Origin of the sequence: Gardnerella sp. KA01002, from assembly GCF_049244015.1 — a bacterium.
GTDB classification, from domain to species: Bacteria; Actinomycetota; Actinomycetes; order Actinomycetales; family Bifidobacteriaceae; genus Bifidobacterium; species Bifidobacterium vaginale.
This window is the reverse complement of the sequence record NZ_CP058365.1, coordinates 634,386-1,095,758: the sequence shown is the minus strand read 5'-3', so window position 1 is coordinate 1,095,758 and position 461,373 is coordinate 634,386. Positions and strand designations below refer to the sequence as shown.

Genomic DNA, 461,373 nt, shown 5'->3' with positions numbered 1-461,373 from the left:
TGTCGATTTACGATAGAGTGTCTTCAATAAGTTTGGACAATGATGAGTATGTGGAGAACGTTTGCTTGATGCCATGGGATGTGTATTAAAAGCATACGAATCGCAGACGTTTGAATAAAGATGTTTTATTTTTTTTTAATTATAAAACCAAAAAGTGAATTTTTAATTTGTTTCGTTTATAATAGAAACAAGTGTAAGAAACGATAAATTTATCGACTATAATCGAAAGCTATAATCGAGAGTGTAATTGAATCTATATTGAGCTTTTGTCTCGTGGTTTTCAGGTTCAAGTTGGTCGTATTAATAATCAAGAAATCGATTTCATTGCTACTAGGCAAGGTGAGACTGAGTATTATCAAGTCTCCTATTTGATGGCGGGTGAAGAGACTCGTAGTAGGGAATTTGGTGTTTATAGATTGGTTAAAGATAATTATCCTAAATATGTTTTATCGATGGATACAATGAATTTTTCGCAAGAAGGGATTATATACAAATATTTACCAGATTTTCTAAAGGAGTAAACTATGGAACATAATTGCGTATTTATTAACGATAAAAAAGCATTTAGATATAGAGCGGCAGCTATCATAGTCGAAGAAGGTTGTGTGCTATTTGCAAGAAATGATGAGGATGACTATTTCTACTCAGTTGGCGGAGCGGTTCACATGGGCGAGACGTCAGAAGAAGCCGTTAAGAGAGAAGTATTTGAAGAGACGGGTCTTAATTATGAAGTAGATCATCTTGCCGTCATACACGAGAACTTATTCATCGGTAGTTCCGGCTTAGATGGAGTAGACTTCCATGAGCTTACACTCTACTACTTGATGAAGTCCATGGGCAAAAGAGATTTTACGAGCCAAAGCACTACAGAGTCAGGTGCTAAAGAGACAATGCATTGGTTACCTATAGATGAGCTTGATAAGTTCAAGGCTTACCCGACATTTATGAAAGAATATCTTAAATCGGAGCATAGTGGAATAGAGCATATAATTTCAGATGAAAGATATTAATGAATCCCGCTATTATGGCAAGAGATCGTTACATAAACATTATTTCTTAGAAGATTATGACAATAATAATGTGTTTGATATTGAAGAATATATAAAGAGAAAAGGCAAGGTTAAGCTTAATAGAAATACGGTAATTACAAGATTGTAAGATTTACTGTTATAACTATATGGTCGAGGGTATATCTGAAATAATAGAGCTAGATAAATTTGAAGTTGCGGAGGTAATGAAATGATTAGAAAAATAAAAAAAGAAGATGCTCAATCTATACGAGAAATATGTGATATTTCTTTAGGATATACTGTTTCTACAGAGTTAGTAGAGAATCAAATCACAAAACTATCCGCTGATAAAAAGCATCATGTGATTTATGTTTATGAGGATGAGGATTTACATAAAGTTGTTGGATTTATACATGCTGAAATGTATGAGAGTCTTTATTCAGATTGTGGATTAAATATTCTAGGATTAGCTGTTTTACCAGAGTTTCAAGGAAGAGGCATTGGAAAAAAATTGATGAATCATTTAGAAATGGATTCTCGACAAAAATTACTTAAGTTTATCAGGTTAAACTCAGCAGAAGCAAGAACGGAAGCACATAAATTCTATGAAAATATAGGATATGTATGTGATAAGACGCAAAAGAGATTTATTAAAATTTTCGAATAAGTCAATTCTAGTTTGTTGAACTGAAAAATTGAATACTAAATGTGTAAGACGATAGAAAAAAGAAAAAATCTATCGTCTTTTTTCTTGCCTAATTTCCCTATGTTTTGCTATCAATAAATAGGGAAAACTCACTAAGAAGCTAAGAAAGTATTTCAAATGCTTCTCACTAATATATACACGACAAAATGTTAGTTCCATTAAATATGTTACAGAAAGTAAAGGAGATAAGATGATAAGAATCGGTCAAACCCTCACTTTGGTGTAAATTCATTTCCTTCCCTTTATCCGACATTTTTACGTTCAGGCTCAAACGAGAAAAATAAGTGGTGCTTCCCACCATCACGGCGCTTGATCGTGCTATCTGATGCAGTAATGCGAACATAAAAATCGTGTATGACAGTCAAAAAATCCCATTCGTGCAAATGTGTTGCAATATGCGATACAGTATTTTATGATGAGTGTATGGAGGTTGATTGATATGGCAGTTACTAAAACAGCGAATGTGAATGTGAGAATACAAGAAAATATTAAGCAGCAGGCGGAGCAGATTCTGGAAACTATTGGAATTCCTAGGGCTACTGCTATTGACATGTTTTATCGTCAAATCATTCTTAATAAGGGTATTCCGTTTTCGCTTACTATTCCAAAGTCACTTCCGGCACAAGATGATATGGACGAGAAAACGTTTAACGCGTTGATGGTTAAAGGTTATGATCAGGCGGTTTGTGGCGATAGTTATCCGATAGATGATGTTTTTGAAGAGCTTGAACGATGATAGGGATAGAAAAATGTCAGATTCATCGATGAAAGAGAAGGAAAAGCAGGAACATACTCCCACAGATGAGAAAAATCCACTATATTGTGAATCACATGAGCAAATATGTGAGAACCTTAACAGTGCAAATAAGGAATTGTCCAAGTATAAGGTTTTACAACTGAGTGCGGAAATCTTTTCCATCTTAATGATTATTGGAACTGTTTTTATGGCGTCCAATAAGCTACAGCTTTTTGGATGGATCACCTATTGTTTTGCAATTCTTCTTCTTGTTGTAGTGTCTCTTATTTGGGTTATTTGTGTTATTGGGCAGCGCAATATACATAGTCGTTTTAGGAGTGCAAATGTAGAGCGTAACAAATCTTTTCTTAGCTATGATAATCAACAGGGGAAGGGTAGACTCTCACTGGTTCTTTGTTGCTTTTTTGTGTTAAGTGGTATTCTAACTGCATTTTTTGAAATAACTGCGTTGCATCTTCCAAATCGGTGGCTTTTGCAGACTTGGGTATATGTTATATGCGCGGCAATGCCAGTTGTTTGGATGATTACGATTGCTCTTGAATGTGTTTTCTATAATCTCTATCTTATTTCGCGTATACGGAAAATAGGTATAAGAATTGTACTTCGTTATCTATCTGTTCTACTTTGCGTATTGATTATCTTAGGTCTTGGATTTTTTGACGTTTTATTTATTGTTGGAAGATATTCTGTGAAACAAAATGATAATGGTACATACACAGAGCACGTGGATGATATGTATGCTCCTTTTGAGTATTATCTTTATCGGTCTGAAGGTCCGTTTTTCCTTAAGTATCTTCGACCAATGACAGATTCAAGTGATACTGATCCAAAAATAAGTGAATCTGAGTGGTATCGCAGAATCGATCGCAATAACAGGAAAGATACAAGATTAAAAGATACAAGATTAAAGGTTGAAGAGCCAGATAAAAATTACGATTTGCATGATGCCGCTGAGCGTGATTTAGAATCAAAGAAGGAAAGAAATGCAGCGCTTAAGATATTTGATAAGTATTTTGCGGCGAAAGGCTTTGCGTTCAAGGAGAACTATACCGCCAAGGGGGATATGTACTTTGTTCTGAGTGAAAGCCGTTCGGACATTACTTATCTGCAGTATAACAGGGACTCTCAGGATGGAAAATGTGGTCTTTATATTCTGTTTAAGGCTTCAAAATCTTCAAATGGAAGCTGGTCGTCGAGTGATGCTCATATGCAGAACACTTATACTTATGAATATAGCACTGGACTGATTGCAGAGAGCAGTAGGGCAGATTGGTAGTAGGCAGAATCGTTGGATGCCAGAATCGAAGAGTATCTGAAGATTGCCAGATAGTGATTGTCAGATAGTAGAATCCATATTTGTGTGCTCTAGTTGCTTATGTTTTAGGGAACAAATCGGTGTAAAAATTGTAAAAAAGTTCCCTGCATTATTTGATTTCTCATGGTAATGGCTTGTTGGTTATTCAAGAAAATAAGGTTCCTGAGTTTAAGAAGTTGCTTGTTGAATATTATGAGGATTAAGATTTGCAGTCTGTAACGGATGCGCTTGCTTGCGTTAGTGAAGATGATTGGAAAATGCGGTGCGAACATGAGAGAAAACAAATTGGCGGTCGGTTGCGCTCATTTGTCGGCAGAAATTGCGCTTTCAACGGAAATTGCCAATCGCACTTGCTACTACGCAACTGCTGTTTCAGCTATAATTTCACCACGATCATGATGAATTCGAGTTTGAAATGGAGATGTTTTTATGATTTTAGCAGATAAAATATTGGAACTGCGTAAACAAAACGGTTGGTCGCAGGAAGAATTGGCGGACAAATTGGGCGTCAGTCGCCAAGCTGTTTCCAAATGGGAAGGTGCACAAAGTATCCCGGATATGGAACGGATAATTGCATTGAGCCGTTTGTTTGGTGTTAGTACAGATCTTCTTGTAAAAGATGAAATTGATGTTATGGGGAAGAACGTCAACGCAAATGAAAATGCCTGCCAGGAAGAAGCCGGCGTCCGCATGCGTGTAATTGAGCTGGAAGAAGCCTCCGCTTATATTGCTCACAGAATATCATTTGCCGCCTATGTTGCTCTAGGCGTTCTTCTTTGTATTCTGGCGGCAATCCCGTTGATCGGCAGTAATCTTTTGCTTTCTACCACAGTAAATGCGCAAGTCGGTAAAACTATTGGCTTAGCATTCAGCGTTGCTATTATTGCCGTAGCTGTAGCTATTTTTATTATTCAGAGTTTCCACGAAAAGCGTTATCAATATTTGGAAAAAGAGGACTTTGAAACAGCTTACGGAGTTGACAGTGTGCTCAAAGAACGCTTGGAACGGTTCATGCCGTCGTATGTGCTGCGGACGGTCAGCGGTGTCGTTTTATGTATGGTTGCCTTTATTTTTCTTATAATTTCGGATATAGTGCCGGAATTTTATCAACTTTCATCCGACTTTTTTGTAGTTATCGCTATTGCCCTAGTGGCAGCAGCTGTTTATTTATTTGTACAGGCGAATATTATCCGCTCGTCCTATTACCGTTTGCTGCAACCGAAGAAAAAGATTGTCTATCCTGCAAAGATTAGGTTATTGCTCCAAGCTTACTGGCTTATAATTGTCTGCATTTATTTAGTCTACAGTTTCATCACGTCCGATTGGGGAAAAAGTTGGATTGTTTGGCCGTTGTCCGCATTGACTTACGGAGTAATAGAAGTAGTGCTCAAAGCGTGGAGGCTCGGAAAGAAATAAGTGACTTTCAGCGTCGATTTTGTGGCGAATAACAGGTGCTATCCGAACGAAATATGGTATGCTTGCGCTTAATATTACCCCCAAGGGTGAAAGTATGATTAAAAATGTCGCACATATAGGCTTTACCGTCGGGGTGCGGACATTTTTTTAGATAGCCACACCCAGCTTACTTCTGTTCTCGATAAGACTTATTCCTCCAAGTTATCAAGTTGCTTATTTGATGGCTAGCGAAGATGCTCGTAGTAGGGAATTTGGCGTTTATTGATTGGTTAAGGATAATTATCCCAAATTCGTTTTATCGATGGACACAATGAATTTTTCGCAAGAAGGGATTATATACAAATATTTACCGGATTTTCTATTGGAAGAGAATGCGTAAGGTACTTGATTTTGCTCTTATGTAGATTATGTTTTGCGATGGCTATTATTAAAGGGTTTAATAAGCAAGAGCAAGCGCGATGTTTCATTGTTTTCCTTGCGAATTGGCGGGTTTTCATTCCGACGATTGTCTGGATTTTGTTCCGATGTTTGGCGGGATATTAGTGCGACGATTGGCTTTGTTTAGAAATGTGGTTGTAGGACTAAATGTTAAAAGGTTTAGCGTGCGGTGGATTTAAGCTTACTTCTCGAGATTCTAGATGTGATTTTGCTATTCTGCTGTCGAGTGTTTGTGTGCTCTAGTTGCTTATGTTTTAGGGAACAAATCGGTGTAAAAATTGTAAAAAAGTTCCCTACATTATTTGATTTCTTATTCTGTTACAGTTGGTAACTATAGTGTTTCACCTTGTTTCTTTTTCCGTTGTAAATTATTTGTTAGTTTGTAATTAGGCGGTATATAAATCAAATGTTTCAATACTATTTTGGTTTCCGTCAAGTAATTTCATTATGTGTAATAAGTGATTTGAAAGGAGTTGTGTCATGAGTAGTGTTATATCTTTGGGGGAAAAAATTAAAAAGGCTCGTCTGGAAGCTGGGTTGACGCAGGAGGAGCTTTCGGAATTATTGATGGTATCTCGTGCTGCTGTAGCAAAATGGGAAACGAATCGGGGTTTGCCAGATATCGAGAATCTGAAATTTATTGCGTATGCTCTAAGCGTGAGTGTTGATTATCTTTTGGATGAGAACAATAGCGTTGATTTTTCTATTACTAAGAAGCCTATTAATCTCAATAAATATGGTTTCGACGGTAGGTTGAGCAGTTTTAAGAAGTCGAAAGTTAAAGAGCAGATTGTCCTAGATGAATATCCTGACTCAGAAATCAATATGCTAACTGTTGTTAAGACTTATAACAGTTCATCTGAGAAAATGGTGGATAATTTTGTTGGATGGTTTTCTACTCTCCTTGGAGGATTGCCATTGTTTGGCATATATGATTTCAGTAAAGCTGTTGCCACTCTTGGGGCTGATCAGTATTATTTGGTGGATAAAAAAGATAAGCAGTATTTCGTGCTTATAACTGATGAGTATATTATTAGCAGAATTATGGGAGTGGCGTTTAATAGTAAAAAGTTCCGTATTGGAGATAAAGAATTTATGAAAGTTGGTTTGCTTCGTAATAAGTAGTAAATGGGTGGGTGGGTCTGGTTTTAATATTTTTTCTCATAATATTTGTTGATAAAAAACATGATTAATGGAGAAAAGGCGACTGAAATAGCTAAAAGAGCAGCTGGTAAATATGCTTTTGTGATAAATGCAATTATGGCAATTATTCCCATTAGGTGCATTAGTATGAATGCCATTGTTGCATTTACTTTATCTTTGATTTTCTCGTTTCTTTCATCGTTCATATTTATTTTGTAGGTGTGGTCTTTTTTCATCATCTTATAGTGCATGATTTTTACGTGTGAAAGTGAGATAATCGCAACAAAAACAACTGACAATAGAATTTCGACGGATTCATTCAGTTTAAGAGTCAGTGCAAGAATTAATCCGCAAATACCTATTACATAACCTATGTACCAAAAATTCTGGGTTTTTTGTTTTTTCATTTTTTATCCTCCTCGTAAATAAATATTTCTTCGATTGTTAAATTAAAGTACTTAGCAATTTTGTATGCCAATATGATTGACGGGTTATATCTCCCATTTTCCAAAGAACCGACTGTTTGTCTTGATACTTCGAGTGCGTCAGCAAGTTCTTCCTGGGTTATGCCTTTTTCTTTTCTAATTTGTTCAAGTCTATTTTTCACATTACATTCTCCTTTCTAATGGAAAGCTAGCTTTACATATAAGATAATCGTTTCGAAAGTAAATGTCAAGTTTGCTTTCCATTGGATTTAATTTCGATAATATTGTTTGCAAAGTTTCATAGTATTCAAGAGAGTAAGAAAAAATAGAAGTATAATTTTCTTTCAGATACTATTTCAGATAGTATTGTTCTTATGGGTAACAGTAGTGAGCTTTCGGCAAGTAACAGTGAAAATGCGTTAGTAGATTTTACTGAAAAACTTCTTGTGGATGTTAAAGATTTTACTAAGAACAACAATAAAGTATTAAGTGTTCCCGTATCTGAATTATTGAATTTTGGATCTGGTTTATCGTCATTAATTCCTGCATGTAATACGGTTACTCAAACAATAACAATTCCTACGGATGGTCTTTATAAGATTGCTAATAAAGCTGCAGGTGATACTCTAAAATACGCAAAAAATGGGAATCTATGGGGATCTTTAAGAAAAGCTGACGGTGGTTCTAGAATGATGCAGATTTCAAAGATGGAGTCTTTGCAAGGTTCTATGAAAACAGCACTTCCGTTTAATCCTGCTCTTTTAATGATGGCTGTGGCTATTTATTCTATTGAAAAAGATATGAAAAAGATTAAAGAGACGCAGGAAAAGATACTTACCTTTATGGAAGTTGAGAATGAGTCACAGATTGAGGCAGATGTTGAGTCATTGATGGGGATTGCTTCTACTTATAAGTGCAGTTGGGATAATGAAATTTCTGTTACGAATAATCATAAGCTTGTTATCGATATTAAGAATCGTGCTAGAAAGAACATTATTGCTTATCAGAAAAAGATTACTGATATTCTTCTGTTAAAGAAGTTTATTGTGTCTAAAAGTAACGTAAATTCGACGTTGTCTGATTTAGGGAAAAAGTTTAAGTATTACAGATTGTCGTTGTATATTTTCTCTCTATCATCTTTGATGGAAATAATGTTAAGTGGTAATTTTTCGGAAGAGTACATTAGTAATGCAGAAAATGAGATAAAGAAATTGTCTGATGACTACTGTGAGAAATTTGAAAAAAGCTCTTTATATTTAGAAAAACTTGGTAATTCGGAAGTGGAAGTCAACGTTGTGAAAGCTATAGGTACTGCTGGTACTGCTGTTGGTAAGCTAATTGGTGGTATTCCTTTAGTTAAAGATGGTTCTGTTGATGAGTTTTTACAAGATAAAGGAAACGGATTACATGAAAATGCTAATGCAATGGGAGCAAAAGCAGTAAAGGAGTTTGCTGTTTTGCGTGATCCGGAAACAAAAGTGTTTGTTGAAAAAATGGAGGATATAACTCAAATTTACAATCGTACTTCGCAAATATGTGTTGATAAAGAAAAAATATATTTGTTGTAAGTCATATATTGTTTCATGTTGTGAGAAAACGTTTAACGCGTTGATGTCAAAGGCTATGATCAGGCAGCTCAAAGTGATAGTTATCCGATAGATGATGTTTTTTAAGAGCTTGAACGATGATTGGCAACCGTGGGGTAATCTTGGTTTTAGAAAAATACGCGTAAAAAATTATTACATTTACTTTTTGGTTGATGAGAATAGAAAAGAAATTCAAATACTCGCGGTTATTTACGTTAGAAGTTACTAGGCTAGGCAACTGGAACAATTGTAATGTAAACGTGTTATTAAGCAGGTCTTAAACCTTTTTGCAATATTTTTCTATCGTTAAAAAGTGCACCCACTATACATAGTGTGCACTTGAAAAGAGTGTAGCCATACTAGGAGTTCTCTAAATCCACGTTGAGACTATAGTATTGATGTCAAAGGCTGATTAGGTGAGTGTGTTTTATAACGTTCGAAATTACGCTACTTCGTTCGTTACTTTTCTAATACAAACGCGCATTAGTTGTTTGTGTCGTTAACAATACTTTCTATATTTCTGCCTGAGTAGAATATGCGAATAACTGTTACAGTCATTTGGTTTTCGTCTACTTGGTAGAAAACAGTGTAGTTGTCGACTGGAACTCTGCGTATTCCTTTAGAACACCAAGGTTCCCAATTAATAAGCGTATATCGCATAGGCATAGTCTCAAGAGAACGTATAGCATGCTTAATGCGGTTGACTTGTTTTTCCGCCGTTTTTGGAACTTGTAATGTGAAGCGAATATACTCGTATAATTCGCTGAGATCAAGGAACGCTTGCGGAGAATAAATGACGCTATAGGTTGTGCTCATACGCCGTATTTCTTAGCGAAGAATTGGTCTACTTCATCTGCACTATATTGTTTGCCAGTTGAAATAGAGTCGATGCCTTTTTGTAATTCTGCATCCAGTTCGGCTCGAGTTAAATTACCTAAAGTAAGCGGTTCTTCTTGCTTATTAGTTGGCAATCGGAGTTCAAAAGGCATACCTTTTTGTAAAACAATCTGGCTGTAAAGCATTTGGATTGCTGAAGATGGTGTTATTCCAAGTTGGTTCAATATGTTTTCGGCGTTTTCTTTAAGATTTGTATCGATTCTTGCATATACAGCGTTCGTGTTTGTCATTGTGTTGGCTTCCTTTCTGACCTTATTTTACAAAATTCTTGCAAGCATATGCAAGCGAATGAAAGCAAAAGTTTAATCACTATTCAGATTATAGCTTTCCGTTGTTGTATCTTCGGATTCAAACTCAAGCTATTAAGCCAATTTTAAGCCTTTTAACGATAGCCTTTTCCTATCGTTAAAAAGTGCACCCGATATCCATAGTGTGCACTTGAAAAATAAAAAATTTTTCTTTAATAAAGCTTGTATGTGTGGTTTTTTTTTTAATAGTAATACTATTAAAGCTAAACAAACTATTATGGATTCTAATTTTAATAGAATTGTATTCTTATTAGAATCACATATTAAGAATAAGGAGAACTTATGAAATTAATTAGACCAGATAGTAAATATATCCAAGGTTATATAGAAGCAAATGAAGAAGATGAAATTTTTAGGCCGAATGCAGAAAGACGTTTTAGAAACTATGAGACAATTATAGAGAGTTCTTATAACATTGAACATGGTATAAATTTACCTGAAAATTATGTTAGAGCTACTACATTTTGGCTGATAGATAATGAAAAATTTATTGGTGAAATTAATATTAGGCATGAATTAAATTCTTTTTTAATTAACTATGGTGGTCACATAGGATACGAAATTAGACAATCTGAATGCATGAAGGGCTATGGAACAAAAATGCTTTCTATGGCACTTACATATTGTAAAGAGACTTTGAATCTGCATAAGGTTTTGATTACGTGTGATGATGACAATATTGGCTCCATACGAGTTATAGAAAATAATGGTGGAATTTTGGAAAACAAAGTGAAAAATAGCTTATCAAGAGGAAATGTTACGACAAGAAGGTATTGGATTAATATATAGGAAAAAGATTAAATTTTATCTATACTAACCACTCAATCGTGGCTTAGGACAATTTTTAAACATTTTGTGCAATCAAAGCACTATATTCCGTGATTGCATTTTCTGGAGAAAGATGATGAGTGAGACGAATGTAAGGCCAGTGCTTTTCAAGCATGCTTTTTGGGGTCATGTGATTACAGAAACTGTTGCTGGCATTTGCACGCTTATTATTGCGTTGCTTGTACAACAGTTCATAGGGCACCGCGTACTAGGTTGGGAAACTGTGGCAATACTCGCACTGAGTGTTGTGGTGTTTTCGCTGCTAAGCACAGCGTATCTGCAGTGGGATAGGCATAGCAGACCAGATGACGGATCTGGCGATTTGCTTATCGGAATCATCGATTTCGTACTCAGGCTGCTGGTGACTTCCGGTATTGCTTTATTGCTTGTTTCCAATACTACGCTGCTAAGCATTATTATTGGCGCAGCGATTACTAGTGTGTTGCTGTTTGTTTTTGAAAAACCTTGGCAGCCAGGTATGACGGATGCGCAATTACAGGAAGCTTCAAAGAAATCGGTTGAGCTTGGCGTTCAAATGCTTGAAGAAGAGCGCGTAAAGCGCGCCGAGGCGAGAAACATGATTGCATTACAGCATGAGAGCGCAGGTAAAACAGACACTCCTAGAAGTACGTCTCTAACATTCTCCTCGTTAATCGTTGCGAATATGCTGATGGAAGCAGTATATGCTGTTGTCACATTTTTGCTTGCATTGATGCTGCAATGGTGGATGCTTGCTAGTATCGCTGGCTGGCGCACGCTACTCGTCATATTCTTGGGCAATATGCTATTTTCTTGCGCGGCGGCTGCGATTATGGTTCTGATGGGCGCATTGAAGGCTGATCAACAGAAATGCCTAACAAAAAGTTGGCCTTTCTTGGCTATTGTTGTACTGCTTCGACTGCTGATCTTCGGTGTTCTCGCTTGGCTTCTTACACCGAGCTTAGTATGGGTAAGCGTAGTTGTTGGCATTGTGCTTACCAATATTGTTCTCGTTATCAAGTGGCACCCACGGAGAAGAACCGCAGTAGCCGCATAAGATTTTATAAGACTGTTTTCTTCTCTTTTGAGCAAAAGGCTCTACGTACGTGGAGTGTGTCGTATTGATGTCACGTGTGGATTAGGTGGGTGCATTTTTGCCCTTGTGTAGCAGGGCTTAGCGAGGTCTATCGTTAAAAGGTTTAGCGTGTGGCGGCTTTAGGCTGGGTTCTCGTAGTTTTTGAACGTGTTTTGGCTGTTTCTTACTCGAATGCCTATTGATTTAGTTGCTTATGTTTTGGGGAACAAATCGGTGTAAAAATTGTAAAAAAGTTCCCTACACTGTTTGATCTCTCATGGTAAAGGCTTGTTGGTTATTCCAGAAAATAGGGTTCCTGAGTTTAAGAAGTTGCTTGTTGAATATTATGAAGGTGAAGATTTGCAGGTAATTGCTTCGTTTATGAGGGAATATTGTTGGAAGCATTAAACGAGCATGATGATATTGATCCTTCTGGTTCTTCTGTTTCGTGAACCTTGCTGTTTATGAAAATTATAGTTTGATAGTGAACGAAGAGATTAGCGTTGATAATCTAGACAAATTAATAAAAAAAAATAGTATATTTATTAAGATTATTACAGTAATCAGAGCGAAGGGTAGATCTTGTTTACTTAATAGTCTGTTTTATAATCATTTGATACAGAGTCGTGTTAACGAAAAGGAGACTAGTAGTGTTATGAGAAGTAAAACTATTTTTTGTAAAACCATTTTTCAAAGTTGTCTTGTTGTGCTTCTGCTGCTAGGTACTATCTTTTCTCTTGCGGGATGTTCCGACGATGATGAGAAGGCGGCGCTTGCGTCGTATCATTGGGAAACGGTGGCGGTGTCTCGGGAAGAGTTTCGTATGCCAGAAAACTATATGAATAAGGATGAGTTGTATCTATTTGTGTCGCGCGATATTCTTGATTCTCACTATGATTTGTCTAAAGTCACTCTTGGAGATAAGCGTATTAAGTTAGTTGACTCATCGTTCAATTTACCTGGTCCAGGACTTAAATCTTTATTTTTAGTTGGGAAATTTGATTTAAAAGACAAGCCAGGCTCTGATGTTCTTAAAGTACCAGGGCTTAATAAAGCAGGTAATGTTGCTGTAGGTTATAAGAAGAAATAGTGATATTTTGCACTTGATTTGAATCGTTTCCCTGATGATGAATTAGTTAATGAAACTTGTAGATTAGAGGGTTTGGAATGAATATGTATGTTGGAGGTATATGTTAAATAGGGTTGTATCTCGTTACGATTCGTTCGTTGCGAAGCATCAACGTACAAAAGGTGCTTTAGTATATTTTATAGTTCTTATGCCGCAGGTGTTATCAGTTTTTATTACTGGTTTGATACAGCTTGCTGGAATGTTGCTGCTTATTTATACGATGGGATCGTTGCATTCTGCTTCGACGCTGCTTGAAGGGTTTGTTGCGTTTAAGTTGGCGTTATCTTTCTTCTTACAAGCATTTGGTTTTATTGCTAAAGATCGTTGTGAAATGCTTCTTATCGCTTTGTTTCGTCAGCTTACTTTCCATCGTTTTGTGCGTTTATCTGTTCAGAATAATGATGATGAAACATTGCAGTCTTCGGCATTAACATATCCAAATCAGATAAGTCAGATAGCTTATGGTGTTGATTTTGTGTTATCAATATTGCAGTTTATTATTCTTTTTGCTATCTGTGTTGTTCAATATCACGAGAATAGTATTGTAGCGGTTTTACTATTAGTTCTATTATGCGTTGGTAATTTGTTCCTTATACGTTGGATTGGCGTATTGTGGAAGAACTATGTGGATTTAGAAGGTAAACGTCGTAATCTTCTCAGTAAAATTATTGATAAACTTCCTCACGCTTCAAGAGTGTATCGTTATAATGTTGGTATTACAGCGATTGAAGATGCACGTAAAGCAGAAGAAAGAGTGCTTTATAAGCGCATATTTCCTCAATTATTGAGTAATATTGTCGAGCAAGGTGGGTTGACATTACTGCTTGCTGGTGTTGTTCTTGTTCATGTAACTATTTTTCCAAATGCGTTGTTTAATGTTGGAATTCTTTTTGCGATTAAATATTTGTATGGCGCCATGCAGAATAATATTGTGAATTATCGCGTGATTCGGCTTGCTCTTCCAATGGACAAGGATTTAGTGCAATTAGAGCAAAATGCTATGAATAATACTCTCGCGGATGCTACTAATATTTCTGATTCTGTTGTGTTTGATAATAAGTTCGCTCTTTTGTCTAAAGAAGCTGGCTCGGCGTTGAATGCGTATGATTCTATTGTTAGCAGTAGTAAAATATTGGTGCCTTGTAATCCTATTATGTCGCAGGGGCTTATTGAAGCTTGGTTTGATATTGCGAGCGATGATACTCGTCGGAAGTACGAAAACTTCTTGCGTTTATTTAATGTGTCGCGTGAGGTTGCGGATAGGTTTTTGCATAATCCTGAAACGTTATCTGTTGGTGAGCGTCAACGCGTGGTGCTTGCTATGGCGTTTGCTCAAGACGTGGAATATTTGGTGCTTGATGACGTGTTTTCTGTGTTAAATCCAGAGCTTCGAGAAACAGTTTCACAAGTTATGCTAAGTTCTCAAGTTCATCATATTGTTTTATTTGCACGTAATCCAGAGTATATTCCTTGCGTGTTTTATGGTAACAACTCTAAGCAAGTCACGCATAGTGTGGTTGAAGAAAATCATTTGCAGAATACTTGTAGTGATAAAACTATGCAAGCGGATTGTGTGGAATCGAAAATTCCTACAGGTGCAGAATCACGTGGTAAGTTCATTAGAACTGTGCGCGAATTGTTCTCCGCTAGTATTGTTTGTTTGCCTATAGCAACAGTACTCATAGTTCTTGCTGAGTTAATGTTTGTAGAGAATATTGCTACGAACACCAGCTTAAATATGCTTCAGTCTTCTGCATTGCTTGCAAGCTTGCTTATTGTCGTTGGCATTATTGCTCTTAATTTTCCTGTATATGCTGTGCCAATTGTGCGGCTTACAAAACTGCATAATCGTTTGATTATGCGTTTGCATAAGTATTCAAATATTGATAATAAAGGTGATGTTTTAGGTAGACTTGGGGATGATTTTTCTGACTTACAGATGAGTATTCCAAGTGCTATTGCACACGTTATTTTTATTATTGTTCAAACAGTAATAGTTCTTGCTATGACAATTGCTGCAGTACCGCAGTACGTATACATAATGATTATTATGGTGCCGTTATCTTGTCTAATATGGTATGCCGGTTCTCGATTACTTAATACGGCTGCGGATAAACAAGCGCAATATCGCGATAAGTTTTTAGGAGCATTATCGTCGTTATTATCAACGCGAAGCTTACCACAAGGTGCTATTTTTGATAGTTCGCGCAAGTATCATTATGCTTCGTCAGAAAATAAGTATTGGCAGCGTATGCGTCGTTTTATCAATATTTACACAGTGAGAAATTGCATGATGCAAAGTCTCTCTTTAATATTGGAATTTTCAATACTTTATATGCTTACAGTATCATCAATGAATTTTGCTTCTGCTAGTGCTGTGTTGTATTTTGTGGTAATGCTGTCGTCAAGCTTGGAAAATGTGATTGAAACTTTGCAAGATTCAGGTGTTTTAACTCAGACTGCTCAACGAGTTTTCAGTTTGGAAAATTATGAGCGTAAGCAGCAAGCGTATAAGAGGAATGAATTAGCATATCAGAATCTTAGTAAAACTATTGCTGATAGTGATATTTCTTCAGTTGCTATTATTGGCGCTAGTGGTGCTGGTAAATCAGTATTGTTGCGAGATTGGTTTGATCATAACAATACTCAGAATTGTATGCTGATTGAAGATTACTTATTTGATGATAACGGTGCTATTGTTGCTCCAGATTTCACGTCGCTCACAAAGTGTATTGGTTCTCAGCAGCGAACTGTTGTTATGTTGGATGAGACGTTCAAAAGTGTAACTGATGCTGATGGTTGTAGTGAACGTGAAATAATCGTGCGAGCTATCAGATGTGCTAAAACGAGGAATAACAAGCTTGTAGTTGTGTTGCACGCGCAAACTAATTGTGATGTATTTGATAAAGTGATTAATTTTGATGAATATTAAGAATCCAAAAGTACTGTGAGTTGCGTTCGTTGATACGTTACTGATGGTGAATGTGAGAATACAGGAAAATATTAAGCAGCAGGCGGAGCAGATTTTGGAAACTATTGGAATTCCTAGGGCTACTGCTATTGACATGTTTTATCGTCAAATCATTCTTAATAAGGGTATTCCGTTTTCGCTTACTATTCCGAAGTCGCTTCCAGCACAAGATGATATGGATGAGAAAACGTTTAACGCGTTGATGACTAAAGGTTATGATCAGGCGGCTCAAAGTGATAGTTATCCGATAGATGATGTTTTTGAAGAGCTTGAACGATGATAGGAAACCGTGGGGTAATCTTGGTTTTAGAAAATTAAACCTTTTAACGATAGCTTTTTCTATCGTCAAAAAGTGCACCCAATATCCATAGTGTGCACTTGAAAAAAGTGTAGCTATACTCGTAAGTTTCCTAAATCTCACGTTTAGAACGTTTGCTTGATGTCACGGGATGTGTATTAAAAGCATACGAATTGCAGACGTTTGAATAAAGATGTTTTATTTTTTTTTTTAATTATAAAGCCCAAAAGTGAATTTTTAATTTGTTTCGATTATAATAGAAACAACTATAAAAAACAATAAATTTATCGACTATAATCGAAATTGTAAGCAAAGCTGTAATCGAAAGGTGTGAGGATATGTCATATATATTACGTAAAAAATATCTTAATAAGATCAAACCTTTTATTGACAAGCCTATTGTGAAGGTGATTACAGGTATGAGACGAGTGGGAAAGTCCACTTTGTTAAAAATGATTCAATCTGAATTGCTTGTAGACGTTCCTCAAAGTCGTATTATTTATATCAATTTAGAATCAGCTCAATACTTATCTGTGAAAAATGATTTTGATCTGCAGAGATTAATTACGGAACGTAGTCAACAAATCGAAGGTAAAATATATTTTTTCTTTGATGAAATTCAATTAGTTTCTCACTGGGAACGTGTTATAAATGCGCTTAGAGTTGATTATGATTGCGATATTTATTTGACTGGTTCTAACTCAAAATTATTGTCCGGCGAGCTTGCCACCTTGCTTGCAGGGCGTTACGTAAGTTTTGAGGTGCTTCCTTTTACTTTTAGCGAATTCGTGAATTTGTATCAAAGTTTGAATTTAAGCATACAGGAATTATTTCAGCTATATATCAAAATTGGTGGTATGCCTCCTCTTCATTATTTTAATGGGGAAGAGGAACCGAGTTTTAGATATTTAAACGACATTTATAATACTGTTGTTGTTAAGGATATACTTGAATACAATTCGATCCGAGATGTTGGCGTATTTAATCGCATTTTACTTTTTTGTTTAGATAATGTTGGACAAAGTTTTTCGGCTAATAGTTTACGTAAATATTTTGTTAGCGAAAATCGTAAAGTTTCAGTTGATACCATTTTGAATTACTTGAATTTTTGCCAAGCGGCGTATCTTCTAAAAAAAGTTCCACGCTATGACAGTGTTGGCAAAAAGTTACTGACGGTTGAGGAAAAATACTATGTAACAGATCATGGTTTTAGACAAGCAGTAGGTTTCTCAAATGTTGCATCAATTGAACGTATTCTAGAAAATATTGTCTATATTGAGCTTTTGTCTCGTGGTTTTCAGGTTCAAGTTGGTCGTATTAATAATCAAGAAATCGATTTCATTGCTACTAGACAAGGTGAGACTGAGTATTATCAAGTCTCTTATTTGATGGCTAGAGAAGAGACTCGTAGCCGGGAATTTGGTGTTTATCGATTGGTTAAGGATAATTATCCTAAATATGTTTTGTCGATGGATACAATGAATTTTTCGCAAGAAGGGATTATACACAAATATTTACCAGATTTTCTTTTGGAAGATAATGCGTAATCTGCTTGATTTTGCTCTTATGTAGATTATGTTTCGCGATGGCTATTATTAAAAGGTTTAGCGTGCGGCAGTTTTTAGACTGGCTTGGCGCGGTTTTTGAGCGCAGTTTGCCTGTTTGTGGGAAGATATCAACGCTCTAGGGTTGAGTGCACAGGATGTTAACGTTAAAAGGTGCACACACTTTGCACCCAGCTGTTTATGTTCGGGAATGTGGTTTAAGAACAATTTTTATATTGCAGTTTTGTCAAAAATTGTTTTTATTGATTTTATTATCGTTTATTTGAATATATTCAAAGATGGTTCTTCTTAAATAAGATATGTTTTGAATCACAATACAAGAGTTTGTATGTGTAAGTGATCAGCAATATAGAAAAAGGAGCTGGGTTTGTGACTCAGCTCCTTTTTCTAATTATTTTCAATTATTAGTTTACTTTTGTTTAATTTTGTAGGTGAACTTTTTACTCGCGATTCTTCTTGCGAGAGAAGAATGCTGCTGCAGCTCCCAGTACAGCAATCATTGCGCTGATCAATCCTACTCGTTCCACTTCAGCACCAGTGTTTACTAATTGGGACGAATGCTTTGCAGGAACCTTGTTGCCGGACTTAGTAGATGCGTTGGAACCTGAAGCACCAGTGGATGCATCACCAGATTTGCCGTTGCCAGCATTACCGGTTTCAGCGTTACCAGCGCTGTTAGCATTATCAGTGCTACTTGATCCATTGGTGCTATTTTGAGCGCCGGAATCTGTAGAGCTGCTACCACCAGTAGTAGATCCGCTATCTGAACCGTCATTGTTAGACGTGGAATCGTTACCCGAATCAGATTCAGAACTATTGTTGTTTCCAGTCTCAGAACCAGAACCAGAATCGGAACCTGTTCCAGAACCAGAACCAGAATTTCCGTTGTTGGTTCCTGTTTGACCAGTTTTTTCGTCACTATTGGTACCGTTCTTAGAGTTTTTAGCTGTTACATCACTATTGTCTTTGACTTTGTTTGCTGGAATAGTGACTTCACCAGTGGTTTCGTTAACGGTTACGCCATCTGGAGTGTTTCCATCAATCTTCCACTTGTTGTCATTGCCTTTCTTGACAGTGATGGTCTTCGGGGTGGTTTCATTTTCTGGCGTATAAGTGATTTCCAGAGTATCAGTACCAGTTGCTGGAGTGATCGTGGCTGAGCCTTGATCGTTTCCGCTTGTTGGGGTAGTGACGGTTGGAGCAGCTGGCTTAGTTGTTTCAGGAGCGGTTGGGTTGGTTCCTGTTTGACCAGTTTTTTCGTCACTATTGGTACCGTTCTTAGAGTTTTTAGCTGTTACATCACTATTGTCTTTGACTTTGTTTGCTGGAATAGTGACTTCACCAGTGGTTTCGTTAACGGTTACGCCATCTGGAGTGTTTCCATCAATCTTCCACTTGTTGTCATTGCCTTTCTTGACAGTGATGGTCTTCGGGGTGGTTTCATTTTCTGGCGTATAAGTGATTTCCAGAGTATCAGTACCAGTTGCTGGAGTGATCGTGGCTGAGCCTTGATCGTTTCCGCTTGTTGGGGTAGTGACGGTTGGAGCAGCTGGCTTAGTTGTTTCAGGAGCGGTTGGGTTGGTTCCTGTTTGACCAGTTTTTTCGTCACTATTGGTACCGTTCTTAGAGTTTTTAGCTGTTACATCACTATTGTCTTTGACTTTGTTTGCTGGAATAGTGACTTCACCAGTGGTTTCGTTAACGGTTACGCCATCTGGAGTGTTTCCATCAATCTTCCACTTGTTGTCATTGCCTTTCTTGACAGTGATGGTCTTCGGGGTGGTTTCATTTTCTGGCGTATAAGTGATTTCCAGAGTATCAGTACCAGTTGCTGGAGTGATCGTGGCTGAGCCTTGATCGTTTCCGCTTGTTGGGGTAGTGACGGTTGGAGCAGCTGGCTTAGTTGTTTCAGGAGCGGTTGGGTTGGTTCCTGTTTGACCAGTTTTTTCGTCACTATTGGTACCGTTCTTAGAGTTTTTAGCTGTTACATCACTATTGTCTTTGACTTTGTTTGCTGGAATAGTGACTTCACCAGTGGTTTCGTTAACGGTTACGCCATCTGGAGTGTTTCCATCAATCTTCCACTTGTTGTCATTGCCTTTCTTGACAGTGATGGTCTTCGGGGTGGTTTCATTTTCTGGCGTATAAGTGATTTCCAGAGTATCAGTACCAGTTGCTGGAGTGATCGTGGCTGAGCCTTGATCGTTTCCGCTTGTTGGGGTAGTGACGGTTGGAGCAGCTGGCTTAGTTGTTTCAGGAGCGGTTGGGTTGGTTCCTGTTTGACCAGTTTTTTCGTCACTATTGGTACCGTTCTTAGAGTTTTTAGCTGTTACATCACTATTGTCTTTGACTTTGTTTGCTGGAATAGTGACTTCACCAGTGGTTTCGTTAACGGTTACGCCATCTGGAGTGTTTCCATCAATCTTCCACTTGTTGTCATTGCCTTTCTTGACAGTGATGGTCTTCGGGGTGGTTTCATTTTCTGGCGTATAAGTGATTTCCAGAGTATCAGTACCAGTTGCTGGAGTGATCGTGGCTGAGCCTTGATCGTTTCCGCTTGTTGGGGTAGTGACGGTTGGAGCAGCTGGCTTAGTTGTTTCAGGAGCGGTTGGGTTGGTTCCTGTTTGACCAGTTTTTTCGTCACTATTGGTACCGTTCTTAGAGTTTTTAGCTGTTACATCACTATTGTCTTTGACTTTGTTTGCTGGAATAGTGACTTCACCAGTGGTTTCGTTAACGGTTACGCCATCTGGAGTGTTTCCATCAATCTTCCACTTGTTGTCATTGCCTTTCTTGACAGTGATGGTCTTCGGGGTGGTTTCATTTTCTGGCGTATAAGTGATTTCCAGAGTATCAGTACCAGTTGCTGGAGTGATCGTGGCTGAGCCTTGATCGTTTCCGCTTGTTGGGGTAGTGACGGTTGGAGCAGCTGGCTTAGTTGTTTCAGGAGCGGTTGGGTTGGTTCCTGTTTGACCAGTTTTTTCGTCACTATTGGTACCGTTCTTAGAGTTTTTAGCTGTTACATCACTATTGTCTTTGACTTTGTTTGCTGGAATAGTGACTTCACCAGTGGTTTCGTTAACGGTTACGCCATCTGGAGTGTTTCCATCAATCTTCCACTTGTTGTCATTGCCTTTCTTGACAGTGATGGTCTTCGGGGTGGTTTCATTTTCTGGCGTATAAGTGATTTCCAGAGTATCAGTACCAGTTGCTGGAGTGATCGTGGCTGAGCCTTGATCGTTTCCGCTTGTTGGGGTAGTGACGGTTGGAGCAGCTGGCTTAGTTGTTTCAGGAGCGGTTGGGTTGGTTCCTGTTTGACCAGTTTTTTCGTCACTATTGGTACCGTTCTTAGAGTTTTTAGCTGTTACATCACTATTGTCTTTGACTTTGTTTGCTGGAATAGTGACTTCACCAGTGGTTTCGTTAACGGTTACGCCATCTGGAGTGTTTCCATCAATCTTCCACTTGTTGTCATTGCCTTTCTTGACAGTGATGGTCTTCGGGGTGGTTTCATTTTCTGGCGTATAAGTGATTTCCAGAGTATCAGTACCAGTTGCTGGAGTGATCGTGGCTGAGCCTTGATCGTTTCCGCTTGTTGGGGTAGTGACGGTTGGAGCAGCTGGCTTAGTTGTTTCAGGAGCGGTTGGGTTGGTTCCTGTTTGACCAGTTTTTTCGTCACTATTGGTACCGTTCTTAGAGTTTTTAGCTGTTACATCACTATTGTCTTTGACTTTGTTTGCTGGAATAGTGACTTCACCAGTGGTTTCGTTAACGGTTACGCCATCTGGAGTGTTTCCATCAATCTTCCACTTGTTGTCATTGCCTTTCTTGACAGTGATGGTCTTCGGGGTGGTTTCATTTTCTGGCGTATAAGTGATTTCCAGAGTATCAGTACCAGTTGCTGGAGTGATCGTGGCTGAGCCTTGATCGTTTCCGCTTGTTGGGGTAGTGACGGTTGGAGCAGCTGGCTTAGTTGTTTCAGGAGCGGTTGGGTTGGTTCCTGTTTGACCAGTTTTTTCGTCACTATTGGTACCGTTCTTAGAGTTTTTAGCTGTTACATCACTATTGTCTTTGACTTTGTTTGCTGGAATAGTGACTTCACCAGTGGTTTCGTTAACGGTTACGCCATCTGGAGTGTTTCCATCAATCTTCCACTTGTTGTCATTGCCTTTCTTGACAGTGATGGTCTTCGGGGTGGTTTCATTTTCTGGCGTATAAGTGATTTCCAGAGTATCAGTACCAGTTGCTGGAGTGATCGTGGCTGAGCCTTGATCGTTTCCGCTTGTTGGGGTAGTGACGGTTGGAGCAGCTGGCTTCACGGTTATGGTTAGAGTTGCGGTGCCGGTTTTTCCTGCCGAGTCGGTTACAGTGAAGGTTAGAGTATGTGTGCCAACTTCCTTCGGCTGCATGTTCTTAACAGTAAGATCCAACACTTGTTCCTGATCAGTGTCAGTGGTTTTTGAAACTTTTGCACGACCACCAATGATATCAGCATTTTGAAGCAGATTGGCGTTCATTAGCGCCTGTAAAGTGTTGACTGCTTCAACCTTTACATCATCTTTAGCAACAATGTGAATCTTCAGATCTTGCCCAACTGTTACAGGCGATGAAGTAGCAGTAATTGTTGGTTTTTCATTATCCTTAGGCGCAGTAGCTTGTTTTGTATCACTTTTTTCTGAAGTTAGGTTAAACCCTGGAGTTGTTACTTTAGGACCCTTTTCATCAGGCTTCGTTACAGTAGTTGTTGCATACACATCGCCTGCAGGAATTCCATCCTTAACTGTAATCTCCGCTTTACCATTCTTAATCGTTGTAGTAGAGCCGATTTCATTGCCATTTTTATCAAACAGTTTAACTGTTGCAGTAACCTTAGCGTCGGTAGGAATGCCGCTTCCAACAGATACTGTTACTTTCTGCTCTTTCTTTCCAGCAAGATTAGTCAGATTAGTGTCGATAACTGGCTTCTTTGGTTTAACATTGATGGTTACATTTGTAAAACTCTTGGAATTATCGGAGTATTCTCCCTTAATACTAGGGGTAAATACGCCAACTGTATCAGTGTTTGGAGCAGGGAGGCCGTTCCACTTTAAGGCTGGCTTATCTTTAAGCTTGTCTCCGTCTGTAATCTCAACAAGTTTGTCGATTTCTGTCAATTGCGGTAATGTTCCACCAACGGTAGTATCAATGGTTTTACCGCTAAGAGGATGTTCTTCAGCAAGTGTTTTCTTTTTAGTAACTGTGACTTTAACTTTGCGTGTGGTAACGTTGCCAGAGCCATCCTCGGAAGTAATAGTTACTTCCTTGTTGTCCATTTTTTTAGTAACTTTGATGTCGCCTGATGAAAGCGGATTACTTTCGCTTCCAACACCTTGCTTGGTTATAGGAGTGCTCTTTAAACCAGAAATGCTAAACTTCTCAATATAACCCTTGTTATCGGTGGTAGTGAAGCTTAGTTTATCGCCTGTATTAAGTTGAATGGTCTGATTGTCAGCTATTTCAGTGCCATTGTAATAAATTTTTGGCGCTGTGCTGTCATTCTTGTGACGTTTTAAGTTTTTATCTTGGTCAGATTCTGGATCTCGTCCAGAAAGCCACACGTAGGACGAGCTTGTTGTTCTTCCATATGTTGCAGAATCTGCCCAAGTCCAAGCATTATGTATATTAGCGTACTTTTCATCATACGTCGTAGCTTTTTCGTTAATTGCTGTATCGTTAAGCTTTACTGCGGCATGCATATGGAATGCAAGATTTACTTCTGAAGTTTGAATACCTATTCCATAATTCTTACCGCTATATGGGAACTCTGGGTAAGTTGCTTTACCAATAGCGTAATCATCGTGATTCTCATGGAATAGATTGCTCATATCTGTTTCATATTTTTTATCGCTTACCAGGTTTGGTCCTAAACTATATTGGAAGCTTGAAGAATTCTTACGATTGCCGCCGAAATTTTTTTCATGATCATTTGGGAAGTTTATAGTTGTTGACTGATTGTCTACTTTTTCAAACTTGGCAAAATCGCGCGAAAGAGTAAAGTTCATCTTGCGTTTTATTTTGTCATTTTGTGATGCATCTTTAAGTTTGTAAGCGTCAAAACGTAAGTCGCGAATTGTGTCGTTTTCGAACGAACCATCGGACTTTAACTTAGCAATTTGGTACGGTACTTGCCATATATACCACTGCCTGTTTGAGAGATTTACCATCGATTGGGCATCATTGTTGAAGAATACGTCGAATACGAGATATTTAGCACCATCTATTGTTTCGATATGTGCATACATATCTGTTTTTTTAATCAGAGTATTATACTCATCGCTACCATAATCGTTGGAATTAAATGTCTTTTTATCTTTACTTTCATCATTAGTAGAACGATAACGCTGGAACTCAAGAATACTAGGAGTTTTAAGCCATTCTGGATTGTTAACAACTACATCAGCTTCACGATCTTGATACACAGCACCGGTGCCATTCGTAAGCCTTTTAGCTGTTGCAGTGTACGTTGGTGTAGAAATTGGTGTGCGCGCCGTAACAGCCATGGCAGGCTGGCTGCCTAAGCAGGTTGCTGCTGTCAACAAAGCAGCCATTGTTGCTAACGGAAGCGTGTGTACTTTGTGTGCAGAACGCTTTCTAGAAGATTTTGATGATGATGTATGTTTTGAAGGATTAGTGGTTGTCATAACAATCTCCTTAATTTTCCCTAACCTTTAATGAATTTTCAAACAAATAAAATAAATAGAACGAATTCTATGACAAATTTCTCCAATGCCAGTAATAAAGCTCTCTATTTAAATGGGTCTATTTATAAAATTCTATCATTTTTTGTTATTTTTTCATAATATTTTTCAGTTTGAAATTAGTTTAGACTGTAAAATTTCCTACGGGGGGGGGGGTGCTCTAAATGAAAATTTCTTGCGAAATGTTATAACAATATAATTTTTGATAAAATTTCTTATTATTTTCGTAATCTGTTATACGTCTTATGGTGTGTCGCAGATATGTGATTGGGTAATCACTAAACAAATGTTTGTAGTTCATTACCTCACTATAATTTTGATACTAAATCGTTTAGTACTTTGTCGAATACAGCGAATGTGAATGTGAGAATACAAGAAAATATTAAGCAGCAGGCGGAGCAGATTCTGGAAACGATTGGAGTTCCTAGGGCTACTGCTATTGGCATGTTTTATCGTCAAATCATTCTTAATAACGGTATTCCATTTTTGCTTACTATTCCTTGGATTCCAGGCAGGCATATCTTCTACAACAAATATTTTGCGAAGCGCATTAACATACGACGCAACGGTTTCCTCACTAATTGGCGTAATTTTATTCCGACGATTGGCGAATTTTCATTCCGACGATTGGCTTTGTTTAGAAATGTGGTTGTAGGACTAAATATTAAAAGGTTTAGCTTGTGGCGGATTTAAGCTTACTTCTCGAGATTCTAGATGCGATTTTGCTTTTACGTGTAAAAGGCAAGTTGACCATTTTGGGCGTAATTTTAAAGTTGAAATTGAAATTTACGCCCATTATTAGAACACCACGGCTTCCAGTCAACAATCTAATATTGCATGGGCATGGTATTAAGAGAATGGATATCGTGCCTAAAATCAAGCTATTAGGCTAGTCTTAAGCCTTTTTAACGTTGCTCGCTTCTATCGTTAAAGCGTGTACTCATTTTGCCGCACATCTGTTTATGTATGGAAATAAAATCCTGTGGATTATCGGATGATTTTTAGATATAGTTATTTTGTAGGTTACATATCTGCATTCTTTGTCCATAATTTACATCCCGTCAGTTTTATTAAACTCAAAGATGATTTGTACTCCGAGATGAATAAATATTGGGCAGATGATAGTGAATAACAGAGTGAAGATTGAGCATGAGAATCGTAGCTGCAATTAGGTAAAGATTAAGTTGTAGAGGAGGTATAAGTAATGAAGTATATCAAGCATTATGCTTTTTTGACCATTGTAGTTTGTCTTATACCACTTATTTCAGGTTGTAAGAATCAGAATAGTTTTAGCAATAATAATAGAGAGCTAAAAACAGAAAATCAAAAGTCTGCAAGGAATGAAGGAAATTCAGAAAATAATGAAGATGTTGACTGGAAAGAGGTAAGTAAAAATGGTGTTGATGAAACTTTGCTTATAAAAAACATAGATAAAAAGGTTCTCACGTATGTGGCTAAACAATTACAAAATCTATGCGATGAGATTGGTGAAAAGGGGCGCAGAGATAAATTCTATTGGCTGACAGGACAATGGTATAACGATGTAATGTATTCTAAACAATATATTAGTGTTATATTATTAGGTAAAAAAGCAATGAAACCATTGTTCCTAATAATATATAAAAGCAAACAGGCTGGAATGTATGAATGGGTTTGCAGTAAAGCTTTAGATGAAATATCTGGGTTTGATTTCTCGGGATTAAACAATGGTGCAGGCTGGAGCAATTCTAAAGAATTTTTAAAGGCATTTACCGATAAGATTATTGAACAAAAAAATTAACAACTCTCTGTTTCTAATTGTCTTGGAGTATAAACCAAAAATATTAATCATCCTAGCTTTACGCACTTTTGGATCTATAACCCACATATCAATTGGTAATGTCAAACAAATTCGCGCATAGTTTATGTATATTTACTGATTAGTGTTATAGGAGTACACTATGAAATGTATAGCGAACGCAAATAGTGTGGTTCACGGTAGAACTTCGTCAGTGCGCAAAATAAGGGATATGTGCCATTTTACGTGAATTAACGACTATTGCGTATCACGAGGTGAGGGATATGAAGAAAAATATGAAGCATCGTGTGTTGGCAGTGTCTAGTGCTGTTTTGTGTGTTGTAGCTATGACCTTGAGTGTTACTGTTCTGCCTGCGATAGCTTATGCCAACGTAACGAAGAATCCATTGTTTGCTGCTGTTTTGGCTGCTGCTTGTGTAACACTTTTCGCTGGTAAGCGTCGTGGTGTTTCGCGTCATTGCAACAAGTAGTAGCATGTTAAGACTGGACTTTTAGTCTGGTTTTTATTGTGACTGATTGCCTCACTTCGTGGTATTTTTCGCGGAGTGAGGCTTTCTGATATTAATACGGTTGGGATTGTGTTAATACGGTTGGGATTCTGGTTGCATGTATGGTAACGATTGGCATACTAGGATTAACATAGCTTATAATTATGTGATTAAATGCATCAAAACATATATAATAATGTGATACGCGATAAAAGATAACGTAAAATATGGCAGAATAATCGTGCAATCACGAACGCAAAATTTTGAGCGTTAGTCAAGTTTTCTTCAACAATAAGCGCCTGCAAAAACAATGTATCGCGTAATGTCTGCAAGTTAATTAACAAAGGCAAAAGGATAATAAATAAAGTAAGATTTAGTATGCGGATTTGATAGAATGATGTGCACATAGATCATTTCATACTTGGAATCTTGATTGTTAAAACATTTGCAATAAAGATAATCTGTTCTTAATTGTTGGTGGAAACTATGGTGAGTAAGATAACAAAATAATAGAGGAATTAGCCGCAGGTGATAAGTATGATTCTGGAAAAGTTATGGGATAAATATAGATCAGACGGAGATTTTAATTTTCATGCATTGCCAGAGTCTATAATAAAAAAAGGCGTGTTAGTAGAATATGAAAAGAACAGTATTCTTGTATCTAGGGGCGAGAGACCATATTACATATATTTCATACAGTATGGCATAGTTGCTGGAATACGCGAGTATATGAATGGAAGTACATACAGTTATTTTCAGTTAAACAGTACTAACGGGAGTATTGGTCTATTGGAGATTCTTGCGGGGAGAGATAGTTATATTGCAACGCTTAGTACAGTAACTAAAGTGAAGGCGTTACGGATAGATGCAGCGTTGGTATATAAGACAATCATGGAAGACAAAGAATTACTTAAGAAATGCATTAATCTTCTGTCAGACGATTTATATAAACGTTCGGGAAATGATGGGATTATGTACTACATGTCTGGATTGGATCGAGTGAGATTCTTTTTGATTACATATTACGAAAGTCATCAGAATATGAAGAATGCAAGTGGTGAGTTACTGATAGAAGCTGAATATAAGGATATTGCAAATGGAATCGGAATGAGTATCAGGACAGTTGGGCGCAATTTGCAGAAATTGAAAGAGACTGGTGAACTAAAAAATGTACAGAAAAAAATCATTATTAGCAAACATCAATATAAAGAACTACAAACAAATATTTATTCATAATCACTAAAACAATTTATTCATAATTGGTATGACAGCAGGGATTTTGTAATGAAATTCCTGCTGTTTTTGTATAAATTGTTGTTAATTTTATGAAAGGACATATGACCTTTAGAAGGAAATAGAAAGTATATACAATAAATGAAAAATAAGCGACATGAACAAGGAGGTTAAAATGTGAGCAATGCAAGATAAAAGGACTTGTTTTTGGTTCTATAAATATTGATTATGTGTATCAGATGGATCATTATGCAAGGCCTGTAGATATACTCACTGGGATTCTTGTTGTATCATTGCGATAGAGAAGGTGCGAATCTTGCAATTGTGCTGGGTTTTAGTGTAGTTGCATCAATGTGTGTAAAAGCTGTAAAGAAGCACTGACAATGTAGTTTTATGTGCTAAGCATTTTCACCACATCAGTGGGATGTAGGCTTACAGGGTATTTTTCTCGGAAATCATGAAGAATGAAGAATAGATTGTGTAAGCGTTGAAAATTTTAATCATGGGAATTTTCCATAAATGTATTCAGGCGGGAAACATAAGAGTCCATTTAGGAATATAACGAACTATATAAACGGGCAGAAAGGAAAAGAAGTGAAAAGAGGATTAAAATATGATTTTTCATTGATAGCACTTGTATTGATACCCGTGGGTGTATCCATTAACGTAGTAGGCTATCAGATGTCTCAAATATTGAAACTTCCGATTTTTATTGACCAAATTGGAACCATTCTGGTATCCATGCTCATGGGGCCATGGGTTGGAATGGTAACAGGATTGCTTGGAAATGCAGTAAACGGAATGATCTATCCTACAGCTTTTGGCTATGCAATAGTATCAATGCTGATCGGACTTGTATCTGGATTCCTTTCCAGATGGAAATTATACAGTAACATTCTTGGGATTGTATTCGGTTGTGTTCTTCTAAATGTAGTGTCATCTGTATCTGCTGCTGTAGTCACGGTGTTCATGTTTGGTGGAGTTACTGGAGCTGGAACAGATCTTCTTACAGCTGCATTCGTTGCATCAGGACAGGCTCTTTGGAATTCTGTATTAACAACAAATGTAATCTCAGGAACAATTAATACAATTGTAAACTTTGCGGTTGCATGGATTGTTGTGCGAAGAATTCCAGACCGCTTTTTAGTCAAATTAAACTATGGACTTCAATATATTAAAAAGAAAGGGGCAAAAATCAATGGATAGCAGAATTGGTAAATTATACCCAACCACAAAATTTATGATTACACTTTTGGTCGTGATTATTAGTATTTTTACACCAGGATATGCATTACAGTACGCATTGCTCCCTGTATTTTTGATTATTAGTCTTATGGCGGGAACAACGAAACAGTTCTTAAGTGCATTTTTTAAATCTATTTTTATTATTATTTTGTTCATATTTGTTATGCAAGTATTTGTTGTTGCTAATGATGATCAGACACCAATCTGGGGATTTATTCACTTTTCTCAGATAGGACTTGCAACAAGTTTGTCTATGACATCGAAAATTGCAGCAATAGCTTCTGCGATAATGATATTTTTTGAAACAACGAAAGTAAAAGATATCACTTATTCTCTGGAACATGCAGGTACTCCAAGAAAAGTAACATTTCTTATCTCTTCAACAATCCAATTGATTCCGCAGATGTCAATTATTTCAAAAACAATCACAGATGCGCAGAAATCAAGAGGAATTGAAACAGAAGGTGGATTGATAACAAGGATGAAAGCATTTATCCCAATGCTTGGTCCTCTGGTACTTTCGTCAATTCAGCAGACAGAAGAACGTGTACTTGCTCTAGAATCGCGAGCATTTTCAGCAAAAGGCAAGAAAACTTCCGTTTACGTTCTTAATAAAACAGCATTAGACATTGTGCTGGAAGTATTAAGCGTGATTTTGTTTATCGGATATGTCGTATGGAGGTTGATGTAATGGCAGAGATTGTTTTAAAAAATGTAAGTTACCGATATCCTTTGGAAGAAAAGCAAGTGGTTCGTAATTTTACGTACTGTTTCGAGCAGGGTAAAGTGTACGGGCTTATAGGGGAAAATGAATCCGGAAAAACAACGTTATGTAACATTATCCGCGGTTTTATTCCTGAATTATATAGAGGAAAATTAGAAGGAGAAATTTTAATCAATGGTCGTAAAATTGATACTTATGGTTCGGGTGAACTCGCTTCTATAGTAGGTTATTCTTTTCAGAATCCATTTGTGCAGATTTCAGGTGTAAAAGACAACGTATATGAAGAAATTGCATATGGTATGGAAAATATCGGAATCCCAAGGGAGCGGATGATAGAGAGAGTAGATGAACTGGTAAAAATTTTCCATCTGGAAGAATTGGTGGATAAAAATCCATATGAATTATCAGGTGGACAGAAGCAAAGAGTTGCTCTGGCGTCCATGATTGCATTAGATCCAGAAGTTGTTATCATGGATGAACCAACTTCACAGCTCGATCCGAAGAGTACGGAAGATATATTTGAAATCGTAAATATTTTAAAGAAACAGGGCAAAACTATCATTTTGATTGAGCATAAGATTGATCTTATAGCAGAGTACTGTGATTCTATCCTTTTGATGCATAATGGAGAGCTTGTGATGCATGGAGAGTCGAAAGATGTTTTGACAGATCCAAAAGTATTAGAGTATGGCGGTCAGCTCCCTCAGATTGTGCTTTATTTTCTGAAAAAGGGAAGTGTAAAAGGGAATGAAATTCCGCTTACGGTCAAAAAAGCAGTTGAAAAGATTATGAAGGAGGTACAGTGACAATGGCATATTTAGAACTTAAAAATGTATCATTCCAATATTCAAATGGGTATACTGCAGTTGAAAACGTCAGTATGAAATTTGAAAAGGGAGAAAAAGTCGCAATTATTGGACAGAATGGCGCTGGCAAGACAACAACAGTAAAATTAATGAATGGACTATTGCGTCCAACAAAAGGCGAAGTTCTGGTAAATGGTACAAGCACAGCGAATCTTACAGCAGCGCAAATTGCTAAAAATGTGGGTTATGTGTTTCAAAATCCAGATGATCAGATTTTCCAGGATAGTATCTACAAAGAAATTGCTTTTGGATTATCAAAAAGAGGAATAGCAAAGGAAGATGTTAATAAAAGAGTAGAAGAGGCTGCAAAGCTTTGTGGAGTAGAGAATGTATTGGAAGAACATCCGTACAATCTATCGTATTCAAAGCGAAAATTTATTACGATTGCTGCAATTGTAGCTATGGATACTGATGTGGTGATTTTGGATGAGCCAACAGCGGGGCAGGATAGGGGTTCTACAGAAAGACTTGGCGAAATAATAAATTGGCTTATCTCAAAGAATAAAATTGTTATAACCATCACGCATGATATGGAATTCGTAGTGAAAGAATTCAATAGAGTTATTGTAATGGCAAACAAACAGAAAAGAAGGGATGTAAGTCCAAAAGAGATTTTCTGGGATGAGGAATTGTTAAAATCTAGTAATCTAAAACAGCCATATATCTGCCAGTTCGCTAATCTTCTTGGATACAAGGGTGTATTAACAATAGACGATATGATTGGGGTGGCAAAATAATGAGACAAATATGGATTGATTGTGATCCTGGGCACGATGATGCCATGGCAATTCTTACGGCTATCGCAAATCCTGAAAAATTAAAGATTTTGGGAATTTCTACAGTTGGAGGAAATCAGACAATAGAAAAAGTTACAACAAATGCAAAAAATATTTTGGAATTTGTGCATTCGGATATTCCTCTCGCGAAAGGACAGGATAAGCCCCTGGTGAAGCCATTAAATACAGCGCCAGAGGCACATGGTGACAGTGGGATGGATGGATCGTATTTTAATGGAACTGATTATCCTGTTGTATCAGAAAATGCAGTAGAATATATGTACCATAAAATTATGGAGTCCAAAGAGAAAACCACGCTAGTTGCGCTTGCGCCGTTGACAAATCTTGCGCTTCTTTTAAAAGTATATCCTGAGGTGAAAGAAAAAATAGAGTGCATCAGCATGATGGGCGGTGGCATTAGCCATGGAAACTGCACGGAGTTGGCAGAATTTAATATATACGTGGATCCAGAAGCTGCTCATATAGTATTTCATTCAGGAATATCGGTTATCATGGCGGGTCTTGACGTCACAGAGAATGCTGCGATTACTCTGAATGAGATTAAAACGTTAAAAGATAAAGGGAAAGTCAGTCATCTAGCTTATGAACTTTTGAGTTTTTATAACGAAAGTGGTAAGCAGTTTGGATTTATAGATAGTCCTATTCATGATCTTTGTGCTGTGGAATATCTAATTAAACCAGATATTTTTTCAGGGAAAAATTATTATGTAGATATTGTTACTGATAATGGGATTTCAAGAGGACAGACATTGGCTGATCTGAGGAAAGTTCCGAAGCACAAAGATAATGTGTTTGTGCTCAAACAAGTAGACAGGAAAAAATTTGTAGAGACTCTAGTTGAAGGATTGGAAAAGTTAGATAAAGAAGTGTAAAGATGATGTAATGCATATTGCTGAAATATAGAAGTTATATAGCAATGGACCAAATAAAGATATAGACTTAGCGTTTCCTATCGGCTTTACCTTTGCATTCTGCTTCATAACTACTTGAATTGGATGTTGCGTTGCGCTCGCAAACTAATTGTGATGTATTTGATAAGGTGATTGATTTTGATGAATATTAAAAATTGCAAAGTAAGATGCTTCAATAGAGCATAAATGTTATTTTCTATGTGTTAATGTGATAATTGTTACTCAGCAATAGCTCTTTTAGAGTTTTAAGCGTGCTTATATTTGAGTTTTTGACGTAATGCTCGTATAATTTTCCACGTAAAGCACATTTAAGTTTATGAGGTGTTGCGCTATGACTGCCCAAATGATCGCTAATCTTAAGAACGGTTTGAAAGGCATATAAAAGCACATAAAACAGCTTAAGATACATATTCTTTAGCAGTATTAAACACGCATTGCATATGATGTTTGTCATTATGTTTGCACATGCGCGTTGGTTTTTTGCACGTTTTTTGCATGTTGTTGCGTGTTCTTATCGTTCTTGTAAGCAAGCGTTATCTTTTTTATCTAATTAATTTTCATTGTTGAAATTTATTCAATAATAGTAAGAATTAAGCTTTAATAACACGTAAGAACGAAGCAATAATAATGAATAATAATATAGAAGACGCAACTAATAGTCGCGATAACAATAATAAGCAGTCAACTAGCAACTTAATATTGCGTATTGATAATATAACAAGATCTTATTCTCGTGGATTCGGTCGTAAGAAAACAACTCGCCAAGTTTTACATAACGTATCTTTTGATATTCATTCTGGTGAAATATTTTGCTTGCTTGGCCCTAATGGTGCAGGTAAAACAACTACCGTAAAAATTGTTGGTACGTTGTTAGCTCCTGATAGTGGTAGTGTTCGTATTGCCAATATTGATGCTGTGAGTAATCCTCGAGAAGCGCGTAAGCACGTGTCGTTACTTCTTGGAGGTGAGCGAGGATTTTATCAAAGGTTAAGTGCATTAGATAATCTTCGTTATTTTGCTGATCTTTCTGCTGTTCCATATAGGGAGCAAGGAAAGCGTATTCACGATGCTCTTGAGCAAGTTGATTTACTTGATAAAGCTCATGATGCTGTTCAAACTTTTTCAAGGGGAATGTGGCAGCGGTTACATATTGCTCGATCGCTGGTCGCTAGAACGGATCTTATGCTTTTAGATGAGCCTACCACTGGTTTGGATCCTGAAAATGCTAGGAAAGTACGTGAAATTATTCATGCTTTACGAGATCAAGGAATAGCGATTTTGCTAACTACGCATGAGATGAGTGAGGCTGAAAAATTAGCTGATACTGTTGCTGTAATAAATCACGGTAATATTATCGCTCAGGGAAGTGTTCAGCAGTTGGCTTCTTTGCAGCATATCGATCACGTAACAATGTACGCGTATGACGGTGAACTATCAAGCGGAACTCCTAGTGTTAAGGAAGAATTGCAAAAACTTGATGGAGTGTTGTGGTGTGATGTTTTTGAATCACACGGAGTGTTAAATATTACTATCGCGTGGAGTAAAACATTATCTCAAGAACGAAATATTAAAATTCCTGTTGATGGGATTACGCGTTTAGGTGATCGCGCTGCAAGTTTGGAAGAAACGTATCTTGCTATTGTGCAAAATGACAATATTTCTGCACCAAATATTTCTACTTCTTCTGCTGCTACGCCGTCTTCTTCGCCGTCCTTGCTCCCATTAAGTAAGTAGGAGGTTTAATATGAATACTTCTACTCATTCATACGCTTCTGTGATTCGTGGCATGTGGTTTCAGCTTAAAAGTTTAGCGAAAACAACGTTTTTCTTGCAAAATGCGATACTTGCTCCAGTATGTTTTGCGTTGATGAAAATTGTTGCATACTATGGTTTTTCTCATGATTGCGCTAATTGTCTTAATAATATTTGGGTTGATTCTTCTATCGCTGGATTATGGTCTGCTACAACTACTGCTGTTGGAATTATTGGATACCAGCGTTATTTAGGAACATTACAATATTTAACTTTAAGTGTTATATCACCTTCTGCAGTGTTTCTTCCTATTGTAGGATCCGCAGCTTTACTTGGGTGCATTGGTATGCCGCTTGCGATTATTACCGTTGCTGTTTTATGCCATGGGTTCTTTATGATAACATTCACGCAGCTAGTTGGATACTTACTTTCTATGCTCGCTTGCGTAGCTTCTGCTGCATTATTATCTGGAATTTTTGTATTATGCCGTAAAGCTACAGTTTATGAAGGTTTGATTTTAATTCCTGTATGGATGCTTTGTGGAATAGTAATCCCTGTAGAATCAATGCCATTGCCTGCTCGCATTATTGCATTTATTCATCCGCTTACGTCGGCAGTGTGGGTGGCTCATGCGCAATCGTTTAATGCTACTACTGTGTTAGCAATTGTGTTATGTGTTGTATTATCCAGCGTTTTGCTTGTTATTGCAGGTTTTATGTTACGTCATGCTATTCGACTTGCAACGCTTAATGGGAGTTTAAACATAATATGATACGAAATAATAATCAGGTTGAAACTATGCGAAATAAAATTATTCAAAATAGTAAGTGCGCTAGATTGCATCAATATAATCAATATTCTCAGTATGGTCACGTGAGCGTGTTATCTAGTATACGAACTGGTGCAAGAGTGAGTATACAGAGTATACCTAGCTTAAATAGTTGGAATACTGCTGTTATTCGTATGATTATTGAGCCTCTTTTATCCACGTTCTTATACGTTTTTCTAGCTGGAGCTGTAAGTGGAGGATTCAATGGAACAGCTAGTGCTGCAATTAGCGCGGGTTTTAATCATAGTTTGATTGCTTCAACTCTTGCTGCTGTGATGGGAGCGTGTTCTATTTCCACAAGTATGACTGTGTCAGAAGCACTAGCATGGGATCGTTTTGAAGGCACAACACCATTCGTGCTTACAAGCGCAAAAGTTGCATTACCATTATGGTTAGGTCGTATTATTGCGCTCTTGACTATTTCTTTAGTGAGTGATGCTGTGACTTTGTTTATAACAATGCTTGTAGTAAGCCCAAGTGCTTTCTTGATGATTAATATGAGTGCGTTGATGCTGTTGTTCCTTATTGTTCCTGTTGCTTCTACGGGATTTGGTATTGCTATAGCTGCTATAAGCATGATGATGAATGATGTTTATACTATTTCTAACGCGCTTAGTGCAATACTTCCTATTGTTTGTGGTGTGATTGCTCCGATTAGCGTATTTCCTAAGATGATGCAATACGTGTTATATGTGATTCCAGTAACTCATGTTACTCAAGTATCGCGTAGTATAGTTGATGGTTCTGTAAATGTTGGCGTATCGCTACTTGTGATTCTTGTTGTTGGCATGTTATGGGCAATTGTTGGTGTGATCATATGGAATGTTGGTGTGGCGGTTCAACAGCGTAAAGGTACTTTAACCAATATAGGGTTTTAGCTGATAAATATGGGATTTAGTTAATTATATAAGGATTAGATTCGCTGGTGTGGAGTGGGTGTAATGCTAGTGGCATGTTGATTATTGCGTAAGATTGTTCAGCAAGCTACCAAGCTAATCTTAAACTTTTTAACGATTACCTTTTTCTATCGTTAAAAAGTGCACCCACTATCCATAGTGTGCACTCAAAAAAGTGTAGAAATACTCATGTGCGATAATAACGCAATTTTTGCTTTTTTTAAACAAGAGTATAGTGATATCAAATTTACTAAATAAGCTATTGGATTTGTGTAATTTGTAGTGAATTATTTAAGTTTGATAGCGATTTGTGAGTAGTTGTGTAAGTTTGCCTGTAAGTTTGCGTAAACTTGCATTATGATTTGCGATTTTGAAAGAGTTTTAGAGGAGAGTTGGTTGCTGTGAAGTCAATATTTAGCAAGAATAATATTTTTATTCGTATGAGATCTATTAGCCCAGCATTGCGATGGGCGCTGGTTGGCTTCTGTTTTTCTATGCTCGGTAACCAAGCGTATGAAGGCTCGGTTTTGCCTTCTATTATTATTGTGGGCTTGCCGGCTTGGGTGATTGGTTTTCGTAAGACTTTTATGACGGTTGCCGATTTTCTTTCGCCATGCTCTGGTTGGATAGTTGATAAGCTTGGCGGTTTTCGCGCTCTTGCTATGACTGAAGGCGTAGAAGGCGTGCTCAGTTTACTACCGCTTCTTATGCTTGGATCTCCTGCGTGGAAGTGGTCGCTTGTAGCTCTTTCTTGCGCATTGTTGATTACAGGTCAAGTGATTGACATTGCTAGCGAAGTTTTCGAGGTTGATGCTGCAGGTGGCGATGACGGTATGATTGTCAACTACAGCGGCATTGTTAGTATTTTGGCAAGTATTACAGGAACCTTGCTCGGCTCTCCGCTTGGATCTTGGATTGCAAGCTGGTCGATTCCTGCGGTTTTGATTTTCTCGTCCGTCACTTCTTTTGCGGCTTGTGCTACGCGATTTATTATGAAACAAGACATTGCGCAAGCGTCTTGCGAAATAGAGGAAAAAGCGCAAGCGTCTAATGAAGTAGAAGAAACACCGCAAGATGTAGAGGAAGCGTCGAAAGAATCGAAAGAAAATCAAGAAAATGATGTTGATTCCAAATCTGCATCTAATAAATCTGCGAATCCATTACTAAAGAGTAAAATCATGCTTCTTGCTGGATCTCTTTTGGTTGCTTTTATTCCTGCATGCTCTGTTTCCTATATTCTTCTTGGTCTAGGTAAGCAATATGGCTCTAAATCTTTAACAATACTGTATATTTTCACTGGTGTAGGAAGCGTGCTCGCATCCGTTTTGTATGCGCATTCGTCTCAAAAGCTCGGTTTAAGAAAAGTGGCGATTTTAGGTATTGCTGTGAGCTTGCTTGCTTATTGTCTTATGTTTATTAATCTTTTGCCAATGATGTGCTTTGCATTCTTACTTGAAGCGATTGGCGGAATGCTACTAGTAGAGCCGATTATTGTTGCGCGTCAGATTCTGTTTAATGGGAGTGCTCTCGCTAAGTTTTCTGGTTGGGCGCGCCTCGCGTTTGCGATTGGTGCTACTACTGGTTCTTGGATTGGATTTGCATTCTCATCGGCGTTCCAATGGCAGCTTTTGCCTATACTCGCGCTGATTTTCACAGCAGGATTGCTTGTTGTTTTGCCTCAATTACCCAATACGAGTTATGCAGATTAGATGATTTGCGCTGCAGAATATATGAAGTTTATATGTGATTAATAAGTGTTATCTTCTAAGCAAAAGGCATTGTTAAATCGATAAAACTTAACGATTTGCATATGTATGCATATCTGTGTATAATATGTAAAAATAGAAAATCTTGCGAGTATGAATACAAATAAAAGAGTATAAAATATTCTGCACAAACTAAATTACAGGAGACTCTCATGCACAAGATTATTCAAAAGTGGAATAGCATTGACCTTATTTTGCGTATTGTCATTGGTCTTTTTCTTGGCGCTGCACTTGGTCTTTTTGTGCCAGCTCACGTTTACGTACTCGATCTTATGGGAAAGCTTTTTGTGAGCGCACTTAAATCCGTTGCGCCTATCTTGGTATTTTGCCTTGTGATTGGAGCGCTCGCAAAAGCAAAAAGTGTTGGAAACATGAAGCTTGTAATCGTGTTGTATGCGATTTCTACTTTCACTGCAAGCCTTATAGCTGTATGTGCAGCTATGATTTTCCCTGTTGATTTCACTTTTGCGCATGTTGAAGCAGCATCTTCGCCATCTCCTCAAGGAATCGGTGAAGTTCTTAATTCTCTTGTGTTAAATATTGTGGTAAACCCTGTAGATGCTCTTGCTAAGGGAAACTTTATTGGTATTTTATTCTGGGCAATTGCCTTCGGTGTAGCGCTTCGTTTGGCTGAGCCTTCCACTAAAGCATTCTTTGACAACGTTTCGTCTGCTATTGGAAAAATTGTTCACTGGATTATTAACGCAGCGCCTTTCGGCATTATGGGTCTTGTTTATACAACAGTGGCAAGCAATGGTCTTCGTATTTTTAGTGAATATGGTTCCGTTATTGCCTTGTTAGTATGCACTATGGCTGTTGTTGCTTTGATTGTTAATCCAATTTTGGTTTTTGCTCTCACTGGCAAGAATCCGTATCCTCTTGTATTGCGAACGTTGCGCGATTCGGGAGTTACAGCGTTCTTTATGCGTTCTTCTGCTGCAAATATCCCTGTAAACATGAATTTGTGCGAAAAACTCGGTTTTAACAAAGACAATTACTCAGTTTCTATATCGCTTGGATCAACCATTAATATGAGTGGTGCTGCTATAACGATTTCGATTATGGCTTTGTGTGCTGCTCACACTCTTGGGATTTACGTTGATATTCCAACAGCTGTGATTTTGTCTGTGCTTTCTGCGGTTAGCGCTGCAGGCGCATCTGGTGTTGCTGGTGGCTCGCTTTTGCTTATACCTCTTGCGTGCTCATCGTTTGGTATTTCAAACGATATTGCTATGCAAGTAGTTGCTATTGGTCTTATTATTGGCGTGATTCAAGATTCGTGCGAAACTGCGCTTAACTCTTCCACAGATGTTCTCTTTACGGCAGTTGGCGAATATCGCATGTGGCAGCGTGCAGGTCTTAAGTTTAAGATGGGCAAAGACCACGAACCAGTGCAACTTAAAAAGTAGCTGTTGTAGCTTTTGTTAAGTATTATTATTAGTGCGCGTTCTTCCGTTTTTACGTTTTAGATCGCGCACTTTTGTTATATTTTGCGAGGTGTTATTGTAAATGAATCTAGCAGATGTTCAAATAAAAGAGTACGAAAAATATAATAGCAAAGATATTTTAAGACTATATGATTCTGTTGGTTGGTCTTCGTATACAGATGATTTAGTTGCTTTAGAAAATGGCTTTAACAATTCACTCAAGGTTTTAGCTGCGTATAAAAATGATGAGCTAGTTGGCATTGTTAGAGCTGTTGGTGACGGACATACGGTTGTTCTTATTCAGGATATTCTTGTTTTGCCGGAGTATCAAAGGCAGGGGATAGGCTCTGCTTTGTTAAATGCGATTGTGGATTTTTACCCTAATGTTCGTCAAATTCAATTAACAACGGATTGTACTGAAAAAACTATTGCTTTTTATAAATCTGCTGGTTTTATTGAGTTATCAGAAATCGAGTGCTGCGGTTTTATAAAAGACAGAGCATGATTGCGTATTAGGCTTTAGGGAAGTGGTAGGTTGTGTTTGCAGGAATACTGCGGTTAATCCACGCGTTTGCTGCGATTATACTTCCGCTTCCTATTGTGGTTTCTCCGCCTAAGATTGTTGCGTTTGCGTAAATTACAACATTATTTCCAATATTTGGATGCCGCTTTCCGCCTTTTACAGGATTTCCGCAATCGTCTAGCGCAAAACTTTTTGCACCCAGCGTTACGCCTTGGTAAAGCTTAACATGCTCGCCGATTACAGTTGTTTCGCCAATTACAATGCCAGTTCCGTGATCAATGCAAAAATATGCGCCAATTTTTGCTCCTGGATGAATGTCGATTCCAGTTTTTCTGTGTGCATATTCGCTCATAAGTCTAGGAATTAGCGGTACGTTAAGTTCGTAGAGTGCGTGCGCTGTGCGGTGAATAAGCATTGCATAAAAACCAGGGTATGCGAGTGTGACTTCTACTTTGCTTGTGCAAGCAGGATCGCCTTCATATATGGCTTGAATATCTGTTAAAAGTAACTTTTTAATTGTAGGAAGAGTATTTATAAATTGATTGCAAGTTTCTCGAATTTTAATTGTGTTGCTTGTGTAGCATTGAAGTTCGTGGAATATAATGCGTTCTATAGTGTCTAATGCGTTTGAAGTAACGGTATTCAAACTAGCGTTAGTATTCAAACTAGCATTGAGTTGAGTAGTCTCGTTGATTTCATTGCGCACATGCAACTCAGGCAAAAGTAGAGCCTGAGTCGCATGTATGAGTGCAATAATATTTCGGTAATTAGGTATGAATGTAGCCTGTCTTATGTCTGAATCGTGAATTGAGTTTAGTTGACTTATAAGATCAAGGCGATCACTCATACATTTCTCCCGTTATTTTTATTATTTTTCTTTATTTTATAGTTTTGATCATTATCTAATAATGTTATTTATTATCCATATATTATCCATATATTATTTAATCAAAACTTGCGTATTTACAGTAGCGCTCCTAAATGTAGTTAGTCTTCAAATAATGCTGTAGACAAGTATCGATCTCCTGAATCGGGAAGTATTGCAACAATGGTTTTACCACTGTTTTCTTCTCTTTTTGCTTCTTGGATTGCTGCCCAGATTGCAGCTCCAGAAGAAATACCCACTAGCACGCCTTCTTTTTTGCTTATAAGCTTGCCGTTTTCAATTGCGTCTTCATTTGTTACGTGAACAATGCGATCGTAAATGTTTTGGTTGAGCACATCTGGCACGAATCCTGCGCCGATTCCTTGAATCTTGTGCGCTCCTGGTTTGCCGCCTGCGAGCACAGGGGAGTCGGCTGGTTCTACTGCGATTACTTCCAGATGCGGATTTTGTTCCTTTAAATATGTGCCAGTACCTGTGATTGTGCCACCTGTTCCAACGCCTGCAATTAGAATATCCACGTTTCCGTTAGTGTCTTGCCAAATTTCTGGCCCAGTTGTGTTGTAATGCGCGTGCACATTTGCTTGATTGGTAAACTGTCCTGGAGTCCACGCGTTTGGCGTGTTTTCAACGATTTCCTTCGCTTTGGCAATTGCGCCTTTCATTCCTTCTGCAGCTGGGGTGAGTACGAGTTCGGCGCCGTATGCTTTCATAAGTTTTCTGCGTTCAATAGACATGCTTTCTGGCATAACAATAATGCTTTTGTATCCTTTTGTTTGAGCAATCATTGAAAGACCAATGCCAGTATTTCCAGAGGTTGGCTCAACAATTACTGAGCCTGGTTTAATTGTTCCTGCGGCTTCTGCTTCTTCAATCATCTGCTTTGCAATTCGGTCTTTTACAGAGCCTGCTGGGTTGAAGTATTCGAGTTTTACAAGGATTTTTGCTGCTAGATTATACTCTTTTTCAATGTTCGTAAGCTCCATAAGTGGAGTGTGGCCTACGAGTTCTTGAACGGACTTGTAAATATTAGACATAATATTTCCCCTTACTTGTTTGTTGTTTTACTTGTTTGTTTTTGTTTTGTTTGATTTGTTTTTAATTTTTAAAAAATGATTTTATTAATAAAGCGACTATTGCTTTATTAGTTGTTTCTAAAGATGCCATTTATCTGTTTAATATCTAATCCGTATTAAATTGTTATCTTTTCAACGTCTTATATTCGATTTTTGGCATAAAAAAAGAAACAGCGCGCTGTTTCTTGAATCGTAATTTGCTGTGTTTTAACGTAAATGCTTTTTAACACAGGCTAGATGATGCATACTTAGTGCTTGCAAACATCATTTCGATTAAGAAATGCGCAACAGCATACGTTACAACAACAATTTGTCATCATATTTGTATGATACATGCGCACTCCTTTACTAGTAGAAATGGTGATAAGTGAAGACTATAGCGAATGGATCTGTGTTTGTCAAACTTTGATATGTACTCCTTCTCATGCGTGAGTGTCTCTGTTTGGCGATAGTAGCCAATCGCCCGAGAATTTGTTGTGTTTGGCTGATTTGTGATTTTCGTGCGATAATGTGCGTGCTGGTATATAGGATTGAATGGCTTGTAGAATTAGTCGATTGTATGAAAGAGTTGATTATATGACAGAATATGATTTGCCGATTTTAGAGTATGATTACGATAAAAGTGCAGTTTTAATGCCAAAACACGATAATATTTCTGTTCAGCTTCCATCTAAAGCGGTTTTTGCTTTCTTAGGCGATGAAATTGATCAGTATGCTTTAAGTAGGAAAGCTACGATTGTAGCAAATTTTGAATCTGCAACTAAAGTATATCCAATATATGTTTTGGAAGAAAAAGTAGAGAAAAAAGTAAGAGAAAATACAGGCAGCGAAGTAGAAGAAGAAACGCAAAAAATCTGCTTAGTGCAGGCTCCAGTTGGTGCTCCTGCCGCTGTTCAGATCTTAGACTGGCTGATTTCTTACGGTGTTAGCGAAGTTGTTAGTGCTGGTTCTTGCGGATCGCTAGTTGATTATGCGGAAAATGTTTTCCTGGTTCCGTATAAAGCTTTAAGGGATGAGGGGACTTCTTATCATTATTTGCCTCCAAGTCGTTATGTTGACGTTTCAGAGCGCTCGAGACGTGCTATTTTACAAACTTTACAGGCGCACAATTTGCCTTATCATGAAGTTAAAACGTGGACTACGGATGGGTTTTTCCGTGAAACTAAGACGAAAGTTGCTAATCGTAAGCAGGAGGGATGCGCGGTTGTTGAGATGGAGTGTTCTGCTTTAGCGGCTTGTGCGCAAATGCGTGGGATTGTTTGGGGTGAGATTCTTTACACTGCAGATACTTTGCACGATGTTGAAAATTACGATGAGCGCAATTGGGGTGGAGACTCTAAAGCGTATGCGCTTGAGCTTTGTATTGAAGCAGTGTTGCGCATTTGACACGTTTACACTGATAATACATATGGAATCAGTGTTTTAATTTGATTTTTTTTTTAACTCTATGCTTATTATTTCTGTCAAGAATTACGTATAAATGCGTTTAAGTATTACGTTAAGGGTTAATAATCATGATAAGTATGATAGTGTAGCTTTCAATGCTTTGTAGCGAGTGAATAAGCAAATAGCTTATGAAGATGCTAGCTGCGAAAATGCTATTAGAGAAGAGATAATAGAAATAGTATAGATATAAAGGAAGTGAGAGGTAGCGAGAATGAGTAAAACTGACAACGCGGCAAATCAGCAATCGCCCGCGAATCAAAATACTGTGGCGAATCAGCAATCGTCCAAACTGTATCCCGACGTGAAAAATTACGTAAAACTATTTTTCAAGGAAAACAAACTTGTAGCTTTTCTTTCGATGATAGTTTTTATTGCCCTGTCTATGATTTACACTGCTATTTCTTGGATTTTGCAAATTATTTTCGACTATATGTCTGGCAAAGGAGCCTTCTCTTTAACTACTATTTTTCTGCTTGTCGCTTCCTTTATGCTGGTAATCTCCCTGATTTTTGCGTTGAAGCGCAGTGCGTACCCCCGCTTTCTTGAAAAAGCAATGAATCAGTATAAAGAGTCTGTTATTAAGAAGCTTTTAAAAAAGAGTTATAGTGATTTTTCGCTTGCGAATTCTGGCACGTATCTTTCTGTACTTACTAATGATTGCGAGCGTATTCAAGAAAAGTATTTGAAGAAGATTTTTGACTTTGTTCAAGACGTTCTTATGCTTGTAAGCTCGCTAGCTCTTATGATTTACTATAGTCCATTGCTCACTGTTATTGCTCTTATTATTTCTGTGCTTCCAATGGCGTGCTCGATTCTTACAGCTAATGGAATTGCCACTCGAGAGGAGCAGGTTTCTAAGTCGAATGAGTCTTATACGGCTCTGACTAAGGATGTTTTGAACGGAGTTTCGGTTATTAAGAGTTTTAAGGCGGAGCAGGAGGTTATTAACCGTTATCAGAATCAGTCGATGGAGCTTGAGCATACTAAGAATCTTCGCGAAAAAACGATGATTACTGTTTCTGCTCTTGGAACGATTTCAAGCCTTGCAACTCAGCTTGGCGTGATGCTTGTTGGCGCTTGGATGGTTAACGCTCATGTTGGTGTTATTACTGCCGGAATGGTGTTAGCTTTCACTAATTTGATGAATGGAGTGCTTCAGCCTATTGCAAGTCTTCCGCAAATGCTTGGCGAGATGAAGGGTGCTAAGAAGCTTATTAGTAAGATGGCTGATTATATGAGTAACGTTAAGGAAGATTCTGGCGATATTATTGACGATTCTATTAAAAGCATTGTTTTGCGAGATGTTTCGTATTCTTACGATGCTGATCGTAAAGTCTTGAAAAACGTAAATCTAACTTTGCAAGCTGGAAAATCTTACGCGATAGTAGGGCCTTCTGGTGCTGGTAAGAGTAGCTTGATTAATTTGCTTATGGGATATTACAAGGATTATGAAGGTAGCGTGCAGCTGAATAATCACGAACTTAGCAATGTGAGCAAGAGTTCGCTTTATGATAAGACGACTCTTATGCAGCAGTCTGTGTTTATGTTTGATGCTTCGATTTTAGATAATATTACGCTGTTTAAGCCATTCCAGGACGCGGAGGTGGATCGCGTGATTCACTTGGCTGGTTTGGATGATTTGATTGCTGCTAAAGGTAAGGATTATCAGTGCGGCGAGAACGGTAGTCATCTTTCTGGCGGCGAAAAGCAACGTATTGCTATTGCGCGAAGCTTGCTTAAAAAGTCCGAGATTCTGCTGGTTGATGAGGCAACGAGTGCGTTAGATAACGAGACGAGCGCGAACGTAACGCAGTCTATTTTGGATTTGCAAGGAATTCTTCGACTTGTTGTAACTCATCGCTTGGATGCTAATTCACTTAAGCAATATGATGAGATTCTTGTGATGAAAAGCGGCGAGCTTATTGAGCGCGGAAGCTTTGAGGAGCTTATGAATCAGAAGGCTTACTTCTACTCGCTTTACACTGTGTCTATGTGAGTATATGGCGCTGGCTTGGGGCTGGCTTGCGCTGGTTTGTTGTAATGTGCTGTGCAATTTCAATCTCGGTAAAAATATTAACGCAGCATGCTTTCTGCGATAGTAGCCAATCGCCCGCGAATTTGCAGCGATTGGCTACTTTGGTATTGGATACTTTGCGATTAGCACTCTGATTATTCAGTTTATGCTATCTGCGATTATTTCGTTCACGATACGAGTTCACAAAATCTTCAACAGATAGGAACGTATTTTCATAACCCAGTTTCTCGCACAGCTTCACAACATCTGGCTTATCAAGATGTGCGCTAGAAAGTATGTCGTCTCGCATAAATGCGTCGCGCGCAGTGCCGTCAAAAAGAACATTGCCATTTGAAAGCACAACAACGCGATTAAATACTCGAGCCACAAAATCCATATCGTGAAGAACAGCTATAACAATTTTCCCCTGAGAAACAAGGTGCTTAATAATTGATTCAATACAACGTTTTCCGCGATCGTCCTGAGCAATCGTAGGCTCATCTAAAATAACAACTTGAGTATCCATTGCTAAAATTGACGCAATAGAAACCATTTTTCTTTCACAAAGACTTAAATCGTAAGGATTTACCTCGCTTTTATCTAAAAGTCCTACGAGTTTTAGACTTTCTTTTGCTTGGATCAATGCTTGACTCTTATCAATTCCAATTTTTAAAAGTCCAAACATTACTTCGCGTATAACAGTTGATTCAAAAATCTGGTCATCTGGATTCTGGAATACAAAGCCAATATCTTTAGCAAGAGATGGAACAGTACATTCTGCAATATCTTTACCATTTAATAAAACGCTTCCAGATTTCGGCGTAAGAAGTCCTCTAAGGATTTTAAGTAAAGTTGTTTTTCCAGTGCCATTTTGACCAACAATAGCGCATGTTCCAGGAGCAAAAGACAAATTTAGATTGTTGAATATTTGTGTTGTTGGAGTATGAGAAAAAGACACGTTTCGTATTTCAATAGTAGGAGTCATTATAAGCGATTCCCTTCGTGCGAGCTTAAAATTTGTGACGTTTGCTCAAGAGTTATTGGATACAAGCCATTATTGTTTTTTAACGAAAGTTTTTTGCAAATTTGAGTATAAACAGGAGGATTTACGCCATATTCTTCCAAGTCTTCGCGAGAAAAGATTTTTTGCGGAGTATCAAAATCAATGAGTTTTCCTTCGCTTAAAAGCATTACGCGGTCGCTATATTGCGCGATTTTTTCCATTTTGTGCTCAACCATAATAATAGTTTGACCCTGATTTTTTAAGGATTCTACTGCTTTAAAAACCTCTTCAGAACCTTTAGGATCAAGCTGCGAAGTTGGCTCGTCTAAAATTATTATTTCTGGTTGCATAACTAAAATAGCGGCAATAGACATTCGCTGCATTTGACCGCCAGATAAATCGTATGGAGAACAATCTTTAAGATGGGCAATGTTGAGCATGTCCATGATTTTCTCTACGCGACTTTGCATCTCGTTTTGCTCAATTCCAAGATTTTCAAGCCCAAACGCAATTTCTTCGTACACAGTAAGCTTAGAGCCAGTAATTTGATTAAAAGGATTTTGGAAAACTAAACCGACTTTTTTACAAAGACTGTCTATTGGCGTAGTTTTTGCGTTAAGACCGTCTACCTCAACTTTGCCGCCGTACGCTCCGTGGTAAAGATCAGGAACAAGACCTAAAATAGCTTGCGATAATGTTGATTTTCCAGCTCCATTAGCACCTATTATTCCAATAAATTCGCCTTTATGAATGTCGCAAGAAATGTCATTGAGTGCAAGAGTTTTACTATAAGGATAGCGATATTTTAAGTGCTCTATATGAATAGCTGCCATGCTATATATCCTAAATTATGAAGCAACGCATAAATAATAGACGCTATTATTACAATTAAACAAGCGCATAAAAATAGCGTATTGTATTTGCTTGGCTTAAATGGTTTTATGAATGTTTTTTGATTATTGCACGAAAATCCGCGAACTTCTAAAGCTATAGTTCTTTCTTTAGAACTCATAAACGAAGACATTATAATCGGGGATATTAAAGGCAAAAAAGCTTTGAAACGCGTTATAAGAGAACCTTTTGTTTTCAATCCTCTGCTTCTTTGAGCGTCAACAATAGTCGAAGTTTGCTGTGTTATTTGAGGAATGATTTGAAATAGAGATACAAAAACATAACCCATCTTAGGTGGTAATCCAGCTTGTATCATCTCTTGCATCATATTAGAAGGTTTAGTTGTAAGCGTTAAAACACAAAATGCAAACGAAATATTTAATATATTTAGCACAATCTTCATAGCTACTTCAAAACCTTCTTTGCGAGCAATCAAAGGTCCTAGTTTGAATAAAATCGTGTAATTTCCTGATCTAAAGAAAGTCTGAACTATAAAAATAGTTACAATAATAAAACCAGTAACTTGTATTACGATTTTTATTTTTGCTAGAACCTTTGATGTTGCAAGTAAGATTAGGCTCAAAATAATAAAGATAGCGAAAGAACTATAGCCTCCAAGCAAACTCGGTGTACTTGTAGCGCATATTACGTATGCAAGCTTGGTTTTTGCAGATAGTCCGTTTAGAAACGAATGCTTATCTTCAAATAGGCTGATGCTTTTCATGCTATCTCGTCTTATTGTGCTTATATTAAAACTTGTAGAACTTAGCGTTTATGCGATTTATTTTCTGGTGATAAACGTTTATTTATCAAGATCTTCGTCATCTGATTGATATATGGCTATTAAACTCTTAGGAAGAACTTTATAAATTCCAGCTGCAAGGAACAAAACAACAATCTTGTCTGGTATATCTACAACAAGCTCATCTACGAATGATGCAAAGAAGCCTTTGGAACCCATTGCTGCAAAAACAGCGTCACCCCAAACGTTTCCAGTGGTTCCGCCCCAATAAATCATGTTTAGAGGTGTAGAAATGATTATTGCGATTGCTGCAACAATAAGGCTTGTTATAAAAATGTGTAGGCCTTTGTCCATATATTTTAATCGTGCAGCGATTCCAACGCTTACTCCAATTGCTGCAGCTGTAATGCTATAGACTGTAGAAATTGGATCAATTGTTAAGCCGTAAACAATATTGGTTAAAAATCCAGCAATTCCGCCTACAACAGGCCCAGCTAAGCATGCTGAAATGCAAGTGCCTAGTGTGCCAAGCCAAAGTGGTAGTTTTAGCATGCTTGCAAATAGTTTCGCAACATAATTTATGCCGATTGCAGCTGGTATTAGTACGAGTGAAGCAGTAGTTAATTTAACGCTCCAAATATTTTTTAGTTTCTTTACCATTTTTGAACTTCCTATCAGTTAAGGAATAAATTCAAGTTCATTATACGCTTTGAGAAATGTTATTAAAGTAGTTGAAAATTAATGTGTTATAAATTGTAATCTTGTTTATTTTTTGTTATTTTAACTGATTCTTTATTATTTATTTTGTATTAAATTTTTGCGGAAAATAATCACAGCTATACCACTTCTCTAGCAAAATCAAAGTTGTTATTATTTTGTTATTTGACTATTTCACTATTCCAAATTTTGCTATCACAAATTTAACTATTCAAAAATTCTAGTATTCCAAATAATGATTATTTATGATAAAAAAATATAAGAGATTTTTATGCCTTTTATAAAAATGTTGTTACGAAAATATTGTTATAAAAATATTGGTGATTATAAGAGGGAGATGACGATGAATGTAAAACATAGTGGTGTGTTTACAAATCCCGAAGTTTTAGAAAGACTTAATAAATTAGAAAAATCTCCTCAAATGCAAGGGAAATTAAATGAGTTAAAAGAAGGCGTAAAAAATAACGCTTTTGACCCAATGCGTTTAATCCCATTAATACCAGTTGTACTGATTATTGGTGCTGTTGGCAATTATCTGCCTTCTCTTGATTACTCTACTTATAAATATCCTTTACTCATAATAATTGCTTTTGTTGTTTGCTTTGCTGGCAAGTTTTTTGTAACAAATAAGGTTGATGTAAATACTCTATATGCGAATAATGTCTTAACGCCGATTCTAAATGCGATTCTGCCTGGAACGGTATTAGAAAATTCTGAAGGAATTGACGACAGTATTTTTAATAATCTTCTGCCAATATCTAGTATTTATTATTCAAATAAACACATAATTTTTGGCGATGAATTCAAAACTGAATTTTCAAACATGCAAGCAATGCACACTTCTAGAAGTGAAAGTGGAAAAACTGTTAAAAAAACGGATTTTATTGGGCAGGTCTTATTAATAAACGCAAAAACCAATATAAATGGTCACATTAGAATCGTTCCCGTTACTGGAAAGAACTTTATGGGGCAAAAACTAAGTGGATACTATGGCAAAAAAACAAAAGAGGAGAGTGAAGTTCAAACAGAATCCATTGAGTTTAACAACTCGTATTCAATCTTTTCTACAGACGATTTTTATACAAAGCTTGTATTAGATCCAAGTTTTATAGAAATATTGAATAATTTGCAAAAAAGAATGAGAGTTTGCATATATCTAGATAGCGAGCATATTATTGCAGCTTTTGATTCTGGTCGGTATATATTAGGAAATCCTGGAAAATCTGGAATAGAAAACCTTTCTTTAACAAGAGAATATGCAAGATTTAGAGATGTTTTGGCTGAATATTACGAAATAATCAGCGTAATTATTGCAAAATTAGAGATTGCACACTAGTGAATTGCAAAACAGAGACAATTAAGACTAGAAAAAGGCTAAAAATAAAGGAGACATTATGGATTATGAAACTATTTTAATAGTTATTGCAGCAGTGCTTGTAGTGGCTATTGGTTGGTTTATTGGCACGTTAAATAGGCTAAGAAAATATAGGGTGATTATAGAAGAGTCGCGGAAAAACGTTGATATTGCGCTCGCTAAAAGATACGACACGATTTGCCAAATGCTTAAAGTTGCGCAGTCGTTTGCAAAATACGAAAAAACAACATTAGTGGATTTAGTGAGTTTAAGAGAAGGATTAAACTCCGCTGATTCTAGCGAAGCAATGAAAAATCAGAATAATGCAATAGGGAAGATTTATGCTTTGGCAGAAGCTTACCCAGAATTAAAGTCTTCCGAACAATTTTTGAATTTGCAAGAAGAAGTAAACGACGAAAATGAGCAATTGGCTGCAACAAAAAGAATCGTAAATAGTAATATCAGCGCTCTTAATCAAAATATTGTTACTTTCCCAGTTTCGTTTATTGCAAGATTAAGCGGAATAAAGCAGATGGATTTTCTTGATGAAGATGATTTAAGCAATAAGAAGAATATTGATAGCATACTGAGCTAGCGAACATGTTTAGCTAGTGAAAATGTTTAGCTAGACGGTATATCTAATGTAGGCAATCGCCCGCGAATTTGCATAGATTGGCTACTTTTGTATTGGTTGATTGGTGTTTTTAAAAATAAACGCCAGTTAGTTTAGTTCAACTTGACTGGCGTTTATTAGTTATTTGCGTTATTGGTTATCTGTGCTCGTTACTTGCTGTGCTTGCCAATGCGCGTGCGTTTAAGCGAAAATGCGCCGAAAGCTGACAGCAGGAACGCTAATCCAGTGCCTGCAATGGTTGAGGTTGTAGAACCTGCGCGTGCAAGCGGTTCGTGCGTTTGTAGAGTCGGTGCTTCTTCCACAGTCTCTTCTTGCGTTGGTTCCGGTTCTGGTTCCAGTTCTGTCACTGGCATTGGCATTTGTTCTAGTGAAGGAATTATAGGAACTGGAATAGGCTCCGATTTCGTAGTTGGAACAGGAGTTGGTTCCGGCTTTGGTGGTTCCGGTTTAGGTGGTTCCGGCTTTGGCTTCGGCCTAGTCACCGTCACATTTTTCACAAAACTTATTCCCATAGTTTCCGTAGCTGTATTGGGTACATGACAAGTCTCTACTTTATAAACAGGAACTGTACGACTTGTTTCGCCTTCCTTCCAGTCTGTGACGGTAGGAGTGCCGACAACATCATTCTTATCAAAATCGAATGTTAAACCACTTATACCAGCGCAACCAGCCATTAGTGTATGATGGTTTCCAGCACTATCGTCATACGTTTCCGAACCGATTGTGTTTGCGGTAACCGCATTAAAAATTTCTTCATATTTTTTGTATTTGAAGAACCACGGGGTTTCTGTAATGTCCTGTACAACTGTAGGCTTCGTGTCGTTAGCCTTCAGGATTTCAAGCGTGATACTGGTATATTTCCTTGCAACAACCTTTGTATTTTCCTCACTAAATGGGATAGTACACGGTTCTGCGATTAGCACGTTTTTAATAGGATCATATTTGAGATAGTTGCTATATGCTGTTGCTCTATACATATCATCACTGGTCACTTGCCAGCGTATATATTGTCCACTCTTATCAGTTATAAGTTCTCCAGCCAATTTGTTAGTGCTATCAGTAAATTGCGGCGGTTGCGGCTTCTTAGGGTCTATAACTGGAGTTTGTTGTGGCTTACTCACTGTCCATTCAAACATGCTTAAGTTCATAGTTTCCGAGCCATCATCGCCCTTATGGATTGTAGCCATATAGATAGAAAGTGTACGACTTGTTTCGCCGTCCTTCCAATCTGTAATGGTGGGCGTACCGGTAATGCCATGTTTCCAAAAGTCGTATTTCAGACCAGTTAGACCCTTGCCGCCGATTCTTTGTTCAACGTTGGATCTCTTAAAATTATACGAACCGATTGTTGTTTGATTAATTTCATTCCAGATATCCGCATACTGCTGATACTTGAAAAACCACGGGGTTTCTTTAATACCCTCTACTACCGTAGACTCCGTTTCGCCAGCCTTCAAGGTCTTGAGGGTGATATTGTTGTATTTCCTTGCAACAACACCTTGCTTCTCATTCTTAAACGGCTCCGTGCTTGCAGTTGTAGTCAACACTTTTTTATCAGGAACATAATTGAGATAATCACTGTACGCAGTCATTTGTTCTGAGTTAGAGTTGGTGGAATTATTTATTGCTCGCCAGCGAACATATTCACCATTTGCATCGGTTGCGAGTGCTGCCGACAGCTCATTTCTATCAAACGCAAACGGCTTTGGTTCGGTCTTATGATTCTCTGCGCCTGCGGTCTTAAATGTTGGAATAACCTCTTCTTGAAGTTTCTGTCCATTCTTGTTATACATACGAAGTCCTGTAACGCGGATGGTAGCGTTAGGGTGTTCGCGAGCTGCGCTCGTGCGCCATTTGAACGTGTAGCTATAATCTGCTGCGCGCGTTATAGCACTGTCATATGCAAGTTCGTATGTATCGCCGTTCTTATATTCGACGCGTATATACTCATAAGAATCTCGGCAAGGTCCGTATTTATTTGATTCTGCTAACGTAATCTCTTTACCGCCGCGCATGAACTTTGGTTTAATGGTAACTGCTACACCCGGCTCTACCACTGTCATTTGTGGATATGAAACAGTTTCTTCCTGAGAGTCTGCTTTTTCTGTTTTAGCTTCTGTTTCCGTAGTCTTAGCAGTTGTAGTAGTTGTAGTAGATGGAGTTACACCGCGGTATTCTGCAATGATTACTTTATTCTCGCGAGATTTATTATCTTCTGTTTTATCGTTGCTAGTTTTATTTTCGTTAGCTTTATTATTACCAGTTTTGGCGCTATTCTCTAAAGTATTTTGATTAGCGAAATCGCATGGGGGGGGTATTCGTGTCTAGCTGTGCCTTATTTTCACTACTTGAAGTGACTTTTGTAGCTGTAGCTTTTGCAACTGTATTTTTTGTAGCAGTGCCCTCTGTAGTAGCTTTGCTTTCTGTGGCAGTGCTTTCTGTACCTGAGGCTTTTGTAGTTGTGCTCTCTGCGCTTGCAGCTTCGGTGGTATGAGATTTTATGGCAGTGCTTTCTGTAGGTGCCTTATTTGCATTAGTATCAGCAGCATAAGCGGTTTGGCTCATGCATACTGCGCAAGCTGCTGTCGCAATACCCATCATGGTTGAGGTCAGAATGATTTTCGTTGTCTTATTCATAAAATACCCAATTAATTAACTAAACCTTTGTTACTTTATTTCATAAAATATAACAAATACATAATTGCATATTACATTATAACGATTTTGATAAAAAATATAAGTGTTTATTGATAATTTTATCAATAAACACTTATATGCGTTTTGAAATACTTAATCTCTATTGAATATTTAACTAAATATTTAGCTAAATAATATAAGATATTTAGTATCTAATCTTAAGAAATAATCTGCTAAATAAACTGAGATATTACAATACCTGCAGCCATAAGTGGAATGTTGAAGATAAGGAATGTTGGAATGCATGTATCCCAAATGTGGCTATGCTGACCATCTGCATTTAGGCCAGAAGTAGGGCCAAGCGTTGTATCGGAAGCAGGGGAGCCTGCGTCTCCAAGAGCTGCAGCAGAAGACATAAGAATAATTGTTGCAGGAGTGCTAAAACCAATGCTTTGGCAAAGAGGCACGAACAAAACTGCAAGAATAGGAACCGTGCCAAACGAAGTGCCTATGCCCATAGTTACAAGCAAACCAATAATCGTAATAACGAATGCAGCGATTAGCTTGTTTTGACCCATAGAAGCAACGCCAAAGTGTACAAGCTCATTAACTCCGCCCGTAGCTTGAATCACGTTAGCGTAGCCGCCAGCAATGAGCATAATAAATGCAATAAGACCCATAAGCTTAACGCCGCCCATAAGCTGCTTATCGATATCTTTCCATGCAACGGCTCTAAAAATAATCATGGTTGCAAGACCTGCAAGAGAAGAAAGTGAAAGATCCTTACTAATAACTTGAACTACTACAACAACAATAATCGCAAGCATGGTTACATAGTGTGCTTTAGTAAGCGGGCCAACAACAGCGTCCGCTGCGCGAGTATCTGCTTCGGTTGTTTTATATTCGCGAGGCTTTCTGTATAGCACAAACACGGCGAATAGGAGGGCTGCAAGCATTGCAGCACCTAAATACCAGTTCACAGCGCTAACGTCTGAAACGCTAACTTTCATACCATTTTTAGAAAGATTAGTTGCAATAACTGTTTGGAAAATTAAGCCAAAGCCAAATGGAATAGCAATGTATGGCACTTCTAGTCCGAACGCAGTGCAGCATGCGGCGGCGCGGCGATCTAGCTTAAGCTTGTTCATAATGGAAAGAATTGGCGGAATAAGAATAGGAATGTAAGCAATATGAACAGGCACAATATTTTGAGACATGCATGCAATAATTGTTAGAACTGCAAGAAGAATAAATTTGTTTGTGCCGATAAGTTTACTGATTTTTTTAGAAATGATTTGAGCTAGGCCAGTTGCTGTAATTGCTTCTGCAAAAGTACCAAGAAGAATGTAGGCGAGCGCAGTTTGCGCATTTGTGGAAAAACCATCACATAGCAAAGCCATAATAGTATGGCTTCCATCTCCAAAAAGAGGGAGATGTCCAGCTATGCCTCCTGCAACGCATGCAACAATCATTGCGAGTAAAACATTGAGTTTAGCGAGACTTAACGCGCATAACACTACAACCGATACGATTACCGGATTGCATAGAATGTTTAAAATCTGCATACTGTTTCACCTCTTTTTAAAGTTATCTTCATTTTGATGTTTGCAAATAATATGTTTTTCAATTTTGATAATTTTTAAATTTTAATAATTAAAGACAATATAACATAAAAACATACGTAAAATTTTTATTGGCAAAATAAAGATATTAAGTATGCTTGAAATTTACATGTTTGAATCATAAATGTGACATTTTGTCACTATATATCGTGTTTTTATGGTTAAAACATAAACAAATGAACAAAATGTCTAAAAATAAGTTAATATTTGTTCGCCTTGAATAGTACGATGAAAGTACTTTCAGGAGATTAACGTCAATAATTGGTCTCTTAATTTATAACCTTTTGTTGCAACATAGCAATATGAGGTAGTCGCCAAAATCATTATAGGCGATATCAGAATTAAATATTGAGTCTGAAGTTAGAAGAATCAAAAAAATCAAAAAAATCAAAATAAAACCAAAAAATTGAAAATTGAAAATTAAAAATCCACGATTAAAGAGTAAAAGGAGGAATGCTCGACGATTGCAATAGAAGCGTGCCGTACAGTTTCGCTTCAAATGCTTATTTCGTCGCATGTAAATTATGCAAGAAGAACAAACGCTTATAGAAGCGAAAGAATTAGGATTAAAAAAATTTAGAAAATCTCCATTTTGGAATGTGTCACTAAAAGTTAAGCCGCACGAAATTGTAGCAATATCTGGAGAACACGGTTCGGGAAAATCTGCTCTATTACTAGCATTGTCGGGCTACATGAAGTTTACGAATGGAACGTTAAAAATCGCAAACTTGAATCTTCCAGCAGATACAAAAGAATCACGTCAATACGTTGGTCTGGGACTGTTCAATGGAATCAATGAATTCTACAACACTCAAACAATAGAAGAAGTGCTTATGAGCGAGCTAAAACTCGCGAGTGCATCGCCTCTATTTCGCGAACAATACAAGAATAATGTTAAAAATCGCGAAGCTCTACATCAATACGCGTATAACGTTCTAGCGTATTGGAAAGTGTTATCTCCTAGAGAAACTGCTATTGGTGATCTAACACCATGCGAGCGCATGAGATTGGGAATCGCACTTGCTTTGCTAAAAAAGCCGTGGATTCTTTTTGTAGACGGCGTAGAAACTGAGCTTACTAGTGAGCAAAGCGAATGCTTACTTTCCGATATTCGCGAATATGTTAGCAAAAACTACTGCTCCTGCCTTGTTGGAGTTTTGCAAAGTGAGTTAGAAAAGCAAGCGGATCAAGTCTTAAGACTTATGCCAAATAATGAGAAAGCAGAAAATTCTCATACTGATTCTCAACTTGCTACAAGTGAAGCAAATGGTGGTGAAAACAATGCACGTTAATACTATTGCTCTTGCATTTCGTGAGCTTAACAATACGATGAAAGGAAAAGCTCGAAAGCTTGTTATTGGAACCGTAGCTTTGATTCCACTTTTATACGGATCGCTTTACTTGTGGGCGTTTACAAATCCTTATAAGACTTTGGATACTGTTCCAGTCGCAGTTGTTGTGGAAGATAACGGTGCGATGATAAACGGCAAAATGCGCAATGTTGGTGATGAAATCAAGAATCGTTTAAAGAATCAAAAAGATGGAAGTGAAGGATTCCAGTGGAACTTTGTAAATAGCGCTAAAGCAAACAAAGGACTTAAAAATGGCGATTACTTTATGGTAGCAACTATTCCAGCTTCCTTCAGTAAGTGCATTGCTTCCGCGCAATACGATACTCCAACTAAAGCAAAACTTCACGTAAAGTACGATCAAGCAAGCAATATGCTGGCTTCACAAATTGGTAAAACTGCTTTCCGCACTATGCGTACTGAGATTAGCGAGGCGATTGCTCAGGAATATTGGGAGCATATGTTTGAAAAAGTAAATTCTGCTTCTGATTCTCTTAATTCAGCAGTGAGCGGTTCTGGCGATTTAAGCGCTGGAATGCAATCGCTTAATGGCGGAGTAGATAAGCTTGCTGATGGATCGATCAAGCTTACTCAATCTTTGCAAAAACTACAAAACGGATTAAGTGAACTTCAAAAGGGAGCGCAATCGCTTAGCAATGCAAATGCACAGAGCAAAGATGGAGCGCAATTCTTAGCTCAAAAAACTAACGATTTGGCAAATGGCGCAAATCAGCTAAATAGTGGAGCGCAAACGCTACATAACGCAACAGACGAATTATATAATGGTGCGCAAAAGCTTTCAGATTCTAGTGCGCAGCTTGAAGAACATGTTAAAGCAGGAAACGAGGCTACAAAAAATCAGCTTGCTCAATTGCTTGTTGAAGCGCAAAATCCGCTTGTAACAAAAGAGCTTGTGTTAGAAAAATTGCAAGGTCTTGCAGGAGGATTAAGCGAAAATTCTAAGCTCTTAGAGACGAATCTTTCGGCATTGAGTCAAGGTGCTGGAGCACTTTCTTCTGGTAGTTTGAAGATAAAAGCTGGAGTTGACGCCGTTTCTAAAGGAATATCAAGCGTTCACAATGGCTCGTCGCAGCTTTCCGCTGGAGCAAATAAGCTGGCGGAAGGTCTTAATAAAGTAAGCAATGGCAGTGAAAAGCTTAATAATGGTATTAATTCTGCTGCGCTTGGGTCTGCAAAAATAGTTGATGGATCAAGTCAATTGAATTCTGGAGTTCAAAAGCTTTCTGAAAACACTCCAAAGCTTGTTGATGGAGCTAAAAAGTTGCATGAAGGTCTTAAAAATGCTCAAAATTCTAGCAAAATCAACAATATTAAGCAAAAAAGCAAGATGATGAGTGCGCCAGTTGCGCTTAAAGAGCATGATTATTCGCATGTTGAAAACTACGGAACTGGCTTTGCGCCTTACTTTATTTCGATAGGTCTTTGGGTTGGTGCGCTTATGGCAACTTTTGTTTTGAGAGTTATGGATAGGCGAGCAATTCTTAATGGTATGAATCCGCTTAAAAGTGCGCTTATTAGTTTTACGCCGTTTGTGCTTATGGGCGTTGTGCAAGCGATTATTCTTATGGGCGTTGTTCACGGAGCGTTGAAGTTGCAGATTGACAACGTTGCTGCATTCTACGCGCTGGGGATTATAGCGTCAATAGTCTTTATGGCCATAATGCAAATGATTATGGCAGTGTTTAAGATTCCGGGAAGAATAGTTGCGATTGTGCTACTTATGCTGCAAATAACTAGCTCTGCAGGAACTTTCCCAGTGCAAATGACGCCATCGTTCTTTAGGGTGGTTCACCCATATTTGCCTATGACGTACTCGATTCTTGGGCTTCGTCAAGCAATGGCTGGAAAGAACAGTGGCGCAATAACATCCAGCATTGGAATTCTTGTGCTTTTCGGTGTGATTGCAATTGCAATAACAAGCATTGTTGCGCGTATGAAGCGTACTGTAACAATGTTTGATTTGCATCCTGTAATTACATTGGAGGCATGAGAATACGACAATGAGTAGGTAGTAATTACTGTGATTGCTGGAGTTACTGAAGTTGCCATAATATAAAAATTGCAACCGAGTGCTGCTCAAATTTGTACCCAAGTTAAGTATGACTACTTATGATATTGTTCATACTAGCGTAGTTGTTCAGATAGGTGTACGAGCAGTGCTCGGTTGTGCATAACTATACGACTATATGTGAACCGTATATGACGTAACTGGTATGGCTAACGCAACTATGCGCAATTATATTAATCTACCTAAGGGCTTATATGAGTTACAGAGAGAAAGGACGTGTCAATGACTGCACGATTTACCGACGAATTAAAAAATGAGAATATCGAAACATGGGATGCTGCTATTCATCATCGTTTTGTTAACGAGTTAGTTGAGGGCACTATTCCTGATGCTGTATTAGCTGGATATTTAATTCAAGACTACCGATTTTTAGATAGTTTCTTGGCTCTGCTTGGTGCTGCAGTTACGACAGCAGACACACTTGATTCTCGTCTCGTGTTTTCGAAATATATTGGTGAGGTAGCGGGAGATGAGAATACGTATTTTGTGGATGCGTTTAACGAATTTAATACTCCTGAATCTTTCCGCAATAAAATTCCAGACACTGAAGCAACTCGCGAATTTAAAAAGATGTTTTTAGACGCGGCTCACAGTGGACATTATGCTGCCGTGCTAGCCGTGTTAAACGTTACAGAATGGATATATCTTACGTGGGCATCAAACGCTGAAGGTAAGCGTCCTGAACGCAAGGTTCATTACCAGTGGATCGACCTGCATGATTATGAAGGATTCCACAAGTTTGTAGGGTTCTTGCGTGATGAGTTGGATCGTATTGGTCCTAAGGATGCTGATATTGCTCGAGAATATTTTGCGCGTGCAGTAAAGCTGGAGCGCATGTTCTTCGATAATTCGTATGAGACTCCTGTGGCAATCTAACGAATAGCATTCTAACGAACGGATGGAAATCTAACGGATGGAAATCTAACGAAGTAAGCAAGCTGTGAGAATAAAAATAGACCCTACAAGATTTGTAGGGTCTATTTTTGAGAAGATGAGAAATTTTCGTTAATAATTGAAAATCTCACTGTTAACTATATATTAGAAAGTAGATGCGTAGACTTCGGCAATAGCATCTTCGCTCATATGCATGTATGAATTCTTTAGAAGTCGCTGCTGCTCTTTAACAACGCTTGAAGCCCAATCGCGAATCATGTCTTTGGTCATTCCATACTCGTGAAGCTTGTGCTTAGGGAGAATCGTGTTAAGAACTTCGTCAAGCTTGTTTAATACATCTGCTTTTTGGCATTCAAGAATATTTGCCATAAAGTCAAAAAGTTTAGAAAGCTCAGTGTTTTCAGCGCTAGTGCTGTTTTCAGAGTTGTGCTTAGCGTAGTAGCGCAAAACGCTTGTAAGAAGAGCAGCGTTCGTCTCGCCGTGAGCCACGTGGAAAGTGCCGCCAAGAGGATAAGCCATAGCGTGCACGCAACCGCATCCGGCATTACCAAATGCAATGCCAGCGTAAAGACTTGCCGAAACCAAGTCGCTTACAACTTGGGCTTTAGCGCTGCTACCTTCCTTAACAACTCGCATGTAGCTTTGCAAAATAAGACCGCAAGCCTTGTAACTAAACATTTTTGTAAGCTCTGTTGCAATAGGGGAGAGTGCAGACTCAATAGAATGCGTAAGAGCATCAATAGAGCTGGTTGCAAAAACGTAATCAGGCAGGCTCTTTAACAATTCTGGAATAAGAACCGCGTCTGTAGCGTAGCAAGAATCGTTTGCCAAACCCTTTTTAGTGTTGCGCTTTGTGAGCGAGAACACGGCAACGTTTGTAACTTCGGAACCAGTGCCGCAAGTAGTTGGAACAAGAATAAGATCTGCGCCTTTTTGCGCAGGAATCTTGCCATCAATCAAGTCTTCAAGCGGGCTTGTTTGCTTTAACGCGCAAACTTTAGAAATATCCAAAACAGTGCCGCCGCCAATGCCAATCACGCGCCTTGGAGTAGTGTGAATATCTCGAACAATCGCGTCAACCATTTCGTCGCTTGGCTCGCCCTTGCCGTAGTTTTCTTGGAAAATCACATTACAATCAAGATTTAAATCGCCAAAATAAGGCTCCCAAATGTACTTGTTTGTAATAACCAAATCGTCTTTGCCAAGCTTAAATTCTTGCGCAAAATCGCGCGTATTTTCAAATTTGTGAATAGTTGGCTTAATAGATAGCTGCTTCATCCTAGACTCCTTTGTTTTAATTTGTACGTCTTACGCTAATATGCGCGTTTTAATTCGCGATTTGTGCGCGGATGATTAAAAAACCAAGCAACCGCTCCATTATAGAACAAATTGCTTGGTTTAATAAACGCGATTTAAGCTAATCGCAGAACTTAATCAGCAGAGATTAATCAGAAGCTAATCATCCCTTCAACAAAGCCGTGTAAGCTGCCATCGTAATGTAATTGTATGGCTGGTTGAAGTGAGGCATAAAGAAGATATCACACAATGCAAGCTCTTTAATCGTGACTTTCTTTTGAATAGCAAGAGAGAACAGGTGGATTGCTGCAGACATATCGTAGTTAGAAGCCAATTGGCATCCAACAATCACCTTAGAATCCTTCTTGTAAACAATGCGAATCTTAACTTTTGGATTCTCAACTTCCATAAACGCAGGCTTTTGAGTATCCTCAAAATCAACGTAATCAACGTCCATGCCCTCTTTTTGAGCAGCCGTTAAGCTCAAACCAGTGCAAACAAGCTTGTAGTCGTAAATCATCATTGCGCTAGAGCCTTGCACGCCCTCGGTTTCTACAGGAGTTCCGCAAACGTTGTGGCCTGCAATCAAGCCGCTTCTAACGGCATTAGTAGCGAGCGCAATGTAGTTTACGCGGTCTCGACCGTTGTCGTAGATTGTAGCGCAATCGCCAATAGCGTACACGTCTGGGTCGGAAGTTTGCTGCTTTTTATCAACTAGGAAAGCGCCGTTTTCGTATTGCTTCAAATGATCTTTTCCAAGAGCAACATTTGGGTGGAATCCAATAGCACAAATCACCATGTCGGCGTCGTAAGTGCCCTTGCTTGTTTTAACAGCCTTAACTTCAGTATCTCCAACAATCTCTTCAACAGCTTGACCAAGCTCAAACTTAATGCCCTTATCTTCCATAATCTGCTTCAAATTATCGGAAAACTCTGGGTCAAAATAGCCGTTAAGAATATGGTCTTCCATGTCAATAAGAGTCACGTTCTTGCCAAGGCGCTTAAAAGCTTCCGCAAGTTCCACGCCAATGTAGCCGCCGCCAAGAACAACAACGTTATTAAAATCGCGCTCTTGAAGCTTAGTAATAACAGTTTGCGCGTTCTGGAAAAGCTTTACCATTTGCACGTTTTCCAAATCAATGCCTTTAATGCGTGGCTTGTTTGGAAGGCTGCCAGTAGCTAGAACGAGTTTATCGTAAGAATCGTGAATAACAGTGCCGTCTTTAAGCTCTACAGTAACTTCTTTCTTTGCGTAATCAATGTCTAGAACTTTGCTTTCAAGATTTACTTTTGCGCCCTTTTTAACGAAATCTTCTGGCTTCTGGTAGAACAGTCCATCGCTGCTTTGAATCTGCTTTCCAATCCACAAAGCCATACCGCAGCCAAGGAAGGAAATGTTGCTATTCTGATCGTAAATTGTAAGATCGTTTCCTGGGTAGCTCAAAATGGTGTTAGCGCAGGCAGTGCCAGCATGATTTGCGCCAATCTGAATAATCTTGGTCATCGGTAATCTCTTTTCGTCGTTGATGTTACTGTTTAATTTTCATATGCGTGCTGTTAACCACATTGTTTGTTAGTTACACGCTGGTACTAAATCTTATTACATTGATACGAGTCTTGCTAATTTTGATTCTAGGTGTGTTGTTTCTGATTATTGTATAAGTTGTAATTACGATTTAATCTTTTCTATGAACGTGAAGTATGTAATAGAATCGTGAGTGTTTTATATAAGTGCATTCGTGTATATATAGTTTCGCAATGTCTTTTGATAAATTTTGATAAACTTTGATAAAGTTTGATAAGTGAGAGTTGTATGAGGGGGTATTTTAATGCGTATTTTGATTACTGGTTTTACGCCGTTTGATAATGAGTCTATAAATCCGTCGTGGGAGATTGCGCAATCAGTGCATGCTCCTGAGGGTGTGGAACTTGTTCGTTTGCAGATTCCTACGGAATTTAACAAGGGTGCGCAAAAAGTTATTGAGAAAATAGAGGAAGTTCATCCTAATGCTGTGCTTTCGTTAGGGCAATTTGGCGGTTCTGCTTGTTTTAATGTCGAGTATGTTGGTATTAACTGTAGAGCTGCGCGCATACCGGATAATAGTGGATATAAGCCTTGGTATGAGCCTGTTGTGCAAGATGGTGATGTGGCTTATAAAGCGACTTTGCCAGTTGTAAGCATAGTTGACGCTTTAAATAAAGCAAAATTGCCGGCGTCTGTGTCTTTTTCTGCGGGCGCATACGTGTGTAATGACGTGCTTTACAGTGTTTGTCATTATTGCCAGACTAAAAAATTGCCAATTAAGAGCGGTTTCATTCACGTTCCGTATTTGCCTGAGCAGGTTCTCAATAAGCCGAGCACGAGTTCTATGAGTTTAGCTGATATGCTTCGAGGCATTGAAATTGCACTGCGAGTGATTGCAAGTGATTGCGAGTGATTGCTAGCAAATAGCCAGGTATTTATTTTCTATGCTCGCTCAAGCACGCGCTCAATAGCGTTGTTTTGCGAAAGAAGATAAACGCAATACTGGTTCATGCTTATGCCTTCGGCTTGAGATTGCTCAGACAATTGTCTGTGTAATTCTTTAGGAAGACGCAATTTGAATTGCCCAGAATAATCATTTATCTCATGGTAAGACGGCTCTTTTATGTTTACTTTGCTTTGAAGTGCGGCTTCCAGCCAAGCCTTTTTAGCATCCTGCGCATTTGCTGCTGCTTCTTGTTCGGATTCTCCAGAACTCATGCACCCTGGCAAATCAGGGTAGTAGGACACAAATCCGCCTTCATCTGGATCTTTTACAATCTCCAGCTTGTATGGGAGTGACATGTAGTAGCTAAGCGTTTTATTCGTAAGTGTTTTCACCATATTTGATTTTCCTCTTTTATTTCTTCGTCTTCTGCTTCTACTACAGATTTCACCATTTCTACGTATATCTTTTTGATTGGTTCATGCTTAGGAATTGTAATTGGGTTGGCGTGATTTTTGCGAAAAGTATAATGACTGCTTCCGCTTCTTGGATTGCACATTTCATATCCGTAGGCTTCTAGCACTTTTTTCAATTCCTCAAATCTCATATCTTTAGATAAGCTAAGTATTCGCTTAAGTAATTTGTCCCATTGCGACATTTCACCCCCAGTTAATAGCGTGTTTTTGGTGTTTATAAAATTATAAGTGGTGTTACATATGGTGTCAATGTATTCGGTTTGCTGCATAGAAATTATGCAAATCATGATTTGGAGTGAAATATAAGAAACGATGCAAATTTAAACTAACTTTTGTTCGTACAAATATGGAAAGTCGTAAATTTATTTTATTAACAGAAATCTATGAACAGAAATTTATAAGACTATTTTATTAAAAGAGTTATTGTAATTTGTTGCCACGTAATTGGTAGGAGTAAATCCTCCATAGTTTTAGATTTATCCATGTGGCTATATTATTGTGGTTATGGCTGATTTTTCTCATATTCTTGCAACGCGTCCAGATTTTGATGAGTCTGATCGCGAATGGCTGCATCACCTTGTAGCAGACTGGCAGGTAATAGCAGACTTAAGTTTTGCAGACTTGCTTTTGATTATTCAAAACGGCAATGGTGATTACGTTGTAGCAGAACAATGTCGTCCGTCTACAGCAATCACACTTAGAACTGAAGATTTACTAGGTGTAAAACTAGACGAATCAATGCATCAAGAACTAAGTGCAGCAATGAGTAAGGAAACAAGTTTCCACTCTTCTGTATTAAGAACTGTTGGAAGAGCAACAGTTTGTAATGTTTACGCCCCAGTGCGTCATAATGGCAAGACGTTAGGTCTTGTTCTTAGAGAAACAAATCTTGCTACAAGAGAATCAAACGGTAGGTATGAGACCGAAAGCATTAATGCTGGCAAAACTCTGTTCGACATGATTTCGCGAGAGCAATTTCCATACCACGATTCAATGCTAAATCAGCGCCACAATGCTAGAGTTGCAGATGGTTTTATTATTTTAGAAGAAAGCGGAGTTGTGCGCTATGCTTCTCCTAACGCAATTAGCTGTTTCCGTAGATTAGGCGGATTAGACACTATGCAAGGCGAGTTTCTATGCGAGTTTGGAGCAAGATTGTTGCACACAAACGATGTTGTTCCTGAAAGTTTGCCTCTTGTACTAAGCGGTAAAGCGGATGTTGATTGCGAACTAGAAGTTAATAATTCTGTTGTTTCTATGCGCTCGCTTCCATTGTATGGTCCAAATGATCGAACGGGTGCAGTTGTTCTTTGTCGTGATGTTACAGAGGTTCTCCGTAGGGAAAAAGAGCTTCAAACTAAGAATGCTACTATTTCTGAAATTCATCATCGTGTTAAGAATAATCTTCAAGCTGTTTCTGCTTTGCTTCGTCTTCAAGCTAGAAAAACTAAGTCTGCAGAAGTACGTAAAGAATTAGAAGAAGCACAAAGACGCGTTCAGACGATTGCTCTTGTCCACGAAGGTTTAAGTCAAACAGCTGATGAGGTTGTTGATTTTGATAAGGTTATTTCTAGTTTGCTTAAAATGTCTATTGAGCTTGCTTCGCAAAATCAGAATATTACGATAGATTTTTGTGGCAAGTTTGGCATGTTGGCAGCACAAGATGCAACTCCTCTTTCTCTTGTTTTAACAGAACTTGTGACTAACGCAGTAGAGCATGGTTTTGAGGGAGTTAGTGAAGGACATATTAAGATTTCTGTTGGTAGAGGTGGGGATAATCTGAGTATCGTCGTCGAAGATGATGGAGAGGGTATTGAAAGTGAGTCTTTGCACGGTATGGCTAAGTCTTCTGGATCTGGGTTAGGCACTCAGTTAATCAATACTTTTGTTACTAACGACTTTGGCGGAACAGTTAAATGGGAGCAACGTAGAGAAGGTGGAACTCGTGTTCTTCTCGACATTAAGCTACGAGTTCCAGGAGTGGAGTAGATGTAGATTACAGTTCTGCATTTTGGTTTCTTCTTGCACGTATAGCCCTGCGTTTTAGTGATCGTCGTTCATCTTCACTAAGACCACCCCATACGCCGTAATCTTGGCTTGTTTCAAGCGCGCATCTTAGGCAATTGTCTGCAACGTTACAAGTTCTGCACACTGCTTTGGCTTCCTCAACCTGCTGATTAGATGCACTGTTACTTCCTACTGGGAAGAAAAGCTCAGGATCTTTGTCTCTGCATGCTGCTTTTGAACGCCAATCAAATGCGCTGCTCATAAATAAATATCCCCTTTAAAAAACGTAGCTTACGCTGGTTAAAACTATTATTAAACTTTGTTTTTAAAAACTATCCGCACTCAAGGAAACCATGAATATAACTTTTTTTCAAGACTTTTTTAAGAATTTTTTATTTTTTAATTTTTTGAATAATTTAAAATATCTTTTTTATGTAAAACTTTATGTAAAACTTAAAATCTGTAATAGATTAGCACTTCCAGGAATTACCATTACGCATCTTCCTGGAGTTTGATAATCATCTACATTAAGAGTTTTTAGCAAGTCTGATGGTATTCCGAGCATTGTATCTGTCCCAGCATCTCCTGTTGGGAATATTATTCTTACTGGTGCTTGTTCTGGTATGCGAATATGCCTTGCGTTTTGTGCGCAGAAAATTACAGTTATTTTTGGATTGACTAGTTTACTTTGAAATTCTTGAGACTTTGTGTCGCTACTAAAAGGTTCTAGCAGTGAGTCTGCATTGTCTAAAATATAAATATTTTGCGAATTGTTGTATGTGTTTCTTGATTTTATAGCTTTAGAAATTACGTTTATAAGATTAGTTTTTCCTCTCTTATTTCCTCCAATAATTGCGATATTTCCCAGATTTGTAGGTAGAATTGCCTCGCTTAAATTAATGCCATCGTCTTTTAAGCCTATTAACAATCCATCTTCTTTACTTAAGTCATAGCTAAAGTCAGAATTAAACCTAGAAGATTTATCGTTGCAAAAAGTATTATTGCAATAATTTTTGATTGTTGAATAACCTAAATATCTTGGTAATGGAGCACTGAATAGTTGTTTAGGTTGATTATAGTAGTAGAATTTTCCAGCTAATTTTATTGCTTGTATAAGAGAATCTTTGTTTCTGCTTTGTGAGCATTGTAATGCTATTATTCCATCTCCAGTGTTGCAGTATGCTGCTCCAGGATTGTTTGGATTTATGCTCGCTGCACAAGATGATCCTAATAATTCATGAGATTGCATTGCATCTCTAACTCTTAAACATATGTTTATAGACATATTTGCTTTCATGTCTGCATTTACTTGTGCCATTGGATTCTGTGTGCATGCTATAAGGTGCATTCCTAAGGATCTTCCAACTGATGCTATTCGTATAAGACGATTCATGTAGTCTGGCAATTGATTTTTTAATGCGTGAAATTCGTCTATAACAATAGCCAGTGAAGGCTGGTATGGTTTTACTTGATTAATATCATGGCATCCTTGGCATGCTACTAATCTTTCTCTTCTATCTAATTCTTTTTCTAATCCTCTAAGTGCTCTTACTGCATGTTGAAGGTTTAGATCTCCTACATTCCCAATGCTGTGTGGGAGTGTGGAAAGAGCATCAAATGTGGCTCCACCTTTAAAATCCATAAAAACAAATTGCAAAGATTTGGGGGAGTAGTTGAATGCTAAAGCCAAACACCATGATGTTAGTAACACAGATTTGCCTGAGCCTGTTGTACCTGCTACAAGAGCGTGTGGTCCGTTTCTAATAAGGTCTAAACAAAAATATCCGTTTTCACTTATCCCGATTGGTGCTACGAGTTTTTTATTTGACTCATTGGAAGATTTTAGCCAAGAGTAAACAACATTTTTCCATGGAGGAGTACTGCTATTTACTATATTTTTAGAATTACTTATGTTGCTTATTTGATTAGTATTATTTATCAGTATTGCTTCTAAATTTATTGGAACAAGCGTATTTGGAACACCTTGAACATGCTGGCGACTTATCCTTTTAGAAAATTGTGTTTCAACACGTTTTTTAATATTATTTTCGTTTTTGTTATCACTTTTCTTATTCACATTGTATTGAATAATTTGTGGTATTAAGCAAGCAATATACATCATTATGCTTGGGACAACCATTGCTAGCATCATCCAACTTTTTTGCAAGCACGCCATTATTGCTAGAGCAATATTGGCAAAAATTGGCACAATATTAGCGATAATCTGCATCCAAAACATTGATTTTGAGGATGCGTTTTTATTATAGATTGCGTTGTTTTCATAGTTTCCGTAGTTTTTACATTCCTTATATTCCATAGCGCAATCATGCATGAGTTTTTACAGTTTGTGCAAGGAAAATACAGCAGTGTGGTTAAAGGTTTAAATACGATAAAACTTTTGTGTTAATCGTGTTAATCGTATTCGTATTATTGTTGATTCATTAATTCTGCAAGTGTTCCTACGCTTCCAGGAGCATGTGTTCCTGCAGATAACTGGTTGAATAATTCAATATTCTTGGCGTCGTCTAACAATACTGATGATCCGACTCCGTAAACCTCATAATCAGGGTTTGTCCAATAAACTGTTCCCGTTACACCATCTTTTCCTGTAGCTTCTTTAAACGCAAGCCCCATGTTTAGTAGTGTTCCAGGATTTGTGTTTTCGTCTAACATTGCTGAATCGAGAGATGCTTTTGCAAATCCTTTTACGGTCCCAAAATTTGTAAGTGTGCTGCTAGATAATGCTTTTTTCATTATTGCGCTTATCACCATGCGTTGTCTTGCTGCTCTACCAAAGTCGGATTGTGGATCCGCGTATCTCATTCTGGAAAAAGCTAGCGCAACTGTTCCGTCTACGCTATGGCATCCAGCTGTCCAATTAAGACCACTGTATGCATCATTTACAGTACGGTTATAGCATAAATCTATTCCGCCCAAAGAATTTACAACTTTTGTAAGTCCTTCGAATTTTATTTCTGCTACATGATCTATTTTGTGACCAGTTATTTTTTCGACTGTTTTTGTTAAGGCTCGTTTTCCAATATCTTGCGCAACAGTGTTTATTTTCATTTGCTGACCATTTATTGAAACAAGCGAATCTCTTGGAATTGATATCAAAGAGCTGTGTCCGCTTACAGGTTTTGTTAGTACAAGAATAGTGTCTGTTCTAAAGCCTGTTATCTCTTTAGCCTCTTCGCCTTCTCTCTGGTCTGATCCTAGAATAAGCCATGTTGTTTCTTGAGTGTCTTCTGTATTAGTCAACCATGGTTCGCGTTTTATTTGTGAATCAACCCAGTTCCAAGATAACGCTCCACACACTCCTACAATAATTAAGAGCGTTACTAACAATAAAGTTAAATATTTTAAGAAATGATGTTTTTTTCTATAACCTATAGGGTTATTAGCAGGATTATCAATTGATTCTACATCGTCTGGTTTTTCAAAGATTTTATTAGACGTTCCTATATAAGACTCAGGTGAAATCATATACGATTCGGAATTTGAATATGCTGTGCTAATCGGTTGCACATTAATTGATGGTGTTATATTCGATATTTTTGGATGACTTGTGTTGCCGTTTTTGCGCGATGTTGGTGCAAAAGATGGTGCTTTTTGATTGATTTGTGAGTTTTGATTTTCTATTTCTTTAAATTTGTGATTCTGTTTAGGAGGAAAACTCGGTATTGCATTTCCATTATTTGCGCTTGTATTGTGTGAGTAAGAGCCATTCTTATTTTTTCTACGATTAGATGGTGCAAAACTAGGAGGATTATTCTGATTCCCTGAAGCGTCTTCTGGACGTTGCTGGCTCATTTATCCTCCTGTAGCATAACTCGTATGTGTTTGCTAATTAATAATTTCTAATCGTATTAACTCAATGCAATAACTAACAATGGCATTATAAAGCATTGTGGTTATAAAGTAGTGTCGAAAATATATTTTCTATCTTTCTTATTATTTCCCTTTTGGAACTGCGCAAATAGTGTTATTTAAGTATTTATCTGCAATACCCATGTAATGCCCAGTATTTGGATCTCTTATTGTTCCATCATTTGGATCCACTATGCCTCCACTATTTGGGTCTATTAGTCTGCCTAATTCGTCTTTAGCTAATCCAGTTTTTGGATTAATAGCGCTAAGTTTTCCTGCTGGTCCGCTATTTGTAGAATCGTAGGAACCTGTACCGTTCGTATTATCCGAATCGTCATTTGAGACATTGGAATCTTTAGAAGTTGATTTTTTATCTTCTTTAGAATTTTTCTTTGTAGATTTTTCAGACTTACTTTGCTTAGAGGCAAGATGCTTAGTAAGTGGTTTATTTTCTCTCATCAATTCCCAAACGTCTTCTGCACTGTCGTCAAGAATAACACGATTCTCGTCAGCTGGATCAGCTGTAATCGGTATTGTTTGTGCATAAATATTAGAAGTATTTAACTTGTGAAGGCTTGTTGCTAATCCAACCAGTGTCGCAGGATTTGCTAATCCTTCGCTTATATTAAGCGATTTTAGAGCAGATTTTGCAAGCTGATATAGCTGACCAGATTGTGTGAACAAGTTTTTAGACAATGCTTGATGAATAAGCTGTTTTAGTAGATATTGTTGACGCGTAGTTCGCATAATATCTGAGCCGTCGCTTGCAGTATCATGCCTCATTCTTGCATACTGTGTTGCTTGAACACCATCTAAATGCTGTAATCCGTGCTTTAAATTAACTCCAGTGTAGTAATCCTTAGTATCTACTGGAATACACAAATTTACGCCGCCTATTGCGTTAATCATGTCGCTTAGACCACTAAAGTCTGCAACAATGAAATTAGTTATATCTAATCCAGTAATTTCATTTACTGTTGCAAGAGTGCACGATGCTGCCGACGCTAAATCGCCGCCTTTAGCGTACCCAAGAGCAAAAATAGAATTAAACATCACTTTGCGCCTGGAAGGAATTTTTCCATTAGTCGTATTGCATGATGCTGCTTTAACCATTGAGTCTCTTGGAATAGAAACAATATTTATATAAGATCTGTCTGCGCTGATTTGAACAATCATCGCCGTATCTGATTGATGATTTTCATCTTCGCCACCGCCCTGAAAAGCACGGTTTCTGCCTTCTCGAGTATCTTGACCAAGAACAAGAATGTTGATTGTTTTACCAGCGTTAGGGTCTACTGCTTGAACTTTTTTGCCATCTTTTGTAATCATGTTAACAACACGAGATTGTATTGTAGACGAAAAATCAAGCCAAACAGCTGCTATGATTGTAGAAAAGAAGGCTAGAATGGCAACAATAACAATAGAAATTAATTTACGAGAATTATATAAAATATGATTGCTTAAGCTATGATGTGGAGCTGAGGAGTCCCAATAGTTAGTTTGGTACCGGCGGTCTTGTTCATAGCGAGAGGCTGCCATGCTTCCTTCTTTCGTAAACACACATATGAGCCATTATTATAGTGCATTCTATTGAGAATTATCTAAACATGCATAATACATACCCCTTGCGTACACTATTATGTATGGATTCATTAACCGCTGAGACTGATACGTTTGAAAATAATGTTTTACACGTTTTTTCAGCTTTAAATCGCAAGCAACCGCGTGAAGTTGATTCGTCGATTATTTCAATAATGAGTGTTGAGAGAGATACGCGGTTTTATGAAGACACTTTGCAAGCTTTAATCAATCAAACTGTTCTTCCAGGAACTATTGTTGTAGCTGATTGTGCTAATAGAGTAGAAAAAGAATCTGTAACATCTTTTAATGTTCAAATAGAACCAACAACATTATCTGGTCTAATTTCTAGCGCAGATTTTGTTAGTAATTATGGTGGTGATTTTTCTAACAACAATCAGGGTTATATACAGGAATCTTACGCAAAGATAAAGATTATTGTTATACCTATTAAATCTGCAAAATCTTTTGGCGATGCGGTAGAAAAATCTTTGAGAAAACTTTTACCATTGCAAGGCATTAAATCCTTGTGGCTTCTTCACGACGATTCAAAACCTTGCGATAACAAGTGTCTTGAAGCTTTAAGAGAAACATGGAGAAATACACCAACAGCTTGTATTCTAGGTGCAAAACAAGTGGATTGGCAGGGTAAGATTTTGCACAATGTTGGCATGTATGCATGGAAACATAGAGTGCATTCTCTTACTGTAGAAGGTGAACCAGATCAGGAGCAGTATGATTTTCGTGGAGATGTTTATTCTGTTTCTTTGGCTGGTGCTCTTGTTTCTCTTAGCGCATGGCAAACGATGCGAGGGACTCAACCTTGGTTAACAACGTTTGAAGAGTCTAACGATTTTTGTAGGCGAGTTATTTTAAGCGGTGGGCGAGTAGTTGTTGTGCCAAAAGCTCGCATAGCGCATAGAAGAGCGCGTTTTGATGGAATCCGCACTCGAAGTGGAGAAGAAAGACCTGTTGAAAAATCTAGTATTTGCTACGGTTCTGCATATTCGATTATGGCAAAACAAAGATATTTGTACACGGATATTCGTGTGATTATGTGGCCAATTGTTTGGTTGTGTAGCCTGCCTATGTCATTAATTCGCGCCTTGCAGTCTTTGTTTGCTAAGCAACCATATGTGGCATTCATGCACCTTATACTCCCGTGGATAGCATTAGCGCAATTTCCTAGAGCTATTTTTGCTAGAAGAAGAGTATCTAGAGTGGCGAAAGTGTCTTTGAAGAGGCTTTCGTCCCTTATAGCAAGTCGTAGCCAAATTACACGTTGGAAAGACAAGACTGTTGCTTTTAAAACTCAAAAAAAGGGAGTTATTTTAAGTCCGCTTGCAAGACGACATTTGCATAAGCGAATTTTACTTCGTTGGAGTGCTGCTATTTTTGCTTCTTTGCTTGTGTTTGCGGCTGTTATGCTTCTTTATGGTGCTCCTATTAGTAAGATTTTTTCTGGATCCTCGCTTTATTCAAGCCAATTGCTTCCAACTGGCTCTAGTTTTAATCAACTTTTTAATTCTGCAATCGGATCTTATATTCCAGATGATGGTTTTGCCTCTGCAATACCTCCATCTCCTCTTCTTATTATTTGGATGCTCGCCTCTATTGTGTTTGGTGGCAATACAATCGCTGCAGTAAGTGTTATTTTCTTCCTTGCAGCTCCAGCAATGTTGTTAAGTTTTTGGGCGCTTGCAGGAGTATTTACTCGTTCCGATATTGTAAGAGTTTGTTCTGGTATTTGTTGGACAATGATTGCAATGGCATTTGGCATATTCGCTAGAGGCGACTTACCAATGCTTCTAACAATGGTGTTTTTGCCAGCAGCATTTGCGTTTGCTTTCCACGCTGTAGGAATGTATGTTACAGAAGATCCAGTGCTTCCTGTTCCATCTATACAATGTGCTGCATGCGCATCGTTATGCTTTATGATTCCTCTTGCAGCTTGCCCTCAGCTTATCCTACCTATGATTGTTATTTTCGTAGCATCATTGATAATGGTTCGTTCACATCGTTTTATGCTAGCGCTTATGCCTATACCTTCTGTGTTGGTTCTTCTTCCAACTCTAGGTAGTGTAGTTCGCTATTTTGAATCTGGAATGTGGCGTCAGCTTTTTGCGACTATGGCTGTTCCATCGCAAAAAATCAATGGTGCTCCTAGAGTTGTCAACTATTTAGATGTTTTACTTAGAGCTTTCAATATTGATTTGAATCATTTTTCTTCCCAATCTTTGCCTATTATGCAGCTTCGCGGAATCATAATGATTGTGTTTGCTGTTCTCGCTTTGTTAATGGCTTTAGCTTCTCTTGCTCTTCCATTTGCTTTAAGAACTTCTAGAATGATGTGGGTTGTGATAGTAAGTGGTATGGCTCTTTCATTAGTTGCATCTCGAGTCGTTATCGCAGCGGATTTTGATGGTCCTATATCTTCTAGCGTTCTTCCAGGCGTATGTTTAAGCGCGCTTGGTGTGCTTGCTTGCATGTGCATGGTTGCCGGTAAAGCTGTTCATCGTTTTGAGCCTTTGCGAAGATCTAATATAAATATTGATAATAATCCAGACGATTATACGACGCGCGTTTCTAAGCGTGCTGCTATTAGGCGCTCTGCTAAAGCGATGCTCCGTAAGATTATTCATCTTGCTAGAGGAATTTTAGCTTTTGGTATTTTTGCTGTTGCTATTCTGCTCGGATTATTTGCTATAACAAGTGGTCCTTTAACTTCTGTTTATGCAAGTGATAACGGTTTACCAATGGTTGTTTCTGACTATTTAAGGAAGAATGACTCTAATCGAGTCCTTGCTATTAAAGCAATAAATAGTCGTGAGCTAGATATTTCACTTATGCGAACTGTTCGAGGTGATCTTATTGATCTATCTCCAGCATTACAAGTTCGAGATGTACTTTACGGGTATTCTCCTAGCAGAAACACACTATATTATGCAGCTTCTAAGCTTCTTTCTCATGCAGACGATGAGTCTATAGAAACTCTGAAACAGCTTGGAATAGGTGGAATTTATATTGTTAACGATTCCATAACTAAAACTAACTTATCTGCTAACAATTCCATCTTGTCTTCTGATAGTACTTCTAATAAGGAGGCTACAGAAAACCTGATTGCTAACGTTAATGCTTCCGATGGTACTCAACTTGTTGTTTCATCTGATCACGGAACATACTGCCGTTTTGATGTTGATAACAGTAAAAAATCTGTTTCAAAAACATCGATTTATAGCCATTCTCGTCCACTTTCATGGAGAATGCCTTGGTTTATTGTTTTTGCTTTAGTCCTATTATTGTATTGCGTAGTAGCGTTGCCGCGTTTTAATAATAGCAATTTAATAGAGCGTTTAGATGATTAGTTAGATGATTATGATTTATTAAACGAATAATATGTCAGGGAAGATTTAAATGAAGTCGAATAAGAATTCTAAAAATAGTCATCGCCATGCAGAAGAGTATGCTTCTGTTAATCTTTCTACTCGTTTTAGAAGATTCAAATTATTGTTATTGTCGCTTTTAAGCGCTGCAATACTAGTTTCTACTGCTGTTGTAATATCCTACACATCTCCATTTAAACATATTATGGATGATCCTATTTATCCGAATGGAAGTGTGGAAAAACAAGTAAGTTCTACTAATTTTCAAACGGTTTGTCCGACTAGAGTATCTTTGCCAGATTTAGCAAATTATGGCGATAGTGAGTTTCAAGAATCCGAAGGTGATTTAAAGTCGGTTGCGCGATATGCGTCCTTTGGCAATGTTTATAAGTCCTCTGTACATGGTTTAAAAGATTCTGAAAATTCTAAAGATTTAGTCAATAAATCTTTTACTAATGTTTCTAATTCAGATGATGATAGTAAAGCTTATTTTGCTGAAAATAATGTAGACAAAGATGCTCAAATTTTAGAAAGCAATTTTCTTAATGCACAGTCTGGTACTGGATCAGTTGCTTCTAGTGTATCTTGGGCAACAAATGGGGATTTAAAAGGTTTGTCTGCTACTTCTTGCGTATCTCCATCAATGCGACAAAACTTTATTATTCCGCAAATATCGGAAGGTGTGTCAATAAGATTAAATTCTATTAATCTTTCATCAAAACCAACTGTTGTGAGTGTTAAAGCATGGTCAACAAGTAGATCAGGTGCTCAAATGAATCTATCTACTGGAAGTACTTTTACTGTTCCAGCGCATAGTGACTCTTCTTTTAACATTTCTGCCGCAGCCGAGAAAACTAATGGGCTGTATATTCAAGTTTCAAGTGACCAAGCACCAGTTTCATCTTTTGTTAAAGTCGTTCGCTCTCAAGGACTTGTTTCTAAGGGAGTGGATATTATTCAGCCAACAAGCTCAGCGTCTAAGGAACCTGTTTTACCCGGCATTACAGATGGAGATCAGGTCAAAGCTTATATTTGGTCTGATAAAAGTGGGAAACTCGATTTATATTGGCTGGATGATTTAGGAAAGAAAAGCATTAAGGAAGTAGATCTTAATGCAAGGCAAGTTCAGGTTGTTGATTTAGGAAATGCTCCTAAGGGAGTTGGCGCTATTTTTGCTAAAAGCACTGTCCCGACTTTTATTATGGCTTCTGTTGAAAGAAACGGTAAAGATGGTCAGAGCGATATTGCTTTTGTTAATGCTGTTAATCCTATGACTAATAGTGCTTTTGTATCTCCGCTTTCTGCAGATGAAACTTCGTTATATATTGCAAATGGTTTAGTGGATAATTCTCACGTAACCATAAATGCTTATGATTCTTATGGAATAAAGGTATCTTCTAAAGCGGTTGATATTAAACCTTATACTGTTTCAACAATATATGCAAAAGATATTAATCCTAAAGCAATTATGTTTACGCTTAAATCAAAGTCTGGCGTATCTTTTGCTTCTAGGATTCAAAATAATACGGTAAATAGCGCGGGACTTGCAGGAGTTGCTTGGATCCCTTCTAAATCACTTGATCCTAACAGAATAAGTGTTAAGGTTAGAGCAAATCCTGCTATTGTGAAGTAGTTTATTTAGTAAACTATTTTAATTATCTTTACAATCCCCAGTCTGGGTCTATTTCTTCTGGTCTTCTGCCATACAATTCTGCTAGTCGTTGGACCATCTCATCTCGAATGGCGTATTGTAATTCTGCGCGACTAGTAACATGTGTGCATAACGGCAGCCTGTACAATACGATTCTAGGTGGTATTCCTTTGGAAGCTGGAAATACTTGAGACATTATTCTTTTGTTGCTTTCCCAAAGTACTGGTTGAGATGGTGGAACATCTTCTACAGCAAACTGCACGCCTTTTGTAAGATTAGACCATGCTCCATTAAGTCTTCGTATTTGACCAGCTACCATTGAGTCAAACATTCCGCTTGCTGTTCTGTACCGTGGTAGTCTTGTGCCAAACATTGGCATTCTCATTCCTCTACCGTGTCGATTTTTATATCTTCGCTGTTCCCATATTAAAGACGTCATGCTTTAACTTTATTTGTATGCTAGGGCAATTTGACAAACTCATAGTGGAATAGATGGTGGAATAGATGGTGGAATAGATGGTGAAATGAGTGGTCTGCAAAACATGCAAGACACGTTGTAGTAAATATGTTAATAATATGGAATACTTGAATTGCAAGGTTTGTACAGGAGGCAAGTGTTGGAGTCTAATATTCATGAGTGGAATGAGCAAGGACTTTGTGAGTATCTTGTATCGTATTCGCTTATTGGTTTTGATTTAGACAATACTCTTGCTTGTTCAAAAAAGCCTATGACAAGTGGAATGCGTACAGTTTTTGGTGATTTGATAAATAGGTTGCCTATTGCTGTTATTACTGGCGGTGACTTGCGACTAGTTAAAAGTCAGATTTTAAATGTTTTACCTGCATATACAAGACTTGATAATCTACACATTATGCCGACTAATGGAGCAAGCTATTATCGCATTTCGGATGGGCGATTGTACTGCATTTACTCGCATAATATTTCTGACGATGATGCAAATCATGTTATTGAAGTAATTATATCTTGTGCTAAAAAAATGGGTTTGTGGAAGTGTGATTCAGATGAGAAACTTTGGGGGAGTCAGATAGAGAATCGTGGTACGCAAATCACTTTTTCAGCTTTAGGTCAACTCGCTCCTGTTGAATTTAAAAAACAGTGGGATCCTAGTGGAATTTTAAAAACTACTTTAGCTCAAGAAATTTCTAAAAATTTGCCTGATTTTTCTGTGCGTGCTGGTGGTTTTACTAGTGTCGATATTGTCAGCAAAGGCGATAATAAGGCTCAAGCTCTTAAGGCTCTTTCTTCCTATTGCCATATTCCTTTAAATAAGATGGCTTTTGTTGGAGATCGAATGTATGAAGGCGGTAATGATTACCCAACATCTTTAACTAGAGCTTTGGCTATTAGAGTAAAAGATCCTAGTGACACATTTAACTTGTGCACTGGAATGTTAAAACATCTTAATTCCTAGTGCGCTGATGTTTAGACAATTTTCTAATTCCATAAATATTTTCAAATTTTAAAATAGCCTTTAACCACATTGACTTAATTTTATTGCAATTACATTTTGTAATATTTATCGTCGATTTATGCTTTTAAAAAATCTAACTCATAAAATAAATGGGCTTATTTTTAACATTTCTTGGACGAGTGTTTTGAAAACCATGGTTAATCTTATTCTTCCAGTTGGCTGCGCAGGATGTGATCTTCCTGATTGCGTTTTGTGCGATGATTGCACGAGTATGTTTAAAGAATGGCATAAGGATCCTTTGATAAGCGTAATGTGCGGAAATATTTATTCGTGCTCAACTTATGTAGGTTTTGTAAGGAAATCTTTGTTGTGTTGGAAGGATCATAGTAATCAACTTCTCGATAAGCCTTTTTCATATTTGGTTTCTCAATTGATAATCAAAGTTATTAGTGATTATAAAAATAGTTATGAAAGTAATTGCAAAAATACCAATGAAAATATTATTGAAAATCTTATTATCGTACCAATTCCATCGTCTTCTAAATCACAAAGAAAACGCGGAAGAAAACACATGGATCCTATTGCTAAATACGTTTCTAAAAATCTTAAAGAATATGGTATTAATGCGCGGGTTGTAAAAGCAATCAAAATGGGCAAAATAAAAGTAAAATCAGTTCAAGTTAAAGGAAGTAGGGGACGATCTTTGCGAACCACAAAAGGGTTTTTAGTAGACACAAGAATAGTGCCAAAAGGATGCAAGGTAATACTTTTAGACGACATTATCACTACAGGATCTACGATGAAAAATTGTGTTGAAGCATTAAAAGATTGTGGTATAACAGTTTTCGCGTGTTTTGCTATAGCAGGAGTATGGTCAAAGGAAAGTGTTTTATACGGATTATAATAACTCGTTATTTGTTATACGTAAGCGGTAGTGTAATCTCAAAATTAGCTCCACGCTTATCATCAACAACTTTTACAGTACCGTTATGCAATTGTGCAGCCCATCTTGCAATAGACAAACCCAATCCTGTGCCACCAGACTCAGTTCCAATACCTTGGCTTCCCTTAACAAATTTTCGGAAAATATCAGCCCTATCCTCCTTAGGAATCTGGTTTCCAAAATTAATAACGTTACAAACTAGAGTATTCTTCTCATGATTTGATTTTGCTGTTATAAGAATTTTAGTATTGTCTGCAGAATGTTTAATAGAATTAGAAACCACATTAGTAAACAATTGCGATAGGCGATTTTTGTCCCCAACAAGCGTAATATCATTTTCGACATTAAGACTTATATGATGATTATGCCCAGCATCCGCTATTTCTATAGGTTCGACAATACTGTTAAGAAAATCTTTAAAATCGAACTCTGTAATAACAAGACTTTCTGCACCAGCTTCTACTCTAGATAAATCGAGTAGAAAAGTGATTAAATCAGCCAACTTGTGAATCTGATTTAGAATAGCCTCCATATTCGACGGTGTTGGCTCTACAACTCCATCAGCAAGATTTTCTACCATAGCTTGTAATGCACTAACAGGTGTTCTAAGCTCGTGGCTTACATTAGCTATAAGATCACGCCTCATGTTATCAGCATGCTCTAGTTCTTCAGCCATTTCGTTAAAAGCTAGAGTTAATTTTCCAACCTCGTCTTTTCTATTCTCAATCTGAACTCGCACGGAATAATCACCATCTGCCATTGCTTCGGAAGCATCTCGCATTTGTCTAAGCGGAGCAGTTAATCCTCTGGAAAATGCGTAAGTTATGCCTAGCGCTACAGCTAGCGTTATAGGCATTGCAATCCATCCGCTTAACCCAACTTTTAAAAGAAACCAAGCCATTACAAATGCTATAGCTGTTGCAACAACAATAATCGCAGATAATTCACCTTTTAAAGACGCAAAAAACCCTATAAAACGATTAGGATGCAAAGCAGATCGCAAAGTGACCTCAGAAAAAGAATCGACTTTACCTACTTTATCAACAGAATTGTTATTGTTATTTTTATTATTTCTAGTTAAATATTTGGTCATAATCTTCATCAGGTGGCTCAAAAGCATAACCTATTCCATGTATTGTGCGAATCCAAGAAGAACCAATTTTATGTCTTAAAGATTTAACATGTGAATCAACAGTTCTAGTTCCAGAAGCATCTGGCCAATCCCAGACTTCTTCTAAAAGTGTTTCTCGTTTTAAAACATCATGAGGATGCTTTGCAAAAGTAGTCAATAAAGAAAATTCAGTAGGAGTAAAATGAATTTCTTTACCGTTAAGAGTAACAAGCCTCTGTCTAGGGTCAATAATCAAATCTCCAAACTTAAATAGAGCGTTATATTGCGCTCTATTTGCGATTAAAGTAGCTCTTTCAACTCTCCTCAAAATAGCAGCACATCTTGCGATAAGTTCTCTAGGAGAAAACGGTTTAGTAACATAATCGTCTGCTCCAGCGCTTAATCCAGCCAGTTTATCCGACTCAGCATCTCTAGCTGTAAGCATCAGCACAGGAATAGGGTATCTAGATACTATTCTGCGAGTCGCCTCAATGCCGTCCATAACAGGAAGCATGACGTCCATGATTATAAGATCAGGCTTTAAGGTTAAAGCAGCTTTAACAGCAGACACTCCATCAGAAACAACTCTAGCCTTCCAACCTCTAGCAACAATACGTTGCGCAATAGCTGTGGCTAAATCTGGCTCATCCTCTACAACAAGAATTGTTCGAGGAACACCTTTTTCTGATGGAGTGTCCAACATTTTAACCTAATTCAGATTCCTAACTTAAGTTATTAATTATCAACTAACTACTTGCTGACTGGCTTAAGGAATACAGCTCCAAGCGCTGGAACAGTAATCCTTGCAGAATATGGTCTTGAATGATACTCTTCAGCAGCGGCTGTGAATGTGCCATTGTGAATATCAGAACCACAATACTTAGCGTCGTCTGTTGTAAGAACTTCTTCCCATTGACCACCCTTAGGCAATGCCACTTGGTAATCTTGCCAAGCCTGACCAGAGAAGTTAACAACCACAACAATTTCTTCACCGTTATCACCAATACGAATGTAGCTTAAAGTATTGTGATCAGAATCGTCGCTAGTAAGCCACTGGAATCCGTCTGGCGTAAAGTCTTGGCTCCAAAATGCTCTAGAACTCTTATACAAAGCGTTAAGATCTGCTACCAACTTTTGTACACCTTGATGGAACGGCCATTGAAGCTCATACCAATTAAGCGAATTGTTGAAGTTCCATTCGCAAGACTGGCCGATTTCTCCACCCATAAACAGGAGGTTCTTTCCTGGGTGAGACCACTGATATGCCAAAAGCGCACGAAGACCAGCAAATTGCTGCCACTCGTCTCCAGGCATCTTTCCAAGAAGAGATCCCTTGCCATAGACAACTTCATCGTGGCTCAAAGGCAACACATAATGTTCGGAATATGCGTAAACCATAGAGAATGTGATTTCGTTGTGATGCCAACGGCGATTAATCGGCTCTTCCTTAAGGTATTGCAAAGTGTCGTGCATCCAGCCCATGTTCCACTTTAAGCCAAAGCCTAAGCCGCCCATGTCTGTAGGAGCAGTAACGCCTTGATATGCAGTGGACTCTTCTGCAATCATCATAATTCCAGGATTATTCTTGTATGCAGTAGCGTTTGCTTCCTTAATAAAGTCAATAGCCTCAAGGTTTTCGCGTCCGCCATACATGTTTGGACGCCATTGGCCAGCTTCACGGCTGTAATCCAAGTAGAGCATAGAAGACACAGCGTCTACACGCAAAGCATCAACGTGATACTCGCTAAGCCAGAAGCAGGCGTTAGCAACCAAGAAGTTACGAACCTCGTGTCTGCCAAAGTTAAATATGTACGTTCCCCAATCTGGGTGCTCGCCGCGAAGAGGATCAGGGTCTTCATAAAGCGCGGTGCCGTCGAATCTACCCAAAGCAAAGTCATCCTTAGGGAAGTGTGCTGGAACCCAATCCATAATCACACCAATGCCAGCCTTGTGGAGCTTGTTTACTAAGTACTTAAAGTCGTCTGGGCTTCCAAGCCTAGAGTCAACAGCGTAATAACCAGTCACCTGATAACCCCAAGAACCTGAGAACGGGTATTGGGTAAGAGGCATAAACTCAACGTGAGTAAAGCCTTCTTGCTGAACGTAATCAACCAGGTGATCTGCAAGTTCGCGATAATTATCGTAATCGCGATTCCAGCTATTTGCCTGAACTTCGTAGATGCTTACAGGACCATCGTGAGCATTAGTCTTTGCGCGATGTTCAAGCCATTCGCTATCGTGCCATTTAAATTCGGAATCAACAACAACAGATCCAGTATTAGGTGGAAGCTCGTGAGAGCGCTCCATAGGATCTGCCTTCATAATCCAGTTTCCAGCTTGAGTCATAATCTCAAACTTATAAACTTCGCCTGCACCTACTCCTGGAATGAAAAGCTCCCAAATACCGCTAGATCCAAGAGAACGCATTGCGTGGCGTCGACCATTCCAATAGTTAAAGTTGCCAACAACTCTTACAGCGCGTGCGTTTGGCGCCCACACCGTAAAAGCAGTTCCAGTAACTTTTTTAACCATCTTTCCTGTTTCTGGGCTAACAAGACCCCAAGAATCGGTAATGCTTTTAACATGAGCACCCAGTGCTTCCCAAAGTCTTTCGTGTCTGCCTTCGCCAAACAGATACATGTCCATATCGCCAATCTGAGGCAAGTAACGGTACGGATCATCATCTACAGACTCAGTTCCATCCACTTCCACAGTGCGGATACGATAGCTAGGAACAGACCACTCTTTGCTCTTAGAATGCTTTGTGGCAGGAACAACAGCAGTAAAAATACCGTTGTATTCGTGTTTGGCTTCGTATTCTCCGCCCTTAGTAAGAATTGTTACCTTCTTGGCCATTGGTCGCAATACGCGAACCGTGGCAGTACCAGCGCCTTTGCCAGTTCCGAGATGTCCACCAAGGACCTCGTGTGGATTGTAGTATTCTGCGTTGCTGACCGCAGCAAGCACGTCCTGACGGACAGCCATTGCGATTGCATCTTCATTGATGTTAGATACTGTACTCATGTTGTCTATCATACAACATTATTTGCGTATGTCTTGTGTGTTTTGAGCAAAGTTTGACTAATCAGTCAAAAAAATATCTTTTCGAGCCTCAAGTCTTTGCCTTATGGAAAACTGAAATGAGTTTTTCTGTGCATACGGAGGGTTCTGTGGGTTATCAAGTCGGCGATATGGTCGTCTATCCTCGTCATGGTGCGGCTCGAGTCGAGGAAATTAGTGAACGCACTGTCAAAGGTATTACTAGGCAATACTTACGCTTAGTTGTATTGTCTTCAGATGGTTTAGAGATTAATGTCCCAGTAGACAATGTCAAAAAAGTTGGCGTTCGAGATATTGTAGGCGCAAAAGAAGTTGCTAAAGTTTTTGAAATTTTACGCACTCCTATTCTCGAAAAAGAAATGAATTGGTCTCGTAGATACAAGCTTAATGTTGAGAAAATCGCTACTGGCGATGTTAACAAGATTGCAGAAGTTGTTCGAGATTTATCACAGCGAGATGTAGACGAACATGGTTTGTCTGCAGGAGAAAAGCGTATGCTTGCTCGCGCTCGCAGTATTCTTATTTCGGAAATTGCATTATCTGAAAAGATTGACGAAGAGCAGGCAGAACGCTTGTTAAATGTGAATCTTGGATATGCTGATCCTCTGCCTGGAGATGAGCAACACCATACTCAAGCTCCAGAAGAAGCTGCTGCAGATACTCTTAGATTGCTTGCCGAGAGGTCTAAAAAATCTAAAAAGAAGTAGGACATAAAACTAAAAAGAAATAGGACATAAAAATTCACCTCCTAAGTTATAAAAATTTAGGAGGTGAATTTTATTCTTTATTTATATTTTTTTTTATATCTTCCTATATCTTCTACTTATTTTTATTTTTCAGATTTACTTTCCAGGATCCTGCTGACCTTTGTTAGACCTACTTGGATCTGGCTTAGAAACTGTAGGCTTTTCTGTAATAGGCTTATTTTGCTGAGAGGCTTCGTGCTTTCCCAACTCTTTTCTCATGTTAATCGTAGCTTTACCGGCATTGTCAATGTCTTCGCAAATTTTCATAACCCATTTTCTTAAATCGGTTGCATACGTTGGCATGAGCTCGTTAACCCACATTACAGACGTGTAGCTTCTTCCAGCTGTTCCAGTCAAAATGCTTATGTCAGTATTATTGCGTTGACTGTTGTTGATTATTACGTCAAATTTTCTTTCTTCTATTAATTTCTGGAATTTGTCCACATTAGTCTTATCAATAGCATCGTCTTGAGCAGCCTGAGTAGCATATTCTTTAGGAGTAGAATCCTCTATATTCATATCTGACATAAGCCAGAAAAGAATAGGATTAGTTGACGCATACTTTAAGTTTTTGTGATCTTTACCAAACTTTTCAATATATTCGTCAAGATTCTTTTCTTGAGATTTAACGGTATTAAGTCTTTTAGTAAAAATCTTCTTCTTTGACGGAAGAATCTTAGAGAAAACGTCGCAAATATTAGACGCCATAGCACTTCTCGCATCTTTGGACAACCATAAGTAAGGATTATCACCATTTAAAGCGCCAACTGTAGAAGCAGCATTTACTGTTTCGCTCTTTTTAGATAAGTGTTTTGCAATCCAACTGTCATATCCAGCCCCGTTAGAAATCACAACTTGTGCATCATAAAGTTTTTGCAAATCCTTACTGGATGGTTTAAATGAGGAGGAATCGACATCTGGCTTGTTTATTATTGACTTAACAACAACATCGTTGCCTCCGATTTCTCTGGCTAAGCTTGCCCAAGATTCAAGTGTGGAAACAACTTTAATTTGTTTAATTTCTTTTTTTGTATGTGTTGTTTTTTCAGAAGATTGTGAATTTGCACCGCACCCAGCCATGCCAATCAACATTGATGGCACAATTGCGCAAGCTAAAATCGCTTTGCATATTTTCTTTGCGCGACTTAAATGAAAAGTATTTTCACACATCTTTGCGCCCCTTCCGTAAACAGCGTGCACGTACAAAAGTGTGGTACTGCTGTGGTACAGCTAATAAGTTGTATTACTAATAATAAATACCATTCTATTATTAATATCCTGTTATTAGTAGTTGTGTCGCGCACCTCTATACCTCACGATAGCCTATCCATACGAATATACTACGTGTACGAATTGTATTAGATGATTTGTAAGTTGAACATAAGAATTAACATGCGAGCTGGGAAGTGAATCATGGTTGTTGTATTAGATGGGAAAGCGCTAGCTGCAAGTATTAAAAGCGACTTAAAAAATAGAGTAGAAAAGCTTAAAGAAAAGGGCATTAATCCAGGGCTTGGAACGCTTTTAGTTGGAAGCGACCCTGGTTCGTTGAAGTATGTTGCTGGAAAACACAAGGATTGCGAAGAAGTGGGGATTCGCTCAATCCGATGCGATTTGCCAGAAGACGCTAGCGAATACGAAATTCTTACTGCTGTCGAAAAATTAAATAATGACCCTTCCTGCACAGGTTTTATAGTGCAATTACCTTTGCCAAAAGGCGTGGATTCTAAGAAGATTATTGAGGCAATAGACCCTGCAAAAGATTGCGACGGAATGCATCCGTACAATTTAGGCGAGCTGGTTATGCATATTTCGGGAGATATTGTTACACCTCTTCCATGCACGCCGCGAGGAATTTTGGCACTGCTAGATGCTTATAACATTGATCTTGAAGGCAAAAATGTGTGCGTACTTGGACGAGGAATTACTGTTGGACGAACAATCGGGCTGCTTCTTACGCGCAGGGGAGTAGATGCAACTGTAACATTATGCCACACGCGCACGCGCGATTTGCATGATATTATGATGCGATCTGACGTTATTATTGCGGCAATGGGCAGCGCTGGATTTGTAAAGCCTTGCGATGTTAAGCCTGGATGTGTGTTGGTTGATGTTGGTGTATCGCGCGTTTTTGATGAAGAAGTGGGAAGGTATCGTGTAAAAGGCGATGTTGATGTTGCTTGTAGAGAAGTCGCGGGAGCGTATTCGCCAAATCCTGGTGGAGTGGGTCCAATGACTCGCGCAATGCTATTGGCTAATGTTGTTGACATGGCTGAGCGAGCAGCAAGCGGCGAGTAGTGTTAAGTAGCAAATATCAAGTAGCGCGACACGCCCGAAGTAAAACGGCGATTTTGGCTATGCCTATATATAACATTGACAGAGTGCGTGCATAGTGCGCGTGCAAAAGTCATAATTTAATATCGAGTAATATCCACCCCAAGAAGAAACCACTAATAAGTAATGGCAGAGAATAATAACGAAGTCGCCAAGGTTGCGATTAATGATATTGGCACCGAAGAAGACTTCATCAAGGCAGTCGATTCAACCATCAAGAATTTTGACGATGGTGATTTAGTTGAAGGTACAGTCGTAAAGATTGATCACGACGAAGTATTGTTGGACATCGGCTACAAAACTGAAGGTGTAATCCCTTCCCGTGAACTTTCCATCAAGAAAGACGTTGATCCAGATGATGTTGTTGAAGTTGGCGACACCATCGAAGCCCTTGTTGTAACTAAGGAAGACAAGGAAGGACGTCTTATTCTCTCCAAGAAGCGTGCACAGTATGAGCGTGCTTGGGGTGATATTGAGAAGATCAAGGATGCAGACGGTATTGTTGAAGGTACCGTTATTGAGGCTGTTAAGGGCGGCTTGATTGTAGACATCGGTTTGCGCGGCTTCTTGCCAGCTTCCCTCGTTGAAATGCGTCGCGTTCGCGATCTTTCCCCATACATTGGTCAGAAGATTAAGGCTAAGATTCTTGAGCTCGATAAGAATCGCAACAATGTTGTACTTTCTCGTCGTCAATTCCTCGAGGAAACCCAGTCCGAAGTTCGCGAGACCTTCCTTTCGCAGCTTAAGAAGGGTCAGATTCGTGAAGGCGTTGTGTCTTCCATCGTGAACTTCGGCGCATTCGTTGATCTCGGCGGTGTTGACGGTCTCATTCACGTTTCCGAGCTTTCTTGGAAGCATATCGATCACCCATCCGAGGTTGTTAAGGTTGGCGATAAGGTCACTGTTGAGGTTCTCGACGTTGATCTCGATCGCGAACGCATCTCCCTCTCCCTTAAGGCAACTCAGGAAGATCCATGGCAGCGCTTCGCTCGTACCCATGTTCCTGGACAGGTTGTTAAGGGTAAGGTCACCAAGATTGTTCAGTTCGGTGTGTTCATCTCCGTTGAAGACGGCATCGAAGGCTTGGTTCACATTTCCGAGCTTGCTAACCGTCATGTAGAGAACCCAGAAACTGTTGTTAAGGGTGGCGAAGAAGTATTCGTTAAGGTTATTGACGTAGACCTCGATCGTCGTCGTATCTCGCTCTCCTTGAAGCAGGCTAACGAGGCTGTTGATCCAAATTCTGAAGATTTCGATCCAGCTCTCTACGGCATGCCAGCTGAGTATGACGAAGAAGGAAACTACAAGTACCCAGAAGGCTTCGATCCAAACACTAACGAGTGGATTGCTGGTTACGAGCAGCAGCGCGAAGAGTGGGAAGCACAGTATGCAGCAGCTCACGAATTGTGGGAGCAGCACAAGGTGTTTGCCGCTAAGGAACTCGCAGCTGCAGCAGAATCCGCAGCCGCTGATGGTCAGAACGAAGAAGCTGAAAAGAAGCCAGCTAAGGAAGAAAAGAAGGAAGAAGTTGCTTCCAACTATTCTTCTGAAGCAGCTAGCGAAGGTGCTTTAGCTGATTCCGATCAGCTCGCAGCTTTGCGCGAACAGCTTTTGAGCGAAAAGAAGTAGTTTCTACTTTCTACTAGAAGTTTATTAACAATTGCCCTGATGAGTTACCATCGGGGCAATTTTGTTTATGTTTGGTTACTGTTTGGTTACTGTTTTGAGTATGTTTTACGAGTATTTTTGTGACTCAAGTTTTGTAATTAAATATAGGTACAATTAATTTTCTTTTAAGAATAATGATTATATGATGCTTTTAAACATTAATCATAATTCTTAAAAGGATTGGTGAAGATTATGAGCACGTTTGACAACAATCAGAAAAATGCTCAGTTCCCTTCGTACGATGGGAATAATGAGGAAAACGCTAAAGCAACTTTAGTAAGCTCGCGCAATAAAATTGTTGCAGGTTTGCTAGCGATTTTCTTAGGATTTTTAGGTATTCACAATTTTTATCTTGGTTTTAAAGGAAAGGCGATTGCACAGCTGCTTATTTCTGTTCTTTCCTTTGGTTTCCTGTTGATTATTACGGGAATATGGGCATTGGTTGAGGGTATTTTGATTCTTTGCTCAAAGCCTGGAACTAAGTGGCACAAAGATGCTAATGGTGCCGAGTTAAAGGATTAAAAATAAATATTTAGTATTAAGATTTATAAGTAATTTTACAAATAAAAGATGCGTTTTAGAATTCAATTTCCAAAACGCATCTTTTATTTTTTATGCCTAAAACATTAGAACAAATGAATAATATAGCAAATACACTTATTCTTTAATATTGCATATTTTTTAATTTCATTAATGCTGCAGAGATAGCTATTAATAGAATCATTAAAGCATAAGGAATAGTTGTGTTGATTCCAGTTTTTTGCATCATTCCTCTATTCTTTGCTAAAGCATTGCCAGATTTGCTATAATGCTTATCATTATTTTCATTATCAATGCTGTTGTTATCCACATTGTAATTATCCTGTTTTGCTTTTGAAGAGTAATGATAATTCGTTCTGGAATCGTCTGTATTAGAATAATCCTTTCTGTAATTTTGAGAATATTCTTTATCTATGTTAAATGTGCTGCTATTCTGTTTATTGTTATTCTTATTTATCTCCTCTTCGGATTGTGTTGTTTCAGGATCTTTTCCTGTTTGTGTATCAGTATGTGATTGATTGTTAGGTAGAGGATCTGTTTGAGTACTAGAATCTTTAGTTTCACTTGCAACATTTAAAGTTATACTCGTTTCAAATGATAATTCTGTGCTTGAACGATCTTGATTTTTGTTTGCAGACGCAATACGAATTTTTGCAGTAAGTTTATCTCCAACTTTTGCTGTTTTAGGCACTTCAATTTTCAAAGGAATATATGTAGTTTTATTCGCTTCGATTGTTATAGAATCGCTTGATGCAGTAAAATCACTTGTATTTATAGACGTAGCTTTAATATTTTCATATTTAGTACTCGTAGGATTTACCACAGGAAGACTTATCTCTTTGGTGGATAGATTAATTTTAGTTGTGGAAGCTAAGGTTATGTTAGGACGTATACTTAACCAGTCAGCAGAAATTCTCGTATACATTATGTCATTATTATCGCCCTCATATAGAAGACCATAGCCGCCTCCTGCTTTTTGGCTTAAAGCTTGAATAGTGGAGTACGCCATTGCACCATTCTTGAATCCCTTTTCTTCTGTCCAATTTTCTCCATCATTATATGAGACACGTATCAAGCCATTTGCTCTTCCAGAACCAGAAGAAGATGAATATAAGAGGATTTTAGCTGCATCAGATCCAATTGGAGCATCTGGGAATGCTCTTGTTATTTGAGCGTTATTACCTGGATCTGGCAGTGTCTCATCTTTGTATGCTTTACCATACGTTTCTCCGCCATCATTAGAAAAAGCAATGATTCTATGATTATTTGCACCACCTTCATGCGGTCTAGAGTTTAACATAATTCTTCCATCAGAAAGCTCTACAACCTTATTTTCATCCATATGGCTTTGTTCTTTACCTAGTCCAACTGGATTTCCAGCTTTCCAAGTTACTCCATGGTCATCAGAGTATACAGATACGGCTTGCCACTTCTCATTGTTTCTTTGCACACTTCCATTGGAACTGTTTACTATTGCGTATTGTTGTATTAAACGACCTTTATATTTTCCGTATTTTAGTTGAATACCATGCCCAGAAGTAGCAAATCTAGCTCGTTCATTTTTTGGATATTTAGTTATGTCTTTAGTTATAACTTTTGGTTCACTCCAAGTTAAACCGTTATCTTTTGAGCAAGTAACAGCAGCGTCTAAAATATGTCTATCACTTTGATTCGTACTAGCTGTAGAATCCCATACTCCACCATCGTATGATTTGACGAAGAATAAGAAAATATTGCCTGTTTCTTGGTCTACAACATATGAAGGGTCAGAGAATCCATATTTATTTGAGTTTTCTTTTCCTTTTGCTACAATTTGTATTTTTTCAAAAGTTTTTCCACCATCTTTAGATATTCTTTGAACAATAGAATTTGGATTAGGAGCATCATATGCACTATTTGGTCGATAATCCCAAGCTGTAAGAATCCAACCATTGTTAGCTTCAGCTATTGCAGGTATTCTATAATAAGGTTTTCCAGTTAGTCCTTCTACAGTTTGACCTATTGTTGCTAATCTAATAGGATCTCCGTCTTTTCTAGGCCTTGGAACTGGATTAATATTTGTAACTTTGTCTCCAATTAATTTTGGAGTAGATATAACTTCATTACCATTTGCATCTTTGCTAATTTTCCAATCGGTTGATGGAGTGAAACCTTTTTCTTTAATATCAGAATCCTCTGTTATATGGAATCCTTGCGTGCATGATACAGTTTTTCCTGGTTGTAGATCTCTCCACCTACAGTTACCGTTATTCCCTTCAACAGCCACAGCAGTGAGATTACTGTTAGTTGGCCAAACAGTCACATTGTGATTAGTATTATTTGTGTAAGTCAGCTTATATCTTAGCGTATCCCCAACTCGAACATCATTTTTTAAATCATCCGTACGTGTAATCGTAAATGTTACTGGTTCAGTTTGTTCATGGGGGGGGGGGGGTAGTTGCTGATGCTACACCTATGCTAAGTGACACAATTGTTGCAGATGTAAGAATTGCTGAGAAAATATTTTTGCAAACTTTATGCGCTGTTCCAATCATTATATTCCTTTCTTCATTGAAGGCGTATAAGTAATTACCTATAAATTACATCTTTGTCTTTATAGTTTGCGAGAACAATTACCTCGTATCTGTAGATTCTAAATCATTCATATGACATGTGACGTATGTTGAATTTTATGATAAAAAGAAGAAATTATATTGATTAAGTGAATATAAGCGAAAATATTTCGAAAATAATAATTAGTACTTATATAACGATGGTTATGTAAAATCAAATATGCATATGTCGATTAAATATGTTGTGTTGTAATACGGATAGTAGCTTGTATAAAGGATTTTTATGAAGAACATTGAAATTAAAAAATTAGATTATTTAGAAGCCAAAGATAATATGAATATAATTTTAGATTTATATCTAAAAGCATTCCCTAAAGAACTGGATCGTATAGATAATGTTCGTGAGCGCATATTAGATAGTTTGAAAGATAACAATAGTGCGCTTTTACTTGTTGCTACAATGAATAATCGTATTATCGGTGTTTTATATGGCATAGAATTATTACAAGATAATTGGTATGCGAATCAAATTAAGCCATTTTTATCAGAAAATTATGATTGGTACAATCAAAGCTTAGAGCTAAATGAGTTGTTTGTAGATCCTGAGTTTCAGCATATAGGCGTTGGCAGTGCGCTTATGAAGAAAGTCGAAAATCTTAAATTATATAAAACAATAATTTTATCTACAGAAAAAGATAATAATGCTGTTGCTTTAGATTTTTATAATAAGCTTGGATACAGTTTATTAACCGATAATTGGAAATCTTATTACGGGTCTATTTACTGCGTGCTATATAAGAAGTTTTAGTTGGGTCAATTAAAACTTACGTTATTGTGAGAAATGTATCGTTTATAATCAAAATATGACAATGATGCGGATTGCTGTAACGGGCGGAATCGCTGCTGGGAAATCTACAGTAGTAAACCATTTGTGTTCGCTTGGCGCGTTTGTTATAGATTACGACGTTTTAGCGCGTAAAGTGGTGGAGCCAGGAAGCGCAGTCTTGCAGAAAATCGTAAGCATTTTTGGGGAAAATGCTGTTAAGAATGATGGCTCTTTAAATCGCGAGTTTGTTGCAAAGCATGTTTTTGGAGATTTCGACGAGAGTTGTGAAAATCGTAAGAAGCTTGAGTCGCTTATTCATCCTGCTATTTATGATTTAGCGAAGACTTTAGAAAGCGATTATAGAAACGAGTATAAAAGCGAGTATAGAAACGAGTGTGATAGGAAAATTTCTAAAGAAGATTGCTGTGAACGCGCATATTTAAGATCTGTTATTGTGCACGATATTCCGCTGCTTGCACAAGTAATAGGCAGCATTCCATTTAGTTTTGACTATATTATTACAGTTGAAGCGCCTAAAGATGTTCGCATTGCGCGAATGATAAGCGAGCGCAAAATGAGCCAGAATCAGGCGGAGCAGCGCATAAGTAATCAAGTTGAAGAGATTGAGCGCAAAAAAATCGCGGATTTTGTAGTTGATTCCACAAAGCCTATGGAAGTTATGCTTAAAAGCGTTGATTCAAAAATTAAAACGTGGATTAGTAAGGAGCATTAGAGACTCAAAGGAAAAATCGCAAGCAACCGCGCGATTGTTAGGCTTTAATAAAATAAATAAAATGCTCTTGATGCTCTTGGAGAAAAAATAATGTCGAATAAAATTCAGCGCACAAACAAGCCGTTTGTAGTAAAAGCTCCGTATGCGCCTTCGGGCGACCAGCCGCAAGCAATCGAAGAGCTGGCTAATCGCATTGAAAACGGCGAAAACGACGTTGTTTTAATGGGCGCAACTGGTACTGGTAAAACTGCTACAACCGCTTGGCTAATTGAGCGTTTGCAAAGGCCTACACTTATTATTGAGCCGAATAAAACTTTGGCAGCTCAGCTTTGCGCGGAGTTTCGCGAGCTTATGCCAGATAATGCTGTGAGCTATTTTGTGTCTTACTACGACTACTATCAGCCGGAAGCGTATATTCCGCAAACAGACACGTATATTGAAAAAGACTCGAATATTAACGACGATGTTGAGCGTCTTCGTCACGCAGCTACAGCGAATTTGCTTACGCGCAGGGATTGCGTTGTTGTAGCTACCGTTTCTTGCATTTATGGACTCGGTACCCCAGAGGAGTATGCCGAGCGAATGCTTATGCTGAGTGTTGGGGAGCAGCTTGAGCGAGACGATTTATTACGTCAATTCGTGAGCATGCAATACAAGCGCAATGACATTGCTTTTACGCGCGGAACTTTTAGAGTGCGCGGTGACACAGTTGAGATTATTCCAGTTTACGAAGAATTAGCTGTGCGAATTGAGTTCTTTGGTGACGAAATCGACAGAATTACAATGTTGCATCCGCTTACTGGGGAAGTGATTCGCCAAGAGAGTAGTGTTCATATTTTCCCAGCGTCTCACTATATTGCGGGTCCTGAGCGCATGGAGCGCGCGCTTGAGGCGATTGAGAAAGAGCGTGACGAGAGAGTAGCGCAGCTTAAAAAGCAGAACAAATTGCTGGAAGCTCAACGTTTGGAAATGCGAACTACGTACGATTTAGAGATGCTTCGACAAGTTGGAGTGTGCCCAGGAGTGGAGAATTATTCGAGGCATTTTGACGGGCGCGCGGCAGGCACGCCTCCGCATACGCTTCTTGACTTTTTCCCAGACGATTTTTTGCTTGTTTTAGATGAGTCGCATGTAACCGTGCCGCAAATCGGAGCTATGTATGAGGGAGATGCTTCGCGCAAACGAACGCTTGTAGAGCATGGCTTTAGGCTGCCTTCGGCAATGGATAATCGCCCGTTAAAGTGGAACGAATTTTTGGAGCATGTTGGTCAAACTGTGTATCTTTCTGCAACGCCTGGAGATTACGAGTTGGGGCTTTCGGATGGCGTAGTTGAGCAGATTATTCGCCCAACTGGCTTGCTGGATCCTAAGATTGAGGTTAGGCCTGTGGAAGGGCAGGTTGACGATTTGCTTGCGGAAATCAAGGAGCGAGTAGCAAAAGATGAGCGCGTGCTTGTTACTACGCTTACAAAGAAAATGGCGGAAGACTTAACTGATTACTTTTTGGAGCTTGGTATTAAAGTTGAGTACTTGCATTCGGATGTTGATACTTTGCGCAGAGTGGAGCTTTTGCGCGAGCTTCGCGAAGGAAAAATTGATGTGATTGTTGGCATTAATTTGCTTCGTGAGGGTTTGGATTTGCCAGAAGTTTCGCTGGTTGCGATTTTAGATGCAGATAAAGAAGGCTTCTTAAGATCTTACCGCTCGCTTATTCAGACGATTGGCCGCGCTGCTCGTAACGTTTCTGGAACTGTTCTTATGTATGCGGATGCTGTTACGGATGCTATGAGCAAGGCGATTAGCGAGACAGAGCGCCGCCGCGAAAAGCAAATCGCGTACAACAAGGCTCACGGAATTGACCCTAAGCCTTTGCGAAAGAAGATTAGTGACGTGAACGACATGCTTGCTAAAGAGGATGTTGATACTCAAACTTTGCTAGCAGGCGGTTACAGGAATGCTAATAAGGCTGGGAACTCGCATTATGGAGTGCCAAAAGAGCCGAATCTTGGGCAGCAAAGTAAAGAAAAGCGTATGGCGAATATTTCTGAGTTGCCGCAAGACGATATTATGTCTTTGATTAAGAATCTGAGTGAGCAAATGCATACAGCGGCAGAACAGTTGCAATTCGAGCTTGCAGCGCGATTGCGTGACGAAATACGCGATCTAAAGAAAGAATTGCGTCAAATGGATGAGGCTAATAAGTGAGTATGATTAATCGTGAGTTAATCGCGTATAAATAAGCTAGTAGTGATTAATCGTGACTAGTCGCAAGGTAATAGTGTTTTAATAAATGAGTGTTGCTAAGTGATAAGTGTGCCTAATAAATAGACGCGATAAATAAATAAGCGCGAGTTTTGTCTATAGGTCACAATTTGCTGGTACACTATTACTCGGAAAGTGGGTATTTTCCCATTTAAAAATAAACAAAGGAAACAGGCAGGCATTATGAGAAAAGCCAAAATTGTTGATACTATTGGACCAGCTACCGAATCGTTAGAGGGTATTACCAAGCTTGTTGAAGCTGGCATGGATGTTGCTCGCTTAAACCGTTCGCATGGCACTCCTGAAGATCATTTGCGCGTTTACAACAATGTGCGCGAAGCTTCAAAGACCACTGGTCGTAATGTTGCTGCTCTTGTTGATTTGCAAGGTCCAAAGATTCGTTGCGGCTGGTTCAAGAAGAACGCTGACGGCGAAGACAAGGTTTATTTGGAAGAGGGCCAAGAGTTCGTTATTACCACAGACGATATTGAGGGTGATGAGCATCGCACTTCCACAACCTTCAAGGGTTTGCCAGGAGATTGCCACGCAGGCGATCCAATTTTGATTGATGACGGCAAGGTTCGTCTTGAGGTCACCAAGGTAGAAGGCAACGACGTACACACTAAGGTTGTTGTTGCTGGCCCAGTTTCTAGCCACAAGGGCATTAACCTTCCAGGCGTTGCCGTTTCTCTTCCAGCATTGACCGAAAAGGATGAGTCTGATCTTCGTTGGGCTATTCGCACGGGTGCAGACATTATTGCAATGTCGTTCGTGCGTTTTGCTACCGATATTGATCGCGCTCACGAAATCATGGACGAAGAAGGCCGCCGCATTCCAATCGTTGCAAAGATTGAGAAGCCACAGGCTGTTGCAAACTTGGAAGAGATTGTTAAGACCTTTGATGGCATTATGGTTGCTCGTGGAGATATGGCAGTGGAGATGCCACTTGAGCAGGTTCCACTCGTTACCAAGCGCTGCATTGAGCTTTCTCGCCAATACGCAAAGCCAGTAATCGTTGCTACTGAAGTTCTTGGATCAATGGTTAACTCTCCAGTTCCAACTCGTGCAGAGGCTTCTGATTGCGCTAACGCTGTTCTTGACGGCGCTGATGCAACTATGACATCTAACGAGACCGCAGTCGGCAAGTATCCAGCAGTTACCGTTCAGACCATGTCTCGTATTTCTCAATACGCGACTGAAAATGGCTATGATCGCATTCCATCTGTGGAGCTTGACATGTCTAGCACGGGTGCAGTTTCTTCTGCAGCTGTTGACTTGGCGGACAAGCTTAACGCTAAGGCGATTGTTGCTTACACTCAGACTGGTCGCACTGTGCATCGCATTTCTCGCGAGCGTCCAGCTGCTCCAATCTATGGCTTGACCAACAATGAGCACACTTATCACTGGTTGGCTTTGAGCTGGGGCACTGAAGGCTTCTTGATTAGCGAGGACTACCACGATATGAACCGTCACGATCTTATGATCTTCACCGACAAGGTTCTTCGTGAAGCTGGCAAGGTTGAAGACGGAGACAAGATTGTTGTTTTGAGCACTGCTCAGGGTGAGCGCCAGGCTGGTCGTACCGACTCTATTTACGTTCACACCGTTGGTGCTTGCGATTAATCGCTAGTTGATTGCTAGTTAATCGTTAGTTTTTTTAAACGCGCATCCTTTTGGGTGCGCGTTTTCGTTTAGCATGAATCTGGTGATTTCTCACGCTACGATTTAAACTCGAAGTCGTCTATTCCCGCGTTTGTTTACCATTTGAGCCAAAAAGGGAACAAACGCAGTAATGAAAACGCTACGAGGATTAAGTGTGTCGTTTGGTGTGTCGTTTGTGTATCGTACAAAATCGCGTGAGAGAGAAGATAACAAAAACGCCGCTTAGAATGTTAAGCGGCGTTGTGCACGTGCCCCCGGTGAGACTCGAACTCACACTGCACAGATTTTGAGGCTGTTTCCTCTACCAATTGGGATACAGGGGCATCTTAAATTATCCGCGTTTTAACGCGACTTGATGACTATACCACATTTTGTAGAGTAATCAAATATACCGCGTGTTGCGCGTGCGGAAAAGTCGCTAGCAACCGAGCACCAAAAACCCAAAGTAAAATCAAAATAAATAAATATAAATCAAAACAGAGTCAAAACAGAAATATTAATTTGCAAATTATTTAAGACTGGGTGTGTTGATGTAAGAATTTTGGTATAATTGCAACTTGCGCCTCTGTAGCTCAATGGATAGAGCAACGGCCTTCTAATCCGTTGGTTGCGCGTTCGAATCGCGTCGGGGGCACTTGTTTGATTTTCTGCTCTTGTATTATTTCGAAAGCATTTCGACAATATCTCATAAAAACAAGGAGCGCGCGTGGAAAAGCATAATGATAATGTAGCCGCAGCGATAATTCTGGCAGCAGGTGATGGGACGCGCATGCGTTCAACAACGCCGAAAGTATTGCATCCGTTCGCTGGAAAAACGTTCTTAAATCGCGTAATGAACGCAATGGCAGGCGTAAACCCTAAGGAGCTTGCTGTTGTAGTGCACGCTCAAGCGCAACGAGTGTCGGCAGCTGCGCAAAGCTACAATAACGCCGTGCGGATTGTGAACCAGGATGATAAGCCTGGAACGGGCAGGGCAGTGCAGTGCGCAATGCGAGATCTTAATGAAGCTTCAAAACAAGAATGTGGTAGTGCGCTTAAAGGTTCTGTGGTAATTGCGGCAAGTGATATGCCACTTTTAGACACGCAAACATTGCAATCATTAATTGATTTTCACAATAATCAAGGCAATGTAGCAACTGTTTTAACCGCTGTTTTAGACGATGCCACTGGCTACGGGCGAATTGTGCGAGAAGCAAATGGTGATGTGCTAAGAATTGTTGAACACAAAGATGCTAATGCAGGAGAGCTTGCGATTAAGGAAGTGAACACATCTGTGTACGTGTTCGATGCGGAAGTGCTTACAGACGCAATATCTAACCTTAATTCCAAGAACGCTCAAGGCGAATTCTATTTAACAGATGCGCTAGAGCACGCTCGCACAATGGGTCGAGTTGGAGCAATGGCAGCATCAGATTCGTTGAGAGTAGAAGGCGTAAATACACGCGTACAATTAGCTGCGCTTGCAAAAGCATACAACAAGCGCGTTTGCGAAAAGTGGATGCTTGAAGGCGTAACGATTCTAGACCCAGAAAACACGTGGATTGAAGACGATGTTGTTTTGCAAGAAGACGTTACGGTACTTCCAGGGTGCTTCTTGCAAGGGCAAACGATTGTTAAAAGCGGTGCGGTTGTAGGACCATACACTACGCTTATCGATGCGCAAGTAGATGAAGACGCGGTTGTGGAGCGCTCGCGTGTGCAGGAATCACATATTTGCCGCGCTGCAAACATTGGTCCGTGGACGTATTTGCGACCAGGAAATGTGCTTGGCGAGGAGAGCAAAGCGGGCGCGTTTGTGGAGATGAAGAAAGCGCATATTGGAAACGGAACTAAGGTTCCACACTTAAGCTACATGGGCGACGCTGATTTGGGAGAGCACACGAATATCGGCGGTGGCACAATTACAGCAAACTACGACGGTGTGCATAAGAATCACACGACTATTGGCTCTAACGCGCATGTTGGCGCAGGAAACCTGTTTGTAGCTCCCGTTACTGTTGGAGATGGAGTTACAACGGGTGCAGGATCTGTTGTGCGTCACGATGTTCCAGCGGATTCCATGGTGTATTCAGAAAATACGCAGCACGTTGTAGAAGGCTGGAAGCCAGCTTGGGAGCGTTAGTTCGCTAGTTCGATAGTTAAGGAGAAACAATGGCAGCTTTAGAAAGCTCTGTTAACGCGATTAGGATTGCTGCGGCTGCAGCCGATAGGTTAAAAGCCACTAATATCCAAGCTTTTGACGTTAGCAATCTGCTTGGAATTACAGACGCAATGCTGGTTGTTTCTGCATCTAACGAGCGTCAAGTCTTAGCTGTTAGCGAAGAAATCGAAAAAGACTTGTACTTAAAAGACAATAAGCGTAAAGCTTTATCTCGAGAAGGCTTAGAACTAGCGCAGTGGATTTTGCTTGATTTTGGCGACTTTGTGGTTCATATTATGCACGAGGAAGCGCGCGAGTTTTATCGCCTTGAGCGCTTGTGGAATGATTGCCCTACAATTGATTTGCAACTTCCAGAGCATGATGAGAGCGATGCACATGGCGATGATGGCGATGATGTGCAAAATGGCGATCAAGAGTCTGAAAGGTAGCGCAAGATAATGGTGGATTTTGTTGAAAGCGCGACGCAAATTGCGCATAATGCAAATAAAAACAGCGCTCACGAGGGTATTGCGCGTTCTGTAATGCTTGTTCGCCATGGCCAGACGCCTTATAATGCTCAATTTAGACTTCAAGGCATGATTGATATTGCTTTAGATGAGTCTGGAATAGACCAGGTGACTCGCTCTGGCAAGGCTTTGCGCGTGCTATTTGGAGCTTCCGACTTAGAAGACCCAAAGAATCCAAATAGCCAGGAGCACGTGCGCATTACTCCAGAAGAAGCAGACGCGAGTTTTGTTGCAATTGCTTCTCCGCTTATTCGCGCTCAGCAAACGGCGCATGCTTTTGCAGATAAGATTGAGCTTAATGTTCACGTTGAAAATGGCGTGCGCGAGCGCTTTTTTGGAGAGTGGGAAGGCCTTAATCGCCAGCAAATTAACGAAAAATGGCCTGAAGATTTTAAGTCATGGGTTGATGGCAAAGGTGGTGAACTCAACCACGGTGCAGAAACTAAGCAAGAAGTTGGCGAGCGCGCGGCGAAAGCTGTTGAGGATTGGGCGCGCAAAACTGGCTCGGATCGCGATTTGCTAGTGTTTTCGCACGGCTCTTGCCTATCTCAAACTGTTCATAAGCTTCTTGGATTAGACAATGTAGATCCTTCTTATAAGACGATTGGTGGAATGGGAAACGGTCGTTGGGCGCGTTTAATTCCAAGTCTTAACGCGGATGGTTCAATCCATTGGCGTTTGGATGCTTACGATCAAGGCCCTGCAGCCGACCCTACAAGTCAGCGTCTTATTCGCATTTGGGGAGCAGCTTAATCTGCGTAATCTCTCCTTTTTACCGCTTATATTTCGAAAACTACCGTTTAGCGATTTTGTAAAGACAGACTATTTACAGTGCCGTATAGTCAAAATTACAAAACAAAAAGCTAGCAAACGCTAAGAAAAGTTAGCAAAGCTAGCAAAAGCTAACGGTAGTATACGGAAGGGAGGCTTGATGAAAGTAACAATTGCTATTGTGCCGCCAGAAGAGGAGCAGAACGCTCAATTGTCAGTTCACAATATTGACGATAATCTTAAACGCATTATAGCCAATTTGCAAAGCATTGATTCTAAAAATGCAAAAGCAAGTAACACTGAAAATAATACTGTAAATGCGGAAAATAGCAACAATAATTCATTTATATATGGTTATATTAACGATTCGATTATTGTTATGCACGAGCCAGATGTGATTATGATTTGCGTAGAAAATTCGCGCGTAATCATCCACAGTGATAAAGGCGAGTGCGTTTCTTACAAGCGCCTAATGGATTTTGACAATCCGCAATTCGCGTCGTTTGTGCGCATATCTAAATCCGCAATCGTGAACTTGAATCGCATTGTTCGAGTAGATCCAGGATTCGGCGGAAGTATGAGCGTAAAAATGGACGACGGAAGCGTTGAGTGGATTAGTCGCAGATGCTTAGCAGGATTCAAAAAGCGCTTAGGAATGTAGTTTTAAGCGTAGTCAAATATAAAACTATCAAAAATTTTAATACTAATTTTTTAATACTTAAAAAGGAAATGATTATTATGGAAAAGCAAGTTACAACTTTAGGCAAAACAATGGCAAAAAACATTGTCAAAGGCATTGGCATAGGGTGCACTATTTTTACTGCAATCAGTTTTGTATCTAGCCTGTTAGCGCATAGCGCAGTTGGAAACAGAATTGCATCTTATGCTGTAGCATCGTTTGTTATAGGCATAGGCTATGGAGTGTTCGCTATTTTTTGGTCGAATGAGCGTATGTCAAATCTCGCAAAATTCGTTTTTGCGCTAGTTCCACCAATTGCTATTCAATTTATTGTATCGGTGATTGTTGGGTGGATTTCATTCAAAGATGGGCCAGCTGTGATTTGCGGATGGATTGTATTCACTGTTATTTTCCCGATTGCGATTGCTGCAATAATTTATTACTTCGAGAAGAAGAAAGCGGAAGAAATGAACGCTAGGTTGCAAGCATTGCGTAAAGAAAACAAGTAAATTAGTGACAATTAAATAATCAAATAAAAATTAATCAAATAAAAATTGAGTGGTGTTCATCTTCGCCATTGAGGACGAACGCCACTCGATATTGTATTCCGCGTATTAGAGACCTAAAAATTCGGCGTTTTGTTAGATTTTTACTAAAAATTAGTATTTTGACTAATCTTTAGTAATTGTCTTTCCAGCATTAGCTCCAGAAGTCAAATCCTGAATCTCATTAATCTCCATAACAGGAACGGCAGCAGGCTTCTTTGTGCCCTTTTCTTCGGCAACGCGAACTTGCTCATTGTAAATCGCGTCATCCGTGTGAAGCGTAACAGTTCCGCGGAAGCGATAGCCCTTCTTTTCTGCCAAATTTGCAACCGCTACAACCAACTGGCTGCCATCTTGCAAGTTCTTAAAATGCTGACCTGCAGTGCGCTCGTGGTAAGCAAGGTGATTATCGTCTAGAACAAACATTGACATCTTTGGTCCAAGATCAAGCTCTCCATCTTTGCTAATCGTTGCAATCCAAGCCAAATTGTTCTCAATAAAAGTCTTCATATCTTCACTAAGAGTTGCCATGTTGAGTCCTTTCTTCAACTGATTATTTTGCAATCGCGCAATCATATGATTATGATTCAATCACATCTAAGATTACGCGCAATCCTGCATATAAATGCTTAAAATTCGACAAGTTTTTGCAAAAACGCCTAAACTTGTGACATAAATCACCAATTGCACAAAGTGCAAACGTAATTTTCCGCACTTTGTACCATATTTGACCTAAATCACGTACAAAAAGCGGAAAATCGCTAACGCGCTACGCTTTAAGCGAAAAGGCAGGTCGTCGCGCAAGAAAAATCTCGAATCTCGGTGATAAAAACCACGCAAAAGTCCTAGCATGTAAGAGGGCTGGGTGATTCTTGGTCGAACAATATAAGAGCGGCAGCCGATACCAAATAATCCAATGATCAACCACTACAAACAAACCTCAACACAAAAACAAAATCAAAGACAAAACGGAACAACCGCAACTCTAGACTACACGTAATAGGCGGAGCGTTGTGAGACAAGGATTAGCCAGCCCTCTCACAATAGTAAACAGAGAATACCGTTCGCGCGGTCTAAGCGCGCTCACGTCTTCGCTTGCGTTGAAAGCACACTGTGCTTTCAACCTTAAGCAAGCTCAGCGCTCCGAATTACCTTTTCGCGCTACGCTTTAAGCGAAAAGGCAGGTCGTCGCGCATCAATCATTAATCGTAAATATTAAGGTAAAGTCGCAGTGTGTACAACCAATTCAGTTGTCAATTAGGAAATTTTCCGAAGGAACGCCGATAGGTTGTACTTTTCTTGTTTTTGTGGCTATTCTATAAAGTTTATAAGGCAATTTAGCTACCTTAAAGAAAAATTTAATGTTATAGACTTGTGATTTGCAAGAAATTGAGGGGAGTGACATGAGTGAAATAAATAGCGCGGTTCAACCAAGACAGAATAATCGAATTAACGTAAACTTCGCGCGAATCATGTTGCTCTTATGCGCTGCAATTTGGGGCGGAAGCTACGTCTCATCTAAATACGCTCTAGAGGTATTCCCACCTCAATGGCTTATGGGAGTTCGCATGCTTGGAGCGTGCATAATAATGGGCGCAGTCTTCTTTAAAACAATCCGCAAAAATTTTACTAAAAAGCTGATAATTCCTTCGCTTTTAACAGGTGTTACATACTACGCATCTTTAGTTACTCAAACAGAAGGATTAAGGTGGATAGATCCAGGTAGAAGTGCTTTTCTTACAGCCGCCTACTGTGTTATAGCGCCATTTTCAGCTTGGATGATTATTAGAAAAAAGCCAACGCTTTTAGGAATTATTGCTGCTTTAACATGCGTTGTGGGCGTTGGATTCGTTGCATTAAAGCCAGGATCTCTTGTTCTTACACTTTCTCACGGAGATGTTTTAACTCTTATTTGCGCGGCTGTTTTTGCGTTTAACTTAACATACTTAGCGTATTATTCTAGACAATACAATCCCGTTGCTTTAACATTCGGCCAGTTTAGTGTTTCTGGAGTTCTATTTTTGTGCGGAGCTGCAATAAGTGAGCCTTTGCCTAATTTTAATGCTGAAGATAATTGGATTACGTTTACAAACATGTTCTATCTTATAGTGATAGTAACTGTTCTTGCGCAAATTATTCAAAACTATACTCTGATTTATCTTTCAACAGCTAACGCTTCCGTGATTATGTGCACAGAATGCTTGTTTACATTGCTATTTTCTAGCATTCTATACAACGAGCGCGTAACAAGCGTTGCTTTTATTGGCTTTGCATTGATTTTTGCTGCGATTCTGCTTGCAAGTTTGGCAGAACATATTGAGCTTATAAAAATCAAAAATAAGCAGAAAATTTCTGAAACAGAGTCTAAAGTTGCATCTGCAGCAGCATCTACAATTTAAATAGTTGTCAATTTAAATAGTTGTCAATAATTGTCAATTTGAATAGTAGTAAATAATAATTTTGTAAGGTGGTACTTGTGAAGAACTTCTTCAAAGGAATATCGTTTACGCAAGTGCTGGCTGGTTCTTTAGCAGCTGTTACAGCATTCCTTCTATCGTCAAAAATCGGTATAGCAGGATCAGTAATTGGTGTTGCAATAGGTTCGATTGTGTCTGCTGTAGCATCGCAACTTTATCAAAATGTTATTCACGCGTCTTCAAAAAAGATCCAGTCTTCTTCTGCATTAAAATCAGTTTCAAGCCATTATGCAGATGATGACACTAAAGTTGTAAATAATGCACGATTTATTGCATTAGAGGATGATATGCCAGAAGAATATGAGGTTCATGAAGCGAACGAACCTCGCAGAATAAAAACAGTTAGAAAAGTTATGGCTACTGCCTCTGGGCAAAATACTGATAATAGCGTTGATAACACAAGCATTATGGAATTGTCTTCATTAAGAAAGATGAAAGAAGAAGATAATTCGCTTTCGGAAGGAGATTCGGATTCTCTGCTTACGCTAACCGACGCAAAGCGTAGATTAGGCAACAATAGTGATTATGACTATGCAAAGCAGAAAAAATACGTGGATGATGAGTCAAGGTACAAACGACTTACTATTTTAGTTGCTGTTCTTAGCGCCCTTGCTGCGGTGATTATTACTGCTGGCATGGTTCTGTTGTTTACGCAAGGAAAAGGCACTGATAATTTAAACAATTTACCGCAGAATCCTGCGCAAAATAACAATCAGACTAATAGGGGAAATCAGACTCCTGAAAATGGTGAGAATAATCGTATTCAAAATCAGAATCAAGATTCAGGCAACTATTCTAAATCTAATGAAGACAATAAGAATGATGAGAATGGTTCGGATAAAAAACCGTCTGATAAAAAAGATGCGAATAATCATGAAGGAAACTCTTTAGATGATAAAAACTCTTCGAATAGTGGTGATTCAAAGGGTGCGGATGGATTAAACAATTCTGGATCTGACTCAAAATCTAGCGGATCTAAGGGTGATTCTTCACAAAACACAGATTCTGGATCGGCTTCGTCTCCTTCATCTCCTTCTTATTCTTTACCTAATGGTGCAGATGGTGGTACTTCTGTACAGCAGGGAGAATCTGGATCGCAACAATCATCGGGTAGTGGCGAATAATAGTTTTATGCGGCAAGAAATCCATATTTTTACAACAAAAATTGAGGAGTTTACGACACGCCGAGTTTGGTTGGTAGCAAAATCTGTTGTATTCTATCAAAGGTTCGTTTGAGCCGCACAATTAAAACGGGGCTATGGCGCAGCTGGTAGCGCATCTCCATGGCATGGAGGGGGTCGGGGGTTCGAATCCCCCTAGCTCCACAATTTGAAACGTCACTTCTAAGCGAGGTGGCGTTTTTTGTTATATTTCGATACGTATCCTATATACTTATAAGTCCTAGGTGCATAAACTTTATCGCATAAAATTTATATGCCGTAAATTGTTAAACAAAAGTCGAAAGTAAAAAGTCGAAACTAAAAACTAAAAGTCAAAAATAGAAAATAGAAAATAAAAGATAGAAAATCGGAGGGAAGATTTACATCATGCTAAGACGCTCTTGGAAAACAGTATGCAAAATAGCCAATAATGAGCGTACATCTGGGTTAATTATGCTCGGATTTGCTTTAGCTGGATTAATGCTTGCAAATTTGCCATTTACGTCTCCGATTTTTGAAGCTGTTTCTCACACTCAAATAGGAATTCCGTACACAAATATTCACATGTCGATTAGCCACTGGGTTCAAGACGGCGTGCTAACTATTTTCTTTCTTACAGTTGGTTTAGACTTAAAACACGAGCTTATTGCAGGATCGCTTAGAGACCCTCGCGCGGCAGCAATGCCAATGATTTGCGCGATTGGTGGTATGGTTGTTCCTCCTATTCTTTTTGCGGGAACTGTTACAATATTCTCGGAGTTGCACGCTGGTCAAGAGATTATGCGACTTACTTCTGGAGCGCTTCCGTCTTTAGACATGGTTCGCGCTGGCTGGGCTATTCCTACGGCAACAGATATAGCATTCTCGCTGGCTGTTCTTGCGCTTTTTGCTAAAACGCTTCCTAAAGCATTGCGCGCATTTTTAATGACTCTGGCTACAGTAGACGATCTTCTTGGAATCGCATTAATCGCATTGTTCTTCTCTTCGCTTAACGCATGGTATTGGTTTGTAGGCGTTGTTTTATGCGGATTAGTATGGACTATGCTTGTGCGATTAAAGCGCGTTCCATGGCCTGTTGTGGCTCTTGTTGGCTTGCTTGCGTGGGTTATGATGTATCAAGCTGGCGTTCACCCAACTCTTGCAGGCGTAATGGTTGGTTTGCTAACTCCTGCGCATCTTGTTCACGGCGAAAAGTCGCTTAGAGCCGAAAGGTATCGACAGAAAATTCAGCCTTTGTCTTCTTTGTTTGCGCTGCCAGTTTTTGCGCTTTTTGCAACTGGAGTTCATTTTGAAACATTGACTTGGCAGCTGTTCTTGTCTCCAATACTAATTGCGATTACGATTGCGCTAGTTGTTGGAAAGCCACTTGGAATTATGATTACTGCTTGGTTTGCTAAGAAAGTTATTGGCTTGCGCGTTCCAGACGATTTGCGCGTTCGCGACCTTTTGCCTACAGCATGCGCGTGCGGAATTGGTTTTACTGTGTCTTTGCTAATCGCTTCGCTTGCATACAGCGACGCGGATCTTTCGGGAGAAGCGCGATTCGGCGTGCTAGTGGCGTCTATTATTGCGGCTGCTGTTTCGGGATTTATGCTTGCAAAGCAATCGAATCATATGGAAGAAGAATTAGACGATATTGAAGAGTGACTTTAATGCGTTTATTTAACGCGATTACAAGACGACTAGAAAGTGACTAGAAAGTTCTAAAGGTGACTTATGGTTTCTAATAATAATTTAGATAATTTAGGTAATTTAGATAGTTTAGATAATTCTGGTAAATCTGATAATCCAGATAATGCTTGCGACTTGCGCGCGCAAAGCGAACAGAATTCACCTTGGAAAGACACTTATTACAGCGGCGCCGTAATGATGCGCGGACCAATGATTCCTAAGGAAAGCACAACGGAAACGCTATTGCAACACGATTTGCCTAACGGAGATTTGCAAGATAATCATGCGTGGCAAGGACTTGACCCTTGGAGAGTTCTTAGAATACAAGCCGAATTTATTGATGGTTTCGACGCTTTGGCAAAACTTGGATTAGCTGTTAGCGTGTTTGGCTCTGCACGAATAAAGCCAGATGCGCCAGAATACAGTAGCGCTCGCATAATGGGCAAAGAGCTTGTAAAACGCGGTTTTGCGGTGATTACGGGCGGCGGACCTGGAATTATGGAAGCGGCAAATCGCGGAGCGGCAGAAGCTGGCGGAACAAGCGTGGGGCTAGGAATCGAATTGCCTCACGAGCAGGGCTTAAACCAATGGGTGAATCTTGGAATGCAATTTCGTTACTTTTTTGTTCGCAAAACAATGTTCCTAAAATATTCTTCGGGAATTATTGTGTGCCCAGGCGGTTTTGGCACAATGGACGAGCTTTTTGAGTCGCTTACGCTTGTTCAAACGCATAAGGTTTCTAAAATTCCTGTTGTTCTTTTCGGCAGTGAATATTGGAAAGGCCTTATGAATTGGATTGAAACTACAGTTAAAGAAAGAGGACTTATATCGTCTTTTGACCCTAGTTTGCTTGCGATTACAGACGATCCTCTAGAAGCTGTGCGAATTGCAACTGGAGACAAGTTTATTAATTAGTCTTAGCTAGTTTTGGCTAGTTTTCCTTCATTTTTCGCTCATTTATAAGCGTTGTAAGTTGCCAAATTTCTTCTCCAACGTCGATTCCGCGTGGGCATTGCCTGGAGCATGCTCGCACGGATTGGCACGCGCTTATGCCGTCGCTAGAATCCGCCAAGTCTAATCTTCGATTAGTGGCGTTATCTCTAGAATCGTTAATAAATCGCGCAGCATTTATAAGCGCTGCAGGCCCAATAAACGCTTCTCCGCCTGCATAGACTGGGCAAATTCCTTCACACACTCCGCACATTATGCAATTGCTTAAAAGCTCAAACTTTGCAAGCTGCTCTGGGTGCTGCAAAAACTCAATAATCGCAAGTTTTCCGCTGCTGTTTCTTGTTTGAACATCTTGCGCTTGCAAATATGGCTCGAGTCTTTTAAGCTGTGCAATCATTGGGGAAAGATCGCAAATAAGATCTCTTTGAATAGGAAAGCCTGAAAGTGGCGCAACCTCAATAATGCCAAAGCTTCCATTTTGGATTAGTGAAGATATCTCTTGAGATTGAACTTGCAGATTGTGATTTTCATCGGCTGTTGGTGTTGGTGTTGGTGTTGCGGAAGCTTGCGACTTTACGCTACCAGTTTTTCTAAAACCGCTTGATCTAACACCTTGAGTTTGTGTATTTTGCCTAGCGTTTTGGGCGATTGTGGCTGTGCAAAGTAAAGTGGGCATGCCGTTTACGTTTGCAGCATCCGATCCGCAAACGCCGTGACCGCAAGAGTATCTAAATGCCAAAGTGGGGTCTATTGTGCGCTTAATTTTAAGCAAGCAGTCTAAAATCGTGTCGTTTTTGCGCGCGCGAATCGTATAATCTTGAATCCAATGTTTTCCGCTTAATGGTTTAGCTGGTAAATCGCCAGAATTTTGCGTTGGAAATGGGCTACTTTTGCGCTTTTTTGCAAAAGGGCTTTCTCTGTGCCTTCTAACTAAACCAGGGGAGTTAGTGGAGGCGATTGGTGCTGAATCGGTGGCTGAATCGGTGGCTGAATCGCCAGCAACCAACGAATCGCAAGAACCGTCATTTGGAGTAAAACGAGAGACGCGAAAAGTCACAAAAGCTTCATCGCTTGTAGTGCAATCTTGATTATTAGAATGCGCAAAGTTGCGTCTAAAATCGTCAACCATTTGCGCATACCTCCAATTCATATAATTCTAGTTTGCCATAATACTTGCACAGAAATACTTGAGCGAAAATGCAGAAGCAGAAATACTTGAGCGAATCACAGAAGTAGCAAAAATGTTGGCTGCGCCTAACGTTAGGCTTAAATTATGACAGATGCTTTGTTTTTGCTGGATACGAATAAAGACGATGCGCCCGTTCTTGCAAATGGGATTGAAGAAGGGTGGACTCTTAGCTTGCCTCAACACGTTAAAAGGCACGCAATAAGCGCAATGCGACTTTCGGATGGCGATTCGCTAGACCTTTCGGACGGCAAAGGAGTGCGAATTCACGCAACGATTACAGACAGCGAAAACGGCTTAGTTAGAGTAGATTCGTTCATAAAAGAACCAGCGCCAACAACCCGATTAACGCTTATTCAGGCTCTCGCAAAAACGGGTCACGACGAGCAAGCAATAGACATGGCTACCCAAATTGGTGTAGACGAAGTAATTCCTTGGTGCGCAAATAGGTCGATTTCAAAATGGAAGCCAGGGCGCACAGATAAGCGATGGAATCAAGTGCTTGAGGCTGCAACGGAGCAATCGCGCAGAGCGTGGATTCCACAGCTTTTAGAACCAGTTACAAGCAAGCAGATTCTAGCGATTTGTAGGCGTGCATGCGTTTATGGAAGCCTTGTAGTTGTTTTGCATCAAGACGCAACGGATTCTTTTAGTCAAATCGAAAACTACGTAAACGACTTAACGGAAAAATGCTTAAAAGATGGCAAAACGCGCACTGTTTATGTAGTTGTGGGGCCAGAAGGCGGAATTAGCGAAGAAGAAGTGCAAAGTTTTATAGACGCTGGCGCCAAAAGTTGCGTTTTAGGAAGCAATATTTTACGCGCATCTACAGCAGGGCCAGTATGTTTATCGTTGCTTTCTAGAGCACTTGGCAGGTATGAGTAGTAAGCAATCTTTGCAAGCTTTGTGCGTGTTTTGTGTAAAATAGTAAATGGTGTTCGGCAATAAGAATTGCAACAAGAATTGCAATAAGAATTATTGAAAAGTGGGCAAAATAATGGATAAAGCATGCAAAACATACAAAACTGACGACGATTGCATTTTTTGCAAGATAATTGATGGGCAAATCCCAAGCAGCAAAGTGTATGAAGACGATGAAGTAGTGGCTTTTAAAGATATTAATCCGCAAGCCAAGGTGCATGTTTTGATTGTTCCGCGCAATCATTACAAGAATGTTGCAGATCTTGCTCAAAATGATTCTGATGTTTTGGCTCATATTGCATGCGTTGCGCAAAAAATTGCAAACGACTTTTATAATGGCGATTATCGCCTTGTTTTCAACACTGGTTTGGGAGCTGGTCAAACCGTGTTCCATGTTCACGCTCATGTTTTAACAGGCGAAAAACTTGAAGAAGGTAGTTTATAAATCGTGGCAAATAGTACAACGCGTATTGTTCAAATTCCAAGCGAATTAAGCCCAGTTGCTGTTTTGGGAGCAGCAGATTCAAACTTAAGAGAGTTGGAGAAGGCTTTTCCAAGCATAGATATTTCCGTTCACGCGGATTGTGTGAAAATCGTATCTAGAAGCGCAAGAAGCGAGGAAGACGCTTGCAAAGCCGAACACGCGTTGCGCAAAATAGTTGATTGCGCTTACGAATCTCCTGTTGATTCTTATGCTGTAAAACGCATGCTAGAAAGAGATATGCTTAAAGGTAGCGAGCATAATGTGCGAATCGATAGAATTGGGCACAATGGTGGAGTTTTAGGCGGAGCGTTTAGCGGATTAAAGTCTTTTGGTACTGGAGCTGAATCTGGCTTTGGAACTGGCGCAATGGAAAGCGATTTTGCGCGCGGTTCTGCCGATTTAATGCCATCTAGTGAAGATGCTAAAAGGCGCGCAATGAGCAGAAAAGCGCGAATGGCTAAAGGTGTTATAACGTTTGCAGGAGGAAATCCTGTTCGCGCAAAAACAGCGGGTCAAACAGCTTATGTTCAAGCAATGGAATCAAATACTGTAACGTTTGGAATTGGGCCTGCTGGTACTGGAAAAACGTATTTAGCGGTTGCTAAGGCTGTTAGAGCTTTAGAAGATGGGCGAGTGCGAAGAATAGTGTTGACGCGCCCTGCTGTAGAAGCTGGGGAAAATCTTGGATTCTTGCCTGGAACGCTAAACGACAAAGTAGACCCATATTTAAGGCCGCTTTATGACGCGCTTTCCGACATGTTGGGAGCGCCGCAACTTAAGAGGTATATGGACGAGAACGTTGTGGAAGTGGCGCCGCTTGCATACATGAGAGGTCGCACGCTTAATGACGCTTTTGTTATTTTAGACGAAGCGCAAAATGCTACTGTTCAGCAGCTTAAGATGTTTTTGACGCGTCTTGGATTTAACACCACAATGGTGATTACAGGGGATAGAACGCAAGTTGATTTAGCGGTTCCAAAATCTGGATTAGCTTCGATTGAGAACGTGCTGAAAGACGTTAAAAGCATTGCGTTTGTTCACTTAAATGCGCAAGACGTTGTTAGGGCCGAGCTTGTTGGGCGAATCGTAGAAGCGTATGAAGCGTGGGAAAATCGCGAGGCTGATTTTAGGCGCGAGAAGGCTAGAAATAGGAAAAGTCTTGAGTCGCAAGCAGCCAACGAATCGCAAAGTCTTGAGAGGAATATCAAGTAATAATGAGTGTTGAAGTGATGAACGAAACCGTTTGGCAAATCGACCCAAAAATATTCTCCGACCTTGGAATGTGGGTTTTGCAACAAATGCGAGTAAGCGTTCAATCCGATTTGTCAATTACTTTTGTGGACCCAGAGCCAATCGCTAGTCTTCACGAAAAGTGGATGGACTTAGAAGGTCCTACAGACGTTATGAGCTTTCCAATGGACGAGCTGACTCCTGGAAGCGACGACAAAGTGAGTGAAGGAATGCTTGGAGACCTTGTGATTTGCCCGTGGGTGGCGGCTCAACAGGCAGCAGCGGCAGGGCATAGCACAATGGAAGAGATGCTATTGCTCACGATTCACGGAATGTTGCATTTGCTTGGATACGATCACACTACGCCTCAAGAAGAAAAGCAAATGTTTGGCTTGCAAAGGCAGCTTTTGCTAACGTTCTTTGCGGCTAGATCTGGCGAGCTTTACGACGCCACTTTGCCAGCTGGTGCCGTAAATGAGCTGGAAGAATACGAGAAAAATCATGCTAAATAACATTACAATTCCGCCGATTCCCGATTTGCCTGCACATATGTGGGCTTGCTTGTGTGCAATTGCAATAGTCGCAGTTTTGCTTGTGTGGCTTTCGCTTGCAATGGCGGCGGCGGAAGGGGCTGTGCCAAGAGTTACAAGGTCTAGTCTTAATAATCTTATGATTGAAGAGCAAACGAACGATAACGAAAGTCAAGTCGTTCGCTTGAGGAAGCTTGCTAGAATTCGCAGAGCAAAAAAGCTTATAGCAGATAGGTATGCTACGAGCGGAGCGTGCGCATTTGTGCGAATCGTGTGTAACGTGTTGGACGGCGTGGCTTTTTCTGCAATCGCGGCGACTCTTGGTGCGCCTCTTTGGTTAACGCTATTAATCGGGCTAATAGTTGCAATGATTGTTGCAATTGTTTCTGTTCTTGTGCGGCCAAGAGCAGTGGGAGCGGCTCAGCCAGTTTTTAAGCTGATGCGCTTGTCTAGAATAATTTCGATTGCTGTTTTTATGAATCCGTTTGCAAAAATCGCAAGTCGTGGAGATTCGCAAAATCAAAGCCAAAATCATAAGAAGAATGCTGCTCTTTCCGACGATGAAGAGTTGGAAAATATTCAATTAGATCAAGCTAAAGCGAGTATCGATAGGCTTGTGGAAGCAAACGATTTTGACCCAGAAGTTTCAGAGATGATGCGCAACGTGCTTACGCTTTCCGACACGTTAACGCGCGAAATCATGGTTCCGCGAACCGATATGATTTGTGTTAAAAACGACGAAACGCTGGAAAATTTCCTAAAATTGTGCTCAAGATCTGGATTTTCTCGCGTGCCTATAATTGGCGAGTCGGTTGACGATTTGGAAGGAATCGCGTATTTAAAGGATGCTGTGCGCGCAACCGTGTTTAATCCAGCAGCATCTGAGCGCGCAGTTTCTACGATTAGTCGAAGCCCAATGCTTGTACCAGAGTCCAAGCCAGTGGATGATTTATTCCACGAAATGCAGCGAATCCGACAACATGTTGCCGTTGTTGTAGACGAATATGGCGGAATTGCAGGGCTTGTTACGATTGAAGACGCGATTGAGCAAATTGTTGGAGAGCTAGAAGACGAGCACGATCGCACTCAGCACGCGGATCCGCAAGAGGTGAGTAAGGGTGTATGGAAAATGCCTGCGCGCACGCCTATCGCCGATTTGGAAGATATTTTTGAAGTGCATATAGACGAAGACGATGTAGACACTGTGTTTGGGTTGCTTACCAAGTTGCTTGGAAACGTGCCGATTGTTGGGTCGAGTGCTGTGACGAGAGGTCTTAAGCTAACCGCGGTTGATTCTGCTGGGCGACGCAAGAAAGTCTCCACGATTCTCGTTGAGCGAGATATTCAAGGATTTAAAGATATTCAAGGTCTTAAAGAAGACGATAGCGCTGGAAAGAGCGGCGGAAAGAGTGACAGCAAGGCTGATGCCAAGAATAATGGCAAGAATGGCGATAAAGATAGTAGTAAAGATAGCGAATCATCGCAAGTTGATGGCGATAAATAGTGTTGAATTATGAATGATATGAAAGATGTTAATGATATGAGTGACGATATGGAAGATATGGAAGATATGAATGACGAAATGTTTGCTAATTTAGATCCTTCTCTAAAAGCGAGCGTAGAAGTGCCTGATTTTAACGGCTATAAATCGGGATTTGTTGCTGTAGTAGGCAGACCAAATGTTGGAAAATCAACGCTTATGAACGCGCTAATCGGAACGCAAATCGCAATCGCGTCTTCTCGCCCAGAAACAACGCGCAAGGCGATCCGCGGAATCTTAACAACTCCAAACGCGCAAATGGTGTTAGTTGATACGCCAGGAATCCACCGGCCGCGCACTTTGCTAGGTCAACGTTTGAATGACATTGTAGACGAGTCGCTTGCGGATGTGGATGCTATTGCTTTCTTGCTTCCAGCAGATCAAGAGATTGGGCCTGGAGATAGAAGAATCTTGAGCCGACTTCGCTCCGACTTTGCCAAAAAAGATGCGTCTGGAAACTGGGTGTGGAAGGTTCCGCTTATTGGAATCGTAACTAAAATTGATACGCTAAGCCGCGATGAGTTGGTGTCTCATTTGATTGAGATTCAACAGTTTGCTGATTTTACTGATATTGTGCCAGTTAGCGCTTTGGAACGCGACAATGTTGACGAAGTTAAGAAGGTTTTGATTGACAATCTTCCAGAAGGCCCGAAGATGTATCCAGACGATCAGCTTAGCGAGGAGAGTCCTTCTAGCATGATTGCGGAGCTGATTCGTGGGGCTTTTCTTGAGGAACTTGACGACGAGTTGCCACATTCGCTGGCGGTTGTTGTAGATGACATTGTGCGCCCAGGCGATGGAGGTGATGCGCAATATGACGATAATAAAGCGCATGTGATTGTGTCGGTGTATGTTGAGCGCGATTCGCAAAAGCCAATTATTATTGGGCGCGGTGCGGAGCATCTTGTGCGCGTTAAGAAGCGTTTGCGCACTGCAGTGAATCGTATTACGGGCACTAAAGCTGTGCTCGATTTGCATGTGAAGGTTGCAAAGGGGTGGCAGAGCGATCCTAAGAAGCTTGAGCGCTTGGGTTTCTAGCGCGACGACCTGCCTTTTCGCTTAGAGCGTAGCGCGAAAAGGCAATTCGGAGCGCTGAGCTTGCTTAAGGTTGAAAGCACGGTGTGCTTTCAACGCAAGCGAAGACGTTCGCACGGCTAATCCGTGCGAACGAGGACCTGCCTTGTAGTGTGTTTGTACCTAAAATACGGCGTGTCGTCATACAAACGCACTACATGAAGCGTCGTTTTTTCCGCATTTTGTTGCTGATTTTCGTGTGTAGAGCTACAAAAAGCGGGATCGTGTGTAGATACAAAAAACCGCGGAAGACTAGTCAATTATAAGACCAGTTAACCGCGGTTTTATTTTTGTTTTTTAGTTTTGATTATGGGCGACGATGGCGAGCGAAGTAAGTGCCGCCTCCGATTGCTGCGATTCCTGCAACAACAGCCGCTAGAGCTGCAACAACCTTAAGCGTAGTGTTGTTGGATGCGCTTTGCGCTCCGTCTTGTGCGCCGCCAGAAGCTTGAGCGTTCTTAGACTCATCCTTGGATTCACTAGATTCACTCTTGGAATCATTCTTGGATTCGCTCTTAGACTTGCTCTTTGCAGAATCCTTTGCGTCGTTCTTTGCATTATCCTTATTGGACTCGCTCTTAGCAGCAGAATCCTTAGCAGCATCTTGTGCTTTAGCAAGATCTTTAGCAAGATCCTTAGCTGCAGCTTTAGAGCCAGATGCAAGAGCAGCTGCTATGCGGTTAGCGCTGCTTGCGCTAAGAGTGTTAGTGTGCGCAGCTCCTGCAACATTATTCGCTGCAACGCCATTATCATTTTGAGCATTTGCACCGTTAGCACCGTTAGCATCGTTTGCGCTTTGCGATTGTGCAGCTGGAATAGCAGCGTGGAATCCGAGTTGCTCGCTGCCGAATAAGTTGTTTGCGTATCCTGCAAGATACTGGTTGTAGTAGTTCTCGAAGGATTCGCTAGAACTCGTACTGTTGCTCGTGTTATTCTGCGTTGCGCTAGTTGAACCAGTATTCTGATTAGCGTTGCCCGATTCTACTTCTTTAGATGGGGTAGGAGCAGGCGTTAAATCTGTGCTTGCGTCATGAGACGGATTTGTTTGTGGCACTGTTGGAGATTCATTATTACCACCATTATTGCCACCATCACCATTATTCTCATTATCTGAAGTCACCAGCGAATTTACGTCCTTTAAAGTCTTATCTAAAGTACTAGTAGATTCATTAAGAGACTGTTCCACTGCATCAAGCGTTGTAAAACGAAGAATAAGCGTATTCTCAAAATTATTGAAGCTTTGATTTACGGCAGCAAAAGTAGCGTTGTACCTTTCAATTACGTTATTTTTAGCTCCAGCCAAAAGCGTCTTAACTTTCTCATGCAATTCAGCAACTTTTTGCTTTGCTTGCAAAACTTGCATTTTAACGTTTTCAGCCTTTTTCTTTGCTGATTCAAATTGGCTTTGAGCTTCTTTTGTAATGCGTTGTGCTTGCTCAATAGCAGACTTTGCTTCATTAGCTTTTTGCTTAGCTTGAGCGGCTTTAGCAGCAGCATCAGATACTAACTTAGTTGTATTCGACTTAGTAGCATCAGCTTTATTCTTAACTTCGGTTGCTGCAGCTACCTGCTGTTCAGCATCTTGAACTTGCTTTTGAGCTTCTGTAACTTTTCTGTTAGCAGAATCAATTTGTTGGCTTGCATCTTCAATTTGCTTCTGTGCTTTGTTAACTTGGCTTTGAGTTTCCGCAACTTTCTGTTCAGCTTTTTCCTTAGTTTTGTTTGCAAGATTGAATTGTTTCTCTGCTTCACTAACTCTGTTACGAGCAGAATCAAGCAACCGTGTGACACTATCAACAGTTTCATCTTGTTTCGTGACCTTCTCGTTGGCTTCTGCCAAGTTTTTAGCAGCATCATTAGCTTTGATTTGCAAATCGTCTTTAGTAGATTTGAGTTGCTTTACAGATTCTTCAAACTCCCTGATTTTAGCTTGCTTTGCTTCACCAGTTAACTGAGATTGTTTCTCGGCTTCTTCTACATTTGTGCTTGCAACTTTATACTCATTCTCGTATTTCTTTGCTTCAATAGTGAGCTTTGCAAATTCTTCTTGAGATTTTTTTAACTCGTTCTTAGCGCTATCAAAATCGTATGCAGCATTTGTGAAAGCATCCAAGGCGATTTTATTTGGTAAGTTCTTAGCATTCGCAGCATCTATTGAGCTACTAAGAGTTTTAACCTTTCCATTTAGATGCGTGTACTTTGTTTGCCACTGCTGAGCAAGCTTTTTTGCAATAGCTGCATTTTCTTCGATTCCCCAGTCTGCGTTAGGGTCGCCATATTTTTTAGCTTCATTATTTGCTTTTTCTTTCTCGGCTTTTACATGTTCTAATTCTTGTTCTTTTAGCCCCTTAGCGCTCTTTTTGTCTGGCAAATTCAAATCGTATTGTACTTTTCGAAGATTGTACTTAGCTTCAAACAAATTTGCATTTGCTTTATTTGCTTCAGCATTCAGCTTTTGCAATTTAACGATTTCATCTGCATCTTCAGAGGCGCTTCCAGCAGCTTTTTCTTGTTTTAGACTGTTCTCATAACCATCAAGAAGCTCTTTATATTTGGCAACGCTAATCGAATATTCATTGCTTCCGTGCCACACAGCAACATCTTCATTTTTTGTAACAGTTTCTTGTTTCCCGCCAGAAGGTCTAGTCATTTCTTGAATATATAAATCGCCTTCTGCGAAACCGCCAGCACTTATATCTTTTCTAGCAAAAGTAGTGTAATGACCTACGGAAAGACTAAATAAATTAGTTAGCTTGCCATTTTCGTCATTTTCTTCGAATAATCTTGTGTTTGGATTTTGGCTTAATTTCATTCCAAAATCATATTGATTGTCCCTAAGGAATTGCTTACCAGCTTCAGAAAGCTTGTTTTCAATCTTTGTATCGCCATTGAATGTATAGAAGATTCCTGTATCTCTAGCCTCTTCATAGCGATTCTTTTCAATCGTATACCAGCCGTCTAAGGCATTCCACTTATTATCTGTAGGTTTAGGTTCCGTGCTTTGCGTTTTAATTTGCTTTGAGCATGAAGTTTTACCGTCGTCTAGAACTTTGCAATCGTTATTTGAATATTTCATTCGACCATTTTTATGCCCGTCGTAATCTCCCCACGCAAGATTTTCTGCAGTTTTGTACGGTGTAGTGTCCATAACACTAGCGTTATCATACTTTTCATGGTTTACTGCATGATTATTAATAGCAGCAGAGTAGAAGGAATGCACAATGCTTTCGGCAATCAAGCTTAAACGCACGTTTACATTTTGCAACGCGTTGTTATCGTTTCTTCTGTACTCATTTAAAGCATCATAATACTCAGCGGCTTCCTTCATGTTTTGCAAAGAGTCAGCGCTGCCAACTCTACCAAGCCCAGGTTTTACAATATCTTCATACCACGTTGGAGCTTCTATTGTTTGTGCTTCTTTATACGATCCATCTTGGAATTCTTGCCCTGGAATCACATATGATTCGCCTTTAAGAATTTTCTGCGCGCGCTCAGCGTCTGCAATAAGATCTTCGTTTTTGTTATTTTCCTTAGCTTTTTCAGTGTTAATCACATATTGCAAGAACTTGTAGAAGTCAGACTTCTTCTCTAATGAATTTTCTGTATTAGAATCATTTTTGCTTTCAGCATCGTAGACTTTTTCTGCTGCATCTGCTTTTCCTCTAAGATTGTCTAAGTTTTTGTAAGATTCAACTAGCTTTTTGTAATCACCGATTTTTTCTAGTTCTTTTTCTTTAGATTCTAGTTCTTCACTTGTTTTGTTAATTTTCTGGGTACTTGTAGCAAGCGTTTCTTTAATTTTTGTTACTTTTTCTTGAGCTTGCTTATAAACGGATTCTTTCTCTTTAGCAATTTGTTTTACTTTTTCCAAATCCGTATTGCTTAAAGCAGAATCAGACTTTTTAAGTTGCTCTAACTGTGCTTGTTTTTCTTTTAATTCTGTTTCTTTGTCTTTAAGCTCATTATCTGTTTTCTTCTTTGCTTCTTCAAGAGATTTTGCGCTTTCAACTAAAGAGGTATAAGATGACTTTTCTTTTTCAAGATTTTCTTTAGCTGCGTTTAGATTCTTGTTTTCTTCATTCAGATTTGTTTTTGCTTCATCTACAGCTTTTTGGGCATTTTGTAGTTCGTTTTGATTTTGTTCAAGTTGTGTTTCTGCTTGCTTCTTTGCATCTATAGCTTGTGCTTCAGTGTTTTCTGCTTGCTTCTTTGCATTTTCGGCGTTACTTGCCGCTAATTGTGCATTTTCTTTAATTTTTTCGGCTTCGTCAACTATCTTTTGAGCTGCATCTACTTTTTCTTTAGCTTCTGCATCTTGCTTCTTTGCATCCTCTGCATCTTTTTCTGCTTGATTTTTCGCTTCTATAGCTTCGGATGCTTTTTTGGATGCGTCTTCTACTTTTTTATTTACTTTTGCAAGATTGCTATTTGCGTTTTTAACAGCTTCATCGGCTTTGCCTACTTCTGTTTTGGTTTCTAACTCAAGCTTTTCAGCTTCTCTTGCGAGTTCATTTGCTTTAGCTTCCTGTGGATCAGGATTCTCATGATTAGCATTAATTTCAACATTTGCATTATCTGAGTTTTGATTTACAACATCGGCATTTGCCACATTTGCCATTGCGAATAATGCCAGTGAACTTGCGCCTAAAGATATAGCGGCTGCGATTTTAGCATTCATAAAACCTCTCCTCATGTTTGATAATAGGAAATCGCTAGTTTTCGTGTTTTTGAACAAGATTTTTAGCAATTTCTTGCCGTTCGTCTTGTTTTGGAAAACATATTTTCTACCGGGGGGGGGGTATCAAGTTTTCAACGCGATTTTATCAAATACCTATGGATTAAATCTGCGCGAGCGACATTCTCTGTTTGCCTCAGATTTGTTATATATGTCTCGGAGGTGAGACATTTGTAACGCTTTTTGGGTCAAATTTGTTAGATTTGCATCATTGATGAGACATTTGTAACGCTTTTTGGGTCAAATCCGTTAGATTTGCATCATCGGTGAGGCAAATCTAACGCTTGTCGTAAGTCAACTCAGTCTAGTCTAATACTTACAAGCTATCCTTTATCCACATTCCTTAAAATCTATTGCGCATTCATTGCTTATCTCATAATCTCAGGCTTATGAAAAAGTCTAACGTTAAAAGCATGCTCGAAAAAGCTGAGTTTGAGCATCGTTGTTTTCATCCAATCAGCAATTCGCAAAGGCAGTGTGTGTATAGGTACACTAGGGCAGGATCGCTTGTGAGAGTATTCCCAGGTCTTTACGCAAGAACAGAATATTGGCAAAATCTGTATACAGCTGAGCAAATTCGACATATAGCGTTTTCTTTGATGGATATTCATCCAGACTGGAAATTTACAGGGGTTACTGCTGCTGCGCTAATCGGCTACGATGTTGTGAATGATTATGATCACATAACATATGATTATAAAACTGATTATAAAACTGATAAAAATAGTGATTGCGTCAAAATGCTGCCGTCTCAGTCAATTCCAATTTACGTTCGCACTATAACCAGAAAGTCTGCAAATGATAATCCGTTGTTGCGTAGAATTAATGCAACAGGCAGAGAGATGGATGGCACTAGTGATGATGTTCGAATTGTGCGTGGAAGGGAGGGAAGTGGCGGTCGCTTCGTTGTTCTTTCGCATTTAAGCGACAATATAGATTACGGAGTTCGAAGTCATATTGTAGATAAGAGCACAATGCTTTTCGATGTTGCAAATAGCATGAATTTTAGATCAGCATTGTCGATTTTCGATTCTGCTGCTCGCGATAATGTTGATTTTGCTAAAGTCATCTCTATTTGTGAAAGTAGATATTCGACTTCGGATATTAATAATTATAAAAGTGTTTCTGCTGCAACAACCTCTGATTTATTTGAAAGCACATTTTTTGGAAGTTGCTGTGAAACTAGAATAGACAAGTTTCTCTCGCTTAGACGCCTTTGTTGTTTTGCAAATAGATTAAGTGAAAACGGCGGTGAATCGTTCGCGCGAGGAACGATGATTTCGCTCGGATTTATGGTGCCAGAATTGCAACGCGAGTTTATATTGCCGCACTCAGGTGGCAAGTATAGGTGTGATTTTTTGTGGCGGCTTCCCAATGCTGAGTTGATTGTTGGCGAGTTTGACGGGCATTCAAAGTATTACGTTGATTTCGATAATCCTAGTCATACTAACGTCGATTTTAATTCGTCATGCGATAATCGAATGTTGCGTAAATCGTATAATCCTAGTGTTATTAATCGCAATATTGACCGGCAGGCTGAGCGTGAAGCGTTGCTTATGAAGGAGTGTGGAGTAAGCAGGATTGTGCGTTTTACCATTTCGGATATTGTTAATCCTAAAAGGGTTGAGAGTAAGCTGATTGATGCAGGAGTTCCTAGGATTATTAAAATGCTGTGATTTATGCGAGCGATGGTGTATGTGCGCTGATTTTGTGAAGTTAGATTTGTCTCGAGTGAGCGACGTTCTTTGTTTTCTGTTGCGAGATGGCTGGATTCGTTATATATGTCTCGGAGGTGCGACATTTGTAACGCTTTTTGCCCTAATTTCGTTAGATTTGCATCACTGATGAGACATTTGTAACGCCTTTTGGCTGATTTTCGTTATATTTGTCTCGGAGGTGCGACAAATATAACGCATGAAGCATGGGGTAGATGCAAAAAGCGGGATCGTGTGTAGATACAAAAAACCGCGGAAGACTAGTCAGTTATAAGACCAGTCAACCGCGGTTTTGGGCGATTTGCGAGTTACGCTTTAGGCGCTACTTCTTGCGAATCGTGTACATTTGCGCGTTGAGCAATGCAGAATACTTCTTAATAACGCGCGGGCGAATAATCTTCATAGAAGCCGTCATTAAGCCGTTTTCTTGAGTAAACTCTTCTGGCAGAATAATGAACTTTCGCACAGATTCCGCGCGCGATACGCCCTCGTTTGCAATATCCACAAACTTTTGGACTTCCGCACGCACAACCGCGTTATTTACGGCGTCTTCCATGCTCATAGTCTCGTCCAAACCCTTGGTTTTAAGCCAATTGCGTAAAATCTCCTCGTCTAAAGTCACAAGAGCAGATATGAATGGCCTCTTATCTCCAAGAACAAGAGCTTGAGACACAAGCTCGCAACGCTTAATCACTTCTTCAATAGGACCAGGAGCCACATTCTTGCCGCCAGCAGTAATGATCAAGTCTTTCTTGCGACCAGTAATGTAAAGCATGCCATCGTCGTCAATTCTGCCCAAATCGCCAGTAGCATACCATCCGTCTTCTGTAAACGAAGTTTCGGTCGCCTCTTCATTCTTGTGATACTTCTTAAACACGCAAGTGCCCTTAATTTGCACTTCGCCATCTTTAGCAATTCGCAAAGTGAAAGCTGGGAAAGCAATGCCAACAGAGCCTTCACGGAATGGAACGCCAATAGGAGTAAACGCGCACGGGGCAGTGGTTTCTGTAAGACCATAGCCCTCGTAAACTGGCACGCCTGCGCCGCGGAAGAACGCTAGCAGCTCTGGATCCAGTGGTGCACCGCCAGCAACAATCCAGCGCGCACGCCCACCAAGCGCTTGGCGAATTGGGCGGTAAACGAGTGGATCGTAAGCAGCGCGGCGAGCCTTTGTTAGCGCCTTAGCGTCTCCAGAATCCTGTACTTCCTTCATGTATTGCTGAGCTGTAACAACAGCACCCTGGAAAGCAAGTCCCTTAGCACCATGACCTGCCTTTTGCGAAGCCGCATTATACACTTTTTCGAGCACACGAGGAACAACAATCATAACTGTTGGTTTTGCGACTTGAAGGTCAGATATAAGCGTTGTAATGCCTTGCGCAATGTAGATTCTAAGCGTGCTAGCAACAACAATATAGTTGATTGCGCGCGCAAACGAATGGGCTTGAGGTAAGAATAGAAGCACAGAACCGTTAGGCTCGCTAAGCAAGTCCGGCAAGTAAGTTGGCAAGTTTAACGCGGTTGTGCAGTAATGCTCATGCGTCATTTCCACGCCTTTTGGCGCAGCCGTAGAGCCAGAAGTGTACACAATAGAGCACAAGTCGGTTTTTTTAACCGAGTCAATTCGCTCGTCTAGTTCTTCATCGCTAACGGAGTATTCAAAGGCTTGTAGTTCCGCCAATCCGCCTGTTTCTATGCAAATAATGCGCTCAAGGCTCGGGCATTCTTCAATAGCTCCTTCTGCATTGTCTTTCATTTCAGTTGTGCCAACAATCAAAAAGCGCGAATCGGAGTTATTTACAATGTTGCGAATTTGCTCAGCGGAGTCCGTGTCGTAAATTGTAGCCAGAACGCCTCCGCAAGCCATAACCGCAGCGTCAACAACATCCCACTCATACGAGGTTTTGCACATTAACGCAACAGCGTCGCCTTTGCGCAATCCATAGTGAATCAAGCCTTTTGCGGCTTTTCTAACTTCTGTAAGGAACTGGTTGGCTGTTTTTGTAACCCATTCATCGTTTTCTTTGTATGTGTAAAGCGGATCATCTCCCATTCTGGCTGCCCTGTCTGCATACAAGTCGTAGATGCTTGTGCCTTCGTCTAATGGCGGATTTCCGTCCGTTTTTGTGGTTAGCAAGCCAGTTTGTGGGTCTAGGAAAGTGGTGGTTTGTAGTTGAGAACCCCATTCGTCTACTCGTGGAAGATACTGATTTTGCTGAAGCAGATTATTCTGTTTATTCTGTGATCCGTCTTGCTGATCTTGTGGAATAGAATAGTCTGGTTCTCCTGCGATGTCGTCGCTTACTGGGTGCGCGAAGTTGCTGCCAATTTGCAAAGCCTTACGAGCAAGATTGAAAGCTTGCTGCTGGAGTGTATTTAGGACGGACACATCTGCTCCTTAATTTTGCTAAATGCTTAAATTTGCTAATTTATTTTGGTTAAATCAGCTTGTTTCGAGCACATATTTGTTATGCGCCTTTGACTATATATACATGATAATCGTTGGTGTGATTCAAGTCACCTTTTGGTGTTGGATTTGACTTTAGACTTTATCTGTCTAAGTGTTTTTATAGACTAGATAAGTTGCTTTGGCGAGGGAATAACACTGCGATACTTGCGATAGGCGCTTTGCGATTCGTTGGTTGCTTGCGATTGTTGTGTAAGTTCCGTTATCGACTGGGCTGATAGCCAACTTATGGTGGTTTTCGGCGCGTCGGTGCGCCTGAAGCTGGATTTAAATAAGATTATCCGCATAATCCAGACCATAAGGAGACCGATATGGCTACAAAGATTACACTTGAAGGCGAAGTTCGCAATGAATTCGGTAAGGGCGTTGCTCGCCGTTTGCGTGTTGCCAATTTGATTCCAGCCAGCATTTACGCTGGTGGTGCTGAGCCTGTACACGTGACTCTTCCAATGAGGGAGACTACTCTTTCTCTTCGTCACGCAAACGCTTTGTTTACCATTAAGTTTGGCAATGAGTCACGAATCGCAGTTGTTAAGGACGTTCAGCGCAACCCTGTTAAGCGCATCGTTGAGCACATTGACTTCTACGAGGTTAAGGCTGGCGAAAAGATTGACGTTGAGGTGCCAGTGTTTGTTGAAGGTACTCCAAAGGGTGCTGCTGTTGCATTCGTAGACGTTCAGGAGCTTAAGGTTCGCGCAGACGTTGCCAACTTGCCAGAGCGCTTGGTGGTTAATGTTGACGGCTTGACCGATGGCACCAAGGTGTTTGCTAAAGATGTTAAGCTTCCTGAGGGCGTTGTGCTCGACATGGATGGCGAAGAGTCTGTTGTTAGCGTTACTGTTCCAGAAGATGCTGCTACAGAAGAGCCAGCTGCTGCTCCTGCTGCCGATGCTGCTGCTCCTGCAGCCGAAGCTCCTGCAGCCGAGTAAGGTTTTGCTTAGGATTTTCTAAGATTTTATAAGCCGCGCGTAGTCAAGATTTTCTTGGCTTGCGCGGTTTTTTGAAAAATCGAGAATCTCTACCAAGCATGGTATTTCACTTAGTACAAGAAACACCAAAAACACAGAAATTGCAATGCTTATGGGGGGGGGGGTATCCATAGCTTGTGCTTAAATAATAAAGGTTAAGTATTTTTTTGGAGTGCACTGGTTACTAAACATTGCCGTATGTTGTGTATTTTGATTGTTGAATACTAAACGTGCATGTTGATTCTATGTACTAGATGTAACGGAGTTTGGGAGTCGAATTGGCTAGAACTAAAAATAGTGGTAGTGACGTTTTAAGCATTAAATCTGCTAAGCATAAGAGTGTTTCTGGCGACACTAAGAACGCTAATAACGTTAAGAGCGCTAAGAAAAATGCTAAGGCTGCTAAGCGTTCTTCCTCGTCTACTGCTACTAGTGCTTCTAGTCATCGCCTTGGCGTTGCAGCTGTAGCTTTAGCGTCTACATTGTCTATGGTGTTGCCTGGCGCAGCGGCTTTAGCTAGGACTTCTTTTAACCCTGATTCTTTTGATCCGTCTTATGTAAATAGTGTTGCTAAGACTTCTGGCAAAGGTGCTGGGAATGGCGCCGGCAAAGGCTCTGGTAATGGCAAGGGCGATGGCGATGGAAACGGCTTATATAAGCATGGATTGCTTAACACGGGTGCTCCTTCTGATCGCACTACGCGCCATATGTTTGATTCTGTTAAATATTCAGTTAAAAATACTGATTCTAATTCTATCGCTGAAGGCGTTGAGAATCAGGAAACGGTTGCTGGCGATTCTTCCGTAGGTGTTAAGGATTATGGCGAATATTTTGTTACAAATGGCGATTCGTCTTCGACTTCAAATCGTTCTTTTGATACTAATAATTTTGAGGATAGATCTGCGGCTAGTAGTGCAGACAGTAATGCAGATAATAGTGCTACTAAGACTGCGACTAAGAGTGAGCAAGGTACAGCAAGTTCTGAGATTGCAAAACATGTAAAATCTGCGAAGAGGTCAGATACAACGCAGACTAAGGATGAGAAAACCAATCCAGCTGAAACTGGTAAAGTCGCGGAGAAGCCAAAGTCGAACGCGTCTGTACATGCACATAAAACGACTGAAAAGCCAACTGCTGCAAAACCTAAAGTTGAAAATTCTGTAAAGCCAGCAGATACAAAGGCTTCAGATACAAAGGCTTCATACACAAAGCCGGCTGCTGCTCCTGCAGCGAAGCAATCTGCACAACCAGAAACTTCACAGCCTGCAAGTGCAAAGACTGTTGCGAAGACGAAACCAGAGGCAAAGGCTGAACCAAATCAGAATTCAGCGCAGACTGAACACGCTGAAAATAAGCAGCCTGCTACAGAGCAGAATACAAACGCACAACCTTCAAGCACTCACGAAGAAAATGCGAATACAGTAAATGATGCAAATAAGCCAAAAGTGCGTTCTCGTAGGAGTGTTGATGAAAGTGCAAACGGTTCTAACAAGGGGAGTAGTGTAACTCCTGCAAGTAATGCGCCTGAAACTCCGTCTGCTTCTGCACCTTCAGCAGGTACAGAATCTAGCGCTGGTGCTGGAAATACAGCGAGCCCAAGTGCAGAAGGCAATGGCAATGCTCAAGGGGGGCAAGGTGCGCAAGGGCAAAGTGCAGAAAATCCAACTGCACAAGGCACTGCACAAGGTTCGCATGATAATGCGCAAGGTGCAGTTACAGGTACAGGCGTCACTGGCAAAGATAAAAGCGCTACGCCTTCACCTGCTTCACCTGCTTCACCTGCTTCTACACCGACCGCTGGCACACAGAACACTGGCACAACAACTAATAACGCAGCAACTGATCCAAATAGCCAGGTAATTAAGCCGAATACAGATAATCCAGAGGCGAAGAGCACAGATAAAGCCAACGAACAGGTACAAACTGACAAAAAGCCAAAAGCTACATACAATTTGCAAATTCGCTATACGATTGGTGGCGCTGCGAATAAGCAGCTTGTGCAGCCGTACGAGCTTACGATTGACAAAGCCGGCTTCGATAATCTTGGCAAAGATGGCAAGTACGAATATATTGAGCTTCCAAAGTCTGCTGGATACCGCCCATCTGTATATCATTCAGGCACATACCAGTACTACATTAAAAACGATAAAAACGAGTTCGTTATTGACGACGGCACAAATGCTGATGCTGTTCGCTACTTGCGTCTAGACAAAAATCTTATTAAAGAATACGCTGTAAAGAAAAGGCAGGCTGTTGGGGGAAATAACGTCGCTCAAGCTCCGCAAACCTCATCATCTCAAACAACTACAAATCCGCAATCTTCATCCTCTACGCAGATGCCAGCAGAAGACGGCATTCAGTACTACGGCGAGTTGAACATCAACTACGCTCCTAAAACAGCTAAGTACTATGTGCGTCACTTGGTGCAAGATCTCGATAATAAGGATAAGTTTATCGATGCTCCTAATTTGGGTATAGGTAAAGTAATTACTGTAACGCATAAGGATGGCACTACTGAGAAAATACACGTTACAGAGATTACTGGCACAGTTGGCTCGGATGTAACAGCTGTTTCAACGTACATCCCAGGCTACGAACCGGAGCATAATCTTATTAGCTCGCCGCTTTCGGATTCTGAAGATGAAAAAGACAAGCTAGTTTTGAACCTTCGCTACTACCGTAAAGCGTATGAAGTTACGTACGATTCTGATGGCGGCACGGATGTTACTGCTCAAAAAGTGTATTACCAGCAAGATGTGCCACAAGTTACGAACCCAACTAGGCGCGGTTACACTTTTAAAGGATGGTCTTTAGTAGATCCTAGCAAAGAGAGTGATCCGCTTTATGCTGAGAATACTATTGTTTCTCTTGATGACTACAAGATGCCGGATCACAATGTGCAATTCCGCGCTAATTGGGAAGCGAACAATACTACTAGCTACCGCGTGAACGTGTGGGTGCAAAAAGCGGATTTAGTTGACAAAGATAATCCAAATTCGCTTAAAAACTACGACTTTGTTGGTCTTGTTGAGCGCAAGAATGTGAAGACAGATAGCGACGTTGCGCTTGATAAAATGGATGATGCCGGCGTTATTAAGGACGCTAATGCTCTTAATGGAACAAGCGCGGATGATTATGTAAGTGCCCCAGAGCTTGGCTTAACTAAAGAAGAGCTGCAGGGAAAAGATTCTGACCATAAGACTGGCTTAATTTCAAAGTTCAACTGGATGAACGATACGCCTGTAACAAGCTTAGATGGGTACAATACCGCGAATCCTGGTGCCGCTGAAAATAAAGGCAAGGATTTATTTACGCGCTACTTCCATGTGAATAAGGAGCTTACTAAAAAGCTTAATACTGAGCAACATGATTTTGTGCCGGGTCGCCCAGATTTAGGCAAACGTAGTAAATCGCAGCTTTGCGCTGACGACTTAAACAACACTCTTAACTTAGTTTACGACCGCAATACTTACGAGCTTATTTTTGCTAAGCCTGCTGGTATAAAAAATGATAGCTTAAACAATGCTGCTATAAAAAGAAAAGACGAAAACGGCAAAACAACTATTTATTGCTATGCTGGCGGCGGCGATTGTTCAACGGAGTATGATAATAATAACGAAGATGATAATGGCAATGTAATTAACCATAAAGGTTACCGCGTAAATGTTCGTTACGGTCAAAAGCTTACTGATATTTGGCCTGATATAAATGAATTAGATTTTAATAAAGAAGATATAGGCTCTTTAGGATGGCAGCTTGGATATTCAGGGAAAGTAGAGTATCGTGACACTCCTCCGTATCGTTTTACTATAAAAGAATTTGCTGACCCTAGTTTGCGTGTTGCTCTTAAGAATGGTGCTGGAACAGTGCCTAAAATTAGCGATGACCCTGAGAGTAATACCCAAACTGCGTACGAGCTAAAAGATAATCAGCGTCTGCTTACTGCTGATACCAGTAGTAAAAGTGCGCCTATACAGGTGATTATTAGGAAGCAAAGTATTGCGTCTGCTAAAAACGGTGGCGATGATATAGACGACAATGATTATGAGCTTTCAACTGATTCATATAGCAAAGATGATACTTCCAACGATAGCTATAAATATACAGCTCCATCTATTGCAGGTTTTAATCCTGCTAATGGTTATGATAAGACAAAAGTTAGTGATTCGTTAGATTCAGACGACTTTGAAGATAAACGGGAAGAGTGGTATAACGAATCTCATGGTCATGGGAATTGGGATGATTTAAGTGATGATGAGAAGAATGCTTTTGCTAAAAAGTATCATTTAGAATTTAGAAAATTTAGGGGCGTTCCAGTAGATGAACAAGAAGATTATTCTGGTGATGCAACTGAATTTGAAGAAAACAAAATAATTGAATTTAGATACGACCGCAAGTCGTATGATGTGCAGTTTTATAATGCGGATGGCAATGCTATAAAGGACGGCAATGGCTCTGCTAAAGAGAGCCTGCCGTTCGAGTATAGCTTGACTAAGCGCGGCAAAAAAGATTTGACGGGCGAAGACAAAGATTTATACGGAAACGATACATCTTATGATGCTTCTGTAACTAAAGATGGTGGTGATAACACCGCAACTCAGTTCGATGGCAAGTACACATTCACACTTAACGGCAAGACTTACTCCATCGTTCGCCCTGCTGATTTGCCAGAAGACTATGTGTTTAAAGGCTGGGCTGTTGATCAGGCTGGTACTCAGTTTATAAATGGCGAAAACAAAGATATTACAATGCCAGTCAACGGCATTAAGCTTTACGCTGCCTGGGGTAAGCCAACTAATATTAAGCACACTGTGACGCTTGACTACCATATGCCTGGAACTGACGAAAACGGCAATACTATCCAAGATGTAGTTAAGAAAAAAGAGTTCGCTCGCTACAATGTTATTGACGAAAAGAATGATATAAAGGTTCCAACGCGTAAGGGCTACGACTTCTACGGTTGGGAAATTACTAAGAACGGCAAAACTTTGCCGTACGCTTTTGGCAATAAAGTAGTAGAAGATATAAAGCTTGATGCAGTGTGGGTTAGGGATACTCGCTACAACGGTACTTTTAAGCACATATTCTTAAAGCCAGGGTACACGTTTGCTGACTATAAGAAAGAGGGTCTTTCAGACGCAGAAAAAGCCGCGATGGTGGATCACATTTCTACTCAAACGGTTTCAGGTTTGCGCGAGCATTTGCGCTACAATGCTGAAGCAGTCTACAGTGACGAAACGCACTTCCCGGATAAGCATTTCACGAGCTTTGAAGCCTCGAGTGATGAGAAGCAGAATACTGGCGAGTTTATTTACCAAACGTACAATACGCGCAAGTATAAGGTAAAGTATATTGATCAAAACGGCAAGGAGCTTCTTCCAGAAAGCGAAGTCAGCTCTGTAAATAGAAACTATGACGTAGCATTCTATAAGCCGATTGAAGGATTTATGCCGGAAACTACGCAGAAGAATATTATTTATACTACTGATAGCGAAGGTAAGCAGACTAACGGTATCCCTACAATCACCTTCAAGTATAAAGACGTTCGCGTGCTTAAGCGCCAGGACGATAATCAGTATCGCCCAACCAACTACACGCGCTACGTGTTCAAAGTGGATGATAAGCAAGGCTCTATGGGTAGCGTTGTTGACTGGCAAAATAATAATGTAGCTGACGGCTCTGCTCTTGTGTACGACGCAATTAAGGGCACGAAGGCATACCAGATGCCACTTCCAACAGTGAAAGCAAAGCAAGGCTATGAGTTTGATGGCTGGACTTCGCAAATCGGTTCGTATGATGCTGGCTCTACGAAGCTTCAGTATGCTGATGGCGTAAGTCGCTTGCCGATTCGCTCTGAAGAGCAGAACAGTCCTGAGGTAATTTACACTGCTAAATTCAAGCTAAAAGCTCCTGTTGCTGCAGCTCCGCAAGTGCTTAAGCCAACTGAGAATATTAGTATTGCAAATAGTGATGATGCTAAGAAGCTTATAACGAATGCTGGTGATTATCCAGATGGTGCTAAGTTCAGCTTTGCTGATGGTGAAAAGTTTGACAACACTCCAGGCTTGCACAAGATTAAAGTGCAAGTGAAGCTTGGTGATAACAGTGCTGAAGCTGAAGTGCTGTACCGCGTGCTGCCAGATTTGGTGTACGCAAGCGATTGGGATAAGTTCAAAGCTACCGACTACGGCAAAGCTCATATTGACGAGTATGCACCGATTACTTTTACCGGAAAGAATGATGAAGGCACTATTGTTGGTCACGATGGAGATAATGCTAATCATCCTGCTGGCGGAGAAACTACTCTTACTGCGTACGTTTATAAGGGTAAGGAAGTTAGAATCCGCGTGCCGCAAGCCTTCGGTAAGGATCACGGTCAAGATAATTACTACTATGTGTTCAAGGGCTGGGCAACTAAGGTTGTAGAACCGACTGCTGAGAATCCAAATCCAGAGCAGAAGTACGATATCGATCCTGAAGGTCGTTATAAAGATGTTACTGTTGACGATAATTCTGGCAAAACTTACACCGCTGTTTACAAGAAGATTGAATACTTCTCTAGCACTTCTGACGGTGGTGAAGTTCCTAAGGATGCTGTAGTTGCAATCTTCAAGCCTGCTCCAGGGCGATTGTGGAAAGATGGCACAAGCGGCCCTAAAGTGTTCTACGTAAAGAAGGGCACTGATCTTGAGAAGATTACAAAAGAAGGAAGTGGCGCATTAGCTTGGCTTAATAATCAGCTAACTGGCGCTAAGGGAACTTGGTCTCGAAGCAGCATGCTTAACGACGGTAAGAAGGTTGATTCAATTCCAAATGTCGCTGACTCTACTGACAAGTGGAAAGTCAATGAACCATTCCAAGAGTTCGTGGCAGATCAAACCCCTTGGACAGAACCAACAGTGCAGACTGATTACTTGGTCGCTGTGCAAGATAAGCCTGACACGCTTCCAAAGTTAACCGATTTTATAACTAATATGCCTCAACTCAAAGCAGATGCTGCTACGAATAATGGCGTAGAAGACATAAAAGTCGAATATGATTTACCAACTGAAGCTGAACAAAATACATTAAAGCAGAAGATGCTTAAGAAACCTGCTTTGTACACTGTTCCTTTGAAAGTTACAGTTAAGTATAAGGATGCAGCAGATTACAAGACTTATAGACTTGTAGGACGCTTAAAGGTGATTTACCAGTTGATGTACGATAAGAGCCTACCGAAACCAGATAGTACTCAGCCTTCACATCAGCCTGGCGATACTAATCCTCTTACGGGTGTTGCTGCAGAGCGTGATCTTGTTCTCAATAAGGATAAGTATGTTAAGGTCAACTTTATAAATGCCAATCAAGTTGATCATAAAGATCAGGGCAGCCTTGATAAAGATACTACTAAGCTGTACTACGTTCTTAAAGACGATGTTACGGGCGTAAAAGCTCCGCAAGCTGTTGGCAAGGATTATGACGCTGATGGATACCATTACGTGTTCAAAGGCTGGAGGAAGCTTGAGAATTTTGTTGATAATGATAATTCTGATGCTCGTTCGCGTGCAAGAAGAAGCTTAGCAAATCAACCTGAAATTCCTGTCACTACTTTGATGGTAAGTGAACCAGCATCTGCAACTAGCGTTGATGTGCAAAACGCGAATGGTGAAAAGTTGTTAACGAATGATGAGATTCGCAAATTAAAGTACTCTGAAAATACTACATACCAAGCAGTGTATGAAAAGGTGATGAACATCATCGACGCGAAGAGTAATGAGAAAATTCCAGATAACTACGTGCCGTATGTGTTCTTACCAGCTTTCGGAAGGAAGTGGGATGATGGCTCATACAAACCGAAAGTTATCTACTTTAAGTCCGATAGTACTACATATGAAAATGACGTTAATAATAAAACTAATGAGTTAAAGCAACAGCTTAAGGGCTTTAGCAAGTGGGAAGTTTATGATGCAGGCAACAAACCTGTTCCGTTAACTGACACAAATAAGAATAGACAAATTCGCGTATATGTTGCAAATCAGATTGCTGATATGCCTGTGAATGTATCTCAGTTTGTTAAGAGTGTTGGAGACGAAGTTCCTGCTCCTGATGAGCTTGTGTCTGGTGTTGATCCTAATAACCTAGAGATTGCGGGCATGCATGGTGCGGGTGTAGCTTATTCTTCCGGTGCCAATTCCGTTCGTATTGCAAAGCCGGGCATTACTACTGTTAGAGTGAGGGTTGAAACATCTGATCCAAATAAGAAGGGTGCAAAGATAGTACGTTATGAAAATGTACCTATTCAAGTGCTTCCGAATGTGATTGCAGAGAGAGATTTACCTTCAAGTAACAGTCAAGCAGGAAAGTTTATTTTAGAAAACTACACAAAGGTAACGTATGTAGCTGGCAATGGCGGAACTATGCAGTCACGAGTACATACATACTGGGTGCGTAAAGATAGAATATCTGAAATAAATAATTATATTCCAGACGTTCTTGCTAACAAAGGTTACATATTCAAGAATTGGGATGAAGTATCTTACTCTAAACATATTGATACCATCTATAACAGTGCTGATAACCACAAATCAACTGATATTGAGCGTGAAACATTAGCTAAGATTGCTGAACGCTATGGCATGTCGTTTACAGCTAATGTAATCCGCAAATCTAAGAATTCTACATTTGCGGCTATAAAGAATATTCTTGCTGAAGCTATAAATAACGAGAATATGAGTTATGAAGCAAGTCGTAATAGATTGGCTATTGTTGCTGAAACATTAGGAAAGTCATATACGGCAAAAATAATTCGTAATTCACAACACTCAACTATTGAAGCTTTGAAGAATTTACTTGTACAAGCTGGTATTACTGACGCTGATATTGCAATGGTATTCCCAGAAAGCGAAACCATTATTACTGCAAACTTCGAGAAGATGGCTCCTATGAAGTTTAAGTTTAGTGGTTCTGCTCGCGAGGGTATTCTAACGAACTTCAGATTGCAAAACATGACTGAAGGAGATGTTAATAACACAACGGTTACAGTAGATGGCAAGACATTAACTATTAACGAGTTAGTTGCTCAAGGCTTGACTTCTGTAAACGGCATTAACGCAAATTGCGCTGGTACTGAATGCAAGATTTCTGGCACGCCTAAGATTGTTGACGGCAAGCCGAAAGTTGAGCTAACGTTTACTACTACCGATAAGTATGGTCGCGAAGCGGAAATTACTGTTGAAATTGATGTGATTTCTGAGAGCAAACCTGCTCCAACGCCTGTGCCGCCAGCTCCTGCACCAGCTCCGTCGAAGCCAGAAGAAGAGCCAAGACAAGAAGAATATCCGATGCCAGAATCATATCCGTATATTCCAATGCCTGAAGCTCCTTTGACTGAAGTAGTACCTGAACAGGCTGCGGAACCGAAGCAAAAAACAGAGCCAGAAGCTGTGAAGGATTCTGCAAAGCAGCCGTCAGAAGCTCTGCCTCAAACGGGTAGTGACGTTACACAGTCCGCGTTAGTCGCCAGCTTGTTAGCGTCTGTTGGTTTAGCTGGATTTGCTGCTAAGCATCGCAGACGTAAGAACGAAGATAACGAAAGTTGATTTGTTGAGTCGAGGGTAGTGACTAGAATAACGAAGGTTCCGGTTCACGCTTAGCTATTGGGGCTTTGCGACCCGGGTCGCCCGAATTCCATAGGAGACATTATGAAGCAGGGTATTCATCCCGACTATCACGCAGTGCAGGTTACCTGCTCCTGCGGAGACACTTTCGTAACTCGTTCCACCGCAAATGGCGATCATATGACGGTTGACGTGTGCTCAAAGTGCCACCCATTCTATACCGGCAAGCAGAAGATTCTCGACACCGGCGGCCGCGTGGCTCGCTTCGAGAAGCGCTACGGTAAGAAGACTAAGTAGCTTTTTAAACGCCAGCCCTGCTTTCGTGTAACTCGCGGAATCGGGGCTGGCGTTTTATGTGCAACATACATGCGTCTTACAATATTTAAATTTAATATTTTCGATTCAAAATCCGCGTTATGCGCGACTACAAAGGAATATGATGGCTGAGTCAGTAGAGGAACAGTTCCCAGCAGCGGTTACAGCTCTAAACGAATACCGCGATATTGAAAATCGCATGGGAGAGCCAGAAGTAGCGTCTAATCCAGACGCAATTCGCAAGCTCGGTCGTAGACACGCAGAACTCGGGTCAATCGTAAGCGCGTACCTAAATTACAAGCAGCTTTGCGAAGACTACGAAGTAGCTAGCGAAATGGCAAGCGAAGACGAAGACTTAGCAAAAGAAGCAAAACAATTAGAAGAACAAATTCCAGCAGCAAAAGAAAAGTTGCGCACAGCGCTGATTCCTAGAGATCCAGACGATGCGCGAGACATGATTATGGAAATCAAAGCTGGTACGGGCGGCGAAGAAGCGGCTCTGTTTGCTGGAGATTTGTTGCGCATGTATATGCGTTACGCGGAAAAGCGCGGCTGGACTACCGTAATCCAAAGCGAAAATTCGACGGAACTTGGCGGCGTAAAAGACGTGCAGCTTGCGATTCGCGCAAAAGGTACGCCTGCTCCAGAAGACGGCGTGTGGGCAAGCATGAAATACGAGGGCGGCGTGCATCGCGTGCAGCGAATCCCAGTAACTGAATCGCAAGGGCGTATTCAAACTTCCGCGGCTGGTGTAATCGTGTTCCCAGAAGCAGACGAAGACGACGACGAAATCGAAATCGATCCAAAAGACCTGAAAATCGACATCTTCATGAGCTCTGGTCCTGGCGGACAGTCCGTGAACACTACTTATTCCGCTGTCCGTATGACACATATTCCAACGGGAATTGTTGTTAGCATGCAAGATGAAAAGTCGCAAATTCAAAACCGTGCGGCAGCTCTTCGTGTGCTAAAGTCGCGCTTGCTAGCCATGAAGCACGAGCAGGAGGCTGCGGAGGCTGCAGATATGCGCCACTCGCAGGTGCGCTCGTTGGATCGCTCCGAGCGAATCCGCACGTACAACTTCCCAGAAAATCGTATCGTGGATCATCGCACAAACTACAAGGCATACAATCTTGACCAGGTGCTTAACGGCGATTTGCAGCCTGTTATAGACAGCGATATTCAGGCGGATGAAGCCGATCGCTTAGCTAAAGCCAAGTAAGTAGTAATATCTTTAAACTCGTTGCTTGTGTTGGCTTGTAGGAATTAGCTTCTAGGAATTGCTTGTATTATGCGCGAACTCTTGCAAAATGCTATTGCGTGTCTTTGTAAAGCAGGCGTAGATTCTCCACAATATGATGCGCGTGTACTTTTAGCACACGCTTGTGGCGTAAGTTTGGCAGACTTAAACAAAGCGCTAATACTTGGCGATTTTAAGAATTTTTCGCACGATTACGCTAGCAAATATAGCGATTTTATATCTAGACGTGCTTCGCGCGAGCCATTGCAACATATTATTGGATGCGCTACTTTTCGCTACATAGACCTAATAGTTGGCAAAGGCGTTTTTGTGCCGAGGTCCGAAACAGAAGTGGTAGTTCAAGAGGGAATAGATTGGATTCGCGCAAATAATCTAAAAAATCCTATTGTTTTAGACTTGTGTGCAGGCTCGGGAGCGATTGGATTATCGGTTGCAAGCGAAGTTGCAGATTCGCAAGTGTGGGCTGTGGAAAAGTCGCCAGAAGCTTTTGAATATTTGCAAAAAAACTACAACAAAATCGCGGAAAAATATGATATTTTAAACAGATATCACGCAATATTAGGCGATGCTACAAACGTTAATCTGCCTGAAACAGCTGCGATTAAAGAGAAAGTAGACGTAGTAATCACAAATCCGCCGTATGTGCCAGAAAGCAAGCCATTAGAGCAGATTGAAGCTCGTGACTACGACCCAAAAATAGCGTTATATGGTGGATCTCAAGATGGGCTACTAATACCGCAAAAAATTGTAAAAGCGAGTTTTGCATATTTGCGTAGGGGTGGAATAATGATTATGGAACACGATATTACGCAAGGAGAAGCGCTTGCAGATTATGCAAAAAACGTAGGATTTAGCAGCGCAAAAGTCAAAAACGACTTAACAAACAGAGCAAGATTTGTAGTATGCAAAAAAGAGGCTAAAAATGAGTAAAATTTGCACGATTAACGAAGAATCATTGCAACTTGCAGCGCAAATAATCAACGCAGGCGGCGTAATCGTAGTGCCAACAGACACAGTTTACGGAGTAGCATGCGACCCATTTAACGAGGATGCAGTAGCGAAAATCTACCAACTAAAGCGCAGACCGCGCACAAAAGCCTTGCAAATACTTATGAGTAGCGTAAGTGACTTAGAAAAACTTGGGCTTTACTTGCCAAGCCCACTAGACGTACTTGCGGAAAAATTCCTGCCAGGCGGATACTCACCAATCGCGCGCGCAAAAAAAGATTCGGTAGCTACAAGGCTTGCTACGCTTTGTAAAGCAGATGAGAGCAGTGAGCAAAACAAAATCCAAGCTGAAGCAACGCAAGGCGTGCGCGTTCCAGATTGCCCAGAATTAATGCAAATTTTAAGAGTTACGGGCCCTTTGGCTGCATCTAGCGCAAATCGCAGCGGAAACGAGAGCGCAGACAGCGTAGAAGAGGCAGTAGCAGCTTTTGGAAACGAAATTCCGCTGTATTTAAATGCTGGTCCAACTCGCTCACACGTAGCAAGCACAGTAGTTGGCGCGGATGCAAGCGATAAAGACGGAATTGTGATTTTGCGCGAAGGCGTAATAAGTGAAGAACAGATAAGAGCAGAAAGTCGCAAGAAATGAGGGTATACCTGTTTATAGCAGCAATCGCAGGAGGCGCAACTTGGCTAATAATGCCGCTTGTACGTCATCTTGCGATTCGCATAGGAGCCGTAGGAAAAGTGCGCGCTCGCGACGTGCACACAATACCTACGCCACGTATGGGTGGAGTGGGAATGCTATTCGGCTTTGCTGTATCAATGGCGTTTGCAAGCTCCATGCCTTTTATTTCAGGGCTTTTTACAGGAACACACCAGCCGTGGGTAGTTTTAGCTGGAGCTGTACTCGTATGCCTTTTGGGTGTTTGTGACGACATTTGGGACTTAGATTGGATGCTAAAACTTGCAGGTCAATTGCTAATAGCTGTTTTTGTAGCATGGGGAGGGCTTCAAATCGTAACATTGCCGCTCGGCTCTCTAGTTACAGCGTCTCCAAGTCTTTCAATCGCAATAACCGCAATACTAATCGTGGCTTCAATTAATGCAGTCAACTTTGTAGACGGACTAGATGGACTGGCTTCTGGAATTGTGGCAATTGGCGGAATCGCCTTCGCGACATACTCTTATATTCTTGCGCGCACATCTCCAAGCTACGCTTCAATGGCAACTCTTATAGACGTTGCAATGGTTGGAATGTGCTTAGGGTTTATTTTGCACAATTGGCATCCTGCAAAGCTTTTTATGGGTGATTCTGGCTCCATGCTAATCGGGTATTTAATAACTTGCGCGTCTATTATAATGACGGGTCACTTAGATCCATCTGCAGTGCACACAAGCATATATTTGCCAGTATTTATGCCGATTTTGCTTCCGATTTTAGTGCTGTTTTTGCCAGTGTTAGACATGTGTTTAGCAATATGCAGAAGGCTTGCAAAAGGGCAGTCGCCAATGCATCCAGACCGCATGCATTTGCATCACAGAATGTTGCGCATTGGGCATTCTGTGCAAGGAGCGGTGCTTATTTTATGGGGTTGGGCGGCGCTTATATCTTTCGGGTCAATAATGATTCTGTTCTTTAAAGCAATTTACGTGCTTGTTGGCATGATTATTGCGGCAGCGCTGCTTACAGTTCTTACAATGATGCCATATTTGCGCAGGCGGCTGCCAGAGCTACGAAATTCGTAAAATAATACTCGAATACTCGCGAATCATAGTTCATGAAACGCGATTTTTACAAACGTCATAGCAAAAACGTATAGTAACCCTATGGCTACAACTGATATGAACACGGAATCCGTGTATGCTCCTGTTCCACCAATTTTCGAGAAGCTCGGCCTTGCTTATGATGATGTGCTGTTGCTTCCAAATGAGACTGATGTTATTCCTTCCGAAGTGGATACAACTACTCATCTAACTCGCGAAATCACTATGAAAGTTCCTGCAATTTCTGCAGCAATGGACACAGTAACCGAGTCCGATATGGCTATTGCAATGGCTCGAAATGGTGGAATTGGTGTTCTTCATCGCAATCTTTCTATAGATGATCAGGCTGCGCAAGTCGATATTGTTAAGCGCAGCGAGTCTGGTATGATTACCGACCCACTCACTGTTCACCCAGATGCAACGCTCGCAGATTTAGATAAATTGTGCGGGCGTTTTCATATTTCTGGTTTGCCAGTGGTAGATAGCGAAAATCGTCTAGTTGGTATTATTACCAATCGCGATATGCGTTTCATTGCTTCCGAAGACTATGATCGTTTGAAAGTCAAAGACGTGATGACTCGCGAAAATCTCGTTACTGGTCCTTCTAATATTTCTAAAGAAGACGCGCATCGTTTGCTTGCAGACAACAAAGTTGAAAAATTGCCTTTGGTTGATGCAGAAGGCAAGCTTACTGGTTTGATTACTGTTAAGGATTTTGTGAAGACTGAGCAGTATCCAGATGCTACTAAGGATGATCAGGGTCGCTTGCGCGTGGCTGCTGGAATTGGCTTCCTTGGAGATGCTTGGCAGCGTGCGTGCGCGCTTATGGAAGCTGGAGTTGACGTGCTTGTGGTTGATACCGCAAACGGAGAGGCTCGATTGGCTCTCGATATGATTCGCAGAATTAAGGCAGATAAGGCGTTTGACGGAGTACAAATTATTGGCGGAAATATTGCTACTCGCCAAGGCGCTCAGGCTATGATTGATGCCGGCGTCGACGCTGTAAAGGTTGGCGTTGGACCAGGCTCTATTTGCACTACGCGCGTTGTTGCAGGCGTTGGTGTGCCTCAGCTTACTGCTGTTTATGATGCGGCTCAGGCTTGCAAGGCTGCTGGCGTTCCATGCATTGCTGATGGTGGTATTCACTATTCTGGCGATATTGCTAAGGCTTTGGTTGCTGGCGCTGACACCGTTATGCTCGGCGGCACTTTGGCTGGTTGCGAGGAAGCTCCAGGTGAAAAGGTTTTGCTTCACGGCAAGCAGTATAAGCTTTATCGTGGCATGGGCTCGCTTGGCGCAATGGCTCCTCGCGGTAAGAAGTCTTATTCTAAGGATCGTTACTTCCAGGCAGACGTTACTAGCTCCGACAAGGTGGTTCCAGAAGGCGTGGAAGGCGAAGTTCCATATCGCGGTCCACTTAACGCTGTGCTTTACCAGTTGCTTGGCGGATTGCATCAGTCTATGTTCTACGTTGGTGCGCACAATATTAAGGAAATGCAAGAGCGCGGTCGCTTTATTCGCATTACGGATGCTGGTCTTCGCGAATCGCATCCTCACGATATTGTGATGACTGCAGAAGCGCCAAACTACAGCGGTTTCCACAACTAAATCGTAAGTTGCGTAAGTTGCGCGTATAAGTTGCGTATAAATCGCAAGTAATTTTGCATTAAACGGCGAAGAGTTAGCTAAGTCTTTTTTGCTACTTTCTAACTTTTCGTCGTTTTTGTTTTGACAATTCGTATAAAATTATTGTATAGTTAGTGGGATATCCCACTAAAAATGAGGTGTTTTGTGGAAGTAGTGAAAGATTATGACGTTCGTCTTGATAGTAAAAAGCGTGTAACTCTGCGCGGAGCTAAATACCCTTATTACAATGTTAAAGAATGTGATAATGGTTGTATTTTATTAGAGCCACGTGAGCTTACTATTCCTAAGAGTATCTCTTCTAAAACTCTTAAAAGTATGGATGAAGCAATCCGCAATTTTAAGATTGGCAAAGTCTCTGAACCTGTTGATCTCTCTGACTTCTAGGAGTAAGTGAATGAACTTCAATATTAGAATGGGTATTCCAGAGATGTCTAATATTTGGGAGAGATTGAAGAAAGAGTTTCTAGAAGGCAGTATAAGTAAAAAAGATCTTTCTCTTTATAAGAAATGGGGAAAATCTATGAAACTTTTATCTGAAAATCCAAGGCATCCAGGATTGCATACTCATGATATTGAAGAATTGACAAATAGATATGGTGTTAGAGTTTGGCAATCCTACTTGGAGAATAAAACAAGTAGTGCAATGAGAATGTATTGGGTTTATGGTCCAGATCATATGTCAATAACTATTATCGGTTTAGAGCCTCACCCTGAAGATAAGAAAAATGGATCATATTCTAGAATTTCACTTTCTGATATGCCAGAGATGTGATTTTAGCTGTTAGTCGTCGCTGGGAAGATGTAGGCTGATGGGTTCGAAAAAATATTAGGAAAGGAACGAAAATGGCTGAAGCTAAGGAAGATCTTACGTTTACGCCGGAAGAATCGCGCTTAATTTGGATTGATTGCGAGATGACGGGACTCGATATTTTCCACGACGAATTATGCGAAGTATCTGTAGTTCCAACTGATTTTAATTTGAAAGTTCTAGACGACGGTATTGATTTAGTGATTAAGCCGAGCGATGCTGCTGTGGCTCATATGAACGATTTCGTACGCAATATGCACACATCTTCTGGTCTTGTTGACGAGTGGAATAAAAACGGTTTGCCTCTAGAAGAAGCACAAAAGCAGGTTGTTGAGTATGTAAAGCGCTTTTTGCCAGAGCACGGAAAAGCACATCTTGCTGGCAACTCTGTTGGCTCCGATAAAAAGTTCCTCGACCGCTACATGCCAGATTTAATGGCAAATTTGCATTACCGCGTAATCGACGTAAGCACATTGAAGGAGATTTCGCGCAGACTTTACCCAGATGTTTACCGCAATAAGCCAGCAAAGCACGGAGGCCATCGTGCGCTCGCGGATATTATTGAGTCGATTGACGAGTTGCGCTACTACAGCGATATGATGTTCGTTCCAGCTCCAGGCCCAAGCGAAGCACAGGCAAAAGCTGGCGCACAGCACATTGAGAGCACGAGCTTGCTTCGTGACTATGAGCGCCGCGGTGAAGCATTAGAAGACGTAAATTCCGCAGAAAAGCGCGACTATTAAACAAAGCGCGACTACTAAACGCAATAAAAGGTACTGCCAATGAAGCAATCCGAAGCCCTAACCATAATCAACGCTGGTGCAAGCGTTTTCATTACCGGCGCTCCGGGTGCAGGTAAAACCTACGTATTAAACGAAGCTATTCGCGCAATGAGAAAAAACGGTTTAAACGTGGCTGTAACGGCTTCTACCGGAATCGCAGCAACGCATTTAAACGGTCAAACCATTCACTCGTGGAGTGGAGTTGGAGTTTCAAACGCGCTTAGCGATTCGCTTCTTAAAACCATTAGAGCTAGGCGAGGGAAACGCATAAAAGCCACGGAAGTGCTCGTGTTGGATGAAGTTTCAATGATTCACGCGTGGCTTTTTGACATGGTTGATGAAGTATGCCGCAAAGTGCGCAAAAACTCTGCTCCCTTCGGCGGACTTCAAGTAGTTATTTCGGGAGATTTCTTCCAGCTGCCTCCTGTGAGTACTTCTATGCGAAATCGTGATGTGTTCGAGCCAAGTCCAGAGTTTATTGAGTCGCGCGAAGAGTATGCTGCTGCTGGCAAAAATCCAGAAGGCTATATTACGGAATCTTTCGCCTGGGATGCTTTAAAGCCTGTTGTGTGCTATTTAACTGAGCAACATCGTCAGGATGACGGCAAATTGCTTGAAGTTTTGACGGATATTCGTGGCGGTCTTGTAAGCGACGAAGATAAGCAAGTGTTGGCTAGTCGCCTTGGTGAGTATCCGCAAGACGATGAAGTTTCAGTGCATCTTTTCCCTACGAACTCACAAGCAGATGGCTTAAATAATGTGCAGCTTGCGGCAATTGATGCTGAGCCTCACGAATTCGTGGCAACAGAAGCCGGCCCTAAAAATCTCGTCGAGCGTTTAAAAAAGAATATGCTCGCTCCAGAACGGCTTGTATTAAAGGTTGGAGCTGCAGTGATGGCGTTGCGAAATGATCAAGATAAGCAATATGTGAACGGCTCGGTTGGGCGAGTTTTGAGATTCGCACCTGAATCTAAAGGCGGATGGCCGATTGTTGAGTTTGAAAACGGCAATATTGTCACTCTTAAGCCGGCTGCTTGGGAAATGACTGATGGTGAGACTGTTCTTGCTAGCATAAATCAAGTGCCACTTAGATGCGCGTGGGGAATTACGATTCATAAATCGCAAGGTATGACGCTTGACAGTGCGGTAATGGATTTGCGTAGAACTTTTGCTCCCGGAATGGGATATGTGGCGCTTTCTCGCGTGGAAAATCTGGGCGGGCTTTATTTGGAAGGTATTAACGATCGCGCGTTTAGTGTTTCGGCGGATGCTGTACTGCTAGACGGATTCTTGCGAGAGGCTTCTAAACGCGCGAGTGAGTTGCTTGCTAGCGACGGTGCTGCTGCTTTCGTAACAAATAATGCGGAAGATGATTCTGCGAATCAGCAAGAGTTTGACATTTTTGGCGCTGTCAATTACGCAGATAATGAAGAGTTTTCTTTCGATAACGAGTTTTAGCATTTTGCGCCATGACTTGCCTGAGCGCTTAGAGCGTTTTGCGACTAATCCGCGCGAACGACATAATCTATATTCCGCTTTTTGTACGTGATTCGGGTCAAAATTGGTACAAAATGCGGAGGATGTTTCCAGAGTTTGTAGTCCAACACTCCATTTAGAGCTACAAAGTCGGTAAAGTGTTTTTGCTTTTGATTAGCTGTGTAAACAAGTGTTTATGTCCTCATGCGCAAATAGATTGGAACGCATGAATTCCAATGTACTTCGTATGTCTCAGCTGTTCCTTCGTACGCTGCGCGAGGATCCAGCAGACGCGGACGTAACTTCCGCAAAACTTATGCAGCGCGCAGGCTATATTCGTAAATCTGCCCCAGGTGTGTGGACTTGGTTGCCGCTTGGACTCAAGGTTTTAAACAAGGTTCAAGCGATTATTCGTGAAGAAATCAACGGTATCGGTGCGCAGGAGGTCCACTTCCCAGCGCTTCTTCCACGCGAGCCATACGAGGCTACAAACCGTTGGGAAGAGTACGGCGACAATATTTTCCGCCTTAAAGATCGCCATGAGGCTGACTATCTTCTTGCTCCAACGCACGAAGAAGTCTTTACTCTTCTTGTAAAAGATATGTATTCTTCGTACAAGGATTTGCCAGTTACTTTGTATCAGATTCAAACGAAGTATCGCGATGAATTCCGTCCTCGTGCAGGTCTTATTCGCGGACGCGAGTTTATTATGCAAGACGCTTACTCGTTCTCGATTGACGAAGATGGTTTGAAGTCCGCTTATGTTGAAGAGCGCGCTGCTTACGCTCGAATTTTTGACCGTTTAGGCATTAAATATGTGATTGTTCACGCTGTTTCTGGCCCTATGGGCGGATCGGATTCTGAGGAATTCTTGGCTCCAATGCCAATTGGTGAAGATACTTTTGCGCTCGCTCCTTCTGGAAAAGCTTGGAATGTTGAGGCTTTGACCACACCAGAAATGCAAGATGTTGACTGCTCGGCAACTCCTAAAATGGAGACTCTTGATACTCCAGATGCTAAGACGATTGAGGCTTTGGTTAAGGTTTCTAACGATTTGCATACACGCAAAGACGGCCGCGAATGGCAAGCAAGCGATACTTTGAAGAATCTGATCATTGCTGTTAAGCATCCAGCTGATGCTGAGGGCGGCGAGCACGAGGAGCCATGGCGCGAAATCGTGGCTATTGGTATTCCAGGTGACCGCCAGGTAGATATGAAGCGTCTTGAAGCTCAGTTTGCTCCTGCAGAAATTGAAGAAGCAACTGAGGATGATTTGAAGGCTCATCCTGAGTTTGTTAAGGGCTACATTGGCTTTAGCGTATTAGGTCCTCAAGCTCGCAAAGATGGTAGTGGAATTGAAAATCCTGTCCGCTACTTGATGGATGCTCACGTTGTAAAGGGCAGCGCCTGGATTACAGGAGCCGACGAAGACGGAAAGCATGTTTACAACGCTGTTTACGGCCGCGATTTTGAGGCTGATGGTGTTGTTGAAGCAGCCCAGGTTCGCGACGGCGATATGAGCCCAGATGGTTCCGGCCCATTGAGCTTCGAACGCGGTGTGGAAATCGGTCAGGTGTTCCAGCTCGGCTTAAAGTATTCTAAGGCTTTGGGCTTAAGCGTTCTTAACGAAAATGGTAAAGCTGTACCAGTTTGGATGGGCTGTTACGGTATTGGCGTTAGCCGCGTGATTGCATGCTTGGCAGAAACGCATCACGATGATGCTGGTCTTGCATGGCCTATGGCGATTGCTCCAGCTCAAGTTCACGTCGTTGCTACAGGCAAAGATCAAGTTGCTTTCGATGCTGCTGAGAAGGTTGTTGAAGAGCTTAGTAAGCAGGGAATCGAAGTAATCTTCGACGATCGTCCAAAGGTTTCTCCAGGCGTGAAGTTTAAGGATGCTGAGCTTGTTGGTGTGCCGCTGATTGCTGTAGCCGGCCGCGATACTGTGAACAATGGAACGATTGAAATCCGCGATCGCAACGGTTCAAACGTTGAGGCAATTCCAGTGGATGAGGCTGCTGCTCGAATTGTAGAGCGCGTTCGTGAACAGTTGTAATCGCAATAACTGTTAACAACGAATCAGCGATTAAGCAATTAAACTATTAAACAATTAAACGACTAAGCAATATTGCCGTTGGTGTAATGCTTTGTATATTATACGCATTATTTTCAGCGGCAATATTGCTATGAATAGTAAAAAATTATCTAAATTATTAGAATAGAATGTTCATAAGTTTTAATGTTTAATTCTATTAAAACTTTCTAAAAATCATTTACACCTCCTTCAATATCGTCATATTGGTTTTCTTCGACTTGTGAGACGAAATCTATTGTTTCTTTTGCTGAAGATTCAGCATCATAATGGTATTCTTGGCTGTCGTTTTCTTGCGAAGAATCCATAGAATATGTATTAGCCATAGGGTTTTTCATCGCCAAGCTCAAATCTTGGTTGGAATAAGTCTCTTGATTTGACCGATTTTCTTGGTTTATTTGATTAGTGTGATATTTGCTATTGTTACTCTGATCGGTTCTTCCACGATTATAAGAGTATTTAGTAAAAGCACTGATTCCTCGATTTAGGTCGTGTCCAATTGCGGTTGCTTCTAGTACAACTCGAGATCGGTCTTCTCCGTCTTTGTGCCAGGATTCCGTGTTTAAATTTCCACATACGACTATCGCGTCTCCCTTATGCACGCTTTTTAGTACATTTGCAGCTAAAGACTTGTATGCTTTTACTGTCATCCAAGTTGTCGGTCTATCTTTCCACTGTCTTTCCTCGCTATGATAGTAAGACGTTGTGCTTCCTATTCTAAGTGAGCATGCTGGTGAGTTTTCGTTGCGACTAAAGTTCACAGGGTCATTCCCTACATAGCCGCTGATTGTTAGTGTTGCTTGTTGTTGTGCCATATTCTTAACCTTTCAAAAGTTTGGACTGCGACTAATTTAAATCTCAAAATTCATCGCGCAACACGTGTTGATTATTGTGATTTTCAATAAATTTGCCGCAGTAGAATCAACTATGAAGTATCAAAAATAGTTTTGCAAGATATTTTTATCAATGTGGTTAAAGCCTATGCTTTATGCACATCGTTTAAAAACTCTTGACAAAATATATAAAACTGAGTAAGCGAGTCTAAAATGCGGAAAATATATGTAGATTGATATACTTAGAGGAAGTAGTTTTTGTTTTTCATTAGCATTGGAAGGTGAAGCTTGAATTTTTTGCCTACATGTTTGTGTTATTTGAATCAGGGATTACTGAAAAGTAGTTATTAATCACGTGGAGAGAGGACTACATTTATGTGGCATAAGTCGCACGTATTTTCTGCAAAGAAATGTTTAGCTGCTGCAGCATCAGCCGTTGCCTGCGTAGCAATGATTGGATCTACTGCAGTATCTGCTAGTGCTTTGGTTATAGTGCAGAATCACAGTGTTGCTAATGTTAATACTAATTGGCAAGTTCAGAATCAGTCAGTTGCAAGCTACATTTTAGGTGCAATTCGTGATGTGCGTTCAAAGTATTATGACGATGGCGTTACCCTTATGAACGGTATGCCTCTTGCGGATTATGTTGCTTCTAAGGGTCTTACAAAAGAGCAGTATATTAACGATATTCGCTATGATCGTGCTAATGAAGAGGATGCTTATCGTCGTGCAAATGAGACTGTTCAGCATGGAAAACTTGGTCATTTTGCTGCGGATGGTGTGAGCCTTCCAAACTACGATGGTCGTAAGGCTTGGGGCGAAAACGTTGCTTGGGGTGAAAGCCCAGAAGAAGCTATGTCGGATTGGACTGCTGGAGAGGAATCTGCATTACACCAGTCTAATGGTGCTGCAACTACTGACAATGCTCATCTTTACCAGATTTTGAATCCAGAAAACATTTCCTTCGGATATGGCGAAATAGCAGGTACCAAATACGGAAGAGTATCTGTTTTGACTCTTTCAACTCAGGTTGGAGACACTGACTACCCACAAGGCAAGTTAGGTGTTGCTCCTCACCTTGATTTTGCTTGGATTATTCGTAATAACGATATTGCTGTTGGTGCAAATGCTTACACCGACAAGCAGCTTGAGTATCGTTGGCTTTCCTACAATTTGAATACTCAGCAGTGGGCTACTATTGCTGATTGGAGTACTGGAAACTGGGCTTCTTGGGTTACAAAGCCAGGTGATTATTGGCTGCATTGCGAAGCTCGTGATCCTTCTACCAAGAAAGTTGTTCTAGAAAAGACAATTGCTTTCCACTACACAGTTCCAAGCCAAACAGTTATTACTGGAACTTATGCTGGTTGGCAAGGCAGTAGTGTTCTTCTTGGTGCATCCACTAATAATCCTAATGGTTCTACCAAGATTAAGATTTATGATTACAATGCTAAGCAGTGGGTTGAAGGATTTGATGGTCCTTGGGCTTTGTGGAGCCCACGCCCAGGCATTTACTGGACTCATTTCGAAGCTTACGATGAGAACGGTAATTTGTCGGATGTTAAGACCTACGCTTTCGGCGTGTGAATCTGATTAGTAAATTTGATTAGTATCATTTAAAAAGCCTGCAAACGTTTTAAACGCTTGCAGGCTTTTGTTTACTTATTTACTTTAGTTTTATTTGCGATTTACCAAATGTGTACGCGCTCGCTTGGGTCGAGCCACATCTCGTCGCCGTCTTTAACGTCGAAAGCATCGTAGAACAAGTCAACGTTGCGTGCAATGCCATTAGTGCGGCACTCTGCAGGGGAGTGTGGGTCGATTTGAAGGTATTGCTCCGCAATCTCGTTACGAGCCTTTGAACGCCACACAAGTGCGTAGCTTAAGAAGAATCGTTGCAAAGCAGTGAAACCATCAATCTTAGGAGCGTTCAGCAAAGTTTCACGAATCGCATCGTCACTTCCGTCGATTTCTTGTCCCTTGCTCTTTTGCAAAGCAAAAGCGTAGGCTTTAAGAGCAATAGTTACGCCGCTTAAATCACCAATGTTTTCGCCGATTGTTAAAGCACCATTTACGTGAGGCATTGCATCGCGCTCCTCTTTGCTCTTTAAGTGAGAGTATTTAACAATAAGCTGCGTTGGTGTAAAAGCATTGTATTGCTCAATAAGCGTTTTAGTGCGCTCAGTGAAGTTGGTTTTGTCTTCTTCAGTCCACCAATTGTTAAGCACGCCGTCGCCATCATATTCGCAACCTTGATCGTCAAAACCGTGGCCGATTTCGTGGCCAATTACTGCACCAATAGCACCGTAGTTTGCTGCGTCTGGAGCACTAGGGCTAAAGAATGGCGGCTGCAAAATCGCAGCTGGGAACACTATTACGTTAAGCAGCGGATCGTAGTAAGCGTTTACGGTTTGCGGAGTCATCTGCCACTCTTCGCGATCCACAGGTTCTCCAGCTTTTGCAGTATACCTACCAAACACGAATCGAGAAACTTCGCGCATATTCTCAATTAAGCCAGCGTCTTCCTTAATATTTAGCACAGAGTAGTCAATCCAATGATTCGTGTAACCAATATTTGGCTCAAACTTGCTAAGCTTTTCCAAAGCCTTCGCCTTAGTCTCCTCGCCAAGCCAGCTGCTGTGAGAAATCGACTCGCGGTAAGCGTTAATAAGATTGTCAACTAAGCCTTCCATATACTTTTTAGAAGACTCAGGGAAGTGCAAGCGCACGTATTCTTTACCGACTTCCTCGCCGCAAGCATCGTCAACAACTCCGATTGCGCGCTTCCAGCGGTCGCGTGGCTTGGTGGCGCCAGAAAGCACTTTGCCGTAGAAGTCGAATCGCGCTTGTGCAAAGTCCTCGCTTAACATGCTTGCCCAGCACAAAATCACATGCACGCGTGCCCAAAGCTTTAGATCTTCTAAGTCGGCTTCTTGCCAAATCTTATTCAATCCTTCTATAAAGCTTGGCTCGTGAACTACTACTTTGCTAAAAGCTTTACGAAAATCTATTGGCTGATTCTTTGCTTCTTCGGAATCGTCGTAAGATTTTTGAGCAGCATCCAAGAATGCGTTAAGATTCAGCGCTTCAAGCGTTTTTGCCAAATCCGCATAATCGTAAGGATTATAAGTTTTTTGAGAATCGCGTGTTGCTACGTTATCCCAGTGGTTGCTTGCGATTTGTGTTTCAACCTTCAAGAAACGTTCCGATTGCTCTCTTGTAGTAGTGGCATCACCGTATCCAGCTAAGCGCAACAATGAAGCCACCATTTTTACGTATTCAGCGCGAATCGGAGCGTAATTATCTTCGCGATAGTATGCTTCGTCTGGCAAGCCCAATCCAGCCTGCTCAATGTGCATAATATTCGTCTTAGGGTCTTTAGGGTCTCCGTAGACGCCAAAAGCAAACATTGCATTAGGTCCGCCATATGGAGTAAGAGAAGCAATAGTGCGAACTAAGTCTTCTTTGCTGCTAGCTGCATCAACAGCGTCTAAATCGCTCTTAATTGGCGTAATTCCAGCTTTTTCAATAGATGCAGTATCTAAATAGTTGCGGTATAGGATTCGCGACTTTTTGGCTGGGCAATCTTCGTTTTCTAAAATATCTCGAATTTGCGTCTCTGCATCTTCTGCAAGCTTGTAGAAAGCACCATACATTGGCTTATCTTCTGGAAGAGTGTAAGTGTCAATCCAAGGACCGTTTACGTAACGGAATAAATCGTCTTGTGGTCGAGTAACCGATGAGAAGGAAGCTGGGTCAAAATTTACAGCAGAAATTTCCTTCTGCGATTCCTCATTGTTGTTATTATTTTCATTGTTATTAGGCATGTGCCTAGATTACAAGTATTAAGCGACATCATTAGCTAGTATTTTCGCCATATTTTGCGCTATTTTCGTGCCTGCGAGTTAGTCTTAAATCATGATTGAACTTAAAACTCCATCCGAAATTGAAGCTATGAAGCCTGCAGGTCGCTTCGTTGGTAGTATTCTTAAAGACTTGAAAGCAATGACAAAAGTTGGCACAAATCTTCTTGAGATTGATGACTTTGTTCGCCAACGCATTATGAGCCGTAAAGGTGCGTCTTCTTGCTATGTTGATTACGCTCCTGATTTTGGAACTGGTCCTTTTGCGCACTACATTTGCACTTCTGTAAACGATGCTGTTCTTCATGGCGTTCCTTTTGATTACAACCTTAAAGACGGCGATTTACTAACGCTTGACTTAGCGATTAACGTTGACGGATGGGTTGGAGATTCTGCTATTAGTTTCGTGGTTGGAAAGCATGCGGATCCTGAAGATTTGCGCTTAATTAAGTGCACTGAGGAAGCACTTGAGGCTGGAATTAACATGGCTCAGCCTGGAAACCGCCTTGGAGACATTTCTGCAGCTGTTGGATGCGTTGCTCACGAGTATGGTTACAGCGTAAATCTTGAGTTTGGCGGTCACGGAGTTGGCCATATTATGCATGGCGATCCGCACGTTCCTAACGATGGCACTGCGCATCACGGCTACAAGCTTCGCCCAGGCTTGGTTATTGCTATTGAGCCGTGGTTCTTAAAGACTACTGACGAGATTTATCAAGATCCAAAAGACGGTTGGACTCTTCGATCTGCTGACGGTTCGCGTGGCGCTCATAGCGAGCATACGATTGCAATTACAGAGAATGGTCCAGAGATTTTGACCGTACGCTAAACTTCGAATAGTAAGTGCGTAAAACGAATAATATAAAATATAAAGAGGTACTTTAAGTAAATGGCGGAATTTGATTTTGCCCAAGCGTTAAATGATGTTGAAGCAAAGTATTCTTTGATTTCTAAGGCTTTAGACGTTAATTCGTTGAAGACTGCTATTGCAGATTTAGAAAAGCAGGCTTCGGAGCCTGGACTTTGGGATGATTCTGAGCACGCTCAGCAAGTTACGAGTAAGCTTTCGGCAGCTCAGTCTCAATTAAAGCGTTTACAAGCCGTTGAGCAACGCATTGAAGATACTAAGACTTTGATTGAACTTGGTCAGGAAGAAGAGGATGCTGATTCTATGAGCGAGGCTCAAGAGGAGCTTGGCTCTATTGCTCACGAGTTGGACGATATGGAAGTTCAAACTCTTCTTGACGGCGAATATGATGCTCGTGCAGCGGTGGTGACAATACGCTCTGGTGCGGGTGGTGTGGATGCTGCCGATTTTGCGCAAATGCTTCTTAGAATGTACTTGCGTTGGGCGGAACGAAACGGCTACAAAACTAAGATGATGGATACGTCTTACGCAGAAGAAGCTGGTATTAAATCCGCCACTTTCCAAGTTGATGCACCATATGCGTATGGTCGTCTTTCTGTAGAAGGCGGCACTCACAGAATGGTTCGTATTTCTCCATTCGACAATCAAGGCAGGCGTCAAACTGGCTTTAGTGCCGTGGAAGTAATCCCACTTGTTGAAGCTACGGATCATATTGACATTCCAGATTCTGACATTCGTGTGGATACTTTCCAGGCGTCTGGCCCTGGCGGACAAGGCGTAAACACTACGTATTCCGCTGTGCGCATCACGCATTTGCCAACTGGTTTGGTTGTCTCAATGCAAGATGAGCGCAGCCAGATTCAGAACCGAGCTGCTGCAATGGCGGTTTTGCAATCGCGTTTGCTTGTGTTAAAGCATGCCGAAGAAGCTGCTAAAAAGAAGGAGCTTGCTGGAGATATTAAGGCAAGTTGGGGAGACCAAATGCGCTCATACGTGCTTCACCCATACCAGATGGTGAAGGATTTGCGCACTGGCTACGAAACTTCGCAAACTCAGGCTGTTTTTGACGGCGATATTGACGGTTTTATTGAAGCTGGAATTCGTTGGCGTCACGAACAGAGAGTTGCAGCTAAAAAAGAGGCTGAGGAAAAGTCGCAAGCTTAGTCTGCATTAGATAAAATTCAAGATAAAAGTCAGAATAAAAATCAAAAATAAAATATAAAATAGTTAAAAACAAAATTAAAGTATATCGTTCAATAGTTCGTAAAGGAAACTGCAGAATATGTCTCTGATTTCACTAGAACATGTGTCGAAGATCTATCCTAAGGGTACGCGCCCTGCTTTGGACGATATTTCTTTAGACGTTAATCGTGGCGACTTCGTGTTTCTTGTTGGAGCGTCTGGATCTGGTAAAACAACTCTTCTAAGCTTGCTGCTGCGCGAAGAGGAGGCCACTAAGGGCGAGATTCACGTTGCTGGTAATGACTTGCGACGCTTAGTGAATCGTCAGGTTCCGCAGTATAGACGTACTCTCGGCTTTATTTTCCAGGATTATAAACTGTTGAATAATAAAACCGTGTATCAGAACGTGGCTTTTGCACTAGAAGTTATTGGCACGAGTCGTTCTACTATTAAGTCGCTTGTTCCGCGTGTGCTTGAAACGGTTGGCTTAACTGGTAAGGAAAATAATTATCCGCATGAGCTTTCGGGTGGTGAAGCTCAGCGTGTTGCAATTGCGCGCGCGTACGTGAATCATCCGCAAATTCTTCTCGCTGACGAGCCTACTGGTAATTTGGATCCAACTACTTCGCTTGGCATTATGGAAGTTTTGGACGCCATTAATCGTACGGGCACTACAATTGTTATGGCTACGCATAATGAGGAAATTGTTAACTCAATGCGCAAGCGAGTTGTGGAGCTTCATGCTGGAAAAATTGTGCGAGACGAGCGCGAAGGCTCTTATGATTCTGCGCTTTACTTCCCAGATGCAGATGTTGAGCAAAAGTCGAAAGCTCAGCAGGCAGTTGAAGGCGATTCAGGTGTTCGTACTGTGGCAGATTCTGGCTCTGATCACACTAATTTTAACTCGTCTTCTGAAGATTCTAAAAATTACAGATTCATGTCTAAACGCGCAAAGCGTGCAGCTCAAGCAAAGCAGGCTATGGATGCTGTTGCGCAAACTTTGCAAAATGGTTCTGAAGATAATGAGGGTATTGCTCGACTTGCGCAATCTGTTCATTCAGGCAGAACGGGTAGATATGGTGAAGTTTTTCAGCCTTTAGAAACAACTATGACTTGGGGGCGTGGTCTTTCAATTCCACCAGCTCCTCCTGTACAAAAGTCGAATGATGCTGAAGATATGAAGAATTCAGATTTTGCAGATTCTAGCAACTCTTCAGATTCTGGCGATTCTCTTGATTTAAGTGAGAATCAAAAAGATAAGAATAATACAGAAAATATTGTCGAAAACGATATTGAAAATTCTGGCGAAAATTCTGGCGAAAATTCTGACGAAAACGTCGGCAAAACAGGCGAGAATCCAAGCGAAACTGGCGATTATATTGAATCTAAAGAATCCAATGAAAAAAGTAAATCTGAAGCCAGTAAAAGCGAAAATCTTAAGAACGAAGGAGACGAGTAATGCGATTGCGGTTCATATTCTCAGAAACGTGGATTAGCTTGCGCAGAAACGTTTCTATGATTGTTTCGGTAATGCTCGTTACCTTCATATCGTTCTTGTTTATAGGCGCATCTGTTCTTATGCAAGCGCAAATCACAAAAGCCAAAGGCGATTGGTATGACAAGGTAGAAGTTGTAGCATGGCTTTGCCCAGACGGTACAAGTCAGTCAGCATCCTGTGCTTCTGGAAAAGCTCCTACTAAAGAAGAAATTGTAAAATTGGAGAACATTATTAACCAAGAGTTAGGTGATGATGTTTCGAATATCACTTATGTTAGTAGAAGCGAATTTTACAAGAATACTTTTCTTAAGCAATATCCTAATGGCTTATATCAGGGGCGTACTTTAACAGCTGCTGATATGCAAGATTCTTTGCGACTAAAGCTTACAAATCCAACCAAATATCAGGTTGTTTCAGAAGTTCTTTCTGGCAGAAATGGTGTTGAGGAAGTAGTAGACCAAAGACAAATTTTTGACCCAGTGTTTAGCGTTTTGAATCATGCCACGGCTGTGACAATTGTGCTTGCTGCAGTTATGGTTGTTGTTGCGATTATGCTAACCGGTACAACTATTCGTATGTCTGCAGCCTCTAGAAAACAAGAGACGGAGATTATGCGACTTGTGGGCGCGTCTAATTGGACAATTCGCATGCCATTTATTTTAGAAGGTGCTTTTGCGTCCCTTATGGGATCCCTACTATCTGGGTGTGCACTAAGCGTTGTTGTTAAAGTGTTTATTACAGATTGGCTTGCACAAAACGTTCGTTGGATGCCATTTGTAAATCAAACAACTGTTTGGATGACAGTTCCAGTGCTGGTTCTTGGAGCCGTGCTACTTTCAATAGTCGCCTCCGCGGTTGCACTCAGAAGATATCTGCAAGCGTAAACATAAAAGAAAAATTTAAATTATCAATAAATTATGAACATTAATAAATCATAAATAAAAAATCATAAATAGAAAAATTTTATCGATAATAGAATTTTCAATGTATAATTCGCATTAGTTGTGTTTGAATTTTCTACTTGAAAGGGAAGTAAATATGGAAAGCAAGAAATGCCATGCAAAATATTGTAAGCGCACTGTCGCAAGCGCGATTGCAAGCAGCTTTCTTATGCTTTCTGCCGGTATTACCTTATATGCTTACCAGCCACTACGCGCTGATGCAGTTACCATGCAAGATTACAACAGGAAAGTTCAAAGTAATGCAGCTCTTAAAAAGCGTCTTGCTGGAGTAAATAAACAGCTTGCTGATAAGATCCTAGAGCTCAATGATTTAAACGAGCATCAAATCCCTAATCAAGTCCGTGCTGCTCAGCAAGCTCAGGAGCAAGCGCAACAAGCTATGAGCCTTGTTGAATCAACAAATCAGCGTTTGCAATCTGCACAAAAAGACAAACGCGATTTAGAAGAAAAAATCAAGCAGACTGGCGAAGATTTTGATGATGCAAAGGCTGCTGTAGCTCAACTTGCTCGCAAAAGTTTCCATGGCTCCAATGCATCTAACGTAATGGCAATGGTGACTAATTCCACTACTACCGAGCAGTTTGTTGGAAAACTTCAGTCAGAGGCTGCTGTTGCGCGTAGCGAAGCAAATGCTGCAAATGATGCTGCTGTGACTTTGAGTAATTCTATGAATAGACGTCAGCGCTTAGCTGCTATTGAAACAGAGATTCAAAAATTAAAAGCAAAAGCTGATTCTGAGGCGCAGAGTGCTCAGGCTGCGGCTAAGGCTGCCAGTGAAAAGCAGCGTTCTCTTCAGTCTTTAAGAGATCAGGGAACTATTCTAAGAAAGCAGTTAGAGAGTCAAAAGAATAGTCTTACTTCTCAAGATGCTCGCGAAGCTGCTGAAATAATTGCTTTGAAGTCACAGATTGACGCTCAAGCTAGGGCTTTAGCTGCTACGGCTGCAGCTCGCATGAATCCTAATAATGGTAATCGTCAACAACTTAGAGGCGGCGGCAGTTGGAATACTCCTTCCTTGCCTGCATTACCGCTTTCTAATGGTGCTGCAAATGGTATGAATTACGCGGTTCCTGGGAATTGTCCTGCTGGTTCTGGCAATTGCTATGGTCATAATACTGGTAACACAGCTGGAGGTTCTGCCTATCCAGCTCGTCAATGCACACTTTGGGCGTATTTGCGTAGATCACAGCTTGGTCTTCCAGTAGGATCCTTTATGGGCAACGGTGCTGATTGGGCTAATTCTGGGCGTAGACTTGGGTATCTTGTAAATCGCACACCGCATGTTGGTGCTGTTATGGTATTTGCTAGAGGAGCTGCTGGATCAGATCCTACATATGGACATGTTGCTGTTGTTGAACGCGTTAATTCGGACGGTTCGGTACTGATTTCCGAAGGTGGCGTTGGATTTGCTACGTTCCCGTCTTATAGGACTATTCGTAATGCTGGCAATTATGAGTATGTTCACTATTAATTTTTTATGATTCGATTTAGGCTGGTGTAATTTGGATAAAAAACCTGGTTCAGATGGTACTTTAACTGTTGCAAGAAATAAAAAAGCAAATCACGACTATGCGATTGAAGATTGCTATGAAGCAGGTATTGCGCTTACTGGCACAGAAGTTAAGTCTTTGCGCGAAGGCAGAGCTTCTTTAGCTGAAGCGTTTGTAAATATTGATAGACGTGGTGAGATTTGGCTAGAAGGCGCAAATATTCCAGAGTACTTAAATGGCACTTGGAATAATCATGCTCCTAAGCGCAAGCGCAAGTTGCTTCTTCATGCGATTCAAATTGCTAAGCTTTCTAGGCAGATTGAAGCTAAAGGTTACACTATTGTGCCTTTGAGGATTTATTTTAAAGGCAGCTACGCTAAAGTTGAGATTGCTTTGGCGCGAGGCAAAAAAGAGTACGATAAGCGTCAAGCGTTGCGCGAAGAACAAGATAAGCGCGAAGCATTGCGCGCTATGCGATACAAGAATATGCAATCTAGGTGATTTGCTGTTTGTGATTGTATTGCGACACGCCGTATATTATTCATTTTTGTGAATAATATACGGCTTTTGATTTTGCAATTCGTTATTTTTTGCTGATTTTTAGCATATTCATGTATGTCAATTTATGAATATTCAGTTTTTGCATTTTAATAATCGCAATTTAGTAGCGTTATCGTGTATAGTTATGCATATCACTGTAAATTATAAGTTATTTATTCTTTAAATATTGGACAGGAGAAGAAAATGCTTAAGTCAAATAAGATTTTTAAGTCAATTAAGCCTATTGCAGCAATTGCAACTCTTGCATTGATTGGATGCACATGCGCATGCGGTCCAGCCGATTCTAAGGCAGCAGACCCAGATGTGGCACGCAGCTACGATGTAAGCAAAGTTCAAAAAGACGATGAGATTGCAAAACTTGTTCCAGAAAGCGTTGCAAAAACTGGCGAATTAACAGTTGGTGTAAACGTTAGCTATGCTCCAGCAGAGTTCTTCGCTGCAGATGGCAAAACACCAGTCGGCTACGAAATCGACTTTTCTAAAGCTTTAGCAAAATTGATGGGCTTAAAAGCGAAGATTATGCATGCTCAGTTTGATTCCATTATTCCAGCAATCGGAAGCAAATATAACGTTGGAATCTCGGGCTTTACTGTAAACGCTGAACGTATGAAGTCCGTTGATTTTGTAACGTACGCAAACGCTGGCTTATCTTTTGAAGTTCGTAAAGGAAACCCAACTAAAGTAGATCCAAAGAATCTTTGCGGCAAAAAAGTTACATTAGAAACTGGCACTGTTGGCGAGCCAATCATGGAAGAAGCTAAAAAGCAGTGCAAGGCAAATAACGATAAGCCACTAGAAATCATGAGCTTTAAGGAGCAGACAGACGCCACTACAGCATTGCTTTCTGGTCGCGCAGACGTTATGTATGCTGACACTCCTGTAGCTGGCTATGCTGCAATAAAGAACAATGGAAAGCTAGAGATTCTAGAAAGCAGTAACGACGCGGAGCCAATGGGTGCAGCCGTTAAGAAGGGCGATGCTAAGATGCTAAAGCTCATTAAGGCCGCAATCGATAAGCTTATGAAGAATGGCGTTTATAACGACATTCTAAAGAAGTGGGGTGTTGAAAACGTTGCTATTAAGGAAGCGCAAGTAAATCCAGAAGTCTGATCTTAAATTTGGCGTGCGTTTGTAGCTATTAGTATAGTGAAAACCGCACGCCTTATTTGTATTTAATCTATTTGTACATCGCAAGTGCGTTAATTACTAGTTAATAATCCGCTAGTTATTATTCACATATGTGACAATTTAAAATGTTAATGGAGAAAATATGTTTAACAATGCGAGTAAGAAGCTTTCGCAAAACTCTGATGGTGATCGGATTCTACCAGTCAAAAAACCTGGACCAATCATAGCTGGCATAATCGTAGCTATAATTGCGTGCTCGCTGCTTTATTCTATAGTTACAAATCCGCGATTTGAGTGGAATGTTGTAGGCATATATCTAATAAGCGACAATGTTCTTACAGGCATTGCTTGGACGCTAATACTCACATTCTTGTCTATGATTATTGCAATTGTTCTTGCTATAGGATTAGCAATGATGCGTAAGTCTGTAAACCCTGTTCTTCGAGCCGTAAGCTGGTTCTTTATTTGGTTCTTTAGGGGTACTCCAGTTTATACGCAGCTAGTATTTTGGGGAATGTTTGCTGTACTTGTTCCTAAGTTGAGTATGGGCATTCCGTTTACATCCGTTGAGTTTTTCTCCATTGATTCCAACGTTGTTATGACTTCTTTAAACGCTGCAGTTATTGGATTGTCTCTTAATGAGGCTGCGTATTTGTCGGAGATTGTTCGTGCTGGTTTAGAAGCTGTGGATGCTGGTCAGGTTGAGGCGGCTCAAGCTCTTGGCATGGGCAGGTCTTTGACTATGCGCAGGGTTGTTTTGCCTCAGGCTATGCGTATTATCGTTCCACCTTTGGGCAATGAGACTATTGGTATGCTTAAAACTACGTCTTTGGTTTTAGCTGTTCCTTTTACCTTAGAACTTCAGTTTGCCACAAATGCTGTAGCAAATCGTATTTATAAGCCGATTCCGTTGCTTATAGTTGCTAGCATTTGGTATTTAATTATTACGTCTATTTTGATGGTTTTTCAAGTTATGTTAGAAAAGCATTTTGGTAAAGGATTCGAAGCAAAAGACATTGTAAACAATGCTCAAATTAACTCTAATGCTGCAAAACGTGGAGATAATGCGATTAAAGCGAATAGTGACGCTGTAAAGGGTCGCAATAATGCAACAATGTTAGGTTTTAACGCATAAACATATAACGCATAAACCGCGTCAAAATTACAAATTTTATATAATCGTAATTAGATTTGAGGAAAAATGACTGATATTTTAACGGTTGATACACAAAGCCAAAATGTTACTAAAAGTGATACTCCAGCAGTAGTCATAAAGGATTTACACAAGTCCTTCGGTAATCTTCAAGTCCTTAAGGGAGTTGACATGACTGTTAATCCAGGAAGTGTAACAGTCATACTCGGTCCTTCTGGAAGTGGAAAATCAACCCTATTGCGATTGATAAATCAACTAGAAAAAATTACGTCTGGTAAAATCACAATTTATGGCGAGCGCATTGGCGTAAAAACCGTTATACATAAAGGTAAAGAAGCATTGCAAGCGTTAAACGACAAAGAAATTGCAGAGCAACGCGCAAAGCTTGGAATGGTGTTCCAACGTTTTAATTTGTTCCCGCATATGACGGCTATTGAAAACGTTATGGAAGCGCCAGTTCATGTTTTACACATGGACAAAACCGCTGCACGCGATTTAGCAATTAAAGAACTTGAACGTGTTGGAATGGCAGACCGCGTAGACCATTATCCTTCTCAGCTTTCGGGTGGTCAGCAGCAGCGAGTTGCCATTGCGCGTGCGCTTGCGATGAAACCAGAAATAATGCTTTTTGACGAGCCTACGTCTGCATTAGACCCAGAACTAGTTGGGGAAGTGCTTAACGTTATGCGCGATTTAGCTAATGATGGAATGACAATGATTGTTGTAACTCACGAGATTGGCTTTGCACGAGAAGTTGCAGATCAAGTTGTGTTCATGGATGGCGGAAAAGTTGTTGAATGTGGTACTTCAGGAATCATAGATTGCCCACAAACAGAAAGATTTAAAGATTTTCTACATCACGTTTTATAAGTGTTTTGCAAGTATTTTGCAAGTGTTTTTCGCGTATTTTAATAAGATTTTTGCATATTTTCGACATGTGTAGAAACACGCACACTTTATAACGTACAATAGAAAATTATGTGTGGCATTGTAGGATATGCAGGTTTTGGCACAGTTTGCTCAAAGCCTCTAGAAGTTTGCTTAAATGGGTTAGAACGCTTAGAATATCGCGGATATGATTCATCTGGAGTAGCTCTTGCTGCTCCAGGAATGGATTCTATATGCGTACGCAAAAAAGCTGGTCGCTTAGCTGTTTTAAGAAAAGATATAGAAGCTAATCCAATGCCAGAAGCGAGTGTGGCAATAGGTCACACTCGATGGGCTACGAATGGCGCTCCTTGTGATTTAAACGCGCATCCGCATATTAGTGCCGACGGAAAAATCGCACTTATTCACAACGGTATTATTGAAAACGCTATTAGTCTTAAAGAACAAATGCAAAAAGAAGGCATAGAGTTTTCGTCTCAAACAGATACAGAAGTTGCAGCAAAAGCTCTTGGAAAAATCGCGAATCAAATAATTGAAGAAACTGGTAAGCCAGATCTTTTTGAAGCAATAAGACGAGTTGCGAAAATTCTTAAAGGAGCTTTTACTCTACTTGCTGTAGACGTTAGACAGCCTAATATTGTTGCTGCTGTTCGTCACGATTCGCCGCTTGTAGTAGGTGTTTCAAATAACGAGTATTTTCTAGGCTCCGATGTTGCTGCTTTTGTTCAATACACAGATAAAGTGCTTGAAGTTGGTCAAGATCAGGCTGTTTTAATCGGAGATATAGAAGGAAACAAAAAAGCACAGCTTCGTCTTACTGATTTTGACGGCAACGAGATTGAAAACCCTAGTTGTTTTACAGTAGACTGGGATGCTTCTGCAGTAGAAAAAGGCGGATGGGATTCCTTTATGGATAAGGAAATCCACGAAGATCCGCATGCCGTAGCTGATACTTTACGAGGACGATTCGACGCAAAAGGGAATATTATTCTTGACGAAGTTAGGATTAGTCAAGATATTTTGCGATCAATCGACAAGATAATAGTTGTAGCTTGTGGAACAGCAAGCTACGCTGGATTAGTTGCAAAATATGCGATTGAACATTGGGTGCGCGTGCCAGTAGAAGTGGAGTTGGCTCACGAATTTAGGTACAGAGACCCAATTTTAACGCATAGAACGCTTGTTGTTGCAATATCTCAATCTGGCGAAACAATGGACACGCTAATGGCGTTAAGGCACGCGCGCGAGCAGGGCAGCCGCGTGCTTGCAATATGCAACACTCAAGGCTCGAGTATTCCGCGAGAATCGGATGCTGTACTTTACACTCATGCTGGCCCAGAAATCGCAGTTGCTTCTACAAAAGCATTTGTTGCGCAAATCGTAGCAGCATACATGCTTGGGCTTTATTTGGCTCAAGTCAAGGGAACAATGTACAGAGATGAAATACAGCAAATCGTGTCCCAGCTTAAAGAAATGCCAGATAAAATACAAAACGTTTTAGATACGCAAGCTGATTCGATTATGCAAGCCGCAAAGAAAACAATAGACGCAAAATCGTTCTTGTTCCTTGGCAGGCATGTTGGCTACCCAGTTGCTTTAGAAGGCGCATTAAAGCTAAAAGAGATTGCGTACACGTTTACAGAAGGTTTTGCGGCAGGAGAGCTTAAACATGGCCCGATAGCTCTAGTAGACAAAGGCGAGCCAGTTGTTGTTATAGTGCCATCTTCTAGAGGCAGAGACGTTTTACACGCTAAAGTAATCTCGGGAATTGAAGAAGTTAAGGCTCGCGGAGCGTTTACTATTGCGGTTGCAGAAGATGGTGATCCAGACGCTGAGCGTTACGCAGATATTGTGTTCTGGCGCCCTAAATGCCCAACGTTGCTAAGCCCACTTGTAGATGTTGTAGCATTACAACTTTTTGCTATGAATATGGCAAAGCTTAAGGGCTACGATGTTGACAAGCCTAGGAATCTTGCAAAATCTGTAACTGTAGAATAGCAGTGAATATTATGTGTGCAAAAAGCCCGCAGAAAAGTCGCAAGCAGAATTTTGGTTGTTTTGTTATGCGTAATATAAACCGTAATATAAACCGCGTTTTTGTTCGTAATATAAAGCGCGTAATTTCTGCGATTACATGCGTTTTTATTGTTGCTTTTTGTGCGTCATGCGGATCTGTTGATTCTAGAACAAAAATAACAGTATGGTCTTGGGAACCAAGCATGAAGCGGATTGCGGCAGATTTTGAGAAACAAAATCCAGATATTCGAGTTAGCGTTAAAGATACAAGCGGATACAACAATCTTAACAGTGCTATTCAAGACGGTTACGGTATGCCAGATGTTGCTCAGCTTGAATACCACGCTTTGCCACAATACGCGGTTAGCGGACAACTTTTGGATATTACAAATCGCGTTCAAGGAACTCAAACATTCTATACGCCAGGCACATGGTCTTCTGTTCAATTAGGAGGACGAGTTTATGGATTGCCAATGGATTCAGGTCCTTTAGCATGGTTTTATAATCAAGACGTATTCAACCAAGCAGGTGTGGATGTTACGCAAATTCACACCTGGAAGGATTATCTACATGCTGCAAGAAAATTAAAAAATATTGGCGTTTATATTGCTGCAGATTCTGGAGATGCAAGTTTTTATAACGCTATGATTTGGCTTGCAGGAGGAAGACCTTTTATAACTTCTCACGATGGTAAAACCGTTACAGTTCGCTTAAGTAAAGACAAAGGAACAAAAGACTTTACTAAATTTTGGCAGTCCATGATTGACGAAGATTTGGTTGATACAAGACTTGCAACTTGGACTCCAGCTTGGAAAAGTGCAGTTGGTTCTGGCAGCGTTGCATCTGTTTTTGCTGGAGCATGGATGACATCGCTTTTAATGCATGATATTCCAGGCGGAGCAGGGTTGTGGCGTGTAGCGAGAGTTCCGACTATGAATGGAAACAATGACAATGCGCAAATGGGAGGATCTGCTCTAAGCGTCCTTCAGTCTAGTCGCAAGCCTGAAGCCGCGATGCGTTTTGTGAATTTTGTATGCCATGATCAGACTGGTATTAAAGAAAGAGTTTTATCTGGAGCATTCCCAGCAGACGTTGTGACTCTTAGAGACAAAGCGTTCCTAAACAAAACAATGGTTCGTGATTCTCGCGGAATCGATGTGCCATATTTCGGAGGACAACAATTCAACCGTATTTTTGCAGATGCAGCAAATCATGTAGATACAGGCTACAAATATTTGCCGTTTGAAGTATATTCTCGTAGCGATTTTCGTTTCACAGTCGGTTTGGCCTATGATTGGAACAGAAAATCAAGAGCACGTTTAACAGTGCAGTCGATGATTGATGCAGGCATTAAACAAGACGATGGTAAGGATTTTCAACTTCCAGACGACCCTGGTCCTAAAATTAGTCTTAAAGATGGTATTAATCTTTGGAAAAAAGACTTGAAAGAATACGGGTATAATCAGGGTTTTGTTGTGCGCTAGACTTATGCACTTTAGGTCTGTAATCCAAAGGAAAAGTCGCTAGCAGCCGATCGTTCGTCTATAAATCTCGTACATTCCTTTAAAAATCAAATTTGGATCGTAATAATCAATAGTTTCAACGTCTTTTTCAAAAAGTCGTCCCAAGCCGCCTGTAGCAACAACCTTAAAAGGCTCATTTATTTCTATTTTGAATTGCTCAATCGTGCGCTCAATTCCACCCAAGAAGCTGTAATACAATCCAGCTTGCATAGCAGGACGAGTTGATTTTGCAAGAACGGATTTAGGGCGCGAAATCTCAACTTCTGGAAGCTGAGCAGTATTATCCCATAGAGCTGCAGCCGCCGCACTAATTCCCGTGCAAATAAGTCCGCAAGTAATTGCTCCGCTTTTATCAACGTAGTTATAGGTTGTAGCTGTGCCAAAATCTATAACTAATACGGGGCCGCCGTATTCGTAAAACGCGCCAACACAATCCGCTAAGCAGTCTGCTCCCAAAGAGCGTGGCTCGTCAATGCGAATATTTACGCCAGTTTTTACTCCAGGGCCTACAATCATAGGGTCGATTTGCAAAAACTTAACAATGCTTGCGCGGAACGAGTGCATAACTTTTGGGACAACCGAAGCAACAATAACATCTTCAACATCGTTTACGCTAAAACCGCTAAGATTTAAGAATTGCGTAATCATAATGCCGTATTCGTCGGAAGTGTGATTTGCTTTTGTAGTCATTCTATACGTGCCAACAATCTTGCCGTTCTCCAAGAATCCAAGCACAATATTCGTGTTGCCAATGTCTACTGCTAAAAGCATATTCGCCTCCGTTGTGTTTGTTGTGTGTTGCCAAACTTAAGTATGCGCATCTTTAGAGCAATATTACATTAATGCTAAGTCCGTTGCGTTCAATTTGATTGTTTGTGCTTGCTGCTTTAGAAAATCGCATAAAAGTGTGGCGGTGTAGCACAGTAGGTGATAAAGTCGAAAACAATGGCAGCGAGGCTAGAAAGGAAATGTAAATGATAAATCGTCATGCAATATTGCACCGACCACTTTCACAATACGCGTATTCTACGGCAGAATATTGTTTAACAATTCGCTTGCGTGCGGCAAAGAATAATCTTTGTTCATGCGTTTTGCATTACGGAAATCGCGTCGATTTGACTCCGTTAGATCAGTTCTGCACGCTGAAAATGGAAAAGATTGCAAGCGACGATTACTTTGACTACTATGAAGCAAACATAAGCAGCGATTTAGATAGAGTTTGTTATTACTTTGAGATGCAAGATGCGGATGAGCGCTTGTATTTGTACGCCGATACTATTGCGACTGATTTTCCAGAAGATCGTACAGAAGTCTACCAGTTCCCATTTATTCGCCGCGAGGAGATTAGCGACGTTCCTAATTGGCTTAAAGAGGCTGTTGTTTATAACATTTTCCCAGATAGTTTTGCAGATTCTAAACGTGGCATAAGTTGCGAGGCAAAAGATTATTTTGATGAGAAAACTGGCCAAACTTTACACACTCGTTTAGGTGGAACCATTAGAGGAATAATCGAAAATCTTGATTATATTGAGGATTTGGGCTTTAATTGCTTGTATTTAAATCCTATTTTTAAAGCTGCAGAATACCATCGTTACGATCTTCTTGACTACTACCATGTTTGCCCTAATTTAGGAACGGACGACGATTTTAGGGAGCTTGTTAGCGAGGTTCATAATCGCGGCATGCACATAATTATTGACGGCGTTTTTAATCATTCTAGTTGGTATTTCTTCGCGTTTGACGATGTTGTTAAAAATGGCGAAAATTCGCGATACAAGGATTGGTTCTATGGATTAAAGTTCCCTGTTAAGCGCCCCGAAGATGGTAAGCGCCCAAGCTACACGTGTTTTGCGTATGAGCGTAAAATGCCAAAGCTCAATACTTCTAATCCCGAAGTTCGCGACTATTTTATGGACGTTTGCCGCTATTGGCTTGAAGATTTTGATGTTGACGGTTGGCGTTTGGATGTTGCGAATGAAGTTGATAAAGACTTTTGGCGTGCCTTCCGCTCTGTTGCTAAAAAGACTAAAAAAGATAGTGTGCTAATTGCTGAGATTTGGGAGAATTCTGAGCGTTGGCTACAAGGAGACATGTTTGACTCCACTATGAACTACGAATTCCGCAAAGTTTGCCGCGATTTCTTTGCTTTTGGCAAGATTAATGCGCGCGAGTTTAATAGTCGATTTGTAGATATGCTTTTAAGATACCCATTCCCGATTGTTCAAGGTCAATTGAATTTGCTTGATAGCCATGACGTTAGTCGCTTTAGAAGCTTGTGTGCTCAAAGCTCTTCGGAAGCTTGCGACTTTTCTACGGCAGATAAGCGATTCCGCTTGGCTGAGCTTTGTTTGCTTACATCTGTTGGAGCCCCAAGCGTGTTCTATGGTGATGAGCTTGGTGTAATTGGTTTTGAAGAGTGTGATTATCGAGCGCCTATGCCTTGGTCAAATCCTGTCAGCGATAATCGTGATTTATTCCGCGAACTTATAAAATTGCGTAAAAATAACGATTGCTTTATTCATGGTAATTTTAGAGTTCTTGACTATGATGAGCGCGGAAAGTTTGTGTTTGCGCGAGAAACTGACTCTAAGCGTGTTGTTGTAGCTTTAAATGCGTTTAATGAATCTAACGATTCGTTTAGTGCTTTGCCTGATTGTAAGCCGATTATTAGCTACAATTATGATGCTCAAAATCAATCTCTTGGAGCTTTTGGATACGCGATTTTTGAAGTAAAATAGCGATTTATTAGCGATTTTACTGGCGATTTAATCAATAAAAGTGGCACTTAATCAAGTTATTTAAGTGCCACTTTAATTTACAAACGCAAGATATCTATAAGCTTAAGAAAAGCTGGTGTATTCTAGTGTCTTCATCAAGCTCTGGGTGGAAAGCTGTTCCGATTTGATTTCCTTGGCGCGAGGCAACAACGTTTCCATCTACTGTTGCAAGAGTTTCGGCATTAGGACCGACTTGCACAATATAAGGCGCGCGAATAAATGTCATCGGCACTTTTCCAAGATTTCCAAACTCAGATTCGTAGTGGAAGCTTCCAAGCTGGCGGCCGTAAGCGTTGCGCTTAACTGTAACGTCTAGCGTGCCAAATCCGCTAACTTCGTTACCTTCCACGTTTTTTGCGAGCAAAATCAAGCCTGCACAAGTGCCAAGAACTGGCATTCCGCTTGCAATCCTCTCACGCAAAGGCTCGAGCATATTTTGCTCTTTGAGAAGCTTCGATTGCACAGTGCTTTCGCCGCCTGGTAAAACAAGGCGGTCAAAAGACTGCTCCAAGTCGCGCGCTTGACGAAGCTCAATAACGTGTGCGCCTAATTTTTCAAGCATTAAGCGATGTTCAAGAAAAGCACCTTGAACAGCTAAAACTGCTACAGTATGCGAGCAATTATTTGTATTGATAGGTGAGTTTGCCAAAATAATTCGCCTCAATTACTCGCCGCGATTTGCCATTAAAAGCTTGATTTCCTGCTCGTTAATACCAACCATCGCTTCGCCCAAATTCTCGGAAAGCTTAGCAATCATCTTAGCGTCTTTGTAATTAGTCACAGCCTTAACTATTGCAGCAGCGCGCTTTGCTGGGTCGCCAGACTTAAAGATGCCAGAGCCAACAAAAACGCCTTCAGCACCAAGCTGCATCATTAAAGCAGCGTCTGCAGGGGTTGCAACACCGCCAGCTGCAAAGTTTACAACAGGAAGCTTGCCGTTTTGTGCAACGTACTTTACAAGATCGAAAGGCACGCGCAAAGTCTTAGCTTCCTCAAAAAGCTCATCTTCGCGCATGCTTGTAAGCTTGCGTATTGCGGAATTCATCATGCGCATGTGGCGCACAGCTTGAATAACATCTCCAGTTCCAGGCTCGCCCTTTGTGCGAATCATGGAAGCACCCTCGTTAATCCTGCGCAAAGCTTCTCCCAAATCTTTTGCACCGCAAACAAATGGAACTGCAAAATCGCGCTTGTTAATGTGGTAAACGTCGTCTGCTGGGCTAAGCACTTCGCTTTCGTCAATGTAATCAATCTCAATAGCCTCAAGCACCTGCGCTTCAACAAAGTGACCAATACGGCATTTTGCCATAACAGGAATAGACACAGCTTCTTGAATGCCGTGAATCATAGCTGGGTCGCTCATTCTAGAAACTCCGCCAGCCGCGCGAATATCGGCAGGAATACGCTCCAACGCCATTACAGCGCAAGCTCCAGAATCTTCAGCAATTCGCGCCTGCTCCGGAGTAGTAACATCCATAATCACGCCGCCCTTAAGCATTTGTGCAAGCTGGCGATTTAGAGCAGTGCGGTCTTGGCTGCCGTTATTTTGCGGATCCGAGGATTCGTTTACTGTTACCGTAGTATTCAAGTTCTCTGCCATTATTCCTCGCTTTTTACTAAACCTATTAAACGCATTTTTATGTTGTACATTGTTATACTACACATTTTCATGCATCTATTAAACGTATGTATTTTGTTAATATGCAAGCTAGCGTGATTCTAATCTTTTTAGGATTTTGCGCACGTTTGCAAGTTTACGTCTGTTGGCATTTAACCACATTCGTAGGATATATGGTAATAAAATAGGCTTAAAATATATGAAAAATCATGCAAATATGCAATGTGTTGTTTAGACTCACCGCATCTTCGTTTGACTTGTGAATCGGATACGATTGTGTTTGCCGTTGACTTTATGGTTGCGAAAGTTGCAGCTAGATAAAGCGACGAGCTGTAAAACAGAATAAATATAAATTAAATATAAATAATGTATCTAATTACAATCCAGAAAGGTTTGTTGAATGGATAACAAAGAACCCAAAGATGGCGCGTACAATAACGACGCGACCGATAAATTCTATGGGCAAGAAAACGCAGAGCAATCGCAATTTAGTTCTAGTACAGATGATTCGCTTAACGCTGCGTCTAAAAGGGGATATAAAACTAATAAGCGTGGTTTAGGAAAATTCTGGCTTGTTTCTGTAGCAATCGTAGTAATTGCAGTGGTTAGCGCTATTATTGCAACGTTTACAGGTCCACAAAAAAATCCCGCAAGTCAAACATCTTCTACACAAGTATCAAATAAAACTGTGTCAATTGGACTAAAACTTGCTCCTACAAATCTCGATATTCGCAATCAATCTGGCTCTTCCTTGGAACAGTTATTGATTGGAAACGTGTATGAAGGTCTTGTAGCTAGAAATACTAAAAATCAGGTTGTTCCATCCCTTGCAAAGAGTTGGGAAATAAGCAAAGATGGCTTAAAGTATACATTCCACATGCGTAAGGGAGTCGTGTTTTCTAACAAGCACAGGCTTACTGCAAAAGACGCTGAGTGGTCTTTTAACGAGCTTGTTGCAAAGAAATATCGCGGATCAAACATGGTTGGAAAAGTTGAATCCGCTAAAGCTAAAGATGATTACACGTTTGAAATCAAGCTTAAAGAGCCAAACGCAAAGCTTTTGTGGGCGTTGTGCTCTAGAGCTGGCTTAGTCTTCGATAAGCTTGCGAATTATGATGCTAAAACTCAAGCTGTTGGATCTGGCCCGTATTTGGTAGAAAAGTTTGTGCCGAATGACCGTGTTGTGTTAAAGGCAAATCCGTGCTACAAAGGTATTAATAAGCCTAGAACATCAAAAGTTGTTGTTCGCTATTTTGTGGATGATGTTGCTGCTGTAGATGCGCTTTCTTCTGGAGCTGTTCAAGCTTTGGCGCCTATTTCAGGTCAGCTTGCTAAGACTTTTAAAGCGGATGCAAAGCGCTATGTTGTTAAAGCTGGAAACAGTACCGATAAATTTGTGCTTGCTATGAACATGAATGGTGAGCGGACTAAAGATAAGCGCGTGCGCCAAGCGATTCGATATGCTATTGACCATAAGCAGATTATTGCTTCACGCGGCGGTACGGATGCTTTGCTTGGCGGACCGATTCCTTCTCTTGACCCAGGATATGAGGATTTGACTAATATTTACACTCATGATGTTAAGCGCGCTAAGTCATTGATGAAGGAGGCTGGTTTCAGCGAATCAAATCCTTTGCATCTTTCGCTTACATACCCGAATATTTATGGAACGCAACTTGGTGACCAGTTGAGGTCTCAGCTAAAGAAGATTGGCATTGATCTGAAGGTAAACATTGTAGAATTTACTACTTGGCTTCACGACGTTTATAACAATAAAAACTACGATTTGTCTATGGTAGACCACAATGAAAGCCATGATTTTGGACAATGGGCAGATCCTAAATATTACTATGGTTACAACAATAAGCAGGTTCAGGATTTGTATGCTAAGGCAATGCTTTGCGCGAATACTAAGGAGTCTAATAAGCTTCTTGCTAAGGCTGCGAGAATTGTTAGCAAGGATGCTCCTGCAGATTGGTTGCTTAATTATAAGGTTGTTACAGCTAAGGTAAAGAATCTTGAAGGCATGCCTTTTGATATTAATCAAGTTCTTTTGCCGCTATACAACTTGCGACTTAGCTGATTTGCTCTAGATTTCCTGATTTTGTAGCTTTAATCGACGTTTCGAGCAACAAAAAGCGCAAATAGCTCTCGCGATTATCCTCGCGAGCGATTTACCGAAAATGTTGCTCAAACTAGCTCGTAAAGCTACAAAATCGGGAACATTAGATTAAGTAAGGGGTTTGTATGAAGCGCATGATTCTTCGACGCATCACGTTGTTTTTTGTAGCGCTGCTATTTATTTCTGCAATCGTATTTCTTGCTCTTAGAGTTTTACCTGGAGACGTTGCTCAAGTTATGGCTGGCTTAAACGCGCCAGATGGAAAAGTTGAGCAATTAAGACGCGATTTAGGATTAAACAAGCCCCTTTTCGTTCAATATTTAGAGTGGATTTTTGGCGTTTTTAGAGGCGACTTTGGTGTTTCAATGCTCACTGGTCGCTCCGTTGCATCCACTATTGCTATGCGTGCTAGTATAACTTTTCCACTTATTTTCCTTGGACTTTTAATTGCGCTCGCAATTGGTATTCCTCTTGGATGCTTGCAAGTTTTGCATTCTGGCAAGGCTTCGCAAGTAGTCGCAAGGTTTTGTGCTATTACAGCAGGATCTGTCCCAGCTCTTTGGGGTGGAATGATTTTAATCATGATTTTTGGCAAGGGCATTGGTTTGGTGGAGCTTTTCCCTACTCAAGGTTTTCCAACAGATGGTTGGCGTGATTTTGGTAGTGCGTTTTTGTCTTTGATTCTTCCAGCGCTAACAGTTGGCATTATTGTTGGATCTGGTTTTATGCGTTACACTGCAGCATCATTAGAACAGATTTCTAATAGTGACATTGCATTGCAAGCCATGGCTTGTGGAATGACTAAAAAGCAAATGATTTGGAGAGTAGGCTTGCGATTAGCGTTGCCGCAGCTTGTGTCTGTAATCGGCTTGACTTTTGCGCACATGATTATGGGCGTAATGGTTATTGAAAATCTGTTTTCGCTTCCTGGAATGGGTATGGGTCTTGTGCGCGATGTTGGTTTGCGAGATCTTATATCTGTTCAAGGCAATCTTTTTATGCTTTCTGCATTGTTCTTGCTTGTTGGATTTGCGATTGATGTATTGCATCGTTTGCTGGATTCAAGACTTAGCCAAGATTCAAGTGGGGAGTGATTCAAGCAATGATTAAGTTTTTAAGCCGCATTTGGCGCGGAATTATTGGAAAATTTGTTTGCATTATTTTGTGCTTGTGGATTTTTGTAGCTGCGCTTTCCTTTGTGTGGACGCCTTATTCTCTTCTAGAAACAAACGGATACCAGGTATGGCAAAAGCCTTCGCTAAAGCATTGGCTTGGCACAGATGGCACGGGTGCAGATATGCTTAGTTGGCTTATGGCTGGTTCTAGAGTAGAGATTTTGCTTGTTATTTCAACAATTGTGATTGCAAGCGTTGTTGGGTTTGTGATTTTAAGCTTTACGATTTGCCGTGTTCAAAAAATTCGTTCCGTAAGCATTATGGCAGTAGATGCTTTAATTTCCATTCCAACGGTTTTGATTGCGCTTATGCTTGCTGTGCCTCTTGGAGCGTCCGTTCTTGTAATCATGCTTGCATGCGGATTCGGCTACGGCTTAAATCTTGCGCGTATTTTACGTCCAAGTGCTGTTCTTGTTCTTAAGTCTAACTATGTTGATTGCGCGATTTCTAATGGCGCTAGCAGAAGTTACGTTTTGCTAAAGCATGTTCTTCCTAATATTTTGCCAATTGCTTCCGTTCAGCTTTCGCTTTCTGCAGGAACTGTTATTTTAGCGGAAAGCGGATTGACTTATCTAGGTGTTGGTGTTCCTTCGGGAGTGCCGAGCTGGGGTCGTGTTCTTTCTACTTCGGTTACTTTGATTCACGTTTATCCGCTTGCGGCTCTCTGGCCTGGTCTTGTTGTTACTTTAACAGTTTTGGCTCTTAATCTTTTTGGTGATGTTTTAAGAAGTGTTACAAATCCAGCAAATAGGGAGTCTAAGAATGAGTCTTGATATAAAAGGATTATCTCTTAGCATTGGATCTTCGCGCATTTTAAGTGATGTTTCACTTAACGTTAAAGATGGTGAGCGCGTTGGGTTAGTTGGATCTTCTGGCTCTGGTAAATCAATGCTTTTAAGAGCTGCGATTGGCCTAGTTCCGTCTAATTGCAAAATCACTGGCTCTTGCCATGTTGGCAATGCTCAAACTGTTGGCGCTAACGATTCTGCGCTTGCAAACATTCGTGGCAAGTATGTTGGCGTTGTTTTTCAGCAGGCGGATCGTGCTCTTAACCCCGTTATGAGTGTTAGCGAGCAAATCGCATTACCTCTTAGGCTTCATTACAATTTAGACGAAGACGATATTCAAAATCGCGTTAAAGTTATGCTTGAAAAAGTTGGTTTAGGCGCGAATATTTTGAATAAGCGCACTTTTGAGCTTTCGGGCGGGCAAATGCAACGAGTTGGAATTGCTACAGCGCTTATAACTTGCCCTAAGTTGATTCTTGCAGACGAGCCGACTACTGCTCTTGATTCTGTTACGCAAAAAGATGTTGTAAATATGCTCACTTCTTTAGTTGATAATATGGGCGCTTCAATGCTTTTTGTTACTCACGATTTTTCGGTACTTTCTCGCGCTGCTACTCGTTGCTATGTTTTGGATTCTGGTCGATTAGTCGATAGTGCGCGTGTTGGTGAATTGCTAGAAAATCCTAAGGTGCGCTCTACTAAACAGCTTGTTCTTGCGGCGCGCGCTTTAAGTCTTAGTAAAAATGATTTAAGTTTAGATAATAATGATCTAAGCCTTGACTGTAAAAGCGATTTAAATAAGAATGATTCTTCTAAAGATGATTGCATTTTTAAAGCTAAAAACGTTCACGTTGTTTTAGGAAGTTCAAAGACGCGCGTTGAAGCATTAAAAGGAGTTGATTTTAATCTTAGAGTTGGCGAATCTTTAGCGCTAATTGGCGGATCTGGAAGTGGTAAAACAACTTTGATTCGTTCTTTGCTTGGATTGCAAGAAATAAGCGAAGGAAGAATAGAGTATTGCGGCAAAGTTGTTGAAACTGCTAAAAATGCTAAAAAATCAAGTTTAAAAGATTCTGCTTACGTAAATATGAGAAGACAATGTTCGCTTGTATTTCAGCATCCTTTTGCAGCTTTAGACCCGCGTTGGACAGTTAGAAAAAGTGTTTCTGAGCCGCTTGAAATATGGCGTAAAAACATGAGTTCTGATTCAAATACTGTTGATTCAAATACTGTTGATTCACATGTTATTGATTCTAAAGTAGATGATGTTTTGAATTTAGTTGGATTAAGTCCTAATGTTTTTAGCAAAAGATACCCTTGCGAGCTTTCTGGCGGACAAGCTCAATGCGTTGCGATTGCGCGCGCGCTAATCAATAATCCTAGAGTTTTGGTTGCAGATGAGCCAATGAGCGCAATCGATGTTGCTGAGCGCACAAGAATTTTAGATGCTTTTAATGTGATTCGTGCAAATCGCCCTAATATGGCGTGCATATTCGTTAGCCACGATCTTGGTATGATTCAGCATTTGGCGTCTAGTGTTGTTGTTCTAAAAGATGGCGTTGTTGTTGAATCTGGGAATGTAAGTCAAATTTTAACTAATCCAAAACATAGCTACACGCGTGAACTTATTGATGCTGCTACTTTGTAAGTCTGTATCGGTAAGTCTTGCAAGTTTGTAAGTAATAAGCTTTGTAAGTCAATAAAAAATATCTTTTAAATTCGCGTTTATGTGTGTTTGGCAAGAATAGCGTCTAATATTATTTAGTAATCGTTATTTATGCATATTTACGCATACATTTTGCGCATGTATTACAAGTTAGGAAAGATAAAATGAGCGAAAATCAAAACAATCAGCCGACTCCTCGTCCAGAAAGCTTTGAGCTTGATCACACTAAAGTTAAAGCTCCATATGTTCGCTATATTGACACTCAAAAAGGCCCGAATGGAGACGTTATTTCTAACTACGATATTCGCTTAACTCAGCCTAACCAAGAGGCTATTCCTACGGGCGCTTTGCATACGATTGAGCATACGATTGCTGTTCTTTTGCGTCAGCGCATTGAAGGTTACATTGATTGCTCTCCATTTGGTTGCCGTACAGGATTCCACCTTTTAACTTGGGGCACTCATAGCACGGAAGATGTTGCGCGCGCGTTGAAGGAATCGCTTGAATTTATTGCGTACAAAGCTACTTGGGAAGATGTTCCAGCTACAACTATTGAGTCTTGCGGAAACTACCGCGATCATAGTTTGTTTGGAGCGCGTCAATGGTGCAAAGATATTTTAGACAAGGGCATTAGCTCCAATCCTTTTGAGCGTAAGATTGTGTGACTTGTTGCGTTCGCTTGTGTAATACTGTAGAATCGCCATATTCTAAGCATAGGGGGGTGTATGTGTGAAATAAGATTGAGGAAAGCAACTCTTAGCGATCTAAAAGATATTGAAAATATTTATGAGAGAGCAAGAGTATTTATGGCAAATAATGGCAATCCTCATCAATGGGGAGATCGTTTTCCTCTAACATCTAGTGTTATAGAAGATATTCGTTTGAACCGTTTTAATCTTCTTGTAGACACGGACCCAGACTTTGGCAATGAGCGCATTTTGGCGCAATTTGCACTGTGCGAGGGCCTTGATGAAGTCTACGCAAAGATTGACGGAGCGTGGCTAGATGACGTTTTGCCATACGTTACAATCCATAGACTTGCATCTTCGGGAGTCAAGCCAAAAATGGCAAGAGAGTGTTTAAAATGGGCTAAGCTCAACTACTCTAATGTTAGAATCGACACTCATCCCGACAACTTGATTATGCAAAAAGTTATTTTGCGAGAAGGCTTTAGCAAGTGTGGTCTTGTTGTGATTCCAGATCGCGCGCATAGTGCAACTAGAATCGCGTATCAATGGTTGCGCTCGCATAATCATGTAATACGGTATTAGCGGTATTTGCTGTATTTGCAGTATTAAAATGTAAGTCAAAATTAGTTGCAGATATAGTAGACAAAAAATAAATATAAAAGTAAAAATTAAACATAAAGCTAAAAACTAAAAGTAAAGGCGTGAGATATGTGTAAAAATTCGAGTATACAAGCGATTTTGCAAGAAAACTACGCTCGCGCCTTAAGTACATACCCGGGTCAGGTAATCGTTGATTTAAAAGCGCTCAGGGATAATATGCGAACGCTGATTGAGCGTGTTTCTAAAGATTTGCAGCCTGGGCAAAAGTCGCCAGCAGTTATGGGAGTTGTTAAAGCAGACGCTTATGGTCACGGGCTTATTCCTAGTGCGCTCGCAGCTCTAGCAGGAGGAGCAACTTGGCTTGGCACAGCTCAACCTTACGAGGCTTTGCGACTTCGCGCGTCTGGAATTGATTCAAGCAGATGCCGTATTCTTACGTGGCTTACTAGCGCTCCAACGTCTCTTTTTGCTGATTTAATAAACGCGGATATTGATATTTCTGTTGGCTCGCTTGATTCTATTGATGCTGTTGCGCTCGCTGCTAAATCGGTTGGCGCCGCTGCGCGCGTACACGTTAAGGTAGATACGGGATTTGGCAGAAACGGTTTTACGCCTGCAGGTTTTAGTGATGCTCTAGAAAAACTTAGTGAATATTCTAGTCAGGGATTAATCGAAGTTATTGGGCAATGGAGTCACTTAGCTGTTGCTGATTGCCCAGACGTTCCAGAGTTTGTGGCATCTACAGATAGGCAAATTGAGCAATTCCACGATTTTACTCGCAGAATGCGCGAAGCTGGGTTGGAGCCTAAAATCCGACATTTAGCTAATACGGCTGCAACTCTTAACAGACCAGAGATACGATTTGAGCTTGTTCGCCCAGGAATTGGATTGTACGGATACGAGCCAGACCCCGTTATGGGAGCGCCTCAAACTTACGACTTGCGTCCAGCTATGACTTTACAAGCGCAATTAGGAACAGTTAAATCTGTAGAAGCAGGTCACGGCATTTCGTACGGCCGCACGTATTTAACGCCAGACAATACAAGCACAGCAATCGTTCCACTCGGCTATGCGGATGGCATTTTGCGCGCCGCTAGCGGATACGATATGCAAGGATCTCGGCATGTTAATAAGCCTGGAGGACCAGTGCGCGTAGAAACTAATAACGGTGCTAGGATTTTGCATGTTTCGGGGCGCGTTTGCATGGATCAATTTATTGTTGACTTAAAAGGCAGTGCTAAAGAGCTTGGGGTTAAAGAAGGAGATACAGTCAGGCTTTTTGGGTCAGGCAGAGGTATTGAATATGCGGAGCCGACGGCAGACGATTGGGCGGCGGCTGCAGGAACAATAAGCTACGAGATTATGACTGGGATTGGCCCTAGAGTTCCTCGATTGTATAAGAATGCTTACGAAGTTTTGCCTAAAAAAGACATAAAAATGTTGGATGAAAAAAGCTTAATCTAAATATTTTGTGATTTGCGGCTTGCGATTAGTTGAAGAGGTTTTTAATGTGTAACGATGTGATTGCTTCCGATAACGAAGTTGTTGGCGAATACAGCTTGCACGATACTGAGAGATGGGCTAGCGAGCCTCACCACACGCGCGCTCGCACTCCGTTTGAACGAGACAGAGCCAGAATAATCCACTCTTCAGCGCTTAGAAGACTCGGCGCTAAAAGCCAAGTGCTTGTAGCAGGCTCCGACGATTTTGCTCGAACGCGCTTAACGCACACGTTGGAAGTTGCGCAAATTGGTCGCCAGATTGCTTCGATGCTTGGCGCGGATCCAGATGTTGTAGATTGCGCTTGCTTAGCTCACGACTTAGGTCATCCTCCTTTTGGTCATAATGGCGAGCGCGCGCTTGCTCAAATCGCCAGCAATATTGGTGGTTTTGAAGGAAATGCTCAAACTCTTAGACTTTTAACGCGTTTAGAGCCTAAAGTTTTTAGAGAAAATGGCGCTAGTGCAGGCGTAAACCTTACGCGTGCAAGCTTGGATGCTGCTGTTAAATATCCTTGGGGTTTTGATGAAGCAAAAGCGCACGATAAAGGCGAGCGTGACTTAAAATTCTGCGTTTACCCAGACGATAGGGAAGTTTTTGATTGGCTAAAGTCTGGCTCTCCTCGCGAATTAAAGCCTATGGAATGCCAGATTATGGATCTTTCCGATGATATTGCATATAGTGTTCACGATATTGAAGACGCGATTGTGACTGGCGCTTTTAATACGGAGCTTGTTTGGGATTCAAGCGTTGCGGATCAAGTTGTTCAAGAAGCTCATAATTGGTATGGTAGCCAGTGGGATGCGGATAGTCTTTTGGCGGCTTTTAAGCGTTTGCGTGCTCTTAACATGTTCCCTGATTCTTATGACGGTTCTAGAAGGTCGCTTGCGCATTTAAAGAATATTACTAGTGCTTTAATTGGCAGGTTTGCAAGCTCAGTTGAGAGAGCAACTCGAGAAAAATATGGGAGCGGTGCTTTGATTCGCTACCGCGCAAATGTTGTTATTCCACCAGAAACATCTTACGAGATAATCGTTCTTAAAAGCTTGGCTGTGCATTTTATAATCCAACCTAGAGAGCGCGAGTTTTATAAGCGTGAGCAAAAGATTCTAACAGATTTGGTTGAAGTTTTTATGAGCAAGTCTCCAAGAGCGCACGATGCTATGGAATCTGTGTTTATAAGTGATTGGAATACTTGCTCTAGCGAAGACGAGCGTTTAAGAGTTGCGATTGATCAAGTTGCAAGTCTTACAGATGGTTCTGCTACAGCTCTTCATGCCGCTTTGTGCTAAATTTGCGCTTTTTTCGTAGAGTGTCTATAGCCTTCGGCTTGCGATAAGCTAGAGATTATGGCTGGAATGATTGTAAAAGAAGACGTTGAGCGTGTGCGCGCTGCTGCAGATTTGTACGATATTGTATCTGCAACTGTTACGCTTAAGCCTTCTGGAACGGGTACTTTTGTGGGGCTTTGCCCGTTTCACGATGAAAAAACGCCTAGTTTTAGCGTTCGTCCAAGCTTAGGTGTCTGGCATTGCTTTGGTTGCGGTGCTGGCGGAGATGTTTTTAAGTACGTTGAGCAAAAAGAAAACATTGATTTTCGCGAGGCAGTAGAACTGTTGGCAGATCGATACCACATTGAAGTTCATTATGACCAATCGCAAGCTGGTAAAGATAGTGCTCACGCAGGTTCTAAGCGTGCTCGTCTTATAGAAGCAAATGAGGAAGCTCAGCGTTTTTTCGTGTCCCAAATCAACTCTAAAGAAGCAGCTCCAGCTCGTAGTTTGCTTGCTGGCCGTAATTTTACTCAAGCGCAATGTGAACGTTTTGGTTGCGGATATGCGCCGAATAGTTGGGATACTCTAGTTAGATATTTGTCTAATAAGGGTTTTACTCGTCAAGAATTATTGGACGCAGGTTTAGCGCGCCAAGGTCAGCGCGGAATTTACGATTATTTTCGCGGCAGATTAACGTGGCCTATTCGCGATTCTACAGGCAGAACTTTGGGTTTTGGCGCTAGAAAGCTTTATGACGACGATTCTATTAGTGCAAAGTACATTAACACTCCAGATACTGTGTTGTATAGAAAAACGCAGGTTCTTTATGGAATTGACATTGCTAAATCGAATATTGTTAAAAAGCGTCAAGTTGTGATTGTGGAAGGCTATACGGATGTTATGGCTTGCCATTTAGCTGGTGTAGATACTGCTGTTGCAACTTGTGGAACGGCTTTTGGTGCGGAGCATGCGAAGATTATTCGCCGTCTTATTGCAGACGATTCTTTGGGAGCGATTCAGCTTGTGGGGCCTGTAAAAGTAGAAGGTCAAAAAGTTAGTTCGCGTATTGTTTTTACTTTCGATGGAGATGCGGCAGGTCAGAAAGCTGCATTACATGCTTTTGGCTTAGATTCAGCGTTTTTGACACAGACTTTTGTTGCTGTTGCAGATAACAATTTAGACCCTTGTGATTTGCGTATTCAAAGGGGAGATGAGGCTGTTCGCTCTTTGATTGCGCGCGCTAATCCTCTTTACGATTTTGTAATCGACACTGTTATTCGTAAGTTTGACACGTCTTTTGCAACAGGGCAGATGGGTGCTGTTAAGGCGGTTGCTCCTCTTGTTGCGCAAATTCGAGATAGGTCTTTGTTGGACTTGTACACTAGGAAAGCTGTTAGAAATATTGGTGTTGATTTAGACGTTATGCGTAGGGAAGTGGAGTCTAATAGAAGGCGATTGCATGTTATAGACGATGACGCTTATTCTAAAAGCTATTCTTCTATCGTTTCCGCGGATTCTCGCGTATTTGATCAGCGTTCTCAAAGCATGAATGAAGCTGCTATAAAAACAGCTATGCTCAGAAGCGCGTACAAAAATCAAAGTTACTACAAGGTTGACGATTCCGTGTTTATGTGTGAGCAGCAATTTATGGCTGTTCTTATGCAATCTCCTTTAGCGTTTAACAGTCAGCTTTTTGCGCAGCTTACTTTGAATAATTTTATTACGCCAGTTTTTAGAACGCTTTTTCAGGCTTTTGTGGCAGCTGGGGGATTGCCTACTTCAAATGTAAGTCAAGGATTATGGCTCCATATTATAACTAAAGCTGCTGGCCCTATGTTAGAAGGTGTTATTAACGAGCTTTCTGTAATGCCTCTGCCATTGTCTTTAAGCAAGGGCTTAAGTAGCGCTTCTTCGCTTAACTCGTCGGCTGCTTACGACTATAGTGGCGAAAGCGCTAAAGGCGGACCATCTGATCTTTTGCGCGTTCCTAGTGAAGAAGAGCAAAAGTACGCAAACGAGCTGCTTATTAAGCTTCTAGACGTTGGTTTTATGCGAAAAATCGGAGCTTTTAAAGTTCGTATGAGTAAGCTTCCTGATGGTCAAGAAAAGCTTACTCTTTTAGGTCAAATCACTAAAATGGAAAGCGCTCGAAAAGACCTTCAGTCGCAAATTCTATAATGTGTATCAATATTGTATTTACGTCCTAATGCTGTTTACTTTACTTTTTAACGTTTCTTATTTTCATATTTTCATACGTATTTGTGGAATATTTGGAGTGTATGTGATGAAATAATCCACACTGCAGATTTAATTGCAATGTGGATTATTAAATTAATAAATTAACAATATTTTATTATTAATCAAATTGCTCTCTGTATATAGCACTTGCTATAGAACACGTCGGATCTATAAATGGAATCAGAGTGGATTGGAAAGCATGATAAGTGTCTGATTTTCCCGGCCATACAGTATTTAAAACATTGTTTTTATCATCGAGTTGATGGAACCACGAACCCTTAGAATGATCAATGACTGAGTAGTCTAGATATTTGCAGAATTCTTTATACCAAGTAGCATATTGCTTATTTTTAGTGATTCTGTAAAGCGTTGATGATGTATTAATGGCTTCTGCTAGTGTCCAATGCATACGGTCGTGGACTATAGGCTTTCCATTCCAATCTGTTGTGTATACGATACCTGGTTGCCCATCGGCATTCCATCCATCTTTTAATGCTTGGTTAAACAAATTTTCTGCAGCGTTTAATGCTTCTCTTCGCTGTTTGCAATCTTCCTTATAGTAACTGTATGCCCATTGGAGTATTAATCTTGACCATTCGATTCCATGACCTGGTGTTGCACCGTATGGTTTAAATTGGTCATCTTTTTTGTCTTTATTATATTCTAAGTCTGCTTGCCATTGATCGTTGAAATGTTCTGGTATTCGCCAATTGTTGTTAGATGCCCAATTGATTACGTGGCTGATTATGCGCTTTGCGCGTTCTCTATATTTTTCATCTCCTGTGCTATCAGCTACTGCAAGAAATGCTTCTGTTGTATGCATGTTTGCATTAAGCCCGCGATAAGAATCAAGCTTATTGAAGCTTGTATCCCATGTGTCTACTGTTAAACCTATTTCATTATTCCAGAAGTATTTATCGAATACTTTTAATGCATCTTCTAATAGTTGTTTTGCTCGTTCATGTCCTGCTAGTAGTGCGCTTGATGCGGCTAGTATAACGAATGCGTGAGTGTAACAAATTTTGTCTTTTTCAGGTTCTTTGTTCCAACTTACTTGTGGATACCATCCTCCGTGTTCGTTATCGTGTAAAGGACCTAATAGTCCGTCGAGTCCTCGTTCAACAAGTTGATTCGCTTCTTTGTATCCTAACATTTCTCCTATTGAGTAAACATGAGTCATTCGTGCTGTAATCCATGTTTGTACTCCGCGTGTTTTATCTAGTGTTCCGTCTGTGTTGAGCCATCCTGACCCTCCTATTGGTGCTGGGAAGTTTTTTGCGAAATCAAGTAATTGTTTTGTTTGTTCTGCCATGAATATTCTGTTGGCTTGTGTGTCAAACGTATATTTAGTTGTTTCAAAATCTTGCATTATTGTCCTTTCGTAGATCGTAATTTTAAAATTGAATCAACAGAGTCATGTGTTATGTTAGGGATGAATAATTGCCTATATTCATTTATGCTGTTTATATACTGTCTACAGATAATTATTCCAATTAGAAAATATCATCTTTAATATTTTCTGAAGTTTCTAACAGCTCATCACTATATATGGACAATTACTCTTTGCTGATTAAATATTATAATTTTGGTTAACAAAATTCATAGCAGTTATGAATTTTTATTAATTACTGTCTTTTGTCATAAACTTTTACTGATTTAATATCGTATACTTGTTTTGTCTTTATATGTTAGATATGCGATTTATGCGTATGTGATTTGCGTGTACGTGATTTACGTATAAATGTTTAATTGTGTAAGAAAGAAGTGTAGAAACTATGTTTTTATTACCTGAGCAGCAATTAAATCGCTGTACAAGAGTTATGCAACAACGCTTATACCCGCATATAAATACTGTTTTATTGCATTGTAAAATTCGAGCGTATGAGATTGCTGGAGAACCTATTTCTTCTAACGAATTCTTTTCTAAGTTAAAAAGAAACGATATTGTGTTTCATTCATTCAATGTTCCAAGCGTTTGGGGAACAACTTGGGGAACAACGTGGTTTGAGATATCAGGGTCGATTGATCTTTCAAAGGTAAAGGGGTGCAAAGTTGAGCTAAATGTTGATTTAGGTTGGATTAGTAATCTTTTCCCTGGTTTTCAAGCTGAAGGATTAGTGTATAACGTTGACGGAAGAGTTATAAAAGCTGTAAACCCTTGTAATCATTGGGTTCCGTTGATTGATGAGCATAATAATCGTTCGATTAGTATTGATGAAAATGGTAATTTTACTTTATATTTGGAAGCTGCAGACAATCCATTTGTTGAAGGACCTACTGCGTTTTCTCCTACTGATTTAGGTGAGCGTGCTACTGGAAAAACCGAATGCCAATATATGTTGAAGTATGTTGACGTTACTGTTTTTAATCGTAATATTTTTGATTATTATATGGATCTTGAGACTGTAAGTTCTTTGATGCGAGAATTGAATGACGATAATCCGCGATACTGGAAACTAGCTAAAGCTTTACAGCGCTCCTTAAATGCATATGATGAACATGATTCTTCTACTGTTCAAAATGCTCGTAATATGTTGACTAATGTATTAAGTCAGCCCGCGGCGGCAAGTTCTCTAAGGCATATTGCTGTTGGACATGCTCATATTGACTCTGCTTGGCAATGGCCTGTGCGCGAGACGCACAGGAAAGTCGCACGCACAATATCTAACGTTTTAGCTCTTATGGATGAGGATCCTGATTTTACTTATGCTATGAGTTCTGCTCAACAATACGAGTGGCTAGAAAACGAGCATCCCGATTTATTTGAGCGTATGAAAAATAGGATTAAAGAAGGACGTTTTATACCTGTTGGTGGTATGTGGGTTGAGTCCGATGTAATTATGCCATGTGGTGAATCTTTAATTCGACAAATGACTTTTGGTAAGCGCTATTTTAAGGAGCATTTTGGTGTTGATCCGCATGGCATTTGGCTCCCAGACAGTTTTGGCTATACTGGCGCATTGCCTCAACTTGCTCGCCGCGCTGGATTTGATTGGTTTTTAACTCAAAAGATTTCTTGGAATGATACCACTAAATTCCCACATCATTCATTCCTTTGGGAAGGAATAGACGGTTCTAGGATTTTAGCTCATTTTCCTCCATCTAATACTTATGCTTCATCTGTGAGCATGCATGAGTTAGTTTATTCTCAACGCAATTTTTTGGATAAAGATTTATCTGATCACGCAATATTGTTATACGGTTTTGGCGATGGCGGTGGAGGGCCTACTCGCGAAATGACTGCTCGTATTAGGCGTGATCGTAATTTAGAGGGTGCTCCTAGAGTTGATTTCGGCACTCCTGATGAGTTATTTGAAAAAATACGAAAAGATATTGTTGACGATTCAAATTGCAATACGCCAGTGTTTAAGGGTGAGCTTTATCTAGAGTTGCATAGAAAAACTCTTACTTCTCAGCAAGATATGAAGCGTTATTGCCGCATGGAGGAATCATTGTTGCGTGTGGCTGAATATCTTGTTGTTTTAGCTCGAGTGTATGCGCCAGAATATCGTTTCAATAACGATGAGCTTACTAGAATTTGGAAGACTTTATTATTGAACCAGTTCCACGATATTCTTCCTGGTTCTGCTATTGCATGGGTTCATAGGCAAGCTAGAGAAGAATATGCTAGAGATATTTCTTGTTTACGTAAAATTATTTCAGATATTGCCAATGCGATTGTAAAAGCTAACAGCACGGTTAACGCGGTTAATGCGCGTGAAAATGTAAAGTTGTTGACTTATACAGGTAAAAATGAGGTCGCTTGGAATTTATATCAATGTAGTGAAAGCTGTAAAAATAATACAACAACTGTAAAACACAAAAATGATGGTGGAGTAATTCTTAATAATGGTGTTTTAAGTGTGACTATTGAACGCGATGGCACAGTATCTTCTGTTGAAGATATTAAATTTAATCGTGAGCTAATCCCATCTGGTTATCGCATGGCGCAATATGAGATATTAAAAGATGAGCCGTATCAGTGGGATGCATGGGATATTGAGCGAGATGCATTTATGAGGAATCGTAAGATTGATGATTCTTCAATTGTTGACGTTAAAGAGCTTTTATCGGGCGGTGTATCTGTTGAAATCTTGGCATGTAAAAAGGATGTTAAGATTAAAACAAGTATAATTTTAGAGCCATGTGTTAAACGACTTGATTTCCATGCGCAAGTTGATTGGAATGCTAAAGAGCAATTTCTAAAAGTAGATATGCCAACATCCGTATGTTCAGATAAGGCCCAGTATGAGTGCCAATATGGTTTAGTTGAAAGGCCAATAGTAAAAAATACTCGTAGTGATGATGCAAAGTTTGAATCATGCACACATAGGTTTGTTCGTATAGAAGATTCCTCGTATGCTGTTGCTGTTGCAAATTCGTCTACTTATGGCGCTGATACTGCTCCTATTGGCGATTATTCTTCATCTTATGGAACTATGCTCAGATTATCTTTGCTTTCTGCGCCTCTTTACCCCGATCCTAACACCGATCAAGGTAAGCATGAATTTACTTGGTCATTTATTGCTGATGCAAATATGGATTCAGTTCTAAGTACAGCTGATTTTTTGAATTCGCCAATTATTGATATGCTACCAGAAGTCGATCCATTGTTTACGATTCGCAGAAACTCAGGTCTAATTGCATTAGATTGGGTTAAGCTGGCTGATGATTGTTCTGGAGATATAATCTTACGTATTCACGAGCCGTCTGGTGGATATGCAAATGGGCAAATAAAACTCAATAAAATCTTGCGTTATTCCTCAATTGAAGAGGTAGATCTTATGGAAATGCCAGTGCTGCATGGTATGCCTATAGCTTTGCACAATAATAATGACGCGTTAAATGTAGAATTACGTCCTTTCCAACTATGTTCATTGCGTATTCGCATTGCATCTTAATGTTGATATTTTGTTTATATTTTGATGCTTTTGATTGCATATACCTTAATGATTATTGCGATTCGCAATATATTTAGCTAAAGCACGTATAGGATTATCTTTATGCATATAGTTAATTCCGAGCGCATTCATTATATGTACTATGATTGGTTGGTCAATATGCGCGCGTTTTATTATTTCTACATTCTGGAATGCAGATTCGATGCTCCCTTTGTATAACACATTTCCGTTATCAAGTATGAGAGCATTTTGACAATTTTCGTATGCGAATTCCATGTCATGGGTGATAAATAATACTGTTACATTTATCGTATGTAAATAATTAAGTATTTTTACAAGTCGCATTTTTTGTGGTTTATCCAACCCACCAGTCACTTCATCCATAATAATAATATGTGGTTCTCTTAGTAGTGCAGATGCAATGTTAATAAATTTTCTTTCAGCGAATGACAAATTAAATGGGTTTGTATTTTCTTTATCGTTTAAACCAGTAAGATTCAGAACGCGACTGTAAAGATCATTGTTTATATTCTTTATCCCATATGTAATTTCTTTATGTACAGTGCTGTTAAAAATTTGATCATTTGGGTTTTGAAAAATATAACCAACGAGTGATGTAATATCGTGTTGCTTTAATGTCTTATATTGTTTTCCTTCAATAGTTATGTCTCCAGAAGTTGGCTGTAATAAATTGTCTATTATTTTGGCGAGAGTGCTTTTACCTGCTCCATTGCTACCTATTATTGCGCATAATTCACCACTTTCGAATTCTATGTTTACGTGGTTTAGTATTCTGCAGGATTTTTCTTGTTTATCATTATTTTTATTTTTTATTTTTTCATTTGAAGGATATTGAAAACTTACATCGTTCAATTTAATTGCGATGCTCATCGCATTTCTCCTTTAATAAAACTATTAATTCGCCTATATCTGTTATGTCAGGGGTTATTTGGATATCAAACTTACGTAACTTTTTCACAATTTTGACAACTTCTGGAATATCAATACAGTCAGAAGGGAAAGTTTCATCATAAAAAACATCATATTTATTTCCATAATGAGTGATAAAACCATTTTGAAGAACAATGATATTATCTGCATATTCCGCTAACAAATTTGTATCTTGTTCACTAATTATTACGGTATGTCCCTCGTCTTTGTATTTTTGTAGAAAATTATAAATATTTTTAGTTTCTTCTGGATCAAGTTGTGAAGTAGGTTCGTCAAGAATTAGTATTTCTGGATTATTAACTATAACGCACGCGATTGCAACGCGTTGAACCTGCCCTCCGGATAGGGTTAGTGGGTTTTGAAGCGCAAGTTGTTCTATGTTAAGTAATTGCATAACTTGTGTAACCAGACTCTCTATTTGTTGAATAGGGATACTGCGATTTTCTAAGCTGAACGCAATTTCTTCAAATACAGTTTTTTTGATATGACTCAACTGCGAAAAAGGATCGCTAAATACAAAGCCTACGCTGTCACATTCATTAGATTTTAATAAATCAATCGTGTTGTTTAATAGTATTTTTCCAGAATATTTTCCCTTATAGAAATGAGGAATATATCCCTTAAGAGATAAGCATAGACTTGATTTACCTGAAGCGTTAGCGCCAATTACTCCATATATTTTCCCTAATTCTAGCTGTATTGTTATGTTGCTTAAAGCTGGTTTTGAAGTAAGTGGATAAGTGTATGAAAAATTGCAAATATCATATGATATAACCATAAATTACTCTTCCTAGAATAAGAAAAACTAGTGTAATTGTTCCTATTGTTAGTACTAATTTTTCGTGACCATTATGATTAACCTGTTTAATATATGTCTTTTTTTCTGAACTGAAAAAATTTCGCGAATCAAGCATCATTATGCGTTGCTCGATGTTTATTAGTGAAGTAATAAATGCTGGAAGCAAAATCGAAGTAAATGTGCCAATTCTACGTATTAAATTTCCATTAAAGTTTATTCCACGACTTTTTTGCGAGGTTATTATTGCTTTAATTTGCATTTGTAAATAATCAATCGTTTGGAAAGTAGAAAGTATTATGAAACATGTTTTATTGCTCATCCCAAGTTTGTTTAAAGATATTGTAATATCTTCTATATCAGTTATTTGGAAAAAACATATGACTATAGTTGATATATTTAAGGTATTCATTCCGAGCGTTATAGAATTAGACAATGCTGTATCTGTAATCTGCAAAAAATTAAGACTTAATATTGCATTTCCCTGTCTACAGAAAGCGACTTGAAATATCGCAACAAATAATGAGAACATGGCTATACTTGATACAAGCTTATATCCATTCTTTTTTATTCCACATAGAATCATCAGAACAAGTAGAGCAACAAAATAGGGGAACAATAAAAGTCGCAAATTGTATAATGTGAACGAAAAAGTATTTAATATAATATCTACTAATATTAAATATATGGTCAATATAAATTTTGTTGTCGGGTATAGCGTCGCAAGTATCTTGGTATTTTTTACTTGATTAATAGTATCGATATAATGCATGTACATAATTACTTTTATCTCTGTCTTTATATAGTAAACTCGATTTAATTTTTACTATTCAGAATCTGGATTTTTTAAATAAAGTAAACCTAATGGGAAAAGAAGCAGTAATTTATTGGGCAAGCATTTTATAACGCTTAAGCATATGATGATTGTTAATACTCTATCAACCCATGTAAAGAATCCTTCAGTAGAGAATACAGAAATCCAGATATTCATTCCAGATGCAGTTATTAAAGCCGCTATAATAGATGATCCTCCGCCAGTGAACCCGCTAAATACTAGGACTACAATCGGTGCTGAAATAATAATGGATATTGTTGCCATGATTATTGAAGAAATAAAAATTTTCATATAATTTGAAAACATTTTATGTTTTGCTAGAATACCAGCGCATAAGGCTAGAGCAATATTGACCACTATGAATGGAAGCATGGTTGGCATAGTGATTGATGAAATTATTGAAGATAGCATTCCAGTTGTTATTCCTACAAGTGGCCCAAAAATCATGCATGCAAATAAAGTACCTATAGTATCAAGGAAAATAGGTAGTTTTAGCATACCTGCTATAGTTCCAGAAATATAATTAACAGCAACACATAATGGTATTGTGACAACTGCAACAGTAGTAAATTCTTCCTTGAATGATTTAATTATCTGTTTCATGCAATCACTTCCTATTTGATTACTACAAATATTATCTTTTTGACTATTTAATTATCAAATGACATTTGTCATTTGATAATTAAATAGTCATAGAAGAGTATCTTTTATGTAGCAAAGCAAAATGTTGGTCCGTTATAACCAATTTTCCTCTTATGCTTGTTATAAGATTCTCTTTTTTCATGGATTCTAGATACCTGTATAAAGTTCGTAAATTAATATTTAGTATTTTTGCTAAATCTTCGCGAGTATATGGGCATATATACGGTCTATCTTTGTTTGCTTGAGTATATAAATAATATCCAATAATGTCAATTGATTCAAGTAGTCTTTTCGTTGCTGCTTCTTGCATTGTTCTTCCCGCTGTTTTTGCGAATATTGATAATACGCAATAGCAAATTTTGCCATTTTCTTGAACAATTTCGCGAAATAGCGAAGATGGAATTCTAAATACCAAACTTTTTTCTTCTGCCATAACGAAAGCAGTATAATGCGGTTCATTGGTAACGAGTTCAAAAAGTCCCAGTATTTCTATTGGTTCAATATTTGAAATAACTCCATCGTTACGATTTAAACTTCCTCGAACTGTAGCTTTACCATCTAAAAAGATATATACATATTTTGCTGCACTATTCATATTTATGAGAACATCATTAGTGTGATATGTTCGTATGAATTGGTGAGGAATGAGTTGTTTTGCTTTCTCTATTTTTACAATCGTACTCATGCTATCCGTTGCATCTAGTATAAATGCAAGCGCCGTTGCTATACATTTGTTGTTCATGATTTACTTTTACTCCTTAAGAACAAAATTAGTCATGACAAGTGTCATTTTAAGCATTATAAAATCATGATATTTTTTAGGCAAGCCTCTAATGGTTTATAAATGTTAATTAAAAGAACTAGGAAAGTGTGAAATCATGAAGCGTAATGATGCGCTAAAAGCTTTTCTTTCATTTGCTATGTATTTCTTGGCAGGTTCGACATGTGTAATGATTGGCAGTACGTTGCCACAGTTAGTACAAACCTATGGACAGAAGATTGAACTTGTCGGTTTACTTGGATCAGCATATGCTCTTGGTAGAATTCTCACCGTTAACATAACAGGTGTTCTTGTAGAGAAAATTGGATCAGTAAAAGTTTTAGGAATTGGTACTTTTATTACTGGCATATTTATGTTTGGTATTCCTACAATTCCTAGTTTTGTTTCTGGTTTAATACTTGCGTTTGCGGGAGGCATTGCATTTGGCACGCAGGATGCTGCATGCCCAACATTGTTAAGTAGCATATTCAAAAAGAATTATGAAAGTTCATTGACTTTTGGACAAGGACTATTTGGTGTAGGAACTACAGTTTCACCATTTGTATTAGGTCTGTTCTTGAGTGGTAAATTATCTTATGCATGGTCATATTATGTGTTAGGTATTCTTTCATTTATTATCTGTGCGGTGTCTTTTATAGTCAAAGATACGTCTGAGATTAAAGATACAGAGAAAGAGGAAGAACATATCAGGCCACTATATGCTAAGAGTAAGATTCTTGCCTATGCTGGAATTGTTATTTCAGTTGCCGCATTCAGCGGAGTATCGACTGCTATAGGTATGTATACAACAAGTTTTGCAATAACAAAAGGAATAAGCGAATCAAATGCTGCATTTATGTTTACACTATTTAACTTAGGTTGTGTCCTTGGAGGTTTCCTTTTCACTTGGATTCTGAGATATGTAAAAGGTACCTTAGTGCTACTCATGAATTGTATCGGTTCCTTTATTGCTATTCTTGCCGCAATGCTTGTTAACACTGCCTTGAGTTACTATATTGGGCTTTTCGTTGCTGGTCTTTTCTTAGGCGTTTTATTTAGTGTTATTGTTGCAATTGCCTCTAGAATTATGTATAAGCGCGTGAGTATAGCATGCTCTATCGTTGCTTCAGCAAGTGGCGTAGCTGATATGCTAACTCCTATCGTTGTTGGTGCTGTTATTTCGCAATTTGGAGTAGGGTTCTCATATACATTTGGGCTTATAATGCTGGCAATATGTATTGCTTCGGCTGCACTGCTAAAGATAGTTACATTTGAAGATACAGTTTCTATTAATTGATAGGGTGTTGAGAGTTTATGGAAAATAAAGAAATTTATTCTAAAAAGAAAATAATAATAGATACAGATTGTGGTTCGGATGATGCTATGGCAATTGCCATGGCTTTAAATGATCCTAGATATAAGATATTAATGTTTTCCACTGTATCAGGAAACGTATGCATGGAACAAGCGACTATTAATACGCTTACTACTATCGAGCATGCTGGTTCATATGAACCACCTGTATATAAAGGAAGTAGCAGCATGCTGTTGCGCGATTTGGTTTATGCTCATGAAACCCATGGCAGAGATGGAATGGGTGATATTGGTCTAGTGCCTCATCGCTTAAAAGAAAGTAATGGTAATGCTGTTTTGAAAATGATTGAAACTTTGAGAAACAGTGAGGATGGTGAAATAGACATTATTGCATTAGGGCCATTAACTAACATTGCTCTAGCTATTAAGGTTGATTATGAAGCGATGAAAAAAGTTGGTCGCATAGTAGTTATGGGATCTGCTGGTCTAGGTCGTGGAAATGTTTCTCCTGTAGCAGAATTCAATATTTGGCAAGATGCAGAAGCTGCAAAGATATTAGTTGATTCTGGTCTTAAAAATATTATGTTTGTTGGATGGGATGCATGCTTGGGAGAATGTATGCTGAATCCACAAGAAATTGCTAATATTCGCGAAAGTGGAAAACTTGGTAAGTTTGCCATTGATTGCAATAGGGAATTAATGGAAATGAATATTAGCCGTTTTGGGGATGCTTATCTCGATATGGCTGATCCATCTGCTGTTGCCGCTGCGCTATATCCTGAATGTATAAGCGAATGCACAAAATATTATTGCCAAGTTGATGCAACTCCTGGACCAAGTTATGGTTCAGTTCTTGTTGACGCTAATTTCTTCTCTGGGAAGACTCCGAATGTTGAAATATGTAGTAAGCTTAATCCAGAAAAATATAAAAATTACATTTATCGTACTTTACATGTTGTAGATTAGCAAAATTTGTCTTTACCGACATGCTTTTCTATCTTGCAATAACATTTAAATACGACCGGGTTTGTTTATTGTTATTCATAAACTTTCTCGGTCGTATTTATATTTAATGCGTATATGTCCAGTAAATATACTTTTCTCACATCCCTAGTATTTTTATATACCAATCCAATACTTCTCGTATCCTGTACAAGTCTGCCGTTTTACCTATTGATTCCCAACGATTTTGATATTGGGTGAACCATTCGTTCAAATTTGTTTTAAAAGATTTTGCTTCAGCTAGAGTAAATCTCTGGTTTAGTATGTACAACCCTAATTGGTTGAGCAGTTGTTGACCTTGAATGTTTAAAATGCTAGTGCTTATAAAATCTTTGTTTATATTTTCACAGTTTATATTTTCGCTGCAAGCATTTATATCGTAGATGCTCTTTGAGCATTCTGATAGAGTGCGATTATATTCTTTAGCATTTAATATTCGTGCTTCTCTTTCATTTAAGAATCGTCTTCTTGCTTGTTCTAGGGAAGTGTTCTTTGGATATCCTAATGAAAATAGTACATCTTCGTTTGCTATATTTTCGTTATTGTATTCAAGTTCTTTGAATTGCACAGCGTCAGACCAGCTGAATGCTTGTGCATGAGACGCTTGTTTAATAATGTTAAGTAAGTTTGAGTTTGTTCTGTTAGCAAATACATTACTTACCTTGTTTATTAAATCTTTTTTTGCAATATTATTAGATTTCCAAGCATATTCCGATGATATTATTACATACGGAAGTGAGAGTATTGGATCGTTTATATGTCCATAATCTCCCCAATCAGTTAACAAAAATCCTAATACATGATTTTTGTGCCCATATTCACATGTTTTGGATATGTTACTTATAGCAGAGTCAAAATCTGGTATAAGCCTATTCCAAGATTGTGTGCCAGGGCATACGTATTGATCGCGATTCTGACTTTTTATTAGTTTTATATTGTTTTCATTCACGTTTGCCGAGTAATCCCAATTTGCAAAAATAACATTTTTTGGAATATCAGCTAATAACTCTGGGTGTTTTATTGCAATATCAGCATACATTATTGGCTGCAAATCTAATTCGTGTAATTTTTCACATAGCTTTTTAATATAGGACAAATAAAGATTTGCCACTCCTATTTTTTCAGCAACATTTTTACTTTCACCGCATCCAAGGTCAAAGGTCTCATCGGCGCCAATATTAAACTTATTAGATTTAAATAGTGATGCATAATCTTTAATCCTTTTAGATATAAACGGTATAGTGTTAGGATTAGTAGGATTTAGAGTATGATGCATCATTCTTTCAACAAAACTGAAGGGTCTTTCTGATTGGTCTGGGAATTCACCAAGCTGTTTATATGAGTTACTTCTTAGTATTTCATACATGTGTCCAAAAGTTGCAAGTGTTGGAACGAGTTCTATTCCTCTTGCATAGCAGTATTCATCTAGATCGATAATCTCACTACAAGTTAATGGTGAATGTCCAATCCAGGATTCAATTGTGTCATCTAAATCGATAACATGTTCTACGTATAGTTGAAGTTGATTATATTTGTATAGACTTAACTGGTCTACTAAAGTTTTTAACCATGAAAGTTTTGGCACTCTTCCTCTTGAAACATCATAAGAATATGCTCTTACAGGTATTTCTGGAAAGTCTTGAATTTGTAATGATGGCAGTATTAGACCATATTGCATAATTAGTTGTCTTATAGTTTGTATTGCAAAGCATATACTCGCTATGCTCCCAGCTTCTATGCTTATAAGTGTTTGATTGGTCGAGATTTTAGATGAAATTTTATATTCTTGAATACGTAGATTTTTGTTAATAGCTGCCGATATAGCGCTTTTATATCCTTCTGAGTAGCTAATGCTCCAGTTGCAATTGTGATTGTTTTTCAAATCTTCACATAGCTGTTTTGCTGCTGTAGTTATTCTTAAGTCTGGTTTAATATTTATGAAACTAATATGACTTGATTGTGGAAGCGTAATAGTATCTTTTGCGTATATTGATATGTTTTGTGGTGAAGGTATTATTTCGGTATTTGAATTGTCGATTTTCATTTTGTGCTTCTTTGCTACTAGTTTTTACATTAATTTTTTGTTGATTGCTTCTTTGCTTTTTATATCTTAGAGATTCATGATTCTATTTTGAATTACTGATATACATTCTCCTATAAGAGTTATGTCATTGTTGCAAGTGCATCTTCTTACTGTACAAGGATGTTTTGGACTGTATGGACCATATTCTTGTATTGCTTTTTCTGTAGAGCTTATAAATACCTTATTTACAATGTCGGATGGTCCATAAATTACCACGTCTGTTAGGTCTAAAAGATTAATTGTTGTTGTGAGAGCTTTTCCTAAATAATTACCTGCCTCTGCTAATATATCTTCTGGTTTTCTATTTGATGTAAACATTTTTCTATGCAGTGTTTCCGCGGAAATATATGTTTCTAAACATCCTTTTTTGCCGCATGAACAATCTGGTCCTTGCGGATCTACTGTAATATGACCAATTTCTCCTGCAGAATTATTTATTCCAGTGATAATAGCATCATTTATTAATATTGATGCGCCAACACCTAACGATAACTGTATAAATATTGTATTTGGTACGCCGTTGCCGAAGAATCTTTCGGCTAGTAATGCGCTATTCGTGTCATGATCAACGATAATTGGACAATTAAAATGCTTAATCAACTCTTCTTTAATGTTTATATTTTCCCACTGAAGATTCGATGAGCGAACTACTCTTCCTTCATCGTCTACGATTCCAGGTACAGCAATTCCTATTCCTAGTATGTGATTATTTGAATTATTTATTAGAGTTTTGCAAACTTCTATGATTTTTTCACAGTTCGCATCTGTGCTTTTATATAACGATATTTCCGATCTTTTTAATATATCTCCGCACAGATTAACGACAGCGCCTTGTATGAGACAAGGTTGTGAAAGATCTATAGTTATAATGTTCCAATAGTTTGCGTCTACTTCGAGTAGTGTACCTTTTTTACCTCTTTCTATTTTTGACTCTTGACCACTTTCTACTAATATGTGGTCTTCAAGCATTTCGTACACGACGGTTGAAATAGATGCTTTTGATAATTTTGTTTTTCTTACGAGCATAGCTCTAGAAAGTATTTGTTTTGGGAATAAATAGTTGAATATTAGCATTCTGTTATTTATTCTTGCGTCGGCAGGTATGGTTTTTTGAGACACTGTCATTAATTGATTAATCATTGGCTTCGCTATTGTTTTTATGCTCATGTCGTCGTTCCACTTTTAATGCCCATTGTTTTATACATGATATTCTATCAGATAAATATATAGTTTGGAATATATACTAAAACATGTTTTTGTAAAATATTTTCTAATTTTATTTTTTATATATGAAATATTGGAACTATAGATTCCTTTATTTTTCAATGTTTTTATTAAATATATTAGATAGTCTTGCATTTTTATCTTTTAGTGCAATAATTGTACTTAATTGGTTTAATAGGGTTCAACTTCAAAGCAGAAGTATTTTTCTAAGGAGTTTATTATGACGCACAGCACACCGTCGCATATAAGCATAGGGGTAGATGTAGGTGGAACAAAAGTATTATGTGCAGCTTTCAATACTAATAATGAACTGATTGCGCATTCTCAAGTTTCTACCAAGCAAGGTGAAGTAGAGATTGTCGATGAAGTGTGCAAGCTTATTTCTGAAGTGATTAATCAAATTATCCTAAAATATGGCAATGATACTAAATTCACTATAGGAATTGGTGTGCCTGGTTTAGTTAATCAACATACTGGGCAAGTATCTGAATCAGTAAATTTGGGATCTCATAGTATAGATTTTAAGACTGAAATACGTAAACGTTTTGGATTGAATTCTGTAATAGATAATGATGTTAATGCTGCAGCATTCGGTGCATATAATTATTATGGTTCTGATTCTAGTAGTTTAGTGTTTTTGAATTTAGGTACTGGAGTTTCTGCGGGAATTATCATTAATGGCTCTATTTTCCACGGCTCCACTGGTGTGGCTGGAGAAATAGGTCATATAGTTGCTGATACGCAGGGCAGGGATTGCCCATGTGGACAGCGTGGATGTGTAGAAACAATAATCTCTGGAACTGGTTTATCTAAACTTTGGCCAGCAAAGAATGAGTATCCTATTGCGTCTTTGCTGCGCAATGTTTCTGCTAAAAATAAAGAAGCTGAAAAAGTATGGAATAAGTTCATTTCCACCTTAGTTAGTGCACTACAGATTATTACAGTTACTTTTGATCCAGAGATTATTGTTATTGGTGGAGGAGTGAGTAAAACAGGAGCAATTTTATTACAAGGCGTAAAAGAATACATTTGTAGACTTGAACAAAAATCGTCATTTTTGTCCTCACTAAAAATACCAGATCGTGTAGTGATTGCAAATCAAGAAGTGTTCTTTGGTGCGTTAGGAGCAGCTCTTATTGGCAGACGCTACGATGATAAAGCAAAGGAGGAAAATTAAATATTTAAACCGTGTTGTAAAAGTATTATAAAAATCTCCGCATTGCATTTATTCTTCAGAAAACTACCTTTAACTATCTTTAAATTGGCAGATGATAACTGAATTAATGCAAGTGCGGAGATTCTTCTTATGCAATTAGCACTCTAGTTGTCACAATCAACCTAGTTGCCAAAATCAATGTCTCCAAGCTTTTCAATAAGCTTCATGTTTTCGCTATAATCCACTGGGCAAGCTATAACGTCAACGCCGCTTTCTTGTTCCAAAGCTTCTTTAAGCATGTTGTATAAGTCTTCTGGCTTTTGTACAACATGGCCTCTAGCTCCAAAGCTTTCTGCCAATTTTGGAACATTTGGATTAGTAAAATCAACGTATTCGTGTTCTCCAGCGTGTAAGTCCATCTTCCACTTAATCAATCCGTAAGCGTTGTCTTCCCAAACTAGAACAACCATTCTAGAACCCACGCGAACAGCGGTTTCAATCTCTTGAACATTCATCATAAAGCTGCCGTCGCCCATAACAGCAAGAACAGGCTTTGTGTTGATTTTTCCACTATTATCTTTAATAAACGATGCTCCAACAGCTCCAGGCAAAGTCCAAGCCATTGTAGAAAGGCTGTTGTCTATAATGCAAGTATTTGGGTGCATTGTTGGGTAAAGCCTTGCCATCCACATTTTTAAAGCGCCTGTGTCTACAAGAACCTTGGTGCCTTCTGGAACAGCGCGCCTAGTGTCATATACAACACGCTGTGGCTTCATAGGAATACTGTTATCGTTTTCAAACGAACGTAGCTCGTCTGTAATCATTTGACGAATCTTTGGGTGAGTTACATCAAAAGTAATGTTTCTATCCTTAAGAACATTTGTAAGAGTTTTAAGAGTCTGACCAATATCTGCCATAATGTTTAGGGCAGTAGGGTAGTGTGCGTCTGTGTCTTCAACAAATGTGTTTATGTGAATAATAGTCTTGTCAATATTTGGATTAATCTTCTTAGGGTCAAACTGTTGTATAGAGAATCCAACAGCAATAATCAAATCTGCTGTATCGAAAGCAAAATTCTCATAATCCCTATGCATGAATCCGACTACGCCAAGAGCATTAGGGTGATTATCTGGGAACACGCCTTTGCCTTCAAATGTTGTTGCAACTGGAACATTAAGCTGTTCTGCAAAAGCGCGTAGCTGTTCTTGAGCGTGGCTTCGTGCAACTCCGTTTCCTGCAAGAATAATCGGCGTTTTTGCTTGGCTAATGATTTTAGCAGCTTCGTCAATAGTATCTGGAGCGGGAAGGATGTGCAGAGGTCTTGGAAGTGGAAGTGGCTTTGCGTTTTCTGGAACGCTCATTTCGCTAATGTCTTCTGGGATTACAAGGCAGGTTGCTCCTGGACGCTTTCTTTGAGCGATTGAGAAAGCTTTACGAACCATTTCTGGAGCAGTGCTTGGAGCTAACATCATCGAAGACCACTGAGTAATCGGTTGGAACAATGACACCAAATCAATGATTTGGTGGGATTCTTTATAAAGACGAGATACGTTTCCTTGAGCGCATATTGCAACAAGCGGGGTAGTGCTTGCATTTGCCTGAGCCACTGGAAGAGTAAGATTTAATGCTCCAGGTCCAAGCGTTGCTAAGCACACGCCTGGCTTTCCCGTAATATGAGCATAAGTTGCGGCCATAAAACCTGCGCCTTGCTCGTGGCGAGTAAGCACAAAGCGTATGTTTCCATTTCGTTCAATTGCTTCTAAAAGCGGAATATTTTCTTCGCCTGGGATTCCAAAAACAACTTCAACGCCTTCATTTACAAGGCATTCTACAACCAAATCTGCTGTGTTTCTTTTATGATTGTTTTGTTTTGTTTTCTGCAATTCTTCGTTTGCCATAATTGCGCTTCTCGCTTTTGCTTTAAGTTGTTTCAGCCTTTAAGCTTAAACTTCAAGACTTCTTTTCCATTTATAATATAGTCTTCTACGACATGCGCCCATTTTGCGCGTGTCATAAAAATGGGCGGATTTTTGCCTATTCGCTTTGTGGCAAAACTAAAGCTCTTTTAAGACAATATGCCTTGTTATTTCAACGATTTTGTCGGGAATTTTTGCCCCTTTGGATTGGGTTTCTTATACAATTGAACGAGTTGTGTATTTTTGTCACGGAGGAACGATGAGGCGCTGGCTTCTGAATTTGGTCAAGTGTGAAACCATCCTTATTGTGGCCGCCGTTTTAGCTGTTATTTCTTGCTTTTTCGTTCCACCAGATGCGCAATATTTTAGCTACATTCATGTAAACACTATTTCTCAACTTGTTTGCTTAATGATGGTTGTTTGCGGATTCCAGCGAATAGGCGTTTTTAGAAGCATTGGCGCGAATCTTCTTAGAAGAGTTAGGACTGAGCGCGGATTAGTTCTGGTTCTTATGTCTCTAACGTTTTTCTCAGCGATGCTTATAACTAATGATGTTGCACTTGTAACTTTTGTTCCTTTTGCGATTTCTGTTTTGATGATGGCGAATGCAGAAAAGCACGCAATTCTTGTTGTGACTTTAATGACGATTGGTGCAAACGTTGGAAGTATGCTAACTCCTATTGGCAATGCACACAATTTGTATCTTAAAGCGCTTACTAGAATGTCTACTGGTGGATTTCTTTCCATTATGGCTCCGTACACGCTTACTGCTGCGATTCTTATGATTGCGTTTGCGTTTGTGTTCTTTAGCTCTAGAAAAGTCGATCAATTTGAGGGCTTGCATGGAGATGACATTGAACAAAGTGTCTTGGCTCCGCACTCTAAATCACCTAAACCAGATGAGATTCGCGTTATGGGTTACGGTGTTGGTTTTACTCAATGGCGAGTTATTGTTTATAGTCTTTTATTTGTTTTGTGCTTGTGTGGAGTAGCTGGCTGGATTCCAGACTGGATTATGGTTTTGGCAGTTGTTATTGCCTTTATTATTTGCGATTCGCATGTGTTCCGCGCTCTAGACTGGGCTTTGCCTCTTACATTTATAATGTTCTTTATTTTTATTGGAAACATGCGTAGGGTCCCAGGATTTACCGAGATTGCACAAATGTGGGTTGGCTCTCATCCTATGGAAGTTTCGGTTGTTTCTAGTCAAATGATTAGTAATGTTCCAACTACTATCTTACTTTCAGGCTTCTGCGACCAGTGGAAGATGCTTATTATTGGTACTAATCTTGGCGGTATGGGAACGCTTATTGCGTCTATGGCATCTTTGATTTCATACAAGAGTATTACGCATAAGTATCCTCATAATAAGGGTCGCTATTTGCTTATGTACACAATTGTGAATCTTCTTTTCTTGGCTGTTTTGATTGGTTTAGCTTGGATTATTGAGTAGTGTTTTTCCGGCTTTTTGCGTGATTTTTGCATTGTGGGTGTGTCTTTTATTGCAATTATTGTGATTATTTTCACATATTTTTACGTTATTCTGCAATGAAATGCTAGTAAATTTCAGATTATTTGCGATTTTGTTGTATTATTTTCTATTAAATCGCAATTATGCTTAATAATTTTCATTTTATTTAAAATATATACGAAAATCATCAAAAATTGAATATAACATTATAACAAATTTATGTCTTGGCTTATCCATTATTATGGCTTCTTGCACTAAGTTAAGTTTGGGCAAAAGACTTTTGGCATTAATTACATTTTCTCTCTTGTAATTTTGTAAATTATGCATGCCAAAATCAGCTCACATATTAATAAAAATATATAAGGAGAGAACTATGAACGGTGTTCTGTCTATACTGCTAGATGTTTTTAGACAACCATCTGTAATAGTTGCAATGATTTCTCTAATTGGTCTTGCAGTACAAGGCAAAAAGATTTCCGACATAGTACAAGGCTCTATTCGTACAATGATTGGTTTCTTAGTATTGGCAGCCGGATCTGGAGTAGTCACTGAAGCACTAAATCCTTTTGGGAGCATGTTCCAATATGCGTTCCATGTTCAAGGCGTAGTACCAAATAATGAAGCTATAATCGGTACAGTTCTTATGAAGTATGGATCAGAAGCAGCATTAATCTTCTTCTTTGGAATGATTGTTAACATTGTTTTATCAATAACATCTAGATTTAAGTTCATTTACTTAACTGGTCACGTTGCATTCTATATGGCAAGTATGCTCGCAGTAATCTTCAATGTCGCAGGTTTTAATACTCTAACCGTTATTATTCTCGGATCATTCGCTCAAGGTCTACTTATTACGATTTCTCCAGCATTGGTTCAGTCATTTATGCGCACTGCCTCCGGCAAAGATGATGTTGCACTTGGACATCCTACGAGTAGTGGAGTTCTTATTGGAACTTTGATTGCAAAACTTACAGCTTCTAAAAAGCATCCGTCTAAGTCTACTGAAGATATTAAGTTCCCAGCTGCTCTTGGATTCTTAAAAGATACAACTGTTCTCATTGCACTTTCAATGGCAATTATCTACGCTGTTGTAGCACTTTTTGCGGGGCCGCAATATATTGAATCGCATTTATCTAATGGGCAAAACTTTATTGTGTTTGTTATTCTTAAGGCTGCAATGTTCTCTGCAGGCGTTTTCATTATTCTTGCAGGCGTACAGGTTGTTTTAGATGAGATTGTTCCAGCATTTAAGGGAATATCCGAAAAACTCGTTAAAAACGCTAAACCAGCATTGGATGCTCCTATGACTTTTGGTTTTGCTCCAAACGCTGTTCTTATTGGATTCTTGGCAAGCTTTGCTGGCGGAATTGTTGGAATGGTTATTATGGCTTTGGCTGGCACAACAGTTGTTATTCCAGGAATTGTTGCGCACTTTATGGCTGGTGGTGTTACTGGCGTATTTAGCAACGGCCAAGCTGGTAGAAGAGGCTGCGTTGTAGGCGGTTTTGTTAATGGTATTGTTATTACATTCTTGCCGTTACTTCTTTTGCCTGTTTTGGGTAATCTTGGTTCTGCAAACTCCACTTATTCAGACGCTGATTTTGGTGTAACTGGAGTTTTTCTTGGTTACACGAATGTTGCAGGAGGCAAAATCGTAAGTATTATTGCAGTTGTAATATCTTATATTCTTTTCTATGCGTCTTCAATATTGTTGACTCGCAGAGAAAATAGTAAAGTCAAATATGCAATTGAAAACTAATACAATTGTGAAGAGTTATTGTAGAAATTAAACTTAAATCACAATTAAAAATAGAAACGATAAGTCTAAAAGGTTATAATCTTGCATTTGCGATTAAATAGCAACTTTAATCAATAATTTAAGATTGTAGCCTTTTGTAGTATAGGCACGCCTTAATCGTATATTGGCATAATATACTGATACTATGTAACTGTTGTGTGTTTTGAAAGCAAATTTGTAAAAATTTTCTTAAAAGCTTCATTTTTTAAGATTTTTTTTTAATAGCTTTTAAAAGAAAATTACTATTTGGAGAGTGGATTGTGACCGAAGGTGTACCTAAATATATTGCCGTGCGAGACAATCTTAGGAAACGCATTGACTTAATGGAGCCAGACGAACAACTTCCTCCAGAAGTAGAATTGTGTAAGCAATACAACGTTAGCCGAATTACTCTTAGACATGCAGTTGATAATCTGATATTGGAAGGTCTGCTTGTAAGAATACAAGGCAAAGGAACTTTTAGAGCAAGAGATGTTATTCACAGTGTTAACCGTGAAGTTATATCAGACCAGGTTCAAGGCTTTTACCAGAATTATTCTGAAAGCAAAGAACATATACGAATCAAAGTTATTCAAAATGATGTAGTTAAAGATGAATCTGCTGCTTATAAGCTTGGTTTAGATGAGTCAATTGATCTGATTTGTGTTAAACGATTAAAGTACGTTGATGACGTTTTGTCTAATTACAGTGTAGTTTATCTTGAAGCTTCAAGATTTCCAAAAGTTTTGACTCATGATTTTACGAAAAAATCTTTAGCAGAGTTTCTAGAAAGCGATTACGCTGTAAAGCTTTGTGAAAATGATTTGTCTGTTCATGTTGAGCAACTATGTGGAACCATGGCAAAAGTTTTACAGGTTGAAGATAAAACTCCATCTCTTGCAGTTGAATCCATTGTTAAGGACTCTTTTGGTTCAATAATAGCCTTTGGTGCTGCTGTTTATACACCAAAGTATTGTGATATTCAATTCAAAATGCATATTACTGTTTGATATTACTTTATTTATTCTTGAACGATTCTTGTTTTTCTATATAAAAATGTTCTAGTATACAGAAAATCTCCGTTACCAAATGTAAACAAATGATAACGGAGATTTTTCAAACTCTAATTAAGATCGCAATCTAATGCGACTATTTTAAAGAGCGTTGATTGCCAAAGCAAGACCAGACTTACGGTTTGCAGCCTGATTCTTATGAATCACACCACGACCTGCAGCCTTGTCAAGCTTCTTAGCAGCCACTGCGAATGCAGCTTCAGCTGCAGCCTTGTCACCAGCAGCGATGGCTTCACGAGTAGCGCGGATAGCAGTCTTCAAAGCAGACTTCACTGCCACGTTACGCTTGTGTGCCTTCTCATTGGTGAGCACGCGCTTTTTCTGCGACTTAATGTTTGCCACTATTACTCCAAACGACGTTTGCTATATCAAGGACATACAAAGGGTAAGCATAGCATGATTCTTGGATAAAACCACTAATTTTCACGAATATTAATCACCATAATGCTTACTGCATGCATTAAATGTAATTAAGTGCATAACTTGCTGTTCTTATCTTCTTGGACTAGGGTAGTCAAGTTGCTACCATTAATGAGTTACAGTGCTTGATGCACATTATACTATATATTCATTGTGTCTTAAAAGGAGATATTTGCTTTGATTACACCGCATAACCAGCCAGGATTTACGGATCAATCGTTGATACGCAACTTCTGCATTATTGCGCATATAGATCACGGCAAGTCTACTGTAGCGGATCGCATTTTGCAGCTTTCTGGAATTGTGCCAGAACGTGAGATGCGAGACCGTTTCTTGGATCGCATGGATATTGAGCAAGAGCGCGGAATCACTATTAAATCGCAGGCTGTTCGCGTGCCGTGGACTTTTGACGGTAAAGAGTACTCGCTTGGCATGATTGATACTCCTGGTCACGTTGATTTTACTTACGAAGTTTCGCGTGCGCTTGCAGCATGCGAGGGTGCGGTTTTGCTTGTGGATGCCACTCAAGGTATTGAAGCGCAGACGCTTTCTAACCTTTATATGGCAATCGAACATGATTTAACGATTATTCCTGTATTAAACAAAATCGATTTGCCTAGTGCGGAGCCAGACAAGCATGCGGAAGAAATAGCTGGATTAATTGGTTGCAAGCCTAATGAAGTTTTGCGTGTTTCTGGGAAAACTGGCGAAGGTGTAAAAGATCTTCTCGACCAAATCGTGCTGGAAGTGCCAGCTCCTAATGGAAATCCTAATGGCGCTGCTCGTGCGCTTATTTTTGACTCAGTCTACGATTCGTATCGCGGAATCGTCACATATATTCGTATGGTTGATGGCGAGCTTAAATCGCGTGAAAAATTGCATATGATGGGCATTGGCATGACGCATGATCCTATTGAAATCGGCGTTATTAGCCCAGATATGGCTCCAACCAAGGCGCTTGGAGCTGGAGAAGTCGGCTACGTAATTACAGGCGCAAAAGACGTGAGTCAATCTAAAGTTGGCGACACTATTACTAGCGCTGTAAATCCCGCATCTGAGCCTTTGGAAGGCTACAGAGACCCTAAGCCTATGGTTTACGCTGGCTTATTCCCAATAGATAACGCGCAATTCCCAGAGCTAAGAGATGCTCTCGATAAGCTAAAACTTAACGATGCTGCTCTTATTTACGAGCCAGAAACGTCGGTTGCGTTGGGATTTGGTTTCCGTTGTGGATTCTTAGGTCTTTTGCACATGGAGATTGTTTCCGAGCGCTTAAGCCGAGAATTTGGATTAGATCTTATTTCAACTGCTCCAAACGTAACTTACGACGTTACTAGCGAAGACGGTACCGAGCATCATGTGACTAATCCTAGCGAGTTCCCAGAAGGCAAAATCAAGCGCATTATTGAGCCAATGGTTGCTGCCGACATTATTGCTCCAAAAGATTTTATTGGCGCTATTATGGACTTGTGCCAAGATCATCGTGGGGAAATGGGCACAATGGAATACATTAGTGCCGATCGCGTGGAAATGCACTACAGGATTCCTCTTGCAGAAATCGTTTTTGACTTCTTCGATCAGCTTAAAAGCCGCACAAAGGGCTACGCTTCTCTTGACTACCACGAAGATGGCGAGCAAGCTGCAGATCTTGTTAAGGTAGATATTCTTATTCAGGGAGATAAGGTTGACGCTTTTAGCGCCATCGTACATCGCGATAAGGCTTATTCTTACGGCGTTATGATGACGAAGAAACTTCGCGGACTTATTCCTCGCCAACAGTTTGAGATTCCAATTCAGGCTGCAATTGGCTCGCGTATTATTGCGCGCGAAACGATTAGTGCGCTTAGAAAAGACGTGCTCGCTAAATGCTACGGCGGCGATATTACTCGTAAGCGCAAGCTTCTTGAAAAGCAAAAGGCTGGTAAGAAGCGCATGAAGATGCTTGGACACGTTGAAGTTCCTCAAGAAGCGTTTGTTGCGGCTTTGGCTACGGATGATGGCGCAAACGATAGAGACACTAAAGATAAGATTCGTGCAGCGCAAAAGTCTGAAGGCTGAGGATTATATTGAATTTTGAATCGAACAAGCCTAGTGAAGATTCGCTTTCAAGCATGCCTTTTGAAGTTTACGTGCACGTGCCGTTTTGCTTGCGTCGCTGCGGTTATTGCGATTTTAATACGTATACTGCTCGTGATTTGGGCGAAGGTGCGAGTCGTGAAGGGTACGCGGATGTTGCGATTCGTGAGATGCGTCTTGTAAAAAAGTGGCAGGAATTTCACGGGATTTTCGAGCCTAAAGCGCAATCTGTTTTCTTTGGCGGCGGCACTCCGACTGTTCTTAAAGCGCAAGATTTAGTGCGAATTTTGCAAGAAATACGTAACTTGTGGGGCATTATGCTTGGCGCGGAAATAACTACGGAAGCAAATCCAGACACTGCAGACGAGTCTTATATTGAGACGCTTGCAGAAGGTGGATTTACGCGAATATCTTTTGGAATGCAATCGGCTGTGCCGCATGTGTTAAAAACGCTTGACCGCACGCATACGCCAGAAAATGTAGAGCGCGGAGTTAAAGCAGCGGATGCTTGTGGTTTGCGTTCGAGTGTTGATTTGATTTATGGAGCTCCAGGGGAGAGTCTAGACGATTGGCGAAAGTCGGTAGAAATGGCTTTGAGCCTGGGCGTTAACCACGTTTCCGCGTATGCGCTAACAGTAGAGCCGCGCACAAAAATGGGTCGCCAAATTGCTGCTGGCACAATTCACGCGCCAGATGACGATGATGAAGCCGCGAAATACGAAGTTGCAGACGAGTTTTTTAATTCTGCTGGCTTAAAGTGGTATGAGATTTCTAACTGGGCGCGCACTGGTTTTGAGTCTCAACATAATCTTGGATATTGGAAGAACATTGATTGGGCAGGAATTGGCCCAGGGGCTCATTCTCACTACAATTCTGTTAGCGGCATTAGCAAGCAAAGCATGGATGATTGTGCTCTTTTGGCGGATTCAAGCAAGTTTTACAATCTTAGATCTTGGGATATTTTGCATCCAAAACGTTGGGCGCATGCGATTAATGCAGGAAACGTGCCTTGGCAAAACTACGAGTGTATAAATAGCGAGGATGCGTTGATAGAAGAGGTAATGCTTGGGTTGCGCATTAGGGAAGGTCTTAGTATTGATGAATTGTGTACAAAGATGCGTAAAGCAAATTGCGAATTTGACGATTCTTATTTGCAAAAAGTGCTAATCGAAGTGTGTAAAGAAGATTTGGCAGTGTTGAACAAAAATCGTATTGCTGCCACTCGAAAAGGGCGTTTATTAAACGATTTATTAATCGAAAAAATTGTTGACGCGTGCCAAAATGGCTTAGTTATGCGTTAAAATGATTCGTATTGTGTGAAAATTCAATGCAGAAAGGAATCAATCATGGCAAACCGCAAAGAGCGTAGAGCAAAAGCCAGGCAGAGTCGTAGGGGAATCCCGTCTCAATACGATCAAACGAATGGCCGCGGTCGCGGTGGAATGATTGACGAATACAATCTGCAAGAACATTCAAGAAGGCTCCAAGAAAACGGCGTTGACGGTTGGAAGCCATCTTCTAGCGTTACAGAACAAGAGGAACAGTTAACTCGTAATATTAAGCGAGCTAAGGCTGGAGATGATACTTGGAATACTGTTCGCAAAGTTATTGGCGTGTGTTCTTGGGCTGTTCTCTTGCTTTCTGCATTCGCGTTCTTGGTAATTATGTGGCTGCCAAGTCAGCCAATGGTGCTTGTTATAACTGTTGCAGTGTTGTTTGCTTTGGGCGTGTTTGGACTGTTCTTTAGCTTTAGCAACTCTAAGCAAAATCCGCGACTCGATCAGCACGGTACCGCGCTTTAGTTAGATTTGGGTCGATTTAGGTTTGTTTATAAATAAAAATAATTAAGGCGGGCGCTTTGGTAATACAATGTGCGCGCCTTATTTCTTTTACACGCTTTTATCTATGCAAATCCTGCAAAATGATCATGCAAATTCTAGTTAAATCATGCAAAATAAATTTTTTTGACTAGTAAGTTTTAATTTGTAAAACTTATAGTTTGTTTGCGTAATTTTCTTCTATAATCATTTGACAACTAAAAATATTTAAAATGATTATAACAATATTGCGCATATTTTTTAGATTAAATCAGTAATTTTCATAAAATTTTCTAAGATATTTAAAGAAAATCAACAGTTCTTTCTTAGCTTTTTATAAGGGTAAATCATATAAGCTACGAGATTGTACTTATTGTACCTATTTTGTAACAGACAATTTCAATGACAAGTGTTCAATGAGGAAGGTAGTCGATGACATTTATTTCTCGCGCAATACGCTACGTTTTGAGAAAAAGAGTGAAATCAGCAATAGTGTTTGTAATATTAGCATTAATTTCAACGCTTCTGCTGGCATCTTCTGCAGTTGCGATTGCTGCAGAAAAAGAAGGCAAAAAGGTAGAAGAACAGGCAGAATCTAGTTTTGTTTTAGCAAATAATCCGCAAGTAAATCCTGGAACTCCTAGGGGAGCAGGAACTGTTAAGCCAAGTGATGTTAAAAAAATAGCGTCACTAAAAAATGTTGATTCGTATGTTTTGCGTCAAAATGTTACTGCCGATTTAGTTGGTGCAAAAGCAGCTAGAATCAAAGGTGTTCAAGACTACGATGCTCGTAGAGAAAAGCAATTTGGAAACGCTGTAAACTTAGAGGGAACAAACTCTTCTAAGGGCTTAAATGCGTTTAAAACAAAATCAATTCACATGGTTAAAGGAAGAGCTTTGCAAGAATCAGATGAGCATGCTTCCTTAATCCACGAAGATTTAGCAAAATTAAATGGCTTAAAATTAGGCGATTCGTTAACGCTTAAAGCAAACCCGTTTGACGCCGATAATCTTAACCATTCTACGGAGCAAGTAAAAACACGCATAGTTGGAATTTATGGCGGAGCTAATAATCGCCCAGTTGCAACACGTGCGGAATTAACTGCAAATACTGTGTATACAGATTTGAAAACAACTAGAGAGCTTTACAAATATAAGCCTGGAAAAGAGATATATCAGGATGCAAGTTTTAAGGTTAAAAAAGGAGTGGACGCAGATTCTGTGATTGAAGAAGCGTCTAAGCTTCCGATTGATTTGCAAAACTATCAGATTACTCGAGATGATCAATTCGTACAAGGCATGATTGGAGCAGCAAAAGGCGTAAAATCCATGATGAACATAACAGTTATTGCAGTAAGCGCGTTTGCTGTAATTGCTTTAGGATTAGTGCTTATTCTTTGGATTAATGAGCGTAGAAGAGAAATTGGTGTTCTAACTTCAATTGGTGTTGGAAAGGCGTCACTTGTATTGCAGCAGATTTCTGAGCTTGTGATACTTGCTATTCCAGCTATTGCAATAGGTTACGGTTTTGCGAGCGCAATATCTCCTTGGATTAGTGATTGCGCATTAGGCTCAGTAAAAAATTCTGCCGCGCAGCAGCTTAGTTCGATGGGTCAAGCTGGAGGAAATCTAGAATCGAGCATGGCAACGAGAACATTAGATAAGATTGCTGTTCAAGTTAACACAGAATGTTTAATTCAATCGTCATTAATTGTTCTGATGGTTATTGTTGTGGCAGTTGCGTTGTCTTATCTTCCTATTTTGCGAAAGTCTCCTAGAGATTTGCTTGGCATGCAAAAGTAGTTGGCTGCAAAAGTAGGTGGTAAAATGACTCAAATTATAAAAAGAGCTTGGCTAGCTATAGTTAGAAAACCAAGGCGCAGTGCTATTTTAGCTTTGATTATTACGGTTGTTCTTAGTGCGCTTATTTGCCAGAGTGGAGTTATTGCTTCTGTAAAAAATCTAGAGAATCAATTAACTTCCAATATTGGTTTAGGTTTTAGCGTTTATGCAAAAACGCAGGGAGAGACTTTGCCAGAGTCTGATTCTTCTAGTGATTCCGCTAATCAATCGCAGCAAGATATTCCTCAAGATTTGCAAAAAAACGAAGGAATTCCAGAAAATCTTATTGCAAAATTTAAAAAGATTAGTGGAATAAAAACTATTGCAGAAGAAAAAGATGTTTTAGCAAATCCTGTTAACGTTAAAATTGTAGCGCCAATACATGGTCCGCGTTTAGACAATGATGAGATGTTTTCGCTTGTTTCAATAACGGGAACAACTAGATCACAGTTATCACAAGGATTTCAAGAAGGATTATATAAGCTTGAGGAAGGTAATCATATTGATTCTTCGGCACCTGGCGACTTTAAGCGCGCAAAATCTGCAATAATTCACAAGTCTTTTGCTAAGCAAAATAATCTTAAACTCGGCTCTGTTTTAAAGCTAAAACAAGGCAGCAAAAGCATTAATCTTAAGGTTGTTGGTATTTTTTCTGGCAAGATGCAAACAAAAGGTGCGTTGCCGTCAGACTCTTCCGAAAATCGCGTAATAACTGATTTAGAATCCGCTCTTTACCTGTCTGGAAGTAAAAATCGCAGTTCTATAAAGTGCGTTATGCAAAATTCAAATAATCTAACTAAAGCTTTAGAAGAAGCTAATAAAATCGCTAAAAACGATGGCGATGGCATGCTTTCTGTAGAAAACAATGCGCAAAGATTTGCCTCTGTTCTTCAATCTGTAAAAACAGTTAAGCAACTAGTAACAATGATTTTAATGTGTCTTGCATTAGTCGGAATTATAGTGCTTGGTTTAGTTCTTGTTTTTTGGGTTCGAGGAAGGATTCACGAAGTTGGAGTTCTAATGGCAATTGGTATGAACAAGTCTGTAATAGCTTTGCAAATGATTATAGAAGTTTTTATAATAACAGCCTTCTGTTCAGTTGCATCAATTCTAATTGGGTCTGCAATATCTTCAAGTGTAGGATCAATGCTATTGGCTAATGTCTCAAATAGTACAATTTCTGACTTAAGCATTTCTTGGATTCCAAATAAACAAACATTTTTTGCTATTCTTATAGGATTTGCTATAGCGTTTGTATCTCTATGCATTGCTCTTGCGCCAATAATGTTTAAAAAGCCTCGCTTTGTATTGAATTCAATGAGCTGAGGTGATTTTCTTAGATAATTAATATGAATCAATTAGAAGATTGGATTTAACTGGATTTTATTAAGAATAAGATTCGGATTCTGATAGAAAATTAAAAATTTACAAGTATTAAATATTAAGTATGAAATATTAAATTTAGAAAATATTGGAGTTTTATTATGACTACTTTATTAAAACTTAACAACGTTGATTATTCTTATGGTGCAACTAATATTCCTGTTCTTAGAAACGTTAATGCGGATTTTGAATCAGGGAAAATATACAGTATTACAGGTCAATCTGGAGCTGGAAAATCCACTATGCTATCTCTTCTAGCGGGATTAGATACTCCAACAAAAGGAACAGTATTGTTTGATGGACAAGATATTTCCAAGAATGGTGGATATTCTAATCATCGCAAGAATCATGTGTCTTTAGTTTTTCAGAATTTCAATCTAATCGACTACTTGACTCCTGTAGAAAACTTGCGTCTTGTTAATTCAAATGCTGATTCCAAGATTCTTAAAGAACTGGGACTTAGTGAAGACGAATCAACTAGAAATATAACAAAGCTTTCTGGCGGGCAGCAGCAGCGAGTGGCTATTGCGCGAGCGCTTGTATCTTCTGCTCCTGTTATTCTTGCCGATGAGCCAACAGGTAGCTTGGATCCAAATACAACACAAGAAGTTATATCAATCTTAAAAGACGCAGCTCATAAACACGGAAAATGCGTGATTGTTGTAACACATTCGAGCGATGTGGCGGCTGCTGCAGACATAAAATATGTTCTCAAAAACAAACAGTTAACAAAAAAATAATATAAAAGACTAATTATCAACGATTTTTCCGTGCTTCTGCGTAAAGTAAAACCTGTGCGTAACCTTTGCGCAGAAGTTGCGTATCAGTGCATACACGGGGAGGTTGTTGTGGCTGAAGTGTCAGATTCTAAGCCTATTGTGGCAGTTGTTATGGGGTCTTCAAGTGATTGGGAAACCATGCGTCATGCCTGCGAAATCCTAGAAAGATTCAGAGTGCCGTATATGAAAAAAGTTATTTCTGCACATCGCACTCCAGAACTTATGGCAGATTTTGCTCACAGTGCTAGAAAAAATGGTTTTCGCGTAATTATTGCTGGCGCTGGTGGAGCGGCCCACTTACCAGGTATGATTGCTGCTCAAACAACTCTTCCAGTTGTTGGTGTTCCTGTAAAATCCCATGCTCTTTCGGGCTGGGATTCTTTGCTTTCTATAGTGCAAATGCCTGGTGGTATTCCTGTTGCTACAACAGCTGTGGGCAACTCGGGAGCTACAAATGCTGGTTTGCTTGCAGTAAGCATGTTGAGCACAACAGATAATCGTCTTGCAGACGAACTTGAAGATTACCGTCAAGAATTAAAAGAGAAGGTTGAGGAATCTAATGCCGAGCTTATCTGAAGTCACTAATGGTGCTGTAGAGCGTTTGATGCCAGGAGCCACTATTGGAATTATTGGCGGCGGTCAATTGGGACGCATGATGGCTATTGCAGCTAGACATATGGGATTCCGCATAGGAGTTTTAGATCCAACGCTTGATTGCCCAGTATTTCAGGTTGCAGATTTGCAGGTTGAGGCAAATTATGATGATCCTGAAGGCTTGCGCGAGCTTGCTGAACGTTGTGATGTTCTTACATACGAGTTTGAAAATGTTAACGCAGATGCGTTAGATAAGGTTCGTCATTTAACAGCTATTCCTCAGGGCACAGATTTATTGCGTGTTACACAAGATCGTGTTTGTGAAAAAGAGTTTATTAATAAACATGGCATTGAAACAGCTAAATGGCGTGAAGTCAATAATCTTGACGATTTAGACGCAGCAATCGAAGAAATTGGTTTGCCTGCTATTCTTAAGACTCGTCGTGGTGGCTATGATGGTCATGGTCAGGATGTTCTTCGCACTGAAGAAGATGTTGCTAATATTCATCACCGTTCCGATAGGGGAGGAAAATTCCCTCCGTCTATTCTTGAAGGCTTTGTAGATTTTGCTTTTGAAGCTTCAATTCTTGTTTCCGGCAATGGTAATGATTTTGTGACTTATCCTCTTGTAAAAAACGTTCATCACAATAGCATTCTTCATATGACTCTCGCACCTGCAGTTGTGGATCCTGTTGTAGAAGAGACCGCACACGATTTAGCGCTTCAACTGGCTAAAGGTTTTGAGCTTGCTGGAACGCTTGGCATTGAGTTATTTATTACTAAAGATAATCGTGTAGTAGTAAACGAGCTTGCTCCTCGCCCTCACAATTCTGGGCATTACACGATTGAAGCTTGCGATATGGATCAGTTTGAAGCACATATTCGCGGTATTGTTGGATGGCCTTTAAAAAAGCCTAAGCTGCTTTCTCCTGCAGTGATGGTTAATGTTCTTGGTCAACATGTTGCTCCTACTCGTTCTCTTATATTAGAGCATCCAGAATGGCATGTTCATGACTATGGAAAGGCTGAGGTTCGTAAAAATCGCAAAATGGGTCATATTACTGTTTTGTGTGATGACCCAGTTAAAGAAGCTGCAGAATTAGATGCTACTGGCTGTTGGGATGACGAGCTTGATTAAAAGATTTAGTATTAGTCTTAAAATTTAAATAGTTATAGTTTGTTGGACTAGTATTAGATTTTTTAATAGTTTGAAAGGTAAAAGGTTAAATAATGGTTGGTGAGCCAGTACGCAGAAACACTAAGCAAAAAGAAACTGTTCTTGAACATTTAAGAGCTTCGCGTAATTTTGTTTCTGCACAGAATCTGCATCGCCTGCTTGTGGAAGATGGTGAAATCATTGGTTTAGCCACAGTGTATCGTCAGCTTAATATGCTTGCACAAAGTGGCGAGGTTGATACTGTTCGTTTTAATGGACAGCAACTATTTCGCATTTGCGATGAGAATACTCATCATCACCATCTTGTGTGTGAAAAGTGTGGTAAAACCGTGGATATAGAGCCTCCTGATGATGAGGGTTGGATTCACAAGATCGCCGAATCTCATGGGTATACGGTTATAGATCACACTTTGGAAGTGTTTGGATTATGCCCAGACTGTAATCAGAGTGTAGATTGATTGCAAACTCATTAATCAATCTAATTAATTACAGTTAAAAATCAGCCTAGATTTAGAATTTAGGCTGATTTTTCATTACATGAACTATTTTTTAAGAGTTTTTAGCATTTCTAAAATCTGCTTAGGATTAGTCTCTGGCAAATAAGAGCTTGTAACAGCTAACGATATTTGTGCTAGTTTTGCAGAATCCAAATAGCATATGTATACAGGTCTATTAGTAGGCTGGAACTTCTTTTTAAAGAAATAAAGCGACTTAAATCCGTATGCTGGCTCCAAAATATCGGACATCATTTCAAGCGTATGAACAATAATATCATTTGATTCATGATGATTTGAAGATTGAGAATCTCCATGAATTGTAGGCTTTTGGCTTGCCTGGATATCTTTACTAGAATCCTCATTGCTTAATGTAGAATTTTCACAAATATCTGTTATTCCAGCAAGAGGAGCTGCAGAAAGACTCATAAACTCCACAGCAGATTCTGGATTTTCAAGACCTTCGTCTCTTAACCGTTCCGCCATTCTAGCGATAAGCAACTCCATAATTCCATTAGGGCTATTCGTGCGATGTCTCATAAAATCAAGAGTCCACCCGATTATGCGATTATTGTCATAAGTCGGCATCCAACTTGTAACCCCAAGAACGCGATTATTCTCGTCAATCGCATACAAAATCTTTACTCTAGGATCATGCAATTCTTCCAAACCGCCAAGAGTAAACTTCATTTCTGGAAGGGCTTTAAGTTCCGCCCATTCTTCCGAAATCTCAATAATTTGTTGCTGAACTTCCCAAGGAGCATCGTTGTAAGTGCTAAGAACATCTGTTATTCCATCACGTTTTGCCTTGTTTATGGCAGTGCGAATATCCTGCCACTTTTTACCCCTAGTTTGCCACTCTTTAGGGTAGACTAGCATATCGCTTCCAACTTTTATAGAAGAAAAACCAATAGATTCCAAGGCTTTTCGTTCTTCATCGTGAACAGCGTAGAATGCTGGAGACCATGAATTTTGTTCGCAAAGTTGAATAAACGCTTTCAAATCTTGTTTATATTCTGTTTTATCTCCAAAAGGACCAGTTAGAGTTAAAGCAACTCCATATTTTAGTCTGTATGCTATTGCAGAATGTTCAGTGGCGGAGAACCAATAGTGGTTATCATGCCATGTTGTCATAAAACTCATGGTGTCTCCACCAAGTTGAACTAACTTGCTTGCTTTTTTGCGGTCTTCTTCATTAATTGTTATTTTGTTTCTAAACCACACCATGCAAACAGCAAAAAGAACAAGCCAGAATAGAACTCCAACACCTTGAGTTATTGCTGAAGACAAAGGAGTTATAGGTGTAAGCATGGCATTGGACCTTAATCCAAAGCCCATAGGCATCCAACGCCCTGGAAGGTCACGTAGTAAATGATGCAAGTCTGCTACAGGCTTAAATTCATTTGGTGCAATCAACCCGAAGCAAACATATCCTATTCCAGTAGAAAATAGTGCAAAAACAATTGCAGCTAATCCAACTCTGCGCTCAAGCTTATCACTATGATTTGGAAAATGCTTTATGCTTATAAACAGTAGGATTGCGATTAATAAAGGAGGCAAAGCTGTAAGCATAAAGGCTATAGAAGTAGCATTATTCTTGTGGAAAATCATGGTTTGTTTAGTTGCAATCAAAGGCAAAATGGCAAAATACATGGTTGCATATACTGCTGTAATTCCGTTGATTGTTATAGCAGCATAAGCTGCAAGTCTTCTTCCGCGTAAAAGTCCCCAAGATATAATCATTAAAGTGACGATAGGCAAAAGAATACGAATCCAAAGACCTCCTATTGTTGCGTGTTGTAATCCTGAATGAAGCAGGCAACTGCTTGAACTATAGTTTGATATACATCTTGCTAGCCACGGTTTCGTACCCATTTGCGGAGACATGAATAAACCTAATGTAGTTAGTATTCCAGCGTGAGATCTAGAAGATAGTGCAAGAACTGGTCCTAAAGCCATAACAAGTTGAGTTATGGAAAATAGACGTCTAATCTCGTAGTCTGTTCCTTCCCACCAGTTCGCGCTTTTTACAGTATTTGTATTAGCATTGCTATTTTTGTTCATCAGATTGCCAATAATATGGCCACAAATTGCTGCAAAAATTGTGCAATAATCCCCAGGATTTCCACTATAAAGAAGCATCGCAGACGTGATTGCGTATCCTAAAACAAACATTCGTCTACGCCACAATATCGATTCGCATGTTGCTGCAGCCATAAAAGCTCCAACAAAAAGTGTAAAAGGAGAAAGTCTAATTGGTATTCTAGTAATCCAACGCATGTTTCTAATAATCATTGAAAGATTACCGATTAAAGTAAGACCGAGTATTGTTCCAATAAGAGTGCTTGTTACAGAAACAAAAAGCAAACGCATTTTACCGATACGTGTTTCGGCTAACCCTATTAAAACAAGTGAAAGTATTGCATTTACTATTAGAGATGGGAAACTATTTACAAAAAATAGCGAGTGGAATAGTTTAATCAGAAGCTGTGTAATATTTCTATGCCCAAACAAAAAAGTAGAGCTTATTTTCGGTTTATGATACGAGAAGAATTGTGAAAGAGTTGCATTGGTGCCATAAGTATAGATGTGCATTACGGTACTGAAAACCCAGTGAATAAGGTTAATAACCAAGAAAACTAGAGTTATTTTCGCTGCTAGCACGCGCTGCGATAGCCACATGCGCACATCGTTGGTAAGAACGCTTAAATGATGTTTTGCTGTAGACTCGTGATTTTTTGATAAAAAGTTTGGCATGATTTATCGCCTCACCTTCTGATTGATAACCACTTGAATATTATTATAAGAGTTTAAATCTGGATAATTGCTTGTTATTCCAGAATCTTTACAAAGATGGTCGATTACAACTTTTAACCCATTTTGAACGGTATGCCAATCGTGTCCAGATCCTTTAGAAATCATGGTTATAACGCTTATTCCAGACTTATGAGCCGCTATAGCAATATTAGACTGATTTACTTGCGATTTAGGATCCCAAGCTCCAGCTATAGAGTAATAATTTTGTTTTAAAGGAGCATTTTTTCTCATTATGTTTGCTGGAATATGCTTTTCGTATTTTTTGCGATCTCCATCAAAATAACGTTTTATTGTTTCATCGCGATTCTTGTATGTTGGCTCTAGTTCTCCGCCTGCAGAATACATGTTTCCAAATAGTTTAGGATAAGCTGGCACAATCTGAGTTGCGCAAGTTCCTCCTTGAGAAAATCCTCCCATTAGCCAAAGTGCTGGATTGTTGCTGGCTGGTAGATTTTTATGAATCCAATTAACAACATCTTTTGTCAAATAAGTTTGTGCTTTTCCATAAACCTTTGTATCCGCGCAAAGAGAATTGTGTGTTGCAGTACCGTTTTGATCTGGTGACACAACAATCGGAGCTAAACCATTATGATCCTTAGCATAAGCGTCTAAGGTGTTTACAATTTCGCTCGCAGCAAATAGCCTATTAGGGCTTCCTGGTTGACCAGAAAGAAGAACCATTACAGGTAGTTTTGGAGCGTATTTTGTTAAAGCTGCTGGTGGTAAGTAGACGTTTGCGGTGCGGGCACGGAAGTTAGATGTTGTTGCGGGAATTTTAACGGATCTACTTATCCCTTTGGATGGTATTTTGGGGAGCTTGTTTTGTGCTGCAAGTGAATTCCAATCAGCGATTTCCATAACCCCATTATGTTTATTATGCTCTTCAAGCTTCGGATAATTACCTAATCCGAATACTGATCCAATAGTTGTGTATTCGCCATAAATCATGTTTACGCGAATCATTGTGGCTAAAATAAACAAAATAATTGAAAATATTGCAAAAGCTCTTCTATATCCTTTAGATATTATAGCCGCGCTTAAAGCAAATCCTACAGCCGCAAATCCTCCTGCAATAGAAAAAATCACAAGCCATCCTAGGCTTACTCCGAATACAAGAAAAACGTCTGAAATAAGCCAAGTTATAAATCCAAATATAAGTGCGAATAATGATGCAGAACCTAATTGTGTTAAAAGAGATGGAAAATACTTTATTTTTTTAGATTTTGTTATTAAAAGGACAGCTAAGCATAATCCAGATATTGTGAATATACTTATAGGTAGTATGCCGTGCATTAGGTTAATTGTGGCAATAAACTTCATTCTTACTGTTCCTTAAAACCTCACTAGATTAGAGCTATCAAAAAATACAGCCGTTGATAATATAATTCGTAATCCTTAAAATTTTCTATATTATGTCATCAATTATAATGATAAAAGATACAGAGTTTATTGCAATACGTCAAAAGTATGAATATACACAATTGTTTACTACAAGTTATGTTTATTTATGACGATGGCGATAATTAAAATGTATTTGTAACATAGATGCGTAAATGAGTTATGTATTAGTCATGTAATTAGAAGGGTGTGAAATTGCCATTAAGCAATTTTCTTACTATTTTTAAGCGTTTTAAGCTTGCGATTCCGCGATGGTTGTATGCGGTTCTGTTCGTTGTATTTGATGCAATAATGGTTATGATTGTGCAGCTTTCTGTTCAAAGGTCTGGACGAGTGGAAATGACTTCCTCGCTTTCGGCAAGCGCATGGAACATAATTTCAAAAATGTGGATTAGCTTAAATTTTGTATTCGTTTTGAATCTGCTTATAGTTGCTCTAATTTACGGAATTCTGTTGATGGTAATAAATCGTTTTTGGATTACTACACTTATTCTGATTACATTATCTGTAATAATTTCTGTAATCGAGTATATGAAGGTTAATGTTAGATACGAGACAATTCTTCCAGCGGACTTGAACTTTTTAAAGAGTAATACGGGGAATATCGCATCTTTTCTGCCAGATAATGCTATAGCTGTGATTGTCTGCGCCATTATTGCTGTACTTGTAGCTGTTATTGCTGCTATTTTTATGCATTTTGTAGATGTAAATCGCGGAAAAATCGTGTTTACTAAGGATTTTCGCATTTCTATTGTAATTAGAGTTGTTACATGCTTAGTGTGTTTTTTGAGTCTTGGATGGTATGTTTCTGGGGTTGGAACAGTTGGTTCTAGTGCTAACGGTTTTGCTAAGTTTATGGGCGATGCTCCTGCGATGTGGGATTCTGTTTATGATTCGCAAAGAAACGGTGCTTTAGTTGCTTTCTTAAGACAAGTGAATCCAAAAGTTATGGATAAACCAGCGGATTACAATGAATCCACTATGAAAGCTCTTCTAAAAAAATATGATACTGAAGCTAAGAAAATCAATGTTTCTCGCAAAAGCAAAATTTCAGACAATACTGTGGTTTATGTACTTTCGGAATCTTTCTCAAACCCAATGAGGGTTCCAGGATTGCAACTGAATAAGAATCCAATGCCATTTATAAGCTCTTTGAAAGAGAAAACAGATAGTGGTTTAATGCTTTCTTCTGGTTATGGTGGGGGAACAGCGAATCTCGAATATATGTCTCTTACGGGATTGAGCATGGTGAACTTCAATTCATCTCTTACAAGCCCGTATCAGCAGCTTGTTCCAAATTCTTCTTGGACTCCTACAATCAACAGATATTGGGGTAGTGAAGGAAATTCTGTAGCTTTTCATCCATATGAGCCAAGCATGTATTCTAGATCAATAAACTACAAGAAGTTCGGTTTTAGTAAGTTTTATGCTCTTGAAGGTCCTAATATTATTTCTCATAAAAAAATGTTGGATAAATCTCCTTATGTTTCAGATTCTTCAGCTTACGATAGCGCATTTGAGTCAATTTCTGCTAGTAAAAAGCCGCAGTTTGTGCAAGTAGTCACAATGCAAAATCATATGCCTTATAGAAATTGGTATAAGAATAATGATTTTGTTGCAAAAGCAAAAGATGGTTCACCTAATTTAGGACAATCGGAAACATCATCAATTGAAACATATGCTAAGGGTGTTAATTACACGGATCATGCTACGCAAAAGTTCTTAGAGAATCTTGATTCAATTGACAAGCCTGTTACTGTTGTGTTTTACGGCGATCATCTTCCTGGTGTATACAGTACGGCTAGTGCAGATCAAAATAATTCTCTAGATCTGCATTTAACTGACTACTTTATTTGGTCAAATAGAAAAGCTATTGAGACAAATAAGATTAAAAATATTCATAAAAATACTTATTCGTCTCCAAACTTCTTCATATCTCAAGTAGCATCTCATACTAATTCAAAGGTTTCGCCCTATATAGCTTTCCTTACTAGATTACACGATAAGGTTAGTGCTATGGAGCCTCCTGTAGTCAATAAGATTCAAGGTTGGGATAGGATTCCAGAAGGACAATCCATCTATCTGAATAATCATGGTAAGCCAATGATTGCTAATAGTATGAATAAAGAAACTAAGCAATTATTGCATGATTATCGCTTGATTCAGTACGACATTACAGCTGGGAAACATTATCTTAAAAACACAAACTTTCTTGGTTTTTAAGATAATCAGATAGTCGGATCATCCTCTACAGGTCTAGTGCTTTTGACGCAATGTCATGCCTAAAGAACATGTGAGGAAGATTAAGCTTATCTAATATGCTGTAGACGTTGTTTTGAGCGTCTTTTACATCGTTTCCATGCACTTGCACAAGAGCTATTCTGCCTGAAGAAGTAAGAAGTTTTCCGCTTTCTTCATCGCTTTTTACTCCTGCATAATACACGTGCTGACCTTGATCTTCGTCAATAGGAATTTGAGGAAGAGGAGTTCCAGTAACTAAAGTGCCAGGGTAGCCTTCGCTTGCTAATACAACTCCAAGAGTTACGCCATTTTTAATCCAAGTAAATGTTGGTTCTTTGCCATGCAAAATGTTAAAAATAGCTTCACCAAAGTCGCTAGTAAGTCTTGGAAGAACAACTTCGGTTTCTGGGTCTCCAAAACGAGCATTAAACTCAATAACTTTAGGCCCTGAAGCTGTATCAATTAATCCAGCATAAAGTACACCGGTAAAAGGCGTGCCCTCTTTAGCTAGTCCTTCAACAGTTGGGCGCACAATCTCGTCAATAGCACGCTGAACTGTTTCGTCGCTAATTTGTGGAACAGGACTATAAGCTCCCATGCCGCCAGTATTTGGACCAGTGTCGCCGTCGTGAGCGCGTTTGTGGTCTTGAGAAATTGGCATAACCCAAAAATCAGTTCCGCTTACGAAACTCATAAGTGAAAACTCTTGACCTTGCAAAAATTCTTCAATAACAACTTTTGCTCCAGCTTGACCAAAACGATGATCGACGAAAATATCTTCCAAAGCATCAACTGCTGTTTGCTCATCCATAGCAACAGTAACGCCTTTTCCAGCAGCCAAACCGTCCGCTTTAATAACAATTGGAGCACCATGCTCAAGAACGTATGCGCGTGCAGGCTCCAAAGCGTCAAATGTTTTGTAGGAGGCAGTTGGAACGTTGTGACGAGCCATAAGCTTTTTTGCGAAATCTTTAGAGCCTTCAATTTGAGCTGCGGCTTTGTTTGGACCAAAAGCGGCAATTCCATGCGCTTCAAAATCGTCAACAATGCCATTCATAAGCGGAACTTCAGGACCAATGAACGCAAAATCGTAGTTATTGTCTTTAACGAACTTAATAAGAGCGTCATGATCTGATTGACTTATGTTTACAGTTTGAATTCCATCTGCTGCAATACCAGGATTTCCAGGAGCAACAGTTACTTCTTCAACGCTTTCTCCTTTAAGTAACGCGTGTGCAATAGCGTGTTCGCGAGCGCCAGAACCAACTACTAAAACTTTCATTTTTAATCCTTTATTGCTTTAAGATTTTGCTGTCTACTGTTTTGCGTTTTTTGCGGTTTACAACAACTCAACTGCAGCGTTTTCGCGCTTAGCCATTTTGCCAATAATATAAGCGGTTTCGTCATGCTCGTTTAGTATACGCATTGCCTCGTTTGCTTTGCTTTCATCAACTGACAAAACCATGCCAATTCCCATATTAAAAACGTTGAACATTTCAGCGTGAGTAACTTCTCCAGCTTTTTCAATAACGCCAAAAATAGGTGGAACGCTCCAGCTAGTGGTATCAATTTTTGCAGCCAAATCATCCGCATACATGCGAGGAACATTTTCAATAAATCCGCCGCCTGTAATATGAGCAACTCCCTTAATAAGATGCTCAGCAAAAAGTGGCTTCAAAGCTTTTACGTAGATTCGAGTAGGTTCAAGAAGAACTTCGCCAAGCGTTTTGCCGCCAAGCTCATCTAACTTGGTGTCAACGCTAAAACCTGCTTCTTCAAACAAAGCTTTGCGAACAAGAGAGAATCCATTTGAATGAACTCCTGAAGAAGGAAGTCCTATAAGCACGTCGCCTTCGCAAATAGCAGAGCCGTCAACAATATTCGAACGTTCTGCAACGCCTACTGCAAAACCTGCAAGATCGTACTCGTCTTCGTCATACATTCCAGGCATTTCAGCAGTTTCGCCGCCAATTAAACCTGCTTCTGATTGCACGCAACCATCTGCAACGCCTGAAACTACCTGCTCAAGTATTTCAGGATTGTTTTTCCCACACGCAATGTAATCGAGGAAGAAAAGAGGCTCGGCACCTTGAGCTGCAATATCGTTTACGCACATTGCAACGCAATCAATGCCAATAGTGTTATGCTTATTCATCATTTTTGCAATCACAAGCTTGGTTCCAACGCCATCCGTACCAGAAATCAGCACTGGCTCTTTGTAACCAAGAGATGCCAAATCAAATAAGCCGCCAAATCCGCCGATGCCACCTACAACGCCTGGGCGTTTCGTGCGATTCACATGCGATTTAATACGACGTACTACTTCGTATCCTGCTTCTACGCTTACGCCAGCCTCTTCATATGCGTGTGGCATATTGATTCCTTTCATAACTATGTTATAAGTATTTTCTTAAATTTTATTTATAAATTGCGGTAAACAATTAAAATATTAAGTTATATAAGATTTTCGTGTGAATATTTGCTGTGCTTTCTCACTTCTTGCAAATGTTCGCGTTCTTCAGGAGTAAGTGAAGCCAAGAATTCTTCGCCGTAATCGTCTAGTGCAGTAGGGTAGTCGCCATTAAAGTAAGCAACACACAAACCGCCATAAGGCGCTGGCTTTTTTAATCCAATCGACTCTACTAATCCATCTAAAGACAAAAATGCTAAGGAATCAGCATCAATATACTCGCGTATTTCTTCGACTGAATGTTTTGCTGCAATAAGTTCCTTTGTGGTTTGAATATCAATACCGTAGAAGCAAGGATATTTAAGAGGAGGAGAAGAAATACGCATATGTACCTCTTTAGCTCCAGCTTCTCGTAGCAATTGCACAATGCGCTTAGAGGTAGTTCCGCGAACAATTGAATCGTCAATAACGATAACGCGTTTTCCTGCAACTACGCCACGAACAGCAGAAAGTTTCATACGAACGCCTTGCTCGCGTAATTCTTGTGTTGGTTGAATAAAAGTGCGTGCAACATACTGGTTTTTAATCAATCCCATTTCATTTGGAATTCCGCTTGTTTCAGCGTATCCTGCAGCAGCAGAAAGTGAAGAATTAGGTACTCCAATAACCATGTCTGCGTCAACAGGAGATTCTTTAGCCAAACGCGCACCCATACGCTTTCGCACAGAATGAACATTAATACCGTAAATATTAGAATCTGGGCGAGCGAAATAAATAAATTCCATTGAGCATACTGCATGTTGTACGTGCTTTGTATATTGCTCAATAGTGTAGCCATCGTCATTAATAACAATTATTTCGCCAGGCTCAATATCGCGAATAAACTCTGCTCTAACAATATCTAATGCGCAAGTTTCGGATGCGAGTACATAAGCTCCATTGCTCATTCTTCCTAAAGAAAGAGGTCTAAAACCATTCGGGTCTGTTACGCCAATAAGCTCCTTTTCAGTTAGAAGCAAATAGGCAAAACCACCATGAACTATTTGCAAAGCATCTTTAAGCTTATCCATAAAAGAAGTTTTATTTGATCTTCTAATAAGATGCATTAACACTTCAGTATCCGAATTCGAGTGGAAGATTGCTCCCTCATCTTCAAGTTTATTCCTAAGAGTTGTGCAATTAGTAAGATTGCCATTATGTCCTAAAGCAACATCTCCATCATGGAAACAAAAAAGAAAAGGCTGAATGTTTTCAACACTTCCCGAACCAGCAGTAGCATAACGAACGTGCCCAATTGCGCTGTTTCCAGTAAGTTTCTTCATAATGTCTTCGTTTGCAAAAACCTGAGTTAAAAGACCTAGGTTTCTGTAACCTTTAAGATGACCATTATCGTTTGATACGATTCCAGCGCCTTCTTGACCTCGGTGTTGCAGTGCATGTAATCCAAAATATGTTAATCTAGCAGCATCTGAATGACCCCAAACGCCAAAAACGCCACACTCTTCATGAATGTCTTCGAGCTCTGCAGACATCAAACACCCCCTGTTGTTTTAGATTCTTAATCAAGATTTTCCTATAAACTTGCTACAAAAATCACATTATGCAGTGAAATATTCGACTCCAGCGCTAAAAATGTTTTGTGTTCTAAAATCTGGAATATTCACGTACAAACCGTTTCCGCTGCGTTCGCAATGTCCCATTTTTCCAAACACTCTGCCATCTGGGCTAGTGATTCCTTCTACAGCCATAAGTGAACCGTTCGGATTCACTTTAAGATTCATGCTTGGAACGCCATTGCTGTCAACGTATTGTGTTGCGATTTGGCCGTTTTGTATAAGAGTATCCATAACTTCTGGCAATGCTACGAATCGACCTTCTCCATGAGATATTGCAACACTATGAACATCGCCAACTTTGCAATTTGAAAGCCATGGAGAAAGATTAGAAGCAACGCGAGTTCTAACAATCTTGCTTTGATGCCTTCCAATAGTGTTAAACGTTAAAGTCGGGCATTCTGAATCCATTGGAACAATATCTCCAAACGGGACAAGACCTAGTTTAATAAGAGCTTGGAAACCATTGCAAATACCAAGCATTAAGCCATCGCGATTATTGAGCAAATCGCGAACAGCGTCACTAACAGCAGGATTCCTAAAGAAAGATGCTATGAACTTGGCTGAACCGTCTGGTTCATCACCTCCAGAGAATCCGCCTGGAATCATAACAATTTGGCTTTTATTAATCTCATCAACAAGATCTTTTGCAGATTGAGCAATATCATCAGCGCTTAAATTATTGATTATAAGCGTTTTGCATTCTGCTCCAGCTTTTTCAAACGCTGCTTGAGTGTCGTATTCGCAATTGTTTCCAGGGAAAACTGGAATGATTACGCGTGGGTGACTAATCGGAGTTTTTCTATGAGAACGCATGTGGTTATGAGAATACTTCAGTTCACTAGAGTTTATAGCAGGAACTGAGTCTCCCTTCTCTCGATACGGGAATATATCTTCTAAAGTATTTTCCCAATCTTCTTGCAAACTAGCTAAATTAAGTTTCTCGTTTTCTACGCAAAACTCGAACTCATTACAAGTTTCGCCTACTACATCTACGCTTACAAGATCTGAATCTGCATACGTAAGTTCAGAATCATCTTTAAGTTCCACATAGAACGACCCATATGCTGGCTTAAACAAATCATTCTTGCTAATCGCATTATTAAGCTTTAACCCAATATGATTTCCCAAAGTCATCTTAAATAAGATTTCCGCACTAGCACCAAATCCAGGAGTGCTAACGGAAAGCGCATGTTTATTTGAGGTAAGATTTTCCACAATCCTAATCGCCTCTAAGAAGCTTTGAGATTTAGGCGTGATTCCATCTTCCTTATATTTAGGCAATATTCTTAAAATTCTACTATTGGCTTTTTTGAATTCTGGCGAAACAACGTTTCTCGCGTCTCCTGTAGAAACAGCAAAAGAAATAAGTGTTGGTGGAACATCAAGATTTTCAAAGCTTCCGCTCATAGAATCCTTGCCGCCAATAGCGCCTACACCAAAGTCAATTTGTGCGCTTAAAGCTCCGAGAATAGCTGCCATTGGTTTTCCCCAACGTTCTGGAGCATTATGAGGCTTTCCAAAATATTCTTGCAAACTTAAATAAGCATTTTCTATAGTAAAACCGCTGGCTGTGAGCTTTGCCAAAGATTCAACAACAGCTAAATAAGCTCCAGTAAATTGATTCTTTTCCATAATATATGGGTTAAAGCCCCATGACATTGCAGAAGCGGTGTTCGTTTCTCCAAAAACTGGCAATTTTGCAACCATTGCTTGTGCAGGAGTAAGCTGACGTCTGCCTCCAAAAGGCATAAGAACTGTTGCAGCTCCAATAGTGGAGTCGAACATTTCACTAAGACCTTTGTTTGAGCAAATATTTATGTTGGAAACAAGATTTTTCATGCGCTCGCCAAAAGATTTATTAGCGTATTCGCCACTTATATCTTGCCATTTCGAAGTATAGTTTTCGCCACTTTCAACGTGAATATTTTGCTCTTTTGGAGCTCCATTAGAAGCTAGGAATTCACGGCTTAGATCCACAATTGTTTTTCCTCGCCAAGTCATTTTCATTCGTGCTTCTTCTGTGACTATGGCTACAATTTGTGCTTCCAAATTTTCCTGACGTGCGTATGACAAAAATTCGTCGGCATCGCTTGCTGCAACATCAACAGCCATTCGCTCTTGAGATTCAGAAATCGCAAGCTCTGTGCCATCAAGACCTTCATATTTTTTAGAGACTTTATCTAAATCAATAATCAAGCCATCTGCAATTTCACCCGTTGCAACGCTTACGCCGCCAGCGCCAAAGTCGTTGCAACGCTTAATAAGTCTGCATGCATCTTTGCGGCGGAAAAGTCGTTGTAACTTGCGTTCAATAGGAGCATTTCCTTTTTGAACTTCTGCTCCGCATTCCTCAATGCTATCAGTGTCTTGCGCTTTAGAAGCACCAGTTGCTCCACCAATTCCGTCTCTTCCAGTTCGTCCACCTAGAAGAATAATCACGTCTCCTGGCTCAGGTGTTTCTCTTCGAACATGGTCTGCTGGGGTAGCGGCTACAACCGCACCCACTTCCATTCGTTTTGCAACGTATCCTGGGTGGTAAATCTCGTGTACTTCGCCTGTTGCAAGTCCAATTTGATTTCCGTAAGAAGAGTAGCCTGCAGCTGCCGACGTTACGATTTTTCTTTGAGGCAATTTTCCTTCAAGAGTTTGGGCTATTGGCGTTCTAGGATCTGCAGCACCAGTTACTCGCATTGCCTGATATACGTAAGATCTTCCCGAAAGAGGGTCGCGAATGCATCCGCCAATGCATGTTGCAGCACCACCAAAAGGCTCGATTTCTGTAGGATGATTATGTGTTTCGTTTTTAAACAAAAACAGCCAATCTTCATCGTGCCCGTTTACGTCAACTTTGATTTTTACTGTACAAGCGTTGATTTCTTCGGATTCGTCTAGATTCTTAAGAATCCCATTATGCTTCAAATACTTTGCACCAATAGTTGCCATATCCATAAGGCAAATCGGCTTATTTGTGCGATTAAGTTCTTCTCGCATTTCAAGATAACGATTGAATGCGGTTTGTACTTGCTTATCGTCTATTTTTATGTTTGTAAGATGCGTGCCAAAAGTTGTATGACGGCAATGATCAGACCAATATGTGTCTATTACTTTGATTTCTGTAATAGTTGGATTGCGATTTTCGTTTTTAAAATAGTTCTGGCAGAATTTTGCGTCTTCCAAGTCCATTGCAAGCGCGCGATCTTCTATGAACTTTTTTAAACCTTGTTCGTCTAAATCGTTGAATCCGTTGATAACTTCCACATTTGCTGGAATAACTGTTTCTGTTTGCAAAGTATTGACTTTATCTAAAGATGCTTCGCGCGCTTCAACTGGATTAATTATGTAGTGTTTAATTGCGTCCAAATCTTTTTTAGACAAATCACCTTTAAAAGCCAAGATTTGCGCGGTTCTTACCCTTGGTTGCTCTCCTTGGCTTATAAGCTGTATGCATTCACTTGCAGATTCTGCTCGCTGATCAAATTGTCCTGGAAGAAATTCCATAGCAAAAACATGTTCGCTTGTGCTTATGGGCAGATAATCATAGGTGTTATCGACTGGTGGTTCGTTAAAAACTGTTTTGATAGCAGTGTTGAATAGATCTTCTGATATTCCTTCAACATCATACCTGTTTATTATGCGCGTTGATTTTAAAGAATCTATTCCTAGAATTTCTTTAAGCTCGTGATTAAGATGCTGTGCCTTAACATCGAAACCAGATTGCTTTTCAACATAAACGCGAAATACCACGGTAAACCTGCCTTGTAATTGTACGTTTTGGCTATTTTGGTTGTTTTGTTTTTTCAGTTTTCTTTTTCAATTTTGTTTAGTTTTGCTTTAAGAACGCGCGTGGCTCGCACCTCGAAAGATGCGAGCCACATTAAAAATCATTCTTCAACATAATTATTTGGATTTATTTCGTCGAAGTTTACGCCTTCGCTTTGAGCAAGAGATTTAAGCCTTGAGAATATCTCCTCGTAGGCTGGAATTATATCTCCTAAATCTCGTCTGAATAAATCTTTATCTAAGTGGCTTACTTCAGAATTATTTGTATTGCGCTTATCCCAAAGTCTGCAAGTATCTGGCGTTATTTCGTCAGCAAGCAGAATGTTTCCCTTAGAGTCAACGCCTTCTTCAATCTTGAAGTCAACAAGCTGTACGTCAATCTTAGAGAAAACATCAAGCAATGCATTATTAACAGCATGAGCTTGGCGAGTAATTTCTGCCATCTCTTCATCGGTTGCTAATCCAAGAGCTACAACGCCTTCAGGATTAATAAATGGATCGCCAAGTTCGTCGGATTTAACGCAGAATTCCAATAATGGTTTCTTTAAAGGAGTGCCTTCTTTTACAGCATAACGTTTTGCAAAAGAACCAGCAGCAGTATTTCGCATTATTATTTCTAATGGGAACATTTTCATGCGTTTTACAAGTTGCTCAGTGCTAGAAATGCGCCCTAGGAAGTGGCTTTTCACGCCACGCGCCTCAAGAAGATGGAATAGTAAAGAAGTTATTTGATTGTTTAAGCTGCCTTTGCCAGCAATTTGAGCTTTTTTAAGACCGTTGCCAGCTGTTGCCTGATTCATGTATTCCACCCACAACACATTATTGTTATCAGTGGCATACAATTTCTTTGCTTTGCCCTCATACAACTTGTCAAGTTTTTCCATTGACGTGCCTCTCTTGTTGCATCTATGGCTGTAGGCGAAAACCAACATTGTTCGAAGGTTTATCCAACCTTGTCAGCACGTTCAGACTAACAATTGTTACCTACAATTTTTTTAGATTATTTTTTATTCTTTTAATGTCTTAAACCAGTAAAAACCTTGATTTTTCGATGTTTTAAGACGGTAGTTCTACAGTGTGTAATTCGCTAGCAATGCGTGTCGCGCAAGATTTTGCATCACGCACGCTGTTTGATACTGTCAAAATAACACCTAAGCGTCTTGAGCCGTGAACTTCTGGCTTTCCAAAGATGCGTATATCACATCTTGCGCAATCTTCAGTGTTTAATGATTTTGCTACATTCGCAAATCCAATTTTTCCATTACCTTCTACAACAAGTGCATGGCTTAAAGCGACTTCATTATTTTTTAAACAAAGAGCAGTGTGCTTTTGAGTAATAGGAACACCCAAAATCGCTAAAACATGCAGAGCAAACTCGCTGTAATACTGTGAAATCATTGTAACCATACCAGTATCGTGCGGACGAGGGGATAGTTCGTTGAAAAGTAAATCACCGTTTTTAAGAACAAAGAGTTCAACTCCATAAACGCCCCACCCAGTTTCTCCGTTTTCTCTTGCTATTTTAGATAGACCTTCAACGGCTCGTTTAGCAATATTTTGAGCGTTGATTCGAACGTTTTCTGGTATATTTGCTGGTTGCCATGATTGCCTGTAATCGCCATTTTTTTGAAATTGTGCAATGGGTTCGCATGTTGTTATTCCAGCGCTAGAGCTTACAGTTAGTACTGTTAGCTCGTAGTCTAATGGTGCTAAAGCTTCAACAATTACGCGAGATATGTCAGCGTTTTGTGCGTTCTGATTCTTATGCTTAGATCTTCTTCCATTTTGTGCTTCTACCCAAGCATTTTGTAGGTTTTCAGGATTTTTTACTATTGATTGACCGTGACCAGATGAGCTCATAATTGGTTTTACGACGCATGGATATCCTACGATTTTTGCTCCTTTTTCTAATTCTTCATAGTTAGAAGCAAATCGATATGGTGTTGTTGGCAATCCTAGTTTTTCGTGTGAAATTTTTCGCAAAGCTTCGCGGTCCATAGCAATTGCAGTAATATCAGAGCTTGGAACAACTTGAATTTTCTTACTCTTTACAACATTTTTTAGTATTTGAGTTGATATTGCTTCAATTTCAGGAATTATTATGTCTGGGTTTATATCGTTTATTAAGTCTTGCAACTCTTGAGAGTCGCTCATATCTATAACGCGATTTTCTTGAGCTACTTGCATTGCTGGAGCGTTCGCATAGCTATCTGCCGCGCATACTCTTATGCCAAGCCTGATAAGTTCTATAGCAATCTCTTTGCCAAGTTCTCCAGAGCCAAGAAGAAGAACTTTTGTTGTATGTAACTTTGAATCAAAAATACCAAAAATTCGCTCGTTTGTAACGCTTTCATTTAATTCATTATTTGAATCTGATTTTTGCGAAAAACTCATAACTATATTCTTACATTACGCAATGTCGAATTGTCGTGCGACGCGCCGAATGAAGATTGACTAGCATAAATTTAAAAAATCGTGTATAGTATTCCTCTGTTGTGCGATTCCCGAAGGGTTTCGCGCCATAATGGTGGCTATAGCTCAGTTGGTAGAGCATCTGATTGTGGTTCAGAAGGTCGCGCGTTCAAGCCGCGTTAGCCACCCCATTTTTTCGGCTGGTTTCAGCCGAATTTTTTTTTTATGCTAGATTATTTTTTTTTACTTTGAGTATCATTCTTTTTGCAATTAGATTTTTTAATTTATCAGTACACGTTTATGCCCGTATATTAGTACACGTTGGGGTAGAATAATGTGGATTGCATAATTTGTTATGTTTCATAAATTTATGTTTAAGGAGCTTATATATGGCAGGTAGGGGCGGTAAGTCATCAAAGTCGTCATCAAATGTATCTTATGATGAACCTTTTTGGGAATCCGCGCTGCTTTTTGTTCCGCGACTTGTTGGTAAAGTAGTACGTTCGCTTTTTGGTGTGGGAGAATACGACGAAGCATATCGCAGAGATGGATTGTGCTTTGTAATGATTATTATTGCTATTCTTTTCTGCGCATCGGAATGGTTTAGAGTTAGTGGTTTTATAGGCGTTGCTTTTCACTTCGCAGCATCTGCAGTTTTTGGAGTTATGAGCATTGTTTTACCAGTTTGGTTATTTGCTGTAGCAATTAGACTAATGAGAAATAGTGGATCAAAATCAGGTAACCCACGTGTTATAGGTGGTTTTGTTCTTATTTTGTGGTCTATATGTTCTATTTTAGATATTTTATTTGCTAGTAAAAATCAACATTTTCACATAGAAGATTTGCAAAAATCTGGTGGATTATTAGGTTTTTCTCTTGGTTCTCCTTTAGCTTGGGGATTATCTAGAACTTTTGCTCTAGTGATTTTTGTTATTATCGCAATTTTTTCGTTTTTGATGATTTTAAAATTGCATGTTACAGACATAACGCAGTTTATATTTTCTGCTTTTTCTAAAGATAGTAAAGATAGTAATTCTGAGGAAGATTCATACGATAATGATTCTAAGGATGATGATAAAACACTTGAATTTGCTGATGGAGTGTCAACTCATGATGATTCTGACAAATCTGAAAAGTCTCGCAGATCTTTGCATAATTCGTTAATTTCTAAATTATGGAATTCACTATTTGGAACTAAGAAAAAAGATAGTAATAATGAGCTTTTAGATGAGTATGCTGGAGATGATGCTTTTCTCTGTGCATCTTCAAAAGATGGCGGTAGTAATTTCGAATCAAATAATGCTGATCGCACGAATAGTCATGATGGTGATCTTAATAATCAATCGCAAGGTTATGAAAATACGGTTGATAAATCACATAATCGTGAGTCTCCTAGGTCTGTATCTTCAAGTGGTTCTTCTGCGAATTCTAATTCTTGGAAAACATCTCCAGAATTATATATTGATGAATTCCCTAAGGCTCCTATAAGCACCAGCGAGCAATATTCTTCTGATCCTTGGGGAAATATGCCTGCTCAACAATTAGATAAATATAGGTCATCGCAAGAAAATAATAGTGATAGCGCTGCTGGCAAAGATATATACGATTCAAATCATAGTGATTCTAATGTTTATGAAGATGAACCTTATATTCTACCAGATTTGAACATACTTGTTCATGGAAAGCCTCATGCAACAAGAACACCAGCGAATGATCGTGTGATTCGAGCTTTAACTTCTACCTTTGAACAATTTGAGGTAGATGCGAAGGTTATTGGCTTCTTAAGAGGTCCTTCTGTAACTCAATATGAAGTTGAGTTAGGATCTGGAGTAAAAGTAGAGAAGGTAACGAATCTTCAAAAGAATATTGCGTATGCTGTAGCAAGTACTGATGTGCGTATTCTCTCTCCAATTCCGGGCAAGTCTGCAATTGGTATTGAGATCCCGAATGTAGATAGAGAGATTGTAAATCTGGGAGATGTTCTTAGGTCTGATAAAGCGCGCCAAGATCCAAACCCTATGCTTACAGGTGTTGGTAAGGATGTTGAGGGTCATTTCGTAACGGCAGCTCTCGATAAAATGCCGCATTTGCTTGTTGCAGGTGCTACAGGATCTGGTAAGTCGAGTTTTATTAACTCGATGCTCACTTCTATTATCATGCGAGCAACACCTGAACAGGTTCGTATGATTTTGGTAGATCCTAAGAGAGTAGAGCTTTCTGCATACGCTGGCATTCCGCATTTGCTCACACCGATTATTACGGATCCTAAGAAGGCTGCGCAGGCTCTCGAGTGGGTTGTTAAAGAGATGGACGCGCGCTACGACGACTTGCAATTCTTCGGCTTCCGCCATGTTAAAGATTTCAACAAGGCTGTGCGTGAAGGAAAAGTTCATGCTCCGGCTGGTTCTAATCGAAAAGTTGCTCCATACCCGTATTTGCTTGTGGTTGTAGACGAGATGGCTGATTTGATGATGGTTGCTAAGAACGATGTGGAAAGTTCTATTCAGCGTATTACTCAGCTTGCTCGAGCTGCAGGAGTGCATTTGGTTCTTGCTACTCAGCGCCCATCTGTTGACGTTGTAACAGGCTTGATTAAAGCAAATATTCCTTCTCGCTTGGCTTTTGCTACTTCATCTGCAACTGATTCCAGGGTTATTCTCGATACTGTTGGTGCAGAAACTTTGATTGGTCAAGGTGACGCTTTGTTCCTTCCAATGGGTGCTGCTAAGCCTCAGCGTGTGCAGGGCTCGTGGGTGAGTGAATCTGAAATCCGCAGAGCTGTGGAGTATGTTCGCACTCAGCGCAAGCCAAAGTATCGTGAAGATATTGAACAAATGGCTCAAAAAGCGGATGCTCAAGCTCAAAGCAAGCTTAAAACTAGCGATATTGGCGACGATATGGATGAGCTGCTTCAGGCTGCAGAGCTTGTAGTAGGCGCTCAGTTTGGATCCACTTCGATGCTTCAAAGAAAATTGCGTGTTGGCTTTTCTAAAGCTGGTAGGTTAATGGATTTGCTTGAGTCGCGTGGCGTTGTTGGTCCATCCGAAGGATCTAAGGCACGTGAGGTTCTTGTGCAACCTCAAGATTTGCCTAAAGTTTTAGCATTTATTCGCGGTGAAAGTGATTCTTTGTAAAAGTTGAATTAAGTTTTGCGTTTGCTATACCATATTTGTGTAGCTTTATGGAGGTATTTATAGATGTTGAAAAACAGTAAGTCTAAATTACTTGAAGGTTGGGATTATGCTCCTAATGTAGTGACATACATAAGGATTATTCTTTCCATTCTATTTATAATCTTATATTTGGTTGCAGGTCCTTGGGGTTATACTTCTACTGCGATACGTTGGTCAGTGTTTGTTTTGTTTGTAATTGCAGCTTCTACAGATAAATTAGATGGTTGGATGGCTAGAAAATACAATCAGGTAACTGAGCTTGGTAAATTACTAGATCCTATAGCAGATAAGCTTCTTATGCTTTCCGCGCTTATTATTGCGTCAGCTTTTGGAGAACTATATTGGTGGATTACTGCTTTGTTTGTTATTCGTGAAATTGGCATAACTATTTTACGATTCTATGTTATAAATAAGGGCGGTAAAGTGATTGCAGCATCTTCTGCTGGAAAGTTTAAGACACTTTCTCAGTCAATTGGTATTGCAATGCTTCTCGTTCCTATTGTTCCTATTTTCTGCGCAAATGATATTCCACTTTGGGTGATTTGCTATTACTCCATTGCTTACGGTTTGATTGGAATTGCAATAGGTTTTGCTACTTACTCTGGTATTCTTTATGTGAACGACGCTTTGAAGCATTGATATAGATATGTGTAGTGACTCTGTTAGTGTTTTAGCTAGTGAGATTCTTGATTTTTGCGATGCACATTCTTTGCATATCGCATGTGCTGAGTCTCTGACTGGGGGTCTTCTTTCAGATTCGTTTGTAAAGATTCCTGGCGCTTCTAGAGTTTTTCTTGGATCTGCTGTTACTTACGATATTCGTGAAAAATCTAAGATACTTGGTGTGGATTGCGATTTATTAAAATCGTGTGGTGCTGTAGATGCGCGAGTAGCAAAGCAAATGGCGTTTGGTGCAGCAAGATTATACAGTGGATCTGGTTGGTGTTATAAGCGTTTTGAGCAACAAAAAGATGTTGACAATCCTGATTTTCCTATTATTGGATTGTCAACTACTGGTGTTGCTGGACCTGGCTCTGATGCTGGTAAGCCAGCTGGGTTGGCGTATATTGGTGTTTTTGTTCCAACTGTTACAGATAAATCTTGCTATTCGCTTGACTCTGATGCGATTTTTTGCAAGTTTAATAGAATAAAAAATTGCGTTTTTGATTGTAAGTGTGGGAAAATTAGTAATTTCTCCTTGGAGAAATGTGATTTTTATTCTTGTGATTTAGGATTGTTGATTTCTGTTCAATTAGATATTTCTGGTAATCGTGAAGAAGTTCGAAACGGTGTCGTTTATGCGTTAATAAAAATTCTGCATTCCATAATTTTTGAAGATTGGATTTTTGATGCGCGAGCGTGAATTCTGGGAGCTTCTTGAAGAGGTATTTGGCAGGGAGTTTGGCAGGAGTATCGCAAAAGATCAGGAGCTGCAAAAACTTAATGGTATGAGTGCTCGTGAGGCGATTGATGCTGGAGTAGAGCCAAGAATTGTCTGGAATGTTTTATGTGATCACATGAATATTCCTGATAGTAAGAGGTGGGGTAAAGATCATAATGCTCCACCAATGCCTGCAAAATAGATATTTTCGTTGGAATTTCAAGTCAACACACTTGTCGAACAAATGTTCGTTTATGGTGTATAATGTCAATTGTTGGGCTTCTTGCAGCGTGATAAGTGCCTATTGTGTTATTGAGTAAAACCTTTAACCACATTGCTCTAAAACGCTTGCATAGTCATTATGTATTGCATTAACGTCAATCAATACATCGGCATGCGAAAGGAGTAGCAGATATGGCACAACAAGCAAAAAAAGGTGCAGTGGATCGTCTTATTGATGCCGACAAGGCAGATCCTCGTAGAAAAGCAGCGTTGGAAACAGCTCTTGCCAATGTTGAAAAACAATATGGTAAAGGTTCCGCAATGCGATTGGGTGATAAGCCACTACAAGACGTGGAGGTTATCCCTACTGGCTCAATAGCTCTAGATATGGCTCTAGGGATTGGTGGCGTTCCTCGTGGGCGTATTGTGGAAGTTTATGGTCCTGAATCTTCTGGTAAAACAACATTAGCTTTGCATATTGTTGCTAATGCTCAAAAGAATGGTGGTATTGCTGCATTTATTGATGCTGAGCATGCTTTAGATCCAGTTTATGCGCGTAAATTGGGTGTTGACACAGATTCTCTTATTGTTTCTCAGCCAGATAATGGTGAACAAGCATTAGAGATTGCCGACATGCTAATTCGTTCTGGTGCTTTAGATGTTATAGTAGTTGATTCTGTAGCAGCTCTTGTTCCAAAAGCGGAAATTGATGGAGACATGGGAGATAGCCATGTTGGTTTACAAGCGCGCTTAATGAGCCAAGCTTTAAGAAAAATGACTGGTGCATTGTCTCAAGCTGGAACGACAGCAATATTTATTAATCAGCTTCGTGAAAAAATTGGTGTATTCTTCGGTAATCCAGAAACAACTACTGGTGGTAAAGCTCTTAAATTCTATTCATCTGTTCGAATGGATATTAGACGAGTTTCTACTATCAAAAATGGTGAAGAGGCTGTTGGAAATCGTACTAAGGTAAAGATTGTAAAGAATAAAATGGCTCCGCCTTTTAAAACAGCAGAGTTTGATGTTCTTTACGGAGAAGGAATATCAACTGAAGGTTCTGTAATCGATATGGCTGTACAGTGCGATGTTATTAAAAAATCTGGTTCTTGGTTCACTTATGAAGGTGAACAACTTGGGCAAGGTAGGGAGAACGTTCGCCAATTCCTTAAAGATAATCCTGCTATTACAGAAGAGATTAGCGATAAAGTAAAAGTAGCGTTTGGGCTAATGAAGCCAGAAGATCAATTCGTTGAGGTAGAAGATGAAGATGACAATTCTCAGTCAGTATCATCTTCAAGTGCTGATAGTAAAACAAACACTTCAAAAGGCAGTGATGTCAAATAAAACTATATTAAATAAAATTATTAAAACAAAGTTGAGTTTAGCTGATTCACATCATATTGGCTGAGATTCAGTGAAAAGAATAGAAGATGATTAGTGTAGAGAGTTTTCTTCGCAATCATAAACCTGTTGATTCTTATTATTCTGCAGAAAATGAGTGTGAAAAAGCAGAAGAATCTGAAGTTAATGGTTGTGATTTAACAACAGTTGGCGTTAGTGATGCTTATGATACGTCATTTGATAGCTTAGATAATAATCATGAAGATTATTGTGAAGAAAACTCTTCTTACGCTTTTAAGAAGTATAATTCATTTAATAGTAGAAAAGCTGCTAAAAAAGTAGATGCCAAAAAAGCCTCTGATTTCGACGATTGTAGAGAATCTGCTTTACGAATGCTAGATTATTCAGCTAGATCTTCCGATGATTTAAAGAATAGGCTCATAAATAAGGGTTACAAAGAGAATATTGTTGAATCCGTAATAATTCGTTTGGAAGAATTATATTTGGTTGACGATGAACAATATGCTAGATCCGTTATACGCTCATGTGTATCTAGATTGTTGGGAGAACGTGCGACTCGCCTTGAGCTACAAAAAAAGGGCGTTTCTTCCACTGTGGTCTGTTCAACATTGCAAGAAGCTAGAGAAGACGGTGTTTTTGAAGAAGCTGCATGGGAATTAGGCAGAAAGTTATCGTTAAAACTCAAAAGCCTAGAAGATAATGTAAAAAGACGTAGGTTCTTTTCTGCAGGAGCTAGGAAAGGTCATGATTTAAGCACGCTAAACGAAGTATATTATGCTTTGTTTAAGTCTTAAACCAAAATCTTCAGCAAATTTCGTTAGCGCACTTAAGAACATAATCTGGCATATCTTCGACGTTAATAACATCATTAAAGCGAGCAGTCTTATTCTTAAGTTCACTCAACATACTAGGCGACTTAGTAGAGGTTTTCTTTTCAAGAAGCTCCATGCATCCAAAGTCATCTAAGTCTTGAACGTTTAATCCCAGAGACTGGCAAACAACCCTCGGGAATTTGTAAGGGCTTGCGGTGCTCAAAAGAACACGCGGAACATTAGAATCATGAGGAATATGATTCATAACAAAGTATCCGCAAGCAGTATGCGGGTCTATAACATAATTATGATTATCCCAACATTCTTTTATAGAGTCGCGAATCTGCTTCTCGTTTGCCCATCCGCAACCAAAAAGTTTCCTAATTTTAGAAAGAACATTATCTGGTATTTCAAAAGCGCCCCATTGTTGTAAATCATTCATAAGCATTTGCAACAGTCTTGTATCTTTATCGCACATGTAGTAAAGCATGCGTTCTAAATTAGAAGAAACAAGAATATCCATAGACGGTGCAATTGTTTGGTTAAATGGTCGAATCTTGTTATATGTTCCACTGACCAAAAAGTCAAACAAAACATTGTTGCTGTTGCTTGCTACAATCAAGTGTTTTACAGGAAGACCAAGCATTTTCGCATAATATCCAGCAAGAATATTTCCAAAATTTCCAGTAGGGACACAAAATTCCACTTCATCACCAAGTTCAATAACGCCTTGCTCAACAAGTTTAGAATAAGCGTAGAAGTAGTAAACAACTTGAGGAATAAGTCTGCCAATATTAATCGAATTAGCAGAAGAAAGCAGTGCGTGATTATTGTTTTCAACTGTTTCATTAATTGAATTGTTAGTAAATATTTGTTTAACGCCGCTTTGTGCATCGTCAAAATTTCCTCTAACAGCACATACTTTTACGTTATCTCCACTTTGAGTGGTCATTTGCAATTCTTGAATTTTACTTACTTTACCTTCTGGGTAAAAAGTGACCATAGAAGTGCCTTCAACATCCGCAAACCCAGCTAACGCAGCTTTTCCTGTATCTCCCGAAGTGGCTGTAAGAATCATAACATTTTGATTAGAATCAGATACATCTTTTGTGTGACTAATGAATTGCGGCAAAATTTGCAAAGCAACATCTTTAAAAGCACAGGTAGGACCGTGGAAAAGCTCTAGAACAAAGTCATTATTATTGCCAAGAGCCTTTAAAGGAGTAATTTCAGTATCTTCCCACTGACTTCCATAAGCCTTCTCTACACAATCATCAAGCTCGCTAGATGTAAAATCTGGAAGGAGAATTTGAAGAACATCTTTAGCAATCTGTTTATAAGTTTTTCCAGAAAGATTAGAAATATCGTAACGAGTTTCACCAAGGCAATCCGTAACAAACAAGCCACCATCATCTGCTATTCCTCTACGAATAGCTTGCTTCGATGCATAGGTTTTAGAGTTTGACCTAGTGCTGTGAAACATAACTGTATTCGTAGTGTTTTCTGCCATGATTCCTCCATTCGTGCTAATTGGTATACATGTTACCTGAAGAGGTGGAGCCTAAGTACTGCTATTGCTAATATGTTCAATATGATTAATCTTGATACAAAGTTAGATGAAACGCATAGTAATGCACAAAACAATATGTCTAAAGATTATGGGGACTCTATAGATTCTATTGTTTTTTCTAGATCGGATGCTTCGCGAATAGCACAGCGTGAATTTGCTAAAGCTAATACCAATTTTAAAAATAATCTTCTAAATGCTATTGCTGATTCTATTGAAAATAATGCAGAATTTATTGAAGAAGCAAATAAGCAAGACTTAGAAAAAGCTCAAAAAAATGGTATGGATGCTGGAAAACTAGACAGACTTAAATTTGATGAAGAAAGAATATTTCAATCTGCAAAAAGTATTAGAAAAATAGCGCAATTACAAGATCCTGTTGGAGAAGTTGTTCGTGGATACACGCTAGAAAATGGTCTTAGGCTTTCTCAAGTAAGAGTGCCAATAGGCGTAATGGGAATTATTTACGAAGCTAGACCAAATGTGACTGTTGACGTTGCATCTTTGTGCATAAAATCTTCAAATGCTGTAATTTTAAGAGGCGGTAGTGCAGCTGAGCGCACGAACCATGCGACAATTTCTGTAATCAAGCAAGTATTAAAAGATTTTGGTGTAAGTGGAAATCTTATAGAATCTGTTGATGATCTTGGAAGAAGTGGAGCAACGTCAATGATGCATGCTCATGGTCATATTGATGTTCTTGTTCCTAGAGGAAGTGCAAATCTAATCGCTGCAGTTGTTAAAGAGTCAACAGTTCCAGTTATAGAAACTGGAGCTGGAAATGTTCATATTTACGTGGATAAAACAGCAGATTTTGAAAAAGCGATACAAATTATTGTAAATGCAAAAACTCAAAGAGTTGGAGTTTGTAATGCTGCAGAAAAATTGCTTGTAAATCAAGATATTGCTAAAGATTTTCTGCCAAGAATTGCAAGCGAGTTAGCTAAACATAATGTTTTGATTCATGCTGATGAAAAATCCTACAATATTCTATTCGATTCAAATATCAATGGTTTGCAGTTAGAACATGCAAATGATGATGATTGGAATCGTGAATATTTGTCTTTGCAAATAGGAGTAAAGATTGTAAAAGATGTTGAGGATGCTGCGAATCATATTACAAAGTATTCAACGGGGCATACTGAGACGATTATTGCTGAAGATTATTTAACAATCAATAATTTTGTGTCATCTGTAGACTCAGCTGTTGTTATGGTAAATGCTTCAACAAGATTTACGGATGGCGGCGAATTTGGTTTTGGAGCTGAGCTTGGCATTTCCACTCAAAAATTACATGCCAGGGGTCCGATGGGTTTGAGAGAAATGACAACCACAAAGTGGATTGGTTATGGAGATGGTCAAATAAGAGCTTGATGTTATAAATTGTGACAGATAATAAGGTATTAAGAGTAAGGTTATGAGTATGCCAAATACGCAGGAATCAACTAAATCAGATAATGTATACGCGAAAAGCGAATCATATGGTGTGTCTGATTTTAATGTTTTAGATGCTTTAGATATTTCCGCTGAGCGTTTATCCATAGTTCGCTATGTGTTTTTAGTGCAAATTGAAGATGGTATTGCGTCTGCATCTCAAAGATCTTCTCTTGAATATGCTGATGCAATATTAATGGGTTGGCCAGATAGGGATAATCGTACTGTTTTCAAGCCTCAGGATAATGCTGCTTTAGATGAGATTAATAAGAATTTGAGAAAAATGGAAGATAATATATCTCAATTCAGTAATCTTGAGCGTTGTGGTGAAGTAGATAATATGGCAGATATTCTTATTAAGATTACAGAATCTGTTGCAAAGATTAGAAGTATTTTCCAGCCTGATTTTCCTCTTCCAACATTTGAGGAGATTAAACGGGTTGTTCAAGATGAGTGGAATGAAGAAATGGGCAATATTAATCCTGATAAGGCGAACGTTGCCTCTAGTGTTATCGGTGAAGCTAAGGCAGATGATGCTGCTGATTTGCTTGATGGTGCAAAATAATCACGATGCTTGATTTTGTGTATTTTGAACAAAATGTGGAAATGAATTAATGCAAAATAATCTAAACAACTCTAAAGTTGATTCCCAAAATAGTCTTAAGTCAGAAGTAAAAGATTTTTCTGAAGAGCGCAGAATGTCTGACTTGTTCCAAGGGTCTTTTAATGGCACTGAGGCTGCGCCGCCTGTTGTGGCAGGCGTTGCTAAACACCGTCAATCTGCTAGAGGTAATGTTCACCAGCGCCCACGAATAGGGATCATGGGCGGCACTTTTGACCCTATTCACAACGGTCACTTGGTAGCAGCTTCTGAAGTTGCGTGGGTTTATGATTTAGACGAAGTCATATTTGTTCCTACAGGAAAGCCTGTTTTTAAACTTGATAAGAAGGTTACTAACGCAGAAGATCGATATTTGATGACTGTGATTGCAACTGCTTCTAATCCTAAGTTCACAGTTTCCAGAGTGGATATTGATAGACCAGGTGTTACTTATACAATTGATACGCTTCGCGATATTCGATCTCAGCATCCAGATGCTGAACTTTTCTTTATTACAGGCGCGGATGCTATTGCGGAGATTATGCAATGGAAAGATGCTAGAGAACTGTGGAATTTGGCTAGATTTGTGGCTGTTACTCGTCCTGGGTATTCTAGTCCAGAAAAGTTTACTCAAATTGAGGCTCATGTGTATTCAGCGGATTCTTGTGACGATATGATTAATTGTCACAGTCATCGTTTCCCAGTTGACATTTTGGAAATCCCAGCACTAGCAATTTCTTCTACTGATGTTCGTAAGCGAGCTGAGCACGGGGAGCCTGTATGGTATTTGGTTCCAGATGGAGTTGTTCAATACATTGTTAAGCATGGTTTATACAGACGCGATTTGTGATTATTTGGAATCTTTTGCAATGATTTGTTGTGTATGAAACGGCTTAATGATTATAGTCTGCGCAAATAGATAGTATTAATCACAGTCCGTTTTTTGTGGGCTGTTAGTGAACTAGCGTTTGGAGATATGGTGAGCATCGTCCTTGAAGGAAAGCCAGATAAAAACCTTGTTCTCGTAACTGGTCGCGCGCATCCGAAGCTTGCTCGAGATGTTGCAAATCAGCTTGGTATAGAAGTATTGGAAACAACAGCATATGATTTTGCCAATGGCGAGATGTATGTTCGTTACACTCAGTCTGTGCGAGGAACAGACGTGTTTGTGTTGCAAAGTCATAGTGACCCTGTTAACAAGTCCATTATGGAACAGTTAATTATGATCGACGCATTAAAGCGCGCGTCTGCTCGTTCTATTACCGCTGTGTGCCCGTTGCTTGGATATTCTAGACAAGATAAAAAGCATCGCGGTCGTGAGCCTATTTCTTGCCGCTTGATGTTTGATTTGCTTAAAACAGCAGGCGCAGATCGAATCATGAGCGTTGACTTGCATGCGGCACAATCGCAAGGATTCTTCGATGGTCCTGTAGACCATTTGATTGCTATGCCAGTGCTGGTTGATTACGTTCGAGATCGTTTCAGCGAAGATTTAGGAAACGTTACCGTTGTTTCGCCAGACGCAGGTCGAATCCGAGTTGCAGAACAGTGGGCGCAACGTTTAGGCGGAGGTCCATTGGCTTTTGTTCATAAGACTAGAGATATTACTCGTCCAAATCAGGCTGTAGCAAATCGTGTTGTTGGTGATGTTGCTGGGCGTGATTGTGTTATGGTTGATGATTTAATTGACACTGCTGGAACAATTGCAGGCGCTTGTAATGTTCTTAAGGACGCTGGTGCAAAGTCTGTTACGGTTGTTGCAACTCACGGAGTGCTTTCTGGTCCTGCAGTTGAACGTTTAAAGAATTGCGGAGCTAGGGAAGTGGTGTTAACGGATACTGTTCCAATTCCAGAAGAAAAGCGTTGGGATGGGTTAACTGTTCTTTCAATTGCCCCACTTTTGGCAAGTGCTATTAAAGCTGTGTTTGAAGATGGGTCTGTTGCAAAGCTGTTTGACACTTATCCAGAGCATCATGGCAAGGGGTTCTTCTTTGCATAAATCCTATTTCGCCACGCCAAACTTGACGATGTCAATTGTTATGGCATAATAGTGACTTGGCGGTTTTTTCCGCCGTTCCCTCATGGTGTAATGGCAGCACACGGGTCTTTGGAACCCTTTGTCTTGGTTCGAATCCAGGTGAGGGAGCTAGAAATTGCGCCGCTTAATTTTAAGCGGCGTTTTTTATTAACATAGTTTGTTGATAGTGTGTGTATGAGTAGCTTGTTTAATCTAGGAAGGCGTTTTATTAGATATGTTGGAATCTTTAAGAGGTGGATTCAAGCGTGTTATTGCGCCTATTGCTAAGCTGCTTGTAAAATTTGGCTGTACAGCAAATGGCATTACTGTTTTCGGTACTTTGGCTGTTGTAGTAACCTCAATTTTTGTTTCTATGACTGGCTGGCTTTTATTCGGTACAATTTTGCTTACGATTTTTGTCCTTGCAGATGCTTTGGATGGTTCAGTCGCTGCTTTAACTAATCAAAATGGTGGAACGAAATTTGGTGCGTTTTTGGATTCTACTTTAGATAGAATCGCTGATTGGTCTCTATTTTTGTGTGTTTGTATTTGCTTATATCGTGCTAAAAATATCAACATATGTTTATATTTGCCAGAATATGTTAATGGTTTTATAAAATATTGCGGATTGCTTTGTTCGCTAATAGCAATTATGGCTGCTTTTGTAACGTCATATGCTAGAGCAAGAGGTGAGTCCGTTGGGGTGGAAGCTAAAAAAGGTTTGATTACTAGAGCAGACAGAGTGGCTATTATATTGATTTCAATGGGATTAAGTGGATTAACTGACTGGCTTTTATGGCTTAGTTTAGCCATGTTTATCCTTTGTATTGGTGGTATCATAACCGTTATACAGAGGATTTTTGAAGTTAAAAATTTGCTTAAAAATACTAGCGCATGACGATTTGTCGCTAAAGAGCATTAAAATCATCACGTTTACGTAACCGTACACTTTTTAGGAGTATCATGTCAGGTCATTCCAAGTGGGCGACCACAAAGCATAAGAAAGCCGCTATTGACGCTAAGCGCGGCAAGCTTTTCGCCAAGCTTATTAAGAATATTGAAATCGCTGCTCGTCTTGGTGGTGGAGACCCTGATGGTAACCCAACTTTGTACGATGCAATCGTTAAGGCTAAAAAAGCTTCTATGCCAGCAGATAATATTAAGCGCGCTGTTAAGCGTGGTTCTGGTGAAGAAGCAGGCGGCGCAAACTACGAAGAGACTGTTTACGAAGGCTATGCTCCAGCAGGTGTTGGATTGATTATTGAGTGCCTTACTGATAATCGCAACCGCGCTGCAGCAGACGTTCGCTCCACTCTTACAAAGGGCAATGGTTCTTTGGCTACAAGCGGTTCTGTTAGCTTCAACTTTGAGCGTAAGGGCTTGATTGAGGTTCCTAGCGAAGGCGTTGACTATAGCAAGCTTTTTGATATTGCTGCAGAAGCTGGCGCTGAAGATGTTGCTGACGACGGTGATGTGTATTCCGTATACACTGATTCTAGCGATTTGGTAACTGTTCGTAAGGCTTTGCAAGATGCTGGTTTCGACTATGATTCCGCAGAAATCGTTATGCATCCAAACAATGAGGTTGAATTGAGCTTTGAAGATGCTCAGAAAGTGTCTCGTTTGATTGACAATCTCGACGATTTGGACGATGTTCAGAATATTTACAGCAACTGGACTGCTTCAGATGAGGTTATGGCTCAGCTTGAGGAAGCAGAATAGTTTCCTATGATGATTTTGGGCGTTGATCCCGGGCTTACTCGCTGCGGGGTCGGCGTGATTGAAGCCGGCGTTTCTCGTCGGCTTTCTTTTATTCACGTCGATGTATTAAGAAGTGATCCTAAGACTTCTCAAGATTTAAGATTGCTCGAAATTTACAATGGACTGGTGGAGAAAATCGAAAGGTTTTCGCCAGATACTATTTCGATTGAGCGTGTTTTTGCTCAAGAAAATCGAAACACTGTTCTTGGTACTGCTCAAGTTGCAGGTGTTGCAATGTTGGCTGCTGCTCAGAGAGGTATTCCTGTAGCTTTGCATACTCCTACAGAGGTTAAACTCGCTGTTGCTGGAAATGGAAAGGCGGATAAAACTCAGGTAGAGCGCATGGTTGCGCGTCTTTTAAATCTTAATGTTTTACCGACTCCTGCAGATGCAGCTGATGCCTTGGCTCAAGCGATTTGTCACGCGCTTCGCCCAGCAGGGGCTTTGCAAGGAGGAGAGCGAGAGCAGCATTTAACTGAGGCTCAACGAAAGTGGGCTGCTTCTTTGCGTTCTGCTAGCAGACATTCTTCTGTCGGACGTGACATGTAGTATGTTTTATAGAACAGATGTTCTATTTATCTAGAAAGGTGAGCGCTGATGATTGGTATGCTTAACGGCGTTATTGAATCAGTTGATTCTCGATGTGCGCTTATCTGTGTTAGTGGTGTTGGCTATGAAGTTTATATGCCATCGTCTGATTTGGCTGCGCTGCATGAAGGTCAAGATGTTAAGGTTTATACGTCTTTACAAGTAAGTCAAGATGCTGTTACTTTGTATGGTTTTACGAGTATGCCTGCCAAGCGTATTTTTCTTCAAATTCAGCAGAAAGTTAGTGGTGTTGGTCCTAAAGTTGCTCTTTCTTTACTTTCCACTTTAAATGTGAATCGTTTATTGCAGGCTATTGCAGATGGCGATATCACCGCATTGTCTTCTGCTCCAGGATTAGGTAAAAAGGGTGCTCAAAAAATTGTTCTTGAACTTAAAGGTTCTATTGACGTATCTCAATTAAATGAAGATGATACTTCTAAAGATTCAAAATCTTATAAAAAGGAATTTGATGAATCTGGCATCAGCAAGGTTGTCGATGGACTTATGTCTTTAGGGTGGAAGCAGTCAGATGCTCAAAGAGCGGTTGAAAACGTGTGTAATAGTGAAAAAATTGCTCTGCCAATCAGTGATTCAGATATGCCTAATGTTTTGCGTATGGCATTGGCAGCGTTAGATAGAGGCAGGTGATGATTCATGAGTTTGGATGAAGGAATCGACGTACAAGCTTTAAATACTGGCGTATCCGAAGATTCATTAAGAATTGTTTCATCATCTCCTATAGGAAATGAACAGATTAGCGATGAAGAATTAAGACCTCATGCTCTAGATGGATTTATTGGACAGCCTCTTTTAAAGGCGCAGTTACAACTTTTTTTGGATGCTGCAAGATTGCGTGATGTTCCTCCAGATCACATGTTGCTTGCAGGTCCTCCTGGGCTTGGAAAAACAACATTAGCAATGATTGTTGCTAATGAGTTAGGCGTATCTATTAGAGTTACGTCTGGTCCTGCTATTCAACATGCTGGTGATTTAGCATCAATTTTGAGTTCTCTTGATACTGGTGAAGTACTGTTTATTGATGAGATTCATCGTTTGCCTCGAGCTGCAGAAGAGTTGCTTTATATAGCTATGGAAGATTTCCGAGTTGATGTTATGGTTGGCAAAGGACCAGGGGCGTCTTCTATACCTCTTACATTGCCGCATTTTACTGTGGTTGGTGCTACTACGCGCGAAGGTATGCTTCCTTCTCCGCTTAGAGCACGTTTTGGTTTTACGGCTCACTTGGATTTTTATCCTCACGATGAGTTGGAAAAACTGATTGAACGTTCATCTGTTCTTCTTGGTGTTCATCTTGTTGATCAAGCAGCTAAAGAACTTGCTATTCGTTCCAGAGGAACTCCTAGAATCGCAAATCGACTGTTAAGACGCGTACGTGATTGGGCAGTTGTGCATAATCTTAAAGATGTAAATCGCGAGTCTGTAATAGAAGCCTTATCGTTGTATCAGATTGATACTCAAGGTCTTGACCGTCTAGATATTGCGGTTTTGAAAGCTATTGTGAATCAATTTAATGGTGGTCCAGTTGGGCTTAATAATTTGGCTGCAATGGTTGGAGAAGAGGCAGAAACTGTAGAAACCGTTTGTGAGCCGTATTTAGTGCGTGAAGGGTTTCTTATTAGGACTCCTAAAGGTCGTGTTGCCACTGAAAAAGCTTGGCAACACTTAGGTCTTAAAGCGCCTGATAATGTCAGATAGATAACATAAAATAAGTGTTTTGGGCGGTGTTTTGTCCGTCTCAGGGTTGGATACATAAGGAGTTTATTGTGCCCCAATTTGTTAGCCAGTATGGCATGCTTATTGTACTCGTGATTGCCATGGTTGGTATCATGTGGTTCCAATCTCGTAATATGAAAAAGCGTCAAAATGAGTTGAAGTCCTTCCATGATTCTTTGAAACCAGGCGTTGAAGTTATAACAATTGGTGGAATTATCGGTAAGGTCGTCGTAGTTGATTCTGATCACGAAGAGATTGTTCTAGATTCAGAAGGTAGTTTACTTCGAGTGTCTTTCAGAGCTGTGAATAGAGTTTATGTTCGTGTAGATTTCAACAGCTATGACAAAGACGATGAAGCTGATAACTCGGAAGATGTTGATGCATCTGATAAAGATGAATCTCAAGAATCGAGCGAAACTGAGCAGATTCAAGAATCCAGCGAAACTGGTGAAGTCAAAGAAAACTGAGATAAGAACAATAAGATTATGACAACAACTGATATTACAGTAAAATCTTTGAAGAATGTTAGTGATGAGGATGTTAAATATTTAGCATCTCTTATTAGAACAATTCCAGGGTTTCCAAATCCAAAGATTGTTTTCCGCGATTTTCTTCCTGTTTTTGCTGATAATCGTGGTATGCGAATTCTTATTGATTCATTAGTAGATTCGTTGCCAGTTTCTCAAGATTCGTTTGATTTAGTTGCTGGACTTGAGGCTCGTGGATTTTTGTTTGGTCCAGCTTTGGCTGCTCGACTCAATAAAGGTTTTGTTGCCGTGAGAAAAGCAGGTAAATTGCCTCCCGAAGTCATAAGCGAGTCATATTCTCTCGAATATGGGGAAGCTAAGATAGAGATTGAGAAAGATCTTATAAAGCCTGGTCAGCGTGTTCTTATTGTTGACGATTTAATTGCTACAGGAGGAACTGCAAAAGCTGCTGCGAGACTTGTTGAAAGGTCGCAGGGCACTGTTGCTGGATTCTGCTTTGTAATGGAGTTAACAGGAATTAGCGGAATGAATGAGTTGCAATCTTATAAATGCTCTAGTTTAATGACGATGCCTGCATAAAAGTGGTGTATGAGTAGTAGCTTGTGTTGTACTTGGGTATCTACATTTATTCATATATTGTTTTTAGGTGTAATCATAAAAAATCGAACAACTTAGATCTAACTTCAAGCGGCTAATAAGGGAGGATGATGTTATGAAAAAACTGAAGTCTTCTCTTATTAGCATTTTGAAGGGGATATCTATACCCGCTATTGCGACTTTGATTTTTGTAATAGTTGTTGGATTATTCATGTCACTAACCCTTCTTGTTATTTCTATAGAAGAAGGAACTGGTAATCTTTCCGATTCATCAATGTCGATGACATGGGCTGCTCTTCTTTTTGCGCAAGGAGTTGGTCTAGGCTTTGATGATTTTATTCTTACAGTTATTCCACTTGGTTTGACTTCGCTTATAATTACAATGCTTGCGATTCTGATGAGAAAACTAAAAGGTGGATTGCTAGTAAATTGTATTGGTTTGTTTGTTTGGGTTTTCATCAATGGAGTTATATCTCAAAATACTAATATTGAGTTATTGGATTCGTTACCAGTCATATTGTTAAAAAGCTTTTGTGTATATGCTTTTGCACAGTTAATAGCTGTTTTCCCATACAGCTCATTGTTTGTATTAATCAAAAATAATATAACAAAAAATGTTCCTGAACATATATTAAAACGCATAAAAATTTGCCTTTATTCAACCGTAATCGTGTTGTCAATTTATGCAATTATTGCATTATCAACGATTATCTTTTGGTCCATTGTTGGAGCAAGTAATGTTGAGATAGTTTTTTCAAAGTTAGGAATGCAATTAGGTTCAAGAATTTTAACCACAATTGCATGTCTGGTATGGCTTCCAAACGTTGCATTATGGGCATTATCATGGATTTCAGGTTCAGGATTTGCTATAGGATCAGTTGCTAATTTCACAATTTATGCAGTTAATCGTAAGTCTTTGCCTCCTGTTCCATTCTTTGCCATATTCCCAGACTCTATAGGTGATTCACTTTATAGGCTTCTTGTCAATGGTATTGTTTTTGCCTTATGTGGCGTATTTGCGTTATTTGTGATCTTATATTCTAAGTCTTGTAATATTCGTTTGCATTTCGATAAAGATAAACTTGATTGGAAGTCTACCGTTATTGCTTTTGTGGAATCAGCTGTAGTTTTGGTATCAACTTGCATATTAGTAATACTCGTTATGAGTATACTATTCTTGTTCGCAAACGGTGATTTAGGTAAATATCGTTTATCCAATGTTGGTGTAAATGTAAGTAGAAGTGTTCGTGCTTTAGGTCATTTAACAGTATTTGGTTTTGGGTTGGCCTGGATTCTCGTTATATTTGTGTGCGCAATAATAATTTCTATTCGTGCGTTAAGTTCTAAAATTTTTGAGAAATATGATTCCATTAAGCCGTCGAATTTTAATATATTTTCCAAAAAGTTATCTGAAAATATTAGTGAAAAGTCAAAAGAAAATCAGAACATAAAATCGCAATCAAAACCAGTTGAACAGTCATGTGAAACGTCAGTAATAACTCCTAAAGAAAACAATATGTCTGAAAAGTCTGCTGATTATATGTCTTCAAAAAAAGAAAAAACGCGTTCATCTTGTTCAATTAGTCAAAATGAAACAGATAATATAAGTCAGCCGCGAAGCGTTAAATCCACTAAAAAACAACCTTTGCTTGAGAACAAAACTGATACTAGAAAACCTAGAACAGTTAGTTCGAAAGTCAATAAAAAATAATCCTCGTCCAACATCAAGGAGGAAGACCACCGTGCAACAGATACACGCGCAAGAATCAAGTGCAGATGTGCTGATAACCACAGGTAAAAGGTCAATCAAGCGAGTACTTGTATCAGTATTTTGCAAAGAAGGGCTAGAAACTCTGGCAGACGCTTTTAAAAAGTGCGGAACTCAGGTTGTTTCAACAGGTTCAACAGCTGCAAAACTCCAAGAATTAGGTGTAAAGGTTACGGAAGTATCTGATATAACAGGTTTCCCAGAAAGCTTAGATGGTAGGGTTAAGACGCTCGATCCACATATTCACGCTGGGATTTTAGCAGATATGAGCAATCCTGATCATGTAAAGCAGCTTAAAGAGTTAAATATTGAGCCATTTGATGCTGTTGTAGTGAATTTGTATCCGTTTGTAAACACTGTTATGAGCGGTGGAAGCGAAGCTCAGATTATTGAGAAAATCGATATTGGTGGACCATCTATGGTTCGCGCTGCCGCGAAAAATCATAAATCTGTGGCTGTTATTACAGACCCTGCAGATTATAATATTCTTGCCCAAAGAGTGTTATCTGGAGAAGGTTTTAGCCTAGAAGAACGCGAATACTTGGCGCATAAAGCATTTGAACATACGGCTTCTTACGATGCTGCAATATGCCAGTGGACAAGTGAAGTTTGGTCAATTCCAGAAAGTATGAAGACCAAGTCTGAGGAAGACGCAAATTCAGTTGATAAAACAAGTGAGGATTTGATTCTTCCAACTGATTATACGCGTACGTGGAAGTTAAATCGCAAGCTTAGATATGGTGAAAATCCACATCAGCAGGCGGGGCTTTATCTTGACCCATTGCATAAGGGAGGTTTAGCTCAAGCTGAACTTCTTGGTGGAAAGCCGATGAGCTACAACAATTATGTTGATGCGGATGCGGCTTGGCGTGCAGTATGGGATTTTGCCCCACAAATCGCTGTTGCAGTATGCAAGCATAATAATCCTTGCGGCTTAGCAATAGGTGCAACTGCAGCTATTGCTCATAAGAAAGCTCACGCTTGCGATCCTGTAAGTGCTTACGGCGGTGTGATTGCTTGCAATTCAACTGTTACACTAGAAATGGCTGAAAGTGTTCGACCAATTTTCACAGAGGTAATTGTTGCTCCAGATTATGAGCCTGAGGCTTTGGAGTTATTGCGCACTAAGAAGAAGAATTTGCGAATCTTAAAGGTTGCAAATCCTCCAGTTTTGGGCTTGCAGGTGCATCCTATTGATGGTGGCGCATTGGTACAAAGCGCAGATAAGATTGATGATTTTGGCGATAATCCTCAAAATTGGACTCTTGTATCTGGAGAAGCTGCAGATACTGATACTTTGAGAGACTTAGAGTTTGCATGGCGCTCGCTTCGTTGCGTAAAGTCTAACGCAATTCTACTTGCACACGATAATGCTACTGTTGGCATTGGCATGGGGCAGGTTAATCGCGTGGATTCTTGCCACTTGGCTGTTGAGCGTGCTAATACTCTTGCTGATGGTGTTGAGCGTGCTCGTGGAGCTGTTGCGGCTTCGGATGCATTCTTCCCATTTGCTGATGGTCCGCAAATCCTTATTGACGCAGGTGTGCGAGCAATTGTGCAGCCAGGAGGGTCAATTAGAGATGAGGAAGTGTTTGAAGCTGCGCGTGCGGCTGGAGTAACAATGTACACTACTGGTACAAGGCACTTCTTCCACTAAATAGTATTTGACTGAATAATAAAATATTTATTAATTTTTTAATTAATACAAGTATTCTATAAAAAGGACCTTGGATTGTATTTTCGTATACTTTCCAAGGTCTTTTATGTATTATACAAGTATGACAATTAATGATCGGTATGAAAAACAAGACGATGTATCAAAAATTCAAAAGAACATTTTAAATGTAAATGAATCTGAATTAGCAAAAAAATCAAACCATATATACGTTTCTGAAGTCAAAGAAGGAAAACCGTATGCGCAATGGATTGTGGCAGCAATAGTATGCGTAAGCGCAGTATTGGCGTTTATGGGTAAAACAATGGCTGCCACGGTAATAATTGCCGCAACAGCCATTGTTCTTGGAATCATACGCTTAATATTTACTCAAAAAAGTCCATGGAAGGTTAGATCTGTAGCCTTCGATTCTTTCATAAGCATTTCGCTAGGAATTGGACTATTGATAACGTATTTTTCAATTTTTTTCTTAATGTAGAATCCGATAGATTTAATTCACGAAATTCTATTTATCATCTCTGTTAAAAGGATTAAATGGAACATTATCGTTTCCAGTAGAATCCAAAGTCGTAGAAGGGGTTACTGAAGACTCTGTGTTAACAGGAGGTTCTGGAACTACAGGAACAGTATTCTGTAGAACAGGAGAAGTTTGATTTGAGCAATCAGCAGCAACAGGATTCTGATTATTTGAAGAAGATGTTGCAAGCTTGCAAATAAGCATGACAAATCCTACGAGCGCAGCGGCAAAAACAGGTGCAATCCAAAATACCCAAAGTTGACTCAATGGTGAGACAGATAACTTTTGCGATTGAGCAAGAATAGCAATGCCAGTAGAACGGGCAGGGTTTAAACCAGCTCCAGTAATTTGATAAGTAATGAAAGCTCCAGCGGCATAAGCAATGCCCATGTGAGTAGAATATCCGCATTTTGTGCTGCCGTTGTCATTCATGTACGTCATGGCTGTTGCAACAATAACAAGAACTGCAATAATTTCAACAACAAGAGCAGTAATAACGCCAAAAGATGCATTAACACTCTTAAGTTGGTTTGCAGAAATGGAAGCATTTTCAAAACCATTAACAACAGGAGCAAACCAAGTGTGAGCTGGAACCATCTTTGTTTGTGGCAGAACAAAAACAGTTACTCCAGCTGCAGCGATAGCTCCAAGAACCTGAGCAATAATGTATAAAATTCCAGAAATATAAGGAGTTCTGCCAGTAAGCATAGATGCGATAGTTATAGCAGGATTTACATGTCCGCCAGAAAACTTAGATGCAATACCAATAGCAGCAGCATAAGCAATGCCAGTTCCTACTGCAATCATAAGAACATTTACGCCATACATTGCAGTAACAATAGATGAGAACATGTAGATAGTGAACATTGCAAAAGCGCTTGCAATGAATTCTGCTCCTACTCTAAAAATGAGCGGAGTTCTAAGTGCAGAAGATTGTTTAGAAACAGAGCAATCTGCATTTGAAGTGTAGTTCATAACAATTCCTTACGTTAATTGTGTACACCGCTATGCTGGTTTTTATTATTTACAGCACAACCAAACGTTTGCTATAGTATCACGGCTATGCCATACGCTAACATAGAAAAACGTGGTAATTTCCTGTATTTATTGCAGAATGTGAAAATTTGCTACTAATTTATTAAAAGAATACGAATAAGGTCACGTTGGGAGAACGATGCCAAACGCATATTCCCGCGCCAATCAGGCGCAACAAGAATCCAAAAACGCTGTTCGACTGCAAAAGCTACTTGCTGAAGCGGGATTTGGTTCACGCCGAAAGTGTGAAGAAATAATCTTAGATGGGCGTGTTGAAGTAGATGATGAGCTTGTAACAACACTCGGAACTCGAGTAGATCCAAGTAAACAAAAAATACGCGTAGACGGATCGAGAGTGAAATTTAATCACAAGCTTGTAACGCTCGCGCTTAATAAGCCTAAAAGAGTTTTGAGCGCAATGGATGATCCAAAAGGTCGCTTCACTTTAAGAGACATTGTTGGAGATAAGTACGAGCGAATTTTCCACATGGGACGCTTGGACTACGATTCTGAAGGTCTTATTTTAATGACCAACGATGGTGAGTTAAGCCAGCATGTTATGCATCCAAAGTATGAAGTTGAGAAAACGTATATTGCAACTGTTGAAGGCAAGATCAACGGAATGGTTTGCCGCAGGCTAGTTTCGCAAGGCGTAAATCTGGAAGACGGCTGGATTAAGCTCGATCGCTGTGCAATAATCGACCAAAATCACGATGCAACAATCGTAAAAGTTGTTTTACACTCTGGCAAAAATCGTATTGTGCGCAGGATTTTTGGAGCCGTAGGATATCCTGTAAAGCGTCTTGTGCGTACGCAAATCGGCCCTATTAAGTTAGGGGACTTAAAAGCTGGATCGTATCGAGTGCTTTCTCAAACAGAAGTGCGCTCGCTTTCTAAGGAGGTTGGCCTGTGATTTGCGTAGCAATTGATGGACCAGCAGGAGTAGGTAAATCTTCTACTTCTCGTGCTTTAGCGCAATACTATGGTTTTGCGTATTTAGATACGGGGGCAATGTATCGAGCTGCTGCTTGGTGGTGCTTGAAGCAAGGTATTGATTTAAGCAAGCAGCTTGAGTTGGATGAAGAAGGAAATCCAACGAATTCTGCAGATGCAAAACGCTTGAATCAAATTGTTGAAGCTGTTGGAGCATTGTTTACGGAAGATCATGCTGAATTTAGTGTTGATCCAAAAAATCCTGTAGTCGTAATTGATAGTGAAGATATTAGCGAAGAATTGCGTTCCAGCGAAGTTTCTTCGCACGTGTCTACGGTTTCTTCGATTCCTGCAGTTCGACGCATGCTTATTGCTGCTCAGCGCGCGTATATTACTTCAGAGTCTAGTGAAGATTCTTTCTCAGGCGGAGAGGGAATAGTTGCAGAAGGACGCGATATTACTACTGTTGTAGCTCCAAATGCTCAAGTTCGAGTGCTTCTTACTGCTCGTGAGGAAGTGCGTCAAGCTCGCAGAGATAAGCAGGATATTGCGCAAGAAAATTTGCAAAATAATCAATCTAAAAATAATGAATCTGAAGAAGACGATATTCGTGCTCGCGACGCTAAAGATGCTAAAGTTACGAATTTTCTTAAAGCTGCAGACGGTGTTACAACTCTAGATAATTCTGATTTAACTTTTGAGCAGACTCTTGACGCGCTTGTAGAGATTGTTGACGATGCAATTGAGCAAGATGAGTACGACCGTTATGCTGCAAATCTTGAAGGCTACGATCTTGATGATGAAGATCGTGCGCTTCTTAGCGGTGATTTTGCAAGCGATGATGAATCGAAAGATACAAAAGCTGTTGGAGTAATCGCCGTTATAGGTCGACCAAACGTTGGAAAATCAACGCTTGTAAATCGTATTCTGGGTCACAGAGTTGCTGTTGTGGAAGATACTCCAGGCGTTACTAGAGATCGCGTAAGTTACGACGCTGAGTGGGCTGGAACCAACTTTAAGCTGGTTGACACTGGCGGCTGGGAAGCAGATGTTGAAGGAATAGATTCTTCTATTGCTCAGCAAGCACAAGTGGCAGTGCGTTTAAGTGATGCTGTGATTTTCCTAGTAGATGGTCAGGTTGGTTTAACAGCTACCGACGAGCGTATTGTTTCAATGCTTCGCGCTGCCGGTAAGCCTATTACTTTGGCAGTTAACAAGGTTGACGACGCTAGAAGCGAGTATTTGACTGCAGAGTTTTGGAAGCTCGGAATGGGTGAGCCTTACGGAATTTCTGCAATGCACGGAAGAGGCGTTGGAGATTTGCTTGACGCGGCTCTTAACTCTTTGAAGAAAGCGAATAAAACTTCAGGATTCTTGACTCCAGAAGGACTTCGCAGAGTTGCTTTAGTTGGGCGTCCAAATGTTGGTAAGTCTTCGCTTTTGAACCATTTAGCTCATGAAGAACGTTCTGTTGTAAACGATTTGGCTGGAACTACTCGAGATCCTGTTGATGAGGTTGTGCGAGTTGATGGAGAAGACTGGCTGTTTATTGACACTGCTGGTATTAAGCGCAGGCAGCATAAGCTTACTGGTGCTGAATACTATTCTTCACTTCGTACGCAAGCTGCGATTGAGCGTTCTGAACTTGCTTTGATTCTTTTCGATTCTTCCCAGCCGATTGCAGAGCAGGATTTGAAAGTTATGAGCCAGGCTGTAGACGCGGGTCGAGCAATCGTACTTGTGTTTAACAAGTGGGACTTGATGGACGAATTTTCCAGACAGCGCATGGAACGCTTGTGGAAAACTGAGTTTGAGCGCGTAACTTGGGCTGAGCGCGTTAATCTCTCCGCAAAAACAGGATGGCATACGAATCGTCTTGCGCGCGCTATGCGAACAGCTTTAGACAGCTGGGATAAGCGCATTCCTACAGGCAAGCTCAACGCTTTCTTAGGTCGTATTCAGTCTGCTCATCCGCATCCTTTGCGAGGCGGAAAGCAAGCGAGAATCTTGTTTGCTACTCAGGCTTCTACGCGCCCACCGCGTTTCGTGATATTCGCAACAGGCTTCTTAGAGCACGGTTACCGTCGCTTTATTGAGCGTTCTCTTCGAGAAGAGTTTGGATTTGAGGGAACTCCTATTCAAATCTCTGTAAAAGTACGAGATAAGAAGAAGCGCAAGTAAAATCGCAAGTAAATAAATTTGCGATTAAAGTCACGAGTAAAGCTTAAGTAAAGTAGGAGCGGAATATGGCTGGTCTGGGCGAGTTAGCTTTTGATTTGCATCATGCTAGCGAAGACGAGATTTTTCAAGCATTTGTTGATTGGGTTAAAGATAACAAGCATGTAGATTTGTGGCCGCATCAAGAAGAATCTGTTATGGATTTGCTTGCAGGAGACCATGTTATCTTAAATACTCCAACCGGTTCTGGAAAATCTCTAGTAGCGCTCGGCATGCATTTTGCAGCGCTCGCTACCGGCAGACGCTCCTACTATACTGCGCCAATTAAAGCTCTTGTTTCCGAAAAATTCTTCGATTTAGTTGCGATTTTTGGGCGCGACAACGTTGGCATGATTACAGGAGATTCGCATATTAACGCGGACGCTCCAATAATCTGCTGCACTGCAGAAATCTTAGCAAATCAAGCCTTACGCGAAGGCGCAAACGCTGAAGTCGATTGCGTTGCAATGGACGAATTCCACTACTATGGTGATCCAGAGCGCGGATGGGCTTGGCAAGTTCCGTTACTTACACTTCCAAATACGCAATTCTTACTTATGAGCGCAACTCTTGGAGACGTAACGGATATTGCGGAACGTTTAGAAAAATCAACAAAACGTAGTGTTGATATTATTGCTAATGCGCCAAGACCAATCCCACTCGAATACGAGTACACAGATAAGCCGCTTGCAACAACTGTAGAACTCTTATTTAACAAGGGTTTAACGCCAATCTATGTAGTTCATTTTTCGCAAGATGCAGCTCTAGAAACAGCTCAAGCGCTTGCAAGCACGGGGGTTTCTAGCAAAGATCAGCGAGACAAAATTGCTCAAGCTATTAAAGGCACTAAATTTACTACAGGTTTCGGCAAAATTTTGCAAAGGCTACTGCGCACGGGTGTAGGCGTACACCATGCTGGTATGCTTCCGCGCTACCGTAGGCTTGTCGAACAGTTAGCTCAGCAAGGATTGCTGCCCGTTATTTGTGGCACAGACACTCTCGGAGTTGGTATTAACGTGCCAATTCACTCGGTTGTTCTTACAGCTCTTACAAAATTTGATGGGAATCGTAGTAGAAAGCTTCGTGCTCGCGAGTTTCATCAAATTGCAGGACGTGCAGGCAGAATGGGATTCGATACTGAGGGCTTAGTAGTTGCAGAGGCTCCAGAGTTCGAGATTGAGAATGCGCGCGCTGTTGCAAAAGCTGGAAATGATCCTAAGAAGCTTAAAAAAGTTAAGCGTAAGAAAGCTCCAGAAGGCTTTGTAGTTTGGGGCGAGCCAACGTTTACTAAGCTTATTGAAAGCGCTCCAGAAACTTTGAATCCTCACATGGTTGTAACGCACTCAATGATTTTGAACGAAGTTACGCAAGGTGGGGATGCTAGAGCACGCGTTGAAAAACTTATTGAAGATAGTGCGCAAAAGCCGCAAGATAAAGAGAAATTGCTCGAGCGTTGCAACGATATTTTCCAAACTTTGCTCGATACTCAAGTGATTGAATGCAGAGAGCTTTCGGATGGTTCTTGTGATTATGATCTTGATGTTGCTATGCCAGAGGGCTTTGCGCTGGATCAGCCGCTTTCTCCGTTCTTGCTCGCAGCTTTGGAACTTCTAGACCCAGAATCTCCAAGCTATGCGCTTGATCTAATTTCTATGGTTGAAGCAACTTTAGATGATCCTAAGCCTGTGCTTCGCGCACAAGAGCGTAAGGCTCGCGATGCTGCAATGGCTGGCATGAAGGATGATGGCATTGATTACGAGGAGCGCATGGAACGCTTAGTGGAAGTTAGCTACCCTAAGCCTCTTGAAGATTTGCTTGAGCCTGCTTTTGCGCAATATCGCAAAGATGTTCCGTGGGCAAACGACTACTGGATTAAGCCTAAATCTGTGCTTCGAGACATGGTCGAAACAGCGTCCGATTTTACTGGCTATATTTCGCGCTATGGCATTGCTAGAAGTGAAGGAACGCTTCTTCGTTACCTTTCGGACGCTTATCGTTCGCTTGCTCGCACTGTGCCAGAAGACATGCTGAACGAAGAATTGTGTGATATTATTTCGTGGCTTCGTCTTGTTGTGCGATCTATTGATTCAAGTCTTGTTGACGAGTGGGAGAGTGCAGGAGGATCGGACGCTGAAGCTAGTGCTGTAACTATGGCTGCGCCTGGAACTTCTGAGTCTGTTGTTGAGGATCGTCGTGGACTTATTGTGTTGATTAGAAACGCAATGTTCCGTCGCGTGCAGCTTATGGATTTGGAAGATGCGGATACTTTAGGAGAGCTTGACAAGGCTTGGGGTTACGGCGTTCACGAGTGGAATGATGTGCTTGACGACTATTACGATGAGCACGAGTATGTTGGTATCGATGCCAAGGCTAGAAGTGGCGACTTGTTTATTTTGGATGATTCGCTTGAGAAGAGTGAACATTCGTGGAAAGTTCGGCAAATTATTGACGATTCGGACGGAGACCATAATTGGGCTATTACTGGTGTTGTTGATTTGGATTCCACACAAGATACAGGCGAAGTTGTGTTCTTTGACTACAGAGTGTCGCACGTGTGATTCTTAAAAATGTGCTAACAGAGCACAGAAGGTAAAACACAGAATGCAGAATGCAATCGAACGTTTGTTCTATATGTAGTGTAAGCTGGTATTCATGGAGAAAGATTTATTTTCCGCAAGTAGTGCACCTAGCGATGTTACGCGTCCGTTGGCAGTGCGTATGCGCCCAAGCAGTATTGAAGATGTGTTGGGGCAGTCGCATGCGCTAAAAGAAGGTTCGCCTTTGCGCAGGCTTGCAAATCCACAATCTAAAGGTTCTCTTACTGCTCCAAGTTCTGTTGTGTTGTTTGGACCTCCAGGAGTTGGTAAAACTACGCTTGCTTATATTGTGGCTAGACAGTCTGGTCGCGTGTTTGAAGAGCTTTCTGCTGTAACTTCTGGAGTTAAAGATGTTCGAGCTGTGTTAGATCGAGCGCATGAGCGTTTAGTTAGTAAAGGTCAAGAAACAGTTCTGTTTATTGACGAAGTTCATCGTTTTTCTAAATCACAGCAAGATGCTTTGCTTCCAAGCGTAGAAAATCGCGATGTAACTTTTATTGGAGCTACTACCGAAAATCCAAGTTTTTCAATCATTAAGCCACTACTTAGCAGATCAGTAGTTGTTAAACTTGAGTCTCTTAGTGTTGAAGATTTGCACACTCTGATAGAACGCGCAATTTCTAGCGAAAATGGTCTTAATAATCAGCTTAAAATCGACGAAGACGCAATAGATTCAATTATTCGTTTAAGTGGGGGAGATGCTCGCAAAACTCTTACTATTCTAGAAGCGGCAGCAGGAGCTGTAACAGGAGATGTTGCGTTGCAGCATGGTAAAAATAAGCCTGTAATTACTGCTGATATAGTTTCTAACGTAATGGATACTACTACAGTTCGCTATGACAAAGATGGCGATGACCATTACGATGTTATTTCTGCTTTTATTAAATCAATGCGCGGAAGTGATGTTGACGCTTCTTTGCATTATTTAGCGCGAATGCTTAGAGCTGGTGAAGACCCGCGTTTTATTGCAAGGCGAATTATGATTGCTGCTGCCGAAGAAGTTGGTATGGCAGCGCCGCAAATTTTACAAGTAACTGTTGCTGCAGCTCAAGCAGTTGCTTTAATCGGAATGCCAGAAGCGCGCATTATTCTTTCGGAAGCTGTGATTGCTGTAGCAACTGCTCCAAAATCAAACGCAAGCTACAACGCTATTAATAAGGCTTTGCAAGATGTTGATACTGGGAATATCGGTCAAGTGCCTCTTCATTTGCGTAACGCGCCAACTGCTTTGATGAAAAGTTGGGGCAATCATGATGGGTACAAGTATGCTCACGATTATCCGGGTGCTGTTGCATCTCAGCAATATATGCCAGATGAGCTAGTTGGTCGCGAATATTATCACCCAAATAATCGCGGCTACGAGCATGATATTTCGCAACGTTTATCTCAAATCCGCAATATTCTCCACAAATCTGCTGACAATAACTAAAGTCAATAATTAAAAGGCTTCTTAGAATTCTAAGAAGCCTTTAATACAGTATTACTATTTTTTTTTAAGATAGTTTTATTCACGAACAAGCATAATGTGGTCAATATCTTCGCGATTTGAAACGCGGAATAACACAAAACGGTTGCCAATTACTTGCACGACTTCTGCACCAAGATGTTCTGCGAGTTCCTGCGCAGCTTCTTTAGCACTTAAGCCAGAACCATCTTGCACAGCACACTTCATAAGCTCGTGCGATTGCATTGTTTCGTCTGCTTGCTTAACAGCAGCGTCGCTAATATCGTTTTTTCCAACGTAAAGCAATGGGCTTAAAGTGTTAGCGAGCGCGCGCAATTGCTTAATTTGCTTTTTAGTTAATGCCATTATTTTCCTTCCAAATCGCGTTTAACATGCGTAAAACGCTAAAACGTCAATTTTCAAAACATTAAAACGTCAAAACGCTATATTGTTAAACGCAATTATCAACAACCATTATCGACAACCAACTATCGACTATTGATTATCTACTTGTAACGCTTAAATTTTCAATGCCTATCGGATTATACATTAACCGTAAGAATCCGCGTTCAATACGATTAATACGCTCAATATGCAAATATTACAGTTATCAGTTATACAAATATTCCAGCAAAAATTATTCCGCACACAATAGCTAATGTAACACTTAAAAGCGCAAAGTCTTTTATGCGAATTTTCTCTGCATGTAAGTGCGTGCGATTTGCACCAGGAACGTAGCATCTAGAATCTAGTGCAAGTCCCAGTGTGTTTGCGTGCCGAATAACGCTTGCAAATCCTGGAACTATAAGTGATGTTATAGCTTGCAATCGCTTTTTTATAGACCCGTCTTTTATGTTTCCGCCTCTTGCGATTTGAGCTAAAGCTACAGATTCTGCTTCTTTTGAAAGAGTCGGCAAAAAGCGCAAAGCAAGGCTCATAATAAGAGCAATTTCTTGACTTGGCAATCCTATGATTCTAAGAGGCGAAATAATAGACGCGCACGCTTCAGTCAACTGCGTTTGGCTTATTGTTAGTACAATTATTGATCCGATTAGTATAACAAGCGAAAATCTTGAAGCGAAAAGTATTGCAAACTTTATTCCATCATCTGTTATTAATAGCGGTCCAATTTTAAAAATTTCTCTTCCAGAATTCACAACTAGAAGATTAAACATTCCAGAAAATACGAATATTGCAATAAACATATGCAATGACAACAATAATTTTATAGGTGATATTCTAGCGAGAAATATTAGAGCAAGCGTTGATAGTGCAAGAATTCCTAGTTGATAGAAGTTTGTAATACTAAACGCGCTAAACATAAGAATTAAGCATGATATTAGTATGATTCGCGTATTGAATAAGCTTAGCAATGACTTGTTTTTGATTTCGTTTTTCTTTTCGTTAACATTCTCGCTAGCATTTTCAAGCTTTTCGTCTTGCGCGTGTTCTTGAATCTCCTTCTTTTTGCGCGATTCTAACGTAACAATGCGCGCTCCAAGCGATTTTGCTTCGTTTAGATCGTGAGTAATAACAATAATTGTTATGCCTTTATTGTGTAAATCGCTTAAAATTTTTAATACGATTTTTGCATACTCAAAATCTAATCCTGCTGTAGGCTCGTCTAAAACCAAAATTTTTGGATTGCAAGCTAAAACACCTGCGATTGCTGCTAGTCGTTGCTGTCCGCCAGAAAGTTCGAATGGGGATTTTTGTGCTAAGTGTTCAATATGCAATGATTTTAGTGCGTTCAATACTCTGGAATGTAATTCACGTCCTTCTAATCCAAAGTTTTTTGGCCCGTATGCTACGTCTTCAAAAACAGTTTGTGCAAAAAGTTGCTGTTCTGGCAATTGCATAACGTAACCAATGTTTTTGCGAATTTCTCGCATTTGCGATTTGCTTGTTTTTTCGCTAATTTTTATTCCGTTTACGCAAATGGAGCCAGAATCGTATTTAATAAGTGCGCATATTGCTTTTGCGAGCGTTGATTTTCCACACCCGTTTTTTCCCATTATTGCAACGATTTCGCCTGATTTTACGCTTAGAGAATAGTCTCTTATTATTGGACTTTGACTATTTGTATAGCTCACATTTAAATTAGATATTTCAATTGCCGTATTTGATTTTTTTGCATTTTCCGTCATGCTTTTTGATTCAATAACAGCTGGCGATTTTTCCGTGAAAAATTCATCTAATTCCAATAAACTTACATCACGCAATTTTCCATTTTCTAGCATCAATATTCGATCCGCATTTTTGCATTCGCTAATCTTATGCGTAACTTGTACGATTGTTGTGCCGCTCGTTTGCAATTTGTTAAAAAGCTTATTTACATCTTCTTTTGCGCAAGAATCAAGCATGCTTGTAGGCTCATCTAATACAAGAAGTTTTGATTTTGTAGCAATCGACGATGCAATAGCAACGCGCTGCTGCTGACCTCCACTCATATTGCTCGGGTCGCTAAAACGGTGATTTTCCATGTTTACAGCGCGTAAAGCATTGCTTATATTTTGCTTCATAAATTCTTTAGAAGCGCACAAGTTTTCAAGCCCAAAAGCAACATCGTCTTCTACAACTGTTGTAACGATTTGGTCTTCTGGGCTTTGAAACAATGCTCCAATAGATTCTCGTGCTTTTTGGTAAGCTTTTGAATCAACATTGTTTGCTTCAAAAACTTTTATTCCGCATAGCGTAACAATTCCAGAATCTGGGGAAGAAAGTCCTGCAATAATTTTAGATAGCGTAGATTTTCCGCTACCATTTTTGCCTATTATTGCGATTCTTTGACCATATGCAATTTCAAGATCTATTCCGTCTAGAATCCAAGTTTTTCCGCCATCGTAGCTAAAGCGAACTTTTTGCAAAGAAACAGCATTATCTTTTTTAGCAAAATAATCCGTATTGCTTTTTTCGACTTTGCAACTTGTTTTATATTGAATAACTTTATTGCTTTGCATAATCAGCTTGCTTTTTACTTAATTGACTAATGCTATTTTGGCTAATGCTATTTGTTTGCTACTTGTTGTAGTTAAGAAGTTTTGAAACAGGCTTATAAACAAGCATAGTTATTACGCAATGAATCGCAAGCTTAATCACGTTAAACGGTAGCAGAGCTGGAACTATAAGAGCGGCAACTTGTTCAACGCTCATATGCGCATAAAGCGGCGTAATAATAAGATTTCCGACTATTGCAAGAGCAATCGCAACTACAGATCCAACTATAAGCGAAATAATAGCGCCTTCTTTGGTTCTAATTTTTTTGTAGACGATTGCAGCGCTAACAGAAGCGCCCATTGAAACCAATATTGCCATTATTGCGCCAAACGGGTTAGTAAAGAAGTGTGGAGCAAATCCTAGCACGCTTACGATTGCAGCGGCGAATGGTCCGTATGCAAATCCTGCAATTAAACACACAATTCCCGAAGGATCATATTTAAGGTAGTTTAGGTCTGGAATAAGTGGAAATTCTATAAAGCTTACAGCAATAGAGAGCGCAACGAATAGCGCGTATTTAGCAATTTTTTCGCTTGACCAATAGTTTGTGCCAGAGTAAGTTGCGTGATTATTTGCTGTGTTATTGCTAGTTTTATGATTATTTTCGCGTGAAATGCTCATTAGAGCCTCCGTTTCTTTCATCCGGACTTTAACCGTTGGCTTCGGATTTTAACCGAATCAGCAGCGCAATGCCGCTCGCGGGCTTCGAGAAAATTCACTAATCCAAGAATTACCTCGTTACCGCCAGTAAGGATTTTCACCTTCCCTGAAACTACACTTTATTTTTATCTTATGCTAAGAACATTTATCCGAAAATGAAGTTTGTACTAAAAAATTTGAATTTTATTAATAATATTGATGGCAATGCTAAGTGTAATATTAAAAATATGAGCGAAGTTATAAATGATAATACTATTGATAAGCTTGCTGTTGTTGTAGTTACTTATAAGCGTCAGGAGTTGCTTGAAAATCTGTTTAAATCTTTTGAGCGATTAAATCAATGCCCATGGAGGATTGTTGTTGTAGACAATGAGAAGAGTGAAAAAACTCGTGATATGGTGCAAGATTTAGGTGATGTTCTTACACGTCGCTGGGGTTCTGCTAGCGTGGATGATTCTGGCGATTCAAGCCGCGTTGTTTACGCGCCTCAAAGCAGCAATCTTGGGGGAGCTGGCGGTTTTAGTGCTGGTGTTAAAAAAGCGTATGAACTTGGCGCGCAGTGGTTCTGGGTTATGGACGATGATGTTGAAACTGTTCCAGAATCTATTGAACGTCTTTCAAAGTGGACTAAAAGCCACGATGTGATTCAAGGCAGCCGTTTAGACTACGACGGTGGCGATTTTTATTGGCAATATAAATTTATTGTTTCTCTTGGAATCCCTAACCCAATTGCTCCAGCAGCATTTGGACCATCTGGGTATCGCGTTATGAACACTATGTGCTTTGAAGGCGGATTATTTAAGCGCAATATTGTAGAGAAAATCGGTTTGCCAGATCCGCATTATTTTATTTATTGGGATGACACAACTTACGGATACCTTGCTAGCAAAGTTACGAATCCGATTGTTGTAAAAGATGTTATTCTTCGTAGAACTCGTAATATTCCTAATTGGGATATTGCTGGCGTTCGTCAACTAAATTCTACTTCTGACATGAATCGTTACCATATTATGCGAAATCGTGGTTTTATGGCGCGATACTTTATGATTCATGGCGATTATCGACCATTTATGTTTGCTCTTGGAACAGCATTAACTGCTGCAAAAGAGTTTATTAGGCTTGTTGCTGTAGATCGTGAGCATATTTTAAGTGGTGTTAAAAAGCTTTTTACTGGTTGGATTGCAAGCAGAAAAATTTTGCATGATCCTAATTGGAAGCCAATGCCTCCGTTGAAATAGTGTACAAAAATTAAGTCTTAAAACATCTTAAAACATAAACTAAAAGCCACCTAGCATTTGCTAAGTGGCTTTTAGTTTTTTTTTATTTTATCTCTTTTTCAGTGGGAGAGGTCGATTACCATTCGACCGCGAATCTTACCGCTGAGCATCTCGTCGAAGATGTCGTTAATGTCTTCCATCTTGCGCATATGGCACTGTGGAAGAACCTTGCCTTCAGCACCAAACTGGAACGCTTCTTCCAAATCCTTACGAGTTCCAACAAGAGAACCAACCAAGCGGATTCCGTCAAGAACAAGGCGAGGAATGCTAAGTTCCATTTCTTCTGGTGGAAGACCAACAGCTGCAACAGTGCCGCCTGCTCGCACAGAGTCAACTGCGCTGTTAAAAGCAGCCTTGCTTACAGCGGTTACGACAGCGCCATGAGCGCCGCCTACCTTCTTCATAGCAAATTCAGGAACATTTTCCTTAAGTGGGTTCACGCACAAATCTGCGCCATATTCCTTAGCAAATTCAAGCTGAGCATCGTTAACATCTACTGCGATTACGTGCGCACCAAATACGTTCTTTGCATATTGCAACGCAAGATTACCAAGACCGCCAAGACCGAATAAAATAAGCCATTCGCCTGGATGTACGCCAGATTCCTTAATAGCCTTGTAGGTTGTAACGCCAGCGCAAGTGATGGAGCTTGCAGGAGCTGGATCCAAGCCTTCTGGGACCTTTACTGCGTAGTCTGCTGCGACGATGCACTCTTGAGACATGCCACCATCGGCAGTGTATCCTGCGTTCAAAACGCTACGGCAAAGTGTTTCTCTGCCTGTGGTGCAATATTCGCAATGTCCGCAACCCTTGAAGAACCATGCTACAGATGCACGGTCGCCTGGCTTTAATGTTGTAACACCAGGGCCAACTTCCTTAACAATGCCAATACCTTCGTGTCCAAGAACAACGCCTGTTTTATCGCCAAAATCTTGGTTCTTAACGTGAAGATCGGTGTGGCATACGCCGCAGCACTCCATATCGAGTAAGGCCTCACCAAATTCCAATGGGCGGAGTTCCTTCTCTACAACCTGAGCCTTCTTATCTTTGGTTGCAACAATAGCCTTCATAGAAACCTCCTTGTTCTATGCTTCATCTTTGAAAAACATTACCTTTTTGGTTTCTTTTACCTGTTTGGTAAAAGCTATCTTTTATTCTACATTATTTTTACGATTTTTCATGATAAAAATCACATTTTAAGAAAAATTTTATAAAAATTTATGGCTTAATGATAATAATTATCGTAATCAATATTTTTCTTTTATTCAACACTCCGTAAAATTGCATGTATATTGCAGAAAAATCACTATAAATTTTTATTTTTACTCATAACTTGCATTTATAAAGAAATCAGGCTATTATGACATTTTGTTTGCGGACATAGCTTAGTTGGTAAAGCGCAACCTTGCCAAGGTTGAGACCGCGGGTTCGAGTCCCGTTGTCCGCTCCATTTTTTTTTCTTCTGCTTTTGTTATATTTTTTTTTAGTTTGTTTTAGTCATATTTGTTTTATGAAAATATAAATTTATTAAAGAGTTATTGATATACGACATCTAGCGCTATAGATGTTGTCTATACATATAGTCTTTTTGATATAAATAATCTATCATGATTTTAATGCTGAATTCTGATTCTAAATAATTAGATTTAGCAAATAGGTCAAAATATTGCTAATTGCAAGAAATGAAAATTTTTTAAATAAACAATTAAAGATTGGAGTTGTTATGAGCCTTATTGGTACGCATATTCTTCCGTTTAAAGTAAACGGATATAAGAATGGGGAATTTGTAGAAGTAAGCGATAATGATGTTCTTGGAAAGTGGGCTATATTCTTCTTCTATCCAGCAGACTTTTCGTTTGTGTGCCCAACAGAGCTTGAAGATCTTGCAAATCACTACGAAGATCTTCAAAAATTAGGCGTAGAAGTTTATTCTGTTTCAACAGACACTCATTTTGTTCACAAAGCTTGGCACGATGACTCTAAAGCTATTGCAAAAGTAAAATACACAATGCTTGGAGATCCAAACGGCGCGCTCTCTAAAAACTTTAATGCTTTGAATGAGGAATCTGGTTTAGCTCACCGTGCAACATTCTTGGTTGATCCTCAAGGAAATATTCAATTCTACGAGATGACAGCAGATGGAATCGGCAGAAATGCAGATGAGATGCTTCGCAAAGTTAAAGCTGCTCAATTTATTGCAGCCCATCCAGGAGAAGTATGTCCAGCAAAGTGGGAGCAGGGAGAAGAAACACTTGCTCCATCTATTGACTTGGTTGGGAAAATCTGATTTTTTAAAAGTCTGATTTTCTAATAATTAATTTACTGCTAAAGATCTGCTACTTAAGAATAGAAAGTGAAAATAATGTCTTTATTGGATTCAAACTTAACTACTCAACTTGCTGGATTACTAACAAAAATGGTTAATCCTATTAATCTTGTTGCATATGTTGATAGTAGTAAAAATTCTCAAAAAGTTATTGAGCTTTTAAATGAAGTAGCAGATCAAAGCAGCAAAATCACTGTTATAGAAGGTGATAAAAGTCGCGTAAATCGCAAACCAAGTTTCGCAGTACTTAATCCACAAACTAATGTGTCTGTAAGCTTTGCTGGTTTACCTCTTGGACACGAGTTTAGCTCTTTAGTTTTAGCGATTTTGCAAGTAAGCGGTTACGCTCCCAAAATAAGCGATGGTCAGCGCAAAGCAATTTTGAGCATTGGAAGTCATGAAGTTACAACATACATGTCTGTTACTTGCATTAATTGCCCAGAGGTTGTTCAATCGCTTAATACAATTTCGATTATTAATCCTAAAGTAAAACATATTGCTGTAGAAGGGAGCGCTTTTAAAGACGAGGTAGATTCTCTTGGCGTAATGAGTGTTCCTGCAGTTTTTGAAAACGGAAAAATGATTTCTTCTGGAAGATCATCTATAGACGAATTAGTTGCGATTCTTTTAAGTCAAGAGGAAAATAGCGATTCAAGCAATTCTAAGGTTTCTGGCGATTCTTCACTAGCGCAAAAAATGAACGCCAAAAATCCGTACGACGTTATTCTTGTAGGTGGAGGCCCTGCTGCAAGCGCCGCAGCGATTTACACAGCTAGAAAAGGCCTTAAAACAGCAATGATTATGGACCACAGAGGCGGTCAAGTTGTTGAAACAGAAAGCATTGAAAATCATATTTCGCAAACGCACACAACAGGCGCAAAGCTTGCTAACGATTTAACAAACCACATTGCTCAATATGACATTGACGTATTTACTCCCGATTGGGCTACATCTTTAGATATTGCTGAAGAATCTTACGGATTGCACACAATTAGTACTAAATCTGGCGGAAGCTTAAAAGCTAAAGCAGTGATTATTGCAACAGGCGCTACATGGAGAACACTTGGCATTCCTGGGGAAGACGAATATAGAAACAAGGGAGTGTCGTTCTGCCCGCATTGCGATGGTCCATTATTTAAAAATAAGAATGTTGTAGTTGTTGGCGGAGGAAATTCTGGAGTCGAAGCTGCAATAGACTTAGCAGGTGTTGCAAATCACGTTACTCTAATCGAGTATATGAACACGCTTAAAGCAGATCAAATATTAGTTAATGCTCTAAATAATCTTTCTAATACTACTGTAATAACAGGTGCTGCTCTTAGTTCTATAGAAGGAGACGGAACAAAGGTTATTGCAGTACGTTATAAAGATCGCAATGCTAATAATGGTGAAAATAGTGAGAAAATTTTGCACACAGACGGCGTGTTTGTTCAAATTGGTTTAATGCCAAATACTAAATGGATTTCAAACAAACTAAGCTTAAATAATCGTTCGGAAATAGTAACAGATAGAAAAGGGTGCACGAGTGTTCATGGCATTTTTGCTGCTGGCGATTGCACAGATGAGCCTTATAAGCAAATTGTTACAGCATATGGATCTGGAGCAAACGCGGCTCTTAGTGCATTCGACTATCTAATTAGAAATGTGTAAAACTAGATTAACTTTTAACGCATAAGCTTTTGATACTTAAAATTTATATATATTATATTCTTACTACTTTTAATAAGAAAGATGATTACGTGAACATTAAATCACTTGAATACTTAATTGCTTTTGCAAAAGAGGAAAGTTTTACAAAAGCAGCTGAACGTATGCACGTTTCTCAACCAACGTTGTCTACGCAAATTAAAAAGTTAGAAGATTTGCTTGGAGTTTGTCTTATTGAAAGAACTCCTGGAAAGCAAATTCTAACTCCAGCAGGCAGAGAAGTCGTGTATTATGCAAAGCGTATTCATGCCGACGTTTCAAGTATTTATCAAGCAGCAAGGCGATTAGAAGACCCATGGTCATCTACTATAGTTTTAGGCGTTTTTCCAACATTATGCCCTTATCTTTTGCCAAGAATAATGCCAGTTTTGCGTAAAGTTAAGCCGAATTTTAATATTCGATTTGTTGAAGAAAAGTCTGCTAGCCTTGTAGAAATGTTGCATAGTGGTCAGATTGATGGCGCAATATTAAGCGAGCAATTAAATGAATCTTCTTTGAAAGTAAAACATATTTTTGACGAGGACTTTTTATTGGCTGCTTCTACAAATTCGCAGTTTGGTCATGAAAAAACTCCGATTGATGTTTCGCAATTGTCTAGCCAAAAAGTGCTACTTTTAGAAGATGGTCATTGCATGCGTAGAAGCATGATAGATGTATGTCAAAAAGTTGGTGCAAAACAGTCTGAATTTTATGCTACGTCTTTGGAAACCTTACGATACATGGTTGTTGGAAGTAAAGATGTGACTTTGCTTCCGCGTCTTTCTATTCTTCCTCCAATTGTTCAGCCATCAGGATTAACAATTCGCGAGTTTAAAGATCCAAAACCATATCGTTCGCTGTATTTAAACTGGAGAGCAGCTTCTCCAGTGGATCAAATTATGGACGGTTTAGCTAAGATTATTTCTGGTGCATGCGTGAATTTGCATAAGTGAAGTTAATAAAATTTATATTTTTAAACTTTAAAAGCAATTAAAGCATTCACATGTTAGATTAAAACAAGATTGAAATGAAATATAATTTGATTTTGTTCTAAAAGAGTTAAAACATATTCTACTTCTAATTGTGTTTTTCGAACCGATAATCAGCTATACTTAAAATGTTTGAGTAAGAATAAATGCAACACGTATGGAAATCACTTAAATATTTAGTTTTACGGGTTTTACGAAAATAGTAGTTGGCTTTAAAACGAAAGAACGAGGAATATGCAAGACGAAGTGCAATCTAGCAAGAAAATAGATTCTGCCGAAAGTAGTGAAAAAAATCGCTCAGATATTGCAGATGATAGTATGCAGATTGTGCAGGAAACCATTAAAACATTGTGGGAAAATAGAGAATCTATTCCAGTTAGGATATTTTCTAAAAAGCATATTTTTAAAGATTTTCCAATGATGCCAAAAAACGTAAAGTTAGGTTGGATTAAACTTTCTGGGAAAAAACATGGTATAGCTATTGGATTATTCAATGATGATTGCAAACGTTTTCGTCAGCTTGCTGTTGCAGATTTTGAAGGTCGTGTTTATACAGGACATGACATTTCTATTGAAGATACGATGGAAAGAATACCAGAGTTATCTTTTGTAGAACAAAATTCTATGACTCTTAAAGATTCGTTACGTTTCTATGGTGTTGATGATAGGAAAATTACTCATGCGAGTCATGCGCGTAAAAAAGTAAATTCAATCAATAAAAATAATCGTGAATCTGATTTAGTTGTTATAAGAGGAGATGTAGTTGTTCAGCTATCACAAGATGAAGGCATGCAATGGGTATCATCTTGGATTCGTAAAGTTAATGACAAAAAAGAAGCATATACTCTTGAAGAAACTAGAGTTTTGCTTCCTGACAGACTCCGTTGCAATCTTTCATACTGCGATGCTATTTCAACATCTTTCTTTGCATCGTTCTTTATTCCAGATATAACTAGAGCGTTTAGCGGTTTCGGATCTGGCAATATTTTTAGGCGTCTTACAAAGGAAGCCCCTCTTGGAGCTATTAGAAGAAGCATTATGGATTCAAAAGTGGCGGAAAAAGCAGGTTTGCGTGTTTCGTCAATGGAAAAATATTTTGCTTATCTTATGTTAGATTCTGGCGCTTTAGAACATAGTGGTCCGCTTGAAGCTGTTCATGGAGCAGAACGCTTACATTTGCAAAAGTCGCAAGTTTCAGACGCTAATTTCCTAGTATGGGATGATTCTTTAGAAGCAAAAGCTGCGTTGAAAGTATTGCGAATAGAAGGTGCTATTAACCGTTTCCAGTCCATTAGTAGTTGTTTAGAAGAAAATTGCGCTAATGGCGGTAATTTAACGGAAAATTCTGTAAACTTTGGTCAAATATCTGAAATAGATTTATCGTTTATAGAAGATCCAGCGTTTTGTGCTAACGGCGAATTGGATATGAATAGTTTTGGTAATCCTTTACAAGACGACAATATTCGCCCATTAATGCACTTGTGGAATACTGCAAAAAAATCTAACGACCTTTATATTTACAAGTCAGATGGATCTTCTAATTGCGAATGGTCTTATAGGCAAAGATTATCTGGATTAATTAGAAGTCTTTATTTACCATTTAGGTTTGATACTGATTTTCGCTCTAATCTAGAAGACGGTAATGTTGCATTAGCATTTATGGCAACTGGCAGTTCGATGATGCCGACTAGAAGATTTGATTCTGCTAACCAAAAATGGATTACTTTAACTAATGCAGATAAGTCTCGTATGACAACTGATTACAATCTTCGACTTGGAATAATCATGGCAACCCTTGCATTTGGAACAAGTGAAGAAGTACAGAATGTATCTATAAGATTAGATTCAATAGGCTTAGAAGAAATGGTTGCTGCTCAAGATGATGCTATGAGTAAAATCCTAAATCAAACAATTAATGCTTTGAATAATATGAATCGTGAGGCAGCTCGTTCTAAAGGCGATCCTAAAGATGGAGATATTCATGGAGATGTTAATAACGGACTAGCGAATGTGCAAGATTTACAAAACTTCACTAATCATACTATTCTTCACGAAGATGAAGTGACTGTGCCTGATAGTAGTAATAAAGCCACCAGTAGCAAATCGATAAATTCTAGTGATAGCTACAGTGATACTGAGATTAGTGATAGCAATACGAACGATATTGGATCAGATCCTATTGAACCTAATCCTATGGATGCTTTTAGCAAATACCCAACTGTAAAGTCTTTATTGACAGTCACATTCAATCGTGAATCTTTTATAAAACATATTCGTGCAAATGGGTTGAATAATCCTCTTGGCGCATACAAAAAATTTAACGCAAATATGAAAATAGATGAAGAAGGCGCATTAAACCCGATTGAACCAAGCTTTGATCTGAGAGATAGTTGTTTTTCTCCTCATGGAGCACAGGAGGAACCTGAGTTTTCAGATGTAATTTTTGACATCAAATCTCAAAAAACATTAGGTACTACCAACTCTAAAGGTCTTTCAATTCAAAGAGAAGATTTATTACAACAGGCTGTTGCGGATTTTCATCACATATCGTCAGAAGTAATGATATCTAATGCAGAAAAAGCTCGTATGGCAATGGATATTGTGGAAAGTATTGACGATCCAGAATTAAATGAGAAAGCAAATCTTATAACAAGCGCTTTAATAGACGAAAAAGAAATACCCGAAATATCTTTTAAAGTTTCAAAAGATATTTATAATATGAGACTTCATGCTCATGAGCAATTTATGAGTGGAGACTTGGAAAATGCCATCGAAGAATACGAAAATGCAGTAAAACATTTCGATTCCATGTTTTCCTTCAACGATGTTGTACCAAGATACTTTAATTCCTACGCAGAGCGAGTTGTATACAATCGAATATTTGCAACCCAAAATGAACGTATGATACTTATACCAGATGGTCTTTTTTACGCGCATATGGAGTTAGCAGACTTACTAACTCAACTCAGCAGGCATGAGGATGCACTAAAACACTTAAACACAATGGTTTCATACGCTCCAACATATGTTATTTCTCATCTCAAGTTAGCTTCACAGCTTACGGAGAAAGAAGATTGGACTTCTGTAGAAGCAGTGTGTCTAAACGCATTACCAGTATGCTTTGATAGAGAAGACGCTGCTTTTATATATTACAGACTTGCTTACGCAGAGTGGATGCAAGATAATTTCCCTCTTGCTGTAGCATCATATAAAATGGCAGACAATTTATCTTCTGGAAAAATTGAGTCTATTGAAATAGAGCTTGATGAATTACTGAGCCGTATGCAGTCACAGTGCATTCCAGCTCCTAATGATATGTCTCAAGTAGAAGAAGTTTTAAAAATAAACAATGTTCCAAAATGGCCAGATGTTGAAGCTTATGAGATTATTGATGAAGCTGCAAAAATAACAGTAAACGAGGGAATGTTTGTTATTGCACGAACGCTTTCCGTTGCAAGAGCAAGAATGCTGTTCAGCAACAATTCATCAGATAACGTTGTCCAAATGCAGTTTTTGCGCTCGCTTAACTCATAAACAACTCTTATTAAATAGTAATTATAATCAGTTATTGACTCCTGTCTGGTAGATAGGATAGTTAAAAGGTTTTGAAGGGAAAGCTTATGATTGCGTATAATAGCGATAAGTCGTCACACGCAGTTGGAGAACAATTATCTCTTTTCGACGATTTTGATGATTCGCTAAATACTGATAAATCAAGTGTTAACAACGATTCATTATCTTCAAGCATTAGCACAGTCGATAATCAAAACCAAAATGTTCATGAGCCAGGCGAGAACAATACATCTAACACATCACACGAGTTTAGTTCAACTACAGATTTTAATGATTGGATTTCTAAATTAGAGACAACAGATGTAGACGCTATTGCATTATCTAAGCTAGAACCTTCACTTTTAACAAGCGAGCAAGCTGCTAGATTATGGGCAAAATTAGCTGCTTGGGCTCAATCAGATCAGATAGCTTATTATGTTGATGATTCACCAAGTAGTTCTGACGCTGCTTATGACACAAGAATGCGAGTTTTAAGCTCACTAGAATCTACATTCCCAATATTAGATACGCCTCAATCACCAACACATAGAGTTGGTGGAACTTTTTCGAACGATTTTGCGTCAGTTAAACATCCATCAAGAATGATGAGTTTAGATGATGTATTCTCATTAGAAGAGCTAAAATCTTGGTACGATAGCATTATTCGCGATTTAAAATGGCCCCAAAATAAGCCATTGCCAATGACATGCGAAGTAAAAATCGATGGACTTGCGTTAAATCTCATATACAGAAATGGAACTTTGGAACAAGGACTAACTCGAGGAGATGGCGTTACTGGAGAAGACATATCTCTGAATGTAAGAACAATCGAAGAAATACCGACTCAGCTTAAATGCGAAAATTCAGACGATATTCCAGAATTTGTGGAAATTCGTGGTGAAGTTTTTATGAAATGGGCGGATTTTAGAAAGCTTAATATTGAGCAAGAAGATTTAGGAAAGCCTGCTTTTGCTAATCCAAGAAACGCTGCTGCAGGGTCTTTAAGACAAAAGGATCCTAGAATCACTGCAACAAGAAGATTAAGCTTTATAGCGCATGGATTAGGTGATTTAAAGTGGAAAGATTCAGTAAAAAATGATTCTGAGCATAAATCACATAAGCAAACATCGTTTAATCAGTCGGACGCATACGAGCTGTATAAAAAATGGGGGATACCCGTATCTCCTTATACTCGCAAAGTTACGTCTTTTGAACAAATAGAAGATATGATTGAATACTATGGAGAACACAGAAACTCTATTATTCATGCCTTAGATGGAATTGTAGTTAAAGTAGACGATCGTGCTTTGCAAAGAGAACTAGGGTCTACATCTAGAGCACCAAGATGGGCAATTGCGTACAAGTATCCTCCAGAAGAAGTAAATACTGTTCTTAAAGACATTGTTGTTCAAGTAGGAAGAACAGGTAGAGTCACTCCTGTTGCTGTTTTGGACCCAGTAACTGTTGCAGGATCTACAATATCGCGCACAACATTGCATAATCCTTACGAAGTTGAGCATAAAGGTGTGCTTATAGGCGATACTGTTGTTGTTCGTAAAGCTGGCGATGTTATACCAGAATTAGTTGGTCCAGTACTAAAGTATAGGGATGGAAATGAAAGCAAATTACGCAAATTTGTTATGCCAGAGTATTGCCCATCATGCGGATCTAAGCTTGCACCTGCTAAAGAGGGAGACAAGGATATTCGTTGTCCAAATGTAGAAAACTGCCCAGCACAATTAACAGAGAGAATAATTAATCTTGCATCGAGGCACGCATTCGACATTGAAAATCTTGGAGAATCTTCTGCACTAGCTTTAACAAATCCAGAAGATTCTAGACCTACAACTGCAGAGGTCTATCATCCTGATATTGACAAAATAGTAATTCAGCGCGGATCTTCTTTGCAACCAACTATTCCAGAATCTGTGTTTGATCTTCCAAAATCTCAAGAACCTGTTATAAGAAGCGAAGCGGATATTTTTAACATTACTGCAGCCGATTTGCGAAATATTAAAGTTTGGAAAGAAATACCTCTTGTTGAAGAATGGAAAGAATTAGGAAAAGACGGAAAATTAAAGAAAAGAACTAAAAAAATAGGCGGATCTGGATTGTGGAGACAGGTTTCTGCATTCTGGACTAGACCTTTAGAAGCTACAAGAAGAAAATCCAATGATGATTCCAACAGTGATGAGCTTAAGGAATCTTTAAATCCAGATTACCCAATATTTGAAGTTCCTTCTGACGCTTATGTAATAAGGTTAGTTGAAAAGAAAATTCGTAAAAATAATGTTCTTCAAACAGTGAGTGTTCCTGAATACACTCGTCCAAGCGAAACAACAAGAGCAATGTTAGAAGAAATAGTTCAAAAGGGTAAGTCTGCAACACTTTGGCGTGTGCTAGTGGCTTTGTCTATTCGTAGACTTGGTCCGCCTACAGCAAGACTAATAGCGGCAAGATTTGGTTCAATTGAGAATATTTCTAAAGCATCTGTTGAAGATTTAACACAAATTGATGGAGTTGGTCCAGAAATTGCTCAAGCTGTATACGATTGGTTTGAAAAATCGAAGAATCCTCAAGATTGGCGTAGTGAAGTTTTACGTAAATGGAATGAAGCCGGAGTAGTTGGATCTTCTGACTCTTCTAATGCGGACAGTATCGAACAGACTCTTAGTGGCAAAACGGTTGTTGTTACAGGATCATTAGAAGGCTTTACCAGAGATTCAGCTAAAGAAGCTATTTCTTCTAGGGGAGGAAAAGCAGCCTCTTCTGTTAGCAAAAAGACGTATTGCGTTATTGTAGGAGAAAATGCTGGTTCTAAAGCCACTAAAGCAGAAGAACTTGGTATACCTATGCTAGATGAGAATCAATTTAAGATTTTGCTTAATACTGGCAGTATTGAATCTGCTCTAGATAGCAAATACGAACTTGATTTTAAGAACGAATCGTAAAAGTTAAAAATGAGCAGCACTATTGAACTCGAAACTCGCATTTACGATCTATTAGGAAGTGTTATTGATCCAGAATTAGGTCGTTCAGTTACTGAACTAAATATGGTAACTGGCATACACGTAAGTGGAAAACAAAATGTCACTAGTGTATGCGATTTTGATAATTCTTATCCAACTTATGATGTGACTATAAGCATAGAACTTACTGTTCCAGATTGTCCTCTAGCACAAGTAATTACACAGAGAATTCAATCAGCTGTAAAAAAATATCCTAATGCAAATCTTGTTCCTCACGTAAATATAAGCGCTATGAGTAAGGATAAGCTTGCAAAACTTGTTTCGGATTTGAAAGAGGAACGTAAAGAAAATCCTTTTAATAAAAATGGCGTTAAAACAAGAATTTTTGCTATAGCATCTGGAAAAGGGGGAGTTGGAAAGTCTTCCATAACTGCCAATTTAGCAGCCACTTTCGCGGCTCTTGGATACAAAACAGCAGCAATAGATGCAGACGTTTATGGATTTTCTCTACCGCGTATGTTTGGTGTTACAAGTCAGCCTACTAATTTGAATGGCATGCTTATGCCAGTGGAAGCTTGGGGAGTTAAACTGATTTCTATTGGAATGTTTGCTGGAACAGATCGTGCGATTTTGTGGCGTGGTCCTCGCTTGCAACGTTCTCTTGAACAGTTTCTTTGCGACGTTTGGTGGGCAGACCCAGATGTGCTTCTTTTAGATTTGGCGCCTGGAACTGGAGATATGGCTCTGGCTGTTGCTCAATCATTGCCTAATGTGGAGCTTGTGGTTGTTACAACTCCTCAGCCTAGTGCTTCAGATGTTGCCGTTAGAGCAGGTCTTATGGCGTTGCAAATTCCAGTTAATGTGCGTGGAGTTGTAGAAAATATGAGTTGGTTTGAAAATAATGGAGCGCGCTTGGAAATCTTTGGTTCAGGTGGCGGAAAACGCGTTAGTGACCAGCTTTGTAAAGCTCTTGGTAAGAATGTGCCTCTTTTAGCACAAATTCCATTAGATACGAGTATTAGAGAAATTGGAGAGTCTGGCAGACCTGCGGTTTTTAAAAAGGATGGAAGCCTAGCTAATTCACAATTATCTAACACCTTTATTCAACTTGCTAAAGCTTTAATGGAAACTGTTAAATAAAACTATTAAATATGGGGTTACTTAAAAATTAAGTAACCCCATATTTAAATGATTAATGATTAATTACTTAATAGCATTCAACCATTGTTCTTTTGTAGCTTTTTCAGCCTGAAGCTTAGCCTTACGCTTTGCATCTTTTTCACTTGCAATTTTAGAATCAAGTTCCTCGAGCTGAGCCTTCAATTGCGTAGCAAAACTAGACTTACGAGCGTCTGCCTCTGGGTCAGCATCTTTCCAAGCAGCATCTTCAACAGCCTTAATCTTCTTATCCACATCATTTAAGCGGGATTCAATTCTGCGCATATCTTCGCGTGGAACAAAACCAATCTTGTCCCATTCTTCTTGAATCTCAGACAACGCTTTGCGAGCTGCTTTTGCTGCTTCTTCATCTTTAACAGGAAGAAGAGCTTCTGCCTTAACAAGCAAAGCTTCCTTCTTGGAAAGATTTTCTTTTTCACCAGCATTCATCTTTTCTCTATCTTCTTGACGAGCATGATAGAATGTGTCTGCAGCTTCACGGAACTTAGCCCATAACTCATCGTCGTGCTGACGACCAGCATTTCCAGCCTTCTTCCAGCGATCCATCAAAGCATTAAACTTCATAGAAGTCTCACGCCATTTAGTTGATTCCTTCAAGCTTTCAGCTTCAGCAATAATGGCTTCCTTAATTTCTTTAGCAGTATTTCTTTCAGTATCACGCTCCTTAACCCAAGCGTTGCGTGCTTGAGTGAAAGCAGAACGAGCTTTAGAAAATCGCTGCCACAAAGCGTCAGCATCCGCCTTATTGAGATGAATCGTAGTGCGCTGATGTTGCTGCCACTTGTCAAACAGGGAACGAAGCTTATCTGAAAGCGAGCGCCAATTTGTAGAATCACCTATTTGAGCAACTAACGTTTCTGCCTGTTCAACAATAGCAGTACGTTCTTTAAGAGCTTTATCTAATTCATCTTTGCGAGCTTTTGCAAGTTCTTCTTTTTTAGACGCAGCCTTAGCTTGCAATTCGGCGTGTCGAGCATTCAAAGCAGCGATGTCTCCAACTACCGATGGTTCCTTAAGATCCGCCTCTAAAGTAGCTAAAGTCTCATCAATTTCCTTAGGTCTCACATTAGACGATTCAAGTCTTTTTTCGAAGAGATCAAGCTTGATCTTTAAGTCAAGATAACGATGTACGTAGAAAGTCAAAGCATCCTCTGGAGTACCAGTAGAATACTGACCCACTTCGCGTTCGTCAGCTCCTTCACGAACATAAACGTTTCCATTTTCATCAACTCGCCCAAAGGTTTTAGCGGTTTTAACATCTTCGTCGCTATACGAGATAGTTGGAACCGCAGCAACAACGCGAGCCTTGTTAGCAAAGTTTGCAGGCGACGGCGCATGCGGCTTTGGGGTAGTTTGTTTAGTAGTTTCTTCAGGTTTAGTCTGTTCGGTCACGGGTCGACTCCTTACAGCAAATGCACGGTAACAGTGTTACGAATAAGTATGACGGTAAGCCATGATTTTTCCGCAACATAACCTATTATAGTGGACATGGTACAAGGCTCATCAATATCTGGTTTTCCAGAGTGGCTTCCTAGTGAGCGCGCTGTTGAACAGCGTGTTATGGACACATTGCGGGAAGTATTTGAATTAAATGGTTTTATAGGCATTGAAACTCGTGCTGTTGAGCAGGGTTCAAGTCTGTTAAAAAAAGGCGAAACTAGCAAAGAAATATATCTTTTGTCTAGATTGCAAGAGGTGGGGCATGAAAGCGACACTCCTGTTGAAAATCGAATAGGTTTGCATTTTGATTTAACAGTTCCTCTTAGTCGTTATGTTGTTGAACACACTGGCGATTTAGCTTTTCCTTTTAAACGCTGGCAGATGCAAAAAGTTTGGCGCGGCGAACGTCCGCAAGAAGGACGCTTCCGTGAATTTGTTCAAGCAGATATTGATGTTGTGGGGAATGGTGATTTGCCGTCTCACTACGAAGTAGAGCTTCCTCTTGTTATGGTAGAAGCACTTGAACGTTTGCGCGAATTTGGATTACCTAAAGCCACTGTTCACGCCAATAATCGTAAGCTTTCTGAAGGTTTTTATCGAGGTATTGGTTTAAGCGATATTGAGGGAGTTCTTCGAGAAATCGACAAACTCGACAAAATTGGCGCTGAAGAAGTTGCTAAGCTTTTGGTAAAAGAGTGCGGAGCTACGGACTCCCAAGCTGCTGCATGCTTAGAATTGGCTGAACTTACTGCTGAAACAGGAGATGAGTTGAAGTCTCGTTTCGATGAATTATGCGATAAGCATGATATTTCTCGCAGTGAAGATAACGAATCGTACACTTTAGCTTCACAAGGTGTTGAAACTCTTGCAATGATTGTGGACGATGCAGCAAAAATTCGTCCAGGTGCTGTTGTGGCAGATTTGAAGATTGCGCGAGGATTGGATTATTACACTGGCTCTGTGTATGAAACATTCTTGGATGGTGCTGAATCCCTTGGATCAATCTGCTCTGGCGGACGCTACGACAATCTTGTTTCTCAAGGTAATAAAAAGTATCCAGGCGTAGGTCTTTCTATAGGACTTTCGCGTTTACTTTCTTATATGCTTCACACAGCTGGTGCCACTGTTTCCCGTGTTTCTCCTGCTGCAGTATTGGTGGCAGTTTGGAATGAGGAAGATAGGTCTGCTTGTAACGAGATTGCTCGAAAGCTTCGTGCTAGAGGAATTGCTGCCGATGTCTCTCCAAGTGCAGCAAAACTTGGTAAGCAGATAAAATATGCAGATAAGTTAGGTATTCCTTATGTGTGGTTCCCAGCTGATAGTGCAGATTCTGAATCTAACCATGATGAAGTGAAGAATATTATTACTGGGGAACAAGTTTCTGCAGACGCCACGTCTTGGCAACCAGATACTGTTTATGCCCGGCAGACTGTTTCTTGCGCTCAATAATTTGCTTTATATTTTAAGAATATATTTTGCAATATTTGAACGCGCGATTCATGCGGTAAACTATTAAAGTCAAAACAAAAATTAACAAAATTATTTAAACAAGGAAGTGGACTTATGAGCCAGACGGCGTATCGCACACACCATGCCGTTGAAGTGACTGAGACCTTGGTCGGACAGAACGTAACCATTGCTGGTTGGGTTGATCGTCGCCGTGATCACGGTGGCGTCGCTTTCGTAGATGTTCGTGACAACACAGGTTTAGTGCAGGTTGTTATTTACGATGAGGAAACTGCGCGACCATTGCGTAGTGAATTTGTTGTTCAGGTTACTGGCGAAGTTCGCCTGCGTCCAGATGGCAATGAAAATGACCATTTAGCAACAGGAAAAATCGAAATCGTTGCGAATAAAATGACAATTCTCGCTAAGTCCGATGCGTTACCATTCCAGGTTTCTACAGCATTGGAAAACGAGTCTGAAAACAAGCTTCCTAGCGAAGATGTTCGTTTGAAGTATCGTTATCTTGATTTGCGCCGCCCATCAATGCAGCGTAATCTAAAGCTTCGCTCTGATATGGCTAAGGCAGCTCGTCACGCTTTGGAAGATATGGACTTTACAGAAGTAGAAACACCAACGTTTATTAAGTCCACTCCAGAAGGCGCTCGCGACTTTGTTGTTCCAGCACGTTTGGTTCCAGGCTCTTGGTACGCTCTTCCACAGTCTCCTCAGCTTTTAAAGCAGTTGCTTATGGTTTCTGGTGTTGAACGCTACTATCAGCTTGCTCGCTGCTATCGTGATGAAGATTTCCGTGCTGATCGTCAGCCTGAGTTCACTCAGCTTGATATGGAAATGAGCTTTGCAAGCCAAGAAGATGTTATGGCTATGGCAGAGCGCGTTATTGCTGCTATTTGGAAGGAAGCTGGTCACGAGATTACTCTTCCTTTGCCTCGAATCACTTGGCAGGAAGCTATGGATAAGTACGGTTCCGACAAGCCTGATTTGCGTTTTGGAAACCCACTTATTGAGTTGACTGACTTCTTTAAGAACACTCCATTCCGCGTGTTCCAAGCTCCTTATGTTGGCGCTGTGCTCTTTAAGGGCGGTGCAGATACACCTCGTCGTCAGTTTGACGCATGGCAGGATTGGGCTAAGCAGCGTGGAGCTAAGGGCTTGGCTTATGTAGTCTTTGGTGAAGATGGTGAGCTCAAAGGCCCTGTTGCTAAGAATCTTAGCGAAGAAGAGCGTGCAGGACTTAAGGAAGCTGTTGGTGCGCAAGATGGCGATGCTGTATTCTTTGCAGCAGGAAGCCGTGAATCTTCTCAGCTTTTGCTTGGTGCAGTTCGTGTAGAGCTTGCAAGCCGCGCAGGATTACTTCACCCAGATGAGTTTGCTTTCACTTGGGTTGTTGACTTCCCATTGTTTAAGCGCACAGATGATCCAGACGATGATGATGTTGCTGTTGGACACTCAAAGTGGACTTCTATGCATCATCCGTTTACAATGCCATCTGCTGATTGGATTGATAAGTTCGATAAAGATCCAGAGCATGCAATGAGTGATTCTTACGATATCGTGTGCAACGGTAACGAGATGGGCGGCGGATCCGTTCGTATTCACCGCGACGATATTCAAGATCGCGTGCTTGATGTTCTTGGAATCGACAAAGCGGAAGCAGAAGAAAAGTTCGGCTTCTTGCTTGAAGCCTTTAAGTACGGTGCTCCACCTCACGCTGGTATTGCTTTGGGCTGGGATCGTACTGCTGCAATTCTTGCAGGCGCAAGCTCGATTCGCGACGTAATCGCCTTCCCTAAGGCTGGCGGCGGACGCGACCCTCTAACTGGCGCTCCTGCTCCAATTTCTGACGAACAACGTGCTGAAACTGGCGTCGATTACGATCCAGAAGAAGACGAGTAATTGTAAATATAATAGAATGCAATAATTTACAATTTAAATATTGCTAATAAATGCCGTTAAGTTGTGTGATTGTATTAGGAAATCCGCACTTAACGGCATTTTTAAACTAAAATTAACATTTTGGTATCATTTTTATTGTTTTCCGTAACTTTATAAGCGTTTAAAAGTAACTATTACGATAAACGCATGTAACAAAAGAACATTAGAATCCTTTTTATGGATACTAAATTAAACAACACAAAAAAAGTAGCACAGCCGTTGGTGGAACTTAGCCATGTTGAAAAACACTACGGTAAGCTTCACGTTTTAAAAGATATTAACTTGACTGTTAATAAAGGCGAAGTGCTTGTTATTATTGGACCTTCTGGTTCTGGCAAGTCAACAATGTGCAGGACGATTAATCGTCTTGAAACTATTGACTCTGGAGACATTCGCATTGATGGTAAGCCTCTTCCTCAAGAGGGAAAAGAACTTGCCGCATTGCGTGCAGAAGTAGGAATGGTGTTCCAGTCTTTTAATCTTTTTGCAAACAAGACGATTCTAGAAAACGTTACGCTTGCTCCTATTAAGGTTCGTCATATGGAGCAGCAAGAAGCAGAAAGTTTGGCAATGGATCTTCTTGCTAGAGTTGGTGTTGATAATCAAGCTAACAAAATGCCTTCTCAGCTTTCTGGAGGTCAGCAGCAGCGAGTGGCAATTGCTCGCGCGCTTGCAATGCATCCAAAGGTTATGCTTTTTGATGAGCCTACATCTGCGCTTGATCCAGAAATGGTTAACGAAGTTCTTGATGTTATGGTTGAGCTTGCAAAAGAAGGAATGACCATGATTTGCGTTACTCACGAGATGGGTTTTGCACGTAAAGCTGCAGACAAAATCGTGTTTATGGCAGATGGCAGAATTCTTGAGCAAAATACACCAGAAGAGTTCTTTGAAAATCCAAAGACAGACAGAGCAAAAGACTTCCTTTCAAAGATTTTGACTCATTAATTTGACTCGTTTTTAAATCATTAATAGCGATTTTTTAAATCTTTAAGAGGTAGTTATGAAATATTTACACAATATTGCGCTTAAGTGTAAGCGTTACAAACTGGGATTAAGACATACATATCGCGCAATTTTATCTATGATTTGCGCATTGTGCTGCGTTCTACCACTTAGCGCTTGCAGTAAAAATAGTCGCAACGATGTAATACGCATTGGCATTAAGTTTGATCAGCCTGGTCTTGGCTTTAAAAAGTCTGGAACTTACGTTGGTTTTGATGTAGACGTTGCAAAGTACGTTGCCAAAAAGTTGGGTTACTCCGAAGATAGGATTGTTTGGAAGGAATCGCCTTCAAAACAGCGTGAAGCAATGCTTCAAAATGGCGATGTAGATATGATTGTTGCAACATATTCTATAACAGATGCTAGAAAAAACACTGTTTCTTTTGCTGGACCATACTTTATTGCAGGTCAAGATTTATTAGTTCGCAAAGACGAGCATAAAGTAAGCGGTCCAGACGATTTAGACGGAAAGCGTTTATGCTCAGTAACTGGTTCTACGTCTGCAATAGTTATTAAAGAGAAGTACTCTTCAAAAGTTCAACTTATGCAACAGCCTGGCTATGCAGAATGTGCAACAGCATTATTCTCTGGAATCGTAGACGCTGTTACAACAGACGATATTATTCTCGCTGGTCTTGCTACAGCATCTAGAGGCAGACTAAAGCTTGTTAGTAAGCCATTTACTGAAGAGCACTACGGCATTGGCATTAAAAAAGGAAACACTAAGCTAGCTAAGCGCATTAATAATGCTCTTAAAGACATGATTAAAAATGGTTCATGGAAAAGAGCTTTAGACGATAACATGCGCGGAACTGGTTTTAAGCCAAACGCAAAGTATAATCCGCCAGTACCAAATGAGGGGGAGGAGTAAAATGCAAGACTTTGTGCAATTATTTACTTCATACAATATTCCAGGAGCATTCTTGGTGAATATTGAAATCACATTGTGGAGCGTGCTTTTTTCAACGATTCTTGGTGTGATTCTAGTTATGATGAGGATTTGCCCAATTCATTCGCTTCGAATTATTGCAAGCGCATACGTTGAGTTCTTTAAGAATATGCCTCTAACAATAATCATGGTATTTATGGTTCTTGGCGTGTATGCTCAGCTAAAGCTCGGTTTTTCAACTGTTTTTAGCGTAAACTTCTTCTGGCTTGCTATAGCTGGCTTGAGTTTTTACACTTCAGCATTTGTTTGCGAATCTTTAAGATCTGGCTTAAACACTGTACCTTTGGGTCAAGCAGAAGCATGTAGGGCGCTTGGGCTTAACTTCTTCCAATCAGCTTTTAATGTGATTTTGCCTCAAACATTTTGCGGATCTGTAGCACCTCTTGGAAACACTTTTATTGCGTTGCTTAAAAATTCCACTGTTGCTGCAGCTGCATCTGTTGCGACTGAAACATCTACTCTTATGAGTGAGATGATTGAAAGGCATGCAGATTTGATTGTTCCAATCTTTTTGATTTTTGCGTGCGGATACATTGTGTTGATTATTCCAATCGGTATTTTCACAACTTATTTGTCTAATAAGCTTGCGGTTAGAAGGTGATGAAAATGGCAAAAAAACAAGAAAAATCTCTGTTATTTGATGCGCCTGGGCCTAAGGCTTTAAAAAAGATTCGCATTGCAAATATTGTTGCGTGCGTTGTGTTTGCGCTTATTGTTATTGCTTTGCTTTTAAGACTTAGCAATCCTCCCGAAGGCGAAAATCAGCTTTCGTGGGATTTGTGGAATCCAGCTGTGGAATCGGAAGCGTGGACTGATTTTTATCTTCCAGGATTGTGGATGACTCTTAAAGCTTCACTTCTTGCTGTTGTAGGCTCAATAGTTTTTGGACTCTTGTTTGGTCTTTTAAGACTATTGCCTAGCTTGATTCTTCGTAGCATTTCTGCCGTTGTAGTTGAGTTTTGCCGAGCTGTTCCAGTGCTTTTGCTTATGATCTTCCTTTGGAGAGGATTTGCGTTTGCTGGAATAAGTGGCGCGTCTTACTGGGCCGTTGTGTTGTCTTTGATTTTGTACAACGGTTCCGTGGTCGCAGAGCTAGTTCGATCTGGCGTTGGAAATCTTCCTAACGGTCAGCGTGAAGCGTCTTTAGCTCTTGGACTATCTCAATATCAGTCTTTAACACAAATCGAAATGCCACAAGCTATATTCGCAATGCTTCCAGCAGCTGTAACTCAGCTTGTTGTCGTGTTAAAAGACACTGCATTGGGTTCCATAATCATGTACACTGATTTGCTCCAAGAATCTAGACGACTTGGATCAATGTACTTTAATATTTTGCAAACTTTGACTGTTGCTGCAGTTGTGTACTTCTTGATTTGCTGGGCGCTTTCTTGGTTTGCTGAATGGCTCCCATCAAAGCTTAGTAGCAGAACGGCAGCTCCGACTGAACCAGAACCTGTTGCGCCAATCGCAATTATGGATCCTTCTAACGTGAATCAGATTGCTGTTGCTAAGGAAGTTAAAGAGCTTCCGTACGGTGGAACTCCTAGAAAGTACCACGTGCATCACCGCGGTACAAACGCTTCTATTCACCATTGGCGTCGTACTCGTTACTTGCAAGGCTACGATGAGCATCATCTAGAAACTGGTGACGAGAATTTAGATGATAGTCAAAATACTAACCAAGATAAAAATAATAAAAAGCATGATTAATTCTAATTTTTAGATTAATTATAATAGCGCAATGGGTTTGATTCCGCCTGTTGTGCTATTTTTTTGATTTTTAGTAATAAAATCCATTCACCTTGTTTGCAACATATAGATTGAATAGATAAACTATTAAACATAATGCATACAAGGAGGCTGTCTTAAATGGGCGACACTTTTGAATTGTCCGCTGCAAAGATGCGCGAACAAGGTATGAGTGAGATTGCGATTAATCAATTTGCGCATCTTTATGACTCGTGGATTAATGATAAGTCTGGTGAATTTATTCGCGAAAACACTGTAGAGCCTATTAAGAGTGTTCCAAATTTTCACGAAATTTATGAGACTATTGATCATGATAAAGCTGTAAACGCTTTTGCAAAAACAGCGTTTATTAAGCTTAATGGTGGTTTGGGAACGTCTATGGGATTGTCGTGCGCAAAATCTTTGTTGCCTGTCCGTAGGCACAAAGCTCGACAAATGCGATTTATAGATATAATAATCGGTCAGGTTCTTACAGCACGCCAACGCTTAGGTGTTGATTTACCTCTTATTTTTATGAACTCTTTCCGCACATCTAAAGATACATTACAAGTGCTGAAGCGTAATCGTAAATTTTCTCAAGAAAACATTCCTGTTGAAATTATTCAGCATCAAGAACCGAAATTGCTAGAGGAAACCTGTGAGCCAGTTTCTTATCCAGAAGATCCTGAGTTAGAGTGGTGTCCTCCAGGTCATGGAGATATTTTCTCTACAATTTGGGAATCAGGATTGTTAAACGTTTTGAAGAAAAATGGTATTGAATATTTATTTATTTCAAATTCAGATAATTTAGGCGCTAGACCTTCTCGTACTCTTGCTCAGCACTTTGAAAACACGGGTGCTTCAATAATGATTGAGGTTGCTAAGCGTACTCAAGCCGATCGTAAAGGTGGTCATATTGTTAGAGATCTCGAAACTGGAAGAATGATGCTTCGAGAAATGACTCAAGTTCATCCAGAAGATCGAAGAAGTGCTCAAAGTATTAAGAAACATCCCTATTTTAATACAAATAATATTTGGGTTCGCGTTGACGCATTACAAAAAAAGTTGGAAGAATACAATGGAGTTCTTCCTCTTCCTGTGATTTGCAATAGAAAAACTATTGATCCTACAAATGAAAAAAGCGAGAAAGTTATTCAGCTGGAAACTGCGATGGGTGCTGCAATTTCGCTTTTTAATGATGCTATTTGTGTAGAAGTAGATAGAATGAGATTCTTGCCTGTCAAGACAACTAATGATTTGTTTATAATGCGTTCAGACAGATTCCATCTTACTGATTCTTATGAGATGGAGGATGGCAACTACATATTCCCAGATATTGATCTCGATCCTCGTTATTATCGAAATATCAATGATTTCAACGAAAGATTCCCTTATTCGGTGCCTGCTTTAGCTGCTGCAAAGTCAGTTACTATTCGTGGTGATTGGACATTTGGTAATCAGGTTTCTATGTTCTCCGATGCTGTTTTAGAAGATACTGGAGAGCCAAGCTACGTTCCAAATGGGGAATTTGTTGGGCCTCAGGGTATTGAACCAGATGAATGGGTGTAAATAGCGTGTGAAATTTGAGAATTAAAAAATATTTATGGCGTGTCGCGCGTGAAATGGCTTGTTTTCAAGGGTTCTCTTACCCTTGAAAATAATAAAATAAGAAAAATCATGAGTTTTTTTAAAAATGTCCACACGTATAGCAAAACACCATTAAAATAGATAAAGTGTGTGTGGAGGATTTAGCGTCTTACATTAATCGCAGATTCTCTATGCATGGAAGGAAACTACAAAAGAAACGATACGTGAGGACCAATGGCAGAAGGAAGTAACGGAAGACGTCGTTTTTCCGATAAGTGGGGCAAACATGAGCTAGATGTGCTAGCGGTGTTGTCTTCCGCATTTCCACAATGGCTGACTTCGCGTCAGATTGCACAACGAGTTAAAGCTTATGCTGATTCATATGGAGAGCTTGCTGATCAGGCTGCTAAGGCAGCTTTTGCCAAGCAGTTCCAAAGGGATCGTGCAAAACTTGCGGCTATGGGAATTGCAATTGAGTCACGACAGCCAGAATATTCTTCCAAATCCGAAGGGCAAGATTTTGCATCTTATAGATTGCAGCTTGGCGATGAGCCAAGAGTTCGTATACGTTTCGAGCAAGAAGAACTTCCTGTTTTGGCTGCTGCCAATTATTTGGCTAGGTCTATGTCCATTTCTTCTTCTGAATCTCGTAAAGTTGAGCAACAGCATTCTTCTGCGTCTCGCACAGCTCCAAGAGTTCCTCAAACTCCTATACCTGGACTAGGTCTTGATTCTATCGCTCCAGGTTTAGGCACTCAGACAATTCCAGATGCATTAGTTAAGGTTATTGATTCACGTAGATTCGCCGCAACAGTTGATGTTGATGGCGAGCATTTGAATGTTGCTTATACTGATTCAGATGATTTAGCGATGTTCGTTCTTGAACATCCAGGTTCTTGTGTTGTAAGTCCACAAGAAGCAGTAGATGCATTCCATCGTAGACTTAATGCTGCAACGGAATTTGTGTCTTGCGATGAAGATTATGTTGAGCAAGACGATTTATCGCAAAATAGCTCTGACGATAATCAGGATTTGTCTGACTCTGAGCCAGACAAATCACGCCAAAAGAAAGCATCTTTCCAAACTGGCAGTGAGGTTGATCGCAGACTTCGATTAATGCTCTTCCTTTCTGCACATCTTGGTGAAGAGTTCCCATTGGATGAGCTTGCTGTTAGATTTATAGGAAAGCCAAAGAGTGAAGACGAACTTCGTAGATTTGTTGCTATTTTGCACAAAGATATCAATACTCTTACGACTGTATCTGATGATGGAGAGATGGCTGGTAGTCAGTTCTTCGATATTGATTGGTCTTTGCTAGAAGCTGAAGGAATTGTTTCTGCAACAAATTCATTAGGGCTTGAGCGTTTGGCTGGTGTTTCTCAACAGTATATGAGCATGTTGACCGCATCAGTTAATTATCTTGCTCATTCTCCGCTTCTTCCTGTTGAACAGAGAGACCAGGCTAAGGCTTTGTATATGCGTTTGCGTAGGCATGTGCGTCCAGGTGAAACTCCTTGGCTGAGCCTTACTGGTTATGAAGTAGAGCCTAGAAACTGTTCTATAGTTCGTAGCGCTATTAATGCTGGTGCTCTAATTGACATGGAGTATACGGACGGAGCTGGCAGAACTCGTAGGAAAGTTGTTGCACCTTCTAAGATTTTTGTTGATGAAGGCGTTTATTACGTTGCAGTTTGGACTGATGTTGAAAATCAGGCTCCAGAAGATAAACGTAGTCTAGTTGCGAAGGATACTTCTATCAATAAGGCAAATGGTTTGCCTAGAATTTGGCAAGTTCTTCGCGTTGCTCGCATTGAGCATGCAGAGGTAATTACGCCTGTTTGCCCTGTAGAAATTCCAGATGTTCCTATTAGCGAACTTCGTAAGTGGAGTTTTGACAATGGTACGCAAACATGCTTTATCACTGATGAACCTGATTTAAACTTCTTAAAGAGTCTTTCAGGTGCTACGGTTGAGCCTTGTGGGAGTGGGGTTAAAGTTCATTTGACTGTTTGCTCAGATTCTTGGTTTGTTGCTTTCTGTATTGCGCATGCCCGTCATATTAAAGCTGTTTCTCCAGAAACTTTGCGTACTATGATTATTGCTCGTGCTCAACGTGAATTGAGTGTTGATCATAGCGATTCTCCTATTGTGGAGAATTAAAATGCCGTGGTGGATTTGGGTTATTATTACGCTTTTCATGCTTTGTATGATTGCATGCGGGACTGTTTTCGCTATTAGAAATGCTTTTAGGATTTTTGAAAATTCTTCAAGTTTTCTTGAAAAAGTTTCTTCTTGCTTTGAAAGACTTCAAGACAATAATGATTCTTTAGATAATGATACAAGCCCGCTATTCACTCGTCCTATAAAGGATGCGGCACGTAGATACGAGCATACTCGAATTAAGGTTAATGATCGTCATAATCGTATAAGAGAAACCCATAAGTCCATTTGGCAAAATTGGAATACAAAGTCGTTGCGTCAAGAAGATATTGATAATCCTAATTTTAAAGAGTCAAAAGAATCTTAGTGAATTGCGAACTTAAAATTATTTTGATTTAAGAAGAAAGAACTAAACTTTTTTATGTCTAAGACGTCATATCGCAAGAAAAAGAAAAATGATATTCTTGTTGATTCAAACGATTACAAGAATGATTCTGAAATTCCTTTATCTCCAGCTGAACGGTTTAATTTGTTTAAGCAAACTATTGAGCACTCTCGAACTATGGCTGCAAAATTTGAACAATCTTTAAGTTTTGATTTAGATGATTTTCAAGCAGAAGCAATTGATGCACTGGAAAATGGAGATAATGTTCTTGTGGCAGCTCCTACTGGAGCAGGTAAAACTGTTGTTGCTGATTTTGCTGTTTTTCTAGGCGTAAATCGTGGAGTTAAAACATTTTACACAACTCCTATTAAGGCTTTAAGTAATCAAAAATATCATGATTTTTGTGAAGTTTATGGAATAGATAGAGTTGGACTTTTAACTGGAGATACTTCGGTTAATCCAGAGGCTGATATTGTTGTTATGACTACAGAAGTTTTACGCAATATGCTTTATGAACGTTCAATTACTCTTAAATCTCTTGGATTTGTTGTTTTAGATGAGGTTCATTATCTTGCAGATAAGTTCAGGGGTGCTGTGTGGGAAGAAGTTATTATTCATCTTCCTCAGAGCGTTAAGATTATTGGTCTTTCTGCAACTGTTTCTAATGTGGAAGATTTTAGTGCATGGATTTCTTCTGTGCGCGGAGAAACACATTTGGTTGTAGATGAGCATCGTCCTGTTCCACTTGAAAGACATGTTATTATCCAAAAGGATGGACGCACAGAGCCTGAATTACTTAACTTATATGATGTTGATAAAAATGGTAATAGCACCAATCATGTAAATCTTGCTTTAACAAGAAAAATCACTCAATGGGAGAATGCCTCTTTACGACGTAAAGCATCTTATCGTAATGTAAATAAACGTTTTAGCAAAGGCAAGTTTTCTAAGAATAAGTTTTCTAATTCATCTAAAAGTAATAGGGGAGAAGTTGCTGTTAGACACACCCCTAAAAGGTGGGCTGTTATAGATGAGCTTGATTACCTTGATATGCTACCAGGAATATATTTTATTTTTTCTCGTTCAGGATGCGATCAGGCTGTTCAACAATGTTTAAACGCTGGATTATCTCTTACTAGCGATGAAGAAATGTATGAAATTCGCAGAATAGTTGATTCTATGATTGCGGAAAATAAGCTAAGCAAAAGCGATTTAAAGGCACTTAGATTTGAGCGTTTTAGGTATGCTCTTGAACAAGGTTTTGCAGCTCATCACGCTGGTATGATTGCTATTTTTCGCCATATTGTAGAAACGCTTTTTGAACGCGGTCTTATTAAGGTTATTTTTGCTACAGAAACTCTTGCTTTAGGTTTAAATATGCCTGCGAGAAGTGTTGTTGTTGAAAAACTTGTTAAATTTGATGGTACAGGTCACGTTCCGCTAACTCCTGGTGAGTTCACACAACTTACTGGTCGCGCTGGCAGACGTGGCATAGATGATATTGGTCATGCAGTGTTAATTGACAATCCTGATTTTGATCCTTCTAAGGCTGCATCCTTGTCTAGTAAACGTGTGTATCCTCTTCATTCTAGCTTTGTTCCTACATTCAACATGGCTGTTAATCTCCTAAATAATAGTGATGTTAAAACTGCTCGCATAACTCTAAGCAGTTCTTTTGCTCAATGGGAAGCCAATGCTTCTGCTCAAAGGCTTTTAAGTCGTATTGAGGATCTTAAAGAAGCTATTAACGGCTACGAACAAGCATTTCATTGCACTCAAGGTGATTTTTCTGAGTTTATGACTCTTAGAATGCGTCTTAAAGATGCTCAACATGATCAGCGCAGAAAACTTAAGCACACAATATTTGCTAGTGAAGTTGAACGTGCTAAAGCTTTTAAAGAATTAGATAAAACTATCGATACCTTACGCAACGAGGAGCGTAACCATCCTTGTGCAGGATGCCCAGATATTCAAGAACATTTACACTGGGGTTATTATTGGGCTCGAGAAATGCGTGAACTAAATCAGGTTAAGGATCGCTATAATTCTCGTACTGGCTCAGTTGCAAGATGTTTTGATAGTATTTGTGAAGTACTTTGTAGATTAGATTATTTAAAAAATACGAACGATGCTTTAGTGTTAACAGACAAGGGTCAGTTGCTTCGTAGACTTTACAACGAGCTTGATGTTGTTTTTGCTCAATCAATTTGTGAAGGAATTTTTAATAATCTAACTCCTATTCAATTATTGTCTTGTTTATCTGCATTAGTGTATGAATCTAGGGGTCCTGCTGGGGGAGAGCCGCGTAGGTATCCTGGAGGATTAAATGCGCCTGTATTCAATACAGTTTTAAAGATGAAAGAATTATTTATTCGTATAAGTGATATGTGCTTGAATAATCATCTTGATGCTTTAAGACCTCTTGATTTTGGTGCAATCGATATGATTTATGATTGGGCTCAAGGTGCTGATTTACTCGACATATTGCAAAATACTGACATAACTGGTGGCGATTTTGTCAGATTTGCAAAAAGACTTATTGACTTACTTAATCAACTTGCTGTTGCTAGCGAATATTTGAAAATATTGCCTAACGTAGATGATTCTTTAGCTCACAATGCTTATGAAGCAGCTAAACTTATTAATCGCGGGGTAGTTGCTTATTGTGATGTTTGATATGTTATTGATATACCATGGTATACCTTTGTGTATCGTCCGTGCAATTCGCTAGCTTTATAATGAAAACAAAAAGGAGAATAATATATTATGGCAGAGCGCAGTTTACGTGGAATGAGCATTGGAGCTAAATCATTGGAATCCGACGATAATGTTGATTTCGCTGCTCGTAACGATGTTGCATATGTGTGCCCTAAGGGTCACAGAACGATTCTTCCATTTGCTCAAGGTGCCGAGATCCCTGAAGAGTGGGAATGCCGTTGTGGTGCATTAGCACATAAGGAAGGCGATGCAGACAGACCAGATGATGATTTTAATAAGCCAGCTCGTACGCATTGGGATATGCTTTTAGAGCGTAGAAGTGAAGAAGAGCTTAAAGCTTTACTTGATAAGCGTTTAAAGATGCATCATGAGGGTTGGATTCCTGATTACGAGTGAGAATTATTTTTACAAACAAAACACTTCTAAGGGAAATAAGCTGTCATGAAAGTTGTTCTTCTTGATTTAGATGGTACTTTAACACAATCGCATGCTGGTATTATTGCGTGCGCTAAAAAAGCGATGTCTGATCTTGGTATGCAGATACCTGATGATACTGAAATGTTGCGTTTTGTTGGACCGTCTATACTTGAATCTTTTCAGAGGAATCATATGCCTAAAGAATTGCAATCTGAAGGCGTTAAATTGTATAGGAAATATTATTCCGAAGTTGCAACTTTTATAGATCCTGATAATCCAAATGGCGATATGATTACTGGGAATTTTTTGAACAAAGTTTATGATGGCATTCCTGAACAGCTTAAGTTGCTACGAAAGTCTGGTTATTATCTTGCTACTGCATCTTGCAAGCCTGAATATCAAGTTAAACCAATTTGTGATCATTTTGGATTGACAAACTTGATTGATGGTATTTATGGTGCTAGCAAAGATATGTCTAGGATTAATAAAGATCAAGTTATTCGCTATGTTTTTGAAAATATTGGATTCAATCCTTTACGGGATCGTGCTTTAATGGTTGGCGACCGTTGGACGGATGTTGATGGCGCTTTAGCATGCGATATTGATTGTTTGGGTTGCTCTTGGGGTTATGCCGAGCCTGGTGAGCTTAAAACTCACGGAGCATATCGTATTATCGACAGTGTTTCTGATTTGAATAATGCCATTAATGAGTATTTTGAATAATTTTGAAATATTATTTGTTTTTCGTGCTAAAAAATATATGAGTATTTATCCGATAATGTCTCTTACGTCATCTGTAGACTCAACAAAAGCGAGTAATTGGGGAGCTGTACCGTCTTCGCGTATGACTTCCCAATCGTCTTTTGAGATGAAGAAAAGTGTATCACGATCACTGCGCTGTTCTAAGATTTGTTCGTCGTCTAAATCTTCTAGTGGTAGCATGTCAAAAAGACCGTGTGAAAAATGCATTTGTCGTTTGTAATGACTAGCTTTCTCATACTCACGAAAAATAGCTATATCTTGCTTGTTTTGAAAGTTGTCTTCTTGAATATCAGCAAGTATCTGAAACGGAGTGCGAGAAGACTTAACGCGAGCTTTTTTGAAGTTACCTAAAGTTAATTCTTTAGCAATATCTCCGTGAACTTTGCTGACATATTTGGCGACTATGCGTTCTGTGCCGTCTTTGCAAATTTGCCAATCCATGCCACCAGACGCAGCGATAAAGTCACCACCGAATTTTTGAAGAAATAAACCAAACTTAGCTGCAATATAATCGCGAATAGTTTCACCACGTTTATTACAGTGATAACCTTCAAAAGTTCGAGTAGTTATAAAAAGAATATGAAAATGAACATGCCAACCATTGTCACCATAAGTAACTTCTGTAGCTTTTACAGAACCAACGACAATATTATTACGAAAATTCATAAAGCCAGACATAGATTGCAAGCGAGCATATGCAGCACTGATATTTTTCCATAAATCAGCAAGATTATCGCCTTTATGATGACGTTGAGTCAATGTCAATAAGCTCACTACGTAGTTATTGCGCTTAGCCCAGTCAACCAAAACTTTTAGTTGTTCAACACGATAATGTGAAATTTTTGCTGAGCATACAGGGCAACACCACACATTCGAGCATGTAGAAAGACCACCGAATGTGGCAGACCCGTCTGATCTTACTTTTTGAACCGCAGCAGCATTTCGAATAACGTGACCGCAGTCTTTCAACGTATGCTTCGTTGCAATCTTCTGCATTGTAGAGCGTAAAGACCAGAGCATATTGAAAGCTTTTTCCGAATTACCAAGAGCTTGGCGAAGCTTGTGAGACTTGATATTTACTGTCATTTCAATTATCCTTATATAGCAATATTTATTATGATATCTATTATAAAAAAATTATGATAATACTGCAACCATTGGTTGCAGTATTATTTTGCCGTCTCGAACTGCGCACAGTACTGTGCGAACAGTTCGGACGGTCTAATTTTTACGCACGGCGAAGTTCATGTGTTTGGGAAGGTTGATTTGAATTGCGGCTGACGGCGAGTCTGTAGAGCGTGTAGAAGTGTGTGAGTATTCGTCATTGCGTGCGATACGCTGGTATGTGTCATAGAGTGAAGTTTCTCGTTTTGTCATATGAAAAACATACGTATACAATTTTTTAGCTACATATGCGCCTTCGAGCTTATCGTAAGTAAGCGTTTCACCATCTGATACATCATTAACGATAATAGTACGTAATAAGCTATGGCAATTAACAATTGTTTTTACCTGTTTACGTAAACTAATGTCAAGTTCTTCCCATATTTGTGAGGACATAACAATATGGAAACGATTTTTACGTTGTTGAGAGATCGCAGCAAGAAAATCAAGACTAATACCACGTTTCTTATTAAAAAATAGATGCGCTTCATCAAGAAGAAGTAATAACCCTTTATCACCAACGGTCATATTAAGAATGTTTTCTAATTCATCATTCGTAAAAAACAGATTTACACGTGGATGATTAATAATAATATTACTATAGCATATGCAATCCGGATAATCTTTTAAAATTTTAAGCGCATAATGTACCATGCTCAAGGTCTTCCCAGATCCTTGAAAACCCTTATACACGCGCGTTCCTGTAGGAAAACCTGTAAAAGCTTTAGGAGACTTATGTCTAAAAGACTCAAAATCTATTTTCATTGAAATATCTCCAAAACCCAACTAGCTGCAAGATTAACTAAATACGCCACATACACAGTAAACTTAAAAACAATTAAAGCAGAAATAAAAAGTATTGTCCAAACAAGCGGTGGCGCAAAACGATGAAGAAACCAAAAAGCAATACTAAAAGCATCAGTAACAAGCGAAACATCAGGAAACGGAATAATAGAAAATAATTTAAACAAACCAGCAAGAAGAACACCAAGTGCCACAAAAATAGCAGTAATAACAGCAGTACGAATACCAACACGAACAAAATCAAGCATACCTACACTCCTAAGAAATCAAAAACCATACTCAAAGACATAGAACGCTCACGCCAAGCACGCACAAGCTCAGGCATTAGACGAAGCAATTTAGCAAAACAACGTAAAGAAATATAAAAAAGGGGGAGAGCTTCTAACGCAATAAGCCATGCAGGAGGAGCAGGAATAGCATCAAAATCAAAATCCAATTTTACACCATTATATGATGCACTAATATTAGGAGGTTTAGGAGATGTAGTAAAAAGATTCGTAAAAAGCGAAGAAAGCTTACTAACATTATTTTCAGCTTTTGTATCATTATCACTCTTCTTAGAAAACTCATTTTTCTTTTTTTCTGCATCAGCATTAGCTTGCTGTTCTTTTTTCTTCTGTTCTTCTCGATCACGCTCCTGATCTTTCAACAACTTTTCTAACTTATGTAATTCAGTTAAAACTTTACCAGTGCGTATATCTTGATAATCATTAATTGAACGAAACCAAGTAAAAATACCATCAATTTTAGAACGAATATCAGCAAGCGTATCATTCACATTAATGAGACGATTAGAAAGCGTAGAAAACCAATTATTAAACTGATCCAAATACGCCTTAATATCAGCAAGATTATCACCCCGAATACGAAAAGCAGTAATGAAATAATTAGCATCATTTTGAAGCTTAGCCACAGACGATAAAGCGCAAGAAGAAGAAAGACACTTAAAATACGCTGTCTTAGCAGCAACATCAACCTGTAAAAGGGAAGAATAAGGATAATTCGATAAAGCACCCCACTTCACGCCAAACGAAGTATCAGAATTCAATTGATGAATCGAAACAGCAACAATATCACCAGCTTGCAAACCAACGGGATAAATAGCATCAATAGACATAATTTGTCCACGAGCTAAAGCAACCGCACCAGTACCTAAATTTGAAAGAGAACCATTAGAAACAGTAATGTTACCATTAATGGGCACGCTATCAACAGGAGTATTAATAGAAGCATTAGCGACGGTCGGAACGCAAACGACGAGGAAAAATAGGACGCACAATAAGCCAAACAATCGAACAAATAATCGTCGTACATAACAAAGCATCAGTAACGAGTTCTGCCGTAAAAAAATGAGTAGAGGGCTGCACTTGTACCGAATACGTCTCATAATTCTCACAAGGAGAACGACTATCATAGGTTTGCGCATACGAAGATAAAAACCACTCATCAGCACTTACACCAGCCTTAACATATACAGCATACTTACGTCTCGATGACCAATCACCAGCACGATAAGAAAACAAACGTTTTGTATCAACAATACAAAACGAATCACCATAAACAGGCTTACTTAAACCTTTAGTATTACGAGAATCAACAAAACGCATTATGATCTATACAATAAATCAAAAATCCAGGAAAGGATAAGCCATGTACAAATAGCAGGAACGGCAAGCGGAACAAGCGTCTTTCCTAACTCAACAATAACATCATAAAAAGGTTGAAAATCATACATAGCTTATCCAATGACAACAATAAACGTTAAATATTAGCTTTACCTTTAGAAACGCCTTTAACCAATTTACGGATAATACGGTAACCAAAAGAAAAAACCACAACAAGACCAATAAGAGCACCCGCTGCAGTTAGCTCATTCCACATTGCTCCAGTATTCCAAGCAGTTTGAAACGAAGCAATCCAACCAGCCATACCAGAAGCATCAGCTAAAATTTGTGCAGAATACATAATAAAACTCCTTACTAAATAACAACATTTTTAGAATCAAATAAATACTTAACTTCAAGAGGTTTCAAAAAAAGACGAGAAATCTCTTGACCAGCAACAATAACAGCAACATAATCATAAGGATTATTCGCCTTAGACATTGCATGCACAAGTCGCAAAGTAGCATTAACATCAGTCATTTAATCACCCCCTTTCAATTATCTAGATTTTAGTTTTGGAACATCTTTAAGATTGAGATATAGTGTTAAACCACGAGAACTAAGCCAACGACGACAATATCCGATAATGTACGTTATGTCAGATTAGATATATTTTAGGGATAAAATATACAAATACATTAGAAATTTACTTAGATAATGCAGAGTCTAAATCAGCTTTAACCTGTTTAACAATACGACCAACAGCTATAGCAAAAACAGCTGTGCCACATTCAAGCATATCTCGCATATTTTCCTGATTACTATCGCATTCCACAACAGATTGACCATCGCAAATTATGGTCATATTTTCGAGATGCTTTACACTAAAACAATTTAAAAACACTATAGCAGTAGTCACATTAGTAAGATTTACTCCAGCGTCTAAAAGTCGCTTAGAAACCGCCATAATTGCAATGTCTTTAAAAGAATATAAACGACGAGACCCAGAACCATGAGACGGATTAATAGAAGGCTCAATTATGTGTTTACGAGCCCAATAATCAAGTTGTCTATATGTAATACCAGCGATATTCATAGCAACGCTTCCACGGTATCCTGTGGAATACTCTTCATCATCCGAAAACGAAAACAGTTCCCCCTGCGTTGGCTGATGATCATGTTTTAAAGAATCAACCAACGCACTATCTTCAGGAGAGTTTTCAAAATTCATTATCGTTTAGTAACAGCGTCACACGTAAAGAACATTAATCGGAACTTGCCAATCATAATTTCGTCACCATTATGAAGAATAGCTTCATCAACACGGTTACGATTAACATACGTTCCATTTAGACTTCCAGCGTCAGCAATGCTAAAAACAGTACCATTTCTACGAAAAACAGCATGAGCTCTAGAGACAGTAGAATCGTCTAGCATAATATCAGCTCTAGAATCTCGTCCAACAGAAACGACGTCCTCATCTAGTAAATAACGCGATCCAGAAACTGCTCCACGTGTAGAAATAAGTAAAGCGGTACCAGGAAGCAGCTTTGCTATAGTATCTAAATCATCCTGCCTAAGAGGACGATCTGCATTAGAGTTTATTGGAATGGTAATAGCTGGCATACCAATAATGGTTGTTTCGCCAGCAGTAGGAATCGGTTCAGTCATAATTGCTATTTTACCTTCTTATTCGACCGGTTTTGCATATTGATACTGTTTTGGTTCGCGTGTCGAGCGAATTTCAACCTCTTCAGGCGTTGAAACATATACGGAAGCACCGAATTTGACTTTTAATCTAGACCCAACTCCCCCAGCAATATTTACGGCGTTTTGCAAATTCTGAGGCTCGCCAATAGCCTTAACAACATATGGAGGATTAATCTCAATTGCATCACACAATAACCCATGCTTAGTGTCAGAAATATAGCTAGAAGTTACTATACGTATGTCGTTAACAGACATAACCTCCACTCCAGCATTACGAAGCTCTTCAAGCAGTTGAAACATTGTAGCAGCATCCACACGCTCTTTTTCTCCAGCAGTAATGTGAATAATTACTCCCTTACCAACAGCTGGAAGACGACCAGATATTAAACCACTCGTCTGAGAATTCTGCTTAGCAATCCTAGCAGCTTCCTCCTGTTTGTTAACAGATGCTTTTAAAGAATTAAGCTGGCTAGTTAACTCAAACTTTCGCTGCTCTAGATTTTGTATTTGCGAATTAGTTTCTGTAATTAAACGAGTAAGCTCATCCTCACTCATCGTCTGATATACAAGTGTACTTCTATTAACTTGAATCATATAAGCAAATCCAAGCAATGCACAAAGAAGCATAACAAGTAAGCCAGTTAAAATACGAGTACGCGTAATATGACCTTGCAATGAAGGCTTATTTTTTCGTTTAACAATCGGGAAAGAACCTGTTTGTGTACGATCACTTTCGCGATCTTTAGCATGCTGACGATGCAATTTTCTGACGATATTGTCAATATTTTTATCAATATTTTTGTCAACATTTTTATCAAAAGTATCGTCTAAATTGTCGTTCTTTATGCTATTTTTTGATGTATTAGAAAATGGGTGACGCATATCAGCCTCTAAATATAAAACGACGTATTGCAGAAACGTTAGAGAAGATTCGTATTCCTAATACAACAATAACAGCAGTTTGCAATTGTGCTCCAACTCCAAGTTGGTTTCCGAGTAAAACTAAAAGAGTAGCAGCAATAACATTCGAAAAGAATGAAATAACAAACACCTTATCAGAGAAACTACGCTCAAAATAAGCTCTAGCAGCTCCAAGCAGAGCATCCAAGGCTGCAAGAACCATAATCGGCAGATAAGGTTGAATAACTACTGGAATATCAGGATGTACAACAATCCCAATAAGCGCACCTAAAATCAATCCAAGAACAGCTGTCATAACCTATTTTCCTATCTCCTACTCAATAATTCTTTTGCAAAATTAATTTCACCAGTTCCCGCAGCAGAAAGTTTAAGCGTATTTGACTTAGAAATTTGCGGATTAATACCTGCGTCGCTAAGAGAAACAAACCACGGAGAACGCTTTTGAGAATTTAACTTTTCAATAAGACTAGAACTGTCTCCAATAGCCTCAATCATATAAGGGCTTTGAGTCTGATTAACACCTATAAGAATAGTTGACCCAGCAGTACGGATGGACGTTTGAGCGCCAATTCTATGACCATTTATTGATATTGCTTCTGCGCCTGCATCCCAAAGAATGGAAACAAAAATCTGAATATCTCTATCTGTAACAACCCTAATTCTTTCTCCTTTAGCCATTTCTCTAGGAATGTTGCCGCTAGATACGTCATTGTTTGTAGAAATAGGATTAGCAATAGTTAAAACAATTCCAGACCCTACAACGCCATGTGTACCATTCGTCATATTGTCAGATTTATCAACTTGATTTTCATAAGGAGTATTAATTCTTTTTGACTCACGATCTACACTAGCACGCAATCTAGTTACATCTTTAACAAGATTGTCAAAACGGCTTGCGTGAGAAGTAAGCTCGTTAGCTAACGATAAACGTATGGCTTTACGAGAATCCGTATGCAATTTTCGCACAAATTGGCTTCCCACAGTACCAAGAGCAACACAAATAATAAAGACAATTATTCTAGTAATCCAGAGATTAATCTTACTAACATTCTGCTTATTAAGACGGGAATCCATAAAAAGAGGATCCACTGGTCTATTGCTTAAATCGTCAATTAAGCGTAATGAATAGTCTTCAATACGACGTCTTTTTTCATTATGGTTAGAAAAGTTATAACTTGAATTAGTCACATGATGAGGACCAAGAGCAAATACAGATTTGGAAAAAACTGCTCTGCGTTTTGAAAATAAGATAACGGTTGGAGCAGGAAAAGACTCTGGAATAACACTATTATCAGTGTTATTCACATCATGATTTAGATTAGAAGTCTTTTGCACCATAATATGTCCGTTATTTAAACCAGTTTATAATACTTATAATCCTTATTTAAACTTTTTTATTAATAGCTTATAGGCTTGAATGCAATACAATACTCCAGCAAACCAGTAAAGTGTTATTCCCCAAATTGCACAAGCTATCGCTGCAGCATACAAAATAAGCATTGGTTCAGTAGCAACAGCATAAACAATCATAAATAATACGATAGCAATCATCAATAATGCTGTTCCAGTTTTACCCATGAAATTCACTGGTAAAGGTCCATAATCATATTGTGCAAGAATAACAATCAAAATAGCCATTACTATGTCTCGCAAAACAACAAGAGCCAACGCCCACCAAGGTATAATCTTGGCAAACGCTAAAGCTAAAATGCTGCATGCTATTAAAAGCCTATCTGCAACAGGATCTAAAATCTGCCCTAACTTGCTAACCTGATTAAAAGTTCTGGCAATATAACCATCAACGCAATCTGAAAAAGCAGATATAGCAAGAACGATTAGAGCAACCCCCATTTTATTTTGCGCAATTAAAATGGCAAGATATGGTATAGAACATATACGCAGAAAACTAATCACATTAGGTACAGTAAAAACTCGATCAAGTGCTTCAGGACTGTACTCCTGATTAGAAATGAACTTAACCATACCTATTTCCTTAAAAACAATTTAAAAGACTTACCAATTGTATTCTATTTTGCATATATAAAATATTGGGGCATTATTCTAAAAATGCCCCAATAAAAGTTTTATGCTCGCCAAGCCTCTTGCGCAATATTACGAATAGAATCAATAGCAGCTGATGGATTTTCAGCTCCATAAACAGCAGATCCTGCAACCAGCACATCAGCACCAGCTTCTGCGACTATAGCAGCTGTAGAAGGGCTTACTCCACCATCAACCTGAATATGAGTATCCAATCCACGACGAGTAATTTCATCACGTAAACGACGAACCTTACCCATTTGATTGCTCAAGAACTTTTGTCCACCAAAACCAGGCTCAACAGTCATAATAAGAATCATATCGAATTCATCAAGAATATCGAAAATAGGTTCAACTGGCTCAGCTGGGCGGACTGCAAAACAAGCTTTGCAACCCATGTCTCGCAGCTGACGAGCAAGACGAACAGGCGCATGAGTGGCACCCATATGGAAGCTCACAGAATCAGCACCAAGTTTTGCGTACTCTGGAGCCCAACGATCAGGATCCTCAATCATCAAATGAACATCTACAGGAAGACTAGTAACTTCGCAAATGCGTTTTACAATCGGCTCCCCTAAAGTTAAATTCGGTACAAAATGATGATCCATAACATCAACGTGAACAAGATCAGCATTTGAAATTGCTATAAGATCTCTTTCAAGATTGCAAAAATCTGCAGAAAGAATGCTAGGTGCTATTTGTATATTCATGTGTTCCATTCTAAGAAAAGCAAGCGACTAGAAAAACAAAATATCTATATTATTTAAGAATATTTTAAGATAATCTTTTTGTTTTAATATTTGAATTAGATTGAGATTCACGCTCACGTTCATCTGCAGTTATATCAATAAGACGATTCACAAGATCTGTTCGTGACTTGTGGGTATTTTGCAAAATCATAAAAACAATAATTGAAATAATAAATACAACTATAGAAACCCATACGTTAATTCTTATTCCAAGAAAAGTATGTGAAAAATCAATCCTTAAAGACTCAATCCACATTCTTCCTGCCGTATACCACATTACGTAAAGAACAAACTCAGATCCAGATTTAAGTTTTCTCTTAAGAACTTTGCCGAAAGAAATAAGCAAGGCTGCGCCTGCAAAATTCCAAATCATTTCATATAAGAAAGTAGGGTGAAACAGAGTACCCTCTGGGCATGTGAGACCATCGTAGCAACTTTCACTGTGTCCTATAGCATTTGCAGCAGAATAATTAAGTTTTAGGCCCCATGGCAAAGTAGTTGGAGCACCATAAAGTTCTTGGTTAAACCAATTACCTAACCGCCCTATACCTTGTGCAATAAGCAAGCTAGGTGCAGCTGCATCTGCAAGCAAGCTTATTGGATATTTTTTATAGGTACACAGTGCGCTTGCAGCAATAGATCCTAGGATTACTCCTCCCCAGATTCCTAAACCACCATTCCAAATTCTAAATATCTCCAACAAATCTCCCTTAGGTCCAAAGAACTTTTCGGGAGTGGTAATAACATGATAAAGACGTGCTCCAACTATTCCTGACGGAAGACTAACCAGTGCAACATCTAATATCTGATTAAAATCTCCGCCTTCTCGTTTCCATCTACGAGTGGTAATCCACATTGCAACAAGTGCACCAGCAAGAATTGATAAAGCATAAAATCTTAACGTTATAGGTCCTAATGTAATCTGAGAAATACTAGGACTAGGAATAGAACAAATCGTCATAAATCCTCATGTTAGTAGAAAACCATGACGGTTACTTGTAATGTTTTTATGACAAAACAAACGATTAATATCTAAAATATTACCTATAAATTAGAACCCTACAACCTTAATCAATGCCATAAGAACAGGCGCACAAAGCAGAATAGAATCCACTCTATCTAAAACGCCACCGTGACCTTTAAGCAAATGCCCCATATCCTTAATGCCAATATCCCTTTTAAGCATTGAAGCACATAAATCACCAAAGGTACCAACCATGCCTGATGCAACACCCATTATTGCTGGCATCCACCAGAATTTTATCCAAGAAGATCCATAGAAGCCAGATATGATAGCGTAAGCACCTATCAAAGCAAAAAGCATTGACCCTAAAAGACCCTCTATTGATTTCTTAGGAGAAATACGAGGAGAGAGCTTATGCTTACCAAGCCACGCACCAGCAAACAAACCACCAGTGTCACTTAAAGCTGGTAGAAACACAAGCAGCATCGCATGCGCTATAGCATACTTAGTATTTGTTAAAGACAAAACAATGCATGAGGCAAGCAAAGGAATATACAATACAACAAACAATGAGACTGCCGTATTAGTGAAAGTATTTGCCTTTGCACTTTTAGATGATGTAGGATGCTGGAGCTTTTTTTCTACAGCGCGTAAAGTCCTTTGCGAAACAGTGCTATTCAATGTAGCAAAAACAACAGTTAAAAGCAATGATGCTGTTATGCCACTAGCCATAGCAACAGTATGCCATCTTGCATAAAAAGCAGAAAGAATAGTGATTACAGAACAAACAGACAATAACAGAAATGGAATCCTGAAACCTGCCGTAGCAAAATCTACATGCAACTCCCACAACGCGAGAACCATAAAAATGGTTAAAAGAATAACAAAAGTATCGATGCTAATTACAAGACAAGCAACAATCACAGCAACCAATAAAATCGCAGTCGCTATAGCCTGAGGCATATTTCTGCCAGTACGACGATTTATATCGTCTAAAGTATCATGGGTGCCGTTAATGGTCTTTTCATGTGAAGAATCAGATTTTGCCGACTTATTATTACCGACTAAATTGTTATTAGTTAACAAATCAGCTTTGTTAGACAATTCTCCAAGATTTTCTTGATTCATACGACACCCATTCAACCTAAAAGTTTCTGAAGAATCAGACCTCCATTATTTCCTTCTGCTTGCCATCAAGCAAAGCATCTAAGGAATCAGTTACTTGCTTCGTAACTTTATCAAGCTCTTTTTGTAAGCGCTCTCCTTCATCTTCGCCGATTTCACCATCTTTTACAGACTTATCAATATTCTCCTTGGTTTTACGGCGAATATTTCGAACAGCAACCTTACCTTCTTCAGCTTTTGTTTTAGCAAGTTTTACGTATTCTTTACGACGGTCTTCTGTAAGTTCTGGCATTGTAACACGAATTACATTTCCATCTCTATTAGGGCTTACTCCTAAATCTGAATCGCGAATAGCCTTTTCTACAGCATTAGCTTGCGAAGCATCAAAAGGAGTTACAGAAAGAGTGCGAGGCTCTGGAACACCAATAGAAGCAACAGCCTTAATAGGTGTTGGAGCACCATAATAGTCAACCATAATGCCATTAAGAAGAGCAGGATTAGCACGTCCAGTTCTAATACCCATGAAGTTCTCTTTAGTAGCTTCCACAGACTTGTTCATCTGTTCAAGAGCCTGATCGATAATCGCTGGCATGTATTCTCCTTTATCGGTATGTGCCAATTTTAAAATTTATTATTTAACTATCTATTCATGTTTATTAAATTTTAAATATTCAAATTATGAATATTCGCATATTTAAGCAAATGTAGGTTCAGCATCCGAAACTAAAGTTCCGATTTCCTCACCAACCAGTGCTCTAGTGACGTTTCCTTCACCCTCTAATCCGAATACGCGAATCTTCTGCTTGTTATCTCTAGCCATAGATAGTGCAGAAGCATCCATAACAGCAAGACCATCGACAAGAGCACGTTGATAATTTAACGTTACAAATTTCTTCGCGTTCTTATCTTTCCGTGGATCAGCGCTATAAACGCCATCTACACCATTCTTGCCCATCAAAACCTCATCGCAATGTATTTCCAAAGATCGCTGAATAGATACAGTGTCGGTTGAAAAATATGGCATTCCAGCACCAGCACCAAAAATAACTACACGACCCTTTTCAAGGTGTCGAATTGCCTTAAGTGGAATATAAGGTTCTGCAACTTGACCCATTGTTATAGCAGTTTGCACACGCGTTGCCTGCCCTGCTTGTTCAAGAAAATCTTGTAGAGCCAAGCAATTCATAACAGTACCGAGCATACCCATATAGTCACCACGGCTACGATCAATTCCAGCCTGCTGAAGTTCTGCTCCGCGGAAGAAGTTTCCGCCGCCAACAACAATTGCAACTTGCACGCCTTCATGCACTGCTTTTACAATTTCTCCAGCAATTCTACGAATAACATGAGTATCAATACCAACGGCTCCACCGCCAAATGCTTCTCCCGAGAGCTTCAATAAAACTCTACGAGACTTGCTTTCCCCCGCTTGTGCGATAGTCATAAAACTTTCCTCCAGTCATAACGGCGAACGCAAGCATATCTTTGCCATGATATCTTTCAATGACGACACAGCAAAACACGATTTTATAATGTATAAATTAAAAGAATGGGCTTGCATGACTTATCACGCAAACCCATTCTTGTTTTATGAATTTTTAATAAGCTTTCGCTTAAAAATTATTCAGCAGAGCCTTTGCCAACCTCAACGCGAGCGAAAGCCAAAGCAGTGCCACCAACTTCCTTGAACAAATCTCCAATAGTCTTGGAAGGATCCTTGACATAAGACTGCTCAAGAAGAACGGTTTCCTTGAAGAAGGCGTTCAAACGGCCTTCAACAATCTTTGGAACAATCTTCTCTGGCTTGCCTTCAGCTAAAGACTTTTCTGTAGCAACGCGACGCTCAGACTCCAACACATCTGCTGGAACATCTTCGCGGCGAAGCCACTGAGCGCCCATAGCGGAAATCTGCAAAGCAGCTTCGTGAGCAACCTTAGCGCCCGCTTCGTCGGTAGCAATCATAGAAACAATGCTTGGAGGTAATTCAACGGACTTCTTGTGAGCATAAACCTCAACGTGAGGACCGCTAATCTTGGCAATCTGCCCAACCTTAACGTGCTCGCCAAACAATGCTGCTGCTTCTTCTACTTCTTCCTTAACCGTAGCATCTCCAGCCTTAGCTGCAAGAAGCTCTTCTGCACTAGAAGCATTGGCTTCAATAGCATTGTTCAACACAGTTTCGGAGAATTCAACGAACTTTGGAGTCTTAGCAACAAAGTCGGTTTCGGAATTCAATTCAACTGCATAGCCAGTTTCACCTTCTGCAGTTTTAACAACCTTAGAAGCAACGGTTCCTTCCTGAGCCTTGCGACCTTCACGCTTGCCAGCGGCCTGAATGCCCTTAGCGCGGATAATTTCCTTAGCGCGAGCTACATCGCCTTCGGATTCGGTAAGAGCCTTCTTAACGTCCATCATGCCAGCGCCAGTTTCTTCGCGCACCTGCTTAATCAACGCTGCAGTAATTGCTGCCATTTTGTTCTCCTCATTAACCGCCAACAGACTTATTCAGCCTTGGCTTCGTCTTCAGACTGTTCAGTTTCCTTAGTGAGTAGTTCCTTTTCCCATGCTGCCATTGGCTGAGCGTCAGAACCTTCGGACTTTGCGCCCTTTCCAGCACGTTCAAGCAAACCTTCTGCAACAGCGTCAGCCATCAAGCTAGTAAGAAGCTCGACACCACGAATTGCATCATCATTTGCTGGAATAGGATACTCAACAGAGTCTGGATCAGTGTTGGTGTCAACGATTGCCACAACTGGAATACCAAGCTTGTGAGCTTCTTCAACGGCCAAAGCTTCCTTGTTAATATCAACAACAAACATTGCCGAAGGAGTACGGTTCATGTTGCGAATACCGCCGAGCTGCTTGGAAAGCTTGTCCTTTTCGCGTTCAAGAAGCAAAAGCTCCTTCTTAGTCAAACCAGATCCACGAACATCAGTGAAGTCCATTTCCTCAAGTTCCTTGAGACGCTTTACGCGAGTGGAAACAGTCTGGAAGTTCGTCAGCATACCGCCGAGCCAACGCTCGCTCACGTAAGGCATGTTCACACGAGTAGCCTGATTTTGCACAGCTTCTTGAGCCTGCTTCTTGGTACCCACGAACAAAACAGTACCGTTGTGAGCAACAGTCTGCTTAATGAAGTCATAAGCCTTGTCGATCATGTCGAGCGACTTGAACAAATTGATGATATGAATACCATTGCGCTGGGTTAGAATAAATTGCTTCATCTTTGGATTCCAGCGACGAGTCTGATGTCCGAAGTGCAAACCTGCCTTCAGCATTTCACTCATGGTAATCTGTGCCATATCTATATACCTTTCTTGTCGGTTCTTGCCTGGCCATGCCTGTTCGCATGCAACTTGGATAACATATGTCTAAATCCAAGCCGACCGACACGAACGGACGCGTACATGGCGCGTATTCGCGTATCCGAGTAGACAATAAAAAACGAGCAATCATATAACGCGACAACATTCATGCTCAATGGACACGCAAAAGATAATCATATCAGACGCTTAATACTAAATAAATAATACAAACTAATACTATAGTTGTTGCTAGTTCTCATTTAGATATTATTTAGATAATCCATTACGAAGTTGGCGCAAAGCTTGTTTTCTAACATCTTTCTCTAAACGATCCAAATAAACGTGTCCATCTAAATGATCACACTCATGCTGAATCATACGAGCCATTAAACCCTTGCCCTCTAGAACAATAGTTTTACCGTCTAAATCAATGCCTTTAGCCCTAGCATAATCTGCCCTGCGAGTCTTATACCATAATCTTGGAACGGACAAGCAACCTTCATCCCCATATTGTTCACCACTCAATTCTTCAATAACAGGATTGAGAATATAGCCAATATGACCTTCAATATTGTATGAAAACGCTCTAAGGCTAATACCTATTTGATTTGCACTAAGACCTGCTCTTCCTGGATCGTTTACAGTCTCTAATAAATCTTCTACGAGATTTCTAACTGCTGGAGTAATCTCACGAATTGGATCACATGGTGTTCGAAGAACAGGATCTGGAACAATGCGAATCTGTCTAATAGTCACAGTACTTCCTTAAAAATTCTAAAAGGCTAATTAAAAATGCAATGCAATTATACAAGACTTAGTGTAATTAAAATTGCAATTTTAATCAGCCTATTTAACGTTTTATAGCTAATTTAGTTTCGAATAACTATTCTTTGTCGTTAGAATTATTATTCTTCTCAGCATATTCAGTATGCTGATCTTTTACATTAACCTGTGTAGGCAAATCCTCACCAAAACGTTTCAGATGAGTAGCAGCCTGATCGATTGCTTGCTTAACTCTAGGAGTAACCGCTTCTTGAGCCTGTTTAACAGTTTCTTGCGCTTGCTTAACAGTCTCAGTTGTCTTATCTAAAATCTTAACTGTAGCAGGTAATGGTCTACTGTTTGGTTTTGGAGCATAAAGCTGATTCTCTATAAGATCACAATACCTCTTCAAAACCTTAGGACGCACAACTTTCATGCTTGGAGTCAAAGTGCCAGTTTCTTGTGAAAATTCTTCATCCAAAATAATAAATTTACGAATAGACTCAGCCCTAGAAACAGTGCTATTTGCCTGATCAATAAACTGTTGTACAACAGAACGAATAGCATCGTTTTCCGCAACAGCACTCATAGAAAGATTTTCATCCATTCCTTGACTCTTAAGCCAAGAACGAACCATATCTGGCTCAACCTCAATCAAAGCGGAAACAAATGGCTTACCGTCTCCTACAACTACTGCGTGAGATACGAGAGGACACTTAGAGATAATACTTTCCAAAGGCGCTGGACTTATATTTTTCCCACCAGCAGTGATAATAATATCTTTCTTTCTACCAGTAATAGACAAGAATCCTTCATCGTCGATCTCGCCTAAATCTCCAGAATGGAGCCATCCATATTCGTCAATAACATCCGAAGTAAGATCTGGCTTATCATAATATCCGATAAAAACGTTAGGACCTTTTACAAGGACTTCTCCATCATCTGCAATACGGATAGTAATTCCAGGACCAGGGCGACCCACAGAACCAACTTGATTAGCATGCTCAAAATTAACAACACAAGGAGCTGCTGTTTCGGTCATTCCATAACCTTGAATAAAGGTTATTCCATCCAACCCGTTAAAGAAATGAGCAAGCTCAGCGTTTATTGGAGCTCCGCCGCAAGCTAGCCATGATAAATTAGGTCCCAAAGCAGATCGTATGGAAGATCCAACAGTTTTCATATAAAAGTCATGCTGAAGTTTTGCATAAATTGAGTGTGTTCTACCTTCAACTTCATCTTTAGACCACTCAATAAAATGTTGTACAGCCTTTGCAAAAATCCTACCTCGTATACCTGCTCCAGCTTTTTGAGACGCAGCATTATAAACCTTTTCAAACACTCTTGGGACTCCAAGCAAATATGTAGGTTTAAAACTACGCAAATCTGCTAATAAATGCTTTGCATTTGGCACATATCCAATAACACCGTGAGAACCTATTGCCACATACTGTATGTATCTGGCAAAGCAATGAGCTAACGGAAGGAATAGCAATAGTCTACTTGGCTTATAAAGCATATCATTTAAAACGTCATAAGCTGCATACACAATATGCGTAAAATTCCTATTGGAAAGCATTGCACCCTTTGGTTTTCCAGTTGAACCAGAGGTGTATACGATAGTCGCTAAATCATCAGCTTTTACTTGACATATGCTTTTATTAAGCTCGTCGTCGCTGATTGATTTTCCGAAATCAATCACTGCATCTATTCCAGCAGCTTTAAAGTTAAAAATAGTCTTTAAAGACATACGCTTATTGTCTTGGCGAACTCGCTCTAAGCACTGTGCATGTTCATCATCACCTGCAAAAGCTATCACAGGTTTTACTTCAGAAATAATTTCAGCAGCTTGAATTGCTGAATCTGTTTCGTAAATCGGAATGGTTACAGCACCAATGCAAGCGCAAGCAAAATCCGCAACGCCCCACTCATAACAGGTTGGGGAATAAATAACAACTTTGCTTCCTCGTTCAACGCCAAGAGCAATCAACCCCTTAGCTGTTGCACGAACTTTTAATAGCATTTCAGATGCAGTAACATCATGCCATTGACGAGTATCATCGTCTTGCCATTGGGCTATTACGCCTTGTGGATCTCGCATTGCCCTATTGGCAAGCAGTGAATAAATTGTGTCACCGTCATTTGTTGGGTGAATGACCTCTACAGCAAATTCTCGCAGCATAGTCTTAATTGTACGGTATATCTAACACGACACAAACGAAAGTCATACAAAAATGTCAACCTAAAATTGGTGGTCTTTACAAATAAACTCTTCTGGTTAGATAATTAGAAGCAAACTAATAATGATTACCTAAACCAGAAGAGTCATATTTTTGTATTTAACTATTATTTAATTGACAATGGAATTTAAAGGCTAGTATATTTCCTACCAATCATCCCAAGTCAACTAATGTACATATCCAACTTCCGTTTTGAGATTTAAATGCCAAAGACGCACAATAATTTAAGCTTCCAATAGAAAATAAAACAACTGCCTCAAAACGAGTTGGACTAATTAGCATTCCATTTATCATTCTTGGCATAGTCGGTTTGCAACGTAGTTGCCAACTTGTATATTCATCGTGTTTGTCTGAGAAACATTGAGATATTAAATACCACATGTTTTCAAGCTTAAAAATACATTCTTCGCTAAGAGCCTTACGCATTTGTGACGATATAGGTCTTCCTCTAGAAATGTCACTAGCAATACATGCTACTTTGCACGCTCTTAAAGCGAGGTCTAAGTACAATTCCTCATCTGCCGAATTATTAAAGCATGATGATACATGATATGTTGCCATAAAATGCGAAGAACCCACTAGGAATGAACCTTCGTATACTGGCAATGGCTTGCGATCATTCCACTTGAACGTAGGATGATCATCATTTGCAGCAAAGTCGTTTTTTACAACTTCCCAGAATGCATCATTTTCGTCATAGTTATCGCTGACTATGGTACCAAGAGTATTATTCATTTTCCTGCTCTTTCCCGTTAAAATTTGTTACTTATCCCATTTTCTATTTTTAAATTCCTTATTTTATTTTTTTGTATTTTTAATTTAAAACCAATGTCTAGCAAAGGTTTAAATAAAGCATACAACTTATTTCAAAAATTCAAAGTATTATTTCTAAGTGTGCATAAATAAAATTAAATCCTCGATTTTTGTTGAAAAATCAAGGATTATTTAGTGTTAAGTTATGCACATTATAGTTTTTACTTCCTTGTGCACTTAAATTTTTAGTTTTAAGCTCACAAGGAAGTAAACAAATAGTATTAAAAATTACCGAACATCCTGATGGAATGGGTTAAATACAACACTACAACGCTGGAAACTCTTAACATCGACATAGCCAGTGGATGCCATTGTGCGCCTTAACGCACCAACATAATTTGTTTTTCCGTCTGCCATATGACTTGGACCAAACAAGATATTCTCCAGCGGAGCAACAGTTCCAACATTCGTACGCATTCCGCGTGGCAAAGATGGATGGCGAGCTTCTGCTCCCCAATGCATTCCGCGTCCTGGAGCCTCGGTTGCTCGTGCTAAAGGAGTTCCAAGCATAACTGCATCTGCTCCCATAGCCAAAGCCTTAATAAAGTTGCCAGATGTTCCCATTCCGCCATCTGCAATAATTTGAACATACCTTCCGCCAGATTCATCCATATAGTCGCGACGAGCTTCGGCAACATCCGAGATTGCAGTTGCCATAGGAGCTTGAACACCAAGAGTATTCATAGTTGCAGAAACTGCACCTCCACCGAAACCTACGAGAATTCCAGCTGCACCAGTTCTCATTAAATGCAAAGCTGAAGTGTAATCAGCACAGCCTCCCACAATAACTGGAACATCAAGATCATAAATAAATTTCTTTAGATTAAGTGGTTCATGATCTTTAGAAACATGTTCTGCACTAACAGCTGTTCCACGGATAACAAAAAGATCTACTCCAGCTTCTAACACAGTAGAATAGAATTCCTGAGTGCGCTGAGGAGAAAGAGCACCTGCAACAGTAACTCCAGAATCACGAATAGTGCGCAAACGTTTAACAATAAGTTCAGGCTTAATTGGTTCAGAATAAATTTCTTGTATACGCTTCGTAGCAATTTCGTTTGGAAGCTCCGAAATTTCCTTTAGAAGTGGTTCTGGATCCTCGTAACGAGTCCATAAACCTTCCAAATCAAGTACACCCAAGGCGCCCATCTGACCCATTGCAATAGCCGTATCTGGGCTAGTAACAGAATCCATTGGCGCAGCAATCACTGGTACGTCAAAACTATAAGCATCGACTTGCCAGGACGTAGAAACAGCCTGCGGGTCGCGAGAACGACGAGAAGGTAGTATAGCAATATCGTCAAGTGAGTAAGCAACTCGGGCTTTTTTGCCCAATCCTATTTCAATTTCCTGAGACATACTTACAAGGCTAGTGTCTTATCATGACGAATCAACATGCCGAAAATTATTTAACTAATTTATAAGATAATTCTATTGAATATCAGTGTTACTTATGCAATGATTCGTAAATAGATTTAGCTTTAGCTTGACCGATGCCAGAAACCTTTTGTAAATCGTCAACACTCGCATCTTTTAATTTCTTAACACTACCAAATACGGAAAGAAGACGTTTTTTGTAAAACTCTCCAATACCAGGAATCGAGTCTAGTGACGAATTTAACATGGCTCTTCTTCGTTTCTGCCTATGATAAGTTATAGCAAAACGATGCGATTCATCTCTAGCTCTCTGTAGCAAATATAATCCTTGGGAGCTTCGTTTAAGAATAATTGGGTATTCATTATTAGGAAGCCAAACTTCTTCAAGCTTTTTAGCCAAACCGCATACGACTATGTTTTTTATTCCACAATCTATCATAGCTTTTTGTGCTGCTCTGGCTTGTTCTCTACCCCCGTCAACAACTATAAGATTAGGCGTATAAGCGAATTTTTTATATTTTGATTTTTCAAGATTTTCTCCGTAATCATCATCTACATCGCCACTACTTGTGTGCTTAAAACGCCTAGAAATAGTTTCATACAATGCGCTCAAATCATCAAGTTTTCCGTTGCCATCAGACCCTTTTATGGAGAATCTTCTGTACTCGCTAGGTTTAGCAATACCATCTTCAAATACAACCATTGATGCAACCTGATATTCTCCATTTACCGTATTGGAAATATCATAACATTCAATACGCAAAGGAGATTCGCTCATTCCAAGAGCATCGGCAACCTCGTTCATGGCGCTACTTCTTGCATCTAAACTGCTGATTCTGCTGGACTTCAGTCTCATTAATGATTGTTTAGCATTATCATTTGCTTGATTCATAAGATTTCGTTTATCGCCACGTTCAGGAACCTTAATGCTAACTTTAGATCCACGCAATTTGCTTAACCAATTTTCCAAATTTTCACATTGATTCTGTGATATTTCAAAAGGAATGATTATTTCTCTAGGGATTGGGGTAATTGGGTCTAGTAAATCTCCCCTTCCTGTTGATTCTTGCCTTTTTTTACGCTCTTTTGTTGTTTTTGCACGATACGCTGAGTCAATATATTTACTCTTGGTATTCTCCAAGTCAATCTGCAATGCATTTCTTGATTGCTCTATTTTCAAAGAGTCTTCATATTGCAAATTATTATTTGATTCATATTCTGAATAAACTCGCATAAGCAAATTCGCTATTATATCTGCATCGCTAATATCCTCGCTTCTTTCAACCTGCCAATTTTTCTCTCCTCGCAATAAGCCTTCGCGAACAAAGAATGCGTGAACGCATGCCTCTAGAGAATCTCCACTAAAACCAAAAACATCAGCTTCAACATTCTCGTCAAAAACAACAGAATTTTGTTGCATAACAGTTTTAAAAATGTTTATTTTATCTCTTATTTTTGCAGCATTCTCAAAATCAAGATTATCGCTAGATTCTTTCATTTCTCTTGTTAAATCGTTAATGTAAGAATCACCTATAGAACCAGTTAGTACACCAACTAATTGTTCAACATTATTTCTGTGAGTTTTACGATCCACTTTTGCAATGCAAGGTGCAGAGCATTTTCCAATGTCTGCAAGAAGACAAGGTCTACCAGTTTTATGAGCTTTGACAAAAACGGATTGTCTACACGTTCTTACAGGAAAAGTCTTAAGCAAAGAATCTAGACTGTGCCTTAGCTGCCACACTTTTGCATATGGACCAAAGTATCTAGTTGATTTAGAATTCCTATTTCTTGTGATCCAGACTCTTGGAAAATCATCATTCACAGATACAGCAAGATAAGGATATGTTTTATCATCTTTAAAAACAACATTAAAACGTGGATTAAACTCCTTAATCCACGTGTATTCTAGTGTTAAAGCTTCAAGCTCAGTGTTTACAACGGTCCATTCTAGACTTCGAGCTGTTAAAACCATCGACTGAGTTCTAGGATGAAGCTGATTTAACGGTTGAAAATAATTAGACAACCTATTTCTTAAACTTTTTGCTTTTCCAACGTATATTACTTTCCCCTTATCATCTCTCCACTTGTATACTCCAGGTTGATTTGGAATATCGGAAGTTTTTGGTCTAAATAAGTCTCTCGTGTCACCTAAAAGTGATGCTCCAAAATTATTTTTAACTGAATTCTTCAAAATGTCAGTAGTGCTTATATCACAATTAGATAGGTGAGTTTTCTTCCATTTGCCTTGACTGCTTATAGCATCTTCTTTGATATCTATGTTATTATTCACAATTTCCATTATGTTTTCACCTCCTTTCATAAAAATACTATTTAATAATATTTCATTTAAGATTTGAGCATATGCTTTAAGAATTTGCCCGTCCAACTTTTTGTCGATTTTGCAACTTCTTCTGGAGTGCCAGTGATTACTATTTCGCCGCCTTTGTCTCCTCCCTCTGGTCCTAAATCAATAATCCAATCCGCGCATTTTACAACATCAAGATTGTGTTCAATAACTATTACAGTATTGCCTTTATCTACCAAAGATTGAAGAACGCTTAAAAGTTTACGAACATCTTCAAAGTGCAATCCAGTTGTAGGCTCATCAAGAATATAAACAGTTTTGCCAGTTGAACGTTTTTGCAACTCTGTAGCAAGCTTTACTCTTTGTGATTCTCCACCAGATAATGTTGGAGCACTTTGTCCAAGTTTAATATATCCAAGACCAACTTGTACAAGAGTATCCAAATATCTTGAAATAGATGGATATGCTTTAAAGAATACAGCAGCTTCAGAAATTGGCATATTCAGCACGTCTGAAACAGTTTTACCGTTATACGTTACGTCTAGAGTATCTCTGTTGTACCTTTTCCCATGACATTCTTCACATTGTACGTATACATCTGGCAAAAAATTCATCTCGATTTTAAGCGTTCCGTCTCCGCTGCAAGCTTCGCATCTTCCGCCTTTTACGTTAAACGAGAATCTTCCAGGACCATAACCTCTAACTTTTGCTTCTGGTGTTTGAGCAAAAAGTGTACGTATTTTGTCCCAGACACCAGTGTAAGTCGCAGGGTTTGATCTTGGAGTTCTACCAATAGGGTTTTGGTCTACATGAACAACCTTGTCACAATTTTCAATACCATCAACTCGTTTATGAAGTCCTGGAACAATGCGAGCGCCGTTTAGCTTATCTGCTAAAACTGGGTAGAGTATCGAGTTTATAAGACTAGATTTTCCAGATCCAGATACTCCTGTTATGCAAGTAAATATGCCTAAAGGTATTTCTACATCTATATTTTTAAGGTTGTGTTCTTTTGCTCCAACAATAGTTAGTAAACGATTTTTGTTTATTTTTCGACGATTTTTAGGAACTTCTATGCATTTTCTTTTTGCAATATAGTCTCCTGTAATTGAACGTTTTGCATCTTTTATGTGATTTGCTGGTCCGCAATATACTACTTCTCCACCGTTTTCTCCAGCTTCGGGTCCAATATCTACTAACCAGTCGGATTGCCGAATTGTATCTTCATCATGTTCAACAACTATAAGAGTGTTACCTAAGTCGCGAAGATTGTGCAATGTTGATATGAGTTTCTCATTGTCTCTTTGATGTAATCCTATTGAAGGCTCGTCAAGAACGTACATGACTCCAACTAGTCCAGATCCAATTTGAGTCGCCAATCTTATTCTTTGTGCCTCTCCACCTGAAAGTGTTTTTGCGGCTCTAGAAAGAGTTAAATAATTTAAGCCAACATCATTTAAGAATCCTAATCTTGCCTTGATTTCTTTTACAATTTCTTTAGCAATTATCTTGCTTGATCCTTCTAGTTTTAAAGAATTAATCCATTCAAGACTTTTTTCTATTGGCATATCACATATGTCTGCAATTGAGTATGAGTTTATTGTTACTGCTAAGACTTCTGGACGCAATCGTTTACCGTTACATGTTAAGCATGGAACTTCTCGCATGTATGACTCGTAGTATTGGCGCATTTGATCTGAGTCTGTTTCATCATGCTTGCGCATAAGAGTGCGCACTACACCTTCGAATCCTGTTGAATATTCTCTCTGCCTACCCCATCTATTTTTATAAGATACTTTTACTTCGAAATCATGCCCATAAAGTATTGAATTTTGCGTATCTTTCGACAATTCACACCATGGTGTATCCATACTAAAACCAAGTTCAACACTTAGCCCTTGTAGCACATGCCTATAGTATTCCCCTGCAGCTTTATTTAGTGCCCAAGGTTCTATCGCGCCTTCATTAAGTGATTTTTCTGTATTTGGAACAACAAGAGCAGGGTCAATCTCTAGATTGTAACCGATTCCAGAGCAATCGGGGCACGCCCCATAAGGAGCGTTGAATGAGAATGTTCTAGGCTCTATTTCTGATAAATTAAGCTGGTGATTGTTAGGACAAGCTCTGTGCTCAGAAAAATTTCGGCGTCTGCATTTAGAATCAGCAACTTCATCTACAAAATCAGCTATAACAATTCCTTTAGAAAGTTTTAAAGCCGTTTCTATAGAATCAGTCAAACGAGTACGTATGCCATCTTTTATAATTAACCTATCTATTACAACTTCGATTGTGTGTTTCTTTTGTTTTTCTAAAGTAATATCTTCAGAAAGCTCGCGCATTTGCCCATCTACAAGCGCTCTCGAATAGCCGTCTGATCTAAGAAGAGTAATTGTATCTTTGAATTCGCCTTTTCTGCCGTTAACAACAGGTGCTAATATTTGCAATCTTGTTCTTTCTGGTAAAGAGAGTATAGAATTAGCCATTTGTTGTGGTGTTTGAGCACTGACAAGTTCGCCACATTTAGGGCAATGAGGAATTCCAACTCTAGCAAAAAGAAGCCTTAAATAATCATAAACTTCTGTGATTGTTCCAACAGTAGAACGAGGGTTACGATTAGTAGTTTTTTGGTCAATAGATACAGCTGGGCTTAATCCCTCAATAAAATCTACATCTGGTTTATCCATTCTTCCAAGGAATTGCCTGGCATACGCGCTTAAGGATTCCACATAACGCCTTTGACCTTCTGCAAAAAGAGTATCGAAAGCAAGAGAAGATTTACCAGATCCTGACAATCCAGTAAAAACAATCATACGATTTCTAGGCAATTGTAAACTAACATTTTTTAAATTGTGCTCTCTAGCTCCTTGTATGGTTATCTTTAAATCTGAAGGAACAGAAGACAAATCATATACTAAATTATCATTATCTTTTACAGGCTGAGCAGAGTCGAGCATAGATTGCAAGATGTCAGCTTTTTTAGTGCATTCACGGTTTTTGTTATCTAAAATTGCATCTTGGGATAAAGGTAATTGCATGTTTTGCGAAGAATCTGATTTGCTTTGCATTCTGCCTCCCTAAGAGCTATTTTAAGAATCAAGACTTTGCACCAAACTCACTATTAATTGAGCACTAAATTATATAATACAATTAATTATAGAACACTTGTTCGAAGTAGATAATTTTCTGCGTGTTGTCGAAATACATAGAAATATAAAGAATAAAATCCTTTAGTAAAAACTATGCAAGCCTAACTGTATAATCGTGAGTTTGGCTAACACATTTTGAAGATATTCAGATTAAAGCATTATTTTAAGGAGTGGGTGCAAATGGCTATTGACGCACAAGGATTAACTATACAAATTGGTGCGCGTACGCTATTAAACCCTACCGACTTTCATGTAACAAAAGGCGACAAAATCGGCTTAGTTGGAAGGAATGGAGCTGGAAAAACAACTCTTACACGAGTAATAACAGGAGAAATGCTCCCAGCTGGCGGAACTGTACGAGTAAGCGGTGGATTGGGGTATCTACCACAAGATACTCATGCAGCAGACCCAGAACAAAGCGCGTTAGATAGGATTATGAGCGCTCGCGACATTTCATCAATCGTATCTCGTATACGAAAAGCAGAAAAAGAGATGACGAATCCAGATCCAGATATTATGACGAAAGCCATGAATCGCTACGATAAGGCCATTGAAGACTTTGAAAAAGCTGGTGGATACGCTGTTCAATCGGAAGCAATATCGATGGCAAACAGCCTTGGGCTTCCACAAGAAATTATGAAGCAAGCTCTTGGAACTCTATCTGGCGGTCAACGTAGACGAATTGAACTTGCACGAATACTTTTCTCCGATGCAGACACGCTGATATTAGATGAGCCTACTAACCATTTAGATGCAGATTCTATAATTTGGCTGAGAAACTATTTGAAAAAATTCTCTGGTGGATTCTTAGTAATATCCCATTCAACAGAATTGCTAGATGAGGTTGTAAATAAAGTCTGGCATTTAGATGCACAATTGGCTCAAATAGACATATATTCAATGGGTTGGAAAGCATACTTACATCAACGCGTTGTAGACGAAGAACGCAGGCGCAGAGAACGAGAAGTGGCTGAAAAAAAAGCTGAACGCCTTATGAAACAAGGTATTCGTTTACATGCAAAAGCAACAAAAGCAGTAGCAGCTCAAAACATGATGCGTAGGGCTGAACGTCTGTTAAGTGAAACAAGCGAAGCACAAAGTCGCGAGAAAGTAGCAGATATTCGTTTTCCAGAACCTGCTCCTTGCGGACGAACACCTATTATGGCTGAAGATATTTCAAAAGCTTATGGATCCAATATTGTATTTGCTGGCATAAATTTGGCTATAGATAAAGGTTCAAGAGTTGTTATTCTCGGATATAACGGTGCTGGTAAAACAACCACTTTGCGTATTCTAGCTGGAGAAGAAAGTGCAGATACTGGCAGCGTAAACTATGGGCATGGCTGCAAGATTGGCTATTTTGCTCAGGAACACGACACTTTGGATTTAGATGCGACAGTATTAGAAAATCTTCAGCATGTTGCTCCAGATTTAAATGACACTCAAGCAAGATCTATGCTAGGAAGCTTCCTATTTTCTGGAGATGACGCAATGAAGCCAGCTAAAGTGCTTTCGGGCGGCGAAAAAACTCGTCTAGCGTTGGCAACTCTTGTAACTTCAAAAGCAAACGTGCTTTTGCTCGATGAGCCTACTAACAATTTAGATCCAGCTTCTAGAGATGAAATTCTTAAAGCCATTGCAAAATACGAAGGCGCTATTGTATTGGTTACTCACGATGAAGGAGCAGTTCTTGCGTTAAACCCTGAACGAGTTCTTCTTATGCCAGACGGTGACGAAGATTTGTGGAGTGATGACTATCTTGATTTGGTTGCGGAAGAATAGGATTTTAGGATTGCTATGAAAACAACAGCTAGATTTGCTAATTTTACGCTACAACACATTTTCCATGTTCTTCGCGCGCCTTTAGCAATCTTGCTGTTAATAGCATTGTTTGAATGCACTGTTGGGAATATTCCATTTTGGAATAGTGTTACTGGCAGCACAGATAGCATGTTTGCACACAATGCAACTGGTCCAGGTATTGAAAGACTTTCTTCTGGAGGACTTTTAATTACCGATCCTTCGGAATCTTATTTAGAAGTTAATTCCGACGGATCTTCACCATATATTCAGCTTAAGCCTTCACTGATTGCTCCGAAAAAAATTGGCAAAAGTCCTGTTAAAACGGATGTGCATGTACGAATTGATGTTAATAAAATTGCTGGAAAGCCTTTGAGTACCAACCCTAGAGCCATTAGTTTTGCTATGCTTCCAGTTCCAGATCAAGCAATTGGAGTTAAAAGCACTCTTAGATTATGGATACAACATCCTAAAGGAGATGTTGTAGATGTTGAGGATGCTAAAGCAAATGTTAGAGCACCTTTTAGCTGGAATTGGGGTCGCGTTTTTCTTCTTATAATAATTTCAATTTTTATTGCATTATGGAATCCGTGGTCTAAGCTTTGGAAAATCAGACTTAATACAAAGAGTATTAATCAAAGACTTTTACTTACTTTATTTTGGACACCTTTCCTTTTGATTGCTATTTTTGCAATATTTTGGAATGTTTTTAACGGTATTCCAATGCATTTTGATGTTGCTGGAAACTATACTTACGATTTTGATCAATACGCACGTACAGCAGACGCTCTACTTAAAGGTAAGACTCATCTTGATTTACCTGTTCCGCCGCAAATGCAAAAATTATCTAATCCGTATGACCCAATTGCAAGAAATAATCTTCTTTCTGATTGTGTACACAATATTTATTGGGATCATGCGTATTATAAGGGTCATTGGTATTCGTATTTTGGTGTAATACCAGTTGTTTTATTCTTTATCCCGTATAAGATTATATCCGATTTGTGGATTCCTGGTGGAGCCATGCTCCCTACAACAATAGCCACTTTCATATGCTTAATTGGATTTTTAATTTTTGGTTCACTATTGGTTATTCGTCTAATTAAACGTGTTAATCATCAGGCAACTCTTGCTTGTGTATCAATTTGTTTAACCTTATTCTTTATTACTTCAAACACCGTTTACTTGTGGTTTAGAACATCCTTTTATTCAGTTCCAATGGCTGCATCATTATTCTTCACTTCACTCGGATTATGGTTTTATCTCGGGTCTATTAAAGATGAGGAAACTATAAAAGCATACAAAATAGTGGAACAATTAAAACCATCATCAATAATATCGTTTAAGCATATTGCAGCAGGATCGTTGTTTATTGCTTTTAATCTTGGTTGTAGACCAACTTTTATAATCGCTTTTCTATTCGCAATTCCGCTATTTTATACTCATTTTTACTCATATATTAAAAATATTATTATCAGTGACAAAAAATCTATAGAAAATCTTAAAAACTTATTAAAGCTAATTCTTTGCATAATTATTCCATTTATAATAGTTGCAATACCAATCGGATTATATAATGCTTTAAGATTTGGGTCCCCTTTTAATTTTGGCAATGAATATCAGATTACGATTACAGATATGACTACAATGCGTCTCCCTTCGCAGAACATCATTCCATCCATTTTAAGTTATATAGCTTTGCCAATACGTTTTATATCAACTTTCCCTTGGATAGCAATTCAACCTATTGCTTTTGAAAAATGGCAATATGCAGAGCCAATGATTGGTGGAATGTTTACATTATCTCCACTCGCATTACTAGGAATTATATGCGTTTTCACAATGACTAGAAACATGAGTAAAATCGCTACAAGATTAGCTATAATATCTGTAATTTCTGGCATAATCGTTATTGTTTTTGACAGCTTAAAAGCTGGTATAGGATGGCGATATATTGCGGATTTTGCATGGCTTTTCGCTTTAAGCGCAATAATAGGTATTAATTCTTTGCTACAAAAATATGCTGATATTACAGTATGTGACACTTGGAAAACTAAAACATTATGCTATTTACTGAGATTCGTTATTTTTGGTCTTCTATTTTTCTCCATAGCAATAGCTTTTCTAAGCTGGTTCGTACCAGGCAGAGAAGACTCAATACTACGTTTTAATCCTCAAATGTGGCATACTGTGAGATGCTGGTTCACATTAATCTAATTTGTTTTCATTAATTTAATTCTTCCAGCATTGTATGAACAGTATCTAGCAACGCTTTAACACCATACACAAATTGTTTTTCTTCTGGCAACAAAGATAATGCCAAATATCCATTATTTGGCATATCGAAGTAATAGCCAGGCTGAGATACAAGATGATAATCTTGCATAAGTCTTAGAGCTAAATCATCATCATCTAAACACGATGGAACACGGATAAGAATATTCCATCCGCCTTCAGCACGCAATGCACTAACGCAACAATTTGGGTAGTTTGCAAGCATTTTTCTAAGTGTTTTAAGATTAGACCTAACTCTGTTTTGAACAAGATCGGTTTGTTCTTTAGCACATTGCAATAATTCCGGAATTCTTTCTGATACAGTTACACCAATTGGAAGAAAATCATCAGCAATAACATCAAGGCGTTTCATAGCATCCTGCACGTCTTGACTAGGTCCCGAAACCTCAATCCATCCAACTTTTGCATGCGGAGCTGCAAGCATCTTTGAGAATCCATCTAAAGCAAAAACTAGCGTAGATTCTTCACCTGCTAACCTGCTGTTTCCATCAAAAGGTTCTAGACAATAATCATAAAAAACTTCATCAGCTATAATTGCCACATTATTTTTATTGCATAGTTGCAATAATGCGTTTCTTTCTTGAGGCTTTATATAAGATCCTGTTGGATTATTTGGATTTATTAAAACAAGTGCACGAATATGATTATCCGTATTCTCTAAAAGTTCTTTAACCCTAGGAATATCAATAGTCCAAGAACCATCATAAACAAGCGGATAAGGTATAGATTTTACGCCTTGGAGTCTTGCAATCGATTCTATAAGAGGATATCCAGGAGTCGGAGCTAAAACAGAATCACCGCAATCACACATTAGCATCATTAACCATGCGTATGCTTGAGAAGTTGATGATAATACGTATAGATTATCTGGATTAAGAACCTTAGCTGAACTACCCTTCTTATTTACAATATTTTGATCTACGCGATTATCTCTATGATTTATAAAGTTAGCAAGAATGCGCCTAACTTCGACAGGTCCTCTAGGATCCGCAGTATATTTTGCATTTAAGCATTCTGGAGAAAGACCATGTACTGTTGGGTTTGAATCGTTAAGTTTTGTAAGTTTAATACCTTTAGATATAGCAACACGTTGAGCCAGAATAATTGGATTTGGCTCACTAACATCAACTCTAGAAGAAAATCGCACTCGACTACACTAGCGCATTGTATAAACCAAATATATAAAAATACAAAAATATGCAAATACAAAAAAATGCGCTGAACGCAAAAGCATCCAGCGCAAATAAAATATCAAAAATCCTTAATTGTTTCTTTGCTGCATTGCATAATATGCCGCACCGATAATGCCAGCTTCATTATGCAAAGACGCAACTACAATAGGTGTCTTAATGTCGATATGAGGCAAGAACTTCTCGCTAACACGGCTAACACCGCCGCCAACAACAAACAGGTCTGGGTTAAAGTACTTTTCCATCAAACCATAATACTTAGTAAGACGCTTAGCCCACTTTTTATAACCCATGTCTAACTTTTCGCGAACAGAAGAAGCAGCATACTTTTCCGCATCTCCCTTACCCTTTTCAAGCTGAATATGACCGAGCTCTGTATTAGGAATAAGAGTACCGTTATAAATCAATGCTGTGCCAATTCCAGTGCCTAGCGTAGTAGCAATAACCAAGCCATCTTTATCTTTTGCAGCACCAAAGTGTTGCTCAGCAAGACCAGCAGCATCAGCATCATTCACTACAGTAACAGGACGACCGCAAGCTTCGCTGAACACTTCTGTAACATCCACACCAATCCAAGATTGATCGAGATTCGCCATAAACTCAAGCTTCTTTCCAGGCTTAATAGGAGCTGGAAAAGCGATTCCAACAGGAACATCTGCAGGAACATCAAAATGCTCAAGTTGCTGACGAACAATATCTGCAACAGCTTGAGGTGTGGAAACCGCTGGAGTGAGAATCTTATATCGCGGTTCTGCAAACTCGCCTTTTTCCAAATTAACTGGTGCAGCCTTAATACCAGAGCCACCAATATCTACGCCAAATGCTTGTGCAGTGTCAATCATCGTTAACACTCCCCTCTGAATGTCGGACAATGGGATATCATGTTCATTCTACAATATTGCTAAAGCGACACGCTTATATAATTGTCTATTTAATGATAACGATTGCATAAATGTTTTTCTCAAAATTAAAGCTTTAATATTAAAAATCATGCAAACAATTGCTAAGATTTTAACTCTAATTTATCGCAAATAGTTTTGAAGCTCTTTGTTTATTAAACCATTTGAAGCAATAACGTCATTTTCACGTCTCCAATGAATTGAGTCACCATTCCATTGTCGAACATGCCCCTGTGCTTCTTTAACAACAACGGCGCCAGCTGAAACACCTGGAATATCCCACCTATGAAGATGTGGCTCAAAATATGCGTCGTAAGTACCATCTGCTACTTTGCACAAGTCAAGCGAAGCAGGACCAATACGCTTAATATCTGCTGGGCATTCTTCCTCAAGCGAAGAAACAACGTCTAAAGCTCTTTTAGATTCACCTGGAATATAAGACATTCCATAGCAAACAACAGAGCCATGCAATGTTGATGTTGTAGAAGGCGTGATTTTCTCTCGCTTCTCCCCATTAGGAGTTTTACGAATACGAATAGCACCCTGACCCTTAGCAGCCAAATATGTAAGCCCTAAAGCTGGGGCATGAACAACACCAAGAACAGGTCTAGCAGAGCCTTGATCATTAAACTCGAAAAGCGAAACAGTTAAAGTCCATTCAGCCATATCGCGGTTAAAGTTAATAGCACCGTCAATATTGCCTACACACCAAAAACGATCACCTGTTTTGCAATCATCTGGTCTATTTCTCCAGAATCCTTGGAAAGTATTTATATAAGTAAGACGATTTTCAATAAAACGTACTAGCTTATCTCCAAAAGCTGAATCGGATTGATTAGGATCACCTAGAACCATCATACTTGCCATATCTCTAGGATTAAGCTGATCCTGATATGCATGTTTACCAACATCTTCTAATATTCTAGCAACTTCAAGAGCTACATCCCTTAAATTCATACCTGCCATATTCTTCTCACCCCTCTGTCTAATACAATTGTTTTCAAATTCTTTAATCTTGTTCTCATAAAATCTGCAACTATTCTACTCAACTAATTAAATTAAACCAAACTTCCACACGCAATATTCCAATAAAATCAATAAACTTTCACATTTGATATAAGTTTTATAGAAAAGTTTTACAATGCAAAACGCATAGAAAAACAAATCCTTAAATTTCTTAAACCAGCCTTAAAATTAATTCATAACCTAACATCTCTTTCAAAAGATTATAACATGACTAAAATACTAGAGTTAAAAAACCAAAAATTAATTAATGTTCCTTCATTGAAAAAACCAGGACTTCTTGTTTTAGATGTTGACGCCACTCTTATTGAAGAAGAAGTGATTGACTTACTAGGAGATATTGCTGGGGTCGGGTCAAATTTAGCATATATAACTTCTAAAGCAATGAAAGGAGAAATTGACTTTGACACATCTTTAAAGCTAAGGGTTTCAATGTTAAAAGGACTCGAATGCACTTGTTTTAAAAAAGCTATTGAAAGTATCCACGTAACCAGTGGAGCCAAAAAACTTATAGACACATTACATTCCTTTGGATGGAAAATAGGAGCAGTTTCTGGAGGATTCAATAATGTTTTAGATGATTTTCTGCCAAATCTAAACATAGATTTTTGGGTAGCAAACAATCTAGAAGTAGTAGATTCTAAGCTAAGTGGGAAAGTTATTGAGCCTATAGTAAATCGCCAATATAAAGCAAAAGCATTGATTAATTGGGTGCGCAAGAACAATATTGATATTGCTCAAAGCGTTGCTATTGGAGACGGTGCTAACGATATCGATATGATTAAAACAGCAGGATTAGGCGTCGCATTTTGCGCAAAGCAGTTATTAAAAAGTCAAGCTAAAGCAAGCATAGATACGCGTGACCTAAGCCTAGTTTTAGATTTACTAAACTAAACTTAACTAACTAGAATTTATACAAATTTTACTTTGCGTTTTTCAAGATTACACTTATCGCTTCAATCCAAATAGGACTCTTGACTTAAATGCGCTCCTCTTGCCCAATCTGCAGCCTTCATAGCCTTTTTACCTTGCGCTTTAACTTCTAAAAGCTCAAGAACACCACTTGAAGAACCAACCCAGACATTTCGCTTACCTGCAAAAATCTGCCCAGGCTTAAGTTCGCTTAGATTATGTATTGAAATATCCTCATCTTTTGCCAATGCACAAGAAAGAACATGCAAACTAATGATTTGTGAATCTTCGCAATAAGCGTGAAGATTACACCAAGCTCCAGGATTTGGCGTGCAAGCACGAATCTGCCTATCGATTGCAAATGCTGGAATATCAAAACGAATATGAGCATCCTCAACAGTGATTTTTTGCGCGATTTGGCAAGGTGTAGGATCTTGCTCAACAGGAATAATTTGACCAGATTCCATCCCAACAAGAGCAGAGCAAAGAAGATCTGCACCATCATTGCTTAGTCTCATAAGCAAGTCGCCAGCTGTTTCATGAGCACCAATCTCGGTAGTCATTTGTGCAAGAATAGGTCCTTCATCCATTCCACGCGTAATCTTAAAAACAGTGGCACCGGTAATATCATCTCCAGCCCAAATCGCACGCTGAACAGGAGCTGCCCCTCGCCACTGTGGAAGAAGCGAGAAATGCAAGTTGTACCATCCTAGAGGAAGAGCGTCCAAAACAGATTGTCTAAGAATCTTTCCATAAGCAACCACGGCAGCAAGTTTAGCGCCAGTTGCCTTTAAAGCTCTTATGCACTCCTCTTCATCACTAGGATTAACCTCTAAAACAGGAATCCCAAGTTCAATCGCAGCTTTTTTAACAGCGCTAGGAACAATTTTCCTACCTCTGCCTGTCGGAGCATCAGGTCTCGTAAGAACAGCACGAACATCAAAATGCTCTTTATCTTGAGCTAAAGCACGCAATGGCGCAACAGAAACCTCTGGTGTTCCAGCAAATAAAATAGGTAGCACCATACGTAAACCCCCTTAAGAAAAATATCTTCATTATTCTTAACATCTTCAAAAATCATATACTCTCAGCAATCGAACAGTAACGAGAATAGTCATGAAAATACTAAGAATTAGCGAATTAGCAGAAAGCATCCTTTAACTTGCTAAAGAATCCTTTGTGATTTGTAGTCGAATCTGGGATAGCGCGTTGAACAATAACATCATCTTTTCCATCATGCAATTCTTCAAACTCTTCAATAAGTTTACGCTCTTCATCGCTCAGCTTTGTTGGAATATTAACAAGAATGTGAACAACAAGATTTCCGCGTTCTTTAGAGCCTAGAACCGTTACACCCAAATTAGGTACAGAAATAGTATTTTCACTTTGAGAGCCAGAAGGGATTTCCACGCTCTTTTTGCCGTCAAAAGTATCTATATCAACTTTATGTCCCAAAACAGCCCAAGTCATTGGAATGTCAATCCAACAATGTAAATCGTTTAGATTCCTAGTAAACTGTTTATCTTCTCGAATATGTACATCAACATACAAGTCGCCAGCAGGACCGCCACATTCACCTACTGCTCCTTGCGAAGCAAGTCGCAATCGAGAATTATCTTTTATACCAGCAGGAATAGTAATCCCAATTTCTCTTGATGTACGAATTCGACCATGTCCATGACAATTTGGGCAAACATTCTTAATGATTGTTCCGTGACCTTCGCATTCTCTACATGGCTCAGATGACATCATTTGACCAAACATTGTTCTAGTAACCCTTTGTACAAAACCAGCGCCCTTGCATTGCGGGCAAGTTATAGGGTCTGATTTATCTGCAGAGCCTTTTCCAGCACAATCTTGACACAAGCCAAAAGTCACTACATGAACCTTAGCATTTCCACCAAATACTACTGTTTTAAGATCAACTTTAACTTCTGTGAGTGAATCTTCACCACGATTCACGCGCGGAATAGGAGAACCCGTACTTGTTCCAAAGGATCCAGAGAAGAACTGATTTAAAATATCTCCCATATCCATATTCATATTGGCATATCCGCCAGCGCCAGCTCCAGCACCCGATGCCGATAGATTGTTTGGGTCAACACCCATATCTACCATTTTGCGTTTTTCTGGATTAGACAAAACGTCGTATGCAGCATTAACTTCCTTGAATTTGTCTTCAAACTCAGGACCTGCGATATCCGGATGGTACTTTCGACTTAATTTTCTATATGCTTTTCGAATCTCATCATCGCTAGCGTTAGAATCAACACCTAAAATCTTGTAATAGTCAGTCACTTAACTCCCCTTTTACCTTAATAGAATAATTCTTGCATAAGGCACAGCCAGTTATATTTTTATGAATTTTCGGATATAAACGCATTAAGATACTTAGCCACTGCTTTAACCGCAGTCATTGTTGCAGCATAATCCATATGCGTAGGTCCGATTGAACCAATGAATGCGGAATCAGGATCGGAATTATATCCGTAAGCACTCGTCACAACAGAAGCATTCAAAAGACCAGGCGTGTGAGTTTCCGAACCTATTGCAACACTGACTCCACTTGCACAATCACTTGCCTCCTCACTTAGCGAAGTCATCAAACGCATAATAACAGCTTGCTCTTCTAAAGCATCAAAAAGAGCAGCAAAATCACCAATATTCTGTCTATGAGCAAGCTGGGAGGTTCCAGCCATGTATAATTCGTGTGCTCGATCGCCATCGTACATATCTTCAATAGCATTAGACAATTGTTTAATTATTTGTAACGAAGAAACTAAATCTTTACGTTCCGACAATGCACACACTTTTTTAGATGCATTCAAAAGTGACAATCCAATGCAATCTTCATTAATCATATTTGTTAAATGCAACAAATCATCTGAATTCACATTAGAAGCCTGAATCATATGTTGCGCTACCCCTCCAGCGTCTGTAATTACTACGACAAGAAGAGTTGATGACGATACTTGAACAATCTCAATTCTTTTTACTTTTGATCTAGATAATGCAGGTGACGCAACAAGAGCAACCTGCCCAGTGATACTTGCAAGAAGACGAGCTGAACGTTGAAGTGTGTCTTGCAAACTTACAGATCCACTTAAAAAACTGCGTATTCCTCTTCTTTGTGCATTAGAAAGTGGTATTAGCGCCGCCAATCCATCAACGAAATATCTGTATCCTTTTTCCGTAGGAATTCGACCAGCAGATGTGTGTGGCTGAATTAAATAACCTTCTTCTTCTAGTATTGACATATCGTTGCGAATTGTTGCAGAGCTAACACCTAATTTGTGATTTTTAGCCAAAGACGCTGATCCAACTGGCTCGTGTGAACGAATATAATCTTCAACAACCGCACGGAGTATCATCATGCGACGTGATTGCATTGATCCTCCTTTTATTTAGGTAATGTAACTTTTACTGTCAACTATTATATATTCCAGAATAATATGTGATTAACTATTTTTTGTTATCTTAACAACTAACTATAAATATAAACTTTTGTTAAGTTTTGACACACTTTGTTAGAAATTCGTCTGATATAAAAGATAGGATTAAATGGCAATGTGAGGGTGATGGCCAGCGTAAGCTGTGCGCAAAAACCCGAATTATTGGAAGGAAAGTAGATCACATGACCGAATTCAACTGGTCTGCATTAGACGAGCGCGCCGTAAAGATGGCGAAGGTTCTCTCGGCTGATGCTGTTGAGCGAGCAGGACACGGACATCCTGGCTCCCCTGTTTCATTGGCACCGATTGCGTACACCTTGTACCAGCACTTCATTAAGCACGATCCAGCTGACCCAAAGTGGGCCGGTCGCGATCGTTTTATTCTTTCTGGCGGCCACGCTTCGCTTACGCAATATGTGCAGCTGTTCTTCTCTGGATACGGCTTGACTCTTGATGATCTCAAGTATTTCCGTGGCGGCGCAGACACGCGTACTCCAGGTCACCCAGAATATGGCTTAACTCCAGGCATTGAAATGACCACTGGTCCTCTTGGACAGGGTCTTGCTTCTGCTGTTGGTTTCGCTTATGGTCAGCGTTTTGAGCGTGGTCTTCTTGATCCAGAAGCTCCAGCTGGCACTTCCCCATTCGATCACAAGGTTTGGGTTATCTGCGGCGAAGGCGACGTTGAGGAAGGCGTTTCTTCCGAGGCTGCTTCCTTGGCTGGAAACCAGAAGCTTGGCAATTTGACTGTAATCTTCGATGCAAACCACATTCAGATCGAAGGCGACACTAAGCTCACCTTCTCCGAGGATATTCTTGCTCGTTACCGTGCATACGGTTGGTACACCGACGAAGTTAGCTTCATTCAGCCAGACGGCTCCTACAAGGAAGACGTTCAGGCTTTGGCTGCAGCTATTGAAAAGGCTCAGGAAGTTACCGATAAGCCTCACTTCATTAAGGTTAATACTTTGATTGCTTGGCCAACCCCAGGCAAGACCAACAATGAAGCTTCTCACGGCTCTAAGCTTGGTGAAGAAGCTGTTAAGGGTTTGAAGGAACTTTGCGGTTTCGACCCAGAAGTTTCGTTCCCAATCGACGAAGAAGCTTTGGCTCATGCTCGTAAGGTTGCTGAACGCGGTTTGGCTGCTCACAAGGCTTGGGATGAAGCTCTTGCAAAGTGGGCTGCTCAAAACCCAGATAAGGCTGCTCTATACGAGCGCCTTAAGGCTGGCAAGCTTCCTGAAGGCTTCGGCAAGGCTATCGACGACTTGGTTGCCGGTTTCGAAGTCGGTTCCAAGGTGGCTACCCGTAAGGCTTCTGGCGCAGTTCTTAACGCAATTGCTGCTGTTATGCCAGAACTTTGGGGCGGTTCCGCTGATTTGGGCGGCTCCAACAACACCAATATTAAGGGAGCTGACTCCTTCGGTCCATCCGAAGACGCAACTCGCACTTGGCCAAACGTTTCCGAGTACGGTCGCCAGCTTCACTTTGGTGTGCGCGAGTTCGCAATGGGTGCTATTACAAACGGCATTTTGCTTGGTTCTGACACTCGCCCATTCAACGGCACATTCTTCCAGTTCTCTGACTACGAGCGCCCAGCAGTTCGCTTGGCTGCTTTGATGGAGATTCCAAACCTTTACGTTTGGACTCACGACTCCGTAGCCTTGGGCGAAGATGGTCCAACTCACCAGCCAATCGAACACTTGGCTGCATTCCGCGCTATTCCTCAGCTTGAGGTTGTACGCCCTGCAGATGAGTATGAGACTGCTGAAGCTTACCGCTACTTCTTCGAGAAGAAGAACAACTATCCAACCGCTATGATTTTGACACGTCAGGGCGTACCAACCCTCGCAGAAACTGCTGAGAAGGCTCGCGAAGGCGTAAAGCACGGCGGTTATGTGTTGGTTGACTGCGAAGGCACTCCAGACGTAATCATCATGGCTACTGGTTCTGAAGTTCAGTGGGCTGTTGCTGGCGCCAAGACTTTGGCAGCAGAAGGCATTAAGGCTCGCGTTCTTTCTATGCCATCTCTCGAGTGGTTCGAAGAGCAAGACGAAGAGTACAAGGAAGCAATCCTTCCAAAGTCCGTCAAGGCTCGCGTTTCCATCGAAGCTGGTTTGGCATTGCCTTGGTACAAGTATCTTGGCGATTGCGGCAAGGCTGTTTCTATCGAACAGTACGGCTTGCAGGGTGACGGCGGTCAGAACATGATCGATTTGGGCATTACTGCTGAGCACGTAGTAGAAGCTGCTAAGGCTTCTATCGAAGAAGCACGCGCTTAAGATAGAAATTAAGCAAAATAAAAAAACTTGATGTGTCAAAATAAAATTGATTCATCACAAAACTCGAAGTGCTAATTTAGCAACTTCACTGGAAACAGCAAAGGCGTGTTGATGTTAAGCTACAGTTGGTTTAGCATCAACCGCTGTTTCCTGTAAAACGCCAACACTACCAACGTGTTCCAACTGGTGGAACACAGTGTTAAGGAGATAACATGACTGAAGCAACGCAGCGCACTAGCGATTCCGGCGTTTCTATTTGGTTGGACGATTTGTCCCGTACCCGCATTGAGTCTGGTTCTTTGCAGGATTTGATCGCTAACAAGAATGTTGTTGGTGTTACTACCAACCCATCTATCTTCCAGAAGGCTTTGAGCCAGGTTGGTCCATACGACGCACAGCTTAAGGAACTCGGCAAGGTTGACGTTGAAACCGCTATCCGCGAGTTGACCACCACCGATGTTCGTAACGCAACTGATATCTTCCGTGAGATCGCTGAAAAGACCGACTTTGTTGACGGCCGCGTCTCCATCGAAGTTGACCCACGTTTGGCTCACGATACTGCCAACACTGAAAAGCAGGCTGAAGAGCTTTGGGCAAAGGTTGATCGTCCAAACGTTATGATCAAGATTCCTGCAACTTTGGAAGGTCTTCCAGCTATCACCGCTACCCTTGCTAAGGGTATCTCCGTGAACGTGACCTTGATCTTCTCCCTCGAGCGCTACGAGCAGGTCATCGACGCCTTCATCGAAGGTATCGCTCAGGCAGCTGCTAACGGCCACGACTTGAAGCACATTGGTTCCGTAGCTTCCTTCTTCGTTTCCCGCGTTGATACCGCTGTTGATAAGCTCCTCGAAGCTAACGGCTCCGAAGAAGCTAAGGCTCTTGAAGGCAAGGCTGCTGTTGCTAACGCTCGCTTGGCTTACGAACTCTTCGAGAAGAAGTTCGCTGCCGACCCACGTTGGGCTGAACTTGAGGCCAAGGGTGCTAAGAAGCAGCGTCCACTTTGGGCTTCTACTGGTACCAAGAATGCGGCTTACTCCGATTGCAAGTACGTTGATGAGTTGGTTGCTGAGCATGTTGTTAACACCATGCCAGAGAAGACTTTGAACGCTCTTGCTGATCACGGCAACGGTGCTCCTTCCATTAAGGGCACTTACGAAGAGAGCCACGCTGTTATGAACAAGCTTGCTGAGCTTGGCATTAACATTAAGGACGTTACCGACAAGCTTGAGGCCGACGGTGTTGCCGCCTTCATCAAGTCTTGGGATTCCGTGATTGCAGACGTACAGTCTGGCATCGATCGCGTAAACGCCTGATTTGATTAATCAGTAATAAATAAACATTAAACCGCACATGCAAGTGGATTAATTTCCACACATGTGCGGTTTTGTTTTGCGTTTTTATCAATCGCAATAAAAAAGCTACCCAGTGTTATTTTCTAAGCTAAGTAATTGAGAAAGACAGACAGTGTAGTTCTGTCTCTTTTCACGTAGAATTTTTTAATCGGCAGAAATATATATGATGGATAGGTATGTGTTCCTTCCTATTTTTATGCAATTTTTCAAAACAATAAAAAGAACATTATTAGATTAATAAGGAGGATCTATGAAAAATACGAAAAAATGCCCAAAGTGTGGGGGAAGTGAAATTATATTTGTGCCTGGATCTGCTGGGGCTTATGGGACTGGAAATAATGTTATGACTGGCCATACAATTATGTCGGCAGTACCTGTTGATAGGTATATTTGCACTGCCTGTGGTTTTAGCGAGGAGTGGATTGACCTTGAAAATATGGATAAATTAAAAAAGAAATATGATGAGATTTAAATGAGAGTTACTTTTATATGTGACTGGGATAGATGATTAATAAACCAAATGCGCCAATTTGCTTTGTAAATCTTTATTTCAGCTGCCTTTCTCACAATTTTCATGTATGTGGCATCCCAATAATAAATTTTAGTATGCGTTTCATCTTGATATTCTTTTAGAACTTTATTGAATTCCTGACATGCTCCACAGCCTGAACTACCAAAATAGAGCACTTCTCCAGTTTTAAGATTTGAGATATTATTCTCCTGTAATACTGAAAATGAGGGTCTTAAGCCACTCAAATGAATATATGCAATAAAACCAACGAATAACATTATGACAATAGCTGGAAGTATACGAGATACTACACTTTTCATAACTCAGTACTCCTTTTTCGTAAATTGTAATAACGACAATAGGAAAAACACAACAATATACATTAGAGCAATAATACAAGTTGCAGACGTAAGAGCGGTGAACGAGTCTGGTGATAAATAATAAAATATCTGAAAAGAATACACGGATGTTTGAGACAATATTATGTTTATTAAATTCGGCAATATCCATAATAATATAAAGGAAAGAATCATTGTAACACCAACTTTTTCAAAATATATCAACAGATTCATATTTATAGCAATATACAAAAGGAAAATTATCGGATATACGAGCAGTTGATGCATAACTATCCCTAGAGACGAGTATTTTAGTGACAAAAATACCAAATTTACGACTAGATAAATGCTTACGTATTCACCATATATAAAACACAATAATTTAATCCTATTAGGAATATACTCTAGATAATGATGAATAATTTTCTTCTCTTGCCATTCACCAATTGATAATATCTGATATAGGCTTAAAAATAGTATAGTTATCGTTGAAAAGAATTTATATTGTGATAAAAATGCACCTCTTTTAGCCTGAAATACTATAAACACGCAACATGCCAAATACAAAACAAAAGACAATAAGAAAAGCTTCTGATGACTAAACTTAATAATTTCTGATTTTATATAGTACTTCATCATCATCTTCCTCCAACATAAAATCTTTAATATCATGCGTAATATCACTGTATTCCACGATTTGTACCCCATGCTCAATCAGCAATTTAAGAACCTTGGCAATATCCTCTCTAGGCAATTTAATTCTAAAAGTTGATTCTTTGTTATCTTTGCTACGACAAAAAACCTCATATCTGTTAGAAAGCAATTCACTAATATCCACACCATTTACAACAATCACATTATAAATTCTTAGATTATCATTAAAATTAACAATTTTTTGAATTTTCCCTTTTTTTAAATACCATACAATATCAGCAATTTCACCTAACTCATCTAATATATGACTTGAAATTACAAGGCTTTTACCTTGTGAGCGCAATGACAAGATAGTGTCTTTTAACTGCTTTATAGTAAGAACATCTAATCCATTGAAAGGTTCATCAAGAAGAATAATTTCACTATTTGAGAGCAATATTCTAGCAATATTTAATTTTTGCTTCATACCTAGCGACAATTGTTTAAACTTTTTATTTTTTGCTTCGTCGAGACTCACCTGATGCAATAATTTATCACAATTAAAGTCTTTTCTCCCCATCAAAGCAGCAAACACTCTAAGATTATCCTGTACAGAAAATTCGTCATAAAAAGATGGATTCTCAATAGCAAATGAAAGTGAACCGTCCAATTCAATATTGCCTTGATAATCAACTATCAAATTTGCAATGCACTTCATTAACGTGGTTTTTCCTGAACCATTATTGCCTACTAACGCAATAATTTGCCCAGCACTGCTTTCCAAAGAAATGTCATCTAAAACGACTTTTCCCCCATATGATTTTTTCAAATGAGATATCTTCATAAGATTACCTCTTAACAAATGAAACTAAAAATTTCCGATCTCCTTTTACAGAAATCTTACTATCTTCACCAATAAAAATTTTAGGACTCTCTTCGTAGATAACAGCATTTTTAACATTTCCTGGCTGTTTCTGAGCACGCACAAAAAGAGCATCATCAAGCTTGTACAGCTTTCCAGCAAAGCGTATCTCTCCTTTGCCTCTCTTTGCATAAATAGCATACACTCCTGGCTTTAACGATAAGTTATCGTTATTCTTATAATCTCCTGAAACTAGTGTTGGCAAATCATCACGAACCATACCAAAACGAACATTATTTGTCTTATACCCTACATACAGCAGACTGACAAGACCTAGGATTACTATGGTAGCTGCAAATATCCATTTTTTGCTTTTCATTTCTTAATCACATCCAAATCTATTATTTCATCAGCAATTTTATCGAACATTGCATCATGAGTAACAATAAAAATCATCGCAGTCTTTTTTAACTCCAAGACTTTGTCTATAAAAATCTTCTTAGAAGAATCATCCAAGTTTGAAGTAGGCTCATCAAAAATATACACATCTGCTTCTTTATTCAAACTTCTAGACAATAAAACCTTCTGTCGTTCCCCTTGCGATAAATTCACACCGTTATAAAAAATTATCTTATCTAAATCAAGTTTAAAAATATTATCTACTGGCTGTCTTGCATTCTTATAAATATCATATGCAACATTCTTACCAATAGAAGCATAGTTTAAAAATTGATTTTGCTGATAACAACTTATTCTACTCTGAATCATTTCTATTGGATAACCATACAAATCCCTATCAGAGTCATAATAATGCACACTTCCACCAGACACTGGTACTACGCCCATAATAACATACATTAAAGTCGATTTGCCTATTCCATTCTTCCCTTTAACCAAAATCAAGCTATGACTACGAAATTGCTTTGATATTCCAGAAAAGACTGAGACTGAAGTGTCTTGACTGTACGAAACTGAAACATTTTCTAAAGATATTCCAGTAATAGTAAAATCTGCTGCATTGTTTCTATCAATAGCAGGTGGTTTACGATAATGGGAATCAAGCGAAGAATATCTCTCCAAATCTAAAAATTTTTGTATAGCGGGCTTGCCAAGACTATAAACCATATAAACGATTACAAAGCTGATAAAAACGCTGACAACTTTCATATCCATTTTGATGGAATACATAAGCATTACATAAACAAAAATCAAACTTAAATTCAGATACATAATCCCATCATAAAGTGTCAAAATATGAGCTGTGCTTTCTCGCTGTTTAGCAAATGAATCTTTCACTTTGAGCAATATGCTTTTCAGATAAGTAGATACTTCCTCTTTACTTGAGAATATGGATCTATCCAACTTATTATGAATCGATTCCTCAATGAAAACAGAAAGCTCTCCCATATTATTGAAATAATTCCTATTATAATTTTTTCTTGTCACGATGCCTTTTTTGAAGATAATGACGTAGGTAAGCATGCATACGATCGACAACAAAGCTATCCCTCTACTAAAGGCAAAAGTCGCACTAAAAATAAGAACTACACAAACTAATTCGAAATATGAAAGATACCTCTTTAACTGCCAGTCCGACGCATTAAAATTATTCCAAAACTTTATCAGCCTATTATAGATATTCTCATCTTTTTCACTTAACTGGTCTATATCTTCCAAAAAAGAAAAAGCCAATGCTTCTTGCTTTAGAGAATCTTCATTTGATACAATTCCATTATATTCCGTCTTTAATTTTACATAAATACACGTGAGCAATGTCTCAAAAATAAAGATTACCAATACTTGCCATATAACTAAATTCCGCAACTGATAAATCAAAAAATATTGAATTGAGAAAATAATTATAATTGGAATTATGCATAACAACACTGTTAAATATAAAAGATCAACATGTAAAGGGGTGTTCAGTAAGGGATTAAAAGAAAACCGACTGAAAGCCTTTAAGCGGGAACATAAGAAATAACGACCATACATGAGTAGAAATACTCTGTATGGTCGTTTTATTATTCTCAAGTAACGAAATGGTATGGGAGATTTTTTAGAACAAACCTTGTATTTTAGCTTGTATTACCCCTGCAGTAACGCCGGCACCTGTATTAATTAAAAAGTCTTTTAGTCCAACCAATGCTGATTTTAAAATATGCGGTTTCTTCTCTTCTTCAATTTTTAATTTGATGTCAGCTAATAATTCTGTTGCTGTTTCTATATCCTCTTTTGATAAATCAGATTCACTAATACTTTTTTCAACGGCATCAACTACATCCTTAACTTTATCATAGGAAAATGTAACTGTATTCTCACTTCCAGACACTATCTGTACATTATCGGATGGTGAATTGATCACACTTGTATTTCCGTAATAATTATTCACGGTTTGTGGCATGTTCACTGCGGATTCTTTTTCAGTCTCAGAGAAAACCATATTTTCCCCTACAATACCTTTCGATTCTAATTTCAATGTCCATTCTAAAATAGTATTTTTGACTTTTTCTTCAATGTCTTTGACTGCAGTTGTAGGTATATGTAATGCATAATCCATTGGAGGTAGCGAATCAGCCATTTTATCAAACGATGCAAGTTGTTCGCCTGAAAATCCTGAAATTAATACATTTCCTGAGGACTGACATAAAGAAATGATTTCAGAAATTGAATTTACGAACTTCTTTTCACAAATCCTTTTTTCGTATTCATTATCCTGTATTGAGGTTGGAATCCAACCTCGATAAGGATTGAAAGCTTTTAAACTTCCACGAACCTTTCTATACTCAGGGCAAGATCCTTCGTCAGGATAACCATTTAATTCGTGTTGAATCCATTGATCAAAATCATTAAGCTTTAATTTTGATGCAATCAAATGTGCTTTGCGTAATATATTAACAACATCGCAATTTGATGACACAATTTCATTCTGTAATTCTAAAACAATACTTTCCATGTTATTCACCATCTTTCTTTCTGCCATATGGGGCACTATTCTCAGCAAACATCATAGTTCTTCACATAGAAGCAATAAGGAAAAGGAATAATCTAACTTTCTGAAGTTGTTTCAGAATGCTCCTCAAAATTTTCTACCTGCTCCATCACCTTTGTGAACACTTCAGGACTATACTGTGGCGGATAGCCGTTCTTAACCAAACAAATCTTTATCTTCAATTTTAACTGATTACGCACATTCTGATTGTTGAGCCAGTCCACAAATGAAGACTCGGTATCTATTATTTCCTTAACTTTTTTAGCAAGTGTCTTGCATTTATCGTTTACCACAACACCGTTAACTTCTTTGTCAATGCCATATTCAAACTTATACTGGTCACGAAGAGCAATCAAAATATCATAGAATGCCTTTTCTTCAAAGGTTAATCCTATTTTACGGAAACTCTCACGATTTTCGTTCATCTGACGAAGTATCACTAAAGCTTGTTCAGTTGCAGCCTTAATAATATCTTCTGAGGCAGCTTCCTGTGTTGCCCCGGCTTCTTCAGCAGTAAGGTGCTTACGTCTTTCATGGTACTCATAAATAGTCTTTTCAATCATTTCTTGGAAAGATTTCGCTGCTAATTGGTTGACCCTGCCATATTCCTTTATTTGCTTACGGAGCATTTTGATAAGTAATTCTAACTTTGTAGCAGGCATTTCTACATCTGATAATTTTTCAAAGTATTCAGGAGAGAAGATATCTTCTTCCTCGCCACTTTCAAGAACACTTTCTACCTTATTGTATTTTAATGCCTCTTCAACCATCTTTGATACCACAAGATTCATAGTTTCAGCATCAACATCGCTGGTTCCGCTCATTTTACGAACGAAACCTGCTATAGCCATAAAGCACTGTGCAAGCGCAGATTCTTCTTCGCCCAGATTCCCAGAAGGTTGGCAAATATCAAAAGCACTTCTCATTCTCTTAACAGACTTTAAGAAATATGTCTTAAACGAGACCTGATTAGTTTTTCCGTTTCCTTCTGTCTGCAAGACCTGTGCTGATGTAAAGACATACTCAGCGGCTTTGGAAAGTAATTTATATCTTTCAACAGGGTCACATTTCGTATTAAGGAATGGAGCTAAGTCATAATCTGTAAACAGTGCTTTAAGTATTTCAATCTCCTCCCTGAATGCAGAGGTAGCCTGCTCAACGTCATCCGATGTGGGAGCAACTGATGTATCACCACCGTAAACCTTCATGGCCTCACGCATATTATCGCGAATGCCAATATAGTCGATAACCATACCATATTCTTTGCCGGGATATTTTCTGTTTACACGACTGATAGTTTGAATCAGCAAGTGCTTCTTCAAAGGCTTATCGTTATATAAATATGTAAGTGACGGAACATCAAATCCCGTAATCCACATATCAACTACGATAACAATATGGAAATTAGACCTTTCCTGTTTAAAGGCTGCATCCAGTTCTTCGCAACGTTTATCATTTTTAACGCCACCAAGATAGTTATACATCTCAGCTTCATCATTACTTCCAACACTCGATACCATAGCCATAAATGGCATAGGTTTTAATTCTTTAAGTTCTTCATCTGTTGCAGTAACTCCGTCAGGAGTTTTCTTCTCTTCAAACCATTCCGGATATTTATCCTTGAATTTCAAAAGAAGTGAATATGCAATTTTTCTGCTAGAGCAGACAATCATTGCTTTCTGAATTCTATCTGGGTCACCAGCACAAGATGAAATATAATGGTCATGAATATCTATAGCAAGCCTCTCCAAGCGAGAAGGCTCGCCAAGGATAACTTCCATAGAACTCATTGCACGTTTACTGGCTTCAATATCATCATACGTTGCACCATCATCGGCACACTTTTTATAGTAATTTTCAATTTCTTTAGCTTTGGTCTTATCAAGTAACACCTTAGCAATACGAGGATGATACTTAATAGAAACAGTTAGTCCATCTGCGACCGCCTGATCCATAGTGTATCTATCAATTTCCTGACCAAAGGTCTGATATGTTTCGGCAATAGGAGTTCCTGTGAAACCTACAAACGTAGCATGTGGAAATGCTTCCTTTAATACTTTTGCATATGGCTTTGAAACCATAGCTTTCATATTTTCATCAGCATCTTTACTGAATTGAATCTTTTTAGAATGTTCAAGCTGAGTTCTATGAGCTTCATCAGAAAAGCATATAATGTTCTGACGGTCATTGATAAGCCCGATTTTATCATCTTCACGGTCGCAGAATTTCTGAATTGTGCAGATATAGAAACCACCGCTTTGTCTTGCACAGAGTTCCTGTCTTAACTGTGCTCTGTTTTTAACAACAGATACTTCACCAAGATTTAAGAATTCTTTACTTTTGGTAAATAGCTTTGCACCCTGCTTTTGTAATTCTTCTCGATCAACGATAAGAATAATTGTCGGCGAGCCTACTTGAGGAATATCAGAGCAACGAAGTGCAAGTTGCCGGGCGAGGAAAACCATCGTATATGTTTTACCACAGCCAGTTGCTCCAAAGTATGTACCGCCTTTACCGTTTCCGGTAGCAATAGAATTAACAATGCTTTGCTTTAATAATTTTGCAGCAAAAAACTGTGGATATCTACACACAATTTCGACTTCTGCACTGTCATAAACACTATCTTGAAAATAAATATAATCTCTAAAAATCTCTAAAAATCTTACAGGGGAATATACACCCTTAACCATTGTTTCAGTTTCAGCAAATGGAAGCGTAGAAACTTTATCGTCATCATTCACACGTCGCCAAGCATAAAAATGCTCATAAGGAGTGTGAACTGTTCCAAGCCTTGTCTTCACTCCATCAGAAATACAGGCCAACGGACAGTAATGCAATAAATGGGGAATATCTCTCCAATAACGAATATTAATCTGTTCCCACGCATCGTACACTGTTGCATTGGCATCAGCCGGATTTTTAAGTTCTACAACACATAGAGGCATACCGTTAACAAACAACAGCACATCAGGTCTGCGATTTTCCTTCTGTCCGTTATTTGTATATTCCACAGTAAACTGGTTCACAACGCGGAATATATTCTTATCAGGATTTTCAAAGTCGATAAGAGGTATCATCTTGGCTAAACCGTCTTGCGGTGTAAACTGAATACCATCAACCATCCAACCGTAGACTTTATGCAAGGTGGCAAAATCACTTTCAGCACCTACAAGACGAACATTATCGAAAATCTGTGTAACCTCATCTTCGGTAAGTTCTGGATTTGTCTTGGCAATAAACTTTTTGAAATCATCGGCAATCAACACATCTCTTTTGCTGATGCGGTTGATATTATTGCCGGCGATATAATCCCAGCCTTCCGCTTCCAAGAATCCAATGAAGGCATACTCATACTCTGATTCACAGTAGTGGCCGTTATATTCCTTTAACTTTGCCATAGATTATGCCTCCTTTGTGTTTCTTCCTTCTTCGATAGAGCCTTTAATTAAAATAGGGCAGATATCTTTGATTTGGGCTTTTAGTTTTTCGTTGATGGCTCTACGAACATTGTAGGCATTATATATATCAATGATAGCCTTCTGAACTTCTAAATCTGGTACTGGTATTTCTATTTCGTAGAATCGATCCATATCTAAATTAGTTCTTATACTTGCATCACTCATAAACCAGCCTAAACGGTCAAGTTCTTTACGAGAAAACCACATCATTACATATTCTGCAAGGACATTATCATCTTTTATTTGCAGAATGCTATACGCTGGGGAAATAATTATTGGTTCTTCTTTATCAAACAGTGCAATTCGTATGCATTCATCTCGTCCTGTTTGCATTCCCGAAAATGCAAATTGACCTTTGGAGACCAATTTGTATTTTGACAAATCAACGCCATTTGTATTTGCAACAGAAGGCATAAATTGTTTTGTAATATTAATACCTTGAACATTGGATATTATTCCATCAACATTTCTGACATCCACTTCCTGAAGAATATCACCAACCGATTTTTTAGTCGATTTATGTTTATAATTGTCAATTAATGCATCGCAAGTAAGCTTCAAATCGTCTAATCCACGCTCGTAGGCTTTTTGATTGGCCACCATTGCATTGTAGACATTTACATACTTTTGCTGGATGGCAAGAGGCGGAAGGTCGATATCCATATCACACATATCATCCCAGCTAAACGTTTCTCTAGCTGATCCCCATGAATTAAAACGTGAATAGCGGTCAAATTCTGGACGGTTGAAATATATGTATAAAAAATCAGATGAAAGCAAATCAGTTCTATTTACTTTAAAAACAATATATGAAGACGAAACGATATAGGTATTAATAGTTGTGTTATGTGCTAATGTAATCTTTTCGCCGTTTCTCGAAGTAACTGTAACATAAGCAAAATTATCAGGCTGCACCAATTTATATGGGTTTAGCGATACATCCTTCATATCAGCTTTGGTTTCAATAAATATCTTTTGAATTGATATTCCTTTAACATCTTTCAATGTATATTTCAGTTTATCGTTTCTTTCATCACATTGTTCAATCAGCTCGCCCAACTTATATCTACTCAATCCCATAGCCGATCCCCCTGAAGGCGTCCTCAAGCATTTTTTGCGACTCTTTTTCCTCACGCAAAAGGTCTTTCATCTCGGCTTGAATGCGTGCCATTTCCTTGTCATAGTCTATATCTAAGTCGTGGTCGATGAACTCAATATATTTACTTGGTGTGAGAGCCCATCCCTTGCTTTCAATTTCCTCCATCCCAACACTGCGATAAAGTTCCGGAATGGCATAATTATTGCCGTCGGTGCCTTCACTTTGCCAAGTGTGGTAAATATCGGCAGCATGCTGAATCTGCTCAGCACTAAGGCGTACTTTTTTCTTGTTTTCACCTTTGACAGCATTTTCCGTCCAGCTACGTAAATCCATGAATAAAATTTCATGATCACGGTTACGAAGATTTCTACCGTGATATGTTCCACCTTTTTTATTCTGATTCAAAATCCAAAGTGTTACACTGATGTCCGTTGTAATAAAAAGTTCTCGCGGAAGAACAATAATTGCTTCTACCTTATCCTTTTGAATAAGTTTTTTACGGATTTCCAACGTATCGCTGTCGTTTAATGCACCGTTAGCAAGCAAGAATCCGGCAACACCGTTAGAAGGCTTTAAGTGTGAGAGTATATGTAAAATCCACGCATAGTTGGCATTGCTTTCAGGAGGTGTTCCATAATCTGCCCAGCGAGGATCATTCTTTAGATTTTCATCATACCAGCCTTTAAGATTGAAAGGTGGATTTGCCATGATGTAGTTGAAATATAATCCCTTGTGTAAATCATGGGTAAATGAAGAATCATTTGTGCCACCAAGGTTATGGCTGATACCACGAAGTGCCAAATTCATCTTTGCAAGACGATAAGTTGCAGCTTCCTTTTCCTGACCATAAATATTGATACTATTTAGATTACCCTGTTTTGATTTTACAAGTTCGGCACTTTGAATGAACATACCTCCGGAACCGCAGGCAGGGTCGTAAAGTGTACCTTCAAACGGTTCAATCATAGCTGCAATAAGCTTAACCACATCGTGAGGAGTATAAAATTCTCCTTCTTCTTTTGTTGCATTAACTGCGAACTCTTTAAGGAAGTATTCATATACATAGCCGATTAAATCTTTTTCTTCGCCAAAAGCCTTGTGACTGATTTTATTAACTTCATCAACAATTTTCTTGATGTCATTAGCCGCTAAATTACGGGTGGTAAATGTACCCTTTATAAAGCAACCTTTAAGCTGAGGATCTTCCTCTTCAAGTCTGCTTAATGCAGTGTCAAGTGCAACATTGAGTTTTGGAGCCGGTGTGTTAATGATGGTTGACCATCTTGCTTCTACAGGAAGGTTGTATGTTCCATCTGCAAAAGTAGCATCATCAAAGAATGCGGCTCTGATGTTTTCATCATCAGGGTCTAGTCCCTGCTCAATTAAAGTCTTACGGAGTGATTCGATGCCGTCTTCGTATTTCTCACCGATAAAACGCAAGAACACAAGCGTGAGCATCATATCTCTTTTTTCAAAAAATGAGCCAGAATTTCGTGCTGCACGTAAGTAATCTCTACAATTGAAAAGTATACTATCTATATTTAATGCCTTTTCAGCAGTTTCCTTTTTTGCCATTACTTTTCATCCTCCGCTACAAATTCCAAAATATCGTTGGGCGTGCAGTGTAAAGCCGCGCATATGCCTTCCACTTTCTCTAGCGATATATATTGCCCAGTGCGTAGCTTCGTAATAATGTTGGCGGAAATATTGCTCATTCTCATTAAGTCCTGATTGGAAATATCTTCCTCAATCATGCGATGTAAAAGTTTTTTGTAACTAACAGCCATAATTCCCTCCTTATTTTAATAATTAAACATTATCACGATTCTGTGAGTATATCAACGATATAAAGAGTTAGCCGCTTCGGAATATAGCAGATTAAAAAGTCTCCTTTGCTATTCATTCAAGGCAAATGCCTAATGAATGCTTAGGAGATTTTTATTGTCAAAAATTTTTTCTAAAACCGTCAGATTACATCCTCTTTCGTGGCTACCAAGTAGAAGACCAAAAAAAACTTTTTAAGACAGGTTAAAAAGTCGGCTTTTTCTTTTGCCTGTGAATTTAGAAGGGATAAGCCTTCTAGAAAAGGAGGATCAAATATGGATCTAGAGAAACTGCCAAAGGCACTAAAGAACAAGAATATCTTTTGTTCATGGAAGTACGAGCAGCAAGAAAATGGTAGGCTCACTAAGCCGCCTTATAATCCCATAACGGGAAAGAAAGCAGCTACAGACAACTTAAGCGATTTCACCTCGCTTGATGCTGCCATGAAAGTAGAAGATCAATATGATGGAATTGGGATAAAGCTTGTTGATAATCTCTTAGGTATCGATTTAGACCACTGCATCGATAATGGCATTATTAAAGACTGGGCAAAAGAGATTATTTCTCATTTCAAGCATGCTTATATCGAATACAGTCCAAGTAAGCATGGTTTTCATATCTTGCTTCTGTTTAATGGTGCATACGATAAAACAGTTTATTACATCAAGCATGGGGATATTGAGGTTTACAGCGCTCTAGCTACGAATCGCTATCTAACGGTTACGGGTGATGTGTATCAGGAAGGTGAGCTTTTAGAAGACGATGCAGCCATAATGTGGCTTTTAGACACGTACATGAAGCGAAACATAAACACTCATGAAAAAGAAAATAACGTGTGTGCAAGGTCATATTTAAGCGATACATCTGTTATTGAAAAAGCTGGCAACGCCGTAAATGGAGCTAAATTTATAGCACTTTGGCATGGTGACATTTCGGCTTACCCTTCTCATAGCGAAGCGGATGCCGCGCTTGTGTCTATTCTTGCCTTTTACTGTGGTGGCAACAAGGAGCAAATAGACCGACTTTTTCGTAAGTCTGCTTTATTCCGTCCTAAGTGGGATGAACGCCGTGGTGCGGATACTTATGGCAATACAACCATTCAGAAAGCTGTTTCTAAATGTCATAGCTTCTATGAGCCTTTCCATAATGCAAGTGCTGAGGAAGACTTTGATGATCTCTTATCTAAATTACAGGAACTAAAGCCTGATGAAAATATCCGATATCGCAACGGTGATTTAGGTAATGGCAGATTGTTTGCTGATATTTTCCAAAACATTCTGCACTATGTACCGGAGCGCAAGATGTGGTTCATCTTTGATGGTGTACGTTGGACTTGCGATATTGGAACGCTTAAAACGATGGAACTATGCAAGGATTTAGCTCTTTCTCTTATACGTTATGCTGGTGCCATTAAAGACGAGAGAACCCGTTCCATGCTTGTTGAGTATTGGAACAAATGGAGCAGCCGTCGTAACCGTGAGATTTATATCAAGGAAGCTCAAAGCGTTTACCCCATTTCGATGGAAGCGTTCGATAAGAATATTTATCTATTTAACTGCCAAAACGGAACTTTAGACCTTCAGCACGGTGTATTCCGCAAGCACTTAGCAACAGATCTTATTACCAAAGTATCACCTGTGTTTTATGACCCGAAGGCAAGAAGTGAACGTTTTCGCCGGTTCGTCGATGAAATTATGAGCGGAGACTGCGAGAAAGCCTTGTATCTTCAAAAGTCATTAGGCTATGCGTTAAGCGGTGATACACGCTATGAGTGCATGTTCTTTCTTTTTGGAGAAAGCACAAGAAACGGTAAAGGCACACTCATGGAAAGTGTTCTGTCTGTGATGGGTGATTACGGAAAAGCGGTACGCGCGGAAACCATTGCTCTAAAGAAGAACCCTAATAGCTCACAGCCGACCGAGGATGTAGCACGCCTTGCCGGTGTTCGCTTCGCCAATATATCTGAGCCGAGCCGAGGACTATTCCTTAATTCAGCCCAAGTTAAATACATGACGGGAAGTGATACCTTAAACGCTCGATTCCTGCATGAGAACAGCTTTGACTTTAAACCACAGTTCAAACTGTACGTGAACACCAATTATCTGCCCGTCATCAGCGATATGACAGTGTTTAGTAGCGACCGCATGCAGATTATTCCCTTTAACAGGCATTTTGAAGAGTGGGAACAGGATAAAACCTTAAAGGCGGAGTTCTCTAAAAAAGAGGTGCAAAGTGCCATTTTAAACTGGCTTCTTGAAGGCTTTACCCACCTCCGAGATGAAGGCTTTAAGCCGCCTAATAGCGTTCTTGATGCCATTTTTAGTTATGCCCACGACAGTGACAAGATGGCACAGTTTGCTGAAGATGTACTCGTTAAAGACCAGAGCTCTGAGATTCGAACGGCAGTTGTATACGACCACTACAAGAAGTGGTGCATTGATAACGGCTGTTTTTCTGAGAACAGCAGAAACTTCAATCAGGAATTAAGAAAATTTGCCGAGGTTGTAAGAAAGCGTCCCAATACAGGCGGAGAAAAAACCACGCTTCTTAAAGGCTACAGGCTTAAAAGTGAGTTTAGCGATTTTTTAAGTGGCAACTAGTGGCAGTTAATAACCTATATCCCCATATAACCCTATAAGGCAATAACGAAATTTAACTGCCACATCATGCCACGTTTAAGGAGGTGGTGCCTATGATTGCGTAATTCGTATCGCAAACCTGTGTTGAACATGAAAGAGAAATACTGTCATGCACAAATCAAAATACTGAAATGATTTCAGCTTTTTGACAACATTGAAGAAAGAAAACCTGCCTAGATACTGTGCTGTTGGAAATTTATTCGCATGCTACTTTCTGAACCTAACCCCCTAGGGGGGTCAAATCTCTAAAGAGTACCCCTTCGGGAACGGGCACAGGGTCTTGCGTGCAAAAACAGCGAATTCAAAAGGGTAAATGGGCAAAATCAAGCAAATTACTGCAGTAATTGCAGAAAACAGTAATGAAAGGAACTAACGATTATGATTAACAGAGATATTGAAAAAGAAATGAAACTAGCAAGTCAGGACTACCACAGCACGTTTTGGAACGTATTGCGCAATGCAAGTGGTAATGCGAATAATATTGAAAGAAAGATGCGCCACCATTATACGGATGCCTATGATTTGCCGACTTCTTCTCTAGCAAAACTCGAAGCAAAGCTTGCAAACAAAAGTAATCTTAGAAAACTGTGTACAGTGGTAAAAGCACACTCGCAAGCAAGTAAATTGTTCATCTATGAAGCTTCACCGTTCACCAAATGGATGAAAGATTATGACACAAGCATCATGACGTATATGCCTATTAAAGATGGCTTTAAGCGTATTGATGTAACGGATTATACCCTAGTTAACCTCATTCGTTTGGGTACGGATTTTGCAGCTGACCTTGACTTTGATATCGAAGAGTTCATAACAAGCGAACTGACAAAGCAATTTACATTGAGTGAGTCGGAAGCTTTTATAAATGGTGATGGGATAACTAAGCCGACAGGAATTTTATCAGATACATCAGGTGCTGAGGTTGCTGTGCAAGCAAAAGAGATTTCCGCAGATGCCATCAAACGTTTATTCTTCTCGCTAGATAGTAAGTATCGAGAAAATGCCACGTGGCTTATGAATGATGAAACTGCTCTTTATCTTCAAACCTTAAAGGACACTACCGGATCATACATTCTACCTGATTTTGATGGCAACTTAATGGGCAGACCTGTGGTCATTGACAATGCCATGCCTTCTTCTCAAAAGGGAGCAAAAGTTATCGCCTTTGGTGATTTTTCCAACTATTGGATTATCGAACGCCATAACCCAACCATCAAGGTTCTAAACGAAATATTTTCTCTTATGGACCAGATAGGTTACCTCTCTTTTGAGTATTTGGATGGGAAACTGGTACATCCTGAAGCAATTAAAGTATTGCAACTTTCTTAAAAAAGAGGTCAAAATGCATGGATGAACAAATTCGGGATACACCGGTAAAAACCGAAGTGTTAAGAATCGGAAATACTGAATTTACGGTTCACTCTCTTGAAAGCAAGAGTGCTCAGAAAGGTGTCAAAGACCTAATCAAACACCTTATTTTAAGCAATTTAAACCATGTAATAGAAGCTAAATAACTTGATAAATTCTGAGTTATACGGGAATATATACTGACCGCTTGAAGGCTGTCGGAAAGGAGGAAAAACAGATGAATAAACTAAATAGACAGCCTTCTTATACTCTAGATAATGTAGGCAAGATAACGGCACTTTACTGCCGTTTATCCAAAGACGATGAATTACAAGGTGACAGCAATTCCATTATCAATCAAAAGAGCATGCTGAAAAAGTATGCCGAGGATAATCATTTCAACAATCTTATGTTCTTTGTAGACGATGGCTACTCGGGTACTAATTTCCAGCGACCTGATTGGCTTAAATTAACTGCTCTCATTGACGAAGGAAAGATTGGAACCATTATCGTCAAGGACATGTCACGCTTGGGTAGAGATTATCTGCAAGTTGGTATGTATACAGAGATGGTATTCCCTAACGCTGATATTCGCTTTATTGCAATAAATAACGGCGTAGATAGCAATAATCAGTCAGACAACGACATGACACCTTTCATCAACATCTTCAATGAGTTTTATGCTAAAGACACAAGCAGAAAAATAAAAGCTGTGTTTAAAGCAAAAGGACAAAGTGGGAAGCCGCTCTGCATCAATCCTCCTTACGGATATCTTAAGGATCCTGAAGATAAAAATCATTGGATTGTAGATGAAGAAGTTGCCAGTGTAGTGCGTGAAATCTTTAGACTCTGCGTTAATGGGTATGGGCCTAGCCAGATTGCCAATGAGCTAATCAAAAGGAATATTCCAACACCTTCTGAGCATTTTTTCTCTCTTGGTATTAAAATTCCTTCCGCGAAATCGGAGATTAATGGAATATGGAATCAAAAAACTATCTCTAATATGCTTGAAAAGCAAGAATATCTTGGACATACGGTCAATTTCAAAACAAGAAAGAAATCGTACAAGTGCAAGAAAACATTATTGAATCCCAAAGAAGACTGGCTAATTTTCAAAAACACACACGAAGCAATTATTGACCAGGAAACTTTTGATATTGTTCAACGTATAAGAGATGGTAGACGAGTGCGTACCAATCTTGGAGAGATGCCGGTGTTATCGGGAATGCTATTTTGTGCGGATTGTGGTAACAAGCTTTATCAGGTTCGAGGAAAAGATTGGAGCCATGATAAAGAATACTTTGTCTGTGCTACCTATCGTAAGCAAAAAGGCAAATGCTCATCACATCAAATTAGAAATATTCAGATCGAAGCAATACTGCTTCACGAGCTACGAATGATTACTTCATTCGCCAAACAGCACGAAGAAGAGTTCGTGGGACTTGTGATGAAGAAAAGCGAGAAAGAACTAACCCAAAAGTTAAAGTCCTCTAATAGGGAACTCGAGCAAGCAAAAGCAAGAATTAGCAAACTTGACACAATTGTTCAGCATCTCTATGAAGACAACTTAGACGGTAAAATTTCTGATGAACGATTTAAGAGCATGTCTAAGTCCTACGACAAGGAACAAGCTGAACTGAAAAGCAAGATTGAATCCCTTGAAGCCTTTATTTCTAAAGCGCAAGAGGAATGTCTCAACGTAGATTCTTTCTTGAAATTAGTACGACAATACACAGATATACAAGAACTTAATGCAGAGATCATTCGAACCTTTGTAGATAAGATTTATGTTGAAAAATCTGAAAAGGTAGCAGGTACAAGAACCAAGAAACAAACCATATGGATACAGTGGAATTACATAGGTGCAGTTGATATTCCACTCCATAAGTAAAATCGGCGTAGCCGGTAGTAATACCGATTACGCCGATAATTTTTTAGGAATTAAATCCCTAAGTGAATGCCCCTAATTTAAGATTCTTTTTTACATGACTATGTTTTTGCAGTAACTTTTCCTGATGAGTACGCTCCACAACATTTTCAATTATGAAAACATACCCTTTAAATACCCCTTTTAACTCGTTTAAATTAACCTGTTCTAGAACTACATGCGAAGGATCAGATACAATCGCTTTACCGTCTTTAACACCATACAATAGAATATAATGATTTTCGCCATTGCTATCAACCAGTAATATCATAGGCTTAGTAAAATCAAGAAGATGAAAATCTTCAACTTCATCACTAGAACCGTAAACTCCGAATTGTTTCAAAACCTCTTCAATATTAAACAAAGATAAACCTTGCTCAATATCCAAACTAGAAACAACCGATTTAAAACTTCTTTCATTAAATCTATGATAATTTTCTAGCAACGATTTGATAACTGCAATACCGCAATCTGAAGTCAAATTTTGCATATTATGAGGATAAGCCACCATCTATTGAGCTCCTCAAAGTTTCAAGGCGTGGAGGCTATCATAGCCTCCACGCTACAGATTTAATCACAAATGTTAAAAAGCATCATACAATCAAATCAATTTTCTCAAATACTAAATTACGCAAATAGATTACAGTTAGAACACTACAATGAGACTAACCTAATCTACTGTTGTAATGAAATCTGGTAATATACTCATATGCAGAACTAGAGAATCATCCCCAGCAGATGAAACCCCAGACAACGCACATCCATCCAGCTCTAATCGAGCGAGATTCTTCTAGTGTTAGCTTCTTCATAATAATCATCTCCTCTCTTTCAAGTAAAACCTCCTATAGAGCTAAATCCGCAACATCATAGACGAATGTTGCATTCTCAACTCTTACCATAGTTATAAATCATTTATGATGTCTTGTAAATACACTGTAACGAAAATGTTATAACACATATATACCAGATATTTCCACCAACTTTCATCCTGGCATTAATGTAATTATCGCGAATTATGTATGATTTTGAAAATAAAATTCACATGAAAATATGCAGACTATCCTCTATTACGATTGCTCATTTTTCTCAATTATCGGGTTATAGACCAAAAAATAAGGTACGACCACACCTTATATGTGAAATCTTACCTTATTTTTGTTTTATGACTTCAATTTCCCACTTCACAAGGTGGGTGCAAAGTGGGTGCACTTTTTAACGTTATCCATCTTGTACACTCGACCTTACACCGTTGACATGTTCCCTCAAACAGCCAAAACACGCTCAAAAACCGCGAGAACCCATCTTAAAGCCACTTCGCATTAAACCTTTTAACGATAGCCCTCGCTAAACCCTGCTACACAAGGGCAAAAATGCACCCACCTAATCAGCCTTTGACATCAATACGACACTCTCGACGTGGATTGAGAGAACTCCTAGTATAGCTACACTTTTTGAGTGCACACTATGGATAGTGGGTGCACTTTTTAACGATAGGAAAAGCTATCGTTAAAAGGTTTAAGATTGGATTAATAGCTTGATTCTTGAGCATAAAAAATAGCCTAGAGATGATTCCCCCTAGGCTGAGTTTTGTAACATTTCAAATGCTAAAAGTACTTTGGCTTTTATGATGCTCTTTCAATATTCACGCTAATCTCTGATTTAAAAGTTACGCTGAACTTGTCCTCGTAAACTTTTATTTTCTTGATGTACTTTCTTACCAGCTTCTCGTCATACTCACTAATATCGTGACGCTCATTTTTCAGAAAATCTTCCATTTCTCTGATTCGTCTTTTAGCATCTTCTTGACCTGCTTTTTCTATAAGAAGCTGCTGTTTCTTAACCTTAAGCTCATCAATCTCGTTGGCAGTTTTCGTGTAGTCTTTTTTAGCTTTAAGCAAGGTTAGTAGTATCGCTTGTTTGTCCGCGATTCTTTTATCAACCGTTTCAATCTCGTTTAAGTTATTGCCCGCGATAATTTCTCTAATATTATTCTTCAACATGTCTAATACTTCATCCGATATACTAAACACCTTGTTTATGGCTTTCACTGTAGCAGACTGCAGTTCTTCCTCTTTTACTGTCGGAGCATCGCAAGCACTAGGACCATTTTCCCATCTGGTACAACAACGCCAAACAATAGATCGTACTCCTCTGTTATTCCAAGCAATTCTTCTGTAAACATCCCCGCATTTAGAACAAACACACAGGCTGGATAAAGCGTACTTACTGGAATAAACTCTCCTTTTTTTGTTCTCCTCACCACTAAACATGTTGGCTCGTCTTACCATTTCTTCTTGAACTTTAAAGAAAATATCTCTTGGAATAATAGACGCGTGGCTATCTTTCACATAATACTGTGGTTTTGTTCCATCATTTTTTATACGAACATGGTTAATAAAATCTGTCGTGATGGTTTTTTGTAAAAGAGCATCACCAATATATTTTTCGTTTTGCAAGATGGTTTTAATATTAGACAAGTGCCATTTAAATGCCCGGCGCCGTTTTTTTAATGCCGTCTTTTTCAAGGCCCTCCGCTATATCTCTAAGACTTGCTCCTTCTAAATATTCTCTATAAATCCTTCTTACGACTTTTGCTTCCTGTTCAAGAATTACAAGTTACTTGAAGATTATGATAAAAAGAATTTGTTTGATTGTGAAGATTTTTTGAAAAATAGGGATAAAACTAAATTAACTTCAAAATCTAAGGTATTAAAAATAAAAATATAAAAAACTAATTATAGGATTGAATATAGCAATAAACGATAGATAATAAAAAATCTATCGTCTTTTTAGTTTAAGAAATTATAAAAAAGCAAAGTACGCTTGACAAAAAAAGCAAAGCGAGCTATACATTATATGTAAAGTTAACTTGCTGTTGAAGGAGGAAAATGAAAAATACAATTTTTCGATTAAGAAAACAGCATAAAATAACTCAAGAAGAATTGGCAAATGAAGTTGGAGTTACAAGGCAGACCATAACTTCCATTGAAACTGGAAAATATATAGCGTCACTGCCGTTGGCTTTTAAAATTGCTAAGTTTTTTGATATGAGTATTGAAGAAATATTTAGTATAGAAGAGGATGATTAATATGAACAAATTAGAAAAATATAAAAAAGAAATAGGATTTAGAATTAGTATTTTAGTCTTATTATGTATGGTTGCCTTACTCGCAGTTATTATTGGAAATTTTTACTTAAAATATAAATTCCCATTAAAAGAAGATGTGACATATTATGTAGCAGTATTTTTTATTGGACTTGAACTTGTATCTGTATTCTACATGTCAATGCTTGGTAGAGCATATAGAAATAGAGATATATTGGAGAAGATGCATACTAAAGAAACAGATGAAAGAATGATATTAATAAAGATGAAGTCAGGATCAAATATAATACCTATATTTTCAATGGCTATTGTAACTGTTTCTTTATTTGTAGCATATGTAAGTTATGAAGCCTTTTTAGCGTTAATAATAGTTGCATTTGTGCAAATAATATTTTCTAAATTATTAAAAGTATATTGGTCAAAAAAGATTTAAAAATATCATAGTAAAGGTATTAGACGATAGACAGTTAAAACTCTATCGTCTTTTTTATACTCAAAATTAGGATGTAAAAATGGTAAGGATAAGAAGCCACACTTAAAACAATTTAATATATAAGACATTTAGCGATTGAAATATAAGTTCAGTCGCTTTTTAATTGAAATTTATAGATTAAGGAGAAGAAATTAATGGATAGAGAAATGATAATTTAGCTGCCTAATCTTCGATTGTCGCTTGCCCGTTCATGAGCATAGGTAAAAGCCAATCACGGAGAGCTATCAAAGCTCTATTTTCACGTTGATTATACGATATAGTCGTATAAGCAGGCATATCCAATGCTATTAAACACCTTAAGTTCAATCTCATTTGGAATATAAATGGGTCGATTATTAACTAGTGGTTTATCACAAGAAAGTACAGCATCACCACTAATGAAAAATGGGTATTCTCCATTGAGATCTTTAGCTGCTCCGACTTTAATGGTAGATTTCTTCTCTTCACTGATAATGTCACCAAGCTTTCCGTTTGACTCTCTACGAAAGAATTCGTCACACAACTTCGCCGGTAACGAAAGGTGGGTTATTCACAATCTAGTAAAAAGATTTGAATTAAGCCAGGTAGCAACGCCATTATTGTTGTTGGAATCACAAACCTCGTCCGCAATCGCAAGCAACCGAGGATTACTATTCGATACCGCTACACCGTATCCCCCTGCGCGGAACATGTCTATATCTATAATATCGTCTCCGAAAACGACTGTGCGACTAGGCTTTACACCCAAACGATCGCAAATAACGTTCAAAGCATGACCTTTGTTTGCAAGAGGATTCGTAAGCATCCACAAAACATCTTCGCTAATGTGTAGCGAAAAATCACTTGGAAGAATGCTCTGAAGTTTTTCCTTCTCACTCTCTCGAGGAACAATAATAATCTTGTCTGCAACGCCACTTGGAACATTAGAAAAATCGGTAATAATAAAATCCTGCTCGCTCCAAAGCATACGAACATCAAAATTAGTGTAACGAACATCGTTCATAACAATGCCAATGCGAAGCGTAGGAATCTCATTAAGCAAGCGCAAACACACACTACAAGCATGTTGAGAATCAAATCCAAAACGCGTAAGAGTATCAAGGCTTCTTTGCGAAGTAAGCTCACCTATCGTGCTGTGAGCACAGTCAAAATCAATAAGAGCACCATTAAGGTACGCGCAAACTTGAGCATTCAAATCGTGAATAAAATCAAAAGCACTTCCAACAGGTCGAGCAGTAATAATCGCAAGCGGAATTCCACATTCACTCAAACGCTTAGAAGCGCTAACAGTTTCTTGGCTTAAATATCTGCTTTCAAAAGCATTAGCATCATGAAGCATAGTGCCATCAAGATCTGCTACCACAAGAGAAGGAGAAAAATGAAGCATAACAATAACCTAATGTATTTTAATTAGTCTAACATCTTCTAACATCTTAAAAAGCATAGCAAAATGTACACCTGCTCTGCTTATAAAATAAAAAGCGCGCAATCTTTCGACTACGCGCTTAAAAGAATACTTAGATAAGTGAAAACTTAGTCATAAGATTCAAGGCAACAATAACAGCCACCCAAATCAACGCTATAATAACAGTCCAACGATTCAAGTTCTTTTCTGCAACACCAGAGCTACCAGCGTTCTTCGTTAAACCGCCGCCGAACATGTCGGAAAGACCGCCGCCCTTGCCCTTGTGCATCAAAATCAACAATGTCAACAAAATGCTGGTCAGCACAAGCAACACTTGCAAAACAATTTTCACAGCGGACACAAGTAACCTCCTGTTTTAGAGTACTTTGTAAAGCATAGTAAAAGCCATTGACCTATGTATTAAATTCGATTTTTGTAAGACGACAATTGAACAATAGTAGCCAATTCCTCAATGTCTAAAGAAGCTCCACCAATAAGAAATCCATCAACGTCTGGCTCACAAATAAGACTTGCTGCATTAGAAGACGTTACAGAGCCGCCATAAAGTATTCTAACTTTTTGTGATACAGTATCCCCGAAAGTTTCCTGCAGATCATCCCTAATAGCCTTAGCAGCATCTTGAGCAGACTGTGCTGTAGCTACCATTCCAGTTCCAATAGCCCAAACTGGTTCGTATGCAATAATCAAACGCTCTGCCTGCTTAGAATCCAAATCGCGAGTAACGTCATGAACCTGTCCAACTGCAAAATCAAGCTCTATACCCTGCTTGCGCTCTTCAAAACTTTCACCAACGCAAAGAATAGGTTGCATTCCAGCAGCAAGCACAGCTCGCACTTGGTCAACAATATTCGCATCATCTTCTGGATGATACTTACGTCGCTCAGAATGACCTACAATCACCATTGAGCAGCCCAAGCTTGCAAGCATATCTGCAGAAACATCTCCAGTAAACGCGCCTTGAGCTGTAACGGAAACTGCTTGCGCGCCATAAAGAATAGGAAGATTATCAGACTCAACTAATACTTGCACACTTCTCAAGGACGTAAACGATGGCATAAGAGCAATATCGCATTTTTTACAATCGAAGCGAGAATCACATAGACGCCACCAGAATTTTTGAATAAAATGAGTGGCTTCGAGGTGATTAAAATTCATCTTCCAATTGCCTGCAACTAGCGGTTTCCTATTGACAACCATAATCACCCTTAAGAATTAGTTATAAAGATAAAATTAACATTATGCCGACCCCGATCTACAAAAAGAATTTATAAAATCGAAGTCGGCACAATATTTTAAAGTCACTTACTCAAGCACGCTCAAACCTGGAAGCGTCTTACCTTCCAAGAACTCGAGTGAAGCGCCACCACCAGTGGATATGTGAGAGAAGCCATCTTCTGGGAATCCAAGATTACGAACTGCAGAAGCGGAATCTCCACCACCGACAATAGTGAAAGTGCCGTTCTTCGTTGCATCAACCAAACCCTGAGCTACAGCGCGAGTGCCAGCAGCAAACTCTGCAACTTCGAACACGCCCATTGGTCCATTCCAAACAACAGTCTTGGAATCAACAATCTTGTCGTGGAAAAGCTTTTGAGAATCAGGGCCAATATCCAAGCCCATCTTGTCTGCTGGAATAGCATCCGCTGGAACAACTTCTGGAGCAACAGGAGTATCGCCTGCTGGGAAGCCAGCGTTCACAACAATATCGGTTGGAAGAACAACCTCAACGCCATTCTTCTTAGCAGTTTCGATATATCCCTTAACTTTCTCTAGCTGATCCTCTTCAAGCAAAGAAGTACCAACTTCATGACCCAAAGCCTTAAGGAATGTGAACACCATTCCGCCACCAATAACAAGACGGTCAGCCTTAGAAAGCAAGTTTTCAATAACGCCAAGCTTGTCGGAAACCTTAGATCCACCAAGCACAACAGTCAAAGGACGCTCTGGATTTTCGGTTGCGCGAGAAAGTGCCTTAACTTCCTTCTCAACAAGCAAGCCAGCAGCAGCTGGAAGATCGGCAGCAACATCGTAATTTGAACCCTGGGCGCGGTGTACAACACCGAAACCGTCGGAAACAAAAACTTCTCCAAGAGCAGCAATCTTCTTAGCGTATTCAGCGCGTTCGGACGCATCCTTACTGGTTTCTTCAGCGTTGAAACGAACGTTTTCAAGCAACACAACGTCGCCATTATTCATGGCAGCTACCTTAGCCTGAGCATCTTCACCATAAGTATCTGCAGCCAAAACAACATTAACACCAAGAAGTTCACCTAAGCGAGCCGCTACTGGAGCCAAAGAGAGCTCTGGAACAACCTGACCCTTTGGACGTCCAAGATGGGCCATTAAAATAACCTTGGCACCCTGCTCACGCAAAGCTTTAATCGTTGGTAAAGCAGCCTTGATTCGACCATCGTCTGTGATAGTCGTGCCCTTGAGAGGAACATTAAAATCAGCACGAACGAGTACGCGCTTGCCGCTCAAATCTCCCAAATCTTTAAGTGTCTTCATTGGTATCCTTTCCAAAACATGATTCAACCAATCATGATGGCGAATTTAACAAGAAAAAAGACGAAAGCAAAGCTAAAACGTCTATAAATTCCATGAGCAATTATATCGCATGTGCGCAACAAGCACGCCCAAAATTAGATAATAAAAAACTACAAAAAATGCCGCATACTCAAAGTATGCGGCCAATACGAATAAATACTCAGTCAAAAAAGCAATTACATTCGCGACTTTTCTACCTTAGCGCAAAGCTGCAAAAGCCTACGAATACGACCAGCAACAGCATCCTTTGTAATCGGAGGATCCGCTAAATGACCAAGTTCTTCTAGACTTGCATCACTATGCTGCAGTCGCAACTTTCCTGCCATCAAAAGATTTTCTGGAATATCGTCCCCAAGAACATCGAAAGCGTGACGAACCTTTTCGCAAGCTTCTGCAGCAGCTTTAGCACTTCTGCGCATATTAGCATCATCAAAGTTTGCCAGTCGATTAGCTTTGCCTCTTGCTTCACCATCAGAACGCTTACCAGTCCATTCTCGAGCAGAACGAGGAGCTCCAATCAAAATCAGCATACGCTCAATAGCGTCAGAATCTCTCAAAGTAACACGCTCAGAGCTTTTAACTTTGCGCGCCTTTGCACCAACTCCGAGTCGTGCTGCCATTGCTTGCAACGCTGTAGCAGCCTCATGAGTTGGGCAAACAATCTCTAAATAGCTTGCCTTTCCAGGATCGGATATAGCCCCATGAGCTAAGAAAGCACCTCTCCACGCAGCTTTAACCTGCGCAATACTTCCACCAACAATTTCAGGGGCAAGACCAGCAACGATATGCATACGACGGTCCAACAAACCTGATTGCAGAGCCAAAGCTGCAGCACCTCGCTCCACAAGAACATCGTAACGAGTAACAACACCTGTAGGAGTCTGACGAGTAGTTTGAGAAATCGTTGCTTCTCTTTGGAAACATGTCACAAGCGTATCTACAAGCCATTGCGCTGCGCTTAGAGAATCAAACTGTGCACGAATCACAGCCTGATTATTAACCGGCCTTAAGCCGCCACCAAAACGCATCATTGCTGCTGCCTGAGCCATAACAACCGCTGGTAGCTCACTATTATTTGCGACGAGTTCGTTCTTTACGTCGTCAAGAAGAGCCAAGGGAAACCTCCTATTTTGTTCTTCTTAGAGTATGCGTTGGGATTCATACAAGATGCCGTTGCACAATGTGCAAAACACCTACATGCTCGGCTTTCTGTGATACCCAATGACTTGGACATTTTACCTTTTTATAGTTCTGCTTTTTATATTACATAATCCTATAGGAGAAATTAAATCATGTTCTAGATCTCATCTCTCTAGCAGATACTGTAACCTGCAATCCTCTTAATTTTAGTCTTCTTGCAAGCTCTATGCTAATAGCTACAGACCTATGCTGACCACCAGTGCATCCAACAGCAATTGTTACATAATGTTTATCTTCTTTTGCAAAACCATCAATTGCCGTAAGAAGAGCTTTTTCGTAATAGTCTAAGAATTCTATTGCCGCTGGATTTTTAAGAACATAATCGCTAACTGCTTTATCTTTTCCAGTTAAATCTCTAAGCTCTGGAATCCAAAATGGATTGGGCAAAAATCGCATATCTGCCACAAAATCGGCGTCCATAGGCATTCCGTACTTGAACCCAAAACTAAAAATGTGAACAGATACTGTAGAAGATCCTTTTCCAAGCAACCCCTCATAAAGTTTAGTGGAAAGCTGATGAATACTAAGATTTGAAGTATCGATAATAATATCTGCGCAATCTTTAAGATGACATAAAAGCTCACGCTCTTCCAAAATACCATCTATAAGTCTTCCTCCGCGCTGCAAAGGATGTGGTCTGCGCACTGACTCATACCTTTTAATGAGCACAGAATCAGATGCATCTAAAAATAGTATTCGAGTTTTTACGCCTAAATCATCTATATGACCCAAAACAACAAATAAATCATCAAAATATCCGCGTGATCTTACGTCAATAACTGCTGCAAGCTTATGAACTTTAGATCCAGAAGATGTCATCATGTCTACAAGAGGGATGAGTAACTTTGGAGGAAGATTATCAATAACATACCAGCCCATGTCTTCCAAAGCATTTGCTGCATGAGATCTGCCAGCGCCGCTCATGCCAGTAATGAGCATTACTTCAAAATCGCTTGCCACCTGCGAGAATTCACTATTTTCAGTGATCATAACGCCTCCTTCAATGCTTTTTCCATGCAACTTCTTATGTAATCGTAATCTGTAGCCTTGTCAGATTGGTGTTTGATTATGCAAGAATCATCACACGAATCATCACTTGAATGCCTATAATCAAAAGTCATGAGTTTTACTTGATCTAGTGCTTGATATAAAAGCATTTCTTCTCCACCAATACCCATGCCATATTTTCTCCAAACTTTAAGCATCTGGCTTGGTCGAGGATCATATACAACGTCTAGCAAAGCTCCTAAATGTTTTATTGACTTTTCCTTGCAATATTCACACAAAGCGAGCGCTAATCCGTCTGCTATATGAGCAGGAACAGTGCTTATAACAATATCTGCGTTTATAATTGCTTCAATTGCATCCAACGAAGAAATAGATTCTAGAATGTGAGATTTATCACATTTTTCTATATATTGCGATATTTTTATAAACTCAGGATCAATAGTAGGGAATTCTATACCGCAAACAGGCTTGTAGCCACGTTTGTTTTTAAGATTCAAGTTAGACGGCTCTATTCTTCTGCTATTTGGAAAATCCAATTTATATTTATCTACTAAATCGTTAAATCTACTAACGCCTTTAACAGTTTTACCATCGCTTTGCAATCTTGCAACAACACTAACTTTACTCAATTTTGAACCTTGAGCAATTTCTATTAAAGCTGCCATTGCAGAAGACGCAGTGTTTCCGCTGCCAATAATAACCGCACTTTTAGCGTTTAATATTTGAGACTTTAAAGAGTGTATTAACGCCATTACAATACCATTTACATCTGTGTTACAAAGCTCAATCGTCTCAGGATTTTCTAAGCATGGCTTTTTACTAAACACAGCAGTATTTGCAACACCAAGCGTTTTAGACCAATAATCGCAAGCTACACCTAGGCTCATAATTGTTTTTTTAAGTGGCATTGTAAGGCTTAAGCCTTTCCAAGAATCGTCAAGATTTGCAATAAAATCTTTTAAGTCTTCCTCGCTAACTTTTTCTTTACCATAATGCCAATTATTTAAGCCCAATGCCTTATATGCAGCATTATGTAGAACTGGAGATAGAGAGTGCGATATAGGATTGCCCAAAACCGCGCAATTGTAGCATTTTTCAACCATTTTAACCTCTTTATTTATAAGTCTTTATTAATAAGTTTATGCGATTTTACAAATCCTTAGGATCCACACTAAATTTTAATTCACCATTTTTTCGCATTGCAAAATGCTTTGCACATTCTTTTTTCAAACGATTAACTAATTCATCTCTATACTCTAATGGCACTCTTACAACTGCTTTAACTCTGTCGTTTAACTCTTCAAAGCGTTGAGAATTTTGCTCGTGCAATGTTGAAGGAGGCTTCATTGGAACAATTCCAAGTAAAGGTGGAAGATATTCGGATTCACTCGAATCGCCTGAAACCACAGATTCACTATCTTTAGTTTCGACTTTTAACATTGGAAGATTACTAGAACTATCTAAATCACCATTTTTGCTTACAACTTTTGTAATATCTTCGCTTACATCTACACTCATTGCGCCAATCGCATTAAGCGTATCTACTACAGCCTGCCTAAAACCCCATATTCTTGCGACACATACAGTTGGCGGAAGAAGTGCTTCACTTCTTTCTTGCAACTCTTGTTTAGAAAGAATTGATGAATCCCATTCTTCCAAAGATTTAGCGAGAATATCGTAAGTTTCACCCAAAATAAGAACGCTTCCACCTCTGTTTTTTGACGCACACATTGAAGCTGCTTTCATCCAAGCATTCAAAGTGTCTATTCGAGAATCTAAACCAGTGTTGTAAAGACTCGTCCACGCGTCTAAAATCGCAACAAGACCATATTCTCCGCAAGAATTTTTAGATGAGCTTAAAACTCGAGGTTCTGCTCCTAAAGTACAAATGACAATCATCGGCTTCTGGTCAATCCACTCTATAACGCCACTTTTCTGCTTCGCGGAAGATATAACAATTGGAACATCATTGAAAATCTTAAATATTTCCTTGGCGGTAAAATTGACGCCAACACGAATAGCCTCGATAAAGTTAGATCCACTAGAACAATTCGAGCACTTCCAGCCAATCGCAGCACTTCCACACCATGCGCATTTAGGAGCAGAACCATCTATAGGTAAGTCAAGAGGACCTGTACAGCGCTTACAACGAGCCATACTATGGCATTTTTTGCATGCAGCACGCTGAACAGTATCGTCTTGTGCTGTAACAAGTAAAACAGGCAGATTTGCGTCTAAAGTTTGTCTAATCGACGCTAGTGCAGTATACGGTATTCTAGACCCTGCACTCGGGTCATTTATCTTATTAAGGTTATCAGAATTAAGTAAACGAACCCATGGGCAAGCATTACTAACAATAGTATTAAATGGTTTAATTTCAACTAAAGGTCCACTTACTTTTGCAGCAAGATTTTTTCCTTTTAATTCGTTTTGGCTTATTACGCTTCTAGCAAAAGACATTGTTATGAAAACGCCATTATGATTTTGTGCGCGCAATCGCATAACGCCTCTAGCTTGAGCGTAAGGCATCATACCATCTGCGTACTGATATGCGCCATCTTCTACAATCACAAAAAGCGCTTGCGACTCAACTGGTGCATACATTGCAGATCTTGTTCCTAAAACACATGGAACAATTCCTTTTTCTATAGCTCTCCACGCTCTATACCTGTCTGCTGGAGAATCATATGCGCAAAGACGAGCAACATCTCCACTTAAAGTTCCACTTGGATTCTGCGATTTTTTATAAGGTTTAAGACCATAAACCATAAGGGCACGCATAACATCGTTTACTTCGCGAATTGTAGGAAGAACAACAGCAACTTGACGACCAGCTCTTATTGCAGTTACAATAATCCACGCTAAATCCTGAGCCCATCTCATTGCTCCTGGTAAGGCATCTATAAGAAAAGCTTTGCAATTATTCTTATAATTATTCGAAAGCGAACTATTTTCATGATGCAAATAATACGGTTTATGAACATCTTCTAAGGATTGTTTAAGAAGATTCGCATTATTGTAGGATGCAATCATACGAGCATATGTTGTTTTTCTAAGATTCTCACCTCCATCGTATTGAGATATCGCGCAAGTATCATTAGACCTAAAATTTTTTTGTAATTCATTAATCCATTTTACTCTTTTAGATAAATGAATATCGTCCAGCAAATTTTCTTTATCTACACCAGCAATTCTTCTAGGTAAAGCAAGTCTAATAATATTAGCTCTTGTTCCACCATAAGCATCAGCTATTGAAGAAATATCTTCCATAAAAGATTTAGAAACTACTTCCCCTATTGGAATAATTTTTTCAATAAACTTTAATGAAGATATTGGTGTTGTGCTTGATTCACTCCTACTCCAAATAATTCCATTTACGCGTCTAGTACCAAATTTGACGCGGACCATACACCCTGGCTTAGCGTAATCATCCTGATCTTTGCTAACAATGTAATCAAAAGTTTTACCGAGATGAGATGCTTGAACATCCAGCACAATATGAGCAATAGGGCAATTATCAGCTTGACTCTGGGTTGAATCACTCTTCTTACGCCTACGTGGTTTGCGCGCTAAACCATCAAGTGAAGGCTGCTCAAGCATTAGCACATCCTTTTAAATCCTCAAATCAATTTTTTAAAGATTTTACCTCATTCTTAATCTGATCAACACGATTAAGTCTTTCCCAAGGAAAATCAACATCTGTTCTTCCAAAATGTCCATAAGCAGAAGTTTTCGAGTAGATTGGTCGAAGCAAATCAAGCTCGTCGATAATTGCTGCTGGGCGTAAATCAAAGACTTTTCGAACAATCTTAGAAATATCTGAACGAGTAATTCCATTAGCTTCGGTTCCAAAAGTTTCTACATTCACGCTAACAGGCTCTGCAATTCCAATCGCATATGCAACTTGTACCTCTATTTTATGGGCTAAACCTGCGGCAACAAGATTCTTAGCAACCCAACGCGCAGCATAGGCTGCAGAACGATCCACTTTACTAGGGTCTTTGCCAGAAAAAGCTCCACCACCATGATGTGCAGCCCCTCCATAAGTGTCTACAATAATTTTTCTGCCTGTTAAACCAGAATCTGCTGCAGGACCACCCAAAACAAAAGATCCAGTTGGATTTACAAGCATTCTGTAATCATTATGATTTACGTTTTTCCCTAACACTTTGTTAAGAACAGGCTCTACAACGTTTTGGACAAGTTGATTTCTAAGCCAATCATGACTCACATCTGGGTCGTGCTGTGTTGAAATAAGAACAGTATCTAAACGAACAGGGTTCCCAAATTCATCATATTCGATTGTAACCTGTGTTTTACCGTCTGGTCTAAGTTTAGATACAATTCCAGATTTTCGCACGTAGGATAGGCGCTGGGCAAGCTGATGAGCTAGATATATTGTAAGGGGCATATAAGCGTCTGTCTCATCGCTAGCATATCCAAACATAACGCCTTGATCGCCTGCACCTTGGCTTTTATAACGATCTTCTTTAGACGCAATACTTTCGGATTCTAAATCTAATCTAGAAACACCTTGATTTATCTCCGCGCTTTGCTCAGTTAAAGATACCATTACTCCACATGAATCAGCATCCAAGCCAACAGTTGAACTGTTGTATCCCACTTCGCGTACAACTTTTCTAACAATGCCTGGTATGTCGGTGTATACTTCTCCCCTAACTTCCCCGAAGACTACAAATTGTCCTACGCATGCACAAACTTCAACAGCAACATGCGCATGAGAATCTTGACGAAGCATATCATCTAGAATCGCATCTGCAATCTGATCACAAAGCTTATCAGGATGACCTTCTGTAACAGATTCTGCAGAAATAAGTTTAGCTTCCGACATAACTCCCCTTTAATTAAAAAATTAAAACTTATGCACTAAAACCAATAACAGCCGCATATCCAATACCAACAAGCATAGGATAATACGGCTGCAATTAAAAATGTAAAGAAAACTTAATTTCCCTCATTCATATCATCTTCACCAAGATTCTCCACCAGCAAACCTTTATTAATTTCTCGGAATGCTATAGAAAGAGGCTTCTCCTGGTTTCTATAATCAACAAGAGGACCGACGTTCTGCAACAATCCTTCGTTGAGCTGAGTGAAATAAGAATTAATCTGCCGTGCTCGTTTTGCGGCAAACAAGGCAAGCGCATACTTGGAATCCGCATGCTGCATCAAATCATCAATAGGCGGATTTGCAAGTCCCGTAGGTGTTGGCTTAGTGCCCAATGCCATAATGTTCTCCATATTCTATGGTGCCACAATAGTTTCCAAGTAGACTATTGTAAGCTATTGCAAGGATATTTAGGAATTACTCATTTAGATTAATCTAAATTAATTTAAATTAATCTAAATCGTATTCTTTAGCTATTATCTTCCAAAGTTCATCTGCAGCGCGCTGAGCATCGTCATTAACAATCACAAAATCAAACTCGCTAGACGCAGCCATTTCTACTTTAGCGGTTTGCAAACGCTTAGCCTGCTGCTCAGGAGTTTCAGTACCTCTACCAATAAGTCTACGCTTAAGCTCCTCAAAGCTAGGAGGGGCAATAAATACGTATACGACTTCTAAACCTAATCTAGAAGCTTCCTGCTTAACTCTCCTAGCTCCCTGAAGATCAATTTCTAAAAGAGTTGGAACGTTTTGAGCAAGATGATCTAAAACAGGCTGAATTAAAGTGCCATAATGTGCCATTCCATGAACAATAGCAGTCTCCAGAAACTCTCCGTTCCTCTTCCTGCGCTCAAACTCTTCTTCATCAATGAACCAATAATGAATTCCATTAAACTCATCATAACGAGGTTTTCTGGTAGTCGCAGAAACAGAAAGCCAAATATTAGGATGTTTTTCGCGCAATACTCCCTCAACAGTGCCCTTACCAGCTGCAGTAGGACCAGTAAGAACAATCAAACGCCTTTTAGTAGCGACTGGCATACTCTGTGTATCGTTTAAACTAACCATATTTGACTCTCTTAGATAATTTTTATGAATCCATTAAAGCTTGACGAATATCCCAAGCTATTCGTTCAGTTGCAGTAGATAATGCACCAATATCTGGACCATGAGAAGCAATAGACCTAGAAACTGTTACTAAAACATTTCCATGCGTACCAGCAAAAACCGTTTTCAAATCGTTAGCTTCCGCTCCCTGCCAACCGTAACCTGGAGAAAGAATAGGACCAGTAAAACTCGTTAAATCGATTCCACCGCCATTCATCCAATCTCCAATAGTGGCTCCAACAATTAAGCCAACAGAACCCATGCCCTTTGTATTATTGTTAAAAATTTGCGCAGTTTGAGCAATACCATGAGCAACAGTTGTGCCGCGGTAGGAACCAGTCTGACGAATAGCAGTTTGCAAGCTAGCGCCTTCGCGATTAGACGTTAGAGAAGCAATAAACACGCCCCTGCCATTATTAAGAGCCTCATTAATCAACCCACCCATTGACCTAGCTCCGTAATACGGAAGAAGTGTAATAGCATCAGTAAGAAGAGGCGCATCTGGCTTAAAGTATGCGTCGGCAAGCGCAGAGATTGTTGTAGACAAACCACCATGACCACAATCAACAATAGTAATTACGTCCATTTGTCTTGCAGCATACAGCACTCGTTCGAGCGCCGCGAACCCCTTAGACCCGTAACGCTCGAACATGCTCGACTGGAATTTTACGGCAGCAGCTCTGCCGTTCATGGCCTGAAGCATACGCATGGAGAACAATTCTGCTCCTTGAGCATCCATCTTGTATCCCCAATTAAGCAGCATCTTGCGGTGCGGATCTATGCCAACGCATAATGGCCCATATTTTGCCATAGCGTTTTTTAGACGCAATCCAAAATCGGATCTTTGCGCCTGCAATTCCTGCTCTCGTATGCTTTCGGTCATGTATTAAGCCCGACTTTCTTCGTTTTCTGCCTTCTCGATTGCAAACAGTTGCTTTGCATGCTCCTGAATGCTCATCACTTGGTAATCGTTGTTCTTAACGGCTTCTATAGCCATAAGAACTGGTGCAAACTCCGTAATTGTAGTGAATTGCGGAAGGTCTGCTGCAACAGCAGCTGCACGAATAGCATAACCATCTGTACGCGACCCTCTGGAATTCGGCGTGTTCAACACCATATCAATCTTACCATTCTCAATCAGCTCAACCACGTTTTTGCCGATTCTTTCATGCGAAGGCACGTCATTTCGCACATCCTTCGCCGTGTCGCCAAGGCTAGAAAGCTTATCAACAATAACGGAATCAATGCCGTAACGTCTAAGAACAGATGCCGTACCTTCTGTAGCCCAAATCGTAAATCCAAGCTCTACTAGGCGCACTGCAAGTAGCGGCAATTGTCTTTTATCTGCATCACTTACAGACACAAACACGTTGCCGCTTGTAGGCAAACCGCCCTTGTACGCTGCAAGCTGACTCTTAGCAAAAGCATGTGGGAAGTCGCGGTCAAAGCCCATAACTTCTCCAGTAGAGCGCATCTCTGGTCCGAGCAAAATATCGACTGTGCGACCAACAGGCGTGCGGAAACGTTTGAAAGGCAAGACGGAAGCTTTAATAGCAACTTGCTGGCCTGGGTGAATATCTCCACCATCTCCCTTAGGAAGAAGAAGACCGCGCTTTCGCTGCTGTGCGATTGTTTCCCCAGCCATAATTCGAGCAGCAGCTTTAGCAAGAGCAACTCCCGTAGCTTTAGACGCAAACGGAACAGTACGAGATGCTCGAGGATTCGCCTCAATTACGTACAAAGTGTTTGCCATAAAAGCATATTGCACATTAATAAGACCACGAACTGAGCATCCGCGAGCAATCGAAAGCGTGCCCTCGCGAAGTCTACGAATTTGATCGTCGGAAAGCGTGCTTGGAGGAAGAGTACAAGCAGCGTCACCAGAGTGTACGCCAGCTTCCTCAACATGCTCCATAATTCCGCCAATATAAAGCTCATTGCCGTCGTAAAGTGCGTCAACATCAATCTCAATAGCGTCCTGAAGGAATTTATCAATCAAAAGCGGCGAAGGCAAACGACCAGAAACAACAGTGTCTGCTTGAGCTTCCTGTAAAGCACGATCCACATATTTTGCAAGCTGAGCATCATCGTACACGATTTCCATTCCTCGACCGCCAAGCACATAACTTGGTCGCACAAGAACAGGGTAACCAATTGCGTGAGCAGCATCTTTAGCCTCTTCAAGGCTTAATGCAGTTCCGTAGCGCGGAGCATTCATGCCTTCTTGACGAAGAACCTCACCGAAAAGCTCGCGATTTTCTGCCAAATCAATAGCCTCAGGCGTAGTGCCCAAAATTGGAACTCCTGCAGCTTTAAGGCGCGCTGCAAGCGAAAGTGGAGTTTGGCCGCCAAGTTGCACAATAACACCTTTTACTGGACCAAGCTTCTTTTCTGCTTGGTAAATTTCGAGCACGTCTTCAAAAGTAAGCGGCTCAAAGTAAAGGCGATCCGACATATCGTAGTCTGTAGAAACTGTTTCAGGATTGCAATTGACCATAATTGTGTCGTAATCCTTACCCAGCTCTTGCACAGCATGAACGCAAGTGTAGTCAAACTCAATACCCTGACCTATTCTGTTTGGACCAGAGCCAAGAATGATTACAGCTTCACGATCGCGTGGCTTAAGCTCGCTTTCGTCAGCGTAGCAAGAATAGTAGTAAGGTGTTACAGCGTCGAACTCGGCAGCACACGTGTCAACCGTTTTGTAAACAGGATGCAATCCATACGCCCAGCGAAGCTCTCGAACCATGTTTTCGCCTTCGTCGCCAAGATTACGCAAATGCGCAATTTGAACATCCGAAAGACCAGCAAGCTTAGCATTCTTTAACACTTTTGGCGTCAAATTTTCTGCTTCACGAACCTCTAAAGCTGTTTTATTGATTAACGAAAGCTGCTCAACAAACCATGGGTCTATCTTTGTTGCGTCAAAAATCTGCTCAGGCGTAGCCCCACCCCAGAGCGCGCGCTGAATTTGCAAGTAGCGGTGCTCGGTTGGAGTATGAATTTCTTCAAGAAGCTTAGCAACTTCTTCTTTACTTGGGCGCTCGCCGTCCCAATTAAAGCAAGCGTGACGTTTATCAATTGATCGCATTGCTTTTCCAAGAGATTCCTGGAAATTTCCAGCCAAAGCCATTGCTTCGCCGACTGACTTCATAGAAGTTGTAAGCGTAGTGTCTGCTCCAGGGAACTTTTCAAAAGCAAAGCGCGGAATCTTAGTTACAACATAGTCAATCGTTGGCTCAAAGCTTGCAGGAGTTGAACGCGTAATATCGTTTTGAATTTCGTCCAAAGTGTATCCGAGGGCAAGTTTTGTAGCGATTTTTGCAATCGGGAAACCAGTTGCTTTAGATGCTAGCGCAGAAGAACGCGAAACTCGCGGATTCATTTCGATTACGATAATGCGACCAGTTCGAGGATTGATTGCAAACTGAATATTGCATCCGCCAGTGTCAACGCCAACACCTCGAATAATCGCGATGCCAATATCGCGCATCTTTTGATACTCGCGATCTGTTAGCGTAAAGCATGGAGCAACTGTAATCGAGTCGCCTGTGTGAACGCCTACAGGATCAACATTTTCGATTGGGCACACAACAACAACATTGTCTTTGGAATCTCGCATAAGCTCAAGCTCAAATTCCTTCCAACCTTCAATGCCTTCTTCAATAAGCACTTCGTTTGTTGGAGAATAGTGAATGCCTGCTCCTGCAATGCGGTGTAATTCTTCCTGATTGTGAGCAATTCCAGAGCCTAAACCTCCCATTGTGAAGCTTGGACGCACAACAACTGGGTACCCTAGTGTTTCAACAATTTTGTCTACTTCTTCAATTGAGTGAGCAATAAAGGATTTTGCACTTTCTGCCCCAGCTTTTTCAACAACTTTTTTGAAAAGCTCACGGTCCTCTCCGCGGTCGATTGCCTCAAGAGATGCACCAATAAGCTCTACATTATACTTTTCTAAGATTCCTGCACGACCCAAGTCCATTGCGGCATTAAGAGCAGTTTGACCACCTAATGTTGGAAGAAGCGCATCTGGCTTCTCTTTAGCAATAATGCGCTCCAAAATTGCCGTGTCTATTGGCTCAATATATGTTGCGTCTGCAAGCTCTGGGTCCGTCATAATAGTAGCAGGATTAGAGTTTACAAGAATTACGCGGATTCCTTCTTCGTGAAGGACTCGGCAAGCTTGCGTTCCAGAGTAGTCGAATTCTGCAGCCTGACCAATTACGATTGGACCAGAACCAATAACCATTACGGATTTAATATCAGCACGTTTTGGCATTATAAATTCCTTTTATCCCTTTATACCTACTATTTTTCGCTTTTATTCTTGTGATTTTGCATAAGTTCTACAAAGCGGTTAAACAAGTACGATGCATCATGAGGTCCTGCGGCTGCTTCTGGATGATATTGCACAGAAAAAGCTGGAATATCAAGGCATTGCAAGCCTTCTACAACATTGTCGTTAAGATCTACATGAGACACTATTACGCGACCAAAATGGCCATTTTCGTAAGGCGATTGGATAGTCTCACCAATAGGAGCATCTACAGCAAATCCGTGATTATGAGCAGTAACTTCCACTTTTCCAGTAGTCACGTCTTTTACAGGCTGATTTATGCCACGATGACCAAACTTAAGCTTGTACGTTCCAAACCCAAGCGCGCGACCTAAAAGCTGGTTTCCAAAGCATATTCCAAAGAATGGGTATCCTGCGTCTAACACGTTACGCAATAATTCCACTTCTCGATTTGCTTGAGCAGGATCACCTGGTCCATTCGAGAAGAACACGCCATCTGCGTTAAGTGCTTGAAGTGACTCAAAGCTTATTGAGGAGCTTACAACGTGCACACGGCATCCACGCTGTGCCAAACGATGCGGAGTCATGGCTTTTATACCAAAGTCCACAGCTACAACAGTGTAAAGAGGCTCCTTGCCCTCATAATCTCCACAAGGCTCAATCGTATAAGCTTCTTGCGTGCTAACTTCGTCAGTTAGTCGCAAGCCTTGCATTTGAGGAGTTTGTTTAATCTCATTCACAAAAGACGCAACTGTGCGAATTGCTCCAGTAGATTTGTCTATCAGTGCTTCATTAGAAAAAATGCCGGCACGCATAACGCCAACTGAGCGTAAATGTCGTACCAGCATTCTCGTATCAATACCACTGATTCCTACTATCCCTTGTTTTTCTAAATCATCTTCCAAGGAACCAGTGGATCTCCAATTGCTAACAATAGGGCTTGGAGCTTTTACCACGTATCCTGCAACCCATATTTTTGAAGATTCTGGGTCTTCATTGTTAATTCCCGTATTTCCTATGTGTGGGAACGTTTGAACAACTATTTGTTGATCATAACTTGGATCAGTAAGCGTTTCTTGGTAACCAGTCATTCCTGTAGAGAACACGATTTCAGCGCGCGTAGAACCTTTTGCGCCAAATGGTTTACCAACGTAAACTTGTCCGTCTTCCAATACTAATACTGCATCATCAGTGCCGAATCCGGCGAAGGTGTCGTTATAGCCCACCTTAACCCCCTTATGGCTTTAGGTTATTCGTGGCAAGTCTACTCAGATTGGCGGACGGCGACGCGCCGATAATAGCTATCAACAATTTCTCAATGCAAATTATTATTACGAATTCATTATTACGAATTCATTATTACGAATTCATTATTACGAATTCATTATTACGAATTCATAATAAAAAAAATCCGCTTAACGCTACTGCACTAAACGGATTATACGCAATTTTAAATTCACTCAACAGAATCAGTATTAAATTCATTAGAAGATTGTTCAACATCTGAAGAATCAGCTGCTTCAGTTTCATTAACTTCTCCAGCAGTATCTTCCGCAGATGCCTCACCATTAAACTTTGCTAAGCAAGCTTCTTTGTCTGCCATAATCGCGCTTAACAAGCCATGAATAAACGCAATAGCATCATCATCACTATACATTTTTGCGAGAGAAATAGCCTCATCGATAGCTACCTTATCTGGAACTTCGTCGTTTAAGAGAATCTCCCATACGGCTATTCGCAAAATATTACGATCAATCACAGCCATTCTTCCGACTTTCCAGCCAGTAGAATAACGATTCAATGTCTTATCAATCCTATTTCTACGTTCACCAACTCCTCGAATAATATCAACAGCATAATCTGGAAGAGGAGTTTGCGCACCTGGCTCCTTCAAACGTTCTTCAAGCAAAGAAAGAATATTTTGATTCTTTTCATCTGCTTCATACAGCGTATTCAAAGCCCTTTTGCGAGCGGTGGAACGTGCCATAGTATCGTCTTTCTATCAAACTACATAGTCTTATAGATCATTAAAGTCTACAAGAATTAAACTTACATCAATATATATCAAATATTGCACAAAATAGCTATTGCAAAATAAAACGACTCAGCAACAAGAATCGCCGCCGAGTCGCTTTATACAAAAAATTTAATTAGTTTTCACGACCAAGGTAAGAGCCGTCACGAGTGTCGACCTTCACCTTTTCGCCTTCACCCACGAAGAGTGGAACCTGGATTTCAGCACCGGTTTCCACGGTTGCAGGCTTAGTGCCAGCGTTAGAACGGTTACCTTGCAAACCAGGTTCAGTGTGAGTGATGGTCAAAATTACAGAAGCTGGAAGCTCAACGCTCAAAGGAGTGCCGTCATGGAAACTTACAATGCAATCAGTGCCTTCAAGCAAATACTTGCTTTGTTCACCAACTAAGTCCTTAGGAATATAAACCTGATCATAAGTGTTCATATCCATAAAGACGAAGTTATCGCCATCTTCATAAGAGTACTGCAAAGTGCGATTATCAACGGTCTCGAACTCCATTTTCATGCCGGCGTTAAAAGTCTTGTCGACAATCTTGCCCGAGAGCACGTTCTTAATGGTGGTACGCACAAAAGCAGGACCTTTACCTGGCTTAACATGCTGGAACTTGATAACGGTCCAAAGCTGACCTTCAAGGTTCAAAACCGATCCATTTTTAATATCATTGGTAGTCTGTGCCACGAGTTATCCGTTTCTTTCGTTAATTAAAGCTGCAATATACACAGCTAAGAAATAAACCTTGCTTATTATGCCACAAAGCGTCAACTAATTAAAATAACAACTAAAATAACAACACGCATTTAACGCGATTATTCGTTACTCTTGATCGTTTTGTTCCGACGACTCTGAGTTTTGACTACGACCCATTGGAATATAGCCACCTTGATCATCCTGAGGATGTGGAGCATCAAAAGGATACCCATTGCCATCTCTACTTAAAAATCTATCGCTCACTTTTTTAATTCTATCTTCGTACTGGCTTATAACAGCTTTTATTTTTTGATAAGACTGTCTTAACTCTTGATAATTATTGCTGCTTTTAGCAAGAGCATTACCAGCATCATTAATAGCATTTTCTAGACTTTTAGAAGCAACAGCTAAAATAGGCAAATCTTTCGCTTTTTCTACAAGCTCTCTAGCTTTTTTAACAAGATTTAACAATTGATCGCCAAAAGAAGTTCTGCTTGTTTTTAAAAGATTATCAGAAGATTTTTTAAGCGAATCAGCATCTTTACTCAAAGTATCCAACTGGTTGGAAAGCTTATTTTCGACTGATGGTGAATCGTAAGAACTGGCTCCAACTGGACAATCTGAAATATCATTTTTCAAATCATCATTGGCATAATTTAAGGAAGATTGAAAATCGTCAACAGCATCCTTAACTGAATCAAAATCAGCATCAAAATCGGAAGATTTTATTTCAGAAGCATCATGCACGTTTTGGCTTGAAATAATTTTTTTAAGATTAGCTTTAGCTGAAAGAACTTGTGTACGCAACTGCACGCACTTTTTAGATGGCTCGCCCGCGTTTATATTACTCTTAGAACTATTCGCAAACAAAGACAACCATATTCCGATAACAATTGCCACTGCAGTAAGTGAAATAGATATAATCACTGCAATAGCTTTCTTATCGCTTAATAATGATCTGTTTGAATCATTACTAGACCGATCAAAAATGACATCTTGCTCATACTCAGGCGGATTATTAAATGAAGCTATATCATTCAAATCCTGATATTCGTTATTGTCCTCTTTCATAATCCGCCATTCCTGTTTAACAAACCTATGTATGAATAAAATAGCAAGAACACAACTCATACATGACTTATATAATTGCTTGATTATATAAGTCTATAATTGTATAAGTCTATATTGCACAAACAATTTACGCACCATATTCTCGCAAATAATTTTCAGCTCGAGCAGCTAAATTCTCATCCATAACAGCGCTTCCATCATTATTAGTAAGTTTTTGTGCTGCAGCAAAAATTTCACGCACGTTAGCAATTGGCAAAACTGGGAATCCAAACTCCTGCTCTACTGCTTTTACTGCAGAAAGCTCACTATCTTTCGTGCGTTCCATTCTGTCTACTGCCAAAATCAAGCCTACAACTTGCACATTTGCTTCTGCTTTAAGCTTTGGCAAAGTTTCGCGAACTGCGGTTCCAGCGGTCATCACGTCGTCAACTAACAGAACTTTCATGCCGTCTTTTAACGGTTTTCCAACCATAATTCCGCCGTCGCCATGGTCCTTTCGCTCTTTGCGATCGAAAGTAAAACCAACAGGCATATTGTGATTATTCGTCAAAGCCATTGCCGTAGAAACTGCCAGAGGAATACCCTTATAAGCAGGACCAAAAACAGTATCAATGTCTTGCGGAAGTTTGCCATCTTCGATTGCTGCAACAACGCGCTGAGCGTAGTATGCTCCTAAGCTCGCGATTTTCATTCCGTCGTCAAAAGCTCCAGCGTTAATAAAATAAGGTGATTGACGACCAGATTTTAGCGTAAAGTCACCAAATTTAAGTGCGCCTGAATCAAGCAAAAACTTTGTAAAACGTTCGTCTAATTCTGCCATAATTAGCTCTCTTTCTTAAAATAATTTTGAATACTTTCTAAATACTTTCTAAGTACCTTATTAAATACTTAATTTCAGCGCCAAGTCTTTCCTTCGGCAAGTAAAGACGCAAGCTTTGGACGCGAATCAAGCAAATCGTCAAGCTCGCGAGCAATGCGAATAGGAGCAGTAGGATCCACCAAAGCGGCAGCACCAACTTCTACAGCATTAGCGCCAGCATACAAGTATTCCAAAGCTTTTTCGCCAGAATCAATTCCACCAATGCCGATAATTGGAATATCTGGCATAGCTTGGCGAACTCTCCACACAAACCCAAGTCCAATTGGGAAAATAGCAGGACCGGAAACACCTCCTGTGCGGTTTGCAATAATCGGCTCGCCTGTGCGAATATCAATTCGCAAACCAACCAGCGTATTAATCATGCTTAAAGCATCTGCTCCAGCTTCAACAGCAGCTTTGCAAATCGAGACTATATCAGTAACGTTTGGAGTCATTTTTACAATCATTGGTTTATCTGTCATTGCGCGAAGTCGCTTAATTAAGCGGTGCAATGCCACTGGATCCGTGCCAACACTCATTCCGCCGTGAGTCACGTTTGGGCAACTTACGTTAATTTCAAGCATGTCTGCAGAAGAATCTGCAAGCTTTTCAACAACTTGAGCATAATCGTCATCACTGTGGCCAGCAACATTTGTGATTACAAGCGCTCCAAGCTTTTTTAACTTTGGAAGCTCGTCTACTAAATAGTGGTCAACTCCAGGATTTTGCAAACCAACAGCATTCACCATTCCAGAAGGCGATTCTGCAGTGCGCGGAGCAGGATTTCCTTGCCAAGGAACAGGTGAAACGCCTTTTGTGCAAATTGCACCAAGCTGACTCACATCGTAAAAGTGAGCGCAAGCTGCAAGCTGAAACGTGCCAGACGCTGTTCCAACCATATTCTTCCATTCAACTCCAGCTACTTTAGTGCTGTGTTTCCACACATGGCTTGTGTCAAGTCCAAGAGTCGATGCATTATTTTGCGCGCTATTTTGCACATTCTCTAAAGTATTATTCATTTCGTTACTCATATCTTTTTACTCCCAGCCTAATCTTTCAGAGTCAAACACTGGTCCTTCGTTACAAACTTTAAGTCTGCCTTCTAAAGTATCTACAACGCAAGCAACACAAGTTCCATATCCGCATCCCATTCTTGCTTCTAGGCTTAATTGACATTTAACATTACGCTCATGCGTCCAATGAGCTACAGCCTTCATCATTGGCATAGGACCGCAAGAAAGAACAACAATAGGCAAATCGCCATTAAAATCAAAATGATTTTCTTGCTCGAGTTCATTAAGCAAAGTAATAACAGTTCCTTGCGCGTTGCTAATGCTATAAACATTATCAACGTATTCCTTCATAAATGAGTCAGCAAAATGATTATCGCGATATCCAAGAACCGCAGTCACTTTGCAATTCTTGTTTTTTGCAATCGCCTGTGCAGCACAAATCAAAGGAGGAACACCCAATCCCCCGCTTACAAGAACATAGTGCGCTGGCTTAGAAATATCAAAGCCCAATCCTAATGGTCCTAAAGCGTCTACAGTGTCTCCTAATTTAAGCTGCGCAAACTCGGCAGTGCCCTTACCAATCACAGCAAAAATAAGACTAAAAGTATCGTCATCAACGCTTGCAACACCAAATGGTCGAGGAAGCATAGTCGTAGAATCTGGAGAATATAAGTTAACAAATTGCGCAGGAGTGGCAGTTTTAGCAATAGCATCATCGCGCAAAACTAAGCGATACACACCTTCATCAAGCTTTTGATTATCAAGAACTTCTATAGCACGGCGACCTAAAAGACGAGTGTATTTTAAATCATCAGCGTGCAAACTTTTTGCACTAAAAGAATCTGCGCCCGAAGAATCATAAGCGTCTTCACGTAACGTAAATATGGCGTTTCTCAAAGATTTTCGAGTTTGAATAAACATGCCATCACTCATCTAGTTTTACCCTACCTTATGTAGTCGTATCGTTGCGTAATTTAGCTATCTTTAGCTATTTTCAGTTTTAGTTATATTTAGTTATACATGCATAATTGTTTTTACACGCGCATATTCACAATTTTGACACAATGATCTTGAAATAATTCCTAATTGTGATTCGCTTTGCATCAACACTAACACACGATTTATTTATATACTGCTTGTCTTAAATCATCTCTCATGTTTAAAGCAGATTTGCGAGCAGAATCAGATACAATCTCAAGAATATTATTAAGAGAAAGAGAAGACTTGTTTTTAACATAATCTTGCGATTTTCGCCAAGAACCAATAATTCCGCGAGAAGAATTCACTATTGCACCTCGACCATTTTCATCAAACATTCCAGAAACATCTTGTGCCGTTCCACCTTGTGCGCCATAACCTGGAACAAGGAAGAAAGTGTGCGGCATAATCTCGCGCAAACGCTTACCTTCTTCTGGATGAGTTGCTCCAACTACTGCTCCTACTCGCGAATACCCTTTAGTCCCAATATTTGATTCACCCCATTTTTCTATCAAACCTGCCATATGCTCATAAACTGGTTTGCCATCTTCAACAACAAGTTCTTGAAGCTCTTTGCTAGAAGGATTAGACGTGCGCAGAAGAACAAAAATATTTTTATTACGCGCTACTGCCTCATCTATAAATGGCTTAACGCCATCTGAACCCATATATGGGTTTACGGTAAGAGAGTCCTCGTGCCAAACATCTTTTGTGCTAGCGCTTTTAAGAAGATTAACTAAAGATTCGTTAAAATCGTAAGAATCATCTTTGAAATACGAATCAAGATTAGCGAATCCTCGCAAATGTGCTGCATACTGAGCTGCAGTGGAACCAATATCGCCTCGTTTTGCGTCACCAATAACAAATAACCCACGTGATTTTGCATAATCACAAGTCATAGCATAAGTGTCTATTCCAGCTGAACCAAGCGCCTCATACATTGCAATTTGCGGCTTAACAGCTGGAACAATGTCATAAATCGCATCAATAATCGCACGATTAAACTCAAAGTACGATGCAGCAAGCAAGGTTGGCAAAGCCTCTTCATCTTCGACTTCTTGCAAAACTTCATCAGATAATCCACTTAAAATTTGCGCAGGCAAAATCCCAGGCTTTGGATCTAATCCAACAACAGTAGGGTTTTGCTTCGCTGCTATTTCTTCTATCAGTTCGTCCATATTGTTCCTCTACTAGCCGCAAACTATTTTTTAGTTTTTAGTCTTTGTCTTTACTTATAAAACACGACTTATAAAATACACAAATTACATACGAGAAAAGGCGATCTCTGAGCCAACAATAGTAGCCACTGGTCTTCCCTGTAACTGCCATCCTTCAAATGGAGTATTACGAGCCTTTGAATGGAATGAATTCGCATCAACGCTCCATTTTTCACGCATATTAATAAGCACTAAATCAATATTTTCTGGATGTTCAGTTTCACTTAATTTTAATGTTCGTCTCACGGCACAACGCGAAGACACGTTAAGCAAAGCTGCAACATCTGTAGGCCTTCTACTCATAAATTGCATAGGATTAATCGACATAAGTTCAATTAAGTGCTTATCATCCGTATATCCTGCATCAACAAGAACTTTACGGCATACACCATAAGCACATTCCAAACCAATAATCCCATTTGGAGTATTAGCAAAATCGCCAGCTTTATCACCTGCTGTGTGAGGAGCATGATCTGTGGCAATCATATCTATAGTGCCATCTGCAATAGCAGCAAGAGTTGCCTGTCGATCCGCTTTAGATCTTAGTGGTGGATTCATCTTTGCCATTGACCCATACTTAAGCACATCCTCATCGCAAAGAGCAACGTAATGTGGGGCTGTTTCGCAAGTAATCGGCAAACCTTCCTTCTTGGCTTTGCGAATAGCTTCAAAAGCAGCAGCCGTACTAACATGCTGGAAGTGCACGTGAACACCTGTTTTGCGAACTGCTTCTATATCCCTATTAACAATCGCAAGCTCCGTAGACGCAGGAATTCCGCCAACACCTAGAATTTTAGCAACTGGTCCTTCGTTTACCGAGCCATAATCATGGTGCTCACAATGCTCAAGAAGCGGTAATCCTGTTTCTTTCGCCATTTTAAGAACGTCTAGCAAAATCGAATTTGTAACAGCAGAACCATCATCACTTATGGCAGTAATTGGATGCTTTTTCATAGGCGAAGTTTTTTGATTATCATCAACACCATGAACATATTTTTTCCAAAGTTCAATATTGCTTGGTTTTAAACCTTGCCTACTTATTGAAGCACAAACACTTAAATCGTAGTGGACTGGCAATTTTACGCCATAAATACACCCGTATCTTTGCAAAAAATCTATAACGTTTTCTACATCAAAAGGAGCATCATTCCAAGGCTCACCGTCAACAGCTGGAATTGTGTTTGGCATAATCAACACATTCGTATATCCTCCAGCAGCCGCAGCATTGCCCCCAGTCATCATTGTCTCTTTATCAGTTTGACCAGGATCCCTAAAATGCACGTGCGGATCTGCAAAACCAGGAGCAACAATCCAATCGCTTGCATCAATTTCCCCGTAAATTCGGGCATTTTGCTCAATTAAAGCGTCTTGTCTAACGCCATCTACAACCAAATCGATTCGCTCGCCAGTATCCCAAACGGCAATATTTCGCAAGGTTAACATGCGTGAGTCGTTCATATTGCTCCTAGTTTTGCTTATTTCTATTTTTTATTCAGTTTTATTTTTAATTTTGAATTATATTATTCACGTATATTCTACTTGGATTCACTGCAATTCTTCATCACAATACAAGCAATGATACTCATGTTTATCTGACTCAGCTTTATAGAATCTACGCTTAAGAGTCAACTCACTATTTGTTATGCAACGAGAGTTAGGACATATAAGATTTTCTGGAGCATTCTCGTCAGATATGTGAACGCGAGGATTAGCCAACGAAATTCCATGAGCATCGTAAGCTTCCAACTCATCTTTAGGAACATTGACAAAATCAGTCGGTTCATATCCTGGAAGCTCATCTCCAAGAACAGAGCTTTCTAATCCCATTCGCATAAGCATGCCATTCTTAACCTGTTCAAAATATGCTGCACGAGGATCGTCATCAACATCAACAGCGATTTCGTTAATTCTAGGAAGTGGATGAAGCACTGGCATATAAGATTTTGCTTTTTGCAATTTTTCTTCTGTCAAAATGTAAGTGTCACGAAGTCGCAAGTATTGCTCGCGATCTGTAAAACGCTCTTCTTGCACGCGAGTCATGTAAAGAACGTCTAGACTGCCAATAACTTCCATCAAATTGCGCGTTTCTTCGTAAGAGCACGAAGGTGTATCATTAATGCGGTCGATTACGTACTGAGGAGTTTTAAGCTCATCTGGGCTAATTAGCACAAAGTGAACGTTTCCAAAGCGGCATAAAGTTTCGATAAGCGAGTGAACAGTGCGGCCGTATGTTAAATCTCCACATAAACCAACTGTTAAATTATTCAGCCTGCCAAATCGTGCAAGAATTGTAGCTAAATCTGCAAGAGTTTGAGTAGGGTGCATATGACCACCATCTCCTGCGTTAACAACAGGAACACTTCCTGCATGCGACGCCACAAATGCAGCACCTTCTTTAGGATGACGCATAGCTACAACATCTACATAATTTGACACCACTTTTAAAGTGTCGCTAACTGTTTCGCCTTTACTTGCACTAGAAAGCTGAGCGCCTGCAAAACCAATCACCTTTCCACCTAAGCGAAGCATTGCAGTTTCAAAGCTTAGTCGCGTTCTCGTGCTCGGCTCATAAAAAAGAGTGGCCAACACTCTGCCATCGCAAGTGTGGGCCACTTCTTTTCTGTGCTCGTCAATATATCTGGCTTTGTCTAAAAGCATTCGTATTTGCGCCGTGGAAATATCGTCTAAAGTAACAACGCTTTTGTTTGCTAACGATTGAGCAATTGCGCAACGAGAAAAAACTTGATTAGAAGAATCAGAAAATACATTCGTCATAATAGAACCGCTTACCTTTCGCTAGTTGGCAAACGACCGCGACCACACGCGACCTTGTAGATTGTACACGATTTGTCAGACTTAGCGACACAATAAAAATGTTTCTAAATATTAGCGACAGTAGAAAATACGAGACATGACTTCGCGGCATTGACGCATAACAGCCATTAAATCGTTTTCAAAAACGCGACCCTGGTTTGGATCGTATCCAAGATAAGTGGCGATTCCACCCAAAGAATAAGAGTCTGTTGGAAGAACATCCGCGCGCTCCAAGGAACCAGACCACAAGAAGTTCGCATTTCGCACTGCAGAACACATATGCCAGCATTTTTCTAACACATTTGCGTCTTCATCTTCAATCAAATTCAATTCTTTAAGCGCTTTCAATGCTTGCATTGTGCCAACTACGCGCAAGGACTCGTGTTTCCCAGCATATTGCAATTGCAGAAGCTGAACAGTCCACTCAACATCGCTTAAACCACCGCGGCCAAGCTTCAAATGTCTGTCTCTACTAACGCCTCTTGGTAAGCGTTCCGCTTCCATACGCGCTTTAAGCTTACGAATTTCCGCCAATTGAGATTCGCTAAGAGCATCTGGTGAATAGCGCAAGTCGTTTACTACTCCGCTTAGCAGATCATCTGCCAAATCTTTCGACCCTGCAGCAAAACGCGCGCGCAAAAGTGCTTGATTTTCCCACGTACTAGCCCACTTTTGGTAATAATGTTCACACGATTCTAGAGAACGCACAAGCGGACCATCTTTACCTTCTGGTCGCAAATCTAAATCGACCATGATTTTTGGTTCTAAAGTAAGAGGACCTTGCAGAATATTGCGCAATATGTCTACAGTAGTCTGCGCGAAACGGTGAGCAAGATCAGATACGGAATCATATTCAATCTTGCAATCATCACCATTAGACGTCGGCTTATAAACAACCATCATATCCGCATCCGAGCAGAAGTTAACTTCCCTTCCGCCATAACGTCCTAGGGCAATAATGGCAATCGAAGCTTTACTCTCGTCTAAGCCCATTTTTAAAGACGCATCTTTCATAGACCATTGCAGAGCAGCATCAAGTACAGCATCAAACACATCACTCATCGCTTGCATAGAAGTATCATCGTCGATAATCCCGCACATCCAAGCAAGTGCTACTCGCTCAATTTCTTGCCTTCTTAAAGCGCGCAAAAATTGTGCAAAATCCGCAATACTGCTTGAATATCTTGCAACCATTGCTCGCGTTTGCATATCTAGACTTTCTCTGCCTCTAGGTGTAAGAGCCGAATCGTCTCCAAGCCAAGTTATTGACTGTATAGACTTCATCATTGCATCGCCTAAATAACGCGAATCAGACAAAACATGACAAAGCCTGCGAGCTGCGCTAGGAGAATCACGCAAAAATCCAAGATATGTGTTTTTTCCACCAAAACGCTCGGAAAGTCGCCTAAAAGCAAGCAAACCCATGTCGGGATTTTGCCCTTCTCCAAGCCATTTCAACACTGCTGGGAGCAAAATTCTGTGGATTTTAGCAGCGCGTGAAAGTCCATCAGTAAGCGCTTCAACATGCATTTGTGCAGCTTTTGCATCAGCAAAACCGATCGATGCAAAGCGAGCGCGAGCAGCTTCTGCAGACAACACAATAGGATCCGCATCCGTTTGCGCATTGATTGGCAGCATTGGACGGTAGTAAATATCTTTATGCAAGTGCCTAATTTCTCGGCGCGCTTTGTCGAATCGTGCAACAAGCTCTTCTGGCTTAAGTCTAACAGATCTAGCAAGACGCCTGATTTGTTCGTTATTGTTAAGCTCTTCCGCACTAATGCTTCTAGCGCGATCTAATCCACCATTTCCTTGGGCACCTAAATCTGGGAATAAATGAGTGCGTTGCATACTCCACATTTGCTGGCGATGTTCAAGAACACGCTCAAAACGGTAGTGTTCTGCCAAAATTGCAGCTTGCGACCTAGAAACGTATCCTCCAGCAGATAGTGCATTAAGCGCGCCTAAAGTATCTCTAACTCGCAAAGACTTATCTTCACTTCCGTGCACAAGTTGCAGCATTTGAACTGTAAACTCAACATCTCGCAATCCTCCGCGCCCAAGCTTCATGTCTAAATCTCGCTGAGACACAGGGATCAAAGACTCTACTCGCTGTCGCATATGTTGGCAATCTGCAACAAAGTGTTCTCTACCAGACGCTTTCCAAATAAGCGAATCTGCCATTTGTCTATAATCTTTACCTAGCTGCGCATCTCCTGCAGCTGGCCTCGACTTCAGCAATGCTTGAAACTCCCAGCTACTTGCCCACTTTTCGTAGTATTCGTGATGTGATTCCAAGCGCCTAACAAGAGGTCCATCTTTGCCTTCTGGTCTTAGCGCTGTATCAATTTGCCATAATGGTGGCTCCGCACAACCCATAACAACCGATTGACACACTTTTTGCAAAACAAGTGCAATAGAAGACCCAACTCGCAAAGCTTCATCTTGTTTAACGCCATTAGTTGGTTCTACTACATATATTAAGTCAATGTCTGAAACGTAGTTTATTTCTTGCGCTCCCAATTTTCCCATTGCTATTATTGCAAACCTGCAGCAACAAGATCCAGAAACTTGCCCGCGCGCAATCGCAAGCGCAGCTTCAAGAGCCGCATCCGCAGCATCCGAAAGTTTACGACTTATGTCTGGCTGTAATTCTACAGGGTCTGCGCTCGCCAAATCATATGCCATAATTGCGGCAATATGCTGGCGATATCTCGCTCTAAGAGCACAAACAGCTTGTGCAAAAGGCATAGAGCTTATTGGAACAGTGCACGAATTGCAATTCTTTTCGTCATCTTTTTCTTCGTTTACTACTGTTGCACTATAAGATTGAATAGCTTGAAGTAAATCCGAAACACGTTCTTCTAAAGTCATGTGTAGTAAGTGATTTGGGTCATTTGCTGCAGCGTTTATTAAATCGGTGTGCGTTCTCATTAGCATCGCAAATGATTTAGATGCTCCAAGAACTTGCATTAAAGACGCAAGTGGGCTTGTTATTAATGAATTATTCGAGTTCTCCGCAATATTTTCAACAGTTTTTTTCTGAGATTGATATATATCTTTAAACGCTAAAATTGCGTAATCTGGATCTTCTACTCTATTTATGCTTTCTAAGATTTTGAGCACATTAATTGAGTTATTCTCACAATTTTTGCAAATATCTTCTATGGTTTTACGAGCAGATTCTGGACGAGCAAATCCAGCTTTAACTAGAGTTCTGTATGATAAGTCAGTTTCTTTAGCAAAACTTAAATTAAAATCCGCATGCTGTTTTAAATCAGCGCCTAAATTATGATCTAGATCGCTATTACTGCTTTTTTGACTGCTCATAACGCCACTGTACATTGTGGTGCAGTACAACATGATCCTTGCACTGCACCACAAATCTACAAATTTACACTATCTTAGTAAAAAGTGGCTTAACGTTTGACCAAATGCTTCTGGTAACGCCAGGACGATTCATTGTGTACAAGTGTATTCCATCTACGCCTTCCGCAACTAAATCGTTAATCTGTTGAGACGCAAATATGCTTCCAGCGTCTTGCAAGACTTCTGGGTTACTTCCCCATCGCTCAATCATTGCTAAAACTGGCTCACTTATTTTAGAAGAGCACATTTTTGTCATTCGCTTAACTTGATTAGCATTTACAACAGGCATAACTCCAGCTTCAATTGGAACGTTAATGCCAGCTTTTCTAGCTAAATCCCTAAAGTGCAAAAAGTCATCATTATTGTAAAAAAGTTGCGAAATCAAGTGAGTTACTCCAGCATCAACTTTTCGCTTTAGATTATCGATGTCTTCTTGCAAAGTAGCAGCTTCTGGATGTTTTTCTGGGTAGCATGCACCCAAAATAGGCAAATCTGGGCGCTTTGAGTGAATATATGATACTAAATCGCTTGCATGATTAAATACTCCAGCAGCATTCTGATTTTCAATAACGTCTCCGCGCAAAGCTAAAACGCCACTAACGCCTGCCTTATCAAACATATCTAAAGCTTCGTCAACATCGTCATAATCCAAGTATCTTGCTGTTAAGTGAGCAACAGTTTTAATGCCATACTCCGATCGAATAGTGTTGGCGATTCTAGCAGTAGCAGTTCGATCCGAAGATTTTCCAGTTCCATAAGTTACAGATATAAAATCTGGATCCAATCCCCTTAAGCCATCTAAAGTGTCGTAAATCGTACCTATTGGAGATGTTCTTTTAGGCGGAAACACCTCTAGCGAAAACTTTGGTTTGTACGTCATTTTAGACTACCGCCCAATTCGCTTCTAACTTTTTTAGCTGCCGAAACAAGATTTTGCAAGCTAACCCAAGTTTCTGCATTTCCGCGAGTTTTCAAGCCACAATCTGGATTAATCCACAGCTTGTCTGCTGGCATTTTGTGCAAAATCTCGTGAATCCTGTTAACAATCTCATCTTCGCTAGGAACGCGAGGAGAGTGAATATCATAAACACCAGGGCCAGCTTCTGTTTCAAAGTTCGCGTTATGAATAGCGTCCAAAACAACTAGATCTCCGCGCGAAGCTTCAAACGATATCACGTCCGCATCCATTGCATCAATGTCTCGAATAATGTCGTTGAATTCCGAATAGCACATATGAGTGTGGATTTGCGTAGTAGCAGCTACAGCAGAGTGCACAAGACGGAAAGCTGCAATCGCCCAGTCCAAATACTTCTTATGCCAATCCGAACGTCTAAGCGGAAGCTTTTCTCGTAGCGCTGCCTCATCGATTTGAATTACGCGAATTCCAGCACGCTCCAAGTCCAAAACTTCATCTCGAATAGCAAGAGCAAGCTGCTGAGTTTGCTCTTCGTGCGTAATATCTTCGCGAGGCCAAGACCAGTTAAGAATCGTAACAGGCCCCGTTAGCATGCCTTTCATGACATGGTTTGTGCGGCTTTGAGCATACGCACTCCACTCTACTGTGATTGGCTGCGCTCTAGAAACGTCGCTCCAAACGATTGGAGGCTTTACGCATCGAGTTCCATAAGACTGCACCCAAGCGTTTTTTGTAAACTTAAATCCGTGCAAATGCTGGCCGAAGTATTCAACCATGTCGTTTCGCTCAAATTCGCCATGTACAAGAACGTCTAAGCCAATGCGCTCCTGGTGTTCTATGCACTCGTCTATTTGCTTGGCAATAAACGCGTTGTATTCTTCTTTGCTAATTTCGCCTTTTCTATAAAGCGCTCGAATCGATCTTATTTCTTTTGTTTGAGGGAAGGATCCGATAGTTGTTGTAGGCAAATCAGGCAATCCTAATGCTTCTTTTTGTAATTTTTGACGCTCCGCGCGAGATGGCTTTCGCTCAAAATCTTCTGGCTTAAGACTTGCGATTCGCGCTTTAACATTTTCGTCTACTTTTACTCTAGACCCATCGAATAATGCCTGATTTTGCGCTAATTCCTCGCTATTTTTAAGCTCATCATCATTCAAAACGCAAAGCTTAGCGATTTCGCTTACTTCCTTCAACTTTTCTACAGCAAACGCAAAATGCTTTAATACGTCTTCGCCAAGCTCTTCTCCATCCGTACTAAATGGAACATGCAAAAGCGAGCATGCAGTGGAAACAGCTATGCGATTAGTAACGTTTTTTTGCAAAGCATCTAGCAAGCCAAGGCTTTGCGCGTAATCATTTTTCCAAATGTTTCTGCCGTTTACAACTCCTGCAAAAATAGTTGTTTTCTCGTTTACTCCATATTTTTGCAAAGCTTCAAGGTTTTCTTCTTTGCCTTCTACAAAATCTAAGCCAATTGCATCAAATGCCAAATCGTTTAGTGTTTTGTACGAGTCTAAAATATTGCCAAAATAAGTGTTAAGCAAAATTTTAACGTTTTCAGCATTATCCGCGCTTTCAAATCTGCTTTGAAGAATCGGATTATATAAGTCGCTAAAAATCCTTAAATCTCCATCTTCTTTATCTAAGCACAAGTATGGTTCGTCGAATTGCAACCATTTTGCTCCAAGACTTGCAAATCGTTTTACAATATCGCAATACGCGTTTGCTAATGCTTCAATCGTCTCTTTGTTTGCTTCTAATTCTTGTGCTTGCGGGGTGCGCGCTAGTTTTAAGAAGGTGTATGGTCCAATCAACACTGGTTTTGTTTCAATTCCGAGTGCTTTTGCTTCATTGAACTCGTCGAATGGTTTTGTGCCAGCTAAATGCAAATCTTGCGGATTTTCTACTTCGGGAACAATGTAGTGGTAGTTGGTTGTGAACCACTTTTTCATTGGAAGCGCTGTTACGTCTCCGCGTTCACCTTGATATCCGCGTGCGATTGCAAAAAGCGTATCTTCTGCATTTTCAAACTCTAGATTCTTGTACCGTTCTGGCACTGCACCAAGCAAGATTGCTGTGTCTAGCATTTGATCGTAATAGCTAAAATCATTACTTGGTATAAGTTCTATTCCAGATTCTGTTTGGATTTTCCAATGCTTTTTGCGCAAATCTTTTGCAACTTGTCTTACTTCTTCTAGAGTTGTGTCTTTTTTCCAATAGCGTTCAATAACTTTTTTAAGCTCGCGATTTGCGCCGATTCGTGGGAATCCCTGTACGGACGTAAGAACAGTATGCATATATCCTCCAAATAATTAACAACCTGATTCAGCCTAGCAAACATTTGGCTTAATGAGGTCATTAGCTATTTGGGGGTGTCGTTATAACCTAAACTTATATGCAGATTTATGCAGATGATTCGTGTGGATTTTATGCAAATTTTATAAGGATTTTATGCAAATTTATGCGTATTTTACTATTCAAAATCCTTTGGGGTTATAATTCCCAACGCTTTAGCTCCTCGCAAACCGCAAGATGCAAAAGGTACGTCGGATACTAAAACAATAATCGAAGCATTAGCTAATCCGAGTCGCATTGTTCCTAATATATCAGGATCTGAATCTGGAGAAGAAAGCCATTGCGCAGCCATCGACATTGTTGGCTCATGACCAATAATCATTGTTATTCTAGAATCGCTCCTAATCGCACAAAGCTCATCCATTACAGACTGCATTCCGCCATCATATAAGCTTTTTCTTGACGCTACTATTGGAGAATCTCCGAACTTTTTAAGCATTTTGTGCATCGTTTGTTCGGTGCGATTTGCACTTGAACAAATAATGTAGTCTGGAACAAGCTTTAGAGATTGCAAACCTTTTGCCATGATTTTTGCTTGTTTTAAACCTTTATCGCTAAGGTCCCTTCCCCAATCGTCTCCCATTGTTGGCGGCTGTGCTTTTGCGTGGCGCATTAGTAGCAGCACATATTTTGCGTGCTTTACTTTTTTAACGATTTTTTTGATTGACGCCGCCATTTTAATCTCCTCAGTCTTCAGTTAAGCCTTATCAGGCTTTGGATTTGAGTTAGGTAATTGTGCGATTTGCAAATCTAAATCTCTAAGGACTTTTCTAAGCTTTCTATCGGATATATCTCTAAGAGACAAGTCTTCTAACTGTTCTGCGCGCTCTTCGGGAGTTAAGTCATCAATATCGCTAACAGTATCTTTTGTAGCACGATCGCGCTTTTTTAACGCATTAAATCCTTGCGCCATTGCGCGCGAAATAACCAGAAAACCAGTATGACCTATCATTGCGTGATCTGGTCTAACTGCTAAATCTTGTGCTTTCCAAGTTCTTTCTAACGTTTCTTGAATCTCTGGTTCTGTCCAAACTCCCGAAGCCCGCAAACTTTGTGCCATTCTAGACATTTGCGTTGTGGTTGTTACGTACGCAACCAATACTCCACCTGGAGCAATAACTCTATAAGCCTGTTCAAGCCTGTTCCAAGGATCAAGCATGTCTAGCATAATGCGATCAAAATAGCCTTCTGGAAGAGACTTTGCTACTGAGTCAAAATCTCCAGTTAAAAGATTCCACCATTCTGGTTTTTCGCCATAGTAAATTGTTGCGTTTAGTTGCGCGATTCTAGCAAAATCAGGTCTAAGCTCTATTGTTGTAAGCTCACCACTTTGACCAACAGCGTCTAAAAGACTTAAGCTCATTGCACCAGAGCCTGCTCCCGACTCTAAAACACGCATTCCAGAGCGAATATCTCCTAAAGAAATCACTTGTGCAATATCTTTTGGATACATGATTTGAGCGCCTCTTGGCATAGATAAAACGTAATCCGCCAATCGCGGACGCATAACTACATAATCCCATCCGCCTATTGCGCGTGCTGCCATCCATGGCTTGTTTGATTCTTTAGATGCGTCAAGCTGCTTATTGCTACGCTCAAAATCACGTTTTGTGCTAACTGTTGTTACTACAACACCTTGAGTTTTGCCAATAACATCGTCGTGCAAAATAATGCCGTGTTCGGTTTGTGTAACTCCGCCTTTAGTAAGCTGTGCTGTGATTCGCTTGCCTTTTCTATCGGTGAATTGGATTTTTTCACCAACTTGCAAAACTCCTCTACGTGCATAGCTTTCGTACACAAAACACCTCACTTATCTTCAGAACGACTTTTACTATTATAAGCTAACGGTTGTAAGTGGCATTGCTGAATCGATTGCAAAATCTGGAGCAGACGGACGAACGCCTGCTTCCACCAAATTTACACCAAGCATTGCCACCATTGCTCCGTTATCTGTGCAAAGCTTAAGCTCTGGCAAACGAACTTCGATTCCATGCTCTTTGCCTTGCTCTAAAAGATGTTCTCTAAGTTGCGAGTTTGCAGAGAATCCGCCACCAATCAACAAAGTTTTTGAACCGTATTGCTCGCAGCCCATCATAGCTTTGCGAGAAAGAACATCCGCAACAGAGTTTGCTAAAGATGCGCAAACGTCGTCAACTGGTATTTCTAAGCCTTGTGCTTGTCGAGCTTCCACCCAACGCGCAACAGCTGTTTTTACTCCCGAAAAACTAAAGTCGTAAGGATGCTCTTTGCCAGAACGACCTTGCGTAAGTCCTTGCGGAACCTTCAACGTATTTGGATCCCCAAGGCGCCCGTGCCTGTCAATATGCGGGCCTCCTGGGTAAGGGAATCCAAGCAATCTAGCTACTTTATCAAAGCATTCGCCAGCTGCATCATCTAATGTTGTTCCAACAACATCTATACTGCGCGCAATGTTATTAACATGCAAAAGAGAAGTGTGACCACCCGAAACTATAAGCGCTAGAACGTCTTTAGGCACATCGCCGAATTGCAATTGCGTTACTGCAATGTGTCCAATAACGTGGTTTATTCCATAAATCGGCTTTTTTGCTGCACTTGCTAGTGCTTTAGCGCCCGAAACACCAACAGCTAAGCATCCTGCTAATCCCGGACCTGCACTTACTGCTATAGCGTCAATATCGCTTAAATCCATATTTGCATCTGCTAATGCTTTTGAAACAACTGGCACGAATGCTTCTGCATGCGCGCGCGATGCGATTTCTGGTATAACACCGCCATATCGTGCGTGTTCTTGCATAGAGGACGCTACAACGTTAGAAACTAATGTTCTTCCTTTAACGATTGCGGCTGCTGTTTCATCGCAAGTTGATTCAATGCCTAAAACTATTGGCTCGCTTGTTTTATTCATTGTTTCACTCATTGTTTTTCCTCACTTTTAGCGCTGTTATAAGCTTCGCTAGATTCTTCTAAATTTTCTAAATTTTCTAAATTTTCTAAATCGTCTAAGTCGTCTAAGTCGTCTATTTGTGCGCACATTGTATATGCGTCTATTCCTTCTGGCATATAGTATCTTTTTCTTAATCCCATTTTTGTAAAACCGAATTTTTCATACAGTTTTAGCGCTGGATTGTTATTTACCCTAACTTCTAAAAGCATTCGTTTTGCGCCTATTGATTTTGCATTTTCAATCATAGTTTTTAGAAGATTGCTTGCAATTCCTCGCTTTTGATATTCTTTTGCAACACCTATTGTCATTATTTGAGCGTCGTCGCCATCAAACCAAAATCCCGCATACCCAGCTACCGTATTTGTGTTTAGATCAACATCTGCATAATACGCGCGCATTGGTGCTTGTAACTCTTGCAAAATCATGTTCTTGTTCCAGCATCCTGGTCCAAACAAGTCTGCTTCGATTTTTGCAATTTGAGAAACTATTGCTTCATATTTTGCATAATCAATTTTCTCTATTGCGCAGCTTTGACTATTTGATGCACAAGCTGGATATTTTGAGCGAGTTATGTCTACAATCATATGTGTACTTCGCTTGAATCCTATTTTTCCGCCACTTTTGTAGCAGCGCCAGATCCCAAAACGTGCTTCAACGGGTTTGGAACAGATACGTCTGGTCTTCTTAAATAAAGCGGTTCAATAACGTCTTTTTGACTTGCGCACAGCTTAAATATCTCTAATCCTTTTACGCCTAAATCAAGAGCACTCGCCTCTGTAATTAAGCATATATTCCCGATTTTCTTCCAATCTTCAGCGTATTTTTTAGCACCATGGCCTGCAACGCAAACGCAATAATCGCAAATATTATTTGATTCAAAATATTGATTTACTCTTTCAACAATATTTGCAGGATAATCAATGTCCATTTCTATTACTGCACAACCACTATCGTCATATAAACTCATATAAACTTGGCGTCTTCTAGCGTCATTTAACGAAAGAACATACGTGTGTTTAGCTACGCAAGATTCATTATTTTCGACTATTTCACTATTAGAGATAACGCCATCTTTAAGCGATTCTTCAAAAGCGCCAGAACGAATCATTAAACTTTGTGGAAGCAAACTGTTGCATCCTAGAATCTTTGCGTTATTCGCAAAAGCAATCGCCTTAGCTGCAACCAACCCAGCTCTTAAACCTGTAAAAGGAGCAGGGCCTACTCCAACTACAATCTCGTCTATTTGATTAAGCTCTAGACCAGCATTTTTTACTGCAAAATCAATGTTTACTTGCAACTTTTCAACATGTGTACGCGAATCCGTTTCCACTATTGGCTTATAACCTACAACTCCAACTGTTGAACCATATGACGTATCTATAATCAGCGTATTGCTCATTTTTGTTCCTTAAATTAACCAACCAATTTAGCTTACTCTTAATCAAGAATTTTTAAGCGATCGCACCAGTCTCCTCCGACTGGAACAAGCGTTACAACGCGCTTACCTTCACTTGTAAACTCATTTGACTTTTCTTTATCAATCGGTCTATCAATATGAATTTCAAGACGAACATCAGCAAGAACACCAGCCATCTGTTCTCCCCACTCCATAAGCACAACAGTTCCCTCTCCTGGTTCTTCCAATGCTTCATCTAAACCTAAAGATTCAAGCTCATCTAAAAGCCTAGAAACAGTGTCTTGCCCTGGAGCATAATCTTTTCCACCAAGCCTATAAGCATCTACATGAATAAGATTCGCAACTTTTCCATCAGAAAATGTGCCTTTTAGCTCTCTAGCAATAGTAAAAGTCGGGGAAACTATCGGATCTTTTATTCCCAAGCCCTGTCCAAAACCTTGCGCGAACGTTGTTTTTCCAGCACCAAGTGGACCAGAAAGCAAAATAACATCTGTCTCATGCACTATTTTTGCAATAGTTTTTCCAAGATCTCGCATACACGAATCAGTTGGAATTACTAGCTTTTTGATATTATGATTTTCCAAAATCACACACTTTCATATTAGACTTTTAACGCTCTATGTTTTAACACTTTATGCTTTTAAAATTTTCACATTAACGCCCACGACAAGCAATCATGCTAATGCATTTTTCTAAAGCGTAATCAGCATCACTTGTTCCGCCTTTGCATTGCTCATCTGCCCACGCTAAACATTTAAAACACTTACGAATCCCATCATCATTCCATCCACCTAAATCCCTCATAGCCATTTTTAACGCCCAAGGGTTAACTTTTGCTTGAGCATTAGAAATTTCCCCGTTTTTAACAGCTATAGCCTTTGTAATTATTCGCATTTTTGCAGCCAAAGCCCCAATCAATGCTATAGCATCAACGCCTTGTAAAATCGCTCTTCTTGATGCAAGAATAGCTTGAGCATAGTTACCTTCTGCAGCTTTATCTGCTACAAAAAATCCAGTTACTTGCGGATCCGATATTAAATATTGGTCAACTATTTTTAGTGTGATTGGGTTATCTTCAAAATCAAAGCACAATTGAGAACAAAGAGCCGCCAACTGGTCGGTTTTCCCGCCTAAGACTTCTGTTATGCGTCCAGCTGCTGCAGGCTCTATACTACGATTTTGCCTTTCAAAAAGACTTAGCACAAAATTCAATCTTGCATCATCTTTTTTAAGATCTGGTACAGTTATTTTACTTGCTCCAGCTTTTTCAAGTTTTGTAACAATTGACTTTCCTTTAACACCTCCTTCGTGGCGCGCAATAACCCAGCAATCATTGTTATTAGATTTAGATTCTCTAGTACAAAACTCTATTATCGCTTCAACTAAATCTTCATTAGCTTGTTCAAGATTATTAATAACAACAATTGTTCCGCTAGAAAAAAGTGATGGTCCTGTAGCAGTTATAAAAGCATATTTATCGGCATTTAATGCGTCTAAATTTATAACATCTGCATCTGGGTAGTAGCCTAATATGCGAGTTTTTAAGTCGCGCGCGTTTAGATCATTTAAATACGCATCACCGCCAACTACAACTGTAAATGGCGCAAATTTTTTTAACGCTTGCATACGTACTCCTTAAGAATATTTATATTCTCACGATTTAACTAACGCGAATATCCTTGTTTTTATTTAATCCGCTTAATTTTGCACGCCTATTAATTGTACAAACTATATAAAACTTAAAACACTTAATCATTCAAAAAGTTTTGTTGAATCATTTATAAGCTGCTTAAAACGATTTGACTTAACTTGTAAAAATATCCTTAAACTATTATATGATTCACTTTTTCTAAAATATTTATTTATGATAAGTACTAATAAAAAGATAGCGAATTCAGCGCACGCGATTAGCCACGCACCTAAAGATCCATTAACCCAAGGTATTGTTCCAATTTGTAAATCTCCCAAATACCATGCGCAATTTGCCATAATGTTTGTTCCAAAAGATGAAATTGTGGCAAAAATCAGAGAAATAGAATAACTCCAATTAGCGCATATAAGCGAAAGCAGACCAAATATTGTTGCAAAATCAACAAAAGGTGCAACAATTAAATTCGCTATAACAGATATAAAAGATACTTGCGGTTGCATTAATATTTGTACAGGAAGCGTAAAACACTGTGCACACAACGTTATGCTTAATGCGCTTGCAAGACTAGACGGCATATATCTTAAAAAGATTCTTCTTAAAGACATTCCACAAACAATTATTCCAAAAGTTGCGCAAACAGAAAGAGCAAACGAATAATCCCATGCATATTTTGGACAAATAAAAAGAACACTTATAACAGTTATACTTAAAGCACTAGCAGACTGGTATTGTCTAGAAAACATTAATGCCCCGGCAGAAATTAAACCCATTATAAGCGCTCTAAGAACAGATGCCGACGGATACACAATACACGATAAAAGAATATGACCACAAGCTTCAAATATTGCGCTCACTACTCTTGGCAAAAGCAAAAAAGCACATGTCTTACGAATAACGCAAGATAAAAGCAAAAAATGTCCTCCAGAAACCGCCATAAGGTGCATTATTCCAGCTATTTTGAATCTTTGTTTCATAGTATTCGCATAAGTGCTATCGATACTAACTTTTCGTAAATCTTCTACATCACTTAAATGCTCTTGTCCCAAAAGTCCTACAGTAAGACCAGGAACAAGCATTTGACCCTGTTCATCTAAAGAACTAGTCACATTGTAAAATTCTTTCCACAATGTATTTAGTAATCTCTTAAAAAGATTAGCTTTTTCAATAACTTCTACTTTATATAATTTCGTTTTATCTGTTTTGTTTGCTTTAGGAACTTGAATTTCTATCGCATGAGAGTCAAATTTTGAAATCGAAATTTTTCCAAAACTACTTATCTTGTATCCGTAGTTCATTATTTTGCAATCTGGATTAAAAGCGTAAAGTTTGGCAGACACAAAGCTTTTACTCCTACTAATAACTTTTTCTTTATCCATAATTTCAATCTGTTTTACATTCACGTTTAATACGCAATCCCCCTTAAAGGATTGCGATACTCTTGGAGGAGACGTTATATCCATAAGCAATCTGATGGATTGAACATCGTTTTTTCTATTAAATTTATATTCTGTATCACTTTGCTTTAGATCTTTAATAGCATTAAAAACAGGGTCCATATGTTCTATGTTTAGAATAATTGAACACATTATAAAAGCTGCTAGAAACGTACAAAAACTTGTTAAAAAAGCATGCTTGTATCCTATTATTTTTAATTTTTTAATTAACTCATAAAACTTTGATTTTATGCGACTTTTGTAATCAGTTGTATTCTTTAAGCGGCACGTAAAAATGCAATTTCCCATTGAAAAAATAGTATAAAAGCACAAAAGAGCAAATGATAATATTGCGATTATCATACAGAAAAAATCTTGTTGTGAATCAACTATAAATCGAGCGAATAAGCAACCAAACCATACGCTAAACGCAATAGGAACAAGCCTAAAATCTTTGTTTCCATTTTCAAGATCCCAATATAATTCTTTCATTTTCCAACCTTAAAAATCACATAAATTTACTTAATGCAGATTGCTGATTTAAGTTTTAAAAAAGTCTTTTGCCCAATTCCTTTAACTTGCATAAGATCTTCAACCCGCTTAAAAACACGCAACTTTTTACGCATATCTAATATTCTTTGAGCCATTTTTGGCCCTATACTTTTTAGAGTTTGTAATTCTTCCAACCCTGCTGTGTTTATATTTATGCAACCGCTTTTATCTTTGTTGACACTATTATTTTTGCTTATATCATTTTCATTAATTTTGTGCGTGCTATCACTAAAATCTTCATTTTTATTTTTAACAGTTAAATCTTTAGTCTCATTTGTATGTAAGTCTTTTTTAGAATCCTCTTTAGAATCATTGCTATATTCATCATCATCTTTATTATTTGATTCAAATTTTTTACTTAAAGATTTAACTTTAGATTCTCTCTGTGCTTGATAAGAATAAATCTTGTTATAAGTTCTAGATTGACATATGAGCATGGTTAAACTTGATGCTAAGAATACTACGAGAATTAGCATAATAGACAAAGCATGTACTGGTTTTATTCGTAATCTAACGAGATTTCTTGTTTCAAAATTATTTCGTTTATTAAGATTATCAATATTTGAAGCAGAATCTTTTGAGCTTATGCAAAAATCAGCAAGCTGATAATCTATAGAATTGTTTTTCTCTTGTGCCAATATGCGATTTTTAGAATCATCATTCAAAGTATTTTGCAAATAATTTGAATTTTCATAATTATTATTTAAAGCATCAATAGCTGCCAATCTTTCTAGAACGTTACTATTGTTTTTGTTCATTTTAACCACCTCCTTCGTTTCAGACTATTTATTTTTGATTGTTAAATAAAAAAAAAGATGCTTACCTCCACTATTAAATGAAGATAAGCATCTTTCAAGTAAAATTAACCAATGTGGTTAAAGGCTATTTTGCCTAGAAAACATTAAGTTTCAGCTTTCATCTGGCACAATAGACACAATCTTTGGTGCTTTCACGATTACCTTGCGCGGCTTCTTTCCACCCAAGCGATCAGCTACGGCCTCTAAAGCAAGCTTTTCAAGCTCACTAGCATCAATATTCGGGTCAACTTCAAGCTTTGCGCGAACCTTGCCCTTGATTTGTACAACAGCTGTAACAGTATCCGCACCAACGTAGCGGGAATCTTCAACTGGCCAATCTGCGTGAGCAATCGACTTAGTATGTCCAAGCTTGCTCCACATTTCTTCACAAATATGCGGTGCAATTGGAGAAAGCATAAGAACAAGCGGCTCAACTGCTGCGCGAGGCACGTGAGGCAGAGACGTTAAGTGATTATTCAACACAATCAGCTTAGCAATCGCAGTGTTTGGACGCATTGCTTCCATTTCTACAGTTACTTCTACAATCGTGTTGTTAAGAAGCTTTAGCGTCTTTTCGTCCAAAGCATCTTCTGTTACTACGCAAGCGCCAGTTTCTTCGTTTACAACGTTACGCCACAAGCGTTGCAAGAATCGCATGCCTCCAACAACGTTACGCGTATTCCATGGGCGAGACTCAGAAAGTGGACCCATGCTCATTTCATACAAACGGAACGTGTCTGCACCGTAGTTTTCGTACATGTAGTCTGGAGTCACAATATTCTTTAGGCTCTTACCCATCTTTCCAAACTCGCGATTCACGGTTTCGCCGTGCCAAGTAAATGTTGGCTCACCAGCGCCGTTATTAGCGCCTTCCTCAACCTCATCAGCTGGCACGTACTGCCCGCGCTCATCCGTGTAAGCGTAAGCCTGAATCATACCCTGGTTAAACAAGCGATGAAAAGGCTCAGCAGAATCAACGTAACCCAAGTCGTAAAGCGCCTTATGCCAGAAGCGCGAGTAAAGCAAGTGCAAAACTGCATGCTCTACGCCTCCAACATAAAGGTCAACGCCTCCAGAAACATGTTCCTTGCCTGGTCGATTCGTACCCATCCAATAGTCGTATTCGTCGCTGTCAACCATATGCTCAGCGTCGTTTGGATCCAAGTAACGCATGTAATACCAGCATGAACCAGCCCAGTTTGGCATAGTGTTGGTGTCGCGATAGTAGGTTTTTACACCGTCACCAAGATCAATCTGAACTTTAACCCAATCCTCGTTTCGGCTCAAAGGTGCTTCAGGCTCAGAATTTGCATCGTCTGGAGCGTAAGTTTTTGGCTGATAATCTGGAACGTCTGGCAATGCAATTGGAAGCTCACTATCCGGCACAAGGTGAGCAACACCATCCTCATCATAAACGATTGGGAATGGCTCACCCCAGTAGCGCTGCCTAGAGAACAGCCAATCGCGAAGTCTGTAAGAAACTCTACCAACGCCTACGCCTGCTGCTTCAAGCCAAGTCGTCACTTTTTTAATAGCTTCATCTACGCGCAAACCGTTAATAGACAAAGCGTCACCGAGCTTATAAGTATGCTCCACAGAAGAGTTAATAACAATTCCATCGTGAGAAACAAACGGAGCTTTGCCATCATAATCTTCTAGCTTTTCGACAGAATCAGGCAAAGGCTTAACAGTGTAAATTACAGACAAGCCGAAAGCTTTAGCAAAATCATAATCGCGCTGGTCACCGCCAGGAACTGCCATAATTGCGCCCGTTCCATAACCCATAAGCACATAATCTGCAACAAACAGCGGAAGTTTTGCTCCAGTTACAGGATTAATTGCGTAAAGACCAGTAAACAAACCAGTTTTTGCACCAGCGTCTTCCGTACGATCTTTAGCGGTTTTAGCGCGAGCTTGAGCCTGATACTCTGCCAATCCTTCCTTAAGGCTTGCGTAGCCACCCTTCCAGCTTTCTGGAACGCTAGCTTCCCACGCTTCTGGAACGTGCTCAAGAATCGGGTGATCTACAGAAACAACAGCAAAAGTTGTACCAAAAAGCGTATCTGGACGAGTAGTGTATACTTCCAAATCGCGCGTTTCACCATCTGCACATTCAACTTCAAAATGCACGGAAGCACCGTGAGATTCGCCAATCCAGTTTCGCTGCATAAGCTTAACTTTTTCTGGCCAATCAATAGTATCCAAATCTTCAACCAAGCGATGAGCATAAGCTGTAATTCGCATGGACCACTGACGAAGATTGCGCTGGAATACTGGGAAGTTTCCGCGCTCAGATTTACCTTCTGCAGTAACTTCCTCGTTTGCAAGCACAGTTCCCAATCCTGGACACCAATTTACAGGAGACTTAGAAATGTAAGCAATGCGGAAGTCATTCAACACATCCGCTTGCTCTACTTTATTGAGCTCTTCCCACTTTTTGTCAGCAAAACCAGGAATTTCGCGCTTTGCGCTCTTAAACTCATCAACTAACTCAGCAATTGGTCGAGCAGAACCTTTACCGCCATCTTTGCGTACAAAATCAGGGTCATACCAAGCGTCATAAAGCTTCGAGAAAATCCATTGAGTCCAACGAACGTAGTTTGTATCAATAGTTGCAAAAGATCTACGATCGTCAAAGCTCAATCCCATGCGATGCAACTGCCTGCGCATATTTGCAATATTTGCCTCAGTAGTAATGCGAGGATGCTGACCTGTTTGAACAGCATATTGTTCTGCAGGAAGTCCAAAAGCGTCGTAGCCCATCGCGTGAAGAACATTCTCACCCTTCATACGGTGATATCGGCTCACAACATCCGTTGCCAAATATCCAAGAGGATGTCCAACATGCAAGCCCTTTCCAGAAGGATAAGGGAACATGTCCATTGCAAAGAAAGAAGGACGGCCACAAGCCAATCTGCCTTCGCCATCCTTCAAATCGCCCTTAACATTAGCAGCCCAGAACGTGCCCTGCTCGTCCCAAGTCTTTTGCCAGCGCTGCTCAATATCTTGTGCGAGCTGCGCATTGTAACGAAAAGCTGGCTCAGCAATAGTAGCTTTATTGTCAGCTGTTGAATACTGTTGATCGTTGTCTTCCATAAACAAGCACTATAGCGACTCATATCGTCAATTTGCAACACTTTTTACAACTTTTAATCATATTTTATTGTGTTTTTTGAAAGTTTTAATGCACAATTCACAAAATACTCTTATTTAGCGTTTTTCATGAAAATCATTACTACAATTGTTTTAAACGTTCAACATAAGATTTTATTAAGAATAATGTGATTTAACGAGGTTAGTTATGAAAGTATCAAAGAACACACTTTTATTAATCGCATGTATTGTATGGTGTTTTGCTGGATTCAACATTCTTAGGATTGGTATTATTGCATACTCAAACTTTTTATCTCCTATTAATTTCGCTTTATCTTTAGCTGTTTTTGCAATATTCCAAGTGTTTATTTTCGGAAAACTTGTTAAAAAACATACTGCTAGGATTAACGCATACAAAGAAAACAAGCAATTTTTCCTTAAATTCTTTGACGTTAAATCTTTTATAATCATGGCTTTTATGATGACTTTTGGAATTGTTCTTCGTGCAACAAATATAGCTCCAGAACAATTTATAGCCGTATTTTATACGGGATTAGGTTCTGCTCTTACTCTAGCAGGATTGCTTTTTGGGTATCATTTTGCTAAAACTGCATGTCCGCGTTACAAAAACACTCATACTATGCAATAGCGCTTACAAACACTTGTAACAACATCAACATTACTAAGAAATATTTGACTATCACTCTACGTAAGGAAGTTACTATGAACCATGTTATGAAACGTTATATTAATACGTCTTTGTTGTATGCTGTCTTCGCCATGATTGGCGGCGTCTTTTATCGCGAATTTACAAAATTTAATGCTTTCCATGAAAAGACTGTGCTTGCTATAGTTCACACACACTACTTTATGCTTGGAATGGTTGTTTTTCTGTTACTCATACTATTTGAGAAAAACTTCAGTTTTAGTAACGAAAAAACTACGAGAATCTTAATAACTTATCATATTGGACTCAACCTAACAGCAGTAATGATGATTACTCGTGGAATTGCACAAGTAATGCGTCTACATCTCAGTCCATCTATAGATTTTTCCATAACTGGTTTAGCAGGAATCGGACACATCCTACTTGGCGTAAGTATTGTACTAATCTTATTGCAAATTAAACGCAGCATCGCTCATTGTGCTAATACTTCATTAGAATAGTGATGATAGGAATAATTTAGTTTATTCATAAAATATTTATTAAGTGTGTAACTATAAGCCGCATATGCTACTACATTAAGAAGGTTGCTATGAGTAATAACGCGTATAAAAAGAGTAGATCATACGCACCAGAACGATTCTTTGAATGCGAAGGTCGTGGCCTTAATTGGCTTCGAGAAGCTTACGACTATGGCGGGCCTAAAGTAGCTAAAGTTTTTGATTGGGGAAAAGACTACTTAAACATTGAACGCATTGAAGCTACAAGCCCTACTCCTTTAGCATCGTTTGAATTTGGAGCATCTTTGGCGCATATGCACGATTTCGGTGCGAAATATTTTGGGGAGCCACCTGCAGATTATGATGGCACATGCTATTTTGGACCATTAAGCGACCCTGTAAAAATGGATTGTGGCACTTGGAGTAATGTTATTGACTATTTGGCAGAAGGCAGACTTTTACCAATGGTAAATCTTGGTATTTCTAGAGGAAGCCTTACAAAAAGCGATTTAGATCTTACAAATAAAGTTATTGATGCTATGCCAGATTTGCTGGGAAAAGCATCTGAAGATAAACCAGCGCGAGTCCATGGAGACTTGTGGAGTGGAAATGTGCTTTGGACTAAAAGCGAAGATGGCGAACACACAGAAGCTGTTTTAATTGATCCTGCAGCTCACGGCGGCCATCGTGAGGAAGACTTAGCAATGCTGCAACTGTTTGGGATTAGCTATTTTAAGCAGATTTTAGATGGCTATCAATCTGTTCATCCATTAAAATCTGGTTTTGAAAATCGCATGACAATTTGGCAGCTCTACCCTATTGCTGGACATTGTGTCTTCTTTGGTGGAGGCTACGTTAGCGAATACCGAGATATGTGCTTGGATTTGCTTAATCGCTAAATTTGCATTAGATAATTTAATAGACACTAATATAAAAGTAAGCACAAAACTAAAATTTACGAAAGGCCTTAACTACTATGATTCGCACGCATAAGCATATTTTGCGCAAAACTATTGCTCTTGTAGTATCTAGTACAATGCTTCTTGCGATTTGCGCATGCGGATCGAGCAATGCAAAAAACGCATCGCCTAGCGCAAAGCCTCAAGTGAATCACGGCAACGTTATAGTTTTTACGCCTTCTGATGGTCTAAATTTAAGTAGAAAAACTCCATTAAGTACATGGGATAATCTTGTTCCAGAAATAGTAAAATCGTTAAAAAAGCAAGGATTTTCAGAAAATTCTATTACTACTAAATCGTCCAGCAGCTTATACGATCAAAGTCAAGATATTCAAGATTACGTTGTAAGCATGATTACATCTTTAAAAACAAAAAATTCTTCTAAAAATAAAAACAAGAAAACAAGTATCAGAGATATCCATAGCATCGTAAAAAAGCAACTTTCTAATACGACTATTGTTGTTGCTCCTTGGAGTAATAAAAACGGTAATAATAATTATGGTGATTACGTAACTCAACCCACAACACCTAAAGAGCAACTAAAAGAAGAAGATCTAAAATCACAAGAGGAAGCAGAAAATAGACTTACATCGTCATTAGATTTGGCTAAAAAAGCTGGCATGCATGTCGTTATGTTATCTAGGCTTACTAGAGATTTTAAGCCAGATGCATTCTTCAAACTTTCTTCTGCTCAGAGCATTGGAGAAATTCAAGCGTATACTCTTGTGCAAAAATTAGCATTAAATCAGGCTTCTAAAGATAATCCAAAAAGCGTAGAAGTACTTTTGCCTTGCCACAATCAAAAACAAGATGTTCATATGCATTTTGGAGTAAATACTCATGGTAATTCAGATTCTGATAATTCAAGTTCCAAAATTCAAGAATTTGATGATGAATTCGCGCGACTTGCTTTTGCTGGAATCTGGAAAATTCTAAAACCTTATTTCACATCTGGATTAATGATTTCACCTTCTGGAAAACTTAGTAAGGATTCAACAGAGAATGACTGGGAAAATGCTGCTTTCGACGCAGATAATTCTGACTCTGTTAAGGCAGAACTTAATTCGAGATTAGTAATAAAGAATGATAACGGAACAACTTCCACAAAACACGTAGATGGCATTATTGCTTTAGATGATCAAGTTGTTATGCAAGTGGAAAAAGCTCTTGAAGACCTTGGGTATAAGGGAAGCTCTGCGGATATCAACCCTTCCTTTACTCTTCCAGATATAATCGGAAGCTTTATAGGAAAACGAAATTTGACTAAGAAAAAGGTTCCAACGCCTGCTTCTACTGCGAAAAATAATGAATCACAAAAATCTAGCACAAAAAATAATGATTTGAATTCATCTGAATCCAATAAAGAGAATAAAAATACTGAAGATTCTGAGCTTAAAGATTCAGCGAATGAATTGTTAAATGACTCAAAATGGCCTGTTATTACTGGCTACGGCGCTTACAAAGATGCTTTACCAAATCTTGTAAATGGAAAGCAATGGATGACTTCTATCGAAAACATTCAGAAAATCTCTACTGATGTTGCTCAAGAATGTAGTTCTCTAAATGTTAATGGAAAATTATCTCAACTCGAAGATATTTCTATTTTTGTAAATAACAGTGGATCAGAAAAAGATATACCTGTAATAACAGAACCAATTCTCGCTGTAAGCGCAACTAATCTTAAAGCTCTTTTGATTGACCCTGGATACGTAACTCTTGCAGATGCAGGACTGTAAAGTACGTTATTTTCTTGGTCTTGGAGCGTAAATCTTATTTTCGATAAGATCGTTATAACGTTCTATAACCGCATTGCGCTTTGCTTTAAGGCTTGGTGTAACTAAACCATTTTCTTGAGTAAAAGCATCTGGAACAATCTCAAATTTTCTGATTGATTCTGCTCTAGAAACATTAGAATTTGCTTTAACTATGCTTTGTTCTACGGAACTTATGACGATTGAATTTTTTCTTGCCTCTTCCAGCGAGCGCACTGGGCTTGCTCCTCGAGATTTCAGCCAAGAATTCACTTCTGCAAGATCTAACGCAATAATCGCAGAGATGAAAGGTTTTCTGTCTCCAATAACAACGCATTGAGAAATAATTGAAGAAGTCATAACTGATGCTTCGAGTATGCTAGGTGAAACGTTTTTCCCGCCAGCTGTTATTATCAGATCTTTTTTGCGACCAGTAATTTTTACAAAACCGTCGGAATCTAAAGATCCGAAGTCTCCTGTATGCAACCATCCATTTACTATTTGTTTTTCAGTTATCTCTGGATGATTATGATATCCTTTGCAAACAGCGGGACTTTTAATACAAAGCTCTCCCTCATCATCTATTGCTACAGACACTCCCTGTACTGGCAAACCAACTGTTCCGATTTTATAGCCTTTCGTTGGATTTACCATTGACGGAGCACATGTTTCTGTCATTCCGTACCCTTCGAGAATTGGCAATCCCATGCCATTGAAGAAATGCGAAATCGATTTGTCTAATGGTGCTCCTCCTGAAACACCATATTCAACGTCTCCTCCAAAAACTTGCAAAATTGAGTTGTAAACGAGCTTTTTACATAAGGAGTGGCTTATAGCCAGCATTGGCGAAATCATTCTCCCCGATTGTTGAGCTTTTGACCATTCTTTTGCTACTTTTACGCTTTGAGCAAATATAAATCCTTTTACTCCTCTACCAGCTTTTTGAGAGGCAGCATTGTAGATTTTTTCAAATATTCTAGGTACACCAAGTATGAAAGTTGGTTTAAAACTTTTAAAATCACTTAGTATTGTTTTAAGGTTGCTTGACAATCCAAGTGTTACATTTCCAGCAAAACAGAAGAACTGCATAAATCTTGCAAATACATGTGCTAAAGGAAGGAATAAAAGAAGTCTTGGTTTGCCTTTTAATGCTATATCTGGCATGGAAAGCATTCCAGATTTTGCTATAAACACAAAATTTCCGTGCGAAAGTTCTATACCTTTCGGGTCTCCTGTAGATCCAGATGTGTAAACGATTGTAGCTAGATCATCGCCTTTAACAGCTTTTTCTCTTTCATAAAACTCTGAGTCTGTAACTGTTTTTCCATACTCAATTAGCGCATCTATTGCGTCTCTGCTTAATACATAGACATCGTTAAGGCTTGGACATGACTTCTTTGATATTTCCACAGTTTCACGCATATTTTCATCTTCAACAAAAATCATGCTTACTCTAGAATCGTTAATAATATTTTCTATTTGCACTGCAGAACTTGTTTCATAAATTGGCACTGTTAACGCGCCTATAGACATTATTGCCATATCAAGCACAGTCCACTGCCATGAAGTATGCGCTATTATCGATATGGTATCTCCCGGCATCACACCGTGTGCTATGAATCCTTTTGCTACCGATATAACCAAATCTTTAAAGTCTTTAGCACTGTAGGAATTCCATTCCCCGTCGCGTCCTACATACTCAACCAATGAATCGTTCGGCTTACGTTCTACGCGACTTTCAAGAAGCGAAAAAATGTTTGCATTGTAATCAATTTTCTCATCGAGATTACGAGAATACTTTTGCATATTCGCTCCCTAATATGTTTAAGAAAATCTTATGTAATAATCTTAGGTCAATGTCTTAAGCCCAAGACTCTTATTACACTATACGACACGCATTTTACAGACTATTTTTTTCTTCTTTTGTCTCTTCTTTGGGCTTTAAAATTATTCGTTTTTTCGCTACCATTTTCCTTGGATTTGCATAAGTCCTGTCTCTTCGTTTTAAACCCCATTGAATACACAAATTGTCACAATGATCTGATCCAACTGTTACGTAACCAAAAAATTGACCTTTTCTAACAACTGTTCCAACTGGTAAATCCGTATATGCTGGCTCAAATGTGGAAGACAAAACTCCATGTTTGATTGTTACAACAGATTTTCCAGCCACAAGTCCAGCAAAATTTATTATTCCATCTGATGGAGCATATAGCTCAGTTCCTTCCTCTGCTCGCAAATCAACTCCTCTATGACCTGCGAGCCATGGTTTTGCTGGAGCATCAAAATCTTTAATAATGTTTACATTTTTTACTGGCCATACCATCCTTGATTTACAATTTGTAGTTTCTTTTAGTGTTGAAGCTGTTGAAACTTGACTAACTGTATTCGCGACTATTTTTTGCTTTTTACCTACAAAAGATTTTTCTATGCAACCAGCGTCAAATGAAGATACACTATAATCAGTTTGATTCGATTGCAAATATTCATACTCAATACTTTTGTTTATTGTAGGATTTATGCAACTATGAATAATCAACATGATTACAATCAGAATAATAAAAATCAGTATTCTAACAAATTGTGATTTTTGTTTTAATATAAATTTTTTGACTTTTAAGATTCTGGGCTTAATCATTTTTAAATCAAATATTTTTCTCATGATATTTTATTTTTCTCCTTTCATAAATCAAATTTGTTTTATGCTTCAACAGCAAAAATCTGCATTCTTTAAAGGTTTTCGCTTATATTTGAAAGTTTTTCACAAAATTCTTTTTTTAGGAACACTTTTTTATCAATGTGGTTAAAGCGTACAAATCATTGGTATTCCAACGATTATGAGTTTTCGACACGCCCAAACACGCTATATTTGCATATCATAAAATTCCGTGTAATATAAATGTCTTGTGCACGGCACACAGCCAAGCGCAAAGGATATTCCTGCGTAGCTCAGTTGGCAGAGCGTTCGACTGTTAATCGAATGGTCGCTGGTTCAAGCCCAGCCGCAGGAGCCAAGAAAACCACCAGCAAGTCTGGTGGTTTTTTTGTTTTGAATTTATTTGAATATTGTATTCTAATGAATCGCAAATGATATCGCTTGTCTTGCAAATCATCAAAAATGCTACAAACTACAAGGGTCACGTACTTAGTTTGGCGTAAACTATAAGTGTTGTTTTGCAAAAAGCAATTCTTGGCGAAGATTGATAAAAACAGAGGATGATACATGTTAGAAAACATCTCCGAAGCCACGAATAATGGTCATAAAAAGAAGATGATAATTCTCATTGCTGGCGTCATTGTATTAGCTTTAGTATTAGGCGTTGGTGGTATTTGCTGGAGCATTCAGCACTCGTCTCGTATGAAAGAAGCTAGAAAACAGTGCGAAATTAAGGTTGCACAAGTTAGCAAAGCAAGCCAGTCATGGAAAAAACTTACTAAAAATTCTCTTCTTATCTCTTTTGCTCAAGATAACTCAGAAAATGGAAAATTACTTGCTAAGCTTTTGAAGCAGCGTTTGCCAGAAACAGTTGTATGCAATGCTAATTCTCCAGAAGAGTTAGGGTCTCAGGGAGCTCAAGCTATAGCTGCAACTCAATGGTATTCTGACAATGCTCAGCGTATTCGTGGAGTGACTTCTGCAATGATTGATAAGCTTTCTGCAGCATCTACAGATACTACAGCGAATGCACAGGAAAAGCAGAAGGCTGAAGAAAGCCAGAAGGAACTGCAGAAGATTACTGCTCCTGTTATTCGTATAGCTCCTAAGGTAAAGCGTAAGCCGAATATTATTATTCAAAATATTCCTCCTACTCAAGAAGAAAAAGTTCAAGCAGATAACGCCATGCAGAAAAAGATTGAAGAAGCAAAGCGTCAAGCTGACGAGCAAGCTGCTAAAGCTAAAGCAAATGCAAAGGCTGATGCAGAAAAGAGACGTTTAGAATTAGAAAGAAGAAAGCGAATTAGGGATGCTGCCGAAAATCTACAGAAGCAGCTAGAAGAACAAGCTAAGAAGCAAGCTGAAGAACAAGCTAGGAAGCAAGCTGAAGAGGAAGAGAAAAAGAAGGAAGAAGAAAGAAAGCAGACGGAAGAGGAAGAGAAAAAGAAGGAACAGCCAGATCCTAAAATTTCTAACGACGGAGACAAATAATAACCTCTGTTAATCAATATAAAAATGCGCTCAGCAAAATCACTGAGCGCATTTTTTATATTCTAATCACTTTGTTAAATCAACTTGATCTAAAGGAATAACCTTAGTGTGGTACTTAATCTTGTATCCAACATAAAGCACAATGAACAGAGGCACAGACATATAAGTTATGCCAATTGCTTGCCAATTAAGCGTGTGGAATGATTCAAGATCTTGGCCAACAATAACCAAAATGCACAATACAAGAGCCACGATAGGACCGAATGGATACCACTTAGCTTTATAAACAAGATCGTCCAAAGACTTTCCTTGAGCAATATACGCTTTGCGGAACCTGTAGTGCGCAGCTGCGATTCCTGCCCATGCAATAAATCCAGTCAAACCACTTGCAGCAACTAAGAACATGTAAATTTGAGTTCCAAAAATACTCATCAAGAATGTTAAAAGAGCTACAACAAACGTTGCAACCAAAGATTGCATTGGAACACCTCTTCTATCTACGTTTCCAAACATCTTTGGAGCGTGATTATCTTTTGCGAGGGCGTAAAGCATTCTAGTAGAAGCATACATTCCAGAGTTTGCTGCCGAAATAACAGATGTAAGCACAACGGCATTCATGATTGTGGCTGCAATCGCCAATCCTGCGCGCTGGAATACAAGAGTGAATGGGCTTATAGAAATATCGCTAGCTTCCGATCCAAGCAAACTTGGGCTTGTGTATGGAATGATGCATGCGATTACAAAAATTGCAAGAATGTAGAACAAAACAATACGCCAGAACACTTGCTTTACAGCCTTTGGAATGCTCTTATCTGGTGTTGCAGATTCACCTGCTGTAATGCCAATAAGCTCTGTTCCCTGGAACGAGAATCCTGCAATAGCAAACGCACCTAAAACAGCTGGGATTCCGCCAGCAAATGGAGCATTCTTATGAGTAAAGTTGCTTAGAAATGGTGCTTTTCCGCCTAAAATTCCAACAATCGTAAGCAAACCAATAGCAAGGAATATAATAACTGTTACAACTTTAATAATCGAAAGCCAATACTCGGTTTCTCCAAAGCACTTAACAGTAAGAATATTAATCAAAAGAATAATAACAAGAACTGTTAGCGAAAACACCCATATTGGCACATTAGGAAGCCAATATTGCAAAACGATTGCTGCAGTGCTTATATCTACAGCAACCGTGATTGCCCAGTTAAACCAATAATTCCAACCCATTGCAAATCCTAAAGCTGGATCAATAAACTTTCCAGAATAAGATGCAAAAGACCCGCTAATTGGCATATATGTTGCCATCTCTCCTAGAGATGTCATAAGAAAATAAACCATTATGCCGATTGCAGCATACGCTAAAAGCGCTCCCCCTGGGCCTGCCATGTGGATTGTTGCGCCACTAGCTACAAATAAGCCTGTTCCGATGCTTCCACCCAAAGCAATCATGGAAATATGGCGTGTTTTTAGACCGCGATGAACGGTTTGAGATTCAGTAGTTGATGAACTGTTGTTATTCATTGTTTCCTCCTTTTGACAATATTCAAACAGAGGTAAACAGGCAACAGTATGCATGTCGATAGCACTCCGCAGCAAATTGCCAAAATTGCTGCGACAGTCCTTGGCTTATTAAGCCAAGTCCCAGCTTGTAAGCTAGAAAGAATAACCTACAAACTTCGGCGCTCTCCCCTTTTGCAAATCACTTAACGCCTCTTTCTGGCTAATGATTGCTACTCTTGTTGAGCGCGACCTCTGGTCGATGTGTTTCATTATTGAGATAGGCAAAGACAAACTCTAGACACTAACCGATATTTATTCAGATTAGACTATATTTTCTATTTATTTTGATTATTTTTTTCTGTATTTTTTATGGCTTTATCGGAAATTTTACGACTATATGCATTATGTCTGCGATATTTACTTATTTTTATTGGCGATTTGCGGTTCATTGCACCAAAAAGCGTTAAATCAAACTTTACAGACATTAATCGCATCGCAACTACTAGCACAACAATAAGAGTATCTAAAATCATCTCTGTAATAACGTCAAAACATCCTGCACGTTGTGCTTTTACAACAAATACCGTCAAAACACACCCAACTGCAGCAGGAAGCGCATACCAATGCTTATCTCGAACAATTACAGGAACTTGATTCAAAACCATATCTCGAATTAATCCACCACCAAGAGCTGTAGCCATGCCTAAAAACACAGACGCCATTCCAGACATGTGAAAATCCAAGCCTTTAGCGGTACCATTTACAGCAAAAAGCCCCAATGCTAAAGCGTCAAGAGTTAACATAAGCCATTTCCACTCATCAATTTCTAGATGAGCGAAAGCAACAATAACACCCGAAGCAAGACCAGTAAAAACAAATCCCCTATCTGCAATTCCAACTGGCGGCAAAGCTCCAAGCAGAACGTCTCTAACAATTCCGCCACCCAATGCTGTAAGCCATGACGTTGTGATTATTGCAAAGATATCATAATTCTTGCGAATAGCCCACATTCCGCCAACCATTCCGCAGCAACCCATAGCAATGTATTCAACAACAAGGAAGAAAATGTTATCTCCTAAAGCCCCTTCCACAATATTTCCTTTCCAAGGTTAGTTAAACACTTAAAAAACAAAATCCGCCTAATAAGCCTATAACCAATTAAGCATACAATTAGCGCGCCACCTTTTATAAGATATAAAAAATGACGCGCCAAATACTAAAAACTCTAACGGATTTAAAACGACTTTTAAATAGCTCTTAAACAGCTTTTAACTAGTCGCACACCTTCCACATCCAGTTGTGAGTATCTTCAACATCTCCAAGCTGAATACCAAGCAATTCATCACGCAAAGCCTGAGTCAACTCACCAACTCCACCATCAGCAACCTTAAGATCGAAGTCATCTGACTTAAAGCGACCAATAGGCGTAATAATCGCAGCAGTTCCGCAGGCAAAGACTTCAGTGACCTCACCAGAGCGAATATCGTCAAGCAATCCCTGAAGTGGAATCATAGTTTCAACAACCTTGTGACCCGCTTCTTCTGCAAGCTGAATAATAGAACGACGTGTAACACCTGGAAGAATGCTACCAGTAAGAGATGGAGTTTCCAAATGACCATCCTTGTGCAAAACAAACACGTTCATTCCACCAAGCTCTTCCAAATAGGTCTTAGTTGCTGCATCAACGAAGCAAACCTGTTCGCAACCGTGTTCAATACCCTTGTATTCACCGAGCAAGGAAGCCGCATAATTTCCACCACACTTAGCAAAACCAGTACCACCAGGGCCAGTGCGGAACCACTGATCTTCAACCCAAATACTAACTGGCTTCAAGCCACCTTTAAAATATGGTCCTGACGGAGAAGCAATAACACAATATTCAACCTCATGAGCTTCTCGCACACCTAGGAACGGCTCGGAAGCAAACATGAACGGACGCATATAAAGAGTATATTCGCGTCGGCTTGGAACCCACTCTTTATCTCGCTTAACTAAGGCTGCAACAGATCCAATAAAATCGTCGATAGAAAGATCTGGCAAATACAAACGCTTCGCAGAATTCTGGAATCGTGCCGCATTAATATCTGGACGGAAAAGCCAGATGGATCCATCAGTTCGCTTGTATGCTTTTAAACCTTCAAAGCATTCTTGGGCATAATGCAACACAGAAGCACCTGGATCCATTTTTAATGGCCCATAAGGCTCAACACGTCTATCCGACCAGCCTTCTCCCTTGGTCCAAGACATATGGACCATATTGTCGGAGAAAATCTGACCAAAAGCAGGCTTATCAATCAGCTCTGCTCGCTTTGCATCCGAAACAGGATTATCGTTAGGCAAAACAGTAAAATTGCCAGCCAGTTTGTTCAACAGATCAGAATCACTATGATCGTAAGAATCATAGGCATTTTTAAAGTCTGGAGCAACCTCTAAATCAGCCATTATGTCTCTTTTCCTAATTTGCGATATTACTTGTATTTTTATTATTGCTTTTATTGCAATTAATGGTATAGATTAGTACGATTCTCGATTAACGCAAGACTGTAAACAGATATTTTTATAGAAAAAAGACTAATTAAACCAAAAATCTTACGAATTGCAACAAAAAATTAACATTAAATACGTAAAAAATAAACTCGCAGCGTAACATTTGTGCCTCTGGTGGGACTCGAACCCACAAGCCCGTAAGGGCGTCAGATTTTAAGTCTGATGCGTATGCCAATTCCGCCACGGAGGCAACAGACAATTATTATGCCATATAATACAATTAAAAACAACTCAGCGTGTGGCGAGAATTCTACGACCCAAATCTAACGTGATTCCATCTAGTAAACCATGCTCACTAGCAACAAAAGTATCTAGAACTCCACCATGGTCTTCATACGCCGCTTTTGCAAGTCGTTCAAGTACACGACTCAACACAACTGCACCTCCACCAACAACATCAATTCTTCCAGGATGAATAGTGGCATAAGTACGTCTACGTTCTCTTGTCATATGCAAGAACCTGTCATTAACTGTATACGCCTGATCCAACGCGATTTTTACTCCATCAACAGCCTTATGGTCATAATGCTTTAATCCAATAGCAAGGGCTGCCATAGTTGTAACAGTGCCAGAAACACCAATAATCGTGCGAGCTTTACCAGCGTTAACATGCTTAAAAGCTTCGTCTATATTTTTGTCAATATCTTTTATAGCACAAGAAATTTCTTCTTCTGTTGGAGGGTCTGTATGCAAGTGTCTCTCAGTCATTCTAACGGAACCAATATTCATTGAATACGCGGAATCCACTTTATCTTCCGCAATATTCACGCCGTCTCCACCAAGAACAATCTCAGTAGACCCACCACCTAAATCTACAACAACATAAGGGGCTTGCAAATCTTTTCTAGAAACAACACTTGTTGCTCCCAAAAAGCTCAAAGCAGCTTCTTCTGTTCCGCTAATAACTTCAGGGCGTACGCCAAGCTCATCAAACATCATCTGTTCAAAAATGTCTCTATTTAGCGCATCCCTAGTTGCAGATGTTGCTACAAAACGAATAGCATCTATTTTGTGTTCGCTAAGCACTTTTGCAAATTCTTTGGCAGCAGATTTAACTCTCTGCAAAGCATCTTCAGCAAACATATGCGTTTCGTCGATTCCCTGACCAAGCCTTACAACTCTAAGCATTCTAGGAACAACATCGCGCATACCATTAGCATTAACTTTTGCAATTTTTAATCTAATCGAATTCGTTCCACAGTCAATTGCAGCTACGCAAACCGATTTATTAGTTCCAATGATTGTATTGGTGCTAAAAGATTTTGTATTTAATAATTTCTCAGTCTCAATTTCATCAGCATCATCACTCCAAGGAGTAGTGCACTTACAAACATTAGGGTCAAATTCATTTTTTACCTTGCTTAACACCATATCGCCAATAGGATTCACACCTTTGCCCATTACAAGACTTTGCGCAAGCAAGGCATGCAAACACTTAACACGAACAGGCATACCCCCAGCACTCATATCTTTAATATGCTCTTCACTATCTTCTAATCGAATAGCTAATTCGTGACGAAACTCTAAATAGTATTTATGTGCCTGCTCATATTTTTTAGCAACATCATTGTCATTATTCAATAAATTGTTGCATTCCTTCATAAAACCTTGTGCTTCAAGATGCGAAGCTGCTTTAACCGCTTCTGGACTTGTTAAGTAGCAAGTAGTTGGAAAAGGAGTTCCATCTTCTAAGCATGGTCTTGTAATAACAGCAAGAGGACGTCCACAAGCGCATCTAGCTCCAACTGCAACCATGCCCCTAGGGAATCTTCCCAATTGACGTTTAACAATGTCTTTATCTGCATCACTTGCAGGGTTTTCCAACAAACTATCCACTAAGGATTGTATATTCAAATCCATGTTTTTAACTCCCCTATGCATTTGCATGATTTTAAAATAAAGTACTTTAATATTTTCTTACTACTGTCTACTTGTATTACTCTGTTTCTTATCTGTAGATTTTGACGATTTATTTTTCTGATATTTATTTTGCTGGCGACTTTTATCCATTTTATTATGCTTAGAAGTCTTATCCTTATTAGAATCGTTAACGTCATCGTCTTGAGATTTCATACTCATATCATCTGGCTTATCTGCTTTATGAAGTGAATAGAACAAATCACTATACCAAGGAAGAGCTTTTCTTTCCTCATACTGTGATTCATCTTTATTAAATGATTCTGGCACAACTCCTGTAACAGCTTCTGGGTGTTCAACTCTAACAGCCTGCTCTCCAGGGAATATGAATCCTAGCCTATCCCTAGCTTGTGCAGTAACATACGCTTTATCTTTCCAGCGATCAATATTATTATCCAACTCCTGTTTTTTGTCTTTTAGAGCAGCCTCATCTCTTTGCAAAGCGTGTAATTCAGCCAAGCTTAACGCATAATTTCGAATTGTTGAAACAAATTCTATAGAACAAAGAAACGCCACTACTATCATAAAAACAAATACGAACGAACCAGAAAACAGCCTTTTTTTCTTTGGCTGATTTGATTCATCAACTGTACTTGTTGCCGTGCGGCGATTTCTCAAAACCATACTTCTAAGTTACTTTAAATATTCGACGTGTAAATACACCTTATATTTACTTTTAGTCTAAAAAATCATTATTACACAATATGAATAACATACACGCTAAAATACAAAAATTGTGACCAGCTATCCACATAGGAGCTGGTCACAAAATCATACTCAAAATTCTTTAAAACTTAGATTTCCAACTATTCCATTTGAGCCTTGCTCAAAATTGTATCTGCAGAATGCTGCAACTTTTGCAACTCTTCTTCAGTCAAATCAAGCTTGCACTGCTCAATAATGCCATCTCGACCAACAATCGCTGGATAAGAAAGATAAGAATGATATTCTTCACGATAATTGGATACAGGCATCTGTTCTCTAGAATCCGTCATTACAGCATTCACTAAACGAACAGCTGCTGCAGCAATACCGTAGTTGGTATATTTCTTTCCATAGAACACAGTGAAACCGCCTTCGCGAGTTTCATCATCAACAGCATCCAAGTCAATGTTCTTTTCCTCAGCAAGATCAGTAATTGGCTGCTCTAACACTTTTACCGTAGACCATGCAACGAACTGTGAATCGCCGTGCTCGCCTAAACTATAACCCTTAACTGCCTTAGGATGAACTCCGAAGAACTTTCCTACAGCACGATGCAAACGGGCAGAATCAAGAAGAGTGCCAGTACCAATAACTCTTTCGTATGGAAGTCCAGTAGCTTCCTTGTAGAGCTGGCAAATAGCATCACAAGGATTAGTGATATCTATCAAAACGCCATGGAATCCAGAAGCTTTAATTTTTGCACCAACTTCTGCAACCTCTTTACGGTTATACTTAAGCTCCGCAAAACGATCTGGATGAGGAACATCCAAAAGTTTTATATGACCCAATGCGCTTACGATTACTTCTACGTCTTTTAATGCTTCATAATCATTTACTGTAATATTAACGTTAAAAGGCACATTATCCATTGAATCTTCAAAATCAAGAGCATCAGCCTTAACTTTTGCTTCATTTGAATCATAAAGATACAAATCGTCAACGTGACCACCAATAATGAGCTGATGGGCTACTGCAGCACCAACATTACCCATGCCTATAACAGCGACTTTTCTCATATGAAACATCTCCTTCTGTTTTTAGTTTTTCATAAAAATAGCACTATTTTGGAGATAATGAAAGTAATTTTAGAAAAATTTTTTTAAAATTTTAAGAAATCATTGAAAATATACAAAAACGGTCAGCCACATTTTATTGCGGCTGACCGAAAATAAACTTCAGCTCAAAGCTTAAAAAGCTTAAACAAGTCTTATGAAGAACTTATAAAAGCCCTAGTATATTACTTCATATACTTCTTGCAAGCCTTGAATGCGCTGTAACCAGCATACTGAGCGGTAGAGCCAAGCTCTTCCTCAATCTCAAGCAAGCGGTTATACTTAGCGATACGCTCACCACGAGCAGGAGCACCAGTCTTAATCTGACCAGTGTTCTTAGCAACAGCAAGATCAGAAATGGTTGTATCTGGGGTTTCACCAGAGCGGTGGGAAACCATAGAAGTAAAGCCATTCTTGGTTGCAAGCTCAATAGCGTCGAGGGTTTCGGTAACGGAACCAATCTGGTTCAACTTTACGAGCAAGGAATTAGCTGCTCCAAGCTCAATACCCTTAGCCAAACGCTTTGGATTGGTGACGAGCAAGTCATCGCCAACGAACTGCAAACGATCACCAAGACGCTTGGTGATTGCTGCCCAATCATCCCAGCCTTCTTCCTGGAATGGATCTTCGATGGAAACGATTGGATACTCGTTGATGAGCTTCTCGTAGTAATCAAGCATGTAAGCAGATTCGCGCTCTTCGCCGTCGAAACGATACTTGCCAGTTTCCTTGTTGTAGAACTCAGAAGAAGCAACATCGAGGGAAATACCAATCTGCTTGCCTGGCTCGTAACCTGCAGCTTCGATTGCATCCATGATGTACTTCAAGGAATCTTCGTTGGACTTCATCTTTGGAGCGAAGCCACCTTCGTCACCAAGACCAGTAGCCAAGCCTTCCTTCTTCAAAACGTTCTTTAAGGTGTGATAAACCTCAACACCAGCGCGCAAAGCATCGCTGTAAGTTGCGAAACCGTATGGAGAAATCATGTATTCCTGAATATCAGTTGCAAAATCAGCGTGAGCGCCACCGTTCATAATGTTCATGTTTGGAACTGGAAGAATATGTCCGTTAGTTCCGCCGATGTAACGATACAATGGAAGCTCTGCAGATTCAGCAGCTGCATAAAGAGCAGCAAGAGAAACGCCAAGAATAGCATTTGCGCCAAGCTTACCCTTGTTTGGAGTGCCATCAAGCTCAATCATGGTTTCATCAAGAGCACGCTGGTCAGAGGCATCCATGCCAATAACCTTTGGAGCAATTACTTCATTAACAGCCTTAACTGCTTCCAAAGTACCCTTGCCCTGATAACGGGACTTGTCGCCATCACGACGCTCCCAAGCCTCAGCCTCACCAGTCGAAGCACCAGAAGGCACTAAGCCAATACCCTGAGCGCCATCTTCGGTCTCCAAATAAACCTGAACGGTAGGATTTCCACGAGAATCCAAAATTTCGCGTGCATATACGCTTTCAATAGCTGCCACAACTACTCCTTATTCATTTTGTTGGTTGTGTAACATATTCAAGATTAATGCGTTTTATGGACGTTATTTCGTAGCGTAAGTCGTTAAAGATACAAGCCTATATAATCTAAGCGTTTCGCGATTTGTCCATGCCTTTATACGATAATAACAAACTGACACGGGGTGCAATTATTTAATTGTAATTGCTGAGATTATACCCGTCGAACCTGATATAGCTAAAACTATCGAAGGGAATGTCGTTATGAATAACCTTTTTAGCGCGATTGCAAAACTGCATCATAAAGCTTTTATTTCTTTAAAAGCTTGGCTTTCTACTATAGCGATTCTTTTTTTATGGTTTTTAACAACCTTAACTCCTGCCGAAAATCGCGCTTTGCCATCTCCAAGCGAGGTAATAAAAGCATTTGTTGACTTAAACAACGAAGGAATATTACTACCGTCTCTTGCAATAAGCATATTTAGAGTTGTAGCTGGTCTTCTTTTAGGAATTGCTTTTGCTTTGCCATCTGGAATCATTTCTGGCGGAAGCAAAATAGGAGAATCAGTAATAAATAAACCAAGTCATATGCTCAGATCCATCCCATTCCCAGCATTAGCACCTTTATTGATCATTTTTCTCGGTGTGGACGAAATGATGAAAATAATGCTTATAGCGCTTGGTGTTTTTGGACCAATGTATGTCAATATTCGAGATGGAGTAAGGAACATTGACCCTAAACTAATAGAACTTGCAAAGGCTTATAACGTTAAAAAATCGACTGTTTTTACAACAATTTTTATGCGAGGAACACTAGCTAATTTTATGACAGGATTGCGATTTTCAATTTCCGTAGCATGGGTTGCTTTAGTTACTTGTGAAACAGTTAATTCTTCAATAGGAATCGGATATATTCTTTCTAGAGCTCAACAATTCTTTAGACCAGATCAAATGATGGCATGCATTATTTTATATGCGATTGCAGGACTTGGATCAGAAGTTACTGCAAACATATTCGAATATTGGCTTATGCCAGAACGCAGAGTAAATAGAGAATCTTAACAAAGAGTTGATTTTAGAAATTCACGTAAATAAAGAATTTATAAAATCCTCTGTGAATTTTAGAGATACTTTTAACGATACTTTTAAAAATAAGTCAATTTTTATAAAAATTTAATCAACAAAATTTAATCAACAACCAAATAAACCAAATAAGAAAAACACAAAATAAAGGTAAAGGAGCCAAATCATGGCTAATTTCAAAATACAAATTGCTAGCAAACGCTCTATTGCAGCAATATGCGCTTTTTGCGCAACTATCGCTCTTGCATCTTGCGGCGGAGCTCAAAAACCTGCAAATAACTCCCAATCTTCTAGCAAAGATACGGGAATAATGAGGGTTGCTTATCTTTCTACAGCAAACTATTTAACAACGTTAAAAAATGAAAAATTCCTTCAGGAAGAATTTGGAAAAGCAAAAGTCACCTATACTGGACCATACACTCCAGTTGATGGTCTTACCGCAGTTATGAGCGGAAGCGCTGATGCAACAACTACTGGAACTGGACGATTTATTGATTTGATTGCAGAAGGTCAACCTTGGGTTGCATTTGCGCTCGAATATTACAATGGTGATTCTCAAGGAATCGTTGCATCCGCAAAAAGCGGCGCAAAAACACTAAAAGACTTATATGGAAAGAAAGTTGCTATTATTCACAACGGTGATACTGGCGATTACATGCTTCACCGCGCATTCGATAAAAGCGGATTAGACGTTTCTAAAGTGCATAAAGTAGAGATGAGCCCTAAGAACTTCCAAGCAGCATTTACATCTGGACAGATTGATGCAATTTCCTCATTCGATCAGAATCTTGCTGCAGCGATGACAACTCCTGGGTCAAAATTACTTGTTAACGCTAAAAAGTATGGCAACATGAATGTTACCATTCACATTGTTTCTAGAAAATTTGCTAAGAAGCATCCTGAGCTCGTTAAAAAAATGTATAACGCCCTTGTTCGCGAAGCTAATAAGTCGCATAAAGAAAAGAATGTTATTGGGAATGCTTATAAGCAACTTGGAGCAAGCGATACAATCATTAAGCAGATTGAAAAATTCGATAATCCAACAATTAAGCCAATCGATAAGAAAGGCTTAGAAATGATGAAGGTTCAGGCAAAAGAATACGTAAAATATGGTTTAATTAAGCAAGCTCCAACAAACTTGGATGATTCCGTAATGGATTGCAGCAAGTAACCTAAACCTTTAAAATACGCTAAATAATTTTCAAAATCAAAACACAGTAGGAGTTAATATGAACATTCAAAACAATGAAAATAATGCTAATAATGTCAACAATTCCTACTGTGTTTCTTTAACGCATATTGAAGTAGCATTTGACGACACTTATAAGGTTTTGAAAGATATTAATTTAAACATTAAGCAAGGCGAGTTTGTCTCACTTATTGGCAGATCAGGTTGCGGAAAAACAACGCTTCTTAAAGTAATATCTGGTTTACTAAAACCTACAAGCGGCAGTATAAACGTTACAGACATGCAGGCTATAGGATTCCAAGATGCAAGATTAATCCCATGGTTAAAAATTGGTGAAAACGTTGTTTTTGGTCTTTCAGACAGTAAAAACAATCTTAAAAAACTTGCAAATAATGCTCTTAGCAAAATGCAATTAGAAGAATACGCCAATAAATGGCCTTCTCAACTTTCTGGCGGTCAAGCTCAACGCGTCTCTTTAGCTAGAGCATTAGTAAGAAACCCAGAGCTATTGCTTTTAGACGAACCTTTCGGCGCATTAGATGCTTTAACAAGACTAGACATGCAAGATCTTCTAGCTAAGCTAAGAACACAAAACGGCTGGAGCACAATCATGGTTACTCACGATATTGCGGAAGCCGTAAGATTATCAGATCGTATTCTAATGCTTCAAAATGGCGTAATATCAAGGCAATGGAATATCGATAGAAGCAATGTTGATTCGCAAGGAAGACCTACAAATCATGTTTCTATTGAAGATGATTTAAGACTTGCCTTAAAGTGACATGTCCACTATTTAAAATTCACCTATTAATTTTTACCAATCAATGTCTTCTAAAAGTTGCTTAGTCCATTCGACTATCTCTTTTTCACTCATAGACGATGAATCCCCTAAAACAGACGCAAAAGGAGATGGAAAAATCATTGTGTGGGTTACAGGCTTAAACTGTGCTCCCCTGTAGATCCTACTCAAACGCATCCAAACAGATTGAGCTGGATCTACGCCAATAACGCGCACAGTTTTACCTTGCATGCTTATTTGATTAATACCCATTTGTTTAGCTTTAAAACGTAATCTTGCAACATCAAATAATGTTTGTAAGGATTTAGGAGGATTTCCATATCTATCGCTTAACTCATTGAAAATCTCTTTTAAGTCTTCATCATTCTGAGCCTCAGCAAGCTTCCTATAAGCTTCCAAACGTAATTTATCTGAATCAATATAAGATACTGGAATTGAGGCTTCTATTGGCAAATCAATAGAAACAGATATGGACTCTTTATGATCTGGTTCCTTATATTTTTCAACAGCTTCAGAGACCATCCGAACATATAAATCGAATCCGACTCCTTCAATATGCCCACTCTGAGCATCTCCAAGCAAATTGCCAGTTCCGCGCAATTCCAAATCCTTCATAGCAACATCAAAACCAGAGCCAAGAGCAGTATATTGAGCGATTGTTGCAAGCCTGTCGTGAGCCTGCTGAGTCATAGGCTTAGTAGGATCGTACAAAAAGTATGCGTATGCGCGCTCACGACCTCTTCCAACTCGCCCTCGTAATTGATGAAGCTGACTTAAACCGAATCTGTCAGCGTGATCTACAATAAGCGTATTTGCATTAGAAATATCTAATCCTGTTTCAATAATCGTAGTGCAAACAAGAACATCAATATCCCTATGCCAAAAATCACGAATAATAGTGTCAAGTTGCTTCTCACCCATTTTTCCGTGCGCAATCGCCACTCGAGCATCTGGCACAAGTTTTTGAATATTAGAGGCAATTTTACTAATATCTTCTACGCGATTATGAACGTAAAATACTTGTCCTCCACGCAATAATTCACGTTTAACACAGGCTGCAACTTGTGCATCTTCATATGCTCCAACATAAGTCAAGACTGGTAGACGATCTTCTGGAGGCGTAGCAAGCGTAGACATTTCACGAATACCCGTAACAGCCATTTCAAGCGTTCTAGGAATAGGCGTTGCAGAAAGGCTAAGCACATCTACATTTGTTCGTAGAGCTTTTAAAGTTTCTTTATGTTCAACACCAAAACGTTGTTCTTCGTCTATAATCACTAATCCTAAATCTTTAAATTTTATATTTGGATTTAAAAGTTTATGAGTTCCAACAACAACATCTACTTGCCCTGATTCTATTCCTTGCATTGTAGCGTCTATTTCTTTTGCACTCTGGAATCTGCTCATTGCGGCAACTGTTACAGGGAAGCCAGAAAAACGGTTAGTAAAAGTCTCGTAATGCTGCTGAACCAAAAGAGTGGTTGGCGCTAGAACAACTACTTGTTTACCGTCTTGAACAGCTTTAAATGCAGCTCGAACAGCAATTTCCGTTTTACCAAACCCAACATCTCCGCAAATCAACCTATCCATTGGAATTGGCTTCTGCATATCTTGTTTAACTTCGTCAATAGTAGTAAGCTGATCCGGCGTTTCTTGATACGGAAATGCATCTTCCAGCTCTTTTTGCCACGGAGTGTCAGAGCTGAAGGCAAAACCTTTAGTAGATGCTCTGGCTGAATATAATTTGATTAAATCCTCTGCAACTTCTTGAACATGCTTTCTAGCTTTTGCCTTTGTAGCAGCCCAATCTGATCCTCCAAGTTTGTTTAACTTTGGAATTTCAGCCCCAATATATTTGCTAACCAAGTCGAGTTGATCGGTTGGAATAAAAAGCTTGTCGGCAGGCGCATTACGTTTACTTGGCGCGTATTCAATTTCCAAGTATTCACGAGTAGCTTCTCCACTTGAGGTTTTTATATTTCGCTGCCTCATGCCTATAAATTTGCCGATTCCATGCTGATCGTGAACAACAAAATCGCCTGGTTTAAGATCTAGAAGGTCTATTGATTTTCGTCTTCTCCTAGGAGTTTTAAGCGCGCTTGCAGAAGATGTTTTTCCAGTCAAATCTCTTTCTGTAAGAATAGCGATTTTACTTTGTTCATCTATGAATCCGTCCACTATTTGCGATTGAATCGGTACAAAATCAAAAATTCCAGTTGATTGTATTGCGCGACTTAGTCTAGATAAGGTTCCATATGCGGATGCAATTATGTAAACTTTAAATCCGTTTGCTATAAGACCAGATATTCCACTAGAAATCTTTTCATTGTCTCCTCTAAATTCTTGAGGAGATTTAATGCTCAATCCTAGACGGCTATTTTTTACAATTTTATTTTCGTCAGATTCTTTAAGACCTACGGTTGCTTGCGACTTATCAGATCCAAAACTCGTTAAATTTATTACCTGATGATTCTTATTTTCTAAGCTTGCTAAAGTTTCATCAAAATCAAGAAAACTCGCCTGATCGAATGTGATTGGAGCACCTGCTCCTCTACCAGATGCAGCTACATGCCAGCTTGCTGCCAAAAACTCGCTTGCTGTTTTAACTAAATCGTTAGCTGCGCGCTTGCATTTTTCTAAGTCGGAAACCAAAATTATTGCGTTTTTATCAAGCAAATTTTCCACTGGTTCCATGTTGTCAACTAATGCTGGAATCAAAGACTCCATACCCTCTACAGGTATTGCATTTGCGATTGATTCAAGCATATCTTGAGCATTTGGAATCTTACCAATCAAAAACTTCGCTCGTTTTTGAATATCTTTTGTAAGCTGCAATTCTCGACAAGGTGTAGCCCAAACACTATTAATATTCTTCCCATAAGTGCGCTGATCAGATGCGTGGAATTGTTTGATTGCGTCAATCTCATCTCCAAAAAACTCAATACGCACAGGATGATCCATTGTTGGAGGAAAAACGTCTATAATTCCGCCTCGAACAGCAAATTCAGCGCGATTCATAACAAGTTCCACGCGATTATACGAGTTTTCAACAAGTCGTTTTGTAGCAAGCTCAATAGAAATCTCATTGCCACATTCAAAAACAAGCGGCTCTACGTTGCAAAGACCCTTAACAACTGGCTGAATAAGGGATCGAACTGGCATAACAAGAACGTGAATTGGGCTAAACATGCCACTTTTGCTGCTTTTGCCGCTTTTGCTATCTTCCCCACTTTGCGGATGCTTTAATCGCCTAAAAACCGCCATTCTGCTTGCTACAGTATCTGCTCTAGGAGAAAGACGCTCGTGCGGAAGAGTTTCCCAAGCTTCAAGATTAGCAATATCTTTAGGGTTCCCATTATAAAAATCTCGTATTGATTCAAGTGATTCCAAAGCATCTCTACCAGATGGAACTACTAAAACAACAGGCTTTCTAGTAGCCATTGCAGCAGCTACAGCAGATCTAGCTCCACTTGGACAATACACATTAAGAGGATTAGAAAAATCTTCTTCAAGCAAAGCTAAAGACTTAAACGAATCATTTTTCTTACAAATATCTTTAAGTATGCTTTCAAAAGAAGCATCAGAAATATTAAAATCTTTAGAATCTAGCATTTTGTTAGCAAAAGAATCATACTTATCTGCCATTAAAATGCTCCTGAGTGGCTGCAAGCCCGCGGAAAATCACACTTTCTACAGCATCTGCGCCATCTGCCAAAAAATTAGGAAGTTCAGATTTTTGCGCACCAGCAAATCCGCCCAAAACCCAATTAACAGTATTATCGTGAGCATGAGCACCACGCTGAGCATGCCCAACACCCATTCTTACGCGCGCATATTGCGGAGTTCCAAGAGAGCGATCTATAGAACGAATACCGTTATGACCTCCAGCAGAACCTCCAGCTTTTACTTTAATGCGCCCAAAATCCAAATCCATATCGTCGTGAACAATCACAATATGGTCAGTCTCAATTTGATAATAAGAACTTATAGAAGATATTGCAGCTCCAGAATCGTTCATAAAAGTAAGCGGCTTAGCAAGGAAGAACTTTGCGGACTTACCGTCTAAATTCATAACTCCCTTGCCAAGTTTAGACAAGCCTTTATGGTCAGAAAAAGATATTGACCACCGCTCAGCAAGCAAATCCGCAACCATAAATCCCATATTATGACGAGTACCTTCGTACTTAGATCCAGGATTGCCAAGGCCAGCAATAAGCCAAAAATCCGAAGCCATAATTCACGCCCAATCTTATAAACTCAACAACAAAACGGGCGTATCGATTGAAGCTGGATTATACAACTACCCGATACGCCCTCATATACTGTACTTTATTTTAGCAAGACTCAAGTCATTGCGTAAACTACTTCAAAAATTCGTCCGTAGTTAATTCTTTTGCTTGAGGAGTTTTATATGTTACTTTGCCTTTAGAATCCGTATACGCACCTTCCTTACTTAGGAAGTCGAAGTATTCTTGAGCACCCTTAACATCATTTGTGCCGAACACAAACTTGCCGCTTTTTATGTCTGCACGATTACCCCAATATTGCCCGTCAACAATCATCTTCATGCTTCGCTTAACGAATTTCACATCAAGATTAGCTTCAGGAGCTTCTTTTACTAAAATGTTCGCAGCTTCGTCTGGATGATTGTAAGCGTATTCATAACCGCGCTTAACGGCTTTAACAAAAGCGCGAACAAGCTTCGGATTGCGCTTAACTGTGTTTGCGTTAGTAATAACACCAATCGTATCTGGCTGACCAGGAACTCCATAATCTGCTGTCTTAAAGCAACGCAACTTTGGACCATACATTTCCGCCTGCACACCTTCCCAAGTACCATAAAAACCACCAAAATCAGCTTTTCCAGATTCAAGCGTACGGAACGTAGAAGTACCAACAGTAACCTTATCGAACTTACCTTTGCCACCATCGTGCTGAATCATTCTACGAATCACAGCATCACCTTCTGCAGATCCAAAGGTTGCAAAAGTTTTACCATCAAAGTCTTTAGGAGAATGAATTTTAGTATTTTTATAAAGAGAGCACCAAATTGCGCTAGGCTTTTGCTGAACTTGCAAAACTTCCTTCAATTTAGTGCCTTTTGTACTGAAATCTGCAAGACTAGTAATATTGCTTAAAGCAAAATCCGCAGCACCAGAGTCAACAGCATGCTCGGCACCAGTTTGAGACACAGCCAAAATATTCACGTGTAAACCAGCTTGCTTAAACCATCCCATATGCTTTGCCACGTATATGCCAATATGATTAGTATCAGGTATCCACGAAAGCATAAACGAAACGTTTTGAAGACCAGATTTACTATTCTGCTTACTATTGTTTGATCCGCACGCGCACAAAGACAGAATACAGCATGAGCTTATAAAAACTGCTATTGCACGCATAATATTTTTATTAGATTTCAAACAAAAAGCTCGCACATTACGCCATAATTCGCATATCATGAATTCCCTAGCTTTCTTATAAATAACCGCTTTCTGGGAATGTGACACGAACTTGGCAGAAAACGGTATCAAGGGCCTAGCCCGCGCCGTTCAATGCCCCCAAAATTAGAACTTTTGGTTTGCCACGCATTGACTCACGAAACGACTAAATTATGCACTAATCGAAAGACAAATACGCATAAAATACACGCTTGCGAACTACATACTAGCTATGTGATATTTTCATACAAGAAAGTTTGTAAAATTTTACGTTGTTTGATTGGGGCAGCAGTCAAGCAGCTACAACAAGCATTATGGCTTGTGTACTGAAAGGAACGATATTCCATGACGCGCGCGCGCTGGAAAACACTACTGCACAATTATCTGCCAACAATAATTTCTACTATTACATTACTAATTTTTTGGCAGCTTTCTTGCGAATTCTATAAAATTCCAGAAAATTCTATTCCAACTCCTACAGATATTGCTAAAGCAACTTGTGAAGTGTGGCCACAATTATGGCCTGCAACCCTTGCAACTATTGAAGAGACAATTGTTGGTTTTAGTCTTGCCATTGTGTGCGGCATTTTACTGGGCGTACTTTTTCACGTATGCAAGCTGGTTCACGCAGCTTTGTTCCCCCTTCTTTGTGCTGCACAAACGTTACCACTTATTTCGATTGCCCCGCTATTTCTTATATGGTTCGGTTTCGAAATGTCTGGAAAAATTGTTATCGTAGCTATTTTTAGCATGTTCCCTATTGCTGTTCAAACAATTAGAGGTCTTGATGCAGTTCCAAGTTTTTATAGCGATGTAGCTCTAACATGCGGAGCGGGACGAGTTTGGACGCTTTGGCACGTAAAATTAAGGATTGCAGCTCGACAAATTTTTGGTGGAATTCGCATTAGCACAGCCTACGTTTTTGGCGCAGCTACTACTGCAGAATATCTTGGCGCTCGTCAAGGATTAGGTATTTGGCTGCAAGCTGCATATAATTCTTTCCGCACTCCGCTTATTTTTTCTGCAACATTCGTAATTATTGCGTTTACAGCAATATTGATGGGCGTAGTTAATATAAGCGAGCGATTATTGCTAGGTCCTGTAGAAGACGACGAAGACCCAGATAATCAAATGTAAAAACGCATAAAGCCAACACATAAAATAATGCCGAACATAATCTAAACTATGCTCGGCATTATTTTTATTAATCTAAAGCTGCTTTAGGCGCTTCTTTGACTTTTGCTTTTACTTTCCAGAGTCTTCTTTAATAGCATCGTTAATCGCATCGTTTAACTCTTTTTGAGCTTTGCCATACGCTTGCCAATCTCCAGATTTCATTGCAGCATCCGAATCCTTTAGCGCTTGAGCTGCTCGCTTAAGAGCCATTTTTGCTTTTGCACTAAAATCAGCGCCTGCCTTAGCATTAGCATTTTTATTGCCATTTTCGCTATTCTTAGTCGAATCTTTTTGCTTAGGATTAGAAGCAATATTGTTTACGCCAGAATTATTGGAAGCATCGCCAGCGTTTGCGCCAGAGTTTCCTCCAAATACTTGGTTTAATGCTTCATCCAAAGTGTCTGCAAATCCAACTTGATCTCCAAAAGCAACCAATACTTTCTTAAGCAATGGGTAGCTAGTAGATCCGCTAGATTGTACGTAAACAGGCTCTACGTAAACCAATCCACCGCCAAGTGGCAATGTAAGCAAATTTCCACGCTTAACTTTAGTTGATCCAGATTCAAGCAAATTCAACTCTTTAGAAACATTTGCATTAGCATTAAAGTTGTTTTGAGCTTGACCAGGTCCTGGAACATTTGAAACTTTAGGTAACTCTTGAAGTCTTAGTTGGCCATAATTTTCGCTTACTTTTCCAGCAACATTTCCAGCATCGGAATTTACCGACAAGAATCCAGTTAGGATCTCTCGAGTAGATCTTCCAGCAGGAATGTATGTAGAAACAAGCGAAAATACTGGCTTGTTTGCTCCTCTAGTTTGCAAAGTCAAATAGTATGGAGGTTGCAAAATATCTTCTCGCTGAAGACTTTGAGATTCTGTAGGATCTACTGGAGTCTGCCAGAAGTCTTCTCCCGAGAAGAACTGGCTTGCGCTGTCAACATGATATTTTGCAAGCAAATGCCTTTGTACTTTGAACAAGCTTTCTGGGTATCTAATATGACTCATCAAATCGCCAGAAATCTTAGAAATATCGTGATAATGCCCTGGGAATATTGATCTCCAAGCTTTAATCACAGGGTCCTTTTTATCCCACACATACAAGTCAACAGAACCATCGTACGCATCAACAGTAGCTTTAACTGAATTGCGAATATAGTTTGCTCGCTGATTAGTTAAGCCTTTAATTGAACGAGATGTTGTTGTTGTAGAATCTTGAGTCACCTGCCCAAAATCAGTCATTTGCGAATATGGATAGGAGTCGGACGTTGTGTATCCGTCAACAATCCACTTAACTCGTCCATCAACAACCGCTGGATAAACGCGCCCATCTAAAGTCAAGTACGGAGCGACTTTAGAAACGCGAGTCTTAGGGTCGCGATCATACAAAATCTGAGAATTTGCAGTAACTCTATCCGAGAATAAGATTTGATCTGACTCAAAACGAATAGCGTGTAGCAACTTAGAGAAGAAGTTTCCTACACTTGGTCCACCATTCCCCTTAAACGTTGTTAAAGCGCCATTTGAACCAGTTGGATAATCAAATTCCCAAGGAGCAGAGCCTTTTGTAGAACCAACAATCGAATACTTTGGAGCATTTGGCGAGAAGTAGATACGCGGCTCATACTTCTTTAACTTTGTAAGCTTTCCTTGAGTTGGAATTCCATACTCCATAAATTGCGGCTGACCGTCTGCAGTAACCTTATTTCCGTAAGCTGCCACAACGCCATATCCGTGCGTGTAAACAGTGTGGTCATTAACCCAATTTCGATTATCATTTCCAGCTAGATCAAGCTCTCTTGCAGCAATAACCGTGTCTTGACTCACGCCATCAATGTCGTACTTATCTACAGAAAGAGTATCTGCAAAAGTATAGTATTGCTTAGATTGCTGCAATTGGCGGAATGTTGGAGAAGTGACTTGAGGGTCTAAAAGCCTGATTTGTGCAGTAGACTCTGCTTCTTTTGCAAGCGCTCCCGACTTTCCTTCCGAAGTAGCGTTATACGATTCTTTTTTAACATTATTTAAGCCATACGCAAACTTAGTTGCATCAATATTTCGCTGAATATAAGTGGCTTCTAATTCTTGAGCATTCGGCGCTACCTTAAAACGTTGCAAAAGAGCAGGCCAAGCAAAAGATAACACCATAGCGCATACAACTAAAGATGCAACAGCTATAGCAGGTGTGCGCCAAGCTTTAACAGCTACAACAAAACGCGTGCCAATTTTTACATTCCCATTAAGAGCATGAGATTTTAGCAGCCACGCTGTTATAACAATTCCAACAATTAGTGTTATTACAGCCATTGCAATGCTGGAAGGAACACCAGCATTCATATCTGTGTAAGATCCGCCAGTAATCTTAGAACCATCCAAATTTACAATCGCAAACACATCTAATATTTGCAAAACGGACCAGAAAATAACAACTAGCATAAACCATGCAGAAATTTGACGCCTTGCGCTTTTAGTTATGCTAAAAATGCCCTTTCCATCTACAGGAAGTGTAATTCTTACAGCTCCCATCAAAGCGTTTGTTATAACGCTAAATAGCAAAGAAACAGCAAGAAGAACAATAAACGCTCTTGTAAAAAGACGCAAGCCTGGCAAAGCAAACACGTAGAAGCCGTTATCAAATCCAAATTGCGGATCTTTAATACCAAATGATTGGTAATTAAACATAAGCAAAATTTGCACCCAATGATTGTAGAATTGCATTCCAAACACAGCGCCTACAATCAAAGACACAACTCCTGCAACATGCATTGCAAGCTTAGAGCTTATTCCCTTTTTAGTGTCTAAAATATTGCCTTTTTCTTTAACATATACGCCATCTTCGCTTCCAGGGCGTTTTTTAATCGCAATATATGCAGACAAATACCCAAACGCAGCCATAAGCAGAGCATACAGAGCCCAAACGCCGATTTTTGCGGCTAGTTGAATCCAGATTACGCTCTCAAATCCAAGTTGCGCATACCACATGCAATCTGTAATAAAAGTAGAAAAACCAAAAATAATTGAGCATATAAAAGCTATTGCTACTACGATTGCAACAATAGCCCAACGCCATTTTCTTGATTTTCCAACAAACTTATTTACATCAAAATCTATTCTCATATAGCGATTATTCTCCTTACTGTTTGAGCTTTTATTATCGCTTTTATTGCTTTTACTATCTTTACTATCTTCGCTAGTATCGCTATTTTTGGGCGAGTCGCCTTCGTTTTCTAGTTTTTTCTTAGCTTCTAATATATCGCTAAAGAGGTCACCAAGGTCATCATCGTCACTATAATAGTCTGCCAAATCTTTTATTTTTTTCGCAAACTTTGAAGAAGTCTTATCTTTGTTTTTACTATTAGACTCATCTTTAGACTCATCTTTAGTAACAACATTTGCATTGCTATTATCTTCATCAATGCTTTCTATAACTACATCTTGATCGTTGGAATCATCCGTAGAAGTATCGGCAGAAGTATCGGCAAAATCATTATTTTGATTGCTCTTTTTCTTTCCATCGCTTGAATAATCGGAACGCTTATGCACTTTAGTGTTTTTAGGTTTTTTAGCCATATAAGCGCCAAAAGCAGCCCATGCAACGCCAATGAGTATTTCTATAATGACTTTCAACATAAGGTTAATAATACTATACTAACTATTCCCAATCTACGTGTTGTGTTTGTTGTGTAATCAAAAATAATTACAAAAAAGCGCGCTCGCAAAAGTAGCGAACGCGCCTAATTTGATTAAATTAAATCATATTGAAGCATTTATGCTAAGCAACATCTGGATCGTCTTTAGCGATTGTTCCAGTAAGCTTTCCGATTGCCTTCATTACGTGGTAAACAACCAACACAACAACAGTGCCGATTGCAATACCGTTGAACTGAATTCCAGAAATAGCAAATTGGAAGTTTGCAATGCCAATAATCATAACGATTGCAGCAATCATAATGTTAACTGGCTTATCGAAGTTCACTTTGTTCTCTACCCAAATGCGCACGCCAATCATGCCAATCATGCCGTAAAGCAAAGTGGTTACACCGCCCAAAACGCCTGCTGGAATGGAGTTTACGATTGCACCAAACTTTGGGCAAAGGCTTAATACGAATGCAAAGAATGCAGCGCACCAATAAGCGGCAGTAGAATACACTTTTGTTGCAGCCATAACGCCAATGTTTTCGCCATAGGTTGTAGTACCGCAACCACCAAAGCAACCAGCGATTGCAGTGCCTAAGCCGTCTGCAAACAAAGCTGTACCAATCTTGGAATCGTAGTCACGGCCAGTCATCTGAGCTACAGACTTAACGTGACCAACGTTTTCTGCAATAAGAACCAGCACAACTGGCAAGAACATAAGCAAAACAGAGAAGTCAACTTGCGGAGTGTGGAACTTAGGGAAGCCAATCCAAGAAGCTTGCTCAATCTTACTAAAGTCAACTTGACCCTGGAAGCATGCGTAAGCGTAGCCAACAAGAACACCAAGCAAAATGTTCAATCGTCCAAGAAGACCGCGGAAAATCACTGCAATAAGCATAACTGCAACCAAAGTTACCAAAGCAGTGTCTGGAGCCTTTTGGAAGTTACCCCAAACAGCCGGTCCCAAGTTAAAGCCAATGATTGCAACAATTGCACCGTTAACAACAGGAGGCATAATAATGTCAATCCACTTTGCTCCTGCAAAATGCACAAGCACACCGATTAGCGCAAGAAGAATACCCGTGCACATAATGCCAAAGCTTGCTACAGCAATGCCCTTATGTGCTGCAGTTACAGCCATAACAGGTGCTATAAGACCAAAAGAGCTTCCTAAATAACTAGGAAGCTTATTTGCGTTAATAAGTAAGAACAGTGCCGTGGAAAGAGCCGTGAACATTAAAGTAGTAGACGGATCAAAGCCTGTAAGAATTGGCACTAAGAATGTTGCGCCAAACATAGCAATAACATGCTGAGCGCCAATACCAGCAGTACGAGTCCAAGTTAAACGCTCATCTGGCTCTACTACTTCTCCTGGCTTCAAAGTTTTTCCGTCACCATGAAGCTGCCATGTAAACAACGATTTCATCGTCTTCTCCTTGCATAAAACAAGTTTATATATACGTTTGTGATTGAAAAACAACCACCAAAACAAGCGCCAGCTTAAAAAAAAAAACAAGCACTACTCGAGCGCAGGTTTGGCAGCTTCCGCAGAGGTCGCCATCAACCGCCGCCCCTTAGCCAAGTGGACATTCTAATGTACTAATCATAAAGTGTCGAGGCAATTTTAAAAATAACAAACTTACATGTGATTTTCATTGAAATATCAAGGAAAATCGGTGTGTCGAAAACAGATAAAACACAACTAATTAATACTAATAAAAGTTTATACTTATAAACTTTTGCTTACGTATTAAATCTGCTTACTACAATCTTAATTTTGCAAAACATTTTGAATGTAATCTTTTAACACAATTGCATGATTTATGCGCAGATCTTTCGCGCCATATAAAAACGTTACTTTTTTATTTTTTCTACATATATCTACGATTTGGTTTACACAATCTTGATTCTCGTCCAACTCTTCAATATAACGATTAGCAAATTCTTCGAAACGCTCAGACTTATGCCCAAACCATTTTCGCAAATCACTTGATGGAGCAATATCTTTACACCACAAATCAAGATTTGCCTTTTCTTTACTTATCCCTCTAGGCCACAATCTATCTACTAATACTCGCAAGCCATCATGTTCATCAGATGATTCATAAATGCGTTTAACTTGAATATTAATATTGCACATGATTACCTCTTTAACTACATATAATAATTACACAATTATGATTTTTTTCAACAAGATTTAATTAATCACAATCCGAATGGAACTAATACAAAACTACGATAGATTTTTATCGAATATGTTTTATTATGTGATTTTTATTTTTAGCGTGTTGCTTGTAATCAAGCCAAAATGCAAATAAATGTTTAAATTTTTTGAATTTTTGTTCTCTTTTGTCCGATTATGAGAGAATACTTAGCTAAATGGTTAATTTCTTTGATACATGGAAAAAGAAAATCTGCACCATCAACATGGCTCTTATAGCGGTGTTGACTCTTCTAGCTTCCTTAATTGGTAGCTGGCTCAAGCAGTTCCCAGGCTTAAGCCTTTTGGGAGCACTTATTATTGCGTTGCTTATTGGCATGGCTCTGCAGCTGCCTTTGCACGTATACAAGTTGAATAATGATTCTAGAAGAGCTGGAGTTAAATCTTCTGCTGGTCTAATTGCAAATAAGCTTCTTCGCCTAGGCATTATTTTGCTAGGCTTTAAGCTAAATTTGCACGTTCTATTTACTCAAGGTTTAAAGTGCCTACCAATCGCAGCTGTACTCGTTGCTGTTATGGTTTGCGTTACTTATAGCATTGCAAAACTTCTTAAAGTAAGTCCTCAGCTTGCAATGCTAACAGCAGGTGGAACAAGCATTTGCGGAGCGGCAGCTGTTATGGGTCTTTCTGGCTCCATGCCTGTACCTCCACAAGAAGAGGATGAAAAAGAACAAAACGAAGTTATGGCTGTTGCAACAGTTGCAATAATGGGCACAATTTATGCTTTGGCAGAAATCTTTATTCTTCCTCATTTTGGAATGACTAAGCAGCAGCTTGGAATTGCTGCTGGAGCGTCCCTTCACGAAATTGCACACGCTGTTGCAGCAGGCGGAGCTTTTGGGAGTATTGACGTTGCAACAATCATGAAGCTTACACGAGTTCTTATGCTTGTTCCTACATCAATCTTTATTGCAATTTGGTGGAATGCTCGTCACAGCCAAGTAGAAGATAACGGAAAGCGCAAAATCAACTTCCCATGGTTTATGCTTGGATTTATTGCAGCATCCGTTATTGGTACGTATGTGCCTTTTGTTTCGTCTTACGCATCCCTACTTGTTGATGCAGGATACGTCTTCCTTGGAATGGCTATGGCTGCTCTTGGAATCAACGTAAACTTTAGAGTTATATTTAAGCAAGGAAAAGCAGCGTTCTTGGCAAGCTTCTTGGCTTCTATAGTGCTAGTTGTGTTAGCTTGTGGTGCAAGTATTTTGTTCTTCTAATAGAACAGACATCATAAAAGAAACAAGAGGATTCCCTTTAAGGGAATCCTCTTTGCATATATAATCAATAAATATTTTAGTTATTCAATGTGTACAGAAGTTCCATCTGGAATATACGAATAGAACCACTTAGAGTCAGGCACACTTAATCGAACACATCCATGAGATGCAGGAACACCCAGCTTTTGAGCCTCTGGAACAATATAATCACCAAAATTAAACCTGGTTGGCACAGAGTGGAATAAATATTCGGAACCTATAAAGCCAACCCAGTAGTCGCCACCCATCTTTTCTCTATCATTATAAAAATGGTCACCTCGCGCACCAATTTTATAATCACCTTTAGGAGTTGATTCATCCATTCCAGCACTAACAATCATCGTATAAACAAGATTATTATTCGCATAAATATAAACACGTTGTTTTTTAAGATTTACTTTTACGTGTAAATGATTTGCATCAACCCCAGAAAGATTCGGATACTGACCTCCTGTAGGAATTTTCCATAAATCAGAAGATTTAATTAATGGATTATCTAAAGACTTATTTGAATAATCTATCTTTGTTTTAGATTTTTTATTGTTTTTATTACTCTTATTGTTTTTGCGTTTTGAATAATAAGATTTTGTGTTATTAGAGATTCGACTATTTACTTCTTCAATAACATGAGATACTTGAAAACCGACAAAGCTGAAAAAGATTAAAATAACTAGAATAGTAGAAACGCGCTTATAGAAAATTTTGCGGTTTTCTGGAGATTTTAAGCTAATAATATATTTCACTAATCGCGCAATAAGTGACCTTAGAACGCTTCTTAAAGAATAAAATATATTCATAAAATCTCCATAATAAACAAGATAAAAGGCGCTACTTTGATACTATACTACAGTACCTAAGCAGCGCCGTTACACATTAATATGATTATTGTTTAGACAAATTGTTTAACTAATCACACATTAAACTTAAATTCAACAATATCTCCGTCTTGCATAACATAATCGCGTCCTTCAAGACGAAGCTTTCCTTCTTCCTTGATTTTTGCCATTGAGCCTTGAGCCTCAACAAAATCATCGTAAGAAACAACTTCTGCTTTAATAAATCCACGCTCAAAATCAGTGTGTATAACGCCTGCAGCTTGCGGAGCTGTCCAACCCTTATGAATTTGCCATGCGTGAACTTCTTTAACGCCAGCCGTCAAATAGGTTTGAAGACCTAGAATATCAAAGCCAACGCGCGCAAGCTGATCCAATCCAGATTCTTGCAAGCCCGCATCAGCCAACATTTCTCGAGCATCTTCTTCATCAAGCTCAGTAAGCTCCGACTCAAATTGCGCATTCAAGAAAATAGCCTTTGCTGGAGCTACAGATGCCGCCAGCTTAGACTTTAAAGAGTCATCCGAAAGCTCCGAATCGTCAACGTTAAACACGTAAATAAAAGGCTTAGCAGTAAGCAAATGCAAATCGTAAACGTCGTCTTTATTAATCAACTTCTCATTATGAGCCTGATCAATCGTCTTACCAGATTCAAGAATTTCCTTAGCCTTATTTACAGCATTTACGTATTCTTGAGTAACTTTTTTGCCACGTAAATCTTTTTCTAACTTTGGCAAAGCATTCTCGATTGTTTGCAAATCAGCAAGAATAAGCTCCGTGTTGATTGTGTCAATATCGTCTGCTGGATCTACCTTGCCATTAACATGCACAATGTCATCATCGTTAAATGCACGAACAACTTCGCAAATGGCATCTGCTTCACGAATATTAGCAAGAAACTTGTTGCCCAAGCCTTCGCCTTCGCTTGCACCCTTAACGATTCCTGCAATATCAACAAATGTAACGGTTGCTGGAACTATTTTCTCGGTTTTAACAAGCTTCGCTAAAACAGGCAAACGTTTGTCTGGCAAAGGCACAATACCAGTATTTGGTTCGATTGTTGCAAACGGATAATTTTCTGCTAAAACGTTATTTCTTGTTAGAGCATTAAACATAGTCGATTTACCAACGTTAGGTAAACCTACGATTCCAATTGTTAAAGACATAATTACCTACTTTAGACCAGCTAGAGGAATTGACGACTCTACTATACTCGTATTGTTTTATTTTTGTTGAATTGCATCAACCGCGCTAATAACATCTCCCCTAAAACCACACGATTCTAGCTTTGAAACACCTCGAATCGTAGTGCCGCCAGGAGAACATACAGCGTCTTTCATAACGCCTGGATGAATGCGAGTATCCATATACAGAGCACCGACTCCCTCAATCATCTTTGCAGCCAAACGATATGCGCAATCTCGCTTTAGACCATACTTTACGCCAGCATCCGCTAAAGCTTCCATGTACATAGCAGTAAAAGCCGGAGCACAACTAGAAACACACATTGCAATATTTATGTGCTCGCTATCTACTCGCTCGACTAAAGAAATCGGATTAAAAATCGCATTAAAAGCTTCTAGCTGACTATCGGTTAGCGTATTTTCGTCTTCTGCTAAAGTAACTCCTTGGCAAACTGCGATTGGCGTGTTTGGAATAATGCATTGCACGTTAGCATCTTTGCCAAGTAGATTCTGGTAATGCTTAAGACTCCAGCCTGCTGCAACGGATATGATTGCTATTTTTCTATCCACAATAGTTTTTGCAATAGGATGCAGAACTTCTTCAATCTGATTTGGTTTTACAGCCAGAATTAAAATATCACTAGCATCACAAACTTCACACGCGCTTTTTAACGCTTTTACTCCAAATTTGCTCGTAGTATTAACAAGTTTTTCAAAGTGGGCTGCGCATGCAACCATATCTTTTCCTTGCAAAACATTAGCGCGAATCAAGCCTTGCGCAATCGCTTGAGCCATGTTTCCAAAGCCAATAAATCCAACGGTTCCAATTGAGTTAGAACTCATTAACAAATCTCCCTAATAAGTAAACAATAAACTAAACACTAACTTTTTATTAAGCATCTAATCATTTGTACATACAACTTGTATATCTAATCATTTGTTAGGTACTTTAATCAAAAGTTGCTTATACGACTTATATCACTTATATTACGACTTATATCACTTATATATAGTCTCTAAATCTCCACGATTCTTTGCCTCTTCTAGCAAATGACGGAACACAAAGTCGCCATGAACACCATCGTGCTCAAACTCGTTAGTAGTCCAATAATGAGAGTTAGAAATATGAGACAAAGTGTCTAGCTGAAGACCAGAATCAACATACAAGTCATCGAAATAAACCGCTGCTTGCAAAGGAACTTCATTATTTGCGAGTTGATCTAAGTCGTAAATCTTGCCAAATTGCATATCGTTCATCATGCAATCAACAGCTGGCAAGAACGGTTGCAAAGCTTTTTGCTGATCAAACATCCACGGAAACACAGCTTCGCCAGTAAACAAAAGCGGACGCGCACTGCCAGCAAACTCTGGCATTGTTTCTCGAACTTGCTGAGCTGCCCAACGAATTGGATGATCTAATTCACCATCCGCATAAATGAACTCTTGTAGTGGCCAATATAGCGGACTAGAAGATGTTGCATCCATAACGCCATAAAGAAACTCATCGCTTAAATAGCCATCTGCTGTTCCACCACCATGTTTAAACGCCTTAAGAGAGCCATCTCCATCCGAAAATGCAGAGTCAATAAGCCAATGAACTCTTTCAAAACTTGGCTTCATGCCAAAAGATGAACCAAGAGTCTGAAAGCGCTCAACCGTAAGCTTTTCGCCATTAGGCAAGAAAACATCTCCTTGAGAAATCCTATCTGCAATAGCTGCAGCGCGCGCAACATCCTGCGGATAACGCTCGTAGAATTGCTCAGTTTTTCTAGCCATACGCGGGAACGTGTGCTCGTAAACTTCTAGAGCATTAGCTGGAATGTGAGGAATACCGCCCGTTGTAAAGCTTGCAAGTAAGCCCTGTGGGAAAAGAGACAAATACGTAAGCGTTAAGAATCCACCATAACTTTGACCCAAAGAAACCCACGGCTTTGCATTAAACTCAGTTAAGCGCAAATGCTCAAAATCGCGAATAATAGAATCAGCTAAGAATCGCTTTAAATACCATGCTTGCCTCTCTACACTCACGCCGTCGTCTGCCATGCGCTTAATCGTAGAAGCATCTACTCTAGAAGAGCGCCCAACGCCACGCTGGTCTGGAAGAACAACACGAAAATGCTTAATTGCCTCTTGAATCCAACCATCGCTAGACGGCGAAAGCGGACGAGGGCACTGACCCCCTGGGCCTCCTTGCAAAAACACTAGCAAAGGCAAATCGTCATGCACATGTTCTGGAGCACAAATAACTCTGCAAAATAGGCGAATCGTCTCCCCTTTAATAGAATCGCCTGGAGTGTTTTGCTCCCAGTCTAAAGGAACATCGATTGCGCGCTCTTCTACATACAATCCTGGTACGTAATACTTTGCTAGCAGTGCCATTGTAAACATTCCTTTCTGCACTCGCATGCAACGTTGCAATAACAAATCACATACAAAAATACACACTCTTATATAAATAATACTAAAGTTCGATTGTTCTATAAAGTGCTGTGTACTAGCCTAGTAATTATGAAAATATCTCACACGTTTAACAAAGCCATACAACGCTTACGCACTGAGCTTACGCTAAACGATATATTGTGGGGCATTATTCCACTTATTCTTTTTACACTTTCAAGCAATCGGTATCCTATAAACAATGTTGACGGATTCTTGACGCAAAGTTCACTAATTACAACCTATCTTATAAATATTGTTGTTGCATCATTACTTTCAGTACGAAGAATATGGCCCGAACACACAGCTGTTATTTTTATTGTTGCATGCATTTTGCAAGTAATATTTGGCCCTACTCAACTTTTTGCTGATTTCTTTGGTTTTGTGCTGCTTGTTAATGCTATTGCTCGCGGAAATCCAGAACATTCAAAAGCTTTTGTTATTGCAGCTTACGTAACAACAGTATTATCTTGCGCAGCAATATCGTGGAATATTGTAATGGGGCCAATATATGGCATCAATCATTTAAAAGCTAGTTATTCTTGTAGTGTACAAAATATAAATAGCAGCAACATAAGAAACTGCTTTTCAAATGTACTTGATTTTGCAATTCCTTCCATAATTTTTGCGATTATTATTACTACAATTACGGTTATTATTGGCTACTGGCAGCGCACTCACGTGCATACTATTCAACTTTTACAAGAGAACAATAATGCTATTCGCGCGTACCGAAAGAAAGCTCAAAATATTGCTGTTACTGCAGAGCGCGCTAGAATCGCAAGAGATATGCACGATATTGTTGCTCACACGCTTTCTATTATTATTGTTCAAGCAGATGGTGGTCGTTATGCAGCAACCAAAGATATTTCGCTTGCTAAAAAAACAATGCATATTATTAAAAACGAAGCAGAGCGCGCCGTTCACGACATGCGTCGACTGCTAGAGGCTTTAACAGACGCTCCATCCGCTCAATTGGATTTTAATCACATACCTTCGCTTATTGAGCAAGCAAAAATTGCATCTCCTAATAACATTTTTTGGCACACTGTTGATGGCATAAATTCTCAAAATAGACTTAACACGGACGCACAAACCGTTGCATACCGCATTATTCAAGAATCTCTTACTAATATTCGGAAGCACGCAGGAAATGGCATTAAAATAAACATTCACGAACAGTGGAACGAACAAGGATTAACACTAAAAATCACAAACGAAGTACACAAGCTTGAAGCTAATCAAGAGCAAAATAGTGGTGTGCCACATAAAAATGGTTATGGTTTGATTGGCATGAAAGAGCGCATTGAAAATCTTCACGGAACGCTTGATTATGGAAAACTCAATGATGGAACATTTAGTATTGTTGCTTTTATTCCATATTCTTACAGCACAGACCAATCAAACACTACTGCTTCTGCACTAAATAGTATTCCTAATGTTAGTTATAAAAACGTAAAAGTTAATAATCCATTATCAACGCAAGAAAAACCAGAAAATACAAGCGATAAAACCTCATCAAAAGTTTTGCCAGCGACAAATAATTCACAAAATAGGATTGAGAAAGTATCACAATGGTTTGAACAACATTGGCTTATTGGCGATGTTATTTATGCATCACCTTGGACTGTTCTAATGCTTTTTATACCAACTTACGATTTTACTGTTGGAACTGGAATGACTTCACAATATTCAAGCTCGCTTTCATTACAAATACTTTATAGAATACTTACGCTTACTACTATGATTCCATTTATGTTTCGTAGAAAAGCTCCGACTACGTGCGCAATTGTTGCAGCAGCATTTTCTGCAATACAACTTATATGCTTGCCTAATATTTTATTTGCTAATTTCTTTATACCAACCATTGTTTATGCGGCTGTGCTCTATGGCAAAAAGCACGCATGGCAATGGGTTAGCGCAGTAGTGCTCGCCGAATCTGCTATTTTTGCTGTAAAAATTGGTGTTGCATCAAAAAATATTCCACAAAATGAAACTCCAATACGATTTTTTGCATCTAATGCGTACACAACTAATTTTTATGACATTATGCAAATGGCGTCCGTAGGATTAATTTTTGGTTTTATAGTTGCATTAATTTGTTTTGCTGCTATTGCATTTGCTTATTACCGCAGAAACGATGACAATAATTTGCTGATTCTAAAAGCGCGCAGAACAGAATTAGAACAAGAACAAAAACAGCTAGAAGTACTTGCAGCAAATGCCGAAAGGCAGCGTATTAGCGCAAATATTCAGCAAAAAGTTGCAGTTACATTGCATAAAGTAATTGATGCCGCAAATAGCGGAATTGATATGCTTAATAAATACGAAAAAACAAATAGTAATGCAGAAAATCAAAAGTCAAAAGAACCTGAGCAACTACAAGAACAAAGTGAAGCAATTAGTAAAGCTTTCAAAAATATTAGTGACGAAGGTCGTTCAGCACTAAAATATATGCGAAAATTGCTTGGAATTTTGCGAGAAACAGGATCAAGCGTTAATTCAGCAAATAATAGTGCAAATGTTTCTGAGATTGCGGTTCGCCCTGCTGCACCACTTGATGAGCAAATTCAACACAACGCATTAAACACAACACATTAAATAAGCAACAGTAAGTTGATACTATGGAACATATGGAAAACAATGAAGTAATTCGCGTAGCAATAGCAGACGATCAGGAGCTTGTGCGCGCAGGATTTGCTATGGTAATCAACTCGCAAAAAGACATGCAAGTTGTTGCGCAAGCTTCAAATGGCAATGAAATTGTAGAAGTTGCGTCAAAGGAAAATCCAGACGTTATTTTGATGGACGTGCGCATGCCTAACATGGACGGCTTGGAAGCAACTCGCAAAATTTTGCAAGAAGATGCTAATAGCAACACGCACATTATTATTTTAACAACTTTTGATTTAGACGAATACGTTATGGCTGCAATTCATACGGGCGCATCTGGATTCTTGCTTAAAGATACAGAGCCAGAAACATTGCTTAATTCAATACGAACTGTGTATCAAGGAAACGCAATTATTGCTCCAACTGCTACAAAGCGCTTAATTGAGTCGATGATTTCTAAGCCGAGCAACGAAAGTATTGCATCGGAAGAAGAAAATACAGAAAATGCGTCTAGAAGCAAACAAAACGCAAACGCTTACAATTCTTACTTAAATGATTTAACAGATCGCGAGCGCGAAGTACTCATTGAAATTGCTCACGGACTGTCTAACCAAGAGATTGCTGATAAACTGTTTATTAGCTTGCCAACAGTTAAAACGCATGTTGCTCATATTTTGGGAAAAATCGACGCAAGAGACAGAGTTCAAGCTGTTGTGTTCGCTTACGAAAATGGTCTTGTTTAATTATTCTTATAAAAATAAAAAATAATGCGGCTGTTCTTATAAACAATAAATCTTTTCTATAAAATAATGCGGCTGCAAAATTAATCTATTCTTCATTGAACGATCGAATTGCAACCGCATTTTAATTTTTTTATATTATTTGTGCTATTTATATTCGCATTAAGCTATTTTAGCTATCTGTATTTGATTATCAGCAATCCTAAGTTTTATTTAGAAAAGCGAATTTTGCCACCGCGACTCATATAAATACCTGCAGCTGCAGAACCACCTATTGCCATTGTTCCTACAACAGCGCCAGCAACTACAAGATTATTGTTGTTCGATGGTGCTTTTGCGTTATCGCTTTTAGCTTCAGATAACTTATCGGCTTCTTCAACAGCTTTGGAATCTTCTTTTACCTCTTCATTTTCCGTATTTTCATCTTTTTTATCTTCTTCAGTATTTTGAGAATCGCTTTTTTCGCTACTAGAAGCGTTATTTGCTTCGGATTCTGCTGGATGAGATACTGGCGATGCTGTCTGCGCTGCAACTGATGCAGTAGTGCTCACATTTGCGGAAGCAGCAGAAACATCTGACGCAGGAGAAACAGCAGATGCATTTTGTGAGTTTCCAACAGAAGCCGCAGGAATTTCCTTGGATGTAGCATTCTGTGGGATAACCTTTGATTCAGAAACTGGAGCAAATGGTGTTACAGAGGATTCTGCTGGGCGTGCTGCTACAGATGAAGAAGTAGTCGATTCAACTTCAACACTCTTCGCTTTAGATTTCTTAGATTCTAATGATTCTACTTGCGAAGATCTATATTCAGAAGATGCAAATTTATTATCTGAAGACCGCGAATCAACTTTAGAATCCTTCGGCTGAGTCTGCACAGAATCTTTTTCTTGTGCAGCTTTTTCTTCAATAACTTTAGTATCTGGAGATTTTACTTCTGGAATGGACTTCTCAACTTCTTTCTTCGACTTAGTAGAGTCATTTGGCGTATCAACTGTAGTATCTGACTCTGTACGTGGAGCTGGTGTAGGAGAATCCGGCTTCATTGTTTCTTCTTGAACCTTATTTTCTTCCTTATTAAGATCATTGATATCTACACCAAAATTATCCTTAAGTTTTCGTTCATATTCTGCTACTTGTTGCCTTGCATTTTGTGAATATATATTATATTTTCTCAAATCCTCTTCAGCAGAATTCAACTTTTTAGTATTGTCTCTAAGATTGTTTTCTATATTTTTTCTATCTTCATCTAGCTTGATTTTCTCTCCATTAAGACGATCAAAATCAGATTCAGAAGCAGATTCCATTCTGCGTTCTAATTCTTCAATTTTATCAGTTTTATTATTACTATCTTCCAATTCTTTTTTTACAAGTTCATTTAAAGTCTTAACTTTTATTTCTAATTCTTTTAACTTGTTTTCATAAATCTTTAAATTATTTTTTGCACTTTTACGACTAGAAAGTAATTCATCTTGTGTCTCTGGATCTTTAGCACCCAAATCTAAATCTTCTAATTTACCGAATTTGTTATCAGAAGCATCGACAACATTATTTGGTTCTGATCCACTTACAGCTTCTTGTGCCCACGCTGGCATTGGGCTTTGCATTAATAACAACACGATTCCTGCAATCACTGCGGCAGATTTTTTATTGACCGTTACCATATTCTTCTACTCCTTGCTCGTAGCGGCCTCATATTTAATTTATGCTTATGTCAGCAGTCAACCAAAGAGCATAACAGAGAAATAAATAAGATTCCAACGTCAAATAATCGAAAAATTTTTCGATTAACTTGTTATAACAAATATTTAATACTTAATTTTTTCGATTTTCCCGATAAAAATATAAATCCATATTAATAATATCTAAACAATTGTATTTTATGCATAAAATTTATTTATTTTTTTGATGTACATCACATTATTTTTTCTGCGTGTCGCACGTTATGTAGAAAAAAATAATGCTGATGCACAACTACACCAGCATTATTTCTGTTTTTATAATTAACTTAATATATGTTATAACAACATATAGTTTATTCTTCTGCGAGCGCAACTACTGGCGAAGACTTCACTGCTCTACGAGCCGGAAGAACGCTAGAAAGAAGCGCTGCAAGCAAAGCGATTAGAGCAAGAACCGCGTAAATAGCCCAATCAACTACAAACGGAACTTTGCCAATTACGCTAAACACCATGTAGGATCCAATCCACCCAAACACTGTTCCAACAATCAAGCCAGAAACGGTGCTTGTTAAGGAAATCAACGTTGCTTCCAACGCAAGAGATCTTCTAACCTGGCCTCTTGTCATGCCTATTGCGCGCAAAGTTGCAGATTCTTTGGTTCTCTCAATAACAGACAAGCTTAATGTGTTTGCAACGCCTATTAAAGCAATCACAACAGCTACTGCTATTAAGCCAACAAGCAACATCATCATTACGTCGATAGCACTCTCCCACTGCGCTCGCTCAAACACGCTTCCAGCAGCCATAACCTCCGCATAGCTAGATGTAATATTTCTAATATTTTTAACAATATCTACAAGATTAGCTTTGCTAGAATCTACCGAAATGAGCAGAATATGCGTTGTAGGCTTAAGGTAGTTATTGAAGTAAGATTTGCTAACAAAAGCAGTATTCCTTGAATATATATTAACATTTCTATACTTCTTAAACTGAACTTGCTTTACAGTAATGCTCTTATCGTTATTACTAGAGTCTGTATTCGTGCCAGTAAATGGCGTAATATTATCACTGTCTGTTTCACCAGAACTGTACTTTTCTACGTAAGCTTGCAGATCAAGGTTTCCTTTTTTAAGCTCAAAAGGTTCTCCACCTTCTTCATTAAACTTAGGCAAAAGTATAGAATCTTTGTTTATATTAACGCCATCAAGGTCAGTGTGCATTACATTTTTAAGTTGATTTACATTATCAACTCCAACTGCCATAGCATACTCAGTTTTGCCCTTAGCGTTCTTAAAAGTCATAGGAACTGCAGGAAGCAACTCAGTATGCTTTATTCCACTAATCTTTGAAATATCGGCAGCTAGAGATTCATCAACATTCTTGCCTTGAATAATAATGTCAACACTGTAACGGTCATCAACAACACCTTTAAGAGTTGCTTTACCACATATTGCGCCCGTTACTACTGTAGAAACAAGCGTTACGCCAATAAGCAAAGCCGTTCCAGTTGCTGCAACTCTTCTAGGGTTTCGTTGCACGTTTGCGTTGGCAACTTTAGAAGCAGGCCCACAAAGTGCCATGATTGCGCCAGTTGCCTTCATAGCGAACGGCATCCAGAATGTTGCTGTAATAATAATTCCGATGAAAACAAGCGCACAACCAAACATTGCTCCAAGCAAAGTCATCCAAGAGTCAGAACCAGCATTAGGTGACTTCCCAGCAATCATACTCGCTAAAGAAGTAGCACTTAAAGCAGTAGCTAAAATACCTACAACAATAAACAGAACGCCAAAAACAGCGCGAATAATGCTTGCACGCTTATCTTTAATCAAATCCATTGGTCGTAGCGCTTCCATAGGCGTTACTTTTGTAGCAGATCGCGCAGCACTCATAGACGCAAGAACTGTTACAATCGTGCCAATTGCTATTGGCCACACAATTGCCGGAAGTGAAACAATCAAAGGAATCTTAGATAACGGTCCAGAATTAATATTCACGTTACTAATTGCGCCCATAAATCCGATTGCGCAAAGCACACCAACAGCCGCGGAAATAACTCCAAGTATTGCAGCTTCAAGCAAAACTGCAGCATAAAGCTGGTGAGATTGTGCGCCAATTACGCGCAAAAGCGCAAGAGTTCGTCTGCGTTGAGCAACCAGCACTTGGAATGTGTTTGCTATAACAAGCGAAGAAATAAGCAACGCTAGAATACCAAAAGATAGCAAAAACATAGTCACAAAATTAGTGCCGTTAGACACATTTCGAACAGATCTCACACCAACTTCGTGCCTAGACATAAGAGAGAATCTCGAAGGAAGCAAAGCGTTAATCTTAGGAGATAAATCGTTTATTTTAGATTCATCAATACTCATGTACACTTTGCTTTGCACAACTTGATTGTCAAAATTCTCAATATTTTCGAGTTTTGCACAAAAATCGTTCGTTATGCCACCAAGATACGTGCCGCGATTTGAAAATGGTATTTGAGAATGTTCTCCATCGTCAACAAGACCAACCACACGAACATCGTACGATTTTTCTTTATCTCCGCCAGTGTCATCTACTTTAACCAAAGTTATAGTATCGCCAATATTTGCATGTATTGATTTAGCAATACTTTTAATAAGCGTGATTTCGCCTATTTCTTGCGGATCTCTACCTTCTGTTGATTTATACACAGGAAGATTTCCATACAAACCATTAGACCAAGCAATACTCGTAACTGATTTATCACCTTTTTCTACTCTTACAAGCGCAGTAGCATCGTCACTACGAATACCGTTAACACCAGGCATCTTCGATATTTCGTCTAAATGAAGATCTTTATAATGAATTTCACTACTCGGAGAACTGTTAGGATTTCTAAATGAGATTGCATAATTTGCGCTACCGAATTCATTTGTTGCGTTTCGAACCATCAAGTCATCAACGCTGTTTGCAAAAAGCAAAGTAGCGCTCATAAACATGCTGCCTATAAGAATTGCAATTCCAGAGGCGATTAGCATGCGCACGCTTTTACGCATAAGTTTTAGTGCGATTTTCCACATTCTAAGTTCACCACCTTTTATTGCAATTGAGCAGGCTGATTATTAACGCCAGCCTCGCTACGCTCCATAAGCATCTTGCTCATTCCTTCTGCAGTAGGATTTTGCACGTCTTCAACGATTTGACCATCTGCAAACACGATTGCTCGATCCGCGTAAGACGCTGCAACAGCGTCGTGAGTAACCATAATCACAGTTTGACCAAGCTCCGTTACAGACTTCTTCAAGAAATGCAAAACTTCCAAGCTGGAAGCAGAGTCGAGATTGCCAGTAGGCTCGTCTGCAAAAACTACGGAAGGCTTAGAGATTAAAGCTCGAGCAATTGCAACGCGTTGACGCTGACCACCAGAAAGCTCAGCAGGCCTATGCTTTAAACGATCTTGCAAGCCAAGAGTATTAACCAAAGTATTAAACCATTGCTTATCTGGCTTTTTGCCTGCCAAAGTAAGAGGCATAAGAATATTTTGCTCAGCGCTAAACATTGGAAGAAGATTAAAACTTTGGAAAATAAAACCAACCATCTCGCGGCGCATAAGCGTAAGCTGCTTATCACTCATGCCTGTAATATCTAGGCCGTCAACCAAAACTTTTCCAGAATTAACGCTGTCAAGACCAGCCAAAGAATGCATTAAAGTTGACTTTCCAGAACCCGAAGGACCCATAATCGCAGTAAACTTGCCGCGCTCGAAACTAACGCTTACATCTCGCAAAGCGTGAACAATGCCTGCACCCTTGCCAAAATCTTTAACAACATGCAAAGCTGCAACCGCAGTCTCGCCAATCAAACCTTCTTGAGCGGAATAATTCATTTGCGTAAAACGCGTATCTTGACTATTTTCAACACTCATTTTGCACCTCGCTTACTTTTGCAGTTCCTTACAAGTATTGGAATTACCTTACAATTACAATTTACGGGATTAAAAACGCATTCTCTATAGTGCGTAAGGCTGATATTCTCATTGAAATAATAGGAATTTTGATATAAAAATGCTCTTATATAAAATCGTCATACTTTAGTATGAGAAGCTTGCATAAGATTGTTAATGCTACAAGCTCAAATTTGCATTTCAAGCGATTAGTTAATGCAAAATAAGTCAATTTGGCAACTACAACACCATCAATTAAAGAATTTTTCTTAACATGATTAATATTTTTCCTTCAAAATAAGCATTACAAATCATGTGCTCGAATTTTTATAAATGTGCTTATTTATATCTAAAATAAATAAAAATGCATAAAATTAGTTACTTTATGTTCATTTTAATTGCTTATTTGTTAAGTTTAGTAATAAAAAGCTTATTTAATACACTCACCAAATGTCATGCAATATTGTAAAATATTAATCGACTACCAAAAATTTGGCGTATGCCAATATGAAACTCAAAGGAGATTTTCGCATGGTTTATAGAATGATTTTCAATCAGACTGCTTACTTCGGTCGCGGAGCAATCAAAGAGATTCCAAACGTTGCTAAAGCACACGGCTTTAAAAAAGCATTTGTAGTAACAGATCCTGTTCTTGTAAAAACTGGAACCGTTAAAAAAGTTACAGACGTTCTAGAATCAGCTGGTCTTCCATACGAAGTATTCGACAATGTAAAGCCAAATCCACCTGTTGAATGCATTCAAGACGGTGTAGAAAAGTTCAAGGTATCTGGAGCAGACTTCCTTATTGGACTCGGCGGCGGCTCTCCACAAGATACATGCAAAGGCATTGGAATTATTGTAGCAAACCCAGAGTTTGGCGACGTTCTTTCTCTTGAAGGCGTTGCAGATACAAAGAATCCTTCTGTTCCAATCTTTGGCGTGCCAACAACCGCAGGAACCGCATCCGAAACAACAATCAACTATGTTGTTACCGATACTGCAAAGCTTCGTAAATTCGTTGCAGTAGACCCTCACGATATTCCAATCGTTGCATTCGTAGACCCAGATCTCACCGATTCCATGCCACGCTCGCTTAAAGTTGCAACTGGTTTGGACGCACTCACCCATGCAATCGAAGGTTTCATTACTCCAGGTGCATGGAGCCTTTCGGATTGCCTGTCTTTGCAAACAATTCGCATGATTGCACAAAACCTTGCAAAGAGCGCAGATGGAGACGTTCCAGCAGGCGAACAAATGGCTTACGCAAGCTATATAACTGGCATGGCATACTCCAACGTTGGTTTGGGCTTAGTTCACGGCATGGCTCACCCACTCGGTGGTCGCCTTGGCGTTGCTCATGGCGTTGCAAACGGAATTTTGCTCGCTCCTGTTATGGAATACAACAAGGATTACACTGGCGAAAAGTATCGCGATATTGCTGCAGCATTCGACGTTCCAAACGCATACACAGATGACCTCGAAACCGTGCGCAATGCTGCTGTAAAGGCAGTTCACGACTTAACTGTTAAGCTTGGAAATCCTACTAAGATTAGCGAGGTTGGAGCTAGTGAGGCAGATATTGAAGGCTTAAGCCACGACGCTTTGGCAGATGTTTGTACTCCAGGAAACCCACGCAAGGCCACTTTGGAAGACATTCGCAAGATTTACACAAGCTTGATGTAGTATTGGCGTAGTCTTCTAAAAATAAGCAAACAATAAATAAATACGCAATATTTAGAACAAACAATTTGTGGACGCAATTTATCTTGATTTAAGTTGCGTCCACATTTATTTGATTTATGTCATAAGCCATAAATCATAAGTCAAATTCTATATCTAATAACTCTTCTATCAATCGACAACAGTCTGAGTGCTTTCTCGAATAACAATATGCGCAGGAAGAACCAGTTGATTCTCAATCTCCTTACCTTCCCTAATCTCAAGAATCATTCTAATAGCATTCTTTGCTATTGAGTCAAAAGGCTGATTAACAGTTGTTAAAGATGGCATCAAATACTGTGCAGGATACACGTCATCAAACCCAGCTACAGAAAGCTCAGATCCTAACTTAATACCGCGTTCGCGAGCAGCGCGATACACATTTACAGCTGTAATATCGTTGCAAGCAAAAATAGCAGTAGGACGCTTTTCTTCAGGCAAATCCAAAATCTTACAAGCCATTTCATAGCCACGTTCAGGAAGATAATCCCCCTCTTTAACCAAATCTTTATCAATCGTCAAGCCAGACTGCTCCATTGCAGCGTTATAGCCAGCAAATCGGGCTACACCAGATTGAACATTAAGAGGACCAGTTATAACGCCTATTCTCTTATGCCCCAGATTAATCAGATGTTTTGTAAGCTCATAAGCTCCTGTCCAATTATCGATTGAAATCGTGTGATCTTCCCCATTAGAAAGAGACACGGGATCAATTATAATCAACGGAATATTTCGCATACGCAAAAATTCCTTATCTTTCTGCGTAAGATCAGACATTTGAGATATAACACCAAGAGGATTTCTATCTACAATTCCACGCAAACATTCATCACGTTTCTTACCATTATCGGTTTGAGCGACTGTAAGAGCTAATCCTTCTCTTTGCGCCCAACGAGATGCGTAAGTAATCATCTCAATCGTGCCATTATTTGCCACATAATCTACTAATAATTCAATTGTCGGAGATACCTTAGTGCTTACAAGCGAATACTCGCGCCCACTTTTTAAAAGAACTTCTTCTACTTTTTTGCGAGTCTCATCTGAAACGCCAGTTCTACCGTTAATAACCTTTGAAATTGTAGAAGGCGATACCCCCGCCTTTTTAGCCAACTCCGTTATGCGAGGTTTTGAAGATTCATTTTCAGCAATGCTAGTTGCGTGACTACGAGTTGGCATATGCACTCTCCTAATTCCTATATTCCTATGCTCATATGCTTATAAGTCGCAAAATTTTCTTAAGTCGCAAACAAATGCAGAGAAAATTTCTTACTTAATTTTGCATTAATTCTCAGCAATGCGAAAATTCAAAAAATAGAAAAACCGCATTATTGCCTGACGTATCAAGCCTAATAGAAATAATATCATATATTATTTCGCTACAGACTATGCAAAGTCGCGAAATTTTCTTATGACACGCCGAATAATCAGAATTTAACAGATAACATCGATGCCAAAAGTATTCATTTTTTAACAGTTATAAAAGATAAAAGCTCAATTTTTCAATATTCTTAAAATCCGAAATATGACATTTATCACAAAACGCGAGATTAGGAAAAATTCGCAAAAAATTATTTACGAAAATTTCCTAACAATTAGAACATTTTTCTATTATTTTGTTATAAAATATAGGAGTAGGTCACAACGATCTTAAAGCAAAGGAGCACAAATCGTTATGAGTACAATTACATCAGTAAAAACCTATGATTTTAGATTCCCTACGTCGCAAACGCTTTCTGGATCCGACGCAATGAACAAAGATCCAGATTATTCATCCGCATACGTAGAAATCAAAACCAGCCTAGACGATGGCATTAAAGGTGTTGGATTTGTATTTACGATTGGCCGCGGCAACGATGTTGTTTGCGCAGCAATCGACTCCATGTCTCAAGTGCTTATTGGCAGAAACGTAGAAGAATTACTAGACAACATGCGACTTGCATGGGATCTTTTTGTTCACGACTCACAACTTCGCTGGCTAGGTCCTGAAAAAGGCGTAGAACACATGGCAATTGGCGCGATTTTAAGCGCATTGTGGGATATTAAAGCAAAGCGAGCTGGAAAGCCATTGTGGCGCTTGCTTGCCGAGATGGATCCAAAGGAATTAGTCTCTACACTCGACTTCCGCTACATGACAGACGCTTTAAGGCCAGAAGAAGCAATCGAATTCTTGCAAGATGGCCAAAAAGGCAAGGAAGAGCGAATTGCAGACTTGCTTGTAAACGGCTACCCAGGATACTCCACTGCCGCAGGCTGGCTCGGTTACAGCGACGAAAAGATGGTTGCAATCGCTAAGGAAGAATCGCAAGTTAAAGGCTTTAAGCAAATTAAGCTTAAGGTCGGTCAAAATGTAGACGACGATTTAAGAAGACTCGCACTCGCTCGCGAAGCAATCGGCCCAAATGTTCGACTTGCAGTAGACGCAAACCAAGTGTGGGATGTTCCAACAGCAATTACTTGGATTAATCGCTTCCACGACTTCGACTTAGCTTGGGTAGAAGAGCCAACAAGCCCAGACGATGTTATTGGACACGCAACAATCGCCCGCGCAATCAACCCAATACCAGTTGCAACTGGCGAGCAAATGCAAAGCAGAATCATGTTCAAGCAATACTTGCAAGCAAACGCATTTGGAATCATGCAAATCGACGCAACTCGAGTTGCAGGTCCACAAGAAGTTGTTCTCGAATACTTGCTTGCACGTAAGTTTAACAAGCCAGTTTGCCCACACGCAGGTGGCGTTGGATTGTGCGAAGCCGTATGCCACTTTGCAATGTTTGATTATGTTGCAGTTTCTGGAACAAAGGAAGGTCGCATGATTGAATACGTAGACAATCAGCACGAGCACTTTGTACATCCAACACAAATCAAGAATGGCAATTACGTTGCGCCAACCGCCCCAGGTAATGGCACTGAGATGACGCTGGAAACAGCCGAAAAGTACCTTTATCGCGGCTAAAAATAATAAAAAATAAGTGGCTAATCGCATAGTGATTAACGATTAGCCACTTGTAAAAATAACAAATCATAGAATTTTATAATTTAAAAATTAACTAAAAGCAAACCACATCATTTAACAAAGGAGTTCATTATGGATTTGCATTTGGAAGGCAAGGTTTTCATTGTAACAGGTGGATTCAAGGGAATTGGTAAAGGCATTACGCTTCAACTTGCTCGAGAAGGCGCAATTCCAGTAGTTATTAACCGCGCAGATGCTGCAGAAGAAACATTCCGCAAAGATATTGAGCAATACACAAAGAACTACGATGTTTATCTTCTCGACTTGAACGACACGGACGAGATTGCACCAATTATTGAAGAAACCTATAAGAAGTATGGTCATATTGACGGCATTGTAAATAACGCTGGCGTTAACGACAACAAGGATTTGGAATCCACTTCTTGGCGCGACTTCGAGAAGTCGATTCACGGAAACCTCACTCACTACTACGAAACTGTTCATGCTGCTGTAAAGTACTTGAAGGAAAGCCACGGAGCTGTTGTGAACATTTCTTCTAAGACTGCTCTAACTGGCCAGGGCAAGACTAGCGCTTATGCTGCTGCAAAGGGCGGAATCTTAGGCTTGACTCGCGAATGGGCTGCAGCTCTTGTCCATGATTGCGTTCGCGTAAACGCGATTGTTGTTTCAGAATGCTGGACTCCACTGTATGCAGATTGGATTAAGACATTTGGTGACGAAGCTGCTCAGCAAGCTCGCTTGAAGGTTATTACAGACAAGATTCCTCTGGAAAACCGCATGACTACTACGGAAGAGATTGGAAACGAAGCTGCATTCCTGCTTTCGGATCGCTCTTCGCACACCACTGGTCAGTGGGTATTCGTTGATGGAGGCTACGTGCATCTTGATCGCGCTTTGTCTTAAATCACAAATGCAAATTTAAGATTAATGCAGTTTAGCTAGTAAATGGTGCGCAATGCGAATGTGTGTTTGCGCACCATTGCACAAAATCATTTAAGAACTTAAAATCTTAAACTTTTAGAATTATTCTCACACAGGAGTGACGATGACTACAAAAGAAAACGACAATGCCGTCGTTAAGAATAGTAAAAATGGCTCAAAAGCTATGATTGCCATCGTATTGGTAACATCTTTGTTCTTTGTATGGGGCTTGACCATGAATTTGGTCAATGCACTGAATTCACCATTTGGCAATTATCTTGAACTGAATAATACTCAAAAAGCATTGCTGCAGGTAGCATATTTTGGCGCATACTTCGTTATGGCAATTCCTGCAGGCTTAATCGCAAAGCGTTTTGGATACAAGGGCGGCGTTATTAGTGGCCTCGCACTCTTTGCTCTTGGCGCATTTGCGGTAATCCCTGCAACAGCTACCGCAAGCTACGCAATGTTCCTAGTTGCAATGTTTGTTATAGCGTTGGGCGCAGCAACTTTGGAAACGAATTGCAACCCTTACATTACTAAGCTTGGCGATGAGAAGGGCGAATCCTTTAGAATCAACATGGCACAGAGCTTCAACGGAGTTGGAAACATTGTTGGACCTCTTATTCTTGGTCAAATTTTAGGCAAAACTGTTGCTAAGAACGAGCCAGGCTTCGACGTTGCTAAGCTAAAGTTCCTTGGCGATACTCGCTTGATTTACATTGTTATTGGCATTGTTCTTATTGCGATTATTGCAATCTTCTTCTGCTTTAAACTCCCTACTCCTCCAGGAGACGTTGAGGCAGACCAGGAAAGCAAGGGTGATTCTTCCTTCATTCATCTTATGAGCAAGCCATACTTTACTCTTGGAATTATTGCAGAATTCATCTTTATTGGACTTCAAGTTGCTGGAATGGCAATGTTCTCCGACTTTGCTCTAAAGCATTGGGGTACTGGAATCACCACTGGTGTTGCTGCTTCTATGCTTGCAATCGTTTCCTTAATGTTTACAATCGGCCGCTTTGTTACAACTCCTTTGATGGCAAAGTTTGATGGTGGCAAGATTCTTGGATTGTACATGACTTTAAGCGCAGTGCTTATGTTTGTTGCATTCCTTGGACTTGGTCAGATTTCTGTAATCGCCTACATTGTAGCGTACTTGTTTATCTCCATTGGCTTCCCAACAATCTTCTCTCTTACTCTTAAGGGAATTCATGGAGCAGCAGCAAAGACTGGTTCTTCTGCACTCGTTATGAGCATTGTTGGCGCTGCAATCATTCCGTTAGTTTTCGGTTTGGTACAAGATTTTGCTGGAATCGAAGCCGCCGTATTGCTCACAGTTCCAGGATTCTTGTATGTTGCTTGGTACGCTCTTTGGGGCTCAAAGATTGGTCTTGTAGAAGCTAAATAATTCGCGAATAACTACAAAGTCTTTACAAAGTTTTTATTTGAAAGTCTTTAGAAAGGAAAATTTATTATGTCTCAACTTCGTATTTTGGATTCACATTTTCATATTTGGGATCCAACAAAGCAAGTCTTGCCTTGGCTTGATGGCTTAGACAAGTTAAACCACACTTTTACTCTAGAGCAGCTAGAAAAAGAGTATGCAGATTTAGGAGTTGACTTCCTCGGCGGCGTATACGTTGAGGTTGATGCTGCAGACCACGAGCTAGAAGATAGGCTTATTGGCGAAAATCCTAATCCTAAAATTCTAGCTAAAATGCTTAGAGTCACGTTGGATCCGTTTATGCGCGTTCCAATTCACGCAACCGGTATTCGCGAGCCTCTTCATATTCCAAGCGAGCCACGCGGACGTTGCCTAGAGCCTTCGTTTATTGGTGGTCTTAAGGCAATGGCGAAGAAGGGCATGCCTTTCGAGCTTTGCAATCGTGGCGAAGAACTTGGAGATATGGCTAAAGCTTTTGAGCAAGTTCCAGAAGTTACTGTTGTTCTAAACCATTTGGGCAATGTTCCAGGATTAGACGACGATTCTTGCAATGCTTTGCGTGCGTTTGCAAAGCTTCCACACAGCTATATTAAGATTTCGGGAGATAATCCAGTAAATCCAGATATTGTTAAGTTTGTAAAAGACACCTTTAGCCCTGATCGCCTACTCTTTAGCTCCAATTGGCCAGTTGTTAAGTTGAATTCTTCACTTAAGCAGCATCTTGACTTAATGGTTGAGCTTTTCGGCGACGACGAAGATTTCTTTATGAATAATGCAAAGAAGGCGTATGGTATTAAACTGTAATTAATTAAGTTATTTGAATAATCGATTTGAATAATCATTGCTTATGGGGTGTAAGATTTTGCCAGTTAAAGTCTTATACCCCATAATTCAATACACAAAATAATTCAATACACAAAATAATTAAATAAAAGGACGAATTTTATGACTACTTCTAGTAGCGCAAAGCTTGATTTGCATGCTTTTAAGGGCGTTTTCTGCCCATCAATAACTGTAAGCAAAGATGACGGAAGCATTGACTACAACTTATGGGCAAAGCACTTAGACCATCTGATTGATGCTGGGATTAATGGCATATTGATTTTTGGCAGCATCGGCGAATTCTACGCATATCCACTTAGCGTAAAAAAGGAAGCTGCTAAGTTTGCTATTGAACACGTTAATCACAGAGTTCCAGTTCTTATAGGCGTTGGAAACACAAATCTTAACGAAGTACTTGACTTTACTAAGTTTGCGGAAAATTGCGGAGCAGACGCTGTTGTAGCTGTATCTCCATACTACTTTGGACCAACCGAACAAACCGCAGAACGCTACTTTGGCGCAATTGCTAACGCAACTAGCTTGCCCGTTATTCTATACAACTTCCCTGCTCGAACTGGCAGCGATTTAACACCAAGCTTAGTTGCAAGTCTTGCTGAAAAATACCCGAATATTGTTGGTATTAAAGATACGGTAGATACTATAAGCCATACTCGCGCAATGATTGAAGCCACTAGACGCGTAAACCCAGATTTCGTTGTTTTCTCTGGCTTTGATGAGTATTACACTCCTAACAGGATTGCTGGAGGAAACGGCGTGATTTGTGGACTTACTAATGTAGAGCCAGAAACTTTTGCAGCTTTACACAAAGCGTATGAGGCTGGCGACTTTGCGCATCTTATTGAATGCGCTAAAAGAATCAGCCATTTGATGGCAGTTTACAACACTACCGACTTGTTTATTTCTGCCATTAAAGCTGCTGTAAATCTTAAGGGATTGCCGATTAGCACGCTTGTTCGCGAGCCTGCAAGTCAAGTTAATAGCGAGCAAATCGAAGCAATTCGTGCGCTGCTTAAGTAACTAAGTCACTCGTAATAAATCAAGAATAAAAGGAATAAACCCGCACAACGTTAAGAAGTGCGGGTTTGTTTTGTATTGACTTACGTTGATTTATGCTACGTAAGTTGCATCGCGAATGCTACTTTGTGTAGCGCTCAAAATCTTCTGCAGTATTCACTTGAACGCGCTGCTTAATAATGGACAAAATCCACTCTTTAGCTTGCTCAACTGGAACACCATTCAATTGGCTACCATCGCGGAAGCGGAAGCTCACAGCATTGTTGTTCACATCCTCTTCGCCAGCAATCAAAGTGAAAGGCACCTTAGACTTAGAAGCGTTACGAATCTTCTTGCCAAAGCGATCGTCGGAGCTGTCCATTTCGCAACGAACCATATTCTCTTCCAAATCGCTAATAAACTTTTGCAAGTGCGGAGCAAACTCGTCTGCAACAGGAACGCCAGTCACCTGAACTGGAGCCAACCATGCTGGGAACGCGCCGGCATAATGCTCAAGCAAAATAGCAAAGAAGCGCTCAATAGAGCCGAAGAGTGCGCGGTGAATCATAACTGGGCGCTGGTGGCTACCATCAGCTGCAATATACTCCAACTTAAAGCGCTCAGGCAAATTGAAGTCAAGCTGAATAGTAGAAACCTGCCAAGTGCGGCCGATTGCATCGCGAGCTTGCACAGAAATCTTCGGGCCGTAGAATGCAGCTCCACCTGGATCGTCCACGAGTTCCAAACCAGACTCTTTAGCAACCTCTGCCAAAGTGTTAGTTGCTTCTTCCCAAATCTCGTCGGAACCAACGAACTTGTGCTCATCCTTAGTGGAAAGCTCCAAGTAGAAGTCGTTCAAACCGAAGTCTTTAAGAAGACCAAGCACAAAGTTAAGCAAGCTCTTTAACTCATCGCGCATCTGCTCGCGAGTGCAGTAAATATGCGAATCATCCTGAGTCAATCCGCGAACGCGAGTTAAGCCATGCACAACGCCAGACTTTTCGTAGCGATACACAGTACCAAACTCAAACAAGCGCAAAGGAAGCTCGCGGTACGAACGCTGGCGAGACTTGAAGATCAAATTATGCATTGGGCAGTTCATTGGCTTCAAGTAGTAGTCAGCACCCTGGCGGGTTACATTGCCATTCTCGTCGCGCTCTTCGTCAAGCTTCATTGGAGGATACATGCCATCCTTGTACCACTGCAAATGGCCGGAAGTCTCATACAAGCCGCCCTTAGTAATATGCGGAGTTTGTACGAAGCTGTAGTGATGCTTTCTGTGCTGTTCGCGCGAATAATCTTCCATTGCGTTAATGATTGCAGCACCCTTTGGATGGAACACTGCTAAGCCTGGACCAATCTCGTCTGGGAATGAGAACAAATCCATTTCTTGGCCAAGCTTACGATGATCGCGCTTAGCAGCTTCTTCCATGCGAGTTGTATAAGCTTTAAGCTCTTCTTTGCTAGGCCATGCAGTTCCGTAAATGCGCTGAAGCATAGGATTATGCTCCGAACCGCGCCAGTAAGCTGCAGCAACACGCTCAAGCTTAAAAGCCTTAATATAGCGCGTATTTGGCAAATGAGGTCCACGGCACAAATCACTCCAGACCTTATTGCCTTCGCGATCCAAATTGTCGTACATGCTAAGCTCATGCTTGCTGATTTCGCCAGCAGCAGCCGGATCAAGAGCCGCTTCCTTATCCCCAATCAACTCCAACTTATAAGGTTGATTTGCTTCTTCTTCGCGCGCTTCATCCTCTGTTACAACGCGGCGGCGGAAGCTTTGAGACTCTTTAATAATGCGCTGCATATACTTTTCGATTTGCTTCAAATCGTCTGGCGTAAATGGAGTATCAACATCAAAATCGTAGTAGAAGCCGTCTTTAATTACAGGACCTACGCCCAACTTTGCGTCTGGTCGAATTTCTTGAACAGCTTGAGCCATCACGTGTGTAGCGGAATGACGCATGATTGCGATGCCATCTTCACTATCAAGTGCTACTGATTCCACGGTATCGCCGTTATGAAGAGACGTGTACAAATCACGCAACTCGCCATTTAAACGCACGGCAATAATATTCTTATCTTCCGCGAAAAGTTCAACGCCAGTGAAGCTTGCATCCACCTCCTTGCGCTCATTGTTTACTGTAATGGAGATGGTATTTTCAGCCATAATTGTCCTTTTCTATCGGGGTCTTGCGTTACTAATGTGCAGACCTGGACTTGTGTGGCGTCGATAAACTTACGCGATTAAAACATAAATAAAACGCGCAAAAAACGACGTCAATCGCACGCATTTTTCACGTGCAATTCTCTGTTACTCTAGAACAACAGAGCGACTTTTTAACAATGATTTTTTGCAAAAACCAGAATAAATCTCATGTATTTTCAAAAAGATACTTTCACTAAGCTTTACAACTAAATAGAAGCATCCAGCGCAAATCGCGATAGTTCCGCCAGCAGAAAGTCTTAAAATCACAGCTAAGGCAAGTCCTAAAAGCGCTATAAAAATAGAAGACAATACGCACGCAAACACAAATTTGTTAATGGAACGCATTCTGCTCTTTAGTGCTGCTGCAGGAGCTGCGATTAAAGATACCGAAACAACAGTTCCAACAGCTGGAATAATTACCGAAACTGTAATGATTATTAGCGCAAGAACAATTCCTTGCATTAATCCGCTTCTGCCTCCTAAAGCTTTGTAATTAGTGGAGTCAAAAGAGCAGTGAATCAAATTAGCACTATTAAAACTCCACAATCCTAGTGCAAGAGCGAATGCAATAATCGCAAAAATCACGTCTGCAGGAGTGCAATTAAGCAAAGATCCTGTTAAAAAACCCTCAATTCGCAATGGAAGAGGAGCAAACCACTTGTTTAAAAAGTAGCCGCTTGCAAAACCAACAGTAAGAGTTATTCCAGCAGATGCTTGAGAAGATATGCCCTTTAGTTTAGAAAGCACATGCATCATAAAAGACAAAACAATACAAGCCAAAGCAGCGCCAATAAAAAGACCAATAGACAAAACGTTTTGGTCAATCGTATAAACAGATGTAACTACAACTCCAATAACAGCTCCTGGAAAAGCAGCGTGAGTTATAGACTCGGTGAAGAAAATACGCTGATTAAGCAAAGCCAAGGATCCAACAAAACCGCATAATGCTCCAACAGCAATTGCCTCTACAATCGGAAGAGCAATAATTTGCCAAATACTTACCATTATTACTTTCCACCACCATCTATTGCGCTAGACTTTTTCTTTTTAGAAAACTTTTTAGAAAACACTAGTGCGTATGTAACTCTGTATAAGAATCTTAAAATCAAAACGACTACGAACATTGCGCAAATACTTAGCGCCACTGCAGCTTGCGGAGAAACTGGATGATCAAGTTCCAAGTTCATAGCGTACATGCCTAATAAAACGCCAAAAATACCAACCGCAACGCCAACAAACGCCATACGCCCAACAGTGCGAGAAACCAATCTTGCGCTAGCTCCAGGAATAACAAGGTATCCAATAACAAGAAGTACGCCAACAGCCGAAGATGCAGAAACTACAACAGACGCAATTGCAACGTTTAGCACAATATCTACAAGTAAAGTATTAACACCCATTAAAGGAGCACTAGCGCGGTCAAACACAACAACAATTTGCTTCTTCCAAGTTAGAACAAGTAATGCGATTGCAAATAAACAAATAAGCATTGCTTGAGTCATTCTATCATCTGTAACATCTAGCAAACGTCCAAACATAAGTGCTTCAAGCTGTCCAGACATATCTCCCTTTTTAAGAGATATTACGATTCCAAGCGCAAAAAATGTTGTTAAAACTGTTGCAATTATTGACTCGTTGATTTTTTGAGACCTAGATGCCCACACAAGAGCGGCAACCAGAAAAATTGCGCAAATCGAAGCTCCTGGAATAATTTGCCCAATTCCACCATATAACGCTCCGACTACGATTCCAGGAAAAATCCCGTGAACCAAAGCCTCCGCATTAAACTCGGCGCATCTTAAGTTAACAAACACGCCAACTATTCCGCTAGCAATCGCAAGAACAATAAGAAGACAGAAAGGTCTGAAAATGTATGGAGCGGATGCAATAAAGTCAAATCCTGGTATAGGCTCGAGGATTTTGCGCAAAGACTCAACCAATTCAGCTAGCATTGGATTCGTCTCCTAAAGCAGTGCCCGAAATACTTGAATCACTAAAAGTGCTTGTGACACTCGCCGCATTTAACGAATCATCTTTGTTTGCTAATTGATTCAAAGTAATACCCGCACTTGCAGCTGGCATACTTCCACCATAAGCCAAAGATATGTTTTCTTTAGTCATGACTTTTCTAAGAGGCCCAAAAGCTACTTGACGACCAGCCAAAAGCAAGGCTTTTTCGCAAATCGCGTCCGCGATTACCAAGTCGTGAGTAGAGACAACAAACGAAATCCCATCTTCTTTTGCGGACTTCATAATATTGAGCAGTTCTTTTCGATTCGGCTCGTCTAATCCGTTAAAAGGCTCGTCTAAAAGAATTAACGTAGGGCGCGCAACAATAGCTCTAGCAAGCAATATTCGCTGGCGCTGACCTCCAGAAAGATCACCAAATCGCACATCTGCTCTATTTAGCAAACCAACATGATTAAGAGCGTCCTCAACAGATTTTTTCTGGCTTTTTTTAAGCAAACCAAGGAATCCAGTTTGCCTGCTTAAGCCCATTGCTACAACCTGACGAGCGGTGATTGGAAAAGTCAAATCCAAATCAACTTGTTGAGGAACGTAGCCTATAGAAACCGTTTTTGGCATTGTTAAGCTTCCATGGCTTACTCGCACAATACCAATAATCGCCTGCAAAAACGTTGTTTTTCCAGAACCATTAGGTCCTATTAAAGCTAAAGCCTCTCCAGCTTCTACACTTCCGTTAAGCCCAGTCACAACAGTTTTATAACCGTATGCTAGGTCGCAATCTTTCATTGCTAGGACGCTCTTATTCACTATAAATTAACCTTCTTGTAACTACTTTTGTAGTGATTTATTATTTTCAGCTACTTATATAGCCACCTATTAACTACTTTTTCAAAGCAGTTTTTACAGATTCTGGAAGGTCTGGAACTTTGCCATCCCAAGCCTTAACAAGAGTCTGAACATTGTGGACAATGGAACCAATATAGGTCTCGCCAGCAGAGCCAACAGGACCAAGGGAATCGCCATAAAGCGCATCGTCGCCAATAATCGCCTTTACGCCTGCAGCAGCAGCCACAGCCTTAATAGACTTTGAATTGTTGGAATTTTCGGCAAAGATTGCTACGGCACCAGACTTTTTAACAGCTTCTGCAGCCTCCTTAATATGGTCTGCAGTTGCATCCTGCTGACTGTTGAAGTCAGAAAGAGCTGCGCCAATAAACTTAACATTGTAGTCGCGTGAGAAGTATCCGAATGCGTCGTGCGAAGTAAACAGAACGCGATGTTCCTGCGGCACGCTGTTCAAAGCTTCAGTTGCCCAAGAGTCTAAATCAGTAAGAGACTTAACGAACTTTTCAACATGCTCATCGAAGATTGACTTGCTTTCTGGAAGAGCTTTGCCAAGGAAGTTACCAATATTCTTGACTTGAATCATAGTATTCTTGGTGCTAGTCCAAATATGTGGATCATACTGGAATTCTGGCTCTTTCTCGCCTTCTTCTGGTGGGAATGGCCATTTTTCAGCATGAACCTTTTCAACACCGCGGTCAATCTTGTAAGGAAGATTCTTTTCTTTAGCAGCTTCTGCCTTTGAATCCTTGATTTCGTCTGCGGTAAGAATGCCCGAAGTTACTCCCATCGTGCCCTTAAATCCAGTAGCTTTTACAGCCTGATCTAAGAAGTGCTCAAGATCTACTCCAGAAACAAGCATTAAATCTGCTTTAGAAAGCGCTTTGGATTGCGCTGGAGTCATCTCATGCTCGTGTGCAGACGCGTTTGGCGCGAGTAAGCATGTAAGGTTGATTGTTGACTTTGCTTTGTCTTGAGGCGCGCCAATCACAGACTTTTTGCCTT

The 461,373-nt window shown here is 39.5% G+C and carries 363 protein-coding genes, 8 tRNA genes, 3 pseudogenes and 3 riboswitches (1 of these 377 cut by a window edge); of the genes and pseudogenes, 201 read left to right on the top strand and 173 right to left on the bottom strand.

The window, feature by feature from the left end; all coding sequences use genetic code 11:
• Nucleotides 1-266: 266 nt before the first annotated feature.
• From HXT60_RS04320 to HXT60_RS04285, 8 genes and pseudogenes are all read left to right on the top strand, one after another.
• On the top strand, nucleotides 267-521 hold the full coding sequence (locus HXT60_RS04320; RefSeq protein ID WP_009994770.1) for an ATP-binding protein: 255 nt from the start codon (nucleotides 267-269) through the stop codon (nucleotides 519-521).
• A gap of 3 nt (nucleotides 522-524) precedes the next feature.
• Nucleotides 525-1,010 carry an NUDIX hydrolase gene (locus tag HXT60_RS04315; protein WP_421790835.1) on the top strand — a complete coding sequence of 162 codons (486 nt, stop codon included), beginning with the start codon at nucleotides 525-527 and terminating at the stop codon, nucleotides 1,008-1,010.
• A 31-nt stretch (nucleotides 1,011-1,041) separates the two neighbouring features.
• Nucleotides 1,042-1,158, top strand: a pseudogene (locus tag HXT60_RS04310) (conjugal transfer protein TraG); the annotation flags it as partial.
• An 81-nt stretch (nucleotides 1,159-1,239) separates the two neighbouring features.
• On the top strand, nucleotides 1,240-1,677 hold the full coding sequence (locus tag HXT60_RS04305; RefSeq protein ID WP_004114745.1) for a GNAT family N-acetyltransferase: 438 nt from the start codon (nucleotides 1,240-1,242) through the stop codon (nucleotides 1,675-1,677).
• A 478-nt stretch (nucleotides 1,678-2,155) separates the two neighbouring features.
• Nucleotides 2,156-2,452, top strand: a complete 297-nt coding sequence (locus HXT60_RS04300; RefSeq protein ID WP_217431484.1) for a type II toxin-antitoxin system RelB/DinJ family antitoxin — start codon at nucleotides 2,156-2,158, stop codon at nucleotides 2,450-2,452.
• Nucleotides 2,453-2,465: 13 nt separating this feature from the next.
• A complete protein-coding gene (locus HXT60_RS04295) occupies nucleotides 2,466-3,749 on the top strand; it encodes a hypothetical protein (protein ID WP_004113312.1) in 1,284 nt (427 codons plus the stop codon).
• A 468-nt stretch (nucleotides 3,750-4,217) separates the two neighbouring features.
• Nucleotides 4,218-5,204, top strand: coding sequence for a helix-turn-helix domain-containing protein (locus HXT60_RS04290; RefSeq protein WP_103013161.1), 987 nt, complete (start codon nucleotides 4,218-4,220; stop codon nucleotides 5,202-5,204).
• Between the two features lie 918 nt (nucleotides 5,205-6,122).
• Complete coding sequence (locus HXT60_RS04285; protein WP_004117468.1) at nucleotides 6,123-6,767, top strand: helix-turn-helix transcriptional regulator; 645 nt, start codon at nucleotides 6,123-6,125, stop codon at nucleotides 6,765-6,767.
• Nucleotides 6,768-6,790: 23 nt separating this feature from the next.
• Here the strand turns inward: HXT60_RS04285 and HXT60_RS04280 are convergent, their stop codons facing one another.
• Together HXT60_RS04280 and HXT60_RS04275 are read right to left on the bottom strand one after the other, a co-directional pair.
• Nucleotides 6,791-7,192: a DUF2178 domain-containing protein gene (locus HXT60_RS04280; RefSeq protein WP_421790832.1), complete on the bottom strand. Its 402-nt coding sequence runs from the start codon at nucleotides 7,190-7,192 to the stop codon at nucleotides 6,791-6,793.
• Entirely contained in the window at nucleotides 7,189-7,392 is a 204-nt protein-coding gene (locus HXT60_RS04275) for a helix-turn-helix transcriptional regulator (RefSeq protein ID WP_004113289.1), read from the bottom strand. The genes HXT60_RS04280 and HXT60_RS04275 overlap by 4 nt, the downstream gene beginning before the upstream one ends.
• A 192-nt stretch (nucleotides 7,393-7,584) precedes the next feature.
• Between HXT60_RS04275 and HXT60_RS04270 the strand changes: the two genes are divergently transcribed.
• The 3 genes and pseudogenes from HXT60_RS04270 to HXT60_RS04260 all read left to right on the top strand — a co-directional run bounded on the left by HXT60_RS04270 (nucleotide 7,585) and on the right by HXT60_RS04260 (nucleotide 9,025).
• Nucleotides 7,585-8,778 carry a hypothetical protein gene (locus HXT60_RS04270; RefSeq protein ID WP_004114755.1) on the top strand — a complete coding sequence of 398 codons (1,194 nt, stop codon included), beginning with the start codon at nucleotides 7,585-7,587 and terminating at the stop codon, nucleotides 8,776-8,778.
• 22 nt (nucleotides 8,779-8,800) lie between these two features.
• Nucleotides 8,801-8,883, top strand: a pseudogene (locus tag HXT60_RS04265) (toxin-antitoxin system protein); the annotation flags it as partial.
• Entirely contained in the window at nucleotides 8,870-9,025 is a 156-nt protein-coding gene (locus HXT60_RS04260; RefSeq protein WP_004114756.1) for a hypothetical protein, read from the top strand. The pseudogene HXT60_RS04265 and the gene HXT60_RS04260, both read left to right, overlap by 14 nt.
• A 254-nt stretch (nucleotides 9,026-9,279) precedes the next feature.
• Here the strand turns inward: HXT60_RS04260 and HXT60_RS04255 are convergent, their stop codons facing one another.
• Together HXT60_RS04255 and HXT60_RS04250 are read right to left on the bottom strand one after the other, a co-directional pair.
• Nucleotides 9,280-9,612 (bottom strand): type II toxin-antitoxin system RelE/ParE family toxin, encoded by a 333-nt coding sequence (locus tag HXT60_RS04255; RefSeq protein ID WP_004113282.1) that lies wholly within the window; start codon nucleotides 9,610-9,612, stop codon nucleotides 9,280-9,282.
• Complete coding sequence (locus HXT60_RS04250) at nucleotides 9,609-9,923, bottom strand: type II toxin-antitoxin system RelB/DinJ family antitoxin (protein ID WP_004114757.1); 315 nt, start codon at nucleotides 9,921-9,923, stop codon at nucleotides 9,609-9,611. Before HXT60_RS04250 ends, HXT60_RS04255 begins: the two co-directional genes overlap by 4 nt.
• Before the next feature lie 360 nt (nucleotides 9,924-10,283).
• Between HXT60_RS04250 and HXT60_RS04245 the strand changes: the two genes are divergently transcribed.
• The 7 genes from HXT60_RS04245 (at nucleotide 10,284) to HXT60_RS04215 (ending at nucleotide 17,828) form a co-directional block, all read left to right on the top strand.
• The gene (locus tag HXT60_RS04245) at nucleotides 10,284-10,790 is read left to right on the top strand and encodes a GNAT family N-acetyltransferase (protein WP_004117498.1); all 507 of its coding nucleotides are present in this window, start codon (nucleotides 10,284-10,286) and stop codon (nucleotides 10,788-10,790) included.
• 115 nt (nucleotides 10,791-10,905) lie between these two features.
• A complete protein-coding gene (locus HXT60_RS04240) occupies nucleotides 10,906-11,865 on the top strand; it encodes a hypothetical protein (protein ID WP_048729997.1) in 960 nt (319 codons plus the stop codon).
• Nucleotides 11,866-12,150: 285 nt separating this feature from the next.
• Nucleotides 12,151-12,291: a hypothetical protein gene (locus tag HXT60_RS04235; protein ID WP_180947076.1), complete on the top strand. Its 141-nt coding sequence runs from the start codon at nucleotides 12,151-12,153 to the stop codon at nucleotides 12,289-12,291.
• Between the two features lie 247 nt (nucleotides 12,292-12,538).
• The gene (locus HXT60_RS04230) at nucleotides 12,539-12,973 is read left to right on the top strand and encodes a hypothetical protein (protein ID WP_162860833.1); all 435 of its coding nucleotides are present in this window, start codon (nucleotides 12,539-12,541) and stop codon (nucleotides 12,971-12,973) included.
• Between the two features lie 187 nt (nucleotides 12,974-13,160).
• Nucleotides 13,161-15,944, top strand: coding sequence for an ATP-binding cassette domain-containing protein (locus tag HXT60_RS04225; protein ID WP_421790829.1), 2,784 nt, complete (start codon nucleotides 13,161-13,163; stop codon nucleotides 15,942-15,944).
• Between the two features lie 43 nt (nucleotides 15,945-15,987).
• The gene (locus HXT60_RS04220; protein WP_174190673.1) at nucleotides 15,988-16,263 is read left to right on the top strand and encodes a type II toxin-antitoxin system RelB/DinJ family antitoxin; all 276 of its coding nucleotides are present in this window, start codon (nucleotides 15,988-15,990) and stop codon (nucleotides 16,261-16,263) included.
• Between the two features lie 356 nt (nucleotides 16,264-16,619).
• Nucleotides 16,620-17,828 (top strand): ATP-binding protein, encoded by a 1,209-nt coding sequence (locus tag HXT60_RS04215; protein WP_103013163.1) that lies wholly within the window; start codon nucleotides 16,620-16,622, stop codon nucleotides 17,826-17,828.
• A gap of 458 nt (nucleotides 17,829-18,286) precedes the next feature.
• On the opposite strand, the gene HXT60_RS04210 is transcribed toward HXT60_RS04215, so the two are convergent.
• Nucleotides 18,287-24,526 carry a hypothetical protein gene (locus HXT60_RS04210; protein ID WP_421790826.1) on the bottom strand — a complete coding sequence of 2,080 codons (6,240 nt, stop codon included), beginning with the start codon at nucleotides 24,524-24,526 and terminating at the stop codon, nucleotides 18,287-18,289.
• A gap of 396 nt (nucleotides 24,527-24,922) precedes the next feature.
• Between HXT60_RS04210 and HXT60_RS04205 the strand changes: the two are divergent.
• The 15 genes and pseudogenes from HXT60_RS04205 to HXT60_RS04135 all read left to right on the top strand — a co-directional run.
• Nucleotides 24,923-25,084: pseudogene (locus tag HXT60_RS04205) on the top strand (type II toxin-antitoxin system RelB/DinJ family antitoxin); the annotation flags it as partial.
• A gap of 703 nt (nucleotides 25,085-25,787) precedes the next feature.
• The gene (locus tag HXT60_RS04200; protein WP_014554491.1) at nucleotides 25,788-26,363 is read left to right on the top strand and encodes a hypothetical protein; all 576 of its coding nucleotides are present in this window, start codon (nucleotides 25,788-25,790) and stop codon (nucleotides 26,361-26,363) included.
• 281 nt (nucleotides 26,364-26,644) lie between these two features.
• The gene (locus HXT60_RS04195) at nucleotides 26,645-26,851 is read left to right on the top strand and encodes a hypothetical protein (RefSeq protein ID WP_064623652.1); all 207 of its coding nucleotides are present in this window, start codon (nucleotides 26,645-26,647) and stop codon (nucleotides 26,849-26,851) included.
• A gap of 555 nt (nucleotides 26,852-27,406) precedes the next feature.
• The gene (locus HXT60_RS04190; protein ID WP_064623640.1) at nucleotides 27,407-28,105 is read left to right on the top strand and encodes a Crp/Fnr family transcriptional regulator; all 699 of its coding nucleotides are present in this window, start codon (nucleotides 27,407-27,409) and stop codon (nucleotides 28,103-28,105) included.
• Nucleotides 28,106-28,696: 591 nt separating this feature from the next.
• Complete coding sequence (locus HXT60_RS04185; protein WP_032842046.1) at nucleotides 28,697-29,308, top strand: ECF transporter S component; 612 nt, start codon at nucleotides 28,697-28,699, stop codon at nucleotides 29,306-29,308.
• Nucleotides 29,301-30,038 carry an energy-coupling factor transporter transmembrane component T gene (locus HXT60_RS04180; RefSeq protein WP_075038906.1) on the top strand — a complete coding sequence of 246 codons (738 nt, stop codon included), beginning with the start codon at nucleotides 29,301-29,303 and terminating at the stop codon, nucleotides 30,036-30,038. The genes HXT60_RS04185 and HXT60_RS04180 overlap by 8 nt, the downstream gene beginning before the upstream one ends.
• Entirely contained in the window at nucleotides 30,038-30,877 is an 840-nt protein-coding gene (locus tag HXT60_RS04175) for an energy-coupling factor ABC transporter ATP-binding protein (protein WP_004117513.1), read from the top strand. Before HXT60_RS04180 ends, HXT60_RS04175 begins: the two co-directional genes overlap by 1 nt.
• Nucleotides 30,878-30,879: 2 nt before the next feature.
• Nucleotides 30,880-31,674, top strand: a complete 795-nt coding sequence (locus HXT60_RS04170; RefSeq protein WP_014554494.1) for an energy-coupling factor ABC transporter ATP-binding protein — start codon at nucleotides 30,880-30,882, stop codon at nucleotides 31,672-31,674.
• A gap of 44 nt (nucleotides 31,675-31,718) precedes the next feature.
• Nucleotides 31,719-32,606 (top strand): nucleoside hydrolase, encoded by an 888-nt coding sequence (locus tag HXT60_RS04165; protein ID WP_248898790.1) that lies wholly within the window; start codon nucleotides 31,719-31,721, stop codon nucleotides 32,604-32,606.
• A 666-nt stretch (nucleotides 32,607-33,272) separates the two neighbouring features.
• On the top strand, nucleotides 33,273-34,379 hold the full coding sequence (locus HXT60_RS04160) for an ABC transporter ATP-binding protein (RefSeq protein WP_004114774.1): 1,107 nt from the start codon (nucleotides 33,273-33,275) through the stop codon (nucleotides 34,377-34,379).
• 10 nt (nucleotides 34,380-34,389) lie between these two features.
• Nucleotides 34,390-35,169 carry a hypothetical protein gene (locus HXT60_RS04155; protein ID WP_004114776.1) on the top strand — a complete coding sequence of 260 codons (780 nt, stop codon included), beginning with the start codon at nucleotides 34,390-34,392 and terminating at the stop codon, nucleotides 35,167-35,169.
• The gene (locus tag HXT60_RS04150; RefSeq protein WP_004114777.1) at nucleotides 35,166-36,104 is read left to right on the top strand and encodes an ABC transporter permease; all 939 of its coding nucleotides are present in this window, start codon (nucleotides 35,166-35,168) and stop codon (nucleotides 36,102-36,104) included. The genes HXT60_RS04155 and HXT60_RS04150 overlap by 4 nt, the downstream gene beginning before the upstream one ends.
• 419 nt (nucleotides 36,105-36,523) lie before the next feature.
• Complete coding sequence (locus HXT60_RS04145; protein WP_064623609.1) at nucleotides 36,524-37,831, top strand: MFS transporter; 1,308 nt, start codon at nucleotides 36,524-36,526, stop codon at nucleotides 37,829-37,831.
• Nucleotides 37,832-38,040: 209 nt separating this feature from the next.
• Nucleotides 38,041-39,297, top strand: coding sequence for a serine/threonine transporter SstT (sstT, locus tag HXT60_RS04140; RefSeq protein WP_415697203.1), 1,257 nt, complete (start codon nucleotides 38,041-38,043; stop codon nucleotides 39,295-39,297).
• Nucleotides 39,298-39,397: 100 nt separating this feature from the next.
• Entirely contained in the window at nucleotides 39,398-39,820 is a 423-nt protein-coding gene (locus tag HXT60_RS04135) for a GNAT family N-acetyltransferase (protein ID WP_004138275.1), read from the top strand.
• Between the two features lie 7 nt (nucleotides 39,821-39,827).
• On the opposite strand, the gene epsC is transcribed toward HXT60_RS04135, so the two are convergent.
• Both epsC and cysK read right to left on the bottom strand, forming a co-directional pair.
• On the bottom strand, nucleotides 39,828-40,685 hold the full coding sequence (gene epsC, locus HXT60_RS04130; RefSeq protein ID WP_004138006.1) for a serine O-acetyltransferase EpsC: 858 nt from the start codon (nucleotides 40,683-40,685) through the stop codon (nucleotides 39,828-39,830).
• Nucleotides 40,686-40,825: 140 nt separating this feature from the next.
• Nucleotides 40,826-41,758, bottom strand: coding sequence for a cysteine synthase A (cysK, locus tag HXT60_RS04125; protein WP_421790820.1), 933 nt, complete (start codon nucleotides 41,756-41,758; stop codon nucleotides 40,826-40,828).
• 615 nt (nucleotides 41,759-42,373) lie between these two features.
• On the opposite strand from cysK, the gene HXT60_RS04120 reads away from it, so the two are divergent.
• Together HXT60_RS04120 and HXT60_RS04115 are read left to right on the top strand one after the other, a co-directional pair.
• Nucleotides 42,374-43,183: a nucleoside phosphorylase gene (locus tag HXT60_RS04120; RefSeq protein ID WP_162861954.1), complete on the top strand. Its 810-nt coding sequence runs from the start codon at nucleotides 42,374-42,376 to the stop codon at nucleotides 43,181-43,183.
• 271 nt (nucleotides 43,184-43,454) lie between these two features.
• Nucleotides 43,455-45,239 (top strand): ABC transporter ATP-binding protein, encoded by a 1,785-nt coding sequence (locus tag HXT60_RS04115; RefSeq protein ID WP_421790818.1) that lies wholly within the window; start codon nucleotides 43,455-43,457, stop codon nucleotides 45,237-45,239.
• Between the two features lie 187 nt (nucleotides 45,240-45,426).
• Here HXT60_RS04115 and HXT60_RS04110 read toward each other — a convergent pair whose 3' ends face one another.
• The 4 genes from HXT60_RS04110 to HXT60_RS04095 all read right to left on the bottom strand — a co-directional run bounded on the left by HXT60_RS04110 (nucleotide 45,427) and on the right by HXT60_RS04095 (nucleotide 48,553).
• On the bottom strand, nucleotides 45,427-46,242 hold the full coding sequence (locus tag HXT60_RS04110) for an energy-coupling factor ABC transporter ATP-binding protein (RefSeq protein WP_004138062.1): 816 nt from the start codon (nucleotides 46,240-46,242) through the stop codon (nucleotides 45,427-45,429).
• Nucleotides 46,242-47,093: an energy-coupling factor ABC transporter ATP-binding protein gene (locus HXT60_RS04105; protein ID WP_410311460.1), complete on the bottom strand. Its 852-nt coding sequence runs from the start codon at nucleotides 47,091-47,093 to the stop codon at nucleotides 46,242-46,244. Before HXT60_RS04105 ends, HXT60_RS04110 begins: the two co-directional genes overlap by 1 nt.
• Complete coding sequence (locus HXT60_RS04100; RefSeq protein WP_020761102.1) at nucleotides 47,075-47,875, bottom strand: energy-coupling factor transporter transmembrane component T family protein; 801 nt, start codon at nucleotides 47,873-47,875, stop codon at nucleotides 47,075-47,077. Before HXT60_RS04100 ends, HXT60_RS04105 begins: the two co-directional genes overlap by 19 nt.
• Nucleotides 47,876-47,953: 78 nt before the next feature.
• Nucleotides 47,954-48,553 (bottom strand): sensor histidine kinase, encoded by a 600-nt coding sequence (locus HXT60_RS04095; RefSeq protein ID WP_004114802.1) that lies wholly within the window; start codon nucleotides 48,551-48,553, stop codon nucleotides 47,954-47,956.
• A 400-nt stretch (nucleotides 48,554-48,953) separates the two neighbouring features.
• Here HXT60_RS04095 and HXT60_RS04090 point away from each other — a divergent pair, with 400 nt between their 5' ends.
• Both HXT60_RS04090 and HXT60_RS04085 read left to right on the top strand, forming a co-directional pair.
• A complete protein-coding gene (locus HXT60_RS04090) occupies nucleotides 48,954-49,946 on the top strand; it encodes a DUF3137 domain-containing protein (protein ID WP_421790815.1) in 993 nt (330 codons plus the stop codon).
• Nucleotides 49,947-50,004: 58 nt separating this feature from the next.
• Entirely contained in the window at nucleotides 50,005-50,559 is a 555-nt protein-coding gene (locus tag HXT60_RS04085) for a LemA family protein (RefSeq protein ID WP_101887925.1), read from the top strand.
• Nucleotides 50,560-50,747: 188 nt separating this feature from the next.
• On the opposite strand, the gene HXT60_RS04080 is transcribed toward HXT60_RS04085, so the two are convergent.
• The 3 genes from HXT60_RS04080 to HXT60_RS04070 form a co-directional block, all read right to left on the bottom strand.
• On the bottom strand, nucleotides 50,748-52,655 hold the full coding sequence (locus tag HXT60_RS04080) for a hypothetical protein (protein WP_421790813.1): 1,908 nt from the start codon (nucleotides 52,653-52,655) through the stop codon (nucleotides 50,748-50,750).
• 235 nt (nucleotides 52,656-52,890) lie between these two features.
• On the bottom strand, nucleotides 52,891-53,235 hold the full coding sequence (locus tag HXT60_RS04075) for a hypothetical protein (protein WP_421790811.1): 345 nt from the start codon (nucleotides 53,233-53,235) through the stop codon (nucleotides 52,891-52,893).
• 233 nt (nucleotides 53,236-53,468) lie between these two features.
• The gene (locus HXT60_RS04070) at nucleotides 53,469-54,800 is read right to left on the bottom strand and encodes a Na+/H+ antiporter family protein (protein ID WP_004113204.1); all 1,332 of its coding nucleotides are present in this window, start codon (nucleotides 54,798-54,800) and stop codon (nucleotides 53,469-53,471) included.
• Between the two features lie 581 nt (nucleotides 54,801-55,381).
• On the opposite strand from HXT60_RS04070, the gene HXT60_RS04065 reads away from it, so the two are divergent.
• The 3 genes from HXT60_RS04065 to HXT60_RS04055 all read left to right on the top strand — a co-directional run bounded on the left by HXT60_RS04065 (nucleotide 55,382) and on the right by HXT60_RS04055 (nucleotide 59,171).
• Nucleotides 55,382-56,149, top strand: a complete 768-nt coding sequence (locus tag HXT60_RS04065; protein ID WP_065189362.1) for an ATP-binding cassette domain-containing protein — start codon at nucleotides 55,382-55,384, stop codon at nucleotides 56,147-56,149.
• Nucleotides 56,139-58,217: a YhgE/Pip domain-containing protein gene (locus HXT60_RS04060; protein WP_162861890.1), complete on the top strand. Its 2,079-nt coding sequence runs from the start codon at nucleotides 56,139-56,141 to the stop codon at nucleotides 58,215-58,217. Before HXT60_RS04065 ends, HXT60_RS04060 begins: the two co-directional genes overlap by 11 nt.
• A 300-nt stretch (nucleotides 58,218-58,517) precedes the next feature.
• Nucleotides 58,518-59,171, top strand: coding sequence for a TenA family protein (locus HXT60_RS04055; RefSeq protein ID WP_004117575.1), 654 nt, complete (start codon nucleotides 58,518-58,520; stop codon nucleotides 59,169-59,171).
• Between the two features lie 162 nt (nucleotides 59,172-59,333).
• On the opposite strand, the gene HXT60_RS04050 is transcribed toward HXT60_RS04055, so the two are convergent.
• A complete protein-coding gene (locus HXT60_RS04050) occupies nucleotides 59,334-60,467 on the bottom strand; it encodes a 4-hydroxybutyrate dehydrogenase (protein ID WP_004138239.1) in 1,134 nt (377 codons plus the stop codon).
• A gap of 181 nt (nucleotides 60,468-60,648) precedes the next feature.
• On the bottom strand, nucleotides 60,649-61,989 hold the full coding sequence (nox, locus tag HXT60_RS04045; RefSeq protein ID WP_415691088.1) for a H2O-forming NADH oxidase: 1,341 nt from the start codon (nucleotides 61,987-61,989) through the stop codon (nucleotides 60,649-60,651).
• A gap of 325 nt (nucleotides 61,990-62,314) precedes the next feature.
• Between nox and HXT60_RS04040 the strand changes: the two genes are divergently transcribed.
• Complete coding sequence (locus tag HXT60_RS04040) at nucleotides 62,315-62,923, top strand: pyroglutamyl-peptidase I (protein WP_004114816.1); 609 nt, start codon at nucleotides 62,315-62,317, stop codon at nucleotides 62,921-62,923.
• 29 nt (nucleotides 62,924-62,952) lie between these two features.
• On the opposite strand, the gene HXT60_RS04035 is transcribed toward HXT60_RS04040, so the two are convergent.
• Together HXT60_RS04035 and HXT60_RS04030 are read right to left on the bottom strand one after the other, a co-directional pair.
• The gene (locus HXT60_RS04035; RefSeq protein WP_009993678.1) at nucleotides 62,953-63,351 is read right to left on the bottom strand and encodes a type II toxin-antitoxin system HicB family antitoxin; all 399 of its coding nucleotides are present in this window, start codon (nucleotides 63,349-63,351) and stop codon (nucleotides 62,953-62,955) included.
• On the bottom strand, nucleotides 63,345-63,698 hold the full coding sequence (locus tag HXT60_RS04030) for a type II toxin-antitoxin system HicA family toxin (protein ID WP_013399666.1): 354 nt from the start codon (nucleotides 63,696-63,698) through the stop codon (nucleotides 63,345-63,347). Before HXT60_RS04030 ends, HXT60_RS04035 begins: the two co-directional genes overlap by 7 nt.
• Before the next feature lie 235 nt (nucleotides 63,699-63,933).
• On the opposite strand from HXT60_RS04030, the gene HXT60_RS04025 reads away from it, so the two are divergent.
• Nucleotides 63,934-65,418: a sensor histidine kinase gene (locus tag HXT60_RS04025; RefSeq protein ID WP_032837358.1), complete on the top strand. Its 1,485-nt coding sequence runs from the start codon at nucleotides 63,934-63,936 to the stop codon at nucleotides 65,416-65,418.
• Between the two features lie 7 nt (nucleotides 65,419-65,425).
• On the opposite strand, the gene HXT60_RS04020 is transcribed toward HXT60_RS04025, so the two are convergent.
• The 4 genes from HXT60_RS04020 to HXT60_RS04005 form a co-directional block, all read right to left on the bottom strand.
• Complete coding sequence (locus HXT60_RS04020) at nucleotides 65,426-65,698, bottom strand: WhiB family transcriptional regulator (protein ID WP_004113182.1); 273 nt, start codon at nucleotides 65,696-65,698, stop codon at nucleotides 65,426-65,428.
• Between the two features lie 180 nt (nucleotides 65,699-65,878).
• The gene (locus HXT60_RS04015) at nucleotides 65,879-67,768 is read right to left on the bottom strand and encodes an FtsK/SpoIIIE domain-containing protein (RefSeq protein WP_421790807.1); all 1,890 of its coding nucleotides are present in this window, start codon (nucleotides 67,766-67,768) and stop codon (nucleotides 65,879-65,881) included.
• A 95-nt stretch (nucleotides 67,769-67,863) separates the two neighbouring features.
• A complete protein-coding gene (locus tag HXT60_RS04010) occupies nucleotides 67,864-69,249 on the bottom strand; it encodes an LCP family protein (protein ID WP_009994387.1) in 1,386 nt (461 codons plus the stop codon).
• A 141-nt stretch (nucleotides 69,250-69,390) separates the two neighbouring features.
• The gene (locus HXT60_RS04005) at nucleotides 69,391-70,845 is read right to left on the bottom strand and encodes an LCP family protein (RefSeq protein WP_004113175.1); all 1,455 of its coding nucleotides are present in this window, start codon (nucleotides 70,843-70,845) and stop codon (nucleotides 69,391-69,393) included.
• A gap of 104 nt (nucleotides 70,846-70,949) precedes the next feature.
• On the opposite strand from HXT60_RS04005, the gene HXT60_RS04000 reads away from it, so the two are divergent.
• Nucleotides 70,950-74,249: a glycosyltransferase family 2 protein gene (locus tag HXT60_RS04000; RefSeq protein WP_064623239.1), complete on the top strand. Its 3,300-nt coding sequence runs from the start codon at nucleotides 70,950-70,952 to the stop codon at nucleotides 74,247-74,249.
• Nucleotides 74,250-74,298: 49 nt separating this feature from the next.
• On the top strand, nucleotides 74,299-75,900 hold the full coding sequence (locus HXT60_RS03995; RefSeq protein ID WP_421790805.1) for a DUF5719 family protein: 1,602 nt from the start codon (nucleotides 74,299-74,301) through the stop codon (nucleotides 75,898-75,900).
• Nucleotides 75,901-75,928: 28 nt separating this feature from the next.
• On the opposite strand, the gene HXT60_RS03990 is transcribed toward HXT60_RS03995, so the two are convergent.
• The gene (locus tag HXT60_RS03990) at nucleotides 75,929-76,357 is read right to left on the bottom strand and encodes a metallopeptidase family protein (RefSeq protein ID WP_004138024.1); all 429 of its coding nucleotides are present in this window, start codon (nucleotides 76,355-76,357) and stop codon (nucleotides 75,929-75,931) included.
• Between the two features lie 175 nt (nucleotides 76,358-76,532).
• On the opposite strand from HXT60_RS03990, the gene HXT60_RS03985 reads away from it, so the two are divergent.
• Both HXT60_RS03985 and HXT60_RS03980 read left to right on the top strand, forming a co-directional pair.
• Nucleotides 76,533-77,351: an HAD-IIB family hydrolase gene (locus tag HXT60_RS03985; protein WP_004113169.1), complete on the top strand. Its 819-nt coding sequence runs from the start codon at nucleotides 76,533-76,535 to the stop codon at nucleotides 77,349-77,351.
• 118 nt (nucleotides 77,352-77,469) lie between these two features.
• On the top strand, nucleotides 77,470-78,255 hold the full coding sequence (locus tag HXT60_RS03980; RefSeq protein WP_421790803.1) for a ComF family protein: 786 nt from the start codon (nucleotides 77,470-77,472) through the stop codon (nucleotides 78,253-78,255).
• A gap of 7 nt (nucleotides 78,256-78,262) precedes the next feature.
• On the opposite strand, the gene HXT60_RS03975 is transcribed toward HXT60_RS03980, so the two are convergent.
• The 3 genes from HXT60_RS03975 to glgB are packed head-to-tail and all read right to left on the bottom strand — an operon-like array spanning nucleotide 78,263 to nucleotide 82,429.
• Nucleotides 78,263-79,396 (bottom strand): sensor histidine kinase, encoded by a 1,134-nt coding sequence (locus HXT60_RS03975; protein WP_004114833.1) that lies wholly within the window; start codon nucleotides 79,394-79,396, stop codon nucleotides 78,263-78,265.
• Nucleotides 79,368-80,108 carry a response regulator transcription factor gene (locus HXT60_RS03970; RefSeq protein ID WP_004113162.1) on the bottom strand — a complete coding sequence of 247 codons (741 nt, stop codon included), beginning with the start codon at nucleotides 80,106-80,108 and terminating at the stop codon, nucleotides 79,368-79,370. The genes HXT60_RS03975 and HXT60_RS03970 overlap by 29 nt, the downstream gene beginning before the upstream one ends.
• 47 nt (nucleotides 80,109-80,155) lie before the next feature.
• The gene (gene glgB / locus HXT60_RS03965) at nucleotides 80,156-82,429 is read right to left on the bottom strand and encodes a 1,4-alpha-glucan branching protein GlgB (RefSeq protein WP_415706931.1); all 2,274 of its coding nucleotides are present in this window, start codon (nucleotides 82,427-82,429) and stop codon (nucleotides 80,156-80,158) included.
• A gap of 146 nt (nucleotides 82,430-82,575) precedes the next feature.
• Here glgB and HXT60_RS03960 point away from each other — a divergent pair, with 146 nt between their 5' ends.
• Nucleotides 82,576-83,172, top strand: a complete 597-nt coding sequence (locus tag HXT60_RS03960; RefSeq protein ID WP_009994378.1) for a CarD family transcriptional regulator — start codon at nucleotides 82,576-82,578, stop codon at nucleotides 83,170-83,172.
• Between the two features lie 135 nt (nucleotides 83,173-83,307).
• On the opposite strand, the gene HXT60_RS03955 is transcribed toward HXT60_RS03960, so the two are convergent.
• Entirely contained in the window at nucleotides 83,308-84,381 is a 1,074-nt protein-coding gene (locus tag HXT60_RS03955) for a metal ABC transporter solute-binding protein, Zn/Mn family (RefSeq protein ID WP_004113157.1), read from the bottom strand.
• Nucleotides 84,382-84,624: 243 nt separating this feature from the next.
• Between HXT60_RS03955 and HXT60_RS03950 the strand changes: the two genes are divergently transcribed.
• From HXT60_RS03950 to HXT60_RS03940, 3 genes are all read left to right on the top strand, one after another.
• Complete coding sequence (locus HXT60_RS03950) at nucleotides 84,625-85,509, top strand: bifunctional methylenetetrahydrofolate dehydrogenase/methenyltetrahydrofolate cyclohydrolase (RefSeq protein ID WP_004114841.1); 885 nt, start codon at nucleotides 84,625-84,627, stop codon at nucleotides 85,507-85,509.
• Between the two features lie 162 nt (nucleotides 85,510-85,671).
• On the top strand, nucleotides 85,672-87,174 hold the full coding sequence (gene rpsA / locus HXT60_RS03945) for a 30S ribosomal protein S1 (RefSeq protein ID WP_004113153.1): 1,503 nt from the start codon (nucleotides 85,672-85,674) through the stop codon (nucleotides 87,172-87,174).
• A 231-nt stretch (nucleotides 87,175-87,405) separates the two neighbouring features.
• Complete coding sequence (locus tag HXT60_RS03940; RefSeq protein WP_020760807.1) at nucleotides 87,406-87,735, top strand: TM2 domain-containing protein; 330 nt, start codon at nucleotides 87,406-87,408, stop codon at nucleotides 87,733-87,735.
• A gap of 142 nt (nucleotides 87,736-87,877) precedes the next feature.
• On the opposite strand, the gene HXT60_RS03935 is transcribed toward HXT60_RS03940, so the two are convergent.
• A complete protein-coding gene (locus HXT60_RS03935; RefSeq protein ID WP_421790799.1) occupies nucleotides 87,878-90,055 on the bottom strand; it encodes a sialidase family protein in 2,178 nt (725 codons plus the stop codon).
• A 533-nt stretch (nucleotides 90,056-90,588) separates the two neighbouring features.
• Between HXT60_RS03935 and HXT60_RS03930 the strand changes: the two genes are divergently transcribed.
• The 4 genes from HXT60_RS03930 to pyk all read left to right on the top strand — a co-directional run bounded on the left by HXT60_RS03930 (nucleotide 90,589) and on the right by pyk (nucleotide 95,749).
• Entirely contained in the window at nucleotides 90,589-91,113 is a 525-nt protein-coding gene (locus tag HXT60_RS03930; protein WP_116285938.1) for a GNAT family N-acetyltransferase, read from the top strand.
• A gap of 55 nt (nucleotides 91,114-91,168) precedes the next feature.
• Nucleotides 91,169-91,864 carry a dephospho-CoA kinase gene (coaE, locus tag HXT60_RS03925; protein WP_421790797.1) on the top strand — a complete coding sequence of 232 codons (696 nt, stop codon included), beginning with the start codon at nucleotides 91,169-91,171 and terminating at the stop codon, nucleotides 91,862-91,864.
• Between the two features lie 90 nt (nucleotides 91,865-91,954).
• Complete coding sequence (gene uvrB, locus HXT60_RS03920) at nucleotides 91,955-94,069, top strand: excinuclease ABC subunit UvrB (protein ID WP_421790795.1); 2,115 nt, start codon at nucleotides 91,955-91,957, stop codon at nucleotides 94,067-94,069.
• A gap of 240 nt (nucleotides 94,070-94,309) precedes the next feature.
• Nucleotides 94,310-95,749 carry a pyruvate kinase gene (gene pyk / locus HXT60_RS03915; protein ID WP_004113139.1) on the top strand — a complete coding sequence of 480 codons (1,440 nt, stop codon included), beginning with the start codon at nucleotides 94,310-94,312 and terminating at the stop codon, nucleotides 95,747-95,749.
• A gap of 288 nt (nucleotides 95,750-96,037) precedes the next feature.
• On the opposite strand, the gene HXT60_RS03910 is transcribed toward pyk, so the two are convergent.
• A tRNA-Leu gene (locus HXT60_RS03910) sits at nucleotides 96,038-96,111 on the bottom strand.
• A gap of 238 nt (nucleotides 96,112-96,349) precedes the next feature.
• Between HXT60_RS03910 and HXT60_RS03905 the strand changes: the two genes are divergently transcribed.
• The 6 genes from HXT60_RS03905 (at nucleotide 96,350) to HXT60_RS03880 (ending at nucleotide 100,414) form a co-directional block, all read left to right on the top strand.
• Nucleotides 96,350-96,422, top strand: a tRNA-Arg gene (locus tag HXT60_RS03905).
• A 72-nt stretch (nucleotides 96,423-96,494) separates the two neighbouring features.
• The gene (glmU, locus tag HXT60_RS03900; RefSeq protein WP_004114849.1) at nucleotides 96,495-97,910 is read left to right on the top strand and encodes a bifunctional UDP-N-acetylglucosamine diphosphorylase/glucosamine-1-phosphate N-acetyltransferase GlmU; all 1,416 of its coding nucleotides are present in this window, start codon (nucleotides 96,495-96,497) and stop codon (nucleotides 97,908-97,910) included.
• 29 nt (nucleotides 97,911-97,939) lie between these two features.
• Entirely contained in the window at nucleotides 97,940-98,377 is a 438-nt protein-coding gene (rsfS, locus tag HXT60_RS03895) for a ribosome silencing factor (protein WP_004137977.1), read from the top strand.
• 9 nt (nucleotides 98,378-98,386) lie between these two features.
• A complete protein-coding gene (locus tag HXT60_RS03890; protein ID WP_421790792.1) occupies nucleotides 98,387-99,208 on the top strand; it encodes a histidine phosphatase family protein in 822 nt (273 codons plus the stop codon).
• A 178-nt stretch (nucleotides 99,209-99,386) separates the two neighbouring features.
• Complete coding sequence (locus HXT60_RS03885) at nucleotides 99,387-99,887, top strand: LytTR family DNA-binding domain-containing protein (protein ID WP_014554522.1); 501 nt, start codon at nucleotides 99,387-99,389, stop codon at nucleotides 99,885-99,887.
• A 77-nt stretch (nucleotides 99,888-99,964) separates the two neighbouring features.
• Nucleotides 99,965-100,414, top strand: a complete 450-nt coding sequence (locus HXT60_RS03880; protein ID WP_004117652.1) for a DUF3021 family protein — start codon at nucleotides 99,965-99,967, stop codon at nucleotides 100,412-100,414.
• A gap of 162 nt (nucleotides 100,415-100,576) precedes the next feature.
• On the opposite strand, the gene HXT60_RS03875 is transcribed toward HXT60_RS03880, so the two are convergent.
• Nucleotides 100,577-100,981: a pyridoxamine 5'-phosphate oxidase family protein gene (locus tag HXT60_RS03875; RefSeq protein ID WP_004113128.1), complete on the bottom strand. Its 405-nt coding sequence runs from the start codon at nucleotides 100,979-100,981 to the stop codon at nucleotides 100,577-100,579.
• 872 nt (nucleotides 100,982-101,853) lie between these two features.
• Between HXT60_RS03875 and HXT60_RS03870 the strand changes: the two genes are divergently transcribed.
• The 5 genes from HXT60_RS03870 to HXT60_RS03850 all read left to right on the top strand — a co-directional run bounded on the left by HXT60_RS03870 (nucleotide 101,854) and on the right by HXT60_RS03850 (nucleotide 106,673).
• On the top strand, nucleotides 101,854-102,849 hold the full coding sequence (locus HXT60_RS03870) for a DMT family transporter (protein WP_004117654.1): 996 nt from the start codon (nucleotides 101,854-101,856) through the stop codon (nucleotides 102,847-102,849).
• A gap of 77 nt (nucleotides 102,850-102,926) precedes the next feature.
• Nucleotides 102,927-104,051 carry a hypothetical protein gene (locus HXT60_RS03865; RefSeq protein ID WP_421790790.1) on the top strand — a complete coding sequence of 375 codons (1,125 nt, stop codon included), beginning with the start codon at nucleotides 102,927-102,929 and terminating at the stop codon, nucleotides 104,049-104,051.
• A 128-nt stretch (nucleotides 104,052-104,179) separates the two neighbouring features.
• Nucleotides 104,180-104,252 (top strand) — tRNA-Ala (locus tag HXT60_RS03860).
• Between the two features lie 222 nt (nucleotides 104,253-104,474).
• Nucleotides 104,475-105,734, top strand: coding sequence for a Na+/H+ antiporter NhaA (locus tag HXT60_RS03855; RefSeq protein ID WP_101890275.1), 1,260 nt, complete (start codon nucleotides 104,475-104,477; stop codon nucleotides 105,732-105,734).
• Nucleotides 105,735-105,803: 69 nt separating this feature from the next.
• On the top strand, nucleotides 105,804-106,673 hold the full coding sequence (locus HXT60_RS03850) for a TIGR00730 family Rossman fold protein (RefSeq protein WP_410311322.1): 870 nt from the start codon (nucleotides 105,804-105,806) through the stop codon (nucleotides 106,671-106,673).
• A gap of 16 nt (nucleotides 106,674-106,689) precedes the next feature.
• On the opposite strand, the gene HXT60_RS03845 is transcribed toward HXT60_RS03850, so the two are convergent.
• Nucleotides 106,690-107,838: a succinate dehydrogenase/fumarate reductase iron-sulfur subunit gene (locus tag HXT60_RS03845; protein ID WP_421791416.1), complete on the bottom strand. Its 1,149-nt coding sequence runs from the start codon at nucleotides 107,836-107,838 to the stop codon at nucleotides 106,690-106,692.
• A 144-nt stretch (nucleotides 107,839-107,982) separates the two neighbouring features.
• Here HXT60_RS03845 and HXT60_RS03840 point away from each other — a divergent pair, with 144 nt between their 5' ends.
• The 6 genes from HXT60_RS03840 to era all read left to right on the top strand — a co-directional run bounded on the left by HXT60_RS03840 (nucleotide 107,983) and on the right by era (nucleotide 113,638).
• The gene (locus HXT60_RS03840; protein WP_004114863.1) at nucleotides 107,983-108,780 is read left to right on the top strand and encodes a 16S rRNA (uracil(1498)-N(3))-methyltransferase; all 798 of its coding nucleotides are present in this window, start codon (nucleotides 107,983-107,985) and stop codon (nucleotides 108,778-108,780) included.
• Nucleotides 108,781-108,892: 112 nt separating this feature from the next.
• A complete protein-coding gene (locus HXT60_RS03835) occupies nucleotides 108,893-109,261 on the top strand; it encodes a histidine triad nucleotide-binding protein (protein WP_004114864.1) in 369 nt (122 codons plus the stop codon).
• A 3-nt stretch (nucleotides 109,262-109,264) separates the two neighbouring features.
• Nucleotides 109,265-110,512 carry a PhoH family protein gene (locus HXT60_RS03830; RefSeq protein ID WP_421790787.1) on the top strand — a complete coding sequence of 416 codons (1,248 nt, stop codon included), beginning with the start codon at nucleotides 109,265-109,267 and terminating at the stop codon, nucleotides 110,510-110,512.
• Between the two features lie 2 nt (nucleotides 110,513-110,514).
• Nucleotides 110,515-111,042 (top strand): rRNA maturation RNase YbeY, encoded by a 528-nt coding sequence (ybeY, locus tag HXT60_RS03825; protein WP_004114866.1) that lies wholly within the window; start codon nucleotides 110,515-110,517, stop codon nucleotides 111,040-111,042.
• A complete protein-coding gene (locus HXT60_RS03820) occupies nucleotides 111,032-112,564 on the top strand; it encodes a hemolysin family protein (RefSeq protein ID WP_009994156.1) in 1,533 nt (510 codons plus the stop codon). Before ybeY ends, HXT60_RS03820 begins: the two co-directional genes overlap by 11 nt.
• Nucleotides 112,565-112,573: 9 nt before the next feature.
• The gene (era, locus tag HXT60_RS03815; protein ID WP_421790785.1) at nucleotides 112,574-113,638 is read left to right on the top strand and encodes a GTPase Era; all 1,065 of its coding nucleotides are present in this window, start codon (nucleotides 112,574-112,576) and stop codon (nucleotides 113,636-113,638) included.
• Nucleotides 113,639-113,981: 343 nt separating this feature from the next.
• On the opposite strand, the gene HXT60_RS03810 is transcribed toward era, so the two are convergent.
• Nucleotides 113,982-118,352, bottom strand: coding sequence for a Tat pathway signal sequence domain protein (locus HXT60_RS03810; protein ID WP_410313046.1), 4,371 nt, complete (start codon nucleotides 118,350-118,352; stop codon nucleotides 113,982-113,984).
• Between the two features lie 446 nt (nucleotides 118,353-118,798).
• Between HXT60_RS03810 and HXT60_RS03805 the strand changes: the two genes are divergently transcribed.
• Nucleotides 118,799-120,085: a hypothetical protein gene (locus HXT60_RS03805; RefSeq protein WP_004113096.1), complete on the top strand. Its 1,287-nt coding sequence runs from the start codon at nucleotides 118,799-118,801 to the stop codon at nucleotides 120,083-120,085.
• A gap of 361 nt (nucleotides 120,086-120,446) precedes the next feature.
• On the opposite strand, the gene HXT60_RS03800 is transcribed toward HXT60_RS03805, so the two are convergent.
• A complete protein-coding gene (locus HXT60_RS03800) occupies nucleotides 120,447-122,513 on the bottom strand; it encodes an AMP-dependent synthetase/ligase (protein WP_020760211.1) in 2,067 nt (688 codons plus the stop codon).
• Nucleotides 122,514-122,902: 389 nt separating this feature from the next.
• Here HXT60_RS03800 and HXT60_RS03795 point away from each other — a divergent pair, with 389 nt between their 5' ends.
• The 13 genes from HXT60_RS03795 to HXT60_RS03735 all read left to right on the top strand — a co-directional run bounded on the left by HXT60_RS03795 (nucleotide 122,903) and on the right by HXT60_RS03735 (nucleotide 144,215).
• Entirely contained in the window at nucleotides 122,903-123,520 is a 618-nt protein-coding gene (locus HXT60_RS03795) for a 50S ribosomal protein L25/general stress protein Ctc (RefSeq protein ID WP_004113089.1), read from the top strand.
• Between the two features lie 317 nt (nucleotides 123,521-123,837).
• Nucleotides 123,838-133,137 carry an InlB B-repeat-containing protein gene (locus HXT60_RS03790; protein WP_421790782.1) on the top strand — a complete coding sequence of 3,100 codons (9,300 nt, stop codon included), beginning with the start codon at nucleotides 123,838-123,840 and terminating at the stop codon, nucleotides 133,135-133,137.
• A 102-nt stretch (nucleotides 133,138-133,239) separates the two neighbouring features.
• Complete coding sequence (rpmE, locus tag HXT60_RS03785) at nucleotides 133,240-133,452, top strand: 50S ribosomal protein L31 (RefSeq protein ID WP_004114884.1); 213 nt, start codon at nucleotides 133,240-133,242, stop codon at nucleotides 133,450-133,452.
• 142 nt (nucleotides 133,453-133,594) lie between these two features.
• Nucleotides 133,595-134,692 (top strand): peptide chain release factor 1, encoded by a 1,098-nt coding sequence (prfA, locus tag HXT60_RS03780; protein ID WP_004114886.1) that lies wholly within the window; start codon nucleotides 133,595-133,597, stop codon nucleotides 134,690-134,692.
• A 69-nt stretch (nucleotides 134,693-134,761) separates the two neighbouring features.
• On the top strand, nucleotides 134,762-135,661 hold the full coding sequence (gene prmC, locus HXT60_RS03775) for a peptide chain release factor N(5)-glutamine methyltransferase (RefSeq protein ID WP_004117676.1): 900 nt from the start codon (nucleotides 134,762-134,764) through the stop codon (nucleotides 135,659-135,661).
• Nucleotides 135,654-136,328, top strand: a complete 675-nt coding sequence (locus tag HXT60_RS03770; RefSeq protein ID WP_116437744.1) for an L-threonylcarbamoyladenylate synthase — start codon at nucleotides 135,654-135,656, stop codon at nucleotides 136,326-136,328. Before prmC ends, HXT60_RS03770 begins: the two co-directional genes overlap by 8 nt.
• Nucleotides 136,325-137,428 carry an MraY family glycosyltransferase gene (locus HXT60_RS03765; protein WP_004113078.1) on the top strand — a complete coding sequence of 368 codons (1,104 nt, stop codon included), beginning with the start codon at nucleotides 136,325-136,327 and terminating at the stop codon, nucleotides 137,426-137,428. Before HXT60_RS03770 ends, HXT60_RS03765 begins: the two co-directional genes overlap by 4 nt.
• Before the next feature lie 81 nt (nucleotides 137,429-137,509).
• Nucleotides 137,510-139,054, top strand: a complete 1,545-nt coding sequence (gene guaB / locus HXT60_RS03760) for an IMP dehydrogenase (RefSeq protein ID WP_004114891.1) — start codon at nucleotides 137,510-137,512, stop codon at nucleotides 139,052-139,054.
• 183 nt (nucleotides 139,055-139,237) lie between these two features.
• Nucleotides 139,238-139,477, top strand: a complete 240-nt coding sequence (locus HXT60_RS03755) for a hypothetical protein (protein WP_004120033.1) — start codon at nucleotides 139,238-139,240, stop codon at nucleotides 139,475-139,477.
• A 136-nt stretch (nucleotides 139,478-139,613) separates the two neighbouring features.
• A complete protein-coding gene (locus HXT60_RS03750) occupies nucleotides 139,614-139,865 on the top strand; it encodes a hypothetical protein (RefSeq protein WP_004130611.1) in 252 nt (83 codons plus the stop codon).
• Nucleotides 139,866-139,936: 71 nt separating this feature from the next.
• Nucleotides 139,937-140,644 carry an oligoribonuclease gene (gene orn, locus HXT60_RS03745; protein ID WP_248902471.1) on the top strand — a complete coding sequence of 236 codons (708 nt, stop codon included), beginning with the start codon at nucleotides 139,937-139,939 and terminating at the stop codon, nucleotides 140,642-140,644.
• A 39-nt stretch (nucleotides 140,645-140,683) separates the two neighbouring features.
• Complete coding sequence (locus HXT60_RS03740) at nucleotides 140,684-142,141, top strand: PIF1 family DEAD/DEAH box helicase (RefSeq protein WP_020760593.1); 1,458 nt, start codon at nucleotides 140,684-140,686, stop codon at nucleotides 142,139-142,141.
• Between the two features lie 244 nt (nucleotides 142,142-142,385).
• Nucleotides 142,386-144,215, top strand: coding sequence for a proline--tRNA ligase (locus HXT60_RS03735; RefSeq protein ID WP_041160637.1), 1,830 nt, complete (start codon nucleotides 142,386-142,388; stop codon nucleotides 144,213-144,215).
• A 206-nt stretch (nucleotides 144,216-144,421) separates the two neighbouring features.
• Here HXT60_RS03735 and HXT60_RS03730 read toward each other — a convergent pair whose 3' ends face one another.
• Complete coding sequence (locus tag HXT60_RS03730) at nucleotides 144,422-145,066, bottom strand: single-stranded DNA-binding protein (RefSeq protein ID WP_004138146.1); 645 nt, start codon at nucleotides 145,064-145,066, stop codon at nucleotides 144,422-144,424.
• Nucleotides 145,067-145,459: 393 nt separating this feature from the next.
• On the opposite strand from HXT60_RS03730, the gene HXT60_RS03725 reads away from it, so the two are divergent.
• Nucleotides 145,460-146,671, top strand: coding sequence for a hypothetical protein (locus HXT60_RS03725; RefSeq protein ID WP_014554537.1), 1,212 nt, complete (start codon nucleotides 145,460-145,462; stop codon nucleotides 146,669-146,671).
• Between the two features lie 101 nt (nucleotides 146,672-146,772).
• On the opposite strand, the gene HXT60_RS03720 is transcribed toward HXT60_RS03725, so the two are convergent.
• Nucleotides 146,773-148,911: a M13 family metallopeptidase gene (locus tag HXT60_RS03720; protein ID WP_421790777.1), complete on the bottom strand. Its 2,139-nt coding sequence runs from the start codon at nucleotides 148,909-148,911 to the stop codon at nucleotides 146,773-146,775.
• Nucleotides 148,912-149,002: 91 nt separating this feature from the next.
• Here HXT60_RS03720 and map point away from each other — a divergent pair, with 91 nt between their 5' ends.
• From map to HXT60_RS03665, 11 genes are all read left to right on the top strand, one after another.
• Nucleotides 149,003-149,776: a type I methionyl aminopeptidase gene (map, locus tag HXT60_RS03715; protein ID WP_004120872.1), complete on the top strand. Its 774-nt coding sequence runs from the start codon at nucleotides 149,003-149,005 to the stop codon at nucleotides 149,774-149,776.
• A gap of 60 nt (nucleotides 149,777-149,836) precedes the next feature.
• Nucleotides 149,837-150,979: a peptide chain release factor 2 gene (gene prfB / locus HXT60_RS03710; RefSeq protein WP_004114918.1), complete on the top strand. Its 1,143-nt coding sequence runs from the start codon at nucleotides 149,837-149,839 to the stop codon at nucleotides 150,977-150,979.
• Nucleotides 150,980-151,097: 118 nt separating this feature from the next.
• Nucleotides 151,098-152,456 carry a cell division ATP-binding protein FtsE gene (gene ftsE, locus HXT60_RS03705; RefSeq protein ID WP_415681798.1) on the top strand — a complete coding sequence of 453 codons (1,359 nt, stop codon included), beginning with the start codon at nucleotides 151,098-151,100 and terminating at the stop codon, nucleotides 152,454-152,456.
• A complete protein-coding gene (gene ftsX, locus HXT60_RS03700; protein ID WP_004113496.1) occupies nucleotides 152,456-153,379 on the top strand; it encodes a permease-like cell division protein FtsX in 924 nt (307 codons plus the stop codon). The genes ftsE and ftsX overlap by 1 nt, the downstream gene beginning before the upstream one ends.
• 154 nt (nucleotides 153,380-153,533) lie before the next feature.
• A complete protein-coding gene (locus tag HXT60_RS03695) occupies nucleotides 153,534-154,928 on the top strand; it encodes a CHAP domain-containing protein (protein ID WP_020760222.1) in 1,395 nt (464 codons plus the stop codon).
• A 31-nt stretch (nucleotides 154,929-154,959) separates the two neighbouring features.
• On the top strand, nucleotides 154,960-155,448 hold the full coding sequence (smpB, locus tag HXT60_RS03690; protein ID WP_004113499.1) for an SsrA-binding protein SmpB: 489 nt from the start codon (nucleotides 154,960-154,962) through the stop codon (nucleotides 155,446-155,448).
• Between the two features lie 243 nt (nucleotides 155,449-155,691).
• Nucleotides 155,692-156,618, top strand: coding sequence for an ABC transporter substrate-binding protein (locus HXT60_RS03685; RefSeq protein ID WP_004113500.1), 927 nt, complete (start codon nucleotides 155,692-155,694; stop codon nucleotides 156,616-156,618).
• Nucleotides 156,619-156,778: 160 nt separating this feature from the next.
• Nucleotides 156,779-157,771 (top strand): amino acid ABC transporter permease, encoded by a 993-nt coding sequence (locus HXT60_RS03680; RefSeq protein ID WP_004113501.1) that lies wholly within the window; start codon nucleotides 156,779-156,781, stop codon nucleotides 157,769-157,771.
• A gap of 66 nt (nucleotides 157,772-157,837) precedes the next feature.
• On the top strand, nucleotides 157,838-158,659 hold the full coding sequence (locus HXT60_RS03675; RefSeq protein WP_004113503.1) for an amino acid ABC transporter ATP-binding protein: 822 nt from the start codon (nucleotides 157,838-157,840) through the stop codon (nucleotides 158,657-158,659).
• A gap of 108 nt (nucleotides 158,660-158,767) precedes the next feature.
• Nucleotides 158,768-160,675: a glutamine--fructose-6-phosphate transaminase (isomerizing) gene (gene glmS / locus HXT60_RS03670; RefSeq protein WP_421790772.1), complete on the top strand. Its 1,908-nt coding sequence runs from the start codon at nucleotides 158,768-158,770 to the stop codon at nucleotides 160,673-160,675.
• An 11-nt stretch (nucleotides 160,676-160,686) separates the two neighbouring features.
• Nucleotides 160,687-162,177 (top strand): ABC transporter substrate-binding protein, encoded by a 1,491-nt coding sequence (locus tag HXT60_RS03665; protein ID WP_421790770.1) that lies wholly within the window; start codon nucleotides 160,687-160,689, stop codon nucleotides 162,175-162,177.
• A 39-nt stretch (nucleotides 162,178-162,216) separates the two neighbouring features.
• Here HXT60_RS03665 and HXT60_RS03660 read toward each other — a convergent pair whose 3' ends face one another.
• Nucleotides 162,217-162,987: a type III pantothenate kinase gene (locus HXT60_RS03660; protein ID WP_004114938.1), complete on the bottom strand. Its 771-nt coding sequence runs from the start codon at nucleotides 162,985-162,987 to the stop codon at nucleotides 162,217-162,219.
• Nucleotides 162,988-163,190: 203 nt separating this feature from the next.
• On the opposite strand from HXT60_RS03660, the gene HXT60_RS03655 reads away from it, so the two are divergent.
• Nucleotides 163,191-164,954, top strand: a complete 1,764-nt coding sequence (locus tag HXT60_RS03655; protein WP_004117717.1) for a glycoside hydrolase family 13 protein — start codon at nucleotides 163,191-163,193, stop codon at nucleotides 164,952-164,954.
• 94 nt (nucleotides 164,955-165,048) lie between these two features.
• Here HXT60_RS03655 and pdxT read toward each other — a convergent pair whose 3' ends face one another.
• Together pdxT and pdxS are read right to left on the bottom strand one after the other, a co-directional pair.
• Entirely contained in the window at nucleotides 165,049-165,642 is a 594-nt protein-coding gene (gene pdxT / locus HXT60_RS03650; protein WP_410309869.1) for a pyridoxal 5'-phosphate synthase glutaminase subunit PdxT, read from the bottom strand.
• A gap of 15 nt (nucleotides 165,643-165,657) precedes the next feature.
• Entirely contained in the window at nucleotides 165,658-166,491 is an 834-nt protein-coding gene (pdxS, locus tag HXT60_RS03645) for a pyridoxal 5'-phosphate synthase lyase subunit PdxS (RefSeq protein ID WP_042711222.1), read from the bottom strand.
• A 520-nt stretch (nucleotides 166,492-167,011) separates the two neighbouring features.
• On the opposite strand from pdxS, the gene HXT60_RS03640 reads away from it, so the two are divergent.
• From HXT60_RS03640 to dnaG, 9 genes are all read left to right on the top strand, one after another.
• Complete coding sequence (locus HXT60_RS03640; protein WP_065189691.1) at nucleotides 167,012-168,694, top strand: ABC transporter substrate-binding protein; 1,683 nt, start codon at nucleotides 167,012-167,014, stop codon at nucleotides 168,692-168,694.
• 164 nt (nucleotides 168,695-168,858) lie between these two features.
• A complete protein-coding gene (locus HXT60_RS03635) occupies nucleotides 168,859-169,827 on the top strand; it encodes an ABC transporter permease (RefSeq protein ID WP_004138287.1) in 969 nt (322 codons plus the stop codon).
• A gap of 8 nt (nucleotides 169,828-169,835) precedes the next feature.
• Entirely contained in the window at nucleotides 169,836-170,681 is an 846-nt protein-coding gene (locus HXT60_RS03630; protein WP_004114945.1) for an ABC transporter permease, read from the top strand.
• On the top strand, nucleotides 170,671-172,344 hold the full coding sequence (locus HXT60_RS03625; RefSeq protein ID WP_421790767.1) for an ABC transporter ATP-binding protein: 1,674 nt from the start codon (nucleotides 170,671-170,673) through the stop codon (nucleotides 172,342-172,344). Before HXT60_RS03630 ends, HXT60_RS03625 begins: the two co-directional genes overlap by 11 nt.
• A gap of 182 nt (nucleotides 172,345-172,526) precedes the next feature.
• Nucleotides 172,527-173,027: an S-ribosylhomocysteine lyase gene (locus tag HXT60_RS03620; RefSeq protein WP_421790765.1), complete on the top strand. Its 501-nt coding sequence runs from the start codon at nucleotides 172,527-172,529 to the stop codon at nucleotides 173,025-173,027.
• 60 nt (nucleotides 173,028-173,087) lie between these two features.
• A complete protein-coding gene (locus HXT60_RS03615) occupies nucleotides 173,088-173,633 on the top strand; it encodes a GNAT family protein (RefSeq protein ID WP_013399624.1) in 546 nt (181 codons plus the stop codon).
• Nucleotides 173,634-173,759: 126 nt separating this feature from the next.
• The gene (alr, locus tag HXT60_RS03610; protein WP_421790763.1) at nucleotides 173,760-175,115 is read left to right on the top strand and encodes an alanine racemase; all 1,356 of its coding nucleotides are present in this window, start codon (nucleotides 173,760-173,762) and stop codon (nucleotides 175,113-175,115) included.
• 44 nt (nucleotides 175,116-175,159) lie between these two features.
• On the top strand, nucleotides 175,160-176,443 hold the full coding sequence (locus tag HXT60_RS03605; RefSeq protein ID WP_174191137.1) for a deoxyguanosinetriphosphate triphosphohydrolase: 1,284 nt from the start codon (nucleotides 175,160-175,162) through the stop codon (nucleotides 176,441-176,443).
• Nucleotides 176,444-176,500: 57 nt separating this feature from the next.
• Nucleotides 176,501-178,603 (top strand): DNA primase, encoded by a 2,103-nt coding sequence (gene dnaG / locus HXT60_RS03600; RefSeq protein ID WP_101891961.1) that lies wholly within the window; start codon nucleotides 176,501-176,503, stop codon nucleotides 178,601-178,603.
• 178 nt (nucleotides 178,604-178,781) lie between these two features.
• Here dnaG and HXT60_RS03595 read toward each other — a convergent pair whose 3' ends face one another.
• Nucleotides 178,782-180,032 (bottom strand): AGE family epimerase/isomerase, encoded by a 1,251-nt coding sequence (locus tag HXT60_RS03595; protein ID WP_421790761.1) that lies wholly within the window; start codon nucleotides 180,030-180,032, stop codon nucleotides 178,782-178,784.
• 406 nt (nucleotides 180,033-180,438) lie between these two features.
• Here HXT60_RS03595 and HXT60_RS03590 point away from each other — a divergent pair, with 406 nt between their 5' ends.
• Nucleotides 180,439-183,564: an alpha-mannosidase gene (locus HXT60_RS03590; protein ID WP_041160638.1), complete on the top strand. Its 3,126-nt coding sequence runs from the start codon at nucleotides 180,439-180,441 to the stop codon at nucleotides 183,562-183,564.
• Nucleotides 183,565-183,609: 45 nt separating this feature from the next.
• On the opposite strand, the gene HXT60_RS03585 is transcribed toward HXT60_RS03590, so the two are convergent.
• From HXT60_RS03585 to HXT60_RS03565, 5 genes are all read right to left on the bottom strand, one after another.
• The gene (locus HXT60_RS03585; RefSeq protein ID WP_009993757.1) at nucleotides 183,610-184,455 is read right to left on the bottom strand and encodes an energy-coupling factor ABC transporter ATP-binding protein; all 846 of its coding nucleotides are present in this window, start codon (nucleotides 184,453-184,455) and stop codon (nucleotides 183,610-183,612) included.
• Nucleotides 184,439-185,293, bottom strand: coding sequence for an energy-coupling factor ABC transporter ATP-binding protein (locus HXT60_RS03580; RefSeq protein ID WP_174190651.1), 855 nt, complete (start codon nucleotides 185,291-185,293; stop codon nucleotides 184,439-184,441). The genes HXT60_RS03585 and HXT60_RS03580 overlap by 17 nt, the downstream gene beginning before the upstream one ends.
• A complete protein-coding gene (locus HXT60_RS03575) occupies nucleotides 185,277-186,083 on the bottom strand; it encodes an energy-coupling factor transporter transmembrane component T (RefSeq protein ID WP_174190650.1) in 807 nt (268 codons plus the stop codon). Before HXT60_RS03575 ends, HXT60_RS03580 begins: the two co-directional genes overlap by 17 nt.
• Before the next feature lie 54 nt (nucleotides 186,084-186,137).
• Nucleotides 186,138-186,749 carry an ECF transporter S component gene (locus HXT60_RS03570; RefSeq protein ID WP_075038855.1) on the bottom strand — a complete coding sequence of 204 codons (612 nt, stop codon included), beginning with the start codon at nucleotides 186,747-186,749 and terminating at the stop codon, nucleotides 186,138-186,140.
• A gap of 79 nt (nucleotides 186,750-186,828) precedes the next feature.
• Nucleotides 186,829-187,530 (bottom strand): Crp/Fnr family transcriptional regulator, encoded by a 702-nt coding sequence (locus HXT60_RS03565; protein ID WP_004113553.1) that lies wholly within the window; start codon nucleotides 187,528-187,530, stop codon nucleotides 186,829-186,831.
• 136 nt (nucleotides 187,531-187,666) lie between these two features.
• Here HXT60_RS03565 and HXT60_RS03560 point away from each other — a divergent pair, with 136 nt between their 5' ends.
• Together HXT60_RS03560 and HXT60_RS03555 are read left to right on the top strand one after the other, a co-directional pair.
• Nucleotides 187,667-188,845, top strand: coding sequence for an MFS transporter (locus HXT60_RS03560; protein WP_101887967.1), 1,179 nt, complete (start codon nucleotides 187,667-187,669; stop codon nucleotides 188,843-188,845).
• A gap of 17 nt (nucleotides 188,846-188,862) precedes the next feature.
• Nucleotides 188,863-189,828, top strand: coding sequence for a nucleoside hydrolase (locus HXT60_RS03555; RefSeq protein WP_004117733.1), 966 nt, complete (start codon nucleotides 188,863-188,865; stop codon nucleotides 189,826-189,828).
• Between the two features lie 136 nt (nucleotides 189,829-189,964).
• On the opposite strand, the gene HXT60_RS03550 is transcribed toward HXT60_RS03555, so the two are convergent.
• Both HXT60_RS03550 and HXT60_RS03545 read right to left on the bottom strand, forming a co-directional pair.
• The gene (locus HXT60_RS03550) at nucleotides 189,965-191,908 is read right to left on the bottom strand and encodes a beta-N-acetylhexosaminidase (RefSeq protein WP_421790757.1); all 1,944 of its coding nucleotides are present in this window, start codon (nucleotides 191,906-191,908) and stop codon (nucleotides 189,965-189,967) included.
• 66 nt (nucleotides 191,909-191,974) lie between these two features.
• A complete protein-coding gene (locus HXT60_RS03545) occupies nucleotides 191,975-193,114 on the bottom strand; it encodes an ROK family protein (RefSeq protein ID WP_004114978.1) in 1,140 nt (379 codons plus the stop codon).
• 277 nt (nucleotides 193,115-193,391) lie between these two features.
• Between HXT60_RS03545 and HXT60_RS03540 the strand changes: the two genes are divergently transcribed.
• Nucleotides 193,392-194,348 carry an ROK family protein gene (locus HXT60_RS03540; protein WP_410309874.1) on the top strand — a complete coding sequence of 319 codons (957 nt, stop codon included), beginning with the start codon at nucleotides 193,392-193,394 and terminating at the stop codon, nucleotides 194,346-194,348.
• Between the two features lie 161 nt (nucleotides 194,349-194,509).
• Here the strand turns inward: HXT60_RS03540 and HXT60_RS03535 are convergent, their stop codons facing one another.
• A complete protein-coding gene (locus HXT60_RS03535; RefSeq protein ID WP_004114980.1) occupies nucleotides 194,510-196,225 on the bottom strand; it encodes an acetolactate synthase large subunit in 1,716 nt (571 codons plus the stop codon).
• 277 nt (nucleotides 196,226-196,502) lie between these two features.
• Between HXT60_RS03535 and HXT60_RS03530 the strand changes: the two genes are divergently transcribed.
• From HXT60_RS03530 to HXT60_RS03520, 3 genes are all read left to right on the top strand, one after another.
• Nucleotides 196,503-197,696 (top strand): SLC13 family permease, encoded by a 1,194-nt coding sequence (locus HXT60_RS03530; protein WP_004113569.1) that lies wholly within the window; start codon nucleotides 196,503-196,505, stop codon nucleotides 197,694-197,696.
• A 391-nt stretch (nucleotides 197,697-198,087) separates the two neighbouring features.
• A complete protein-coding gene (locus tag HXT60_RS03525) occupies nucleotides 198,088-199,473 on the top strand; it encodes a PTS ascorbate transporter subunit IIC (RefSeq protein ID WP_248898761.1) in 1,386 nt (461 codons plus the stop codon).
• 299 nt (nucleotides 199,474-199,772) lie between these two features.
• A complete protein-coding gene (locus tag HXT60_RS03520; RefSeq protein WP_004114987.1) occupies nucleotides 199,773-200,501 on the top strand; it encodes a GntR family transcriptional regulator in 729 nt (242 codons plus the stop codon).
• Between the two features lie 144 nt (nucleotides 200,502-200,645).
• Here the strand turns inward: HXT60_RS03520 and rpsT are convergent, their stop codons facing one another.
• A complete protein-coding gene (rpsT, locus tag HXT60_RS03515) occupies nucleotides 200,646-200,906 on the bottom strand; it encodes a 30S ribosomal protein S20 (RefSeq protein ID WP_004113577.1) in 261 nt (86 codons plus the stop codon).
• A gap of 255 nt (nucleotides 200,907-201,161) precedes the next feature.
• Here rpsT and lepA point away from each other — a divergent pair, with 255 nt between their 5' ends.
• From lepA to HXT60_RS03470, 9 genes are all read left to right on the top strand, one after another.
• A complete protein-coding gene (lepA, locus tag HXT60_RS03510) occupies nucleotides 201,162-203,042 on the top strand; it encodes a translation elongation factor 4 (RefSeq protein ID WP_421790753.1) in 1,881 nt (626 codons plus the stop codon).
• 53 nt (nucleotides 203,043-203,095) lie between these two features.
• Nucleotides 203,096-204,361 (top strand): radical SAM family heme chaperone HemW, encoded by a 1,266-nt coding sequence (gene hemW, locus HXT60_RS03505; protein WP_421791414.1) that lies wholly within the window; start codon nucleotides 203,096-203,098, stop codon nucleotides 204,359-204,361.
• A 45-nt stretch (nucleotides 204,362-204,406) separates the two neighbouring features.
• Nucleotides 204,407-204,862: a tripartite tricarboxylate transporter TctB family protein gene (locus HXT60_RS03500; RefSeq protein WP_004117747.1), complete on the top strand. Its 456-nt coding sequence runs from the start codon at nucleotides 204,407-204,409 to the stop codon at nucleotides 204,860-204,862.
• Between the two features lie 447 nt (nucleotides 204,863-205,309).
• Entirely contained in the window at nucleotides 205,310-206,680 is a 1,371-nt protein-coding gene (locus HXT60_RS03495; protein ID WP_421790751.1) for an ABC transporter permease, read from the top strand.
• Between the two features lie 24 nt (nucleotides 206,681-206,704).
• Nucleotides 206,705-208,045 (top strand): ABC transporter permease, encoded by a 1,341-nt coding sequence (locus HXT60_RS03490; protein WP_032833898.1) that lies wholly within the window; start codon nucleotides 206,705-206,707, stop codon nucleotides 208,043-208,045.
• Nucleotides 208,046-208,203: 158 nt separating this feature from the next.
• Nucleotides 208,204-208,842, top strand: coding sequence for an ABC transporter ATP-binding protein (locus HXT60_RS03485; protein ID WP_004117754.1), 639 nt, complete (start codon nucleotides 208,204-208,206; stop codon nucleotides 208,840-208,842).
• A 150-nt stretch (nucleotides 208,843-208,992) separates the two neighbouring features.
• On the top strand, nucleotides 208,993-209,457 hold the full coding sequence (gene purE, locus HXT60_RS03480; protein ID WP_217430555.1) for a 5-(carboxyamino)imidazole ribonucleotide mutase: 465 nt from the start codon (nucleotides 208,993-208,995) through the stop codon (nucleotides 209,455-209,457).
• Nucleotides 209,441-210,613, top strand: coding sequence for a 5-(carboxyamino)imidazole ribonucleotide synthase (gene purK / locus HXT60_RS03475; RefSeq protein ID WP_004113596.1), 1,173 nt, complete (start codon nucleotides 209,441-209,443; stop codon nucleotides 210,611-210,613). The genes purE and purK overlap by 17 nt, the downstream gene beginning before the upstream one ends.
• Nucleotides 210,614-210,705: 92 nt before the next feature.
• A complete protein-coding gene (locus HXT60_RS03470; protein WP_421790749.1) occupies nucleotides 210,706-211,110 on the top strand; it encodes a Fur family transcriptional regulator in 405 nt (134 codons plus the stop codon).
• Between the two features lie 84 nt (nucleotides 211,111-211,194).
• Here HXT60_RS03470 and HXT60_RS03465 read toward each other — a convergent pair whose 3' ends face one another.
• Both HXT60_RS03465 and HXT60_RS03460 read right to left on the bottom strand, forming a co-directional pair.
• Entirely contained in the window at nucleotides 211,195-213,903 is a 2,709-nt protein-coding gene (locus tag HXT60_RS03465) for a bifunctional lysylphosphatidylglycerol flippase/synthetase MprF (protein WP_004113598.1), read from the bottom strand.
• Between the two features lie 3 nt (nucleotides 213,904-213,906).
• A complete protein-coding gene (locus HXT60_RS03460; RefSeq protein ID WP_014554557.1) occupies nucleotides 213,907-215,283 on the bottom strand; it encodes an alpha/beta hydrolase-fold protein in 1,377 nt (458 codons plus the stop codon).
• A 267-nt stretch (nucleotides 215,284-215,550) separates the two neighbouring features.
• Here HXT60_RS03460 and HXT60_RS03455 point away from each other — a divergent pair, with 267 nt between their 5' ends.
• Nucleotides 215,551-217,584: an LTA synthase family protein gene (locus tag HXT60_RS03455; RefSeq protein WP_020759747.1), complete on the top strand. Its 2,034-nt coding sequence runs from the start codon at nucleotides 215,551-215,553 to the stop codon at nucleotides 217,582-217,584.
• Between the two features lie 25 nt (nucleotides 217,585-217,609).
• Here the strand turns inward: HXT60_RS03455 and purD are convergent, their stop codons facing one another.
• From purD to purT, 6 genes are all read right to left on the bottom strand, one after another.
• Nucleotides 217,610-218,884, bottom strand: a complete 1,275-nt coding sequence (purD, locus tag HXT60_RS03450; protein WP_004113602.1) for a phosphoribosylamine--glycine ligase — start codon at nucleotides 218,882-218,884, stop codon at nucleotides 217,610-217,612.
• A gap of 57 nt (nucleotides 218,885-218,941) precedes the next feature.
• Complete coding sequence (purM, locus tag HXT60_RS03445; RefSeq protein WP_004113603.1) at nucleotides 218,942-219,976, bottom strand: phosphoribosylformylglycinamidine cyclo-ligase; 1,035 nt, start codon at nucleotides 219,974-219,976, stop codon at nucleotides 218,942-218,944.
• An 80-nt stretch (nucleotides 219,977-220,056) separates the two neighbouring features.
• Nucleotides 220,057-221,544, bottom strand: coding sequence for an amidophosphoribosyltransferase (purF, locus tag HXT60_RS03440; RefSeq protein ID WP_004113604.1), 1,488 nt, complete (start codon nucleotides 221,542-221,544; stop codon nucleotides 220,057-220,059).
• A gap of 66 nt (nucleotides 221,545-221,610) precedes the next feature.
• Nucleotides 221,611-225,372: a phosphoribosylformylglycinamidine synthase gene (locus HXT60_RS03435; protein ID WP_421790746.1), complete on the bottom strand. Its 3,762-nt coding sequence runs from the start codon at nucleotides 225,370-225,372 to the stop codon at nucleotides 221,611-221,613.
• 137 nt (nucleotides 225,373-225,509) lie between these two features.
• Nucleotides 225,510-226,292 carry a phosphoribosylaminoimidazolesuccinocarboxamide synthase gene (gene purC / locus HXT60_RS03430; RefSeq protein WP_004113609.1) on the bottom strand — a complete coding sequence of 261 codons (783 nt, stop codon included), beginning with the start codon at nucleotides 226,290-226,292 and terminating at the stop codon, nucleotides 225,510-225,512.
• A 172-nt stretch (nucleotides 226,293-226,464) separates the two neighbouring features.
• The gene (gene purT / locus HXT60_RS03425) at nucleotides 226,465-227,802 is read right to left on the bottom strand and encodes a formate-dependent phosphoribosylglycinamide formyltransferase (protein ID WP_020759741.1); all 1,338 of its coding nucleotides are present in this window, start codon (nucleotides 227,800-227,802) and stop codon (nucleotides 226,465-226,467) included.
• 133 nt (nucleotides 227,803-227,935) lie between these two features.
• On the opposite strand from purT, the gene HXT60_RS03420 reads away from it, so the two are divergent.
• The 7 genes from HXT60_RS03420 (at nucleotide 227,936) to HXT60_RS03390 (ending at nucleotide 234,755) form a co-directional block, all read left to right on the top strand.
• Nucleotides 227,936-228,011, top strand: a tRNA-His gene (locus tag HXT60_RS03420).
• 198 nt (nucleotides 228,012-228,209) lie between these two features.
• Nucleotides 228,210-230,954 carry a DNA translocase FtsK 4TM domain-containing protein gene (locus HXT60_RS03415; RefSeq protein ID WP_421790744.1) on the top strand — a complete coding sequence of 915 codons (2,745 nt, stop codon included), beginning with the start codon at nucleotides 228,210-228,212 and terminating at the stop codon, nucleotides 230,952-230,954.
• 63 nt (nucleotides 230,955-231,017) lie between these two features.
• Nucleotides 231,018-231,632, top strand: a complete 615-nt coding sequence (gene pgsA, locus HXT60_RS03410; protein ID WP_004113615.1) for a CDP-diacylglycerol--glycerol-3-phosphate 3-phosphatidyltransferase — start codon at nucleotides 231,018-231,020, stop codon at nucleotides 231,630-231,632.
• Between the two features lie 7 nt (nucleotides 231,633-231,639).
• Nucleotides 231,640-232,356: a CinA family protein gene (locus HXT60_RS03405; RefSeq protein ID WP_009994272.1), complete on the top strand. Its 717-nt coding sequence runs from the start codon at nucleotides 231,640-231,642 to the stop codon at nucleotides 232,354-232,356.
• Nucleotides 232,343-232,576 carry a DUF3046 domain-containing protein gene (locus tag HXT60_RS03400; protein WP_004113620.1) on the top strand — a complete coding sequence of 78 codons (234 nt, stop codon included), beginning with the start codon at nucleotides 232,343-232,345 and terminating at the stop codon, nucleotides 232,574-232,576. The genes HXT60_RS03405 and HXT60_RS03400 overlap by 14 nt, the downstream gene beginning before the upstream one ends.
• A 212-nt stretch (nucleotides 232,577-232,788) precedes the next feature.
• Nucleotides 232,789-233,943, top strand: a complete 1,155-nt coding sequence (gene recA, locus HXT60_RS03395; protein WP_004113623.1) for a recombinase RecA — start codon at nucleotides 232,789-232,791, stop codon at nucleotides 233,941-233,943.
• An 86-nt stretch (nucleotides 233,944-234,029) separates the two neighbouring features.
• Nucleotides 234,030-234,755 (top strand): regulatory protein RecX, encoded by a 726-nt coding sequence (locus HXT60_RS03390; protein WP_013399611.1) that lies wholly within the window; start codon nucleotides 234,030-234,032, stop codon nucleotides 234,753-234,755.
• 10 nt (nucleotides 234,756-234,765) lie between these two features.
• On the opposite strand, the gene thrC is transcribed toward HXT60_RS03390, so the two are convergent.
• Nucleotides 234,766-236,283: a threonine synthase gene (thrC, locus tag HXT60_RS03385; RefSeq protein WP_248902429.1), complete on the bottom strand. Its 1,518-nt coding sequence runs from the start codon at nucleotides 236,281-236,283 to the stop codon at nucleotides 234,766-234,768.
• A 72-nt stretch (nucleotides 236,284-236,355) separates the two neighbouring features.
• On the opposite strand from thrC, the gene HXT60_RS03380 reads away from it, so the two are divergent.
• The 15 genes from HXT60_RS03380 (at nucleotide 236,356) to HXT60_RS03310 (ending at nucleotide 249,481) form a co-directional block, all read left to right on the top strand.
• Nucleotides 236,356-237,714: a glutamate-5-semialdehyde dehydrogenase gene (locus tag HXT60_RS03380; RefSeq protein WP_116437763.1), complete on the top strand. Its 1,359-nt coding sequence runs from the start codon at nucleotides 236,356-236,358 to the stop codon at nucleotides 237,712-237,714.
• A 49-nt stretch (nucleotides 237,715-237,763) separates the two neighbouring features.
• The gene (locus HXT60_RS03375; RefSeq protein WP_004113634.1) at nucleotides 237,764-238,339 is read left to right on the top strand and encodes a hypothetical protein; all 576 of its coding nucleotides are present in this window, start codon (nucleotides 237,764-237,766) and stop codon (nucleotides 238,337-238,339) included.
• A 49-nt stretch (nucleotides 238,340-238,388) separates the two neighbouring features.
• Nucleotides 238,389-239,225 (top strand): nicotinate-nucleotide adenylyltransferase, encoded by an 837-nt coding sequence (gene nadD / locus HXT60_RS03370; protein WP_004115024.1) that lies wholly within the window; start codon nucleotides 238,389-238,391, stop codon nucleotides 239,223-239,225.
• A gap of 126 nt (nucleotides 239,226-239,351) precedes the next feature.
• Nucleotides 239,352-240,374 (top strand): ribose-phosphate diphosphokinase, encoded by a 1,023-nt coding sequence (locus HXT60_RS03365; protein ID WP_032833905.1) that lies wholly within the window; start codon nucleotides 239,352-239,354, stop codon nucleotides 240,372-240,374.
• 76 nt (nucleotides 240,375-240,450) lie between these two features.
• Nucleotides 240,451-240,521 (top strand) — tRNA-Gln (locus HXT60_RS03360).
• Nucleotides 240,522-240,627: 106 nt separating this feature from the next.
• On the top strand, nucleotides 240,628-241,290 hold the full coding sequence (locus tag HXT60_RS03355) for a CDP-alcohol phosphatidyltransferase family protein (RefSeq protein ID WP_004113650.1): 663 nt from the start codon (nucleotides 240,628-240,630) through the stop codon (nucleotides 241,288-241,290).
• A gap of 65 nt (nucleotides 241,291-241,355) precedes the next feature.
• Nucleotides 241,356-242,114 carry a YebC/PmpR family DNA-binding transcriptional regulator gene (locus HXT60_RS03350; protein WP_421790740.1) on the top strand — a complete coding sequence of 253 codons (759 nt, stop codon included), beginning with the start codon at nucleotides 241,356-241,358 and terminating at the stop codon, nucleotides 242,112-242,114.
• Between the two features lie 6 nt (nucleotides 242,115-242,120).
• The gene (gene ruvC, locus HXT60_RS03345) at nucleotides 242,121-242,702 is read left to right on the top strand and encodes a crossover junction endodeoxyribonuclease RuvC (RefSeq protein ID WP_004113652.1); all 582 of its coding nucleotides are present in this window, start codon (nucleotides 242,121-242,123) and stop codon (nucleotides 242,700-242,702) included.
• 48 nt (nucleotides 242,703-242,750) lie between these two features.
• Nucleotides 242,751-243,389 carry a Holliday junction branch migration protein RuvA gene (gene ruvA, locus HXT60_RS03340; RefSeq protein ID WP_004113653.1) on the top strand — a complete coding sequence of 213 codons (639 nt, stop codon included), beginning with the start codon at nucleotides 242,751-242,753 and terminating at the stop codon, nucleotides 243,387-243,389.
• Nucleotides 243,390-243,395: 6 nt separating this feature from the next.
• Nucleotides 243,396-244,457, top strand: a complete 1,062-nt coding sequence (ruvB, locus tag HXT60_RS03335) for a Holliday junction branch migration DNA helicase RuvB (protein ID WP_004113654.1) — start codon at nucleotides 243,396-243,398, stop codon at nucleotides 244,455-244,457.
• 68 nt (nucleotides 244,458-244,525) lie between these two features.
• Nucleotides 244,526-244,942, top strand: coding sequence for a preprotein translocase subunit YajC (yajC, locus tag HXT60_RS03330; RefSeq protein ID WP_004113655.1), 417 nt, complete (start codon nucleotides 244,526-244,528; stop codon nucleotides 244,940-244,942).
• A gap of 18 nt (nucleotides 244,943-244,960) precedes the next feature.
• The gene (locus HXT60_RS03325) at nucleotides 244,961-245,542 is read left to right on the top strand and encodes an adenine phosphoribosyltransferase (RefSeq protein WP_004113656.1); all 582 of its coding nucleotides are present in this window, start codon (nucleotides 244,961-244,963) and stop codon (nucleotides 245,540-245,542) included.
• A gap of 133 nt (nucleotides 245,543-245,675) precedes the next feature.
• Nucleotides 245,676-247,271 carry a DUF6350 family protein gene (locus tag HXT60_RS03320; protein ID WP_004113657.1) on the top strand — a complete coding sequence of 532 codons (1,596 nt, stop codon included), beginning with the start codon at nucleotides 245,676-245,678 and terminating at the stop codon, nucleotides 247,269-247,271.
• A gap of 73 nt (nucleotides 247,272-247,344) precedes the next feature.
• The gene (gene purH, locus HXT60_RS03315; protein WP_162861370.1) at nucleotides 247,345-248,985 is read left to right on the top strand and encodes a bifunctional phosphoribosylaminoimidazolecarboxamide formyltransferase/IMP cyclohydrolase; all 1,641 of its coding nucleotides are present in this window, start codon (nucleotides 247,345-247,347) and stop codon (nucleotides 248,983-248,985) included.
• Between the two features lie 106 nt (nucleotides 248,986-249,091).
• Complete coding sequence (locus HXT60_RS03310; RefSeq protein WP_004113661.1) at nucleotides 249,092-249,481, top strand: DUF3017 domain-containing protein; 390 nt, start codon at nucleotides 249,092-249,094, stop codon at nucleotides 249,479-249,481.
• Nucleotides 249,482-249,508: 27 nt separating this feature from the next.
• Here HXT60_RS03310 and HXT60_RS03305 read toward each other — a convergent pair whose 3' ends face one another.
• Nucleotides 249,509-250,495 carry an MIP/aquaporin family protein gene (locus HXT60_RS03305; RefSeq protein ID WP_013399605.1) on the bottom strand — a complete coding sequence of 329 codons (987 nt, stop codon included), beginning with the start codon at nucleotides 250,493-250,495 and terminating at the stop codon, nucleotides 249,509-249,511.
• Nucleotides 250,496-250,694: 199 nt separating this feature from the next.
• On the opposite strand from HXT60_RS03305, the gene HXT60_RS03300 reads away from it, so the two are divergent.
• The 4 genes from HXT60_RS03300 to HXT60_RS03285 all read left to right on the top strand — a co-directional run bounded on the left by HXT60_RS03300 (nucleotide 250,695) and on the right by HXT60_RS03285 (nucleotide 257,731).
• On the top strand, nucleotides 250,695-251,468 hold the full coding sequence (locus tag HXT60_RS03300) for a pseudouridine synthase (RefSeq protein ID WP_004113665.1): 774 nt from the start codon (nucleotides 250,695-250,697) through the stop codon (nucleotides 251,466-251,468).
• Nucleotides 251,465-253,669 carry a bifunctional cytidylate kinase/GTPase Der gene (gene der, locus HXT60_RS03295; protein ID WP_004117798.1) on the top strand — a complete coding sequence of 735 codons (2,205 nt, stop codon included), beginning with the start codon at nucleotides 251,465-251,467 and terminating at the stop codon, nucleotides 253,667-253,669. The genes HXT60_RS03300 and der overlap by 4 nt, the downstream gene beginning before the upstream one ends.
• A gap of 65 nt (nucleotides 253,670-253,734) precedes the next feature.
• Complete coding sequence (locus tag HXT60_RS03290) at nucleotides 253,735-256,263, top strand: DEAD/DEAH box helicase (RefSeq protein WP_116772869.1); 2,529 nt, start codon at nucleotides 253,735-253,737, stop codon at nucleotides 256,261-256,263.
• Nucleotides 256,264-256,357: 94 nt separating this feature from the next.
• On the top strand, nucleotides 256,358-257,731 hold the full coding sequence (locus HXT60_RS03285) for a replication-associated recombination protein A (RefSeq protein ID WP_101886475.1): 1,374 nt from the start codon (nucleotides 256,358-256,360) through the stop codon (nucleotides 257,729-257,731).
• A gap of 75 nt (nucleotides 257,732-257,806) precedes the next feature.
• Here HXT60_RS03285 and HXT60_RS03280 read toward each other — a convergent pair whose 3' ends face one another.
• From HXT60_RS03280 to HXT60_RS03270, 3 genes are all read right to left on the bottom strand, one after another.
• Nucleotides 257,807-258,112 carry a YhbY family RNA-binding protein gene (locus tag HXT60_RS03280; protein WP_004117809.1) on the bottom strand — a complete coding sequence of 102 codons (306 nt, stop codon included), beginning with the start codon at nucleotides 258,110-258,112 and terminating at the stop codon, nucleotides 257,807-257,809.
• 248 nt (nucleotides 258,113-258,360) lie between these two features.
• Nucleotides 258,361-260,706, bottom strand: coding sequence for an energy-coupling factor transporter ATPase (locus HXT60_RS03275; RefSeq protein ID WP_048729801.1), 2,346 nt, complete (start codon nucleotides 260,704-260,706; stop codon nucleotides 258,361-258,363).
• Nucleotides 260,707-260,764: 58 nt separating this feature from the next.
• Nucleotides 260,765-261,364 carry an ECF transporter S component gene (locus HXT60_RS03270; RefSeq protein ID WP_421791396.1) on the bottom strand — a complete coding sequence of 200 codons (600 nt, stop codon included), beginning with the start codon at nucleotides 261,362-261,364 and terminating at the stop codon, nucleotides 260,765-260,767.
• 5 nt (nucleotides 261,365-261,369) lie between these two features.
• A riboswitch (FMN riboswitch) is annotated at nucleotides 261,370-261,521 on the bottom strand.
• 109 nt (nucleotides 261,522-261,630) lie between these two features.
• On the opposite strand from HXT60_RS03270, the gene HXT60_RS03265 reads away from it, so the two are divergent.
• Entirely contained in the window at nucleotides 261,631-262,641 is a 1,011-nt protein-coding gene (locus tag HXT60_RS03265; protein ID WP_004117817.1) for a glycosyltransferase, read from the top strand.
• 98 nt (nucleotides 262,642-262,739) lie between these two features.
• Here the strand turns inward: HXT60_RS03265 and adhP are convergent, their stop codons facing one another.
• Entirely contained in the window at nucleotides 262,740-263,750 is a 1,011-nt protein-coding gene (gene adhP, locus HXT60_RS03260; protein ID WP_004111567.1) for an alcohol dehydrogenase AdhP, read from the bottom strand.
• A gap of 304 nt (nucleotides 263,751-264,054) precedes the next feature.
• On the opposite strand from adhP, the gene HXT60_RS03255 reads away from it, so the two are divergent.
• The 7 genes from HXT60_RS03255 to HXT60_RS03225 all read left to right on the top strand — a co-directional run bounded on the left by HXT60_RS03255 (nucleotide 264,055) and on the right by HXT60_RS03225 (nucleotide 275,342).
• A tRNA-Gly gene (locus HXT60_RS03255) sits at nucleotides 264,055-264,130 on the top strand.
• A 273-nt stretch (nucleotides 264,131-264,403) separates the two neighbouring features.
• Entirely contained in the window at nucleotides 264,404-264,967 is a 564-nt protein-coding gene (gene ahpC / locus HXT60_RS03250) for an alkyl hydroperoxide reductase subunit C (RefSeq protein WP_004115062.1), read from the top strand.
• A 75-nt stretch (nucleotides 264,968-265,042) separates the two neighbouring features.
• Nucleotides 265,043-266,656, top strand: a complete 1,614-nt coding sequence (ahpF, locus tag HXT60_RS03245) for an alkyl hydroperoxide reductase subunit F (protein ID WP_004117820.1) — start codon at nucleotides 265,043-265,045, stop codon at nucleotides 266,654-266,656.
• Between the two features lie 89 nt (nucleotides 266,657-266,745).
• Entirely contained in the window at nucleotides 266,746-267,645 is a 900-nt protein-coding gene (locus tag HXT60_RS03240; RefSeq protein ID WP_004115065.1) for a LysR substrate-binding domain-containing protein, read from the top strand.
• A gap of 270 nt (nucleotides 267,646-267,915) precedes the next feature.
• The gene (locus HXT60_RS03235; protein ID WP_285089113.1) at nucleotides 267,916-271,215 is read left to right on the top strand and encodes a tetratricopeptide repeat protein; all 3,300 of its coding nucleotides are present in this window, start codon (nucleotides 267,916-267,918) and stop codon (nucleotides 271,213-271,215) included.
• Nucleotides 271,216-271,301: 86 nt separating this feature from the next.
• Nucleotides 271,302-274,184, top strand: coding sequence for an NAD-dependent DNA ligase LigA (gene ligA, locus HXT60_RS03230; protein WP_174190633.1), 2,883 nt, complete (start codon nucleotides 271,302-271,304; stop codon nucleotides 274,182-274,184).
• 9 nt (nucleotides 274,185-274,193) lie between these two features.
• Entirely contained in the window at nucleotides 274,194-275,342 is a 1,149-nt protein-coding gene (locus HXT60_RS03225; protein WP_004111593.1) for an Mrp/NBP35 family ATP-binding protein, read from the top strand.
• 63 nt (nucleotides 275,343-275,405) lie between these two features.
• Here the strand turns inward: HXT60_RS03225 and HXT60_RS03220 are convergent, their stop codons facing one another.
• A complete protein-coding gene (locus HXT60_RS03220) occupies nucleotides 275,406-276,773 on the bottom strand; it encodes a DUF349 domain-containing protein (protein WP_004111602.1) in 1,368 nt (455 codons plus the stop codon).
• 96 nt (nucleotides 276,774-276,869) lie between these two features.
• Here HXT60_RS03220 and hisS point away from each other — a divergent pair, with 96 nt between their 5' ends.
• The 12 genes from hisS (at nucleotide 276,870) to HXT60_RS03160 (ending at nucleotide 291,892) form a co-directional block, all read left to right on the top strand.
• On the top strand, nucleotides 276,870-278,270 hold the full coding sequence (hisS, locus tag HXT60_RS03215; RefSeq protein WP_004111603.1) for a histidine--tRNA ligase: 1,401 nt from the start codon (nucleotides 276,870-276,872) through the stop codon (nucleotides 278,268-278,270).
• A gap of 114 nt (nucleotides 278,271-278,384) precedes the next feature.
• The gene (gene aspS, locus HXT60_RS03210) at nucleotides 278,385-280,181 is read left to right on the top strand and encodes an aspartate--tRNA ligase (RefSeq protein ID WP_004111605.1); all 1,797 of its coding nucleotides are present in this window, start codon (nucleotides 278,385-278,387) and stop codon (nucleotides 280,179-280,181) included.
• Between the two features lie 216 nt (nucleotides 280,182-280,397).
• Nucleotides 280,398-281,168: an amino acid ABC transporter ATP-binding protein gene (locus HXT60_RS03205; protein ID WP_004137994.1), complete on the top strand. Its 771-nt coding sequence runs from the start codon at nucleotides 280,398-280,400 to the stop codon at nucleotides 281,166-281,168.
• 55 nt (nucleotides 281,169-281,223) lie between these two features.
• Nucleotides 281,224-282,096, top strand: coding sequence for a glutamate ABC transporter substrate-binding protein (locus HXT60_RS03200; RefSeq protein ID WP_014554578.1), 873 nt, complete (start codon nucleotides 281,224-281,226; stop codon nucleotides 282,094-282,096).
• Nucleotide 282,097: 1 nt separating this feature from the next.
• On the top strand, nucleotides 282,098-282,775 hold the full coding sequence (locus HXT60_RS03195) for an ABC transporter permease subunit (RefSeq protein WP_004117849.1): 678 nt from the start codon (nucleotides 282,098-282,100) through the stop codon (nucleotides 282,773-282,775).
• A gap of 5 nt (nucleotides 282,776-282,780) precedes the next feature.
• Complete coding sequence (locus HXT60_RS03190) at nucleotides 282,781-283,884, top strand: amino acid ABC transporter permease (RefSeq protein ID WP_004117853.1); 1,104 nt, start codon at nucleotides 282,781-282,783, stop codon at nucleotides 283,882-283,884.
• 159 nt (nucleotides 283,885-284,043) lie between these two features.
• The gene (locus HXT60_RS03185) at nucleotides 284,044-285,471 is read left to right on the top strand and encodes a UTP--glucose-1-phosphate uridylyltransferase (protein ID WP_004115085.1); all 1,428 of its coding nucleotides are present in this window, start codon (nucleotides 284,044-284,046) and stop codon (nucleotides 285,469-285,471) included.
• Between the two features lie 252 nt (nucleotides 285,472-285,723).
• Nucleotides 285,724-287,649: a helix-turn-helix transcriptional regulator gene (locus HXT60_RS03180; protein WP_004115086.1), complete on the top strand. Its 1,926-nt coding sequence runs from the start codon at nucleotides 285,724-285,726 to the stop codon at nucleotides 287,647-287,649.
• A gap of 1 nt (nucleotide 287,650) precedes the next feature.
• A complete protein-coding gene (locus HXT60_RS03175; RefSeq protein WP_004111620.1) occupies nucleotides 287,651-288,016 on the top strand; it encodes a hypothetical protein in 366 nt (121 codons plus the stop codon).
• 54 nt (nucleotides 288,017-288,070) lie between these two features.
• Nucleotides 288,071-290,710, top strand: coding sequence for a DEAD/DEAH box helicase (locus tag HXT60_RS03170; protein WP_116772874.1), 2,640 nt, complete (start codon nucleotides 288,071-288,073; stop codon nucleotides 290,708-290,710).
• A gap of 90 nt (nucleotides 290,711-290,800) precedes the next feature.
• On the top strand, nucleotides 290,801-291,148 hold the full coding sequence (locus HXT60_RS03165; protein WP_004111625.1) for an RNA polymerase-binding protein RbpA: 348 nt from the start codon (nucleotides 290,801-290,803) through the stop codon (nucleotides 291,146-291,148).
• Nucleotides 291,149-291,193: 45 nt separating this feature from the next.
• Nucleotides 291,194-291,892, top strand: a complete 699-nt coding sequence (locus HXT60_RS03160; protein WP_004117864.1) for an HAD hydrolase-like protein — start codon at nucleotides 291,194-291,196, stop codon at nucleotides 291,890-291,892.
• Nucleotides 291,893-291,937: 45 nt separating this feature from the next.
• On the opposite strand, the gene HXT60_RS03155 is transcribed toward HXT60_RS03160, so the two are convergent.
• From HXT60_RS03155 to uvrA, 26 genes are all read right to left on the bottom strand, one after another.
• A complete protein-coding gene (locus tag HXT60_RS03155) occupies nucleotides 291,938-293,017 on the bottom strand; it encodes a protein rep (protein WP_421791391.1) in 1,080 nt (359 codons plus the stop codon).
• 135 nt (nucleotides 293,018-293,152) lie between these two features.
• Nucleotides 293,153-293,860 (bottom strand): zonular occludens toxin domain-containing protein, encoded by a 708-nt coding sequence (locus HXT60_RS03150; RefSeq protein WP_421791389.1) that lies wholly within the window; start codon nucleotides 293,858-293,860, stop codon nucleotides 293,153-293,155.
• Nucleotides 293,857-294,147, bottom strand: coding sequence for a hypothetical protein (locus tag HXT60_RS03145; RefSeq protein ID WP_421791387.1), 291 nt, complete (start codon nucleotides 294,145-294,147; stop codon nucleotides 293,857-293,859). Before HXT60_RS03145 ends, HXT60_RS03150 begins: the two co-directional genes overlap by 4 nt.
• Nucleotides 294,148-294,149: 2 nt before the next feature.
• On the bottom strand, nucleotides 294,150-295,103 hold the full coding sequence (locus tag HXT60_RS03140; RefSeq protein WP_116437129.1) for a hypothetical protein: 954 nt from the start codon (nucleotides 295,101-295,103) through the stop codon (nucleotides 294,150-294,152).
• Between the two features lie 28 nt (nucleotides 295,104-295,131).
• On the bottom strand, nucleotides 295,132-295,506 hold the full coding sequence (locus HXT60_RS03135; protein WP_246943264.1) for a hypothetical protein: 375 nt from the start codon (nucleotides 295,504-295,506) through the stop codon (nucleotides 295,132-295,134).
• A gap of 154 nt (nucleotides 295,507-295,660) precedes the next feature.
• Nucleotides 295,661-295,864, bottom strand: coding sequence for a hypothetical protein (locus HXT60_RS03130; protein ID WP_421791385.1), 204 nt, complete (start codon nucleotides 295,862-295,864; stop codon nucleotides 295,661-295,663).
• Nucleotides 295,865-295,878: 14 nt separating this feature from the next.
• Nucleotides 295,879-296,043: a hypothetical protein gene (locus tag HXT60_RS03125; protein WP_410310710.1), complete on the bottom strand. Its 165-nt coding sequence runs from the start codon at nucleotides 296,041-296,043 to the stop codon at nucleotides 295,879-295,881.
• Nucleotides 296,044-296,209: 166 nt separating this feature from the next.
• Nucleotides 296,210-296,734 (bottom strand): MerR family transcriptional regulator, encoded by a 525-nt coding sequence (locus HXT60_RS03120; RefSeq protein ID WP_004115090.1) that lies wholly within the window; start codon nucleotides 296,732-296,734, stop codon nucleotides 296,210-296,212.
• The gene (locus tag HXT60_RS03115) at nucleotides 296,734-297,174 is read right to left on the bottom strand and encodes an FHA domain-containing protein (RefSeq protein WP_004111634.1); all 441 of its coding nucleotides are present in this window, start codon (nucleotides 297,172-297,174) and stop codon (nucleotides 296,734-296,736) included. Before HXT60_RS03115 ends, HXT60_RS03120 begins: the two co-directional genes overlap by 1 nt.
• A gap of 18 nt (nucleotides 297,175-297,192) precedes the next feature.
• Nucleotides 297,193-298,095 carry a DUF881 domain-containing protein gene (locus HXT60_RS03110; protein ID WP_004115091.1) on the bottom strand — a complete coding sequence of 301 codons (903 nt, stop codon included), beginning with the start codon at nucleotides 298,093-298,095 and terminating at the stop codon, nucleotides 297,193-297,195.
• A gap of 1 nt (nucleotide 298,096) precedes the next feature.
• Complete coding sequence (locus tag HXT60_RS03105; RefSeq protein ID WP_004111642.1) at nucleotides 298,097-298,429, bottom strand: small basic family protein; 333 nt, start codon at nucleotides 298,427-298,429, stop codon at nucleotides 298,097-298,099.
• 11 nt (nucleotides 298,430-298,440) lie between these two features.
• Nucleotides 298,441-299,472, bottom strand: coding sequence for a DUF881 domain-containing protein (locus HXT60_RS03100; RefSeq protein ID WP_004111644.1), 1,032 nt, complete (start codon nucleotides 299,470-299,472; stop codon nucleotides 298,441-298,443).
• 42 nt (nucleotides 299,473-299,514) lie between these two features.
• The gene (locus tag HXT60_RS03095) at nucleotides 299,515-300,117 is read right to left on the bottom strand and encodes a CDP-alcohol phosphatidyltransferase family protein (RefSeq protein WP_004115092.1); all 603 of its coding nucleotides are present in this window, start codon (nucleotides 300,115-300,117) and stop codon (nucleotides 299,515-299,517) included.
• A 101-nt stretch (nucleotides 300,118-300,218) separates the two neighbouring features.
• The gene (gene rpe / locus HXT60_RS03090; RefSeq protein WP_004111648.1) at nucleotides 300,219-300,884 is read right to left on the bottom strand and encodes a ribulose-phosphate 3-epimerase; all 666 of its coding nucleotides are present in this window, start codon (nucleotides 300,882-300,884) and stop codon (nucleotides 300,219-300,221) included.
• A gap of 64 nt (nucleotides 300,885-300,948) precedes the next feature.
• Nucleotides 300,949-301,884, bottom strand: a complete 936-nt coding sequence (gene lgt, locus HXT60_RS03085) for a prolipoprotein diacylglyceryl transferase (RefSeq protein WP_004111650.1) — start codon at nucleotides 301,882-301,884, stop codon at nucleotides 300,949-300,951.
• A 90-nt stretch (nucleotides 301,885-301,974) separates the two neighbouring features.
• Nucleotides 301,975-303,015 (bottom strand): phosphatidate cytidylyltransferase, encoded by a 1,041-nt coding sequence (locus HXT60_RS03080; protein ID WP_004111652.1) that lies wholly within the window; start codon nucleotides 303,013-303,015, stop codon nucleotides 301,975-301,977.
• 34 nt (nucleotides 303,016-303,049) lie between these two features.
• Nucleotides 303,050-303,604: a ribosome recycling factor gene (gene frr / locus HXT60_RS03075; protein ID WP_004111654.1), complete on the bottom strand. Its 555-nt coding sequence runs from the start codon at nucleotides 303,602-303,604 to the stop codon at nucleotides 303,050-303,052.
• A gap of 102 nt (nucleotides 303,605-303,706) precedes the next feature.
• Nucleotides 303,707-304,456 (bottom strand): UMP kinase, encoded by a 750-nt coding sequence (gene pyrH, locus HXT60_RS03070; RefSeq protein WP_004111656.1) that lies wholly within the window; start codon nucleotides 304,454-304,456, stop codon nucleotides 303,707-303,709.
• 176 nt (nucleotides 304,457-304,632) lie between these two features.
• Nucleotides 304,633-305,484 carry a translation elongation factor Ts gene (gene tsf / locus HXT60_RS03065; protein WP_032833912.1) on the bottom strand — a complete coding sequence of 284 codons (852 nt, stop codon included), beginning with the start codon at nucleotides 305,482-305,484 and terminating at the stop codon, nucleotides 304,633-304,635.
• Between the two features lie 29 nt (nucleotides 305,485-305,513).
• Nucleotides 305,514-306,314, bottom strand: coding sequence for a 30S ribosomal protein S2 (gene rpsB, locus HXT60_RS03060; RefSeq protein ID WP_004111661.1), 801 nt, complete (start codon nucleotides 306,312-306,314; stop codon nucleotides 305,514-305,516).
• A 270-nt stretch (nucleotides 306,315-306,584) separates the two neighbouring features.
• Complete coding sequence (def, locus tag HXT60_RS03055; RefSeq protein ID WP_004115099.1) at nucleotides 306,585-307,073, bottom strand: peptide deformylase; 489 nt, start codon at nucleotides 307,071-307,073, stop codon at nucleotides 306,585-306,587.
• A 127-nt stretch (nucleotides 307,074-307,200) separates the two neighbouring features.
• Entirely contained in the window at nucleotides 307,201-309,261 is a 2,061-nt protein-coding gene (locus HXT60_RS03050; RefSeq protein ID WP_004115100.1) for an AMP-dependent synthetase/ligase, read from the bottom strand.
• Between the two features lie 211 nt (nucleotides 309,262-309,472).
• Nucleotides 309,473-310,054, bottom strand: coding sequence for a hypothetical protein (locus HXT60_RS03045; protein WP_020759710.1), 582 nt, complete (start codon nucleotides 310,052-310,054; stop codon nucleotides 309,473-309,475).
• 306 nt (nucleotides 310,055-310,360) lie between these two features.
• Nucleotides 310,361-311,491, bottom strand: a complete 1,131-nt coding sequence (locus HXT60_RS03040; RefSeq protein WP_004115105.1) for a GuaB3 family IMP dehydrogenase-related protein — start codon at nucleotides 311,489-311,491, stop codon at nucleotides 310,361-310,363.
• An 88-nt stretch (nucleotides 311,492-311,579) separates the two neighbouring features.
• Nucleotides 311,580-313,811: an excinuclease ABC subunit UvrC gene (uvrC, locus tag HXT60_RS03035; protein WP_246979224.1), complete on the bottom strand. Its 2,232-nt coding sequence runs from the start codon at nucleotides 313,809-313,811 to the stop codon at nucleotides 311,580-311,582.
• Nucleotides 313,812-313,858: 47 nt separating this feature from the next.
• Nucleotides 313,859-316,882, bottom strand: a complete 3,024-nt coding sequence (gene uvrA / locus HXT60_RS03030; protein ID WP_421791381.1) for an excinuclease ABC subunit UvrA — start codon at nucleotides 316,880-316,882, stop codon at nucleotides 313,859-313,861.
• A gap of 261 nt (nucleotides 316,883-317,143) precedes the next feature.
• Between uvrA and HXT60_RS03025 the strand changes: the two genes are divergently transcribed.
• A complete protein-coding gene (locus tag HXT60_RS03025; RefSeq protein ID WP_421791379.1) occupies nucleotides 317,144-318,745 on the top strand; it encodes an ABC-F family ATP-binding cassette domain-containing protein in 1,602 nt (533 codons plus the stop codon).
• 15 nt (nucleotides 318,746-318,760) lie between these two features.
• On the top strand, nucleotides 318,761-320,980 hold the full coding sequence (locus HXT60_RS03020; protein ID WP_421791377.1) for a beta-carotene 15,15'-monooxygenase: 2,220 nt from the start codon (nucleotides 318,761-318,763) through the stop codon (nucleotides 320,978-320,980).
• Between the two features lie 10 nt (nucleotides 320,981-320,990).
• On the opposite strand, the gene HXT60_RS03015 is transcribed toward HXT60_RS03020, so the two are convergent.
• From HXT60_RS03015 to HXT60_RS03005, 3 genes are all read right to left on the bottom strand, one after another.
• On the bottom strand, nucleotides 320,991-322,205 hold the full coding sequence (locus HXT60_RS03015; protein WP_421791375.1) for a pyridoxal phosphate-dependent aminotransferase: 1,215 nt from the start codon (nucleotides 322,203-322,205) through the stop codon (nucleotides 320,991-320,993).
• 114 nt (nucleotides 322,206-322,319) lie between these two features.
• Nucleotides 322,320-323,090, bottom strand: a complete 771-nt coding sequence (gene ppgK / locus HXT60_RS03010; protein ID WP_004111678.1) for a polyphosphate--glucose phosphotransferase — start codon at nucleotides 323,088-323,090, stop codon at nucleotides 322,320-322,322.
• A gap of 180 nt (nucleotides 323,091-323,270) precedes the next feature.
• Complete coding sequence (locus tag HXT60_RS03005; RefSeq protein ID WP_004111680.1) at nucleotides 323,271-324,113, bottom strand: inositol monophosphatase family protein; 843 nt, start codon at nucleotides 324,111-324,113, stop codon at nucleotides 323,271-323,273.
• 267 nt (nucleotides 324,114-324,380) lie between these two features.
• Here HXT60_RS03005 and serB point away from each other — a divergent pair, with 267 nt between their 5' ends.
• Nucleotides 324,381-325,064 carry a phosphoserine phosphatase SerB gene (gene serB, locus HXT60_RS03000; RefSeq protein ID WP_004117887.1) on the top strand — a complete coding sequence of 228 codons (684 nt, stop codon included), beginning with the start codon at nucleotides 324,381-324,383 and terminating at the stop codon, nucleotides 325,062-325,064.
• Nucleotides 325,065-325,126: 62 nt separating this feature from the next.
• Here serB and fmt read toward each other — a convergent pair whose 3' ends face one another.
• From fmt to hrcA, 3 genes are all read right to left on the bottom strand, one after another.
• Nucleotides 325,127-326,107, bottom strand: coding sequence for a methionyl-tRNA formyltransferase (gene fmt, locus HXT60_RS02995; protein ID WP_004111686.1), 981 nt, complete (start codon nucleotides 326,105-326,107; stop codon nucleotides 325,127-325,129).
• A gap of 115 nt (nucleotides 326,108-326,222) precedes the next feature.
• Complete coding sequence (locus HXT60_RS02990) at nucleotides 326,223-327,380, bottom strand: DnaJ C-terminal domain-containing protein (protein WP_004138365.1); 1,158 nt, start codon at nucleotides 327,378-327,380, stop codon at nucleotides 326,223-326,225.
• Between the two features lie 59 nt (nucleotides 327,381-327,439).
• Complete coding sequence (gene hrcA, locus HXT60_RS02985; RefSeq protein ID WP_020759703.1) at nucleotides 327,440-328,456, bottom strand: heat-inducible transcriptional repressor HrcA; 1,017 nt, start codon at nucleotides 328,454-328,456, stop codon at nucleotides 327,440-327,442.
• Nucleotides 328,457-328,716: 260 nt separating this feature from the next.
• Here hrcA and tkt point away from each other — a divergent pair, with 260 nt between their 5' ends.
• The 3 genes from tkt (at nucleotide 328,717) to HXT60_RS02970 (ending at nucleotide 332,643) form a co-directional block, all read left to right on the top strand.
• Entirely contained in the window at nucleotides 328,717-330,816 is a 2,100-nt protein-coding gene (gene tkt / locus HXT60_RS02980; protein WP_421791373.1) for a transketolase, read from the top strand.
• Between the two features lie 212 nt (nucleotides 330,817-331,028).
• Nucleotides 331,029-332,132 carry a transaldolase gene (gene tal / locus HXT60_RS02975; protein WP_410310713.1) on the top strand — a complete coding sequence of 368 codons (1,104 nt, stop codon included), beginning with the start codon at nucleotides 331,029-331,031 and terminating at the stop codon, nucleotides 332,130-332,132.
• A 289-nt stretch (nucleotides 332,133-332,421) separates the two neighbouring features.
• Nucleotides 332,422-332,643: a hypothetical protein gene (locus HXT60_RS02970; RefSeq protein ID WP_004138138.1), complete on the top strand. Its 222-nt coding sequence runs from the start codon at nucleotides 332,422-332,424 to the stop codon at nucleotides 332,641-332,643.
• On the opposite strand, the gene HXT60_RS02965 is transcribed toward HXT60_RS02970, so the two are convergent.
• From HXT60_RS02965 to HXT60_RS02920, 10 genes are all read right to left on the bottom strand, one after another.
• Nucleotides 332,640-333,002: a thioredoxin gene (locus tag HXT60_RS02965; RefSeq protein WP_421791370.1), complete on the bottom strand. Its 363-nt coding sequence runs from the start codon at nucleotides 333,000-333,002 to the stop codon at nucleotides 332,640-332,642. The genes HXT60_RS02970 and HXT60_RS02965 overlap by 4 nt on opposite strands.
• Before the next feature lie 3 nt (nucleotides 333,003-333,005).
• Nucleotides 333,006-333,656, bottom strand: coding sequence for a hypothetical protein (locus HXT60_RS02960; protein ID WP_004114692.1), 651 nt, complete (start codon nucleotides 333,654-333,656; stop codon nucleotides 333,006-333,008).
• Complete coding sequence (locus HXT60_RS02955) at nucleotides 333,625-334,497, bottom strand: ABC transporter ATP-binding protein (protein ID WP_016828760.1); 873 nt, start codon at nucleotides 334,495-334,497, stop codon at nucleotides 333,625-333,627. Before HXT60_RS02955 ends, HXT60_RS02960 begins: the two co-directional genes overlap by 32 nt.
• A 4-nt stretch (nucleotides 334,498-334,501) precedes the next feature.
• Nucleotides 334,502-334,894: a hypothetical protein gene (locus HXT60_RS02950; protein WP_016828761.1), complete on the bottom strand. Its 393-nt coding sequence runs from the start codon at nucleotides 334,892-334,894 to the stop codon at nucleotides 334,502-334,504.
• On the bottom strand, nucleotides 334,891-336,507 hold the full coding sequence (locus tag HXT60_RS02945; protein WP_421791368.1) for an ATP-binding cassette domain-containing protein: 1,617 nt from the start codon (nucleotides 336,505-336,507) through the stop codon (nucleotides 334,891-334,893). Before HXT60_RS02945 ends, HXT60_RS02950 begins: the two co-directional genes overlap by 4 nt.
• Nucleotides 336,508-336,571: 64 nt before the next feature.
• On the bottom strand, nucleotides 336,572-337,495 hold the full coding sequence (locus HXT60_RS02940) for an ABC transporter substrate-binding protein (protein ID WP_421791366.1): 924 nt from the start codon (nucleotides 337,493-337,495) through the stop codon (nucleotides 336,572-336,574).
• A gap of 65 nt (nucleotides 337,496-337,560) precedes the next feature.
• Nucleotides 337,561-340,902, bottom strand: coding sequence for a type I restriction endonuclease subunit R (locus HXT60_RS02935; protein WP_421791364.1), 3,342 nt, complete (start codon nucleotides 340,900-340,902; stop codon nucleotides 337,561-337,563).
• 3 nt (nucleotides 340,903-340,905) lie between these two features.
• Nucleotides 340,906-342,042, bottom strand: a complete 1,137-nt coding sequence (locus HXT60_RS02930; protein WP_285067964.1) for a restriction endonuclease subunit S — start codon at nucleotides 342,040-342,042, stop codon at nucleotides 340,906-340,908.
• The gene (locus tag HXT60_RS02925; protein WP_285067966.1) at nucleotides 342,029-343,636 is read right to left on the bottom strand and encodes an N-6 DNA methylase; all 1,608 of its coding nucleotides are present in this window, start codon (nucleotides 343,634-343,636) and stop codon (nucleotides 342,029-342,031) included. Before HXT60_RS02925 ends, HXT60_RS02930 begins: the two co-directional genes overlap by 14 nt.
• Complete coding sequence (locus HXT60_RS02920) at nucleotides 343,636-343,848, bottom strand: helix-turn-helix domain-containing protein (RefSeq protein ID WP_285067967.1); 213 nt, start codon at nucleotides 343,846-343,848, stop codon at nucleotides 343,636-343,638. Before HXT60_RS02920 ends, HXT60_RS02925 begins: the two co-directional genes overlap by 1 nt.
• A 312-nt stretch (nucleotides 343,849-344,160) precedes the next feature.
• Here HXT60_RS02920 and HXT60_RS02915 point away from each other — a divergent pair, with 312 nt between their 5' ends.
• From HXT60_RS02915 to HXT60_RS02900, 4 genes are all read left to right on the top strand, one after another.
• A complete protein-coding gene (locus HXT60_RS02915) occupies nucleotides 344,161-346,485 on the top strand; it encodes a phage/plasmid primase, P4 family (protein WP_421791361.1) in 2,325 nt (774 codons plus the stop codon).
• A gap of 417 nt (nucleotides 346,486-346,902) precedes the next feature.
• Nucleotides 346,903-347,850, top strand: coding sequence for a phage major capsid protein (locus HXT60_RS02910; protein WP_421791359.1), 948 nt, complete (start codon nucleotides 346,903-346,905; stop codon nucleotides 347,848-347,850).
• Nucleotides 347,851-347,867: 17 nt separating this feature from the next.
• Nucleotides 347,868-348,035: a hypothetical protein gene (locus tag HXT60_RS02905; protein WP_194251715.1), complete on the top strand. Its 168-nt coding sequence runs from the start codon at nucleotides 347,868-347,870 to the stop codon at nucleotides 348,033-348,035.
• 71 nt (nucleotides 348,036-348,106) lie between these two features.
• Complete coding sequence (locus HXT60_RS02900; protein ID WP_421791357.1) at nucleotides 348,107-349,759, top strand: recombinase family protein; 1,653 nt, start codon at nucleotides 348,107-348,109, stop codon at nucleotides 349,757-349,759.
• Nucleotides 349,760-349,817: 58 nt separating this feature from the next.
• Here the strand turns inward: HXT60_RS02900 and HXT60_RS02895 are convergent, their stop codons facing one another.
• The 3 genes from HXT60_RS02895 to HXT60_RS02885 all read right to left on the bottom strand — a co-directional run bounded on the left by HXT60_RS02895 (nucleotide 349,818) and on the right by HXT60_RS02885 (nucleotide 352,372).
• Nucleotides 349,818-350,306: a cysteine peptidase family C39 domain-containing protein gene (locus HXT60_RS02895; RefSeq protein WP_421791355.1), complete on the bottom strand. Its 489-nt coding sequence runs from the start codon at nucleotides 350,304-350,306 to the stop codon at nucleotides 349,818-349,820.
• Nucleotides 350,307-351,417: 1,111 nt separating this feature from the next.
• The gene (locus HXT60_RS02890; protein WP_421791353.1) at nucleotides 351,418-352,320 is read right to left on the bottom strand and encodes a recombinase zinc beta ribbon domain-containing protein; all 903 of its coding nucleotides are present in this window, start codon (nucleotides 352,318-352,320) and stop codon (nucleotides 351,418-351,420) included.
• On the bottom strand, nucleotides 352,280-352,372 hold the full coding sequence (locus tag HXT60_RS02885) for a recombinase family protein (protein WP_257994157.1): 93 nt from the start codon (nucleotides 352,370-352,372) through the stop codon (nucleotides 352,280-352,282). The genes HXT60_RS02890 and HXT60_RS02885 overlap by 41 nt, the downstream gene beginning before the upstream one ends.
• A gap of 311 nt (nucleotides 352,373-352,683) precedes the next feature.
• Here HXT60_RS02885 and HXT60_RS02880 point away from each other — a divergent pair, with 311 nt between their 5' ends.
• Complete coding sequence (locus tag HXT60_RS02880; RefSeq protein ID WP_004111744.1) at nucleotides 352,684-352,884, top strand: helix-turn-helix transcriptional regulator; 201 nt, start codon at nucleotides 352,684-352,686, stop codon at nucleotides 352,882-352,884.
• 1 nt (nucleotide 352,885) lies between these two features.
• Nucleotides 352,886-353,335: a hypothetical protein gene (locus HXT60_RS02875; RefSeq protein ID WP_004111746.1), complete on the top strand. Its 450-nt coding sequence runs from the start codon at nucleotides 352,886-352,888 to the stop codon at nucleotides 353,333-353,335.
• A 589-nt stretch (nucleotides 353,336-353,924) separates the two neighbouring features.
• Here the strand turns inward: HXT60_RS02875 and HXT60_RS02870 are convergent.
• The 36 genes from HXT60_RS02870 to leuS form a co-directional block, all read right to left on the bottom strand.
• Nucleotides 353,925-354,761, bottom strand: coding sequence for an HAD hydrolase family protein (locus tag HXT60_RS02870; protein WP_421791351.1), 837 nt, complete (start codon nucleotides 354,759-354,761; stop codon nucleotides 353,925-353,927).
• Between the two features lie 130 nt (nucleotides 354,762-354,891).
• A complete protein-coding gene (secG, locus tag HXT60_RS02865) occupies nucleotides 354,892-355,140 on the bottom strand; it encodes a preprotein translocase subunit SecG (RefSeq protein WP_004115170.1) in 249 nt (82 codons plus the stop codon).
• Between the two features lie 59 nt (nucleotides 355,141-355,199).
• Complete coding sequence (gene tpiA / locus HXT60_RS02860; RefSeq protein WP_020759502.1) at nucleotides 355,200-355,997, bottom strand: triose-phosphate isomerase; 798 nt, start codon at nucleotides 355,995-355,997, stop codon at nucleotides 355,200-355,202.
• Between the two features lie 105 nt (nucleotides 355,998-356,102).
• On the bottom strand, nucleotides 356,103-357,308 hold the full coding sequence (locus HXT60_RS02855; protein WP_014554603.1) for a phosphoglycerate kinase: 1,206 nt from the start codon (nucleotides 357,306-357,308) through the stop codon (nucleotides 356,103-356,105).
• Between the two features lie 215 nt (nucleotides 357,309-357,523).
• Complete coding sequence (gene whiA / locus HXT60_RS02850; RefSeq protein ID WP_004111755.1) at nucleotides 357,524-358,462, bottom strand: DNA-binding protein WhiA; 939 nt, start codon at nucleotides 358,460-358,462, stop codon at nucleotides 357,524-357,526.
• Between the two features lie 175 nt (nucleotides 358,463-358,637).
• Nucleotides 358,638-359,537: an RNase adapter RapZ gene (rapZ, locus tag HXT60_RS02845; protein WP_009994741.1), complete on the bottom strand. Its 900-nt coding sequence runs from the start codon at nucleotides 359,535-359,537 to the stop codon at nucleotides 358,638-358,640.
• Nucleotides 359,534-360,658 (bottom strand): shikimate dehydrogenase family protein, encoded by a 1,125-nt coding sequence (locus tag HXT60_RS02840; RefSeq protein WP_421791349.1) that lies wholly within the window; start codon nucleotides 360,656-360,658, stop codon nucleotides 359,534-359,536. The genes rapZ and HXT60_RS02840 overlap by 4 nt, the downstream gene beginning before the upstream one ends.
• A 46-nt stretch (nucleotides 360,659-360,704) precedes the next feature.
• Nucleotides 360,705-363,155, bottom strand: coding sequence for a primosomal protein N' (locus HXT60_RS02835; RefSeq protein ID WP_421791347.1), 2,451 nt, complete (start codon nucleotides 363,153-363,155; stop codon nucleotides 360,705-360,707).
• Nucleotides 363,156-363,180: 25 nt separating this feature from the next.
• Complete coding sequence (gene metK, locus HXT60_RS02830; protein WP_248911562.1) at nucleotides 363,181-364,407, bottom strand: methionine adenosyltransferase; 1,227 nt, start codon at nucleotides 364,405-364,407, stop codon at nucleotides 363,181-363,183.
• Nucleotides 364,408-364,520: 113 nt separating this feature from the next.
• On the bottom strand, nucleotides 364,521-364,805 hold the full coding sequence (gene rpoZ, locus HXT60_RS02825) for a DNA-directed RNA polymerase subunit omega (protein ID WP_004111763.1): 285 nt from the start codon (nucleotides 364,803-364,805) through the stop codon (nucleotides 364,521-364,523).
• Nucleotides 364,806-364,914: 109 nt separating this feature from the next.
• Complete coding sequence (gene gmk / locus HXT60_RS02820; RefSeq protein ID WP_065189661.1) at nucleotides 364,915-365,532, bottom strand: guanylate kinase; 618 nt, start codon at nucleotides 365,530-365,532, stop codon at nucleotides 364,915-364,917.
• Between the two features lie 22 nt (nucleotides 365,533-365,554).
• Nucleotides 365,555-366,454 carry an orotidine-5'-phosphate decarboxylase gene (gene pyrF, locus HXT60_RS02815; protein ID WP_004111765.1) on the bottom strand — a complete coding sequence of 300 codons (900 nt, stop codon included), beginning with the start codon at nucleotides 366,452-366,454 and terminating at the stop codon, nucleotides 365,555-365,557.
• Between the two features lie 3 nt (nucleotides 366,455-366,457).
• On the bottom strand, nucleotides 366,458-369,853 hold the full coding sequence (gene carB, locus HXT60_RS02810) for a carbamoyl-phosphate synthase large subunit (protein ID WP_116437790.1): 3,396 nt from the start codon (nucleotides 369,851-369,853) through the stop codon (nucleotides 366,458-366,460).
• Nucleotides 369,854-369,882: 29 nt separating this feature from the next.
• Nucleotides 369,883-371,097 (bottom strand): glutamine-hydrolyzing carbamoyl-phosphate synthase small subunit, encoded by a 1,215-nt coding sequence (gene carA, locus HXT60_RS02805; protein WP_014554606.1) that lies wholly within the window; start codon nucleotides 371,095-371,097, stop codon nucleotides 369,883-369,885.
• 230 nt (nucleotides 371,098-371,327) lie between these two features.
• Nucleotides 371,328-371,858: a transcription antitermination factor NusB gene (gene nusB / locus HXT60_RS02800; RefSeq protein ID WP_004111768.1), complete on the bottom strand. Its 531-nt coding sequence runs from the start codon at nucleotides 371,856-371,858 to the stop codon at nucleotides 371,328-371,330.
• Nucleotides 371,859-372,021: 163 nt separating this feature from the next.
• The gene (gene efp / locus HXT60_RS02795) at nucleotides 372,022-372,585 is read right to left on the bottom strand and encodes an elongation factor P (RefSeq protein ID WP_004115197.1); all 564 of its coding nucleotides are present in this window, start codon (nucleotides 372,583-372,585) and stop codon (nucleotides 372,022-372,024) included.
• Between the two features lie 135 nt (nucleotides 372,586-372,720).
• A complete protein-coding gene (locus tag HXT60_RS02790; protein WP_248911999.1) occupies nucleotides 372,721-373,665 on the bottom strand; it encodes a hypothetical protein in 945 nt (314 codons plus the stop codon).
• Between the two features lie 127 nt (nucleotides 373,666-373,792).
• Nucleotides 373,793-374,485, bottom strand: a complete 693-nt coding sequence (pyrE, locus tag HXT60_RS02785) for an orotate phosphoribosyltransferase (RefSeq protein WP_004115202.1) — start codon at nucleotides 374,483-374,485, stop codon at nucleotides 373,793-373,795.
• A 74-nt stretch (nucleotides 374,486-374,559) separates the two neighbouring features.
• Complete coding sequence (locus HXT60_RS02780; RefSeq protein WP_048730238.1) at nucleotides 374,560-375,555, bottom strand: dihydroorotate dehydrogenase; 996 nt, start codon at nucleotides 375,553-375,555, stop codon at nucleotides 374,560-374,562.
• 6 nt (nucleotides 375,556-375,561) lie between these two features.
• A complete protein-coding gene (locus HXT60_RS02775; protein ID WP_053082781.1) occupies nucleotides 375,562-376,470 on the bottom strand; it encodes a dihydroorotate dehydrogenase electron transfer subunit in 909 nt (302 codons plus the stop codon).
• A gap of 188 nt (nucleotides 376,471-376,658) precedes the next feature.
• A complete protein-coding gene (gene pyrF / locus HXT60_RS02770) occupies nucleotides 376,659-377,693 on the bottom strand; it encodes an orotidine-5'-phosphate decarboxylase (protein WP_421791342.1) in 1,035 nt (344 codons plus the stop codon).
• An 84-nt stretch (nucleotides 377,694-377,777) separates the two neighbouring features.
• Nucleotides 377,778-379,190, bottom strand: a complete 1,413-nt coding sequence (locus HXT60_RS02765; protein WP_004111776.1) for a dihydroorotase — start codon at nucleotides 379,188-379,190, stop codon at nucleotides 377,778-377,780.
• A gap of 87 nt (nucleotides 379,191-379,277) precedes the next feature.
• Complete coding sequence (gene pyrB, locus HXT60_RS02760) at nucleotides 379,278-380,507, bottom strand: aspartate carbamoyltransferase (RefSeq protein WP_421791340.1); 1,230 nt, start codon at nucleotides 380,505-380,507, stop codon at nucleotides 379,278-379,280.
• A 111-nt stretch (nucleotides 380,508-380,618) separates the two neighbouring features.
• Complete coding sequence (locus HXT60_RS02755; protein WP_410313111.1) at nucleotides 380,619-383,891, bottom strand: bifunctional [glutamine synthetase] adenylyltransferase/[glutamine synthetase]-adenylyl-L-tyrosine phosphorylase; 3,273 nt, start codon at nucleotides 383,889-383,891, stop codon at nucleotides 380,619-380,621.
• A gap of 49 nt (nucleotides 383,892-383,940) precedes the next feature.
• Complete coding sequence (gene metF / locus HXT60_RS02750) at nucleotides 383,941-384,795, bottom strand: methylenetetrahydrofolate reductase [NAD(P)H] (RefSeq protein ID WP_004111779.1); 855 nt, start codon at nucleotides 384,793-384,795, stop codon at nucleotides 383,941-383,943.
• Nucleotides 384,792-387,128, bottom strand: coding sequence for a 5-methyltetrahydropteroyltriglutamate--homocysteine S-methyltransferase (metE, locus tag HXT60_RS02745; protein ID WP_116437794.1), 2,337 nt, complete (start codon nucleotides 387,126-387,128; stop codon nucleotides 384,792-384,794). The genes metF and metE overlap by 4 nt, the downstream gene beginning before the upstream one ends.
• A 176-nt stretch (nucleotides 387,129-387,304) precedes the next feature.
• Nucleotides 387,305-387,862: a SixA phosphatase family protein gene (locus HXT60_RS02740; protein ID WP_004117220.1), complete on the bottom strand. Its 558-nt coding sequence runs from the start codon at nucleotides 387,860-387,862 to the stop codon at nucleotides 387,305-387,307.
• 21 nt (nucleotides 387,863-387,883) lie between these two features.
• Nucleotides 387,884-388,984 (bottom strand): tRNA (adenine-N1)-methyltransferase, encoded by a 1,101-nt coding sequence (locus tag HXT60_RS02735; RefSeq protein WP_004111782.1) that lies wholly within the window; start codon nucleotides 388,982-388,984, stop codon nucleotides 387,884-387,886.
• Between the two features lie 36 nt (nucleotides 388,985-389,020).
• Entirely contained in the window at nucleotides 389,021-390,085 is a 1,065-nt protein-coding gene (tsaD, locus tag HXT60_RS02730; protein WP_004111783.1) for a tRNA (adenosine(37)-N6)-threonylcarbamoyltransferase complex transferase subunit TsaD, read from the bottom strand.
• Nucleotides 390,082-390,696: a ribosomal protein S18-alanine N-acetyltransferase gene (gene rimI, locus HXT60_RS02725; RefSeq protein WP_116437795.1), complete on the bottom strand. Its 615-nt coding sequence runs from the start codon at nucleotides 390,694-390,696 to the stop codon at nucleotides 390,082-390,084. The genes tsaD and rimI overlap by 4 nt, the downstream gene beginning before the upstream one ends.
• Nucleotides 390,697-390,716: 20 nt before the next feature.
• Nucleotides 390,717-391,511, bottom strand: a complete 795-nt coding sequence (tsaB, locus tag HXT60_RS02720; protein ID WP_004117227.1) for a tRNA (adenosine(37)-N6)-threonylcarbamoyltransferase complex dimerization subunit type 1 TsaB — start codon at nucleotides 391,509-391,511, stop codon at nucleotides 390,717-390,719.
• A 38-nt stretch (nucleotides 391,512-391,549) separates the two neighbouring features.
• Nucleotides 391,550-392,065 (bottom strand): tRNA (adenosine(37)-N6)-threonylcarbamoyltransferase complex ATPase subunit type 1 TsaE, encoded by a 516-nt coding sequence (gene tsaE / locus HXT60_RS02715; protein WP_020760277.1) that lies wholly within the window; start codon nucleotides 392,063-392,065, stop codon nucleotides 391,550-391,552.
• Between the two features lie 118 nt (nucleotides 392,066-392,183).
• Complete coding sequence (gene holA, locus HXT60_RS02710) at nucleotides 392,184-393,155, bottom strand: DNA polymerase III subunit delta (protein WP_116439865.1); 972 nt, start codon at nucleotides 393,153-393,155, stop codon at nucleotides 392,184-392,186.
• 126 nt (nucleotides 393,156-393,281) lie between these two features.
• Nucleotides 393,282-395,105, bottom strand: a complete 1,824-nt coding sequence (locus HXT60_RS02705) for a ComEC/Rec2 family competence protein (RefSeq protein WP_246979131.1) — start codon at nucleotides 395,103-395,105, stop codon at nucleotides 393,282-393,284.
• Nucleotides 395,106-395,131: 26 nt separating this feature from the next.
• Nucleotides 395,132-395,923, bottom strand: coding sequence for a ComEA family DNA-binding protein (locus HXT60_RS02700; RefSeq protein ID WP_004117231.1), 792 nt, complete (start codon nucleotides 395,921-395,923; stop codon nucleotides 395,132-395,134).
• Between the two features lie 150 nt (nucleotides 395,924-396,073).
• Nucleotides 396,074-399,058, bottom strand: coding sequence for a leucine--tRNA ligase (leuS, locus tag HXT60_RS02695; RefSeq protein WP_410311283.1), 2,985 nt, complete (start codon nucleotides 399,056-399,058; stop codon nucleotides 396,074-396,076).
• A 205-nt stretch (nucleotides 399,059-399,263) separates the two neighbouring features.
• On the opposite strand from leuS, the gene HXT60_RS02690 reads away from it, so the two are divergent.
• From HXT60_RS02690 to HXT60_RS02675, 4 genes are all read left to right on the top strand, one after another.
• Complete coding sequence (locus tag HXT60_RS02690) at nucleotides 399,264-399,704, top strand: hypothetical protein (protein ID WP_004111796.1); 441 nt, start codon at nucleotides 399,264-399,266, stop codon at nucleotides 399,702-399,704.
• Nucleotides 399,705-399,778: 74 nt separating this feature from the next.
• Nucleotides 399,779-400,222, top strand: coding sequence for a DUF2871 domain-containing protein (locus tag HXT60_RS02685; RefSeq protein ID WP_004111798.1), 444 nt, complete (start codon nucleotides 399,779-399,781; stop codon nucleotides 400,220-400,222).
• Between the two features lie 89 nt (nucleotides 400,223-400,311).
• Nucleotides 400,312-401,118: a fructosamine kinase family protein gene (locus tag HXT60_RS02680; RefSeq protein ID WP_410310781.1), complete on the top strand. Its 807-nt coding sequence runs from the start codon at nucleotides 400,312-400,314 to the stop codon at nucleotides 401,116-401,118.
• Nucleotides 401,119-401,195: 77 nt separating this feature from the next.
• On the top strand, nucleotides 401,196-402,914 hold the full coding sequence (locus HXT60_RS02675) for a hypothetical protein (protein ID WP_004111800.1): 1,719 nt from the start codon (nucleotides 401,196-401,198) through the stop codon (nucleotides 402,912-402,914).
• A gap of 6 nt (nucleotides 402,915-402,920) precedes the next feature.
• On the opposite strand, the gene HXT60_RS02670 is transcribed toward HXT60_RS02675, so the two are convergent.
• Both HXT60_RS02670 and HXT60_RS02665 read right to left on the bottom strand, forming a co-directional pair.
• The gene (locus tag HXT60_RS02670; protein WP_004111801.1) at nucleotides 402,921-404,735 is read right to left on the bottom strand and encodes an AMP-dependent synthetase/ligase; all 1,815 of its coding nucleotides are present in this window, start codon (nucleotides 404,733-404,735) and stop codon (nucleotides 402,921-402,923) included.
• A 94-nt stretch (nucleotides 404,736-404,829) separates the two neighbouring features.
• Nucleotides 404,830-405,591, bottom strand: a complete 762-nt coding sequence (locus HXT60_RS02665) for a M23 family metallopeptidase (RefSeq protein WP_004115249.1) — start codon at nucleotides 405,589-405,591, stop codon at nucleotides 404,830-404,832.
• Between the two features lie 276 nt (nucleotides 405,592-405,867).
• Here HXT60_RS02665 and HXT60_RS02660 point away from each other — a divergent pair.
• Together HXT60_RS02660 and HXT60_RS02655 are read left to right on the top strand one after the other, a co-directional pair.
• Nucleotides 405,868-405,943 (top strand) — tRNA-Asn (locus HXT60_RS02660).
• A gap of 209 nt (nucleotides 405,944-406,152) precedes the next feature.
• Nucleotides 406,153-407,076, top strand: coding sequence for a hypothetical protein (locus HXT60_RS02655; RefSeq protein WP_009994097.1), 924 nt, complete (start codon nucleotides 406,153-406,155; stop codon nucleotides 407,074-407,076).
• A 66-nt stretch (nucleotides 407,077-407,142) separates the two neighbouring features.
• Here the strand turns inward: HXT60_RS02655 and HXT60_RS02650 are convergent, their stop codons facing one another.
• The 8 genes from HXT60_RS02650 to eno all read right to left on the bottom strand — a co-directional run bounded on the left by HXT60_RS02650 (nucleotide 407,143) and on the right by eno (nucleotide 416,272).
• Nucleotides 407,143-408,591, bottom strand: a complete 1,449-nt coding sequence (locus HXT60_RS02650) for an amino acid permease (protein WP_174142830.1) — start codon at nucleotides 408,589-408,591, stop codon at nucleotides 407,143-407,145.
• A 51-nt stretch (nucleotides 408,592-408,642) separates the two neighbouring features.
• Nucleotides 408,643-408,834: riboswitch (Lysine riboswitch) on the bottom strand.
• Nucleotides 408,835-408,905: 71 nt separating this feature from the next.
• Nucleotides 408,906-409,661 carry a trimeric intracellular cation channel family protein gene (locus HXT60_RS02645; protein ID WP_004111813.1) on the bottom strand — a complete coding sequence of 252 codons (756 nt, stop codon included), beginning with the start codon at nucleotides 409,659-409,661 and terminating at the stop codon, nucleotides 408,906-408,908.
• 181 nt (nucleotides 409,662-409,842) lie between these two features.
• Nucleotides 409,843-411,012 (bottom strand): branched-chain amino acid aminotransferase, encoded by a 1,170-nt coding sequence (locus tag HXT60_RS02640; protein ID WP_004111815.1) that lies wholly within the window; start codon nucleotides 411,010-411,012, stop codon nucleotides 409,843-409,845.
• 211 nt (nucleotides 411,013-411,223) lie between these two features.
• Nucleotides 411,224-411,307 (bottom strand) — tRNA-Leu (locus HXT60_RS02635).
• A gap of 41 nt (nucleotides 411,308-411,348) precedes the next feature.
• On the bottom strand, nucleotides 411,349-412,977 hold the full coding sequence (locus HXT60_RS02630; RefSeq protein ID WP_004138270.1) for a DUF501 domain-containing protein: 1,629 nt from the start codon (nucleotides 412,975-412,977) through the stop codon (nucleotides 411,349-411,351).
• Between the two features lie 60 nt (nucleotides 412,978-413,037).
• Nucleotides 413,038-413,658, bottom strand: a complete 621-nt coding sequence (locus tag HXT60_RS02625) for an FtsB family cell division protein (RefSeq protein ID WP_004111819.1) — start codon at nucleotides 413,656-413,658, stop codon at nucleotides 413,038-413,040.
• Between the two features lie 182 nt (nucleotides 413,659-413,840).
• Nucleotides 413,841-414,755 carry an L-lactate dehydrogenase gene (locus HXT60_RS02620; protein WP_004111821.1) on the bottom strand — a complete coding sequence of 305 codons (915 nt, stop codon included), beginning with the start codon at nucleotides 414,753-414,755 and terminating at the stop codon, nucleotides 413,841-413,843.
• Between the two features lie 221 nt (nucleotides 414,756-414,976).
• Entirely contained in the window at nucleotides 414,977-416,272 is a 1,296-nt protein-coding gene (gene eno / locus HXT60_RS02615) for a phosphopyruvate hydratase (protein WP_004111823.1), read from the bottom strand.
• 148 nt (nucleotides 416,273-416,420) lie between these two features.
• Nucleotides 416,421-416,523: riboswitch (TPP riboswitch) on the top strand.
• Here eno and HXT60_RS02610 point away from each other — a divergent pair.
• The 3 genes from HXT60_RS02610 (at nucleotide 416,514) to HXT60_RS02600 (ending at nucleotide 419,302) form a co-directional block, all read left to right on the top strand.
• The gene (locus HXT60_RS02610; protein ID WP_004115260.1) at nucleotides 416,514-417,311 is read left to right on the top strand and encodes an ABC transporter permease; all 798 of its coding nucleotides are present in this window, start codon (nucleotides 416,514-416,516) and stop codon (nucleotides 417,309-417,311) included. (Overlaps the previous riboswitch by 10 nt.)
• A gap of 187 nt (nucleotides 417,312-417,498) precedes the next feature.
• The gene (locus HXT60_RS02605; RefSeq protein WP_004111826.1) at nucleotides 417,499-418,503 is read left to right on the top strand and encodes an ABC transporter substrate-binding protein; all 1,005 of its coding nucleotides are present in this window, start codon (nucleotides 417,499-417,501) and stop codon (nucleotides 418,501-418,503) included.
• Between the two features lie 58 nt (nucleotides 418,504-418,561).
• Nucleotides 418,562-419,302, top strand: coding sequence for an ABC transporter ATP-binding protein (locus tag HXT60_RS02600; protein WP_020759520.1), 741 nt, complete (start codon nucleotides 418,562-418,564; stop codon nucleotides 419,300-419,302).
• Between the two features lie 33 nt (nucleotides 419,303-419,335).
• Here the strand turns inward: HXT60_RS02600 and mfd are convergent, their stop codons facing one another.
• From mfd to HXT60_RS02585, 3 genes are all read right to left on the bottom strand, one after another.
• Nucleotides 419,336-422,965 (bottom strand): transcription-repair coupling factor, encoded by a 3,630-nt coding sequence (mfd, locus tag HXT60_RS02595; protein ID WP_421791333.1) that lies wholly within the window; start codon nucleotides 422,963-422,965, stop codon nucleotides 419,336-419,338.
• The gene (gene pth, locus HXT60_RS02590) at nucleotides 422,955-423,554 is read right to left on the bottom strand and encodes an aminoacyl-tRNA hydrolase (protein WP_016784905.1); all 600 of its coding nucleotides are present in this window, start codon (nucleotides 423,552-423,554) and stop codon (nucleotides 422,955-422,957) included. The genes mfd and pth overlap by 11 nt, the downstream gene beginning before the upstream one ends.
• A 127-nt stretch (nucleotides 423,555-423,681) precedes the next feature.
• Entirely contained in the window at nucleotides 423,682-424,722 is a 1,041-nt protein-coding gene (locus tag HXT60_RS02585) for an ABC transporter substrate-binding protein (protein ID WP_317623562.1), read from the bottom strand.
• Between the two features lie 384 nt (nucleotides 424,723-425,106).
• On the opposite strand from HXT60_RS02585, the gene HXT60_RS02580 reads away from it, so the two are divergent.
• Nucleotides 425,107-425,898, top strand: a complete 792-nt coding sequence (locus HXT60_RS02580) for an ABC transporter permease (protein WP_016635396.1) — start codon at nucleotides 425,107-425,109, stop codon at nucleotides 425,896-425,898.
• A gap of 108 nt (nucleotides 425,899-426,006) precedes the next feature.
• Here HXT60_RS02580 and HXT60_RS02575 read toward each other — a convergent pair whose 3' ends face one another.
• From HXT60_RS02575 to HXT60_RS02565, 3 genes are all read right to left on the bottom strand, one after another.
• Nucleotides 426,007-429,564 carry a UPF0182 family protein gene (locus HXT60_RS02575; RefSeq protein ID WP_415680651.1) on the bottom strand — a complete coding sequence of 1,186 codons (3,558 nt, stop codon included), beginning with the start codon at nucleotides 429,562-429,564 and terminating at the stop codon, nucleotides 426,007-426,009.
• A gap of 142 nt (nucleotides 429,565-429,706) precedes the next feature.
• Nucleotides 429,707-430,996, bottom strand: a complete 1,290-nt coding sequence (locus HXT60_RS02570) for a uracil-xanthine permease family protein (RefSeq protein WP_115757606.1) — start codon at nucleotides 430,994-430,996, stop codon at nucleotides 429,707-429,709.
• Nucleotides 430,997-431,341: 345 nt separating this feature from the next.
• On the bottom strand, nucleotides 431,342-431,710 hold the full coding sequence (locus tag HXT60_RS02565; protein WP_004138317.1) for a DUF488 domain-containing protein: 369 nt from the start codon (nucleotides 431,708-431,710) through the stop codon (nucleotides 431,342-431,344).
• Between the two features lie 239 nt (nucleotides 431,711-431,949).
• On the opposite strand from HXT60_RS02565, the gene HXT60_RS02560 reads away from it, so the two are divergent.
• A complete protein-coding gene (locus HXT60_RS02560; protein ID WP_421791329.1) occupies nucleotides 431,950-433,011 on the top strand; it encodes a YeiH family protein in 1,062 nt (353 codons plus the stop codon).
• 80 nt (nucleotides 433,012-433,091) lie between these two features.
• Here the strand turns inward: HXT60_RS02560 and HXT60_RS02555 are convergent, their stop codons facing one another.
• From HXT60_RS02555 to HXT60_RS02540, 4 genes are all read right to left on the bottom strand, one after another.
• The gene (locus tag HXT60_RS02555; RefSeq protein ID WP_075038632.1) at nucleotides 433,092-433,847 is read right to left on the bottom strand and encodes a L,D-transpeptidase; all 756 of its coding nucleotides are present in this window, start codon (nucleotides 433,845-433,847) and stop codon (nucleotides 433,092-433,094) included.
• Between the two features lie 113 nt (nucleotides 433,848-433,960).
• Nucleotides 433,961-435,049, bottom strand: coding sequence for a redox-regulated ATPase YchF (gene ychF / locus HXT60_RS02550; protein WP_004111854.1), 1,089 nt, complete (start codon nucleotides 435,047-435,049; stop codon nucleotides 433,961-433,963).
• 57 nt (nucleotides 435,050-435,106) lie between these two features.
• On the bottom strand, nucleotides 435,107-435,910 hold the full coding sequence (gene proC / locus HXT60_RS02545) for a pyrroline-5-carboxylate reductase (RefSeq protein ID WP_004115289.1): 804 nt from the start codon (nucleotides 435,908-435,910) through the stop codon (nucleotides 435,107-435,109).
• A gap of 156 nt (nucleotides 435,911-436,066) precedes the next feature.
• A complete protein-coding gene (locus HXT60_RS02540; RefSeq protein ID WP_004111864.1) occupies nucleotides 436,067-437,446 on the bottom strand; it encodes an alpha/beta fold hydrolase in 1,380 nt (459 codons plus the stop codon).
• A 129-nt stretch (nucleotides 437,447-437,575) separates the two neighbouring features.
• Between HXT60_RS02540 and HXT60_RS02535 the strand changes: the two genes are divergently transcribed.
• On the top strand, nucleotides 437,576-440,104 hold the full coding sequence (locus HXT60_RS02535; protein ID WP_004115295.1) for a sensor histidine kinase: 2,529 nt from the start codon (nucleotides 437,576-437,578) through the stop codon (nucleotides 440,102-440,104).
• Between the two features lie 23 nt (nucleotides 440,105-440,127).
• Nucleotides 440,128-440,859 (top strand): response regulator, encoded by a 732-nt coding sequence (locus HXT60_RS02530; protein ID WP_013399561.1) that lies wholly within the window; start codon nucleotides 440,128-440,130, stop codon nucleotides 440,857-440,859.
• A gap of 206 nt (nucleotides 440,860-441,065) precedes the next feature.
• Here HXT60_RS02530 and HXT60_RS02525 read toward each other — a convergent pair whose 3' ends face one another.
• From HXT60_RS02525 to HXT60_RS02515, 3 genes are all read right to left on the bottom strand, one after another.
• Nucleotides 441,066-442,517 (bottom strand): hypothetical protein, encoded by a 1,452-nt coding sequence (locus HXT60_RS02525; RefSeq protein WP_004111876.1) that lies wholly within the window; start codon nucleotides 442,515-442,517, stop codon nucleotides 441,066-441,068.
• A gap of 371 nt (nucleotides 442,518-442,888) precedes the next feature.
• Complete coding sequence (locus HXT60_RS02520; protein ID WP_101890188.1) at nucleotides 442,889-445,582, bottom strand: ABC transporter permease; 2,694 nt, start codon at nucleotides 445,580-445,582, stop codon at nucleotides 442,889-442,891.
• Between the two features lie 17 nt (nucleotides 445,583-445,599).
• Nucleotides 445,600-446,427: an ABC transporter ATP-binding protein gene (locus HXT60_RS02515; RefSeq protein ID WP_004111879.1), complete on the bottom strand. Its 828-nt coding sequence runs from the start codon at nucleotides 446,425-446,427 to the stop codon at nucleotides 445,600-445,602.
• Nucleotides 446,428-446,976: 549 nt separating this feature from the next.
• On the opposite strand from HXT60_RS02515, the gene fucO reads away from it, so the two are divergent.
• Nucleotides 446,977-448,128 carry a lactaldehyde reductase gene (gene fucO, locus HXT60_RS02510; protein ID WP_004111880.1) on the top strand — a complete coding sequence of 384 codons (1,152 nt, stop codon included), beginning with the start codon at nucleotides 446,977-446,979 and terminating at the stop codon, nucleotides 448,126-448,128.
• Nucleotides 448,129-448,296: 168 nt separating this feature from the next.
• Here the strand turns inward: fucO and HXT60_RS02505 are convergent, their stop codons facing one another.
• On the bottom strand, nucleotides 448,297-449,340 hold the full coding sequence (locus tag HXT60_RS02505; RefSeq protein ID WP_004115320.1) for a LacI family DNA-binding transcriptional regulator: 1,044 nt from the start codon (nucleotides 449,338-449,340) through the stop codon (nucleotides 448,297-448,299).
• Between the two features lie 496 nt (nucleotides 449,341-449,836).
• Here HXT60_RS02505 and HXT60_RS02500 point away from each other — a divergent pair, with 496 nt between their 5' ends.
• From HXT60_RS02500 to HXT60_RS02480, 5 genes are all read left to right on the top strand, one after another.
• A complete protein-coding gene (locus tag HXT60_RS02500) occupies nucleotides 449,837-451,120 on the top strand; it encodes an enolase C-terminal domain-like protein (protein ID WP_004111883.1) in 1,284 nt (427 codons plus the stop codon).
• A gap of 132 nt (nucleotides 451,121-451,252) precedes the next feature.
• Nucleotides 451,253-452,044 carry an SDR family oxidoreductase gene (locus tag HXT60_RS02495; RefSeq protein ID WP_004111884.1) on the top strand — a complete coding sequence of 264 codons (792 nt, stop codon included), beginning with the start codon at nucleotides 451,253-451,255 and terminating at the stop codon, nucleotides 452,042-452,044.
• 142 nt (nucleotides 452,045-452,186) lie between these two features.
• Nucleotides 452,187-453,473 carry an MFS transporter gene (locus HXT60_RS02490; RefSeq protein ID WP_004111886.1) on the top strand — a complete coding sequence of 429 codons (1,287 nt, stop codon included), beginning with the start codon at nucleotides 452,187-452,189 and terminating at the stop codon, nucleotides 453,471-453,473.
• 66 nt (nucleotides 453,474-453,539) lie between these two features.
• Entirely contained in the window at nucleotides 453,540-454,313 is a 774-nt protein-coding gene (locus HXT60_RS02485; RefSeq protein WP_004111888.1) for an amidohydrolase family protein, read from the top strand.
• A gap of 141 nt (nucleotides 454,314-454,454) precedes the next feature.
• Entirely contained in the window at nucleotides 454,455-455,369 is a 915-nt protein-coding gene (locus tag HXT60_RS02480; protein ID WP_101890185.1) for a dihydrodipicolinate synthase family protein, read from the top strand.
• Between the two features lie 118 nt (nucleotides 455,370-455,487).
• Here HXT60_RS02480 and thrS read toward each other — a convergent pair whose 3' ends face one another.
• The 5 genes from thrS to HXT60_RS02455 form a co-directional block, all read right to left on the bottom strand.
• The gene (gene thrS / locus HXT60_RS02475; RefSeq protein ID WP_004111891.1) at nucleotides 455,488-457,518 is read right to left on the bottom strand and encodes a threonine--tRNA ligase; all 2,031 of its coding nucleotides are present in this window, start codon (nucleotides 457,516-457,518) and stop codon (nucleotides 455,488-455,490) included.
• A gap of 144 nt (nucleotides 457,519-457,662) precedes the next feature.
• The gene (locus tag HXT60_RS02470; RefSeq protein WP_004111893.1) at nucleotides 457,663-458,562 is read right to left on the bottom strand and encodes a metal ABC transporter permease; all 900 of its coding nucleotides are present in this window, start codon (nucleotides 458,560-458,562) and stop codon (nucleotides 457,663-457,665) included.
• 2 nt (nucleotides 458,563-458,564) lie between these two features.
• Entirely contained in the window at nucleotides 458,565-459,509 is a 945-nt protein-coding gene (locus HXT60_RS02465) for a metal ABC transporter permease (protein ID WP_421791325.1), read from the bottom strand.
• Complete coding sequence (locus HXT60_RS02460) at nucleotides 459,499-460,311, bottom strand: metal ABC transporter ATP-binding protein (protein ID WP_013399558.1); 813 nt, start codon at nucleotides 460,309-460,311, stop codon at nucleotides 459,499-459,501. The genes HXT60_RS02465 and HXT60_RS02460 overlap by 11 nt, the downstream gene beginning before the upstream one ends.
• Nucleotides 460,312-460,405: 94 nt before the next feature.
• A protein-coding gene (locus HXT60_RS02455; protein ID WP_004115334.1) for a metal ABC transporter solute-binding protein, Zn/Mn family crosses the window boundary here: on the bottom strand, nucleotides 460,406-461,373 show its 3' portion. It continues 217 nt past the right edge of the window; 968 of the gene's 1,185 nt are visible here — the last part of the coding sequence; its start codon lies off the right edge, out of view; its stop codon occupies nucleotides 460,406-460,408.

Excerpts from the sequence above, each read along its gene's own strand:
- HXT60_RS04315 (WP_421790835.1), top strand. The coding sequence starts at position 525 with ATGGAACATAATTGCGTATTTATTAACGATAAAAAAGCATTTAGATAT.
- HXT60_RS04305 (WP_004114745.1), top strand. The coding sequence starts at position 1,240 with ATGATTAGAAAAATAAAAAAAGAAGATGCTCAATCTATACGAGAAATA.
- HXT60_RS04300 (WP_217431484.1), top strand. The coding sequence starts at position 2,156 with ATGGCAGTTACTAAAACAGCGAATGTGAATGTGAGAATACAAGAAAAT.
- HXT60_RS04295 (WP_004113312.1), top strand. The coding sequence starts at position 2,466 with ATGTCAGATTCATCGATGAAAGAGAAGGAAAAGCAGGAACATACTCCC.
- HXT60_RS04290 (WP_103013161.1), top strand. The coding sequence starts at position 4,218 with ATGATTTTAGCAGATAAAATATTGGAACTGCGTAAACAAAACGGTTGG.
- HXT60_RS04285 (WP_004117468.1), top strand. The coding sequence starts at position 6,123 with ATGAGTAGTGTTATATCTTTGGGGGAAAAAATTAAAAAGGCTCGTCTG.
- HXT60_RS04280 (WP_421790832.1), bottom strand. The coding sequence starts at position 7,192 with ATGAAAAAACAAAAAACCCAGAATTTTTGGTACATAGGTTATGTAATA.
- HXT60_RS04270 (WP_004114755.1), top strand. The coding sequence starts at position 7,585 with ATGGGTAACAGTAGTGAGCTTTCGGCAAGTAACAGTGAAAATGCGTTA.
- HXT60_RS04260 (WP_004114756.1), top strand. The coding sequence starts at position 8,870 with ATGATGTTTTTTAAGAGCTTGAACGATGATTGGCAACCGTGGGGTAAT.
- HXT60_RS04255 (WP_004113282.1), bottom strand. The coding sequence starts at position 9,612 with ATGAGCACAACCTATAGCGTCATTTATTCTCCGCAAGCGTTCCTTGAT.
- HXT60_RS04250 (WP_004114757.1), bottom strand. The coding sequence starts at position 9,923 with ATGACAAACACGAACGCTGTATATGCAAGAATCGATACAAATCTTAAA.
- HXT60_RS04245 (WP_004117498.1), top strand. The coding sequence starts at position 10,284 with ATGAAATTAATTAGACCAGATAGTAAATATATCCAAGGTTATATAGAA.
- HXT60_RS04240 (WP_048729997.1), top strand. The coding sequence starts at position 10,906 with ATGAGTGAGACGAATGTAAGGCCAGTGCTTTTCAAGCATGCTTTTTGG.
- HXT60_RS04230 (WP_162860833.1), top strand. The coding sequence starts at position 12,539 with ATGAGAAGTAAAACTATTTTTTGTAAAACCATTTTTCAAAGTTGTCTT.
- HXT60_RS04225 (WP_421790829.1), top strand. The coding sequence starts at position 13,161 with ATGCCGCAGGTGTTATCAGTTTTTATTACTGGTTTGATACAGCTTGCT.
- HXT60_RS04220 (WP_174190673.1), top strand. The coding sequence starts at position 15,988 with ATGGTGAATGTGAGAATACAGGAAAATATTAAGCAGCAGGCGGAGCAG.
- HXT60_RS04215 (WP_103013163.1), top strand. The coding sequence starts at position 16,620 with ATGTCATATATATTACGTAAAAAATATCTTAATAAGATCAAACCTTTT.
- HXT60_RS04210 (WP_421790826.1), bottom strand. The coding sequence starts at position 24,526 with ATGACAACCACTAATCCTTCAAAACATACATCATCATCAAAATCTTCT.
- HXT60_RS04200 (WP_014554491.1), top strand. The coding sequence starts at position 25,788 with ATGAAGTATATCAAGCATTATGCTTTTTTGACCATTGTAGTTTGTCTT.
- HXT60_RS04195 (WP_064623652.1), top strand. The coding sequence starts at position 26,645 with ATGAAGAAAAATATGAAGCATCGTGTGTTGGCAGTGTCTAGTGCTGTT.
- HXT60_RS04190 (WP_064623640.1), top strand. The coding sequence starts at position 27,407 with ATGATTCTGGAAAAGTTATGGGATAAATATAGATCAGACGGAGATTTT.
- HXT60_RS04180 (WP_075038906.1), top strand. The coding sequence starts at position 29,301 with ATGGATAGCAGAATTGGTAAATTATACCCAACCACAAAATTTATGATT.
- HXT60_RS04175 (WP_004117513.1), top strand. The coding sequence starts at position 30,038 with ATGGCAGAGATTGTTTTAAAAAATGTAAGTTACCGATATCCTTTGGAA.
- HXT60_RS04170 (WP_014554494.1), top strand. The coding sequence starts at position 30,880 with ATGGCATATTTAGAACTTAAAAATGTATCATTCCAATATTCAAATGGG.
- HXT60_RS04165 (WP_248898790.1), top strand. The coding sequence starts at position 31,719 with ATGGCAATTCTTACGGCTATCGCAAATCCTGAAAAATTAAAGATTTTG.
- HXT60_RS04160 (WP_004114774.1), top strand. The coding sequence starts at position 33,273 with ATGAATAATAATATAGAAGACGCAACTAATAGTCGCGATAACAATAAT.
- HXT60_RS04155 (WP_004114776.1), top strand. The coding sequence starts at position 34,390 with ATGAATACTTCTACTCATTCATACGCTTCTGTGATTCGTGGCATGTGG.
- HXT60_RS04150 (WP_004114777.1), top strand. The coding sequence starts at position 35,166 with ATGATACGAAATAATAATCAGGTTGAAACTATGCGAAATAAAATTATT.
- sstT (WP_415697203.1), top strand. The coding sequence starts at position 38,041 with ATGCACAAGATTATTCAAAAGTGGAATAGCATTGACCTTATTTTGCGT.
- HXT60_RS04135 (WP_004138275.1), top strand. The coding sequence starts at position 39,398 with ATGAATCTAGCAGATGTTCAAATAAAAGAGTACGAAAAATATAATAGC.
- epsC (WP_004138006.1), bottom strand. The coding sequence starts at position 40,685 with ATGAGTGATCGCCTTGATCTTATAAGTCAACTAAACTCAATTCACGAT.
- cysK (WP_421790820.1), bottom strand. The coding sequence starts at position 41,758 with ATGTCTAATATTTACAAGTCCGTTCAAGAACTCGTAGGCCACACTCCA.
- HXT60_RS04120 (WP_162861954.1), top strand. The coding sequence starts at position 42,374 with ATGACAGAATATGATTTGCCGATTTTAGAGTATGATTACGATAAAAGT.
- HXT60_RS04115 (WP_421790818.1), top strand. The coding sequence starts at position 43,455 with ATGAGTAAAACTGACAACGCGGCAAATCAGCAATCGCCCGCGAATCAA.
- HXT60_RS04110 (WP_004138062.1), bottom strand. The coding sequence starts at position 46,242 with ATGACTCCTACTATTGAAATACGAAACGTGTCTTTTTCTCATACTCCA.
- HXT60_RS04105 (WP_410311460.1), bottom strand. The coding sequence starts at position 47,093 with ATGGCAGCTATTCATATAGAGCACTTAAAATATCGCTATCCTTATAGT.
- HXT60_RS04100 (WP_020761102.1), bottom strand. The coding sequence starts at position 47,875 with ATGAAAAGCATCAGCCTATTTGAAGATAAGCATTCGTTTCTAAACGGA.
- HXT60_RS04095 (WP_004114802.1), bottom strand. The coding sequence starts at position 48,553 with ATGGTAAAGAAACTAAAAAATATTTGGAGCGTTAAATTAACTACTGCT.
- HXT60_RS04090 (WP_421790815.1), top strand. The coding sequence starts at position 48,954 with ATGAATGTAAAACATAGTGGTGTGTTTACAAATCCCGAAGTTTTAGAA.
- HXT60_RS04085 (WP_101887925.1), top strand. The coding sequence starts at position 50,005 with ATGGATTATGAAACTATTTTAATAGTTATTGCAGCAGTGCTTGTAGTG.
- HXT60_RS04075 (WP_421790811.1), bottom strand. The coding sequence starts at position 53,235 with ATGAATAAGACAACGAAAATCATTCTGACCTCAACCATGATGGGTATT.
- HXT60_RS04070 (WP_004113204.1), bottom strand. The coding sequence starts at position 54,800 with ATGCAGATTTTAAACATTCTATGCAATCCGGTAATCGTATCGGTTGTA.
- HXT60_RS04065 (WP_065189362.1), top strand. The coding sequence starts at position 55,382 with ATGCAAGAAGAACAAACGCTTATAGAAGCGAAAGAATTAGGATTAAAA.
- HXT60_RS04060 (WP_162861890.1), top strand. The coding sequence starts at position 56,139 with ATGCACGTTAATACTATTGCTCTTGCATTTCGTGAGCTTAACAATACG.
- HXT60_RS04055 (WP_004117575.1), top strand. The coding sequence starts at position 58,518 with ATGACTGCACGATTTACCGACGAATTAAAAAATGAGAATATCGAAACA.
- HXT60_RS04050 (WP_004138239.1), bottom strand. The coding sequence starts at position 60,467 with ATGAAGCAGCTATCTATTAAGCCAACTATTCACAAATTTGAAAATACG.
- nox (WP_415691088.1), bottom strand. The coding sequence starts at position 61,989 with ATGACCAAGATTATTCAGATTGGCGCAAATCATGCTGGCACTGCCTGC.
- HXT60_RS04040 (WP_004114816.1), top strand. The coding sequence starts at position 62,315 with ATGCGTATTTTGATTACTGGTTTTACGCCGTTTGATAATGAGTCTATA.
- HXT60_RS04035 (WP_009993678.1), bottom strand. The coding sequence starts at position 63,351 with ATGGTGAAAACACTTACGAATAAAACGCTTAGCTACTACATGTCACTC.
- HXT60_RS04030 (WP_013399666.1), bottom strand. The coding sequence starts at position 63,698 with ATGCAGCAAACCGAATACATTGACACCATATGTAACACCACTTATAAT.
- HXT60_RS04025 (WP_032837358.1), top strand. The coding sequence starts at position 63,934 with ATGGCTGATTTTTCTCATATTCTTGCAACGCGTCCAGATTTTGATGAG.
- HXT60_RS04020 (WP_004113182.1), bottom strand. The coding sequence starts at position 65,698 with ATGAGCAGCGCATTTGATTGGCGTTCAAAAGCAGCATGCAGAGACAAA.
- HXT60_RS04015 (WP_421790807.1), bottom strand. The coding sequence starts at position 67,768 with ATGCATGATTGCGCTATGGAATATAAGGAATGTAAAAACTACGGAAAC.
- HXT60_RS04010 (WP_009994387.1), bottom strand. The coding sequence starts at position 69,249 with ATGAGCCAGCAACGTCCAGAAGACGCTTCAGGGAATCAGAATAATCCT.
- HXT60_RS04005 (WP_004113175.1), bottom strand. The coding sequence starts at position 70,845 with ATGGCAGCCTCTCGCTATGAACAAGACCGCCGGTACCAAACTAACTAT.
- HXT60_RS04000 (WP_064623239.1), top strand. The coding sequence starts at position 70,950 with ATGGATTCATTAACCGCTGAGACTGATACGTTTGAAAATAATGTTTTA.
- HXT60_RS03995 (WP_421790805.1), top strand. The coding sequence starts at position 74,299 with ATGAAGTCGAATAAGAATTCTAAAAATAGTCATCGCCATGCAGAAGAG.
- HXT60_RS03990 (WP_004138024.1), bottom strand. The coding sequence starts at position 76,357 with ATGACGTCTTTAATATGGGAACAGCGAAGATATAAAAATCGACACGGT.
- HXT60_RS03980 (WP_421790803.1), top strand. The coding sequence starts at position 77,470 with ATGCTTTTAAAAAATCTAACTCATAAAATAAATGGGCTTATTTTTAAC.
- HXT60_RS03975 (WP_004114833.1), bottom strand. The coding sequence starts at position 79,396 with ATGAAGATTATGACCAAATATTTAACTAGAAATAATAAAAATAACAAT.
- HXT60_RS03970 (WP_004113162.1), bottom strand. The coding sequence starts at position 80,108 with ATGTTGGACACTCCATCAGAAAAAGGTGTTCCTCGAACAATTCTTGTT.
- glgB (WP_415706931.1), bottom strand. The coding sequence starts at position 82,429 with ATGAGTACAGTATCTAACATCAATGAAGATGCAATCGCAATGGCTGTC.
- HXT60_RS03955 (WP_004113157.1), bottom strand. The coding sequence starts at position 84,381 with ATGTGTGAAAATACTTTTCATTTAAGTCGCGCAAAGAAAATATGCAAA.
- HXT60_RS03950 (WP_004114841.1), top strand. The coding sequence starts at position 84,625 with ATGGTTGTTGTATTAGATGGGAAAGCGCTAGCTGCAAGTATTAAAAGC.
- rpsA (WP_004113153.1), top strand. The coding sequence starts at position 85,672 with ATGGCAGAGAATAATAACGAAGTCGCCAAGGTTGCGATTAATGATATT.
- HXT60_RS03940 (WP_020760807.1), top strand. The coding sequence starts at position 87,406 with ATGAGCACGTTTGACAACAATCAGAAAAATGCTCAGTTCCCTTCGTAC.
- HXT60_RS03930 (WP_116285938.1), top strand. The coding sequence starts at position 90,589 with ATGAAGAACATTGAAATTAAAAAATTAGATTATTTAGAAGCCAAAGAT.
- coaE (WP_421790797.1), top strand. The coding sequence starts at position 91,169 with ATGACAATGATGCGGATTGCTGTAACGGGCGGAATCGCTGCTGGGAAA.
- uvrB (WP_421790795.1), top strand. The coding sequence starts at position 91,955 with ATGTCGAATAAAATTCAGCGCACAAACAAGCCGTTTGTAGTAAAAGCT.
- pyk (WP_004113139.1), top strand. The coding sequence starts at position 94,310 with ATGAGAAAAGCCAAAATTGTTGATACTATTGGACCAGCTACCGAATCG.
- rsfS (WP_004137977.1), top strand. The coding sequence starts at position 97,940 with ATGGCAGCTTTAGAAAGCTCTGTTAACGCGATTAGGATTGCTGCGGCT.
- HXT60_RS03890 (WP_421790792.1), top strand. The coding sequence starts at position 98,387 with ATGGTGGATTTTGTTGAAAGCGCGACGCAAATTGCGCATAATGCAAAT.
- HXT60_RS03885 (WP_014554522.1), top strand. The coding sequence starts at position 99,387 with ATGAAAGTAACAATTGCTATTGTGCCGCCAGAAGAGGAGCAGAACGCT.
- HXT60_RS03880 (WP_004117652.1), top strand. The coding sequence starts at position 99,965 with ATGGAAAAGCAAGTTACAACTTTAGGCAAAACAATGGCAAAAAACATT.
- HXT60_RS03875 (WP_004113128.1), bottom strand. The coding sequence starts at position 100,981 with ATGGCAACTCTTAGTGAAGATATGAAGACTTTTATTGAGAACAATTTG.
- HXT60_RS03870 (WP_004117654.1), top strand. The coding sequence starts at position 101,854 with ATGAGTGAAATAAATAGCGCGGTTCAACCAAGACAGAATAATCGAATT.
- HXT60_RS03855 (WP_101890275.1), top strand. The coding sequence starts at position 104,475 with ATGCTAAGACGCTCTTGGAAAACAGTATGCAAAATAGCCAATAATGAG.
- HXT60_RS03850 (WP_410311322.1), top strand. The coding sequence starts at position 105,804 with ATGGTTTCTAATAATAATTTAGATAATTTAGGTAATTTAGATAGTTTA.
- HXT60_RS03845 (WP_421791416.1), bottom strand. The coding sequence starts at position 107,838 with ATGGTTGACGATTTTAGACGCAACTTTGCGCATTCTAATAATCAAGAT.
- HXT60_RS03840 (WP_004114863.1), top strand. The coding sequence starts at position 107,983 with ATGACAGATGCTTTGTTTTTGCTGGATACGAATAAAGACGATGCGCCC.
- HXT60_RS03835 (WP_004114864.1), top strand. The coding sequence starts at position 108,893 with ATGGATAAAGCATGCAAAACATACAAAACTGACGACGATTGCATTTTT.
- ybeY (WP_004114866.1), top strand. The coding sequence starts at position 110,515 with ATGAGTGTTGAAGTGATGAACGAAACCGTTTGGCAAATCGACCCAAAA.
- HXT60_RS03820 (WP_009994156.1), top strand. The coding sequence starts at position 111,032 with ATGCTAAATAACATTACAATTCCGCCGATTCCCGATTTGCCTGCACAT.
- era (WP_421790785.1), top strand. The coding sequence starts at position 112,574 with ATGAATGATATGAAAGATGTTAATGATATGAGTGACGATATGGAAGAT.
- HXT60_RS03810 (WP_410313046.1), bottom strand. The coding sequence starts at position 118,352 with ATGAATGCTAAAATCGCAGCCGCTATATCTTTAGGCGCAAGTTCACTG.
- HXT60_RS03805 (WP_004113096.1), top strand. The coding sequence starts at position 118,799 with ATGAAAAAGTCTAACGTTAAAAGCATGCTCGAAAAAGCTGAGTTTGAG.
- HXT60_RS03795 (WP_004113089.1), top strand. The coding sequence starts at position 122,903 with ATGGCTACAAAGATTACACTTGAAGGCGAAGTTCGCAATGAATTCGGT.
- rpmE (WP_004114884.1), top strand. The coding sequence starts at position 133,240 with ATGAAGCAGGGTATTCATCCCGACTATCACGCAGTGCAGGTTACCTGC.
- prfA (WP_004114886.1), top strand. The coding sequence starts at position 133,595 with ATGGCTGAGTCAGTAGAGGAACAGTTCCCAGCAGCGGTTACAGCTCTA.
- prmC (WP_004117676.1), top strand. The coding sequence starts at position 134,762 with ATGCGCGAACTCTTGCAAAATGCTATTGCGTGTCTTTGTAAAGCAGGC.
- HXT60_RS03770 (WP_116437744.1), top strand. The coding sequence starts at position 135,654 with ATGAGTAAAATTTGCACGATTAACGAAGAATCATTGCAACTTGCAGCG.
- HXT60_RS03765 (WP_004113078.1), top strand. The coding sequence starts at position 136,325 with ATGAGGGTATACCTGTTTATAGCAGCAATCGCAGGAGGCGCAACTTGG.
- guaB (WP_004114891.1), top strand. The coding sequence starts at position 137,510 with ATGGCTACAACTGATATGAACACGGAATCCGTGTATGCTCCTGTTCCA.
- HXT60_RS03750 (WP_004130611.1), top strand. The coding sequence starts at position 139,614 with ATGAAACTTTTATCTGAAAATCCAAGGCATCCAGGATTGCATACTCAT.
- orn (WP_248902471.1), top strand. The coding sequence starts at position 139,937 with ATGGCTGAAGCTAAGGAAGATCTTACGTTTACGCCGGAAGAATCGCGC.
- HXT60_RS03740 (WP_020760593.1), top strand. The coding sequence starts at position 140,684 with ATGAAGCAATCCGAAGCCCTAACCATAATCAACGCTGGTGCAAGCGTT.
- HXT60_RS03735 (WP_041160637.1), top strand. The coding sequence starts at position 142,386 with ATGAATTCCAATGTACTTCGTATGTCTCAGCTGTTCCTTCGTACGCTG.
- HXT60_RS03730 (WP_004138146.1), bottom strand. The coding sequence starts at position 145,066 with ATGGCACAACAACAAGCAACACTAACAATCAGCGGCTATGTAGGGAAT.
- HXT60_RS03725 (WP_014554537.1), top strand. The coding sequence starts at position 145,460 with ATGTGGCATAAGTCGCACGTATTTTCTGCAAAGAAATGTTTAGCTGCT.
- HXT60_RS03720 (WP_421790777.1), bottom strand. The coding sequence starts at position 148,911 with ATGCCTAATAACAATGAAAATAATAACAACAATGAGGAATCGCAGAAG.
- map (WP_004120872.1), top strand. The coding sequence starts at position 149,003 with ATGATTGAACTTAAAACTCCATCCGAAATTGAAGCTATGAAGCCTGCA.
- prfB (WP_004114918.1), top strand. The coding sequence starts at position 149,837 with ATGGCGGAATTTGATTTTGCCCAAGCGTTAAATGATGTTGAAGCAAAG.
- ftsE (WP_415681798.1), top strand. The coding sequence starts at position 151,098 with ATGTCTCTGATTTCACTAGAACATGTGTCGAAGATCTATCCTAAGGGT.
- ftsX (WP_004113496.1), top strand. The coding sequence starts at position 152,456 with ATGCGATTGCGGTTCATATTCTCAGAAACGTGGATTAGCTTGCGCAGA.
- HXT60_RS03695 (WP_020760222.1), top strand. The coding sequence starts at position 153,534 with ATGGAAAGCAAGAAATGCCATGCAAAATATTGTAAGCGCACTGTCGCA.
- HXT60_RS03685 (WP_004113500.1), top strand. The coding sequence starts at position 155,692 with ATGCTTAAGTCAAATAAGATTTTTAAGTCAATTAAGCCTATTGCAGCA.
- HXT60_RS03680 (WP_004113501.1), top strand. The coding sequence starts at position 156,779 with ATGTTTAACAATGCGAGTAAGAAGCTTTCGCAAAACTCTGATGGTGAT.
- HXT60_RS03675 (WP_004113503.1), top strand. The coding sequence starts at position 157,838 with ATGACTGATATTTTAACGGTTGATACACAAAGCCAAAATGTTACTAAA.
- glmS (WP_421790772.1), top strand. The coding sequence starts at position 158,768 with ATGTGTGGCATTGTAGGATATGCAGGTTTTGGCACAGTTTGCTCAAAG.
- HXT60_RS03665 (WP_421790770.1), top strand. The coding sequence starts at position 160,687 with ATGTGTGCAAAAAGCCCGCAGAAAAGTCGCAAGCAGAATTTTGGTTGT.
- HXT60_RS03660 (WP_004114938.1), bottom strand. The coding sequence starts at position 162,987 with ATGCTTTTAGCAGTAGACATTGGCAACACGAATATTGTGCTTGGATTC.
- HXT60_RS03655 (WP_004117717.1), top strand. The coding sequence starts at position 163,191 with ATGATAAATCGTCATGCAATATTGCACCGACCACTTTCACAATACGCG.
- pdxS (WP_042711222.1), bottom strand. The coding sequence starts at position 166,491 with ATGCTTAAGGGCGGCGTGATTATGGATGTTACTACTCCGGAGCAGGCG.
- HXT60_RS03640 (WP_065189691.1), top strand. The coding sequence starts at position 167,012 with ATGGATAACAAAGAACCCAAAGATGGCGCGTACAATAACGACGCGACC.
- HXT60_RS03635 (WP_004138287.1), top strand. The coding sequence starts at position 168,859 with ATGAAGCGCATGATTCTTCGACGCATCACGTTGTTTTTTGTAGCGCTG.
- HXT60_RS03630 (WP_004114945.1), top strand. The coding sequence starts at position 169,836 with ATGATTAAGTTTTTAAGCCGCATTTGGCGCGGAATTATTGGAAAATTT.
- HXT60_RS03625 (WP_421790767.1), top strand. The coding sequence starts at position 170,671 with ATGAGTCTTGATATAAAAGGATTATCTCTTAGCATTGGATCTTCGCGC.
- HXT60_RS03620 (WP_421790765.1), top strand. The coding sequence starts at position 172,527 with ATGAGCGAAAATCAAAACAATCAGCCGACTCCTCGTCCAGAAAGCTTT.
- HXT60_RS03615 (WP_013399624.1), top strand. The coding sequence starts at position 173,088 with ATGTGTGAAATAAGATTGAGGAAAGCAACTCTTAGCGATCTAAAAGAT.
- alr (WP_421790763.1), top strand. The coding sequence starts at position 173,760 with ATGTGTAAAAATTCGAGTATACAAGCGATTTTGCAAGAAAACTACGCT.
- HXT60_RS03605 (WP_174191137.1), top strand. The coding sequence starts at position 175,160 with ATGTGTAACGATGTGATTGCTTCCGATAACGAAGTTGTTGGCGAATAC.
- dnaG (WP_101891961.1), top strand. The coding sequence starts at position 176,501 with ATGGCTGGAATGATTGTAAAAGAAGACGTTGAGCGTGTGCGCGCTGCT.
- HXT60_RS03595 (WP_421790761.1), bottom strand. The coding sequence starts at position 180,032 with ATGCAAGATTTTGAAACAACTAAATATACGTTTGACACACAAGCCAAC.
- HXT60_RS03590 (WP_041160638.1), top strand. The coding sequence starts at position 180,439 with ATGTTTTTATTACCTGAGCAGCAATTAAATCGCTGTACAAGAGTTATG.
- HXT60_RS03585 (WP_009993757.1), bottom strand. The coding sequence starts at position 184,455 with ATGAGCATCGCAATTAAATTGAACGATGTAAGTTTTCAATATCCTTCA.
- HXT60_RS03580 (WP_174190651.1), bottom strand. The coding sequence starts at position 185,293 with ATGGTTATATCATATGATATTTGCAATTTTTCATACACTTATCCACTT.
- HXT60_RS03575 (WP_174190650.1), bottom strand. The coding sequence starts at position 186,083 with ATGCATTATATCGATACTATTAATCAAGTAAAAAATACCAAGATACTT.
- HXT60_RS03570 (WP_075038855.1), bottom strand. The coding sequence starts at position 186,749 with ATGAAACAGATAATTAAATCATTCAAGGAAGAATTTACTACTGTTGCA.
- HXT60_RS03565 (WP_004113553.1), bottom strand. The coding sequence starts at position 187,530 with ATGAACAACAAATGTATAGCAACGGCGCTTGCATTTATACTAGATGCA.
- HXT60_RS03560 (WP_101887967.1), top strand. The coding sequence starts at position 187,667 with ATGAAGCGTAATGATGCGCTAAAAGCTTTTCTTTCATTTGCTATGTAT.
- HXT60_RS03555 (WP_004117733.1), top strand. The coding sequence starts at position 188,863 with ATGGAAAATAAAGAAATTTATTCTAAAAAGAAAATAATAATAGATACA.
- HXT60_RS03550 (WP_421790757.1), bottom strand. The coding sequence starts at position 191,908 with ATGAAAATCGACAATTCAAATACCGAAATAATACCTTCACCACAAAAC.
- HXT60_RS03545 (WP_004114978.1), bottom strand. The coding sequence starts at position 193,114 with ATGAGCATAAAAACAATAGCGAAGCCAATGATTAATCAATTAATGACA.
- HXT60_RS03540 (WP_410309874.1), top strand. The coding sequence starts at position 193,392 with ATGACGCACAGCACACCGTCGCATATAAGCATAGGGGTAGATGTAGGT.
- HXT60_RS03535 (WP_004114980.1), bottom strand. The coding sequence starts at position 196,225 with ATGGCAAACGAAGAATTGCAGAAAACAAAACAAAACAATCATAAAAGA.
- HXT60_RS03530 (WP_004113569.1), top strand. The coding sequence starts at position 196,503 with ATGAGGCGCTGGCTTCTGAATTTGGTCAAGTGTGAAACCATCCTTATT.
- HXT60_RS03525 (WP_248898761.1), top strand. The coding sequence starts at position 198,088 with ATGAACGGTGTTCTGTCTATACTGCTAGATGTTTTTAGACAACCATCT.
- hemW (WP_421791414.1), top strand. The coding sequence starts at position 203,096 with ATGCCTTTTGAAGTTTACGTGCACGTGCCGTTTTGCTTGCGTCGCTGC.
- HXT60_RS03500 (WP_004117747.1), top strand. The coding sequence starts at position 204,407 with ATGGCAAACCGCAAAGAGCGTAGAGCAAAAGCCAGGCAGAGTCGTAGG.
- HXT60_RS03495 (WP_421790751.1), top strand. The coding sequence starts at position 205,310 with ATGACATTTATTTCTCGCGCAATACGCTACGTTTTGAGAAAAAGAGTG.
- HXT60_RS03490 (WP_032833898.1), top strand. The coding sequence starts at position 206,705 with ATGACTCAAATTATAAAAAGAGCTTGGCTAGCTATAGTTAGAAAACCA.
- HXT60_RS03485 (WP_004117754.1), top strand. The coding sequence starts at position 208,204 with ATGACTACTTTATTAAAACTTAACAACGTTGATTATTCTTATGGTGCA.
- purE (WP_217430555.1), top strand. The coding sequence starts at position 208,993 with ATGGGGTCTTCAAGTGATTGGGAAACCATGCGTCATGCCTGCGAAATC.
- purK (WP_004113596.1), top strand. The coding sequence starts at position 209,441 with ATGCCGAGCTTATCTGAAGTCACTAATGGTGCTGTAGAGCGTTTGATG.
- HXT60_RS03470 (WP_421790749.1), top strand. The coding sequence starts at position 210,706 with ATGGTTGGTGAGCCAGTACGCAGAAACACTAAGCAAAAAGAAACTGTT.
- HXT60_RS03465 (WP_004113598.1), bottom strand. The coding sequence starts at position 213,903 with ATGCCAAACTTTTTATCAAAAAATCACGAGTCTACAGCAAAACATCAT.
- HXT60_RS03460 (WP_014554557.1), bottom strand. The coding sequence starts at position 215,283 with ATGAAGTTTATTGCCACAATTAACCTAATGCACGGCATACTACCTATA.
- purD (WP_004113602.1), bottom strand. The coding sequence starts at position 218,884 with ATGAAAGTTTTAGTAGTTGGTTCTGGCGCTCGCGAACACGCTATTGCA.
- purM (WP_004113603.1), bottom strand. The coding sequence starts at position 219,976 with ATGCCACACGCATATGAAGAGGCTGGCGTAAGCGTAGAAGCAGGATAC.
- purF (WP_004113604.1), bottom strand. The coding sequence starts at position 221,544 with ATGTCTGCAGAGCTCGAAGACATTCATGAAGAGTGTGGCGTTTTTGGC.
- purC (WP_004113609.1), bottom strand. The coding sequence starts at position 226,292 with ATGGAAAAACTTGACAAGTTGTATGAGGGCAAAGCAAAGAAATTGTAT.
- purT (WP_020759741.1), bottom strand. The coding sequence starts at position 227,802 with ATGAGTTTTTCGCAAAAATCAGATTCAAATAATGAATTAAATGAAAGC.
- HXT60_RS03415 (WP_421790744.1), top strand. The coding sequence starts at position 228,210 with ATGGCAGGTAGGGGCGGTAAGTCATCAAAGTCGTCATCAAATGTATCT.
- pgsA (WP_004113615.1), top strand. The coding sequence starts at position 231,018 with ATGTTGAAAAACAGTAAGTCTAAATTACTTGAAGGTTGGGATTATGCT.
- HXT60_RS03405 (WP_009994272.1), top strand. The coding sequence starts at position 231,640 with ATGTGTAGTGACTCTGTTAGTGTTTTAGCTAGTGAGATTCTTGATTTT.
- HXT60_RS03400 (WP_004113620.1), top strand. The coding sequence starts at position 232,343 with ATGCGCGAGCGTGAATTCTGGGAGCTTCTTGAAGAGGTATTTGGCAGG.
- recA (WP_004113623.1), top strand. The coding sequence starts at position 232,789 with ATGGCACAACAAGCAAAAAAAGGTGCAGTGGATCGTCTTATTGATGCC.
- HXT60_RS03390 (WP_013399611.1), top strand. The coding sequence starts at position 234,030 with ATGATTAGTGTAGAGAGTTTTCTTCGCAATCATAAACCTGTTGATTCT.
- thrC (WP_248902429.1), bottom strand. The coding sequence starts at position 236,283 with ATGGCAGAAAACACTACGAATACAGTTATGTTTCACAGCACTAGGTCA.
- HXT60_RS03380 (WP_116437763.1), top strand. The coding sequence starts at position 236,356 with ATGTTCAATATGATTAATCTTGATACAAAGTTAGATGAAACGCATAGT.
- HXT60_RS03375 (WP_004113634.1), top strand. The coding sequence starts at position 237,764 with ATGCCAAATACGCAGGAATCAACTAAATCAGATAATGTATACGCGAAA.
- nadD (WP_004115024.1), top strand. The coding sequence starts at position 238,389 with ATGCAAAATAATCTAAACAACTCTAAAGTTGATTCCCAAAATAGTCTT.
- HXT60_RS03365 (WP_032833905.1), top strand. The coding sequence starts at position 239,352 with ATGGTGAGCATCGTCCTTGAAGGAAAGCCAGATAAAAACCTTGTTCTC.
- HXT60_RS03355 (WP_004113650.1), top strand. The coding sequence starts at position 240,628 with ATGTTGGAATCTTTAAGAGGTGGATTCAAGCGTGTTATTGCGCCTATT.
- HXT60_RS03350 (WP_421790740.1), top strand. The coding sequence starts at position 241,356 with ATGTCAGGTCATTCCAAGTGGGCGACCACAAAGCATAAGAAAGCCGCT.
- ruvC (WP_004113652.1), top strand. The coding sequence starts at position 242,121 with ATGATGATTTTGGGCGTTGATCCCGGGCTTACTCGCTGCGGGGTCGGC.
- ruvA (WP_004113653.1), top strand. The coding sequence starts at position 242,751 with ATGATTGGTATGCTTAACGGCGTTATTGAATCAGTTGATTCTCGATGT.
- ruvB (WP_004113654.1), top strand. The coding sequence starts at position 243,396 with ATGAGTTTGGATGAAGGAATCGACGTACAAGCTTTAAATACTGGCGTA.
- HXT60_RS03325 (WP_004113656.1), top strand. The coding sequence starts at position 244,961 with ATGACAACAACTGATATTACAGTAAAATCTTTGAAGAATGTTAGTGAT.
- HXT60_RS03320 (WP_004113657.1), top strand. The coding sequence starts at position 245,676 with ATGAAAAAACTGAAGTCTTCTCTTATTAGCATTTTGAAGGGGATATCT.
- HXT60_RS03310 (WP_004113661.1), top strand. The coding sequence starts at position 249,092 with ATGTATTATACAAGTATGACAATTAATGATCGGTATGAAAAACAAGAC.
- HXT60_RS03305 (WP_013399605.1), bottom strand. The coding sequence starts at position 250,495 with ATGAACTACACTTCAAATGCAGATTGCTCTGTTTCTAAACAATCTTCT.
- HXT60_RS03300 (WP_004113665.1), top strand. The coding sequence starts at position 250,695 with ATGCCAAACGCATATTCCCGCGCCAATCAGGCGCAACAAGAATCCAAA.
- HXT60_RS03290 (WP_116772869.1), top strand. The coding sequence starts at position 253,735 with ATGGCTGGTCTGGGCGAGTTAGCTTTTGATTTGCATCATGCTAGCGAA.
- HXT60_RS03285 (WP_101886475.1), top strand. The coding sequence starts at position 256,358 with ATGGAGAAAGATTTATTTTCCGCAAGTAGTGCACCTAGCGATGTTACG.
- HXT60_RS03280 (WP_004117809.1), bottom strand. The coding sequence starts at position 258,112 with ATGGCATTAACTAAAAAGCAAATTAAGCAATTGCGCGCGCTCGCTAAC.
- HXT60_RS03275 (WP_048729801.1), bottom strand. The coding sequence starts at position 260,706 with ATGCAAAGCAATAAAGTTATTCAATATAAAACAAGTTGCAAAGTCGAA.
- HXT60_RS03270 (WP_421791396.1), bottom strand. The coding sequence starts at position 261,364 with ATGAGCATTTCACGCGAAAATAATCATAAAACTAGCAATAACACAGCA.
- HXT60_RS03265 (WP_004117817.1), top strand. The coding sequence starts at position 261,631 with ATGAGCGAAGTTATAAATGATAATACTATTGATAAGCTTGCTGTTGTT.
- adhP (WP_004111567.1), bottom strand. The coding sequence starts at position 263,750 with ATGAAGGCTATTGTTGCAACCAAAGATAAGAAGGCTCAGGTTGTAGAG.
- ahpC (WP_004115062.1), top strand. The coding sequence starts at position 264,404 with ATGAGCCTTATTGGTACGCATATTCTTCCGTTTAAAGTAAACGGATAT.
- ahpF (WP_004117820.1), top strand. The coding sequence starts at position 265,043 with ATGTCTTTATTGGATTCAAACTTAACTACTCAACTTGCTGGATTACTA.
- HXT60_RS03235 (WP_285089113.1), top strand. The coding sequence starts at position 267,916 with ATGCAAGACGAAGTGCAATCTAGCAAGAAAATAGATTCTGCCGAAAGT.
- ligA (WP_174190633.1), top strand. The coding sequence starts at position 271,302 with ATGATTGCGTATAATAGCGATAAGTCGTCACACGCAGTTGGAGAACAA.
- HXT60_RS03225 (WP_004111593.1), top strand. The coding sequence starts at position 274,194 with ATGAGCAGCACTATTGAACTCGAAACTCGCATTTACGATCTATTAGGA.
- hisS (WP_004111603.1), top strand. The coding sequence starts at position 276,870 with ATGGTACAAGGCTCATCAATATCTGGTTTTCCAGAGTGGCTTCCTAGT.
- aspS (WP_004111605.1), top strand. The coding sequence starts at position 278,385 with ATGAGCCAGACGGCGTATCGCACACACCATGCCGTTGAAGTGACTGAG.
- HXT60_RS03205 (WP_004137994.1), top strand. The coding sequence starts at position 280,398 with ATGGATACTAAATTAAACAACACAAAAAAAGTAGCACAGCCGTTGGTG.
- HXT60_RS03200 (WP_014554578.1), top strand. The coding sequence starts at position 281,224 with ATGAAATATTTACACAATATTGCGCTTAAGTGTAAGCGTTACAAACTG.
- HXT60_RS03195 (WP_004117849.1), top strand. The coding sequence starts at position 282,098 with ATGCAAGACTTTGTGCAATTATTTACTTCATACAATATTCCAGGAGCA.
- HXT60_RS03190 (WP_004117853.1), top strand. The coding sequence starts at position 282,781 with ATGGCAAAAAAACAAGAAAAATCTCTGTTATTTGATGCGCCTGGGCCT.
- HXT60_RS03185 (WP_004115085.1), top strand. The coding sequence starts at position 284,044 with ATGGGCGACACTTTTGAATTGTCCGCTGCAAAGATGCGCGAACAAGGT.
- HXT60_RS03180 (WP_004115086.1), top strand. The coding sequence starts at position 285,724 with ATGGCAGAAGGAAGTAACGGAAGACGTCGTTTTTCCGATAAGTGGGGC.
- HXT60_RS03175 (WP_004111620.1), top strand. The coding sequence starts at position 287,651 with ATGCCGTGGTGGATTTGGGTTATTATTACGCTTTTCATGCTTTGTATG.
- HXT60_RS03170 (WP_116772874.1), top strand. The coding sequence starts at position 288,071 with ATGTCTAAGACGTCATATCGCAAGAAAAAGAAAAATGATATTCTTGTT.
- HXT60_RS03165 (WP_004111625.1), top strand. The coding sequence starts at position 290,801 with ATGGCAGAGCGCAGTTTACGTGGAATGAGCATTGGAGCTAAATCATTG.
- HXT60_RS03160 (WP_004117864.1), top strand. The coding sequence starts at position 291,194 with ATGAAAGTTGTTCTTCTTGATTTAGATGGTACTTTAACACAATCGCAT.
- HXT60_RS03155 (WP_421791391.1), bottom strand. The coding sequence starts at position 293,017 with ATGACAGTAAATATCAAGTCTCACAAGCTTCGCCAAGCTCTTGGTAAT.
- HXT60_RS03150 (WP_421791389.1), bottom strand. The coding sequence starts at position 293,860 with ATGAAAATAGATTTTGAGTCTTTTAGACATAAGTCTCCTAAAGCTTTT.
- HXT60_RS03145 (WP_421791387.1), bottom strand. The coding sequence starts at position 294,147 with ATGCTTGATTTTGTTCGTGTTGGTATTCGTACTGCTGTTATTACTGCT.
- HXT60_RS03135 (WP_246943264.1), bottom strand. The coding sequence starts at position 295,506 with ATGCGTTTTGTTGATTCTCGTAATACTAAAGGTTTAAGTAAGCCTGTT.
- HXT60_RS03130 (WP_421791385.1), bottom strand. The coding sequence starts at position 295,864 with ATGTATTCTGCACAAATTTTAGCTGATGCTTCTGGTATGGCTGGTTGG.
- HXT60_RS03125 (WP_410310710.1), bottom strand. The coding sequence starts at position 296,043 with ATGACTGATGTTAATGCTACTTTGCGACTTGTGCATGCAATGTCTAAG.
- HXT60_RS03120 (WP_004115090.1), bottom strand. The coding sequence starts at position 296,734 with ATGAATTTTGAAAACTCTCCTGAAGATAGTGCGTTGGTTGATTCTTTA.
- HXT60_RS03115 (WP_004111634.1), bottom strand. The coding sequence starts at position 297,174 with ATGACTGAACCGATTCCTACTGCTGGCGAAACAACCATTATTGGTATG.
- HXT60_RS03110 (WP_004115091.1), bottom strand. The coding sequence starts at position 298,095 with ATGCGTCACCCATTTTCTAATACATCAAAAAATAGCATAAAGAACGAC.
- HXT60_RS03105 (WP_004111642.1), bottom strand. The coding sequence starts at position 298,429 with ATGACAGCTGTTCTTGGATTGATTTTAGGTGCGCTTATTGGGATTGTT.
- HXT60_RS03100 (WP_004111644.1), bottom strand. The coding sequence starts at position 299,472 with ATGGTGCAAAAGACTTCTAATCTAAATCATGATGTGAATAACACTGAT.
- HXT60_RS03095 (WP_004115092.1), bottom strand. The coding sequence starts at position 300,117 with ATGGTTAAGTTCATTTCTAATCAGGAGTACAGTCCTGAAGCACTTGAT.
- rpe (WP_004111648.1), bottom strand. The coding sequence starts at position 300,884 with ATGAATATACAAATAGCACCTAGCATTCTTTCTGCAGATTTTTGCAAT.
- lgt (WP_004111650.1), bottom strand. The coding sequence starts at position 301,884 with ATGACGATTTGTTCTATTCCTAGTCCTAGTATTTCTCAGATTACATTA.
- HXT60_RS03080 (WP_004111652.1), bottom strand. The coding sequence starts at position 303,015 with ATGAATCAAGAAAATCTTGGAGAATTGTCTAACAAAGCTGATTTGTTA.
- frr (WP_004111654.1), bottom strand. The coding sequence starts at position 303,604 with ATGCCAGCGATTATCGATCAGGCTCTTGAACAGATGAACAAGTCTGTG.
- pyrH (WP_004111656.1), bottom strand. The coding sequence starts at position 304,456 with ATGACTATCGCACAAGCGGGGGAAAGCAAGTCTCGTAGAGTTTTATTG.
- tsf (WP_032833912.1), bottom strand. The coding sequence starts at position 305,484 with ATGGCAGCAATTACTGCAGCGTTGATTAAGCAGGTGCGCGAAGAAACT.
- rpsB (WP_004111661.1), bottom strand. The coding sequence starts at position 306,314 with ATGGCACAGATTACCATGAGTGAAATGCTGAAGGCAGGTTTGCACTTC.
- HXT60_RS03050 (WP_004115100.1), bottom strand. The coding sequence starts at position 309,261 with ATGCTGCGAGAATTTGCTGTAGAGGTCATTCACCCAACAAATGACGGT.
- HXT60_RS03045 (WP_020759710.1), bottom strand. The coding sequence starts at position 310,054 with ATGAATAATACTCTTGGTACCATAGTCAGCGATAACTATGACGAAAAT.
- HXT60_RS03040 (WP_004115105.1), bottom strand. The coding sequence starts at position 311,491 with ATGTCTCAGGAAATTGAAATAGGATTGGGCAAAAAAGCCCGAGTTGCT.
- uvrC (WP_246979224.1), bottom strand. The coding sequence starts at position 313,811 with ATGGAAATTGTGAATAATAACATAGATATCAAAGAAGATGCTATAAGC.
- uvrA (WP_421791381.1), bottom strand. The coding sequence starts at position 316,882 with ATGCAAAGCAAATCAGATTCTTCGCAAAACATGCAATTACCTTTATCC.
- HXT60_RS03025 (WP_421791379.1), top strand. The coding sequence starts at position 317,144 with ATGGCTATTGACGCACAAGGATTAACTATACAAATTGGTGCGCGTACG.
- HXT60_RS03020 (WP_421791377.1), top strand. The coding sequence starts at position 318,761 with ATGAAAACAACAGCTAGATTTGCTAATTTTACGCTACAACACATTTTC.
- ppgK (WP_004111678.1), bottom strand. The coding sequence starts at position 323,090 with ATGATTGACACTGCACAAGCATTTGGCGTAGATATTGGTGGCTCTGGT.
- HXT60_RS03005 (WP_004111680.1), bottom strand. The coding sequence starts at position 324,113 with ATGGCAGGTATGAATTTAAGGGATGTAGCTCTTGAAGTTGCTAGAATA.
- serB (WP_004117887.1), top strand. The coding sequence starts at position 324,381 with ATGACTAAAATACTAGAGTTAAAAAACCAAAAATTAATTAATGTTCCT.
- fmt (WP_004111686.1), bottom strand. The coding sequence starts at position 326,107 with ATGGTGCTACCTATTTTATTTGCTGGAACACCAGAGGTTTCTGTTGCG.
- hrcA (WP_020759703.1), bottom strand. The coding sequence starts at position 328,456 with ATGATGATACTCCGTGCGGTTGTTGAAGATTATATTCGTTCACACGAG.
- tkt (WP_421791373.1), top strand. The coding sequence starts at position 328,717 with ATGACCGAATTCAACTGGTCTGCATTAGACGAGCGCGCCGTAAAGATG.
- tal (WP_410310713.1), top strand. The coding sequence starts at position 331,029 with ATGACTGAAGCAACGCAGCGCACTAGCGATTCCGGCGTTTCTATTTGG.
- HXT60_RS02970 (WP_004138138.1), top strand. The coding sequence starts at position 332,422 with ATGAAAAATACGAAAAAATGCCCAAAGTGTGGGGGAAGTGAAATTATA.
- HXT60_RS02965 (WP_421791370.1), bottom strand. The coding sequence starts at position 333,002 with ATGAAAAGTGTAGTATCTCGTATACTTCCAGCTATTGTCATAATGTTA.
- HXT60_RS02960 (WP_004114692.1), bottom strand. The coding sequence starts at position 333,656 with ATGAAGTACTATATAAAATCAGAAATTATTAAGTTTAGTCATCAGAAG.
- HXT60_RS02955 (WP_016828760.1), bottom strand. The coding sequence starts at position 334,497 with ATGAAGATATCTCATTTGAAAAAATCATATGGGGGAAAAGTCGTTTTA.
- HXT60_RS02950 (WP_016828761.1), bottom strand. The coding sequence starts at position 334,894 with ATGAAAAGCAAAAAATGGATATTTGCAGCTACCATAGTAATCCTAGGT.
- HXT60_RS02945 (WP_421791368.1), bottom strand. The coding sequence starts at position 336,507 with ATGTATGGTCGTTATTTCTTATGTTCCCGCTTAAAGGCTTTCAGTCGG.
- HXT60_RS02940 (WP_421791366.1), bottom strand. The coding sequence starts at position 337,495 with ATGGCAGAAAGAAAGATGGTGAATAACATGGAAAGTATTGTTTTAGAA.
- HXT60_RS02935 (WP_421791364.1), bottom strand. The coding sequence starts at position 340,902 with ATGGCAAAGTTAAAGGAATATAACGGCCACTACTGTGAATCAGAGTAT.
- HXT60_RS02930 (WP_285067964.1), bottom strand. The coding sequence starts at position 342,042 with ATGGGATTGAGTAGATATAAGTTGGGCGAGCTGATTGAACAATGTGAT.
- HXT60_RS02925 (WP_285067966.1), bottom strand. The coding sequence starts at position 343,636 with ATGGCAAAAAAGGAAACTGCTGAAAAGGCATTAAATATAGATAGTATA.
- HXT60_RS02920 (WP_285067967.1), bottom strand. The coding sequence starts at position 343,848 with ATGGCTGTTAGTTACAAAAAACTTTTACATCGCATGATTGAGGAAGAT.
- HXT60_RS02915 (WP_421791361.1), top strand. The coding sequence starts at position 344,161 with ATGGATCTAGAGAAACTGCCAAAGGCACTAAAGAACAAGAATATCTTT.
- HXT60_RS02910 (WP_421791359.1), top strand. The coding sequence starts at position 346,903 with ATGATTAACAGAGATATTGAAAAAGAAATGAAACTAGCAAGTCAGGAC.
- HXT60_RS02905 (WP_194251715.1), top strand. The coding sequence starts at position 347,868 with ATGGATGAACAAATTCGGGATACACCGGTAAAAACCGAAGTGTTAAGA.
- HXT60_RS02900 (WP_421791357.1), top strand. The coding sequence starts at position 348,107 with ATGAATAAACTAAATAGACAGCCTTCTTATACTCTAGATAATGTAGGC.
- HXT60_RS02895 (WP_421791355.1), bottom strand. The coding sequence starts at position 350,306 with ATGGTGGCTTATCCTCATAATATGCAAAATTTGACTTCAGATTGCGGT.
- HXT60_RS02880 (WP_004111744.1), top strand. The coding sequence starts at position 352,684 with ATGAAAAATACAATTTTTCGATTAAGAAAACAGCATAAAATAACTCAA.
- HXT60_RS02875 (WP_004111746.1), top strand. The coding sequence starts at position 352,886 with ATGAACAAATTAGAAAAATATAAAAAAGAAATAGGATTTAGAATTAGT.
- HXT60_RS02870 (WP_421791351.1), bottom strand. The coding sequence starts at position 354,761 with ATGCTTCATTTTTCTCCTTCTCTTGTGGTAGCAGATCTTGATGGCACT.
- tpiA (WP_020759502.1), bottom strand. The coding sequence starts at position 355,997 with ATGGTTGTCAATAGGAAACCGCTAGTTGCAGGCAATTGGAAGATGAAT.
- HXT60_RS02855 (WP_014554603.1), bottom strand. The coding sequence starts at position 357,308 with ATGAAGACACTTAAAGATTTGGGAGATTTGAGCGGCAAGCGCGTACTC.
- rapZ (WP_009994741.1), bottom strand. The coding sequence starts at position 359,537 with ATGATCACTGAAAATAGTGAATTCTCGCAGGTGGCAAGCGATTTTGAA.
- HXT60_RS02840 (WP_421791349.1), bottom strand. The coding sequence starts at position 360,658 with ATGGTTGAAAAATGCTACAATTGCGCGGTTTTGGGCAATCCTATATCG.
- HXT60_RS02835 (WP_421791347.1), bottom strand. The coding sequence starts at position 363,155 with ATGCTTGAGCAGCCTTCACTTGATGGTTTAGCGCGCAAACCACGTAGG.
- metK (WP_248911562.1), bottom strand. The coding sequence starts at position 364,407 with ATGTCGGAAGCTAAACTTATTTCTGCAGAATCTGTTACAGAAGGTCAT.
- rpoZ (WP_004111763.1), bottom strand. The coding sequence starts at position 364,805 with ATGGCATTGGGCACTAAGCCAACACCTACGGGACTTGCAAATCCGCCT.
- gmk (WP_065189661.1), bottom strand. The coding sequence starts at position 365,532 with ATGGTTAGTTTAAACGATACACAGAGTATGCCAGTCGCTACTAAAAGG.
- pyrF (WP_004111765.1), bottom strand. The coding sequence starts at position 366,454 with ATGACCGAAAGCATACGAGAGCAGGAATTGCAGGCGCAAAGATCCGAT.
- carB (WP_116437790.1), bottom strand. The coding sequence starts at position 369,853 with ATGCCAAAACGTGCTGATATTAAATCCGTAATGGTTATTGGTTCTGGT.
- nusB (WP_004111768.1), bottom strand. The coding sequence starts at position 371,858 with ATGGCACGTTCCACCGCTCGCAAAAGGGCTTTGAATACGCTGTATGAA.
- HXT60_RS02790 (WP_248911999.1), bottom strand. The coding sequence starts at position 373,665 with ATGAAAGAGGACAATAACGAATATCAGGATTTGAATGATATAGCTTCA.
- pyrE (WP_004115202.1), bottom strand. The coding sequence starts at position 374,485 with ATGGCAGAATTAGACGAACGTTTTACAAAGTTTTTGCTTGATTCAGGC.
- HXT60_RS02780 (WP_048730238.1), bottom strand. The coding sequence starts at position 375,555 with ATGAGTAACGAAATGAATAATACTTTAGAGAATGTGCAAAATAGCGCG.
- HXT60_RS02775 (WP_053082781.1), bottom strand. The coding sequence starts at position 376,470 with ATGAGTGATGGCATGTTTATTCAAACTCGAAAATCTTTGAGAAACGCC.
- pyrF (WP_421791342.1), bottom strand. The coding sequence starts at position 377,693 with ATGGACGAACTGATAGAAGAAATAGCAGCGAAGCAAAACCCTACTGTT.
- HXT60_RS02765 (WP_004111776.1), bottom strand. The coding sequence starts at position 379,190 with ATGAACGACTCACGCATGTTAACCTTGCGAAATATTGCCGTTTGGGAT.
- pyrB (WP_421791340.1), bottom strand. The coding sequence starts at position 380,507 with ATGACGAATGTATTTTCTGATTCTTCTAATCAAGTTTTTTCTCGTTGC.
- HXT60_RS02755 (WP_410313111.1), bottom strand. The coding sequence starts at position 383,891 with ATGTACAGTGGCGTTATGAGCAGTCAAAAAAGCAGTAATAGCGATCTA.
- metF (WP_004111779.1), bottom strand. The coding sequence starts at position 384,795 with ATGACGTACAAACCAAAGTTTTCGCTAGAGGTGTTTCCGCCTAAAAGA.
- metE (WP_116437794.1), bottom strand. The coding sequence starts at position 387,128 with ATGCATACTGTTCTTACGTCCGTACAGGGATTCCCACGAATCGGCGCA.
- HXT60_RS02740 (WP_004117220.1), bottom strand. The coding sequence starts at position 387,862 with ATGGCGGCGTCAATCAAAAAAATCGTTAAAAAAGTAAAGCACGCAAAA.
- tsaD (WP_004111783.1), bottom strand. The coding sequence starts at position 390,085 with ATGAGTGAAACAATGAATAAAACAAGCGAGCCAATAGTTTTAGGCATT.
- rimI (WP_116437795.1), bottom strand. The coding sequence starts at position 390,696 with ATGATTGTAGACATAACTCGCTCAAAATATCCAGCTTGTGCATCAAAT.
- tsaB (WP_004117227.1), bottom strand. The coding sequence starts at position 391,511 with ATGAGCAATACGCTGATTATAGATACGTCATATGGTTCAACAGTTGGA.
- tsaE (WP_020760277.1), bottom strand. The coding sequence starts at position 392,065 with ATGCGAGATCTTGGAAAAACTATTGCAAAAATAGTGCATGAGACAGAT.
- holA (WP_116439865.1), bottom strand. The coding sequence starts at position 393,155 with ATGCAAGCGTTAAAAAAATTTGCGCCATTTACAGTTGTAGTTGGCGGT.
- HXT60_RS02705 (WP_246979131.1), bottom strand. The coding sequence starts at position 395,105 with ATGAAAGAATTATATTGGGATCTTGAAAATGGAAACAAAGATTTTAGG.
- HXT60_RS02700 (WP_004117231.1), bottom strand. The coding sequence starts at position 395,923 with ATGAACAAAAACAATAGTAACGTTCTAGAAAGATTGGCAGCTATTGAT.
- leuS (WP_410311283.1), bottom strand. The coding sequence starts at position 399,058 with ATGGAAGACAACGATCAACAGTATTCAACAGCTGACAATAAAGCTACT.
- HXT60_RS02690 (WP_004111796.1), top strand. The coding sequence starts at position 399,264 with ATGAAAGTATCAAAGAACACACTTTTATTAATCGCATGTATTGTATGG.
- HXT60_RS02685 (WP_004111798.1), top strand. The coding sequence starts at position 399,779 with ATGAACCATGTTATGAAACGTTATATTAATACGTCTTTGTTGTATGCT.
- HXT60_RS02680 (WP_410310781.1), top strand. The coding sequence starts at position 400,312 with ATGAGTAATAACGCGTATAAAAAGAGTAGATCATACGCACCAGAACGA.
- HXT60_RS02675 (WP_004111800.1), top strand. The coding sequence starts at position 401,196 with ATGATTCGCACGCATAAGCATATTTTGCGCAAAACTATTGCTCTTGTA.
- HXT60_RS02670 (WP_004111801.1), bottom strand. The coding sequence starts at position 404,735 with ATGCAAAAGTATTCTCGTAATCTCGATGAGAAAATTGATTACAATGCA.
- HXT60_RS02665 (WP_004115249.1), bottom strand. The coding sequence starts at position 405,591 with ATGAGAAAAATATTTGATTTAAAAATGATTAAGCCCAGAATCTTAAAA.
- HXT60_RS02655 (WP_009994097.1), top strand. The coding sequence starts at position 406,153 with ATGTTAGAAAACATCTCCGAAGCCACGAATAATGGTCATAAAAAGAAG.
- HXT60_RS02650 (WP_174142830.1), bottom strand. The coding sequence starts at position 408,591 with ATGAATAACAACAGTTCATCAACTACTGAATCTCAAACCGTTCATCGC.
- HXT60_RS02640 (WP_004111815.1), bottom strand. The coding sequence starts at position 411,012 with ATGGCTGATTTAGAGGTTGCTCCAGACTTTAAAAATGCCTATGATTCT.
- HXT60_RS02630 (WP_004138270.1), bottom strand. The coding sequence starts at position 412,977 with ATGGATTTGAATATACAATCCTTAGTGGATAGTTTGTTGGAAAACCCT.
- HXT60_RS02625 (WP_004111819.1), bottom strand. The coding sequence starts at position 413,658 with ATGGTTTTGAGAAATCGCCGCACGGCAACAAGTACAGTTGATGAATCA.
- HXT60_RS02620 (WP_004111821.1), bottom strand. The coding sequence starts at position 414,755 with ATGAGAAAAGTCGCTGTTATAGGCATGGGTAATGTTGGTGCTGCAGTA.
- HXT60_RS02610 (WP_004115260.1), top strand. The coding sequence starts at position 416,514 with ATGAATAACCTTTTTAGCGCGATTGCAAAACTGCATCATAAAGCTTTT.
- HXT60_RS02605 (WP_004111826.1), top strand. The coding sequence starts at position 417,499 with ATGGCTAATTTCAAAATACAAATTGCTAGCAAACGCTCTATTGCAGCA.
- HXT60_RS02600 (WP_020759520.1), top strand. The coding sequence starts at position 418,562 with ATGAACATTCAAAACAATGAAAATAATGCTAATAATGTCAACAATTCC.
- mfd (WP_421791333.1), bottom strand. The coding sequence starts at position 422,965 with ATGGCAGATAAGTATGATTCTTTTGCTAACAAAATGCTAGATTCTAAA.
- pth (WP_016784905.1), bottom strand. The coding sequence starts at position 423,554 with ATGGCTTCGGATTTTTGGCTTATTGCTGGCCTTGGCAATCCTGGATCT.
- HXT60_RS02585 (WP_317623562.1), bottom strand. The coding sequence starts at position 424,722 with ATGCGTGCAATAGCAGTTTTTATAAGCTCATGCTGTATTCTGTCTTTG.
- HXT60_RS02580 (WP_016635396.1), top strand. The coding sequence starts at position 425,107 with ATGACGCGCGCGCGCTGGAAAACACTACTGCACAATTATCTGCCAACA.
- HXT60_RS02575 (WP_415680651.1), bottom strand. The coding sequence starts at position 429,564 with ATGTTGAAAGTCATTATAGAAATACTCATTGGCGTTGCATGGGCTGCT.
- HXT60_RS02570 (WP_115757606.1), bottom strand. The coding sequence starts at position 430,996 with ATGAAATCGTTGTTTACATGGCAGCTTCATGGTGACGGAAAAACTTTG.
- HXT60_RS02565 (WP_004138317.1), bottom strand. The coding sequence starts at position 431,710 with ATGTGCAATATTAATATTCAAGTTAAACGCATTTATGAATCATCTGAT.
- HXT60_RS02560 (WP_421791329.1), top strand. The coding sequence starts at position 431,950 with ATGGTTAATTTCTTTGATACATGGAAAAAGAAAATCTGCACCATCAAC.
- HXT60_RS02555 (WP_075038632.1), bottom strand. The coding sequence starts at position 433,847 with ATGAATATATTTTATTCTTTAAGAAGCGTTCTAAGGTCACTTATTGCG.
- ychF (WP_004111854.1), bottom strand. The coding sequence starts at position 435,049 with ATGTCTTTAACAATTGGAATCGTAGGTTTACCTAACGTTGGTAAATCG.
- proC (WP_004115289.1), bottom strand. The coding sequence starts at position 435,910 with ATGAGTTCTAACTCAATTGGAACCGTTGGATTTATTGGCTTTGGAAAC.
- HXT60_RS02540 (WP_004111864.1), bottom strand. The coding sequence starts at position 437,446 with ATGGCACTGCTAGCAAAGTATTACGTACCAGGATTGTATGTAGAAGAG.
- HXT60_RS02535 (WP_004115295.1), top strand. The coding sequence starts at position 437,576 with ATGAAAATATCTCACACGTTTAACAAAGCCATACAACGCTTACGCACT.
- HXT60_RS02530 (WP_013399561.1), top strand. The coding sequence starts at position 440,128 with ATGGAACATATGGAAAACAATGAAGTAATTCGCGTAGCAATAGCAGAC.
- HXT60_RS02525 (WP_004111876.1), bottom strand. The coding sequence starts at position 442,517 with ATGGTAACGGTCAATAAAAAATCTGCCGCAGTGATTGCAGGAATCGTG.
- HXT60_RS02520 (WP_101890188.1), bottom strand. The coding sequence starts at position 445,582 with ATGTGGAAAATCGCACTAAAACTTATGCGTAAAAGCGTGCGCATGCTA.
- HXT60_RS02515 (WP_004111879.1), bottom strand. The coding sequence starts at position 446,427 with ATGAGTGTTGAAAATAGTCAAGATACGCGTTTTACGCAAATGAATTAT.
- fucO (WP_004111880.1), top strand. The coding sequence starts at position 446,977 with ATGGTTTATAGAATGATTTTCAATCAGACTGCTTACTTCGGTCGCGGA.
- HXT60_RS02505 (WP_004115320.1), bottom strand. The coding sequence starts at position 449,340 with ATGCCAACTCGTAGTCACGCAACTAGCATTGCTGAAAATGAATCTTCA.
- HXT60_RS02500 (WP_004111883.1), top strand. The coding sequence starts at position 449,837 with ATGAGTACAATTACATCAGTAAAAACCTATGATTTTAGATTCCCTACG.
- HXT60_RS02495 (WP_004111884.1), top strand. The coding sequence starts at position 451,253 with ATGGATTTGCATTTGGAAGGCAAGGTTTTCATTGTAACAGGTGGATTC.
- HXT60_RS02490 (WP_004111886.1), top strand. The coding sequence starts at position 452,187 with ATGACTACAAAAGAAAACGACAATGCCGTCGTTAAGAATAGTAAAAAT.
- HXT60_RS02485 (WP_004111888.1), top strand. The coding sequence starts at position 453,540 with ATGTCTCAACTTCGTATTTTGGATTCACATTTTCATATTTGGGATCCA.
- HXT60_RS02480 (WP_101890185.1), top strand. The coding sequence starts at position 454,455 with ATGACTACTTCTAGTAGCGCAAAGCTTGATTTGCATGCTTTTAAGGGC.
- thrS (WP_004111891.1), bottom strand. The coding sequence starts at position 457,518 with ATGGCTGAAAATACCATCTCCATTACAGTAAACAATGAGCGCAAGGAG.
- HXT60_RS02470 (WP_004111893.1), bottom strand. The coding sequence starts at position 458,562 with ATGGTAAGTATTTGGCAAATTATTGCTCTTCCGATTGTAGAGGCAATT.
- HXT60_RS02465 (WP_421791325.1), bottom strand. The coding sequence starts at position 459,509 with ATGCTAGCTGAATTGGTTGAGTCTTTGCGCAAAATCCTCGAGCCTATA.
- HXT60_RS02460 (WP_013399558.1), bottom strand. The coding sequence starts at position 460,311 with ATGAAAGATTGCGACCTAGCATACGGTTATAAAACTGTTGTGACTGGG.